This is a genomic window from Povalibacter uvarum (assembly GCF_014202975.1).
Lineage (GTDB): Bacteria > Pseudomonadota > Gammaproteobacteria > Steroidobacterales > Steroidobacteraceae > Steroidobacter > Steroidobacter uvarum.
Window position 1 is genome coordinate 115,344 of the sequence record NZ_JACHHZ010000002.1, and the last position, 461,373, is coordinate 576,716.

The following is a 461,373-nucleotide window of genomic DNA, read 5'->3' on the forward strand; positions in this document are numbered from 1 at the left end:
GATGCCGATCCATCGACACGCACCTCACGTTTCCGGTGCCTCCTCGTTGCGAGGCCCGCCCCCCGTCGATTACATAACATTTCCGCTGATTCGTCGGTGCGTGCGGGCGACGTGACGGATCTCACCGTCCTTGCGCGTGGGTCGCCGCGACAGCGAAACCAGGGTCCAGTTTTGCGGACCCGAGCCGTTGTCTCGACAAAATACTGTTTAAGGTGCGGGGATGAAATCGCGCGGGGTGATCGAAATACTGGCTGGCCAGGCGTCCGTCGTGGCGATCCTGGTGCTGGTGTTGTTCGTGTCCATCGCCGGCACGCCCCTGCTGCTGCAGAAGAAGGTCGTCGCGCAGCGCATCGGTGCCGATGTCGCGATCTCCAAAGCATATGCGATCACCGAGGCACTGCTGTCCAACGGCTCGCAGGGCAATCTGGACAAGGACGAGCGCTCCTTCACCTCGCGCCACCTTCCGAACGCGTTGACAGCGCCAGTCGAAACGGATGTCAGCGATCCGTTCATCACCGCAGCTGTCGCCAAGCTCAAAGCCAATCCGCAGCAGCCGCACATCGATTTCACCAACGCGGCCGGCCAGGTCTTCCTTCGCTACGCGGTGAACGATCGCGCCGGTGGCGTACTGCTCCTCAACCTGCCGCTCGATCGCGAGCGTGCCGTCATCGGCCGGCTCTTCGGTCAGTCCTACTTGTCCGCCAACGCTGTCGGCATGCTGATCGTTTCGCTGCTGCTGTTCGCCACCTTCGGCCTGCGCTTCTATCTGCGGGGCCTGATGCGTCTTCCGGAAGACCAGCGGCGCGCCATCATCAAGTCCGGACTCGACGATCAGCAGCAGCGGCGCAATCTGTTGCCGTGGATGCTGACGCTGTGTCTGCTGGTCTTCGCTTTCGATCTGATGAACACGATGGATGCCGTCGTCGGCATCGGCTACGTGCTCGCGGTCACGCTGAGCCTGTCGTCGAATCGACCCTGGCACGTGAATGTCGTTGCGGCTCTCGGTTGCGTGCTGCTGTTCGCGGCGCCGATCGCGTCCAGCTACGACGGGAGTTCGTGGGTCTACTTCGAGCACCACTCCGTCACCGTCTTCGCGATCCTCGTGACCGCGCTGTACGGCAGCGCTCACATGCGCAAGTCGCGCGCCGAGGCGATCGCGCTCGCGGAAGCTGCGCAGTCCAAGCACGAGACCGAAGAACTGAAGATCGCGTTGCAGCGCGTGGAGACCGCGGAGAACGAACGACGCAACACCGCCGAACGCATGACGATGGCGAACCAGGCGGCCGGCATTTCGATGTGGCACTGGGACGTCCGCAGCGACACCGTCACGGTGTCGGAAGACAGTCCGTTCGTTCACCGCATCGGCGGCGCTACCCGGTTCACGGGCAACGATTACGCGAACACCCTCGTCCACCCCGAGGACCAGTCTGCCTACAAGGCGATCTTCGTCTACGCATTGAAATCGCTGCCCGGCGGCGATGACCGCATCCAGCATCGCTATCGCGTGCTGCATGCCGACGGTCGGATCCAGCACTTCCAGTTCCATGGTCGCCTCATGCGCAATCGCAGCGGCGCGCTGCTGGGCGTGCTGGGTGTCGATTGGGAAGTCACGCGCGAAGAAGAAGCGTTCGAAGAGATTGCACGCCAGACCGAACAGCTCCGCGAAGTGCAGGCTCGACTGCAGCGTGCCGTCTCCGGCACGACCGACATCTTGTTCGAGATCGACGCCCGCAGCGGCAACTGCTGGGTATCGCCGCGCTTCTACGACCTGACCGGCTATGCCGACGGCGAACTGCCCACGACGGTGCAATCTCTCTACGCCATGATGCATCCGGACGACCGGTCGCTGATGGACGAAGTCACGCGCAGGCACTTCCGCGACCACACTCCTTTCGATATCGAGTATCGCCTCGTCTGCAAGGACGGGCGCATCGTGTGGATCCACAGCCGCGCAACCGCACAGCGCGACGAGAACGGCCGACCGACGTTGCTGTCGGGCTCGATGTTCGACGTCACGGAAGCCCGCGCTGCCCGCGAAGCCCTCGTGCGCGCGACCGAAGACGCAGAGGCTGCGAGCCGCGCGAAGAGCACGTTCCTCGCGACGATGAGCCACGAGATCCGCACGCCGATGAACGGCGTGATCGGCATGACCGGGCTGCTGCTCGACACCAATCTCGATCGCGTGCAGCGCGACTATGCGGAAACGATCCGTGCCAGCGCCGACTCGCTGCTGACGATCCTCAACGACATTCTCGACTTCTCGAAGATCGAGGCCGGCAAGCTCGACATCGAGAACATCGATCTCGATCTCAATCTGAACGTTGACGAAGTCGGCTCGCTGATGGCTTTCCAGGCCGCGGCCAAGGGCCTCGAGCTCGTCGTCAACGTGCGGCCGGAAGTGCCTCAGCACGTGATCGGCGATCCGCAGCGTATTCGCCAGTGCCTGCTGAACCTCGTCGGCAACGCGATCAAATTCACGCAGAGCGGCGAAGTCGTGCTCGAAGTGTGTTCGCTCGGGCGCCAGAGCGGCCGATCGCTCGTCCATTTCGAAGTCCGCGACACGGGTATCGGCGTCCCGCCCGAAACGCTCGCGAAACTCTTCCAGCCCTTCACGCAGGCGGACTCGTCGACCACGCGTCGCTTCGGCGGCACCGGCCTCGGCCTGTCGATCGTACGCAAGCTCGTCGAAATGATGGGCGGCCAGGTCGGCGCGCACAGCGAAGTCGGCAAGGGTTCGGCCTTCTGGTTCACGCTGCCGCTCGATTCCGCGTCGATGAGCAGCGACGAGAATCACGAGCCGGTGATGCCTCGCGGCAAGCGCGTCCTGCTCGTCGACGACAACGAAACCAATCGCCGCGTTCTGTCGGCACAGCTGCATCACGCGGGATACGACGTCGATGCGGCGGAATCCGCTGCTAGTGCGCTCGCTGTGCTGCGTGATCCCGACACCGCGCCGTTCGATGTTGTGGTGCTCGACTACCACATGCCCGACATGGACGGCGCGATGCTCGGCCAGGAGATCGTCAACGACCGCTCGATCCCGCCGGCACGCCTCGTATTGCTCACCTCGCTCGATCGCTCGGGCGATATCCAGAAGTTCGCGAACATCGGCTTCTCGGCCTATCTCACGAAACCCGTGCGCACGCGCGAACTTCTCGAGTGTCTCGAGAAGTCGCTCGCCCGCGATGCCCAGGACTGGCATATGCGCAGCCAGCCGATCATCACGCGCGGCACGCTGATCGCGAACGAAGTGCCGCGTCGCTACAGCGGGAAGGTTCTGCTGGTCGAAGACAATGCCATCAATCAACGCGTCGCACGGCGCTTCCTCGAACGCCTGGGTTGCGATGTCCACGTCGTCGGCGACGGCCAGCAGGCAGTCGATGCTTACCGCAAGGACTCGTGGGCGTTCGTGCTGATGGACATGCAGATGCCTGTGATGGACGGGCTCGAAGCCACACGGCGCATCCGCGAGATCGAAGCTGACGGAGCGCGCACACCGATCGTCGCTTTGACAGCGAACGCGATGATGGGCCAGCTCGAACGGTGCCTCGAAGCCGGCATGGACGACTATCTGACCAAGCCGCTCGATATCACGCGCCTGCAGGACGTACTGGATCGCTTCATGACCGCCGTGGCCCGTGAGGAGCAGATACTCGAAACCCCTGCCCCCTCAGGCACTGGCGAAGTATCGATGCGCACGCGCCTGAATGAGATCGCCGATGGCGATACGGAGTTCGCCGCCGAACTGGTGACGACCTTCATGCTCGGCGCCGAAGAAACCGTGCAGGAAATGAGAACCGCTGCGCGTGCAGGCGACCTTCAGGCACTCGCCCGTGCGGCTCACAAGCTCAAAGGTGCCGCAGGCAACCTGCACATCGAAGAACTCGCCAACATGGCGCAGACGATGGAATCGAGAGCCAAGGCCGGCGTCGGTGGCGCATGGGGCCAGGACATCGAGCGCATCGCGCAGGAATTTGCGCGGGTGTGCGAGGTGTTGCGAGGGATGGCGGACTCGCCGGCGATGGTCGCGAATCGCTGACGACGATTTCGCCGCCCCCCCTGTCATTCCCGCGAAGGCGGGAATGACGGTCACTGCCCCTTCGGCACGTACTCCGTCGGCTTCTCCGACCCTTCACCGAAGAAGAACTTCTCCATCTCCGCAACGAGGAACTTCCGCGCCTTCGGTTCGATCGGCGAGAGACGGTACTCGTTGATCAGCATCGTCTGGTGCTTGACCCAACGCTGCCACGCTTCCTTCGACACGTTGTCGTAGATGCGCTGGCCGAGCTCGCCTGGATAGGGCGGCTTGTCGAGGCCTTCCGCTTCGACGCCGAGCAACACGCATTTCACTGTTCTTGCCATGGCGGCAGTTAATCACAAGAGCGCGTCGGACGGCATCCCTATTCCTCCGCGATGCCCGCCTGCGCTCGCGCTTTGCGCGGAACGATGCGCAGCTTCGCGGTTGCAGTAGCGACGAGCACGCCTTCGCTGTCATGCAGCTCACCCGACGTTTCGCCGTAGCGATGATCCCGCGTGACGAGCTTGCTCGTCGCGATGAATGGCCCGATGCGGCCGGGCTTCACGAAGGTCACGTTGAGATTCACGGTCACTGCCGTCTGATCGGCGGGCAGTACGGTGTAGAGCGCGAGTGCCGTAGCGGAATCGAGCATCGCGGCAAGAAGTCCGCCCTGCACCGTTCCATGACGGTTCGCGAAGTCGGGCCGGGCCGTAAAACCCAGCCTGGCGCCGCCGTTCTCGGTATCGACGCTCAACACTTCGCGCCCGAGCAGTTCGGCGACGGGCGGCTGAAATTTCAGGATTTCGTCTTTGGTCATTCGGGTTGCGCTCGCGCGAGCATCGCGATGAGATCGACCGCGGGCTTCGCGAGACCGATCTTTGCAGGCCGCTTCGGGTCATACCAGAGATGACGATCGCCATCGGCAATGTCGCGTGACACTGGGCGCGCCCGCACGAGAATCGGATGCAGCGTCAGATCGAAGTGCGTGAACGAATGGTGATAGGCCCCGAGCGAGGTCTCCCGTTCCTGCAGCTTGCCGAGGCCGGCTGCATGGCTCTGTGCGCTTTCGGGCTCGTCGAACTGCGGGAACGTCCAGAGCCCTCCCCAGATGCCGGTGGGCGGGCGACGCTCGAGCAGAACCGCACCCTGCTCGTCCATCGCGATGACGGCGTAGGCGATGCGCTGCGGGCGTGCCTTCTTCGGCTTCGGCGTGGGCAGCGAAGATTGCCGATGCTCGATGCGCGCCACGCAATGCTCCTGCAAGGGGCACATCGTGCACAGCGGTCGTGAGCGCACGCAAAGCGTCGCGCCCAGATCCATGATCGCCTGCGTGTAGTTCCCGACACGCTCGGTTGGTGTGCACAGATCAGCGAGTCGCCAGAGTTCGCGCTCGACCTTCTGCTCGCCCGGAAATCCCTCGATTCCGAAATAGCGCGTCAGCACGCGCTTCACGTTGCCGTCGAGGATCGGGTGACGCTGCGCACGCGACAGCGCCAGGATCGCGCCTGCAGTGGAACGGCCTATGCCGGGCAATGCCTGAACCGCTTCCAGCGTCGAAGGAAACTCTCCGCTGAACTCTTTCACGATTGTCTGCGCTGCGCGATGCAGGTTGCGTGCGCGAGCGTAGTACCCGAGCCCGGTCCACAGATGCAGCACTTCATCGATCGGCGCGGCCGCCAGTGCACGTACCTCTGGAAAACGCTCCATGAAGCGCTCGTAGTAAGGGATCACAGTCGCGACTTGAGTCTGCTGCAGCATGATCTCCGACACCCAGACCCGATAGGGCGTGGTGTCGCGCTGCCACGGCAGATGTTTGCGACCGGCACGGTCGAACCAGGCGAGCAGGTTCGGCGCGAGGGTGCGGATAGCGTCGGACATGCGATCAATGACCTTGTTGCGAATCGGCTTTCGCTCTTGCTTCCACACCGCGAAAGAGATCGATGGTGCCGTCTTCGAGTGTCTCGAGCAGCCAGCGCCGGCCCGCAAAGGCGGGAATCCAGAAGTCGGGAACGATACTCGTGCGATAGCTCACGCGAGTCCGCCCGTCCGTCACGGACAGCATCATGCGCGTCTCCCCGAACTTCACATCGCTGCGCGACGCATCGGCTGTCGCGACCAGCTCCAGGGGCGATTCCTCGACTCGCTCGACCCGCTTCACGTTGCGGCAGAACGGCCCGAAGCACGCACGCACTATCGTCTCGAGTGTCGTCACATAGTCCGCCGGGCGATCGATGATCTTCGCTTCGAGGATGCGTGGATCGAGCTCGGTATAGCTCGTGTAGTCGCGAAGGACTGCCTGCACGCGATCGACGGGCGCATCGAGCAGCGCAACGAGCTCGTACTGGTAGTGCTTGTCGACATACGTGGCCTGGGAAAGCTCGATGTCGAGAGCGGAAGCTGCTGCCGGCAGCAGCAGTGACGCGGCGCTGCACCAGAACCACCCACCGGGCCGACTCTTCTCTCGCGTCGTCACCTCGTCACCCCGTCACCCGATCGCTCATCTGGTAAACAGATCCTTCAATTTCTCCCCGAGCTTCTCCTTGAGTTTCTCCTCTTCTTTTTTCAGTTCTTCCTTCACCCGGCCTTTCACGTAGTCATGGATGTCGGGACGGACTTTCGGATCGTCCAGCTTGCCAGTGACTTTCACGGGAATCTGGGCATCCACGAGATCCTGCATCTGCGAGGTGTCCGCGCCCTCCTTAGGAATCTTGAGCACGGTCGCCATGAGCTGGTAGTCGAGCGTGCTCTTCGGCAGATCGAGCGTGCCCTTGCCACCGATCTTCAGGTACTGCATCGACACATCGAGGTCGTTGTTCGACATGACGCCGTCCCTGAAAACACCGGTGCCGCGCAGCGCATCGAACGTCGTGCGGGCTGGCCCGGAGCGTTCCGGAACCGCTTCCTGCTTGAGCACAGCTCGCGCACGGCGGATTTCGTACCAGAGGTCGGCGCCTTCGAGCACGCCTTCGGCGACATTGAAATCGACGGTGCCGTTCAGCGTGTTCATCAGGTCGTCGGTGTTGCGGCCCGAGGCGGTGCCTTTGAAAGTCGCGCTGCCTTTGCCCGAGAAGCGTTCGCTCTCGAACATGTCCTTTAGCAATGGCGCGAACGCGACACTGTTGACCTGCTCGCTGAAGCTGACGCGCGCCGCATCCTTGCCCGCTTCGATGCCGATGTCGCCGCTATAAGTGCCGCCGTACATCGATGCTTCCGCCGGATTGAGGCGCACCTTGCCGTCGCGTGCATTCACGCCAAGACGCAGCTTCGAAAACTTCACGCCTGCGAAGATCGCTTCGCCGATTCGCAACTGGCCGCGTGCGTTCAGCGTGCGGAGCATCTCGATGGGAATTTCCGTTGGAGGCGCCTTCTCCGCCTTTTCCTCCCTGGCCGGCTTCGCAGCCTCCGCGGGCTTGGGCGCGAGGTAACGATCGGCATTGATGCGATCGACATCGAGATCGAAGCGCAGCGCCTTCGCCTCGAAATTGGCGATGCCGGCCTGACCCTTGGCGGTGGTGTCATCGAGCGTGAGCTGGACGTCCTCGAGGCCCGCCGAGTCCTTCGTGGCAACGACGTTGCCCGAGAAACTGAGCTGGCTGAACACCGCCGGATCGGCCGTCGCCGGCAGCTCGATACCGAGCTTCGGCAACCATTCCCTCGGGGAAATGCGCTCGAGGCGCAGCGGTCCGCGCAGCTGGGGCGCGTCCAGGATCTCCTTGCCTTGCAGGCCCCCGGTCAGCTTTGCGCCGGCGATTTCCGCACTAAATTCTGTCAAATCGAGCGTCTGCGTCTCCAGATTCGCGAGCAATTGCTGCGCCTGCACCGAGACCGGCACTCCTGCCGCGGGAAATCCGTCACCTTTCCAGGTCGTCGTCAGCGTCAGACCGTCAAGTTGGTGCACGCCGTGACCGATATCTGCAGAGAGGGACCGCGCGTGGAGCTGCACCGGTATGCCCTCAGGGGGATATCCCTGGCCTTGCACCGTCATGTCGATCCGAGGGTCGGCGAGGCGGTGTGTATTGCTTTCCAGATCCGCGGTAACAGTGGTCGCGACATGCACTTTGACCGACAGCGAGGCGTCCTGATCGAGCACGAAGCCGGTCTTCAGATCGAACGGCTCGCCGGAGGCCAGTCGCCCCGTTTCCAGATTGAAATCGCGCACGACGCGCCGCGACTTCTCCTTCCGGTTTTCCATCGTGACGGACGAGTTCGTGATCTCGAGCCCGGCAATCGTCGGCAGCTCGCCGCTGCCCGTTTCGGTCTGCGCCTGCGTTTCGTCGCGCTTGCCGAGATCTTCCCAGTTGTCGCGTCCCTGCTCGTCGGTGATGAGCCGAATCCGCGCACCGTCGAGTCTGATCTTGCCGACCTCGAGACGACCGCGCAGCAGAGGCAGCAGCCGCACGCTGACACGTGCGCCGTCGATCGAGACGAAGGGCTCGTCGCCGAAGCCGGGCGCATCGCTCAATGTGGCAGCACCCGTCTCGAGCGCGATCCACGGAAACACCGACAGCTTGAGATCGCCGGTCAGCGCAAGTTTGCGGCCCGTCCGGCTTTCCACGGCAGCCGAGATGTCGTCGCGATAGTCGTTCGGATCGACGAACAACATGACGCACACGACGAGCACGATGACGAGCGCCACCAGCGCGCCGAGAACGTAGCCTGCAATCTTCAGTACCCGCATCGGTCTTCCTCATGTCAGCGGACCGCGTCGGCGCATCGCGTACGACCGCCCCGTGGAGCGGTCGATTCTAGCAGGGGCCTTCGCCGTATCCGCCCCAGGGTCGCATTGTGACGACGCTGCTGTATGTCCTCGGCGGGGTGGCCGGAGGTTTCGCACTCGCGAGACTTGCGCCCGCCTTTTTGCGCCTGGGCAAGAACCGCAGGGTTGAGGCTGCGACCCCTGCCGCCGGTCCGCAGGAACGGCGCGATCTGCTCGAGCGACTCCACCTCACGACCCGGACTGCGGGCCTGGCAACCTGGGGCCTGGACCTGACGACCCGCGAACTCTCGATCGACGAACATCTTTGGTCCCTGTTCCGCGCTGCGCCCTCGACCGATGCGCGTGCGCTGCTCGAAATGGTCCTCGAAGAGGACCGGGCTTCCGTGCAGGCTGCTGTGGACGCAGCCGTGGCTGACGAAACGGGCAGTGTTTCATCGGTCCGCTATCGCATCCGCCGCGGCGACGGCGAAGAACGCTACATGCAGACCCACGTGCGGGCGCTGCGCGAAGGCGGAAAGGCTCCGCAACGCGTGCTCGGCGTCACCTGGGACGTCACTGACGATACCGTCCGTGCGTTGCAGATGGAGGAACACGCGGGCGACTTGCGCACGGTCGTCGAGCGATTCAACGCAGCGCTGCAGACCGCTGGCTTCTCGCCGTGGGAAATCGATGCGCGCACCGGCCGCTTCGTCTGGGCGGAGAATCGCATCTCGGCCTTCGGACTCGCCGATCTGCCGATCGCGGAGTATGGCGAAGCGCTCACGCGCATGATGCATCCCGATGATCGGGCGGACCTGATCGAAACGGGTCGTCGTGCGATCGCGGAGAACCGGCCGAGCTATTCGTATCGTTATCGGCTGATGCGACCCGATGGTCTCGTGCGGCACATGCAATCGCACGTTCGCATCATCCGCGACGGCGACGGACAGGCGATCCGCCTGCTCGGCTCGACGATCGACATCACGAACGAAGTGCAGACGAATGACCTGCTGCAGCGTCAGGCCGAGCAGGAACGCCTGCTGCTGGATCGCCTCAACATCGCGACCCAGGCCGCCGGCATCAGCTCGTGGGAAATCGATCTCGAGCAGCGTCGCTTCCTGTGGATCGAGAATCCGCTCGAAGGCGCGCTGATGCCGCAAGACGATTCGCTGGAATCGTTCGCGGAGCTGTTGCACGCGGAAGATCGCGGCCTGTTCATTCAAGCCGTGCAGCAGGCAGTGGCGCAGCGTCAGGAGCGCCTCTCCTACCGCTATCGTTCGAAGACGATCGACGGACGCTCACTGTACGCCCAGGTCAGCGCCCGCCTCGTCCTGAACGAAGCCGGCCGGGTCACCCGCCTGCTCGGCGTCACCTGGGATGTGACGCGCGAGGTCGAGGCCGCAAAGCAGCTCGAAGAGCAGGCTGCGCACGAGCGCATGCTGCTCGATCGTCTCAGCATCGCCACGCAGGTGGCCGACATCAGTTCGTGGCAGCTCGATCTGCGTACGCGCGAGTTCCTGTGGGTCGAGAACCCGATCCCGTCGCTGGTGTCCTCGGATGACCTGACGACGCTCAGTGTCGACCAGCTGTTCCGCGTCACGCATCCGGACGATCAGGACGTGGCGGCGAATGCGATCCGCAAGGCGATCGCGGCCCAGACCGACCGCATGTCCTATCGCTACCGCGCGATCGGCCCGTCCGGACAGACCGTGCACGTCCAGAACTACGCGAAGCTCATCTTCGACGAGCAGGGCCAGCCCGTCAGCCTGCTCGGCGCTTCCTGGGACGTCACCCGCGAAGTCGAGGCTTCGGAAAAACTGCAGCAGCAGGCGCAGCAGCTTCACGATGCCGAGCGCCGCCTGGAACGCGCCTCGCTGTCGAGCTCCGAGGGTCACTGGGAGTTCGACATTTCGTCGAGCATGCTCTGGATGTCCAAGAGCTATCACGCATTGCTTGGCTATGAGGACGGCGCGCTGCCGCGCAACGTCATGGAAGTCGAGGAGCACTATCTGCATCCCGACGACATCGAGCTCAGCCGCACGATCCTGAGAAATCACCTCGTCGCCGGCACCCCGTACGTGGTCGATCATCGCTTGCGGACTGCGTCCGGCGAGTATCGCTGGATCCGCACGCGCGGCAGCACCGAACGCGATGCACGGGGCGAGCCGCGCCGCATGTCCGGATCGATCCAGGACATTCACGAGCAGAAGCTCGCCGAAGATGCGCTCCAGCAGGCGCAGCAGCGCTTCGAACGTGCAATCGCCGGTACGCAGGACGGATTGTGGGAAATGGCGAGCGACGGCACCTCGTGGTCTTCGCCGCGACTCGCTCAACTGCTCGGATACCACCCGGAAGAGTTCGCCAACAACACGAGCTTCCTCAACGAACATTTGCATCCGCTGGACCAGGACGTCGTGGCCCATGCGACGCAGGCTCACCTCGAGCGCAATGAACCCTACGACGTGGAAGTCCGGTTGCGCACGCGTGAGGGCTCCTATCGCTGGTACCGTGCACGCGCACGTGCAGAAAAGAGCGTGGATGGGCTTGCTCAGCGTTTGTCGGGCTCACTGCAGGACGTGACGGAAGCACGACAGGCCCGCGACGAACTCGTGCGCGCCACCGCAGCCGCCGAGTCCGCCAATCGCGCGAAGAGCGAGTTCCTGGCCAACGTCAGCCATGAGATCCGCACGCCGATGAACGGCATCATCGGCATGACGGGCCTGTTGCTCGAGACGCCGCTCGACCGCACCCAGCGCGATTACGCAGAGACGATCCGCGGCAGTGCGGATTCGCTGCTCATCGTCATCAACGACATTCTCGACTTCTCCAAGATCGAAGCCGGCAAGCTCGACATCGAAGCGATCGAGCTCGACCTGCGCGCGAACGTGGAAGACGTCGGCGGCGCCATGGCGTTCCAGGCCGCCGCACGCAATCTCGAGCTGGTCGTGCATGTTCATCCGCAGGTGCCGCCGCGCGTCGTCGGCGATCCGCAGCGGCTGCGGCAGTGTCTGATCAATCTCGTCGGCAACGCGATCAAGTTCACGCGGCAGGGCGAGATCGTCATCGAAGTGTGCATGGTCGGCCGCCGCGACGGCAAAGTGCTCGTCCAGTTCGAAGTCCGCGATACGGGCATCGGCATCGCGCCCGAAACGCTCAAGTCACTGTTCCAGCCATTCGTACAGGCGGACTCTTCCACGACGCGCCACTTCGGCGGCACGGGGCTGGGACTGTCGATCGTGCGCCGGCTCGTCGAGATGATGGGCGGTGAAGTCGGCGTCGAAAGCGAACTCGGCAAGGGCTCGGTCTTCTGGTTCGTGCTCCCGCTCGAACAGGCGGACGAGCCCACGATGACGGTGCCGATCGACCTGGCGCGGCTCGGCCGACGCGTGCTCGTGGTCGACGATCAGGAAACCAATCGACGCGTGCTCGCGGGCCAACTCATGCACGCCGGCTACGAAGTCAGCCTCGCTGGCGGCGGCGAGGAAGCGCTGCGCCTCATGCGCATGGCGTCGAACGACGATCATCCGTTCGAGGTCGTGCTCGTCGACAACCGCATGCAGGACATGGACGGCGCGACGCTCGGCGAACGCATCAACCAGGACGAGTCGTTGTCGCAGGCCCGCATCATCGTGCTCACCTCGCTCGACCGTCATGGCGACATGAAGCGCTTCGCGTCGCTCGGTTTCGCCGGCTATCTCACCAAGCCGATTCGCGCCCGCGAGCTGTTCGAATGCATGGATCGCGTGCTTTCGCGTGATGCGAAGGAATGGCACATGCGCAGCCAGCCGATCGTCACTCGCGGCACGCTCACGAGCAACGAGAAAACGAAGCGCTACCAGGGTCACGTGCTCCTGGTCGAGGACAACGCGGTCAACCAGAAAGTCGCTGTGCGCTTCCTCGAACGGATGGGCTGCAAGGTCCGCGTCGCCGACAACGGCGCCGAAGGCGTCAAGGCCTGGCGCGACGGCCGCTTCGACATCGTGCTGATGGACCTGCAGATGCCGGTGATGGACGGCCTCACGGCGACGCGACGCATTCGCGAGGCCGAGAAGGAACTCAATCAGCGTGCAACGCCGATCGTGGCGCTCACCGCGAACGCCATGTCCGGTCAGCTCGAACGCTGCCTGGAAGCAGGCATGAACGGCTTCCTGTCGAAGCCGCTGGAGATCGCGCGCCTTCATGAAACGCTCGAACGATACGGCCTCGGCGTCGCGCCGGACGCCGCAGCCGCGGAGACCGCGCCGGTGAGTACCGAGAACGTTCCTGTGGAGCTTGCACGCCTGCACGAGCTCACCGCGGGCGATCCCGAGTTCGCCCAGGAGCTCGCATCGACCTTCATCTCGAGCGGCGAACAAGTGCTGCTCGAGATCCACGCCGCGCTGACGAGCCTCGATCGCGGCGCACTCACTCGCGCCGCGCACAAGTTGAAGGGCGCGAGTGCCAACATCTATGCGGAGCCGCTGCGCGTGCTGGCGTTCGAGCTGGAAACCAATGCGGTCAGCCTCGATCAGCCGCGACTGAAGGATCTGGTGTTGAGTCTGGATCTGGAGTTCCAGCGGGCTGCGCAGTTCCTGCATGCGCAGACGAGCGAAACGCGTGGGGCGCGCTCCGCTTAGTAGCGCTAGTCCATCGCTTCCATCGTCACGCGGTCGCGCCCAGCGGACTTGCTGGCATAGACGCCGGCATCGCAAGCAGCGATCAGCGCATCCAGCGTCGCGCCCTGCGGCGGTATCGCCTTCCAGCCCGAGACGCCGAAGCTCGCGGTTATCGGAAGTTGACCTACAGAGGCGGGACACGGCGTCGTGGCGATCTGTTCGCGCAGATGATTGGCTGCGGTCGTCGCATTGATCACGTTGGTCTCGGGCAGCACGATCACGAATTCTTCGCCGCCATAACGCGCGATCCAGTCCGCGGAACGCACGCCGGTCTGAAGCTGCGTAACGAACCACTTGAGCACTTCGTCGCCTACGAGATGGCCGTGGGTGTCGTTGATGCGTTTGAAGTGATCCACGTCGCACATGATCACGGCCAATTCCCGACCGTAGCGCGCCGAGCGGTCGATCTCGCGCGGCAGCTGTTCCATGAGGTAGCGGCGGTTGTACGCGCCCGTCAGCGGATCGGTAATCGAGATCCGACGGTTCTCTTCCATCGCGGCACGCAACGAGCGTTCCAGCGTCACGATGCGCTTGCCGGTCGTGAGTCGCGCGATGAGCTCGGGCTCGATCACAGGCTTGGTGAGATAGTCGTCCGCGCCCGATTGCAGGCCGGCCACGACGTTCTCGATGGAATCGCGGGCCGTCAGGAGGATCGTGTAGATGTAGCCCTGGGTTTCCGATTTACGCAGGGCGCTGCACAGGGCGATGCCGTCCATCTCAGGCATTTCCCAGTCCGTGATCAGGAGCTGGAAATCCCCGGTCTCGAGCTTGGCCAGCGCTTCCACGCCGTTCCCGGCCGTATCGACCTCGTACCCCGCCCGTTTGAGCAGCCGGGCAACGATCAGGCGCTGTGTTGGCTCGTCATCGACGAGAAGGATGCGCCACTGGGTCGGGGTTTTGTGTTCGGCACTGTTGACGGGTGCGACCATGCGGATCGCATCGTACTGTACTGCGCTGCAAAGGCCAACGTGGGATCTATCGTCACTCCCCGAGAACGCGGGAGTCCATCGGACGGATTCCCGCTTTCGCGGGGATGACGGACGAGCCCCCTTATTTGCAGATCTCCACGCCCCCGTTCAGCGTTTTCACGCGGACGCGGGCGCTGCCGTTGCCTTCCTTGAACCGCAGGGCATTGCCTGGCGCGAATTCGCGCGTGCGCACGGACTTCGGCCCGAAGCAATTATCGATCTCGCCGTTGAAGGTCTCGACATCGAATTCGACATTGACCGGCTGCTTGAACATGAAGCTCAGGTCGCCGTTGATCGCCTCGGCTTCCAGGCGCGCATCGGCACTCAGCATCGCGTGCAGATTCAGATTGCCGTTGGTGGTCTGGATCCGGCCCCGGCTGAGCGTCGGCATGCGGATCTGCATGTCGCCGGTCACCGTCTCCACGTTCAGCTCACCGGAAACATCGGAAAGATTCACGTCGCCGCTCACCGTGTTCACGGCAGTCCGGCTGGTCGTCCCGTGACCCGCGACGATCACATCGCCGCTGATCGTACGAACGGTGATTTCCTCGCCCCAGACCCGGGTGCTGATCGATCCGCTCACGGCCTGCAGGCGTTGCACGCCGCGCACGTCGGAGATGGTCTGGTCCGCACTCACCGTCTTCACCAGCAGTGTGCTGTCGCGCGGTACCTCGACGATCAGGTCGCTCGATCCGCTGCTGCTGCGGCCACGGCGAATGACGTTGATCGTCGTGCGCCCCTGGCTGCTCTGGACATCGAGCTTTTCGGTCTCGTCGTCCAGGTCGGCGTGGATCTGCACTTCGGCGCGATCCCAACCGCGCACCTGCACATCGCCGCTCGTGTTGATGATTTCGACTTCGCCGCGTGCGTCGGCCGGAACGGTCCGTTCGACGGTATCGGCGATCGCCGCATTGCCCGCACAGAGCGCCGCAATGACGAGCGTGAGTCGGAGTGAGGAAGCCATCGATCTCATAGACGGGTCTCGGGTTGATTCAAGGTCGGAACGCTCACGTGCGACACGCTCGCGAGCAACGCCAATTCGTTCTGGTACGTCGACAGCAGCAGTTCCTGCAGCAACGGATGATTCGGGTACTCGGCGAGCGTCGCCGAGATCTCACTGGCCGTACGACGCAGATCCGCGAGATTGCGTTCGAGCTTCGCCCGCGCGACCGGCGGTAACGTCGCTACCTGGCGCTGGAACTCTGCATCGAGTGCTTCGCGTGCACGCATGTACTCCGCGCCGAGCAAGGCCTGCCCGCCGAAGCTGGCCTGCTTCACGTCCACCGTGGAAGTCGTCAGCAACTGTTTCTGCGCCGATTCCCGTGCCAGCTGAATCTTTTCTTCGGCGGACCGCTGAGTAACGACATACGTCGTCACGGACGAGGCGATGACGAGCAGGAAACCAGCAGCAAGCCGCATCCAGCGGTGCGAAGGCGCTGCGGCAGGAGCCGGCGCCACCGCAGGCGTCGTCGCCTCGATGTCGGCACGAATCCCCGCCCACAGATCCCGCGACGGCGCCACATCCCGCGGCAGCGAGGCGAGCGCACGATCGAGGGGATCGTGACCAGGCCCGTTTGTGAAATTACCGCTCATGGCTGCTTCTCTGACTCTGAATCCGATCTGCTCTCTGTTCTGAACTAACCGCTAACCGCCAACCGCTAACCGCTTCCTTCCAATCCCATTCTTTCCCGCAGCAACTTCCGCCCTCTGTGCAACTGGGCCTTGCACGTGCCGACCGCGATTCCGAGCATGTCGGCGACTTCCTCGTGGCTGTAGCCATACACGGCTTGCAGCACCAGAACGTGTCGAGCGCCTTCGGGAAGGCCCGCTATCGCCCGCTCCACGTCCACCACTTCACCCGCATCGAACTCTCCGCCGCCGCCCAACCCGCTTTCCGCGGTCTCCTCGACATCCTCATCGCTCGTCTCGGTGCGCGTTCCGTGATTCCGGGCATACGTCAGCACCTCGTTCACCGCGATGCGATGCAGCCAAGTGCTGAACGCACTGCGTCCTTCGAACGCGCCCAGGTTCCGCCATGCCCGCACGAACGTCTGCTGGACGCAGTCTTCCGCGACATCCCGCCGACGACACATGCGCAGGCAGATGCCCATGATGCGGCTCGAGTGCAGCCGGTACAGCCGCTCGAACGAACGCATGTCTCCCCCACGGGCAGCCTCGACCAGCGCCGTGTCCGAGAGGGTGGGGCGATCAGCGTTCATCATCACCGGATTGTCGGCCCTTTTGGCGGCGCCGGATAACACTGTTGCCTCACCACGTCTGGTTCCATGCCCGCATCTGATTTCATCGCAATTCGTTGATTGGATGCGGGGGGGAGGCGGAAGGTTGGAAGGGATCCGTCATTCCCGCGAAAGCGGAATGCATCCTGCCCGAAAAGCATGGATTCCCGCTTTCGCGGGGATTACGGATCTGGCCGGGTAGCTTCAGGCCGTCTTATATCGCGCGTTCCAAGCTCTTACGGCCTCTTCCAGGGCCTGTCCCGGCATCGGGCGGCCGATGAAGTAGCCCTGGGCGCGATCGCAGCCGACGGAGTCCAGGAAGTCGAGGACCTCCTGGGTCTCGACCCCCTCGGCGCAGGCAGTCAGGCGGAGCTTGTGGGCCAGCAGGATCATGGTTTCGACCATGGTCCGGGCGTCCTCGTGAGCGAAGACGTCGCGCACGAAGGAGGTATCGATCTTCAGCTCGCTGAACGGCATGAGATACAGCTGCTTCAGCGAGGAATAGCCGGTGCCGAAGTCGTCGATCGACAGGCCGAAATTCTTGACGCGCATGCGGGTGAGCACATCCATGGTCGTGCCTGGATCGAACATCGCCGCGCTTTCAGTCACTTCGAAAATGATCCGGCGCGCGTCGGCGCCGATCTGCGCGGCCATTCGCGCGACCTGGTCGGGGAGCGCGAGGTCGTTCAGCAGCTGCGGGGAAAGATTCACGGCCACGGACAGGTGCAGACCGGCGGCATCCCATTCGCGGCATTGCGCGAGCGACACTTCCAGCACCTGTTCGGTGAGCTTCTTGATCAGCCCGTTGCGTTCCGCGAGCGGAATGAACCTCACGGGTGAAATCATGCCGAGCGTGGGATGTTCCCAGCGCGCGAGCGCTTCGACGCCTTCGACGATCCAGCTGCCGGGCGCGACTCGCGTTGCCTTCGGCTGGTAGTGAACGGAGATCTGGCGCTGATCGAGCGCGCTGGTCAGCGCAGCGAGCGTTACCGGTGTGTCGCTGCGCAGGCAGCGACGCAACGTCGCTTCGAGATCGCCAAGCATGATCGGCTTCTGCAACGCACCGAGCATGTTCAAGCCCTGCGCTTTGCCGAGTTGCTGCGCCGTCGCGAGAACGCGTTGATCCATGCCGCTGGCAACGAGCACGTGCGCCTTGCTGCCGCGCTCACCGAGATAGCGGAGCAACTCGATACCGTCGGCACCGGGCATCTGCAGGTCGAGCACCACGACGGTGGGCTGGAAATCCTGGACGGCACGCCGGAACGCATCCGGATCGGTGACGGCCAGCGCTTCGAATCCCATCGCCGCGGCGGCCTCGGAGATGAACTCGCACAGGTCTGGCTGATCGTCGATCACCAGCAGCTTGTTGGCCAGGTCAAGCAACTCGGATCTCCCGGTCGAGCACATGTCGCACGCGCATGGCCAGTTCTTCGTTTCTGTAGGGCTTGTGGATCACGTCGGCCGCGGAGATGCCGCCGCTGAGGACGGCGCTGTCCGCGTAACCGGTCGTGAACAGCACTTCGATATTCGGGCGCATTTCGCGCGCGCGACGCGCAAGCTCGGGACCGAGCGTGCCGCCGGGCATCATGACGTCGGTGAACAGCAGGTCGATGTGTTCCGAGCCGCTGAGGATGTTCAGTGCACGCTCGGCATTCGGCGCAGCGAGCGCGCGATAGCCGAACTGGGTCAATGCAGTCACGACCGTATCGCGCAGATCCGCATCGTCCTCGACCACCAGGATCGTTTCATGTCCCGTGGGCGCAATGCGCGTGATGATCGTGTCTTCGCGAACGACCTGTTCTTCGCGACAGCGCGGCAACAGGAGCTGCACGGTCGTGCCGCGACCTAGCTCGCTTGCGATCGTGGCGACGCCGCCCGCCTGCTCGGTGAAGCCGTGCACCATCGCAAGACCAAGGCCGCTGCCCTTGCCTGATTCCTTCGTCGTGAAGAACGGCTCGAACACGCGCGACAGCACTTCGGGCTCGATGCCCACGCCGTTGTCGCTGACGCTGACCGATACATATTCGCCCGGCTCGATCTGCGGATGCGTCAGCGTGAAGCTCGCGTCGAGGCGCACGTTCTGGGTCTTCACGGTGAGCCGGCCGCCGCGAGGCATCGCATCACGTGCATTGATCGCGAGGTTGAGGATCGCATTCTCGAACTGACCGGCATCGACACGGGTGTGCCACAGGTCGTGCGCCTGCACCATGCGTACTTCGATCGACTCGCCCAGGGTGCGCTGCATGAGGTCGGCGAGGCCCGTGAGCTGCCGATTCAGATCGACGACATTGGGGTCGAGAATCTGACGACGCGCCAGCGCCAGCAGGCGTCTCGTGAGATCCGCACCGCGCATAGCTGCGCGCATAGCGGTGTGAACTTTGCGCGCAAGATTCGGGTTGTCATCCACGCCGCGCTCGAGGAGCTGCAGGTTACCGAGTACGACACCGAGCAGGTTGTTGAAGTCGTGTGCAATGCCGCCAGTCAGCTGGCCGATCGCCTCCATCTTCTGCGCCTGCAGCAGCCGCGCTTCGAGACGCTTGATCTCGGTCAGGTCGTAAGAGATCGCGAAGAAGCCCCGCGGATCGCCCTTCGTTCCATCGGCGCGTTGCGCGAACTCGGGCACCAGGTGCATCTGCCAGTCGCGTGCGCGACCGTTGCGAGCAGTGCCGTGCTTGATCGTATCCGCTTCGCCTCGCAGCGCCGCGTCGACGTGTCCGGCAATCAATGCGTACTCTTCGGGCGTGTACAGCGTGTTCAACGGGCGGCCGATGCACTGCGCACGCGGCAGGTTCGCGAACTCTTCCACCGCCTGGTTGACGTACGTGATGACGCGCTGGCGATTGATGTACATGACCAGCGTCGGCATCGCGTTGAGCGTCAGCTCGTAGAAGTCACGCGTCTCGATGACCTGGCGTTCCGCGATGACGCGATCGGTGATGTCCTGGATCGTGCCGTGCAGGCGGATCGCCTCGCCGTTGCGGCGATCCGCTTTGACGATGAGCCGGACCCAGATATTGCGGCCGCGCGCACTGGTGAGCGGCAGCTGCAGAGTGGTGATCTCGCCTGTGCTCCCGACGTGAGCCAGCACACGCTGCAACTCGGCACGATCGGCGGGCGCGAAGAACGACTGGCAGCGCTCGGTGTCGAGCGGCGCGCCCAGCGGCAGGTCGTGAATCGCGTAAACGGAATCGGTCCAGAAGATGCGCTGGGTGGAAACGTCCATCTCCCAGCCGCCGACGAGTGCAGTCGCCTGCATGTCGCCGAGCAGACTGTCGAGGCGCACGCGCTCGCTGACGTCACGGAACGTCAGCACCATCCCGCCGGGACCGCTTTCGGGCGTGATCGGGACGACGCGGTATTCGACGGGGCGACGCTTGCCGTCTTTGCGACGGAGCATCGCGCCGACGCCGGTCATGATGTCGGTGGTGCCGCTGCGGCGGCGCACGACACGGCTCGACCGCTCATCCGAATCGTTGATGAGCTGTCGGTAGTTCTTGCCGAGGATTTCGTCGGGACTCTGGTACCCGAGCAGTTTGACGGCCGCTGGATTCGCGTACCGGACCGCTTCCGTGTGGTCGACTTCGAGGACGCCTTCGCCCGAGGCTTCGACGATGGCGCTGTCGCGGCGGATGGTGATTCCCGCGCGGATGAGTTCCCTTCGCAGATCACGCACCCGCCGTCGTTGCCAGAGGATGGCGCAGACGGCGGGTACGACGATGAGCAGGACGGTCGCGATGATCCCTGCGATCACACTCGGCTCGAGCACTGGTTGCAGGAAGCTCACCGCTACCCTTTAGTTACGTCCCTATCCTGCCCGGCATCATGCCTTTGGGCCGGGCTCCCTGCCTGCGTACCAGTTCACGGCATATTGCATAAGCTGTGCCGAGGTCCGCAAAGAGAGCTTGCGCTTGATTCTCTGGCGGTGCGATTCGACCGTTTTCACGCTCAGGTTGAGCGCTTCTGCGGTCTGGCGCGTGGACAAACCCTTACCGATCATGTGCAGAACCTGCAGTTCCCGGTTCGTCAGGCTGTCGATCGGGTTGGCGGAAATGTAGGCGCCGCCCGATGCGAACTTCTCGATCATGCTGTTGCCGACGGCTTCGCTCACGTAGATGCCGCCTTCCAGCACGCGACGCAGTGCGATCAGGAACTGATCGGACGCGGCCTGCTTCATGATGTAGCCGTTCGCGCCGGCCGACAGCATGCGCTCGGCGTAGATCGCCTCGTCGTGCATCGACAGCACGAGCAGCGGCAGCGACGGATAGTGGGCGCGCGCGTCCTTGACGAGTTCGAGTCCGTCGCCCTGCTTGAGCGACACATCGACGATCACGGCATCGGGTTCGAGTTCGCGGATCAGCGACTTCGCTTCGCGAGCCGTCTCGGTTTCGCCGCACACTTCGAGATCTGTTTCCGCCTCGATCAGGCGGCGCAGACCCTGGCGCACGATGGGATGGTCGTCCACGATCAGCACGCGACGCTTGCGGTCCTTCGGAACGCTCGTCGGCGGCTTGTGGACGGTCTTGAACAGTGTAGGCCCGAGGCTCATTGCATTACTCCATGAAAAGGCGTGGCAGCCTTCGCTGCAGCTACGCTTGGTCAATCACTCAACTCAAAATCGAACATCCTGATCGTGCTCTCACGATCCGTGATGAGGAAGCTAGAGAGGCGCGCGCGATTTGCGCACCTTGCCGACACGTACGCCCGCTGCGGTTTCGAGCGGACATTCGCACACGACCTTCGTACCGCTCGGCTCCGCTTCCTCGAAACTCACGTCCCCGCCAAGCATGCGGGCGCGATAGCACATGATCTTCAAACCCATTCCCGACGCATCCAGTGCGTCCTCCGGCATGCCGACGCCGTCGTCGGTGATCGACAGCCGCACCTTAGCGCGCGCGGTCGTGAGGTGCAGTCGTATTGACCGCGCCTTTCCATGCCGAACCGCGTTGCGCACTGCTTCCTGCGCAATGCGATACAAGTGATTCGCGAGCTCCGCACCGAGCGCGCTCTGTCCGCCCAGACGATGCGTAAAGACGGTCGGCACGCCATAAAGTTCTGTCGCGTGCATCGAAAGTCCTTCAAGCGCGTCCTGCAGCCCACCGCGTTCGAGATTCACGGGCGAAAGCCCGCGCGCCAACGCGCGAGTGCTTTCGATCGCGTTGTTCACGAGACGCGTGATGCCCTCGATTTCCGGCAATATCGGCGGATATTCCGTCGCCAATCGCCCGGCGAGTCCGCGCAGCATCAGCGCGACACCCGTCAGTTCCTGACCCAGCCCATCGTGCAGATCGTTGCCGATGCGGTACTGCTCTCGATTGACCGCCTGCAACACCGCACGTTCCAAATGCTTGCGCTCGCTCACGTCCTGGAGCACGAGCAAGCTCAGTGCGCGGCCTGCGATATCCAGTCCCGACAACACTCCCGCGGCAGCGAAGTGACCACCGTCGCGACGTCGTGCATCGAACTCCACGGTCATCGACCCGCTGCCTGCATGCGACAGCATCTGCCAACGCTCGCGCTGTCCGAACGGCCAGCCCGCGAGCGTGCTCATCTCTCGTCCGTTCAGCTCGCCGCGCACGTAGCCGAACATCGCATCGAACGCGGGGTTCGTCAGATCGATCACACCTCGCTCGTCGATGAGCGCGACGCCTTCCAGCATCGAATCGATCATTCGCGACTGCGTCGCGATCACCCGCTCCGCGTGCACCTGCTGCGTCGTTTCCGACCCGTGCACGATGAGTCCGATCACATCCTGCGCGCGACGGATCGCACTGACCCGCACGTCGAAGTACCGCGTGTGGCCCGGTGGATCCTCGAGCTCGCCCGTGTACGCGTCGGGCTTGCCCGTCGCCAGCACACCTCGCATCGTCGTCAGCGCGCGTTCCCGCACATGCGTCGGGAGATACTCGCTGACATGCGCACCTTCGAGCTGTTCGACGGTGCGGCCCGCTGTGCCGCGATTCGCGAACAGCGTCTTCAGGTCCCGATCGAGTACCACCACCAGCGCGGGCAGGGTCCCGATGAACTCCCGCAGTGCCTGCGTCGAACCCTGGAGGCGCGCCGCCAACTCAGCCTGATGATCATCGGCCGGTACGTCTGACACTTCGGAAGTCGCTAAGGTCGTCTTGCTCACGGGTCTCGCGGTCGTCGGTCTTGAAGCGAGCGCCCGGAAAGCCGGCCGACGCAGCGCCCTCAGCACACTGTCGCGGTTCTGCGAACTGCAAAGCGTTACAGCCACTTAGGCTGCATTTCACCGACAGGCATGTTGTTGTAGTCCGTCATTAGGGGGTATCAGCCAATCCCCTAATGTCTGGGGTGGCGCGACCGTGTTTGCCCGGATGGCGGTATTGCATCGCGTTTCAGGCGACGACTGGGAAGGGGCCCGTGGAAAGCGCCGGCCAATTCGTGCGGGCAAGCACGTACGTGTCGAATGGGTACTTACGTGGCAGCCCGGACCCCGAGCCGGGGCAATACCCCTCGCGGGCGCTATTCGCCGCCCTTACCCGATACCCATTGCGTGGCGTAACGGATCAGCTCGCTCGTGGACCGGAGGTTGAGCTTCTCGCGCATGTGGCGCCGGTGGGCGTCCACGGTCTTCATCGACAGGTCGAGCTGCTGGGAGATCTCACGGGTGCTGATACCGGCCCCAATGAGCTTGAAGACCTCCAGCTCGCGCTCCGTGAGCGCGGAGACGGGGTCTTCGTCCGAACCCGGGACGCGCCCCCGGGCGACCTGGCTCAGGAGCCTCTCGCCCATTGCGGCGCTGACGTGCTTCTGGCCGCGGGCAACCTTGCGCAACGCGCCGAGGAAATCCGTACCGGCCACGTTCTTCATGACATAACCACTGACTCCCAGTCGCAGGAGTCGCTCCGCGTAGAGCGCCTCTTCCTGCATGGAGAGCACCAGCACGCGGACGTCAGGGTGGTTTTCACGGATCCAGCGAACGAGTTCGACGCCGTCGTCGGCACCCAGTGCCAGATCGACCACGGCCACGTCCGGCTCGCGCCCATCGATCGCCGATCGCGCGTCGCCGGCCGAAGAGGCTTCTGCGATCAGCTCGAAATCAGGCTGCCCGGCGAGCAGCTGCTTCAGCCCTTCGCGGACGAAGGGGTGATCGTCGACGATCGCAATGCGTGTCTGATCCGTCATGGTTGCTCCGCAACGCCCTCAGTTTGTCCGTTGTTCCCTCACTGCCTCGATTGCGCGGGGCACCCTCGCCAGCGCAACTGCAGCGTACGCCCCCAGTCTGGGGTTGCACCAGTCGCCGGCAATCCCCATTTTCCACAGTCCCGGCACAGTGATAGCTTTGTGCGTCATCGCCTGGGGGTACGTGGTTGCCGACCGGCGGCGCCGGCCGGAAACCCGCGGAAGGTCATCGCGAACGCATGAAAAAGGAATCCGCCGCCTTGCGCTTCGTTCTGCTCGAGGACGATCCGAACGATGCCGAGCTGATCCAGCTCGAGCTGGCACGCAATGGCGTGCAGGTCGAGTGGTCGCACGTTGCCTCCAAACCCACGTTCCTCGATGCGCTGCAGGCCGGCGACAAGCCCGACCTCGTACTCGCGGACTACACGCTGCCCGGGTTCGACGGCCTCGCGGCGTTGAAGCTCGTTCTCGAGCTCTGTCCCGACGTGCCCTTCATCTTCGTTTCCGGCTCGCTCGGTGAAGAACGCGCGATCGAAGCACTGAAGAGCGGCGCCACCGACTACGTGCTCAAGGATCGGCTGCAACGCCTGCCCACCGTGGTCAATCGCGCGCTGACCGAAGCCCGCGAGCGACGCGAGCGACGTCAGGCTGAGGCCGCGCTGGAAGAACAACGCCTGCTGCTTGGCACGCTCATCGACAGCCTTCCCGAGATTGTCTACGCGGTCGATACCGAAGGCCGGCTCACCGTAGTGAATCGCGCGCTCCTCGACACACTGCGCAAGAAGCGCGAGAACGTGATCGGCAAGCGGCTCTCCGAGGTATGGCAGGAAGAGACGATCGTCGAAATCGAGGCGCAGGCGGCGAACACCATTCGCACCGGCCGGTCGCTGACGGATCAGGAACGCGCGTGGATCACAGCCGACGGCTCCGTCCGCTGGTTCACATTCACGCACGTGCCTCTGAGAGATCACGGCACAGTCAACGGACTCGTGTGCACCGTGCGTGAGATCACCAACCAGAAAGCGCTCGAGCAGGAGATCCTCGAGATCTCGAATCGCGAGCAGCGCCGTCTCGGCAGCGACCTGCACGACGGTCTCGGCCAGGAACTGACCGGACTGTCATTGCTGCTGAAAGGCCTGGAAATGCAGCTGTCGCGCGAAGCGCAGCAATACACCGCGCAGATCACGAAGATCACGGATCTGCTCGCGCATGCGATCCAGAGCACGCGTTCCCTTGCACGCGGTCTCGCGCCCGTGAACCTCGAGCGCGGCGGTCTGCCGGAAGCACTGAAGCACCTGGCGGCGCGCTGCACGGACATGTACAGCCTTCAATGCAGCTTCTCTTACGGCGGACAGAAGCTGCCGGATCTCGAAGAAGGCGCGGCGACGCACTTGTATCGCATCGCGCAAGAGGCGACGACGAATGCAGCTCGTTATGCGCGCGCCAAAGCGATCGACATCGATCTGCGCGCGAGCGGCCGCAAACTGCAGCTCACGATTACGGACGACGGCATCGGCCTTTCAGCCGGCCTCGCCCAGGGCCGACCCGGCATGGGCCTCAAGATCATGGAGTACCGCTCGCGCATGCTGGGCGGCACGATCAACTTCGACGAACCGGGAAAAGGCACGCGAATCGTGCTCTCCGCGCCGCTGCATCTGTTGCGGCAGACGAAGCCGAAGAGGTTGGCGGTGGGGGGATGAGGAGAGGGCCCGAGCCCTATTTCTTCCTGACCACCGGCACCAGCGTGTGATCCGCCCCATTCCACACATCGATGAACTGCTCCATCTCGCTGGCGGGCATCGCCGATGCGATGAAGTCGCCCTGGAGCGCGTCGCAGCCGGCCTGCTCGAGCATTTCGAACACGGGTGAGGTTTCGACGCCTTCCGCGCAGACGGTCAGCGAAAGGTTGTGGGCGAGGTCGATAATCGCGCGCACGACCGTTGCGGCGGCGCGGCCCGTGGGAATCTCGGAAATCAGCAGTCGATCGATCTTCACTTCACTGAACGGCATCTTGTAGAGCTGCGTCAGCGAAGACGTGCCTGTGCCGAAATCGTCGAGCGACAGGCCGACGCCGCGCACGCGCAGGCGCGTGAAGATGTCCATCACGAGATCCGGATCGTCGAGCGAGGCCGCTTCCGTCACTTCGAGCGTGAGCTGCTCGGCGGTCGCATCGAATTCGCGCAGGATCAGGCCGAGGCGGTCCGGGAACTCCAGGTCCTGGACGAGGCGCGGCGACAGATTCACGGCGACACCGAGATCGAGGTTGCGCTGGCGCCAGTGGCCGATCTGGCGAATCGCGTCGGTCAGCACGAAGTCCGTGACTCCGACGATCAGTCCTGAGCGCTCGGCCATCGGCAGGAACTCGCCCGGCGGCAGCAATCCCAGACGCGGGTGGCGCCAGCGGACGAGCGCTTCGGCCGTGCGCACCTGCCAGTCGTTGTTCGTACGAACGACCTTGGGCTGGTAGTGCACGACCAGCTCATGTTCGTCGATTGCCCGGGCCAGCTCATCGACAGTGAGGCGCTCACCGGGTTCGAGGTGGCGCGAGAGCAGCGATTCGATTTCCTCGAGCATCGCAGGCTTCTGCAGCGTGCCGAGCATCTTGAGCCCGAGCTGATCGCCGAGCTGGCGCGCGCTCACGATCACGCGCTGGTCCATGCCGCTGGCGAGCAGGATTCCGGCCGTCGTGCCGATTCGTCCGAGGTATCGCAGGGCCTCGATGCCATCCATTCCGGGCATCTGCAGATCGAGCAGGATCAGCGCCGGCTGGCGCTGCGAAAGCTGTTCACGGAAGGCTTCCGCGCTGTCGGCAGTAATGACTTCGCAGCCGACGCCTTCGCCGACCTGGACGATCAAATCGAGGAAATCGACTTCATCGTCGACTGCCAGCAGCAGATTGCGCTCACGCCGGGACACTTCTCATCTCCTCATTCTCATCCAGGATCGTCCGCACCTGGCGCGCCAGATCTTCCACGCGATACGGCTTGGTGAGCAACTGCAGTGTGCCGTCCAGCATGCCCCGATGAAGGATCGAGCTTTCGCTGAAGGCTGACGTCATCAGGATCTTCAGTCCGGGACGTCGTTCACGCAATTTGTCCACCAGCATCGGGCCGGGCAACCCGCCCGGCAGCATCACATCCGAAAAGACCAGCGCGATATCAGTATGTTGCATGAATTGCTCCAAAGCCTGATACCCATTGGCCGCCTCCAGCACCCGATAGCCGAGGCTATTCAGGATATCGACCGCAGTCGAGCGGACTTCAGCATTGTCTTCAACAACGAGAATTGTTTCCCAGCCTGACGGCATGTCGGAGGAGGGAGCGGCATCGCGCGGGAGGGCTTCAATGTCGCCCGGACAGCGGGGCAGAAACAATTGCACTGTAGTGCCCTTGCCCACCGTGCTGGTGATCCGGACGTGCCCGCCGGACTGGCGCACGAAGCCATAGACCATGGGCAGACCGAGGCCGCTGCCCTTGCCCACGTCCTTGGTCGTGAAGAACGGCTCGAACACGCGCTTCAGCGTGTCGGGCGGCATGCCGGTCCCGGTGTCGAGGACCTCCAGCACGGCGTATTCGCCGGGCTGCAATGAGCCTTCGCCGTTGAAACCCGAAGGTTCGACAGGCTGCGCACCCACGATCTCGTTGCGCGTACTCACGATGATCGCGCCGCCCTGAGGCATTGCATCGCGGGCATTGATGACCAGGTTCAGGATCGCGTTCTCGAGCTGGCCCGGATCGATCTTCACCGGCCACACCAGCGGCGCGCAGACCTGGCGGATTTCGATATCGCCGGTCAGGGACCGACGCAGCAGGTCGTACATGCCGCCGATCAGCGTGCCGAGGTCGACGACACGAGGCTCCAGCACCTGCTGGCGCGCGAATGCCAGCAGCCGGCGCGTGAGATCGGCGCCTCGCATGGCCGCCTTCATTGCCGTTTCAGCCTGATGCAGCAGACGCGGACTCTCCCGCAGCGACCGTGACAGCAGCTGCATGTTGCCGACGATGACAGCGAGGAGATTGTTGAAATCGTGCGCGATACCGCCGGTCAGCCGGCCGACCGCCTCCATCTTCTGGCTCTGTCGCAGCTCGGCTTCGAGCTGATGCTTCTCGGTGACGTCGCGAGCTGCGACGAAGCAGCCCTGCACTTCGCCGGCTTCATTGAAGTGCGGTACGAAGATGCCTTCGAGATCGACCAGCTGGCCGTCGGGACTGCGGAACTGCCCCTGCGATTCCACCATCCGCCCGTCGAGCGCCGCGCGAAAGCTTGGCCCGATGGCCGCGTAGCGACGCTCGCCGATCACATCGCCCACGGGCTGGCCGCGGGTAGACGCCAGCGGCAGCCGGAAGAACTGCTGGAACTGCCGGTTCGCGTACACGATGCGCTCGTCGCGATCGAGGTACGAAACGTACAGCGGCAGCGAGTCGAGAATCGTGCCGTAGAAATCCTGGCTGCGGCTCAATGCTTCTTCGGCCTCGATCTGCGCGGAGATGTCGCTGATCGATCCTGACAGTCGCAGGGGCCGGCCTGCAGCATCGCGATCCGCCTGACCCCGCATCCGGCACCACAGCACCGAGCCGCTGCGCGTAACCACGCGGCAGCGCAGATCGAGCTGCACCTGGTTCTCGAGATGACGGCGGATCTTGTGCAGCACAAGGGTGCGGTCATCGGCGTGCAGCACGTTCTGGAACGCGTTGAACGTGTCAGGAAAGTCCTCGTGCTCGTAGCCGATGATTTCCCGGAACCGCGATGCGTACCAGACGTGGCCGGTGAGCAAGTTCCACTCGTACATGCCGTCGGACGTACCGCGGACTGCGCGTTCCCAACGATCCTGCACTTCCGCTGCAAGCTGCATGTCGCGCTTGCGCCGCGTGATGTCGCGCAGCACGCCAACCATGCGCAGCGCTTTGCCATGCCCATCGCGACGAACGACGTCAGCTCTCGCGGCGAACCATCTTGTCTCGCCCGACGCAGTCACCAGCGAGTACTCGCATTCGAAGTGCGGCGTAGCGCCGTGGAAATGCTGTTCGAACTGCTCGAGCACCGACTGCTGATCTGACGGCAGCATCAAGCGGTCCGACAGACTCTCCCGCTTGAGCAGTTGCTGCGGATCGACGCCGAGCGACGTGCGCCAGTGGTCGTTGTAGTAGACCTCGTCGCGTTCGACGTTCCATTCCCACATCGACAGGGCACTGGCATCCATCGCGACTTGAAGGCGCGCTTCGCTCGTTCGCAACGACTCGCGTGTGCGGACCACGCGGGTGAGGTCTTCAAAGGTCAGGACGAGGTGGGGAGTTTCACCGGACCCTTCGAAAGGCTGCACGGCGACCCGGACCGGAATCGCACGACCATCGCGTGCGACGAGAACGATCTCGACAGTGCACGCTCTCGCGGAGCGCAAGGCCTGGTGGAACTGCTGCATCGAGTCCGCGTCGGTCGCGTCGCTGCAGAGAGAGAGCACGTGGCTGGCCAGGACCTCTTCGCGCTCATAGCCGGTCAGTTGGAGGAACGCCTTGTTGGCATGCGCAGGCCGATCGAAATCGCGCGCAGGCACGACCAGCACGCCCTGCGTCACCGCATCGAGCATGGCCAGACTGCCGGGAGGCGCTGACGAGACCGCCGTCATAGACCCCGCGTGGTTCCTCTGCGTGCAGGGGATACCCGCCCGCTCGTGGTGCTGAATGACATATCGCCTGTGAACTTGAATGGGATCGCCACCGCTCGCTCTCCGTTCTCCCAAAGAGACCGGGGGACATTCGCTCAAGGCGTGCGATCAGGGCGCGAGAGTGGCGGAAAACGCTGGCGGAAACTGTGTTCTGCAGCGCGTCGCGGAGGGAAGAAGGGAATGCCGGGTGGAGGGTCCCCCAGCGCGGAAGGGGCTGCTGGCGACTGGCTACTGGCCAGAAAGAGGAAGGGCCGGCCCTTTTGATTGGGCCAGCGGCCAGGGGCCAGTCGCCAGCGGTCCCGGGTCGATTATTGTCAAATCGACCCGTGACGCTTCATCGTGCCAGCCACCCGCCATCCACAGGGATGACCGTTCCGTGGACATAGTCGGAGGCGGCGGAGCTCAAGAACACCGCCGCCCCGCCCAGGTCGGACGGCCTTCCCCATCGCCCGGCTGGAATTCGGCCCAGGATGTCGCGGTTGCGCTGTTCGTCAGCGCGAAGCGCGGTGGTGTTGTTCGTCTCGAAGTAGCCGGGGGCGATCGCGTTCACGTTGATGCCGCGCGATGCCCATTCGTTGGCGAGCAGGCGCGTGATGCCGGCGAGGCCGCTCTTGCTGGCCGTGTACGAGGCCGTGCGGATGCCGCCCTGGAAAGACAGCATGGAAACGATGTTGATGACCTTGCCGCCGCGGCCGGTCTTCACCATCGACTGGGCGACTGCCTGCGCGAGGAAGAACGGCGTCTTCAGGTTCACGTCGAGGGCCGCATCCCAGTCGGCTTCCGTGAACACGAGCGCGTCGTTGCGACGAATGATGCCCGCATTGTTCACGAGGATGTCGACCTGACCAGTTGCTTCGATGGCCTGCGCGACGACGCGCTCAGCCTCGTGGCTGCGCTCGAGATCGGCATAGATCGAGTGGAACTTGCGGCCAAGGGCTTTGACTTCGCGCTCGGTGTCGGTGGCGCTCGAGCGGCCGACGGCAACGACGTCCGCGCCTGCCTGCGCCAATGCGATTGCGATGCCCTGCCCCAGGCCGGTATTGGCACCGGTTACCAGAGCGACTTTGCCTGCCAGCGAAAAGGGGTTGGAAGAACTCATTGGTTTCTCTGGGGACTCACTTCAACTGGCAGATGTCGAGGACGTTCATGTCGGTGTAGTCGAGGTTTTCCCCGCCCATCGCCCAGATGAAGCTGTAGTTCTTGGTGCCCGCGCCCATGTGGATCGACCACGGCGGCGACATCACCGCTTCTTCGTTGCGGATCACGATGCTGCGCGTGTCGTCCGGCTGACCCATGAAGTGCATGACGCACTGATCGCCCTGGCCTTCGAGATCGAAATAGAAGTAGACCTCGGATCGACGGTCGTGCAGGTGCGGGGGCATCGTGTTCCACACGCTGCCCGACTTGAGCACCGTGAGACCGAGCAGCAACTGCGAGGACTTGCAGGTCGCCGGAACGATGTACTGGTAGATCGTGCGCTCGTTCGACGTTTCGAGGCTGCCGCGCTCGAGCGGCACAGCCTTCGAAATCGAGATCTGCTGCGTTTCGAAGCGCGCGTGAGCGGGCGTCGAAACGATATAGAACTTGGCGGCCTGCCCCGCCGCGGCCGACTCGAACACGACATCCTTCGTGCCCATCGGGATGTAGAGGCCGTCCTTCGATCCAAGCTCATACGCCTTGCCGTCGACAGTCACGCGGCCAGCGGTCTTGCCGATGTTGATCACACCGAGCTCGCGGCGCTCGAGGAACGGCTTGCCGGCAGCGGATGCCGGCGCCGTCTGATCCGGAAGACGGAGTGCCTTGGTTTCAGGCATCGCGGCGCCGATCACGAAGCGCTCGTAGTGCGTGTAGTTCAACGTCAGCGTGTCGCTGGCGAACAGACCCTCGACCAGATAGCGATCGCGCAATTGCTGGTTGCTCGCCCCGTCCATCATGTCGGGGTGAGTCGCGTGATATGTCTTCTTGAACACGTCGGGGTCCTTCGGGCTGATCAGAGTTTGTAGGCCTGCTTCGGCAGGCGATAGGCGAGGTCGGCCGCCACTTCAGCCGCGTCCTCTTCGGAGATGCGATGCTCGGAGACGAGCCGGGCGAGCCACACGCAGTCCATGCGGCGTGCGAGATCGTGTCGCGCGGGGATCGACAGGAAAGCGCGCGTGTCGTCGTTGAAACCAACGGTGTTGTAAAAACCCGCGGTTTCGGTCGTGTACTCGCGGAAGCGCAGCATTCCTTCCGGGCTGTCGTGGAACCACCAGGACGGGCCGAGCTTCAGAACCGGGTAGTGGCCGGCGAGCGGTGCAAGCTCCCGGCTATAGGTCGTTTCATCCAGCGTGAACAGGATGACGCTCAGACGCGGATCGTTGCCGTAGCGATCGAGCAGCGGCTTGAGAGCGCGCACGTACTCCGTGGGATGCGGCACATCGGCGCCCTTGTCGCGGCCGAAGTGATCGAACACCCAGCGATTGTGATTGCGGAATGCGCCGGGATGGATCTGCATCACGAGCCCGTCATCGAGACTCATGCGCGCCATCTCGACGAGCATCGCCGCACGAAAGAGTTCGGCATCGGCAGCGCTGAAGTTGCCGGTGGTCACACGCGAGAACAAGCGCTCTGCTTCCGCAGTGCTCAGATCCGCAGTCGCCGCAGTGATGTGCCCGTGATCCGTCGATGTCGCGCCTGCGGCAGCGAACTGCGCGCGGCGTTTGCGATGTGCCTTGAGATAACCGGACCACGAATACGTATCCTCGCCCGTGATCTCGCTGAACTGATCGAGCGCGGTGCGGAACGATTCGTGCTCTGGATCGATCACTGCGTCGGGGCGATACGCCGTGATCACACGACCACGCCAACCGCTACGGGCGATCTCGTGATGATGATCGAGCGTGTCGATCGGCGACTCGGTGGTCGCGATCACTTCGATATTGAATCGCTCGAAAAGCGCACGCGGGAGAAACTCGGGCGTCGCGAGCTTCGCGCCGATCTCATCGAAATATCGGTCTGCCGTTTGCGCATCGAGGCGCACATCGAAACCGAAGACTTTCGCGAACACATAGTCGAGCCAGAGTGCGGACGGTGTGCCGCGAAACAGATGCTGATTGGCAGCGAACAATCGCCACGCCGCACGCGGGTCAGCCTTCGACGGCCCCTCACGTGAAGGCACACCGAGATCCGCCAGTGCGATGCCCTGGCTATAGAGCATTCGATAGAGATAGTGATCCGGCGCCAGCAGCAATTCCGTCGCGTTGCCGAACGGAGCATTCCGCGAAAACCATTGCGGGTCGGTGTGGCCGTGGGGACTCAGGATCGGCAAGTCGCGCACGAGCGCGTAGAGCCGTCGCGCGATTGCACGCGCGCCAGGGTCAGCCGGGAACAGCCGATCCTCGTGCAGTTGGAGTTTTCGTGTCATCGGTATGATGCTGCAGTGCGGGCCCGTAGTGTACGTTTCCCCCTCGGGCCTGTCCGCATGGTAACCGGTGTCATTTGCCGTGGGAAGGGACCTGGATCTCACATGCCCCGATCACCCGGATTGAGCCGCCGTTATGTCTTTGGGCGGCCGGAAGATTCCCGGACCACGAGGTGCGGGAAGAAGGTCGTCGCGGTGAGCGGCGGGCCTTCGAGCCCTGCGATCTTCGCCATCACGCGCTCCGCGGCGAGCCGCCCCATGTCGCGGATCGGTTGCCGCATCGTCGTCAATGACGGACACAGCCGCGATGCCAGCGGGCTGTCGTCGAATCCGACCACGGTGAGGTCATCGGGAATCTTGAGTCCGCGCAAGTACGCCGTTCGATAGACGCCCGCAGCCGTTTCGTCGTTACCGGCGAAGATCGCCGTCGGCCGCGGATTGCGTGACAGCAACAGCTCGGCGCATGCAGCGCCCGACTCGAACGTGTAGAGACCTTCGACGACGAATTCGGGCGGCATCGTCAGGCCGCGTTCGGCGAGCGCGTCGGAAAATCCGGTGAGTCGCTCGATCGAGGAACGATACGTCTGCGGTCCGATGATCATCGAAATACGCTTGTGGCCGAGCTTCCACAAATGCTCCGCCACTTCCGCCGCCGACTGGCGATCCATCGACAACACGAGGTTCTGCGGCTCATCGAGCGGCGCAGCGAGCACGCGGACGTACGGGCAATTCAGCTTCTGCAGCATCTCGGCAAGCGCCGAGTTCTCCGACACCGGCGGCAGCATGATGACGCCGTCGAGCTTCTGGCGGCTGATCAGCTCGCGGATCTCGGAAAGAAACTTCTCATTCGTGCGATCGCACGGATGCACGACGAGCTCGTATCCCTGGCGGCGCAGCGCACCCAGCGCGCCTTCCTGGATGTTGATGACGTACGGCGCATTCGGATTGTCGTAGATGAGCCCGATGAGGAACGAGCGCCGGAACGCAAGACCGCGCGCCTGCGGATCGGGTGTGTATCCGACGCGCTGCATGATCTCTGCGATTCGCGTGCGCGTGTCCTCGCGCACGAACGGCGATTCGTTGATGACCCGCGAAACGGTTTTCTTGGAAACGTTCGCGAGCCGCGCGATGTCGTTGATGGTGTGCTTGCGCGTCGGCTCTTCATGCCGCACCTGCGATGCTGCAGCAGGTTGCGTCGACACCGGCACTTTCCGCGAGGCTTTCTTGGCGGCCTTTTTGACCATGTTCAATTTGTTCTCATGACGCCCTCGCGTGCTGACTTACGCCCCCTGCACGCTGCAAGTCGTCGTGACCAACGATCTCCCTGTGAGCACAGTTTCACACAAAGCGCGGGGAGTCTCCCGTCGACAACGGGATTCAAAGCGCGTATGTGAATTCCGCGCCGTGCCGATGCCTTGCGCCTCGCATCATGACACCGGTTTCCCCCGGCGCTAAGATGCCCTATCGAACGCCTGACTTCCAGTCGATTGGACCTCATGAACAGCGCCCTGCCCGCCGCCTACCGCATCACGGCCCGCGATGATGTGGCCATTGCCCTGCGCGACCTGAATGTCGGCGAACAGATCACGATCGACGACCAGACCGTGACCCTGCGCGACCCTGTCGGACGCGGACATAAGTTCGCCGTGCGCGCGATCGCCGCATCGCAACCTGTCTGCAAATACGGCTGGCCGATCGGGCGGGCAAAGACCGACATTCCCGTAGGCGCACACGTGCACACGCACAACGTCAGCACGCGCCTCGCGGGACTCGATGAGTATCGGTATGAACCCGCAAGCGAATCCGCGCTGCAGGCTCAGTCCTCCTCGGCGACTTTCATGGGATATCGCAGGCCCGATGGTCGCGTTGGAACGCGCAACGAGATCTGGATCCTCTGCACGGTCGGCTGTGTCGGCAGAACCGCGGAGCGCATAGCGCGCCTCGCATCGCAGCGATTCGCCGGGCGTGTGGACGGAATTCACGCGTTCCCGCATCAATTCGGTTGCTCACAGCTCGGCGGCGACCTCGATCGCACGCGCAAGCTGACGGCGGCGCTCGCGTGCCATCCGAACGCCGGCGGCGTGCTCATCCTCGGACTGGGATGCGAATCGAACCAGCTCGACAAACTGCTCGCGGATATTCCCGCAAACCAGCGCGCGCATATCAAATCCTTCGCGGCGCAGTCGACCACCGACGAAACGCAAGCCGGATTGCAGGCGGTGGAAGAACTCGTGCAACTCGCTGAGCGCACGAAGCGCGAACCTTGCCCGCTGAGCACACTGTCGATCGGTCTCAAGTGCGGCGGATCCGACGGCTTCAGCGGCATCACCGCGAACCCGCTCGTCGGGCGCATTGCCGATCGCGTGACCGCTGCGGGCGGTGCAGCGATCCTCACGGAAATTCCTGAAGTCTTCGGCGCTGAGCGGCTGCTCATGCAGCGCGCTGCCAGCGAACAGGTGTTCGACGGCATCGTCAGCGTCGTGAACGACTTCAAGGACTACTTCATTCGCAATCACCAGCCCGTGCACGAGAATCCGTCGCCCGGCAACATCGCGGGCGGCATCACGACACTCGAAGAGAAGTCGCTGGGCGCGGTACAGAAGGGCGGCCATGCAACGGTGACGGAAGTCATCCGCTACGCCGAGCGCTCGAGCAAACCCGGCCTGACGTTGCTGGAGGCGCCAGGAAACGACGGCATCTCATCGACCGCATTGGTCGCCGCGGGCGCGACGATCGTCCTGTTCACCACGGGTCGCGGAACGCCGCTTGGATTTCCTGCCCCGACCCTCAAGATCAGCTCGAACTCCGCGCTGGCCCAGAACAAGCCTCACTGGATCGACTTCGACGCGGGCCGGCTGCTCGCGGGCGAGGATACCGAGCAAGTCACCGACGAGTTCCTGCAACTGATCATCGCAACTGCGTCGGGTCAGCCCGCCAGGAACGAGCTGAACGAAGAACGCGAGATCGCGATCTGGAAGGATGGAGTGACGCTCTAGCGAAGCAACGAGCCGGCATCGCTGCACGGGCTCGCAGCTCAAGTCATTTCAGCGCCGCGGGCAGCCATAGCGACAGCGCCGGAATGTAGATCACCAGCAGCAGCACGACGAAGGCCGCGAGATAGAACGGCCAGATCGAGCGCAATGCCTGAGTCACGCTGATACCGCCGATTGCCGTGCCCACGAACAGCACGGAGCCGACGGGCGGCGTGATGAGCCCGATGCCGGCGTTGAGGATCAGGATCACGCCGAAATGCACGGGATCGACGCCGAAGGCCTTTGCGACCGGCAGGAAGATCGGCGTACAGATGATGATCAGGGGCGCAAGATCCATGAACGTTCCGAGGATCAGCAGCGTGACCATGATCAGGAACAGGATCACGTACTTGTTGTCGGAGACCGAGGTCAGCGCTTCCACCGCTGCTGTGGGCACTTGCAAGTAGGCAAGCAGCCATCCGAACGACGCAGCCGCACCTATGACGAACAGGATCAGACCGGTCGTACGAACCGCACCTGCGCAAGTGTCGACGAAGTGTTTCCACGTGAGGCGGCGATACAGAAATCCTGTTACCAGCAACGCGTACGCCACAGCGATCGACGCGCTCTCGACGGCAGTGAAGATGCCGGCGCGAATACCGAAGAAGATCATCGCGACGAGCAGCAGGCCCGGAAGCGCGGAAACGAATCGCAAGAGCACTTCGCGGAATCCGGGGAATGCCTCGGTAGCATAGCCACGTCGGCGCGCAATCGCCCAGCCCGTCAGCATGAGTACCGCCGTCATTAGAAGCGCCGGAATCACACCGGCCGCAAACAGATCGGCGATCGAAATCGAACCGCCAGCAGAAGCCGAAAAGAGAATCAGGTTGTGCGATGGCGGCACGAGCAGGGCGACCAACGCTGCCGTGACGGACACGTTGACCGCGAAGTCGCGATCGAAACCGCGCTTGACCATCTGCGGGATCATCGCCCCACCGATCGCGGAAACGTCTGCGATCGCCGACCCAGAAACCCCGCCGAAGAACAGCGAAGCGAGCACGTTCACCTGCCCCAGCCCCCCGCGCTGATGTCCGACCAGCGAACTCGCGAAGGAGATCAGCCGTTCGGAGATGCCGCCGCGCATCATGAGCTCGCCGGCGAAAATGAACAGCGGGATTGCGATCAACGAAATCGTGCCGGCACCGGCCGCCGTCTGCTGTACGACGACGATCGCAGGCAGATCGAGATACAGCACCGTCGCCAACGAGGCGGCGATCAGCGAGAAGCCGACAGGCACGCCCATGATCAGCAGCACAGCGAAGACGAAGAACAGAATCGCAACAGCCATGGTTGTTTTCCGATGATCGTTCTTGTGGAAGGGGACCCGACCTATTCCGCCGCCGGCTGCTGTTCCGGCAGCGGTACCAATACGCGCTCGATGGCGAACAACGCGATGAGCGCTCCACCGACGCACAACGGCATGAAAGCGAACCCCTGCGGCAGCGGCGCACCCGCCATGCGATAGTCCCACGCGTCGATCATCATCTCGCCACCCCAGATCGCCAGCATGAGGCCCGTGCATGCCGCAATGAGGTTGGCGACGATCCGCAGCATGCGGCGCACAGGTGGGCGAGCCGATTCGACCAGGATGAAAAAGCCGAAGTGACGGCTCGAGCGAACACCGGCGGCCGCGCCGAACATCATCGTCGTCGCCATGAAGAACAGCGCCATCGGCTCAGTCCAGCTCGGCGCGGAGTTGAGCACGTAGCGGGCGAATACCTGCCACCCCTGAACCACCGCCATGCCGATGATCGATACCCCGGCAATCGCGACAGTCGCTGATGCAATGGGATTCAGCGCGGCGCTGAACTTCGATTTCGCTTCGGACATCGGTCCCCCGTCGCAACTGCGGCGTCAGGCCGCAGCACGCACCAGTTCGTAGAGTTGCTTCAGATCGCTGCGCGATGTGTATTTCTCGAGCACCGGTGCAGCGGCCCTATGGAAGGCGCCGCGGTCGATCTCATTGAAATTGACGCCGGCGGCCAGCACGGTCTCACGCGCCTCGGCTTCCATCTTGTCCCAGAGCTCACGCATGTGGGCGACGGACTCGCGCGCAGTCGACAGCACCAGCTCCCGATCTTGCGGCGCAAGTGCATCGAACGTTCGTCGCGACATCAGCAGAGCTTCGGGTGAATACGAGTGCTCGGAGTGTGAAATGAAGCGCGCGACTTCGTAGTGCCGGCTCGACTGGAAACTGCGCCAGTTGTTTTCGGCACCATCGATGAGATGAGTCTGCAACGCCGAGTACACCTCGCCAAAGGGCAGCGGCGTCGGCTCGGCACCCAGCGCCGTGACCATCTCGAGGAAGATGTCCGACGGCGGCACACGGACCTTCAGGCCATGCAGATCCTTGGGTTCGCGAATGGCACGCCGTACGTTGTAGAACGACCGCGAACCAGCATCGTAGATCGCGAGCCCCATGACATCGCGCTGTTCAAAGCCTTTCAGCACGATCTTGCCCGCTTCGCCATCGACGACACGCCGCATGTGATCGACTGAATCGAACACGTAAGGCAAAGCGAACAGCCGCGTGAGCGGAAACGGATTGTTCAGGGACGCGAAATTGACCCGCGTGATGTCGAGCGCGCCGAAGCGTGTGAGGTCGACTGTGTCACCTTCGCGGCCGAGCTGGCCCGCATAGTAGACACGGATCCGTAACCGTCCGCCTGTGAGCTCTTCGAGGCGCTTGCCGATCCAACGCACTGCTTCGACCGTCGGATAACCGCTCGGATGGACGTCAGCTGCCGTCATCAAGCCTTCTGTCGCAGCGCGTGCACCTGTTGCAAGCGCTACTCCCGCAGCGCTTGCACCGACGAGAAACCGGCGTCGATTCATCGTGTGCTCCCCGAATAGCGCTCAGCGCGAACGGCGCGGCAGAGGATCTCGCCGTACTCGCCGAACGACAGGCGCGACTCCTGGCCAATCCGGATGTCGTGGACGCCGGTGATCATGCCGGTCGAAATGTAGTCGCCCTTGCGCAGCGGACGCTTGCGCTGGGCGGCCTTGTTCAACGCGAAAGCCAGCGCTGCAAGCGGCGTTGCGGGAATGGCGATCTTGCCGCGGCCTGCGGATTGGCCGTCGATGAAGGTCTCCACCGCGAGCTCCTCCGTGCGCGTGCGCCAGTCGCCGATTTCGGCGCCCGCGATCACGCCCCAGTTGTTGCCGAAGTCGGAAATCACGGCACCGGGGCCGAGATCGTTCAACGTCGCGAGCGGACTGCTCGCAACTTCGACTCCGATGCAGACTTTGCCGACGAGCTGTGCCGCCTGCTCCGGCGTCCAGTCGATCTTGTCGACCGCCGCGTCGGCGCCGACGTAGACGCCGATCTCGGCTTCGACAGCGGCGAACCCGCCCTCGAAGATCGGGCAGGTCGCAACGTCGCCCGTTCCGACGACGTGGACGTTGCGGGCGAAGACCGGACCGATCAGGCGCTCTTCGGCGTATTGCACCTGCCACTGTGGGCCGATGCGCGCGACTTTCCAGCCGCACGGCGCGTCGGGCCACGCATCGATGGCAACATCCTGGATTCGGTACGCGGTGAGGAGATCCGGCGGAACGGTGCCCGGGTAGCTGGCCAGCGAACGTCCAGCCAGCCGCGCCTGCACGAACTGCCTGCTCGTGTTATCGATCGAATCGCTCAAACGCCCCCCGGCATAAGCAGTTTTAATCTCGTGGGGCTGTATATAGGAAACCGGTGTCATTTACAATTCAGGCGTCCGTCAAACCAAGGGTCGTCCGGGGGAATCTTCATGAAAATCAATGACTACGTGACTGGTATCGCTCTCGCAGACCGATTCGGCCGGGCGAGGATGATTCTGCTCGGATTTCTCATGATTCTGACGGGTTTCTCTTCTGTGCAGGCTGTACCCTCGCAGGTCGCATTCCCGGGCGCGCAAGGCTGGGCAGCACACACCGCGGGCGGCCGCGGCGGGAAGATCATTCGCGTGACGACCCTCGCTGCCGAGGGACCCGGATCGTTCATCGAGGCGATCATGACGAAGGGTCCGCGCATCGTCGTGTTCGAAGTCGGCGGCGTGATCGATCTGCAGAAGCGCGAACTGAGAATCACCGAACCGTTTCTCACGATCGCCGGCCAGACCGCACCCTCACCCGGCATCACGCTGATCAAGACCGGCATCGATCTCGCGACCCACGACGTGATCATCCAGCACATCCGCATTCGCACAGGCAGTGCCGGCGCGACGGTCAAGGACAACTGGGCGCCCGATTCGATCTCGACGATCAATGCGTACAACGTCATCGTCGATCATTGCTCGCTCACATGGGCGATCGACGAGAACCTGTCTGCCTCCGGACCGCGCTTCACGGGCAAAACGCCGGATGAATGGCGCAAGAACGTTTCGAATCGCCTGACTTACAGCAACAACATCATCGCGGAAGGACTGGCGCATTCGACACATCCGAAGGGCGAACACTCGAAGGGCTCTCTGATCCACGACAACGTCAACGACATCCTGATCATCGGCAATCTGTACGCGCACAACTACGAGCGCAATCCGCTGTTCAAGGGCGGCGTGCGCGGCATGGTGATCAACAACATCATCTACAATCCGGGGCCTCGCGCCGTGCACTACAACCTGATCCCGGAAGAGTGGTTCGGTCGCGACTATCAGAACGGCCAGATGACGCTGATCGGCAACGTACTGCGGGCCGGCCCTTCGACGCCGAAGGACCTCGCGCTGTTCATGATCGGCGGCTCGGGCGACATCGAGCTCTACGAAGAAGACAACATCGCCGTCGATCGCATCGGCAACTCGCTGCCGAAGTTCGGCCGCTACACGACGTCGAAAGCGCAGATTCTGCCGATGGCCAAACCCGCGTTGCCGTTCGCGGTCACACCGATTCGTGCGATCGACGTGGAAGAGTCAGTGATCCGCAACGCCGGCGCACGCCCCTGGGATCGCGATCCCATCGACGCCCGCATCGTCGCCGATACCGTCGAAGGTCGCGGCGAAATCATCAACAGCGAAGAACAAGTCGGCGGTTATCCCCAGTACAAGGAAACACGCCAGGCATTCAACGAAAAGGACTGGGATCTCGCGACGATGGTGCCGAAGGTGGCGCCGGTGAAAGGGAATATTCCGAGATAGCTTGCGCCGCTAGTACGTCCCGCGCTGGATATACGGCACCGACGCAAACAACTTGCGCTCGGCGCCGCGCGGGTCGTCGACGAGCTGCGACTGCGCGTCGAACACCATGGTTGAGCGGCGATCGAGTTCGTAAGGCCGCCACTGCGGCAGAGTTGAATGATTCGGACTGCCGGTTCGTGCGAATGCGATGAACGCATCACTCATCTGGTCCGCCGTGCGCTGTGCTTCCGCGGACGCCCCGGTCTGCGAGCCTGCCTGTGCGATGTTGTCGAACACCAGCGGAATGTCCATCGTGTGCATGGCACCGTATCGGCCACCGTCGAGCGGCGAGCGATAGTTGAGCTGATAGGCGAACACGGGCGAGCCCTGCGCGGCACGCAGTTCCGCTTCGATCACCGCTCCGCGCCACGAACGTCCTGCGGTCGTCGCCGCGAAGAAGACTTCCGTTGCGGTGTACTGGGGATAGAGTCGCCGATACTCGGCGACTACATATTCGGGACTGATGTCGACGTGAAGATGCGGCAGCAGTCGTTGCGGCAGTTCTTCCCACCTCAACTGCTGAATACCCGGCTCATTGCCGAGGAACGCGCGAGTCTCATCGCGGGTGTTGCCGATGATCATCGGGATCTGCGCGGACTGTGGCGGCGCATCCGGATAGAACGGATGACGCGGCAACGAAACCTGATCGAGCACCGGACCGAAGTACAACGCGCGGCCGATCATCGTCGCATCCGGCGCCCGCGTCGCTGCAACCAGATCAGCAATTGCAATGGTGTCGATTCGAGCGAGATCCGCCGCGGGAATTTTCAGCGCGTCGAGATAGGCGCTCGCTCGCAGCGTCGAACTGCGAGGGCCTGCGGCAGTGATCTGCTGACCGCTCATTGTCGCCGCGCGATGGAAGAGCCCGCGAGCCGCCGGCATCGCCATCAGCGTTGCGATCTTCGCGCCGCCTCCCGACTGGCCGAACACCATCACGCAATCCGGGTTGCCTCCGAACTCGGCGGCGTGATCGCGAACCCAGGTCAGCGCCTGCACGAGGTCGAGTAGACCGACATTGCCCGAAGCCTCGTACTCCGCGCCGCGAAGCCGACCCAGGTAGAGATGCCCGAACGCATTCAGTCGATGATTGACGGTGACCACAACGACGTCGCCGCGATGACACAGGCGGGTGCCGTCATAGATCGCGCTCGAACCCGAGCCTGAACTGAACTCACCGCCGTGGAAGTAGACCATCACCGCGCGCTTGGCACCGTCGCGCAACGCCGGTGTCCACACGTTGAGCACTAGACAGTCCTCGCTCATCGGCTCGGCCAGTCCTGGCTGCGGACAGGCGGGTCCATACTCGAGAGCGTCGCGCGCTCGCTTCCACGCAACCGGCGCCAACGCGGGGCGAAAGCGGCGCGATGAAGTGTCCGCGCCGTAGGGAATGCCCTTGAAGACATGCACTCCCTGCTCGACGGAGCCGTGAACTTTTCCAGAACGCGTGGTGGCCGTTGCATATCGGGTTGCAGCGAACGCGAACGAAGAGAAGGCGGCGAGCGCACCGGCGCTCACCCCGCGCAGCACATCACGGCGGGTAACGCGCGTCGAACTCATTGCCGGAATCCCTGGCTCACGAGCCAATCGCGGCAGCGATCGATCCAGCGATCCGGTGTCGTGGGATTATTCAATCCGAATCCGTGGCCGCCGGCTGGATAGACGATCAACTCCGTCGGCACCTTGTTCGCCTGGAGCGCTTCGAAGAACCGCAGGCTGTTGCCGACAGGCACACCGGCATCGTCGGCCGCGTGAACAATGAATGTGGGCGGCGTCCTGGCCGAGACATGAAGCTCGTTGGAGTACTTCGCGATGTCCGCATCCGAAGGCTCGTCTCCGAGCAGCATCTGCCTCGAGCCTGCGTGCACCAGCCCTTCCCGCATGGTGATTACAGGATAGATCAGCATCAGGAAATCCGGGCGAAGAACCTCGACCGGCACTCCCAGTGCGATCGGCTGGTCGAAATGCGTTGCAACGGTCGAAGCCAGATGGCCCCCTGCGGAGAACCCCATCATCCCGACGCGCGAGGGATCGATATTCCACTCCGCCGCACGGCGATGGACGACAGCCAACGCTTGTTGCGCGTCCTGCAGCGGACCCGTGGTGCGATCGCGCATGTGACGCGGATCGGGAGTCCGATACTTCAGCACGAACGCCGCGACGCCCATTTCGTTGAAGGCGCGCGCGACTGCGTGTCCTTCTTTCTCGATCGACACACCGCGATAGCTCCCTCCTGGAAGGACGATCACTCCCGCCCGCTTGGCATCCGGTGTTCGTGGCAGATAGACGGTCAGCGTCGGTCGGGAGATGTTGAGGCGAAAGAGGTGCGGCTCTGAAGGATCGCGGATGCGCTCCTCGTCGGGAGCGACGATGGCATTCGGAATGGCGCCGTCGTAGAGCGGAAGTTCCTGCTGCGAGAAGGCAGGGCTCATCGCAAGCAGACCCAGGATGCCGAGAAGCCTCGTACAGCGTTGCATCCGCTGCACGCGTTGCTCACTTCGCGGCGCTGGGCTTCGTCGCGGGCGGGTAGGCGACGATGACGACGAGGTCTTCGTCGCCCACCTGCCGGATGCCGACATCGGCGCCTTCATGCATGAACGTTGCACTGCCAGGACCCACCTCGATCGTCGTGTCATCTACTTGCAACTCGCCGCGCCCACCGACGACATAGTAGACCTCGTCGTGCGACAACACATGCATGCCGATGGACGCGCCGCGATGAAGCGCCCGCTTGCGGAAGATGACTTTCGCGTCCGTCACATCGTCGAAGTACCGATAAGCCGTCGTCATGCCGGTGCCTTCGTGAGGCCCTGGCTCTTCCCGAGTCACCGCCGAATCTTCCCGATGGAAGAATCGATTGCGAACGTGGCGCGATGCCTCCGGCTGGCTGGACACAGACTGCGCGGACACAGACGGCGGCGTCTCGGGCGCACAGGCGACGAGCATGCTCGCGACCGCCAGCATCAGACCGAGAATCAGGAAACCCTCCCCCGCCTTGCGAGAGAGGGTTTGCGTGCACCTGAGCAACCGACCCGTCTCGTCCCGATCAACGCCCTCGCGAGCCGCTCGGCCGAGGGAGAAGGGGTTGCGTCTGCTCTTCATCGGACTCACCAGTTGAAGGGACCTGCATCATTCTGCACCGATGCCGGCACATACTTCGTCAGCTCGTAACCGCTGATGAACACCGGCAGCCACTCCACCGTCGGGACGAGATCGGGATCGTTCACCGCGTTCCAGGCGGCAACCGGATCGAACACGTTCTTCACCGGTGTGCCGTTGAGCTGGTTGCCCTCGGCGTAGATCTGCGTGCCGTTGAAGCGGCCGATGAACTGGTCCGGCGTCACCGTCTTGTCGGTCTTGAAGAAGTTGCTCTCCGCGACGATCGACGATTCGATGCCCACGCCCCAGCTGTACTGATAGTTCGGCAGGCGTTCGATCTTGTAGTAGTTGTTGTAGATGTGAACCTGACCGTACCGGACGCGCGGCGCACGCTGGCCGATGCCGTCGAACAGATTGTGATGCAGCGTCACGCGCAACTTGCCTCTGTCGGCCGTCGCGCTGTCGGAGGAGCCGATCAGCATCATCTTGTCGTGATTGCGGAAGCGATTCCACGACACCGTGACGAGATCGGACGCGTTGGTGATATCGAGCAGACCGTCGTGGACCTGATACAGCACGCCGAAGTGATGCGGTTGATCCTGATCCTGCGTCGCCTTGTCCTCGAACGTGTTGTGATCGATCCAGACGTTGTTGGTGTCGCGCAGCGAGATCGAGTCGTACTGCGCGTTCCAGCTGCCCTGCGAACCGTCCGTTGGGCTCCACGCCGGGAAGCAATCGTAGGTGTCCTGGAATGTGATGTTGCGGATGATGATGTTGCTGCGACTGTTGAATACGTTCGCCGTGCCGCGCAGATCGAACCAGGCGCCGCGGATGACCGCGTACTTGTCGATGCCGACGATCGTGGTATTCGAACCCACACGGATGCGTACACGAGCCTGCTGCGCCTGTTGAGAGGCTACGCGCGCAGTCTCGAGCAGACCAACCGGATTCACCCTACCCCACACCGCAGGATCGTACGTCGCAAGGAATGACTCCAGCGTGTAGCCGTTGCGGTAGTAGTCCACACACGTGAGCGGGTTGTTGGCGTCGTCGACGTTGAAGTCGATCGTTCCCTTCACATAGATGATCTTCGGCTCGTTGGACGGATTCGATGGCGATGTCGACGACGTTACGCCGTTGTTGAGCGCCGCGATGAGCTCCGCGCGCGTGGTCACGGTATAGACCTGGGAAGGGACGGCAGCGGAGCCGCCGGTGACGCCGGTTCCCGCAGCCGCCCAGCCATCGGTTGGATCGAGCGTCAGGCGACCGAGATCGCAGGAAGGATCGGAATGAACGGGCGCGGCCATCGCCGCGGCAAAGACACAAACTGTGCGCAGATAATTTTTTGTAGTAGGCATGACGACATGCTCCCCCAGACAGTGTGATTGTTTGCGTGAGACGGTTTTGGATCGGCGGTGAGAGACCTCGAGAGGAATTACGGAGACAAAAAAGGCGTCGAGCCCGTGAGGACCCGACGCCAGCAGAGACTGAGGATCAGGGGGAACCTCAGAACTTGTAACGTGCACCCAGGAAGTACTGACGGCCCGTGTGGTGGTAGTACACCGAACGATCGGCCGTCGAGCTGATCCACTGATCTTCGAACTCGTCGGTCAGGTTCAGCGCCTCGAGCGTCAGATCGAGATGGTCGTTGACGGCCCAGCTGGTCGAGAAGTCGATGTTGAGCGTCTCGGCAGTGCCTTCGACGTCGTTCTGTCCGACAGCTTGCGCACCGAGGCCCGGGCTCTGGTTGCGACCAGGAACTGTCGTCAGGTACTCGTCGCGATACGCAGCCGAAACACGCGCGCTGAAGACGCCGTTGTCGTAGTAGAGCGTGGCATTCGCCGCGTTCTGCGACAGACCCGCGAGGGTTTCTTCGGCCACCACGGCGCCAGCCGTGTTGAGGTACTGCACCTCGGAGTCGACATACGTGTAGTTCAGGATCACGCCGAAGTCGCTCATGAAGCCCGGCAGGAAGGTGAACGGCTGCTGGTAGCTGACTTCCGCGCCCTTCAGATCGCCGCCCGGCGTGTTCGTCGGGACGTTGAAGCCCCAGCCGCTCAAGCAGGTTGCGGGATCCGTGATACCGGCGGCGGCGCACTGTGCGAGCGCGGCGCTGTCCGGCAGACCGAACGGGTTGTCGGAGAACGAGCCGGTCTCGCGAATCGTCTGCACGAAGCTGCCGATGTCCTTGTAGAACACAGCGAGGCTGACCATCGACTCATCGGCGAAGTACCACTCGAAGGCCAGGTCGTAAGCATCCGCTTCGAACGGCTCGAGGAACGGGTTACCGGCAGTCACAGTCTTGTTGTTACCGGCGATGCTCAGTGCGAGACCGGGGTTCAACTGGCCGAGGCCGGGACGCGTCATCACCTTCGCCGCGCCGAGGCGGATCAGGAATTCGTCGGTGATTTCGGCGACGAGGTTCAGCGACGGCAGCGTGTTGTCGTAGTCGTTCTCGATCGTCAGCAGCTGCGTGCCGCCGGTGAAGCGGGCCCAGCCAGTCGCTTCCTGAGCGGTCTCGACGTAGCGCACACCGACGTTGCCGCGCAGCGGGATGCTGCCGAGGTCGGCGCTGAATTCGAACTGCACGTAGCCGCCAGTGTCGTCTTCCGTCACGCCGAAGTTGTTGCCCAGATCGTTCGCCGTGCTGACGCCGTAGGCTTCATAGCCCTCGGGCGAGAGGCCGAACACGTCCATTCCGGCCTTCACATTCGGCACAACCCAGCTGAACGTCGTGCCGGCCGGCACGTTGAGGCTGGCATCGCTGAGATTCAGCAGCTGCGCGTAGCTCGAACGTGCAACGGCGCGCTGATCAGCAGAAGCGACTTCGCTCGCCTTGCGGGCGCTGGTGGTTTCGAACTCGTACGCCTTGTACTGAGCACCCACCTTCAGTGCCATCCGGTCGGACAGGTCCCACTTCAGATCGACACCGTAGTTGTCGAAAGTGTTGTCTGCCGTCTGGGGACGCTGACGGATTTCCTGCAGGCGCCAGGCTTCCGGATTCGTCACGTCGGCGGTGCCGTAGCTGAGCACCGGCAGACGCGAGCTGCCGCGATAGTCGAACACCACGCCATCGGCATCGTCGATGTCCCACAGGAACGTCGTCTGGATGGGGTTGTCGTGTTCCGACTTCGCCGTGCCCGCGAATGCAGTCAGGGTCAGCGTGTCGGTGAACTTGTGCTCGCCGCTCAGGGTGAACTGCGTGAACTTCGTTTCGAGTTCGTCGTAGCGCTGCTCCGAACGAACGTCGACGTCATTGAACACGCCGTAGACGATGCTGTTGCCATCGATCTGTGCATCGACGACGTCGACCGCATTCATGTTCGCGCTGAAGTTCGGCATTTCCAGGAACTGCTCGGTACGCGTCGACTGCAGGTCGGCGTACAGGGCATCGAACGTCAGCACCGTGGAATCAGCCGGGCTGAACTGCAACGAGGCCGTCACGCCCAGGCGCTCCTGGGTGTTCTCGTACATGTCATAGCGCGGGATACGCGGGCGGAACGCAGAGTTGAGCTGCGCAGCTGTCACGCTTGCGCCGGGCAGCACGGACGCCTGAGCGAAGCAGGCCGTGTTGACCGTGGTGCCGGTCGAGAACGGACAGTTGCCGGCAGGGTCCTGCCAGCGAACCGTGCTGGCGCCCGTGTCCTTGAACTCGCGATCCGAGTAAGCCACTGACAACAGTGCACCGAACTTGCCGTCGGCCCAGGTGTTGCTGATGAGCGCCGTTGCGCGCGGATCCACGTCTTCCTGCAGATCGTTGTAGCCGAGCTGCGCACCGGTTACGAAGGTGAGGCCGTCGTAGTCGAACGGACGGGCCACCGTCAGATCGACAGTCGCACCGAGCGAACCTTCTTCCTGATCAGCCGACGCCGTCTTGGCGACCTTGATCGAGTTGAAGAGCTCTGACGCGAAGATGTTGAAGTCGAACGCACGGTTGCGGTTCGTGCCGCCCGTTGCGTCGGTGCCGCCGGTCGTCGTCAGTGCTTCCATGCCGTTGATGCGTACACGCGTGAACTGCGGACCGAGACCGCGAACGGTGATCTGGCGACCTTCGCCGCCCTGGCGGGCAATCGAAACGCCGGGGATGCGCTGAATGGATTCAGCGAGGTTCTGGTCCGGGAAATCGGCAATGTCTTCAGCGACGATCGAGTCGACCGCGCCGATGGAATCGCGCTTGAGCTCGAGCGCTGCGTTCAAGCTCTCGCGGAAGCCGGTCACGATCACTTCTTCCACAGCACCGTCGGGCTGAGCTGCTTCCTGTGCGAATGCAGACATTCCGACGACTGAAACCGATGCAAGACCAAGGATCGCGCGAACGGATGCGCGAATGAGACCGCGATGACGATCGACTGCCAGCATGTGAGTTACTCCCCCATCGTTGCCACAAACGGAGGCAAGCCTGGTTGCAGCCAGCAACTCAGCGCTCGTTCCCCCGCACCGCGCCGCTTGGACGGCGCACTCTCTCGAACCAGGAAATCTGTCTTTCTTGACACCGGTAGCATGAAGCCACGACGCTATGAATGACACCGGTGACAATCACAGGCTAGCAGAGCACCATACGGCCGGCAAGACTGCATCTTTGGTGAATGTGCAACACGGTTTGCAATTCCCCGATGATGCGCCGCAAGAAATCGGCCGGATCTGTTGCATCGCCGCCAACATCACCGGCCTTCCGTGTTTCGGGGTAATTTCGTGCTCATGACCAGATCCATCCTTTGTTTTGGTGAAGTGCTGCTGCGGCTCTCCGCGCCAGGAAAGCAACTCCTCCTGCAGACCGGAGGACTCGAGGCGCATGTGGGCGGTGCGGAAGCGAACGTCGCTGTTTCGCTGAGCCGCTTCGGCCACAAGGCCGCAGTGGTGACGAGCCTGCCGGACAACGCGCTCGGTCACGCGTGCGTAGGCGAATTGCGTCGTCATGGCGTCGATACCGATCCGGTACGGTTCCGCGATGCGCGGATGGGCCTGTACTTCCTGACGCATGGTGCGGGGCAACGTCCGGCGGAAGTGCTGTATGACCGCGCGCAATCAGCGTTCGCCACAGCGCCCGCTGACAGTTACGACTGGGAAACGCTGCTGAAGGACACTCAGTGGCTGCACGTGTCTGGCATCACGCCCGCAGTCAGCACGGAAGGTGCTGACTCCGCGCTTCGCGCGGTGAAAGCCGCGCGCGCAGCAAACGTCAAAATTTCATTCGACTGCAATTTCCGCGCGCGACTGTGGGGGTCCCGTTCACCGCAAGCGCCCGGGATCCTGAGCGAGATCTGCCAGTACGCCGATCTCATCTTCGGCGACGATCGCGACATCGCCTTCATGCTGGGCTTCAAGTCCGATGATGCGAACGCGACTGAACGGCGTCGCAGGGCCGCGGCCATGGCTTTCGAAACATTCAGATCGCTGAAGTGGATCGCCTACACCGAACGCACTCGCCACAGCGTCGATACGCAGCAGCTCGCCGGTACGCTGCACTCGGCGAAGGAAGTGTTCACCACGCGTCCCTATCCGCTGCAGGGCATCGTGGATCGCATCGGCGCGGGAGATGCGTTCGCCGCAGGCATCCTGCATGGCCTTCTCAAAGGGATGACGCCGCAAGGCACCGTCGACTTCGCTACGGCCGCCGGATGCCTGAAACACACTGTGCCCGGGGACTTCAATCTGCTCGGCGTGAGTGACGTCGAACTGTTCCTTTCCGAAGTGCAGACCGACGTCCGTCGCTGACAAATTCGTCCTGACCGACGAGGCGCGGGACCCGTGCCTCTGACGTATCATCCGCCTCCCGTTTGCAGCAATTGCAGGCGCCTGTTCCACAGGCTCCGGAGGCCTCATGTACGACTTCAGAAAGTTCTTCATCGACGGCGCATGGGTCGCGCCTGCCGGACGCCGCGAGCACGACGTCATCAATCCGGCCACCGAGGAATCGGTGGGCAAAATCCTGCTGGGAGCACCGGAAGACGTGGATGCCGCAGTGAAGGCCGCGCGCCGCGCGTTCGAGAGCTTTTCTCAAACGTCGCGTGAGGAAAAGATCGCACTCTTCGAGCGCATCATTAAAGTTTTCCAATCGAATATGCCCCGCCTCGCCAAGGCGATCTCGGACGAGATGGGCGCGCCGATGAAGCTCGCGCTGAACGCGCAGGCCGGCAGTGGCCTCGGCCACTTCGCGACGACCCTCGCTGTCCTCAAGGACTTCGAATTCGAAGAGCAGCTGGGCAACACACGCATCACGCGCGAGCCCATCGGCGTATGCGGTCTGATCACGCCGTGGAACTGGCCGATCAACCAGATCGGCTGCAAGGTCGCGCCGGCACTCGCCGCGGGATGCACCGTTGTCCTGAAGCCGAGCGAAATCGCTCCGCTGAGCGCACACGTCTTCGCGGAAATCCTCGAGGAAGCCGGCGTGCCGAAGGGCGTGTTCAACATGGTCGATGGCGACGGCCCGGGTGTCGGCGAAGCGATCTCGCGCCATCCCGATATCGACATGGTCTCTTTCACCGGCTCGACGCGCGCGGGCGTGCTCGTTGCAAAAGCCGCTGCGGACACTGTGAAGCGCGTGTCGCAGGAACTCGGCGGCAAGTCCGCCAACATCATTCTCGAAGACGCCGACCTCAATGCGGCAATCAAGACTGGCGTCGTTTCGATGATGGCCAACACCGGCCAGTCCTGTAACGCACCGTCACGCATGCTCGTGCCGGCGAAGCTTTACGACGAAGCAGTGAAGATCGCGAAGGCCGTCGCAGAGAAGCCTGTGGTCGGCGATCCGAAAGCGGACAGCACGACGATGGGACCGGTCGCGAACAAGACCCAGTTCGACAAGATCCAGCGCCTGCTGCAGAAGGGCGTCGAAGAAGGCGCGACCGTCGTGATCGGCGGTCCGGGCCGACCCGCGGGGCTCGACAAGGGTTATTTCATCAAGCCGACGATCTTCTCCAACGTGAACAACGAAATGACGATCGCACGCGAAGAGATCTTCGGACCTGTGCTCGTCATGATTCCGTACAAGAGCGAAGAAGAGGCCGTCGCGATCGCGAACGATACGGTCTATGGACTCTCAGGCTACGTCTATTCCGGAAACACGGACAACGCCCGGCGCATCGCCCGCAAGCTGCGTGCCGGCATGGTCCACATCAACGGCGCACCGACCGACATCAACGCTCCGTTCGGCGGTTACAAGCAGTCCGGCAACGGACGCGAATGGGGCCGCGAGGGATTGAAGGAATTCCTCGAGACGAAGGCGATGCTGGGCTACGGGACCTGAACTATCGTCACTCCCGCGCAGGCGGGAGTCCATGCCTTGATCCGGATGGATTCCCGCTTTCGCGGGAATGACGGCAGCAGCGGAGAGTGCGCTATCTGATCGGCCCGCTCTCCGGATCCGGCGCTGGCGGCGGCGCCGACATCCGATCGTAGATCCGGCGCACCTTGATGCCGGACAGGATCGTGTCGCCGCCCCACGCGAGCACCGATTCGATCTGATCTGTCTTCTTGAGCCAGCGATACTTTTCGGTCACGCGCGGACCGCCACGCGCGCGACGCTCGATCACGAACCACTGGCCATCCCAGCCGACGTCCGAATCCGCGAGCGCTCCCTGCGGCATCGAGACCTGGCTCTGCGTTCCAGCATCGAACCGCCGCGCATCGACGGCGGACACGATGTCGATCTTCGTACCTGCCTGCGTGATGCTCATCGTGTCGCTGATGTTCAGCATCCGACGCAACTCATCGACGAAACGATTGCGTGCACGCTGCATTTGCGGCTGTGGCGGAGGCGTGGGCTGCTGCTCTGCGTCCTCTGATGGCGGCGGCGGAAGTGGCATGCCGATCGGAGGAATACCGAGCGGATCGATTTCCCGCGCGCGTCGCAGCCATTTCTCACGCTGCTTGCGTTCGTCCGCGAGTCGCTCCTGCAGCAGCGCTTCCGCGTCGTCGCTCAACGCGGCGTTGATCTTCCAGTGCCCGGTCAGATCCACGCCAGCGGGAGCTGCACCCTTGTAGGCCGCCAAGGACGGCGTCGCCGGGAGGAAGAGAATGCTCGCGACGATCAGTACGACGCGGATGCATGACGGCTTCATCGAGTACTGCGCTCCCGTCAGCGGCCGTGTCCGCATCCGGGCAACGCAAGCCGTGACTTCAGGTGCCTATCTGACCCGATGACCGCGGTACGCGCAACGTCGCCGATGTTTATGTCGCGTTTGGCGCCGTTGCAGCCGGCATGTCGAACTCGCCCTTGGTCGAAAAACGGGTGGCTCCGAATCCCGAGCCGCTCAGCTTGCCCTTCATTTCGTACTGGATTTTTCCGGGACCCGCGCCGCCCTGAAGCATGCCGATTGCCTGCCTGACCATACGGAAGGCGGAGATCGTCATCGGCACGGCAATCACTGACTCGCCGAAGCGCGGTACGCTGCCGCTCTCATCGCTGACGCCGCTCGCGAAGGTCTTGTCCTGGACCTCCATCTCGAGCGCCACGCCGTTGTAGTTCACAGGCGAATCGTTGGGATTCTGGACGCGCAGCTTGACGAGCAACCGCAGTTCCATGCCCTGCCCTTCCAGCGGTTCGATGCCCGCGACGGTGACCTGCAGCGGATCACGCCCCTGCAGGCTTGCGCAGCCCTGCAGCAACGCAACCACGAGAACGAACAGCACGACGGCATGGCGACGATGCATGACGAACACCTCCGGGTCAGGCAGCGTCATTCTCCCTGAATCGGCGTGGCAATCGTCCGTATCGACACTTACGGATCAGAGCCTACCGCGACGTCCATCGCTGCAATACCGCCGATACATCTGGTTCGCGCCGCATGGGCCTGGGTGTTGCCGCGGGCGTCTCCGAGAATCGCGGTGCCGGACTGGTTTGCAAAACGCCGTCCGCGTTCGAATAGACACCGCGCTCGGCCATGTGCGGATGAACCGACGCTTCTTCCGGCGTCAGAACCGGTGCGAAGCAAGCATCGGTGCCTTCCAGCAATGCGCACCACTCGGCGCGCGTACGTTGCGCAAAGAGCTCCGAGAACTTCGCGCGCAGCTCCGGCCACGTCCGACGCTGATAGCCGTTGGCGAATGAAGGATCCCCGGCAAGACCCAGCTTCGTCAGCAGCAGCTGATAGAACTTCGGCTCGAGACTGCCGACCGAAATGAAATGCCCGTCAGCGCAGCGATAGGTCGAATACCAGTGAGGACCATCGAGCAGGCTGGCCCCTCGCTCACTGACGAGTTGGCCGCTGGGCCGCAGGCCCAATATCAGATTCAGCATGTGCGCGCTGCCATCGACGATCGCGGCGTCGACGATCTGGCCACGCCCAGTGGCGCGCGCACTCATCACTGCCGAAAGCAGACCGATGGCGAGATAGAGCGCACCTCCGCCGATATCGCCGATGAGTGTCGGTGGCGCGAGCGGCGGGGTCCCAGGCTGACCCGAATACCAAAGCGCACCTGACAGCGCGATGTAGTTGAGGTCGTGACCCGCGACCGGCGCCAGCGGGCCCGTCTGCCCCCAGCCCGTCATGCGTCCGTAGACGAGCCGCGGATTGCGCCCGATACAAACGTCCGGCCCCAGCCCCAGACGTTCCATCACACCGGGACGCATCCCTTCGATCAATGCATCGCACTGTGCCGCGAGCGAGAGCACAGCTTCGACCCCTTCGGGCTTCTTGAGATCGACGACCACCGATCGCTTGCCGCGATTGAAGATCGCCTGCGGTCCCCTGCCTTGCGCTTCCGCCTCGATCCGCTCGACGACAACGACATCCGCTCCCAGGTCGGCGAGCAGCATGCCGCAGAAGGGACCCGGACCGATGCCGGCTACTTCGAGCACACGCAGACCCGCGAGCGGGCCTCGTTGATCAGCACTCATCGATGAGACCTCGGACAGCCATGACACGGCAGGATGCCAGTTTCCGCAGCGGAGTTCCCTCGTCCTATAAGAGGATATTTCCGACGGCGCGATGCCTGCCTTCAGGGCCTGGCAGTCAGCGGCGGCGGAAAATAAGTGCCCTGCACCACATCCTCGGCAGGCACATGGAACCGTAGATTGAGGTTGTAGCGCTTGCCCGCGGCCGTCGGCAGCCAGTTGGACTTCGCGATCCCATCCGGCAGCGTCGGCGCGAAAGCAATCGTGAGCGAGCCATCCGGATTGGGTTGCAAACGCGCGCTGTCGCCCAGCGAGAATCGGTTCAGATCATTGCCGATCACCTGGCGCGTCTCGGCATCGAGCACCATGACCGACCATCCTTGACTCGCCTTGGCGGAGGGCGGCGAGTCGGCATCGAACGTCTGCACGTACGCCTGACTTCCATCGAGCTTCTGATTCCCGAAGAACGTGACCTCGGTGTTGACGTTCGCCCACAGCGCGGCGAAGTTCATCATCGTCCGCCTGCGATAGTCGCTGCCGTAGTTGCCCGCTACCGCGGGATGCGACCAACCCTTCGACTTCGGACCTGGCGTCGCCAGCAATTCCTTCAACGTGGGCCAGCCTTCCTTCTCGATCCCCTCGCGAACGCGTTGCCGATGCACCTCCGCCTTCGCGAGTTCGGCGACTTTCGCGACCTGCGCACGAATCGACTCCATGCCGGCATTGATGTCCGGTTCGTCCGTCAGAATCTGCTGCGCCTGATCGAACAGCTCGACTCCCGGCAGCGCCTCGTCCGTGAAGAGCGGCACCTGGATGAACGACGGCGCCGCAATCTCCGCCGGGGCAGTGAGCTTGAACTGCTGCTGCAGACGCCGCGCGGTCGACGGATCAGAACCCAAACCGACGCGGGCAATAGCGCGAACCGATTTCACGGGCAGGTCGATGCGTCGCGCTCCATCGGGCGCTACAGCCGCGCTGTCTTTCAGGCACAGCGCGAACTTTCCGTGCGGCTGATCAGGAAACGTCCGCTCGTTGATGTTCACGAGCGTCTCGCCCCAGCCATTCACCATGTGCCATGTGTAGTAACGCTTGGTGATGCTGGGTACTTCGAGCAGGACGCAATGACGTTCGTCGACGGCGATCCACGCTTCCGAGTACGCGACGTCTAGCTCCGGCGATGACTGTGTCGTCTCTCCCGGTGTGCGGTGAACCAGCTGATTCCATTGGAACCCGCCCTGCTCGAAATCCAGGCGTTGCTGCCGCAGGACGAGGGCACGCCCTAGCAGATAGAGGTAGGCATCGCCGATTTCGTAAGGCGCCATCGCCGGGAGCGCCGCGACCGGGTCGGCGGGAGGCTGCTTTCCGCAGGCACTGAGAGACAGGATTGCAATGGCGACGGCCATCGCGCACGTGCGATCGAGTGGCATGTCTGTGTCCGGGATCCGCGTACGTCGTGCAGACGAATGGCCGCAGTCTACGCGCTCGCGGTCGCGGGCCGACAGGCGCGCACGGAATCGGCTTTGCGCGGGAATGACCGAGTGGTCACTCCCGCGCAGGGATGGCGGATTACTTCGCCTTGGCTTCGGCGCGGAAACGATGCAACAGCGGCTCCGTGTAGCCGTTCGGTTGCGCAACGCCTTCGACGATCAATGCACGTGCGGCGGCGAATGCCAGGTTGCCGGAAAGATTCGGCGCCATCGGACGATAGAGCGGATCACCTGCATTCTGGGTGTCGACCTTCGCAGCCATGCGCTGCAAGGCTGCGTCTACCTGTTCGATCGTGCACGCACCGTGCAGAAGCCAGTTGGCGATGTGTTGCGAGGAGATGCGCAGCGTCGCGCGATCTTCCATCAGTCCGATGTCGTGAATGTCAGGCACCTTCGAACAGCCGATCCCCTGGTCGATCCAGCGCACGACATAGCCGAGGATGCCCTGCGCATTGTTATCGAGCTCTTCGCGGATTTCTTCGGCTGTGAACTTCTGCCCCGAGTGCACCGGCACCGTGAGCAGCAGGTCGAGAGACGGAGTCGGCCGGTTCGCCAGCTCCTTCTGACGCGCGAACACATCGATCGAGTGATAGTGCAGAGCGTGCAGCGTCGCTGCGGTCGGGCTTGGAACCCACGCTGTCGAAGCGCCAGCCTGCGGATGTGCGATCTTCTGTTCGAGCATGTCCGCCATCCGATCGGGCGCTGCCCACATGCCCTTGCCGATCTGGCCGACGCCCGCGAGCCCGCACGAGAGTCCAATGTTCACGTTGCGATCCTCGTAGGCCTTGATCCAGGTCGACGATTTCATCGAACCCTTGCGGATCATCGGGCCGGCCTGCATCGACGTGTGCATTTCATCGCCGGTGCGATCGAGGAAGCCCGTGTTGATGAACACGATGCGATCCTTCACTGCTTCGATACACGCCGCGAGATTTGCCGACGTGCGACGCTCTTCGTCCATCAAGCCCAGTTTCAGTGTGTGACGCGCAAGCCCGAGCACATCTTCGACGGCATCGAACAGGCGATTCGCGAAGGCGGCCTCCTTCGGGCCATGCATCTTCGGCTTTACGATGTAGATCGATCCCTGCCGGCTGTTGCGATGGCGGCCGAGGCTCTTCAGATCGTGCACACCGATGAGCGAAGTCACGAGCGCATCGACAATACCTTCCGGCGCCTGCGACCCGTCCGCGAGCAGCACCGCCGGCGTCGTCATGAGATGTCCCACGTTGCGCACGAACAGCAGCGAGCGACCGGGCAACGTGAACGCGGCGCCGTTCGGCGCGAGCCACTTGCGATCGTCATCGAGCTTGCGCGTCACCTGGCGGCTGCCCTTCATGAACGTCGCCTCGAGATCGCCGCGCATCAGGCCGAGCCAGTTCGAATACGCAGCGACTTTGTCGTCCGCGTCGACAGCCGCAACGGAGTCCTCCAGGTCCACGATCGTCGTCAGCGCCGCCTCGAGAATCACGTCCGCAACGCCGGCGGGATCATCCTTGCCGATAGGATGCTGGCGATCGATGACGATTTCGATGCCGAGTCCGTGATGTCGCAGCAGCACGGCAGAGGGATTCGCGGGATCGCCGCGATAGCCAGCAAACAGGGAAGGATTCGCCAGCGCGGGTGAAAGGGCTCCGTTCACGACGGACCACTGCTTCACATCGGCATAGCTGCCGCTCGCGAGCGGCACCGATTGATCGAGGAATGCGCGAGCGCGTGCAATCACTTTCGCGCCGCGCTCGGCATCGTAGCCACCGGGCTTCGCCGTGCCCGGTAGAGCATCGGTGCCGTAGAACGCATCGTAGAGACTGCCCCATCGCGCATTCGCTGCGTTGAGCACGAAGCGATCGTTGAGTGACGGCACGACCAACTGCGCACCCGCCATGCGCGCCACTTCATCGTCGACGTTCCGACTGCCGACACGGAAAGGCGCGGGCTCTGGAGTGAGATAGCCCAGGTCGCGCAGCAGGGCCTGATACTTCGCTCCGTCGATGGGACCGCGATTCGCCTTGTGCCATTCATCGAGCCGCGCCTGAATGCGATCGCGTTCCGCGAGCAACGAGCGGTTCTCCGGTGCGAGGCGGTTCAATACGTCGGCGAAGCCTTTCCAGAAGTGATCGGCGGTGATACCGGTGCCTGGAAGCGCACGCTTTTCGATGAAGGTGGCGAGAGGTGCGGCGACGGAAATCCCTGCACGGGCGAGCATCTCGGTCATACGAATATCCCACTCCGGAACGCTGAAGGTATGCGGCGCGAAGCCAGTAAACTTAAGGCCCGGCGCAACGCGCGGGGCATTATGGGATGGTTCGTGCCCCTCGCCTATCCTCTCGCGGAGGCGTGATTCATATGAAATGAATATGGCAGGAGAGACCAGCTAGCCGGCTCCGCCTACTCATCGCCACCGATTTCGCTGGGATCCAGCGTGTGCCCCCAGGTCCGCTTCGCGTCGAGGTAGCGGCGGTTTGCTGCCGTGACCCCGGTGACGTGCTTCTCCGCGTGGATTTGATGCAGTCCGCCCTTCTGCAGGTCCGCAAGCTTGCGCGGGTTGTTGCTCATCAGCCGGACGGGACGGTCGCCTCGCAGATACAGAAGAATCGTGGCCGCGTCGGAGAAATCGCGGCTGTCGTCAGGCAGGCCGAGTGAGCGGTTGGCCTGATAGGTGTCCTGGCCGCAGTCCTGCAGCACGTACGTGACCGCCTTGGCCCACAGTCCGATGCCGCGCCCTTCGTGTCCGCTCATATATATGACGGCGCCCGTTCCTTCGGCATCGATTCGCTGAAACGCGCGCTCGAGTTGCGGTCCACATTCGCATCGCTTCGAACCGAACACATCGCCAGTCAGGCAGCACGAGTGCACGCGAACCAGCGGGCTCTCCGCACCGCGGAAATCGCCGAGCACGAGGACACTGTTGACGGACATGCTGTTGGACAACACGGAGAACAGGTGCTGCTTGCCCTCGCCGCGGAGCGAGTCGGCAATGCGATTTGCCTCCTGCAATTCCGTGTGGCGAACGAACGCGTACCATTGGAACGTGCGCTGCTCGCCGCCTATATCGATGGGCAGGGGAATCGGACCCAGCACGTTGAGGATGACGCCCTGCTTGAGGTCGGGCACCTCATTCGGATCGAGCGCGTTGCCCTGGGCGTCGATGCGGATCAGCTTCTGCTCAGCGACGAGACGAGCACGAACGGTGGGATCGATGTATGCGAACATCGCTGGATTCTAACCGGCGCACGCCGGCCGGCGACACCGGGCTTACGGCTACATTCCCGAATCAGGAACTTGCGCCGACGCCCGCTCGCGGAACATTGGGAATCCATGCGACGAGCGGCGCAAGCACGCGCGGGCGCCAGGACAGCGTGAACGTCACGATCAGCGCAGCCAGCGCGAGCAACATCACCCAGACGAGCGATGCCATCGAACCGTGATCGACCTTGAGACACAGCGATAGCGAAACGCCCAGCGCAACGACGGCGAGTACCCGCAGCATGCGCTTCACGCCGATCGTCTGAATCGATGTCTCGCGCACTTGCTGCCAATGCACATCCATCGCCAGCGCGAGCCAGCTGAAACTCAGGATGCAGCAGATCGCAGCGACGGCGAGCAGCGCCGGATCACGCATGCGCCGCCTCCGCTCCGCCCGATGATGTCTCCCGCTGTTCGATCGCGCCGATCTCGCGCAGTCGCAGACGACGCGCAGCGAACACAGCCAGCGCAGCAGCCGCCAACAGCGCCAGATCGAAGCCGGCGACTGGCCAGTAGGCCTCGCCAAGCGTCTTCAACAAGTGATCGCCAGTCGTGATCCAGTTGAGGACCACAGCGCCGACCGCAAGCACTGCGATGGCCCAGCACTGCTCACGCCAGGCAGGAGAAATGCGCGCCTGCTGTACCGGTGCGCTGCGAATTGCGGCGTGAACGAAGGCCGCAAGCCACGACAACCAGAACACGCTTTCCTCCCAGAATCCGCGATCCGGAAGGTCTGTCGGCAGCAGTCGGTTGCCGACCAGCATGCCTGCCGCAGCGATCACGATGCCCGTGACCGTCGACACGGCGACCGCGTCGGCCCAGCGTGCACCGCTGCTGCCGGATTTCGCGTGAGCGCGCTTGCGCTTCTCGACGAAGAAGATGAAGCCGGTCGCGATGCAGACGCAGCCCGCGAGTCCGCCGAGCACGTAGAGCCAACGAAGCATCCAGTGCTTGAAGTGTTGCAGATGCAGGCCCGTCATGAAGTCCGTCACGCCTTCGACGGCACTTGGCGGCGGATCTTCGCGAATGATTTCGCCTGTCGATCCCTTGAAATGAATGCCCTGGCCGGTCAGCGTCACGCGATCGGTGCCGGCGCGGTAGATGCTCACGTAGCTGTTCGCGTCGCCGATGTGATTCACGGCGAGGAAGCCGACCTCGCCGGTCATGTCCCGTGCGGCCCAGCGACGCTTCGCTTCGACGACCATCGCGTCGACTGACGCCAGCGGTGCAGGTACGCCGGCAGGATCGAATGCGAGCCCCGTGGCGGCTGCCTCCTCCTGAGCCTGCTTGAGCGCGACGTCTTCGAACATCGTTTCGCCGACCGGCAGGTAGATGCTGGCGAAGACGATCAATCCCGTCAGTGCGAAAAAGAAATGAAACGGCAGCGCGACGACGCCGGTGAGATTGTGCAGATCGAGCGCACTGCGCTGCGCCTGTTTGTTCGGCCTGAACGTAAAGAACTCGCGGAAGATCTTGCGATGCATGACCACGCCGCTCACCAGCGCCGCGAGCATCACGAGAGCTGCGAAGCCGACGATCCAGTAGCCGAGGTTCGCCCAATGCAGATGCAGGCTGTAGTGCAGCGGGTAGAAGAATTCGCTGCCGATCTTGAGCTGCTCATCGGACAGCTGCGCGCCCGAACGCGGATCGATCGTGATGTAGCCGTGTACGTGATCGCGCGGATCGTCCGGGTTATTCGTGATCGCGTACTCAGAGAACATCATGAGCACGGGATCGCGATGCGTCGTGTAGGCGCTGTAGCCCATCACCGGCTTCGATTCAGGCAACGGCCCGCCGACGCGATCCCGCGCCGCATCGAGCTCTTCTTCCAGCGGCTCCATCTTCTCGAAGATCGGCAGCAGCATCTTGTCGAAAGACGGCAGCACCTGCGGCTCGAAGCGCGTCTCGGGAATCGCCCAGCGGTCGATCTCCCGATCGAACACCGACAGCGCACCGAAGAAGAAGCACACCATCAGCACATAGCCGATGACCAGGCCGAACCAGGTATGCAGCCACGTCATCGACATTCGAAACGACTGGAACATCAGGCTCTCCGCGGTTCAGGCGATCGATCGCAGCAGCAGCCACGCGCCACCGGTCATCACTGCTCCGCCGCCCGCGAGGACGAGCCAGACGCGCGCGATGCTGGCCGTGACGAACGACCAGCAGAAAGCGACCAGGAAGACGACAAAGGCCAGGAGGTAAAGCAACGTCCGCGCCTCGTCGTACGGCATCCCCGTCGCGATACCCAACGCAATCCCTAACGTCGTGAATCCCCAGACAAAAAGCCAGCCGCCGCCGACCGCGCCGATGATGCGCAGGGCGATATGAAGGGGGCTCAGGGAAGGCGCTGAGGCACTCATGAGATCAGGAGGAGAACCGCGGGAGGCAAATGATAACGATTCTCAACTATAAACGGTTGGCTGGGGAGGCCACAACCGCGCCATGCGGGTTCCGGCGTTTGCTGTGGGCCCGGCTTCAGCCGGACTCATGCGAAGCGATGCTGCAGACGCCGCACCACTTCTTCTCGCCCGATCCGTTCGAACGCAACCTCGGCACGTTCAAGCGAGTACCGAACGAGGGCAATCTTTTCTACGGACTGATCCAGGACGGCAACGACCTATGGAACTCCGCCCTCTTCTGCGGCTCGTGCGCAGTGCTGCGGCGAGGTCCGCTCGAGGAAGTCGGCGGCATCGCCGTCGAGACCGTGACCGAAGATGCTCATACCGCGCTCAAGATGCATCGGCGCGGTTACACGACCGCCTATCTACGCGAAGTGCTGGCGGGTGGACTTGCCACGGAAAGTCTGTCCAGTCACATCGGCCAGCGCATTCGCTGGGCGCGCGGCATGGCTCAGATCTTCCGACTCGACAATCCGTTCCTGGGCAAGGGACTCAACTTCTTTCAGCGGCTCTGTTACTCGAACGCGATGCTGCACTTCTTCTCCGGCATTCCGCGGCTTGTGTTTCTGACGGCACCGCTGGCTTATCTGTTCTTCGAGTTCCACATCATCAACGCGTCCGCCGTCGGGCTCGAGGTCTGGGCAGCGGTGCCCTTCCGGACCTGTCCCGGTCGCAGCAACTCTGGGATAAAGCAAGCCTTCGTCACAGACACTTGCAGCACAGCGGACTGCACGCCCTGGACGGCGTGTGTCGACTCGATTTCAACGCAGACAGGAACAACCCCATGCTCGCACTGCGCCTGACCCGAGACATCATGACCACGGATTGTTGTCGCGGAGTGCTCGAGGTTCTCGACAGCGATGGCGAAACCGCCTCTCGACAGTTCACCATCGAGAAGCCCTTCATTCCCTCCGCCTCCGGCGGGAAAGCCGGAGAGCCCTTCAGATCCTGCGTCAGCCCTGGCGTGTACTCTCTGAGCCCGTTCGTTCGACCGAACGGCGACAAGGTCTGGGTGCTCTCCAATCCCGACCTCGATGTGTTCAAGCTGGATACGGACATTCCGGTCGCGCGCAAGGGCAAGGGGCGTTTCCTCATCCTCATCCATGCGGGCAATCGCGCGCGTGACGTCGTGGGCTGCATCGCACCGGGGTTGAGCCATCGCAAGGATTCAGACGGCACGCTCATGGTCACGAGTTCGCGCGAAGCGATGAAGGCGCTGCACAAAGCGCTGGATGGACGCCGCAATCTCGAGATAGAGATCATCAACCCTCCCGAAGCGCTCGAGTCACTCACAACCGCACGCGTGGCGATGCAGCCGACTGCCGCGGCCGCTCCCATGCTGGCGGGCGCAGCCACTGCCAACGTCCACAACTGGCTACGCGTCCCGCAGGGATCGAGACTCGTCATCCGCCTTGCAGGCACGACGACCACCACTTTGGTGACAGGCAGCGGCACTATCCGCAGCGACAACGCGCCACCGAGAAATTTCAGCGATCCCGAAGTTCAACCGGGCCCCCTGATCGTGCGGCTGAATGGCCAGGATTCCTGCACCGTCGTGCTCAACCTGCAATTCGCAAAGCAGGCGACAGCCGACGTGAAGGCATTCGTCGAAATGCCAGGAGGCGCGCACTTTCCCGACGACTACAACCAACAGTTCGCGCGTCCGCAGGGTGCCTCTGAAAGCATCCTGTTCAATGTCGTCACGGTCTGAAGAGGAACTCACCCGTGCGCATCGTTCAAATCGCAACAGGCGTCGCGTTGCTCTTGTCGGGCTCCCTGGCGATGGCCCAGGCCACGTGTATGGACACCGAGTCCTTCGACACCTGCTGGCAACGCCTCTATGACGCTGCAAAGGGTTCGAGCGACCTGAGCGGTGTCCCCGCGAAGCTGGCCGCAACCGAAATGAACGCGGCAAGAGCCCGGGCTGCAACGGCTCAGACGGGAGCGGACTCGGGAGGCACTGCAACGGCTTCCACGCTGACCGACCTGATTCCGTTGTTCGATGCGCTCGGTCTCATCGGCAACTCCGATCAAAGCGAAGGCACGCTCGCGTTCAATCTGAACTTCCTGCTCCCCGTGCAGGAGGCCGACAAGAACATGCAGCTGCAGCTTGTCGTGAACACTTCGCCTGAACCGCTCACGCAGCTTGTGGAAGCCTTTCCCGAAACCGTCCGGGCGGCACGCAACAGCGAGTTGCAGAAGGACATCGGGCCCTTCGGCGACTCGCGTGCAGAGCTCACATATTCTCTGGTGAACAGCCGGTTCGGTCGTGACTTCACCGTCGCTCGCGCCCAACTCGCGCCGATCTACGAAGGCGCGTGGGCACGAGTCGGAATGCCAATGATCGATGGCGCAAAACTCGATGCTCAACGAGCCGCGCTCACGCGCCTCGCACGCGACCCGGCGCCTGCGGCTCGGTCGGTGGCGACAACCACGCCTTTCGGTAGCTACCCCGCTGAACTGAACACTCTGCGGGACGAGCTGAAGCAGCACGCTGCCGCATCCGCCTCAGTGATCGGCGCGGCGACACTCGCGACGCAGAACGAGCTTGCGAGCCTGTCTCGTCTCGCCGCTTTGGTAGAACAGCAGCCCCAACTCCTCTTCTCGCTGTCGCACGATATTCGCGACGAAGTCGTGGGCCCCGAGAAGACCAGTGCCAAACTCACGTTCGAGACGACGCGATACAACCTGGGGGCGTTTCTTCGCGGCCCCGGCGCGATCTGCAAGAGCGGAGCCGTACAGTCGGGCCAGCAGGAATACGCAAGATGCATCAGTGCCCTGAACAGCTATGTCGACAGCACTGATGAAGCGCTGAAGACGCAGCCTCGCTGGAAACTTGGCGCCGCTTATCACCGCGTGAAAGCGATCAACTACAGCTATCCGGACGACAACGTCGCGCTGAATCTGCCGGAAACCGATCGCCTCGAGGTGACCGCCGGCTGGGGCCGCCCGCTCCAGCCAGTGAAGGACGCCGACCGCATCGACATCGAAGTCGGCTACGACAGCAACATCGACGGCGATACGAGCAACAAGGAGCGCTTGAAGGCAACCCTCACCTACACGCGCCGCGTGGGGGGCATGGACATGCCCTTCTCCATCGTCTACGCGAACAAGGATGAGTTCCTGGGCGAAGTCGACCACCAGATCAGCTTGAATCTGGGCATCAAGTTCCGGCCGCCGGTAAGCGCGCCGAAGTAGCGATTTCGCTCCGCACCACAGAAACCGGCTCCAATGGCCTGGCCGGCGGCGCGTCGCGACCGCCACGGGCAAGTCGACTCCATTCGCGGATATTGGAGCGGGTGATGGGAATCGAACCCACGTTAGTAGCTTGGGAAGCTACAGTTCTACCATTGAACTACACCCGCGCCGGAGACGGATTCTATGCACCGGCACGGGGAAGCGGCAAGAATGTCGGGTGAATCAGTCGAGGAGCCTTTCGGGTGAGATTCGATCTGCGGGATCTGGAGTTGTTCGTGGCCGTCGCCGAGGCGGGAAGCATTGCGCGGGCCGCTGAACGGTCGCACACGGTCGCGTCGGCCGTCAGCAAGCGCATTTCCGATCTGGAGGAAACGTTCGGGTCATCCCTGCTCGCGCGTGGCGCGAAGGGGGTCGAACTGACGGCTGCAGGGCACGCATTGCTGGTGCGCGCACGAGCGATGCTGAACCAGGCCAGGCAACTCGACGACGAGATGCGCCGTCACGCCTCCGGCACGCGCGGCTACGTGCGGGTCTTTGCGAACATTTCGGCCATCGTCGAGTTCCTGCCGGCGGCGCTGGCCTCGTTCGCGACGAAGCATCCGGATGTTCACGTCCATCTCGAAGAGCATCTGAGCTCGGCGATCGCGGTTGCAGTCGCCGACAATTCCGCCGACTTCGGCATCGTCGGAGAGCTGCCGGTGATCGATGGCCTGGAAACGATCCCCTTCCGTCACGACGAACTCGTACTCGTCACGCGACCGGATCATCCGCTGAGCACGCGCGATGTCGTGAGCTTCGCGGAGCTGACGGACCTGTCATTCATCGGCGTGCATGCAGGCAGCTCGCTGTACAACCTGCTGACACGCGCTGCGGCAAACCTCGACGCGACGATCAACTGGCGCATCCAGGTCACGAGCTTCGATGCGGCGTGCGCAATGGTTGCGGCCGGTCTCGGCATCAGCATCGTGCCCCGCGGCGCTACGACAGCCTACGTTCGATCGCTGTCGCTTCATGCCGTTCCTCTGAGCGACGGTTGGGCGCAGCGACAGTTGTTCCTTTGCACGCGGGCGGGAATTCCCCTGCATTCCGCAGCGCGTTTGCTCTTCGAACACCTGCGCGGGCAGGTCTGACGGACCGCTGCTATCATCGCGCGCCCTCGCGACGGCGCATCGACATGACTTCCGACGAATCCACGAATCCCCCTGGCGACGGCCCGAAGCGGCGCGCGGTCCGCAGCTTCGTCCTTCGCACCGGTCGTGCGACGGCGGGGCAGCAGCGTGCGCTCGTCGAACTGTGGCCTCAATACGGCATCGACTTCTCCAACGAACCGCTGGACGTGAACCGTGTCTTTCCGCGCGGCGCGCAGCGAATGATCGAGATCGGCTTCGGCAATGGCGAAGCGCTGCTCGAATATGCGCGTGACCATGCGGACATCGACTGTCTCGGCATCGAAGTCCACAGCCCCGGCGTGGGACACCTGTTGCTCCACTCGCAGACGGCATCGATCACGAACATTCGCGTGATGTGCCACGACGCCGTCGAGGTGCTGCAGCGACTTCCCGACGCATCGATCGATTTCGTCCACATCTTCTTCCCCGATCCGTGGCACAAGAAGCGACATCACAAGCGTCGCATCGTTCAGCCGCCCTTTGTTTCCCTGGTCGCGCGCATCATCAAACCAGGCGGCTTGTTTCGTCTCGCAACCGACTGGGAACACTACGCACTCCACATGCGCGAAGTACTCGACGCATCTTCCGAGTTCACCAACGTCGCCGGCGACCGCGGCTATGTCGATCGACCGCAGCTGCGTCCGCTCACTCGCTTCGAGAAGCGTGGACATCGATTGGGGCATGGCGTCTGGGATATGGAATACCGAAGAACGTGACGCAGTAACACGGAGGTCACGCTTCTTCGAGCCTCTGCCTTTGATGCTCTGCAGAAAAAATCCCACTTGAATCCCTGCGGGCACAGGCATACAACAGAGACGCCGACAGCTTCGCTGCCGACACATGCAGGCATGGATGTGTACGGAGGAATGTCATGACGTCGCCGAGTCCGGTCGTGGGTGATTGGTATCGCCGGATGGACGGCGCGCTGTTCGAAGTCGTCGCCATCGATCGGGACGACGGCACGGTCGAGGTGCAGCACTTCGACGGCACGGTCGAGGAGTTCGACCTCGAGTCGTGGGATGAGCAGCAGTTCGAAGAAGGGAAGGCGCCGGAGGACTGGAGCGGCTCCGTCGACATCGAACCCGAAGACTACGAAAACGAACGCGAGGTCACGGCCACGGGAATGTGGACCGACCCGCTCACCAGCCTGGATCGCGCCGAGACTTCCGGTTATTCGGAGTGGCCGACGCCGCGCGATCTGTAGAAACCACCGACCGTCTGCATTCGTCGAAGCACAGTTGCGTTTGGACTCAGTCCGTCCGCGGCTTTTCCGTGGCCGCCTTTCCGTTGGCTGTGGCTTCCACTTCGTCGACGAACCCGCCCCGGATCATGATCCAGAACAGCACGATGCCCGGCACAGCAATCAGCGTCGTCAGTAAGTAGAAATTCACGTAGCCCACGCGCTCGATCAGCCCTCCCGCCGTCGTGCCGGTCAGCACGCGGCCCACGATGCTCGCGGCTGCGGAGATCAGTGCGTACTGGCTCGCCGTGTAACGAAGGTCGCAAAGCGCCGAAAAATACGCGACCACGGTGACGCCACCGATGCCGCTGGCGATGTTTTCGAATCCGATCGCGCCGGCCATCGCCCAGTTCGAATGTCCCGTCGCCGCAAGACCAGCAAAGCTGAGATTGGAAAGCATCATCAAGACCAGGCTGATCAGCACCGAGCGCTTCATGCCAAGACGCGAGTACATCGCGCCGCCGATGAAGATACCGATGAGGTAGGCCCAGAAGCCGAACCCGACGTCGTAGATCGCGATCTCGTCGTTGGTGTAGTGGAGATCTTCGAAGAGCAGCCTGAAGGTCAGGTTCGCGAGCGTGTCGCCGATCTTGTGCAGCAGGATGAACAGCAGGACGAGCGCCGCACCGCGCCTGCGGAAGAACTCGAGAAGAGGCGCCAGCACCGAATCGGTCACCGCACTGATCCCGCGGCGAATGATCGGGTCGCGATGTCGTGCCGGCTCGCCGAGCACGAGGCCAACGGCCATCGCTGGCAACGCGAAGATTGCACAGGCGATATACGCAGCCTGCCAGCCGAGCCGAGCCGCAATGACCAGCGCCAGCGCACCGGCTGCAACCGAACCGATGCGCCATCCGTACTGCGACATCCCTGATCCGACGCCGAGCTGGCGCGGTTCGAGCGATTCGATCCGGTAAGCGTCGATGACGATGTCGTAAGTCGCGCCTGCTGCTCCGACCAGAATCGCGGCGACCGCTGTCGCCATGAGGCTGGCCTTGGGATCGACGAGCGCCAGGTTCACGATCGCCGCCATGGTGAGCACACCGATGAGCAGCAGCCACGAGACGCGCTGACCCAGCCTTCCGAGCAACGGCAGCCGCACGCCGTCAACGACCCAGGCCCAGAGCCACTTCAGGTTGTAGACCAGGAACGCCAGCGTGAAGGCCGTGACCGCACGCTTGTTGATGCCGTCCTGCGCAAGTCGCGTCGTGAGCGTGGAAGCGATCAGCGCGTAAGGCGCGCCCGAGGAGATCCCGAGAAACAACGCAGCAATCGGTGCTGATTCGGTGTACGGACGAATGGCCGCAGGCAGACGGGAGCGCCACCCCGTTGAGACTGTTGAGTTCAAATGACGTTATCCCGCGGCGCGCTCGTTGAATGCATTACGCGATGATGCCCAACGACATCGCAGCGCGAAAGCAAAACCCTCCGGCCCGACTTCAATGCCCGCCACAGCTTCTGTAGGCTATCCGCCAACCGCCAACCGCCAACCGCTTCTCCATGTCGTCATCCTTCATCAATCTCTGCCTCGAGCTCGGCGTCCTTCGCTTCGGGGAATTCAAACTCAAGTCGGGTCGGACGAGCCCTTACTTCTTCAACGCAGGGCTGTTCAACTCGGGACGAGCGCTTGCAGAGCTCGGGCGGTCTTACGCAGCAGCGATCCAGGGTGCAAAGCTCGAGTTCGATGTGCTCTTCGGCCCGGCGTACAAGGGCATTCCTCTCGTGAGCACGGCGGCTGTCGCGCTCGCCGATCATCATCAGCGCAACGTGCCGTGGAGCTTCAATCGCAAGGAGGCCAAGGATCATGGCGAAGGCGGAAACATCGTGGGGTCGCCGCTGCGAGGCCGCGTCCTGATCATCGACGATGTCATCACGGCCGGCACGGCGATCCGCGAATCCATCGACCTCATCCGCGCGGCGGGCGCAACGCCCGTCGGTGTCGTGCTGGCACTCGATCGTCAGGAGCGAGGCCAGACGGAGCGCTCGGCCGTCCAGGAAGTCGAGCAGGTATTGGGCCTGCCGGTGACCAGCATCCTGAAGCTCACCGACCTCATCTCGCACTTGAGCAGCCAGGGCGACGGGCAACAGCTGGCGGCCCTACAGCGTTATAGAAATGAGTACGGCGTCGCGCCCTGAGGGGCAATCCGGCCCATTCGGTTGACCTGACAAGGTCTGCCGGCCCTATAGTACCGATCTGTCCGAACCATAGAATCAGCCACATACCGCCCTTTCCGCACCTCCAGATGTCCATCGTGCGCCTGCTGTGCCTGTCCGCTCTGATCGCCGCCACGCTGCCGGCGGGAGTCGTCATGGCCGCGAGTTCCACAACGCGCGAAGCGTTCTATCGATGCAAGGACGGCGCCGGCCAGGTCCATTACGGTGACTCGAAGCCGAAGGAATGCGAGGGGCTGGATACGGAAGTGCTCAACAACAACGGCATGGTCGTTCGTGTCATCGAGGGCACTCAGTCGAAGGTCGCTCGCGAGCAACGCGAAGTCGGCGAAAAACGCATTCGTGCGGAACGCGACGCACGGTTGCAGCGCGACCGGATGCTGATGGAAACCTACCTTACGGTCGAGGATATCGAGCGGCTGCGCGATCAGCGCCTGGAACTACTCGATTCCCAGTACCGCGTGAACGAGCAGAACATCACGAACCTGCGCAACAGTCAGAGCCGCCTTGCGCAGCAGATCGCCCGCTTCAAGCCATACAGCGACAAGGCGAACGCTCCCCCGCTGCCCGATCACCTCGCCGAGGAGATGGTCAACACGGTGAACAACATGCGTGTCTATCAGGAAATGCTGGAGAAAACGCGCAAGGAACAGTCGGAGATCAAAACGACGTTCACCGCCGACATCGCCCGCTTCAAGGAGCTCAAGGGAATCAAATGACGAAGCTGTCCGGAGCGATTCGCTCCGGAGAGCTTCGTCATCCCCGCGAAAGCGGGGCTCCATCTTCCTCTTGCGGAGCGACTCCGAAAGCTCCGCTTCCCCGTCTCAGCCGCGTCCCGAACTTCCGAACCCGCCCGCACCGCGCTGCGACGCCTCGAATTCATTCACCACGTCGAACTCGACCTGGATCACGGGAACCACCACGAGCTGAGCAATCCGCTCACCCGGCTGGATGGTGAATGTCGTCTGACCGCGATTCCAGCACGAGACGAAGATCTGGCCCTGGTAGTCCGAGTCGATGAGCCCGACCAGATTGCCGAGCACGATGCCGTGCTTGTGCCCCAGTCCGGAGCGAGGCAGCACGATCGCCGCATAGCCCGCGTCTTCGAGATGAATGGCGATCCCCGAGGGGATCAGTTGCGTATCGCCCGGCTTCAGATCGAGCGATGCATCGATGCATGCACGCAAGTCGACGCCCGCCGAGCCGCTCGTTGCGTACTGCGGCAACGGATAGTCGCGACCGATGCGGGGATCGAGAATCTTGACCTGAAGTCGGCGGCGCGCGAAGGCTGGGGCAGTGACCCCGTCAGCGGGTGGCATGGATGGCGGATCGGTTCTGAATCGGAGTGGCTGCTGATTTTCCACGACTCCGATAGCGCTCCGCAATCACTGAGACGAGTTGCCGCGCCAGCGCCGACTTGCTGTTGAGCGTGAGCTCCTGTTTGCCGCCGCGCCAGTAGAGCGTCAGCGCGTTGTCGTCCTTGTCGAATGCCAGGCCCTCGCCCACCTTGTTGGCGGCGATCATGTCGAGATTCTTGGAATTGAGTTTCGTCAGTGCGTTCGCTTCGACGTTCTCGGTCTCCGCCGCAAAACCCACCAGGAAAGGTGGCGATTCACTCCGTCCGATCGTCGCCAGCACGTCCGGCGCACGGGACAACGCAAGCGTCATGTTGTCACTGGTCTTCTTGATCTTCTGACAGGCGACTTCGCTGCACTTGTAGTCGGAGACTGCGGCCGCGGCGATGAAGATGTCCGCGTCGGCGACCTGCTTCTGCACCGCCGCCAGCATCTGGTCCGCGGTTTCGACCGGAACGCGCTCGATGCCGGCCGGCGTTGGAATCTGTACTGGACCTGTCACCAGCACCACCGTCGCGCCGGCTTCGCGAGCCGCTTCGGCTACGGCATAACCCATCTTTCCCGAGCTGCGATTGCTGATGAATCGCACCGGATCGATTGCTTCGCGCGTCGGTCCAGCAGTGATCACGACCTTCAGCCCCGAGAGCACGCCCTCGACTGGGAGCGCTGCGTAGATCTCCTCAGCGATCTGCGTCGGCTCGAGCATTCGACCGACACCGACTTCGCCGCAGGCCTGTTCGCCACTCGCCGGGCCGAGGACTCGAACGCCGCGGTCCTTGAGCAGACGGACATTGGCCTGCGTGGCCGGATTCGCCCACATCTGGCGATTCATCGCGGGGGCGATGGTGATCTTCGCGGTCGTCGCGAGACACACCGTCGTCAAAAGATCTTCCGCAAAGCCATGCGCGAGTTTGGCGATGAAATCCGCAGTCGCGGGGGCAACGACGATCTCATCCGCCCATCGCGCGAGCTCGATGTGGCCCATGGCGGCTTCCGCGGCTTCGTCCCACAGATCCGTGCGCACGGGCCTGCCCGACACGGCTTGGAACGTCAGCGCCGTGACGAACTGCTGCGCGCCGCGCGACATTACGACCTGAACCTCGGCGCCGCGCTCAGCCAGACGCCGCACGAGATCCGGGCTCTTGTAAGCCGCGATGCCGCCAGTGACCCCGAGAAGGATTTTGCGAGCTGCACTCATGCTCAAGATTATGGGCGCGCACGCCGGACGGCGGCAAACGACCGGGGCGCATACCGGCATGCCGCCTGGGCATGGCTGGAGCAACGTTCCGGCGCGCATTTCCGGCGAAAACGCCCCGATTCGCGAGCTTCGCGCCGGGATGCGGACGGCAGAATCCCTATCTCGACCCGGACCGGCGGAGGGACCTCAAGGGAAATGGCGATTCGCGACTGGCCCACCGGAGAACGGCCCCGGGAAAAACTGCTCGACTGGGGACCTCAGGCGCTGACGGAGGCTGAACTGCTGGCCATCTTGATTCGAACGGGAACCAAGGGCGCCTCAGCCCTCGATATCTCCAGACGGCTGCTGACGCAATTCGGATCGCTGAGATGCCTGCTTACGGCGGAGCAGCACCGCGCCTGCTCCACCCGCGGGCTCGGGCCCGCGCGATACGCCGCCCTCCAGGCCGCGCTCGAGCTGGCCAGGCGGCACTATCAACAGCTCATGGTTGCCGGCTCCACGCTCGCAAACCCCTGCGCCACCAAGGAATTTCTGCGGATGCGACTGCGTGACCTGCCACACGAGGTGTTCTGTTGCGTCTATCTGGACAATCGAAACCGGGTCATCGGCTTCGATGAGCTGTTTCGGGGCACCATCGACGGCGCGAGCGTGCATCCCCGGGAGGTCGTGAAGGAAGCCCTGTCCCGGAACGCGGCAGCGGTCATCCTGGCGCACAACCACCCGTCCGGGGTCGCGGAGCCCAGCCAGGCCGACGAGCTGATTACCCGCCGTCTCAAACAGGCTCTGGCGCTGGTCGATATCCGGGTCCTCGATCACCTGATCGTGGGTGACGGGGTCTGCGAATCATTCGCGGAACGAGGCCTGCTTTGACGGGGGCCCGGGACGGGGGAGCCGGGAGAAAGAGGGCTTTGGCTCCTTGCCGGTCCGCAGTTCGGCTGGTATAAAGCGCGACTCATTTTTCCGGCCGACCAGCCGTTCCCGGCGGGTGGGCCTCTTAAGGAATCGCCATGTCCAGAGTCTGTCAGATCACCGGCAAGAAGCCGATGACCGGAAACCGCGTTTCGCACGCCAACAACAAGCGTCGTCGCCGCTTCCTGCCCAACCTGCACGTGCAGCGCTTCTGGCTCGAGAGTGAGCGTCGGTTCGTAAGCCTGCGCATCTCCAGCAATGGCCTGCGCACGATCGAGAAGAAGGGCATCGACAAAGTCGTTGCCGAACTGCGCGCCCAGGGCGTCGCGGTCTGAAGCGCCTGAGGAGCTAAGCCATGCGCGAAAAAGTGAAACTGCTGTCGACGGCCGGCACCGGCCACTTCTACACCACCACGAAGAACAAGCGCCTCCATCCGGACAAGATGGAAGTGAAGAAATTCGACCCGAAGGCGCGCAAGCACGTCGCCTACAAGGAAGCGAAGATCAAGTAATGAAAAGCCCGCCGAATGGCGGGCTTTTCATTTGCGCCGGTTCGCCCCGGCCTCATGGGTCTTCCAAACGAAAAACCCGCCTTCCGGCGGGTTTTTCATTTCCGGCCGCCGAAAGTCGACGGCCACTGATCAGCGCATCCTCACGCAGGCTGCATCGCGTAGCCACGCAGGCTGGCTGCGAAGTCCTGCAGCACCTTGATGCGGCTCGCTTCGGCCTGTGCGATCCATTCCTTCAGATGCTGCAGCAGTGATTCGTTGCTCATGTTCGAGCCGTTCCACAGCACGCGCAGGCGCTCGCGGAACTCGTGAACCGTCTGCAGGGCCTGGTTGTTCGCCAGCACTTCCTTCAGCTTCGACTGCGCAGCCTGATCGAGCAGCACCGGCTCGCGAACGAGCAGCTTCTTCACGCGTCGGCTTAGCTGGCCGCCCGCAGTGATCAGCTGTTCGCGGAACACGGGGATCGTCACGTTGCGCGAGTACTCGCGCAGCACGTGCATGCGATTCACGATCACGGCACGAACGGTTTCGAGATCGATGTGATTACGCGGAGCGACGTGCGCCGGCTCCGGAGCAACGCGCAGGACCTTCGCAAGACCGAACGTCTGGAAAATGCGGATGTAGAGCCAGCCGATATCGAATTCCCACCGATGGATCGAGAACTTCGCCGAGCTCGGGAACGCGTGGTGATTGTTGTGCAGCTCTTCGCCGGCAACGAGGAAGCCCCAGGGCATCACGTTGCGCGCGGCATCCGGGCACTCGAAATTGCGATAGCCGTAGTAGTGACCGATGCCGTTGATGACGCCGGCCGCCATCAGCGGATTCGCCAGCATCTGCACGGCCAGAATGATGATGCCCGGCACGCCGAACAGCACGAGATCGACGACCACCATGAGCGCGATGCCGAAGTTGCGATACTTCAGATAGACGTTGTGCTCCATCCAGTCGTCGGGTGTGCCGCGACCGAACTTCTCAGTCGTCTCGGGATTGCGCGCCTGCGCCTGGTACAGCTCCGCGCCTTCGAGCAGCACTTTCTTCAGACCGAAAATCACCGGGCTGTGCGGATCGTCCTTCGTTTCGCACTTCGCGTGATGCTTGCGGTGCACGGCCACCCATTCCTTGGTGACGATGCCCGAGCTCATCCACAGCCAGAAGCGGAAGATGTGCCGCAGTACCGGATGCAGATCGAGGCTGCGATGCGTCGCGTCGCGATGGAGATAGAGCGTGACGCCCATGAACGTGAACTGGACCATCAGGAAGGTCACGAGCACGTAGCCCCAGAAGCTAAGATTCAGAATTCCGTAGAGAAAGTCTAGGTTCACTGGTGGACCTGCGCGGAGTGCGAACGAAGGAGGGGGATTACGGAAAATCGAAGTGCGCGGACTATAACGGACACCCCCCGACCCCACAAATGAGCGAATCCCTGCACCGGGACCGAGGATTCGAGAATCGCCCTGCACCAATCCTCATACTGTGAAGGCGATCCCAGTTCGTTCAACCCCGCGCGCCCTAAAGATCCATGCCTGAACTTCCAGAAGTCGAAACGACGCGCCGCGGCATCGAACCGGCCGTCACCTCACGAGTCATCGAACGCGTCGTCGTAAGAGAACCGCGGCTGCGGTGGCGTGTGCCTGACGAACTGGTGGCGCTGGCGTCGGGGCAACGCGTACAGCAACTGCGCCGGCGGGCGAAATACCTGGTGTTCGATCTCGAGCGCGGTTCGATGATCCTGCACCTGGGAATGTCGGGCAGTCTGCGCGTGATGCCAGCAACAGCAGTGCCGTTATCACACGATCACGTCGACATCGTTCTCGACAGCGGTCAGTGCCTGCGCTTCAACGACCCACGACGTTTCGGCAGTCTCTTGTGGACAGTCGATGATCCTTTGAAGCATCCGCTGCTCATCCGGCTCGCACCGGAGCCGTTGTCCGAAGAATTTGACGCTGCGTACCTTGCTCGCGTGGCGAAAGGCCGCCGCGTTGCGATCAAGCAGCTGCTGATGAACAGCGCACTCGTCGTCGGCGTCGGCAATATCTACGCAAGCGAGGCACTCTTTCATGCGGGCATTCGTCCGCAGCGCAGCGCCGCGAAGATCCGGCAAGACGAATTCCCCGCGCTCGCTCGCTCGATCCGGAAGGTGCTGCGCGCAGCGATTCGCCAAGGGGGCACGACACTGCGCGACTACGTGAACGCCGACGGACAACCCGGCTACTTCCGGCAGAAGCTCTTCGTATATGAGCGCGAGGGCGAGCCCTGCCGGGTGTGCAAGACACCGATCAAACGAATGGTTCAGGGGCAGCGGGCGACGTACTACTGCCCGAAGTGTCAGAAGTGACGGCGCGGATGACGCTACGACTTCTGCGCTTTGCGTTTTTCCCAGGCCTGCTTGAGCGCCGCTTCCACGCTCGGATGCACGAACTTGCGGACGTTGCCGCCCAGGCTTGCGATCTCTCGCACGAGCGTCGATGAAATGAAGTTGAACTGTTCCGTCGGGGTCAGAAAGACGTAGTCGACTTTATCGGTGAGATGCCGGCTCATGGTGGCGAGCTGGAACTCGAACTCGAAGTCGGACACCGCGCGCAACCCGCGAACGACCACGCGCAATCCATGCTGGCGCGCGAAGTCCACGGTCAGTCCCGCGTAGCCGGTGACTTCGACGTTTGAAATATCCGCGAGCACTTCCTTCGCCAGGGCCACGCGATCTTCAAGCGGGAAAAGCGGCGCCTTGCCCGGATTCGCTGCGATCGCCACGACGACACGCTCGAAAATGTCGGCCGCCCGCCTCACGAGGTCGTAGTGACCGTTGGTAATCGGGTCGAACGTGCCGGGATACATCGCGCCGGTCATGGCTCACCTCAAGTCCAGAGAAGAATTCACGCGCAGCAGATGATAGCCGACTTGCCCCGCGCGCTTGCTTCTGTGCATGGACCACCCCGTCGGCAGTGTCGGCAAAGGTTTGTCAGCCGGGCATTCGAGATAGACGAACGCGCCGTCCGCCAACCACCCGGCCGTGAGCTTGCCGCAGGCCTTCTCCAGCAACTGCGATGCGAATGGCGGATCGAGGAACACGACATCGAAGGGCCGCGGTTTGCCATCGAGGAATCGCATCGCGTCCGTAACGTGGACTTCACCGCCCGATGCCTTGAGGTGCGCCAGGGTCTGCTGCAAATGCCGCCCTACTACGGCCTCTGAGTCCACGAAATGAACTTCGGCCGCGCCCCGTGACAGCGCTTCGAGTCCAAGCGCGCCGCTGCCGGCGAATAGATCGAGACAGCGCGCGTCGATGATCGAGTGCTGCAACCAGTTGAACAGCGTCTCGCGTACCCGATCGGGAGATGGCCGTAAAGCGGCTACCGGCGGGAACGTGATGGGCACGCTGCGCCAGCGGCCGCCGATGATTCTCAGGCGGTTGGACAGGGCTTTGCCTGCGCAAGCGGGCGACGTTCGTGGTTTCGTGGACCGGCTCATGGTCGATGGGTGTGAGAATTGGCCGCAAGCATAGCGCCTCGCGCGACACGCGTCGGACTCCACCGTTCGTGCTGCTAGAATTACCGCCCGCCCCCGATGTGACGTCCCCGCAGAATGTTCGGCTTCAAATCGAAGGCCGCCGACTCCGGCGCCGACAAACCAGGTTTGCTTCAGCGGCTGCGCGCCAAGCTCAACCGCGGCGATTCGTGGCTGACGTATGACCTCGCGAATCTCATTCCCGGCGGCAAGATCGACGAGAACGTTCTCGATGAGCTCGAGACGCGGCTGATCACGGCGGATGTCGGAGTCGAGACGACCGAACGCATCCTCTCGGGTCTGCGCAAACAGGTGGCCCGCAAGGAACTGGGCAATCTCGATGCCCTGCTGCAAGCGCTGCGCACCTCCTTGCTCTCGGTTCTGAAACCAGCCTCCGTCACGCTGACGATCGACCGGTCGATCACGCCGTTCGCGATCCTCGTCGTGGGCGTCAACGGAGCAGGCAAGACGACAACGATCGGCAAGCTGGCCCGACGCATGAAAGACCATGGACTCAAAGTCATGCTGTCGGCCGGGGACACGTTTCGTGCCGCCGCCGTGGAGCAGCTGCAGGTCTGGGGCGACCGCAATGGCGTTCCGGTCATCGCCCAGAGCGCGGGCACCGATCCCGCCGCAGTAGCGTTCGATGCCATGCAGGCGGCCAAAGCCCGCGGCATCGATGTATTGCTGGCCGATACCGCCGGCCGACTGCACACGCAGTCGAACCTCATGGAAGAACTGAAGAAGGTGAAGCGGGTGATGGGCCGGGTCGACGGACTGGCGCCCCACGAAGTGCTGCTCGTACTCGACGCGAGCCAGGGGCAAAATGCGCTCCAGCAAGCGCGCCTCTTCAACGAAGCCCTCGGTGTCACCGGCGTCGTGCTGACGAAGCTCGACGGCACCGCGAAAGGCGGTATCGTGTTCGCGCTTGCGAGCGAACTGAAACTGCCGATCCGCTTCATCGGCACCGGCGAGAGCGCCGAGGATTTCGATGAATTCGAACCGGAAGCCTTCGTCGATGCGCTGTTGAAACGCAAAGAGCAAGAATGATTCGTTTCGACCACGTCTTCAAACGCTATCCCAACGGCCGCGAAGCATTGAGCGATCTGTCGCTCGAGCTCGCGAGCGGCGAGATTGCGTTTCTCACGGGGCACTCGGGCGCGGGCAAGTCGAGCCTGCTCAAGTTGATTGCCCTGATCGAACGTCCCTCGCGCGGGCAGGTCATCGTCAACGGACAGAACGTAGGCTCCGTGCCGCGCTCGAAGATCCCCGCGTACCGGCGCCAGATCGGCGTCGTGTTCCAGGATCACAAGCTCCTGCACGATCGCACGATCTTCGACAACATCGCGTTGCCGCTGATCATCGCCGGCATCGGCACGAAGGAGATCGGCAAGCGTGTCCGTGCAGCGCTCGATCAGGTAGGCCTGCTGGGCCGCGAACAGAGCCGGCCACTCGAGCTCTCGACCGGCGAACAGCAGCGCGTCGGTATCGCACGCGCAGTGGTGAGCAAGCCGCCGATCCTGATCGCCGATGAGCCCACCGGCAATCTCGATCCCGATCTGTCGCTCGAAGTGATGAACATCTTTCGCCGCTTCAACGAAGTGGGCGTCACGGTGCTGATCGCGAGCCACGATCTCTACCTGCTCGAGCAGTTTCCAGTCCGCCGCATCCGGCTGGAAGGCGGAAAGATCGTCGACAGCGACGAAGCGCCGCAGAAGCTGCTCGATCCCGCCAGACTCATGGAGAACCGCAAGCCATGAGCGCCTGGATCACCCGCCATCTGCAAACGCTCATCGGCGCACTGGGTCGCCTTTCCGAGCAGAAGCTGGCGACGCTGCTGACGACCCTCGTCATCGGCATCGCGCTGGCACTGCCTGCGTGCCTGCATCTGCTGATCGCGAATGCACAGACAGCGACGGGAAACTGGAATCGCGCCGTCGACCTGTCGGTGTACATGAAGATCCCGACGTCGATCGACGAAGTTCGCCGGATCGCTGAACGCCTGCGACAGCGGCGTGACGTCAACGATGTGGAAGTCCTGACTGCTGACGAGGCGCTCAAGGAGTTCCGCCGCGATTCCGGCTTCGGAAGCGCTGTCGATGCGCTCACGGGAAACCCGCTGCCGCATTCGCTGATCGTGCACCCCAAATCGGAGTACGCGACCGCGGCGCATCTCGAAGAACTCGCGGGCGATATCCGGGCACTCCCGTCGGTCGACCTGGTGCAGCTCGACACGGCCTGGGTCAATCGCCTTCAGGCGATTCTGGAAGCCGTGCGCCGAGCCGTCTTTCTGACCGCGGCGTTCCTCGCGGTGGGCGTGATGGCCATCGTCGGTAATACGATCCGGCTGGATATCCAGAACCGGCGGGCCGAAATCGAGGTCACCAAGCTGGTCGGCGGCAGCGACGCGTTCGTCCGACGGCCGTTCCTCTACAGCGGATTCTGGTACGGGGTCGGAGGCGCGGTCATTGCCTGGCTTCTTACAACCATCGTGGTGGGTGTCCTGCGTGAGCCCGTCAGCCGCATTGCGGGGCTGTATGGCAGCGGCTTCACCGTGAGCGGGCTCGGCCTCCAGCCGACCCTGATCCTGCTCGGCAGCGGCGTATTCCTCGGCTGGCTGGGGTCTTACATCGCAGCGAGCCGGCACTTGAGGGAGATCGAGCCCAGCTAGAGGGGCTCACGAGGCTTGTGCCCCAGCTTCATCAATGACTTACGAAGCTGGAAACCTTTCTGCAATCAAGGCGTTAAGTCAGTCTTGAACGGCGCGTCGCCGACCCCACGATTAAGAACCTTTTAGGGCCTTAGCACTCCAACTTCGGGACTGCTAAATTCGTCGCCAAGGTTTCATTCTCTGGGCTGATTGCTGGAGGGGAATTTTCAATATGACAACTGCTACCGCGCTGGTTCGCTCGAATACGGATCTGGTCCTTGCCGGCCCGATCGGCAGCCTCGATGCCTATGTCGAGCGGGTGTCGCGGATCCCGGTCCTGACCCGGGAAGAAGAGTCGGCGCTCGCGAGCCGCTTTCACCAGGAAGGCGATCTCGACGCTGCCCGTAATCTGGTGCTCTCGCACCTTCGCTTCGTCGTCCACATCGCCCGCGGCTACAGCGGCTACGGCCTGCCGGTGGGCGACCTGATCCAGGAAGGTAACGTCGGTCTGATGAAGGCCGTGAAGCGCTTCGATCCGGGCGTGGGTGTACGACTGGTGTCGTTCGCCGTGCACTGGATCCGCGCCGAGATTCACGAGTACGTGCTGCGCAACTGGCGTCTGGTGAAGATCGCCACGACGAAGGCGCAGCGCAAGCTGTTCTTCAACCTGCGCAAGTCCAAGAAGAATCTGGGCTGGCTGACGGGCGCGGAGACGCAGGCGATCGCCAGGGAGCTCGGCGTGACCACCGCCGAAGTAACGGACATGGAACAGCGACTCAGCTCGCGCGACCTGTCCTTCGATCCGGCGCCCGACATGGACGATGAAGAAGGTTCGTACTCGCCTTCGTCGTATCTGCCGGCTCCGGAGTCGGATCCCTCTATCGCGGTCGAACGCGAACAGTGGGACGACGACACTTCCGATCGTCTCGCGAATGCGCTGGAAACGCTGGATGAACGCAGCCAGCACATCCTGCGCAGTCGCTGGATGACTGAAGAGAAGGCCACGCTGCACGAGCTTGCCGACAAGTACGGCGTATCCGCGGAACGCATTCGCCAGATCGAAGCGAACGCGATCAAGAAGCTGCGCGGCCTGGTGGGCGAACCCGCCTAAGGCCTGACAGTTTCTGCATCAAAGAAAAAGGGCCGGCTCTTGCGAGCCGGCCCTTTTCTTTTGCGGGTCCGATCAGCCCTTCGTCGTCACGGGCACGATCGTGAGCTCGACACGCCGGTTCGCAGAGCGACCCTGTTCGGTGTCGTTCGAAGCAACCGGATGACCTTCGCCCGCTCCGACCGTCATGAGTCGCTTGCCGTCGACGCCGTGGCTGCCGAGATAGCTGGCGACTGACTGTGCGCGACGCTGCGACAGAGCCTGGTTGTACTGGTCGGTGCCGGTGCTGTCGGTATGTCCGGCCACTTCGACGACAGTCTTGTTGTACTCCTTGAGCACCATCGAGACGCCGTCGAGCGCGTTGTAGAACTGCGCATTCAGATCCGAGCTGTTGGTCGCAAAGGTGATGCTGCTCGGCATGTTGAGCGTGATGTTGTCGCCCATGCGCGTGACGCTCACGCCCGTGCCCTCGAGCTTCTGGCGCAGTTTCGCTTCCTGCACGTCCATGTAGTAGCCCACGCCACCGCCCGTGATCGCACCCACACCCGCGCCGATCAGCGCGTTCTCGAGCTTGTCGCCCTTGGTCAGCAAGCCAACAACCGCACCTGCCGCGGCACCGATACCGGCGCCCTTCGCAGCTTTGCTCGTCTGCTCTTCACGCGTGTACGGATTCACCGTCGTACAGCCACTGACGAACGCGATGAGTACGCCGGCCGCGGCCAGCGAACGCGCGGAAATGAAACCCCGGGATTGCAGCAATCGTTTTTCCATAAAGTCACTCCTCAACACACCGACACCGTGTCAGCCTCGTCAATGGCGACTGAACACCCACTGAACTCAACAAGAGCGCGCTGGTTCCTCTTCCCGCCCGTCGCTCAGTAGCGAATCCCGAGCTGCCGGTAGACGAAGCTCAGCAGCCAAAGCGGACCGATCATCAGGAACTGCAGATCCTTGAAGAACGACGGCCGCTTGCCTTCGTAGTGATGACCTATGAACTGGCCGATCCAGGCAACGACGAACAGCCCGATGCAGATCGCCAGCAGCGAACCGGGAAGGCTCTCGAGTCCGACGACGGAAAGCACCACGAAGGCTGCAAATAGCACCATGCCGAGTGCGAGCGACCACGACATCGCGAAGTAATATAAAACCCCGGCGCCCAGCAGCAGGGTGGTCCAGTTGAGCCACGGGGAAATCTCGCGGAACGCGGCCGGCACGGGCACGGTCCAGAGCATCCCGGCAAGACTGATCACGATGACGGGCACGCAGATCCAGTGCAGCAGTTTGTTCGTATGGTTCTGGTGACTTTCGCCGTACTCACCGAGCCATTGATCGACTGTTTTCATTGTTGTGCTTCCCACGCGGATTGAGCTGCGCGAACGCTACCACGCGAGCGCCACGACCAGCAGCGAATTCGCTATGCAGCATTGACACAAGCTTGCAATGGCTCATCCTGCACTGCGTTATGCCGGGTTATCATGCGGCGGCAGGAGAGAGAAACACATGTCAGCAATCCTTCAGAATTCATCGAAAACATCCGTCGCCGAACTCGATCCGGTCGATCTCTACAACGTCCGCGCCATGCTCAGCGAGGAAGAACGCCTCGTGCAGGAGTCGGTCGCGAAATACGTCGACGATCAGGTCATCCCGATCATCGGCGAGTGCTTCGAGACTGAGCGTTTCCCCAAGGAACTCATTCCGGGAATCGCCGACCTCGGACTGCTCGGCAGCTCGATTCACGGTTACGGATGCGCGGGACTCAACGGCGTGTCCTACGGCCTCATCTGCCAGGAGCTTGAACGCGGCGATTCCGGTTTGCGCAGCTTCGTCTCCGTGCAGTCGAGCCTGTGCATGTATCCCATCTATGCATTCGGCAGTGAAGAGCAGAAGCAGCGCTGGCTCCCGGGCATGGCCAAGGGCGAAATCATCGGCTGCTTCGGGCTCACCGAACCGCATGGCGGCTCTGATCCCTCGAACATGAAGACTCACGCGCGCAAGCAGGGCAAGGATTGGGTGCTCAATGGCGCGAAGATGTGGATCACCAACGGCGCCATCGCGGACATCGCCGTCGTGTGGGCGATGACGGATGCCGGCATTCGCGGCTTCCTGGTCGAGAAGAACTTCAAGGGCTTCTCCGCCAGCGTGATCAAACACAAGATGAGCCTGCGCGCTTCGATCACGTCCGGCCTCTTCTTCGACAACGTCGTCGTTCCCGAAGAGAACGTGCTTCCCGGTGTCGTCGGCCTGAAGGGTCCGCTGTCGTGCCTCACGCAGGCCCGCTACGGCATCAGCTGGGGTGTCACTGGCGCAGCGCAGGCTTGCCTCACGCAGGTCATCGACTACTCCAAGTCGCGCATGCTGTTCGGCAAGTCCATCGCCTCGACGCAGGCCGTGCAGATTCGCCTCGCCGAGATGGCACGCAAGATCACCACCTCGCAGATGCTCTCGCTTCAGCTCGGTCGCCTGAAGGACCAGGGACTGATGGCGCCGACGCAGGTGTCGATGGCGAAGTGGCACAACACGCGTGCTGCAATCGAAGTGGCACGCGACGCACGCGACATCCTCGGCGGCGCCGGTATCAGCGTCGAGTACGTGCCGATCCGTCACGCACTCAACCTCGAGAGCGTGATCACGTACGAAGGCACCGAAACCGTCCATCAGCTCACCGTCGGCCGTGCGCTGACCGGGATCAACGCGTTCTGATCGCGCGAAGGCTCCGGGTGTGCCCGGAGCCTTCAGTTCTCACGGCGCGACCCACTCCGCCCGCTGCGGCTCCATCTCTTCCATCACCTGGGCAACGCGCATGCGTGGCAGCGGCACGCGCTCATCGAGACGCAGCGCTGCATCCCAGCTGACAATCAACGCCAGGAACGAAGCAATCGCCCAATAGATCTCGAGTCGCCGGCGTGCTGCCAGCGATTCACGCTGGCTCGACGAGGCCGGACGGGCAATGACTCGAGGCATCTGACTATTCACTATCCGCTCCCAAAGACTGAACCCGGGAGCTATTTCAGCCAGCGAGTGCGGCAGGCTTGCGCCGCTCGGTGCCGGGCTACGGGCGGATTGTGATCAATCGTGGCAGCCGGTTTCCTTGCTGCGCCGGGCGCTACACTCCGCACAACGCCCACGCCCTGGGCTGGAAGTGCCAGTCAGCCGGATTTCATCGCCTCATGAAGAAGCTCATTGCCATCGTCGAAGACGAGCCCGCCATCCGCGACAACTACGCCGCTGCTTTTCAGCGCAACGGCTACAGCGTCCGGACATACGGCACACGCAAAGAAGCCATCGAAGCTTTTCGCGGCCGGCTGCCCGATCTGGCCGTCATCGACGTCGGCCTCCACGATGAACCCGAGGGCGGCTTCGAGCTTTGCCGGGAGCTGCGCTCGATGTCCGCCGAGTTGCCGATCATCTTCCTCACGGCCCGCGACAGTGAGCTCGACGCCGTGTCGGGACTGCGCCTGGGCGCGGATGACTACCTCACGAAGGACCTGAGCCTGACGCATCTCATCGCGCGCGTCGTAGCGCTGTTCCGCCGCATCGATGCACTGACGCAGCCTTCGAATCGCGATCAGATCGTGACGCGCGGCCCGCTCGTCATCGATACGGCACGGTTGCATGCAACCTGGGAGGACAAGCCTCTCGGGCTGACCCTGACCGAGTTCTGGATCGTGCATGCACTCGCGAAGAATCCGGGGCACGTCAAGAACCGCCAGCAACTGATGGATGCGGCGAACGTCGTGCTCGACGACAATACGATCACATCGCACATCAAGCGGATCCGCCGGAAATTCCAGGCCATCGACGAATCGTTCGACAGCGTGGAGACGATGTACGGCATGGGTTATCGATGGAAGGAGTAGATCGTTTGCGCAAAGCGTTCGCGGGCTCAGCTCTGCCCCCCGCCCCTGCTGGCTAGTTGCTGGAAGCTAGCGGGCTAGCCGGCTACTCCTATGTCCCTGCGCATCAAGCTGCTGTTCCTAAGCCTGATGACTCTCATCCTGCCCTGGGCGGGATGGCAGTACGCGCAGCGTATGGAAACGACGCTGCGACACGGGCAGGAAGAATCGCTGATTACGACCGCGGACGTTCTGAGCAGGGTCGTCGCTTCCCAGCCGGAGCTGCTGTACCGATTCCCGGACGAGTTACGCGAGGGATTCGATCCTGCGCGCGGTGACCTGTTCGCGCCCTTGCTGTCGACGACACCGCTGCTCGATGGATTCGCGGACGAATGGCCCATTCCGTCACGTCCGGTGGCTGGCTTCGATGCCACCGCCGGCGTCCGGCTCGGCGTTTTCGGGCGCTACATGTATGCGTACTTTGAAACGCGCGATGCAGACGTTCGCTACGAAAACCCGACGGCTGAGTTCCCTGCCAGCGAGGGCACCACACGCGTCGTCTTCCTGACGCGGGATGAATTCGACCGCGAGCGCGCGTGGTCAATCACTGCGGTCGCTCCCGGCCCCGCGATCGCGCGCACCAGCGAAGTCGGGTCACCGTGGCGCACTTCGCCTGACGAGCTTCAACACATCACAGGTGTGTGGCGCGCCACAGCGGGCGGTTATGCAGTCGAGCTCAGAGTGCCGATTTCCATGTTTGGCGAGCAGCTGGCCGTGTTCGCGTTGAATCACGATGGGCTCGCGAGTCAGACACCCACTCTCGGCAAACTGCACACCGCGTCCGATGCATTGCGCGAGCGACTGGATCAGTACACGCCTCGCGGATTGCGCGTGTCGGTCGTCGATCAACGCGGATGGCTGCTTGCCCGCGCGGGTTCTGTCGAGATCGGCGGCTCGGCGGAATACGCAGCGTTGCGCCAGGATGAAGATGGCTTCGCACGCTCGATCTATCGCCGACTGTTCGGTGGACGCGATGCGGTCGTCGTTCCCTATGGATTGCCGTACGGCATGTGGGGCTCGCCGGTTGACGCCGCACGCCAGGGCGAGAACGCCGCGATCTGGTTCGAGCCCGCGGGCGGGGAGCCTTCATTGGTTCGAGCGGCGGTGCCAGTGCACTTCGGAGAACAGGTTCTCGCGGCCCTCGTTGTGGAGCAGCCTGCCGAACAACTGGCGGTTGTGCGCGAGGATGCGTTGACGAGATTGCTTAATCTCACACTGCTCGCAACGTTGTTCTCGGTAGTCATCACGCTCGCCTTTGCAGCGCGACTCTCTCAGCGCATTCGGCGGCTGAGCCGCGCCGTGGCGTCTGCACTCACGCCGGAAGGCCGGCTCGAGCCGCGAATCCCGGACACAAAGGCGCGTGATGAACTCGGCACACTCGCACGCAGCTACAGCACGCTATTGTCGCGCTTGAAGGAACACACGAGCTACCTGCAGACACTGGGCACGAAGCTCTCGCACGAACTGCGAACGCCGCTGACGATCGTCAGTTCGTCGCTCGACAATCTCGCCTCGGATGAGTCGCTGCCGCCGTCGTCGCAGAACTATCTGAATCGCGCACGCACGGGGACAGGCAGGCTGCACGCAATTCTGACAGCGATGACGGAAGCCAACCGCGTCGAACAGATCATCGATCACACCGAGCGGGTCGAATTCGATCTGGGCGAACTCGTACGCAATGTTGGCCAGGCATATTCGGCCACTTTCCCTCAGGTCCAGCTGGAAGCTCGCATCGCGGAGGGCCCGAATCCGTTCGCGGGTTCGCCCGATCTGATCGCGCAGATGCTCGACAAGCTGATGGATAACGCCGCCGACTTCTGCCCGCCCGGCGGCAAAGTCTCTCTCTCGCTCGACAGGTTGCCGGGGGAATACGTGCTGAGCTTGTCCAACGAGGGGCCTGCGCTGCCGCCGCATCTCGATGGCCGACTCTTTGAATCCCTGGTGAGCGCCCGGACCCAGCCGGACACCAAACCCCATCTCGGCCTGGGCTTGTACATCGTGCGGCTGATTGCCGAATCGCACCGTGGGTCCGTGTCCGCGGAAAACCTCCCCGATGGCAGCGGAGTCTGCGTATCCGTGCGACTGCCGGGCATTTAGGCACCGGGGGAATGTGACCCGCGTCGGGATTGTTTACACAACAGTCGCGAAAGCGTGTTGTGGAATCGCTACGGTACTTGTTAAGCCCCTGTTTCGAGGAGCATACTCCTGCAACTGGCACACCACGTGCTGTGGATAAGGCAACTGTAAGCGCGATTGGCGCAACAGTTCGGCAGAGAAGCGGGGATGGCACCGCAAGGGGAGTTGAGGACCAATAGCGAATAAGCGTCAGGACGACGCCCGCCGGGCAACCGGCAGCAGATTGCGATTGAAGCGACAGCAACGTTTCTAGATTTAGCCGGCGCAGGCGAACAACAAGAAGAGACGCCGGCCCAGGAAACGAAAGCCCCGCAGATGCGGGGCTTTTTTTTGGACCTGCGACTACGCCGCGGGCTACTTCTGCTTCCAGGCGCCGTCCTTGTCCTGGTAGTACCAGCCCGCCGATGCCTTGCTGCTCCAGCGTTCGGCGAATGTGGAGCGGATGTCGCTTTCCCATTCCGGATGACCGTTGGCGGTCGCGATCTCGCGGTAGAGATTTGCCCGATCGGCGTTCTCGTCGGAGACCAGCTTTCGCGCACCGTTGCGTTCTGGCAGCGGGATCAGATTCTGATCGCGCACTTCGACGAGGCCGTCGCGCGTCAGGCCGATCGCGCCCGAGTCGTAGTATTTCTTCAGCTGCGCGAAGCGCGCTTCCATCGACTGCGTGAGCTGGCGGACGGCGGGTGTCGCGATGTTCAGATCCGCCTGGGCATTCGCAGTGGGAATGATCAGATTGAGAACGGCCCCGGTCGCGGCGAGCAGCGTTTCGGCGGCGCCGTCGTACGCGTTCGTGCGCTTGTCACTCTTGCCCGAGCTCGTCTGGCTCTCGCCCCACACGTCCTCGATGATCTTGTCCGCAGCCTTCTCAGCGGCGGCAGCGGGGAAATACACGTTGATGGTGACGCACGCTGACAGCGCCAGGGTCAGCGCAGCGAGCTTGAGCGGCAGGTATCGCGACATGATCTCTTCCTCGTGTGATCGGTGGTACTCAGTGTGATTTGGCGCACTGAATGCCGAATGAATCGTACGCTCTGACTGTTCCGCGGTGCCAGCCCGACGTCGCTACTGCACGACGGGCCCTTCGGATTCGGTGATGGCGATCAACTGCCGGACGAGCCTTGGCCAGTCGACGCGCCGGGAACTGCCTATGACATCGATGCGCGGCAGGCCTTTGCCTTTGACGAGATAGTAACCACCGTTCGGCGCCGGAGCGACGCCGTCCATGTGGCACACGTCCTGCTCCAGGCGACACGACACGCCGAGCCGGTCGTAGTTGAACTCATCGAAGAATCGCATCACGCCGCTGGAAAGCGCGGCGGTAACCCCTGCTCCGCCACCGCCGATACTGCCGATGTTCTCTACCGCTCGCTGGCTGATTCGATGCCTCGAGCGATCGCCGGGCGGAGTGAAGAGGCGCGCGTCGAAGGCCACCGGAGTCCAGTTGAAGAGCTCGAGCCCCGAAATGGCGCCGGACAGACGCCCCGTCATGCCGCCAAAGGAGAAGGCGCCCGTTACGAGATTGAGATCCAGATTCTCGAGCGCGATGTTGGATCGGAAGCGCGGCCACTGACTGAAGGGCTGCTCGAGACGCAGATCGCTGATCCGCACTTCGCCGTCGAAGACCTGCGCGGTCAGTGTCGTGCCGAGCGTCACGATCCGATCTCGCATGCGCAGCTTGGAAATGTTGCCGCTGATCTTGCCGCCGAATTCAGGCCAGCCGAATGCCTGGCAGAGTTGCCGCACGCTGATCGGCTGGATGCTCGCATCGACCATGAAGGCAACCGTCGGCAGGCCGGCGTTGCGAATCCTGAAGCTCTCGACGGCGATCGCTCCGTCGAGCACGGGAATGTGCGCCGGTTGCAGCAGCCGAATCTGTCGACCCTGCGTATTGAAGTGCAGCTCGGTCGCGCCGAGGTCGAGGTTCAACAGGGTGCCCGAGGCCCAGCTGAGCGTCGAATTGGGGCTGCGCTGCGGAGGGGAATCCTCATCATCGTCGGATGAGGCGGAAGGTGCGTCGAGCCAGTGCCATTCACCGCTCAGTTCGTGCAGGACGAAGTTGCGGGCGCCATCGTCGAGACTGACTTTGTCGAAGCGCAGGCTCGCCTGCCGCGGCGTCCCGTCTTCGATCGACAACGCGGCACTCAGCGCACCCGATGTCTGCAGAGACTTGAAGCCCGTGTCCAGCAGAAGCGGCTGGAAGTAGCTCGTATACGCACCAGGGAATTGCAGCGATTGAAGATCGAAGCGCAATGCCCGCAGCGGTTGCTCCGCATCCAGGTCGATAGTGCCCTTCCCCGAACCCCTGGCTACCTCGCGATGATCGATCGCGAAGTGATCCACAACCAGTAAACCGGCATTCGTCCAGAGTCCGCGCGCGCTGGCTTCCAGCGGATGAACGCCCAGATCGAGGAAAATCGGCTGCGCATACGCCTGACCGGCGGCGGACTTGATCGTTGCTTCGTAGCGCCAGTCTGCTCCGGCACGCCCGAGTTTCGCGCGCAGCTCGAACGAGAGGCGATCGGCCGCAAGACTGCCCGATTCGTTGTTGCCAGTGAGCTCGCTCACCGTCGCTGTCACATCAGCAGCGCGCAACGCGGTGTCAGTACCTGATGCATTGATCGACGCAGTCACGAGGCCCGTCGCGGTCAATTCCGGAGCGGGCAACTGCCACTGCTTGGCGAGCTTCAGAGTCTCATCGAGTGGCAGTCGGGAAATGTCGGCGGTCGCGCGCCAGCCTGAATCGTTCAAAGCAGCAGCGAGGTTGATCTGCCCCTGGCCGACACGCAGTCCGCGCAGGTTCAGATCGAGCGCACCGGTCGTTCGCGCGTAGCGCACGTCGCCAGGCACCGTCTGAGAACCAAGAGAAGGGAGCGAAGCCACGATGCGCGCCTTCGCGCAGCGAATGACGTCGGCGGAAACTTCGAGCGCGGGACATTCGATCCGGACGTTCCGGAGTTCATCCTTGATCGAGCTCAACCGTAGCCGCGACACGGTAGCCGATACACCCGACGATCCTTCCGGCAGATCGGCCCGCACTACAACGCCTTGCGCACTCCAGCCGGCGCCTTCGATCTGCTCGACCTCGAGTTCGATCTCGTCGACTGCGCCGACCAGCGTCGCCATCGCCATCGCGAATAACGCAAGCGCAGTCAGCACTCCCCTTCGGCGGCAGCCAGTCGTGTCAGCGACGATTCGATTCATCGAATGGATGATGACGGGCGCACGCAACAGCGCCAAGTCGAGGAATACAGCCGTGTACGCCGGTTGTATGACTTCGAACCAACGAATACCGGTCCGAATTCGTCATTCGGGCAAATTGACAACGCTGTCAAATCCATGGGATTCTGACCCTGCGGGCCTTCCGGCTCAGCCAGATCAACATATTTCATCGGGGGATCGGACGATGGTGAACCTTGGGCTTCAGCGTGCCCGGCACGGCGCCGCGCTGGGCACAGCCGTGGCTATCGCATGCGCGCTCGCAGGGTGCGATCGGGAAACGAACGCGATGCCGACTCACGGCGCGACTCCGTCGGCGCAAGAAACCGCCGTCATCCATCCGGAACAGTGGCCGAAGCTCTCGCCACCGGTGCAGGACAGCCCCGCGCTGAATGCTCGTCTCGAAGCACTGCTCGCGTCTTTGTCGATCGAGGAGAAAGTCGGCCAGATCATCCAGGCAGACATCGGCAGCGTCACCCCCGACGACGTTCGCAAGTATCGGCTCGGCTCCGTGCTCAATGGCGGCAACTCCGGTCCTCACGGCGACGATCTCGCACCGGCGAAGAAATGGCTCGAACTCGCTGACGCATTCTACGAAGCGTCCATGGACACGAGCGGCAGTCACAAGGCGATCCCCATCATCTGGGGTTCGGACGCCATTCACGGCAACAACAACATCGTTGGCGCAACGATTTTCCCGCACAACATCGGACTCGGCGCGACGCGCAATCCCGAACTGATCAAGCGCATCGGCGAAGTCACTGCAATCGAGACGAGAATCAGCGGCCAGGAATGGACGTTCGCACCGACGCTCGCCGTCGTGCAGGACGTTCGCTGGGGACGCTCCTATGAGTCGTACTCCGAGCAGCCCGAAATCGTGCACGAATACGCGAGCGCAATGGTCCAGGGGCTCCAGGGCGAACCGGGATCACCTGAATTTCTGAAGGGCAAGCACGTCATCACGACAGCAAAGCATTTCGTCGGCGACGGCGGCACCTTCGAAGGACGCGATCAGGGCGACAATCGCGCGAGCGAAAAAGTTCTGCGTGACATCCACACCGCCGGCTACACCGCCGCGATCAACGCGGGCGCGCAATCTGTAATGGCTTCCTTCTCGAGCTGGCAGGGCGCCAAGGTGCACGGTCACAAGGGACTGCTCACCGATGTGCTCAAGGACCGCTTCGGCTTCGACGGCATCCTCGTCGGCGACTGGAATGCGCACGGCCAGGTCGATGGCTGCTCCACGACGAACTGCGCAGCAACGATCAATGCCGGACTCGACATGTTCATGGCACCCGATGGCTGGAGGGCGCTGTACGACAACACGCTCGCGCAGGCACGCTCGGGTGAGATTCCGATGGCACGCCTCGACGACGCCGTTCGGCGCATCCTGCGAGTGAAGCTGCGAGCCGGCCTTTTCGAAGCGGGTAAACCTTCGTCGCGCCCGCTGGCCGGTCAGTTCAACCTGCTCGGTGCTCCCGAGCATCGGTCTGTCGCTCGTCAGGCTGTGCGCGAATCGCTGGTGCTGCTCAAGAACGCAAAGCATGTGCTGCCGCTCAAACCGTCGATGAACGTTCTGGTCGTCGGCGACGGCGCGGACAACATCGCGAAGCAAAGCGGCGGCTGGTCGCTGACGTGGCAAGGCACGGGCGTGACCAACGCGAATTTCCCGAACGGCGAATCGATCTATTCCGGCATTCGCTCGGCCGTCAGGGCGGGCGGCGGTAAGGTCACGCTGAGCGCCAACGGTGATGTCAAAGGCAAACCCGATGTCGCCATCGTCGTGTTCGGCGAAGACCCTTACGCCGAATTCCAGGGCGACGTCGACACGCTCGAGTACAAGCCCGGCAACAAGGCGGATCTCGCGCTGCTCAGGAAGCTTCGTGAAGCGAACGTGCCCGTCGTCTCCGTATTCCTCTCGGGTCGGCCAATGTGGGTCAATCCGGAGCTGAATGCATCGGACGCATTCGTTGCCGCGTGGCTGCCAGGCACCGAGGGTGGTGGCGTCGCAGACGTGCTCTTCGCGAAGAACGACGGCACCGCCAACCATGACTTCAAGGGCAGGCTCTCCTTCGCATGGCCGCGCACGCCGGAACAGGTCACTGAAACGCGTGGAACGGAAGCGCCGCTCTTCGCATACGGCTTCGGACTTACGTATCGCGATACAGGCGAGCTCGACGCGCTGCCTGAAACCGTCGCACAACGTCGCGACGTCGCCTCGACACGCGAGTACTTCTCCGCAGGTCGCGCGGCGAATGGCTGGACGATCGCGCTCGCAGACGGTCAGAGCCGCCAACCGCTGCCGACAGGAATTGGCGCAACAGCGGACGGCGCGCTGAAGATCACAGCAATCGACCGGGGCGCGCAGGAAGACGCACGTCTGCTCAACTGGTCGGGCACGGGCTCCGCCAGCTTCATCATCGAGCGCAACGATCCGATCGACCTGCAACGCGAAGCCAACGGACAGCTGTCGCTCGTGTTCGACTATCGCGTCGACACGGCGCCTGCTGGCGGTGTGTCGCTCGGCGTCGAATGCCACGGCGGTGCCAACAAGTGCGCGAGCAGCATCCAGATCGAAGATCAGCTCCAGCGCGCTCCCAAGAAGGAATGGCAGCAGGCGCGCATTCTGCTGAGCTGCTTCCAGCAAGGCGGGGCCGATATGCGTGCGATCACGGCACCGATCGTGCTGTCGACGGCGGGTCCGTTGCAGCTGGGCATTGCGAACGTGCGGCTCGACACGGGACTTCAGGGCGCCGTGACCTGCCAGTAAAGCCCAGCAGTGAAGCCTGCCCTTGCTCGGACGCGTCGAGTGCCGAAGGAATCGAATGGCCGGACCCGGATCCATGATGTGGCCCGGGCCGCCGGCGTCGCGATCAAGACCGTATCGCGTGCACTGAACAACGAACCCAACGTTCGTCAGGACACGCGCGAGCGCATCCTGGAAACCGTCAAGCGGCTCAACTATCACCCGAGCTTGTCGGCCCGCGGGCTTGCCGGCCGCCGCTCGTATCTCATCGGCTTGATCTACGAAAATCCCAGCGCCAATTACCTGGTGGATGTGCAACACGGTGCGATGGCGCGCTGCCGCGAGGGACGCTTCCAGCTGCTGATGCACCAGGTCAGCGGCCGCGGCGAGGAGCTGGAACGCGACGTCATCGGACTCATCGATCAAACAGGAGTCGATGGCCTCATCGTGACAGCGCCGCTGTGTCAGTCGAACGAGCTGATCCGTACGCTCGATCGTCGCGAGATACCGTTCGTGCGCATGGCGCCGAACAAGATGCGTCACCGCACACCGTACGCGGACATGGATGATGAAGGTGCCGCGTATGAGATGACGGCCTACCTCATCGGCCTCGGGCATCGCCGCATCGGGTTCATCTCGGGCCACCCCGAACACTTCGCGAGCGGCCAGCGTCTCAACGGCTATCGCAAGGCGTTGAAGGCGCATCGCATCGCGTATCGAGCCAGCTACGTCCGGCAGGGCTTCTTCATCTTCGAGTCGGGCCTCGATGCCGCTCGCCAGCTGCTTGCGATGCCAGAGCCGCCCACGGCGATCTTCGCCAGCAACGACGACATGGCGGCGGGCGTTCTGATGGCGGCGCACGAGATGGGCATCGCCGTTCCGGATCAGCTCTCAGTGGCCGGTTTCGATGACACGTACATCGCGCGAACCGTGTGGCCGCGTCTCACGACCGTCCATCAGCCGAGCTACGACCTGGCCTACACGGCCGCCGATCTTCTCCTGCGCGTCCTGAGCAGCCAGCCGGCACCGAAGCCGGTGCGGCTGCCCTATCGCCTCGTATGCCGCGCTTCGACCGGGCTCACGGATGACAGCGATAGCCATTCCTGAGGGTCCAGCATCGCTCCGATGCGCGCTCCGCTTGCAACGCGGGTGACCCGGCACCGTCGCTGTACCTCCCCCCGCAGCCGGTCCGGGCCACTCGCGTTCTTTCCGGATTGATGTCCGTGAACCCGGACCCGTAAATCGGGTCCATGCGTTCGGAGTCAGGCAATTCCGCGGCGGACCTTGCGCCGGGCAGCGTTTGAGCAGGACAGTACCGCATGGGCGACCGAACCTTGACGTCATCGCGAGCGAAGCGGATCCGCGTCGCCGGCGTGTGCACGCTGCTGCTCACGCTGGCGGCCTGCACCGGAAGCTTCTTTTACAACCGGCTCGACACGCTCGCCGGGTGGTACCTGGGCTCGCTGGTCTCGCTGACCGACGGCCAGCGCATCCAGCTGCAGCACTGGCTATCGCAAACCCTCGCCTGGCATCGCCAGTCCGAGCTCAACCGTTATTCGCGCTTCCTGCGTGATCTTTCTGACCAGGTGATGCAGCCGGGCACGCCAGTGCGCTACGAAGAGACTCAAAAGCGCTTCCAGGGCTTCTGGGACGACCTCATCGAGAAGGCCACGCCTGATGCGACGACGCTCCTGCTGAGCCTGTCGCCCGAACAGGTGGACGAACTGGTCCGCAACATGGAAGAGAAAGCGCGCGAGCGCAGCGACGACGAAGGCAAACCAGAGAACTGGCACCGCGAACAGGCGAAGTCGCTCACTCGCTTCGTCAAGCGCTGGGCAGGCAGCGTCACGGACGAACAGAAGGCGCTCATTACCGCCGCGGCCGCGCAGGTCGAGCCGACACGCGATGAATGGCTGGCCAGCCAACAGGCCTGGCAACGCTCCCTGCGCGAGGCATTGCAGAAGCCGGCGGACGATCGCGCCGGTGCCGTCCAGCGCCTCCTGGAGAAGCCCGACAACCAGTGGACGCAGGAATATCACGACAAGTCGCAACGCAATCGCCAGCGTTATCTCGAGCTAGTAACCTCGCTGGATGCCACTTTCACGGATCGGCAACGCCAGCATCTGCGCGCGGAGCTGCTGAAACTGGCCCAGCAACTGGACACCATCGCCCGGGGGAAAACATGAACGCTCGTCTCGCCTGCGCTCTTGCGATCACGCTCGCACTCACTGCCTGTAGCCGCTCGGAGCCGCCTCCGCCGGCTGCGGAAACACCTCCCGCCGCTCATGCGGCTGCTCCCAGCGAAAGCACTGGCGAAAGCGCTGCGATCCAGGCCGCCCTGTCGAATTCTTCGCGCTTCGCCGGAGACGCTGGTGAAGACGCCTGGCGCAAGTCCGCGGATGTCCTTGCGTTCATGAATGTGCAGCCGGGCATGCACGTCGTCGACTATCTCGCCGGCGGCGGCTACTACACCGAGTTGCTTTCGACGCTCGTCGGACCCGAGGGTCGGGTCTACACATACAACAATGCCGAGTACACGAAGTACTCGGGCGATACGCCGGCGAAGCGCTACGCCAACAACCGTCTCGGCAACGTAGTAACAGTGACAGGTGCTCCGGAATCGCTCGCGATCGAACCGGGTTCGCTGGACGCGGCGCTGTTCGTCCAGTCGTATCACGACCTGCACTGGAAATCGAAAGATTGGTCGCCGACCGATCCGGCGAAGTCGCTCGCCGCTCTCGTAACGGCGCTGAAGCCGGGCGCGATCGTCGTGGTGGTGGACCATGTCGCCGTTGCCGGCAGCGATCCCGCGGTCGTCGTCGACTCGCTCCATCGCATCGATCCGGCGCTCGTGAGAAAGGACTTCGAAGCAGCGGGACTCGTCTTCGATGCGGAGAGCTCGATCCTGGCGAACTCCGCGGACGATCACACCAAGTCCGTGTTCGACGAGTCGATCCGCCACAAGACGGACCAGTTCGTCTACCGGTTCCGCAAGCCCTGACCTCGCCCGAGTCCGTCCGCTCCCTTCGCAAGAAGGGAGCGGACGCTCGCTATTCTTCGTCCACGGTCTTGTAAGCCTTCGCCAGCTCCTGCTGCTTGCGCGCCGGCACCGGATCGTAGTGACTCAGGTCCATCGTGAAGCTGCCCTCGCCGCCGGTGAGCGACTTGAGTCTCGACTGGTAATCGTTGATCTCCGCAAGCGGCACGAGCGCACTGATCCTCGTCTGCTGACCGCCTAACGCGCTGTTCCCGCTGATTCGTCCCCGGCGCGTCGCAAGATCCGCCGTGATGTCGCCCGTGCTCGCACTCGGCACCGTGATCTCGAGCCGCACGACAGGCTCGAGAATGATCGGACTGGCATCGCGAAACGCGTTCTGGAATGCGCGGCGACCGGCGGCGACAAAGGCCACCTCTTTCGAATCGACCGAGTGGTGCTTGCCGTCATAGACGATCACTCGCAGATCCTGCAATGGAAAGCCCGCGACGACGCCATCGTTCAGCGCCTGTCGAACACCCTTCTCGACCGCTGGAATGTATTGCCCCGGAATCGAACCTCCGACCACCTCATCGACGAACTCGAATCCCTGCCCTCGATCGAGCGGCTCGACACGCAAGAAGACTTCCCCGAACTGGCCGGCGCCGCCCGTCTGCTTCTTGTGTCGATGATGCCCTTCGGCGGGACGGGTGATGGTCTCGCGATAGGGGATGCTCGGCGTATGAGTCTTGCACTGCACGCCGTAGCGATCCTTCATGCGATCGAGCATCACGCGCAGATGCAGATCGCCCATGCCGTAGAGAACAGTTTCGTTCAGGCTCGCGTGATGCTCCACGCGCACGCACGGATCTTCCGCGACGAGTCGATGCAGCGCGTCTGAAAGCTTCTGTTCTTCGCCGCGCCGTTCGGGCTCGATGGCCACGCCCGCCATCGCCGGCGGAAAGCTGATCGACTTGAGATGGAAATTGTCCTCGTCGTGCGAGTCGTGCAGCACCGCATCGAAATGCAGCTCGTCGATCTTCGACACGGCGCCGATATCGCCCGGCGTCATCTGCGGCACTTCGACATGATCCTTGCCCTGCAGGCGATACAGATGCGCGACTTTGAACGGCTTGCGCGAATCGCCGATGTAGAGCTGCGACCCGTTGCGGATCGTGCCCTGGTGCACGCGGAAGACTCCCATGCGACCGACGAAGGGATCGATGCAGACCTTGAACACGTGTGCGATCACATGCTTCGCCGCATCGGGAGTGACCTGGACGCGTTCCGCTTCATCGCCGTCTCCCTTCAGGAAGGGCGGCGGATTCGCTTCGAACGGATTGGGCATCAGGCGCCCCACGATCTCGAGCAGTTCGGGAATGCCCGCGCCCGTCTCGGCGGACACGAAACACACCGGGATCAGATGGCCCTCGCGCAGGGCGCGCTCAAAAGGGTCGTGTAGCTGCTCCGGGGTGAGCTCCTCACCCTGCTCGAGATACAGCGCCATCAGCGCTTCGTCGACTTCGACGACCTGGTCGATGATCTGCGTATGCGCGGTCTCGACCGAAGAGAAATCCGCTTTGGCGGCGCCGGGCTTGAAGAAACAATCGACGACGCCGCGACCGTTGTCGCACGGCAGGTTGAGAGGCAGGCATTCGCGACCGAACGTTTCGCGCAGATCGGCCAGCACGCGTTCCGACTGCGCGTCGCGGCTGTCGATCTTGTTGATGATGATGAGCCTGCACAGGTCGCGATCGCGGGCGAAGTCCATCATCCGCTGCGTCATCGGCTCGATGCCGTTGACGGCGCTGACGACGATCGCCGCCGTTTCGACTGCTTCGAGGACGGTGAGCGCTCGACCGGCGAAGTCGGGATAGCCAGGGGTGTCGATCAGGTGAACGCGACGGCCGACGGCTTCGAAATTGACGATCGCCGCATCGAGCGAATGACCGATCTGTCGTTCCTGCGGATCGAAATCGCAGACGAGGGAGCCGCGCTCCTGACTGCCGCGACCGCGGATGGCGCCGGACTGCGCAAGCAGACTCTCCGCGAGGAGGGTCTTGCCCGCCCCGGCCTGCCCGACCAGGGCAATGTTGCGAATGTCCGCGGTGGAGTACGCCATCGTTGCCATCCTCCCGTCATTCTCGCGTCATCCTCACGCCTGGGCAGGATACGCCTGCGGAAGTAGATGGCGGATAGCGGATAGTGACTAGGCGCGACGCGCTCCAACCGCCGCCTCCATTGAGCCCGATCACTACACCGCTTACCCTATCGGCCATCCGCTATCCGCCATCCGCTTTCCGAGAAAATGACAACCAAGCGCGCCCTGATCGTGGACGACTCCCGCTCCGCCCGCGTCATCCTGAGCCGGATGCTGGAAGCCTACGATCTGCAGGTCGATGCAGCCGAGTCGGCCGAGCAGGCCCTCGAATACCTGCGGCAGAACCGGCCCGACGTGGTCTTCATGGACCACTTGATGCCCGGCATGGACGGCTTCCAGGCGATTCAGGCCATCAAGAGCAATCCCGACACGGCGACGATCCCGGTCATGATGTACACGTCCCAGGAGGGCGAGTTGTACGTGAGCCAGGCACGGGCGCTCGGAGCGGTGGGCGTGTTGCCCAAGACGGTCAAGCCCGGGGATGTGTCGCGAGTGCTGTATCAGCTCCATCTGCTGCCGGAGCGCCGCGAAGGTCGCAGCAATCTTTTCGAGTCCGAAGACAACGACGCCCCTCGCGCACCAGCACCTACGCCAGCGCCACAGCCGATGCCGGCACGAACACCCGCTGCCGCGCTCCGAACCGGGTCGCAGCCGGCCGTGCAGGTCGAGCGCGAGACGCGGACCCAGGTGGGCGAAGTCGAGACAGCCCTTCGCAATGCGATGGCACCGGCGCTGCGCGAGTACAACGCAGAACTGCGACGCTATATCGCGGCCAGCATGGAAGTCCTGACGCGAAAGATCGCGTCGGACAAACCTGCCGCGACGGATTCGGCAACGCCGGTTGCAGCACCAGAACGCGCACCGGAACCCGCTCCCGCACCGTCGCGCTGGCCCCTGCTGGCGGCCGTTGCAGCGGTAGCGCTGATTCCTACGATCGTTCTGTCAGTGCTTTACCTGGAAACGCTGCGCTCGACACGAGCGCTTACACAGTCCTACACGCGCCTCGCCGCGATCGCCGAAGAGCAGCAGGCGCAACTCACTGCACTCGCCGCAGCTCGCCCGACGACCGCGGAATTCGCGCAGGCTGTGACGACCGCGATCACGAACGCAGCGGATCGCGAACTGGTGCCGTACGGCGAAACGCCGCTCGCAGGTGCCCGGCTCGAGCATCTGCGCACGCTGATCGAGAAGCTGCGCACCGATGGATTCAAAGGCAAGGTCGTTGCCTCGTCGTTTGCCGGCGAGTATTGCCTGACCGGCAATGGCATCGAAGGCTACTCGATCGCGGCCGATGACCTGCCCGTCAAGCGTTGCGACCTGATCGGCAATCCGTTCGACGACAGCCTCACCTCCGCTCAGCGCCAGTCGCTGCCATTTGCGAACCTCGTGACGAGCATTCCGCAACAGACGGGCAACGCGCTCAGCGTGGAAGTCACGCATGGCGGCCGCACGCCAGCAGTTCCGTATCCCGAAGGCGACACACTGACGAAGACCACGGCGGGCGAGTGGAACAGGATCGCCGCCCAGAACAATCGCGTGGAGTTCGTGGCGAGCGCCGCGCAGTAACGCAACCTCATGCCACCCTGGCTGCTCTACGGCGCAAACGGCTACACCGGCGAACTGATCGCACGTGAAGCGGTGCGGCGCGGCATGAAGCCGCTGCTCGCCGGCCGGTCGAAACAGAAAATCGAGAAGCTGGCCGCCGAACTCGGCTGCCCGAGTGCCGTCTTCGACCTCGAGGATCACACAGCGCTCGTCGGTGCACTGTCGAATGTCGCTGCGGTGCTGCACTGCGCGGGACCCTTCTCCGCCACCGCGCGCTCGATGATGCAGGGCTGCCTCGCCACGCATGTTCACTACTTCGATATCACCGGCGAGATCCCCGTGTTCGAGCTCGCCCACAGCGTGCACGAAAAAGCGCGGCGCTCGGGAATCCTCATGTGTCCAGGTGTCGGCTTCGACGTAGTGCCCACCGACTGCCTGGCTCTGGCACTCAAGCAGGCGCTTCCCGACGCGACGCATCTTGCGCTCGGCTTCGACAGCAGATCCGGGCTGAGCAAGGGCACCGCGAAGACGACGGTCGAAATGGCTACCGACGGAGCGAAGGTCCGTCGCGACGGCACCATCGTCAGCGTTCCCCTGGCCTCGCAGACGCGGCGTATCGATTTCGGGAACGGCGAAAGACTCGCGGTCGGAATTCCCTGGGGTGATGTGAGCACGGCGTATTACACGACCGGCATTCCGAACATCGAAGTCTTCACCGCATCGACGCCGAAGGCGATCGCCCAGATGCGCCGCACCAATCTGTTCCGGGGCGTGTTGCGCACAAGATTCGTGCAATGGCTCGCGAAGTACAGCATCGACCGACGCCTGCAGCCGCCCAATCAGGCGCAGCGCGACAGCAATCCGAGCTTCGTGTGGGGCGAGGCGCGCAATGCGGCGGGCAAGACGGTGGCCGCGCGCGTAGTGACCGCGAACGGCTACGCACTGACTATTGCATCTTCGCTGGGTATCATCAGCCGGGTCCTGGAAACACAGCCCGCTCCTGGATTCATCACGCCCGGCCTGCTCATGGGCGCCGATTTCGTCACCTCGCTGCCGGGCTCATCGCAGATCCGACTCGACGCATGACCGATAGTCTCAGCGCTCCCCTGCCTACACCGACGACGCTCGACGATACACACGGCTTCAGCCCCCCGGCCTGGCTCGCGAACGCGCACCTGCAGTCGATTCTGCCGAGCCTGAAGCTCCGCCGTCCGCTGCTCGCGCGTCGCGCACGACATCTGCTCGCGTGCTCGAAGGATCAGATCCTCGATTGCGGCGACGGTGTGCGCCTCATGGGTCACTATTCGAGCCGTGCAGCGGCAGGTCACGCGCCGGCGAAGGATCTGGTGGTGCTTCTGCACGGATGGGAAGGCAGTGCCGATTCGCTGTACGTGCTTTCGCTCGGCAGCTACCTGTTCGATCGCGGCTGCGACATCTTCCGCCTGAACTTCCGCGACCACGGTCCTACGCATCATCTCAACGAAGACATCTTTCATTCGTGCCGCCTGGACGAAGTCGTCGGCGCGATTCGTTCGCTGCAGCAGGAACACTCCGATCAGCGACTGTCGGTTGCCGGCTTTTCTCTGGGCGGGAACTTCGCGCTGCGCACTGCGACCCGTGCGCCGAAAGCGGGACTCAAACTGGAACGCGCCATCGGCATCTGCCCGGTGCTTCGGCCGCACAGCACGATGGAGATCCTCGAGAACGGCCCGTTCATCTATCAGCAGTACTTCATCGGCAAGTGGAAGCGCTCGCTGAAGCTCAAGCAGAAGCTCTTCCCGAAGCGCTTCGATTTCCGTTCCATCCTGTCGCAGTCGAACATCCGCACGATGACCGAGGTGATGGTGGAGCGTTACAGCGAGTTCGGGAGTCTCGATGCGTATCTGAACGGTTACGCGATCACCGGCGATGTGATGGCCTCGCTCGAGGTCCCGAGCCACATCCTGTTTGCGATGAACGACCCGATCATTCCCGCACGCGATCTCAAGGACCTGGCGCGAACGAAGCACCTGCACGTTCACGAGATCCCCGGTGGCGGTCATTGCGGATTCATGGACCGATTGAATGCGGAGAGCTGGGCGGACCGGCAGGTGGCCAAGCTGATATGCGGGTGACGGGCAAACCGTCAGCTCACTTCATTCCCCCGCGGCCGGTCGCGTCTGCAAGCCCCGGAACTCCCGCAGCATCCGCCGCACTTCCATCGTCTGCACGAGTCGTGCGCCGCGCGAGGCGAGCTCCAGCGCCTGACGATATGAATTCACATCGTAGATCGCCCATCGCCAGGGACCGCGCCACAAGCGGGCATTGTTCTGCGTCAGCAACTGGTGATCGCAGAACACGTAGTCCGGCGCCAGCGACTCGCATTTGAGCGCGGACAGCGTGCTGTAGTCGGGAAGGATCCAGCCGACGCGGTACGACGATACCTGCCGCAGGTGATGAACCGTTGCAAGGTCCGCGGAAATGAGCACGCACTGACGCACGACGGGTTTCAGTACCTCGGACACGCGGCGCACGACCGCTTCGTGTCCGAAGGCCCTCAGGCTGGCCCGCTTGAGCTGTACGAATGCTGTGGCGGCCGGATGCGATTCGAGCAAGCTGACTGCTTGCGCGAGCGTCGGAATCCCCACGTCAGTGAAGCGCTTCTGAAAGCGCGATTCCTCGTTGACCGAAACCTCGCCGAGTTCGTCGAGGCTCATCTCGAGCGCGTGACGATCGATGCCCGCCGTGCGCTTGAGATCGGAGTCATGCAGCAGGATCGGCTGACGATCCGCCGAGAGCTGCACGTCGAATGCTATATGTCGAATGCCCAGATCGAGCGCAGAACGCAACGCCGGCAGCGTGTTCTCGGGGTACTCCGCTGCGTTGCCGCGATGAGCGATCAGATCGGGAATACGTTGGAGGAGTGTCGACATCCATGCCCACGGTCAACGGGACTTCGTCGCATCTTAACCTTGAGCAGCAGTCCGTGGCGCGGACCCGAAGGGCGTGCGTATGCGTTCACCGACAGCTACGCATTTGCCGCAGCGTCTGGTATGTCCCGACCCGGGCTCACGTATAAGAACCACATACCCCTATGAACATCGTGCATCTCGATCGCTCGGTCCGATGGTTGGTCGGCGTGATTCTCGTGGGGGTCCTGCAGGGATGTGGAGGAGGCGGCGGTTCTGATTCCGATCCGCCACCCCCGCCGCCGCCAGACACGGCAGCACCCAGTGTTCCCGGGAATGTGAGCGCGACGGCAGCGAGCAACTCGCGTATCGATCTGAGCTGGACCGCATCGACCGACACCGGCGGCTCCGGCCTCAGCGGCTATCGAATCTATCGCGATAACTCGGCAACCGCGCTGGCGACAGTCACCGCGCCCGCGACGACTTATGCGAACACGGGACTGACGGCGAGTACTCAGTACAGTTACACCGTGCGAGCTTTCGACGTGGCGGGCAACGAATCGGCGGCATCGACCGCAGCAAACGCAACGACGCAAGCCGATCCAGCGCCGGGCACGCCGGGGCTCGATACGCGGCCATCGAACACCACTTGCCGCGCATGGGATCGCCCCGCTTCGGGCTCGATCCAGCTGCAATCGTTCAGCTCGCTGACCTTCAGCTCATCGATCGCCATGCTGCAGGCACCGAACGACAACACGAACTGGTACGTCGTGGAGCAAGGCGGCACGATCAAGCGACTCAACACGTCGAACCTGAACAACTTCTCGACGTACGGAATGATCCCGGTGACTTCCGGCGGCGAGATGGGCCTGCTCGGCATGGCGTTCCATCCGGACTTCCCGACGGACAATCGAGTGTTCCTGTCGTACACGCTGCGAGTTGGAGGACAGCTCCTCTCCCGCATCTCTTCGTTCCCAAGCACGGCAACGGCGCTGGGCGCGACCGAAACGGTACTGCTGACGGTCAATCAGCCCGAGGACAATCACAACGGCGGCGACATTCATTTCGGACCGGACGGCTATCTCTACATCGGCCTCGGTGATGGTGGTGGCGGCGGCGATCAGCACGGCTCGATCGGCAACGGCCAGCGGCTCACGACGATGCTGGGCAAGATGCTGCGCATTGATGTCGACGGCAGCTCCCCTTACGCAATCCCCAGCGATAATCCTTTCGCGTCCGGCAGTCGCTGCCCGCCCGAAGGCCGCTCGAGCGGCAACTGTCCAGAGATCTACGCGTGGGGCTTCCGCAATCCATGGCGATGGAGCTTCGATCGCGGCAGCGGCGAACTGTGGGTCGCCGATGTGGGACAGGGCCAATGGGAAGAAGTGAACACGGTGGGCCGCGGCGGGAACTACGGGTGGCGCTGTCGCGAAGGCGCCCATGACTACTCCGCCGGAACCACGGGCTGTGATTCAGCGGCGCTGATCGATCCGGTGACTGAATACGATCACTCGCTCGGCACCGCCATCACGGGCGGCTACGTGTATCGCGGGCCGCAGAACACGACGCTGAAGGGCCGCTATCTTTTCGGGGATTCGGGCTCGGGTCGCATCTGGGCGTGGCTGCCTGAACGCGCAACGCCGCAGGCACCGCGCGCGCCGACGCAACTCGCTGACACCAGTCTGAGCATCGTGTCGTTCGGCGAAGGTAACGACGGCGAGTTGTACGTGGTCAACTACAACTCGCTCCATCGCATCGTCTTCCAGGCACCCGCTGGCGGCGGCACGGTACCAACATCGTTGAGCGCGACAGGCTGCGTGAGCGCGTCCGATGCGAAACAGCCCGCAGCCGGGCTCATTCCCTACGCCATCAACGCGCCTTTCTGGTCCGACGGCGCGACCAAGAATCGCTGGATCGGTCTGCCGGACGGACAGAACATCACCGTTCAATCGAGCAATGACTGGGACTTTCCGAACGGCACGGTCCTGATGAAGAATTTCACGGTGGGCACGCGCCTCATCGAGACGCGGCTCTTCATGCGCCATCCGAACGACAGCAGTTGGGGTGGTTACACGTACGCCTGGAACGACGCACAGACTGACGCGACACTCGTTACCGGCGGCACGACTCGCGACATCGGCAACGGCCAGCGCTGGATCTATCCGAGCGAGGGCCAGTGCGTTCAATGCCACACGAATGCGGCGGGCGGCTCACTTGGCCTCGAGACCGCGCAACTCAATCGTGACTTCCTCTATCCGCAAACCGGACGCACCGCGAATGAGTTGTTCACGCTGAACCACATTCAGACGCTGACGCCCGCGATCACCGATCCGGGTGCCCAGCCGCGCATGCCGGATCCGGCCGATACGAGCGCGTCGTTGAACGATCGTGCACGAGCCTATCTGCATACGAACTGCTCGCAGTGTCATCGTCAGGGCGGACCGACGCCGAGCACGATGGATCTTCGCTACACGACTCCACTCGCGCAGACGAATGCATGCAATGCGCCGCCTCAGGCCGGCGACATGGGCCTCGGCGCCTCCGCCCGGCTGATCGCCCCAGGGAATGCGACGAATTCGATCGTCGTGAATCGCGTCAACCGCCGCCGCGACGCGAACGCAATGCCGCCGGTGGGATCGGATCAGATCGACACAGCGGGAGTGGCGCTGCTGACGCAATGGATCAACGGAATGACGGGCTGTTGACAGTCGGTGGCACGACGACTGTCATCCCCGCGAAGGCGGGGATCCATCTGGTCCAACGGCATGGATTCCCGCTTTCGCGGGAATGACGACTGCGGTTCGCGGGGCCGACGAGTCGATCAGTCCTCTTTCCGCTTCTCATCGTAGTGAATGACGGGCTGTCCGCTCGTGACAGCCATTTCACCTTCGATCACCGCGCCCTGGGCGATTGCGATGCTGCGCGCTGTGACAGCGCCGTGGATGCGCGCGGTTTTGCGGATCTCCAGTTTCTCGCTGGCGATGATCTCGCCGTGCCATTCCCCTGCGACGACGACATTGGCCGCCTGCAGTCGTCCTTCCCACCGTCCGCCATCGGACAGCGTGACAGCGCCGCGCACCTTGCTGTCGCCGATGACGATGCCGCCGACGATCAGGTCGCCTTCGCAGTTCAGGTTGCCGGTCAGTGTCGTTCCGGCACCGATGAACGTCGGACTGCTCGCGATCTTGTCGGTCGCGCGGCGACGAAGGTTGTCGGCCATGAAGACTCTCCTGCTGCAAAAAGCAATTATTCACTCTGGCGATGTTTTGTTGTGTACCAGAAACGTCGCCAGTCGGCGTCATTCCCTGCCCCCGCTTCACCATCGTGTCCGAACGTGACAATCCTCGTCACCGCGGCCCAAGGGCTCCGCGTGGGTAAATCACTGATTGGCTTGGCCCTGAACCCATGGCACATGCCTTGCAATCATCGAGGCGTGCGCTGAACCGCCTTGCTCTTCCAATGAAGGCAACAGGTTCGCATTCAACGCCGCCAGCGTCTTCCCCGCGGGCGGCGTTTTTTTTGCCCGCCACTGACGCAGCTATGATGCAGCCTTCATCGTTACCGGGGCTTCCCATGCGTCGTCTGTCGCTCCTGTTGCTATTGCTGACATCGGTCGCGCACGCCCAGATCCCGGGGGCCGAGCGGATAGAGACGGTCACGCTCGGCAACGGCATGACGATCATCGTCTGGCCCGATCCCGACATTCCCAATGTGGCCCTGTACAACTGGGTGAAGGTCGGCAGCCGCAACGAAGTGCCCGGAATCACGGGTCTGGCGCACTTCTTCGAACACATGATGTTCAACGGCACCAGCACGCGCCCGCCCGGCAGTTTCGACAAGGAGCTCGAAGCGAACGGCGCGAACAACAACGCGTCCACGTCGAACGATGTGACGATCTACAAGGACTGGTTTCCGCGTGATGCCCTCGAGCTCGTGTTCGAGCTCGAGGCCGACCGGCTGCGCAACCTCGCCTTCGATCCGAAGGTCATCGAAAGCGAACGAGGTGTCGTCTACTCGGAGCGGCGACTGGGAGTGGACGACAGCAATGCCGGCCGTCTCATGGAACAGGTGCAGGCGACGGCGTACGTCGCGCATCCATACTCGATTCCCACTATCGGCTGGCCCTCGGATATCGAAGGCTGGACGGTCGACGATCTGAAGAAATTCTTCGCCACGCACTACGCGCCGAACAACTGCACGATGATCCTCGTCGGCGACGTCGATCCGAAAAAGGTGATCGCGCTGGCCCGCAAATACTTCGAACCGATTCCGCGCCAGGCGCCGCCCGAGCCGATTCGCACGAAGGAGCCCGAACAGCAAGGCGAGCGACGCGTGCTGGTCGAGGCTGACGCACAGACGCCGCTGCTGCAATTCGCGTATCACAGCATCGCGGGTTCCGATCCGCGCCTGCCCGCACTCGAACTGCTCCTGCGCATTCTCGTTGACGGCGATGCATCGCGTCTGCACCGCGCGCTCGTGGAAGAGCAGAAGGTCGCCATTTCGGCCGACGGCTATCTGGAAGCGGGTTTCGATCCCGGCCTGACGTGGCTGTTCCTGTCACTGCCCTCCAATGGCGATGTCGCCCAGGCGGAGAAGGCGCTCGACGCGGAGATCGATCGCATTCGCAAGGACGGTGTCACTGCTGCGGAGCTGAATCGCGCCCGCAGCCAAGTCATCGCCGATTTCTGGCGCGCGCTCGCGACTATCGATGGCAAGGCTGACCAGCTCGGTACTTATGCCGTGATGCGCGGCGGCTATCAGAAGCTGTTCGAAGCCCCTCGTGCGTACGAACAAGTCAGTCTCGAGGATGTGAAGAAGCTGGCCGCGGAGATTCTGCGACCAAGCAATCGAACAGTCGGCTTGCTGCGCGCAGCGACGAACGAGGAGAACAAGTGATGCGTGCCCCGCGATTCGTGAAATTGCTCGCATCGCTCGTAGCCGGAGTAACCGCGCTCATCAGCATGACGGCAGCCGCACAGTCGGCTGGCGTAAAGCTGCCGCCGTACGAACGCGTCGAATTGCGTAACGGAGCCGTCCTGCTCCTGATGGAACGCCACGACGTACCGCTGATCGCCGTCAACGCCGTGGTTCGCGGCGGCAGCGCAGTCGATCCTCAGGACCAGGCGGGGCTGTCGGGGCTGCTCGCGAACCTGCTGGAAAAGGGCGCGGGCAAACGCGACGCGGCGACTTTCGCGGACACGCTGGCCTCCGTCGGCGGTTTGCTTTCGGCTTCGGCCGGCACGGAAGGCATCGTGATCACCGGATCATTCCTGTCGCGCGATCAGAAGCTGATGGTCGAATTGCTCTCGGACGTTCTGCAGCGGCCGCAATTGACTGCCGCGCAGTTCGACTCGGTGCGCAACCGGCAGATCGAATTCATCCGTGCCGCGAAGGATTCCGAACTGGAGTCGCTCACTCCGCTCTACGGCAAGGCCGCGCTGTTCCCTGGTCATCCCTACGGCAAACCCGCGATCGGCAGTGAAGCCGGGCTCGCCGCGGCCACGCACGACGCACTCATGCGCCACTATCGCGATCAGTTCGGCGCCGACCGATTGATCCTTGCCGTGGTCGGCGACTTCAAAACGGGCGCGATGAAGCAGAGCCTCACGAGCGCGCTGAACGGCTGGCGGAAGGCAGGAGCAGAGCTACCCGTCATCACAGCCCCGTCGAAGGTCACCGGTCGTCGCGTGCTTCTCATCGACGCGCCCGAATCAGTGCAGTCGTATTTCTGGGCCGGCAATGTCGGCGTCGCGAGGAGCTACCGCGATCGCGCTGCGCTCGATGTCGTGAATACGCTCTTCGGTGGGCGGTTCACGTCGATGCTGAACAGCGAGCTGCGCATTCGCACCGGCCTCACTTACGGTGCCCGCTCGCGGTTCGACCGGTTTACTCAGCCCGGCCCCTGGCAGATGAGCTCGTACACGCAGACGAAGACCACCTTCGAGGCGATCGATCTTGCGTTCAGCGTTCTCGACCGGCTGCACAACGAGCGGATCGAACCGGCCCTGCTCGCCTCGGGCAAGACCTATGTTCAGGGTCAGTTCCCGCTCGCGCTGGAAACGACCAACGAGTGGGCCAGCGCACTGACCGACCTCGAGTTCTACAAGCTCGACCGCGGCTACATCGACGGCTATGCAGCATCGCTGGGGGCTGTCACGTCGGATGATGCTCAGCGGATGATCCGCGAGAACTTCCCCAGCTCCGACAACGTCATGCTGGTCGTCGTCGGCCAGGCCGCGGTCCTGCGCGAAGGCCTGCGGAAGTACGGGTCTGTGACGGAGATGAAGCTGAGCGATCCGCACTTCGCTGCAGCCCGCCGCTGACGGGGCGAGGAAAAACTTTCAGCTGCTGCGCAGGAGGAGTCGCCGCTCAGGCTCTGCCCGAAGCTGCGCTTGCGCACCTGTCTGATCGTCCGAAAGCGGCCCTCACGTAAATGTGTGATCCCCGTCACATTGGCGAAGAATCGCGACGCCCGGCGCGGGCCGCGGGGGCTCGAACCGGCCGCTTCGAGAGCCTCGCTTTTTCGGCATAAATCCGTGTTTTTCCGCTGGATTCGGGGTGTCGGCTGGCAACTTTTCCGACATGGACAAACGGTTTCGAGCGGCTAGACTCGCTTGATCCGCAACGCGCCTTTTTCCTGTATCCCGCGCGCCGCGGCCAACACGAGCATGCAGTACCGTCGCAGCGATTTCGATGTCACGAACACCGTGCAGGTGAGCTCGGCGGAAGCCGTGCGCCGCGCGGTCAGTGATCTTTATCGCCAGCAATGGCCGCACTATCCGTTCGACCGGATCGAGACCGCCTTTCGCGATTTCGAGCGGCTGTTCAACGGCCAGTTTCCTGGCTACTACGGCTGCGACACGGTCTATCACGATCTGCAACATTCGCTCGATGGCACGCTGGCGGTTGCACGTCTCGTCGTCGGTTACGATCGCAGCCACATCGCGGAAGAGCGGCTCGGTCCGGAACGCGCCATCCTCGCGGTCGTCATCGCCCTGTTCCATGACGCCGGCTACATCCGCCAGACCGACGATCAGACTCATCGCAACGGCGCCGAATTCACGCTGAGCCACGTCAGCCGCAGCGCCCAGTTCATCGGCCGCTACCTGCCGACGATCGGCATGGCGCAGTGGGTGCCGGTGGCAACGAAGGTCGTGCATTTCACCGGCTACGAAGTGCAGTTCGACCAGATCCGCCTCGACGACAACCGCGACCGCATCGTCGGTCACATCGTCGGTACGGGCGACCTCATCGCGCAGATGTCGGATCGCTGCTATCTCGAGAAGTGTCGCGACCGCCTCTATCCCGAATTCGTGCTCGGCGGCATCGCCATGCCGAGCGACCAGGCCGGCAATACTTCGGTGAAGTACCGCTCGGGGCTCGACGTGCTGCGCCAGACACCGGAGTTCGTCGAAGACGTGCGCCGCACGCGGCTCGATGGCGAGTTCGCGAGCCTCTACCAGCATCTCGAAGTGCTGTTCAACGGCCGCAATCCTTACATGGAAGCGATCCAGGCCAACCTGGACTACCTGAGCGAAGTGCTCCGCACCGGCAGCTGGCCGATGCTGCGCCGTGATCCGCCCTGCTTCACCTGGGAAAAAAATCCGGTCCAGAACATTCGTTCGCTGGTCCTGGGACACATCAAGCAGATGTGGAAGGGCTGAAGCGCGATCCGCCGGGATCGCCCTCGCTCAAGTTCACCCGCGTCCCCACGCTGGCCGACCGGGCCTCGGCCGGTTAGCCTTCCTTCATGCCTCTCATCGATCAGACGTTCATCCGCCTCGCGGTCGCCCTCGGCATCGGTCTGCTGATCGGCATCGAGCGCGAGCGCAAGAACGCTACCGAGGAAACCCGCGCGGCAGCGGGCGTACGAACGTTCACGCTCACATCGCTGGCGGGCGCCGTAAGCCTGCTGGTCGGCGGCGAAGCGACGTTCATCGCCTTCGGTGTCCTGGTCGGATTGCTCATTGCCGTCGGATATCGCCGCACTCGCGAACACGATCCCGGGATGACCAGTGAAATCGCGCAGGTCGCCGTCTTCCTGCTCGGCGGTATGTCGATGCGTGAACCACAGATCGCCGCCGCGCTCGCGGTGACGATCGCGATCCTTCTGGCCTCGCGCACAAAGCTGCATCACTTGATTCACAACACGCTCACCGATCAGGAGATCCGTGACGGACTGCTGCTGGCGGCGGCCGCCCTGATTGTGCTGCCCCTGACGCCCGAAGAAGCGGTCGACCCCTGGGGAGTGATCAAGCCGCGCCAGTTGTGGGCTCTCGCCGTGACAGTCATGGCAATCAACGGAGTCGGCTACGTAGCCGTTCGGGTACTCGGCCCGAAGCTGGGCCTCGCGCTGGCCGGCCTGTTCTCCGGGTTCGTCTCCAGCACCGCGACGATCGGCGCGATGGGAGCTCGCGCGAAAGAACAACCGCAGCTGCGACGAGGCGCGATTGCCGGAGCCGCCGCATCTTCCGTGGCAACGATCATCCAGCTCGCGATCGTCATCGGGCTGGTGAGCCTGCCGCTGCTGCGGCATCTTGCTCTGCCGCTGATCGCGGGCGGACTGATGGCGATTCTCTATGCGGCGCTGTTCACGTGGCGAAGCGCGAAGGACTCGGGCGAGCCGCACGGTCCGGCCGGCAGGCCCTTCAATCCCAAGACGGCGCTGATCTTCGTCGCGGTGATCGGTGCGGCTCTCGTTGCATCCGCCGTTCTCACGGAATGGCTCGGCCAGCGTGGACTCCTGCTGGCGAGTGCGCTTGCCGGACTCGGCGATGCCCACGCGTCCGCCATCTCCGCCGCGTCGCTGGCAGCCAATGAGCAAGTGGGGCTCGAGATGGCTGCCATTGCAGTTCTCGTCGGCGTGACGACGAACGCCGCGAGCAAGACCGTCGTCGCCTTCTCGCTGGGCGACAAGCGATATGGATTCGAGCTTGCGCCAGGGATCGTGCTCACCGTGGGTGCGGCCTGGGCTGCGTTGTTCGCTCAACGCTTTCTCGCCTGATTCCCGACTATCGCAGCAACGGCAACAGCCGCTACTCTTCGCGCCCCGGCATTTCGAAGACAACTACAAGCCATCATGACGTCGCAGTTTCCCCGCCTGGCCAGCCGCTTTCCCCGCAAACGCGCCTTCATCACGGGCGCCGGCAGCGGCCTCGGCCTCGCCATGGCCGAAGCGCTGGCCAAAGACGGCTGGTCGCTCGGTCTCTTCGACTTCAATCTTTCGCGACTCGCGACGGTCGAGGAGCAGCTCTCCTCCGCGGGCGTTTCGGTCGTCGCTTACCCGGGAGACGTCACGCACGCCGATGAACTGACTGTAGCCGTGAACACTTTCGCGACGGGGCGCGACGGGCTCGATCTGATGATCAACAACGCGGGCGTCGCATGCGCGGGCACACTGATGGAAACGACGCTCGACAACTGGCAGTGGATCATCAGCATCAACATGATGGGTGTCGTCCACGGTTGTCGCGCGGCGATTCCCCACCTGCAGCGCAATGGCAGCGGCCTGCTCATCAACGTCGCGAGTGCCGCGGCGTTCGCGTCGGCGCCGGGCATGGTCTCGTACAACGCGACCAAGGCCGCGGTGCTCTCGATCAGCGAATCTCTGTGCAATGAGCTGCGCCCGTCCGGAACCCAGGTGTCCGTCGTGATGCCCACTTACTTCAAGAGCGGATTGCTCGATTCGTTCCGCGGCAGCGCCGAGGCACGTTCTCTCGCCGAGCAGGTGATGGATCAGTCGGGCTACACATCCGTCGATGTGGCGCGTGATGTACTCACGCTGGCTGGCGCGGGCGAGACTTACATAGTGTTGCCTGCATCCGCCCGTGCCCTGTGGCGATTCAAGCGCTGGATGCCGCGCACGTTCCTCAAGAGCATCATCGCGATGCGGGAACGCATGCGCAGGCAGTGACCCCGCCCCGCACGCGGTTTTACATCATCTCGGTCCGTCGATTGCCAGCATGAATCTTGTATAGATTTCCGGCAGTCGCGCCAGGACATGCGGCTTGCCGGCGATGGCGCTCGACTCGATCACCTGCCGCAGCATCGACAGGCTGAACGATTCGAGAGCGGACACCGATACCGGGGCATAGCTCAGATGCCAGGGCTCCGGGCTGACGCTGCCGCGATCGGTGCGGTAGGGCCGGAAGAAACCGAACCTGAGCATGTTTGCATCCAGCCATCCCGTCAGCCGGCTGAAGATGCCACCCGTGCTGTATTCATCCGGCACGAGCTGAACGGAATATCCCTCCGGCACCGCCGCGGCATCGATCACGTCCATGTCGCTGCCCCAGTGATGCCGGCTTCCGCCCGGAATTGCGGACCACCAGAGAATCGCGTCCACCACATCGATATCGGCCAGCGTGCTGCGATCGATGGGCTGGCTGTTGCGGTCGTTCATCGGCCGCTCGCCATTCCACTTGCGGTTCCAGATGGTCAGCTGCGTTTCGAAATCCCGGAAGCTCGACCGGGCCGCCAGGTCGATGCCGTCATAAGCCGCCGCGTCGCGCATCGCAAGAAACGACGCTGCGACTTCGTAGTGCAGTATGCAGCGCGGGTGATTCAGTTCGACGACATGCGTACGCGCTCGTCCCGTCAGTTCGAGCTCATTCATTCCGATCTGTCCTTCTCAGCGTCTTCTAGAAAAATGGATGGGCGCGAGTATGTCAAAAAATCCGACAACCGTACTTTAGTTCAGTCATGGCCTGATTCGGCCCTTGCGGCGCACTGCGTGCCAAGAAAGCCCGCTATGATGTATGCGGTTTCAGCCGGCACGGCGGCTGCTACGCAAATCAGCAGTTTTCAGGGTCAAATACGAATTCATCCAGGTCTCGCGGCCATCAATACTAGCGCCGTCGAAGCCTGGCCACTTCGATGTATTGATGACAGGACGTTTGATGTGTCGCGATGACGCTCGGAAGCAGTAGTTGAGAGCAGCAGTTGAGAACGCACGGCCTCAGGATCAGATTACTCAGCATCGCCATCGCGGCGGGTCTGTGCATTACAGCCGTCCTGCTGTCGCTCGAGTATCTTGAGTATCGCAAGGCGGTCGCATCCACTGGCGTCAACGGCGAACGCTCACTGCTCGCGGCCGAGCGGCTGCGACTCGACAAGGAAGCGCACGACATCCTCGCTGCGAATGCCGCGCAACTCGAAGACGCCGTGCGACGCGGCAACGTCGCGAGAATCACGGAAATCGGCGACACGATCCTTGCCGTTCCGATCGTCACTTCGATCGCGGTGCTTCATGCCGATGGCGGCCGCCAGTACGCAAGCGAGAAGCACGACGCCTGGGTTGCAGGCCTCGCGCCCGAGGAGAAGCTCAGCGCAGAACGCGCCCTGAGTTCCGCCCCGAGTGCCCCGAGTGCTGCGCAAGGTTCTACACCGCAGGCAATCGCACGCATCGAAGTCGGACGCCAGGGCCTGCTCGAATCCGCGGCGGGTCTGCGCACACAGCTCGAAGATGTCGAGCGAACGGAATTTGGTCGCTGGGTGTGGATCATCGCGGCCGCGGGCCTCGTGATCACTGCCGTTCTCACGCTGGTTGCATGGCTGCTTGCCAGGAGACTCGAGCGGCCGATCATCGAACTCATCCGCTCGGCTGAGCGCATCGGCGAAGGCGACTACACGCGACCGCATGCGATCACGAGCAACGACGAGATGGCGGATCTCGAAATGGCGCTCGATCGCATGCGCCAGAACCTTCGCCAGACAACGATCACCAAGGACTATCTCAACAGCGTTCTCAACAGCATGAACGATGCGGTGCTCGTCACCTCGCCCGCGGGCGTGGTCACGCGCGCCAACGACGCCGCCGTCCGACTCTTCGGTTACAAAGAAGAAGAGATGCGCGGCAAGCCGTTCATCACGCTGATCGCGGAGACGGAGCGCGAGAACTTCTCTCTCGAAAGCTCCGCCGTTGAAACACGCGAGACCGTGATCGCGACCCGCAGCGGCCAGACGATTCCGGTTTCCCTGTCAGGCGCTCCGATTGCCGCCGACGATCCGCAGTTCGCTGGCACGATCTTCGTCGTTCGCAACATCACCGAGCGCAAGCGCGCAGAACGCCGTATCCGCTATCTCGCCCGCTACGACGCGCTGACCAAAGTCCCGAATCGCATGCAGTTCCAGCACATGCTGCAGCAGGCGATTGCGCGTGCACGCAAGGCCGATCGCGGCATCGTTCTGCTGTATCTCGACATGGACCGCTTCAAGGAGATCAACGACACGTTCGGTCACGCGGCGGGCGACCGCACGCTCGAAGTGCTCACTGAACGTCTGACGCGCATCCTGCCGCGCGAAGCGGTCGTCGGCCGGCTCGCGGGTGATGAGTTCGGCCTCTTCATCGAAGGTTTCAGCGAAGCCGAACACGAGCGCACCCAGGCGGCGAACCTCGCCCGCATGGTCCTCGCCGAAGTCGGCAAGGCCTACTACGTCGATGAGCAGGAAGTCTTCCTCACGGCGAGCGTCGGCATCGCTCTGTGTCCGAAGGACGCGGAGAACGTGATCGACCTGATCCGCAACGCCGATGCCGCGATGTATCACTCGAAGCAGAACGGCGGCAACAGCTTCGCGTTCTACTCGCCGGAGATGAATGCGGCGGCGGTCGAACGCCTGATGCTGCGAAGCAAGCTGCGCCGCGCCCTCGAACGCGATGAGCTGGTGATGTTCTATCAGCCGAAGGTCGATCTGCAGGATGGTCGCATCATCGGCGCCGAAGCCCTGCTGCGCTGGCGCCTGCCGGGCCACGGCGACATTCCGCCTTCCCAGTTCATTCCGCTCGCGGAGGAAACGAACCTCATCCTGGGCATCGGCGAGTGGGTACTCAATCGCGTGTGCGCGGACTATCGCCGGTGGACGGAGCGCGTACCGAATCCGGGCCGGGTTTCGATCAACCTGTCGCTGAAGCAGCTGCGCCAGGCAAGCTTCATCACTCGCTGCCGCGCCGTCTTCCGTCGCCACGAAGTGTCGCCGACCTGCTTCGAGCTCGAGATCACGGAAACGACGTTGATGGCCGATCCGAAGCGCACCATAAAGCTCCTCAACGAGCTCTATGCGATGGGACTGCATCTGTCGATCGATGACTTCGGCACCGGCTATTCCTCGCTCAGCGCGCTCCAGCAGTTCCCGATCAACACGCTCAAGATTGACCAGTCCTTCGTTCGCGATGCCGCCGTCAACCCCGACGACGCAACCATCGTTCGCACGATCATCGACATGGGCAAGGCCCTGGAAGTCGAAGTCGTTGCGGAAGGTGTCGAGAACGAAGAGCAGTTCAACCTCCTCCGGGCGCGCGGCTGCCACTACGCGCAAGGTCGTCTGTTCGGCGATGCGATGAGTTCCGACGAGTTCCTCGGGCTCCTGCAGGCACAGGCCAGCGGACGTTCGAAAGTCAGCAAGCTGTTCGCATAAGCAGCCTTCTGGCCCCCGGCCAGATTCGACGTCCCACTTCGGCGAATTCAGGCCTCAGGCGGTAGCCACCCGCCCAGCGGCCGGCTTATCCTCCGTCCCCTTTTTCTGGCCCGGTGTCAGTCGCCAGCCTCGCGTCATGCTTACTTTCAGTTCCCTTTCACTCCGCCGCGGTACCCGCCTCCTGATCAAGGACGCCTCGTTCACGATCTACCGTGGCGAGAAAGTGGGCATCGTCGGCAAGAATGGGACAGGCAAGTCGAGCCTGCTTGCCCTGATGCTGGGTGAGCTTCAGCCCGATGCGGGGAGCTTCGACCGTCCGTCCCAGCTCATCCTTGCCCACGTCGCCCAGGAACTCGACGCGACCGATCAGACCGCGATCGATTTCGTGATGGACGGCGATGCAGAACTGCGGACGACCGAGGAAGCAATCGCGCGAGCCGAGCAAACCAACGACGGCAACAAGCTCGGCGAACTGCATGCGCGATACGCGGCGATCGGCGGATACGACGCGCGCAGTCGTGCCGGCAAGCTTCTGCACGGCCTGGGCTTTGGACCCGAGGACGAGAACCGGGCGATCCGGGAGTTCTCCGGCGGCTGGCGTGTTCGCCTGAACGTTGCGCAGGCGCTGATGTGCCGTTCGGATCTGCTGCTGCTCGACGAACCCACCAACCACCTCGATCTCGATGCGGTCATCTGGCTCGAGGAATGGTTGCGCACTTATCCGGGCACGCTGCTCATGATCGCGCACGATCGCGAGTTCCTCGATCGAAGCGTGAACCGCATCGTGCACCTCGAGCAGGGCGCGGCGCGCATCTACACGGGCAACTATTCGAAGTTCGAAGAACAGCGCGCGGAGCAGCTCGCGCAACAGCAATCGATGTACGAGCGGCAGCAGCGCGAGATCAAGCACATGATGAGCTTCGTCGAACGCTTCAAAGCGAAGGCGAGCAAGGCCCGTCAGGCGCAGAGCCGCATCAAGGCGCTCGAGCGAATGGAGCGGATTGCACCCGCGCATGTCGATTCGGAGTTCGAGTTCTCGTTCCTGCCGCCCGACAAGCTGCCGCAACCGCTGCTGACGCTCGACGATCAGTCGGCAGGTTACGCCGATCGGATTGTTCTGAGCTCGATCGGCATGACGATAGCGCCCGGCAGCCGAATCGCGCTGCTGGGCCGCAACGGCGCTGGCAAATCCACGATGATGAAGCTGCTTGCCGGGGAACTGGCCTCCACGTCGGGCAAGCGAACTGAGGCACGCGACTTGCGCATCGGCTATTTCGCACAGCATCAGCTCGAGCAACTGTCGGTCGACGAATCGCCGCTTGCACATCTCAAGCGCCTTGGCGGCTCTGCCGCGGCTCGCGCCACCGAGCAGGAGTTGCGCAGCTTCCTCGGCAAGTTCGGATTCAGCGGCGATCGTGTATTCGAGCCCGTTGGTCCGTTCTCAGGCGGTGAGAAGGCCCGGCTGGTGCTCGCCTTGGTGAGCTACATCCGCCCCAATCTGTTGCTGCTGGATGAGCCGACGAACCATCTCGATCTCGAAATGCGCCAGGCGCTCGCGATCGCTCTGCAGGATTTCGACGCGGCTGTCGTGCTCGTCTCGCACGACCGGCATCTGCTGCGTGCAGTTGCCGACGAGCTCATCCTCGTCGACCAGGGAAAGGCTCGTGTCTTCGACGGCGACCTGGATGACTACGCGCGCTGGTTCACGACCCGCGAGCAACAGGAAGAGCAGGAGATCGAAGCAAAGAGCGGAGCGAACAGCGCGGAGCAGAAGAAACAGCGCAAACGCGAAGAAGCGGAGCAACGCAACCGACTCAGCGGTTTCAGGAGCCAGATCGCGAGGCTCGAGAAGGAGATGGCGAAACACCAGGGCGAGCTTGCGGAGCTCGAGTCTGCGCTCGCCTCACCCGAGATCTACCAGGAACAGAACAAGTCGCGCCTGCTGCAGCTGCTCGATTCACAGCGAACGCTGAAGCAGAAGCTGGAGACCGCCGAAACGGCTTGGCTCGAGGAGTCGGAGAAGCTCGAGAAGGCGGCGGCGGAGTTTTCCTAGTCGTCACTCCCGCGCAGGCGGGAGTCCATCTGAAGTCCGGATGGATTCCCGCTTGCGCGGGAATGACGACGAAGCTCACGCGCACGCGGAAGTGACGGCAGAAGGCCCCAGCTCAACGGCCGTCTTGTTCGACTGCCGGCGTCGCCTCGAACCACAGCTCGATCTGATAGCCATCCGGATCGCTGACGTACGCAAACGGACACCCCGGCGCGAATTCGCCGCGACGTATCAGTTTCCCGCCAGCTCGCACGACCTCGTTCACAGCCGCATCAATATCGTCCGGGCGCACCAGCCTGAATCCGAAGTGATCGATGCCGGCACGTTCCCCCGCGCGCAGCGGATCGAGCTCGAAAGCGATGACATCGTGCGCGCCCGGGCCGAGCACCTGCACTGAATCTGCATCGCGGTAGTACTCGCGAACGCCGAAAGCCTGCGAATAGAAGGCCAGCGAGCGGTCCAGATCGCCGACGGCCAGGCTCAGGTGCGTCAGGCCCAATGTCTTGATCACGACCCCCTCCTGCATCATGTGTTTGTGGAGATCCGTCAGCGTTGCCCCTGCAACGAGGACTTTGTGCTCTACTCGGCTCGAGTTTACGCGCCGCGCCTCGGGGGAGGTACGCACGATCGTGCGGCGGCCATCCGCCAAGAAGACAGACGACGAACTGTTCCGATGACCCAACAGAAAACCGGCATCGATCGCGCGCATCGCAAGGTCATTCTCGCCTCCTCGCTCGGCACGATGTTCGAGTGGTACGACTTCTACCTCTACGGCTCGCTCGCCGTCATCATCAGCAAGCAGTTCTTCACGGGCGTCAACGAGACCACGGCGTTCATTTTCGCGCTGCTCGCATTCGCTGCGGGCTTTGCCGTCCGCCCCTTCGGCGCGATCGTCTTCGGTCGACTCGGCGATCTCGCGGGACGCAAGCACACATTCCTCATCACCATCGTGATCATGGGCGTGGCGACGGCGCTCGTCGGCGTTCTGCCAACGTACTCTCAGATCGGCGTAGCGGCGCCGGTCATCCTCATCACGCTGCGCCTCGCTCAGGGCCTCGCGGTCGGCGGCGAGTACGGTGGAGCGGCGACATACATCGCGGAGCATGCGCCACCGGATCAACGCGGCTACTACACGAGCTGGATTCAGATTACGGCGGCGGCGGGAATGGTGCTGTCGTTGCTCGTCATTCTCGGCTGCCGCTGGATCATCGGCGATGAGTTCGAGACCTGGGGCTGGCGCGTGCCCTTCCTGCTTTCGATCATCCTGCTGTGCATCTCCGTATACATCCGGATGCAGCTGGAAGAATCGCCGGTGTTCCAGGAGATGCGTGCGGAAGGAAAGCTGTCGCGCTCGCCGCTCAGGGAGTCCGTTGCGCGCTGGAGCAACCTGAAGCTCGTGATCCTGTCGCTGTTCGGCGCGATGGCAGGACAGGCGGTCATCGGCTACGTGTCGCTCGTTTACATGAATTTGTTCCTCACCCAGACATTGAAAGTCGATGCATCGACTTCGAATCTGCTGGTCGCCGCGGGGCTAGGCGTCGCGGCACCGTTCTACATTCTCAGCGGCAAGATCTCCGACCGCATCGGCCGCAAGCCGCTCGTCGTGATCGGATGCGTGCTGGCGGCGCTGACGCTTTTCCCCATCTTCAAGGGACTCACGCACTATGCGAACCCGGCGATCGCCCAGGCACAGAACGACCATCCGGTAGTCGTCGTCGCCGATCCGGCTCGCTGCAGCTTCCAGTTCGATCCCGTCGGCGGTGCGAAATTCACGAGCGACTGCGACATCGCCAAGAGTGCGTTGGCCAGCATGCGCGTGCCCTACTCGAACCAGCCGATCGCGCAGGGAGAAGCGACGCACGTAAAGGTGGGCACAGCGATCATCGAATCGTTCGACGGCACGACGCTCGCGCCTGATGAGTTCAAGGCGCAGAGCATCCGATTCCGACACCAACTGACCGCAGCACTCGACGAAGCAGGCTATCCGTCGCATGCGGATCCCGCGCACATCAACTACGTGATGGTGTTCCTCCTGCTGTTCGTGATTTCGATCTACGGCGTCATGACCTACGGACCGATCGCCGCCTGGCTCGTCGAACTGTTCCCCGCGCAGATTCGCTACACATCGATGTCGCTGCCTTATCACATCGGCAACGGCTGGTTCGGCGGCTTCCTGCCCAGCATCGCGTTCGCGGTCATCGCCTACACCGGAGATATCTATTCGGGACTCTGGTATCCGGTGGTGATGTGCGTGGTGACGGCGGTGGTGGGGACGTTCTTGTTGAGGGATACGAAGGGGAGAGAGGCGAACTAGCGGTGAGCGATGAGCGATGAGCGATGAGCGATGAGCCAGAGTCAGAAACAAAAAGGCCTGCAAATGCAGGCCTCTTCGTTTGGCTCACAGCTCGTAGCTCGTAGCTCGTAGCTCGTAGCTCGTAGCTCACCGCTCGCAACCTCTTCTATCTCTTCTGCGCCTCTATCAACGCATCTCCCGCCGACAGCAGATACTTCTGCGGCCCGTCCGGCCCGAGGCATTGCGCCGCGGAGAACGCGCCATCGATCAGCAGCACCAGCTGATCGGTGAGCTCTTCGCGATCGCGAATATCTTCCATGCGATCCACGAGTCCGCGCACTCGACGGCGCAGCTCGACGGTCACGCCCGTCGCAATCTTGCGGGCCGGATGCTCGGGGTCCGGAAACTCCGCGGTGACGTTCATGAACGGGCAGCCACGATATTTGGGGCTGCTCACGAAACGCGCGATGCCAGCAAGTTCGGCGCGCAATTGCTCCCGCGGTGCCGGATCGCTGCGCTCGATCGTGCGGTCCCAGCCATGCCAGCGATCCTGCGCTTCCTGTTCCAGGACTGCGGCGATGAGCGCGTCCTTCGAGGGGAACCAGCGATAGAGGCTGGTCTTCGCGACGCCCGACTGCGCGACGACCGTATCGACGCCCACCGCTCGCGCGCCTTCTCGATAAAACAGCTCACGGGCGGTGTTCAGAAGCCGGTCCCGGACGCTTTCCGGAGTCCCCTCTTCACCTGGTTTGGCAGCCGCTCTTGGCATTGTTCACCTCGCATTTCCTACAGAGTGCTTGACACGCTACAGACCTGTACGTACTCTGACAACAGACAGGTCTGTAGCGTTCCTCAATTTAGCTTCTGAACCCGGCCAATTCAAGGCTAAGTCATTGTCGCAGCGCAACAGTCCGTCGAACCGTCGCGGGGCTCACGTGCAGTCTAGACCCCCGTACTGGGTCCCCGCGACGGATCCTTTTGATTCACCCGAGGGACTGACCATGACTTCCGCAAGCACTTGGGCCCGCGTGGGCACGCTGGCCACCATTTCCGCCTCCCTGCTGCTCCCCGCCTTCGCCAACGCCGAAGCCGTCTGCAAGCCTCACGTCGTCGAAAGCCAGACGAAGTTTCCGGTCCGCGCCCAGCTTCGCGGTCAGGAAGGCGTCGTCTACATCAACGTAAGAGTCGATGAGAACGGCCGGGCCGCCAGCACTGAACTCCATCAATCGAGCGGCTACCGCCTGCTGGATCGCGCTGCGAAACAGAGCGTCCAGGAAAACTGGGTCTTCGACGTCTCCGATTGCGTACGCAAGGACCTGCCCGCCAATCACCTGGTCGCGGTGGACTACCGTAACCAGGAATACCGATAAGTTACCCCCGGGTGACGACGCGACGTTTGATCGCGCTCGTCACCCGCGCTTTCCAAAGGACTAGGATAGCGACGCCAATCTCTGGCACTCACGGAGAAGCGTCATGAGCCTGCGTAGAACGATTGTCGCCGCGCTGCTGATCGCCACCAGTTCAGTGGCCATCGCAGGGCACTGCCCGATGGACATGAAACAGATCGACGATGCGCTCGCCGCCCACCCCGCGCTGAGCGCGGAGCAGCTCGCCGAAGTGAAGAAGTACCGCGCCGAAGGCGAGGCGCTTCACAAGGCCGGCAAGCATCAGGAATCGGTGGACACCCTGGCGAAAGCGAAGGCGATTCTGAAAATCTGAGACCGTGCCGTCATCCCCGCGAAAGCGGGCATCCATTCTCCGCGCGAAGATGGATCCCCGCTTGCGCGGGGATGACGCGGAGCGGCGATCGTCGTCTCACTGAATCACACCTTTCGCCCGCAGCGACGCCATCTCCTCATCCGATACATCCAGCCGCTCCCTCAGTACCGACTGCGTGTGTTGTCCCAGCGTCGGCGGAGCTGAGTGATACCGCGGCGGCGTGACCGACATCTTGATCGGGCTCGCGACCTGCGGCACCGAGCCCGACAGCGGATGCGGCAGATCGATGCGCATGTTGCGGCTTCGAACCTGCGGATGATCGAAAACCTGCGCGAGGTTGTTGATCGGACCTACCGGCACGCCCAGCGGCTCCAGCAGCGAAACCCATTCGTTCACGGTCCGCTGCAACAGTACTTTTTCGAGCAGGGGCACCAGCACTTCTCGATTGCGCACGCGATCGGCGTTCTTGCGGAAGCGATCGTCCTGCGCAAACGCGCATCCGGCGACCTCGCAGAACTTGGCGAACTGGCTGTCGTTGCCCACCGCGAGCACCAATTCGCCATCGGCTGCCTTGAATACCTGATATGGAACGATGTTCGCGTGCGCATTGCCCTGACGACGCGGCACCTTCCCCGCGATCAGATAGTTCATGTTCATGTTCGCGATGGTCGACACCTGCACGTCGAGCAGAGCCATGTCGATGTACTGCCCTTCACCTGTCTGCTCGCGATGAGCCAATGCGGCGAGCACCGCGATCGTGGAATACAGGCCGGTGGTGATGTCCGCGACCGCGACACCGACCTTCTGGGGACCGCCGCCCGGCAGATCATCACGCTCGCCCGTGATGCTCATCAGTCCGCCGATGCCCTGGATGATGAAATCGTAGCCAGCGACCTGGCGCATCGGGCCGGTCTGGCCGAATCCCGTGATCGAGCAGTAGATGAGCCCGGGATTGATCGCTTTCAGGTCTTCATAGGAAAGGCCGTACCGGGCGAGATCGCCGGCCTTGTAGTTCTCGAGGAGCACGTCGGACTGCGCCGCGAGCTGACGCAACAGCGCCTGCCCCTCGGGGCGTGAGATATCGAGCGCAACCGATTTCTTGCCGCGATTGGCCGCGAGGAAATAGGCCGCTTCGTGCGTATCCGCACCCGCTGAATCTTTCAGATAAGGAGGCCCCCAGCCGCGCGTATCGTCGCCGCTGCCGGGGCGCTCGATCTTGATGACATCCGCACCGAGGTCCGCAAAGATCTGGCCGGCCCAGGGCCCGGCCAGCACGCGGCTCATGTCCAGAACGCGAATATGTGAAAGCGCGCCACGGCGCGTGGCGGGGACGGGGGTCGTATTTTCCGAAGTCATACGCCGCAGTGTAATAAGCGCACGGAACGAATTCACGGCCGGATGTTCTGAAAGTCTCGGCAGCAAAGAAGGCCAGAAAAAAGGAGAGGTCCCATGCACCCGTCTGTCGCGATGGCTGACATGCCCAGGGTTACGATCCGCGCTGCTGCACTACTGATGATTTCGACCGCCGGCTACGCAGCGGAATCGCCCACCCCTCAGCCAATCGCGGTATCGACCCAGCGCACGCTCGACCTGCGGGCTCCCGACATCACCAGGATCTTCTCGCGGGAAGAAATCGATCGGGTGCTGCGCGCGACGCGCGATCCGGACACGATCGAGGAAGTCGAAGTCGCCCGCGAGCGAGCCAAGGACTTGCCGTCGGCCACACCCAATATCCCGGCCGGCATCATCGCGCCCTTCTGGGCACTCGCGAACCCAACGCAGGCCTGGCGTATTTTTCTGCCCCTGCCGCCCGACCAGGCCCGCGGGCTCGACGCGATGAAGGCGGACGCGACCGATTCGTATCGCCCGCCGGTCCTGCCGCCGCAGTAAGTTCCTTCGCGATCAGAAGAACGCGTTCATCTGCAGGAACGCGAGCTTGCGGTTCTGCAGATCGTTCTGGGGAATCCCGTCGTAGATGCGGACCCCGAGTCGCAACTGCAGGAACTGGATCGGCGTGTACTCCCACACCGCGCTGTAGCGATCCTGTTCGTCCTCGTCGACATCGTCGTCCGGCTCGAAGAATTCCGCAGTGATCTTCAGATTGTTGCCCTGGCTGATCAGCCAATTGGCTTCGAGCAGTCCGACCCATTGATTGCGCTCGCCCGCCGCGAAACCTTCGTCCTTCACATAGTCCGCTTCGGCGAGCCACGCGATCGGTCCTGTACGCATTCCCGCGAAAAGCCCGGCGAGCTGCCGCTCGCCGACGTCGGCATCGTTGAAGTTGTAGCTCGCGCCCAATCGCCAGACCGATTGCACAAACTCGACTCGGGCGCTGAACTGCTTGCCCTCATCGTCTTCCGGCCCGGCCGCCGTTCCGTTGGTGGCCGCGAACTGGGCGCTCCAGTGCGCGGTTTCGAGGCCGACTTCGACGCCGCGATCGGGCGTGTCGAAGTTGATCCCCGGCACCTGGCGAATGAACGCCGAGTCGTCCTCGAGCCGCAATCCGTACGGCAGGTACATCTGGCCCGCCTTCACGTACCACTGGCGATTGGCGAACCAGTACCGTCCGTACGCTTCGAGATTGCTGCTGCCGCCGGGCGCGACGCGCTGATCCAGATAGATCGCCAGCCGATCGGGGATCGCCGTGAGCTCCAGATACAGCCGCGCCTCATCGACGTCGAACGCGGACTGCGAATCCTGATTGGGCGTATCGACGTAAGTGCCGCTCGCCCTCAAGTTCGCGCCAACGGCGACAAAGCGATTGAGATTGCCGGTCCACTCCTCGCCCACGCCCAGATCGATCGCACGCGCCGGCAGCGACGTGCGTGCCCACGTGTTGCCGAACGCATTGCGCATCCCACCGCCTGAAGGATTCACATGGCAGGCCGCGCACTTGAGACCCTGCTGAACCGCGAAGTACGGCTCGCCCAGCGCGAGACCGCTGACCAGCGGGCACAACAGGCACAGGAAGCAAAGCAGGGCGACGCGTCCGTTCATCACAGCGTTCCTCCGATCTCGAAGTGAGCGACGAAATCGCCGCCGGCGGTGCCGTCGCCATCGCCGTCGATGACCTGCCCTGCCAGATCCATCGCGGGCACCGCGCCCGATCCGGCGATGACGAGGCGATAGCTGTCCGCGACCCACTGGTCCGGCATCTCGACAGCGATCACTGTCGGATCGAGAGAGCGGATTTCGATCCGTGCGCCGTCGACGACGACTTCGTTGCCCTCGTCGAAGCTGCCATCGCGGCCGCTGCGCATCAGCATCACGGTGTTTGCATCGACTCGCGACGTATCCAGTTCCATCGTCGCCTCGATGAGCAGCTCGTGCGGTGGCCTCGACACGATCGCGTTGTCGTCCGGAGAGATCGCCTGCAACGTCGCTGGCGAACCCTCACCTGCCGCGGCTGGTCGCTGTGCACCCTCGACGATCCACTGGCGAATCACTGCGATCGTCGCTTGGGGTAGCGGAGGCCCATTGAGCGGCATCCGGCCACCGATCGCCGCCGTGCCCTCGAGCTTCTGGATCAGGTAGCTCGCATCCGGATCACCCGGGCGAACGCGACGTAGCGCAGGCACTTCCACGCTCGGCGCATTGACGAGCATTGCGTAGGACGATGCGGCATCCAGGCGCAGACCGACCGGCGCCTGCGCACCCGCATGGCACTGAGTACAGATCGGAGTGAAAACGTTCTGCTGGATCGAATCGAATGTCGCCTCGAGCGGTGGCGGTCCCGCGTCGACGGGCCGCCCGTTCTCATCGAGTCCCTCGCCGTTGCCTGCGCAGCCGCCGAGCGCGAAAGAACATGCAACCGCGAGTGACGCCCATGCCCTGTCGTGCATCGCGCTCTCCTTGTGAATCGCATTCCCGAATCGGTGTCGCTACGTTGAGTGGCGAACCGAGCGCGGCCGGTTCAAGCGGCGACTCTTTTTTTCCGTGAGCTTTTGCAACCTCTCGCGCGCGCAGGCACCATTGCTGCCATTCTTCCTACAAGACTCGCCTTCCCGTGCAATTCGACGATGACCTGGTCGCCTTCCTGACGGGAGGCATTTCGATCGCACTCGCTTCACGCAACGCGTCGCTGGTGCCTTCGATCACCCGTGCGAAGGGATGTCGCGTCCTGCGTGGATCAACGGCGAAGCTGCGACTCTTCGTCTCAGCCGCGCAGGCTGGCGATTTTCTCGACGACATCCGCTCGACGAATACCGTGTCGGCCACGTTCACCCGGCCCGAGACCCATCGGACGCTGCAGTTCAAAGGCACTGATGCGCGCATCGACGTACTCGACTCAACGGATCGCGCGGCGCTTGCCGACGCAGTTGTCGCATTCGGATCAGTGATCTCACCGCTCGGATTTCCGCCGGACTTCATTCGCGCCTTCCTCGAAACCGACGGAGATGAAGTCGTCATCGAGTTCACGCCTACCGACGCGTTCCAGCAGACGCCGGGGCCGGCTGCGGGTGAGCGCCTGTGACCGTTACGCTCGCCGCCATCCGCGATTGCCTCGACGGACAGATACCCGCAGTCATCGCGACCTGTGACCTGCAGGGCATCCCGAACGGCAGCTATGTCTCGCAGGTCCACTTCGTCGATGCCGATCACATCGCGTTGTCGTTCCAGTTCTTCAACAAGACGCGACAGAACATCCTCGCGAATCCCGTAGCGACGGTAATGGTCGTGCATCCGCTCACGGCCGCGCGCTATCGACTGCATGTGCGTTACCTGCGAACCGAGAAGGAAGGACCGCTCTTCGAGAACATGAAGGCGAAGCTGGCGGGCATCGCGTCGCACACAGGCATGAGCGGCGTGTTCAAGCTGCAGGGCGCGGATGTCTATCGCGTGACTGCAGTCACTGCCGTGCTCGGACAGACCGTGCTGCCGACACCACCCCGCAAGAGTCTGCTCGCTGCGGTCCGTGTGTTCGCCGAAGCAACTCAGCGCTGGAATGAACTGAGCGACTTGCTCGACGGCGTGCTCGCCGAGATCCAGGCGCAACTCGGCGTCGGGCACTCGATGATTCTCTGGCTCGACGAAAGCGGCGAGCGGCTCTATCTCGTCGCGAGTCGCGGCTACGCACAATCCGGCGTGGGCTCGGAAATTCAGCTCGGCCAGGGCGTGATCGGTGTTGCCGCAAGCGCCCGCACGTCGATTCGCGTAACGCACGCGACCTCGGAGTACACGTACAGCCGTGCAGCGCGCGACAGCATCCGTCAGAGCCAGCTTGCCGATCGTCTCGAAGCGGAGATCCCATTGCCGGGACTACCGGCGGCGGGAAGTCAGCTGGCCGTGCCGATCACGGCTCGCGGTCAGTTGCTCGGTGTGCTGTATCTCGAGCACCCTGCCGATTCACAGTTCGGCTATGACGAAGAGGATGCCGTCGTCACGATGGCGCAACATCTCGGCCTCGCCGCATACATGCTCGGCCAGAGCGCAACCGCAAGCACCGAGCGTCCACGGGCGAAGCGCCGCGATCCGGTTCCCGAAGGCGCGGCTGTCGCGATCCGGCACTACGAAGCCGACGACACCATCTTCGTCGACGAGAATTACCTCATCAAAGGCGTCGCTGGCGCGATTCTCTGGAAGCTCCTGCGCGAGTACACCGAGCACTCGCGCCAGGAATTCACGAACCGCGAGTTGCGGATGGATCCGTCTCTGCCGCTGCCGGATCTCTCGAGCAATCTGGAGGCACGACTGATCCTGCTGCAGCGACGGCTCGCGGAGCGATGTCCGTGCCTGGGAATCGAGAAGACCGGCCGTGGTCGCTTTCGACTGATCGTCGCGCGGCCATTGAAACTGCTAGAGGCACGCTGAGCGTTGCGAGAGCGACGAACATGATCGCAATCCTTCAGGCAAGCGCCCGTTCCAGTTTGTAGAAGTCGCGCTGCGTCAGTACTTCCCGCGCAAGGCCCATCACCCGCTCGAACACTTCCGCAGGCGCACCCGCCTTCATTCCACCGAGCATGTGCGCGCGCTCATCAGCGTTGACGTGCGGAAGCATCCAGCGAAGACCCGCGAGCGATTGCTCTGGCGTCATCGATGCAACGATCCGATGCTCGATGTCGCGCATTTCCTCATCGCTGTAGTTGCGCGCCAGCGCCGCATGATTGTGAGTCTCCTCCACGGCCATGTGCTCGAAGTTCTCGGCGACGAACGTACTGAGATCGAGATAGATCTCGGCCGCCAGGATCACGCGCTTGGCACCGTTTGCCGCTTCGAACTGCGCGATCTGCTGCTGCAGCGTGCGAATCGCAACGATGTGGCCGACGTGATCCGCGGCAGTCTCGTCCGCGCCACCCGAAACGACCGCATCGATCGCCGGATGCACATACTCGTTCTCGTGCACGAGATGCCCTTCGCACATGGCGAGCAGGCCGCGCACCTGTTCGATGGCCTGGTTGCGTTCGCATTCGTCGTTCACGTCCATCCGTCCGACGCGCAACAGCGTGTCCGTCATGAACCCGCGCAGGCCCTTGTGGATCGCACGATAGATGTTGTAGCGGGAAGCCGTTTCGTCGCGCCACGCAGCAGCGCCGAGGTTGATGACAGCAGCCATGATTCGAATACTCCGTCAGAGATGATCGCCGCGACGCGGCCCTTGATATGGATCGTAGGCAGTCCCGCGCATCGGCATTACTAAAAGCGCCCTAAGGGAATACTAAGAAAATGCTAAGACGCCGGCCGGCGGGGTGGCGGCGTATGCGAGAATGCATCCATGAATGCATCGACCCGCGCACTCGACTCCGTTCCTTCCCGGATCCTTGCCCTTCAGGGCGGGTGCAATTTCCGCGATATCGGCGGCTACCACGGGGCCGAAGGCCGCGAGGTTCGCTGGGGCCGCGTCTACCGAACCGGCGTCCTGAGCTACTTCACCGAAATGGATCGCGATGTGCTGAAGCCGCTCGGCGTCCGTGCGATCTGCGATCTGCGTCGCGTCGAAGAGCGCGAGCGGGAACCCACGCGCTGGCCGGATGAAGCCGTTCACTTGATGCATTGGGAAGACGGCGACGCCCCGATGATCCGCACCTTCGCGGCAAACCGTCCCAAGACACCTGCCGGCATGCACGATTCCATGCTGGATCTCTATCACGCGCTGCCCGCATGGATGGCGCCGCGCATCCGGGGCTTCCTCGAATGCATCGCCTCAGGAAAGTCACCCGTCGTCGTTCATTGCGCGGCCGGCAAGGACCGCACGGGTGTCGCCGTTGCAGTGTTGTTGCACGCGCTGGGCGTCTCGCGCGACGTGATCATGCAGGACTACCTGCTCACGAACGACGCCGGCGATTTCGAACAGTTCATCACGTCCCAGCACGACAGCCAGCTCGGACTCGCCGTGAATCATCAGCCGCTGCTGGCAATGCCGGAGGAGATCCGCCGCATCCTGTTCGCAGCTCACGCCGACTATCTCGATGCTGCGTTCGAGCGGATCGATCGCGACTACGGTGGCATCGATGGCTACCTTAGTACCTCGGTACAGATCCACGACGACGCGCTGGCGCGGATTCGAGAGCACTTGCTCACAGAATCCGCATGAATACCCCCTAAGTGCCCCGCCGTAGCCTTGCCGGCCGTGCATACAACACCGCACAATCCTCACCGACACTCCTGGCGCGACTGGACCGGATAAGGCATCCATGCCGGCGGATGACCCACAGAACGAAGAATCGCTCGTCTCGCGAGTCCTGAGACAGGGCTACGGACGTTTGCGCTTTCCGGAACCGCTGGAAAGCGAGTTCCGCGCCGACCACCGCCTGAACACGTGGCGCTGGGTGCGCATGAGCGTCTACGTGGTGATCGGCACCAGCATCGGTTTTGCGATCATGGATCACTGGGTCATTCACTCCCAGAATTCCATTCCCGATTTCGTCCGCTTCGGCCTGCAGTTTCCGGTGCTGGCGATCGTCCTGATGGCGACGTTCAAACCGTTCTATCTGCGGTGGTTCGAACAGGCCATGCAGATCGGCGGTCCGCTCTTCGGCATTGGCAGCGTGCTGCTCGCGAGCTACGCGCAGCCGGAGCACACGGCACTCGTGGGTGCCCGGATACTGCTCGTCGCATTCTTCTACTACTTCATGTCGGGTCTGCGCGTAGCGCAGGCCCTCCGCTGCAACATCATCGTTCTGCTCGCCTTGATGACAGCCGGCGCCACCGGGCTGATGCGGTCGGAAGCGTGCATCTACTTGTCGTTCGCACTGGTCTGCGCCGCGATCATCGGCATGGCAGGCGCTTATGCGCTCGAGTACGCGAACCGGACCTCCTTCCTCGAGCGCAAGCTGCTCGTCGAAATCGCCGAGCTCGATGGACTCACGCGCCTGCTCAATCGACAGACATTCGAATCGCGCGTGCGCGACACCTGGCGGCGGGCGGTCGCAGAGCAGCGTGCGGTCACGGTATTCATGATCGACGTCGATCACTTCAAGCTCTACAACGATCACTACGGCCATCAGGCTGGTGACGACTGTCTGCGTCGTGTTGCAACCGCAGTGCGCACCGCCGTCGGCACCCGGGCGGGCGACTTCGTCGCGCGTTACGGCGGCGAAGAAATCATTGCCGTAGTGTTCGATCGAACGAACGCCGAAGCGGATGAGATCGCACGGCGCATCGTCGGTGACGTCGGCGCGCTGGCCATTCCTCACGCAAAGTCGATCGAGTGCACACGCGTCAGCGTCAGCGTCGGTGCTGCCACTCAGGTTCCGACGGTGGCCTCTTCCTACGACGGGATCGTGCGGCTCGCCGACGGAGCGCTCTATACCGCCAAACGGCAGGGGCGTGATCGCAGCATCGTAGTAGAAGCCAGAACCGTGGCCGTCGCCTGATCTGGCTTCCGACTGTGGGTCCGGCTTCAGCCGGACGTTATCGCCGGACGGCGATGCTTCGCATGACGTTCGACCAAAGTCGAATCCACAAGCAGAACCGCGCCGCCTGACTCGATCGGACTTTCACGGCCACACCGGTGGCGCGTATCCCAGCGTCAGCCCGAACGCCCATAGCAGAAACAACACCACTGGCACGTGCACGATGAACTGCACGACCGTGAACCCCACCACGTCGCGGGCACGCAGACCCAGGATTCCCAGCAGCGGCAGCATCCAGAAAGGATTGATGAGGTTGGGCAATGCTTCCGCGGCGTTGTAGACCTGCACCGTCCAACCCAGATTCACTTTGAGATCGATCGCGGCCTGCATCACGTAGGGGGCTTCGATGATCCATTTGCCGCCGCCCGACGGAATGAAGAAGCCGAGGACGGCGGAATAGATTCCCATCAGCACTGGGAATGTTTCGCGCGAGGCGGCCTCCGTGAAGAATGTCGCAAGGTGATGAGCGATGCTCGCGCCGTCGCTGCCCGCGGCGCCGGTGATGATTGCGGCGATGCCGCCATAGAGAGGGAACTGGATCAGTACACCGCTCACGCTCGGCACACCGCGATTCACCGTGTCGAGGAATGTCCGCGGCCGCCAGCAAAGCAGGAGCCCCAGCATCAGGAACAGGAAGTTGTAGGTGTTGAGGCTGGAGATCGCGACCGCTGCTCCCTTGCTCGCGAACTCGTTCACCAGCCACACCGCGCCGAGACCGGCGACGACGATGTTGAGAAACGGACTGTATTCCAGCCATTCGCCCGGTCGCGTCGGCGGCCGCGTATCGTGACGAACGGCTTCCGTCGTGAACCCCAGGTCGTCCGCTGTTCGTACATTCGCCGCGCGCGGAGCCGTCAGCCACGCGATCCAAAGCGTGATCACGATCAGCACCGCTGTCAGAGCGATCGATTGCCACAGAAAAATCGTCTCGGTGAAAGGAATCACCCCGGTGATCGCCAGCAGTGATGGCGGCATGCTCGCGGGATTGGCCTGCAATTGAGCGGCAGAGGATGACAGTCCCATCGCCCACACCGATCCCATACCGAGATACGCAGCCGCGCCGGCCGCGCGATAGTCCATCTGCAATCCCTTGCGGCGACCGAGAGCACGCACCAGCAGACTGCCGACGATCGAGCTCAATCCCCAGTGGATGAGCGACAGCAGCATGCTCACCAACGCGACCCAGCAGACCGCTCCGCGACCGGTAGTCGGCAGACTCGCGAGCCTATCGATCAATCGCTGGATCGGCGGCGAGCTCGCCACCACGTAGCCGCCGATGATGATGAAGCTCATCTGCATCGTGAAGGGAATGAGACTCCAGAACCCGTCACCGAAAGCCGCCGCGGTCGCTCGCGGCGAAGCGCCCAGCAAAAGCGCGGCGACGGCAACGATGGCAACCGCGAGCGCAGCGAAGACATACGCATCCGGAATCCATCGCTCGGACCAGGCGCAGCTGCGCAGGGCAAAGCGTTCGAGACGAGTCGTTGCTTCGGTCATGCGGACATCACTGTTGTTGTTCTGTGTTCCGGGCTAGCGCTCGGGCCATTTCCACGCAGGACGATCCTGCGCGCGCTGACCCGCCACGTGGGTTTCGCCGAACGACTTCTGCAGCAGGACCGCGCTACATCGCTCATCCTGTTCGAGTGTGGCGAGCAACCGAGTCGAGTGTGACACCACCCAAACCTGCGTGCGCTTCGATGCACCCGCGATCAGTCGCGCTAGCGCCGGCAACAGGTCGGGATGGAGGCTCGTTTCCGGTTCATTCAGCACCATGAGCGCCGGCGGCCGCGGAGTCAGCAGTGCCGCGATCCAGAGCAGGTAGCGCAGCGTGCCGTCGGAAAGCTCCGCCGAAGCCAGCGGACGGAGCAAACCGTGTTGCCGCATCAGTAACTCGAACCGGTCGCCGCCGTGGATTTCCACGCTCGCTCCGGGAAACGCATCCTCGACGGCCTGATCGAGCGCCGGGACGTCGCCGATCTCGCGAATCGTTTGCAGCGCCGCCGCGAGATCACGCCCATCGTTGCTCAGGACGGGCGTCCGCGTACCCAGTTGCTGCTGCCGAGCCGGTGCATCCGAGTCAGTGCGGAAGTGATCGTAGAAGCGCCAGCCGCGAATCTGTTCGCGCATTGCCAGGATCTCGGGCGCCCGCTCGGGATCGGCCACTTCGGTCAGCATGCTGTCGAAGCTCGCAACGCTGGAGCTGACTACGCGCCAATCGCCATCGGCTGTGCGCGTGCGGACCACGGGCCCGCGACGATCCACCAGCAGCGATGCCGGCCGATACGCAGGTCCCGCCCAGATGCACTCGCGCTTGATCTCAGGATCGCCCGCGAACATGGACAACGACGGCACGGGCAGACCGAGATCGATGGCATAGCTGAATGTTTCGCCGGCGAATCCCAGGCGCAGGCTCACGACATCGCGACGCGGCCCGCCCTGCACCGGATGCTCGCCGCTGCGCATCGCCCGACTGATCGTTTCAGGTCCGGCCCAGAGCGCTGAGCTCAGCCCGCCTTCGCGAGCGAGGGAGCCGACCACACCACCGCTTGCCGTTTCCGCGAGCAGGCGCAGTGCCCGGTAGAGATTGGACTTGCCGCAGCCGTTCTCGCCGCTGACCGCATTCAGCGCGCCAAGCGGCACGACCAGATCGCGCAGCGAACGATAGTTGGCAACTGCCAGCGTGGTCAGCATGCGCGAATTGTTGCACGATGGCCGCCGGTGCCAACAGCCGCGGGGATCTCATGAGCTTTCTGCCTGCACGGACCGCCTTTCGCTTCAGCCTGGCCGCCGGACTGATCGTTCTTGCGCTCAGCGTCTTCTCGATGCTCCAGCCACCGCCGCAACCCTGTGGATCGCTGCCAAAAAACTACGCGCCGATCATCGCGTTCGAGCTCGCGCGGACGCAGGCCGATCTCGATGCGATCTTCGGCAGCACCGAAGGCCCGTGCCGAACCGCGATGATCGAGAAGATGGATGCGGTCAACTGGGTCGACGCCCTGCTCTTCGTACCGATCTACGGCGCTTTCCTGCTGTTCTTCTTCACCGGCATGCGCGAAAGGGATCCGCGGCTCGGCAACGCCGGCATCGCGGCGAGCTGGATCGCGATCGTCGGCGACTACTTCGAGAACACCTGCCTGATGCAACTGACGCCATCGCTCGACGTGACGAGCATCTGGTTCACGTTGCTTCCGTGGGCAACCGGCATCAAGTGGCTCGCCCTGGGCATCGGATGTGGACTGGCCGCAGCGTTGTTCGCGACTCGATCACCCCGCAACGTCCTGCTCTGCCTGCTCTGCGTTCCCGGATTCCTCGTCTCAGTGGTGACGCTGATCGACCCCGCGAAGCTCGGCCCGTATCTCAGTCTCGCGATCGGCCTGGGCTGGCTCGCGTTCCTGATCGCCGCGGTAGTCGGCTCGTTCCGCCGCGTCGCTCAGTAGACGAACGGAATCAGGCGCCACGTTCTGCGCGTGTAGTCCTCATAGGCTTCGCCGAGCGAAGCCTTGAGCACTTGTTCTTCGATGTCGATACGGCGCAGGAACACGAACGTCACCGCGCTCATCATCACGATCAGCGACGCAACATTCCCCACGCAGATGCCGAGCCCGAAAAAGGCGACGAGTACACCGGTGTAGGAAGGATGACGGACGTAGCGATACGGCCCCGTGTCGATGACCTTGTGATCACGCGCCACGGCAACATCGACCGTGAAGTAGCGACCCAGATAGATGATCGAGAACCAGCGCAGCAACAGACCGAACGCAAAGATCGCCAACCCTGTCACGTAGAGCGCTTGCGTCATCGGGACCTGCGCCTGCGGCAGAAATTTCCACAGCAGCGTCGCGCCGAGCATGCCGAACAGAATCGTCCGCCAGATCTGGCGCAGCGATCCGCGATCGTCGCGAGTCTGCGTCGCTTCGCGACGCGAGCGCCGCAGAAAGGACAGCAATCCTTCGGAGACTCCGAATAGCAATCCGATCCACTGTGGTTCAGGAAGGGGCATGAAGGCTCCCTGTAGTTCAAGTGACGATACTCTATCGGCATAGCTTGATGCAGCGCGGCGTTCCGGGCGGCGCGCGATGAGCTGTGAGCTGTGAGGCAGAAAGAGATGGGCATTCTGGCTCGCCGCTCATCGCTCGCAGCTCATCGCCCCTCCGCGTCGAGCGCGCTGTGGAACCGTGCGCTCCTTCATGAGTTCCTTTCGCGAACCCGAAGCATTGGAGACGACCATGAAAGTCAAAGAAGCGATGACGCGTGACGTGCGCCTCGTCCGTCCCGACCAGACGATCCGGGAAGCGGCGCACCTGATGGCCGAGCTCGACATCGGCTGCCTGCCCGTCGAAGAGAATGATCGCATGGTCGGCATGATCACCGATCGCGATATCGCGGTCCGCGCCGTCTCCGAAGGCCGCGGCCCCCAGACCTCGGTTCGCGAAGTCATGTCGCGCGACGTGAAGTACTGCTACGACGACCAGTCAGTAGAAGAAATCACTCGCAACATGGCAGACATCCGTGTTCGCAGACTACCCGTCGTGGATCGCAACAAGCGACTCGTGGGTATTCTTTCTCTGGGTGATCTCGCCGTCGACGCAAGCGCACAGGACGAAGCTGGCGAAGCACTGGGCGGCATCTCGCGCCCGGGCGGACAGCATTCTCAATCGTCGGCCAGACACTGAAGCGAGCTGCCAGAGCCAGAAGGAGTCATCTTTCTGGCTCGAAGCTCACAGCTCGTGGCTCACAGCTTCCTCAAAGCACCTTCTCAATATCCCCCGCCAGATCCTCCGGCTTCGTCTGCGGCGCATACCGCGACTTCACCTGTCCCGTGCGATCGATCAGGAACTTGGTGAAGTTCCACTTGATGCCCTTGCTGCCGAGCAGGCCGGGAGCTTCGTCCTTGAGCCAGCGATAGAGCGGATGCGCCTGGTCGCCGTTGACGTCGACCTTCTCGAACATCGGGAAACTGACACCGTAGTTCTTTTCGCAGAAGGCGCCGATCTCGGTCGCGGAGCCCGGCTCCTGCTCTCCGAACTGGTTGCACGGAAAGCCGAGCACGACCAGGCCACGATCTGCAAAGCGCTTGTAGACCTCTTCGAGCCCCGCGTACTGCGGCGTGAATCCGCACTTGCTGGCCGTGTTGACGATCAGGAGTGCCCTCCCCGTGTATTGCTTCAACTGCACGGGCTTGCCATCGAGAGTGCGGGCTTCGAAATCGTAGGCGGTTGTCATGGTGGGTGCGAAAGCGGCTGAGAGTGAGGTGTAATGCGCGGATAAGTTCCGCCCTCACACGTTACACCTTCCGCCCCGCCGACCGAATACATGTCCGCCGCCTGGCACTACTTCGTCCTCTCCGCGCCCCTGTTCCTGATCGTCTTCGTCGGCTACCTGATCGGTCTGTGGCGACACTGGCCGCGTCGATGGACGTCGATCGCGTCGAAGCTGGTGTTCGCCGTGATCCTGCCTGCCCTGCTGTTCGGCATGATGAGCGATCTATCCGCGCTGCCGCCCGTCGATGCGCGCCTGCTCATCGCCTTCTTCGGCGGCTGCTTCATCGTGTTCGGCGTCGGCCGTCTGGTCGCGGCGCGAGTGTTCCAGCTCGACGGCGTATCGCAGTCTGTTTTCGCGCTCGGCGGCGTCTTCTCCAACAACGTGATGCTGGGGCTGCCGATTGCGAAGCTGACCCTCGGTGAAGCCGCTGTTCCCTCAGTGGCGCTGGTCCTGGTGTTCAACGCGCTGACGCTCTGGACGCTGGTGAGTATTTCGGTCGAATGGGCGCGGCACGGCTCGTTCACTGCGAAAGGGTTCGGCAAGACGGCGCTCAGCGTCGCGACGAATCCCCTGGTCGCGGCGATCGTCATCGGCACGCTCGTCGGGCTGTCCGGATACCGGTTGCCGGGGCCGGTCCGGCTGGTCCTGGACGGCATCGGATCGCTGGCTGCCCCCGCCGCTTTGCTGGTCCTCGGCCTGGGGCTCGCCGAGTACGGCATCCGGCGCGATTGGCGACTCAGCCTGTCGATGACCGGTTTGAAACTTCTCGTCCAGCCACTGGCGGTCTGGGCGCTCGGCGCAGCGATCGGCCTGCCCGCGCTGGAGCTGCAGGTCGTGGTGCTGCTGGCCTCGATGGCGGTTGGAGCCAACGTCTATCTGATGGCGGCCCAGTTCCAGACCCTGCAGGCACCCGTCGCCAGCAGCCTCGTCATCTCGACGGCCCTTGCGGCAATCTCCTCCCCGCTGCTCCTGGGGCTCATGCACGCGTTCGGCAGCTGAGCGGCAAAAGCCTTTGGCAGCAAGGCTCTGCGCTGCAATTAACCGTTGCGTAACGGCCTGTAACGTTGAATTCGGGAGGCGGACTGTCACGCTCGCGGCTCCCCTGAAAATTCACGAGCGCCGCGCATGTCTTCTTCACGTTTCTTGCGATCCCTGCTTCGTCCGGGCCTGTGCTGCTCCGCACTGGCGCTGACAACCGTCGCCGGCGCGGCCGACAACGAGGTGCTCGACGAAGTCGTCGTTTTCGCTCGGGGTGAAGCCCTCATCGGTTCCGCGGATGCGGCGAGCGAAGGCGCCGTCGGCGGCGCCGACCTGTCGGTGCGACCGCTGTTGCGAGTGGCGGAACTGCTCGAAGTAGTGCCCGGCCTCATCGCGGCGCAGCACTCCGGCAGCGGCAAGGCGAACCAGTACTTCCTCCGTGGGTTCAACCTCGATCACGGCACGGACTTCACCACGTACGTCGACGACATCCCGATGAACATGCGCACCCACGGCCATGGTCAGGGCTATCTGGATGTGAACGGCCTGATCCCCGAGACCATCGATCGCATCGACTACCGCAAGGGCACGTATCGCGCGGACGCCGGCGACTTCTCGATGGCCGGCTCGTCGTTCATGAGCACGGTGCGCCGCATCGATCCGTTCGTGTCGGCGGAAGCCGGCAGCTACGGCTGGCGCCGACTGGCGGCCGGCGGCTCCGTCGATTCCGGCGAAGGAACGTTCACCTTCGCGGGACAGCTCAAGAGCTACGACGGACCCTGGGAGCTGCCGGAAGACCTCGAACACACCTCCGTCTGGGGCAAGTACTCGCGCCCGACCTCGCTCGGCCAGCTCGAGGTCAATCTCTCCGGTTATCACGCCACGTGGGATCCGACCGAACAGATTCCCGAGCGCGCGATCGGCACGAGCGTGTGCGAAGACGAGTTCTGCGCACTCGATCCGACCGCTGTCGGCGAAACACTGCGCTGGATCGGTGGCGCGCGACTGACCGGCGACGGCTGGCGTGCATCGCTACACGCGCAGTACTACGACTGGCACATGCTGTCGAACCCGACGTACGACTATCAGATCGACCAGTTTGACCGGCGCTGGATCACAGGCGGCCGTTACGAGCAGACCTTCGAGCTCGCCGAAGCGTTCTCGCTCAACGCCGGCGTCGAGTTCCGTTACGACGACATCGGCAACGTCGGCCTGAATCACACTGAAGGCGGCGAATTCGTCGAACAGATCGCGCGGCACTTCGTGACCGAGGGTTCGATCGGCGTCTATTCCGAAGCGACGTGGAAGCCGACGGACAGCTTCCGCATCTTCGGCGGACTGCGCGGCGACTACTACGACTTCGACGTCACCGCACGCATGGCGGGTCTTCATGAAGGCAGCGACCACGACAGTGCCGCTTCGCCGAAGATCGGCACGGCCTGGACGGTCAGTGATCACGTCGAGGTTTACGCGAACTGGGGCGAGGGATTCCATTCGAACGATGCACGCGGCGTCGTGAATCCCGATACACCCGTGAAGGGCATCAGCAAGGGCGAAGGCAAAGAAGCCGGCGTACGCTTCGAGTTCGGTGATGCCCGCATCACGGCCACGTACTGGTGGCTCGATCTCGACAGCGAACTGAAGTTCGTCGGCGACTCGAACTCTGTTGAACCCGGCAACGCGACCGAGCGTCGTGGCTATGAGCTCGTCGGCTTCTGGCGTCCGATGCCATGGCTTGCTCTCGACGCCGTGTACACGGGCAGCCGCGCACGCTACGTGGACAGCCCGGGCGAGGATTACGTCGCAGGCGCCGTGGAGCACGCGGGCGAACTGGGCATCTCCGCCGTCAACGATCAATGGGAAGCGAGCCTGCGCGTGCGCTACCTCGGTGAGTACCCGCTCATTGAAGACAATTCATTGCGCGCCGATCCGGAAACGACGGTGAATCTTCGCGGCGCGTGGAAGCCCGGCAACTTCGTCGTCTATGCCGAAGTGCTGAACGTGCTCGATGAAGACGGCAAGGACATCGTGTACTACTACGGCGCGAACGTTCCCGGACTCGATCCTCCCGGCGAGCAGGTGGATGGACGGATGAGCCGCGCCGGTGAACCCAGGACGGTGAGAGCAGGCATCAAGTATCAGTTCTGAGCCACGCCACGTCATCCCCGCGAAAGCGGGGATCCATCTTGTGGAAGGCATGGATTCCCGCTTTCGCGGGAATGACTGCGGTGGCCCCGAAGGAGCGCTAGTCTTGCCGGATGACGCTCAGTGAACTGCTTTCCACATTGCCGCAAGTCGGGACCGTGCGCTGGATCGGCGTACGCCCCTCACGACGGGTTCCGATGGTGACTGCTGATGTCGTCGAAGCCCGCGCCGGTGCCGGTCTCACTGGCGATCGTTTCTCAGGGACGGCAGAGAGCAAGCGCCAGGTGACGCTGATTCAGGCCGAGCATCTCGAAACGATCGGGCGGCTCCTGCATCGCGATGCCGTCGACCCCGCGCTTCTTCGCCGCAACATCGTAGTCAGTGGCATCAACCTGCTCGCGCTCAACGGTGCACTGTTTCGTATCGGCAACGCGACCTTTGAAGGCACCGGTGGCTGCCATCCGTGCTCACGAATGGAAGAAGCGCTCGGGCCCGGCGGCTACAACGCAATGCGTGGCCACGGCGGAATCACGGCGAGAGTGATCGAGGCGGGCCTGATCCGCCTCGGCGACGAAGTCCGCCTCCTCCGCGGCGGTCAGCTGGGAAAGCACGAGAGCTGACCCGTCACTTCCTGTAGTTCACCACTTCCCTCAGATACTCGTAGTAGAAATCCACAGCGCGATTGAACGACTTCACCGCGATGCGCTCGTCCTGTCCATGTGCACGGATGTCGTCGCGTTCGATTGCTTCGCCGCCGACGATGTATGTCGGTAGTCCCGCGGCGCTCGTGTAGACACCGTCGGTTGCACCCGCCGCCATCGAAGTAATGACTGGCGTGCCTGGCCACATCTTGCCGGCGACTTTCCGCAGCGGCTCGATCACATCCTCGCGCAGGGGCGGCGGCTGGAATCCCTTCGCTGCCGGTGCGGTCTCGCGAATCTCACCGCCCGTCGCGATGTAGCTCACTTTGATCCGTGAGTCGTCCAGGACCTCGATCAGCGTCTGGCGGACTTCTTCCGGCGAATGGCCCGGCAGGATGCGGCAGTTCACAACCGCGTTCGCCTTCTGCGGCAAGGCATTGTTGGCGTGGCCGGCTTCCAGCCGCGTCGCCACGCAGGTGGTACGCACGATCGCGTGATCGATCGAATCCTTCGAGAGCCGTGCGATCGCCTGCTGATCTGGCGGCGTGGCGAGCATCGCCTTCAGATCGGTTGCACGCTGGCCCGTAGCGCGACTGGCGATCTGCTCGTAGTAGGCGCGCGTGACATTGTTCAGCTCGAACGGAAATTCGTACCGCGCGAGGCGCGTCAGTCCCTGCGATAGAGCGTAGATCGCATTCTCCGGCACCGGCAGCGAGCTGTGCCCGCCGGGATTTGTCGTCGAGAGCTGAAAGTCCGCGTAGACCTTCTCTGACGCCGTGACTTCCATCTGGACGGCTTTGCCGTTCTCGAGCAGCACGCCTCCGCCGTCATGGTTCAGAACGAACTCCGCGTCGATAAGATCGCGGCGGTTCTTCAGCAGCCAGTCGACACCGTTGTCGCCAGCGCCTTCCTCGTCGGCAGTGAGCGCCAGGATGATGTCGCGGTCGCTCCTGAACTTTTCCTTCTTCAGGCGGATCAGCGTCGCGGCCATGATGGCGTCGCCATCCTTCATGTCCTGCGTGCCGCGCCCGTAGAAGTAGCCGTCCTTCTCGACGAACTGGTAGGGATCGGTGGTCCAGTCCGAACGCCGCGCCTCGACCACGTCGAGGTGACCGATCAGCAGGACCGGCTTCTTGTGTCCGTTGCCGCGCAATCGGACCACGACGTTCTGCTTCCTGGGATTGGGGCCGGCGACGACAATGTCGCTTTCGGCGAACCCGGCGTCCTTCATGCGTTGCGCGATCGCGAGTGCCGCCGGCGTGCTGCCCTGTCCGGATTCGGACGTGTCGATCTCGATCAGCTCCTTGAAGATGCTGCGCGCGACCGCTCTCGATTCCTCGTTGGCATCCGCTGCCGCGTGGGCCGTTCCGTGCATCGTTGCAGCCACCAGTGCCGCGGAGACGACGATTCTTATCATTGGCGGATACCTCGGAACGGGGGGGCCAAGCATACCTCCCGGCGTCGAAGGACCGCCTGAGCAAAACCCTCTGTCGCCATGAGGCGGATCCATCAATAGAATCTGCCGCTCGCACGATCCGCCACGAGGGCACCAACGTGAACCGACTGTATGCATTGCTCCTGACCACGAGCGTCGCTGCGCTCAGCGCCTGCGGCTCAGGCTCCAGCTCCGGTGAGAAGGACGAGGTCGCGGTGATCCGCATGGATGGATCGAGCACGGTCTTTCCGATCGCCGAAGCCGTCGCGGAAGAATTCCAGACCTCCGGCGAGCACCGGGTCCGGGTCACCGCCGGCCTCTCGGGCACGGGCGGTGGATTCAAGAAACTGTGCCGCGGTGACATCGACGTAGCCAACGCTTCGCGGCCCATCCTGACCGAGGAGATGGAGAAGTGCCGCGCCGCCGGCATCAAGTATCTCGAACTGCCGATCGCCTTCGACGCCATCACGGTCGTCGTGCATCCCTCCAACGACTGGGTGACGTCGATCACGATGGACGATCTGAAGAAGATGTGGGAACCGGCCGCGCAAGGCGTGATCACGAACTGGAATCAGGTTCGCGCGGACTGGCCGGACACACGACTGATGCTCTTCGGTCCGGGTGCGGACTCGGGCACGTTCGACTACTTCACGGAAGCTGTCGCCCACAAAGCCAAGGCGAGCCGCGGCGACTACACGGCCAGCGAGGACGACAACGTGCTCGTGCAGGGGGTGGAGAACAACAAGAACGCGCTAGGTTATTTTGGCTACGCGTACTACGCGTCACACAAGGACCGCATGCGCGCGGTGCCGATCGAGACCGAGAAGGGCCCGGTGTTGCCGAGCATCGAAAGTGTCGTCGATGGCAGTTACCGCCCTCTCTCGCGCCCGCTGTTCATCTACGTGAAAGAGTCGTCGCTGCAGCAGCCGGAAGTCCGCAAGTTCGTCGAGTTCTACATCACCGAGGGCTCGAAACTCGCGCAGGAAGTCGGCTTCGTCCCTCTGCCGGCCGAAGCGACCACCATCGCACTCGAACACCTGAACAACAACCGGCTGGGCACCGTGTTCGGTGGCGTACCGCAGGTCGGCGTCACGATTCAGGATGTGCTGTCGCGGGACGCGACGCTCTAGGAGATCGGATTGCACACGCAGTTCACGGAGGGCACGGAGATCGAAGCGACTAAAGACTCTCTGCTCCGTGAACTCCGTGAACTCCGTGTGAAACTCCGGCTCTCAAACATCCCTTACTGACATCAGCACCCGTGCGCCTAGAGCGATCATCGCGACGCCGAATACGCGATCGATCCAGTGACTCATGGCGAGCAAGCGGCCGCGAATCGCATTGTGCGCGAACACAGTCGCGACGAGCGAAAACCACAGCCACTGCAGCACCATGATCCACACGCCGTAGATCGCAAGTGTCGCGAGCGGCAGATCCGGCGACAGCACGATTGTGAACAACGCCAGAAAATAAATCGGCGCCTTCGGATTGAATGCGTTGCAGAGGAAGCCGCCACCGATCTGCCGCCAGGCCGACCCCGACAGCGTCGGTGCCTGCGCACTCGAAGGCTCGCCACCGGGCTTGCTGCGATCGTCGCACTTTGCGGGCGTCGCCCGCAGGCCGCGCACACCCAGGTAGATGAGATAGCCGCCGCCCAGCATTTTGATCGCCGTCATCCACTCCACGGAGTGCGCGATGACTGCAGCGAGTCCAGCGGCTGAATACACGATGTGAATCGACAGGCCCAGCGCTATGCCGATGCTCGCGAGCAGACCCGCTCGGCGGCCATGGACGAGCGACTGCCGCGTCACGAGCGCGAAATCGGGCCCGGGCGACGCTGCCGCCAGCAGATGCGCGACGGTGATGACTGCGAAACCCTGCCAGAAATTCATGGCGTCTCCCCTGCCGATGCCGAGCCGACTATAAGCCAACTTCGGTTACACCCGCGAAGGGGGTGTCCATGCCTTTGGATACAAGATGGATTCCCGCGTACGCGGGAATGACGGAAAGCTCCGCGGGTCACCTCGATTACCCGCTATGCGGGGCCAGGCAGTTCCGCTAGTGTCGCCCGCTTGTAAACCTGCGACACGAGGTTCTTCCGATGACTCGATTCTGGCGGGCCGCCTGCGCGGCCATCATGTTCGGCTTGCTGGCGAACGGCGTCGCGCTCGCACAGGGCACGTCGCAGGACATCGACAAATTCTTCGATCGGTTCACGGACGAATGGGTTCGCGGCAACCCGGATCTCGCGACGAGCCTGCGCTACTTCAGCGGGGAAGAACAGCAGAAGCTCGAGCGGCAACTGACGCCGCAGACACGCGCCTACGACGAGCAGCGCATCGAGCTGGCCCGCAAGGGGCTCGCCGAGCTGCGCAAGTTCGATCGCTCGAAACTCGACGACACTCGGCGTCTCTCCGCCGATCTCATGGAGTGGCTGCTCAACGGCACCGTGCGATCGGAGAAGTACCTCGACTACTACTTCCCGCTGCAGCAGTTCGGCGGAGCCAACGTGAACATCGTCGAGACCTTCACGCTGCGACATCCGCTCGCGACCGCGCAGGATGCTGACAACTACATCGCGCGCCTGGCACTGGCGAACGATCGCATGGATGAAGCAGTGGCCGAATCGGAAGCGCTCGTGCGCAAGAACATGCTGCCGCCACGCTTCATCGTGCAGGCGACACTGGCTTCGATGAATACATTCGCCGACGCGCCCGCCGATCAGAATCCGCTGGTGACGACATTCGCGCAGAAGATCGCGACGATCAGCTCACTGTCGCCCGAGCAGCGCACTCAGCTTCAGGCGAAGGTCACATCGCTCGTCGAGAAGGAAATCTATCCTTCGTGGAAGAAGGCCATCGCGCTGCTGAAGCGCATCGAACCCAAGGCAACCGACGACGCGGGGCTGTGGCGTTTCAAGGGCGGCGATGAGGCGTACGCGAATGCGCTGGTCCGCTTCACCTCGACGACGCTCACACCCGAGGAGATTCACCAGATCGGCCTGCGGCAAGTCGCGAAGATCGAAGCCGAAATGGACGGCATCCTGCGCACGCTCGGTCGCACGGAAGGTTCCGTACGCGATCGCATGAAGAAGCTCGAAGACGACCTGCGTTATCCGGATCCGACGTCGGATGCGTCGCGCGAACAGATCATGAAGGACATCGATGTCCTCATGAAGGACGCCATCAAGCGAAGCGAACCCATGTTCGCCCGCATGCCGAAAACTCCCGTCATTGCGCAGCCATTCCCGCGCTTCCGCGAAGCCAGTGCGGCGGCGAACTACAACCGCGCACCCCTCGACGGATCGCGACCCGCGATCTTCCAGATGCCGCTGCGCGTGCAACGGATGACGAAGCTCGGATTGCGCACGCTCGTCTATCACGAGACGGTGCCGGGACATCATTTCCAGATCGCACTGGAGCAGGAGAACACCTCGCTGCCGCGCTTCCGCCAGTCGCGCGCCCTCGGCGGCATCTCAGCGATGTCCGAAGGCTGGGCACTCTATGCCGAGAAACTTGCGGCAGAGACTGGCTGGTATGAAGGCGATCCGGAAGGCCTGCTCGGTCAGTTGAGCGCCGAGCTGTGGCGCGCGCGACGTCTCGTCGTCGATACCGGACTGCACGCCAAGAAGTGGACGCGCCAGCAGGCCATCGACTACGGCATCGAGGCGAGCGAGATCGATCGCTACGTGGTCAATCCAGGGCAGGCCTGCTCGTACATGATCGGTCAGCTGCGCATTCTCGAGATGCGCGACCATGCCCGCGAGCAACTGGGCGACAAGTTCTCGCCGAAGGACTTCCATCGCGTCGTCCTCGACACGGGAACCATGCCGCTCGACACCCTTCAGAAAGAAGTGGAGGAATACGTCGTGTCGGTGAAGGGCAAGTAACCCGATCTTTCCCGGGCCCTCCCTGCTCCAGGGGAGGGCCTACTTCACCGGCATCGACACTGGCGCGCCGGCATCCTTGATGAAGAACACGAGCAGCTTCGCCGGCTGCGAGTCGCTGGCATTGCGCGACACGCTGTGGATGTCGGTCGGCGCTTCGTAGAACGTATCGCCCACCTTCAGCGTCATCTCCTTCCCTCCCGCTACCTGCATCACGACGTTGCCCTCGAGCACGTAGACGAACGTGTGCGCGTTGTGACGATGACTCGGCGATGCGCCGCCGGGCGCGTACTCGACAGTCAGCATCATGCCTTCCTTGCCGGGGAGATCGGGCAACGCTTTGGTCAGCAGTGGAGTGACCTTGGCGGGTGAAGGGGGTTCGGCAGCCGGGGCGGCGAACGACAACAACGCGGCGGCAGCGAGAGTGCTGGTACGAATGAGGTTCATGAGAGCTCCTGTAGCCGATCGGATCAGTTCCGGGGCTTGGTCACGACCGTGAATCCATCCGCGAAGTACTGCGTTTCGGCGAAACAGCTCGTCGGCACGCCTCGATGCTCGGTGTAGTGGAGCTGGATCTCCTGGCCGACCGCGCCCGACAGCTTCTTCGCCACCGCCTCATCGCGCACGCTGAAGTCCCAGAGCTGCGGGGCGACACCGCCGACAACGTACAGCGCCAGCTGGCCTTCGTAGGTCTTGCAGATCCAGCCCTTCTTCGAAAATTTGAGCAGCACACCGGCACGGTCGCCGTCGGAGTACGACCACGACAGCGAGAACCACGTCCACAACAGGACACCCGCGAGCAGCGCGGTCAGCGCGATCAGCATGAACTTCCGGAATCCGCCGCGACGACGAACGACCGCTTCCTGGACCATAAAGCTTCCTTCTTGTAGTGAATGTTGACGTCAGGACCGGATTCGACAACTGAAATCTAACGAGCGGCCGATCATACCGCCGCGTACGCACGCTGTCCGTTTCAGGCGTTTACCTCGCACGTCGCCGATCGTAGAGTCGTCGCATTCAACCTCGGAGGAATCATGAGCGAGTATCGGCTGTATTGCGTCGGCGAATCCGGCAATTGCTACAAGGTTGCCCTGATGCTGGAGCTTTGCCAGCTGCCGTGGAAGCCCGTCTTCGTCGACTACTTCGGCGGCGAAACGCGGGGTGAGGCCTTTCGGGACTCCCTCAACGAACTGGGCGAAGTGCCGATGCTCGAAGCCGAAGGCCTGCAGCTCACCCAGAGCGGCGCCATCCTGACCTGGCTCGCCGAGCGCACCGGCAAGTTCGGCGGCCGCAATGAAGCTGAGCGCATCGAAGTCCTGCGCTGGATCCTGTTCGACAACCACAAGTTCACGAGCTACTACGCCACGCTGCGCTGGCTGGTGGGCATCGAGAAGAAGGCCGATCCGGCAGTCGTGCAGTTCCTGCGCGGCCGCGCCGTCGGCGCATTCAAGATCGTCGACAAGCACTTGTCGACCCGCAAGTTCCTGCTCGGCGACGAACCGACCATCGCCGACTTCTCCCTCGTCGGCTATCACTACTTCGACGAGGAGACGAGCATCGATCGCAATGAGTTTCCGAATCTGCTCGCATGGACGCAGCGGATCCGGGCGCTTCCGGGATGGAAGCATCCGTACGAGTTGATGCCGAAGGGTCGAGCGGAGCACTGAGGCTCGCTTGCTGAGAGCCGGCAGGTACGACAGTATCGGGGGACAACTCGAACGAGATCCCCCGATGACTCATTCCGCTGGATTCTTCTCTTGCGCCGCGTTCTCGATGCTTCTGGCGTCGGGCGCCGGCGCCCAGACCGCAGAGCCCACGATCTACATCCACGCGGGCGCCTTGCTTGATCGTCCCGGAAGTGCCCCGCGCGGCGCGTCTACCGTCGTCGTGCGGGCAGGCAAGATCCAGGAAATCCGCGACGGTCATGCAGCTCCGGAAGCGGGCGCCCGCGTGGTCGATCTCAGCAGGCAGTTCGTACTGCCGGGCCTGATCGACATGCATGTGCACATCTTCAACGACGACGACAAGATGCGCAGCCGCATGGACGCGAACAATCGCGACTACGAGGATCTGCTGCTGATCGCGATCGATAACTCGCGACGTACGCTCGAAGCCGGGTTCACCACGGTGCGCGATCTCGGCTCGGACGCCCACGCGATTACGGCACTGCGCGACGGAATCGCACGCGGGGTCGTGGCGGGACCGACGATCGTACCCGCGGGACGCATGATCTCGATCACTGCCGGTCATGGCGATCCCGCGAACAGCGCCAATCGCGACATCGCGGCTCTGGGCCGCTCGCGTGCGAACAATCTCTGCAATGGCGCGGAGGATTGCCGCCGCGCAGTGCGAGAACAGATCGCACAGGGCGCTGAAGTCATCAAGTTCGCTGCGACCGGTGGCGTCAACAGCAACATTGCCGGTGGTCTGAATCAGCAGATGTTCGCGGACGAGATGAAAGCAATCGTCGATACCGCGCACCTGATGGGCCGCAAGGTCACCGCGCATGCGCACGGCCAGAACGGTATCAAGGCTGCGCTGGAAGCCGGCGTCGATTCGATCGAACATGGCACTTACACCGACGCGCAGACCAATGCGTTGTTCAAGAAGCAGAACGCCTGGCTGGTGCCGACGATGATTGCGCCGCACGCCGCGCTGGCGCAGGCACGGGCCGGTGCGCGTTCAGCGAATTCGCTCGTGAAGGCCGAGGAAGCCGCGGCAGCACACGGCAACAACATTGCCGCCGCGATCAAGGCGGGCGTGCATATCGCCTTCGGCACGGATACCGGCGTATCGGATCAGGGCAAGAACGCCGCCGAGTTTGCCCTCCTCGTGAAAGCGGGCATGACGCCGGGCGATGCGATTCGGGCAGCGACGATCGATGCGGCAACGTTGCTCGGTCGCGAGCACAGCCTGGGTTCACTGGAGCCTGGCAAGGACGCCGATATCATTGCCGTCACGGCCAACCCTCTCAATGACGTCACTGAGCTCGAGCGAGTGCGCTTCGTGATGCGTAAGGGCGTCGTTCACAGGCTCGACGGCCGCCGGCAGGCCTTTCCGCAGGACTGACGCGCCGCTGCGGCTGCCAGCGACTATCGATCCGTCATCGTCGTCTGCTGCGCGTAGATTCGCCGGATGTCGTCGATCGTATTCGCCTGCCCCACTGGCTTGTCCGGTCGATACGCTTTCACGCGCGCGAAGCGCAGCGCATAGCCGCCCGCATACTGCGAGCTCGATTGAATGTCGTTGAAGGCGATCTCCACGACGATCTCCGGACGAACGTAGACGGTGTAGCTGTCGCGCCGCACCTCGCGCGCCAGGAATTCCTTCGTCTGCCATTCAAGCATGCTGTCGGTGAGTCCCTTGAATGTCTTGCCCAGCATCACGAAGCCGCCGGCTGGATCGCGTGCCCCGAGATGCAGGTTGGACAACCATCCGTTGCGCCGCCCGCTGCCCCACTCGGCGGCGAGAACGACGAGATCGAGTGTGTGAACGTGCTTGATCTTGAGCCAGCCCGCACCGCGATTGCCGGCTTCGTAGGGTGAGTCGACCGCCTTCGCCATCACGCCCTCATGGCCTTTCGCGAGAACGCCGTCGTAGAAGGCGCGTGCTGCCGCTGCATCAGTAGTCGTGATGCGAGGAATGCGAATCCCGGCCGGCAGCGCCCTCTCCAGCGCTTCGAATCGCTCACGCGCCGGTCGGTCAGCCAGACTTTCACCATCGAGCTGCAGGCAATCGAAGAAGTACACATGGAGGGGCAGCTCGCGACGCATGGCGTCGACATCGAGCTTGCGGCCGAACCGCTTCATCGTGATCTGGAACGGCAGCGGGCGACCGTTCGAATCGAGCGCGACCGTTTCGCCGTCGAGCACGATTTCGCGCGCAGCGATACCGCGAATCGCCTCGACGACTTCGGGCACGGCGTCCGTGACATCATTGAGACTGCGCGTGAAGACTCGAATGGTGTCGTCCGACTTGTGAACCTGCACGCGGGCACCGTCGACTTTCCACTCGAACATGGCTTGGCCACCGAGTTGCTCCAGTGCGGTTTCGACGTCGGGTGCAGTCTGCGCCAGCATGGGCGCGATCGGCGACAGGACCTGAATCCGGAACTTCGCGAGCCCGGCACTGCCTTCGACGAGAGCCGCGCGAGCCAGCGTCCCTACCTGCTGCGAATACATCGCGGCGCGACGGACATCCGCGACAGGCAACGACGACGCCTCCGCGATGGCATCGACCATCAATCCCGCGAGTGCGCCCTGCCGCAACTCTCCGACCACGAGGCGTGACAGAAAGCTCTGTTCCTCCGCTGTCGCCCGCGACAGCAACGAGTCGAGTTGATTCTTGCGACGCGTGGCCGAACCCGCGCCGCGCGTCGTCATGATCTGCTCGATCGCTTGATCCACATCGAGCAATGTCAGCGAAGCCTCCTGCGCCGGAGCAGGCTGCGCCTGTCGAATCGCCGCATACCCGAGACCTATCTTGCCCTGCCGTATCTCGCCGGAGAGCCACAGGACCCCGATCTCGATCTCCTCAGGAGCGAGCGCGCGCAGGCATTGAGCGAGCTCACGCAGTTTCGCGAGGCGACTGCGCGTTCCGGCTACCCGATTGGAAGATGCGACGAGATCGGAGAACAGCATTCACCGGTACCATCGCTCACGCCGCTGCCCGAACTGCATCTCGAGCGCGATACCCAGTTCGGGACTCATCTCGCGCTCTTCGTCGAGACGCTCGCGCGGCCAGCCGACGCCGCCGCGCAGTTCGAGGAAGAGCCATTCGAAGCTCTCGAAGCGGCGACGCATGATCAGACGCACCGACGTTCGGGTGATCTGCACCTCGTTGTCGGTCGCACCTTCGATCTGTGCCTGCCACGCAAGACCCATCCTTTCTCCGACGCTCTGGAACAGCGTGACCTGTGAGTACCACTCGAGACCTGTTGTTTCCTCCGTGAACTTGCCGAGATTCGCCCAACGAACCAGGAAGCGATCGGACAACGCGCGATCGAGATGAAAGCGCGTGGTACTGCCGAAGCCTTCCGAGTTCTGCCAGAAAATGGTTTCACGGGCGCTGAATACGTAGTGCTCGGCGAACTCACGAATGATCTCGTAACGGGCGCGCGCATACGGATCGAGCGGCAGATCGAGTCGCACGCCGACACTCGCGTCGAAGTCGTTGCCCGTGCGCTTGGGGTTCGAATAGCCGAGACCGACGAGCACACTGTCGTCTTCGAGATCACCGAACTGGCGCGTCGGCAGGGCGTCGAAGTCGTCTTCGATGTCGCTGATGTAATCCTCTTCACCAACGCGACCCGCGAAAGCCGAGATGCTTTCGTCCCACTGCGGAAGCTGCAGACGGATGCGGAAGCGCAGGCGCGGATCGAATCCCTCGTAGTCGTCCCACAGGGCACCCGCCGACACCGTGCCGTACGTCTGCCTATAGTCCTCGTACATCATCTGGTCGCCGAAGAGTCCATCCAGCCAGGCAGAAGAGGCGCAGGCGGTGATCGACAGGCGTCGCCGGACGCGTTCAATAGTCGTGGGCGCGGATTCGTTCTGCATTTCTTCGCATACGTCCATGGCGCCCAGCTCTTCCGCGGTCGGCTTGACCGGCTCGACGGTCACGGGCGGCGCAGCGGCAGGCTGGGCAGCTTCGCTCGTAACCTCGGGCGGTGGCGGAGCGACTTCCGCAGGCTGCTCCGTCTGGGCATCGGCCCCTGCGCACAGAGTTGCGGCGGCAAACGCCACAAGGCCCGCGAGCATCACTCGTCCTTGGGCGAGCGCGCGCATACGGGCTAGACCGGAACCTGATTGTTGCCGCAACGAATGACCATGAACGACACCCTGTCCGCGCCGTTGGGGAGCGGTCCGAGAATCTGCACTCTTCCCTAAGTGTCCGTCAGAAAAAGTCGGCAGGACAGGGACAAGTTCCCTGGGGCAGCCGCGAGGGCCACGAGGGGATCAGACGATCCGGGCCTGGCGGCCCCAGTACGCGTCGCGCAGCAGCCTTTTGTAGAGCTTGCCGTTCGGATGGCGCGGCAATTCACGGGTGAATTCGATGAGGCGTGGAACTTTCACGTGGCTCAGCCGATCGCGGGCGAAGGTCATGAGCTCCTGGGCGAGAGCTGCGTCGGCGGCGGCGAAATCGACAGGCTGCACGACGGCAACGACCTTCTCTCCCATTTCGGCATCGGGCGCACCGACGACGGCGACATCCATCACCGCGGGATGCGTGATCAGCAGGTTCTCGATTTCCTGCGGGTAGATATTCACGCCGCCCGAGATGATCATGAACGCTTTGCGATCGGTGAGGAACAGATAGCCGTCTTCGTCGACGTAGCCGATATCACCGAGCGTGCTCCAGCCGTGCTGATTCCTGGACTCCTGTGTCTTGTCCGGCGCGTTGTGATACTCGAACGGCGGCGTGCCGCCGAAGTACACCGCGCCTTCGACACGCGGCCCGACGGGATCGCCTGACTCGTCGCAGATTTTCAGCTCCCCATACGCGGCGCGGCCGACGGATCCTTTCTTCTTGAGCCACTCGGCTGCGGTGATCGTGGTCATGCCGTTGCCTTCCGTGCCCGCGTAGTACTCGTACACGATCGGTCCCCACCAATCGATCATCTGCTGCTTCACTTCGACCGGACAAGGCGCGGCAGCATGAATCGCGAAGCGCAGGGACGATACGTCGTACCGGTCGCGCACCTGCGCCGGCAGACGCAGCAATCGCACGAAATGCGTGGGAACCCACTGTGCACTGCTGATGCGATACTTCTCGATCAGTGCGAGCGCCATCTCCGGATCGAAGGACTCCATGACGATCACTGTGCCGCCGAGCTGCTGCACCGTCATGCACCAGCGCAAGGGAGCAGCGTGATAGAGAGGCGCGGGCGAGAGATAGATGGCGTTCGAATCGAGACCGTACAGCTTGCGAACGAGCTGGGTGAGAATCTTCGGCGCGTCCACCGGGTCAGCAGGCAATGCGGCCTTGATGCCCTTGGGTCGGCCGGTCGTTCCCGACGAGTACAGCATGTCGGTGCCCGCGCTCTCATCGCTGACGGGTGTCGTCGGCATCGTTGCGCATGTCTCTTCCCACGAGCGCCATGAAGCAACCGCGCCGCCGACCATGAAAAACGCCAGATCGGAAAGCACCGGCCCGATCTGTTCGGCGAGTGACTTCAATGCAATCGACGTGATGAACACCTTCGCGCCGCAATCGCGCACGATGTATTCCGCTTCCGGCCCGGTGAGCTTCGACGAGATACACACGATGTAGAGCCCGGTTCTTTGCGTGGCCCATGCAATCTCGAGGTAGCGCGCATGATTCTCCAGGCACACCGCCACCACGTCGCCGCGCTTCAGGCCCAGCGAGCGGAACAGCTGCGCAGCCTGATTGGATCGCTCATCGAGCTCACGATAAGTAACGACCTCGCCGCTGCCAGCCATGATGTAGGCGGGCTTGTCGGGTTGTGTGCGAGCGTGAACGCTGGGATGCATGCCTACCCCTTCGAGGAATGTTGTACCGACTTCCCTGTGCGTCGATCGGCCACTGCACCCCCACGGGGGCGAGCCGAGATCCCGTTGACGAAAATATCGATGACATGGGCGACGTAGCGCTCACGGACCGCATCGCTCACGGTGCTGCGACCGGAGAAATGCTGCAAGGCATAGCGCGCATTGAACAGATGATCGCAGGCGCCGAGCACGCTCACGTAAAACAGCATCGGCTCGATGCTGCGGAACTCGCCGGCCCTGACGCCCTGGTCGAGAAGCTCGCGCTGCAGCTCCAGAACCGGATCGATGAATGTCTTCGTGATCTGCCGCGCCGCAGCGCTGTCCGCGCGACGGCTGTCCAGCAGTGAATGCAGCAGCCGGTTCAGGTACGGGCGGCGGTAGAAGTTGTTGATGATCCCGCCGATATGGCGCCGCAGCTTTTCCGTCGGCGACAGATCCTGCTGGAGCAGCTGCTGCAGATCCCTCAACGCAACGGCGCCATCCCGCTCCGCGAGCGCGAGCAGCAATCCGTCCTTGTTGCCGAAGTAGTACTTCACCAGCGCTGAGTTGAGCCCTGAGTGCTCGGCAAGTTCGCTCAGCGAAACATCCGTCGCGTGCCGGTCGCCCATGAGCTGCCCGGCCGTATCCAGCAACCGCTCCCGCGCATTGAAATCAGGCGCTTGGGCCATTTTCGCAATGCGGCCCGCGCGCCTGGGCGCACGACGGGCAGCTGGCTTGCGCACGCGCCGCGGATTCATGAACGATCGACCCCCCGTTTCCGAGTCAACACACACGCGTCAACTGGTTTCTTAACCGATTGATTAATTCTTTCGCATGGTGTCTATTAGCCGCACGAGATGCAAGCGCCGTCGATTCCTTGGCGCGCACCAACCGGGGGATTCATGAGTCAGGCATACATCGTCGCTGCCGCGAGAACTGCGGGAGCGCGCAAGGGCGGACGCCTGTCCGCATGGCATCCGGCGGACCTGGCCGGCAAGGTGCTAGATGCACTCCTCGATCGCGCCAAGGCGGACCCGGCGATCGTCGAAGACGTGATCATCGGCTGCGTCGGGCAAGTCGGCGAACAGGCACTCAATGTCGCGCGCAACGCAGTGCTCTCGTCACGATTGCCAGAGAGCGTCCCTGGCACGTCGGTCGACCGGCAATGCGGCTCGTCCCAACAGGCTTTGCATTTCGCCGCGCAAGCCGTGATGTCCGGAACGATGGACGTCGTGATCGCCGCCGGCGTGGAAAGCATGAGCCGCGTACCGATGGGCCTGTCGACGCAGCTGCCCGCAAAAAATGGTTTCGGCACGCCCACGGGCGTCCAGATGGGCGCGCGCTATCCGAACGTGCAGTTCAGTCAGTTCACTGGCGCTGAAATGGTGGCGGCGAAGTACGGCCTGTCGCGCGACTCGCTCGATGAGTACGCCCTGAACAGTCATCAGCGCGCGATCGCGGCCACGAAGGCGGGGCACTTCGAACGCGAGATCGTTCCGCTGGAGATCACATTGCCCGACGGCAGTCGCGACACGCACAAGATCGACGAGGGCATCCGATTCGACGCCAGCCTCGACGGCATTCGCAGCGTGAAGCTGCTCGTCGAAGGTGGCCGCATCACGGCAGCAACGTCGAGCCAGATCTGCGACGGCGCTTCAGGCCTGCTGATCGCCAATGAAAAGGGACTGAAGAAACTCGGCGTCCAGCCGCTCGCACGCATTCATCACATGAGCGTGATGGGACACGATCCGGTCATCATGCTCGAAGCCCCTCTGCCCGCAACCCAGCGTGCGCTCGAGAAAGCGGGCATGAAGATCGACGACATCGACCTGTTCGAAGTCAACGAGGCTTTCGCCTCCGTGCCCGTTGCCTGGCTGCAATACACCGGCGCCAATCCCGACCGCCTCAACGTCAACGGCGGCGCCATCGCACTCGGTCATCCATTGGGCGCCTCGGGCACCAAGCTCATGACGACGCTCGTCAACGCACTCCACCAACGCAACAAACGCTATGGCCTGCAGACGATGTGCGAAGGCGGCGGCATGGCGAATGTGACGATCGTCGAGAGAGTGTGATCACCCCGTTTCTTCATCACTTAAGCGCTTACTCATCATGAAACTAGACTCCTCCATTTCCGCCGTCATCACCGGCGGCGCTTCCGGTCTCGGTGCTTCGACGGCGCGTGCGCTTGCTGCTCACGGCGTGAAGGTCGCGCTCTTCGATATGAATGCCGACAAGGGCGAGGCGCTGGCCAAGGAACTCGGCGGCGTTTTCTGCAAGGTCAACGTCACATCGGATGCGGATGTGGATGCTGGCTTCGCGAAGGCTCGCACAGCGATCGGCCAGGAGCGCATCCTCATCAACTGCGCCGGCACGGGTAACGCGTTCAAGACCGCCAGCCGCGACAAGACGAGCGGCGAGATCAAGCACTTCCCGCTCGATGCGTTCAACATGATCATCCAGATCAATCTGATCGGAACGTTCCGCTGCATCGCGAAGTCCGCCGCCGGCATGATGTCGCTCGCCCCGGTCGATCAGTTCGGCGAACGCGGCGTCATCATCAACACCGCCTCGGTCGCCGCGGAAGATGGCCAGATGGGCCAGGCCGCCTACTCCGCATCGAAGGCCGGCGTCGTCGGCATGACGCTGCCGATCGCACGCGACCTGATGAGCGAAGGCATCCGCGTCAACACCATTCTCCCCGGCATCTTCGACACTCCGCTCATGCAGGGCGCCCCGGAGAACGTGAAGGCCGCACTCGCCGCGTCCGTCCCGTTCCCCAAGCGTCTCGGCGTCCCGGACGAATACGCATCGCTCGCCGTCGAGATGTGCCGCAACGGCTACTTCAACGGCGAAGACGTCCGCCTCGACGGCGCCATCCGCATGTCCCCGAGGTAAGCCGTCCCACTTCGTCATCCCCGCGAAAGCGGGGATCCATCCGGAACACAGGATGGATTCCCGCTTTCGCGGGAATGACGGAGCTAGTTCATCCTCTCTCCTTCCGCTCCGTACTCTCACCAACCGCCAACCGCTCCTCCTTCCCTTATGCGCCACCTCTTCGAACCCGAGCACGAACAATTCCGCGATTCCGCGCGCCGGTTCTTCCAGACGCAGATCGGCCCGAACGGCGAGCGGTGGCGCGATCAAGGCTTCGTCGATCGCGACGCGTTTCGCAAGGCCGGTGAACAGGGTTACCTCCTGATGTGGGCGGATCCCAAGTACGGCGGCGCTGGTGTCACCGATTTCCGCTACGAGCAGATCCTCATCGAGGAAAATGGCCGGCACGGCGAAGGCGGCTTCTTCATGACGCTGCACTCGCGACTGGTGGCCCCGTACATCGGCCACCTCGGCACCGAAGAGCAGAAGGCGCGATTGCTGCCGAAGTGCATCAGCGGCGAATCCATCCTCGGCATCGCGATGACCGAGCCTGGCGCAGGCAGCGATCTCGCGGGCATCAAGACGCGGGCGGAGGACAAAGGCGATCACTGGCTGCTGAACGGCTCGAAGATCTATATCTCCAACGGCCAGATCGGTGACGTTTTCATCGTCGTCGCCCGCACCGACCCCGAAAAGCGTCACGGCCTCGGACTCTTCATCGTCGAGCGCGGCATGGAAGGATTCGAGCGCGGTCGCAACCTGAAGAAGATGGGCCTGAAGGCGCAGGACACCTCAGAGCTGTTCTTCAACAACGTCAGAGTCCCGAAGACCAACGTGCTCGGCGAGCCGGGCAAGGGCTTCCACTTCCTCACGCATTTCCTCGCGGAGGAACGACTCATCACCGCCGCCGGCGCCATCACGCTCGCCCAGAACGCATTCGATGTGACGCTGCAGTTCGTCAAGGACCGCAAGGCTTTCGGCCAGCCCATCGGCACATTCCAGAATTCCCGGTTCAAGCTCGCGCAGATGCGTGCGGAAATCGATGCCATGCAGGTGTACGTCGATCACTGCGTGATCGAGCACAACGCCGGGCGGCTCGACCCGGTCGGCGCGGCGAAGGTCAAATTGCTGACCACCGAGCTCGAAGGCCGCGTCGTCGATGAATGCGTCCAGCTCCATGGCGGCGCCGGCTACATGGAGGAGTACCCGATCTGCCGCATGTACACGGGCGCCCGCATCAGCCGCATCCTCGCCGGCAGCAACGAAATCATGCGTGAAATCATCGGCCGCTCGCTGGAGCTCGACGATCGGAAGCTCAGCAAGAAATAGGGGAGCCACGTTGAGCTTGCTCTTGCGATCGGAGAAGATCCCCACGATCACCTCACGATCGTCAGACGACCGCAGCATGCCGACCGAACACGTCGACCGAGCCACCATCAGCGTTTGGCGCTGGCAGTGGATCATCGCCACGCTCATTCCCGCTGTCAGCGTTACGCTCATGCTCGTGAATTCGGGGCGAACGCCCTGGGGTGCGACCGGCGCCATTCTCCTCGCCGGTCTTCTCGTGACCTGGCTCTGGCCCACGGCGTACTACCGCCACCTTCGCTATGGCGCGGACGAGACCGGCATCGTCATCGAGCGCGGCGTTTTCTGGCGTTCGCGGATCGCATTGCCCCGGGTACGCATCCAGCACACCGACGTCTCGCAGGGACCGCTGCAGCGGCGCTATGGCGTCGGCACTCTGAAGCTCTACACCGCCGGAAGCCGGCACACGATGATCGAACTGTCAGGGCTTGCGCACGCTGACGCACTCTCGTTGCGCGATGCCCTGCTGGAAGGGAGCTCGGCCAGTGGCGTCTGAATCGCTGACGTTCGAGCCGCAGCATCGCCTGCATCCGCTGTCCTGGCTGTTCTCGCTCACCAACTACATCAAGAACTTCATCGTCCCGCTGGCATTCCTCGTTTTCCTTGGCGCGCGCGACGACGAGATGTGGGGACTGGTAGCCGTCGTGCCGCTACTCATCGGAGCGCTCTGGAAACAGTGGATCTATCGTTACGGGTTCGGGCCCCGTGGTCTCGTGATTCGCGACGGTCTGTTCTTCCGCAACGTTCGCCAGATCGACTATGCGCGGATCGAGAACATCGACATCGAGCGCGGCCTGTTGCACCGGCTCCTCGGAGTCGCCCAGGCCAGCATCGCGACATCCACGGGCGGCAAGGCTGAAGCATCCATTCGCGTTCTGAGCCTGGATGCAGTTCAGGAACTGCGCGAACAGGTCTTCAGTCATCGAGCAGAGAAAGCCGCTACCGGACAGCCCGCCCCGCAAGCAGTCGCCCCGACTGCCGACGAGGTGCTGTTGCGACTGCCGCCGATCGAGCTCGTGCGCTTCGGCCTCATCGACAATCGCGGGATGCTCGTCGTCGCCGCCCTCGTCGGCTTCCTCGCACAGGGCGGGGCTTTCGAGCTCGTGATGCGCAACGCAGCGAGCTGGCTCGATGCTCCACTGCACGACTTCGCCGCCCTGGGATTTGCGATGCAGGCAGCGATCGGCGTGTTCGGCCTGATTTCCGCGTTGATCGCCATGCGAATCCTGTCGGTCGCGATCGCCTTCGTGACGCTGTTTGATTTCACGCTGAGCCGCCACAGCGACGACTTTCGCGTTCATCATGGTTTGCTGACGCGGCTCGCACTGACACTGCGGGTGCGTCGCATCCAGTCCATTCACCAGACGCAGACGTTGCTGCATCGATTCTTCGGCCGGGTCTCCGTGCGAGTCGATCTCGCGGGCGACAGCGGGGTTTCCGAAGAAGGCAAACAGCAGTCGCAAACGCGCACGCGCTGGCTCGCGCCGATCTGTACTCCTGACATGGCGCAGACACTGATTGCCACCGCGCTGCCCGATGTCGATTTCACCGCGTCACCAAACTGGCAACCGCTAGCACCGCGTGCGCGCGGTCGCATCTTCCGCAAGAGCGTCTACTTCGGCGTGTTCTTCGCTGCGTTGACCGCACTGACACTGCACCTCGTGCCCGAAGCGCCATTCAGGCCGGGCATGGGATGGATTCCCGCCGTGCTCGCCGTCTTACTCCCGATCGCCTGGTGGCGGGCGCACGTGTTTGTCACGAATACCCGGTGGGCCCTGACGGACGACGCCGTGATGTTCCGCTACGGCTGGCTGACGCGACGTCTCATCGTCGCGCCGCGCAATCGGCTGCAGTCAGTGCATTTCGCGGAATCGCCCTTCGATCGTCGCCATCGCATGGCCAGTGTTTCCATCGACACGGCTGGCGGTGGCGCCATGCGCGACAACATCCACATCCCGTTTCTGCCCGAGCAGATCGCCCGGGCGCTGATGGTGCGGCTGTATCACTCGGAGATCGATCGCGGTCGCGTGCCCCAGGCATTGCCTCCGGCCTGACCTCAGTTCGCCACCCGGACCGGCAACGGCACATTGCACACATCGATGCGGCCCGCCGGCACTTTGTACCACTCGTCACGGCGATTGCGACGCGACTCGATCAGGTCCATGAACGTCGGGGTATCGGTGCGCAGCGCTTCGAGTTTCACGCGTTGCGACTCGGGAACATCAGCGGCCAGGCGGATGCTCGCGATCGGAACGTTGCGCTCCGGCTTCTCGTACATGCCCATCGGCGCCGGACCGCGCGGCAGAGCCGACAACAACTCGATCCCCTGAACGACTCGCCCGAGTACGGTGATGTTGCGATCGAGCTGGCGGGGCGCGTGTCCGATAACGACGTACAACTCCGTGCCGCCGCCGCTGTTTGCATCGTTGTCGCGACCCACACCGAGTACGCCGTAGCAGTGAACCGCCCACGCCGTATCGCCATCACGGGCAGCGGGGAACCCATCGACGAAGCCGGTCTGTGCGGCGTAAGCATCGACGTCAGGCAATGCGGTGAATGACAGCCCTTTGGCCGGTCGCGTGAACTCCGCCGGCAAAGTCTTCTTCGCGTTCCGCGGCTGGCGGGTATTGGTGGGGTCGCTCCACTGAACGACAAAGTTGTCCTGCACGCGCGTGATCGCGAGGCCATCGAAGTAGTTCTCGCGGACGAGTGCCCGCACGTTATCCGCATGTTGCGGTGCGAATTGCGGAGCCAGTTCGATGATCACCCGCCCGGACGACAACTCCAGATAGAGCGTGTTCGCCGGATCGATCGGTCGCCAGTCCGAGGGCTTCGCAGCCGCGAGCACCTCGGCCATCGTTTTGCCGGATGCGGCTTGCGCCGGTTGCAGGGAAAACGCGACGGCGACGATGGCGGCCGCGAGCAATGACCCTTTGGGGATGTTGTTGTGCATGGTTTTCAGGCGCTTAATGCCGTCAGTTCATGGATCGCAGATGATCTTAGCTGCTGCGACGCAACTCAACCCTTGCGTGCGGCAGCGGCACCCAGCCATCGCTCGCGAGGGAGAACGACTATGGCGCTCGAATTCAGCGAGATAGAGGCCGGCGGCAGGCGGATCCCGCTGTACCTGCTGCAGTTCGACAAGCAGGGCGCACCGAACAGCACCGCCACCCGGCAGGCACTGGTCGATGCGGTCCGCGCCCACGACTACCGCGACGTCTACATCTTCGCGCATGGATGGAACAACGGCTTCGACGATTCGCTCGAGCTGTTCCAGCGATTCTTCACCGGCTTTCTCGCAGCACGAACGGCCGATCCGGAATGGAAGCCGGTCTTCGTCGGCATCCAGTGGCCGAGTCTCGTGCTCGTGTTTCCGTGGGAAAAGGGGCCGCAGCTCGCCGGCGTCGACGAAGACAACGCGTTCCAGAAGGAAGCCATCGCGGATCTCGCGAGCGAGCTCGACAATGACCTCGCCCGACGATTCATCGCGCTTGCCGTGAAGGGTGGCGTAACCGCCGCCGAACAGAAGGAACTCGTGCAACTCGCACATGCGGCGCTGCATGGTGACTCCTTCGATGAGACCGGCGACTCGCTTCCCGATCCGGGCGATCTTCTCGACAGCTGGCGTGCGTTGCAGGCCAGCGATGCGGAAGCCATCGACGGCGAGTTCGGTTTCGCCGATGAGGATGGCGCGGGACCGCAGGCGGCGGGGCTCGAAGTTCTCGATCCTCGCAATCTCGTTCGGACGGCCACGGTCTATATGATGAAGGACCGGGCCGGCGTCATCGGCAATGTCGCGGTACGTCCGCTGCTCGAGGAGTTCGCAGCCGCGGGCGCCCGGATCCGCTTGATCGGCCATTCGTACGGCGCACGTGTCGTTCTCGCAGCGCTCTCGACCGCCAATCTTCAGCAGAAGGTCCGATCCGCGCTGCTGCTGCAGCCCGCGGTGAACCAGTTCTGCTTCGCCGAGGCCGGGCGCATCCCGAAGTCGCAGAAGGCGGGCGGCTTCAAGCCAGCGCTCGACCGACTGCAAGGGCCGCTCTACTCGACGTTCAGCGGCAAGGATTTCCCGCTGCACGAGACGTTTCACCTCGCCCTGCGCCGATCGAAGGATCTGGGGGAAGCCGAAATTGCGGCCGGTGCGCCTCCGAGCATCTACTGCGCACTGGGTGGATACGGGCCTTCGGGGCTCGCCGACGGCAGCGTGGTGAGAATGCAGATCCAGGACGCGGGCGCTTATGCGATTCCGCCGGGCTCACGGATCGTTGCCCTCGACGGAACACAAGGCCGGATCAACGGCCATGGAGATGTCACCAACCGCTACGCCTGCTGGGCGCTCGTCGACCAGGACCAGCGCGCCGTGTGATCGCCAGCGAGAGACTACTGTGAGCGCAATCTCAAACGTCGTTCGGCAGGTCCGGGATCGCCAGGGCACGCCGCTGCTGTTGTGTCGCATCCGGCTGGACTTCCCGTCGAACGACGCGCGCAAGCCGACGAACGTGGTCTTCGATCTTACGGTCGGCACCGAAACGATCGGCTCGATCTCGATTCCCGCGACGCAGATCGGAGTGCCGATGCGTTACTCCGAAGCGCGTCTGCTGAGAATGGCGGACTATCGATTGCCGCCATCGCTGCTGGACTACATGCGCGAGCGCCTGCCGCCGGATCAGCCGCTGTATCTCGCATTCGACTCGCCGAACGGCTACTTGCCCGGCGTGCCCTGGGAGAAGCTCGCGACCGTTGCACTGCGCCGTCCGATCCTGCGACTCGGTGTCGTGTCGGTTCGACCGGTGCTGCCGCAACAGACGATGGATGTCGTGTATTGCTGCAGCCTGCCGCCGAACGCGGGCATCTCGCCCGCTGTCGTCGTCACCGATTTCATCCGGCAATTGCCCCGCCAGCTGCCGCAACTCGCGCAGCTGCATGTGTTCACGCACCGATCCCTCACCAGCCTGTTGCAGCGGAAGATCGAATCGCTCGGACTCGGCGGACGCGTGGTCGTCTACACGCCGCCGGAAATGGCAATGTGTCCGATCGAAGGCGGCAGCAACACGCTGAGCGATGTGCCCGAGGTGTCGCAGATCCAGAATCCCTGGCTCCTCTGGATGCGCGACAGCCTGCGCCAGGTCTCCATCGACGGTGTGCACTTCGTCTGCACGGGCTATCTCGGCAGGACGAAGGCGGGACTGCGGCTGTCCGAAGCGCCGATGCAGACTGATCAGATGCGCTGTGCCGAGATCGTATCGACGCGGGAGCTCGCGATGTTCCTGCAACAGATCGGCGCGTGGTCGGTGGCCTTCAGCTCGCCGCCGTTCAACAGCTGCGATCTTGGGCTGCGCATGCTCTGCCACCAGATCTCGAGCTCGATCTCCGGTCCGACCGCCTTCCACGACATCGGGACCGACATCGATGCCAATGCGCTCTCCATGCTCTATCGCTACGTCTTCGTTCCCCAGGATGCGCCGCTGCCCGCCTCGCCGGCGCTGGCGCTCTCGACCCATCCTTCCTGGGCCGGCGTGGTGAATCAGCAATGGGACGACCGCATGGATCGGCTCGTCCGTGAATACACGGTGCTCGGACAAACCAACAGCGGCATCGAGCCGAACCCGGCGCCCGCGCCGTGGGTGACCGCGCAGCAACGCATTCTCGAAAAATCGATCTCGGACCTCGCGAATGAGCCAACCTCCCCGGCGGAGAAGGCTCGCGAGGACGGCATCCTCGCCGCTCTCAAGTTCACGAGCGATCTGCTCGCGAAGTACACCGGCCGCGGCGGCAATGACAAGGACTCGAGCGGAGGAACGACGTCATGAGTCGTGCCGTCATCCGCTTCCAGGATGCCGACGACGGTTCGGGCGTCTGGTTCTGTCTCGAGGCTTCGGGCAGCAAGCTCTCGCGGCTGGGCTGCAAGCCGAACGACAAGGCATTTCTCTTCGACGACGCCGCAACGATCGTGGGGGCTGGCGAAGCGCTGCGCGACAGCCTGCTGGTTCACCAGGGCATTTCCGGCCGGTTGAGCGAATGGATGAAGATGCAGGACAAGGATTTCCTGTCGTTGCAGCTGCAGATGGAGAGTACCGTCGCCGACCAGTTGCCGTGGGAGGCGCTCGTCGATCACAACAAATCGTTCCTGGCGCTCGATCTGCAGTCACCCGTAACCCGCGTGCTGCCAGCGGATCAGCAGGACCGGGTGCAACGCGAATTTCCTTTCGTTCCGCCGCTGCGGCTGGCCTGCGTGCTCGGTGCATGGTGGGAGAACGGCGGACTCGAACAGCAGACCCAGGAATGGGCGAGCATCAAAGCAGGACTCGCCGCCGCGGCGGCTCAGATGCCTGTCGTCGTAGCAGTCTTCAGTTGCGCCGCCGAACTCGAAGCGACGGTCATGGCCGACCCGCCGCCGGGCGTGACGGTGCAGTGGCACATCATCGCGGGGAATGCACCCGCTTTGCTCAGCGAGATCGCAACCTTTGCGCCGCACATCCTGCATCTCTACGCGCACGGCTCTTCGGGTGATCAGCAGTTCCTGTCCGTCAGTACGGCAGCGGATGTCGTTCAGAGCAGCGCTCACGGCTCCGTGCTTCTGACGGCCAAAGACATCCGCCAGATTGCCGATCGCGACCAGTACATCTGGGCCATCGCGCTGAACTGCTGCGACAGCGCCGCCAACACGATCGACGGGCGGCACTTTGCGTGGCAGCTCGTGAAGTTCGGCTTCCCTGCCGTGATCGCGATGCGCGAGCCGGTCAAGACGACCGAAACGCGCATCGTGAGCCGCTACTTCTACGAGGCCGCACTGCGTGCCCTGCATGAGATTCCCATCGGCGGCCGCAAGAACGTCGAGTGGGCGGGATTTCTGCAGCGAGTACGAATGGAGCTCGCGGGCGACAGCATCAAGGCAGCACAGAACAAACGCTGGCTGATCCCGGTGCTCTACGCACGCACCGATCCATTCCAGATCATCCGCTGCAAGCCCGACCTCGATCCGGCTGAGCGCATCCGCCTGCGCGCGCTGCGCGAAGAGCTGATCAAGCAGCGCGATGCGACGCTGCAGACGGTGCCCGCGGATCTGAAGGAACAGATCGAGAAGGTGTTCGAGCTGAAGCTGGGGGAGATTGATGCGCAGCTGATTTGAGGCCAGCCGGCTAGCCTGCCAGCTGTTAGCCGCTAGCCAGAAGCAAGAACTACCACCTCGAACATTCAGCGGCCGACGCTTCACCGCCATGACTGATCCCACTGCCCGCCCGGCTGAACTGCAGATCAATGCATGTATGAGCACTGGAGAGACTGTGCAGGGGGCGCTTGCGGCGAATACGGCGAAGTGGGCGCTTGGGAATCGGCCTTCGGCGATCGACAAGTTTCTGAAGCCGGCGGCGCCGGCGGATCCGAAGGATTGGCTCGATGAGCGCGTGGGCTGGGCATTGGTCGCGTTCGAGCGCACCGGCTTCAAGCCGGAGCAGTATGCGAACAACGAGGATCTTTGCGCACCGCTGCGGGCGCTTCTGCAGAAGCGCGAGAACGCAGTGGTGCTGCGGTTTCGCCCCGACTCCGACAAGCGATACACGCTGCTTCGCGATTATCGGAACAACAAGGATCTCGACATCGCCGGCAGTGCGATCGGCAAGGCCGCGGGACAGATACCGCGGCATCTGCTGCTGGTCGGCAAGCCGACCGCGGATCAGTTGCCATGGGCATTGCAGTACCTGCTGAGCGTCGGCCGCAGCGTCGGACGCCTGCCGTTCGATCCGCTGCACGATGAGGCGCTGCTTTCCCCGTACGTCACGGCGTGCCTCAACGACTGGGCCGACGCGAAGTGCAATGCTGGCGCGACTGTCACATGGGCTGTCGATCACAGTCCCGCGGACATCACGCATCTCATGCGGCGTTCGATTGCCGATGCGACATTCGAGAAGTACGTCGCCGATGACGATCTCAAGGCGGGCGCGCTTTGTCTCACCGACGAGCTCGCGACCCACGATCAGCTTCGCGAGCAACTGAAGCAGCGTTCGCCGGCGATGATCGTGACGACCAGCCACGGGATGACCGGCCCGATCGACGACCCTGCGCAGATGGCGGCACAACTCGGGCTGCTCGTCGATCATCATCACGCGCCTCTGCCACTCGATGCGTTGCTCAAGGAATGGCAACCCGATGGCGCGGTCTGGTACGCGCACGCCTGCTGTGCCGCCGGGAGTGACGATGGATCGCGATTCGCCGCATTGTTCGCCGATGGAACACCGGCGCAGCAGGTCCTCAAAGCTGTTGGCGAGCTCGGCGCGCAGGTCGCTCCGCTCCCTCTCGCACTGCTGACGGCGAAGAAGCCCGCTCGCGCCTTCCTCGGTCACATCGAGCCGACGTTCGACTGGACGCTGCGGCAGCCCGCAACCGGCCAGCTGCTGACCGCGACACTGGTGAATGCGCTGTACACGGAGATCTATCTCGGATCGCCGATCGGCCATGCGTTCAGAGGCTGGTACGGCGCTGCGGGGACCCACTACGCCGCGTGGGACGCTATCAAGCTGGGCTACGACGCGAAGGAATCCTCGAGTGCCGCGCTGCTCTATCACAATCTCGCCGCACGCGACGTGCAGACGCTGGTGCTGCTCGGCGATCCGGTGGTGCGACTGGTATCGGCGTAGGACGAACAACGATCTTCCTGCTGCGTTCTCCGTGAATTCCGTGTGAGACCTCTTCTCTCGCGGCTCAAAGCTCCGTAAACCCCTTCATCTGCGCCGCCACCCTGACGCGCTTGTAGCGGAACGTCCCGCGTTTGTACTTCTTCAGCCATCCGTCCGTCTCGTCGAGGAACACGCTCGCGTCCGAGCTGACGGCGGACTCTTCATCGCCCGCGCGCAGTGCATTGACCGATTCCATCACCGAACGGAAATAGTAGTGATGGAAGAGCCGGTTGAACTCCGTGTAGTAGATGTCCGCGACGCGCCGGTTGCCCCGGATGATGAGCATGTTCTCGTCGTTCTCGTTCTCCGACGGGATGCTGAAGTTCGCCGAGCCCGTGATGACGATCGGATCGTCGCCCAACGGGTCCGACAGCAGGAACTTCGAGTGGATGAAGCTCACATGCGTGTTGAGCCCCATCGAGCGGGCGCTCGTTTCCTTCGCCCATTGATGCAGCGGTGTTCGCAGGAAGGATCCCCATGCCTTGTAGACGTTGTTGCTCGCGTTGACGGCGATGAAAGGCTCCGAGCTGTTCTTGTTCGGCTTGTCCTGGCGCTCGAGCAGCAGGAAGCAGATCGCGTTGAGATCAGTGTTGTCCTTCAGCAGCGTTTTGAACTCCCTGGCGATGCCGAAAGCCAGCGTGATGCACGCCTGTTGTTTTGCGCTGTCGAGCAGATCGCCATAGAGCGTCATCGCGTTCACCCCGCGTCGCGGACTGAAAACGGGCGTTGCACCGTCGGGAATATCTGCCTTGGACGCAGGCAACGGCGTGAGCGCCTCGATTGCATCACGCAGCGCCGCATTGTGCGCCCGAACTGTCGAAGCATCGTCGCCTTCCGCTCCGCCGGGATCGGCACTCAGCAGTTGCCAGTAGTCGCGAAACGATCGCGCGACAGCAGCATTGCGCAGCCAGTGTCCAACATTCGTCTGTCCATGAATGCCGCCGTTCGAAAGATTCGTGGATCCCGTCCACACGGCCACCGGCCGCAGAGCCTTCGTTCTCAGCAGCACCATGAACTTGTTGTGCTGAATGCTCGACTTCCTCGCTTCCCGAAGAACGACAGCGCTGCGGGGAATTCCGGCTTGCGTGAGCATCGCCAGATTGTCGCCCCGAGGGAAATCGCTGCCGTTCTCGCCATCGCCATTCTTCTTGGCATCGAGGATGAGCTGTACTGAAGCGCCGCGATCCCTCGCTTTTCGCAACGCCTGTGCAACCGGCAGGTATCGAAACTCGTAGAAGCATCCGAGCAGCGTGTCGCCGCGCTTCGCTTGCGCAATGAACCCGAGCAATGCCTCGTCGAGCTCCCGGCTGAGCCATTGCGCGGCCTCGGCCTGCTTCTCGGGGGTCGGCTGTTCATCGGGCGGCAAGTTGCCGAATCGTCGTTCGTACGCCTGGCTGCTCGCAACGCCGCGATTGAAGAACACGTCGTGGGTACCGCGCGTGAACAGCCGCTCCGTTCGAACCCTGATCCGCAGCGGCGCCGCACTGCGATCGATGTTTCGCGGATCGCCCTTCAGCGGATGAAATACGTACTCGTAGACATGATCCGGCTTCGCCGTGAAATCGTCCCAGACGAAGCTCTGCACCGGATGCTCGTAGGTGCTGACGGAGAGATGCGGGCCCGGCTGTGGAATCACGGAAGGGAACACCTTGAACCCCGCCATGTAAAAGCGCTGGCCCTCCGCGCGATCGATGCGCTCGACCGCGAAGCCGAGCAGGCCGGTCGTGTTGGCCTGCTGCGAATCGATGGTGAACGACACCGTGTTGATGCCACTCACAGCGAACACCTGATACCCCGCCGTCCTGCGCGATCGGAATCTCATGCCGCTGATCTCGGGCTGCCGGGAAAATCAGCCTACGCCCGCCGCAATCCTGGACCAGTGGCCGAAGGGACGCACCGTACGGTTAACCCTTTGTTACAACCTCGCATGAACTCCGGGTGGTATCCGGGAGTACTGTATGCGGCCGACGCCGGTTGCCGACAACGGGGCGTTCGTGGGCACAATGCGGCCCTTCCGGGCCGTCCGTTCCGGCCGTTTCGTTCGTGGGGAGCTTCATGCCTCGAGGGGTTGGTCACCGACAGCAACGCATCGCCTGCTCGAGCATGCTGGCGATGGCGCTGATGCTATCCGGCTGTGACCGCAGTCAAACCGGCCCCGCCCAGAACACAGTGCAACGCGACACTGTTTCAGTCACGACCACCCTCGTCGCGTCGCGCGCGCTCAGCACGGAAATCGAAGCTGTCGGCACGGCACGCGCCAACGAGTCCGTCGACGTCACTTCGAAGAGCTCCAACATCGTGACTGCCGTCCGTTTCGACGAAGGTGACTTCGTGAAGCGCGGCCAGGTGCTCGTCGAGCTCGACAGTGCCGAGGCCCGTGCAGCCGTGGCCGAAGCCGAGGCCACGATGGCCGACAGCGAGAGCCAGTTCAATCGCAGCCGCGAACTGTTCGCGCAGAAGGCGTTGTCGATCTCGCAGCTCGATCAGATCGAAGCGACGCTGAAAGCCAATCGCGCCCGCGCCAACGCAGCAAACGCACGGCTTTCGGATACGGTCATCCGCGCCGGGTTCGATGGACGCACGGGCTTTCGCCGCGTGAGCATTGGCGGCCTCGTGAGCCCTGGCGCCGTCATCACGACCCTCGACGACACGTCGACCATCAAGCTCGATTTCACGGTGCCCGAAACGTACTTCTACCTGCTGAAGACCGGATTGCCGATCACGGCTCAGTCCGCCGGCCTGCCGAATCGCCCCTTCGAAGGTAAGGTGACCAACATCGATTCGCGCATCGATCCGGCCACGCGCTCCGTCACTGTCCGCGCGGAGATTCCGAATCGCGACGGCGCACTGCGCCCGGGCATGTTCATGACGGTGCTCCTGCAAGGCGCCGTCGCACAGACGCTCCTCGTTCCCGAGGCCGCCATCGTTCCGGAGCAAGGCCGTGCCTATGTCTTCGTGATCGATGGCAACGTCGCGGCGCGACGCGAAGTGAAGGTCGGTCGACGCCGCGTTGGCGAAGTCGAGATCGTCACCGGCCTCAAGGAAGGCGACCGGATCGTGGTCGACGGCACCCAGAATCTACGCGACGGCAGCCGCGTCAGCGAAAGCACACCGCCGGCCGAGGCACCGGTGAGCTCATGAGAATCTCCGAAACATCCGTGCGCCGCCCGGTGCTCGCGATCGTGATCAGCCTGCTGCTGATCATCTTCGGTCTCGTTTCGCTCGAGCGCCTCGCGGTTCGCGAGTATCCCGACGTCGACCGGCCGGTGGTTTCGGTGACGACGAGCTACAGCGGTGCATCGGCACAGGTGATCGAGACGAAGATCACACAGATCATCGAAGACTCCGTCGCAGGCATCGAAGGCATTCTCAAGATCGAGTCGGACAGCGAAGACGAGCGTTCGCAGGTGCGCATCGAGTTCGACATCAATCGCGACATGGACGCGGCCGCCAATGACGTTCGCGATCGCGTCGCCCGCGTGCTCGGCAGCCTGCCCGAGGAATCCGATCCGCCGGAAGTGATCAAAGCCGACGCCAGCGCCGAGGCGATCATGTTCCTCAACTTCAGCGTACCGACGATGTCGATGCTCGAAGTGACGGACTACGCCGAACGCAATCTCGTCGACCGCTTCTCGACAGTGCCTGGCGTTGCCCGCGTCACCATCGGCGGCGGTCGGCGCTACGCCATGCGCATCTGGGTCGATCGGCAGGCGCTCGCGGCCCGCCAGCTGACGGTTACGGATATCGAGGATGCCCTGCGTCGCGAGAACGTCGAGCTGCCCGCCGGCCGTCTGGAATCCGATACGCGCGAATTCTCGCTGCGCACGCTCGTTGGCCTCGACAACGAAGAGGATTTCCGCAACCTCGTAATTGCACGCGGCGAAGACGGCCACCTCGTGCGACTCGGCGAGGTCGCCAACGTTCAGCTCGGCGCGGAGAACGAACGCAACGACATGCGCCTGAATGGCAAGGCCGGCGTCGGCGTCGGCATCGAGGCGCAATCCAAAGGCAACACGCTCGATATCGTTCGGGGCGTTCGCGCCGAAGTGGAAAGGATCAAACCATCGCTGCCTCAAGGCGCCATCCTTGCGGTCAGCATGGACAACGGCGTGGCGATCGAAGCGGCGCTGCACGAAGTCGTCATCGCGATCGTGTTCGCACTCATCTCCGTACTCGGTGTGATCTACGCCTTCCTGGGCAGTCTGCGGGCAACGTTGATTCCGGCTGTCACCATTCCGGTGTCCATCATCGCCACCTTCACCGTGATGTACGCACTCGGGTACTCGGTGAACGTGCTGACATTGCTCGGGCTCGTGCTGGCGATCGGCCTGGTCGTCGACGATGCGATCGTCGTGCTCGAGAATGTGCATCGGCGTACCGAGCATGGCGAAGCGCCGCTCGTCGCCGCGGTCCGCGGCAGCCACGAGATAGGCTTCGCCGTGATCGCGACGACACTGACGCTTGCCGCGGCGTTCGTGCCGATCTCGTTCCTGCCGGGCGATCTCGGGCGATTGTTCCGCGAGTTCGGCTTCACGCTCGCCGCGTCAGTGCTGTTCTCAGCGGTCGTAGCACTGACTCTGACGCCGATGCTCGCATCGAAGCTCCCTGCCGATGCCCTGCAACGCGGCCGCGTTGCGCATGCCGTCGATCGTTTTTTCCAGCGGCTCTCCAATCTGTACGACCGGCGACTGCGCTCGCTGATCTCGCGTCCCTGGCTCGTCGTGGCCGCCGTGGGTGTTCTTTCGGCGCTCGGCGTGCTGACCTTCCGGTTCATCCCATCGGAATTCGCTCCGGTCGCCGACGTGGGCCGCGTGTTCATCACGATCGAAGGCCCGGAGGGTTCGAGCTTCCAGTACATGAACAACTACGCCCGCCAGCTCGAGGAAATCGTCTTCAGGGAGATGGACGAGCACGGCGACATCGACCGTGTGATGGTGCGGGTACCGAACGCGGGCGGCGGTTCGCAGACGGGCGATGTGAATTCGGCCCGGGCCGTGGTGATCCTCAAGGACTGGCACGATCGCAACCGGTCGGCGCGGGAGATCACACAATCGCTGCTCGTCGAAGCGCGCAAGCTGCCAGGCGTACGCGCTTCCGCCGGACAGCCCGGCAGTCTGGGACGACGCGGCTTCGGCCAGCCGGTCGAAGCGGTGATCGGCGGACCCGACTACGAAAGCCTGTCAGCGTGGCAAGCGAAGATTCTGCCGCTGGCGCAAGCGAATCCCGGTCTCGAGAACGTCGACACGAGCTACAAGGAACGCAAGCCCCAGATCCGCGTGTCGGTGGATCGCGATCGCGCCGCCGATCTTGGTGTCTCGCTCGAAACCGTGGGCCGTACGCTCGAAACCGTGCTCGGTTCGCGCGTCGTCACCCGCTACATCGATCGCGGTCGCGAATACGACGTCATGCTGCAGGCCCGCGACGATGCCCGTCAGACGCTCACGGATCTCACGAACATCCGCGTCCGCTCGAGCCGCACCGGCGAACTGATTCCGCTCGCGAACGTCGTGAGGCTCGAAGAAGTCTCGGGTGCCGTCGAGCTCGCGCGCTTCAATCGACTGCGGGCCGTCGAGATCCGCGCGAGTCTCGCGCCGGGTTACGAGATGGGCGAAGCCGTGCAATGGTTCAGGGACACGGTCGCGAAAGAGCTGCCTCCCGAAGCCACGCTGATGTGGGATGGTGAGACGGGCGAATTCACGCGCAGCGGCCAGCAGCTCCTCTTCACGTTCTTCTTTGCCCTCGCCATCGTCTATCTGGTGCTCGCGGCGCAGTTCGAGAGCTTCGTGCATCCGACGATCATCATGGTCACCGTGCCGCTGGCGCTCATCGGCGCTGTCTTCGGACTCAAGCTGTACGGGATGACGATCAACATCTTCAGTCAGATCGCGGTGATCCTGCTGATCGGCATCGCCGCGAAGAACGGCGTGCTGATCGTGGAATTCGCCAACCAGCTGCGCGATCGTGGAATCGAGTTCACGGAAGCCGTCGTGCAGGCCGCCGTCACGCGACTGCGACCTGTGTTGATGACGAGCCTGTGCACAGCGTTTGGCGCGCTGCCCTTCCTGTTTGCGACGGGCGCTGGCGCTGAGCAGCGCCGGCCGATCGGCATCGTCGTTTTCTACGGCACACTGGTGTCCGTGTTCCTCACGCTGCTCGCCGTGCCTGCGGTGTATTCGATCTTCGCGCGCAAGACCCGCTCTCCGCAGTATGTGAGCCGGATGGTCGACCGGATGATCGGCGATGCGCCGCCGGAGAAAGAGATCTCGGGATAGCGCAGCGCCTGCGTCACTCCCGCGCACCTCGTCATTCCCGCGAAAGCGGGAATCCATCCGGATCCCAGATGGATCCCCGCTTTCGCGGGGATGGCGACGCGGGCCCACATGCAACAAAACGGTTGCCTTTCTCCGACCCCGGCGCTATCGTGCAACTCGGAGGTTGCATATGAACGATCAAATCGAAAAGCGCATCGAACTGAAAGCCCCCGTGTCGCGCGTGTGGCGCGCACTCACCGATCATCGCGAATTCGGCGAATGGTTTCGGGTGAAGCTCGAAGGACCCTTCGTTCCCGGGCAGGTTTCGCGGGGCAACATCACGTATCCCGGCTACGAGCACGTGAAGTGGGAAGCCGTCGTGAAAGAGATGAAGCCCGAGAGTCTTTTCTCCTTCACGTGGCATCCCTACGCCGTCGATCCGAAGGTGGACTATTCGCAGGAGACGCCGACGCTCGTCGAGTTTCGCCTCGAGGAGACCGCGAGCGGCACCCTGCTGACCATCACTGAATCGGGCTTCGACAGGATTCCCGCGCATCGGCGCATGGAAGCACTGCGAATGAACGACGGCGGCTGGGCAGAGCAGACACGGAACATCGAGCGCCATGTCAGCCAGAAGCCGTAACACAGCCGCGAAGCGCGAAGCTTACGCTCCAGTGTTCGCAGCCCTCGGTGATGAAACCCGGCTGGCACTCATCGCCACATTGAGCACGGGCCAGCCGCGCTCGATCGCTCAGCTCACGGAAGGCACGGATCTCACGCGGCAGGCAGTGACGAAGCATCTGCGCGTACTCGAGAACGCGAGTCTCGTGCGTAGTGTAAAGACCGGACGTGAAAGCCTGTTCGAGTTCGATCCGACGCCGCTGCGCAGCGTCCGCGACTACGCCGACATGGTGTCGCAGCAGTGGGATGACGCCCTCGGCCGATTGAAGGCGTTCGTCGAGAGGTGATGCGCTATGCGAGCGAGACTGCTTTGCCGGTCCGGATCGAGTCGTAGATCGCCATCATGATGCGCACATCGCGCATGCCCTCCTCGCCCGACACTTTACTCGGTGTCTTGTTGAGGATGCACTGCGCGAAGTCGTCCATCTCGGCGGCGAACAGATCGATCGGCTCGAAGCGGATCTCCCTGCCGTCGCTGCGACGGCCGCGATTGCCGCCGTAGTAGAAGGCCGGATCGAGCTCGAACCAGCCGCGATCCGCCGTTCCGCGGAACCGCGCGATGCCGCCGAACTTGTAGCTGGTGCTGCAGTTGGCGACGACGCCGCTCGGAAACTTCGTCGTCCACACGATGGACTCGTCGACTTCGGCGAACTTCACCGGATCGGTCTTCGTCTCCATGGCCTGCACGAGGATAGGCTCCTCGCCCGTGAGGTAGCGCGTCGCTTGCAGCGCATAGATGCCGACATCCATGAGCGCACCGCCGCCGGCAAGATCACGCTTGAGGCGCCACTGCCCGGCCGCGCCGACGTCGATGGCGAATCCCGCCTCGATGAGATTGAGATTCCCGAACTCCTTCTCGCGCACGATGCGAATGCATTCGAGATGATGGGGGTCGTACTGGCAGCGATACGCCGTACCGAGCAGCGTGCCTGCAGCTTTGCACGCGTCGATCATCTGCTGACAACGCTCCACTGAAATCTCCAGCGGCTTCTCGCAGAAGACATGCTTGCCCGCCTTCGCCGACGCGATCGTGTGTTCGGCGTGCAGCGCATTGGGCGTGACGACGTACACGACATCGATGTCCTTGTTGTCGGCCATGCGATGCATGTCTTCGTACGCGTACACGCTGCGCTTCGGGATGTCGTACTTCTTCCGGAATTCTTCGGCTTTCGCGGGCGTGCTGGTCACGAGACCTGCAAGCCGGCAATGCTTGGAGTTCTTCGCCAGCGCCGGCGCGATCTGATTCTCGCTCAGGCTTCCGAGTCCGCAGATTGCGTACCCGAGCTTCCTCGACTCAGCGGCGCGTGCCCGGGTGACCGTGGTGCTTATGAATGGCGCGAGAACGGCAGCGGCCGCAGCACCTTCCAGGAAACGGCGTCGGGACTGATCGGTCATGGCACGGCCCGTGGTTCGAGGGTGACTGCGAGAGCAAACCCCGTCCGGGCGGCGCGCGTCAACTCTCTTTCATCATCTCCGTGTAGCGGCGCTGCATCTCCTCCGGCGTCACTTCTTCGATCTGGTGGCCCAGCAGCCATTCGTGGCCGAAGGGATCGCGAACGGTGCCCGATCGCTCGCCATAGAAAGCGTCGCTCGCAGGCCGCACGACAACGGCACCTGTCGCGACGGCGCGGGCGATCCACTCGTCCGCGCTGTCGACATGCAGATGGATCGCAAACGTCGTACCGCCCAGGCTCTCCGGGCCCACGATGCCGTACTCGGGGTATTCCTCGGAAAGCATCAGCACCGTGCCGCCGATCCTGAGCTCCGCGTGTCCTATCCGCCCGCCCGGCTCCGTGAGCCGGAACAGTTCTTCGGCGCCGAACGCCTTCTTGTAGAAGTCGATCGCATCAGCGGCACGCTTCACGCGCAGGTACGGGAAGACTTCGTGCACAGCGAATGAATCTGTCATGTCTCGCGTCCTATGAAGAGAGAAGGAGATCTCACACGGAGGTCACGGAGTTCAAGGAGATCGAAAAAGGCTCTTCTCCGACCTCCGCGAACTCTGTGAGCTCCGTGTGAAATCCGACTCCGAGTCTGAACTCACCCGCGCCGGAGCGATTGGAAAAAACCGCAACGTCAGCGCTCTTCCGGCGGCACTTGCGTATGCAGGGTGCTCCGACCCGCCATGGGCTCATAACTGCCCGGTGTGATGCCGATCAGCTCGCGAAAGTCGCGGTTCAGATGAGCCTGATCATAGTAGCCCGCGTCCGCCGCAATATCCGCGAGTGGACGATCACCGCGCGCGAGTTCGGCAGCCGCCTGACACAACCGCTGAACCCGCGCGTAGGACTTCGGTGTCAATCCGACCGCATCCGAGAACAACGTCGCGAACCGGCGTTCACCATAGCCCGTCTGCTCTCGGACGGCGGCCACCGGAGTTGCTGTCGCAGTTGAATCGAACCGCCGCAGTGCGAAGCTGACTGCGGGATGCACGAGCACCGGCCTCTGCAATCGCCAGAGAAATTCCCGTTCGAGGATCGCGAACATGGCCGCAGGCTCGCCGGCCTCGATCAGCTCCTCCCGCAGCGTCCGTGCACGAAGCCCCCACAGCGATTCGAGTGCGACGTGACGATCGCGCAGGTCCTTCGGCGGTACGCCGAGCAGCACCACCCCTGCCGGCAGGAAATGCACACCGACAACACGCGTGCGTTTGCGATCATCGAGCACGAACGAACGCGACTGCGGCCCATGCACGACAGCATCGCGGGTCGACCAGCCCACCGTGTCCTCGGGACTCGCGAACGTCCTGATCGGCTCGTCGAGCAGATTGAAGACGACATCGGCGCGCCCGCTCGGCAACGCGAACTCGCGGCGACGCCCAGGTGTATGCGTATCGCTGTACCAGAGGCAGGCAATGAATGCGTCGAGAGGCTGTGACGGGACGTGGCGGAGCATGGCCCATCACCTGCTCTTCAGAAACTCCAGCACCGCTGCATTCACCTGTTCCGGCCGCTCCTGCTGGATCCAGTGCCCCGCGCCTTCGATCATCACTTTCTTCACGCCGGGAACAGCCTGGCTCATGTGCTCGATGGCGATCTCGCCGCGTTTACCGGCGATGACCGGATCACGGGTTCCGGCAATGAACAGCGCCGGCTGGCGGATCTGCGCGTTGTGCCAGGGCGCGGTCAGCTCCCAGTTGCGATCGATGTTGCGGTAGAGATTCAGGCCGCCGCGAAAGCCCGTGCGCTGATACTCGGAGGCCATGCGTTCGACGTCCTTCTCGCGCAACCAGTCTGGAAGTTTTTCGGGAACGGCGAGGCGATCGAGAAAGCCGGTGCCGGCGGGCACGATCAACGGGTTCTGCCGATCGACCGGCACATTGCCCGAAACACCATAGAGCAGCTTGCGCATCGTGACGGGCACATCGCGCTCGAATTCCGTCTCCGCAACGCCCGGCGTCTGGAAGTAGAACCAGTAGTACTCCTGCATTCCGGCCTGTCGCAGCAGCGTGAGCGGCGGCTCGGCGGATCGCGGCCGATGCGGCACGCTCATTCCCACGACAGCCTTGAACAGATCTGGCCGCATCATCGCGGCGTTCCACGCGACAGGCGCACCCCAATCGTGGCCGATGATGATCGCTTCACGCTCGTTCAGTGCTTCCACGAGCGCGACCATGTCGCCGACCGTGTGCAGGATCGAATACGCGGACGCATCGGCCGGCGCCTCGGTCGCACCGAATCCACGCATGTCCGGAACGACCACGTGATAGCCCGCGTCAGCGAGCGCCGGCAGCTGATGGCGCCACGAGTACCAGAGTTCCGGCCAGCCATGACACATCAGGATCAGCGGCCCGCTGCCCTGCTCCGCGATGTGCATGCGGATACCGTTGATCTGGAGTTCGCGATGGGTGACAGACATATCACTTCCCCTTCGGCGCGTACGCGATGCACTCCACCTCGACCCGCGCACCCATCGCGAGACCGCTTGCGGCCAGTGCACTGCGTGCCGGGAACGGCTGCTTGAAGAACTCGCGATAGACAGTGTTGAAGGCGGGCCACTCGGCGATGTCGGCCAGGAACACGGTGCACTTCACGACGTCGCCAAGTGACGAACCGTTGCGCTCCAGGACATCCTTGATGTGCTGCAGCGTCTGTCGAGCCTCGGGTGCGATGCCGCCGGGCACCACTTTGCCGTCCTTGTCGCCGATCTGGCCGGCGAGGAACAGGAAATCTCCCGCCCGCACGGCTTCCGAGAACGGCAAGCCGCGCTCGAGGGATTCCTTGGTATTCAGGAACTCCGGCTTGGGGCGGTCGGCCGCCGCTGCAAGCGCGGAGGACAGGCCGAGAATCGCCACGAGACAGGCAGAGGAACGGAATGACATTGGCAGGCCTCCGGGTTTGCGATCGCAGGACGATGCAGCAGCGCGCGAATGGAGGCAAGCACCCGGCATCTGCTACCTTCCGGCAATGAGCTCCGTCGCCCTCTGGATCCTGGCCATCCTGCTGATGATCGTGGGTGCGCTCGGCATCATCCTGCCGGCGCTTCCCGGCATCCCGCTCATGTTCGCCGGCATGGTCGTCGCCGCCGCCATCGACGATTTCCAGAAGATCAGCTGGGTGACGCTGGGCGTGCTGGGGTTCCTGACGCTGCTCTCCGTCATCATCGAATTCGCCGCCTCGGCGCTTGGAGCCAAACACGTCGGCGCGAGCAAGCGTGCGATCTGGGGCGCCGTCATCGGCACGGTGGTCGGTCTCTTCTTCGGCATTCCGGGCTTGTTGTTCGGACCCTTTGTCGGCGCGCTCATCGGCGAACTCACCGTCCACGGGCGAGTCGATCAGGCGGGGCGCGTCGGCATCGCCACCTGGATCGGCCTCGTCTTCGGCACGCTGGCGAAGCTCGCGATCGCCTTCGCGATGCTCGGCATCTTCGTACTCGCCTACTTCATCGAATAACGATCGCGCTTTGGACAACCTGACGCATACCCTGGCCGGCGTCCTCGTCGGCGAAACGCTTTCCCGCGTGACCCGCTCGAGTCCGGAGGGTTTGCCGGAGCCGCAGCGTCGCAATCTCTTCGTCACATTGATGGCGATCGGCAGCAACGTGCCGGATCTCGATTTCCTGTCATCGGCCATCAGCGGCGACAAGCTCGAGTACATGCTCGAACACCGCGGTCACACCCATACGATCATCGGTGCGGTGATCGGCGCCGCGATCTTGTACGCGTGCTGTCTCCTCTGGTGTCGACTGCGAAAGCAGCAGCTCTCCAGCGCCGACCGGATTCAACTCGCCGGCATCTCACTGCTGGCACTGCTGCTGCATGTGACGATGGATTTCACGAACAACTACGGCGTGCATCCTCTCTGGCCGCTCTACAACGGCTGGCTGTACGGCGACACGGTCTTCATCTGGGAGCCTTTGCTCTGGTCGGCGGCCGCCCCGCTGGTTTTCATCCTGCGCACGAATCTTGCGCGCGCATTGATCGGTGCGCTGTTGCTCGCTGCGATCGGCGCATGCTTCGGCAGTGGCCTGGTGCCGACCGGATTCGCGATCTTCATGGTGGCGATCACCATCGCCATGCTCGTCGTCGGCCGACAGCTTCAGTCGAAGGCAGCGCTCTTCACGAGTATCGGGCTATGGCTGGCGATTACGCTCACGTTCGCCCTGAGTCGCATCAACGCCGAGTCGCAATTGCGTGCGTTCATTGCACAGCGATATCCGGGCGAGACCGTGCTCGATTACGTTCTCACGCCGATGCCCGCCGATCCTCTCTGCTGGAACGTCATGCTGCCGATGACGACAACCGATCGCTACATCGTGCGACACGGTGTCTGGGCGGTGGCACCGGGAATCGTGCCTGCGGATCGCTGCCCCGGACGCGGGTTGTTCAAAGAGATCACTGCACCGCTCGCCGCCGTGACTGACGCACCGTCACCCTCGATGGATTGGCAGGGCGAGATCGTGATGCCGCGCGATGAACTGTCGGCACTCGCGACGACGAACTGCGAAGCGGCTGCATTCCTGCAATTCGCGCGGGTGCCCTGGGCAATGCGCAAGGAAGAGAGCTGGATCGTCGGAGATTTACGCTACGACCGCGAGCCTGGACTCGGCTTCGCGGAACTCGAACTGGTGGACGGCGTGGTGAACTGTCCATCGCGGAAGCTGCCTTGGCTTCCGCCTCGATCAGACCTGCTTCGATGAAGCAGCGCTCACACGGAGCGCAAGACTCCGTGTGAGCATCGTGAAATTTCAGGTCTTGCGCTTGGCCGTGAAAGCGCCTTCGCCGAACGAACCGAACACAGCCTTGCCCTTCATCGTGCCATCGGGTTCGACCGTGCCGCTGTAGTCGATCTTCAGGTCCATGCCCTGGATGTTGATCGTGAAGCCGAACGCCACCGCGTTGCCTTCGAGCGTGCCGGTGTAATCGACGCTGCCCATCTGGCTCGTGACTTTGCCGGCGAGCGCGCCGCCCTTCTGCTGCACCGTCATGTCGGCATCCTGGGCGCCCATCTGGCTTTCGGTCGTCAGGATCCAGTTGCCGTTCAGATCGGGACCCTTCGGCTTCGGCGGTGTCGACGAGCAGGCGGCGATGAAGACCGCCACGGCAGCCAGGGCCAGCAGGCGTAACTTGTTCATGCGTGAGTTCCCCATTTCGATTTTGGATGCTGAGTCGGACCGGCGTCGTCACCGCGCCGTAACCCAAGTATGCCGGTACGCCGCCGCTCGCCGCAGCAGAGTTTCGGCTGATCGAAATGTGAAGATTCGCCAAGTGGCCGTCGATGCACACTTCGCCGTATCGAAGCCCCGGGAAAACCTCCATGCGATCCTTTGCCTATCTCGCACTTGCTGCCCTGCTCGCCTGCGCCCAGGCCGGCGCCGAAACTCCGGAGCAACTCGCACAGCAAGTGCGCGATGCCGAGAATGCTTTCGCGGATACGATGGCCCGTCGCGATCTCGAGCGCTTCGCTTCCCACCTCGCGGAAGACGCCGTGTTCTTCGCCGACACCCAGGCGCTGCGAGGCAAAGCGGCCGTCGTGGAGGGATGGAAGCCGTACTACCAGGGCGAGAAAGCCCCGTTCTCCTGGAAGTCCGAGACTGTCGAAGTCCTCCCATCGGGCCAGCTCGCGCACAGCAGCGGTCCCGTCTTCGATCCGCAGGGCCGAAAGGTCGCGACCTTCAACTCGATCTGGCGACGTAACCCCGATGGAACCTGGAAGGTCGTGTTCGACAAGGGCTGCAACGTCTGCAACTGCGGGAAGCCCTGAGTCTCACACCGGCCCGTTACAGTTTGTCACCAGCCTGCTATTGCAGGCGTCCGTGGCTTGCGTCTATAGATAGCGGGTCTCCCCAACGCCACGGACATCATCATGTCGAATAGCCTTCGAAGAAAGCCTGCTTTGCTCGTTGCCGCGGCCGTCGCCGTGGCCGCTCCGCTCGGAGCGCTCGTTGCGCACGACGACCACGCGCAGGGGATCTACAAGGTCCGTCACGACGAATATCACAAGCTGGGTGATGCATTTAAGGTCATCCGTGATCAGGTTCGCGCAAGCTCCCCGGATTCCGCCGCTATCAAGGACGCCGCGAAAGTCGTCAGCGATGCGTCAGTGAATCAGTTCAAGTGGTTCCCCGAAGGCTCCGGCCCGAAGACGGGTGTGAAGACGCGCGCCAAGGCAGAGATCTGGAGCAAGCCGCAGGATTTCGACGCCGCCCAGAAGCTCTTCGCCGAAGAAGCCAAGAAGCTGAACACCGCTGCCGGCAGCGGCGACGTTGCGCAGGTCCGCTCGCAGTTCGGCGAAGTGGGCAAGTCGTGCAAGAACTGCCACGACACGTTCAGGACGCCGGAAGACTGAGAAAAGTAGCCAGCTAGCCAGTTAGCCGGCTAGCCGGCTAGCCAGAGAAGAGGCGTCTCTTACTCTGGCTAGCTGGCTAGTTGACTAGCTGGCTAGTTGGCTCGCGGCCGCCTCATCCATGCCATCGTCTACCACCGCGCGCGTCTGGGATCTCCCCGTCCGCATCATCCACTGGCTCTTCGTCGTTCTGATCGCCGTCTCGTGGTGGACTGCTGAGAACAACGAGCTCGAGTATCACCGCTACAGCGGCTATGCGCTGCTGGGGCTGCTGGTGTTCCGCATCTACTGGGGTTTCGCGGGGACTCACACCGCGCGCTTCTCGAATTTCATTCGAGGCCCGGGCGCGATCGTGGAATATCTGCGCGGTGCTGGCCGTGTCGCGGGGCATAACCCGCTCGGTGCCCTCAGCGTCATCGTGCTCTTGCTGCTGCTCGCTGCGCAGGTCGGGCTGGGATTGTTCGCCGTCGACGTCGACGGGATCGAGTCCGGTCCGTTATCACATCTGGTGAGCTTCGACACCGGGCGAGAGTGTGCCGAGTTGCACGAGGATCTCTTCAATGTGCTGATCGGATTCGTCGTGGTGCACGTGGCTGCGGTGCTGTTCTATCTGTTCGTGAGGCGCGAGAACCTGATCGGCGCGATGATCCACGGCAAGCGCGAACTGCCGAGTGCCGCTGTCGTCCCGCAGGAACCCTTCCCGGTCGTGCGCTTCATCGTCGGCGTGATCCTCTCGGGCCTCGTTGTCTGGTACATCACGCGCGGGTAGGCTGATCTCCCTATGGAGATCCTGCTGTTCATCGTGGTCTTCGGCGCTCTGGCGTCGTTCGTCCTGTTCAATCTCTACCGCCGCGCGAAGCAGATCCATCGGCTGTTGAACGAAGGCGTGCCCGCCCAAGGCACGCTGGTCGCGAAGCGCCGCATCACGCAGAAGAGTCGTGCGCGCTTCATCTTCTCTTACGAATACGAAGCAGATGGTCGCCAGCGCAAAGGACGCTCCGTCGTTTCGCGCGAAGTGTTCGATGCGCATGCGGAAGGTCAGGCGCTGGCGGTCAGGTATCTTGCCAACAAGCCGTCCGTGTCCGCGCCGGAGTTCGTGCTGGAGAAGGCGCGGCAGGATCTGAAGCGGTGACGGAGCTGGCTCCGCTTGTGGGTCCGGCTTTAGCCGGACGTCATGCCGAAAGGCATGCTGCCGCATGACGTCCGACTGAAGTCGGACCCACAACAAGATGGATGACGGAGCAACCGTCTCGCAGTCACTCCCGCGAAAGCGGGAGTCCATCTGGGGCCGGATGGATTCTCCCCGCGGGGATTTCCGTTGGTCACCGCGCTCGCGGGAATGACAGAGGCGCTCTACCTCTACGGTGCTTTCCCCTCCAGCAACAACTCCCTCTCCTCCTGCAACTTCTGCCGCAAATACTCATCGCGCGACAGCCCGCCGGGAATCTCCGACATGGCCATGACATTCGTGACGATGGCGGCTTCACGCAGCTTGTAGAGCTCGAACATCGGATCGCGCCGCGATTCCCAGGCATCGCGACGACGATCGGATTCGACGCGATAACTGCGCTCGAGTGCGGCGATCTGCTCCGCCTGGGCAGCCGGATCGACAACGGATTCACGGATCAGGGCGGATTTCAGCAACAGAGCCTCGCCCGCTGAGAGTTCGCCGCGACTTTCATACTCGGCAACGTCCGTTCCGATCGACTTCGCTTCGCGCTGGCGATCGGCTGCGCTCATCGCGGGTGCTTGCGCAAAGAATCCCCTGACGCGCGCATGAAACGCGAGCCGCTCTTCTTGTGTCTTCGCGGGATCGTCGACGAGCTGCACCGGTGTGGCAGCATCGAGCTGCGCGGGCGATTGCGCTGATGATGACTCCGCTCTCGTTGCAACCGGTGACGTGATCGTCACCGGTTGCTTACTGTGATCCTGAACCGCGCGCCAACCGAACCATGCGAGGCCCGCTGCAACAGCAATCGACAGCGCGATGAGCGTCGCCCGCATCGCTTCAGAGCAAACCGTCCACCAGCGTGTAGATGAGATTCACCGGCTTCGCGCGATCCGCCGCATCGCTCGACTCGGAAGCGTCGAGCACCGGTCCCGTTCCTTCGAGCACGCTGTTGATGAAATGGCTCAGCTCGAGACCGCGCTCCTGGATGTCGCCGTTCTCGAAGTCGACGATCGTCGTGCAATGGCTCTCGTTGAGCGCCCGATACTGCGGGAAGTAGCCGCCGAAGTTCGGCAGCCCGTCGAGCGTCTGGCGCAAACGACCCGTGTCGACAGCCCATTTCGCGTGGATGAGCGCCTGCTTCGTCGCTGTGTCAGGCGCGTTCTGGATCTCGGGGAAGAAGCGCTCGTACGAATACGACGAGTAGTTCAGGTCCTTCCAGAAGTGCGTGTGACCGAGCCGATCGCCCGGGACCTTCGCCGACAACGCCGAATAGAACGTACCGAGATCGTTGCGCGTGAAGCCCGGCAATTGCGACTCGAGATACGGCAGCGGGCCCTGGTCGAGCCCCCACACCTGGCGGATCGTCGCATGCAGCAGGACTGACGGATATTGCTGCGGATTCGCACCCGCCGGCGCCGTGAACAGCGGACCGGAATCGTCGATCAGGTAACCGCGTGTCGGCGCGAGATCGCGGCGTACATGCGGGTAGTTGTTGATACTGCCCGTACCGCCGGCGCTGCATCCGGTCGAGAGCATCTGCGTGGGTCGCGGCAGATTGTTCTTCAGCCAGGCAACCACGGCACGCACGTTGCGGACGCCGTTGTGATGCCATACGAGAGGCGCGCTCTGCCCGGTCGGATCGCTGTAGACCGCAACACGATCGCCACCGTAGACGTCGCCCGTGCAATACGGCACGTACACCATGTTCCAGTTCTGCGTCTTCACCGCTGTCCAGGGATGCAGCCGTACGACGAACGGACTGACGAGACTGCTGCCCGGATTGAGCAGGCTCATGTAGTCATCGGGAATTCCGTTGGGATTACGCGCACCGCGAATGCCTCCCTGTCCGCTGCAGCTCGGGTAGTCCCAGCAGGCACCGCCGCCTTCCATGTAGACGATGGTGTTGCGCGTGTTCGGGACGCGATTGACGAAGAACTTGTAGGGAGAACCGTTACCGCACACCGACCCGGTCGACGGCGCGAGCTGGACTGTCTGCCACTGGTAGTAGGCGCCGCGACTGAATCCATCGGCGAATCCCGCGGGGTTCGGTTTCAGCGGATATGGGCCCTGTGTCTGCGAGGGCGTTACCGGATTGTCCGCACCCGGCGGGAAAGCAAGGTTGAGCAGAGTCTGGAAGGCCGAGTAGTCGCCCAGCTCCGCGCGAGCAGGCAGCGAGGACAGGAGCAGGGCGAACGACAACAACGTCACACGGAAGCCGATGCTGATCATGACGTATCCCCCGATCAGGCGTTTCGCGAGTAGAAAGCGTTTGTGTTCTTGGCGCGCGGAATCGTGAGCGCGCTGCACAAATCCTGTCAATTCGGGTCTTGCGAGGGTGGGGCGGGAGGAGTCGGAGAAGATTTTCCACGGGGAGCACGGGGTGCGGACACGGGGAGGATCGTGTTCTCAGAGCAGTTTTCTTTCCCCGTGATACCCCGTGCTCCCCGTGGAAAATCTTGTCTCCTCTCTCTCCGGACAGCCCGACGATGAGACCGGAGCTGAACCCCTGCTTACGACATTCCATGATCCGGCGCGAAGCATGCTGCAGGTCGTGGGCGCAAGGGTATAAGTGCGACTTCGCGCGTGATCCTGGCTGGCCACACCTGATCTACTGCGGGCTTACACGCCCCAACGCAACTACGTGCCCACCCTCCTGCACCGATTCCGTCCCCGCAGCCTTCGCCATTGCGTGCTCGCCATGCTCGCGATCGGCCTGCTTTTGCTGACAGCCACCCAGTATCTCGTCGCCGGTCGATTCGTCGAACGCCAGCTGCTGGAAATCGAATCCAGCGACGGCTTCTCGCGATTGCGCAGCCTGCACCACGCGATGGACCAACTGCAGGACGATCTCGCATCGACGGCCGTGGACTGGGCGTACTGGGACGCCACCTACGATTTCGCGGCCCACAAGCGCCCCAACTACATCGCGGACAATCTCGACGCGTCGACGCTGAAGCGGCTGCGGCTCGATTTCCTCGTGATCGTCGACCGGCAGGGTCGACCGATGTTCGCCCATTCGGTTTCCGGGGACGGCCGGCGCCTTACCGAAGCACCGTCCGACGTCGTCGGGATGGCCGCGCGAGAGGGCTCGCTCAGCGGCTACACGAATCCGTCGAGTGAACTGAACGGACTGGTCTCGACATCGGCCGGTCTGTACATGGTCAGCTCGCAACCCGTGCGCGCTACCGACACGACATTGCCTCCAGGCGGTCGCCTCGTCATGGGTCGCTCCGTCACCGGATTCATGATTCCGTCGCTGCGGCGGATCAGCGGCGAATCGCTCGAGGTCGGCGCATTCGATACGCACAGCGCCGATCAGCACCAGGTCCTGCGCGAGAGCGGTACCGACACGTTGATGCTGCACAACGGGTCCTTCGGTGGCTTCACTCCCCTGCTCGATCTCTGGGGCAAGCCGATCGCGCAGCTGCAACTGCGCATGGAGCGGCCCACGCAGATCATGTTGTTGGAAGCGCGACGCTATCTCTTCGGCGCGACGCTGATCGTCGGAATCATCTTCGCCGCAGCGGCACTGCTGCTGCTGCGCTCCAACCTTCTGCGGCCGATCGAACGCCTCGCCGAAGCCGTGCAGCAAATCGGCAAGGACGGCAATGCGGCAACGCGCCTGCCGACGTTCCGCACGAAGCACGAGTTCGCCACGCTGGCCGACTCCATCAACGGCATGCTGCAGAAGATCGAGCAGCAGCAGGTGATCCAACGCGACCGCGATGCCGCCGTCGAAGCGAATCGGCTGAAGTCCGAGTTCCTCGCGACGATGAGCCATGAAATCCGCACGCCGATGAACGGCGTGCTCGGGATGTGCGAACTGCTGCAGCGAACGGATCTCACATCGCGGCAGAAGCACCTGTCGGACACGATCCTGCGCTCGGCGCGCTCGCTGCTCGGCATCCTCAACGACGTGCTGGACTTCTCGAAGATCGAATCGGGCAAGCTCGAGCTCGAATGCGCCCCCTTCTCGCCAGGTGAGCTGATTCAGACGGCGACCGCACCGTTCCTGGCGAATGCGCAGACGAAGGGCCTGGAGTTCTCGGTTCGTATCGAAGGAGGCGTGCCGCCGCTCGCCATGGGCGATGAGCTGCGGCTGCGACAGATCATGAACAACCTGCTGAGCAATGCGGTCAAGTTCACTGAAGAAGGTTCCGTGTCCGTGTCGTGTGCCGCCACCGATCTCGATCGCGATCGCATCGAATTGCGCGTGACCGTCGCCGACACCGGTATCGGTATTGCGCATTCCGCGCAGCATCAGATCTTCGATCCGTTCGCGCAGGCAGCTTCCGATACCTCCCGCGTCTACGGCGGCACCGGCCTCGGTCTTGCGATCGTCCGGCGCCTCGTCAAGCTGATGGGCGGCGACATCCGCCTGCAGAGCCAGCCCGGCGTCGGTTCGACCTTCACGTTCACAGCCATCATGCGGCGCGCAGTCGATCTGCCGACGTTGCGTGCACTCGCGGAAGCGACTGGGCCTCGCTTCTCCGTCGCCAATGCGCCGGCAATTCTTCTGGCGGAAGACAACGCGGTGAACCGCGAAGTATTCACCGAAATGCTCGAGCACTTCGGGTGTCGCGTCACCGCCGTGGAGAACGGCGCTCAGGCAGTGGCAGCGGTCGCGGATCGATCGTTCGATGCCATCCTGATGGATTGCCAGATGCCCGTGATGGACGGTCACACGGCGACGACGGAGCTTCGGACACTGGAGCGGACGACCTCACAGAAGCCCGCCTTCATCATCGCGCTGACGGCCGATGCAACGCCGGAGAATCATCAGCGATGCATCGATGCCGGCATGGATGCTGTTGTCACCAAGCCGATTTCTCACGCGAGCCTGCGCGACGTCGTGATGCGCGCAGTCCGCGGCGTCGCGCCCTCAACCGCCTGACTATTTCCGATCGGGATACTTGGCGAGGATCTGCTCGACCGCCGCTTTGGCCTCCGCGTCGCTGAGGTCGGCGGAATCGAAGCCCGCGTCGATCGACCCGCTCCACACCTGTGCGTTCTTGTTCGAATCGATCACATCGAGCGTGAACGTTCCGTTCACCGCTTTCGGCTTCTTGCCGATCGGCAGGCTGATGCCGACACCACCAACCGTGCCGCCGGATCCACCGCCCATGCCGACACCGACGCGCGGTTTCGGTTGCGCGACCTCGTGCGTGCGAAGGCTGTAGGCGATGCGACAGTCGCCCTTGTCCGCGGCCTGCGTGTAACCCTTCGATTCCAGCGTCTGCATGACGACATTGCGTACGCGCTGGTCGGTGAGAGATGCCGCATCGCCTGTCGGCACCGGATTCCAGGTGAACGTCTGGCATGCCGGCAGCGCACCCTCGATGGTGTCGACACGCACGGGCGCCGGCGCTGTGGAAGCGCAACCCGCTGCCATCGCAGCGATGAGCAGCATCGTCGAACTACGCAAGCTGAAGGGATGCATTGTCGCTCCGTATAGACAGTTCAGAGTCTGAACGAACCAGAGGCGCTTCTGGATCCGTGAAATAGCGCACCCCGCCGGGAGCGGTCAAGCGATGCCACTGAAGCTGAATGGTCGTTCAGCTCCGTGCCGGTCGATCAGCGTCGTGGCGGCTTGCCCTTCTTCTTGTGCTTGCCGGTGGGACGCTCTCTTTCGAGTCTCTGCGCCTGCGTGCGCAATGCGAGGCTGATCTGCAACTGCTGGCCCGCGACGCGGACCTTCTGCAGGCTGCGGAAAATCTCCTTCGGCATGCCGCCGGGAAGATCGACGAAGCTGTGATCGTCGCGAATCACGACGCGGCCGATAAAGCGACCTTCGAGGCCGGCCTCGTTCGCAATCGCGCCGACGATGTTGGCGGGCTTCACACCGTGGACCTCGCCGACTTCCACACGATACGTCTGCAGCGCCTCGTCGTCATCGCGACGCTTGCGATCCTTGCGCTCGTGCGGTTCGAATTCGCGACGAGGTGCTTCCGGTGACCATTCGCGCTTGCTGCTCTGATCCTCCTTCTGACGAGACTCGCTGCGGGGTCGAGCTTCGCGCGCCTTCGGCTCAGCGCCGTCCAACTCTCGCTCGACGGACTTCGACTCGCGGGGCTTGGCATCCCGAGTCTTCGTATCCCGGAGCTTGCCCTCTCGCTGTGCCGGAGCACTCTCGTCCTTCGAACGACCGCGCGGTGAGTCGAGCAGGAGAGGCGTCTTGCCTTGAGCCATGCTGGCCAGCGCGGCCGCGATCTCGACGGCGGGTACGTTGTGTGTCTGTTCGTAACGCTCGATCAAGCTGCGATACGCATCCGCCTCGCCGGCGGCCAGCGCATCGGTGATTCGCTGGTTGAAGCGATTGACGCGCTGCTCGTTCACATCCTCGACAGTCGGCAGTTCCATCTGAGTGATGGCCTGCCGCGTGGCGCGCTCGATCACTCGCAGCATGTTCCGTTCGCGTGGCGCGATGAAGAGAATCGCGTCGCCGCTGCGGCCCGCGCGGCCCGTGCGACCGATGCGATGAACGTAGGACTCCGGATCGTAAGGCACATCGAAATTCACGACGTGACTCACGCGATCCACATCGAGACCGCGCGCCGCAACGTCCGTGGCCACGACGATGTCGATCTGGCCGGCCTTCAATCGCGCGATCGTGCGCTCACGCAGGTTCTGCGGGATGTCGCCGTTGAGCGGTTCAACCGCGAAACCGCGCGCTTCGAGACGTTCAGCGAGCTCAGTCGTGGCCTGCTTGGTGCGAGCAAAGACGATCATCGCATCGAACGTCTCTGCTTCCAGGATGCGCGTCAACGCATCGAGCTTGTGCATGCCGCTCACCATCCAGAACCGCTGGCGGATGCTGCTCGCGGTGCTGGTCTTGCTGCGGATCGTGACTTCAGCGGGCTTGCGCAGATGATTCTGCGCGATGCGGCGAACCTCCGCCGGCATGGTCGCGGAGAACAGCGCGATCTGCCGCGACTCGGGTGCCTGGCCGAGAATCCACTCGACGTCGTCGATGAAGCCCATGCGCAGCATCTCGTCGGCTTCATCGAGCACGAAGTAGCGCACGGCATTCAGCTTCAACGTACCGCGCTTCAGGTGATCCATCACACGACCGGGCGTTCCGACCACGACGTGCACGCCGCGACGCAGGCTCTGCAGCTGCGGTGTGTAACTCTGGCCGCCGTAGATCGGCATCACGTGAAAGCCTTTGAGATGCGTCGCATAACGCTGGAAGGCTTCCGCGACCTGAATCGCGAGTTCGCGTGTCGGCACGAGCACGAGCGCCTGCGGTTCACGCGAGTCGATGTCGATCTTCGACAGGATCGGCAGTGCGAACGCCGCCGTCTTGCCGGTCCCGGTCTGAGCCTGTCCGACGACGTCGACACCCGAAAGGATGTGGGGAATCGTCGCTGCCTGAATCGGCGAAGGCTGCTCGTAGCCGACATCGTTCAGCGCGGCCATCACCGGCTCGGCTAGTGAAAGGTCGCTGAAACTGATGGCGGCGCCATCGCTGGAGGAGGGAGTAGACACGGAAACCTCGGGAAATCGCGGGGCGGGAAGGAACGGGACAAAGCCCGCGGCAGAGGGCCGTTCCTTAAGGGGGCGGCGATTCTAGCCGTTTGGCCACTGTTTTTCCCAACTACGGCAAATACCTGCGGCTGCGGAGCTGGATTTCAGCCCGTCACCCCCGCGAAAGCGGGGGTCCATCCTGGAGCGACGGAATGGATTCCCGCGTTCGCGGGAATGATGAGGGGCGTACCTGAGAGCCTAGGGCTGGTACTCGAAATGCCACGGCTCATTGGGCATTTTGAGCGGCCCCACGAACTTCGTACTCGCGCCTCTTACCGCCCTCTCCAGCTTGCGGCCCCAGCCCTGCCCGACCCAGATGGGCCCGATGTCGCCGGTATCGGCACCGGCGACAACCCTGTTTCCCTGGTGGACCTGGAAGTCGATCGCGCGAGCACGGCCATGCAGCGAGAGCCCGGGAGCCGCCAGCGGCGGCGGTCGCTCCGGGACCCAGTCGTGCAGGAAATCCCGCAGCAGATTGCGGTTGGCTGGCGATGCCTTGGCCAGCCGGCTGCAGGCGGCACGCTCGAGATCGGCAGCAATCACGCCGACGGATTCGTTGCTGTTCCAGCGTTCGATCTGCACATCCAGGCTGCGCACATCCGTGTTCGCGTAAAGCTGATAGCCCGGGTTGTCCTTCTCGAACCTGGCGCGGATCTGCTCGATCTCCGCGAGCAGCGCGCGATACTCGGTGGACTCACGATAGTTGTCGATCTGCGCCTGCGTCCAGCTCCAGCGAGTCGCAATGGAATTTGCCGCACGCAGATATGATCGAAGCGCGAGCAACCGGCGACCGGTGCCTTCGATCCTGTCCACCGTCTGCAATATGTTCGGGTCCTGGGACTGCGCGAGCCGATCGATCTGCGCATCGACCCGCGACTGACTCACGCAGGCGGTCTCGCCGCTCGCGGCACTGGCGGCGATGACGAGCAGGATGCCCGCCAGCCATCTCATCGACTTACACCGAGGGCGCGTCTTTCTCGATCACGATCGTGCCGCGAAGCACGAGCGCGGCAATCGCACCCAGCGCAGCGAGCTGCGGCGCGAGCAGAGTACCGACGACGCCGACCGTAAGCGGCATGTCGACGATGACCCGCCCCTCTTCGTTCTTCACGATGAGCCGGCGCACGTTGCCGGCGTGAAGAATCTCCTTCACTTTGCCGAGCAGCGCATCGCCGCTGAACTGGAATTCTTCAGACTTGGTGTCGGGCATGGGAACCTCCGGCGCTCAACCAATCAACTCCTTCAACTTCGCGTGCCCCGTTCTCGACATCGGCAGCTTCTTGCCGTCGGCGAGAATCGCAAGCCAGCTGTCCTTGCCGTACAGATCAATGCGTGCGAGCCGCTCGATGTTCAAGATGAAGGAGCGATGGATTCGCACGAAACGCGAGGGATCGAGCTGCGCTTCGATGTCGCTCATCGTCTGCTGCTTGCGCAGGTGCCTGTCACCCGACGCGAACGACAGGTAGTCATCCTGGGCTTCGATGTAGTCGATTTTCTCTACGGGCAGCACGTGGACGCGTCCCTCGTGACGGATCAGCACGCGCTCGAGTGTCTTGCCTGGCGGGCGTGCAGCGGCGGCGAGTTCCGTTGGTGAGGGCTGCGGTGCGCGAGTGCGCAGACGTTCGGCTGCGCGCTCGACAGCGTCCTTGAGACGCGGCGGCTCGACGGGCTTCAGCAGGTAGTCGACGGCGTGAACCTCGAAGGCGCGCAATGCGTACTCGTCGAAGGCAGTACTGAAGATCACCGACGGCGCGCGATCGCCCAGCAATTCCAGCACTTCGAACCCGGACAGCTTGGGCATCTGGATATCGAGAAAGATCAGGTCCGGGTTCAGCTCTTCGCAGAGCTTCACTGCTTCGAACCCATTCGCCGCCTGACCAATGACTTCGACATCCGCCAGCTTGGACAGATGCTCGATCAGCAGCGACCGCGCCAGCGTCTCATCGTCAACCACCAGAACTCGCACGACTGACTCCTCAACTTGTGGCTGCCGCGGCCGGCAGCAGGATGGACACGCGGAAATGCTCTTCGCCCGCGTCGACATCGACGCTGGCGCGATGACCGCACAGCGTCTCTACGCGCGATCGTACATTGACGAGGCCCACGCCGGTGCTCCTCGAAGGCGGCCGATCCGGATCGCACGGATTCTCGACGACCAGTTCCACGAAGTTGTCGCGACGCCGCGCCCGAACGATCACCTCACCGCCTTCGAGCAGGTGCGCGACGCCGTGATGGACCGCATTCTCGACGAGGGGCTGCAACATGAGCGGCGGCACGGAAACCATCCGTACATCGTCTGCGATATCGAAGTTGGCGCGCAGTCGTTCCCCGAAGCGGACCCGCTCGATCGCGAGGAAGGTTTCGGCGAGCGATATCTCGTCCGCAAGCGAAATCGCCTTCTCACGGCCCAGGGTCAGGCTCTTGCGGAAGAACTGCGCCATCAGAAAGCACATGTGGCGCGCGGCTACGGTGTCGTTGCCGATCAGCGCCGCAACAGAATTGAGGCTGTTGAAGAGAAAGTGCGGATCGAGTTGCGCGCGCAGCGACTTGAGCTCGGCTTCACGCTGCAGCACCTGCGATTCGAGCGCACGGCGCTCGGCTTCGCGCGAACGCTGGAACGCCCAGAGCAGATAGTGACCGAGAACCGCCAGGGTGATTGCAATGCCGCCCGCGAAGACCATCAGCGGCAATGCGGCGAAGGCGCCGTCCGGATACGTTTCTCCGGCAGGCAGCAGGAACTGCGCCCATCCGTAAGCGATGCCAAGCCAGATCGACAGGGAGATGATGCCGGCGGCGAGCCAGAGCAATGCCATCCTCATCGGCGGCGTCCTATCCGGCGGCAGCAGCTGCACGAGGTACCAGAACGACAGCGACTGCAATCCCAGCAGGACCGCGAGCGGCACGGAGAACATCAACGACCAGTTCGCCGGCGCATTCCCGCCAAAGAACATGACGCCCGACAGCAGCAGCCCGAAGGCGATCCACACCCCCAGATAACCGAGCATCCGGGTCCGACTGGTAAGAATGGGGTGCATTGACGGAGAAGCGGTTGGCGGTTAGCGGTTGGCGGTTAGCAAGAGCCGGAGAGGGACCCGGAGCGGTGGCAGGCTGGCGAAAGAACGTTCAGCAAGGCCAGATCAGAAATCATGCGCGTCTCCCTTCTCGCTAACCGCCAACCGCCAACCGCTCCTCCTAATTCTTTACCTCGATCCCGCTCATCACGACGAACCCCGTGATGACCAGGTTCTTGGTGGGCACCGTGCTGGTCGGGCGGCGCTTGTCGACGAAGCCGCCCATGAGCGTGGCTACTTTGCTCGTGACCGTCCAATCCGGTGGGACGTAGATTTCCATGCCGCCCCAGAAGGCAAAGACTTCAATGGTCGCGGTGTCGCCTTCCATGCGTGCGTCCGTGAGATCGAGCTTGATGCCGGCCATCACGGCGCTGAGGTCGGCGCCCCGGAACGGGCGTGAGACGGGGCGCAGCTCCGTGCCGGACATCACCGCGAAAGACCGGACGAATTCGGAGTGTTCCTCGCCCGGGTGCAGGTCGGGAATCTCCGCGGGCTTGCCGTGAAACGCGCGCCACACCAGCGTGCTGCCGAGGGCGAGCAGGGCGAGCGGGAAAGCGAGCTGCCAGAAGTTGAGATCGACCCAGCCGATCTTGTCGGCGAAGACCCAGATGCCGACGCCGATGAAGACCCAGCCCCAGCGGTTGCTGCGCTTGTTGGTCTTCTGCATGACCATGCTCGAACCGACGAGCACGAAGATCAGCGGCCAGAAGAGACGGAAGGCCTGGCGGGTATCGATCCAGCCGAGATTGCCGGCGAGGAAGATCGCACCGAGCGCGATGATCCACAGGCCGACCAGCAGCCTCATCGAGAACAACGGATCGCGGCGCGGTGTTTCATCTTTCATGCGACACCCGATCGTTGTTCCCGTTCTTCGGGCCGGGCTCGCTGCCGTCGTCGCGAATGCAGAGCATCTCGGGGCCCGAGCCGATGATCATGTCGAGCCCATAGGCGATGACGAAAACGGGCCAGGCCGTGAACCAGCCGAGGCCGAAGAAATCGGTGATGCTGATCTGACAGTAGACGCCGGTCGCGAGCAGCCAGATGCCGCCGCTGCGATTGAGATGCCGGCTGGGTGCGACGACGGCGACGAGGCCGGGCACGATGAGGGCAACGGGCCAGTAGTCCCAGACAGCGATCGGCAGATTCCAGCCGAGGTTCAGGGCCAGCAGCAGCCCGCCGAGCACCACGAGCACGATGCCCATGGCGAGTGGCGAGCGGCGCCGGTAGCGGGGTTCATTCGGGCTCATTCAAAAGGTCTCCGGGCAGGCAGTCTGCTCCATGGGAGACACCTTACGAGCGGCGGCCCACCCCCGCCAGCAAACACCGGCAAACAGCCGGGCCGTACCGGTGAACCCGGTCCGGGCTACTGGGGCCGGAAGTTGGGGCGGTCGCGGTTGCCGGACTGGGAACGGCTGCTGTCGCCCGACCGGTTGCTGTTGCCCTGGTTGTTGTTCGACTGGCTGGGCTGCGGACGGGCGGCAGGCGGGGGATTGCTTCGCTCGATGCGCGGCTGCTGCGGCTGCGATCGTGGCTGCTCGGAGCGAGGCTGTTCGTATCGGGGCTGCGGCCGGGGTTGTTCAACCCTCGGTTGTGGCGATCGCGGCTGTTCGAAGCGCGGCTGCTGTTCCACGCGCTCTGGACGAGCCTGCTGTTGCGAGTTCGACCAGTTTCGTTGAGAGCGGTCTTCGCGCTGACGGGCTGCCTGATCCCTGAATACATCACGCGCATCCGGCACGCGCTCGGGCTGGCGCTCGAGACGATTCTCCGGCCGGTTCTGCGGACGGATCGACTCCTCATCCTGGCCGCCGCGCTGCAACCGCTGCTCTGCGTTGCCCCGCCACGATGGCTGCTGCGTCTGGCGATTGCCCGCATCGTTCTGCTGCTGCAGCGAATTCACGGGCGGTGCACTGCGATCCCGCTGGCGATCCTGCACCCACGACGGACGATCCGAGACCGAGCGCTCACGCGTCGACCGCGAAGACGCAGGAGCAGCCGGAGTGCGATCCGACGTCACCGCCTGCGAGCGATCCGGCCCGCCTCGCGATCGCCAGTTGTCCTGACTGCGCTCGGATTCGTGCTGATCGTGGCTGCGTGTAGCGTCCTTCGGCGGAGGATTGGCGTTGCCCGTCACCAGCTGCGAGCGGCCGATCGGCCTGCCGCCATTCGCTTCGATGGCGCGCTGTTCCGCATCGAACGGAATGCGCTGATTGAGGCCGCCGCGCGGACGCGGCGCCACGAGATCACGTGCTGTCTGATTCGGTCGATCCGGGATGCGACCCAGCGTGCGCGATGCGAAAACGCTGTCGCGATTCGGAGCGAGCGCCGGCGGACGCGAATCGTGATGCCAGCGCCGCAGATCTGACTGATCCACGCGGGTCCAGTGATTGTCGATGGGACGTCCGCCCATGAAGCGGTCGCGATCGACGATCGTCACGGCGCGCCCATCGCGACCGTACATATAGTCGAAGTTTCGCGGCCGGCCGTTGTAGAAATTGTTGATGTACGTGTTGTTGACGATGACCGTGTTCGACACGTTCACGTTGTTGAAGTAGCGGCGCGAGTAGCGATACCCCGGCACGTACACTTCGCGCGGCCCGAGGGGGAACCAGCCGACGCCGCTGCCGAAACCCACTGCAACGCTCACACCGGGGCTGCCGGCCCATGCAACGAGCGCAGGCGCATAGACGGGACGGATATGACGCGGACCCGGTACCCAGCACCAGCGGGATCGAACGTACGCCCAGCGACCGTAGTGAAACGGCGCGAACCCCCAGGGGGAATTGTCGACCCAGCTCCAGCCCCACGGCGACACCCAGACCCAGCGGCCGTAGCGATACGGCGCCCAGCCCGAGACGACGTAGGTCGGCTGCCACACGTAGCCGTAGCTCGGCTCGTTGACCCAGTAACCATGACGATCGAGATCTTCGTAGCCGACGACTTCGTTCGACACGTAGCGCGTCGACACCGGATTCTCGCTGATGCGATTGCGATCGTTGGCCCAGTCTTCGAACGCTGTGCGCGGACCCAGCGGCTCGATGCGCGCGGAGATCTCACTGGTGCCGTCGAACACGCCCTCTTCGCTCGTGTCGACACGCCAGGTCTTCGAACCGGCATTCACTTCCGCACCGCCGTTGCGGGTGCGCACGATCGTCTGATCACCCGCGCCGCTCGCTTCGATGCGGTATTCGCCGGGATGCAGGACTTCGACGACGCAGTTCGGCGTATCGATTTCGATGCGCTCGCTGTCGCCGCGGCGAAGCAGACGAATGTTGGCCGACCCTTCGGTCACCTCGAGGTGCAGCACATCGTCGTCGAGATCGACGATCGACACGCCGGTGTTTTCATCGAGATGGACGGTGGCGGAACCGACCTGCAACTCCGCGCGTCCGCCTTTGTCCACCCACACCCGGTCGCCGTTCGTGAGCGGACGATTCAACACGGCTTCGGCCCATTCTTCGGTACCGGCGGGTGCAAGCGAAACGTCGCCTTCCGTGTAGCTCAGGCGCGCGACTCGTCCGGGCGGATCCGCGACCTCTTCGGCCGTGGCCACCCCCGCGAGGCAGAGCAGACTGATGAGCAACAGGCTACGCATGATTCACCGTACGTTGAAACACCGTTCGATCAGTGACCAGTCAACGCCCTGCGGGCGTACCAAGTTCGAGGGCATCATCGATCCGCGCGGGTGAACTCAGAGTGAACGATTTCCGCTGCTAAACTGAACGGCGCCATGAATACCAGACCCATTCTCCGCGAACTCGCCGGAGTCGTCCTGATTCTGATGTCAGTCGGCGGATGCGGATCCCAACCTGAACGACCCAAGGAAGGCGCCCCCCAGCGTTCCACCAGTTCCGCGGTCCCGGACGCGCTGCTGGCTGACGCTATGCGGCGACATAATCAGGATCCGGCCCAGTCGCTCGCTTTGGTCGCCGAGGCGGCTGCCAAAGCGCCGAGCCGGCCCGATATCTTGTGGCTGTATGTGCAGCTCTGCGCGCGGGCGACGGGCTGCGAGCCCGAGGAAGCCGAGGCACGCCTGCGCAAGCTCGACCCCGACAATGCAGCGGCATGGCTCGGTGCGTTCACACGCACGCATGCGCGTCGCGATGTCGCGGCACAGAATGAAATTCTCGACGCGATGAGTCGTAAAGCGCGCTTTGATATCTACTGGAATTCGCTGGTATCGAAGATCACGCGCGCCGTCGGCCCCGCGCCTGTCCCTGAAACGTCACTGACCGAGCCGCTGACGACGACCATGAACGCAGTCATCGGCTGGCTCTCGGGCATTGCGTTGCCGAGTTTCGCACCCCTCGGCGACACATGCCTGAAGACGACGAATCCCGCGACGGCCGAGCGCTGCCGCGGCATCGCGAAAGCGCTGATGCAAGGCGACAGCATGATCGCGGGCGGCATGGGAATCAGCATCATGGAAAAAGTTGCGCAGCCCGCGAGCGAAGAGGCGATGGCGATGGTCACGCATCGCACCCGGTCCGCCTACCAGCTCGAAACCGCGGGCGCGATCGTCTCGGCACAAGTCGAACAGGACAAGTTCACCCGCGAAATGCTCGAGCTGATGAGCACGCTGCGCCGCGAGCAGGATGTCTATATTGCGATCATCCGGTGGGCGGGGAAGCCGCTGGAGCCGCAATAAGCGCCAGTCCTCTAGGCTGCCTTCTTCTCCTGCTGCGGCTCGCCGCCCAGCGCTTCTCTCAGGTCGCTTAGCATCTGCGTCAGCTCGCCCGTCATCAGCAGGAAATCGATGTCGAACTGTTCTTCCGGCGACACGGTTTCGTCGTCGGACTTCTCCTTGACCATCTCCAGGAACTCGACGCGCTTCACCTGCAGCTTGTCGGTAAGAACGAACGCGATGCGATCGCTCCACGTCAGGCCGAGCCGCGTCGGGTATTTGCCCGACGAAAGATGCGCCTGGATTTCCTTGGTCTCGAGCGGGTGACGCACGTAGCGAACAGTAGCCTTGGTCTTGTCGGCGGTCTGCAGTTCGAGATCCTGGTCGATCACGAAACGCAGCGGCGCGTCGCCCAGCGAAAGCCACGCACCCATCGAGGCATGGGGAACGAGCTGAGTCTCGAGGAACTGCACGGGCAGGCTGCCGAGCGTGTCGCGCAACGTTTCGACGAGTTCGTCGGCGCGCGCGCCGCCTGCAGCATCGACCACGAACCAGCCATTGGCCGGATCGATCCACGCGCGCGTGATGCGGCGACGCGATAGTGCGCGAGCACGCAGCTCTTCGGTCACTCGGTCCTTCAACTCGCGCATCTGCCGGCGCCCGACAGGGAATCCCTGCTGCTCCGCCAGCTCCGCGGCGCGCTCGTTCGTCACCTGCTTGATGATCGACGACGGCAGCAGCTTCTGCTCGACGCCGAGCGCGATCAGATGCTGACCGTTCGTCGTGTGCACGTAGCGCTGCGCCGGGCTCGAATGCACCCAGCCACGGCTGAACATCTCGAAACTGTTCGGCGCCTGCAGCGGACGATTGGAGAGGCGGCTCTCCAGTTCCACGGTGGGAATGGACCAGCCTTCAGGCAGGCGATAGATGATGAGATTCTTGAACCACATGGGGAGCTCGAGGCCGCGCAAAGCGCCGGAGTATACGGACTCGAAGCGGATAGCGGATAGCGGATGGTGACTGGACGGAGCGATCGCGCGGATGCTCTCAGGCGAATCAGTCACATGCGCGCTGACGAGAATGAAAAGCCTGAATTGACGCCGGAGTGGTTGCTATCCGGCTCTTTTTGCGAGCAGCACCGAATCCCCGAACTCGTGTGTCCGGAAATCCTCGCGATTCAGCGCTTCGTCCATCCGCGTGAGCGTGTCCGGTCCGGCGAACGCATGCAGCAGTTCATGATGACTCGTCCGCGGCTCATGCGTGCCGCTGAGGATCGTGTCCACGACACGCAGGCGGGTCGCAGTTGCGATTCGTTGATCGGCCATCGCGAGGCCTGGACGAATGCTCTCGCGTCCGCCGATCGCATGCTCGAGCGCGCGGACTACCGTAGTACCCACCGCGATGATGCGGCGCTTTCGAGTGAGCGCGCGATTGATCGCCGTCGCCGCGGTGAACGAAATTTCGTACGGTTCGTCGAACGGCAGGCGCGCATCCAGTGATGCATCGCCTGTCGAAGAAATGCCGGCGGCATGAGTAATCGTCGTGAACTCGATGCCGCGATGGCGCATCGCTGCCAGCAACTGCCAATCCAGAACGAATCCCGCGGACGGCGGTTCGTACGCAACCGGCATGCCCGCGATGGGCGTCCAGACATCCCACAACTCGAGTGGCTGCGAAACATGTGCGTACTGAATCGGCCGACCGTGTGCTGCGAGACCTGCCCAAAGCGCCGCGGGCGATCCGAAACGAATCGCCAGCAGTCGCGGATGGTCGAGCACTGCTTCGACATGGGCAGTCAGCGGCCCGAGCTCGAGCACATCGCCGACATCAAAGTGCGGCGGCGCTGCACGATGTTCGGTGCGCGTCCTGTAGTCGCCAGCCCCGAAGGCAACAGCGATGAATCGATGCAGGTCCTCACTCGCCAGCGAGCGCCGGCCGGCAAGCCGGAGCTCGATCGGCGATCGCGTCGGCGCATGCACTCCCTGCAGGCTTGCCGGCATCGTTGCTGCATCGTTGGCAACGACGAGATCACCCGCTTCGAGCAGGTCGATCAAGCCGGCCCTCGGCAGAACACGCATTCGACCGAGCTCATCGACATGCAGGAGCTTCGCGCCGAGCGGCCGTTGAATCGGCGCAGTCGCTGCCAGCATCAGGCAACTCCAGCCAGCTGACGCTCGGAGCTCGGCAGCAAGTCGACGACCGCCGCGATCACTTCGCGCGCCGACTCGTGCGGCGACTTGAGTTCGGCGCGATTCGCTTCGGGCACTGCGAGTGCGTGCAGCGGCGTATCCATGTCGCCGGGATCGAGCGCGAGGAATCGAACTCCTTCCGCTGCCAGCTCCTCGTTCCAGATGCGCGTCATGTGCGCCAGTGCCGCCTTGCTCGCACCGTAAGCACCCCAACGCGCATAGGCATTCACAGCGGCATCGCTCGAGATGTTGATCACTATCGCACCGCGCCCCTGGCGTGCCGATGCAGCAAGCGCACCGAGCACTGCGCGCGTCAGCCGGAATGGTCCGAGCACGTTCGTATCGAGTGCGCGCACGAAATCTTCGCATTCGGTGTCAGCAAGCAATGCGAGCGGCGTCGGCCCGAGGTCAGATGCATTGTTGATGAGGACGTCGAGCCCGCCGAGCGGCCCCAGCACCTGGAACGCGATGCGATGGATGTCCTGCTTCACGGAAACGTCGCCGACGATGCCGTGCGCACCGGGATGCAGACGCTCGACTTCGGCGACGCGCGTGCGAGTGCGAGCGACGAATGCAATCTGTGCTCCGCGCCGACTGAGCTCATCAACGAGCGCGGCGCCGAGCCCTGAAGTGCCGCCGGTGACGGCGACTCGCAGACCGCGGATCGGATCGTTGCCGGGTTGCTGCCCCTGAGTCATGTGTGGTCTCCTGTTCGATGAATCGATCATAGAGACCGTCGCCCGCCTGCCAACGGCGATGTCCGACGCATTGACGGAAGGTCACGATAATGGACACGCCCTGATGGACACCCCCGGCCAAGTCGTGTCGCACCTGTCGCGCAATCTGCTGGCGCTGCGACACGTACGCAATCTCACCCAGGAAGCGCTGGCGAAGACGGCCGGCGTACCGCGGTCGACCATTGCCAACCTCGAGTCCGGCAACGGCAATCCCTCGCTGACTGTGCTGCTCAAGGTGTCGAACGCACTCGAGGTGCCGCTCGATGAGCTCCTGGCCTCGCCGCGAGCGAAGGTTCGCAAATGGGAGAAGAGCGAGCTCGCATCGCAAAGCGCGGGCCGCGGCATCACGATCCGTTCGCTGATCACTGAGCGGATGCCGGAGGAATTGCTCAACGTCATGGAGTTCGCGCCCGGCGGTTCGATGCGCGGGTCGCCGCACCTCCCCGGCACACGTGAGTACTTCACCTGTCTCGGCGGGGAAGTGACGATCTTCGTCGCAGGCGAGCGCTACGATCTCGCCGCCGGCGACGTGCTCGCATTCCCTGGCAACCTGCCCCACTCGTACCGCAACCCCGACACACATCGTCCGGCTCACGGCGTGTCGGCGGTCATCCTGGCTCGGTCGGGAGTTTGAGGAGAAGAGCGGAGTTTCACACGGAGCTCACGGAGTTCACGGAGCCGAGATCTGAAGGCCAAGTCAGGCAGGCTCGGGCATCAGTCGATCGAATTTTTTTCCTTCCTCCGTGTACTCCGTGAACTCCGTGTGAAACTCCCAATCAAGAAACCTTGAGAACGAGCTTGCCGGTGTTCTCGCCCTTGAACAGCTTGAGCAGCGTTTCGGGGAAGGTCTCGATGCCGGTGACGACGTCTTCGCGGGATTTCAGTTGGCCGGCTTTCAGCCAGCCGCCCATTTCACGCATTGCTTCGGGATAGCGGTCCGCGTAGTCGAACACGACCATGCCCTTCATGCTCGCGCGATTGACCAGCAGCGACATGTAGTTCGAAGGGCCTTTCACGCCGCTCGTGCTGTTGTATTGCGATATGGCGCCGCAGATGACGATGCGTGCGTTGCGGGCAAGCTGCGTGAGCACTGCATCGAGGATGTCGCCGCCGACGTTGTCGAAGTAGACGTCGACGCCTTTCGGGCAATGCTGGCGGAGCGACTTCTTCACGTCTTCCGACTTGTAATCGACGGCACCATCGAAGCCGAGGTCGTTGACGAGGTAGTCGCACTTCTCTCGGCCGCCCGCAATGCCGACGACGCGACAGCCTTTGATCTTAGCGATCTGTCCGACGACCGTTCCGACAGCTCCGGCGGCTCCAGACACAACAACGGTCTCGCCCGGCTTTGGCTGGCCGATGTCGAGCAATCCGAAATAGGCAGTGAATCCCGGCATTCCGAGCGTGCCGAGATACGTGGGCAGCGGCGCGAGCGATGGGTCGACTTTCGTGAGCGCCTTGCCGTCGAGCGTCGCGTACTCCTGGATACCCAGCGTGCCGTAGACGTGATCACCCGTTTTGAAGCCTGCGTGCTTCGATGCGACGACCTCGCCGACGCCGCCGGCGCGCATCACTTCGCCGATCTGCACCGGCGGGATGTACGACTTGCCTTCGTTCATCCACCCGCGCATCGCGGGATCGAGGGAAAGATAGAGCGTGCGTACGAGAACCTCGTTGTCGCCCGGCTGGCGGACGGGCTCCTCGACGTAATTCCAGTCGGTGCGCTTGGGGGTGCCGACGGGTCGGGCGGCGAGACGGAACTGATGATTGGTCGTCATGGCGATGCTCCCCTGTTTTCCAGGGGAGCATATGCCATTTGTGGAACCCGGTCTGCGAGCACGGCGTGCGCCCGCAGGGCAGACATCGGTGTTCGAGCTATTCCTCTTCTTCCTCGTCGTCCGCCGGCTCTTCGTCCTGGTCCACGTCGCCTTCGTCCTCATCGCCGCAATCCGCGCTGACCCAGCGGCCGCTCAGCGTGCCCTTCATGGTGAAGGTTTCGGTGCCGTCGCTCATCTTGATGTCGAGCGTGCCATTCATCGTCTCGGGCGTCGGCGCCTGGATCTTCAGCACACCGGTGCCCTTGTAGTCGCCCTCACACACCAGCCGCGCTTCCTGCGAAGTGCGGGTCGTGTTCACGATCGTCTGTTTGCAGTCCTTCGTATTGGACGACGCGAACGGATTCTCCAGGTCCTTTGCCGTGATGCAGTCGCGGGACGTTTCGCGAATCGGACCCTTCGCCGCTTCAGCGGCCAGGTCGGCGCGCATCTTCGCGAGCTGCTCCGGTGTCAGTTTTTGTCTGAGCTCCTTCGGGACCGGCATGCCGCTGAACTGCAGGGACGACTTGGTCTCCCAAAGGCCGGTTTTCACGTTCAGCTTTTCGGCGCTGGACACCAGCGCCGGCGCCAGCACGCAGGCGAACGCGACGATCAGTAAGTTGCGAGTCATGAACGATCGAGTCATGGACGATCTCCGAGGGACAGTGAATGCATTCAACATTGTCGTCGAGGCTGCGCTGCCGTTCATGCGCCGATAGAGCCACGGGGAATACCCGATCGCGAAACTGCGCACCGGCGGCCAGGAACGCCCGATCCAAGACACGCGTTCCTCTTTCCATCTAGCGTAATCGGACCGCAAACCGGAGCAGGCCATGGCCACCCGCAATCGCAAGCTGTCGACCTATCGCGCCAAACGCGACTTTTCGAGGACTGCGGAGCCTAGCGGGGAACGACCGGTAAAAAAATCGCGGCAATTGCGATTTGTGATCCAGAAACATGCCGCCCGCCGGCTCCACTACGACCTGCGGCTCGAGCTCGGGGGCGTCTTCAAGTCCTGGGCGGTCACCCGCGGCCCGTCCGTCGACCCGAGGGACAAGCGACTGGCGGTGGAAGTCGAGGATCATCCGCTCGACTACGGCGATTTCGAAGGGAGGATTCCCGCCGGCCAGTACGGGGGCGGCATTGTGCAGATGTGGGATCGCGGCTACTGGACACCGCAAGGCGATCTCGATGCCCAAGCACAACTGAAGAAAGGCGACCTGAAGTTCTCGCTCGAAGGCGAACGTCTCCACGGGAGCTGGGTGCTCGTGCGGATGCGCAACGATCGCACCGGCGGCAAACGCACCAACTGGCTGCTCATCAAGCATCGCGATCAGTTCGCGCGCGAAGGCGCCGCAGCCGAGAAGCTGCTGGCGGAAGATCGTTCAGTAGCCTCCGGCCGCAGGATGGCCCAGATCGAGGCTGGCAAGGGCGCTGCGCCGAAGGCCTTCATGACCGGGAAAGGCAGAGCGAAGGCGGATGCGGTGTGGCGATCCAGCCGCGATGACACCGCGCCAGAACCAGCGAAGCGCAAAGCGGCCCGCAAGTCAGCGTCGCGATCGACGGCCCGAATGCCGCGGTTCATCGAGCCGCAGCTGTGCAAGCTCGTGGAGCGGCCACCGAACGATGCTAGCTGGGCGCACGAGGTCAAGTTCGACGGTTATCGATTGCAGCTGCGGATCCAGGATGGCGAAGCTGAACTGCGCACCCGCAAAGGTCTCGATTGGACCCACAAGTTTCCGCGGATCGCCGCGGCAGCTGCTTCGTTGCCGGACAGCATCATCGATGGAGAAGTCGCCGCGCTGGACGACAGCGGTTCGCCGGACTTTGCGGCGCTGCAGGCGGCACTATCCGACGGCGACACGGCCGACCTCATCTTCTTCGCTTTCGATCTGCTGTTCGCGGAGGGCGGGAACCTGCAGTGGCAACCGCTTCGCGATCGCAAGGCCCGACTGAAAACCCTGCTCGCCGACCAGAAGAAGGGCAGCCTGCTGCGCTACGTGGATCACTTTCAGACCGCGGGCGACGCGGTGCTCCAGTCCGCATGTCGAATGAACCTCGAGGGGATCATTTCGAAGCGACTCGATGCGCCCTATCGTTCGGGCCGTTCCGGCGACTGGACGAAATCGAAATGCCGCGCGGGTCATGAAGTCGTCATCGGCGGATGGACGCACGAAGCGGGACACTTGCGTTCGCTGCTCGTTGGCGTGCATCGCGGACGGCACCTCGTTCATGTCGGACGCGTCGGTACAGGTTTCGGCGGCAACAAGCTGCGGCAGTTGATGCCGCGTTTGAAAGCACTGAAAAGCAAAGTGAGTCCGTTCGGCGGCGACAACGCCCCGCGCGATGCACACGACATTCAGTGGGTGAAGCCGGATCTCGTGGCCGAAATCGAGTTCGCGGGCTGGACCGGCTCCGGCAACGTGCGGCAGGCGGCATTCAAGGGATTGCGCGCCGACAAACCTGCCGCGGAAGTCGAAGCCGAGAAACCCGCACCGGCCGAATCGACAGCCGTGGCGAAGCCCGCGCGAACTCGCCGCGGTGGCGGCAAGCGATCTGCCAGTGCCCGGTCCACAGCGGCCGGCCCGCCCACGGTCATGGGCGTTTCGATCTCGAGCCCGGACAAGCCGCTCTGGCCCGATGCGGGCGACGGCAGTCCGGCGACCAAACTCGACCTTGCGCAATACTTCGAAGCGGTCGGCGAATCGATGCTGCCGCACATCGAGGGCCGACCTTGTTCGATCCTTCGCGCACCCGACGGCATCGGCGACCAGATCTTCTTTCAGCGCCACGCGATGCCCGGGACGTCGAACCTGCTGACGCTCACGAAGATCGAAGGCGACAGCAAACCGTATCTGCAGATCGATCGCGTCGAGGCATTGATCGCAGTCGCGCAGACGGCGGGTATCGAGCTGCATCCATGGAACTGCCGACGCGGCTCGCCCGAAGTGCCCGGTCGCCTCGTGTTCGACCTGGATCCGGGTCCCGACGTCGAGTTCAGCGCGGTCGTCATGGCCGCCCGCGAACTGCATGATCGCCTCGAAGCGCTCGGCCTCGTTGCCTTCTGCAAGACCACGGGCGGCAAGGGCCTGCACGTCGTGACGCCGCTCGACAGCGACGGCAAGAAGGCGGTGACCTGGGCACAGGCGAAGGCATTCGCACAAGCTGTATGCGGACAGATGGCGGCGGACAGCCCTGATCGCTATCTCATCAACATGTCGAAGAAACTGCGCGGGGGAAAGATCTTCCTCGACTATCTGCGCAATGACCGAATGGCGACCGCCGTCGCACCGTTCTCGCCACGGGCGCGAGCAGGCGCAGCGGTATCGATGCCGATCGCGTGGACGCAGGTCAAGAGCGGGCTCGATCCCATGCGATACACGATCCGCTCAGCACCCGCGCTCATCCGCAAGAGCACGGCATGGGATGGCTACGACGAGGGCGCGAGACCGCTCATGCCCGCGATCAAGGAGATCATGGGGTCGGCGAAGACGCGGACGCGGGAAGCGAAGCACACTGGAGCACGCGTTTAGGCGGGCTTCAGGGACAACGTGTAACTTACCTCCATGTCATTGCCGCGCAAGCGGGAATCCATCCGGACAAAGACATGGATTCCCGCTTGCGCGGGAATGACGGATACCACGACTCACGACCGATGCCCTCATGCCACTCTTCGCGACACGACACATTCGCCTTCGCACACTCGCCGCCCTCTCGCTGTTCCTGGCGACCGCGAGCGCGAACGCCGCGCTCGTCGACGACGTCAACGACATCCGCATCAAGGGTTGCCGCAGCCGAGCAACACTGGCCCCACTGACGTCGAGCCGCGATCTGGACGCCGTCGCCAAGGAATGGGCCAAAGGGGGTCGGCTGAGCGACGCTCTGGAACGAACTGGCTACCGCGCGTTGAGTTCGGCATCGATGCGCATCGAAGGTGCGCCGAATCAACGCGCGATGCTCGCGGCGCTGGCCAAGAACTACTGCGACACATTGACGAATCCCGAATTCACGACAATTGGTGTTTCGCAGAAGTTTGCGGACGTCCACATCGTCATAGCTCTCCCCTTCAAAGCACCCACCACGCGCGACGCCGGAGCGATCGCCGCCGAGGTGCTCAGGTTGGTCAACGTCGCGCGCGGCCAGCCGCGACGATGCGGCAGCAAGAGCTTCGCTGCAGTGCCTCCGCTCACGGCATCGGCGATGCTTGATCGCACGGCATTGATCCACGCGCAGGATATGGCGGCGAAGAATTTCTTCGAACACCAGGGATCGGATGGACGCACCGTCGCCGCTCGTGCCACTCGCGTCGGCTACAACTGGCGCAGCATCGGAGAGAACATCGCCGCCGGCCCAACGACCGCGGAGATCGTCGTGAATGGCTGGCTGAACAGTCCCGGGCATTGCGCGAACATCATGGGCCAGACATTCACCGAGATGGGCATCGCGTTCGCCACCAGCTCGAAAAGTGATGCGGGTATTTACTGGGCCCAGGTGTTGGGCAGCCCGAGAATCTAGGAAGAAGATCTCCACGGGGGACACGGGGATCACGGGGGGAGAAGGTATCGATACAGAGACATCTTCCGCCCCCGTGGAACCCCGTGTTCCCGTGGAAATTCCGGCCGCTCTAGCGCTGCGCCGACGCTGACGCGGCGCCGTTGGCATCTGCACCTGCCTGCAACGCGATGCCATCGCGCGAGGCCTTCGCATTGCCATTCGCGGAACCACTGCCCTCGCCGCTCAGCGCCGCGGTCGGCAACGCGGGAGTGGAGCTGCTTTCACTCGGCGCGCTTTCGCTCGAGTTGCTGCCGAGTGCACTGGTGAGCGAACTTGCCGGGGGCGTCGATTCGCCCGAAGCAGTCGATGGCGTCGTCGCCAGATTTCCCAACATCGAACCCGACGACTGCGCGTTGCCACCGAGGAGTGCCGGAGCCGGCTCCATCGGAGTCGTGTTGGGTGTCGTGCTGTTCGCGGTGGAACCGAGCAGCGACTGAGTTGTGCCGGCATTGCCCGACGCCGCCTGCGTTGCGTTCGCGCCGGTCGAAGAGAGGGAACCCGCGGCGTTGGCAGCCGCATCGAGCTGACCGGTCGCGTTGACCTGCTTGGCCTGATCCGCAGCACCGCGTGCGGCGCTCGTTGCACCCTGAGCTGCGGAGCGTGTGCGCGTTCCGGTTTCCTGCAGCGACGAACGCGTGCGATCACGCGTGTTGCGCAACGAGCCGCCGACTTCATCCGTCGTGCGACGCAATCCGCCGGCGCGCAACTCGCCACCGATCGAGCCCATGCCGTTGCCTTGCGTCATCATGCCCATGTCCCGCATTCCGCCGGACAACGTGCCACCCAGGCCGCCCGTGAGATTGCCGCCCAGGCCCTGGGCATTCACCGACGCAGCCGCCATCACCGCCGCCATTGCCACACCGATACGGATCGAAGTTTTCATATGTCCTCCTCTGACCGCAGCCAATCTGCAGCCTTTGTAGAGAGGACGACCGGGAATTGGGATTTCTTCCCGGAGGATGAAGATTTTTCTCGTCACTCCCGCGAACGCGGAAGTCCACCTGGAGAAGCGGGATGGATTCCCGCTTTCGCGGGAATGCCAGATTTGGCGAGACTCGCCGGCATCCGCAACTGCGCCCCCACCAGGCCCTTTCCATAAATCCGGTCCTGGCCTTTCGATCCGAGATCGAGCGCATGACTCGCCAGCAACGCGATTGCGCTCGATGCCTTCGACACATCCGGTTCGTTGATCCGGGTGGCCAACAGCCCGGCGACGATCGGCGCCGCGAATGACGTGCCTCTCACGACAACGTATGCCTGCGCGAGCGTTGCCGCCGACATCTCCGCGCCCGGCGCGGCAAAAGCGACATGAGTTCCGCGACAGGCTTCGACGAGCACGCGATTGCGCGCATCGACTCCCGTGACACCGATCACACCCGGATAGGCGGCCGGATAGAGCGGTGGCGAACTCGGCCCATCATTCCCGACGGCCGCGACGATGACATGTCCGCGAGCAACGACGACGCGCACTACGCCTTCGAGAATCCGATTGGCGGGCCCGACCAGACTCACATTGATCACTGGAACGCGTTCGCGAGCCATCCAGGCGAATGCATCGACGACTGCATCGACCGCGCCGCCCGATGCCTGCCCGCAATAAACGTCGGCGCTGTAGAGCAACGCGTTCGGCGCGGCCCCATGAAAATCTCCCGCGGAGCCGACGAGCAGCGACGCGACCGCTGTTCCGTGCGCAGTGGGAATCGGCGCACTGCAACCATGTTGCTGAATGCTCGTTCCATTGAAGGCGGGATGCGCACCCTCCACGCCGCCATCGATGAGTCCGACCCGAATCCCGGCAGTGGGGGCCGTCGATGCAGCTTGAGCCGCAGTCGGCGCCGTTCCGGTGACTTCACCGCTCTCGAAATACAGATGATTGAAGTCGTAGGTGCCCTGCGGATCGATGCGCTGCAGATCACGGATTGCACGGCGAGTCGACACGCCCTCCGGCGCGCGCAGGATGACGACTTCGACATCGAGACCTTCGAGCACTCTTCGACGCGCGATCTCGAAACCTCGACCTTGCGCCTGCCGCAGAGCATCTTCCGTTGGCGACAACGCCGCAATCTCACTGCGGACTATCGGCGCACCCCGCGGATCGGCCTCGACGACGTCCCGGTTTCGCCGCAGCAGGTCACGCACTCGCAACTGGCGCAGTCGCTCAGGGTCGGCCAGCTCGAGCGTGCGATTCAGCGTGCCATCGACGTTGAGCGGCGTCTCTACGGGCAACTGCGGCAGCTGCACCTGAGGGAGGACCTGCGCGTGCACGAAACCCGGCAGCCCGGCCACGACGATCGCGGCCAGGACCCCTCTGCCCAACTTCATGAGAGATGCTTTCCGGCGCATACGACTCACTATACGCACGAGACCCGGGATTTCTTCCCGGGCCGCTTTCGATTTCGTGACGCTGTGCCGCCGGTCGGCGACAATTCCGCTTCGGGACGGAAGAAATCCCCGCTCCCGGTCGTCCTTCCAGTAACAGTGGTGACAGATGCCCACATCGGTCGATCAGGTCCGCGAGCAGCTCGTGGGCGCCTTGCCGCGCCTGCGACGGTTCGCCCGTACGCTGACACGCAATGTCGCGGACGCCGATGACCTGGTGCAGATCGCCGTGGAGCGAGCGCTGCTCAAGTTCGATCAATGGCGTCCGGAGTCGCGATTCGAGAGCTGGATGTTCGGGATCATTCGCAATGCGTGGATCGACGAAGTGCGCTCGCGACGCCGCCAGGATCGCGTGTTCCTCCCCGAGGAGAGCGGCGAGAACGTGGGCGACGCGAGCAACGAGGCACAGACAACGCGGTTGTCGATGCAGCGCGCATTGATGGCGTTGCCCGAAGAGCAGCGCGAGGCGATCGCGCTGGTGCTGATCGAAGGCCTTTCCTACAAGGAAGCCTCCGATCTGCTCGGGATTCCGATGGGAACTTTGACGAGTCGCCTCGCGCGTGGCCGCGAGGCAATGCAAGCCAACCTGAGTTGAAGACGATGAAGTTCAGCGATGAAATCCTGATGGCCTACGCAGACGGCGAGCTCGACGCCGCGACGCGCACCGCCATCGAGGAAGCGATGGCGAACGATCCGCGGATCGCACAGGCAATCGAGCGTCATCGCAGCCTGGGCCGCGATCTGCGCTCGGCGTTCGATCCGATGCTCGATGAGCCAATGCCAGAGAAGCTTGTGATTGCTGCGACCACGGCGCCGGCTACCAAGCCGGCGGATGTCGTATCGATCGACGGCGCTCGCCGGCCGATCAAGCGCAGCTGGTCATGGCCCGAGTGGGGCGCAATGGCAGCGAGCCTCCTGATAGGCATCGTCATCACCCGACTGGTCACGAGCACCGACGACAATGTTGTCGCCCGGGACGGCCACATGTTCGCCGCGGGCACACTGGCGAACGCACTCGATCAGCAGGCAAGCGGTGCGTCAAGCGAGTCCGGCGTTCACGTCGCTATCACTTATCGCGCGAAGTCCGGCGACTACTGCCGCACGTTCACGATGGCGGAGCCTGCTGAGGTTGCAGGCATCGCCTGTCGTCAGGGCGATCAATGGCGACTGGATACGCTGGCCGGCGGCGAAAGCACTGAAGCCAGCAGCAACTATCGAATGGCCGGGACTGCGATGCCGCCGGCGATTCTCCAGACGGTGCAGGACTCGATCGCCGGTGAGGCGCTCGATGCGGCGCAGGAAGCTGCCGCACGCGAACGGGGCTGGAAAGAATAGCGAGCCCTCCGGCGATGCCGGAGGGACTGGCTCAGGGTCAAGACGCCCGACTATTTCTCCAGCAAGCTGCGCAGCATCCACGCCGTCTTCTCATGCAGCTGGATGCGCTGCGTCAGCAGATCCGCCGTCGCCTCATCGCCGGCCTTCTCGGCCACCGGGAAAATCTTTCGGGCCGTGCGCACGACTGCTTCCTGGCCTTCGACCAGCTGGCGGATCATGTCCTCGGCCTTCGGCACGCCTTCCGCTTCCTTGATCGACGAGAGCTTGCCGAACTCGGCATAGCTGCCCGGCGCAAAGCTGCCGAGGGCGCGGATACGTTCGGCGATCAGGTCGACCGCGGTGGAAAGCTCGGTGTACTGGGTCTCGAACATGAGATGCAGCGTCTGGAACATCGGTCCAGTGACGTTCCAGTGAAACTTGTGCGTCTTGAGATAGAGCGTGTAGCTGTCGGCCAGCAGGTGCGACAGGCCTTCGGCCACTTTCACGCGTTGTTTTTCGGGAATGCCGATATCGATCTTCACGAGCCGTCTCCTCAATCAATGAAACATCAATGAAATATCCAAGCCTTCGATTCGTCGTTCCCGCGAAAGCGGGAATCCATCCGGATCGGACGGGATGGACTCCCGCCTGCGCGGGAGTGACGAAGACACCGTAACCGTACGCCGCGCCACTTCGCCGGTGCAACAGCCGGCAACGATAGCGGGCAGCGACAGAATCGATCTCTACGCCGCGTCGTGGCACACCGCTTCGATGTTGTGGCCGTCCGGATCGAGCACGAACGCGCCGTAGTAGTTCGCGTGATAGTGGGGACGCATGCCAGGCGGACCGTTGTCGCGCCCGCCCGCGGCGATCGCAGCCTCGTAGAACTTGTCGACCAGCCCGCGATTCGCGACCCGGAACGCGATGTGGATCGGCGGATCGTTCGGCTTGCCCTTGCCGATCCAGAAATCCGGCTTCGGCGGCACGCCGAACCCGGCCCCGGCGAAGCCGCCCGTATCTTCCGGCTTCAACTCCATCAACATCCGGTAGCCGATGGGCTCGAGCGCAGCGAGGTAGAACGCTTTGCTGCGGGCAAAGTCGCTGACCGAAAGTCCTGTGTGATCGATCATGGTCGTCCTCCTGGCGAAGCACCGACTTTAGCCCATCTGCATGGCGCCCCGTTTGTCTCCGCGTGCTGTGATGCATCCGGTGACACAAACGTCATCGGGCCGGCAGGGTTCCATTCGTTGGGCTGCGAACCTGCGACGGGCCGCACAGTGCGGCAGGCTCCGGCGTGGATGCCTGGAAGACTCGGCTACAATCCGCGCGACATGGACAACAACGAAGCGGACGCAACACCTCGCCGGCGGTTTCGCAAACGGTGGATCTTCTGGGGGTTCGTGGCGATCTGGGTGGCGGTCGGCCTCTGGCAGACCACCAAACCGATGCCAGCGGGCACCCAGCAGAAAACACCGCCCGTGGCAGTCGATGTCGCGAACGTGAAGTTCCTGGCGGACCTGACGTACAACGACCCTCGCGGCCAGCTCTTGTACGAACAGCGCGTCTTCGACCAGATCCTGCGGATCATCGATGAAGCGCAGACGTTCATCGTCGCCGACTTCTTCCTGTTCAACGACCTGATGGGAGCAGCCGATGCGCCGTACCGGACGCTGAGCCGCGAACTTGGCGATCGACTGATCGCGCGCAAGGCGGCGCAGCCGGGTTTGTCGGTCCTGCTCGTCACCGATCCGATCAACGACGTTTACGGCGGCGCCGAATCGCAGCTGCTGGAGCGGCTGCGCAATGCGGGCATCAACGTCGTCACGACCGACCTCGAAAAGCTGCGCGATTCGAACCCCGGCTATTCCTCGCTCTGGCGGATGTTCGGTCAGTGGTGGGGCAACTCGCCCGGCGGCGATGCGATGCCGAATCCTTTCGACACGGAGCCGGCGCGCGTGAGCTTTCGAAGCTGGCTGGCGCTCCTCAACTTCAAGGCGAATCATCGCAAGCTCATCGTCGCGGACCGTGCTGACAGTCAGGTCGTCGCGCTGGTGACCTCCGCCAATCCGCACGATGCGAGCAGCGCGCATTCCAACGTCGCGGTGGAGTTCGTGGGCGGACCCGCGCTCGATGTCGTCGAAAGCGAACTCGGGATCGCACGCTTCTCCGGTTGGGACGGCCACATCCTCGCTTCGGCGCCGGCTGCGGAGCCCGTTGCGCCAGAACGCGCGGTGCAGTTGTCCTTCATCACCGAGGGATCGATTCGCGATCACCTCGTGAACGCAATCGACCATGCGCGCAACGGTGATGCCGTTCGCATCGCCACGTTCTATCTGAGCGACCGCAAGGTCGTCGAATCGCTGCTGCAGGCCGCGAAGCGCAACGTATCGGTCCAGCTCATCCTCGATCCCAATCGCGACGCTTTCGGTCGCCAGAAGGATGGCGTCCCCAATCGACCCGTGGCCAACGAACTGGTCACGAAGAGCGACGGCCAGATACAGGTGCGCTGGTACCGGACGCACGGCGAGCAATTCCATACGAAGGTCGCGATGGTCACCCAGGGCGATCGCCTGATCGCATCCGTGGGCTCCGCCAACCTCACGCGCCGCAACATCGGCAACTACAACCTCGAAGCCAACGTCGCACTGGAGATGGGCAAGGACTCACCGCTCGCGCTCGAGATGGTCGCGTACTTCGACCGGCTCTGGACCAACCAGGGCCCGCCCGGCACGGAGTTCACCTCCGCCTTCGGCGTCTACGAAGACAAGGACTCACGCAGGTACTGGCGGTATCGGTTCATGGAAGCCACCGGGCTCAGTACTTTCTGATCCGAGAGGAAGGAGATTTCACACGGAGATCACGGAGTACACGGAGTTCGTCAGAGCCCGATCTTCTTGCCCTCCGTGAACTCCGTGTGAAATCCGACTCCGACTCCGACTCCGTATCCGCCTCTGATTCCCTCCCCGGTCGGCTTCTTGCATGGTGCACAATGCGCGCCTCCCGGAGACTGCCATGAACACCGTCGTCAAACCGATTACCCAGAACGCTGACATCCGCTACCTCGGCAAGCTGCTCGGGGATGTCATTCGCGCTTATGGCGGTAGCGAGCTGTTCCAGCGGATCGAGGGAATTCGCGCCAGCTCGGTCGATCGCTATCGCGGCATTGCGGATCCGACTGCGCTGGCGCGCGGTCTCGATGCGCTGAATCTCGACGACACGCTCGCCTTCGTGCGCAGCTTCATGCTGTTCTCGATGCTCGCGAACCTCGCTGAGGACCGGCAGGGACGGCTGAACGAATCGGGGCATGACGTCGCCTCCACGCTCAAGCATCTCGCTGAACAGGGAATCTCCGCGGAGCAGGCTGCGGTCCTGCTCGATCACTCGCTCATCGTGCCCGTGCTGACCGCGCATCCGACGGAAGTCATGCGCAAGAGCATGATCGATCATCGCAACCACATCGCCGAGCTGATGCGGCATCGCGACCTCGGACGACAGGAATCCCCCGAAGGCGATGACATCGAGCGGGCAATCCTGCGTCAGATCGCGCTGCTGTGGCAGACAAGACCGCTGCGGCGTGAACGCCTCTACGTTGCGGATGAAGTCGAGATCGCGCTGACGTATCTGCGGGACATCTTCCTGCCGGTGCTGCCAGCTCTGTATTCGCGATGGGAACGCGCGCTCGGTCATCGTCCGAAGAGCTTCCTGCGGCTCGGCAGCTGGATCGGCGGCGATCGCGACGGCAATCCGAACGTAGTCGCGGATTCGCTGCGCCTCGCACTCGGGCGCTCATCGCAGTCCGTGCTCGAGAGTTATCTCGATCATCTTCATGCGCTCGGCCAGGAACTGTCGCTCTCGACCGAGCTCGCAACCGCAAGCGATGCGGTGATGGCACTCGCCGAACAGAGTGCGGATGCGAGTCCCGGGCGCGCCGACGAGCCGTATCGTCGCGCGGTCATCGCGATCTACAACAGACTCGCGGCGACCTATCAGAGGCTGCAGGGTCATGTGCCGCCGCGGCCGGCCTCAGCGGCCGGCGAACCTTATGCGACTGCCGATGCGCTGCGAGCCGATCTGGTCGCGCTCGCTCTTTCGCTGCGCGAAGGCGGCGCCGGTTTGCTGGCGACAGGAGGCGCGCTCGGTCGATTGATCCGCGCAGTCGAGACTTTCGGATTTCATCTGGCGACGCTCGACCTGCGCCAGAACTCCGACGTGCACGCGCGGGTGGTTGCGGACCTGCTCAAGGTCGCGGGCGTCGCGAACGATTATCTGTCGCTCGATGAAGCAGGTCGTGTCGAGCTGCTGCGCCGAGAACTCGCGAGCGAGCGTCTGCTGGCCAGCCCGTTCGCTTCCTACGCGGATGAAACGAAGTCGGAGCTGTCCATCGTGCGCGCGGCTGCGCAGGCGCACGAGATGTACGGGCCCGCAGCGATCACGACGTACATCATCTCGAAGTGCGAGAGCGTGTCCGACATGCTCGAAGTGAACGTGCTGCTGAAGGAAGCCGGACTGTATCGCCCAGTCGATCCGGGTGCCGCGGCGATCATGGTCGTGCCGTTGTTCGAAACGATCGGCGATCTCGAGCGCTCCGCGAACATCATGCGCGCCTGGCTTGCGCTGCCCGAGATCCGTCAGGCCGCGGATCGGCGCGGATATCAGGAAGTGATGGTGGGCTACTCCGATTCGAACAAGGACGGTGGCTATCTCACGTCGGTGTGGAGCCTGAATCGCGCCACGCGCGAGCTCGCCGCTGCATTCGCGGAGACGCAGACGAAGATGCAGATCTTCCACGGTCGCGGCGGTGCCGTAGGTCGCGGCGGTGGCTCCTCGTTCGACGCGATCCGTGCGCAGCCGACGGGCACGGTTCAGGGCCGCATCCGCATCACTGAGCAAGGCGAAGTGATTGCAGCGAAGTACGGCACGAGAGAAGGAGCCGCACTGAATCTCGAGTCGATCGCGTCAGCAACGCTACTGTCGTCTGCTTCCACTGCACCAGCACCTGCGCAAGGGCCGTCTCGCTATGCACAGGCAATGGACTCGATCTCGAAGGGCGCATTCCGCGCGTATCGCGAACTCGTCTACGAAACAGACGGTTTCAAGACGTTCTTTCGGCAGATGACGCCGCTGCTCGAGATCGCGGAGCTGAAGATCGGCTCACGGCCGGCGTCGCGCACCAAGTCCGATCGCATCGAGGATCTGCGCGCAATTCCGTGGGTATTCAGCTGGGCACAGGCGCGCGTCATGTTGCCGGGCTGGTATGGCGTCGGCCATGCGCTGCATTCGTTCCCCGACCAGGCGTTGCTGCAAGAGATGGCGCAGGGCTGGCCGTTCTTCAAAGCAACGCTCGACAACCTGGAGATGGTGCTCGCGAAGTCCGACATGGCAATCGCGCAGCGCTACACGACGCTCGTGCAGGACGCCGCACTTGCCGAGCGCATCTTCGATCGCATTCGCAGCGGCTGGACCCAGACCCACGATTGCCTGCTCGGCATCACGGGTCAGTCGCGGTTGCTGGAGAAGAACCCGGTGCTTGATGCGTCGATCCGGCTGCGGCTGCCGTACATCGAGCCGCTCAATCTGCTGCAGGTGGAATTGCTCAAACGTCATCGGGCCGGCGAGACGGATGCCCGCGTGCGCGAAGGGATTCAGCTGTCGATCAACGCTGTCGCGACGGCGCTGCGCAACAGCGGTTGAACCTGGACCTGAAATCGGAGGCCCGGAACCGGATTCTCCACGGGGGGCACGGGGAATCACTCATGAAGATCATGAGTGGCGAGAACTAGACCCCGGCGCGTGTGTCAGGAGGGTTCGCTGCGCGATCGCGCGCAACTGCGTCCGCGGTTCGCTGGACCAGATCGAGTGAGAGCTGCTGCATCACTGATTCGAAGGCCGATGCGACCGAGCCGAGACGATTCTCCGTGGCGGGGCGCGTACCCGCGGCGGAGATCGTATCCACGAGTTTTCGGTCGCGTATCCGGATCAGCCGACCCACCAGGGTGACTCTCACCGTGGGAGCCGTGGCGGTACCGTACTCGGCCTGGAAATCGCGCACCTCCACGTCGAAGAGGTATTCGCCGGCAATGCGCGCCTGCTCGGCCGCGACACTGTGGAAGCGCTTCTGGTCGCCGAACGCCGCCACGAGGAACGACTGCACCGTCTCGACAACGCTGCCGCTCCACAGCGCGCCGCGGTAGTAGTCGAGCTCATGCCCCCGGATCGCTGCGATCTGATCGGTATCAAGACCCGGCGCAACGTCAGGCCTGCCGATCGACAAACTCACTTCCGAAGCCGCCGAGGAAACCGCTGCAGCCGCTGGCGCCGGCGGCGCAATCACGTAGCGCGTCGGCGCCGGCAGCTTGCTTTCGAACAGCGAGCCCCCGCAAGCGGACAGCAAAGTGAATAGCGCCACGACGACAGCACGCGAAGTCCGTTTCCGCCTCTTGCCAACCGCCAACCGCCAACCGCTAACCGCTTCTCTCATTTCGCTATCTCGATGCCGCTCACCGGCGGTTCATACAGGATCTGCGACGGGTTCTCCTGCAGGCTGCGCGACAGATCGCGGAATTCGCGCGCCGCCGATCGCGTCTCGCGCACGAGGCGTTCCAGTTCGAACAGTCCCGTGTTGGCGAAGTGTCCGAGCTGCACTTCGCTGTCGCGGCTGAGCCGATCGATTCGCGCGGACGCCTGCGCCAGATTGTCCGCGACGACACCGATCTTCTCGACCGCCTGCTTGATCTCCGGCCTGACGTCGGTCGTGATGCCGCGCAATCCTTCCGCCGCGGCGTGGATCTCCACGGCGGTCGCCTGCACTTCGGCGACCAGTGTCTCGATGTTGCGTGCGGTCGCTGGCAGTCCCTTGGAGGCTTCGCGGAGATTCGCCATCGTCTGCGAAAGGTTGTCGAGATTCTCGTCCGACAGGACCCGCCCCACCCGCTCGAGCAGGGAATTCGCTCGCGACATCAGCTCCGGAAGGCTCGCGATGAAAGTATCGAAATCGGAGGCGACGGATTCGATCACGGGATAGCGATGGCCCTGCTTGAGGTCCGCCGACTTGTTCACGTCGGGGACTTCCTTGAGATTCACGTACAGCAGTCCGGTGACGCCCTGCAGACCCAGGCTCGCGCGTGTAGCGGAGGAAATCGGCGCGGCGCGATCAATCTCCGCGACGACGACGACACGCCCCGGATTGTCGTGGTCGATATCGATGCGCCGGACGCGACCGACATCGACGCCGAGATAGCGCACGGGACCGCCACGCTCGAGGCCGCTCACGCTGCCGGCGAAATAGATCTCGTACAGCTCGTAGTCCTTGCGGTCGCGCGCATCCGTGTACCAGAGCACGAATCCCACGCCCATCGCGATGACGAGCAGGATGAAGGCACCGACGGCGACGTAGTTGGCTTCGCGTTCCATGGGAGAAGAGGCCGCGAGCCGCTAGCTGCGAGCCGCCAGCCAGAAGGAAGAGGCAAGAGCAGAGATCATTTTTCGTCCTTTGGGGCTTGCACCGCGCGGGCGCGCGGCCCATGAAAGTACTCTTGGATCCACGGATGGGGGTTGGCCATGATGCCTTCGAGCGTATCGGCCACGATTTTCTTGTCAATCAGCACGGCAACCCGGTCGCAGGTCGTGACCAGCGTATCCAGGTCGTGCGTGATCATGACGACCGTGAGATGCAGGCCGCGCTGCAGGTACAGCACGAGCTGGTCGAACTCCGCCGCCGAGATGGGGTCAAGCCCCGCGGTCGGCTCATCCAGGAACAACAGGGTCGGATCGAGGGCCAGCGCTCGTGCGAGCGCGGCTCGCTTGACCATGCCGCCGGACAGTTGCGACGGCAGTTTCGTACAAGCGTCCGCCGAAAGCCCGACCATCGCGAGGCGCAGCTTCGCGAGCGCATCGAGCGCTTCTTCCGATGCCTTGTAGTACTCATGAATCGGCAGCTGGATGTTCTGGGCAACCGTCAGCGAGCTGAAAAGCGCACCGTGCTGGAACGTGACGCCGTAACGACGCTTCACCGCCAGCAGTTCCTCATTGGACATCTTCATGATGTCCTTGCCCTCGATCAGCACCTCGCCCGCATTCGGCCGATGCAGCCCGAGCATCGTCCGCAGCAGCACCGACTTCCCGCTGCCCGATCCGCCCACGATACCGAGCACTTCGCCGGGATAGACGTCGAGACTGACGCCGTCGTGAACGACCTGGCGCCCGAAACGGTTGACGACGTTGCGCACCGAAATCACCGGGGCACCACGCGCAGCCGAATTGGCCGCTTCCTCCGGCCTCCTCACCCTCTGATTCTGTTGTCTCTCCGCCATCTGTCTCTGGCTCGCAGCTCGTCGCTACTTGCTCGCCGCCTCTTCAAAAATCCAGCTGCACATAAACCACCGCAAACACCGCATCCGCGAAGATCACCAGGAAGATCGATTGCACGACGGCAACGGTCGTCAACCGGCCGAGTTCCCTCGACGAGTCGCGCACCTGCATGCCGCGGTACGTGCCTACCATTGCGATGAGCAGCGCAAACACCGGCGCTTTGATCAGGCCGGCCCAGAACGTCGTCGGCGCCAGCGCCGCCTGCACGCGCGGGATGAACTGTGTGAGTGAGATATCGAGCAGCAAGGACGACAGCAGCGCACCCCCGGCCAATCCCATCGCATCGGCGATGATCGTGAGCAGCGGCAACGCGATGACCAATCCGATCACCCTCGGTAGTACGAGCACTTCGAAATAGTCGACGCCCATCGATTGCAACGCGTCGACTTCCTCATTGAGCCGCATGACGCCGATCTCGGCGGCAAACGCGCTGCCGGAACGACCTGCGACGATGATGGCGGTCAACAGCACGCCCATCTCGCGCAGCACCGCGATCGCAACGAGATCGACGGTGTAGATCTCCGCGCCGAACTGCTGCAATTGCTGAGCGCCGAGATACGCCACGATGACGCTGATCAGGAATGCGATCAGCGACACGATCGGGATCGCCTGGATGCCGGTCTCGTAGACGTGTCGCGCGATCGACGGAATGCGCAGGCTCCGCAAGCTGCGCAGCGAACGGCCGAGTGTCAGCGAAACGTGTCCGAAGAAGCCAACGGCGTCGCGAGTCTGGATCCCTTGCTGGACGGCACGCCGTCCGATCCACGCAAGGCCATCGCGCAGCGGCGCCGCATCCTCATCGGAAGTCCTGACCGGCGCGCATTCGCGTTCGGCCATCTCTTTGAGGAAATGGAACACTTCGGGCTGCTGGCCGGAAAACTCGACGTTCGCCCCGGCTGTGCGCAGCGCGTCGAGGCGCTGATGCAGGAGCCAGGCACCGGACATGTCGAATTTCGAGACGCCGCTGCCATCGACATGCACAGTGCCCTTGCCGTCGGCCGGTATTTCGGCCACCGCAGCCTCGACCTCGCGGATATTCTCGATACACCAGTCACCGCTCAGCCGCAGTGTCAGGGAATCGCCGGATTGTTGTGATTCGAGTAGCACGTGGCAGTCGGGTCCCGATCGGACGGGTCGCGTGGATCGTAGCAGAGGGCGCGCGGCCGCAGGGGAAGCCGACATCGCCGGGAACAAAGGCCCCCTCGCAGGCATCCTCTCCGGAATATCCACGGGGCAGCGCCGCGATTTGTATCGATGTGCTCAGCGTTTATCATCGCGACCCCTGCGCCGCCCTGACAATGCCCGGAGAGATGAATGACCGAGGTCACCGAGCTCCTCGACCAGACCTATTTCGACAACACCGTGTGGCAGTGGACCCTCGCCGCGGGCCTGTTGGTGGGTGTCTTCCTCGTGACGATGCTGATCCGGCGCATTGTTCGCGCACGCTATGAGCGACTGGCGGCGACGCCGCAGACCGAGCTGCTGGAACTGCCCTTCAAGGTGGCAAGCCACACGGGCGTGTTCTTCCTGATCATCCTTTCGCTCTACATCGCATCGACCGTTCTGACGCTGCCTCCGAAAGTCGCAAGGCTGCTGCTGACGCTGCTCACCATCAGCGCCTTCTGGCAGGTCGGCATCTGGATCAGCACGGCAGTCACGGCGTGGCTCATGCGCAAGCAGGCGGACGCCTTGCAGCACGATCGAGCGGCCGCGGGCTCCTTCGGCATCATCAGCTTCGTGGTGCGCGCGCTGATCTGGACGATCGTGCTGCTGCTCACTCTCGACAACCTCGGCGTCAATATCACAGCGCTCGTCACCGGCCTCGGCATCGGCGGCATAGCAGTCGCACTGGCCGTCCAGAACGTGCTGGGCGATCTGCTCGGGTCGCTGTCGATCACGCTCGATCGGCCGTTCGTCGTGGGCGACGCCATCGCGGTCGATGACATCAACGGCACGGTCGAACAGATCGGCATCAAGAGCGTGCGCCTGCGCAGCGTCAACGGTGAACAGATCGTCATGTCGAATGCGGATCTGCTGAAGAGCCGCCTGCGCAATTTCGGCAGAATGCGTGAGCGCCGCATTGCGTTCACCATCGGCGTCGCACTCGACTCGCCGCCCGACAGGCTCAAGAAGATTCCAGGCGCCCTGCGCGCAATCGTGGAATCGCACGAGAACACACGATTCGACCGCTCGCACTTCTCACGCATCGGTGCCGGTTCGCTCGATTTCGAAACGGTCTACTTCGTGACCACGCCCGCCTACGGGGTCTACATGGACATCCAGCAGGACATCAATCTGCGGATCATCGAGATGCTGGACAAGGAGGACCTCGAGCTCGCGGTTCCAGTGCAGCGTGTCTGGCAGCACGCTAACGCGGCCCTGGATGCCGGCCCCGAGGCCGATAAATAAGGAAGCGCGAGCGGCCTCAGCTCCCGTTTCCAATCGCCCTCACGCGCGTATCCGTTCCATCTGCCTTCTCCAGCGCCTCCACGAAGCGGCGTGACCACGATGCAATGTCGTTGCGCTTCAACGTCTGCAACATCGCAGCGTGACGTTCGCGCCGTTCCGGCAGCGGCATCGACAAGGCGGCCTGGATCGCATGACCCACCGCGCGACTGTCATAGGGATTCACGAGCAGCGCTGAATTGAGCTCTCGCGCGGCGCCGGCGAGCGTCGAGAGGACCAGGACACCGGGATCGTCCGCATTCTGGGCTGCGACGAATTCCTTCGCGACGAGGTTCATGCCGTCGCGCAGCGGCGTGACGATGCCCACATGCGCGGAGCGGAGCAGCCCCATGAGCGTCGAGTGCGGGAAGTTGCGATTCAGATACCGGATGGGTGTCCAGTCCGTATCGGCGAACCGGCCATTCGTTCGTCCGGCCGCCTGCTCGAGCGCCTGGCGAATCTCGACGTACGCTTTCACGTCGCTGCGCGACAGCGGCGCGATCTGCAGATAAGTGATGCGGCCGGAGTTCTCGGGATAGGTCTCGAGAAAGTGCTGATATGCGGAGAAGCGCTCCGGGAGTCCCTTGCTGTAGTCCAGCCGGTCGACACCCACCATCAGGTGGCGGCCCATGAGACTGTCGTACATGCGGCGGACCACATCCGACGACATGGCTTCGACCGCCTCGTTCTGCACGCTCGCGACGTCGACACCGATCGGGAACACGTCAGCCCGGAGCACCCTGTCGCCGACGCGAATGCGACCGTCGCTGCGGATCGCTTCCGCGCCGAACAGGTGCTCGATGCCCGAATAGAACGCCTTCAGGTCGTTCTGCGTCTGGAAGCCGACGACATCGTAGTGAGTGAGATCGCGCAGCAGCTCGGCATACGTCGGCAGCACGCGCAGCATTTCGATGTTGGGAAACGGAATGTGCAGGAAGAAGCCGAGCGGTCGACGCACTCCCGCTTCGCGCAGCTGCCGGCCGAGCGGGATCAGGTGATAGTCGTGCACCCAGATGAGATCGCGCTCCTGCAGCAGCGGCAGCAGCTTCTGCGCGAACAGACGATTCACCGACTCGTACGCGTCGCGCTCTTCGACGCTGTAGCGCATGCCTCGCAGGAAGTAATGAAACAGCGGCCACAGCATCTGGTTCGAGTAGCCGTTGTAGTAGAGCTCGAAGTCGCGCGTCCTGAGATCGATCGTCGCGTAGGTCACGCCGTCGCGAATGAGCTGATCCGGATCACCAGGCTCGTGGCCGATGGTGTCGCCGCCCCAGCCGAACCAGAGTCCGCCGGTGCGCTTCAGCGCGCTCAGCACCCCCACCGCCAGACCGCCTGGTGCCGCGGATTTGCGCGGCAGACTGATTCGATTCGATACACAGACCAGGCGGCTCATGCCGGGGGACCTCCGCTAATTCTTGTCGGGCCGCCCGAATCGGCCCGTCAGCAGAACCAAAGGGCTCGCAGTCCGGAATTGTTCCGTTGCAGCGCGGGCTCGCCTGACCCGCTGCCAGGCGCCTTCCCCGGACCGGATTCTCTTTTTGTTTCAGTCTGTTGCCGGCTTTCTGGCAGACGACGGGCGGGCCGGCGACCCGTTCCTTTGGAAGGAATTGTGCGCGCGGCCCGTTTCCCCCGGGCCGCGGGGTATCGAGTTGGTTAGAATTCGCGCCCCGTTTTGCGCGGTAACCCCACGATCAGCTGGAGCTTAGGAATCCCATGAAGAGTCCCGTCAATGTCGCGATCACCGGCGCCGCCGGCCAGATCGGCTATGCCCTCGCCTTCCGCGTTGCGTCAGGACAGATGCTGGGCCCCGATCAGCCCGTCAACCTGCACCTGCTCGAAATCACGCCGGCCCTGGGTTCGCTGCAGGGCGTGGTGATGGAGCTCAACGATTGCGCGTTCCCGACGCTCAACAAGATCGTCGCGACGGATGACGCCAAGGTCGCGTTCAAGGATTGCAACGTCGCACTGCTGGTCGGCGCGCGGCCCCGCGGCCCGGGCATGGAACGCAAGGACCTGCTCCTGGCGAATGCGCAGATCTTCTCGGCGCAGGGCAAGGCCCTCGATGCCGTCGCTGATCGCAACGTGCGCGTGCTCGTCGTCGGCAACCCCGCGAACACGAACTCGCTGATCGCACAGCGCAATGCACCGAACCTCAATGCACGCAACTTCACCGCGATGGTCCGCCTCGATCACAACCGCGCGCTGTCGCAGTTGTCCGAGAAGACCGGCGTGCACTTCAACAACATCCGCAAGGCGATCATCTGGGGCAATCACTCGGCGACGCAGTACCCCGATCTGCATCATGCGACCGTCGACGGCAAGCCCGCGCTCTCGCTCGTCGATCAGAAGTGGTACGCCGAGACGTTCATCCCCGTCGTGCAGCAGCGCGGCGCAGCGATCATCAAGGCGCGCGGCGCTTCTTCAGCAGCATCTGCTGCATCCGCTGCGATCGATCACGTTCGCGATTGGGTGAAGGGCACGGCCGATGGCGACTGGGTCAGCATGGGCGTGCCGTCGGATGGCAGCTATGGAATTCCTGCTGGCGTGATCTATGGTTTCCCGGTCACGTGCAAGAACGGCGATTACCAGATCGTGCAGGGCCTCAGCGTGAACGACTTCAGCCGCCAGCGGATGGAAGCGACGCACAAGGAATTGCTGGAAGAGCGCGACGGAGTGAAAGAGCTGATCTAAGAGGCGACTGGCTTCTGGCGGCTGGCCAGAAAATAGAAACGGCGAGCGTGACGAGAGTCACCTCGCCGTTTTCTTTTTGGCGCATCGATGCGCGATTTGTCACATCCACGCGTCGTAGCCGGATTGTCCGACAGTGATCGCGTTGCACTGCGCTTGCCGCTCGCGCAATCGCGAGCTAGTGTCACGACTCGTTCTACTCCGCTCTGGTCAGCCTGCCAGCAGCCAGTCGCCAGCGGCCCAATCCGAGGTTTCCTCCCGTGAGCAGCGTCATCTGGTTTCTCGTCTTCTTCATCGGCGCACTCGTCCTCGCCTATCAGCGCGTCTCGCTGCTGACTGCGACATTTACGTATGCAGCCGGTCTACTCGCGTACACGTGGTTCGGCGCCGGCAGCTTCGCGTGGCTGATCGCGTTGTGGGGGGTGCTCGCACTGCTCGTGCTCCTGAACATCGACGCATTCCGCGTCCGCTTCATCAGCCGTCCGTTCCTGCGCACGTACCGGCGCATGCTGCCGTCGATGTCGCAGACGGAGAAGGACGCGCTCGAAGCAGGCACGGTGTGGTGGGATGGCGAGTTGTTCACCGGCGGGCCGAACTGGGAAAAACTCATGTCCGCCGCGCCGCCGCGATTGTCCGCGGAGGAGCAGGCGTTCCTCGACGGACCGTGCGAAGAGCTCTGCCGGATGGTCGACGACTGGGACATCACTCACAAACGCGCCGATCTGCCGCCGCACATCTGGGATTACCTGAAGAGCAAAGGCTTCTTCGCGATGATCATCCCGAAGAAGTACGGCGGTCTCGAATTCTCCGCGTACGCTCACTCCTGCGTGCTCGTGAAGCTGTCGAGCCGCTCAGGCGTCGTTGCGTCGACCGTCGCGGTGCCGAACTCACTCGGCCCCGGTGAGTTGCTGTTGCACTACGGGACGGACGAACAGCGCAACTACTATCTGCCGCGCCTCGCGCGAGGCGAAGAGATTCCCTGCTTCGCGCTCACAGGTCCGCGCGCAGGTTCAGATGCGGGCTCGATCCCGGATACGGGCGTCGTCTGCAAGGGAATATATGAAGGCCGCGAGATCGTGGGTGTGCGCCTCAACTTCTCGAAGCGCTACATCACGCTCGCCCCGGTCGCGACAGTCGTCGGTCTCGCCTTCAAGCTGTTCGATCCGGACAAGCTGATCGGCGAGCGCACGGAGTACGGCATCACGTGCGCACTCATCCCGCGCAACACCGCAGGCGTAACGATCGGCCGTCGCCACTTCCCACTCAACAATCCGTTCCAGAACGGACCGATTCTCGGCAAGGACGTGTTCGTGCCGCTCGACTTCCTCATCGGCGGCATGAAGATGGCGGGCCAGGGCTGGCGCATGCTCGTCGAGCAGTTGTCGGTCGGCCGTTGTATCTCGCTGCCCTCGAGTGCGACGGGCGCTGCCAAGGCGGCCGTGTTCGCAACCGGCGCGTATGCGCGCATCCGCCGGCAGTTCAATACCTCCGTCGGTAACTTCGAAGGCGTCGGCGAAGTGATCGCGCGCATGGCCGGCTACACGTACATCGTCGATGCAGCACGCTCCGTTACGACGGGCGCAATCGACGGCGGCGAGAAGCCTTCCGTACCTGCCGCGATGCTGAAATTCCACGCAACCGAGTTCGCGCGTGTCATCGCCAACGATGCGATGGACGTGCACGGCGGCAAGGGCATCTGCCTCGGTCCGAAGAACTACCTGGGGCGAGGTTATGAAATGGTGCCGGTCGCCATCACAGTCGAAGGCGCGAACCTGCTCACGCGCAGTCTCATCATCTTCGGCCAGGGCGCGATCCGCTGCCATCCGTTCGTCCTGAAGGAAATGGAAGCGGCACGCGACAAGGACAAGCGGCGTGGTGTGAAGGAATTCGACAAGGCGCTCTTCGGACACATCGGCTTCACGATCAGCAACGCCGTTCGCTCGCTGGTGATGGCGCTGACGCTCGCCCGCTTCTCGAGCGTGCCGGAGGGCGGCGCGACGCAGCGCTACTTCCAGCACATCAACCGTTTCAGCGCCTCGTTCGCCTTCGCGACCGACGTGGCCATGCTGTCGCTCGGCGGTTACCTGAAGAAGAAGGAAAGCCTGTCGGCCCGCCTCGGCGACGTGCTCTCTTCGATGTATCTCGCCTCGATGGTGCTCAAGCACTATCACAACCAGGGCGCGAACGAAGAAGACCTGCCGCTCGTCGAATGGGCCTGCCGCAACCTGCTCTACCGCGCCCAGGAACAACTGCACAGCTTCCTGCGCAATTTCCCGATCCGCTTCCTCGCTGCGTTCATGCGCTTCTTCATTTTCCCGCGCGGCCAGACGTACCACGCGCCGAGCGATCCGCTCGGCCAGCGCATCGTCGATGCGGTCCTGCGTTCGACACCGGCTCGCGACCGGGCCACGCACGGCATCTACCGCACGGTCGAGCCGGGCAATCCGCTCGGCCTGTTGCACGAAGCGCTGGTGTTGGCAGACACTGCCGAGCCATTGGAGAAGCGCGTGAGAGTGGAAGGCGTGAAGACCGGTCGCATTACAGCACTCGACCTCCCCGGACAGATTCAGCAGGCGCTCGCCGCCGGCATCCTGTCCGAGACGGAGGCTGCCGTGCTGCGTGATTACGACCGGCGCGTCATGGATCTGATCCATGTCGACGACTTCGACACGAGCGAACTGGCAGCCGGCGTCGCCAAGGAAGACGTCCGGTTCGCGCGCGTCGGTAACGCTTGAACGGCCCGTCCCCGCCCGAGCCTCCCGTTTACGGCGGGGACCGCTGCCTCAATTGCGACGCAGTAGTCACCGGCGAATACTGCAGCCGCTGCGGCCAGCACGTGCAACACCACGTGCATTCAACGCCGAAGATGATCGGCGAATTCATCGAAGACCTGTTTCACGCCGATCATCGCGTCTGGCGCACGCTCAAGCCGCTGCTCTTCAATCCGGGATTCCTGACGACGGAGTATCTGCGCGGAAAGCGGGTCACTTATACGCCGCCTTTCCGGCTCTACATCGTTCTGTCGCTGATCTTCTTTCTGTTCACATCGCTCTCGGGATCGGGGGTCGCGGTTCCGACCACGATCCAGACCGACGCTGCCGCACCGGCCCCCGCCACCCCAGCTACTGATGCTCCGATCGATCCGGCAGCGCGACAACTGCTGGAGCAACTGATCTCCCGCGCACCCGAAGCGCAGCGGGAGCAAACGCGAAACCACGTGCTGAACGCACTGCGCGACGTCCCTGCGGCGCAGCAACGAGACGTCGTTACCAGCATCCTGACGCCGTGCAATTCGCAGGCGCTCGGCTGGATGCTTCCGGCCGAGGGAGCGAATCGCGAACGCGCGCTCGAAGCATGCCGCAACGTCTTTGCCGACAACGGCCAGCGATTCGGGACGGCGTTCTGGCATCACGTGCCGCACATGATGTTCATCTTCCTGCCCGTGATCGCGCTCTGGGCCAAGCTGCTCTATCTCGGCTCGCGCCGCTTCTACGCCGAACATCTGCTGTTCTTCGTGCACTTCCACGCGTTCGTCTTCCTCGCCATCACGCTCGGCAACGGGCTCGACTGGATATTCGGCTGGTTCAACGGCGAATGGCTCAGCAGCCTCGTCAATCTCGCCCTGACGGGCTACGTGCCCTGGTATCTGTATCGGGCGATGCGGCGCGTCTACGGCCAGAGCGGATTCGTGACTTTCCTCAAATTCGTGCTGCTCACTCTCTTCTATCTCGCGAGCCTGCTCCTGACGCTGGGCGGCCTCGTGATCTTCACCGCCCTGACGCTGCACTGATTCACGCTAGAATCCTCCGGGTAAGTTTCATTCCGAAACTTCGACCGGAGAAATCCAACAATGAAACGACTGTTCATTGCCGCAGCGCTCGCTGTCGGCGTCGCAGCCATCGCGGCTGCCCAGATCAAGCGGACCCCTTCGCCCGCGGGTGCGGAGCTCTATTTCATCGCGCCGGTCGATGGCGCGACGGTGACGAGCCCGATCACAGTGAAGTTCGGCCTGAAGGGCATGGGCGTCGTCCCTGCCGGCATCGCCTTCGACGGCGCGGGTCATCATCACCTGGTCGTGGACGCGGACCTGCCTCCGCTCGACAAGCCGATCCCCGCGGACGCCAATCACGTGCACTTCGGCAAGGGCCAGACGGAAACGACGCTCGAGCTGAAGCCTGGCAAGCACACGCTGCAGCTCTTGCTCGGTGACCAGATCCACGTGCCGCACGATCCAGCGGTGGTGTCGAAGAAGATCACGATCACGGTGAAGTGAGGCAGTGCCTTCCATCCTCCACGTCGACATGGATGCCTTCTACGCATCCGTCGAGCAGCTCGACAATCCCGAGCTGCGGGGGAAGCCTGTGATCGTGGGTGGGAGCGGCAATCGCGGCGTCGTCGCCGCCGCGAGCTATGAAGTGCGCAAATACGGCGTGCGGTCCGCGATGCCGACGCGCGACGCGATGCGGCGTTGTCCACACGCGATCTGCGTCCCGCCGCGGTTCGATCGCTACAAGTCCGTGTCGGCAACCGTGTTCGCCGTATTTCGCGAGTTCACGCCGCTGGTCGAAGGCTTGTCGCTCGATGAGGCCTTTCTCGATGTCACCGCGAGTCAGACCGCGCTCGGCTCCGCGGAGACGATCGCTCGCCGGATCAAAGCGCTGATCGTCGAACGCACCGGCTTGACGGCATCCGTCGGCGTGGCGCCGAACAAGCTCGTGGCCAAGATTGCGTCCGATCTGCGCAAGCCGGACGGTCTCGTTGTGGTGAGCCCGGAGTCGGTGACTGCCGTGCTCGATCCTTTGCCGATCCGGAAGCTCTTCGGCATCGGCGAAAAGACGGCCCCCCACCTGGAGCGGATCGGCATTCGTACGCTGGCGGATCTGCGCCAGGCGCCCGAAGCGGCGTTGCAACCCATCTTCGGACGCTACGCGTCGCGCATGAAGGCTCGTGCCGCGGGTATCGACGACCGGCCCGTGATCGCCGACTGGGATGAGAAGCAGATCAGTGCCGAAGAAACGTTCGACACCGATCTCACGGACCGAAAGCAATTGCATGCTGAACTGGCGGCACTCGCCGATCGGATGGCGACGCGGCTGCGCAGTCGCAACTGGCTCGCGGGCCAGGTGGTCGTCAAGATTCGCCGCAAGGACTTTCGCACGTACACGCGCCAGCAAGCCGTTCGCCCGCCGACGCAGGAAACGAAACCGCTCGCTGCGGCCGCCGCTGAGCTTCTCGACGAGTGGCTCGAAGATCAGCCCCGCGCAGCAATCCGACTGCTGGGTGTCGGCGCGCGCGATCTGACTGAAGCGTCGCAGCTCGATCTGTTCGCGGTCCCCGAAGCGCAGCGCAACCGCGAACTCGACGCGACCATCGATACGATTCGCGCGCGCTTTGGCTCTGACGCGCTGTCGCGCGCGAGCTCGTTGCGGCCCGGCAAGGCCGATCGAGACCAGCGCAAGCCCTGAGCAGGCGCTCACGCGCGCGGCGCATCCTGCCTTCGCCGCCGCAAGCTCAAGCGCGGCCGCGCGCCACGCACCAGTGATCCATCAAGTTCCGAGGCGATCAACTGATGCCCCAGAAGCTGGGCTGTCAGCAATCGCGGATCGGCTGAGGCAGCGAACCGCACCAGGTCCGGCCAGAACGCGGGGTTGTGCGGCCAGCGAGGCACGAGCAGGCCGGGATAGTCGAGCGCGATTCGCCGAAGGTGCCAGAGCGGCGCAGCCGCCAACTGCTCCTCGATGGCGCCCGGCATCGCAAACAACACGCGCGCCGCCAGCGGGTTCAGCTGCGAGATGTGCCACGCGAAGAACAGTGCGACTTCGCAGAACGCACTCTGCATCGAAGGGACGCCGTCGTCTCCATAGCGGTCGCCGGGATCGTCCGCGGATCCGCCACTGAGCGCTGCCCCCCAGAACCGGATGTCGTCGAAGCCGAGCGAGAAGAGCGTGTACGAACACCCGGCGAGCGCGCCGCGCGCCGCAGCGGAAAGCTGCGACAGTCCGTCGAGAACTTTGTCGCTCAACGATTCGGTCGATGGAGCCCGCTCCGCGAGCAGAAGCCGAACATAATCCAGATTGAGTTCCCGAGTGCGCAACAGCAGCGCGGGCCCGAGAACGGGCAGGCAGGTGCCGGGCACAACTTCCGTGTTGTGAGCAGACATACGAATCCTTGTACGAGTGTGGACGTCGGGGATTAGACAGGAGCCTTTACGGAGCGGTCAATCTCCTTGCAAACTAACCGTCGAAGCAGCGCATTCACGGATGAACCGCGGCTTCGCAACGAACTCATCGGCAAACCAACGGACAGGGAGAGTCCATGCAAATCAGCAACGATCTTTATTTTCGCGACCGGCGCCGTCACGACCTGGCGCTGCGCATGATCCGCCACGAAGCACGCACGTGCACCATCCGCTCCTGCACCGGATTGACCGACGACCGGATCCGCAGGCTCTACAAGACGTTCTCGCAGCATCGGTCCGGCGTCGCGGTCCGGCGGCGACGCGGCAAATCACCGCGACAAGCGCAGTATTTCACCCGCAACGTCGAGATCCAGTTCGAAGCATCGTGCCTCGGCAGCGTGCTGACCGCGTTCGATCTCGTGCATCGCCAGCGGCAAACCGGCGAAGACCACTCGCTCGCCTATGGACAGCGGTTCTGCGATGCGTACGAAACGCATCGGCAGCTCATGCACGACGCGCGCATCTCGTTCGAGCACGCATGGTTCCTGCTGCTTGCGCTCAGCCGGGGATCGACACTCAATGCCGCCCGATGCCGTCATTGCCAGAGCCGATACCTGCGCGACCGGATGAGTACGCTTCGGCGCGGCTGTCCCTTCTGCGAACTGAAGGCGAATGAAGCACAGTGCTCGACGACATCGCGCATCCGACGTCCTGTACGTATACGACCGTCGCTGCACTCGCTGCGGACGTGATCGAGGACTTCAACATGAACGCCATGTCGGTGGAGTAAAATCCTCACCGCCATGGCGTCGCCCCGAACGGTTCCCAATTTTCTTGCCGGCCCCTATCTCGAACGGCTCTCGCAGCTGCGCAAAGATGAGATGCAACTGCGCGCGGCACTCGAGAACCCCGCGACGCTCTTCGTACCCGTATGGCGCACTCAGAGCTTCGTCGCGCATCTGGATCAGGGCTTCGCGGCTCAGTTCGTAACGGGACTGACACACTTCGGGACAACCGAGACCCAGGAAGTCATTCTGCTCGGCGAGTTCCGCGGCCAGCTCTGCTTCGCGATCGAACTGCCGCCGGCGCAGACACCAGGGTTCGATCCGTCCGCCGAGTTCGTGGACCTGCGGGGCGTCGCGGGCGACCTCGTGCGGGACGAAGCCGGCGTGCTGGCATACGCGCGGGCCATGGTTCTCTGGCGCGAACGCCATCGCTTCTGCGGCCGCTGCGGTTCGCCGACCGTCTCGGCGGAAGGCGGTCACGTCCGTCGCTGCGGCAACGAGCAATGCGGCAATCAGCAGTTCCCGCGCATCGATCCCGCCGTCATCGTCCTCGTGACTGACGGCGAACGCGCACTGCTCGGGCGCCAAGCCGCCTGGCCCCCCGGCCGCTATTCGACGATCGCGGGCTTCGTCGAACCCGGTGAGAGTCTCGAAGACGCCGTCGCGCGCGAAGTCCGGGAAGAGACCGGCGTCGAGATCGACGCGGTCGACTATCACTCCTCCCAGCCCTGGCCCTTTCCCTCTTCGCTCATGCTCGGCTTCACTGCCCACGCATCGCGTACGGAGATTCGGCGAATGGACGACGAGCTGGAGGACGTTCGCTGGCTCACCCGGGCACAGATCGCCGCCGGCGAAGTGGCCCTGCCGACCACCCACTCCATCTCCTTCCGCCTCATCGAAGACTGGTACGACGCGGGCTCCGCGACACCCCTGCGGCAAGAGCCGCACGCCCGGCTCTGGACATCACCCGTCCGACCCACGCCGCCAAGGTAGCCTCCTGCCGCAGATCGGATCGGTACCGTAGAATCCGGCACCTGGACCCGTCGGGATTCAGCCCTGATTCGGCTTCCGTCTCTTACCATCCGCCAACCGCCAACCGCTAACCGCTTCTCCATGTGCCTACTCGTTCTTGCCTGGAAATCGCACCCCCGCTACCGCCTCGTGCTGGCGGGCAACCGCGATGAATTTCACGACCGCGCCGCCACGCCCTTGAACTGGTGGCAGGACGACCCGCGCATCCTCGGCGGACGCGATCTGAAGGCCAGCGGCACCTGGCTGGGCGTTGCGCGCTCGGGGCGATTCGGCGTCGTGACGAACTACCGCGACCTGCAGGCACCGGTCGAAGGCGCCCCGTCGCGCGGCAACCTGATTCCCCGCTTCCTCACCGGCGCGACCTCGCCGAAGGAATTCCTGGACGATCTGCGCGGCGCGGCGCTCCGCTACTCGGGCTTCAACCTGCTGGTCGGCGGCACACGGGCGCTCTACTACTTCTCGAACCGCGGCTCCAAAGCACCGACAGCACTCGCACCGGGCATCTACGGCCTGAGCAATCACCTGTTGGACACGCCGTGGCCCAAGCTCGCGCGAACGCGCGAACGGTTCTCGAAGCTGCTGGCGGAACCTGACCTCGCTGCCGACGATCTCTTTGCCATGCTCTCCGATCGCGAACAGGCGCCCGCCGACAACCTGCCCTCCACCGGCCTGCCGGCGGACTGGGAACGCGTCGTCTCGTCGCCCTTCATCGTCAACGAGCGCTATGGCACGCGTTGCTCGAGCCTGTTGCTGGTGGAACGCAATGGCCGCACCGTCCTTCACGAGCGGCGCTTCGATTCCGCCGGCGTGCAGACCGGCACGAGCCGGTTCGAGTTCACCAGCGCGGAAGTACCGGAAGTCTGGTTCGAAGCCGAAGATCCCAACGCCGTCACCGCTGCGGACACTTCGTTCGATTCATCGCCCGAATGATTCTATGCCGCATCCCGGGACCGCAGGGGTTCGCCGCGACGCGGAAGACTCGCCCTGCCATCCGGGTTGCGGCAAGCCTGCTGGCTGCGTTCGGCGCATGCGTTGCGCTGCCCGTTCACGCGAAGATCGCGATCGAGATCCCGGACACCACGCCGGCGATCGAAACCAACGTCCGCGCCTTCCTCAGTCTCACTCGCTATGCCGATCGAACGGACGTGACACCCGAAGTGATGTCGCGCCTGCAGCGCCGCATCGTTTCGGAAACACGCCGTGCGCTCGAACCGCTGGGCTACTACGAACCGGAAGTCACGCACGAAGTCGCTCGCAACGGCGAGGACTGGAAAGTCACGATTCACGTCACGCCCGGCCGTCCCGTCCGGCTGTCGGACGTGTCGGTGAACGTGACTGGACCGGGCAAGGATGAACGGGCGATTCACGAGATCCTGGAAGCGAAGGTCCTGAAGCCCGGACTGCGCCTCAACCATGGCACGTATGAGCTCGTCAAAGGTTCGCTGGTGCGCGCGGCGAAGAACGACGGCTACCTCGAAGCGAAGCTCACGAAGAATGAGCTGCTGATCGATCGCGAAGCACGCCGCGCCACCATCGTCATCGAAGTCGATACCGGCCAGCGGTATCACTACGGCAAGATCACGACCGAGCAGACCGTCATCACAGACGATGCGATGCGCCGGATGCTGCGCATGAAGGAAGGCGATCCGTACACGCTCGATTCGCTGCTGCGGACGCAGTACGTGCTCGACGACAGCCAGTACTTCAAGGCCGTGGACATCGACAGTGGTGACGCCGATCAGCAGGCCCGGACCGTGCCGATCACCGTGCGCGCTCAGCCGAATCGCCGCCATCGTTACGGGGCGAGCCTCGGCTATGCGACCGATACGCGGGCTCGCGGCAAGTTCACGTGGGATGACCGGCGCGTCAATGAACACGGCCACCGGGCGAAGGTGGAGCTCACCGCATCGTCGGTGCTCAACGAGATCTCCGGTCGCTACGTCATTCCGGTGATGGATGTCGCGCTGGAGAAGCTCGAGTTCGGCGCCGCGCTCCGCGATGAAGAGCTCGGCGATACGGAGAGCAGGCGCGCCGAGGTCGGCGCAGGGCTCACGCAAGTGATCGGACGCTGGCAACGCGTCATGTTCGTCACGCTGTCGCAGGAAGAAACGATCTTTCCGCCCGACTCCCCGGAACCCGACACCAACCAGTTCCTGATCATCCCCGGAATCAGTTTCGCCACGCTGCCAAGCTACGTGCTCGGCGGCAAGCGGCGACCTTACAGCGTCTATGCGGAACTTCGCGGATCTCCCGCGACGCTGGGTTCCGACGCGTCATTCCTGCAGTTCCGTTCGCAGGTCGAGCGCATCTATGCGATTTCGGAGCGCTGGAGCGCGCGCGGACGCCTGGAGTTCGGTACGAGCTGGGTCGAGGACTTCCAGGAGCTGCCGGCTTCGCAACGTTTCTTCGCGGGTGGCGATCGCAGCGTTCGCGGCTTTGGGTTGAACGAGCTTTCGCCGCTGGACTCCGCCGGCAACAGCATCGGCGGCCGGCACCTCGTCACCGGGACCCTGGAGGTCGAGCGCGCGCTGCCCCGCAACTTCGGGCTCGCCGTGTTCTCCGACTTCGGCAACGCCTTCAACAGTTTCGATGCGCCGGACATTCAGTACTCAGCCGGCCTCGGCGTCCGATGGCACATCGCAGTGGCCAGCTTCGGCGTGGACGTCGCCCAACCCTTGTCGATATCGGGTCGCAACCCTCGCGTGCACCTGTACATCTCGACCCTGTTCTAGCGAGCACGGATAACTAGAGACAGCGCAACGTCGTGCGGAAGTGGATATTCATCATCATCCTGGCAGTGCTGGTCGTGGCGCCGGTCGCGCTCATCGGCACGCTGCTGTACACGCCCGCCGGGCTGTCGATGGTCAGCTCGCAGCTGCATCGCCTCGAGCGCCTCGGCGTGCGCATCGAAGGACTCTCGGGAACGCTCGCCGGGACGATCCATGTCGATCGGTTCGAGCTCGATCATCCCAACGTCCACGTCGTCGTTCATGACATCACCTCGACGCTGCAGGTTCGCGAACTGATCCTGCAGACGATCCGGGTCTCCTCGCTCACCGCCCGCGACGCTCTGGTGGAAATCCGCGATGCGCCGCCATCGCCGCCGTCCACGAAGCCGATGCGCTTTCTGCCCAGCTTCCTGCGAATCGATGCACGCGGCTTGGACCTGGCAGGCGTCCGCTACGTGAATATCGACGGCACGGTCGTCGATGCGACGCGCGTTCGCGGCCGCGTGCGGATCAGCCCAAGGAATCTGCGCGGGCGCGATCTCATCGTCGAAGCACCGCAATTCGGGCTGACAGGGAACGTGCGATTGCGTGCGGGCCGGCCGCTGGGACTGGAAGGAAGAATCGACGGGCAAGTGCGCATGGAACGCGGCACCGAAGTCGCCGGCAGCGCGCAAGTCAGCGGCACGATCGATCAGCTCGCAATCCAGGCCACGGTGCTGCGGCCGAACGTTCTCAATGCCGAAGCAACACTCACCCGTCCGGAGAATCGCTGGCGCATTCAGGGCAACGTCGCATCGCCCGCGGTTTCGCTGGAACCGTGGATGGACGAGCCGCCGCTCTCGTTCCGCAACATCGCGCTGAACGTCGATGCGAGGCCGGAAGGAATTCGCGCAGCCGGCAACATAGGTGTGCCCGAGCTCTCCGGCCGCGATCTCACGATCGACGTGCAAGGGACGTACGCGCAGCGCGTGCTCGACATCGCGTCCGCGGATGTGGGCGTCAATGAAACCAGCGCGCGACTCCACGCAGCGGGCACGATCACTTTCGACGGCGACAAGCCGACGATCGAAGCGAAAGGAAACTGGACCGATCTGCAGTGGCCGCTCGACAAGGCGCCAGTCGTGAGCAGCAAGCAGGGCGAGATGACGCTCGCCGGCGAGTTGCCCTATGACTACACCGTCAACGCGCGGGTCTCGTTGCCGCCCGACCTCATGAAGACGGAAACGCCCGTCGAAGGTGACGTGCGGGCCCGCGGCGTGATCGCCTCGGACAACATTGCGATCGCCGAGTACACGTTGAATGCACTGGCAGGCTCCATGACGGGCTCGGCCTCACTGCAGTTTCCGGAACCGCGGGCGTGGAAGCTGGCAGTCGCCGCTACCGATGTCGATCCCACGCAGATTCACAAGGATTTCGGCGGCAGGCTCAGCTTCAAGCTCGACGCGCAGGGTCAGGGGTTCGACAAGCAGGCGCGCTTCGACGCGACGCTCGCGAACCTGACCGGAACGTTGCGTGGGCAGCCGGTCCGCGGCGCCGGGCGCGTTCAACGCACCCGCAACAGTTGGTCTGCCCATAACGTGCAACTGCACATGGGCGATGCGCGCCTGGCCGCCAATGGAACACTCGGCGACAGAGTCGATGCACGCGTCACGCTGAATGCGGGCTCGCTGCAGACATTCCTTCCCGACGCCCGGGGAAGCGTGAATCTCACCGCGACCGCGACGGGCTCCGTGAAGGCCCCGCATGTCATCGCGCACATCCGGGGCGAAGGCCTCGGCTACAACGAGTGGCGTGTCGCATCGATCACCGCGGACGGCGATGTCGACCTGGGCGGCCAGAATCCTTCGAACATAACGGTGGTTGCGCAATCGATCGGTACGACCGAGAAGCTCATCGATACGCTTCGTATCACCGGGGAAGGTGTCGCCGCGAATCATCGTGTGAACATCGACGTTACCGGCGTGGCTGACCCCACGTATCCCGATCCGCACGTGAACATGCGCATCGACGGACGGTACGCGAATCAGTCCTGGTCCGGCACGATGCTGGCCACCGACATCGCGGACGGTCGCAAGACGGGCGAGCCGCTCATCATGAAGGAGCCCGCGAACTTCCTCGTTGCCAAGGATCGCCTATCGCTCGAGCAGTTCTGTATCGCACTCGGCCACGGCCAGTTCTGCGCGGGAGGCCGCTGGCAACGCAACGGTCCGTGGGAAGGCGAAGTCTCGGGTTACGAGATTCCGATCGCCGCACTCCTTCCGCCGGCGGGCGCGGAGGCCGAGTATTCGGGACGCATCGAAGGCCGCGTGAAAGCATCGGGCGCGCCGAATCAGGCATGGCAAGCCGAGGCTGGCGCGCGAATCATCGATGCCGCCATCATCTACAAGCCGCAGGGCGCGGAACCGGAAACGCTGAATCTCGGCAACGGGGGTCTGTCCGGCACGGCGACGAATGCCGAAGTGAAGTTCTCACTCGGCGTGCAGGCTTTCGAAGACACGTTCCTGTACGCCAACGCACGCATTCAGCGAAACGGCAGCAATGATCTGATGAACCTCCCGCTCGCCGGCGACGTGCGTGCCCGTGCGGCGGACGCGAACATCCTGCCGATCTTCTTCACCGAGATCGACAACGCAGCAGGCTTGCTGACAGCGAACGTCGACGTCACCGGTTCCCTCGCGCGGCCGGAAATCACCGGCCGGATCGAGCTGGCGAACGGCGCGTTCGACTCGTATCGCGTGAACCTCGCGCTGCGCAAACTGAATCTGATCGCCAACCTGTCGAACAATCGCCTGGACTTCAAGGGATCCGGCAACGCGGGCGAAGGCGTGTTGAACGTCGGCGGCGATTTCCTGTGGGACCGCGGCGAGCTGCACGGCAACCTGACGCTCAACGGCGAGAATCTGCTGGTCGCCGACCTGCCCGAATATCGCGTCGTCGCCTCGCCCGATCTCAAGTTCCGCATCGATGCCAATGAGATCCATGTCGCGGGCGACGTCACCGTGCCGGAAGCGCGGATTCAACCCGTCAATCTCACTGGAGCCGTTCAGGTGTCGGACGATGCGCGCTACGTCGGCGAGACTCCCGCGGAGGAAGCCGGGCGTCTGCAAGTCCTGAGCGAAGTGCGGATCACAATGGGCAAAGACGTACGTGTCGATGCGTTCGGCCTGCAAGGCAGGATCGTTGGCGGCGTCGGCACCACCGTGCGCACGGGCGAGACCGCAGTCGGACGCGGCGAGCTCAGCGTGGCCGACGGGCGCTACGAAGCTTATGGACAGAAGCTCGACATCTCGCGCGGCCGATTGCTGTTCGATGCGTCGCCGCTCGATGATCCCGGTCTCGACATCGAAGCCCAGCGCAAGATCGAGGCGATCAAAGTCGGCATGAATGTGCGCGGCACGCTGCGTGATCCGCGACTGACCTTCTTCTCCGAGCCCTCGATGCCGCAGACCTCGATCATGTCGTACCTGCTCGTCGGCAAGGGCATCGACAGCATGCAGAGCGGTGATGCCGCGACGATCAGCTCCGCGAAAGACACGCTGGCCCTGCAAGGCGGCGGCCTGATCGCCTCGCAGATCGGGCGGCGCCTCGGCCTCGAGGAAGTCGGCGTCGAGAGCACCACGAATTCGGCCGGCCAGACCAACAGCGCACTCGTTCTCGGCAAATTCCTGTCGCCGCGACTCTTCATCAGCTATGGCATCTCGCTCACCGAATCGATCAACACCTTCAAGCTGCGCTACACCGTCAGTGACAAGTGGATCCTGAAGATGGAGGCCGGGGAAAATCAGAGCGCGGACGCGGAGTACACGATCGAGAGATGAGGCAGCGCGATGAAGGGATGACGCCGGGGGCGGAGCCTCTTATTCTTGTTCTCGCGTCGTCACCTCACCTTTCATACGTCCCGCCCTGCGGGACACGCCAATGACCTCATCCATTCCTTCCTGGTTCGCCCACGCCATCGAGCAACCGGTGCAGTCCAACTTCGCCGACGTCGACGGCGCAAGGATTCACTATCTCACCTGGAATGCGCACGAAACGCACAAGCCGGGGATGCTGCTCGCGCACGGTTTCCGAGCTCACGCGCGGTGGTGGTCGCTCATCGCCCCGTTCTTCACCGAGCATTTTCGCGTCGCTGCGCTCGACTTCGCGGGCATGGGCGACAGTGATCATCGCAAGGAATACAGCTCCGAGCGTTACGTGCACGATCTCGTCGGCGTCATCGAACACGCGGGGCTTTCACCGGTCACGCTGATCGGACACAGCTTCGGCGGCTCTCGGGTCGTGCGAGCTTGCGCTGATTTCCCGCACCTGATCGAACGCGCGGTCGTGATCGACAGCTTCATTCCCGTACCGGAACTCGTACGCCGTGGTCCGCCGCCGATGCAGCCGCGACCGAAGAATGTCTATCCGACATACGAAGCGGCGCGCGCCCGCTTCCGGCTCGTGCCGGAACACAACTGCACGGAGTCTTACATCCTCGACTACATCGCTCATCATTCGATGAAGCAGGTCGAAGGCGGCTGGGCCTGGAAGTTCGACGAACACTTCACGCCGCATCGCGACGATCCCGTCATCGAAGCCCAGCAGGCCGAAGAAGTGCTGAAACGCGTCAACGTCCCGATGACACTGATTTACGGCGAGAAGAGCATCGTGTCACCAGCACCGCTCGCACGAGCGATTGTAAAGAGGCTGTCCAAGGGCCGCGGTCCGATCGAGATTCCCGAGTCACATCATCATGTGTTGCTGGATCAGCCGTTGTCGCTGGTGTCGGCATTGAGGGCGGTGTTGAGTGGGCGGTGAGTTGTGAGCGACGAGCCCTCTCAATCAAACTCCGCCTCCCACGTCCGATTCAAATGATGCTCGTACATCCTTGCGATCTGCTTCGCCGTCGACCGCCCGGTTGAAAGCTCGGGCAATTCGCTCAGCGAGAAGAATTCCACGCCATCGGTTTCGTGGCTCGTGCGGGCTTCGCCACCCGTGATCTCGCAGATGAAGAATGCCTTCCAGGCGTGGAAGAGATACGGCGGGTGCTCGTGAAGATTGCGGTCGTAGAGCGCGGCGAGCTTCACGGCGCGGGCGGTGAAGCCGGTTTCCTGTTCGATTTCCTTCTCGACGGCGTGCGACGGACTGTCGTTCACGTCGGCCCAGCCGCCAGGCAGCGTCCATTTTCCGTCCGTCGTTTCCCGGACCAGCAGCACGCGATCGTCGCGAAAGATCGCGCCGCGCACGTCGATCTTCGGGGTGGCGTAGCCGTCCTCCACGAACCACACGCTGCGCAGTTTCTCCGCGGACTCGGGCGACTCAGCCGCGAGCAGCGTGGTCGCGATGTCGATGATCTCGCGATAACGCTCGCGATCGTATTCTTGCGGTGTGAAGTGCAGCCCGGATTGCGAGAGCGCGAGCAGGCGGCGGGCGAGGTCGAGATTCGTGGTCATGATGTAGACGTTCGAAGAAGTGGACACAGCTTCTACCGGCGTGAATCGACAGGCAACACTGTGTTGCCGCGACCCGATGCAACTGAACGCGCGGCGATGCTTCCGGTTGCACTATGATCACGCGCCGTCGCCCGATCCGATCCCATGAACACCCGCGCCTCCGCGCTGCCAGCCCCACAAACCGATCCCCGCGGCCTCATCGCGGCGGCGACTGCGTTCTTCATCTGGGGATTGTTGCCGCTCTATCTCAAGCTCCTGCAGGCAGTCCCTGTCCTGCAGCTGACCGCGCATCGTCTCAGCTGGGGCTGTGTATTCGCGCTCGGCTGGCTCGCGATCCGCGGCGAGATTGGGAACATCGGCCAGGCGCTGCGCGATCCCCGCGTCCGGCTCCGACTCTTCATCAGCGCTGCGCTGATCAGCGTCAACTGGATCACGTACGTCTGGGGCATCGCCAACAACCGGGTCGTCGAGACCAGCCTCGGTTATTTCATCAATCCGCTGGTGAACGTTCTTCTTGGTGTCGTGCTCCTGTCGGAACGCCTGAATCCGGCTCAATGGACCGCTGTCGCGATCGCCGCCATCGGCGTGACTTACCTGACGTGGAGCGCGGGTCATCCGCCATGGATCGCGTTGATCCTGGCGCTCTCGTTCGGTCTCTACGGCTTCGTTCGCAAAGTCGTGCAGGTCGACGCCCTCGCCGGCTTCGGCACTGAAACTCTGCTCCTGCTCCCGATCGGCATCGGTTACCTGATCTGGTGCGAAATCGCCGGCACGGGCGTCATGGGCCACATCGGCGTCGGCACGAACCTCCTGCTCGCAGTGGGGGGCCCTCTGACCGCCATCCCGCTGGTGCTGTTCGCCTTCGGCGCCCGCCGAATCCCCTACTCGACCGTCGGCCTGCTCCAGTACATCGGCCCCAGCATCCAGCTCCTGCTGGCCGTTTTCGTCTTCCACGAACCCTTCTCGGGCCCGAGAGTCGTGGGCTTCGCAATGATCTGGACCGCACTGGCGATTTATGCGGCGGATGGGGTGTGGCGGGCGAGGAAAGTGGCGAGATAAGACCGAGCGGCGAGCTGCCAGCAACGAGCCACCGCCCCCTCCTGTCCCTTCTGGCTCATGGCTCGTAGCTCACAGCTCATGCCTCGCAGCCTCCTCCCCTTGACTCTCTCTGCATATTTATGCAGAGTACGCGCGTTTTTATGCACTGCCCTCTGGCTCACCGCTCGTAGCTCACCGCTCACCGCTAAAGAATGGCCGCCGAACTCCGCCAGTCCGTCCCCCGTCGCGCCGCGATTCTCCGGATCATCCGGGAGTCGACCGTGCGCAATCAGGACGAGCTGGTAAAGGCGCTGCATAAGCAGGGGTTCGAAGCCACGCAATCCAGCGTGAGCCGGGATCTGCGCGAGCTGGGCGTGGCCAAGGCGGGCGATCACTACATTCCGCCGGCGGAAGAGCCGCTGCCGTCGAATCATTTCAGCGCCGTGACGAACTTCGTCGTCGAGGTGAAGACGGCAGGCGATGCGCTGACGGTCGTCAAGACCACGACAGGCACGGCGCAAAGCGTCGCCGTCGCCATCGACAGGTCCGACTGGCCGGAGGTCGTGGGGACGATTTCCGGCGATGACACCATTTTCGTCGCGACGGAAGACGCCCGCGCGCAGCGCAAGCTGCGTGAGCGCCTGCGCGAAATTTTCAGGATCTGAAATCGACGCCTCCTGCCCTCCCTCGCGGAGCGGGGGAGGGAAAGAACTTATTCATCGAGCAAACGAAACCATGACTGACACGCTTCCTGCCGGCTCCGAACCCATTCTGCTCGCCTTCTCCGGTGGCCTCGACACGTCGTTCCTCGTGCCCTGGCTCGCGGAGAACTACGGTCGTCCGATCATCACGGTCACCGTCGATACGGGCGGCATCGATGCCGACGCCGCGAAAGTGCTCGATCAGCGCGCACGCGCGCTCGGTGCGAAGGATCACATCCTCGTCGAGGCAAAGAAGGGCTACTTCGAGCAGGTGCTCAAGTACCTGATCATCGGCAACGTCAAGCGCGGCCAGATGTATCCGCTGTGCGTCGGCGCCGAGCGCGTCATGCAGGCGCAGACCATTGCTGAATGGGCGCGCAAGCTCGGCACGAAGATCGTGGCGCATGGCTGCACGGCTGCCGGCAACGACCAGGTGCGTTTCGAAGTCGCTCTGCGCACGCTCGCGCCGGAGCTCACGATCCTGGCACCCGTTCGCGACAAGGCTTTCAAGCGCCCCGAACAGCTCAAGTACCTCGAGGATCGTAAGCTCACGGTCCCGCCGTACGGTGCCGCGTATTCCGTGAATCGCGGCCTGTGGGGCGTGACGATCGGCGGCAAGGAAACGCTCACGTCCGAAGGCGGCATTCCCGATCATGCGTGGGTGTTGTCGAAGGATGCGTTCTCGAATCCGCAGGCGCCGGAATCGCACACGATCGGCTTCGAAAACGGCGTGCCGTCGAGCCTGGATGGCGTGACGCTCGAGCCGGTGTCGGTGATCGAGAAGCTCGAAGCCATCGGTGCGAAATTCGGCATCGGCCGCGGCATTCACCTCGGTGACACGATCATCGGCACGAAGGGTCGTGTCGCATTCGAAGCGCCGGCGGCCGATGTGCTCATCAGCGCCCATCGCGAGCTCGAAAAGCTCGTAATGACCGGCCGGCAGCAGCGCATCAAGGAAATGGTGGCAGGTCCGTATGGCGATCTCGTGCACGAGGGCCAGCATCTCGATCCCGTGTGTCGCGATATCGAAGCGCTGTTCGTGAACTCGCAGGCCCGCGTGACCGGCGACGTCAAAGTGCTGTACCGGCCCGGTAGCGCATTCGTCGAGGGAGTGACATCTCCCTACTCGATCATGGCCGCATCGAAAGGCGTCTATGGCGAAGCCGCGGGTGAATGGACCGCCGCCGACGCGCTCGGATTCTCGAAGATGGTTGGCTTGCCGGGGATGTTCTGGACCCGGGCCGGGAAGCGGTGACGGGCGGGAACGCCCTTACCCGTCACTCGTCACGTTGTTTTTAACTGCATAGGTGCAATCCACAAATGAAGACTGTCGTCGTCGACAAGATCGCTTCCATCACCCAGGCGCTGACGCTGGGTCATGAACTGCGCGTCGCCACCACCGATATTCCGTGCGAGGAAGGCGTGGTGCTGGTCGTTGAGATCCTGACCAACAAGTCGACCTACAACACGCTGGAACTGACCAGCGGCCGCATGGCGAAAGTCGCGAAGGGCGACGTCATCGTCGGTGCGCTCGGCCATCGGCAGGCGTTGTTCGGCTACTCGGGCCACCTGCCCGAAACCGTGAAGGAAGGCGACATCATTCAGGTGCTGAATATCGGCGGCGTGCTCGGTATCTGCGATTCGGCGAATCCTGAGAAGGGTCGTCCGTTCGATGCGCGCGTCCTGGGCGTCGTGCTGCAGTTCCCGTATCTCGGCGAACGCATCGGCGTGCCCGCCCGAGTCGGGTATCGCCGCCTCGACTACAACGCGACCTGCGAGACTCGCAATGTCCCTGTCGTCGCGCTCGCGGGTACCTGCATGGAAGCCGGCAAGACCGCCGCTGCCTGCGCGATCGTCGCACGCATGCGCCATCGCGGCTTGAACGTGCATGCATTCAAGGCCACTGGTGTATCGCTGCGTCGCGACATCCTCGCGATGGAAGACGCGGGCGCACGTCGCAGCATGATCTTCACTGACCTCGGTGTAGTGACGACGACCGCCAAGACGGGTCCGGCAATCACGCGCGCGCTGCTGACTGAAATGTCGCAGGGCGAGCCGGACGTCATCGTGTTCGAGCTCGGCGACGGCATTCTCGGCGCCTACGGCGTCGAGGCGATTCTCTCTTCGCCTGACATTCGCAAGTGCCTGACGAGCGTCGTGCTGTCGGCGAACGATCCGGTCGCGGCGTGGGGCGGCGTGAAGCTGCTGCGCGAGCAGTTCGGAATCGAACCGGCAGTCGTCACGGGTCCGGCGACGGACAACGCCGTCGGCGTGAACATCATCCGCGACAAGTTCGGCGTGGCCGCGTTCAACGCGATCACCGACGGCGCAGCGCTGGGCGATCGTGTGATCGAGTCGCTGAACCTGACGCCGAAGAGGGCGGTCGTCGAAGCGGAGTGAGAGGCGCTTTGGATGTCATTCCCGCGCAAGCGGGAATCCATCCGTTCCGATCAAGATGGACTCCCGCGTGCGCGGGAGTGACGGAGAGAGCCCAGGCGGGCGTGACGGAGAGAGTAGGGAGATGACTGAAAAGATTCCCGCGATTGTCCTCGGCGGCACCGGCTACGTGTCCGGCGAACTGCTGCGTCTGATTGCCGCGCATCCGTTCATCGAGCTGCGCGCGATCCTTTCGGACAGCCAGCCGGGCGAGGCGGTAGCGAAGTCGTTCGCTCACCTGGCCCCCGTGTACCCGGAGCTGAAGTTCTCGAGCCTGGAGCAGATCAAGGAGCTGGTCGGATCGCTGCCTGAATGCGCAATTCTGTCAGCCGCGCCGCATGGCGTTGCCGCGCAGCTCATCGACGACCTCCTCAAGGTCGCCGAAAGCAAGGGAACGAAGCCGCGCGTGATAGACATCTCCGCGGACTATCGCTACTCGACTGCGAGTGCGTACGAGGCGGTCTACAAGCACGCTCACGGTGCGCCATCGCGGATCGCGCAGTTCACTTGCGCGGTGCCTGAGCATCTCGACAAGCTCTCGACCCCGCATGTCGCGCATCCCGGCTGTTTCGCGACGGCCGTTCTGCTCTCGAGCGTGCCGCTGCTCAAGCTGGATCTCGTCGAGCCGCGACTCTTCGTCAGCGGCATCACGGGCAGCACCGGCTCGGGCCGCACGCCGGTCGCCGGCACCCATCATCCGCAGCGTCACAGCGATCTGTACGCGTACAACCCGCTTTCGCATCGGCACACGCCGGAGATCACGGCACTTGCACAGGCGGCGAGCGACGTCGCGGCGGAATTCAACTTCGTTCCGCATTCGGGACCGTTTGCACGCGGCATTCACGTGACGCTGCAAGCTGTCGCGAAGCGACCGATCAAGACCGCCGAGCTGCAGGACGCGCTCAAAGGCTTCTATCGCGGCAGGCCGTTCGTCCGCGTCGGCGCCGACATGCCGCACATCAAGGACATCGCAAGCAGCAACTACGCGTTTCTCAGCGCAGCCGCCAACGGCAGCAGCGTCGTGGTGATGTGTGCCGTCGATAATCTGACCAAAGGCGCTGCCGGCGGGGCCATGCAGTGGCTCAATCGCGTGTTCGGCTTCGAAGAAACGGCGGGCCTCACGGCACCTGCGCCCGGCTGGACGTAATCGTCACTCGGATCACGATCATGACAAACGTAGTCCCTCTTCGACCCTCCGCGACGCCTGCAGCGCCGCTGCAGGATCATCTCGCGCCCGTCTTCGCGCAGTTCCCGCTCGAAGTCGTCGATGCGCAGGGCGTCTCTCTGCACACGCCGGATGGCCGCAAAGTGCTCGATCTCTACGGCGGTCACGCCGTTGCCGCGCTGGGCTACAACCATCCGCGCTGGGTCGAAGCGCTCACCCAGCAGGCGCGCCAGCTCTGCTTTCAGAGCAACGCCGTGCCGCTCGACGTTCGTCGTCGCGCTGCGGCGAAGCTCGCGAACTTCTGCGGCCTGGGCCTCGACACGATCTTCTTCGTCAACTCAGGCGCGGAAGCGAATGAGAATGCGCTGAAGCTCGCCTTCAAGATGACCAACGGCACGGAAGTAATCGCGGTCGAAGGCAGCTTCCATGGCCGCACGGCGGCAGCAGGCGCAGTCACGTGGGGCGCCGAGAAGAAGTGGTACGGCTTTCCGGGCAAGCCCTTCGAAGTGAAGTTCATCAAGCCGAGCGAAGCGCACAAGCTCGCGACGATGGTGAACGATCGTACGGCTGCCGTGATCGTCGAACCGGTGCAGGGTGTCGCTGGCGCCCTCGACCTGCCGAAGGAATTCCTCCAGGCGCTGCGCACACGCTGCAGCGAGAACGGCTCGATCCTGATCTTCGACGAAGTGCAGTGCGGTGTCGGCCGCACGGGCTATCCCTTCGCCGCGAACATGTACGGCATCACGCCGGACATCATCACGACGGCGAAGGCGCTCGGCGCCGGCTTCCCGGTCTCCGCCGTGCTCGTCGCCGATCACGTCGCCGAGTACATGAAGATCGACTCGCTCGGCACGACTTTCGGCGCCGGTCCCATGGCCTGCGCCGTCGTCGAAGCCGTCATCGACATCATCGAATCGGAGAACCTGCTCGAGAACGTCCGCGCACGCTCCGCCGAGATCCGCGAGAAATGCGTCGTCGGCCCCGTCGTAGGAACCCAGGGCGCCGGCCTGTTGCTCGGCCTGCGCACGAGCCGTCCCGCCAAGGACGTCCAGGCAGAACTCCTGAAGCTCGACATCCTCACTGGCACCAGCGGCGATCCCAACGTCGTGCGCATCCTCGCGCCGTTCGTGCTGGGCAGTGAGCACGTGGAGCAATTGCGGGATGCGCTGAAGCGCATCGGCAAGTGATCGGATGATCACGCAAACAAACTACGAAGCACACTACTGGCACCTCATCACATAACGATATGAACCGCTTCCTCGACCTGGCCGATTTCCCCCGCGAGCAAGTCAAAGACCTGCTCGGGCTCGCTGCGCGACTGCAGCAACATCCGCAGCCGCAGGCTCTGGCAGGCAAAGTGCTGGGCCTGCTGTTCCTGAATCCGTCGTTGCGCACGCTCGCTTCCTTCCAGAGCGCGATCATGCGGCTTGGTGGAACGGCGGTGGTGATCACCCCGGGGCAAGGCACGTGGCAGATGGAAACGCGATCGGGCGCGATCATGAACGGCGCGGCGGCCGAGCACGTGCGCGAAGCGGTGCCAGTGCTCGCGTCCTACTGCGATGCGATCGGCATCCGCATGTTCGCCGAGGGTCGCAACCTCGCGGCGGATCTCGCCGAGACGGGCTTCAAGATGATGGCTGACCTTTGCGACAAGCCGCTCGTGAACATGGAATCAGCGGTCAGCCATCCCTGCCAGGCGCTCGCCGACTGGCACACGATGGACGAACTGCGCGTTCCGGAACGCGGCAAGTTCGTTCTGAGCTGGGCGAATCATCCGCGCGCCCTGCCGCTCGCGGTGCCGTCATCGACGGTCCACATGGCGGCGCAGCGAGGCATGGAGGTCGTCGTGCTTCGACCGGATGGATTTGCATTGCCGGACCAGATCATGGAAAAAGCGCGCCAGGCGGCGAAGGCTTCGGGCGGTTCGGTACGCGAGACCAACGATCGCTCCGAGGCGCTCGACGGCGCGCACGTGATCTACGCGAAGGAATGGGGCTCGCCGCAACACTACGGCGACAACGAAGCGGAGACGCGCCTGCGCGAGTACCTTAGCGACTGGTGCGTGAAGGACAACTGGTTCCGGACAACGGACCCCAACTGTCATTTCATGCATTGTCTGCCGGTTCGGCGTAACGTCGCGGTCGCCGACGAAGTGCTCGACGGTCCACGCAGCGTCGTGATCCGCGAGGCGTTCAATCGAATGGTGGTGCAGATGGCGGTGTTGTATCGCCTCTTGCGAGGATGAGCTACGAGCGGTGAGCGACGAGCAAGTAGCCCGAGTGTTTCTGGCTCATTGCTCTCAGCTCATTGCTCGCAGCCGGGTTTACTGTCGACAACTTTCTACAGAGGTGTTCCTTCCGTGCTCCGAACCGATCCTTCCGTTGCCATCCGCGCGCTGCGCAGCGCCGCGCCGTACATTCGCATGTACAAGGGCAAGGTGTTCGTCATCAAGGCCAGTGGCGGTGTGTTCGCCGACCTGGCTTCGACCCGGACGCTGATCGAACAGGTCGCGATCCTGCACCAGGTGGGCATCCGTGTCGTGCTCGTGCACGGCGGTGGTCCGCAGCTGACACAGATCCAGGAATCGCTGGGCATCAAGCCGCAGATCGTGGCGGGCCGGCGCGTGACCGATGAGAAATCCATCGAAGTCACGAGCATGGTGCTGAACGGTCTCGTGAACACGCAGATCCTCGGCATCTGTCGCGAGTTCGATATCGCGGCTGTCGGTGTGAGCGGCGTGGACGCGGGCCTCGTGCGCGCACACAAGCGTCCGCCGGTGAATGTCGAAGGCACGACCGTGGATTACGGCTTCGTCGGCGACATCGATCTCATCGACGCGAAAGTGCTGCAGCAGCTCCTCGACGACGGCCTGATGCCCGTTGTCAGCCCGGTGTCCGCCGATGACTCCGGTCAGTTGCTCAACATCAATGCCGACACCGTCGCCGCCGCCATCGGCGGCGCACTGAAGGCCGAGAAGCTCATGCTCTGCACCGGCGCGCCCGGCATCATGGAAGCGCTCGACGATCCGCGTTCGATCATCTCGTACACCGATCTGCAGGGCCTCAAGCGCCTCAAGGACCAGGGCAGCCTGAAGGACGGGATGCTGCCGAAGGCCAAGGCAATCGAAGACGCGATCCGCGGCGGCGTTCGTCGCGTGCACGTGATGTCATACAAGTCGCCCGACAGCATCCTCGCCGAAGTCTTCACGAACGAAGGCACCGGTACGCTGGTGGTCGAGAACATCAGCGCGCTGAGCGCGGCCGAACAACACGAATGAAGGAGAAGCGGTTGGCGGTTGGCGGTTGGCGGTTAGTTCAGAGGGGAGTCTCGCTCTTGCCTCTGTGCGCGCACCAATCGTTCGACGCTGCCTCTTCTCCGAACCAACCGCTAACCGCCAACCGCCAACCGCTACTTTCCTTATGACTCGTCTTTGGGATAAAGGCGCACCGCTCGATGAGCGTGTGCTGCGCTACACGGCCGGCGACGATCACGCGCTGGACAACCGGCTCGTTGCGTACGATGTGCGCGCGTCGATCGCACATGCGGAGATGCTGAACGCGCGAGGCCTGCTGTCTGCTGACGATCTCGTTGCGATTCGCGATGGACTCAACGCGATTGCGGCAGAGCATGCGCAAGGCCAGTGGCAGGTGCTGCTCGAGCATGAAGATGGTCAGACCGCGCTCGAAAGCCTGCTGACCGCGCGCATCGGCGAAGCCGGCAAGCGCGTTCACCTTGGTCGATCCCGGAACGACCAGGTGCTGACCGCTCTGCGGCTCTATTTGCGCGACGCGATCGACGAGCTCGAAGCACGTACGACCGCAGCTGCCGAAGCACTCGACGATCTGGCCAAGCGTGAAGGTGACCTCGCACTGCCTGGCTACACGCACATGCAGCAGGCGATGCCGAGCAGCGTCGCGCTGTGGGCTGGCGGCTTCGCCACCGAGTTGCGCGATGATGCTGCAGGGCTCGCGCAAGTAAAGCGCCGCGTCCAGAAGAGCCCGCTGGGCTCCGCTGCCGGCTATGGCTCGCCCAATCTCCCGATCGACCGCGAAGAGACCCGCAAGCGACTGGAATTCGCAGTCATCCACGAACCAGTAACGGCGGTGCAGCTCTCGCGCGGCAAAGCCGAAGCACAACTGCTCTTCGAGATCGCACTGGTGATGCAGGACGTCGGACGCCTCGCCTCCGATCTCATGCTGTTCTACACGCAGGAATTCTCGTTCGTCGAGCTGCCGGATGCTTTCACGACCGGCTCGTCGATCATGCCGCAGAAGCGCAACCCGGACGTGTTCGAACTGATCCGCGGCCGAACAGCAACCGCGCAGGCCTGCCTGCTCGAAGTGATGGGCATCGTCGCGAAACTCCCGTCCGGCTATCAACGCGATCTGCAGCTCATCAAGGTCCCGCTCTTCCGCGGCATCGACGTCTGCCTCGACACACTCGCGATCCTGCCTGCGGCACTCGCCGGCGTGCGCTTCCGCCGCGACCGCATCCACCTCGATCCTTCGATTCACGCCGCCGCGGAAGCCAACGAACTCGTCGTAAAGGAAGGCATTCCCTTCCGCGAGGCTTATCGCCGCGTAGGCGAGAAACTAAAGAAGAAGTAGGTAGCAGATGGCGGATAGTCAAACTCCGAGCCGGAGAGACGAGACGTCATCCCGAAACGCCGCTGCTTCCGATTCCGACCATCCGCTAACCGCCAACCGCTAACCGCTTCTCCTTATGCCCATCTGGTCCACCCCCATCACTCTCGAGCAGGTCCGATTCTTCGGCAAGTCGCTGCCGACGCATCTCGGTATCGAATTCACCGAGCTCGGCGATGACTTCATCCGCGCACGCATGCCCGTGGATGACCGCACGCGGCAGCCGTTCGGCATCCTGCACGGCGGCGCGTCGGTCGCTCTCGCGGAGACGCTCGGCAGCACCGGCGCAGGCCTGGTGATCGATCGGAATCAGTACCGTTGCGTCGGTCAGGAAATCAACGCGAATCATGTGCGGGCGGTGAAGGAAGGATTCGTCATCGGCACGGCGCGTCCGCTGCACATCGGCCGACGCAGTCACGTGTGGGAAATCCGGATTACGGATGAGCAGGATCGGCTGGTGTGCATCTCGCGCATCACGATGGCCGTCATCGACAAATAGCGCGTCGAATACGCCTACACGTCGATCCGTCGCCTGACGCTATACTCCGTCCGATGCGACCTACTCTCCCATCGGCCCTGCTTCTGGCTGCTTTGCTGCTCGCGGCCTGTGGTCAGAAGGGACCTCTGTACCGGGCCGACGAGACGGCGCAGGAAGTATCGGCGCCGGGAACAGCGCCCGGCACCGAGAGCGGAAAAAAGAAGACGCCGATTTTTCCTCCGGCGCCGCAATCGCAGAAGAATCCTTCGCCGCCGGTGCAGACGCCCACGCCGACGGACCCCACGCCCGCTCCGCCGGCCGTCGATCCAGACCGTCCTGCGACTCCGCCCCCTGGCCGCTAGTTTTTCCGGAACCCGGCACTCATGACCCAAGGCCGCAAGCTCGTCCTCGTCGACGGCTCTTCGTATCTCTATCGCGCATTCCATGCGCTGCCGCCGCTGACGAATTCGAAGGGCGAACCGACGGGCGCGGTCCTTGGCGTGCTCAACATGCTGCAGAAGCTCCTCAAGGAGGAGTCGCCGCAACTGATCGCGGTCGTCGTCGACGCGCCGGGCAAGACGTTTCGCGACGAGCTGTTCGAGGAATACAAGGCGACACGGCAACCGATGCCGGATGAGCTGCGCGCGCAGGTCCAGCCGCTGCTCGACTCCGTCAAAGCGATGGGCTTGCCGCTGCTGCGCATCGAAGGCGTCGAGGCAGACGACGTGATCGGCACGCTCGCAAGGCAGGCGGCCGCGCAAGGGATCGATGTGCTGATCTCGACGGGCGACAAGGACATGGCGCAGCTCGTCAATGAGCGCATCGGTCTCGTGAACACGATGACTGCCTCGCGGCTCGATCGTGCTGGCGTGAAGACCAAGTTCGACGTGTTCCCCGAACAGATCGTCGACTACCTCGCGCTGGTCGGCGACACCTCTGACAACATTCCCGGCGTGCCGAAGGTCGGCCCGAAGACGGCGGCCAAATGGCTGAACGAGTACCAGACGCTCGACGCATTGATCAGCAGTGCGGACGCAATCGCCGGAAAGGTGGGCGAGAGCCTGCGGGCCAGCCTCGGGAATCTCGAACTGTCCCGAAAGCTCGCGACGCTCGACTGCGATCTGAAGCTCGACATGACGCCGGAGTCGTTGGTCCGGCAGGAACCGGATATCGAACGACTGCGTGCGTTGTTCACACGACTCGAGCTGCGCTCCCTGCTTCGCAGCATCGTGGGCGGTGGCGATGCCGATGTCACGGAGGAAGCCTCCGCAGCGGTGGAAAGCGCCCTCGCGGAAACACCTAGCGCACCGCGCCCTCCTCGCAGCTACGAAACCGTCACGACGCCAGAAGCACTGCAGCGCTGGACTGAATCGCTGAAGGCGGCGGACCTGATCTCGATCGATGTCGTCACGACCGCCGCCGACTACATGCAGGCGCAGATCCTGGGCGTCGCGATCGCGATCGAACCCGGCAAGGCGGCCTACGTGCCGACGGGGCACGACTATCCCGGCGCACCCGACCAGCTCACGCTGGATGCGGTCCTTCAGTCGCTCAAGCCGGTTTTCGAGGCAGGCATTCCCGGGAAACTCGGTTACCAGCTCAAGTTCTGCGGCCATGTCCTGAAACGGCACGGCATCGAACTCAGGGGCATGCGCTTCGACGCCATGCTCGAGTCGTACGTCTGGAACAGCACGGCGACGCGTCACGAGATCGACGCCACGGCGAGGAAGTATCTCGGCATCGAGTTGATCGCATTCGAGAGTCTCGTCGGCAAGGGCGCCAAGCAGATCGGTTTCAATCAGGTCGCGCTCGACAAGGCCACGGAGTACTGCGCCGAAACCGTCGACATCGCACTGCAGCTGCACCAGGTGCTGTGGCCGAAGATCGAAACGACAGGTGAGCTCAAGTCGCTCTACGAGACCATCGAACAGCCGCTGGTGAACGTGTTGCTGCGGATGGAGCACACGGGCGTGCTGATCGACGGTGGCCAGTTGCGTCAGCAGAGCAGCGAGCTCGCGACGAAAATGCGCGAGATCGAAGCTCAGGCCCATGCGGTCGCCGGTGCACCGTTCTCTCTCGAATCGCCGAAGCAGCTTCAGGACGTGCTGTTCAACAAGCTCGGGTTGCCCGTGCTTGGGAAGACGCCCACCGGGCAGCCCTCCACGGCGGAGTCTGTCCTCGAAGAGCTCGCGGAGAGCTACGAGCTGCCGCGACTCGTCATGGACTATCGCGGCTTCGCGAAGCTCAAGTCGACGTACACCGACAAGCTGCCGTTGCAGATCAACCGCAACACCGGCCGCGTGCACACGTCATACGCGCAGGCGGTGGCGGCAACAGGGCGACTCTCGTCGCAGGATCCGAATCTGCAGAACATCCCGATCCGTTCGCAGGAAGGACGCCGCATCCGCCAGACGTTCATCGCACCGACGGGTCACTGCATCGTCGCCGCCGACTATTCGCAGATCGAGCTGCGCATCATGGCGCATCTGTCGGGCGACGCCGGCTTGCTGGCCGCGTTCGCCGAGGATCGCGACATCCACCAGGCGACTGCGGCGGAGGTGTTCGGCACGCCCTTCGCGGAGGTCACTGCGAATCAGCGCCGCTCGGCAAAAGCAGTGAACTTCGGATTGATCTACGGCATGTCGGCGTTCGGGCTGGCGCGCCAGCTCGGCATCGCGCGCGGCGAAGCGCAGAAGTACGTCGATCTGTATTTCGAGCGCTATCCCGGCGTGCGGCGCTACATGGATGAAACACGGCAACTTGCCCGTACACGCGGCTACGTCGAGACAGTGTTCGGACGCCGCCTGTATCTCAACGACATCACCTCGCGCAACGCAGCGCTGCGCCAGGCAGCCGAACGCGCCGCCATCAATGCGCCCATGCAGGGAACGGCGGCCGACATCATCAAGCGGGCGATGATCGACGTCGATCGCTGGCTCGTCGAATCGAAGATCGAAGCCAGGCTGATCATGCAGGTGCACGACGAGCTCGTGTTCGAGGTGCGCGACGATCTCAAGGACGATCTCATGCTGCGAGTCCGCACCATGATGGCAGCAGCCGCGAATCTCAGCGTGCCGCTCAAAGTGGACGCAGGAGCGGGCCGGAACTGGGACGAAGCCCACTGAACGAAACGGGCGTACGCATCGCCCGTTATGCAACCGTTCATGCGGTCAGTGCATTCTGTACGCACGTCGAGGTTTCTGGCCCAAAGGTTGTCACGGAGGCAACACAACATGCGTAAGTTCTCAACCCTGTCCGCGCTCCTGCTCGGTTCGACCCTCATGGCGAGTGCCGTGTCGCAAGCAGCGGACAACGGCATCTACATCGGCGCGGGCATCGGGCAATCGAATGTCGATATCGACGCTGGTGTCACTCAGATCGACGGCGACGACACCGGCTTCAAAGTGATCGCCGGGTTCCGCCCGCTCGACTGGTTCGGCGTCGAGGTCAACTACATCGATTTCGGCGAAGTGAGCGATTCCGGCGTGAATGTGGAATCGGATGCGTTGGCCGCTTACGCGGTCGGATTCCTGCCGCTGGGCCCGGTCGACCTGTTCGCCAAAGCCGGCGTCGCCAGTGCGGACACGAGCGTGGGAACGAGCCTGGGGCGGGTGTCGGACGACAGCACCGACTTCGCCTACGGAGCGGGCCTGCAGTTCCGGCTGCTCAGCCTCAGCGCCCGCATCGAATACGAGATCTTCGATCTCGAGGATGTGGACGACCTGAACATGATTTCGGTGGGGCTCACCTACACCTTCCTTTGAGCATCAGGGGTGCTTTTTCGTTGCTTTGCTGCAACAAATTGACGCCGACGCGGTGAAAACCGAGGCGTCTCCTGTGGTCACCACCTGACGCCTAAGAGGTTGAAAAACTCACGATTTCTTAATCAAACGCGACGCAAAATCTCGCGGAACTTTCCCGGGGGCCGCACGTCTCAACTAACGAGCGTCGGCCAGGACGCTCCCGTTCGCTGACCTCCCTGAGTGAACGGTAGCCCGGTCCATCCCCATGCCGGGTAACAACTGCCCCGATGGCCTTCGCGGCCATCGGGGTTCTTTTTTCCAGCCCCGTTTCTTAGCCGGACAGCTGTTTCAGGACCCATCCCCGGGCCTGGTCCAGGCCGGTCTTGGCGACCGCCGAGAACAACTGAACGGTCGCAATCGTCCCCGCCTCGGCTTCGACGGCCTTGAGGGTTCTGGCCGCCTCGCTGCGATTGAGCTTGTCGGCCTTGGTCAGCAGCAGATGCGCGGGCAGCGAGCGCTCACGGGCCAGGGCGAGCATCTGCCGATCGAAGTCCGTCACCCCACGGCGCGAATCCATCACGACGACCACGCCCGCCAGAGAACCGCGATTCTCCACGTAGCGGCTCAGCAGCTTGCGCCAGTGCTCCTGCATCTCGGGCGGTACTTTCGCGTAGCCGTAGCCGGGCAGGTCCGCCAGGCGATGACCGTTCGCCAGACCGAAGAAATTGATCAGCTGCGTGCGGCCCGGCGTCTTGCTCGTCCGGGCGAGGTCCTTGCGTCCGGTGATGGCGTTGAGGGCACTCGACTTCCCCGCGTTCGAGCGGCCGACGAAGGCGACTTCCTTGCCCTGGTCGGGCGGAAACTGGTGCGGTTGCCACGCGCTGATGAGGAACTGGGCTTCAGGGAATTGCGGCATCTGTATACGGGGCGAATGGTCGGCTGATGAGGAACGCCGCGTTGGCCGCGGCGGGCCGTAGTGTACAATTCCGCGCCTTTTGCGCCTTCCGGCTCGCGCATGGCTCGACCGGCGCGGCAGCCAAAATAATAGTTTGTGGAGTGTGACTGATGAAGTTTCAGCCGATCGTCCTGCTGTCTGCATTGTGCAGCCTGTCCGCGAGCATTCCGGCCTTCGCCGAAGGCACTGCTGAAGCCGGCCAGGCCAAGTCGAGCACGTGTGTTGCCTGCCACGGCGTCGATGGCAACAGCGTGAATCCGGAATGGCCGACGATCGCCGGCCAGCACGGCGAGTACATCGTGAAGCAGCTGAAGGCATTCAAGTCCGGCGCGCGCCAGAACGTGCTGATGAGCCCGATGGCAGCAGGCCTGTCGGATGCCGACATGGCCGATCTCGCAGCCTACTTCTCGTCGCAGACTGCCAATGGTCTCGAAGCGGATGCCGGCAAAGTGACTCTCGGCCAGCGCCTGTATCGCGCGGGCGATACCGAACGCGGCATTGCCGCCTGCACGTCCTGCCACGGCCCGAGCGGCCGCGGCAATCCGACGGCGCTCTATCCGTCGCTCCACGGCCAGCATGCGACGTATGTCGAAGCGCAGCTCAAGGCGTATCGCAGCGGAACCCGGCAGACCGATCAGAATCAGATGATGCGCGACGTGACGAAGCTGCTGACCGATGAGCAGATCGCAGCAGTCGCTGCCTACGTGCAGGGCCTGCGCTGATCCGCCCGGGTCTGCACGCCACATCCGATACGAGAGGACCGTCCGTGAACAGAATTGGCGCCGGTTTCGCTGCTTTGATGCTCATCGCGCTCGCCGCTTGCGGTAACAAGCAGGAGGCGCCGCCGGCGGAACAGACCGCACCAGCACAGACGGCGGCACCAGCTGCAAGCGAACCCGCCGCCGCGACACCGGGCGATGAAGCCGCCGCGCCTGCCGCGGAATCGCCGGCCACGCCGTCCGAAACGATCAGCGAAACCGACGACGGCGGTCAGGAAACGACGGCGGAAGCCGCGCCGTCGACCACTCAGCCTTCGTTGCGCCTCGGCGGCCCGTCGAATGCATCGCCGACCTCCGCTCAGTTCAAGGAAGGCGCGAACTACAGCAAGGTCGTCCCGAACCAGCCGACGAGCGTCGGTCCGGGCCGCGTCGAAGTCGTCGAAGTATTCTGGTACGGCTGCGGCCATTGCTTCGCGCTCGATCCGTCGATCGAATCCTGGCGCAGCAAGAGCAAGCCTTCGTACGTCGAGTTCGTCCGCATCCCCGCGATGTGGAATGAAACGACCCGCATGCATGCCCGCATGTTCTACACCGCCGAGCTGCTCGGCAAACTCGAAGAACTGCACGCCCCGATGTTTCGCGAGATCAACGTGAAGGGCAACCAGCTCAACACGGTCGACAAGATCACGGCGTTCTTCCGCCAGAACGGCGTGAACGCGGACGACTTCCAGAAGGCGTTCTCTTCGTTCGCCGTCGAGAGCAAGCTGCAGCGCGCCGATTTCCTCAACCGCCGCTATCGCATCGAGTCGGTGCCGACGGTCATCGTGAACGGCAAGTACCGCACGGATATCGGCATGGCCGGCGGCGAAGAACAGCTGTTCGGCCTGATCGGCGAACTCTCCGCCTCGGAACACGGCGGCTGAGATTCGCGCGCGCAGCGTGACGAAGCGGCGCCAGCGCTCATGCTGAAAGCCTTCGTCCAGCAGCCACAGGGACTCGCGAGCGTGGCGCTGGCCACGCCTGCCGAAGTTCCCGCGGATGTGGTCTGGATCGATCTGCTGGAACCCACTCCCGACGAAGAGAAGGCGGTCGAACAGATCCTGCGCATCGACGTCCCGACGCGCGAGGAAATGAAAGAGATCGAGACGTCCAATCGCCTCTACGAGGACAACGACGCGCTCTACATGACCGCGACCGTTGCCGCGAAGCTCGACACGTCCCGGCCGGAGATCACCGCGGTCACGTTCATCCTCTCGAACGGCAGACTGGTTACGAACCGCTACGTCGACACGAAGCCGTTCCAGCAGTTCATCGCGTACGCCGAGAAGCATCCGAACTCCTGTCAATCCGCGGTGGCCATCCTCGCGGGACTCATCGAGTCGTTCATCGAACGCATCGCCGACATTCTCGAACGCGTCGGCGGCGATCTCGATCTCGTTTCCGGCAGCATCTTCATGAGCCAGAACGGCACGCCGAAGAGCCGTGACCTGCGCGCGTTGATCGAGCGGATCGGCTTCAACGGCGAGCTCAATTCGAAGTCGCGCGAAAGTCTCGTGAGCCTGGGCCGGCTCGTGATGTTCGTTCAGCAGACCGGGCTGCTGCAGATGACCCAGGAGCAGCGCAGCCGGTTCAAGTCGATCAGCCGCGACGTCACGTCGCTCTCCGACCACGCGAGCTTTCTCGGCACCAAGGTCTCGTTCCTGCTCGAAGCCACCCTGGGCCTCATCAACCTCGAGCAGAACAACATCATCAAGATCTTCTCGGTCGCCGCCGTCATGTTCATGCCGCCCACCCTGATCGCGAGCATCTACGGCATGAACTTCCACCTGCTGCCGAGCTTCCCGGGCACCTACAGCAATTTCTTCTTCTCCCTCGGCCTGATGCTGACCTCGATGGGCGTAACCTATGCGCTCTTCAAGCGCAAAGGATGGCTGTGAAAGAGAAGCGGTTAGCGGTTGGCGGTTGGTTCAGAACCGGAAACTGCAGGACTGCACCGCGCGAACGTGGGATCTCGAGGTCATTCCTTCTGCTGTCCTATTCTTGCTAACCGCCAACCGCTAACCGCCAACCGCTCCTCCTATGTCTCACCCAATAACCAGCATGGCCCTGTTCTGCGATTTCGAGAACATCGCCCTCGGTGTGCGCGATGCGCAGTACGCCAAATTCGACATCGACCGCGTCCTGGAACGGCTGCTGCTCAAGGGCAGCATCGTCGTGAAGAAGGCGTACTGCGACTGGGATCGCTACAAGGAATTCAAGGCGCCGATGCACGAAGCGTCGTTCGAGCTCATCGAGATTCCGCACGTGCGCATGTCGGGCAAGAACTCGGCCGACATCCGCCTGGTCGTCGATGCGCTGGACCTGTGCTACACGAAGGCTCACGTCGACACGTTCGTCATCATCAGCGGCGACTCCGACTTCTCACCGCTCGTGAGCAAGCTGCGCGAGAACAACAAGACCGTGATCGGCGTCGGCGTGAAGAGCTCGACGTCGGATCTGCTGATCGCGAACTGCGACGAGTTCATTTTCTACGACGATCTCGTGCGCCAGAACGAGAAGAAGCAGCGCACGCGCCGCAAGACGGCGCCGAAGCAGCAGGCCGGCGCGCCGAAAGAACAGCCGAAAGCAGAGAAGACGGACGAAGACCGGCGCCAGGAAGCCTTCGATCTGGTGATGGACACCATCGAAGCGCTCGCGAGCGAACGCGATCAGGACGAGAAGATCTGGGGATCGATGGTCAAGCAGGCGCTCAAGCGCCGCAATCCCGGCTTCAACGAAACCTACTACGGCTTTCGCACCTTCAGCGATCTTCTCGAAGAAGCGAAAAAGCGGCGGCTGCTCGATCTCGAAGCCGACCAGAAATCCGGCGGCTTCGTCATCAAGCGCGTCAAGAGCAGCGGCGAGTAGCGCCGCTCACTCGGTCTTCCGTCGCAGCTGCAGATCGGTCACGGTGGGAAAGTGGTCCGACCCCAGTGCCGGGCCGCGACTCACGTGGAGCACCTCCCAGTGGTCGCTCGCGAGGCACTGATCGATGCGGATGGCGAGCGGCGCGAAGTGAGACGGCCACGTATTCACCAGACCGAGCCCGCGTGCGCAGTCGTGCAGCGGTGACTCGTCGAACGTGCGACGAAAGTTCTGCGACCACGAAGACACATTGAAGTCGCCGCCGATGAGCAGCGGCTCCGGCGTCTGCTCAGCCACCTTCACCAGTTGCTTCATCTCCGCATTGCGCAATCGCACGTTGTTGGGACCGATGGGCCAGTGCAGGTGAACGCCGACGACGGCAACCGGCTTGCCCTCCCAATCGATCACTGCTTTGGCGGCCAGCGCTCCGTACGGCGCGAGCTCGATGGTCTCCACTCGCTGGATCGGCCAGCGGCTGAAAATCACGGCGCCGTACGGATACCAGGACTTCGCATGCATGTGCGGATACGAGGGCAGTTGCGCAGCGAGCTGCTCGGCAGCGGCAAGCGTCGGCAACTCCTGGACGGCAATCACATCGGCGCGAAGGCTCTCGAGATAGCGACCGATGCCCGCGGCGTCCTGGTTGGTGTAGTACTGATTGAACGTGACGAAGCGGAATTCGCCGGACGTTGCGCGAGCGGACTGCAGCGGCGGCCAGCCTGTGTACGACACCACGCTGGCGCCGACGAGCAACGCGGTCGCAAGCACGAGCGCTCCACTGCGTGGGCGGCGTACCGAGAACAACACACCGGCGCTAACCAGCAGCGCGATCGCGTATTGCAGCCTGAAGTGCGAGAAGAGATCGAGCACCCACCACCAGTGACCGGCGAAGCCGATCAGAAAGCCGAACGAAGCGCTGAGCGCGGTCAGAAGGGCGAGGCGGGCAGTAATGCGAAGCGCCGCGCTGGCGCGCGGTGAAGGAGTCGTCACGGAGGAAAATCGGGGCTGCTTTGGAAGGGCGCCGTTATAGCGCCGTCCGGGCCGATGCGCTACCGACCGCTTCCGGACTTCAGGCGAGTTCTTTGCTTTCGCTGCGCCAACGGCTCGCGGGCATCCGGCCCCGTGCGTAGTACAACTCGAGCCGACGCACGCCCTTCATACGACGCGTCGAGCGTCGGACTTCGCGCAGGAGGCGAAGCAGCAACTGCTCATCGGATCGGGGACCCCCTGCCGCGTACTCTGCCGAAATGCTCAGGTGCAGCACGGCAATGTGCTCGAGATCGGGACGGGTGTAGATAGCGACGCCGACGGGACGTCCGGTCGCTGCTTCGACGGCGAACAGCGCCTGGGCTTCTTCCTGCATGCCGTCGATTCGTACACGAAGCCTATCGGCACCTTCCGGCACGATCTCGGGCGCGCCGAATGTCTCGACGGCATCCGCGATGCACGATGCGACGCGCGCCTGGCAGGAATTGAAGAACAGCAGCGACTCCAGCGCGAGCCGATGCTTCGTGAGCACATGAGAGCGAAATTCGATCTGATCACTCATGTCCCATTCCCGTCGTAGCCCCGTGACACTTCGAGTGCCGGCCCGCCTTCACGGGGCCGTTCGAATCGATCATGAACGTGCCCTTGGGGCCTTGTCGAGAGCTTTCGGCACCGGAACCCAGACGTAACTCGTTGCCGTTGCAACAAAAAATTCACCTTGTTGCCAAAGACCGACATGCCGGCCCCCACCCTAACCCTCGGGCACGAAAGCGAAAATGAGAACGGCGTGGCGCTGCTGGCCCGGGCCCTGTTGCAGGGGTGTCACGCCGCCGGAGGCGTTTTTCCGTGCTCCCGCCGCGTTTGACGTATCGGACAATGCCTGTGCCCGTCCGAAAACTTTGAACTGGCGCAAGTTTCCGATCTTTAAAAACGGGAACTGGTTCGAGCGTCGGGAATGAGCTTATTGTCATATACGTACACAGCAGCTTGCCTGCGGCTGGCGTCGTCGTGCCCGATTCGGGGGTGTCCGGCAGCAGGCGAAGGCGTGAACGATGCGGCCGGAAAAACGCCGCGGTACGCCGGAAACTCAAGGGTCATAGGGGAATCGTAATGGGCATCCTAGATCTCGGTCGATACAAGGGAATCGTGTGGGCAATCACAGGATTCCTGGTGGCGTTCATCGCCATTCTGGCGTTGAACCATGGCATCGCCGGCCTGTTCGCCGATGACGTGGCGGGCGTCAAATTCCTTTCGCAGATGCGCACGCAGCCTGCGGAAATCCAGGCAAACGCGCGCACGATCACCGAACGCCTGCAGGCGGGCGAGAAGGTCGATGACGCGATCGAGGCCCTGCGCAGCAGTGCAACCGCCTACGATCACGCATTCATCGGTCTCGCCGGCGGCATGGTCTCCGACAACTCCGGCGCAACGATCGGCGTCTCCGCGCTGAACGATGCCGAAGCGAAAGCGATGCTCGCCGACGGCGAGAAGGTGTGGAAGGAGTACAAGGCCAAGCTCGACCCGATCCTGCGCTTCTCCGGTTCGCCCTACGCCGCTGAAGCTCCTGCTCCCGCAGCCCCGGCTCCGACCGGCAAGAATGCTGCTGCAGCGCCCGCTGCCGAAAAGCCGGCCGGTGTGCAGCTCAGCCCGCGCGGTCGCCGCCTCCAGACGGCCCTCGTTGAATTGAACACATTCGCCGCGGCCTCTCAGGCCCAGCTTTCGCAGATCTCCACGAAGCTCGCCGGCCAGGTCGAAGAATCCAGCAAGGGCAACGCAGCACTGCTGCGCGGCGTGCAGATCGGCGGCTTGCTCGCCGCACTCGCACTGCTCGGCGCCCTCTTCTTCTATTTCGCGCGCAACCTGCGCAAGGAAGAAATGGTGTCGTCGCGGGCCCGTAAGGAAACCGCGGACATTCTGCGCACGGTGAATGAAGGTCTGTTCCTGCTCGACAAGGACCTGAAGCTCGGCAGCGAGCGTTCGATGGCGCTCAATACCATCTTCCGCAAGGAAGACTTCATGAACCTGACCTTCGACTCGCTGTTGAAGGACATCGTCCCCGAGAAGACGCTCAAGACCGCGATGGACTACGTCGCGCTGCTCTGGGGCGAGCGCGTCAACGAAAAGCTGGTCAAGACGATCAACCCGCTGAACGAAGTCGAAGTGCACTTCGACAACCCGGCCGGCGGTTTCGACACGCACTACCTCGAGTTCGATTTCAACCGCGTGAAATCCGACGGCTCGCTGTCGCACCTGCTGGTCACGGTGAACGACGTGACGAAGCGCGTGATGCTCTCGCGCGAACTGCAGGAATCGCAGGAAAAGGCCCAGGCCCAGCTCGACCTGCTGCTGCGCATCCTGCACGTCGAACCCGACAGCCTCACCGGCTTCCTCACCGACGCCGACGTGTCGCTCAAGATGGTCAACTCGATTCTCAAGGAGCCGGCTCGCGAAGAGACGGCGTTCCGCGCCAAGATCGACGGCATCTACCGCCAGGTCCATGCAGTCAAGGGCGAAGCTGCTGCGCTCGGCCTGAAGACGGTCGAACAGCGTGCGCATGCGTTCGAAGAATCCCTGAGCGACCTGAAGGGCCGCCCGACGCTGTCGGGCAGCGACTTCCTCCCGCTCGTCGTCAAGCTCGACGATCTGTTCAACCACCTCGCCCAGGTTCGCGAAATGCTGGGTCGTCTCGTCGACCTGCACCACGCCATCGCGGCGCGGCGTACGTCCGGCGGCGGTCAGGTCGAAGCGGCGAAGGTCGATCAGTGGCTCGCCGGCAAGCACGACCAGACGATGCAGATGAAGGCGCTGCCAACGCAGCAACCGCAACAGGAAGCGGAAGCCGCGGTCGGTCTCGAGCGGACGCTCGAAGATCTCGCCGCCCGCGTTGCCTCGTCGCATTCGAAGCAGGTATCGCTGAAGTGCACGGGCCTCACCGAAGTGCCCGAGTCCTACAAGCGCGCCGTCAAGGACATCACGATTCAGCTCGTGCGCAACGCAGTGGTGCACGGCATCGAGACACCGGACCAGAGAGTGAAGGCCCAGAAGTCGGAAACCGGCTTCCTCGGCGTCGAATTCACGCAGCGCGGCGAAGAAGGCTTCGAGCTCGTCGTTCAGGACGACGGTCGCGGCCTGCAGCTCGATCGCATCAAGGAAGTGGCCGTCGAGCGTGGACTGATCACGCCTGCACAGGCCGCATTGCTCGACCCGCGCCAGACGATGGCACTGATCTTCCGTCCGGGCTTCTCGACAGCGGATCGCGTCACGACGGACGCAGGACGCGGCGCAGGCATGGATCTCGTGCGCATTCTGGTTGCCGAACTTGGCGGGCGCGTCGGCCTGGCCTCGGCCGGCGGACGCTTCTCGAAGTTCAAGATCTGGTTGCCCTCGCCCTCGCGAGCGGTAGCTGCATAACTGGTCCGCGTCACGAACAAGTACAGCAAGAGGGATTTCAATGGCGGCTAACGCAAAGGCTGAACCGTTGACGAACGGTAAGCTCAAGCTCATGATCTGCGACGATTCGAACATAATCCGTCGCAAGATCGAGCGTGAACTGAAGATCGACCGCCTGCAGGTCATCGCCACCGCGGCGAATGGCAAGCTCGCCGTCGAAGCGTTCCGGAAGGAACCTGCCGATGTCGTGACCATGGACATCACGATGCCCGAGATGGATGGCATCGAATGCGTCGAGAATCTGGTCAAGATCAAACCCGACGTGCTGATCCTGATCATCTCGGCTTTGTCCGACAAGGCTACGGCCATCGAGGCCCTGAAGAAGGGTGCGAACGGTTTCCTCTGCAAGCCGTTCACGGATCGACAGCTGACAGAGGCGCTCGAAGAACTGCTTAGGGGCGCCGGCAATGATGACTAAAGTTGAACTCGAGACGTTCGTCGAAGGAACGACGAATTATTTCGCCACTGCAGCCAATCAGCCGGCTTCGGTGGGCTCGCCTTACATCGTCCAGGAAGGACGTCCGACCGTGCAGGAGTTCACCGGCCTCATCAGTATCGCGGGCAAGCGCCGCGGCATCGTTTATTTCACCGCTTCGCGTCCGATGCTCACCGTCATGCTCATGCGCATGGGCGAGACCGAGCTGACGCAGGAAAACATGTGCGATCTCGTGGGTGAAGTCGCCAACACGATCTCCGGCAACGCGCGCCGCGATTTCGGCAAGGACTTCATGATCTCCGTGCCGACGGTCGTCGCCGGCGAACCGGAGAAAATCGTCACCCCGGACAACACACGTTCGTTCGTCATCCCGATCAACTGGCGCAGCCACTCTGCGCAGCTGGTCGTCTGCCTGGAGTGATCAGATTCCAGGCAATCGCGGCACGACGTAAGTAACCGCTCCAAGACGCCTGCCGCTGATCAACCGATGCAATGCAACGCCGGCAACATGATGCAACCACAGGCGCTTTCAGCGCCGCCGGCGCGCTCTCTGGCAGTACTGTAGATGTCGTCGTGATCAGCGCGGACGACGCGCTGCTCACGACACTCCAGCAGTCCGCCGGTCCCGAACACGTTCTCTGGCACGCGCCCTCCGCGGAGGCCGCGGTCGAGCTTCTTCTTGGCGGCCATTGCGGCATCCTCATCGCCGACATGCAGGTCGTTCGCAGCGATTCTGCCGCGCTGTTTGAACGTCTCCAGACACAGTTCCCGGAACTCGTCATGCTCGCCACCGGGCGGCGCGACGAGGAAGGCGCCGTCGCCGGATTGATCAGCAAGGGCAGCGTCTATCGCTTCCTGCACAAGCCGGTGTCGCCTGCGCGCGCGAACCTCTTCCTCGCCACAGCAACACGGCGTTGCCACGAGCTTTCACAGACTGGTTCGTCGCCAGCGCTCGCCAGCGTCAAGCAGCTTGCGGAGCCCGCGAATCGAATCCCGGTGATTGGTGGCATCGCGGCCGCAGTGCTGCTCGCAGTCGCACTGACGGTGTACTTCACACGATCCGATGAACCCGCTGCGCCAAGTGCGTCGCCAGTTGCTACCGCGCCGACTGCGCCAACGTCAGCACAACCTGCTCGCTCGACCACCGAATTGCTCGAGAATGCCAGGCAGGCCTTCGATGCCGGTCGGTTGTCGGCACCTCCCAACGACAACGCGCTCGATCTCTATCGATCGGTCCTGGCCATCGAGGCCGACAACGCAACAGCCCAGACCGGTGTTCAGGACGTCCTGGATGCGCTCGAGCTGCAAGTCATGCAGGCACTGCAGGCCCGCAACGCGCCGAACGCCGCTCGCGCCCTCTCGGTGCTGCAGAGCGCGGATCCGACTCACCCTGAAATCGCTCCATTGCGAGAACAGTTGCTCGCGCTCTCGCGCTCCGCCCGGCCTGAGCCGGTCGTCGCCAAGCCGGCTGAACAGCGCAAGGCTTCGCCGACGCGTACGACACCGAATACGGATCTGGCTCGCACGCGCCTCGCAGCGGGCCGGCTCATCGAGCCGGCGGATGACAGCGCCCTCTTCCATCTGCGCGCAGCGCGCGATGCGAAAGAGGACGAGTCCGCGAACCGGATTCTCGCCACCGATCTGGGCGCTCGTCTGCTCGCGCAGGCGAGAGCGTCGATCGCAATCAGCGACGCCGCGCAGGCAAGGCAGGCATACGCTGCGGCTGTTGCGATCGATCGCGAGTTCGAGCTCGCGTTGCCTGATCTCGTCGAGGTCGGCGGTGAGCTGGATGATCTGAGCGCCGCGAGCGCTCAAGCGGCCAGCTCACGCGCAGTTGTCGAGCTGCTGGCGCCCGTCATCCGTTTGCGCGAAACCGGACAACTGATCCGGCCCGTGGGAAACAATGCATTCGATTCGCTCCAGCAGGTTGCGAGCCAGTATCCGAACGCAGCTGAAGTCCGCGCCGAGCAGCAGCGCCTCGCTTTCACACTCATCGACAACGCGCGCACGGCATTCGCCGCACGCGAACTCGAACAGGCTGAACTGCTGCTCGGGCGAGCCGAAGAGCTCGTGCCACGGATGTCCAGCACACGCTCCCTGCGCGATCAGATTGCGGCTGCGAAGGAAGAACGCGCGGCGGCCAGCCGCGTCCTGCAAGCGGCCGATCTGCCCCGCAAGCGCGAGGCCGCACCGATCTATCCGCCTGATGCCCAGCGCAAGGGAACGGAAGGCTGGGTCGACATCGAGTTCACGATTGGAATGGACGGCACGACACAGGAACTCGTCGTGCGTGAAGCACAGCCCGCCGGTGTCTTCGACAAAGCTGCGATCGATGCGTTGCGCAAGTGGCGCTTCGAACCGGTGATCCGCAACGGCGCTGCCGTGAACCAGCGCGCAGTGCTGAGGATGCGGTTCGCGCTGGATTGACCGTCAGCTTCCTTCCGGCTTCTTCCTGCCGCCGCGCTCATCCACTTCACCGCGATCGAATCGGCGGCCGAGCCACAAACCCAGCATTGCCCATACAGCCGCGACGCCTGCTCCCAGCATGGCGAGTGCCGCGGGGCCCCAGCCGATTCCCTCGAGCAATTTGTTGAGCTGAGCCGAGATGGCGTCGGCGCCGCGGTAGACAGGCACGTCGACCGTGTTCTTGGCCTTGTACTTCGTTTCCTTGTCGAGCGGGCTCCACAGCATCTCGCGGCCCGGTCGCACGAATGCGTATTCCATCGCACGACGCCCGATAACCACGACAGCCAGCACGGCGAGCGTGCCGGTCGCCGCCAGCGCAATGAACCCGCCGACCATGATCAACGGAATTGCGGTCACGAGCGCAACGACGCCGAAGCGCTTCGCGATGCGGCCGGTCAGGAAGATCTGCGACAGCACGGTCAGCGTCTGCACGATCCAGTCGAAGCGGGCGAAGATACGGGTGCGATCGGTGATCTCCGGGTAGTTGACTTCGACCAGCCGCAGCTGCTCGAAGTACAGCAACGTGTTCACTGCCGAAATGAACACGACGAAAAGTGCGATGCCCAGGATGTACGGCGATCGAAGGATCAGCGTGATGCCAGCGAAGATGTTGCCGCCTAGCGGCCGATCCTCAGTCACGGCCTTCGAACGGTCACGCCAGATTCCCAGCAGCACCCGCTGGCAGAGAATCGCAATCACGAAGGACGCCGCACCGACGAACAGCACACCGCTGTTGCCGATGGCGCTGACGCTGACGTCCGAAATGAGCGGCCCGGTGAGTGCGCCCGCGCTGCCGCCCGCCGCGATCACACCGAACAGCCGCTTGCTCTGCCCGCTGTCGAACAGCTCGAGCAGGAAGCTCCAGAAGATGGACAGCAGGAACAGGTTCACCACGCTGATGAACACATAGAAGAACTTGCCGGCGGCGGGATCGATCTGTTCGCCCCGCAACGCGAGGCCCGTCAGGACCAGCACCAGGGCGACGAACCCGTACATCGCGGGAAGGAAAATACTGCGGCGGACCCGCGCAACGATGAAGCCGAACGTCGGGATGATCGCGATCGACGCGATCGACGTGATGATCCAGAGGTCGGCCGTCTGGTCGCGGCCAATGATGGTGGCGATGGTCTCGCGGACGGGCCTGACGGAGAAGTAGCCCGCCCACATGAAGAAGAACAGGCCGAACGCGGCGACGACCGCCGACACTTCACGTGGCTCGATCGGAGCCAGTTTGCTGAGCAGCCGGCCGAGCGGGGACGTTGTTGTCGTAGCAGTCATCGATAACGATCCTCGGGCGGCTGGAAGCGGGCCTGAGGATTCTAAACGCAGCCGTGAGAGCGCCGCAGACAGATGCGGTCAAAAGTTGAAAGGCGGGGACGGGACGAGGGACCGGTTTGTAACCGCCGGGGCGAAGATCCCTCCGTTGCGAGGACCTCCGTGTGCTCCGTGAACTCCGTGTGAAATCCGGTCCCGGGTTTCAGCGCGCCCGCCTGGCGACGGGCGCGCTGCCGGTTACGGAATGGTCTTGCTCGCGACGTTCGACAGCGAGCTTTCGGATCCGGTATCGCTGTAGGCCTTCACTGCGAAGTACCAGGTGCCCGGTGCCAGCTGCTCGACCACATACGAGGTCAGGCTCGGATTCGCCAGCTGGACGGTCTGGTTGAGCGCGGAGGAGCTGGTGCCGTAGACGATGCGGTAGCCCGCGAGATTCGTCAGCGAGCTGCCGTCCGTGTTCTGGGTCGGCGCCGCCCACGACAGCGTCGCGCTGCCAAGCGCGACCGAGTTGGCCGCGATCGAGAACGCCGGGAGCGAAACGCTGTTGGTGCCGTCGCTCACGCTGATCACGATGCCCGTGGTGGTGCCGGAAGCCGAAGGCGTGCCGCTCAGACGGCCTGTCGTCGTGCTGAACGTGGCCCACGACGGCTTGTTCTGGATGCTGAAGGCGAGCGTCGCACCTTCCGGATCGCTGGCCGTCGGCTGGAAGCTGTAGCTGCTGTTCACGTTCACGGACGTCGCGGGTGTGCCAGAGATCGTCGGCGGGTTGTTGACCGGCGTGCTGCCGCCGCTGACCGTGATGCTGAAGGCCGCCAGCGAAGCCGTGGCCGTGCCATCGCTCACGCTGATGATGATGTTGCTGGCGGTGCCGGCTGCCGTCGGCGTGCCGTTCAGACGGCCCGTCGAGCTGCTGAACGTTGCCCAGGTCGGCTTGTTCTGGATCGTGAAGCCGAGCGACTGGCCGTCCGCGTCATTCGCGGTCGGCTGGAACGAGTAAGCGGTGCCCACCGTGGCCGTCGTGCCAGGCGTGCCGCTGATGGTCGGCGCGCGGTTCGGTGCCGCCTGCACGGTGATGGTGAACGCGGGCAGAGAGGCTGTGCTGCCGCCGTCGCTCACGCTGATGCCGATGTTCGCGTACGAACCCACCTGCGCCGCAGTCGGCGTGCCGGTCAGGCGACCCGTCGAGCTGCTGAACGTTGCCCACGTCGGCTTGTTCTGAATGCTCCACGTGAGCGTGTTGCCTTCGGCGTCCGTGGCGGTCGGCTGGAACGAATACGCCTGTCCCGCCTGCACGGAAGTCATCGGCGTGCCGCTGACGACGGGCGCGGTGTTGTTAGGCCCGCGAACGCTGATCGTGAATGCCGGAAGCGATGTAGTCGCCGTGCCATCGCTGACACTGATGACGATGTTGGCGTAGTTGCCGACGCGCTGCGTACCCGGCGTGCCGGTCAGAGTGCCCGAGGCGGTGCTGAAGCTCGCCCACGACGGACGGTTCGAAATCGAGAAGGTCAGCTGGTTGCCGTCGGCGTCGGCGGCCGTCGGCTGGAAGCTGTACGCAGTACCTGCAGTGACCGAAGCCGCCGGTGTGCCGCCGATGGTGGGCGGCGTGTTCGAGGCAGGCGGCGGCTGGCTGCGGCCGCGAATGCGGATCTTGAAGGGACCGATGGCGCGTTCGTCGCGGCCGTCAGTCACGGTGATCGTGATGTCCGAGCTCTCGCCGACATCGCCATCGGCCGGCACGCCGGTGAGCGCACCGGTCTCGACGTTGAACGTCGCCCACGAGGGCTTGTTGGTGATCTCGAACTCGAGGAAATCGTTGTCGGCGTCCTTCGCCGAGGGAACGAACGAATAGTCCTGGCCCGCTTCGATGTTCGTTTCCGGAACACCGCTGATCTCGGGCGGCTGATTCGGCGTCGGCGGCGGAGTGGCGGGCGGCGGCGTCTGCTCGACGGGCTCAGGAGTTGCTTCGTCGCCTTCGCCACCGCATGCGGCAAGAGCCGCTGCCATGGATACGACGAGCCACGCTTTCGCGAGATTCCTGATAATCGCCTTGCTCCCCAAACCCGCTATTGGATCCATGCCTGCACCCTGTTCTTGCTGGTAACCCCGCTATCCCGTGCAGCGCACGTTCGGACCGGAGGCTTTGCGTCCCCGCCTTTCGACGGGTTTGCCCTTAACAACTCGAATCGACATGGAGACGGCAACGATGTCGCTCCAGTCGCGCCGCTCGTCGTGCCTGCGGGAAACGGCAAATGCCGAAATCGCAGGCGCCGCGTAACGGCGTCTTCAGAAGGACCTTCGGGTGGGAGCGCTTGACGGATTAAGTCGAGCGGGATGACGAAAGAGGTCCAGACGGTCCTCTACCGGCAACCCCGCTATCCTGCACCGTGTGCTCGTGGACCGGAGGCTTTGCGTCCCCGCCTTGCAGCGGGTTTGCCCTTGTGAAGCGTGGTCGAGTAAACCTCACCGGAAATGCCTTTGCAATTGTCGTTGGCGGCCGACAGCTCAAGTCATTTCTAGCTTCACATAACAACGTCAAAGAACATAACGCGCGGAAGACAAGCACAACGTCCGCCACATGCGTACCGCACGTGAATTTCCTTTGCGAACGTTGTGCTCATAACGAGTCATCCGCGCGAAATCACTGCACCGTCTTGCTTGCGACGTTCGAGTTCGTGCTCTCCGCACCTGCACTCGTGTACGCGCGCACCGCGAAGTAGTACGTCGCCGGCGACAAACCTTCGATCATGTACGTCGAGAGGCTCGGGTTCGTGACGTTCACCACTTGCGTGAGTGCGGTTGCCGAAGTTCCGTAGTAGATGCGGTAACCGGCAAGATTCGTGAGCGAGGAACCGTCGGTGTTCTGCGAAGGCGCAACCCACGAAACCGTGGCGCTGCCGAGCGAAACCTGGTTCACCGCGATCGCGAATGCGGACAGCGAAGCGCTGGTCTTGCCGTCGCTGACGCTGATGACGATGCCGGAGAACGTGCCTGCGTCAGCAGCCGCCGGCGTACCGGAAAGCTGGCCGGTCGAGGTGCTGAAGGACGCCCACGACGGCTTGTTCGCAATCGAGAACGTCAGCGTGTCGCCATCGGCATCGGATGCGGTCGGACGGAAGCTGTATGCGCTGTTCGCGTTGACCGACGTGGACGGCGAGCCGGTGATCGTCGGGGCGCGATTCGCAGCGCCGTTGACCGTGATCGCGAACGCCGGCAGCGAAGTGCTCGTCTTGCCGTCGCTCACAGTGATGACGATGCCCGAGTGCGTCGCTGCTGCCGTCGGTGTGCCGCTCAGACGACCCGTGGTCGTGCTGAAGCTCGCCCACGTCGGCTTGTTGGCGATGCTGAAACCCAGCGTATCGCCGTCGGCGTCGCTGGCCGTCGGCTGGAAGCTGTACGCGGTGTTCACGCTGACAGCCGTGGTCGGTGAGCCGCTGATGGTCGGCGCGCGATTCGCAGTGCTGCCGACAGTGATGCTGAAGGCGGGCAACGAAGTGGTTGCCTTGCCGTCGCTCACGCGGATGACGATGCCCGAGAAGGTGCCGGACGCGCCCGGCGTGCCGCGAAGACGGCCCGTCGACGCGTTGAACGAAGCCCACGACGGCTTGTTCGAGATGGAGAACGTGAGCGTGTCGCCATCGGCGTCGCTCGCGGTGGGAGTGAACTGGTAGACGTTACGCAGCGCGACACTCGCCGGCGGCGTGCCGGAGATCGTCGGTGCGCGGTTCGCGGCAGTCGCGGGAACCACTTCGATCACGAAGCTCGGGCCGAGGATGCGATCGCTGTAATAGCCGGTCGCATTGATTAGGACGTTGCCCCAATAACCGGTGGTCGTCGGCGTGCCGTAGATGCGGCCCGTCGCGGGATCCTGGCTCATCCACGACGGGGGATTCCACATCGAGAACGTGAGCTTGATGTTCGACGGGTTGTAGACGGTCGGCGTGAACGAGAACGGCTTGCCGACTTCGGTGGGAGCCGGCGTCCCCGAAATGACGGGACGCGTCTGAGCACTGGCTGTGCCCATGCTCATCAGACCGACCAGGCACAGAATGAAAGCGACCCACGCTCTTGCGTGCGGCAGCCTGAAAAGAGAGGCGGAAAGGACCATGTGATACTCACTCCCGGATGCGACAAGAACTTGTCTTCACAAGGGAGCGAGCCGCACAGCTCGAGCCGCGGATAACCCGCGGTAAGCCGCACGCTATCTCACGACGAGACCGACACCATTCGCGCGTTGCTCGCGATGAAGAAGGTCTGCGCCGGCAACCCCGCTATCCGTTGCTCGCTGGAGCAATGGGACCGGAGGCTTTGCGTCGCCGTCTCTCGACGGTTATGCCCTTGTTCGACTGACGCAGTGTGCCCGGAGGCTCAATGCCGACCTATCGGGCTCCCCCCCATCGCTCGCGAGATGGGAGAGGGACCGGACATGAGGCGGAGGAGGACGGAGGAGGAGGTGGAAGGCAGCGGCGCGGAAGGGAGACAGGGGAAAGAGATGAGCGGAGGGCGATGAGCTACGAGCTATGAGCCCGGAAGGGACCGTGAGCCGGAGGGGATCGCAACTCCGGCTCCGGGTTTCTGGCTTGCAGCTCGCCGCTCGTCGCTCGCGGCTATTCCGGAAACTTGAACCCGTGCTGCCGCACGAGCCTCGTGCACGCGGTCGCCAGGTGCAGGTCGTACGCGACTCCCGCTCCGCGATTGATCTCGTCGATCGCTGCATCGATGCCGAGTGCCGGGCGATACGGTCGCGGTGAGGACATGGCTTCGACCACATCGGCGATCGCCAGGATGCGGGCTTCGATGAGGATCTCTTCGCCCTTCATGCCGCGCGGATAGCCGCTGCCATCGAAGCGTTCGTGGTGTTCGAAGATGATTTCGGCGACCGGCGCGCCGAAGTCGATGTTCGCGAGCAGCTTGGTGCCTTCTTCGACGTGAGAGCGCATCAGTGCGGTTTCCGCTTCATTGAGCGGGCCCGGACGCGCAAGGATCGACGGCGGTACGGCGACATTGCCCACGTCGTGCAGCAAAGCTGCGACGCGCAGTGCGTGCTGACGTTCGCCGTCGAGACCCGCTTCGCGCCCGAGCGCGACTGCGAGCGCGGCGACGCGACGTGCGGAACCAGCGGTATAGGGATCGTGCTTCTCGCTCAGCGCGAGCAGCGCGTCGATCATGCCCTGCAGGGCCACGTCTGTACGCTGCAGTGAGCTCAGCGTCTGACCGTGAGCGCGCTTCGCGTGCAGCATTCGCCACACTCCATCGCTCAGTGCGGACAGCGCGCGCTGATCGGCTTCGCCATAGCCTGCGTCGCGATTGGCGACACCCAGGACAGCAACCGCCTCTTCGCCGTCGACCATCGGCACGGCCACATAGCGCTGCAGATCGGGCAAACCATCGGGCTGCGGCTTCCAGGTGAGATCGTTGCTCGAAGTGGCATGACGCGAACGCACGCATTCCGCGAAGACGCTCATGCGCGCCATCTGGCGCGGCTCGGCGTTCGCCATGATCGTCTGCGCCTTCGCGCGGTCACGCCACGCGACCAGCGAAATGGTCTTGTCGGCGGGATGGACGAAGAAGAGGTACGCGAGCGGGCTGTCGGTCATTTCCGCCGCGTGCTCGACCACGCGCCGCACGATAGCGGACTCGTCGAACGACTCGGACTGGCGGAACAGGTCGATCAGGAATTCCTGCTGTTTCTGTTCCTGGCGCTGCGCGGAAGCCTCGCGCCGGCGCTGCGAAATATCGCGGATGACGAGGACGGTGTCGCCGGCGCCGCTGTCGATGCGACCCACGGTGACCTCGACGTCCATCAGCGAACCGTCGCGACGCTTGTGAGTTGCTTCGTATCGATCGCTGGCCTTGCGCGCGGCCTTCAGATCTTCGGCGCTCTGCTGCTCGATGTTCGACGCCGGCGTCTTCACGAGCTCTTCGCGCGCGTGGCCCGACATGCGGCAATACGCCTCATTCACTTCTAGGATGCGGCCTTCGCTGTCGAGCACCCAGCAGCCGTCGGACACGGCTTCGAGAATCGTGCGGCTCGACAGGGCCTGCTCCTGGGCCCGCTCCAGCCGCTTGCGCTCTTCGGCCACGTATTGCGTGAGATCGCAGGCGCTCACGAGATCGGCATTGCGGCCGTCGAATTCGATCGGGCGGCTCGCAAGCATCACCTGCAACGTCGATCCGTTCTTGCGCCGATGCGTGACAGTACCGCCGGAGTCAGCGGATGCAGGACTTGCTTCGAGCAACGCCGCGCCCTTTAACGCGAGAAACTCGGCTCGCGTATAGCCGTAAGCCGTCAACGCAGTATCGTTGACCGCGATGAAACCGCCGGTCGCCTGGTCGGCGATCCACATCGGCAGCGGATTAGATTCGAAGATGCGGCGGAAACGCGCCTCGCCCGAGGCGAGCCGCTGGTTGGTCGATTCGAGCTCGCCGATCTGATTGCGCAAGCGCGCCTGGACCTGTTGCGCGCGTTCGGTCGCAAGCGCGAGTGCCTGCTGTGCCCGCTCTGCAGCCTCGGAGCGCTGCACGGAGTTCTCGTCGAGCGCCTGGAGCTTCACGGTTGCGTTGTTGGCCTTGGCGGGCGCTGCGGCAGGTGCCGGGGCAGCGGCGACCAACTCATCGAGCACCTTCACGAGTGCCTCGGGCTGCTCAGTGCGGGAAAGGAAGCGTTCGGCACCGAGCTCGAGCGCAAAGCGCTCGTACTTCGGGTCGTCGTGACGGCGCGTGTAGAAGACGAATGGGATCGACTGCAGACGTTCGTCCTGTTTCCACTTGCGGCACAGAGCGAAGCCGTCCATCCGGGGCAGCACGATGTCGGAAACGACGGCATGCGGCGGCTCGCGACGAGCGGCATCGAGCGCTTCGAGACCGTTCGTGGCCTTCACGACCCGATGGCCGCGGGGAACCAGCAGCTTCTCCAGCGCGACCTGCTCGGACTCGCGCTCGTATGCAACCAGAATGACACCCATGCCCCGAAAACTCCTGGCCGTACGGGCCTGCCTGTCCGGACCGTCCTGCGGACGTGTAATCAGCGGGCGCGACCGTCCCACCGTGAGCGCCAATGCTCTCTTATGTCAGGCCGTAAGTATGCCGACCAAGTCCTTGATTCGCACGGTCGAGAGGGGGTGGGAGGCAGGAAAGGTGACGGGGAGCACAGGAGGAGGGCTCGGGGCGAGAGGCCTGGGGCGCGGGTCAGGCGGTGCCCTCAACGTCTGGCAGCCTTCTGGCCCGGGGCCCCAGCCCCGAGGCCCGAGCCCGGCTCATCCCAGCGCCCGATTCACCCTCATCCAGTACTGCCCCAGGATCGACACCTGGTCCGTGAACTGTTTGAAGTCCACGGGCTTCACGATGTAGCTGTTGGCGTGGCGTTCGTAGCTGCGGGTCATGTCCGATTCCTGGTCGGACGAGGACATGATCACGATGGGAATCGCGCGCAGCTGGGGGTCCGACTTGATGCGGGCGAGCACGTCGAGCCCGTCGATCTTGGGCATGTGCAGATCGAGCAGCATGAGGCGCGGCAAGCCTGACGGACGCTGTGCGTACTGGCCTTTGCGCAGCAGGTAATCGAGCGCTGCTTCGCCGTCCTGCACCCACACGATATTGCGGCTCACGCCGCCGAGTTCGAGGGCTCGCTTGGTCAGCTCGGCATCTGTCGCATTGTCATCGGCCAGCAGCACGTAACCGGAATGGGTCATGAAGCACCACGAGGGGCACGGGACCCGGGGCTCGGGGCCCGGGTTGAGATGGAGTCCGTCTCCCGCCCGGGCCCCAAGCCCCGAGCCCCTGGTTCACTGCGCGCGAGCGCAATGACGAAACCATACTCCCGCGCGACTTCGCGCAGGCGCTGGAATCTGCCGGACTGACCGCCATGTCCGGCTTCCATGTTCGTGTGCAGCAGCAACGGACTCTCGTTCGTCCGGCGCTCGCGCAATCGCGCGACCCATTTCGCGGGCTCGTAGTACTGCACCTGGCTGTCCCACAGCCCGGTGGTCACGAGCAGCGGCGGATAGTCCTGCGCGCGGACATTGTCATACGGCGAATACGAAAGCATGTAGCGATAGAAGTCCGCTTCGTTCGGATTGCCCCACTCGTCGTACTCGAGGGTCGTCAACGGAATGGACTCATCGAGCATGGTCGTCACGATATCGACGAATGGCACGTTCGCCACTGCACCTCCGTACAACTGCGGCGCCGTATTGATCACAGTGCCGATCAGCAGGCCACCGGCGCTGCCGCCGGACGCATAGATGCGACCGGCAGTGGCATAGCGTTGCGCGATGAGGAATTGCGTGACGTCGATGAAGTCCTGGAACGTGTTCCACTTGTTGAGCAGTCGCCCCGTGTCGTACCAGTGACGCCCCATCTCCTGCCCGCCGCGCACGTGCGCGATTGCGTAGATGAAGCCGCGATCCAGCAGCGAAAGTCGCGCCGAGCTGAAGGCCGGATCCATCGAGAGCCCGTACGAACCATACGCATAGAGAAACAGGGGCGCGGAGCCATCGCGCGGCGTGTCTTTTCGATACACGACTGAAACCGGCACGCGCTGGCCATCGCGGGCGTCAGCCCACAGGAATTCGCTCGCATAGTTCGCGGGATCGAACTCGCCCAGCACGGGTTCGCGCTTGAGCAACGTGCGATTGCCGCTGCGAATGTCGTAGTCGAACGTCGAGGTGGGCGTCGTCAGGGACGTGTACACGTAGCGCAGGACCGTCGAATCCATTTCCGGATTCGATCCGAGATGCATCGTGTAGGCCGGATCGTCGGCTGCCAGGTGGCGCGCCGGTTCACCCCAGCGCTGAAAGCGGATCTTGGAGAGTCCACCGGAGCGCTCGCTCACCGCGAGGAATTCGCGGAACAGCTCGAAGTCCTGCACCAGCACCTGCGGATCGTGCGGCACGATGCTCTCCCAGCGATCAGGACGGCCGTGATCGGCCCGGCTCGCCACGCCGACAGCGGCTACGCAGAAATTCTGGGCCTTCCAGTTGCTGCGCACGAAGAAGCGATCATCGAGATGGTCGACCTGGTACTCGTGATCTTCCTCGCGCGGTGCGAACACTTCGAAAGTCGTGCCGAGATCGTCCGCGGCGGCGAAGCGCCACTCGGACGACGTCGTGCTCTCCGATCCGATGAAGACATAGCGTTCCGATTTGCTGCGCTCGACCGCGAGGCCGAAGCTCTCATCGGGTTCCTCGTACACGACCGGATCGGGTTGCGAGGAACCGAGCAGATGCCGACGCACCCGCCGGCCCAGCAGCGTCACCGGATCTTTCTCGATGTAGAGGAAGGTGCGGTTGTCATCGAGCCACGCGATGTCGGCTTCCGCATTCTCGATGATGTCCGGCAGCAGTTCGCCCGTGCGCAGATCCTTCACGCGCAGCTGGAACTGCCGGCGGCCGACGGTATCGACGGCGTAGACCGTCAACTGGTTGTCGGGACTGACCTCGTAGTTCGCGAGCTGGAAGAAGGGATGACCTTCCGCCATCGCATTGCCGTCGAGCAGCACGACGGCTTCGCCGTCGTCGGCACCGTCGGCGCGACGCATGTAGATCGGATACTCGCGGCCCGTCTCATATCGCGCCCAGTACCAATAGCCGCGATACCTCGCGGGCACCGACGCATCGTCCTGCTTCAGGCGTCCGATGATTTCGCGATACACCGCTTCGATGAGCGGCTGGATGGGCTCGAGCACCGCATCCGTATGGGTGTTCTCCGCGCGCAGGTGGGCGATGACGTCGGCATCGCTGCGGGCATCGTCACGCAGCCAATAGTAGGGATCCTCCCGCGAGCCGTTGGGCGACTCGACGCGATGCGCGCGCATGACGGCTTTGGGAGGTGAGAGCAACGTCGATCCCCTGCGTCCGCATATGGATGCGGCCGAACTGAATGCTGCGTCCTTCTGGATTTTCCGGGTTACGACCGGGGAATGCCGGTCCTGCCAGATCGGTGCGCTATATAGCCCGGTCCGCGCGAAGCCGTAAATCGTCAACTCCCTCAATGCGGCCTCCCCTTTTCGGCGGTCCGCTGTCGCCAAAAGGTGACGTGCTCGGATGAAACCTGCCCGCCCTGGGACCACCATTCACCCATCCACTCGCCATTTCATAGGGCCCGGACAACACCGGCCCGGTGGCGGTAGGATTCGACCGCTGCGCTGCAAAGCGGCAAGCAGCGGCCCAGATAAGCGGTTGGGGACACAACGAAGACGACCGGGACCCGCTTGTACGAATTTCTGGGGTGCAGTTCACGCGGCTGGCCCGGAAAAGGCAGATGCAGGTCTCAGTCATCCGACTTTGCATAAGTAAGTATTAGAAACCAGCATGAAAGCCCCCGTAGGAGTGGGTAATGGCCAATGCGCATAACAGCCGTCCAGCGGGCGGCGAAGAAGTGAATCTGGAAATCGACGACACGCAGAGCGCGCGCATCCTGGGCGAAGAAGGCCATCAGCCTCCCGTCCTGGTGCTCAGCCGCGATGCCGGCCTCGTCGAAACCGTACGCAAGGCAGCGCCGCGCGGAGCGTCAGTCGCCCATGCACCGGATCTCGACCAGGTGGCGGACCGCCTGCCGAGCCTGAAGCCCGGCGTCCTGGTCGCCGACACGGCCAGCACCTCGGATGTTGCGGCACTGGTTGCCCAGCTCACGCAGCACTTCCCTGAACTCGTCGTGGTCGTTGCGGGCAAGCGCGAAGACAGCGCTTCGCTGATGCAGCTCACGGCCGCGGGACGCATCTTCCGCTTCCTGCTCACGCCGCTGTCGCATGGTCAGACTCGGCTCGCCCTCGAAGCCGCAATCACCCAGCACATCGACCTCAAGGCCGCTGGGCAGCGCCAGAGCTCAGGCGGTGCCGGCGAAACCGGCGGCAAGAACTACGTGATGACTTACGGCGCCCTCGCCGCGGGTCTGCTCATTCTCATCGGCGGTATCTGGTTCGGCATCAAGCAGTTCACCGGCAAGGAAGCGCCTGTCGAAACGCCGACCGCAACCGCACCGACCGAACAGCCTGGCGGCGTTCCCGAGAGGCCCGATCCCGTGCAGGCCGAGCTCGCGCTCGCGAAGGAAGCTTTCGATCAGGGCAAGTTCCTCGAACCGGCCGGCGAAAGCGCCCTCGACTTCTATCGCAGCGCGCTCACGCTGGATCCGGAAAGCCAGGCCGCGAAGGATGGTATACGTTCCGTCGTGGACAAGATTCTCGTCCGCGCGGAAACCGCACTCACGGCAGAGAAGCTCGAAGAAGCGATCCGTGCGATCGAAACTGCGCGCACTATCGATTCGACGCATCCGCGTCTGTCGTTCCTCGATACGCAGATCGCCCGCGAGCGCGAACGTCTGAAGCTCACGCAGGCGGCTGAAGTCGGTAGCCGCGTCCGCACGCTGGTCGCACAGGCAAACGATCGCATGGCCAACGGCCGTCTGATCACGCCGGCAAACGCGAGCGCCCGCGATTCGCTCGTCGAAGCGCGCCGCCTCGATCCGACCGACCCGAACGTCGTGCAGAGCATCCGCGAACTAAGTGCGCTGCTCACCGAAGAAGCCCGCAAGTCGCTCGCCGCAGGACGCGTCGACGAAGCGCAGGGCTACGTGAATGGCGCTCGCCAGCTCGGCTACGCAGGCGCAGCGCTCGCGACAGTTGAACGCTCGCTCGCTGATGCAACGCGCAGTGCAGCTCCCGCGGCTGCTGGCGCACGCCGTCCGGCGTCCGCTCCCGCGGCTGCCGGTCCGAACACCGACGCGCTCGTTGCCGAAGCCCGGCAGCGTCTCGCGGACGGCAAGCTGATCGATCCGCCGGGCGCCAGCGCGAAGGACTCGCTCCTCGCGATCGTCGCCGCGACGCCGAATCGTCCGGAAGTGGAAGAACTCTCGCGCGCCCTGTCGACCCGCTTGCTGAACTCGGGCAAGCAGGCCATGGCAGCGAAGGCATACGATCGTTCGGCACAGCTGATCGCGGGTGCCCGCGAAGTCGGAGCGCGCTACAACGAAGCGGGCATCGCACAGGCTGAAGCCGAGCTCCAGGCTGCACGAGAACAGACGGCACAGCAGACGAACGTCGTGTCCGCCGCAACGCTGAAGCGCACGCGCACGGTCAACCCGGTGTATCCGGAGTCGGCCCGCAAGCGCGGTGTCGAGGGCTGGGTGGAAATGGCATTCACGGTCACGCCGAACGGCACGGTCGAAGACGTCGAAGTTCGCAACGCGAGCCCGGCGGATGTGTTCGACGATGCCGCTGTCCGCGCGATCCGCCAGTGGCGCTTCGAGCCAGTCGAGCGCAATGGCCAGAAGGTGTCGCAGCGCGCGATGGTTCGCCTGCGCTTCGAACAGCAGCAGTAAGAAGATCGAAAAGAAAGGGCCCGCTGCTCGCGCAGCGGGCCCTTTTCTTTTCTGGGCCACTGGCTACTGGTCAACTGGCTGCTGGCCAGACCGAAGAGGACGGAAAAGAAGCGGAGTACTCTTCTCGTTTCTGGCCAGTAGCCAGCAGCCAGTCGCCAGCCGCCAATCTCACGCCGTCTGCAGCTTGCCGTCCCCCACCGTCACTGCAGCACGTGCCGGTGCCGCCTGCAGCGCCACCACAATCGCGATCACGATCAGGAACACGGGATATTCCCAGCCACCGTTCGCATTGCTGAAGACCCAGCCGTTGCCGATGTGCGCCCATGTCGCACCGATCAGCACGGGCACGAGAGCGAGCGCCACCCAGCGAGTGCGGATGCCGAGCACCAGCAGCACGCCACCGATCGCTTCCAGAGCAAAGACGACGTAGGCGAGCGATGACGGCAGGCCGAGCGACCCGAAGTACTGAGCGGTGCCTGCAAGCGTGAACGTGAAGTATTTCAGGATCACGCTGTGAGCGATGAACATGAGGCCGAGCGAAACGCGCAGCAAGGTATTGCCTGCACGCTGGGTATCGAAGTCGAACATGTTGAAATCTCCTTGAGTTGGATGTCTGTGATTCGGACGCGGACGAAGACGCGCTATGCCCTATTGGTCAACTTCGACCTCCAGTCCGGCGCTGCGCCAGGCGTCGAATCCGCCTTCCATCTCGACGACGGAGTAACCCGCGGTGGCAATCTCGACCGCGGCGGCCGCGCCGAGCTTGCAGTTCTGGCTGTAGCAATAAAGAACGTTCGTGCGGTCCTTCGAGAGCCCCGCCAGCGTGTGCCAGCGGCCTCGCGGCAAGTTGATCGCTCCGGGAATGTGGCCCGCGCGATAGTCCCCGGGCTCGCGCACGTCAACGACCGTAATGCGCTCGTTCCGCCGGATCTGGCCGTCGAGCTCCACCGGACCGGTGGTGTAAAGCAGCCGCTGCGCGAAGAACTCGCGAGCCTGATGCGGATCCTGGGTAACCATGACTTCGACCTCGGGCAGAATTCAGTGAGGTAGAAGGTAGGCCCGATGAAGCGCGGGATCATCGGGGTGGGGGGAATGGGATTTATTCCAGAGGCCAACCGGCCAGCTGGCTGACTGGCCGGCTGGCCAGAACAGAAAGTGGTGCGCATGGGGCTAGAATCAGCAACCGAACCCTCGGGGTCTCTGGCCAGTCGGCCAGTTGGCCGGTTTGCCAGCAGGCCACTCCATGCAATCCCTCACCGACATCGCCATCTTCGTCAAAGTCGTCGAGCTCTCGAGCTTCACTGCGGCAGCAGATGCGCTCGAGATGTCGCAGCCGGTCGTCAGCAAGGCGATCACGCGGCTGGAGGAGAAGCTCGGGGCGCGATTGCTCAATCGTACGACGCGGCGCCTGAGCCTGACCGAGGCGGGGTCGGAGCTGTACCGGCGCAGCGTGCGGGCGCTCGAAGAGATCGAGAACGCGGAGCTCGAAGTTGCGCGCTTTCAGACAGAGCCGCGCGGTACGTTGCGGGTATCGGCTCCGATGTCCTTCAGCATCCTGCAGCTCGGCGCGAAGCTGGATCGCTTCCTGGATCGCTATCCCGGCGTGACGATGGAGCTGAGTCTCGACGATCGTCGCATCGATCTCGTCGAAGAAGGGTTCGACGTGGCGATCCGCATCGCCAACCTGCGCGACTCGAGTCTCGTCGCACGCAAGATCGTTCCGTGCCGCCAGGTGCTCTGCGCATCACCCGCGTATCTGAAGAAGCACGGCACGCCGGAGCGGCCTGAAGATCTGCTGGAGCACAACTGCATCCTCTACTCCTTCCTCACGAACGCGCGCGAGTGGCGCCTCGTCGATGAGCAAGGCGAAACGCACGTCGTGCCGCTGAAGGGCTCACTGCAAACCAACAACGGTCTCGTGAACCGGGCCGCGTGCATCTCCGGCGTCGGCATCGTCATGCTGCCGACCTTCTACGTCGGTGATCAGCTGCGCTCGGGCGAGCTCGTCCCTATCCTGTGCAAATTCCGTCCAGTAGACATCGCCGTCTATGCCGTCTACCCAGAGCGCCGCAACCTGACGCCGAAAGTAAGAGCGTTCGTGGACTTTCTGGCCGAGACGTTTGGACCCGAGCCGGAGTGGGAGAAGGGGTGTCCGCTGGATTAGCGATGAGACCGAAGAACTGCCAATAGCGGCCTCCCTTCTGGCTCACCGCTCGCAGCTCGTCGCTCGCAGGCTTCCCTGCACCACCCCCGCCCCCCACTCCAGTGCACTCGCACCATCTGCGAGCGCAATAGCGTCCTCCAATCGCTCAACTCCCTGATTTCGCCTCTGGCATCCCCCTTGCACTGGACGCAAGTCGAGTTCAATGGAGTGATCGATGGACGGCCGGGCGACAAGACTGCAGCTGCTGAGTTTCGCGACGATTCCGATGCGCAATTTCCACTTCGCGTGGATGGCGTTCTTCGTCTGCTTCTTTGCGTGGTTCGCGGTCGCACCCCTCATGCCGGTGATCCGCGACGAACTGGGCCTTACGCGAGATCAGATCGCCAACATCAATATCGCGGCGGTCTGCGTCACCATCTTCGTGCGCCTGATCATCGGTCCGCTCTGCGACCGATTCGGTGCGCGGCTCGCTTACACGTGGCTGCTCGCGCTCGGCGCGATTCCGGTCATCGCCATTTCCTTCTCGCAGAGTTACGAAGCCTTCCTGTTCTGGCGCTTGTGCATCGGGGCGATCGGCGGCTCTTTCGTGATCACCCAGTTCCACACATCCGTGATGTTCGCGCCGAACATCGTCGGGACCGCGAACGCTACATCCGCGGGCTGGGGCAACGCCGGCGGCGGCGCTACGCAAGCCATCATGCCGCTCCTGCTTACCGCGCTGGTGTCGCTCGGCATCGAGCAGGCGCTCGGTTGGCGCATCGCGCTCTTCGTGCCTGGAATCATGATGCTCGTCATGGCGGTCGTGTACTACCGCTGCGCAAGTGATACGCCGTTCGGCAACCTGAGCGATCCGCGCGTGCGTCTCGCTGCGGGACAGGCTCAGCGCAGCAAAGGCCGTGAGTCGTTCATGCTCGCCGCCCGCGACTATCGCGTGTGGCTTCTCTTCGTGACGTACGGCGCCTGCTTCGGAGTGGAACTGACCATCCACAATCTGGCCGCCATCTACTTCGTGGATCGCTTCGGCCTGTCGGTCACATCCGCGGGTCTCTACGTCGGTTGCTTCGGTCTGCTCGCTCTCTTTGCGCGTGCGCTCGGTGGACTCGCTTCCGACCGCATCGCGAAGGGCAGCGGACTGCAAGGGCGCGTCAATCTGCTGTTCGCGCTGATTCTTGCCGAAGGCCTCGGCTTGCTCGCCTTCGCCGAGACCGTGAGCCCGATCCATGCTCTCGTCGTCCTGCTGATCTTCGGTCTCTTCACGCACATGGCGTGCGGTGCAACTTACGCGGTCATGCCGTTCGTGAATCGCAAGGCGATGGGTGGTGTCGCCGGCATCATCGGCGCTGGCGGCAACATGGGCGCCGTCGCCGCGGGCTTCCTGGTCAAGGGCTCGGCGAGCACGCAGACCGCGCTCTTCACGCTCGGCGTCATCGTCCTCGTCTGTTCTGTATGCGCGATCGCGGTTCGCTTCACGCAAGCGCAGAAGGACGAAGAACAGCGTCTCTATGAGGAAGCGATAGCGGCACGAGCAGCCGGCAGCGCGTCACGGGCTCTGCCGGAAGGCGCCGCCTCCTGACCCACTGATTCAAACCTGTCGCTGCTCCAACGTTGGGTGCAGCAACAGTTGCCGAGGGGCGCTTCGCGCCCGCCTGCCAGCCCGCAATGTCGCGGACGGAGCAGCAGCAACTGATCAGAACCTGATTTTCCGCGGGAACGCATCGATGCGTACCCCGTGATCGAGAATTTTTCTTGCGTACGAATCGCAGCGGAGTCTCCATGTCCACACGACGCAGACTGGTAGTCATCGGCAATGGCATGGTCGGTCAGCGCCTGCTCGACCGCCTCGTCGCCGAATCGCAGGACTTCGACATCACCGTGCTGTGCGAAGAACCCCGTGCCGCCTACGACCGCGTGCAATTGACGGCGTTCTTCTCAGGCAAGTCCGCGGAAGACCTGTCGCTGGTCACACCGGGGTTCTTCGATCATCACGGCATCAACATTCACTTCGAAGATTGCGCGACCCGCATCGATCGCAGCGCGAAGACCGTCACGACGTCGCAGGGCCGCACGATTGCCTACGACAAGCTCGTCCTCGCCACGGGGTCCTATCCGTTCGTGCCTCCCGTGCCCGGCCGCGACCGTCCGAACTGCTTCGTGTACCGGACGATCGAGGATCTGGAGGCGATCCGAGCCGCCGCGGCATCGAGCAAGGTGGGCGTCGTCATTGGCGGCGGCCTGCTGGGCCTCGAGGCAGCGAAGGCGCTGAAAGATCTGGGTCTGGCGACTCACGTCGTCGAGTTCGCTCCGCGGCTGATGGCGGTCCAGATCGATGACGGCGGCGGTCGCGTGTTGCGCCGGAAGATCTCCGACCTCGGTGTCGGCATTCACACCGGCAAGAACACCACCGAGATCGTCGACGGTGAAGGCGCGACGCACCGGATGAAATTCGCGGACGGCACCTTCCTCGACACCGATATGGTCGTGTTCTCCGCCGGCATCCGGCCGCGCGACGAGCTGGCACGCACCTGCGGTCTCGCCCTGGGCGAGCGCGGTGGCATCGTCATCGACAACAACTGCCAGACTTCCGATCCGGACATCTTTGCCGTCGGCGAATGCGCCCTCTGGAACGGCAAGCTCTACGGACTCGTCGCGCCCGGCTACCAGATGGCTCAGGTTTGCGTTGCGAGACTGATCGATCGCAACGAACCGCTCTTCACCGGCGCCGACATGAGCACCAAGCTCAAGCTGATGGGTGTCGACGTGGCATCGCTCGGCGATGCGCATTGCAGTTTCAGCAATGCCCGCTCGTACACGTTCGTCGACGAGCGCAAGCAGGTCTACAAGAAGCTCGTCGTGAACGAGGACGGCACCCGGTTGCTCGGAGGCATCCTGATTGGTGAAGCAGATGACTACGGCATCTGGCTGCAGATGATGCTCGACGGCACTGCGCTGCCGCAGCATCCGGAAGAGCTGATCGTTCCGGCCTTCGAAGGCAGCAAGAAGTCGGGCGCCACCGGCGTCGCGGCCCTGCCCGCTTCGGCGCAGATCTGCTCGTGCAACAACGTCACGAAAGGCGCGATCTGTTCGGCGATCGACGCCGGCTGCACGACGGTCGGTGCGTTGAAGTCTTCGACGAAGGCAGCGACTTCATGCGGCGGATGTACGTCGCTGCTCACGATGGTACTGAAAGCGGAGCTCGCCAGCCGCGGCGTTGCGGTCAACAACCATCTCTGCGAGCACTTCCCCTATTCCCGCCAGCAGCTCTTTCACCTGATCCGTGTCGGCGAGCTGAAGGCCTTCGACGCCGTGCTCGCGAAGCACGGTCGCGGCATGGGCTGCGACATCTGCAAACCCGCTGTCGCGTCGATCATGGCGTCGTGCTGGAACGAGTTCGTGCTGAAGCGCGACAAGGCGATCCTGCAGGACACCAACGACTACTTCCTCGCGAACATGCAGAAAGACGGCACCTATTCCGTCGTTCCGCGCGTGCCGGGCGGCGAGATCACGCCCGAGAAGCTGATCGTGCTCGGCGCGGTTGCACAGAAGTACGGCTTGTATACGAAGATCACCGGCGGCCAGCGCATCGATCTCTTCGGCGCACAGGTGCATCAGCTTCCTCTCATCTGGAAGGAACTGATCGATGCGGGATTCGAAACCGGACAGGCCTACGGAAAGTCCGTGCGCACGGTGAAGTCATGTGTCGGTTCGACCTGGTGCCGCTATGGCGTGCAGGACAGCGTGGGCTTCGCGATCGACATCGAGAATCGCTACAAGGGCCTGCGCGCGCCGCACAAGCTGAAGTTCGCGGTCTCTGGCTGTACGCGCGAATGCGCCGAGGCCCAGAGCAAGGACGTCGGCGTGATCGCCACCGAGAAGGGCTGGAATCTCTACGTCTGCGGCAACGGCGGCATGAAGCCGCGGCATGCCGATCTCCTCGCCTCGGATCTCGATTCGGCAACGCTGGTCCGCTATATCGACCGGTTCCTGATGTTCTACATCCGGACGGCGGATCGTCTGCAACGCACTTCGGTGTGGCTGGACAACCTCGAAGGCGGCCTCGATTACCTGAAGCAGGTGGTGCTCGACGACAAGCTGGGTGTCGCCGCCGAGCTCGAAGCAGACATGGAGCGCATCGTCGCGAGCTACGAGTGCGAATGGAAGAAGGCCGTCGAGGATCCGCAAACACTGAAGCGCTTCCGTCACTTCGTGAACAGCGACAGCACCGACGCGAATGTCGTCTTCATCCAGGAGCGCGGGCAGATCCGCCCGGCAACTACTGAAGAGCGCCGCGAACGCCAGAAGGAGGCCGTATGAAGACTTCGTCCAACTGGACCTTCGTCTGCGAGCTCGACGACATCCTGTCCGGCACCGGCGTAGCCGCGCTGATCGATGGACGGCAGCTCGCGATCTTCCGGGTCGGCGACAGCGTGTATGCGCTCGACAACTACGATCCCAACAGCGAAGCCAATGTGTTGTCGCGAGGCCTCGTCGGAGACATCCAGGGCGACCTCGTCGTCGCCTCGCCGATCTACAAGCACCATTTCAGCCTGATCAGCGGCCGCTGCCTGGAGGATCCTGACCAATCCGTGCACGCCTACCCCGCTCGCGTTACCGATGGTCGCGTGTGGGTTCGCAGCGTGCCTCTGCGGCCGGTTGCACGCACGCGCCATCTCGTCGTCATCGGCAACGGCATGGCAGGCATGCGCGTCGTCGAGGACCTGCTGCAGATTGCGCCGAACGCCTATCGTGTCACCGTCTTCGGCGCGGAGCCTCATCCCAACTACAACCGCATCCTTCTCTCGCCAGTGCTCGCAGGCGAGAAGCGCGTGGAAGACATCATTCTTCACTCGCTCGACTGGTATCGGGAGAAGGGCGTCACGCTGCACACCTCCGATCCCATCGTCTCCATCGATCGCGTGCGTCGCACTGTCCGCTCCCAAAGCGGCATCGAAGTACCTTACGACAGGCTCCTGATCGCTTCAGGTTCCAATCCCGTCATGCTGCCGATCCCGGGCAATGACCTGCCGGGAGTCGTGACTTTCCGCGATCTGCAGGATGTGGATGCGATGCTCGCGGCTACACGCACGCACAAGAAGGCTGTCGTCATCGGTGGCGGGCTGCTGGGACTCGAAGCCGCGAATGGCCTGCTGAAGCAAGGCATGGACGTCACAGTCGTACACATCTTCGACACGCTGATGGAACGACAGCTCGACCGCGCGGCCGCGGATCTGCTTCGCGAGTCGCTCGAGAAGCGTGGCCTGAAGTTCAGGATGCAGGCAAAGACAGTGGAGATACTGAGCACGGGGCATGAATGGCGAGGTACGAGCCAGACGGATTCCGAAGCTCACGCCGCGAGCCTCGCGCCTCGAGCCCGCGTCGCCGGCGTCTGCTTCGAGGACGGATCCGAACTGGAAGCCGACCTGGTTGTCATGGCTGTGGGCATCCGCCCGAACATCGATCTCGCGAAGGCCGCCGGCTTGCGCTGCGAGCGCGGTGTCCTCGTGAACGACACGATGCAGACATTCGACCCGAGCATCTATGCAGTCGGCGAATGCGTGCAGCATCGCAACAGCACTTACGGACTCGTCGCGCCGCTCTTCGATCAGGCCCGAGTCTGCGCAACCCACCTGGCTGAGTTCGGCATCGGGCACTACATGGGCTCGATGGTGTCGACGCAACTGAAGGTCACCGGCATCGACGTCTTCTCCGCCGGCGATTTCATCGGCGGTCCCACGAGCGAGGCGCTGGTCATGCGTGATGCGAGGCGCGGTATCTACAAGCGCATCGTGATCGAGAACAACAAAGTGCGCGGCGCAGTTCTGTACGGCGATGTGAAAGACGGCGCGTGGTACATGGAGCTCATGACGCAGGGACGCGATATCGGCCCGCTGCGGGACAAGCTCCTGTTCGGTTCCGCGTTCGCCGGGAAGGCGTGAGCGCTAAGTGATCCGTACAACCTGCCCTTACTGCGGCGTGGGCTGCGGCGTCCTCGCAAAACCCAGGGAGAATGGCGCGGGATTCGAGATCAGCGGCGATCCTCATCATCCTGCCAATCGCGGGCGCCTTTGCTCGAAGGGCTCCGCCCTGGGTGAAACGCTCGACCTCGACGGCAGACTTCTGTACCCGCGGATCGGCGAATCGCGTGTCACCTGGGATCAGGCGCTCGATCACGTCGCCTCGGGCTTCCGGCGCATCATCGATCAGCACGGCGCGGATTCGGTCGCCCTGTATGTTTCGGGGCAGTTGCTGACCGAGGACTACTACGTCGCCAACAAGCTGATGAAGGGATTCATCGGCACGGCGAACATCGACACCAACTCGCGACTCTGCATGTCGTCGGCCGTCGCCGGTCACAAACGCGCTTTCGGCGAAGACCTGGTGCCCATCTGCTACGACGACCTCGAGCTCGCGGACCTCGTCGTCCTCGTCGGTTCGAACACGGCGTGGTGCCACCCGATCCTCTTTCAGCGCATCACCGCGGCCAAGCAGCGCCGGCCGGAGATGAAGATCGTGGTGATCGATCCGCGTCGCACCGCCACTTGCGAGTTCGCCGACCTGCATCTTCCCATCCGCGCGGGAACCGACGTCTGGCTGTTCAACGGATTGCTCGCGTACCTGCATCAGCATGGCATCGTCGATACTCAGTTCGTCGAGCAACACACCGTCGACGCATCCCGGGCGCTGCTCGTCGCCGAAAACACGGCAGGTGATCTGCGTGCGGTCGCCAAGGCATGTCGCATCGATGAGCGGCAGCTGGCTGAGTTCTACGGGCTCTTCGCCCGTACGGCGAAGACGATCACCGCCTTCTCGCAGGGGGTGAACCAGTCGTCCGTGGGAACCGACAAGGTCAACGCGATCATCAACTGTCACCTGCTGACGGGACGCATCGGCAAGGAAGGGGCCGGGCCCTTCTCCGTGACGGGTCAGCCGAACGCCATGGGCGGACGCGAGGTCGGCGGACTTGCGAACATGCTCGCGGCCCACATGGAATTGGGCAACGCGCATCACCAGCGCATCGTGCAGGATTTCTGGCACAGCCCCACGATTGCTGACAAGCCCGGCCTGAAGGCCGTCGATCTTTTCGAAGCCATTCACGAGGGCAAGGTCAAGGCGGTGTGGATCATGGCCACGAATCCACTCGTCAGCCTGCCTGATGCCGATCGCGTGAAGCAGGCCTTGCAACGATGCGAGCTGGTGGTCGTCTCCGACTGCGTCGAGAAGACGGATACGAACGCCTGTGCGCACGTGCTGCTTCCCGCCGCTGGCTGGGGCGAGAAGGACGGCACGGTGACGAACTCGGACCGGCACATCTCCAGACAGCGCGCCTTCATGCCACTGTCAGGCGAAGCGAGGCCGGACTGGTGGATCATCAGCGAAGTCGCGAGGCGAATGGGGTTTGCACAGGGGTTCGACTTCTCCTCGCCTCACGAAGTCTTCGACGAACATGCACGACTCTCCGCCGCGGGCAACGACGACTCACGCGCGTTTCACATCGGCGGCCTGACCGGCCTCGATCGCGCCGCATACGACGAGATTTCGCCGGTGCAGTGGCCGTTACCCACGAAGGGGCACGCCGGCACCGCGCGACTGATGGAAGATGGACGTTTCTTCCATCCCGATCGCAAGGCCCGCATGGTGCCCACCACACCGCGCATGCCAGTGAACTCGACCGACCAGGAATTCCCGCTGGTGCTGAACACCGGCCGCATTCGCGATCAATGGCACACGATGACGCGCACGGGGAAATCACCTCGCCTCTCGACGCACATCGCTGAACCGTATGTCGACATGCACGCGCAGGATGCGTTGCTTACGGGCGCGAAGGAAGGCGAGCTCGTCCGTGTCTCGACGCGCTGGGGATCGCTCATCGCGAAACTCAAGGTCAGCGGAGAAATGCCGCGTGGGATGACGTTCGTACCGATCCACTGGAGCGATGCGTTCGCGTCGGATGCCCGTGTCGGCGCGCTGGTGAATCCCATCGTCGATCCCATTTCCGGCGAGCCCGAGCTCAAACACACGCCCGCGCGCGTCACTCCGTTCGTCGTGAGCTGGCAGGGCTTCATCCTGAGCCGCGAGTCGCTTCCGCAGCTCGATGTCACCTGGTGGACGGCAGCCCAGGGAGCCCAGTTTCATCGCTACGAGATTGCAGGTCGCCGCGTCTACGGCGACTGGTCGCGATGGGCGCGGCATCTGTTCGATGCGAAGCAGCCTCACGCCGACTGGCTCGAGTACTCCGACCCGAACGCTGGGATCTATCGCGCAGTGCTGCTCATCGATGATCGCATTTCGGCCTGTGTCTTCCTGTCACCGCGACAGGACCTGCCGTCACGCACCTGGCTTGCGGGCTTGTTTGCGAAGGAACGCATCAGCGGCCGGGATCGCGCGGGATTACTGGCGGGGCAGCCGGCGGATGCGAGCGCCGATACAGGGCCTATCGTTTGCTCTTGCTTCGGCGTCGGGCGCAACGCGATCTGCAACTCGATCGCACAACACAAGCTCACGACACCGCAGCAAGTCGGCGAGAAGCTCCGGGCGGGTACGAACTGTGGATCGTGCGTCGCCGAGATCAAGGTATTGATTGCGGAAGCGGCTGGCGGTTAGCGGCTGCCAAGAGAAGAGAGGCGGCCGAGCCGCCTCTTCCCGCCGGGTGCCCGTCAGCGGACACCCGTCACTCGTCACGTCCTCAATTGAAGCTCTTCCGCACGCCGATCTTGAACGTCCGGCCGAGCGGATTGCCCGTCAGCGGATCGTAGTTCAGCTCCATCAGCGCGAACGAAGGTTCTTCATCGAAGATGTTTTCCACGGTCGCCAGCAGCGTGACGTCGCCGGGCAGGTTCGTGCGATACGTCAGGTTGTGCAGGATCGTGGAATCCACCAGCGAATCGAGCGCCGGGTTGGTCACGTAGCGCTGGTCGCGATACTGATCGATGAAGTTCGCGGTCCAGCGGACGTTCTGGTTGCCGATGCTGAAGTCCACGTAGCCCTGTGCACGCCATTCCGGCAGCGCGTACAGCGTGGTTCCCTGATTCAGCTGGCCGGCACCGTCGAAGCCCTGCTGGAACACGACGCCGTTGATCATGAGCGTTTCGGTCTCGTACTTGTTGATCCACGTCGCGGTTGTGCCGACCGTCATGGAACCCCCGAGCACGTTGTCGAAGCGATAGTCGAACGTCATGTCGATGCCGTCGTTCACGAGACCCGCACCGTTGATGCTCGCGCGCGTGAGCTTGAGCACGTTGTTCGGATCGCACACGCCGCCGGCGAAATCGAAGTGTGCATCGAGCCACACCGGATCGACCGTCGCGCAGTTGTTCGGCGCCGTAGCACCACCCGTTGCGAAGTTCGGGAACACGATGTTCACGATGCCCGCGGAGGGTTCGACGGTGAGGAGCTTGTCGATATCGAAGCGCCAGTAATCGACGATCGCGCGGAAGTTGCCGACGTCGAGCATGAAGCCCGCCGTCCAGGTGAACGCCTCTTCCGGCTCGAGATCGGGATTGCCGACCGTGCCGACGGGGCGATTGCTGCCGAGCACCGACTGGAAGGCGATGGCTTCTTCAGGAAGCAGCGAAGTCTGCGGCGGAGCGCGGAACGTCGTGCCGGCGGATCCGCGGAGCGCGAGCCAGTCCGTCGCCTGCCAGCGCAGCGAAACCTTCGGGTCGAAGCTCGATCCGCCCTTGTCGCCATAGTCTTCGAAGCGCGCGGCGATCTGTGCGTTGAACGAATCGGTGATCGGCAGGCTCAATTCGCTGAACACCGCATAGATGCCGCGATCCAGCTTGCTGGCACTGTACGTCGCCAGGAAGTTGTACGGGCTTTCGTTCGGCGAGCAGGTCACGTCACCGTTCAGCAGCGTGTCCGGGCACGGCACCGTTGCCGCGTCGTTGTAGTAGTTGTTGCTCGATTCGGTCCAGTTGTGACGGTACTGAGCACCGGCGGCCCAACCGATCGCACCGCCCGGCAGCGTCAGTGGCATTTCACCGCTGAGCACGGCGTCGACTTCCAGCACACGCTGTTCGTTGACGTCCTCGCCCCAGAACTGCATCCAGTCGATCAGCTCCGGAGTGTTGATCACTGCCGCGTTGTAGCCTGGGTTCTCATAGCCCGTGACCGGATTGCTGGCCACGGCGTTCGAGAACGGGTTGAACCAGAGGCAGCCGTTCTGGCCGTAGGTGTTGTTCGCGATCGCGGCGGCGGCATCGCAGTTCGGTCCGCCCAGGCCGCGCAATGCGTACTGCAATCTGCCCGTGGAGATATCGAGATCCCGGCGCGTCACTTCGGAAGCGGCGTATGTCGTGGAAACAGCCCACGCAGTGCTGCCGAGCTCACCAGTGAGCTCAGCCGAGAAGCGGGCCTGCTGGCGCTCGTACTCCGCTTCGCCCGGGCCGTTGTCGAACGTCGGATTGCCGCCCGCGAAGAACGGACGCCACTGGTTGAGCACGATGTAGCCGCGTGCTGCGTTCACGGGCGTCAGCCCGGCAGCGCGGGCGGCGATGAAACCCGGGTTGTTCGATGGGATGTAGAACAGCGAGGTGCGTGCGGGATCAGCGAGCCCGTTGTCGTTACCGAGACCGAGCGCACCGCCGGATGCGGGTCCGGTTGCAGTTTCCGTCGGACGACGCGTCGTCGTGAACGACGGCGTGAACTTCGCTTCCGGCACATCGGTCATCGCGTAGAACGCTTCGACGTGCAGGCGCGTGGAGTCGGAGATGTCGAGGTTGTACTGCGTGAAGAGCCGGTAGGTGTTCTGTTCTTCGACGAGGTTCAGCCACGGCGTGTACTGCATCTGGCACTGCGTGCCTTCGTTCGCCGCTGTCGTCGGGCTGTCGATGCTGACGACGTCGCCGCCGAAAGCGGCACACGAGGGATCATGGAACTGCGTCGGCGAGAAGGCGAACGTTCCCGGCCCCGTTGCCAGCAGATAACGGAACGCGCCCGGATTCGATCCGGTGCTCCAGCCGCCGAGCGGATTCTCGGCACGCGATGTCAGCGCCCACTCGCGATCGCGAATCATCAGCTCCGAGCGATGGAAGTATTCGCCGGAGATGTAGAAGTCGGAGCGTTCGCCCGAAGTGCCCCAAGTGATCGACGCGGTGTAATCACCGTCCGAGTCTTCGATGTAGCGATAGTCGCCCGCGAGCTCGAGACCGTCGACGCGTTCCTTGGTGATGAAGTTCACGACGCCGCCGATGGCATCGGAACCGTAGGTGACCGCACCGCCGTCCTTCAGGATTTCGACGCGCGCGATGGCCGAGGAAGGCAGAAGGTTCGCGTCTTCGGAGGCGAGGCGCTTGCCGTTCAACAGCGTCAGCGTGCGCTCAGAGCCGAACCCGCGAAGGTTGATTGCGGCGGAGCCCTGCGCGGCCTGGCCGCGGCCTGAAGTGAACTGGTTGCTTTCGCCGATGATGCCGTTCATCACCGTCGTCGACTTCAGCATTTCGATCGCGGATGGAGCGCCCTGTTTCTCCAGTTCCTCGGCGCTGATGACTTCGACCGGCAGCGCCGCATCCTCGGCAGTGCCTTTGATATACGAACCGGTAACGATGACGACTTCTGCGATTTCGCTGGTCTGCGTCGTCTGCTGCGCAAACGCGGACCCCGCGACAACCACGCCAGTAGCTGCAAATAGAACGCGACGAATGCTCGCTCTGAGACTCGGACTCATTGTGACCCCCACTCGCCGGCGGACTCACGCCGGATTCTGTTGCGCCGTCTCCATTGCCGAAGACGGTCCCTCGACCTTCCCTGGAGCCCCTGCAGGGCGGAACGTGAAGCGAGGTGCTCGCGTCACGAGTTCCTTGATCTTGCTGGCATCAGTCTTCGCTGACGCAAAATGTCGTTCCGCGATACGGATGAAATTTCCGCGTTGGGGAATCGACAGGAGTGCGGCCGTGTTTATCGGTCGAGTGAAGGTGGGTCAATGACGCATCACGTTTCTAATCATGCGTAGACAGTTCTCGACAAAAGGTCGCCGTGGGCGACAAAAAGTTCTGAGCTGCGAGACAACTCGACTTCTCCGCTCGCGGACAGAAGGCGCGCGATACGGGAAACACCTAACGATGCGCAATCTTTCGGCTGAAGGCCGCACAGCAACCGAGGAGATGAGGATTCTCCGCGGGGATCGCGGGGAGACACGGGGCCGAACGGAATCGTGACGGACGAAATTTTTCTTATCCCCGTGCCCCCCGTGATCCCCGTGGAACTCCGACTCCGTTTCCGATGCCCGTTCCGACCGCTGGTTCTAGAAAAAAAAAGGGGCGGCCGAAGCCGCCCTCTTCCCGTGCTCACGCACGCGATCGACGTATCAGAACTTCTTCTCGAGGCCGATCTTGTAGTAACGACCGAGCGGATTGCCGATGAACGGCTCGTAGCTCAGATCGAGTCGCGCGAACGGCGGATCTTCGTCAGCGATGTTGAACACGGCCGCGGTCACCGTCGTCTGCGCCGGCAGCAGCAATCGATACACCAGGTCGAACGTGAGGAACGAGTCGACGTCATGACCCGGCGTGCCGACTGGCACGCTGGAGCGCGTGTCTTCCACGCCATCGATGTAGCGACTGGTGAGCCGGAAGTTGTGATGCTCCAGGCCCACATCGAAGTACGCCGAACCGCGCAGCTGCGGAATCGAACCGACCGTGCTGCCGCGCGTACCCGCGTAGTCGTCTTCGGGCTTGATCTGCACACCCTCGACGATCAGCGCGTCACGCTCGTAGCTCAGCGTGTAGCTCGCATCCGTGCCCACCGTGAACATGTCGGCGAATCGGAATGCGATCGAGGCATCGATGCCTTCGACGCGTTCTTCCGGGCCGTTGATCGTGTTCACTCGCGTGCGGATGAGGTTTGCCGCGGAGCAGGTGCCGGTCGCGAACGTCATGCGCGTCTGCAGCGCGTCGTACGCCGCGTTGTTGCACTGGTCGATCGGTGCCGTCGCGGTGCCGAAGAAGGCTTCGACCAGGTCCGTGCCGCCTTCGCCGCCGATCGGATCCGTGAACGTCACGTTCCAGTAGTCCGCTGTCGCTGTGAAGCCGCCCGCGTTCACCATGAAGCCGACGTTGAACGTATCTGCTTCCTCGGGCTTGAGATCGGGGTTGCCGTAGTTGTCATACGGCTTGTAGCCCGACACGCGCGAGGTAAACGCCAGCGTCGTCACGAAGCCATCGAGCAGCTGGTTCTGCAACGGTCCCCGGAAGGTCGTTCCGTAGGAGCCGCGGAATGCCAGCCAGTCGAGAGCTTGCCAGCGCAGGGACAGCTTCGGATTCGTCGTGGCACCGACGTTGCCGCCGTAGTCTTCGTAGCGCACGGCCAGCTGTGCCTGCAACGAATCGAACAGCGGCAGGCTGAGTTCGCCGAACACGCCGACGACGTCGCGAGTGAGATCCTGTTCGCGCAGCGGACCGAAGAACGTGAACACGCCGGACTGCGTCGTGCAGGACGTGTTGCCGTTGACCGGCGTGTCGACGCAGGGATTCAGCTCGATGTTGGTGAAGTCGTTGGTCTCGCGCTGGAAGCCTTCTTCGCGATACTGACTACCGAACGCCCAGCCGATGTTGCCGCCAGGCAGCGCGATGCCCATCTCGCCGTTGAACACCAAGTCCGCCGCGAAGAGCGTGCCCGTGTCCTTGTAGCCCAGGTCTTCGAACAGCCAGTTGAACAGCTCGTTGCTGTTCGTGTTCGCAATGTTCGCAACATAGGTCGCGTCGTTCTGCGCGCCGGTCGAGGGATTGAAGGCAAAGCCGGTCGAGAAAGGATTGAGCCACTCGCAACCGTTCGCACCCGCGGTGGTTCCCGTGCACGACGGGCCGCCGAGGCCGCTGAGTGCGCGCTGCAGACGATACGCAAGGATGTCCGGCGTGTTCGCTTCGCGCGTGTTCTCGCTGTACGTGAGGCCGAGGTCCCAGTTCACGGGTCCCAGTTCGCCGGTGAGGCCGGTCGATACGCGGAATCCGTCGAACAGACGCTCATCCTCCTTGCCTTCACCTGTCAGCGGATTGCCGCCGTTGCCCAGCGGCCGCCATTGCAGGCCGCTGGCGAAGACACTCGTGCGCGCCAGCACGTTCGCGCGCGTCGTTGGATCGAGGAAGGGCAGCAGCGCCTGCAGACCGGGGTTGTTGATCGGGATGACGTACGTCGGCGAGGAGATCGCTCCGCCGGGTCCCGGTGCCGGACCCTGATTCGGAGCATACGACGGCGACGAGTTCTCGCGCTTCGCATCGTGCACGCCGTACATCGCTTCGAGATGCCAGGAGACCGAGTCGCCGAAGTCCTTATTGAACTCCGCGTAGACCTGATAGTGCTCTTCGTCTTCGACCAGGTTGTCGAAGGTGATGTACTGGAACTGGCACTGCTGCGTCCCCGTGGCACTGGTCGTTGCGAGCCCGCCCAGTGCGACGCAACCGGGATCGCGGAACGCAGGCGCACCCGCGAGCGAGTACGTACCCGGGCTGCCGAACGATGACCAGCCGCCTTGCGGATTCTCGGTGATGGGTCGCACCGCCCAGTCGCGCTCGGTCGTGCTGAGTTCGGAACGGTGCCGATACCCGGCGGCCAGCATCATGTCCCAGCCTTCGCCCTGGTGACCCCAGACGACGTTGGCGTTGTAGTCACCGTCGGAACCGTCGATGTAGCTGTACGAGCCGTCGAGCGACAGGCCATCGAAGCCGGTCTTGGTGATGAAGTTGACGACACCGCCGATGGCGTCGGAACCGTAGGTCGCAGCCGCGCCGTCCTTCAGGACTTCGATGCGGCCGATCGCCGCCATGGGCAGCAGATTCGTGTCGACGCCGTTGCCCGTCGGAGACGCTGCGATGCGTCGTCCGTTCATGAGGACGAGCGTGCGCACGCCGCCGAGGCCGCGCAGGTTGATGTTGCCGCTGCCGGTCGATTGCGCGGAACCGAACTGGTTCGATTCGCCGACGACGCCCTGCACGGCCGGAATGGACTTCACGAGATCGATCATGCTCGGCGAGCCTTGCGCCGCGAGGTCGTCCGCTGTGAAGACGTCGACGGGCAGCGCCGCATCCTCGGCCGTGCCGCGGATGTACGAACCGGTGACGATGATGATCTCGGTGATCTCGGATGTATCACTGGTGCTCTGGGGCTCTGCGACTGCGGAGACGCTCGCCACCAGACCCGCCGTAAACAGAGCACGGCGAATGCTCGATCTCAGACTCGAACTCATTGGACCCCCATACCGGCTCGTGCCGGATTGACTCTTATCGACGCGGCCTCGAAGGCAGCGCTCTGTGGAGGGAACACAAAGGGGCTGGGCGCAGCTTCGGCCCGACGGTCCGCAGCGTTGTAGCCGTCTTCCTCGACTTGTCCATGGCAAATTCCTCTATGCAGAATGTTTATTCTGCATATCGTTGAATTTGAGCCACTACCCCCTCGAACTCCCTGATCATAGCCGCAAAGTGAACGTAGAAACCCTTACGTCCTCGTTGGGCTAAACCCTTGTACTGGAAGGGTGTCGTTCTGGTCAACGACGCAACGCGCTTTCACTGAAAAGATACGTCAACGTAGCTTACAGTTCGTATTGCTAACTGTTCTGCTGAATGGAACCATGGTTTTCGTGACCTGCGTGAGGCTCGCTTCTTTGTCTTCTTGTGGGTCCGGCTTCTGCCGGACGTCATGCCAGAGGCACAGCTCTTCAGGGCGGTTTCGCCGCTGCGGCCTGCGGCGCATGCGGGATCAGGTTCCGGATCGCGTTGCGATGACGTCCGGCTGAAGCCGGACCCACAATCAGACCCAACAAAAAGGGCGCCCCGGAACCCGGGGCGCCCTTGTTTCAGGACGCGATCTAGACGCTATCGACGCTCAGTCGCCGCCGAACTTCTTGCGCAGGCCGAGCTTGTACGTGCGACCGAAGGCGCTCGACGTGAAAGGGTCGTACGAGAGGTCCAGTCGTGCGAGCGATGGATCCTCGTCAGTGAAGTTCTCCACCGAAGCCGTCAGCGACATCTCCCACGGCAGCGTCACGAAGTAGTGCAGGTCGTGCATGATCGTGTCCTCGATCACCTTGCCCGCCGTAATGGCGACGCCACCGGTATCCGGAGTTGCGACGAACGGCGCCGTACGCTGATCGATGTAATCATCGATGTAGTTCATCGTGTACCGGATGTTGTGCGCACCGATGGCGTACTCGGCGAAGACCTGGCCCTTGATCTGCGGCAGCGGATACGCCGTCGTCTGGTAGTTCAGCTTGCCGGCTGCATCGAAGGGATTCGCGACCTGCTGTCCATCGATGAACGCCGCCGCGACGTCGTAGTCGAGCACGTACGTGGCGTTGATACCCAGCGTTGCGGTGCCGGCGAACATGTCCCAGGCGAACTCCGTGCTGAGATCCAGGCCGGTGGTCTTCACGCCAGGTCCGTTGATGCGCTGCCTGTCGACACGAATGATGTCGGCAGTGGCGCAGTTCGCGCCCGAGAAGGCGAATCGATACACGAGCGGATTCGCGAAGCTGCAGGTCGCCGCGCCGTTCGGGAACACGAAGTCCACCAGCGGCGTGAGCGGCTCGGAAACGATCGGCTTCTCGAAGTCGAACGACCAGTAGTCCAGCGAGGCGCTGAATCCACCGGCTTTGAGAATGGCGCCGACGTTGAACGTGGTCGCTTCTTCAGGCTTCAGGTCGGGATTGCCGAAGGTGCGCACGGCGCGGAACGTGCCGCGCACATCCTGCAGCGAAGTGATCGAGCCTTCGCTGATGTCGTTCTCCGTGGGTCCGCGGAAAGTCGTACCGACCGAACCGCGCAACGCGAGGGCGTCGGACAACTGCCATCGCAGCGACAGCTTGGGATCTGTCGTCGCACCGACGTTGCCGCCATAGTCTTCATAACGCACAGCGAGCTGTGCCTGGAAGTTGTCGGTGATGGGGACGCTCAGTTCTCCGAACACTGCATAGACGTCGCCGTCGAGATCCTCATCGAACGAACCACCCAGGAACGCCAGGCCGCCAGTCGGCGCTGCGAGCTGCGCCGGCGTACATGCACCCGGCCCGACGATTCCCGTCGAGATCGAGTTGACGCACGGCGTCACCGCGTAGTTGCTGAGATCGCTGTATCGGGATTCGAAGTGGTTGTCGCGGAACTGTCCGCCGAACGCCCACGCGATCTCGCCACCGCCCAGCTTCAGTCCCGTCGTGCCGTTGATCACCGCGTCGACGACCATCAGCTCCGTCGTCTGCTCCGTCCACACTTCCGGGAACATCCAGGCGATGAGCTCGGGATTGTCGTTGCTGACGGCGCTGTTGAACGTCGCGTTCGAGGCGCCCGTTACGGGATTGCCCGGAATCGCGTTGGAGAACGGGTTGTACCAGAAGCACCCGTTCGCGCCGGGCGTGTTCGCGGCAACATTGCAACCCGCGCCGCCGAGGCCGCGGAGTGCGAGCTGGTATCTGTTCACTGCCGTGTCACGGCCTTCGCGTCGTGCGTTCTCTTCCATGTACGTCACGGCGATATCCCAACCGAAGTTTTCGCCGATCTCACCCGAGAGCCCGGCCGACAGTCGCATGCCGTCGTAGTTTCTCGGGCCTTCCGACGAACCGTAGCCGAAAAGCGGATTGCCCCCGATGGCGAACGGACGATTTGCCACGATGAGCGCACCGGTCGCGTCCGCAGGAAACACACCGGGGTTCGATGCGATGAAGCTGTTCCAGGCAGGATGCGTGCGCGGTACGAAGAACCGTCCTGCGACGGGCGAGGTGCCGCCGGTAGCCAGCGACGTCGGCGTCTGCAGCATGGCGTAGCTGGGCGAGGTGCGATAGATCGGAACCTCGGTCTCGGCGTACAGGGCTTCGAAATGCAGGCTCGTTGAATCGGTGATGTCGAAGTCCGCGGAGCCGAACACCTGATACCGGTCTTCCTTCTCGGTCAGCGCGTCGAACAGCGTGTACTGCCAGCGGCAGACAGGCGTCGCTCCCGAAAGCGTCGGCACGCCGCCGAGATTCGCGCACTGAGGATCGCGGAATATCTGCGCGACCTGTGCACCCGCTGGCGTCAGCGGGATGAACGTCGAAGGGTTGCCCGCGGCGGAGTAGCCGCCCTGCGGATTGTCGAAGTAGCCCCTTCTCGCCCATTCGCGATCCTTGACGAACAGTTCGGAGCGATGCTGGTAGCCGGCCGCCAGCATGATGTTCAGACGATCGGTGCCGAAGCCATACGCGAGGTTGGCGGTGTAGTCGCCATCGGAGTCAGCGATGTACTTGTAGTCGGCGCCGATCTCGAAGCCGCGGAAGTTTTCCTTCGTGATGAAGTTCACGACGCCCGCGATGGCGTCGGATCCGTAAGTCGCGGCCGCGCCGTCCTTCAGGACTTCGACGCGCCCGATCGCCGCCATGGGAATCAGGTTGGTGTCGACCGCACCGGTGAACGGGTTGTTCACCATGCGCCGTCCGTTCAACAGGACAAGTGTTCTCTCCGGACCGAAACCGCGGAGGTTGACGCTGCCCGAGCCTTCCGAGCCCTGCGCACGCGCATCGAACTGGTTGGTATCGCCGAGCACGCCGCTGCTGACATTCAGAGACTTCAACAGCTCCACGGTCGTCGGCGCGCCGACCTTCTGCAGTTCCTCGGATGAGATGACGTCCACCGGCAGCGCCGCATCTTCGGGCGTGCCGCGAATGTACGAGCCAGTAACGATGACGACCTCGGCGACCTCGTTCACGTCCTGTGCCAACGCTGCACTGATCGTTGATGCGAGTACGCCGCAGGCGCCTGACATGATGAGCATGCGCTTTACGTTCATTTAAGACCCCCTTTTCACCGGATCGCGCCGGACTACTTTTCGTTGCGAAACCGCCATCGACGCACGCGTAGGTGCGAACGACGCCAATACAGGTTCACGCGAACGGCATTGCGCCATTCGCTTCGAAATCGACTGCGGGAAAGTGTTCGTGGAAAACAGGCAAAGGGCAGACGCCACGACAGCACGGTGTTCGGCCGTCGCGAACCGTTCGCATTCCTGGACATCGTGCGCCGCACTTCGTCCGGACCCCCTGTTCTTCCATCTATTTTTCTTCCTGTCTGCTTCGCGGACCGGTCGGTCAGCGATAGCTCAGTAATCGCGCGGTTCTGCCACGCGGATTCTGCTCCCTGTTTCCCAGTGCTTCCCCAACGACAACCTTGCGGTGAGCGTCGCTGGAATTTTCCTGTTCACTTCGAAGGTCTTTGTACGTTAACAAGTCAACGACGGTCAAGCAGTGTTGCCAACTTCCAACGGGAACAACGCTACGGTACGCATTTTCCGTCCCGCGCAGCGGATCGAGCGCCGTTGTCGTGACAACAGTGTCGGTATCTGCACAGATTGAGAGCACCGCGGGCCGTGCCGCCCGCGCGTTTCTCCGAACGGGAAAGTCAGTCCTGGTCCGTCGTGCTTCGATAACGGCGTCCGCCGACGACGAGGTCTCGCCAGGCGGGTGCCTGGGCCTTGAAGTCGCCCGCTTCGACACGGTCGGCGGCTTCGTTGGCTCCGTCGAGGCGGTAGGCCATCAGCACGTTGACCTTCGTCCAGCGGCCTTCCACCTGGCCATAGATCCACGCCAGCTGCCCTCGGACGAGGACGAACTCCGCGATGCCATCGTCGTTCATATCGACGAAGAATCCGGCGACCTTGGTCTGCGTATCCCCGAAACGCCATCCGTTGGCGGGATTCGCCAGATCCGTCTCGAGCGTGGCCAGGAGTTCGGCATCGATCGCACGACCGGCGGGCTCTCGCACCATGCCGGCCAGGTGCACATCGGTGTTGGCGAACTGGGCGTCCCACCGATTCTTGCGCTCGAGCAGGGCTGTTGCGCGCTTCCTGAGGGTTTGAGCCTGCGGATGATTTTCGATCCGCGAGATCTCGCGCAGGCGCTGCAGTCCGTAGGCGCCCGCGTTGAAGCGCAAGTATTCGAGCGGGGTGGATCTGACGTATACATTCTCGCCCGGCACTTTCGCTGCCAGGGCGAGCTTGAACTGACTGTTCGCAGCGATGCGATGAGGCGACAGCGCGGGCGTCAGCGCCAGCGCAATCACCGCGATGAGATAGAGCGCCGTCACGATGTTGACCGATGCGATGCCGCTCAACCATCGCTGACCATCGCGACAGGCGAGTCCGTAGCCGACGCTATACAGCAAGGCGGCGCCGGCAACGACACATGCCCAGAACCGCGACACGGTGAATCCGTACTCGTCGATCCGCAGCCACAGCGCGTAGAGCGCGGTGAGCGCAATGACGATCGTCAATGGAATCACGAAGCGCAGCGTGGCTGCGATCCTTCGCGGATACGGCGTCGACACCGAACCATCGCGATACGCTGCATTCACCAGCAGCACGGTTACTGCAACCAGCCAGAGCAGCCATGACGCCGCGATTGCCCGCTCGCCCGAGCCGATCATCGTGGGCAGCTTCGTGATCAGCGCTACCGTGAAGAGCGTGAGAATCAGACCGGCTACGAGTGCGAGCCACTTCAACACGCTCAGCACCTGCTCGAGCAGTACGCTGGTCAGTCTCTCGAGCGAGCCGATGAGATGCAGTGCGACGCCGAACACGATCGAAGTCACGGGATAGAAGAAGATCGGCTCTTCGAACAGCTCCTTGAAGAACTGCATGCCGAGCATCCTGAAGAGCTGCGCCCACAGCACCAGCAGCAACCAGAACAGCGCAGTGAAAGCGACCGCCTCCGCAAGCAGGAACTTGTTGTTCCATGCAGTGGCAAAGAGCCGCTCGTATCGCGGTCGCCAACGACCGTCGAGCAACCTGGCCTGCAGGAACGGCATTGCAAGCAGCCAGAGCACTCCTAGTACGAATGCCAGCGAGGCCCATTCGTCGACCCGTGGGTGGCGCGGATCGCCCTCCAGCATCACCGAACCGCCGAAGTGCCAGGCAGCGAAGAATGAGAAGACCGCGACAACCGCGATGGCCATCCATGCGAGCCGTTGCCGTGCGTGCTGCACCAGGAGCTGCACGGTCAACGGAGCGAAGATCGCGGCGGCATAAAGGGCGCTCAGCGCAGCGAGGTTCGTTGCCGGCCAGCGACCATCATCGATGCATATGTGCAGGAAGTAGAGACTCCATCCCTGGAGCGTTGCCGCAATCAGGATGACAGGGAGCTCTGCGCTGCCGCGAAGCAGATTCTTCCACGTGGACTGCCCGGTCATCGTTCGCCTCCTCTTTGACGACGACGCGGATTATCGCCATCCAGCGCCTGCAGAGGATGATCAATTGTGGCGGGACGGATCAGGAACAGGATCTGGACGCATGCGTTGCTCTTTCGTACCCACCGAAGGAGATGCGTCGTGCCCCGCGGCGACAAGTCGGCTACAAACAGCAGGAGCATCGGGCGGCGCATTGAGATTGTCGGCTCGACGCCGACCCCCGCGTCCTAGGGACTCGCAACCCCCGGAGAAGCTCATGACGAAGAATCCTTCCCTCGTTCCCGCCGTCGAGCTGGCGAACCGCAGCCGATTCCGCTTTCCCGGCGAGAGTGCCGAGTATCGACAGGCCCGTCAGGCATTGCTGGCGGAGGAGATAGAACTTCGCCGACACATCGAGCAGGTTGCGGAATTGCGCCGCACGCTGCCCCCGGGCCCCGAAGTCACGAAGCAGTATCGTTTCGAGGGCGAGCGCGGGCCGGTGACGCTCTCCGACCTGTTCGGCGACAAGCAGACGCTCGTCGTCTACACATATATGTACGGCCCGCAGCGCGAGCAGCCCTGCCCGATGTGCACTTCCCTGTTGAGCTCCTGGGATGGAGAAGTGCCCGACATCGAACAGCGCATCGCAATGGCGATCGTGGCGCGATCACCGTTCGAGCGACTCGTTGCCTTCAAGAAGAAGCGCGGCTGGCGCCATCTGAAGCTCTATTCCGATACGAGTGGTGAATTCAGCCGCGACTATCGGGCCATCACGCCGGAGGGCGGCGACGACGCGGGCTATCACGTGTTCACGCGCCGCGACGGGAAGATCCGGCATTTCTGGAGCGGCGAGATGGGTGGTGAGACGGCCGATCCCGGACAGGATCCGCGCGGGGCCCCGGACCTGATGCCAATCTGGACGATCCTCGACACGACGCCCGAGGGACGCGGCACGGACTGGTATCCGAGCCTCGAGTACCCGAAATAGCCCGGCTGGCCACGTCCGCAGCGCTGTTGTTCAATGACACGACGACAGTCACTGCGGACGTACGCCATGGCCGATATGAAGGAACTCCGGCGCCTCGCGCGCCAGGCGATGCTGGAGCGCGGATTCCTGCCGGAGTTTTCGCGAGCCGCGACCGATCAGGCGCAGCGGCTCGATGAAGCTATACCGGACGGGGCCATCCCGGACAGCGTTCGCGATCTACGGAAACTGCCGTGGATCTCGATCGACAACGACGAGTCGCTCGACCTCGATCAGCTCGCGACAGCCGAAGCGCTTGCGGATGGCACGCGCCTGCGCGTGGCCATCGCCGATGTCGATGCTCGCGTCCCTCACGGATCACCGATCGACGATCACGCACGAACCAACACGACGTCCATCTACACTGCCGCGCAGATCTTCCCGATGCTGCCCGAGCGGCTGTCGACCGATCTCACGTCGCTGGCCGATCGCAGCGAACGACTGGCAGTGATCGTCGAAATGATCGTCACGCCGGACGGCGCGATCGCTGGCTCGACGCTCTATCGCGCACTGGTTTTCAATCACGCGAAGCTCGCTTACAACAGCATCAGCGCATGGCTCGACGGCGGTGAACTTCCGGAGCGCTTGCGCGATATGCCTCATCTGCAGGAGCAGGTTCGTATTCAGGAGGCTGCGTCCAACGCGCTGCGCAATGCGCGAGCCGCACATGGCGCCATGAGCCTCGAGACGACGCAGGCAGAGACGGTTTTCACGGGCGGCGTCCTGAGCGACATGCGTCCCGCGACGAAGAATCGCGCGAGGGAGACGATCGAGGATCAGATGATCGCGGCCAATGGCGTCACGGCGCGATTTCTCGAAGAGCGCGGATTCGCGTCGATCCGTCGAATCCTCCACACGCCGCGACGTTGGGATCGCATCGTCGCGCTGGCCGCCAGCTTTGGCGATCGATTGCCGCAGACGCCCGACGTCATCGCGCTCAGCACATTCATGCAGCGCCGCCGGCAGGCCGATCCGGCGCGTTATGCCGATGTGTCGCTTTCCATCATCAAGATGCTCGGCTCGGGTGAATACGGCGTCGACGTGCCGGGCGAGGCGACGGAAGGCCACTTTGGTCTCGCGGTCAACGACTACACGCACTCGACGGCGCCGAATCGCCGCTTTCCGGATCTGGTCACTCAACGGCTACTGAAAGCCGCGCTCGCTGGCACACCCTCGCCGTACGATGTCGAAGCACTTCGCGCGATCGCCTCACACTGCACGAAGCGCGAAGACGATGCCGGGAAGGTGGAGCGGCAGGTCCGGAAATCCGCCGCCGCGATGCTGCTGCAATCACGCATCGGCCAGGAGTTCGATGCGATCGTAACCGGTGCCGCCGACAAGGGGACCTGGGTGCGCATCCATCGGCCGGCCGTGGAAGGCAAAGTCGTTCGGGGCGCCGCGGGGCTCGACGTTGGCGACCGGGCCCGCGTCCGGCTGATCGGCGTGAACGTCGAGCGCGGCTTCATCGACTTCGCCGCGGTCAACGACTGATTGCGGTTCTTGTCTTGCGCGCGGTGACGCGGAGACAGACACTCAGCGGCGGATCAACAACTCCAAAGAGGATGCTGCCATGACACGAATGTCACCGATGGGGATCGTGCTCGCGTTCTGTGGATTCAGTGCGCTCGCTCAGACACCGGCGGAAGTGACGCTCACCCGGCTCGATTGCGGCAACGGAGTGACGTCGTCGGACATCGCCTTCTTCTCCGACACGAACGCGTACGACGGCAAGAAGCAGGAACTCGTCGTGAGCTGCTACCTGATCAAGCACGGTGACGACTACCTGATCTGGGATACGGGCTATCCCGCCGCTGTTGCCGGAGCGACGGCCACTGGTCCGACTGCAAAATTCAATCTGGTCGAACAGCTTGCGCGAGTCAACGTGAAGCCCGAGCAGATCAAGTTCGTCGGCGTCAGTCACTATCACGGCGACCACATCGGTCAGGCAGGTTCTTTCCCGCAAGCGACCTTGCTGATCGGCAAGGGCGACTGGGATGCGCTCACATCGACGCCTCCTCCGCCAGGCGCGAATCCCGCGCCGGTGAAGCACTGGATCAGCGGTGGCGGCAAGTTCGAGGCCGTGCCGCGCGACAAGGACATCTTCGGCGATGGCACGGTGCGAATGCTCGATATGCCAGGCCACACGCCCGGCCATCATTCGCTGCTGGTGCGCCTGAAGGAGAAGGGCAACGTGCTGCTCACCGGCGATCTCGCGCACTTCCGCGAGAACTACGACAGCAACGGTGTGCCTGTCTTCAACACGAACCGCGCCGATACGCTGGCGTCGCTCGATCGCTTCAAGCAGATGGCGAAGAACCTGAATGCGACAGTGATCGTTCAGCACGACCCGCGCGATATCGAGAAACTGCCCGCGCTGCCGGGGTCGGCGAAGTAGCTCTCTTAGGTTCTCATCGAGCCTGCTGTTGCCACTGCGCCGCTTCGCGGGCGTGGCGGCTGCCGGGGGCGAAGCCCTGCCAGAACTCATCCACCTGGGCGAAGAGCTTCGCCGCTTCGTCGCGATTGCCCTGGGCGAGGGCAAGCCGGCCGCGGGCAACGACGATGTCGACCGCGACAGGTGTCGGTCGCTGCGAGACCTTCTGCTGAGCTGCTGACGCTGCCTGAAGCGTTTCGTCAGCAGCAGCGAACTCTTTCGCGGCGAACTGTGTTTCGCCCAGGCCCAGGAGTGCCGCGACGACGACACGCGAGGGTGGGCCTTGCGATGACAGCTCTTTGGCCTTCTCGAAGTGTGTTCGCGCAGTGACGAGGTCTTTCTTCGAAAGCGCCACGAAGCCCAGTCCATTGTGGGAATCGGCGACCGAGGGACCGGCGGGCGTCGACTGGAGATTCGCGGTCAGTACTTTCCGTGCTTCTTCCATGCGCCCGGCGAGCACCAGCGCGTTTCCGTAAGAAGACGTCGCATTGCTCAGCCAGGCAGTCCCGGTCGTGTCGAGCCGTCGGATGACTTCGACCGAAGTCTCGAGCTGCTTCACCGCTTCGTCGGTGCGTCGCGCCGCGGCGAGCGCGACGCCAAGCGTCGACTGAACGCGAGCGCGCGTGAGCTCCTCGCTCGACAGTTGCGTTGCCCGCTCGAGTGTCGCAACCGTCCCCTTCACATCGCCGAGCTTCATCTGTGCACGTGCGAGCCACGTGAGCTTGCTGACAACCGAATTCGCTTCGGAGCCGAAGATGCGTTCCGCACCGGCGACTGCCTTGTTCAGATGCTCGATGCCCTCCTCGAGCTGGCCCGAGTCGACGAGCGCGCGGCCGTACACATCTTCGGTTTCGACCAGCAGGTTGTCGCGGCCGCCGTCACCAAAATTCCTGATCGCACTTTCGTAAGCGATGCGCGCCGCCTTCAACCCCTCTTCCGCTTCTCCCATGAGCAGGTGTTCCTGCGCGAGCTGACGCATCGCGAGGATCGTTTCGGAATCGTTGTCGCCCAGCACCGGCCGCAGGACTTCGACAGCCTCACGCATCTCCGCCACGGCGCGCTTGCCATCGCCGCGCTCGCCGGCAATGAAGCCGCTGGAAACGAGAGCGCTCGAAAGCGCCCGGGCCCCTTCGCGCTGCATTCGATGCTCGCGAAGCACCGGCATCGCGGCCGCAATCTGCTTCTCGGCCTCGTCGTAGTTGCCCTGCTGGACGGCGATGCTGGCCAGCTGCGTACGGCCCGCGGCCACTTGCAGACTGTCGGCAGGCAGGACGCCATCAGCGTTCTTCAGCGCTCGCTCGAGCGTGGCTTTTGCTTCATCCAGCTGCTCGAGATTCGATTGCGCCTCCCCGACGATCAACAGAAGCTCAGCGGCATCGTGCGGCTGCGAGGCCATCTCGCGATCGATACGCTCCTTCGCGAAAGTCAGGAGCTGCGCGGCGGTGAGCTGCTTGTTGCCGGTGAAGAACGGATCGGCGGAACGAAAAATGGACGCCACGAAGTCCTTCACTTCTTCCGCGTGGCGTCGCTCTTCCTGCGCGATCCGAAGCTGCCATGTCGCAACGAGGAGGCCGGCGGCGAGAGCCACGACGACGGCACCGGCCGCGCCGACGACGAGGCGATGTTTGGCCGCGAACTTACGGAGTCGATAGCCAGCCGAATCCGGTTGTGCGAGCACGGGATCGCTGCGCAGGTAGCGCTCGAGATCGTCAGCGAAGGCCGCGGCTGTCCCGTATCGCTCGGAGGCCTCCTTCTTGAGCGCCTTCATCAGGATCGTGTCGAGGTCTCCGCGGAGCTCGCGAGCATCCGCTGCCTCGTGCGCGACGCTGCTCGGGCGATGAATCTCTACCGATAGAATTTCCCAGCTCGTGTTGGCTTCGCTCTTGAACGTGTAGGGCCGGTAGCCCGTGAAGATCTCGTACGCCACGAGCCCGAGCGAGTACACATCGCTCTCGGTCGTCACCGACTGGCCGAGGATCTGTTCCGGCGACGCGTACGCCGGCGTCAGCAGCATCGTGCCGAGTTGCGTCAGCGCCTTGTTCGCGGGATCGCCCTCCTCGATGAGCTTTGCGATACCGAAGTCGAGCAGGTGCACCTGCCCCGCCGCATCGATCAGCACGTTCGACGGCTTCAGATCGCGATGAACGATCAGATGCGAATGCGCATACGCCACGGCGCGCGCGATCTGGGCAATCAGCTGCACTCGTGTTCGCAGGTCGAGCACGTTCTCGCGGCAAAAGATGTCGATCGGTTTGCCTTCGATGTACTCGAGCGCGAGATAGGGCCGTCCGTCCGCCGTCACGCCCGCGTCGTACAGACGCGCAATGTTGGGATGCTCGAGCTGCGCGAGAATGTCGCGCTCCTGTGCAGCGCGATCGCTGAGCTTCGCGATCGCCCACCAATGCGGCAGCTTCAGTGCGACGCGCCGCTTGAGAACCGCGTCGTCACGTTCGGCGAGCCAGACCGAGCTCATGCCGCCGTCGCCGATCTTCTCGATCAACCTGTAGGGACCGACGATCGCGCCATTGAACGGCGCCGGCGCGAGCGACCCCCCCGGATGACGTCTGGTGTGCTCGGAGAGCGCAGCGATGAAATCGTCCGTCTCGTGCTTCGCCTGCTTCTGCAGCAGGCCGGCAACCGTTGGCCGCAAATGACTTTTGCTCGGATCGAGTGTATCGAGCCAGCGCCGACGCTCCTCTTCGGGGAGTTCGAGCGCGGTCTGCAGCAGCGACAGGAGATCTTTCAGGTCGCCGGGATCGAGGGGCTGCATCGGGAAGGCATCGCCGTGTTATTCGTCGTTGCGGCAATCGTCCGTGACGCGCGGCCCGATGACAAGCAAAGTCTCGCGGGTCGCAATTTACCTACACAGCCGCCCCGTCGCTTGTATTCAACTCCAGCTCAGGTCGTGACTGCGGAAGGGTGTGGAGCGAATACGTTTACCTGTGGCGTAGAAGATGGCGTTGGCGACCGCGGGCGGCACCGGCGGGCCCGCGGGCTCGCCCAGGCCGCCCCACTTGCTCCCGCCTGACAGCGCGAAGTGCACATCGACCTGCGGCATCTGATCGATTCGCAGCAGGTTGTAGGTGTCGAAGTTGGTGTTCGTGAACCGGCCTTCCTTCAGATCGAGACCACCGACCCATGCGTGCGACAACTCCCAGGCCGCACTGCCCTCGCATTGTTCGATGCCGCCGAGCGGATTGATGACGTGACCGCTGTCGACCACGATCACCAGCTTCTCGACATGCAACGCACCGCGACGCGAGACGGTGACAGTTGCGCAGGCGGCCGCGATCGAGCCGTGTGACTCGACGATACCGATACCCATGCCCTCGCCGCGCGGCAGATCCGTGCGGAAACCAGATTTCTCTTTCAGGGTAAGCAGCACTCGTTGCCAGTCGTCCATTCCCTTCGTCATCTCGATCCGCCAGTCGAGCGGATTCCAGCCGCCGGCGATCGCGACTTCATCGACGAAGGATTCCGTCATGAAGCCATGCTGTCCCGCGCCGGGCGCGCGATGAGTCGCCGTGGGAATGTGAGTCTTGCCGTTGTGTCGCTCGTGATGCCGGTTCGGCACTTTGTACGGCATGTTGCCGATCGAGTAGTCCGCATGCGCGGCTCCGATGCGCGGCATGCCGTCCTGCGTGAACCAGACGGAGCGCGTGAACCACGCGCTGGGCAAGCCTTTATCTCCGAGCAAAGCCTTGAAGGCGGTCATGTTCGGAGGGCGCTGCTTGTCGTGATTGATATCCTCTTCCCGCGACCAGACGACCTTCACGGGACGCTTGAGCTGGCGCGAAAGCTCCGCCGCCTGGCGAGTCACTGCGGTGTTGCCACCACCGCCGCCGCCGAAGCCGCCACCGAGAAAGACTGTGTGCACGAACACATCTTTCACATCCCGGCCTGTCTGGTCGGCCGCCAGCGTGAGCGCGAGCGATTGGTCCTGCGTCGGCGACCAGACATCGACACGACTGTCCGTCACGCTTACCGTCGCATTGATCGGCTCCATGCGGGCGTGCGTTTCCCACGGGCGGTGGTACTCCGCGGCGATGACTTTGCCGCCGGCACCGATCATCTCGATCGCATTCGCGCCGGTCGCGTTACTGACCTCACCGGGTTGTTCGAGAAGCTTGCGAGCCTCGGCCCATTGGCTCTCGGTGCTCGACTGCGCTGCGGGTCCGAAGTCCCACTCGATGGGCATGAGATCGAGCGCGGTCTTCGCGCGATACCAGGTGTCAGCGACGATCGCGACACCATTCTGCATGTCCGAGAAGGCAGTCTTGCCCGGCACTGCTTTCAGCTCGATGGCTGCGATGACACCCGGGCGCTGTTTCACCGCATCGAAACTGAAGCTCTTCAGCTTGCCCCATGGCACAGGACAGCATTTCACCGCGGCGTACACCATGCCCGGCAAGCGTGTGTCGATGGCAAAGGCGGCGCTGCCGTCGACCTTTCTCGGAATGTCCAGCCGTTGCTTCGATTGTCCGAGCAGCCACCATTGATCCGGCGTCTTGATCGCCGGCTCGGTCGGCAACTGGATCGCCGCTGCGGCCGTCGCGAACTCGGCGTAGGTGCCGGATCGCTTGCCGGACTTCAGCACGCCCAGCTTCGCTTCGACCGCCGAGCGATCGACGCGCCAGGCCTGCGCCGCTGCGGCTTTGAGACGTTCGCGTGCGGACGCACCGGCTTGCATGATGTGCGGGTGCTGTAACCGGACGAGTTGCGAACCGTGCGTCGTCATCACTTTGTATTCGCGCCCGCGGGTCAGATGCCGATTGGGATCGGCGAACACCGCCTGGATCTTCGACCAGTCGACGTTCAGCTCTTCCGCGATCATCATCGCGACCGACGTCAATGCGCCCTGCCCCATCTCCGTGTGCGGCACGCGAACGGTCACGACGCCATTGCGATCGATCGTGAGCCATGCGTTGATTTCGACTCCGTCCGTGGGCGTTTTCCACGGGTGGGCTTCGACGCTCGCAGCGTCTGCCCCGGGCACATGGAAACCGAGCAGCAGGCCACCGCCAGCAGCGACGGATGTCTGGATGAACGCGCGACGCGAAATCGTTGTCTGTGTCATGGCGTCGCTCACTCAGTCTGCATGAGCGCGGCTGCGCGACGAATGCCCTGACGGATGCGCAGGTACGTTCCGCATCGGCAGAGGTTGCCCGACATCGCGGCGTCGATTTCCTGATCCGAGGGATTGCGACGTCGCGCGAGCAGCGCAGCGGCCGCCATGATCTGGCCTGATTGGCAGTAGCCACATTGAGGCACGCCTGCTTCGATCCACGCGGCCTGCACCGGATGCAGCTGCCCTTTCGCAGTCAGACCTTCGATCGTCGTGATCCGCCGGCCGACCGCGGCGGAAACGGGAATGGCGCAGGACTTCACGGCCTGGCCGTCGAGATGCACGGTGCACACACCGCACTGAGCGATACCACAACCGAATTTCGTGCCGGTGAGACCGATGTTGTCGCGGAGTACCCAGAGCAGCGGCGTTTCCGGTTCAGTATCGACGGTGTGAGTTTCGCCGTTGATCTGCAGCGCAATGGCCATGAGCGTTTGCCTCCGCGACGAACAATGCAGGGCGGATACTAGTCCCGGTCTGGATGCCATCCAATAGAACGCAATATGAGTCGGTGCCCAGACATCGACCGGGCCCGGCATCTAAGGGTTCCCGGTCGATTCACCCGGCAGTCGTGTTGTCCTCAGCGCACCAGGGCCATTCCGTCAGGGCTGCCACCTGTCGGGATCGTGCGGGTTACCCGCAGCGCTTGCAGATCGACGACGGCAATGTGGTTGTCGCCAGAGACGGCGACGTAGGCGCGCTGATTGTCCGGAATGAGAATGCCGGTGGGCACGCGGCCGAGCTTGATCCGCGCGCGCTCGGTTCGCTTTGCCGCGTCGATCACGACCAGCTCGCCGCCGCTCAGGTCCGACACCAGGACGAGCTTGCCATCCGGCGTGAACTTCAGTCGATTGGAGCGTTTCGTTTTCGCGTCGAAAGTCTGAGTGACCTTCTTCGACGCGATCTCGATGATCGAGATACCGCCGTCGCGCGAGTGTGCGACCCAGAGCTCACGGCCGTCCGGAGATGTATCGAGCGCTTCCGGCCCTGCGCCTGCGCCAATGAGCGCCTGAGTCCATTGATCGTCGTCGCCGCGCTCGATCACGCTCACGTTGTTCGAACCCATGTTGGTGGTGAACAGCTTCGAGCCATCGCGCGACGCCAGCACCATGTGCGTGCCTTCCTGCGCCGTTTCGAATGTCCAATCGACGCGTTTCGACTGCGGATCGTAGCGACCGACGCGACGCGCCTGCTCGGCAGTGAAGTAGATCTTGTTCTTGAGCAGGGTCAGGCCGTGCGGGCGACGCAGGTCGCCGAGATCGACCCGTTCGAGTTCCTTGCGCGCGTTGACGTCGACAACGGAGAGACTGTTGCCGGGCGTACTCGCACCGTAGTTCGTCACGACGGCAATCTTCGCGTCAGCGGACAACTCGATTTCATGCGGCCCTTCGCCGGTCGCAATGGTTGCGCTCGTCTGGCCGGACTCGGGATCGATGAACGAGAGCGTCGCGTCGCTCTTGTTGAGGACGAGCAACTGGGCGGCGAGCGCCAGAGTGGGCAGGATCGACGCTGCGAAAACAAAGACTACGCGTTTCATGTCAGTCACCTCCTGGGGGAAGCGACTGTGCCGCCGGAGTGTGTCCGGCGGCAAGTGCCGAGAGCGGCTCGTTAGAACTTGTACCCGACGGTCACCGAGTAATTCGCCGGCGCGGCGTAGAAACCGACCTGGTACAGGCTGCCGATGTACTTCTCGTCGGTGATGTTGTCGGCATTCACTCGCACATAAGCGTTCGCGGTGATATCCCAGGCAGCGAACGCGTTCAAGGTTGCGTAGCTGTCCTGGCGGATAACACCGCCATTGGTGCTGTCAACGGTCCAGATGTCGCTCTGCCAGCGACCATTCAGGCCGAACTGGAGTTCCGGGAAGCTCGGGAGCTTCGAAGCCAGACTGAAATTGAGGGTCCGGCGCGGCACCCAGGTGTAGATCTCGGCGCCTTGCGGATCCTCGAGCTTGAGCGCGGTGAAGCCGAAGACGAGGTCGACATATTCGTTGGGGCGTCCGGTGGCTTCGACCTCGATGCCTTTCGATTCGACGTCCATGCCGACGTAGTAGTACTGCTGCGTCTCGGGATTCGTTCCGCCGTACGTCGCAAGATTTTCCTGTTCAGCCGTGAACAGCGCGAGCGTCGTCAGCAAGCGCTTCTCGAACCAGTCAGCTTTGACGCCGACTTCGTAGTTCACACCCTTCGACGGGTCGAGGTAGTTGCCGTCGAAGTCGTCCTGGTCCTGCGGCTGGTAGATGTCCGAGTAGCTTGCGTAGGCCAGCAAACTGTCGGTGATCCGGTAGGTCACGCCTGCGTACGGGCTCAGCTCGCTCTCGGTCTGATCGAAGCGTCCGCCGCCGCTCGGCATGCCTTCGCGATGGTATTCGGCCCAGTTGAAGCCGCCGATTGCAGTGAGCCGGTCGCTGAGCTCCAGACGCGTCGCGCCATAGGCGCGCTTCAGACGCTGATTCATCGTGCTGTCGACGATCGTCGGCTGCCATACCGGCTCGGGAACCACGTCGCCGGCGTAGGGAAACGCGGGAAGAATCGCGGCCCAGGCGGGATCGGAATCGAGCACAGGCCGCGTGAACTGCGTTCCCTGGCTGCGCGAATAGCTCAAACCGAGGATCGCCTCGTGAGTGCGCCCCCAGGCATCGAAATCACCATTGAGTGTGAGGTCGATGAGATTGGACTCGTCTTCGGTCGGCCAGCTGCCGGGCCACGGCAGCAACCCGGTGTTGTCCGGATTGAGGCCCGGGTCTTCCCAGTTCGTCAGCACATAGAAGAGCTGGCTGACGTCGTCATACGAGCGGTAGTTGTAAGTGAGCTTCGCGTCCCACGCGTCGGTGAGCGCGTACGTGAACTCTGCGAACGCAGTCTGGTGCTCGGTGTTCCAGTACGTCCAGTCCTGCGTCGTCGAAGAGCTGCGCGGGAATTCAGCCTGTGTGCCGTCCTTGTAGCTGAACACCAGGGCGCCCCACATGTTTCCATCGGTGTCCGCCTTCTGATGGGAGTATCCGACAGTCAGCGTGCCTCGCTCGCCGATCTGGCCGTCCACGACACCATAGAAATAGGTACGTTCGTTGTGCTTTCCGCGCAGCCACGAGTCGCCTTCCTCCGCGGCGGCCACGATGCGGCCGGCCCAGGAACCGCTCTCGGTGAACGGCGTCGAGTAGTCCGCCTCGATGCGCCTCGTGTCCCAGGAACCAATCGTCGCGCTGACGCCACCCTGCGTATCGTTCGTCGGACGCTTGCGCACGTAGTTGATCGTGCCGGCGGAATTGCCGACGCCGGTGAGCAACCCGTTGGCGCCGCGGATCACCTCGATTTTTTCGTAACCGAACGAATCGATCGCGCCGGTCACGATGCCCCAGTCGTTGGGCAGGCCGATGCCATCGATCTGTGTGTTCTTGATCTCGAAACCGCGCGACATGTAGTTCGTACGGTTGGTCTCCCATTCCTCGACATTGATGCCGGTAGCGAGCCGGAGCGCATCGTTGATGTTATCGGCGCCGAACCGCTCCATCTGGTCGGCCGTGACGACACTGATCGACTGCGGCGTCTCCACGATGTCGAGATCGAGACCGGTCGCGCCCTTGCTCACGCGATCGGCGCGCTTGGCCGTCACCAGCACGGCTTCGAGCACATTGTCATCTGCTGCCAACAGACCCTGAGCCGGTATCGCGACGCCGGCCACTGCAAGGGCGGCAACGGACCCCATCAATCTCGATCGCATGTTCAATCTCCCGTTCTGAGACGGGAATGATAATTGTTCTTATTTGCGATTCAAGTGCAATGAGCGTAACCCCTTCTTCCCGTGGAAGAAGGGGCCGATTGGCGTGGCAGGACTACTCGAGGTGATTTAGCTGATCCAGCCCGCCTTCCGCGCGTGGCGAGCGAGCCAGAGCCACAGGACGCCGAGCAGGAAGATGACCAGCGGGAACGGCACCGCGGCTGCGGCCCCGAGAACCTGCACCGCTTTCATCGGACCGAAGGTGTAGCCGAACTGCACGATGATCGCGACCAGGGAGATCGCGAACGCTGTCGATGACCATGACTTGCGCATCAGCAATCCGATTGCGCCCGCGAGCCCGCTGAAGATCGCAATCGCATAAATCGCGAAAACCCATTGCGGCCGCGACTCGTAGAGCTGCCGCTGCGCTTCGCTCATCTGCGAAAGCGCCGCCTCATCGGTCATGAGATCGGCGGTCCAGGCCATCACGCCGATCAGCATCCAGAGCAGTGCAATGACGGAAACGACCCAGTACCAGGTCGGCGGCTTCGTGGCGGGCGCAGTGGCGGTTACGGCAGCTTCCATACATCTCCCCTTTTTGTTGTCGGATCAACCGGGGATTGTGCTCGGGCCGCCACCGCACAGGCAACCGCCAACGTCAGACGCGACCCGGTACCCAGCTCGTTCCCGCGAGAGGAATATTCGCCATCGCCGCAGCTTCGACGGTCAGCGCCACGAGATCCTCGCGTTCGAGGTGATGCACGTCCTGCTTGCCGCACGCCCGCGCGATCGTCGTCAGCTCCATGTTCAGCGTCTTGAGATAGTTGCGGACGCGCTTCGCGCCAACTTCGGGCTGCAGGCGCAGTTCGAGCTTCGCATCCTGCGTGGTCACACCGACGGGGCAGCGGCCCGTGTGACAGTGATGGCAGAAGCCAGGCGCGGTGCCGAGAGCGTGATAGTCGCTCACTGCATCGACATGACGGCCGTCCTGGACGTAGGTGTGGCTGTTGCACCCGAGCGAGAACAGAATGCCTTGTCCGATCGACACGGCGTCCGCACCCATCGCAATCGCCTTCGCAACGTCCGCACCGCTGCGAATTCCGCCCGAGATGATGAGCTGCACTTTGCCTCGCATATTGAGGTCTTCGAGCGCGTCGACAGCCTGGCGCAGCGCCGCCAGGGTCGGAATGCCGACGTGCTCGATGAAGACAGTCTGCGTCGCAGCCGTGCCGCCCTGCATGCCATCGACGACGACGACATCCGCACCGGAATGCACGGCCAGCTTCACGTCATTGAAGACGCGCGTTGCGCCGACCTTCACATAGATCGGTTTCTCCCAATCGGTGATCTCACGCAGTTCCCGAATCTTGATCGCAAGATCATCGGGTCCGGTCCAGTCGGGATGACGGGACGCCGACCTCTGATCGACGCCTTCGGGCAGCGTGCGCATTTTCGCGACGCGCGGATTCACTTTCTGTCCGAGCAGCATTCCGCCGCCGCCGGGCTTCGCGCCCTGGCCGATCACGATCTCGATTGCGTCGGCACGGCGCACATCATCGGGATCGAAGCCGTAGCGCGACGGCAGGCACTGATACACCAGCGTCTTCGACGAATTCCGCTCTTCCGGCGTCATGCCGCCGTCGCCCGTCGTCGTCGACGTTCCCATTTCCGTTGCCGCCCGACCGAGCGCTTCCTTCACGTTTGCCGACAACGCACCGAAGCTCATCCCGGCGATGGTGATCGGAATCGCAAGCTCGATCGGCTTCGTAGCGAAACGCGTCCCCAGCAGCGTCTTCGTCGAGCACTTCTCCCGATACCCTTCGAGCGGATATCGCGACAACGACGCGCCGAGAAACACCAGATCGTCGAAATGCGGCAGTCGGCGCTTCGCGCCGAGACCGCGGATCTCGTACAACCCCGTCGCCGACGCCCGCTGCACGTAGTCGATGACGGAGCGGTCGAAGGTGGAAGAAGACTCCAGCGACAGGCCTGAGGGCGTCTGCCCCGGTGAGATTGTCATGCGTTCGGACACAGGGAACTCCGTCGGGAAGCCGTTGGCCGGCTAGCCACTAGCAGCTAGCCAGAAGAAAATGGGATCGCCAGTCCTATCCGGATCTGGCTAGCCGGCTAGCAGCTAGTTGGCTAGCCGGCTTCCTTCAGTATTCCTGCCCCGCCTCCGCATTCCAGTGATACAGCTTGCGCGCCGAGGCGACACGCCTGAACTCACTGGGATCGTGCTTGAAGCCGGCGACGGCAAGCAGCTCCGCGACGACTGCACGATCCGTATCCGTCGTCGGTTCGAACTGCGCGTCGGCGCCAAGCGATTTCACTTCGCCGCGAACATAAATCACCGCTTCATAGAGAGAATCGCCGAGTGCATCGCCCGCGCCGTCGCAGATCACCATGCGGCCGGCCTGAGCCATGAATGCGGAGAAGCTGCCGACGCTGCCGCCGACAACGATGTCCGCGCCTTTGAGCGAGATCCCGCAGCGAAGCGAAGCATCGCCTTCGATGACGAGCAGCCCGCCCCGCGCTGAGGCGCCCGCACTCGTCGAAGCGAAGCCACGGACACGCACGAGCCCTGACATCATGTTCTCTGCTGCACCGGGGCCAGCGTTGCCGTTTACGACTATGCGCGCGTGCTTGTTCATGCCCGCAACGTAGTAGCCGACGTGGCCGTTGATCTCGATATCGACCAGCGCGTTCATGCCCGCGGCGATCGAGTGCGCACCATCGGGGTTGTTCACGACAACCGTTGGCAACGAGTTCTCCGGCAGCTCCTTGTGCAGATACTGGTTGAGCTCGCGCACGCTGACGGCCGCGAGGTCGAACACTTTTCGCTGGCCGAAGCGACCCGTGGCGAGCCGCCAGTCCGCGATCTGCTTCGTTACACTTTCCATGCGTACACCTCCTGCGGCTTCGGCTCGAACAATCTGGCCTTGTGCACGCCGGGCAGATGAGCGAGCGACCGGAACTCGGACGCGATCGCCACGTAGTCGTCGGTCTCGGCCACGATTGCAGGCTTGCAGGCGAACGCGTCACGAACGATCGCGAGCTCGTCGTCCGTACCCATCAGGAATGTGTAGAAGCCATCGAGCTCTTCGAAGCCGCGCTGCACTGCTGTCTTGAGATCATCGCCTTCGCGCAGGCGCCATTCGAAGTAGCGGCACGCCGCTTCGGTGTCGTTGTCGGTCTCGAACTCGATGCCCAGCGGCTCGAGCTTGCGACGCACGAGATGCGGATTCGACAGCGAACCGTTATGCACCAGGCAGAAATCATGGCCCGCCGTAAAAGGATGCGCGTGGGCAGGTGTCACCGCCGATTCGGTCGCCATGCGTGTGTGACCGACGAGATGGGTTCCCTGCAGCTTCGCAAAGCCGTAGCGCTTGCAGATATCCGCCGGCGCGCCGATGTCTTTGTAGAGATCGATGCTGCGCCCGATCGAGAGCACCGCGATCTGCGGCAGCTTCTCGGCGATCCAGGCTTCGACGATGGATGGCGACGCAGTGCTCGTAAGCACCGCGTGATTGCCGGATGTGACCACGTCGAACTTCGCGTCGATCGCCATCCTCAGCTTCTGCAACAACCCTTTCCAGTCGACGACCTGTTCACCGGTGTAGAGACTGATCTTGTACGTCCCCTCCTCCACCGGCTCAGTGAACACGGCGAGCCCCGCGGAATCTGGCCCGCGCTCGGTCATGCCGATCATCATCGGGACCATGAGCTCGCCCAGACGGGGGCGAAGACCGGGATCTTTGAGTAACAGTCCGACGATGCCGCACATGGAACCTCGCAAGAGAGCTGTGAGCGGCGAGCCAGAATGCGTCCGGCTCATCGCTCGCCGCTCGTCGCTCATAGCCTCAGAAAAACTCCAGATACCTGCCCGTTTCCCAGTCAGAAACGTGCCTCGCATACTCGATCCACTCCATCCGCTTGAGCGTGATGAATTCCTTCGACAGCTCACTGCCGAGGGCGCCGCAGACGACTTCGTCGCTCTCGAGGGCGTTGATTGCCTCGAGAAGGTTCTGCGGCAGCAGGCCGATGCCATCGTCAGCCAGTTGGGCGGGCGAGTACTCGTACAGATTCCTGTTGTTCGGCTTGCCGGGATCGAGCTTGCGATCGACACCGTCGAGGCCGGCCGCGAGCAACGCCGCGCTGACGAGATAGGGATTGCAGCCCGCATCGGGCAATCGGAACTCGAGGCGTCCGCCGGGAATGCGAACGCACGCTGTGCGATTGTTGTCACCGTAGGCGATGTATGCGGGTGCCCACGTTGCGCCCGATAACGCACGCCCCACGACGAGGCGCTTGTACGAATTCACCGTCGGTGCACAGATCGCTGCCAGCGCGCGAGCGTGATGGAGGATGCCGGCGGTGAAGTGATATCCCATCTTCGACAGCGACAGCCCATTGCCGTCGCTCGCGTCGTGGAAGAGATTCTTCGTTTTGGCATCGCCGATCGACACATGGAAGTGAGCGCCGCTGCCCGTTCGATTCGAGAACGGCTTGGGCATGAAGCTCGCGATCATGCCGTGCTGGCGCGCGATCTCGCTCGCAGCCATTTTCACGAACGTAAAGTTGTCGGCGCTCTTCAGCGCATCCGCGTACGTGAAGTTCACTTCGAACTGTCCGTTCGCGTCCTCGTGGTCGATCTGATAGACGTCGATGCCGACGGCCCGCAGCGACGACACCATCTGATCGAGAAAATGCGTTGCACGCGACAGTCCCTTGTAGTCGTAGCAGGGTTTTTCGAGGCCGTCCGTTGCATCGAACGGCCCCAGTTTGCCCTCCGGGCTGCGCGCCAGGAGCATGAACTCGGGTTCGATCCCCGTGTAAAGCGTCATGCCTCGCGCAGCGAGCTTGTCGAGCTGCCGCTTCAATGCGACGCGCGAGCAGTAAGGATAGGGCTCGCCCTTGACGGTGCCGTTACACACCATCCGTGCGTAGCCAGGCATCCAGGGAATCACGCTCAGCGTCTCGGGATCACCTACGGCCATGTAGTCGGGACCGTGCGGCCCCATGCCGAATCCCCACAGCGCGAAGCCAGCGAAACCCGCGCCATCAGTGAGCACCATGTCGAGATGCTCGACGGGCACGGCCTTCGCTTTGGCCGCGCCATGAATGTCCACGAACTGCGCGAGTACGAACCGGATGTCGTTCTTGCGCAGGAACTCTTTTGCTGCCGCCGTGTTCATCGCGCGCCTCCAGGCGATTTCGTATCGATCAGATAAGGCCCGGCGACCTCGTTCAGCGACGACCAGACGTAGTCGCCGAAGGTGGGGTCGCACCAGAGTCGATAGCGACGTTGGGCGGCATTGCCCTGCGGTACGACGGTGACCGCAACGCCGATCATCAAAGTCATCACAGCCTCGCGCGCTTCCGCACGCAAGGCAGCGAAATTCACATTGCACATCTGCGCGAGGACATCGTCGGCAGCATCGCCAGCGATGACGAATGCGCAGTCTTCTCTCAAGACCGGATACACGCCAGGGATGTGAGCGGCGATCTCGGCCTGCAGCTTGCGAAGCGCATTGCCGTCGCCTCGCTCCAGCAGAAATTCACTCGCTCCGAGGCGGACGCAGATGTCCTGCTCATCGTCTCCTGTCACGCACCATGAGTTGGCGCGCTCGGGAAGTGGGATGCCTTGTTCCCCGAGCCATGCCGCCGCATTGGGTCCCTTGAACCCGATGCGCGCGAGATTCACGACCTGCTGCAAGGTAGCGCTCATGCAGCCACCCCGAACTTCTGGCGCTGATTGTCGTGATCGAAGAACGGGGTCGGGCACACCGTTGCGGTGACGGTCGACCCATCGGTCACGCGGAACGTAAGCTTCGTACCCAGCACTGCGAGCGACGGCTTGATCATCGCGAGGCCGATCGTCTTCCCGAGCGTGTTGGAATACGTGACGCTCGTGACGCGACCCGCGATCTCGCCGTTGTCGATGGCCAGGTGGCATTCCTTGAGCGCCGGCACAGCGTTTTCGATCTCGAACCCGACGAGCAATTGCCGCGGTCCGCGGCGCTCAAGCAACCGTAGGCTGCGCTGACCGATGAAGAAGGGCTTCTGCATGCGCACTGCCCAGCCCGCCTGCGCTTCGAACGGGTTGGTGAGGCCATCGGTGTCCTGCCCGATGATGAAGTGGCCTTTCTCCAGCCGCAGGACTCTCTGCGCTTCGACACCGAACAGACGCAAGTCGAACTTGCGGCCCTGCTCGACGAGGCCATCCCAGACGCGTTGCGCATGAGAGTGCGGCACGTGAATCTCATAGCCGAGCTCGCCGACGAACCCGACTCGCAGCAATCGCGCATTCGCTGCGCCGACGATGCCTTCACGTACACCAAGGTATGGGAACGCGCCGTCGTTGAGATTCACGGACGTCATCGCGCTCAGCAGATCGCGACTGCGCGGGCCCGCGAGATTGAAGGCAGCGCGATGGCCCGTGACGTTCACGAGCGAGCAGTTCAATCCCCAGAGCGCATTCAGTCGCAGCAGATCGCGATACACGCCGGCCGAACCGCCCGTCGTGGTCGTGAAATAGAAGCTTTCCTCGTGCAAGCGAGCGACGACACCGTCGTCGACGATCGTGCCGGCCTCATCCAGCAGCAAGCCGTAACGCGTCATCCCCACCTTGAGATCGGAATAGCGCCCTGCGTAGGCGCGATCGAGGAACGCACCTGCGTCCGGGCCATGGACCTCGATCTTGCCGAGCGTGCCGACATCGATGAGTCCGACGCTGTTGCGAACGACAGCCACTTCACCCGCGATGCATTGCTCGCGTGACTCGCCTTCACGCATGTAGTACTCGGGCCGGCGCCAGTTCCCTGCCAACATCCATACGGCGCCGGCGTCGCTGTGCCGCGGAGCGATCGGTGTCGCACGTTCCGGCGTGAAGCCGCGGCCCGCCAGATGCTTCATCGGCACCGGGTGGTACATCGGTCTCGCTGTCGTCAACCCCACCTGGTCCATCGACAGGCCGCGTTTGCCGGCGAGAATTCGCGCCGCATTGAGATTCGAATGCTTTCCCTGCGACGGACCCATACCCACAGTGGTGTAGCGCTTCAGCAGTTCGATGCTGTCGAATCCTTCGTGGATGGCGTTCTCGATGTCCTTGACCTGAAGGTCTTCGTCGAAGTCGATGAAGTCTTTTCCGCGCGGGTCCTGGCGCCGGTGCGGTGATGGCGCAACAGGCGATGAGCTGCGAGCGATGATCGATGACCCAGATGGCGGAACCGTGGCGGAGGCGAATTCTGCGGCAGCGCGGCCGGCCGTTCGACCTTCCATGCACGCTGCTTCGGCATTGAAGAGCCCATTGATCGCACCCGAGACAAAGCATCCGGCTGGCAGCTCGGATGGCAGATGCATCTGCGCCGCGTCGTCGAATGCAGTCTTGCCGCCGGCTTGCAGCAGCAGCTGCGCAGCTGCGGCCCACCCTCCGCTCATCAGGACGGCGTCACAGTCGATGCGTTCGCCCGCGAAATGGACGGCCGCAACGCAGCCCTCTGCATTTCTCTCTGCTTCGATGGGAGCGTCGCCAACGACAACCTTAACGCCACGCTGGATCAGCAGTGACGAGAGATCTGGCGCGACCGAAGTGGAGTTGAGCTCGACAATGTGAGCAATCGACAGGCCTGCGTCGAGCAACGCAACTGCCGCCTCATAGCCGGCACGGTGCGTCGTCACGACGAGGACTTTCCGCCCGACGGCGATCGAGTGACGCTGAAGCAATCGCTGTGCTGCGCCAGCCATGACGATGCCCGGCAGATCGTTGTTGTGGAATGCTATGGGCTGTTCGATCGCACCTGTTGCAAACACGATTGCGCCTGCGCGCACCTTGGTCATGCGATGCGGTTCGATGACGGCAGCCCAGCGATCGGCGTACACGCCGGCGACATACGAGCTCGTCAGCACATCGACGCCATCGGCGGAGTGCGCCGACACTCGCGTACTCTCGTCGACCAGCATCACCTTGGCGCCTGTAGCAGCGGCTGCGCGAGCCGCCGCTTCGCCAGCAACGCCGCCACCGATCACGAGCACGTCGCAGAATGCGTAGCGCTTCGGTGTTTGCAGGCGCGGTGCATCCACGGAGATCTGCCCGAGGCCGCTCAGATTGCGAATCAGCCTTTCCCAGCGAGGAAAGAACCGCTTGGAGTTGAATGCCTTGTAGTAGAAGCCGACGGGCAGGAACCGACCGAGCCGATCGATCCATTGCGCGCGATCGGACTGGAGACCGCCGACCGTGTTCACCGCGAGCACTTCCATCCCGTCCGCCAGCGGCGTGACGTCGCCGCGTACGTTCGGAACCGGGCCCACCTGGAATATCGCGTTCACATCATGATTGGCGAACGAGAGGATTCCGCGCGGACGGTGATACTTGAAGCTGCGGCCGAGAATCATCACACCTGCTGCCGAGAGCGCAGAAGTGATCGTGTCGCCCGCGAACCCCTCGTAGCGAACGCCTTCGAACGTGAAGGCAAGCGATCGCGTGCGATCGATCCATTCTCCTTCCCGCTGCGGCAGGCGATACATCATGCTCGATGCACCTCACGCAGCTTTTCGACAGGGTAGGTGTCGATCACGGCGTCACGCGCCGTATCACGCTCTGCGATGAACCAGTAGCCCGACGCGATGTGGCACCACCATTCGCGCTTCACGCCGGGAACGCCGCTGCGATTGAACACGTAGTCCGCCCATTGCGGGTCCGTGCACGCATCCGGATCGGGCATGTCACGCACTTCACCGGCGTAAGCGAATTCGCTCACGGGGCGGACGCCATTCAACGGGCAGCGTAGTTGCTTCATTCGCTCAATGCCCCACCGACGCCGCGCCTTTCTCGCCGGTCAGCTCGAAGCGCGCGAAGCGATCGAGACCGAAGCCAGCGATCAGCGGATGATTGCGACCCGTCGCGACTGTGTGACTCATCGTCTTGCCGCAGACCGGTGTCGCCTTGAACCCCCAGGTGCCCCAGCCGGCATCGAGATAGAAACCCTCGATCGGTGTAGTGCCCATGATCGGCGCGAAGTCCGGCGTCATGTCGGCGAGGCCCGCCCACTGGCGGACGATCTTCACCTCCGACAGGAACGGAAACAGATCGAGCATGTGAGCCGAAAGCGTTTCGGTGAAGTCGAGTGTCGAGCGCGTCTGGTGCACTTCGTAGGGATCGAGCGTCGAACCCATCACGAGCTCGCCGCGAGCGGTTTGCGAGACATACACGTGCAGCGAGCCCGACACGATGATCGGATCGAGCCAGGGTTTGATGGGCTCGGAGACCATCGCCTGCAACGGATGGATATAGATGGGCGAGCGCAGCCCGACCATCTCCAGCAAGCGCGGCGTGAATCCCGCGACTGCGCACAGTACTTTCGAAGTGCTGATGTAACCCCGGGTCGTTCGAACACCTTTGATGCGACCGGCTTCGACGTCGATGCCCGTCACTTCCGTTTCCTGGTGAATCTCGACGCCGCGCTGGTCTGCGCCGCGACCGTAGCCCCAAGCAACAGCATCGTGTCGCGCGATCGCTCCCGGCGCGTGATAGAGCGCGCCGAGCACTGGCGCGTGTCCGCCGCACTCTATGTCGATCATCGGGAGCGCATTCTTCACGTACGCCGCATCGACGACTTCCGATTTCACGCCGTAGTGCTTGTTCACTTCGGCGCGCCAGCGCATCGTGCGCATTGACGCATCCGTGTGGGCGAGCGTGAAATGCCCGCGCGTCGAATAGAAGAGATTCAGATCGAAGTCGGCCGACAGGTCCTGCCAGAGCCGCACGCTTTCGTCGTAGAACTGCACGCCCTCGGGCGTCAGGTAGTTGGAGCGGATGATCGTGGTGTTGCGCCCCGTATTGCCCCCGCCGATGTAACCCTTTTCGATGACTGCGATGTTGCGGACACCGTGATCGCGCGCGAGATAGTACGCAGCCGCCAGTCCATGCCCTCCGCCGCCGATGATGACGACGTCATAGCTGTCGCGCAGTCGCTCGTGTCGCCGGAACATGCGAGGTTCCGGATAGCGTTTCGACAGGCCGATGCGTAGGAGACGGAGCAAGCAGGGTGACGGGTGACGGGTGACGGGTGACGGGTGACGGGTGACGGACGGAAGATGCCAGACTCATTTACTGATGGTCAAATGATTTGCGTATAGGTTAAATAGCCGTCATGCCGAAAACGAAGGCCGTCGTCCCGGCCCCTGGACCCAGAGCAATTGCGCCAGCGGACCTCGCATCGAGTGTGGGCGCGGCGATTCGCCGTTTGCGGTCGGCGCAGGGACTTACGCTTTTGGAGGTGGCCGAGCGCGCGGAAATCAGCGCGGCGATGCTCAGCAGGCTGGAGACAGGCGCGGTCAGCCCGAGCCTCGAAACGATTGCGGCTGTCGCGGTGGCATTGGGCGCGGATCTACCGACGCTATTTCGGGGGCTGCAGGCACAACCGAGCGACGCGCAGCTCGTGCGCAAAGGCGAAGGATTGGAAGTCGTGCGGCGAGGAACGAAACGCGGCCACACCTACCATCTGCTCGCGTCGGACCGGGGTCCCCGCAAGACTTTCGAGCCGTTCCTCGTCACGCTGAACGACAAGAGCGAGATCTTTCCGGACTTCGAGCATCCGGGGACCGAAATGATCCACATGCTCGAAGGCTCCCTGCGGTACCGCCACGGCAGCGAGAGCTACCTGCTCAAACCCGGCGACACCCTGACGTTCAGCGGCGAAGTACCCCACGGACCGCAGAGCCTGATCAAGCTGCCGATCCGGTTCCTGTCGGTGATCGTGTACGGGGAAGGCGATCAGGCGATCAAGTGATCCCTTCCTTCGGCCCCAGCCCATCCTCCATCGCGCTCGTCAGCGGCTTCATGAAGAAAGAATCCTGCGGCATCAGCTGCGCCTTGATGTCGTGACGGGCAAGTGCGTCGGCGACGACTGGGCCGATGGCGGCAATCTGCGTTCGCTCCAGTGCGGACTTCACCAGCTCGAGCGGCCCGACGGCGAAAAGACGCTCGACCTGGGGCGTGCTGGTGAACGCAATCACGTCGACTTCGCCCGCCGCCATTCGAGTCATCAGCGCGCGAACGGCATCGTCGTCCGCCTTGTCTGCATAGATGTATGGAGCGACGGTACTGACCGTGGCTCCTGCTCCCGCAAGAAAGTCCATCAGCGGTCGATTCGGCTCGGTTCCATAGAGCTGCACGCCGATCTTGCGCGCAGCGAGGCTTCCCGAAGCCTTCAGCGCGGCGATGACGCCCTCGGTTGTCGGCGTTTCAGCGGCAATGTCGGGCTTGAGTCCCAGTTCGCGCAGCGCTTTCGCCGGCTTGGGTCCCCGGGTGGTCTTGCGGACCTTGGTAAGCGCGCGGATGAACTGGTCGCGAATGTCCGGCGCGTGCAGATCGATACAACGCAGGATCCGTCGCAATCCTTCTCCGGTCAGCAGAACGAGGTCGTGAAACTCCCCCGTATTGAACTGGCGGATCCAGGCCAGCACCGGCTGCGGATCGGGCGCATCGAGAATCGCGACCAGCGGACAGCGCAGCACGATCGCGCCGCGTCGCTCCAGCATCGCGGAGAAAACGTCGAGTTCACGGGTTTCAGGCACCGCGACCGTGCGGCCAGCGAGCGTTTGTTCCTGCATGGGACATCGGGTTTTGGCGGATGGCGGACACAGGCTAACTGGCTAGCTGGCTAGCTGGCTAGCTGGCTAGCAAAGGAGCCGAGCAGGCGTTTCCGCGCTCGGGCAAGGATTCGGAGTGAGTGGCGCGCCCGACTGGATTCGAACCAGTGACCCCTGCCTTCGGAGGGCAGTACTCTATCCAGCTGAGCTACGGGCGCGTGACTGGCGGGGTGCGAGATATTACGGGCCGCCCGCGGTGAGGTCCAACCTGATCCGGCCGCGGGCCAAGCTTCGAGGTTTGAGGGCAGGCACCGGGTCGTTATACTTGCGCGCCCTGTCCGGGCCGTCCCCTTGTTCTGGAGCCGCTGTGAGCGCTGCGCACGATAAGAAGTTCTTCAATACTTTCATGCTCGTCCTGGGCGTGCTGATCCTCATCGCCCTCGGCCTCTGGGCCCTGGCCCGCGTCGTCGCGGTCGATACCCAGGAAGCCAATGTGCATGCCGATCCGGCGATGCAGGCGGCTGTAAACGACCGTATCGCCCCCGTAGCCAAGGTTGCCGTCAGCGGGCAGGACAATTCGGCACTCGCTCCGGCGAAGCCGCAGGCCGCCGCGCCAGCCGCCGAGATTGGCGGTGAAGAGGTCTACAACATGGCTTGCGTCGCCTGCCACGGCGCCGGCGTCGCCGGCGCGCCGAAGTACGGCGACAAGGGCGCCTGGGGCCCGCGCCTCGCGAAGGGCGGCGACACGCTCCACAAGCACGCGATCGAGGGCTTCCAGGGCCAAGCCGGCTTCATGCCGCCGAAGGGTGGCCGCGTGGATCTCTCCGACAAGTCGATCATGAACGCCGTCGACTACATGATGGCTGCTGCGAAGTAAGCAGTTCACCGTCGCGACGGCGCAATCGCGCCGCCGCCGTTCCCCTGGTTGCGGTCGAAGCGCCGCAACGCAATTGCCTCGCTGACCTGCGCCGGCCCGATCTCCTCTTTCGAGGCGAGATCGGCAATCGTCCGCGCGACCTTCAGAATTCGATGATGGGCTCGAGCTGACAGCCCGAGCGCGGTCGTCGCCCGCTCGAGCGTCGCACGCGCGGATCCCTGCAGGCGACAATGCTCATGCACCTCCCGATTCGTGAGGCACGCGTTCGCTTTCCCCTGTCTCGTGATCTGCCGTTCCCTCGCACAACGCACGCGAACACTTACCGTCGCACTCGACTCCTCCTCCTGCGATGCGTAGAGAGCGGACGCCGCGGGCCGCGGCACTTCCACATGCATGTCGAGCCGATCCAGCAGCGGGCCGGAAATTTTCGCGCGGTAGCGTTCGACCTTCTCCTGACTGCAGCGACAGCGCGCGTCTCCCAGATAGCCGCAGGGACAAGGATTCATCGCGGCGATCAGCTGGAAGCGCGCAGGAAACTCGATCTGCTGTGACGCGCGCGAGATCGTGATGACGCCGTTCTCGAGCGGCTCACGCAGGACTTCGAGAACGCGACGACCAAACTCCGGCAGCTCATCGAGAAACAGGACTCCGTTGTGAGCGAGTGAGATCTCACCGGGCCGTGGAAAAGTCCCGCCTCCAACGAGTGCGATCGCGGAAGCCGTGTGGTGCGGATTACGAAAGGGCCGGAGCCGCCATTCATCAAGCCTGATCGAGCCGCCGCAAACGCTTCGCACAGCAGCGACTTCGAGCGCCTCGATCTCGGTCATCGGCGGAAGCAATCCGGGAAGACGCTGCGCGAGCATGCTTTTGCCCGTTCCCGGAGGACCTACGAACAACAACGAGTGTTGCCCGGCGGCCGCGATTTCCAGTGCGCGGCGCGCCTGCACCTGTCCTCGCACGTCACTCAGATCGATGCCGCTTTGCGGCGGCAGAGGCAATGGCTCGCCACAGCGAAATGCCAGGAGGCCCGACTGGGTGAGGTGCGCCGCAACTTCAAGCAAGTGCTTGGCCGTTGCGACCGGACATTGGGTGACGAGCAATGCCTCAGCTGCGTTCGACGGCGGCACGATGAGTTTGTGCCCGACCCGCGAAGCCGCCACCGCGGCAAGCAGCGCTCCTTTCACCGGCTGCAGTTCGCCGCTCAACGAAAGTTCGCCGTAGAACTCACAGCCAGCTGGACTCGCTGCCGGCAGTTGTCCCGACGCAAGCAGAATGCCGAGGGCGATCGGCAAATCGAATCGACCGCCCTCCTTCGGCAGATCCGCGGGCGAGAGATTCACGGTGATCCGCCCGGCGGGCATCTCGAAATTGCAGTTCGCAATCGCGGCCCGCACGCGATCCTTGCTTTCCTTCACGACCGCTTCGGGCAACCCGACGATCGCAAACGCAGGCAGCCCGTTGCCGATATCGACTTCGACGCGCACTTGCGGCGCTTCCATGCCGTGCTGCGCACGACTCAATACCGTCGCCATGGCCATTCCTTGGCCCTCCTTCAAGATGGTTCAAAGACTAAGAATTTCCACGGGGACCACGGGGATTCACGGGGCGGAAAAATCTGAAACGCGCTTGATGCCGTGCTTCAGCAGGCGATGGTTGAAATTGAGGATGTAGCCAACGCGTATTCCGCTCAACCGCAGATACGTGAGCAACTGCGCCACATGCGAAGCATCCACTCCGCTCATGGACTTGATCTCGAGGATCAGCGCGTCGCAAACGACAATGTCAGCGCGGTAGCCGACACCCAGGTCTATCCCTCTATAGGTGACGAAGATCGGGGCTTCGACCTGCACGTCCAGGCCGCGCGCCCGTAGTTCATACGCCAACGCGTGCTGATAGATGGATTCAAGCAACCCAGGACCCAGGATGCTGTGTACCGCCGTCGCTGCGGTGAGCGTCTCATCGATGATTTCGAGTAGACATTCCTTTGCCATAGCCGCCTCCTTGCAGCTTACGTACTCACACTTTGGATTCTCCCCGTGGATCCCCGTGATCCCCGTGGAGATTCTTAGTTCTTGCTCCCTTCCAGCTCCGCCAGACGCGCCTCCAGCGCTTCCAGTTTTTCACGGGTGCGACGCAGCACGCCTGCCTGCACATCGAACTCCTGGCGGGTCACCAGATCGAGCTTCGAGAGACCGGACTGGAGGACGGCTTTGAAGTTCGACTCCAGGTCGCGGCGGACGGCTGTGAGGCTTTCCGGAACGGCGGCGGAGAGGCGCCGGGCGAGGTCGTCGAGGGTTCTGGGATCCATGGAAAAAGCTCTGCGCGGTGAATGCCGCGAACTCTAGGGGTCGCATACAGACGTGGCAAGGCGCGCCGGCGCGCCTCGTACCTGATCACTCTTGCACCTTTTTCGCTGGCCGGCGACCCGTCCGCGGCGGCTATTTCCGGTCCGATCGCCTCAAATTGCGCTTCGGTGAAGCAACGCGCGGGAAATTCGCACCAGGGAAGTGCATCCCTTGTATCCCGCGAGGGCCGGGCCAGCGATCCGCCTAGCCGATTTCGTGGCACAGAAAGTGCATTTCCGATGCGGCGCGAAGCGACGGATCACTACGAAATCCTTGAGGCGCTCGTGCCCACGAATCTTCTGGAGCCGGAATGCGATGAAGTTGATAACCGCGATCATCAAGCCCTTCAAGCTGGATGACGTCCGTCAGGCCGTCGCGGATATCGGCGTTCAAGGCATCACGGTGACGGAAGTTCAGGGCTTCGGTCGCCAGCGCGGCCACACCGAGCTGTACCGGGGCGCCGAGTACAGGGTCGACTTCCTCCCCAAGACCAAGATCGAGCTGGCGGTCGACGACTCGATCGCCGAGCAGGTCGTCGAGGCGATCACCAATGTCGCCCGGACCGGAAAGATCGGCGACGGCAAGATTTTCGTGATCGATCTCGAGCAGGCGGTTCGCATCCGCACCGGCGAAACCGGCGTCGAGGCCGTTTAGTTTTTCGAAGAGCACCTCCTGGCAACCAAATAAATTCCCGTAGGAGAACGACAGTGAAAAGACCTTTGTCCACGAGCCGCGTGCTCACTTACCTGTGGAGCGTGGTGCTACTCGCACTTACGTTCATCGGGTCCGACATGGCGCTGGCACAGGACACGCCGCCCGGTGAGGCGACTGCAGCGGAAGCGACTGCAGCACCGGCGGAAGCTGCGCCGGCCGAGGCAGCCGCTGCCGAAGCAGCACCCGCGGAGGCCGCCGCTGCTCCCGCGCCGACCTTCAACAACGGCGATATCGCGTGGCTCATGGTCGCCACACTGCTCGTCATCATGATGGCCGTCCCCGGCCTCGCGCTGTTCTACGGCGGCATGGTCCGGTCGAAGAACATCCTGTCGGTCTCGATGCAGATCTTCGTGACCTTCAGCCTCCTCGCGGTGCTCTACGCGATCTACGGGTACAGCATCGCCTTCACGAACGGCAATGCGTTCTTCGGCGGCTTCGACCGGCTCTTCCTCTCGGGCCTGCTCAACGAGGACGGCAGCTTCGTCGCAGCCGCCACGTTCAGCAACGGCATCTACATTCCCGAAATGCTGTTCGTCGCGTTCCAGATGACCTTCGCCGCCATCACTCCCTGCCTCATCGTCGGCGCCTTCGCCGAACGCATGAAGTTCTCGGCGGTGCTGCTCTTCATGGTGCTGTGGTTCACTTTCGCCTACCTGCCGATCGCCCACATGGTCTGGTTCTGGGCCGGCCCGGATGCGGTTCGCGACGGCGCCGATGGCGCGGTGACCGCGGGCTATATCTTCCAGCAGGGTGCTCTCGACTTCGCCGGCGGCACGGTCGTGCACATCAACGCAGGCATTGCCGGTCTGATCGGCTGCATCCTGGTCGGCAAGCGCAAGGGTTACGGCGTCACTGCGATGCCGCCGCACAACGTGCCGCTGATCATGGTCGGCGCCGCACTGCTGTGGGTCGGCTGGTTCGGCTTCAACGTCGGGTCGAACCTCGAAGCGAATGCCTTCGCCTCGCAGGTCTTCCTGAACACCTTCATCGCCACCGGCGCGGCGGTCGTGGCCTGGACCTTCGGTGAATGGATCTTCCGTGGCACGCCGACCATGCTCGGTGCCGCCTCGGGCGCCATCGCCGGTCTCGTCGCCATCACCCCGGCCTGCGGCTGGGTCGGCCCGATGGGCGCGATCATCCTCGGCCTGCTGGCTGGTCTGGTCTGCCTCTTCGCGGTGACGAAGCTCAAGCACGCGCTCGGTTACGACGACTCGCTCGACGTCTTCGGTGTGCACTGCATCGGCGGCATCCTGGGCGCGATCCTGACGGGCGTGTTCAACGACCCGGCTCTGGGCGGCACGGGCATCTTCGACTACGTGAAGCAGGAGTGGGTCTACGCTGGCATGGGTGCGCAGGTCTGGTCGCAGACCAAGGGCGTGCTGATCACTGTCGTGTGGACCGGCGTCGTGTCCTTCATCGCCTACAAGATCGTCGACCTGGTGGTGGGGCTGCGCGTCAGCGAAGAAGCCGAAACCGAGGGTCTCGACACGGTCGAGCACGGCGAGCGCGGCTACAACCTCTGACCTGTCCATGCGGGGCCGGGTTGCCGGCCCCTCTTCCTCCAGACGGGCGCTTCGGCGCCCGTCTTTTTTTGTCCAGCGGAAGAGCGTGACGCACTCCTCAGTTGGGGATCCTCGCGGGACTGTCTTAATCCTGTCCGCAGGCCTTCCTGATAGACTCCGACGCGATCCGATTTACGGGCAGCGCCGCCCGCAAGTCACTGGAGCCGTTGATGAAACTGGTCACCGCGATCGTGAAGCCCTTCAAGGTCGACGAGGTTCGCGAAGCCCTGGCCGAAACGGGTGTCGCTGGCATAACAGTGACGGAGGTCAAGGGTTTTGGCCGCCAGCGCGGGCACACTGAGCTCTATCGTGGCGCCGAGTACGCGGTCGATTTCCTGCCCAAGTGCAAGATCGAGGTCGCGGTGGACGACGACCAGCTCGACCGGGTGGTCGAGGCGATCGCACAGGTCGCCCATACCGGTCGTATCGGCGACGGCAAGATTTTTGTTACGGCGCTCCCGAACGTGGTGCGCATCCGGACCGGCGAAACAGGTTCGCGGGCCATCTGACAACTGTTTGAACGACGATTCCGCTTTCGGTGGAGAAGGTCATGCTGCGATTTTCGATGTCACTCACCATTGCCGCGCTGGCATTGAGCGCCGGTATCGCGAGCGCCGACGTCTACAAGTTCACGGACGCGCAGGGCAACGTGCTCTACACCGACAAGCCTTCCACGCTGCCGGCCGAGCGGTTGAACGTCCAGTCGCGCAAGACCGACGTGATCGAAGCGCAGACCCGTCAGCAGGCGGAAATGGACCGCATGAAGGCGGCCGACGGCTCCCGCCAGGAGACGACAACCAAGCAGGCCGATCAGAAGTCCGCGAACGACTCGACCGCCAAGGACAAGGCCGATCGCTGCGTGAAAGCCCGCGAGCGCTACGAGAAGTACACGATGTCGCAGCGGCTGTTCGAGGAAACACCGAACGGCGGGCGCCGCTACCTCACCGATGAGGAGCTGTCGGGTGCACGCGCCGCGGCCAAGACCACCATGGACGAGCTCTGCAAGTAAGCCTTCTCCCGGTCCCCCACTCTCGGACTACCTGAGTCCGGGAAATTGCCCCGCAGCGCACCGGCACGCGTTCAAATCCGCGGCCGCCGGGACGTACAATCCGGCCGATTCATCGTCCCCTCTCCGGAGCGTCTGCTGCAGATGACCGCACCCGCCTTGAAGAAAATCGGCCTTATCGGGCTCGGCGCCATGGGCGTCGGCATGGCCCGCAATCTCCACAAGCACGGTCTGCTCGCCGGCGTCTGGAATCGCACGGCAAGCAAGACCCAGGCAGTCGCCCGGGAAACCGGATGCGTGGTCGCCCAGTCGCCGACAGACCTGGCACCGCTGTGCGATGCGATCGTTCTTTGCGTCTCGGCGGACGCCGACGTGCTCGGCGTGGTCGATGCCTTGTTGCCCAACATTCGCCGCGATGCCGTCGTGATCGACTGCTCGACTGTAAGCGCCGATACGGCCCGATCAGCAGCGCATCGTTTGCGTGAGCGCGGCGCGTTCTTCATCGACGCGCCCGTTTCCGGCGGCGTCGAAGGCGCACGCGATGGAGCCCTCGCGATCATGTGCGGCGGCGATGCGCAGGCCTTCGAGCGCGCGCGGCCCGTCCTCGAAGCCATGGGCAAGACCGTTACGCATTTCGGTGCGAGCGGCATGGGCCAGGCGGCGAAAGCCACGAATCAGATCATGTGCGCAGGCGTGATCCAGGCTGTCGCGGAAGCCATGGCCTTCGCGAAGGCCGAAGAGCTGCCGCTCGACAAGCTGATCGAAACACTCGGCAAGGGCGCGGGCTCGAGCTGGTACTTCGTGAATCGCGCTCCGAACATCGTCCGCGACAGTTATCCAGCCGGCTTCCGTGTCCGGCTGCACGACAAGGATCTGAAGATCTGCCGCGCCATGGCTGCGCGTCACGGCGTGCAACTGCCGTTGATCGAGATGACGCTCGTTCACTACCGGCGTCTCATCGAGCAGGGTCACGGCGACGAGGACATCTCGACGCTGTTCCATCTCAAGGATGCCTTGTTCGCCGCGGCGGCCAGCGACCCCAAACGGCTCGAGAACAAGTAGCAGAAGGCCGCGACGCCACTGACGTGAACGAACCTCGCGGCAATCAGGCGCGACTCATCCTGCCCGACTTCTGCTCGGGTCCAGCGGTTCTTGCCGTCGTCCTGATCACCGAGCTCGTCGCGATCATCTTCGCGATCGCACGCCAGGCGCTGCACGAGAACTTCTGGATCGACCTCGCGAGCTCGTCCCTCTTCCTGCTGTGGATCGGATTGGGCAGCTCCGCGATCCTGTGCCGCACACGTTCCTGGCTGCAGCGAATACCCGCGACGCGGGCGACCGCGATCGCGATCGCCATGCTCGTGGGCGTCGTGGGTGTGATCTCCGAGCTCGTCTATCAGATCGGCCTCGGCTGGACGTTCGGCCGGATCGAGCACAACCCGCTGTTCCCGGCGAATCACTGGGAGTTCCTGCTGCGAAACCTGGCCGTCGGGTTCATCGTGAGCGCACTCGCGCTGCGCTACTTCTATATCAGCGCGGAATGGAAGCGGAGCATCGAAATGGAAGCGCTCGCCCGCATTCGGGCGCTGCAGGCACGCATCCGGCCGCACTTCCTCTTCAACAGCATGAACACCATCGCGTCGCTCACGCGATCGAATCCGAGCAGCGCCGAACAGGCCGTTGAGGATCTCGCGGATCTGTTTCGCGCAAGCCTCGCCGAGGCCGACACGATGATCACGTTGCGCGAAGAGATCGACATCGCACGCACACACCAGCGAATCGAACAGCTGCGGCTCGGCGCACGCTTCGCCGTAAACTGGGATATCGATGAGCTGCCGATGCGGGCCAGCGTCCCCTGCCTCATCGTGCAGCCCCTGCTCGAGAACGCGGTGTACCACGGCATCGAGATGCTTCCCTCGGGAGGCACAGTGAACATCAGCGGCCGCGTCGCGAACGGACGCGTCGAGATCGAAGTGCGCAACCCGATTCCCGCACAGCTCGGCTACGGCGAACGCGAAGGCAATCGCATGGCGCTCGAGAACATCCGCCAGCGCCTCGAACTCGCCTGGCCGGGCCGGGCCGCCATCGAAACCCGCCAGGAAGGCGGTGAGTTTTCAGCTCGGCTCATCTTCCCGTATGCTGAAGGAGAAGCGGTTGGCGGTTAGCGGTTGGCGGTTGGTAAGAACCGGAACCCGACTGTGTAGAGTCTGATCCGACTCTTGCCAACCGCCAACCGCCAACCGCCAACCGCTTCTTTCCTTATGAATCTCCTGATCGTTGACGACGAAGGGCCCGCAAGAGAGCGGCTGCGGAGGCTGCTTGAAGAAATCGGTGACTGCACGACGATCGCCGAGGCCGGCAACGGTGAAGAAGCGCTCGCTTACTGCAGCGAGAAGCAGCCCGACATCGTGCTGCTCGACGTCCGCATGCCGGGATTGTCGGGGATCGAAGTCGCGCGCCACATCGATACGCTGCAGGATCCTCCCGCCGTCATCTTCACGACCGCATACGACCAATACGCCGTCGAGGCTTTCGAAACGGAAGCCGTCGGCTACCTGCTGAAACCGGTTCGCAAGGAGAAGCTCGCGCACGCGCTGCGTCACGCGGGTCGCATCTCACCGTCGCGTCTCGTCAAGGTTGCGCAATCTGCGAAGCTCGAGCATCGGCGCGAGCAGATCTGTGCACGACTGGGAGATCAGCTGAAGCTGATTCCGATCGCTGACATCTACTATTTCCTCGCCGACCAGAAATACATCACCGTCCGTCACAAGAACGGCGAGAGCCTGATCGACGAATCACTGAAGGCGCTGGCGGAAGAATTCTCCGCGGGCTTCGTGCGCATTCACAGGAACGCACTGGTCGCCGAGAACCAGATCTCCGCGGTGGAACGCACGGAAGAAGGCAAGTACAGCGTTCGCATGCGCGAATGTGGCGACGTGCTGGAAGTGAGCCGGCGGCATGCTGCGGAGCTGCTTCGGCGCATCCGCGGCGAATCCTGAAGGGAATCCGATCTCGTCCGTTGACTCAGCGAATCAGTCGCATGATGCGCTGACCCGCCGTCAGCAGAACGGCGCCGCGACCGGCCCACCGGAACAGACGCCGGGGCCCGATGATCGCCAGCAACGCAATCCCCCCGGTCACCAGCAACGGCTTTGCCGCGTAGCGACGCACGATGTTGAGGCCGTGATCGACTGTTCCCAGTCGCGATTCGATGCGATCCACCGTCTGCGCGAGCTCTGCTCGCTGTACGGCACTGTGAGCGCGAAGTGCGTTGCGTCGCTGAGCCAGGGTAAGTGTGCGTTCGCTCATAACCGTGCGCGGAGTTGATCGCGATCCTTCGCCAGCTCGGCCAATGTGGCATCGAGCATCGGCGGCTTGGCAGCGAGCTTGCGTTGCAACACCAGGCCACCGACGATGGCGATGAGCAGGAAGCCGAAGGTCGTCAGCAGTGCGGCGAGAATCCGGTGCGTATCCCAGAACGCAAAGATGATCGTCAGTGCGCCGAGGAACAGGGCCATCATCGCCGCGAACAACGCGATGAAGGACCAGATCAGCATCTGCGCGACCTGCTGCACTTCCTCCTGCAGTTCCGTCGTCAGCAACTGCAGGCGCGTGTGCGCGATCGCGACCAGTGTCGCAACGAAATTGCTCAGCGACTGGAACAGTCCCGTGACCGGTGCCGGATCGCGATCGGGAGACATGCCGTCCATCTGCATCGGATCCGCTTAACGGCGAGCGATCAGGATGCCGAGCACCAGGCCGATGCCTGCTGCGATGCCCACCGACTGCCAGGGATTGTCACGCACATACTCTTCGGTCGCGTCGGCGAGCTCGCGGGCGCGGCGCAACGCTTCCTCTTCCACCTCGGTGAGCCTTACCTTGGCCTGGCGCAGCGATTCTTCGGCGCGTGCACGGACTTCCTGGATCTTCTCGCCCGTCTGCGCAGAGGTAGCCTTCAGCAGGGCCTCCGCATCGTTGATGACCACTTTGAGATCTTCAACCAGCCGGTCGGCGGTCACTTCGCTGCTCATGTTCGATCCTCGTTTCCGGGTACTAGCGATGTACTTGGGGTGTGATCTGGTCCGCTTCACGCGCGAGCGCGCTGGCTTTGCAGGAGATTTCGGTCCGGGCATGGTATTCCGTGCCTCTAAAACTCAGCAACCCGGGAAGCGGCCGGAAAGGTCCCTCGTTCGCTCGGTACTTCCCGCAAGTGCCGGCCCGGCAAGTGTTAGCATTGCCGCGCTCTTCGCCACCAGCCACCACCGGGGTACGCAAATGGAGTTGTCGCCGCCTGCGATGACGAATGACCGATTCTATACGCGGACTTTCGCGCTGGTCGCATGCCTGGTGCTGGCGATCGCGCTCTACAAGATCATCACGCCGTTCCTCGGCCCGCTGATCTGGGCGATCTTCCTGGCGTTTCTCCTGCACCCACTGCATGTTCGCCTGACGCGCCGGCTGCGCAACCGTGCCCACCTTTCCGCCGGGCTGCTGACGTTCGGCATGCTGATTCTGTTCATCGGCCCTCTGGCCGGACTGAGCGCTGCGTTCGCCGCGCAGGTGAGTGATCTCGTTCGAGCTGCGCAGGAGACGCTCGCGGATCAGACGGCCTCCAACGTCTTCGACCTGAACAATGTTCCCTGGCTCAACGCGCCGTGGGTGCAGGACGGACTGCGCAGCCTCGAAAGCCTGTTCGGCATCGACACCACCGACCTCGTCGGATGGTTGCGGCAGGGGGCCAATCAGGTGCTGCACTGGCTTGCGTCGATGGGCGGCAAAGTATTCCTGGGCGCGATCGGCACCGTCATCGGCTTCGTGCTGATGATGTTCATGCTGTTCTTTTTCATCCGCGACGGCAGCGAGATGCTCACAACCGCCCGCGCGCTGATCCCGATGACCGAGGAGTACAAGACGCGCCTGTTCGATCACGTCGGTGCCGTCACACGCGCGATGGTGCTCGGCACGGGCTTGACTGCCCTGATCCAGGGCACGCTCGTCGGCATCGCATTCCTGATCGTCGGATTGCCTTCCGCGCTGGTCTTCGCCGTGATCGCCGTGCTGGCCTCGCTTCTGCCCTTCGGCGGCACGGCCCTCGTCTGGATACCCGCGGCCATCGTGCTCGCCGCGCAGGGCCGATGGGGCGCCACGATCTTCATGGTGATCTGGGGAGCGGTGCTCGTTTCGCTCGTCGACAACGTCGTGCGTCCGATGCTGGTCTCCGGTCGCGCCAACGTCGGCACGCTGACGGTGTTCATCGGCGTGCTCGGCGGACTCGCCGCGTTCGGCGCGATCGGCTTGTTCCTGGGGCCGGTCGTACTCGCACTGATCATCGCGCTCATCCGGCTGGTGCTCGAGGTTCGTCGCGTCGAAACGGTCGCGGCACAGCCCGTGCCTCCCGCACCGTCGCCGCCGCCCACCCCCTGAAATGTATGCGCATCGCAGGACGATGCGCCCGACTGCAACCACGATGACCGACAGCCCCTTGAGAATTGCAACTCGCCAGAGCCGACTCGCGCTCTGGCAGGCCGAGCACGTCGCCGCGCGACTGCGCGAAGCCCACCCCAACGTGAACGTAGTGCTCGTGCCGATGACCACGCAGGGCGATCGCGTGCTCGATCGTCCGCTCGCGCAGGTCGGCGGCAAGGGTCTCTTCATAAAGGAACTGGAAATCGCCATCGAGGAGAATCGTGCGGATATCGCCGTGCACTCCATGAAGGACGTGCCGAGCGAGCTGCCGCCGGGAATGAGCCTCGCCGCAATGCTGCCGCGCGCTGATGCGCGAGACGCATTCGTGTCGCGCCGGTTCAGCAACTATCGATCGCTGCCTCAGGGAGCGCGCGTAGGAACCTCCAGCCTGCGGCGACAGTGCCAGTTGAAGGCGATTCGGCCGGATCTCGAAGTCATCCCTCTGCGCGGCAACGTGGACACGCGGCTGCGCAAGCTCGATGAAGAACAGTACGACGCGATCATTCTCGCCGCCGCCGGCCTCATCCGGCTCGGATTCGCCGATCGCATCACGCACTACATCGACTTCGATCATTCACTCCCCGCTGTCGGCCAGGGGATCGTCGGCATTGAGTGCCGCAGCAACGATGAACGAAGCCTGCGGCTCGCCGGCGCGCTGGACGACGCCGTGTCGCGGCGCTGCTGCGAGGCCGAACGCGCATTCGCGTTGCGCTTGCAGGGAAGCTGCCAATCACCGATCGCGGGCTATGCGGAAGCGAGAGGCGCGGAGCTCGTTCTTCGTGGCGTCGTAGGCTCCGAAGATGGGGGCACCCTGTATCGCGGCACAGTGCAGGGCGTCGATCCAGTCGAGATCGGCATCCAGCTTGCGGATCGTCTGCTCTCAGCCGGCGCGGACGTGCTGCTCGCGGAACAACGGGCTCGGTCTGCTCAAGCGGGGACGAATTGATTCCTGCCGTGATTCCGCCGCTCAGCGGCTTGTCGGTGCTGGTCACACGCCCGCAACCGCAGAGTGATGTCCTTGCAGACCGCATCCGCGCATTGAGCGGCGAAGCTTTCGTTCTTCCCGCCATCCAGATCAGGCCGCTGGTCGCGACGGTCGCCGGGACGTACGACCTCGTCGTCTTCGTCAGCGTCAATGCCGTCGAGCATGGAGCGCGCCTGATCGTCCGCGGCGAGACGACGCGCATCGCTGCAATCGGCAAGACCACTGCCACGGCGCTCGCGGCAATCGATATCGCCGTCGACATCGTTCCGGAACGCGGCTTCACCAGCGAAGCGCTGCTGGCGCATCCGCAACTGACGCTGCAACCCGGATCGCGGGTACTGATCGTTCGAGGCGCCGGCGGACGCGAATTGCTGCAGCAGACCTTCAGCACCTCCGGGTTCATCGTCGAGACATTGGATGTCTACGAGCGCGCGCTCCCCGTCATCGATGAGAGCCTGCGCGACGAACTCGATGCGCGCTGGCTTGCCGGGGAAATCAACGCCGTAACGGCCACCAGTGTCGAGACCCTCGCAAACCTGAAGCTGCTGTTGAGCGAACGAAGCGTGGAGCTGCTTCGAACAACACCGCTGGTCGTTCCCAGCCCCCGGGTCTGCGAGGCCGCCGCGGAAATGGGATTGGTTGGGGAATGCATCGTCGCTGCGGGCGCGGACGATTCCTCCATCGTAGGCGCGTTGTCCCTGTGGCACGCGAGGGCCCGAACGCCCTGACCATCCGGGTCCCGTATTTGGCGCGTTGCAGGCCCTACTGCCATACTTGCCCGCCTGACACGACCCGCCACGCCCATGGCTGAGAACCTTCCAGACACTGCTTCTTCCGGTCTTCCTGCCGCACCCGTTCGCCGCGTGCGTTCGTTCAGCCGTTTCACCACGGCCGTTGCCGTTCTTGGCTTCGCCATTGGCGGGTATGCACTGTGGCGACTCGACAGCACGCGGGATCGCGTCGATGACCTGAATCGCCAGGTCGCACAGCTGGAATCGGGTCGAGAAGTCCTTCAAGCCGAGGTCCGCGCGCTCACGGAACGCGAACAGCTCGCGCGCCGGTCGATCGAGGAGCGGCTCGCCGCGCTGAGCGAGGCGCCGAAACAACTCCAGGAATTTGGGAACGCGCTGGAAGAGCTGCGAGGGCGCGCCGAAGGACCGGAGCGGGCATGGTCGCGCGCTGAAGCGTATTTCCTCATGGAGCTGGCTCAGCGACGGCTGACCCTCGATCGCGATATCGATACCGCCATCGTCGCGCTCGAAGCGGCCGATTCGCGACTGGCTTCGCTGCGCGATGCGTCACTCACGGATGTTCGTCAGCAGATCGCCCGCGAGATACAGGCGCTGCGCCAAGTGCGCCGGCCGGACATCACGGGCATTCTCGCTCGGCTGACCGATGCCGAAGAGCGGGCCGCCTCGGCGCCTGTGCTCGGCATCGTCGCGGTCGAAAGAACGACACGTGTCACCACGTTGCCCGAGGGCTTCTTCGCACGTGCCTGGGCCGTCGTCCGCAACACCTTTGCCGGCCTGGTCTCTGTTCGCAAGATCGACTCGCGTGGCGGCAATGTCATCACGCTCGAAGAGCAGTCGCTGCGGCGCCAGCACCTGCAGTTGCTTCTCTACTCCGCCAGAGCAGCGGTCGTTCGTCACGACAACACGGCCTACCGCAGCGCGCTTGCCGGTGCTCGTCAGTGGCTGGGTGAGTTCTTCGATCTGACCGATCCCGCCGCGGAAGCGCTGGCGAAGGATGTGCAGGCGCTCGAGCCGATCAACATCGATCCGCCGCTGCCCGATGTCTCGGGCTCCTCGCGGGCGCTGCAGCGACTGCTGCCCGCGCGACGTAACTCGCAATGAAGACGGGCATCTACATCGCGATCGCGCTGATCTGCGGTGCGTTGCTCGCGCACCTGTTGCTCGCCGATCCCGGTTACGTCGCGATCCGCTTCGCCGGCCATGTGATCGAGATGTCGGCGATCACGTTCGTCCTGCTCGCAATCACCGCATTCTTCCTCGTCCGCTGGGTGTGGAAGCTCATCAATGCCCGGCGGCTGTGGCGCGAAGGCCAGGAGCAACGCCGGCAGGATCGGGCTCGCCGCAGCCTCGCCCGCGGCCTTCTCGAAATGTCAGAGGGCGAGTGGTCCGCCTCGGAGCAGACGCTGGTCAACTCGGCGCGCGATGCAGAGTCGCCTGCTGCTCACTATCTGGTAGCGGCGCGCGCAGCAGATCTTCAGGGTGCCACACAACGCCGCGACGAACTGATCGCGAAGGCGCTCGAAGTCTCGGCGGATCGTCGTTCGCCCGCCTTGATCATGCAGGCGGAGATGCATCTGAAGCACAAGCAGTTCCAGGCGGCGCTGGAAACCCTCCATCAGCTCGAAGCAGGAGGTGAGAGCAGTGTGCGCGGCACGATGCTGACCGCCCGGATCCTTCGACAGATCGGCGATTGGGAAAAGCTTCAGGGGCTCGAACCGAAGTTGCGCACGACCCGGGGCGTGACAGCGGCGTTCGTGGATGAAACGGTCGCGCAGATCTACCTGGATCGCCTGCAGGCAGCGGGCCGCGCGAACGATTCAAAGGCGCTCGCGCAGGCCTGGAAGGAGCTGCCGAAGTCGTTGGCGCAGCGAGCCGAGATTGTCGTCGCTTACGCTCGTGCGGCCGCCGCTTGCGACGAAGTCGAGCTTGCGGAAACAGAGCTGCGGAAGTTCCTCGGCCGCCAATGGGACGAAGCCGCCGTGCTCGCTTATGGCGAGCTCGACACCGACGAGCCGCTCGTGACGCTCGAACGAGCCGAGCAATGGCTTCCAGAGCACAGCGAAGATGCGGCCCTGCTCTTCACCTGCGCGCGACATTCGATCCGTGCCGAGCTCTACGGCAAAGCGCGCAGCTATCTCGAAACGAGCATCGCGATCCGTCCGAGGCTCGAAGCCTGGCAATTGCTTGCCAATCTGTTCGAGCAACTCGGTGAACGCGATCGCGCAATCAAGGCGCTCACGGACGCGCTCGCACATGCAGTCGGTCGCCGCGCCGCGATGCCGAAGATCCGCGCCCGGCGCTGGGTCGATCGACGGCAAGCAGACAGGAGGAGGAACTGAAGCTGACGTCGGTGACGAGGCCCGCGCAACTCACTGACCTCGTCACTCCATCACCTCATGTCTTACACCCGCCTGACCCTGCTGCCATCGCAACAAGTCCTCTCGGTCGAGGAAGGCGAGACCATTCTCGATGCAGCGTTGCGCGCCGGGCTGAATCTGCCGCATAGCTGCAAGGGCGGCCATTGCGCGTCCTGCCGTGCACGGATCGTGTCGGGCGATGTTCGCTATCCGGGCATTCAACCTCTGGGTATTACGCCGGACGAAGCTCGGGCAGGCTACATCCTGTTGTGCCAGGCGCACGCCGCCAGCCCGGAGCTGAGTGTCGAGATTCGCGAGATCCGGCCGCCGACGCCGGAAGAGCGCATCCAGAGTCTGCCGTGCCGCATCGAGCACATGCAGGCACTCGCGCCAGGCGTCATGGCTGTGTTCCTGCGATTGCCCTCAACGGAGACGTTCACGTTCGTCGCGGGTCAGTATCTCGACATCATGCTGCCGCAGAACCGGCGGCGCAGTTTCTCGATTGCGAATCCGCCGCACGACGCCGAGTTCATCGAACTGCATATCCGCCGCGTCGCGGGCGGCGAGTTCACTCAGCAGCTCTTCACGGGAATGAAGGAAAAGACATTGCTGCGCATCGAAGGACCGCTCGGTCAATTCTGGTTCCGCGAAGAGTCGCCGCGGCCGGCGCTACTCATCGGCGGTGGCACCGGCTACGCGCCGTTGCGCGCGATGCTGCGCCACCTCCTCGAGCGTGGCGATCGTCGTCCGCTGCATCTTTACTGGGGCGCGCAGACGCGGGCCGATCTCTATGAAGACGCGATGCTGCGCGAGATGACGCAGCGATACCCCAACCTCACCTACACACCCGTCCTGTCGGCACCGAACGCCGTGGATGAATGGCAAGGCCGCACGGGGTGGATTCATGCGGCGGCTCACGAAGATCATCCGCAACTCGCCGACTTCGATGTCTACGCGAGCGGCCCGCCAGTGATGGTGGAAACCATCCGGCATCAATTCGTCAGCCAGGGCCTGCCCGCGAACCAGCTCTTCTTCGATTCCTTCGACTTCGCGCCGGATGCTCTCGAGAAGTTGCGTCAGACGATCCGCTCGCCTGACAACACTCCGTCTTCCTGAGTCGCGCGAATCGCACGCCGGCGCTGATTCCAGTGCCAGATGATCGGCGCGAGCACGAAATCATAGAACGCGGCTGCCGCCGGCTTCACGACCGGAAGCCGCAATACCCACGCGAGTACGCGCCACCCCGGCAGACCCGACCAGACTGCGTTGAGTGCATCCATTCCGCTGAGCATCTCGCCTGCCTTGCTCAGCACATAGACGCGTTTGCGTGCCGTGGCGAGATCAAGGCGGTAGCTCGCGATCAGATCCGTGCGCAACGAGACGTCGTCGAATCGCCACGCACGGCCATTGCGAGTCGCCAGACGACAGTACGTCCTCATCTCCGTGTCGCAGACCGGGCAGAGCGCGTCGTAGAGAACGTCCGCTGGCTCCGGTGCGGGCTGCCCGTACAGATCGCCGAGAGCGCCCCCCAGCTGCGGATACTGGAACTCGAAACCCGAGCACTCGGCATACATCGGGATCACTCTCTGGCCATCGACGAGCAGCTGCGCTCGTTCACCCAGTGCGAATCGCAGAAGATTCGCAGGCACCCGCAGCGTCAGGCCGGGACCGAACACTTCGCCCAACGTCTTGGCGAACTCATGCTGGCGAACCGGCGCAGGTGCCGTTGCGTTCACAGCGCCGCTGATGGCGTCATGAGCGACGCAGTGTTCGATCAATCGCACAGCGTCCTTGATGTGGATCCACGAGAGCCATTGATCCCCGCCGCCCATCACGGTGCAAGCACCGCATCGTGCGGCCAACGCCTGTTGTGGTAGCGCGCCCCCGTCCTTACCGAGCACGACGCCGAAGCGAAGGCGACACACGCGCACACCGTAAGCTTCCGCACGCTGCGCGGCCAATTCCCACACCTGACAGAGCTGCGACTGGAAGACGGTCTGTCCACGGTGGGCTTCCGTCAGCTCTTCGTCGCCTCGCACACCGTAGTAGCCAACAGCCGAAGCGCTGATGAGCACCTCGGGTTTGCGATCGAGTCGCGCGATCAGATCGATGAGTTTCTGCGTGATGTCGAGCCTGCTTTCGATCAGCACCTCCCGCCGCCGCTTCGACCATGCGCGATCGAAGATCGGCTCGCCCGCGAGATTCACGATGGCGTCGATGCACGTCGTGCTCTCGATCTCATAGAGCGAAGTGCAGACGCTCACATGCGGACCGTAGAGATCGTCCGCGCGACGTCGATTGCGGGTCAGCACGATGACCCGATCGCCCGAGGCGATCAGATGGCGGCAAAGATGCCGTCCGATGAAGCCCGTTGCTCCCGTGACCAGCAGCGTGCGCGCTTCAGTACGCGTACCCGCAAGGAGCGGGTGTCGCTGCCAGCGCGCCGGGCGCAGAGAACTGAAGGATGCAAAGAGCTGACCGATGTTCATGGCGCGACCTCGTCAATGAAACACGCCGTCCTGATCGAACATGCGACCGAACCAGCGATGGTCGGTCGTCATCGCGAAGCGAAAGTTGCCGTCGCCGAGATCCTCGTGCACGACATGAGTCTCTCCCGGCAGGAACCATTCCGGCAGATCGAAACGCAGCGGCCCGGCGCGGAAGAAGTAGCCCGTGCTCACGAAGTGCAATTCGCCCTGCTGCTCGAAAACCCGCAACCGCATGTGCAATCCCGCATTGAGACACTCGACCAGCAAGCCGTCATCATCGAGTTGCTTGGTGGAGCGCACGACGATGGGATGATCGGGAAATTCGTAACGCCGTTCCCACACGACGCCTGCCTCCGATTCGTACACGCGCACGTGCATCGGAACGTCGTTGCCGACGAGCGGCGCCACCGGAGTACCGATCAACCGGCACAAGTGTGCAAGGGCACGACCGCAAACCGATGCGTGAACTCTGGCGCGGCCCTGATAGATCGTGGCGGCGTCCGCATGAGCGTCATCGCCGAAGCGCGCCTGCACGGCTGCGGGCAATCGGTTCCAGGCTGCGTCTCCCAGCAGCTTCCGGAAATCCGGCCTGCGACCGCTGGCTTTGCCTGCTGCCCAGTCCCGGGCGTCCTGAAGGATTGCGATACCCATGGCGTGGCCTCTTCTTCTTCGACTCGACTCGTCGCCTCTCCCGTTCCGCCGGCGTCCGTAATTTCAGGAAAATCTGAAACCCGGCGCGAAAAAAACGCCTAGCCCACGATCTTCGCGACCCGCGTCCCCATGCGCATCAGCTTGAGCAGCGTGGGGCGCGGCATGCTGCGGATCTGGTCGTACCACCCGGTCATCTCTTCGAGAAATTCGAGCATGGTCGCGATACGCTCCTTCACCTGGTCGGGCGTTTCGGTATCACGCTTTGCTTCCTGCGCGCAGTCGCGCAGCATCTGCACCGTCGGATCGATCTCGCGGCGCTTGCGGCCATCCATGATGGTGGTCAGCACTTCCCAGATATCCTTGCGGGCCAGGAAATAGTCGCGGCGATCGCCGATGACGTGGGTAATGCTGACGAGGTCCCAGGTCTGCAGTTCCTTGAGACTCACGCTGACGTTCGAGCGGGCGATCGCAAGGGTCTCGGCGATGCCGTCGGCGGTCAGCGGTTCCGGGGACAGAAACAGCAATGCATGAATCTGTGCGACCGAGCGGCTGACGCCCCAGCGGCTCCCCATCTCGCCCCAATGCAGGACGCAGCGCTGAATGGTGGGGGTGAGCTTCATGAGTGGTCTGGAAAAACGGTTATTTCAGGAATGTCTGAAATTTACGGAAAGAGTGGGATGACTGTCAATGCGCGCAGTGCGTACCCGGCATGACTAGCGGCCGGCCTCATTCGCTGATCGTTGGATGCGGCTACGTGGGCGAGCGCCTGGCGCGAAAACTGTCGGCCGTACATGACATAACGGCGGTCGTCCGGTCGTCCGATCGCGCCGCCGAACTCAATGCGGCCGGCATTGCGACGGTCGCTGTGGACCTCGACCGCGTGCGCCTGGGCGCGTGGATCCCCGAGAAACTGGAGCAGGCCGCGATTTTCTATCTCGCCCCGCCTCCTCCCGCCGGAGAGAGCGACCTGCGGCTCGATCGTTTCCTGCAACTCGCGACAGTGCCGCCGCGCGCATTCGTCTACATGAGCACGACGGGCGTCTATGGCGATACCGACGGCGCACCCGTCGACGAAAGCAGCCTGATCCAGCCGCTAACGGATCGCGCGCGACGCAGAGTGAGCGCTGAAGAAATGACTCGCGTCTGGTGCACGGAGCGGCGCGTGCGGCGAATCGTCCTACGGGTGCCAGGGATCTACGGTCCCGGGCGCCTGCCGCTCGAAAGATTGCGCAAGCGCGAGCCGACGTTGCATCCCGACGATGCGGGGATCAGCAATCGCATCCACGTCGACGATCTGGTTGCCGCCTGCGTCGCGGCTGCCTTGAACACGGAGGCGCGCGGCGTCTACAACATCACCGACGGCAACTCCTGCAGCGCCACGGACTTCCTCGATCGCGTCTCCGCGTTGGCCGGCTTGCCGCAAGCACCGCGGGTCTCGATGGATGAAGCGCAACTGACCTTCAGCCCCGAGCGGCTGTCATTCCTGCACGAATCCCGTCGCGTGAGCAACGAGCGGATGCTGAAGCATCTGGGCGTGCAGTTGCGCTACGGGAATATCGACGAAGGAATCCGGCAGAGCCTGGAGGAAGAAAAGGCGCCCGCGCGGGAATGAGGCGGAAGGTCAGCGTCACACCCGCGAACGCGGGTGTCCATCTGATCGGCCACGGGAATGGATTCCCGCCTGCGCGGGAATGACGAGAACTTTCTAACCCGGCTGACTGCGCTTGCTTCCCAACCATTTGGTGATCGGTGCCCACTGCTCCCAGTCGGGCCGGGCCAGGTACTCAGGCAGCTCGAAAATCCCCATGCCGCGCTGGAAAGCGCGCAGGTAGTTGGTCGACTGCCGCAGCGAAGCGAGATACGGCACTTTCAGTTTGCCGAGATATGTATCGAGCTCTTCGAACATGAGGGTGTTCTCTCGGACGCGATTCGCAACGACCGCGAGCCGCGCCTGTTCGCGCTGAACTTTCCCCAGCTCGAGCAGCTCGCCCATGAAATGCGCGCACGCCTTCATGTCGATCGGCGACGGCATCACCGGCACGAGGATCGTTTCGGCACGACGCACGAGCTCGTTCATCTCTGATCCGTGAGTCCGGGCAGGCGCGTCGATGACGAGCACTTCGGTGTCCCGGGCAACGCCGCGTACGCCGTCGTCGTACGCCGGTACGCCCGTGATCTTCGGCAGATCGTCCGGACGCATCGCAAGCCAGTCGAGGCTCGTGCGCTGCGGGTCGTAGTCGGCGATCGCGACCTTGTATCCCTCGCCGGCAAACCAGGCAGCGACGTTCGTGGCGAGCGTGCTCTTGCCGCAGCCCCCCTTCGAATTCATAACCATCACATGGCGCATGAAATCCTCGCTTCGCGATCGGCAGGCGATGTCTTTGTGGGCGGTTGTTATTGTTCAAAGAGCCTTTTTCCGCCGGCTACGTTAAGGTGACGCCGTGGAAATGTCCACGCAGGAGACCCGTCATGGCCTTCGCGAATCCGCCGCCCGGCGACATCGCAGCCCTGCTTCGCGCCGCTCGCACGATCGCAGTCGTCGGCCTCTCGGATAACCCGCAACGCCCCAGCTACGAAGTGGCCTCCACGCTTCTCGACTACGGTTACCGCATCATCCCGGTCAATCCCGCGCTCGCCGTCTGGGAAGGCATTCGGGCGGTCCCCGACCTCGACCATCTGTCGGATGCGCTCGGTCCTGGCGAACAGGTCGACATCGTCGATGTCTTCAGGCAACCACAGCACGTGCCGCAAGTGGTCGACGACTGCATTCGCCTTGGTCTTCCCGCGCTATGGCTGCAGCTCGGTGTGATCGATGAGAAGGCAGCGGAGCGTGCTCGTACTGCTGGCATCGCCGTCGTGATGGACAAGTGCATCAAGGTGGAGAGGATGAGGATGGGGTGATGCTATTCTTCCCCCATGCTTCTGCGCTTCACCAAAATGCATGGCCTCGGAAACGACTTCATCGTTTTCGATGCGCCCTCCGATGATGCAGTCCCCGATGGCGCGGCACTGAAACAGCTGGCCGACCGCCGCACCGGGATCGGTTTCGATCAGGCGCTCGTCCTGCTCCCGCCGCGCGCGAAGGACACAGACGTCTACTACCGGATCTTCAACGCCGACGGTTCCGAAGTAGAACAGTGCGGCAATGGCGCACGCTGCGTCGGGAAGCTCGTGGCCGAGAAGCTGGCACGACAGGATCTGCACATGGACAGCCTCGGCGGCCGCGTCGATGTGCAGTTGCGGAAAGACGGACTCGTCTCCGTGGACATGGGCATTCCGGATTTCACGCCCGCCGCGGTCGGCTTCGACGCGACTCGGGAAGCGGATGTCTATCCGTTGCGTGTCGGCGAATCGGAACTGCAGATCAGCGCAGTCTCGATGGGCAACCCGCATGCAGTGATGCGCGTGCCGTCGGTGAGCGAAGCGCCCGTGGACACGCTCGGTCCGGCGGTAGAGAATCACCCGCGTTTCGCGAACCGGACCAACGTCGGGTTCCTGGAAGTCGTGAGCCGCACGCACATTCGCCTACGGGTGTTCGAGCGCGGCGTCGGAGAGACGCTCGCTTGCGGTACAGGTGCCTGCGCCGCCGTCGCTGTCGGACGCAGACTCGGTCTGCTCGATGAAGAGGTGACGGTCGATGCGCTCGGCGGACGACTGGTGATCCGCTGGCCCGGCCCGGGTGAGCATCTATGGATGACGGGCCCGGCGATCACGGTATTCGAAGGGACAGTGACGCTTTGAAAAGGGCCGGTCCGCCGTTGGCGGTTGACCGCCCGAAGAACCTGGCCGAGCGACGATTCTATTCAGGCCGGCAGCGGCCAACTGGCGACGGGGAACCCGTTCACGAGGTGCCATGAGCAAGCAAACAGTCCGCGGTGTCGAAGTCGACTCCCTCCCCGAGGAAGTCATTGCGGAGTATCTCCAGCACAACCCGGATTTCTTTGAGCGCCACTCCGGCCTCCTCGGCCGACTCAAGCTGCCTCACGGCAAAGGCGGATCGACGGTCTCGCTGGTCGAACGACAGGTATCGGTCCTGCGCGAGAAGCACGACAAGCTCGAATCGCACCTGCATGACCTCATCGCCGTCGCGCGCGACAACGACTCGCTCGCCGACAAGATCCACAAGCTTTCGCGACGCCTGATCCGGGCCCGCAATGCAGCGGGCGTCATCGACGCGCTCGAGTCCTCCCTGCGCGAAGACTTCGGCGCCTCCGAATGGCTGATCGTCCTGGCGCCCTCGGCCGAATCCGGGTTGCATGGCGTCACGAGCCGCCACCTTCGCGTCGTCGATCCGACCGCGGCCGAACTGAAAATGTTCGAAACGCTCTTCGCGTCGGGCAAGCCGCGCTGCGGCCAGATCCGCGACAGCCAGCGCGACTTCCTGTTCGGCACCGGCAGCGTGGAGATCGGCTCCGCGGCGCTGGTTCCGCTGGGCCCGCAAACATCCGCGGGCCTGCTCGCGATCGGCAGCCCGGACACGGATCGCTTCCATCCCGGGATGAGCACCGAATTCCTTGCACGGATCGGCGATCTCGTCAGCGAAGCGGTGGGAGCGTAGTCGCTCGCTGGCAGCGAGCGACGGCCAGCCAGCTGGCCTCCTCTCATGCTCGATTCCGCTCTCGCCTGGCTTCCCCGCTTCCTGACGCATCTTTCGTCCGAGCGTCGTCTCTCGTCGCACACGGACGTCAACTATCGTCGCGATCTCGAGCTGTTCGCGCAGTACTGCACGAAGAACGGCATCGACGACTGGGTGCGCGTCGACAGTCAGCACGTCCGGACCTTCGCCGCCAGTGAGTTCCGTCGCGGCCAGTCACCGCGAACGATCCAGCGCCGCTTGTCGGCCCTGCGCAGCTTCTGCAATTTCCTGCTGCGCGAATCCGTGCTGAAGTCGAACCCCGCGAGCGAAGTTCAGGCGCCCAAAGCGCGCAAACGTCTTCCGCAGACGGTGGACGCGGATCAGATGGCGCGCCTGCTCACCTTCCGAACGGATGACGAGCTGAGCGTCCGCGACAAGGCGATCATGGAGTTGTTCTACTCGTCGGGACTGCGCTTGTCCGAGCTCGTCGGACTCGACCTCGCCGACGTCGATCTGCGCGACCGCACCGTTCGGGTCACCGGCAAGGGCAACAAGACCCGCATGGTTCCCGTGGGTCGATACGCTGTGCAGGCGATCACCATCTGGCTCGGTGAACGCAGCGCGCTTGCCGCACCTGGCGAAGCGGCGATGTTCGTCTCTCAACGCGGCGGGCGCCTGCAACAACGTTCCATCCAGGTCCGCATCGAGCGCTGGGCGAAGCGCCAGGGCCTGGGCATTCATATGCACCCGCACATGTTCCGGCACTCCTTCGCGACCCATCTGCTCGAATCGAGCCAGGATCTGCGCGCCGTGCAGGAATTGCTCGGTCACGCCAATATTTCGACGACGCAGGTGTACACGCACCTTGATTTCCAGCATCTAGCCAAAATCTACGATCAGGCTCATCCGCGCGCGCGGCGTAAATCTTAAGAGTTTCACGCGGAGAGCAAGGAGAGCACGGAGGCAGAGATCGGAAATCAAGGATTCTGTCAGGCTTCCTTCTGCTCTAATCTGCGTGAACTCCGTGTAAAACCTCTGGCTCCTCATGAACCAATTCGAAGGCACAACGATTCTTTCGGTCCGTCGCGGCGGCACAGTGGTCATCGGCGGCGACGGACAAGTGTCGCTCGGTAACACTGTGATGAAGGGCAACGCCCGCAAGGTGCGGCGGCTGCACGAAGGCAAGGTGCTCGCCGGATTCGCTGGCGGAACCGCCGATGCCTTCACGCTCTTCGAGCGCTTCGAAGCGAAACTTCAGCAATACGGGAATCTGACTCGCGGTGCGATCGAGCTCGCAAAGGACTGGCGTTCTGATCGGAGCCTGCGCCGGCTCGAAGCACTGCTCTGCGTCGCCGACACCAAGAGCTCGTTCATCATCTCCGGCAACGGCGATGTCATCGAACCCGAGGACGACATCATGGCCATCGGCTCCGGCGGCTCTTACGCCCTCTCCGCGGCACGCGCCCTGATGCAGAACACGGAACTCGACGCACGCAATGTCGTCGAAAAATCTCTGAACATTGCGGCGGACATCTGCATCTATACAAACAGAAATCTCACGATCGAAGAGCTTTCGGAGAAGCGGTTAGCGGTTGGCGGTTAGCGGTTGGTTCAGAACAGAACTGCCGAACCGGAACGATGCCCCTGATTTCTTCTGACGAACCGCTAACCGCCAACCGCCAACCGCTTCTTCTTCCTATGTCATCCATGACCCCCCGAGAAATCGTTCAAGAACTCGACAAGCACATCGTTGGACAGGGCGATGCCAAGCGCTCTGTTGCCATCGCTTTGCGCAATCGATGGCGGCGCATGCAGGTGCCCGAAGCGCTGCGTTCCGAGATCACGCCGAAGAACATCCTCATGATCGGCCCGACCGGTGTCGGCAAGACCGAAATTGCACGACGGCTCGCGAAGCTTGCGCGCGCACCGTTCATCAAGGTTGAAGCCACGAAGTTCACCGAGGTCGGCTATGTCGGCCGCGAGGTCGACTCGATCATCAAGGACCTGATGGACGTCGCGGTGAAGATGACGCGCGAAGTCGAAGTCGAGAAAGTCCGGCACCGCGCGATGGATGCCGCGGAGGATCGGGTCCTGGACGCGTTGTTGCCGCGGCCGAAGTCGCTGGGCTTCGCGCCGGAACCCGAATCGCCGCCGCGGGATCAGGAGACGCGACAGAAATTCCGCAAGATGCTGCGTGAAGGCCAGCTCGATGATCGCGAGATCGAGATCGAAGTGCGTGCGCTGCCGATGGGTGTCGAAATCATGGCGCCGGCCGGCATGGAAGATCTCACGCAACAGCTGCAGGGCATGTTCGCCAATCTCGGCGGCAGCCGCACGAAGATGCGCAAGGTGAAAGTGCGCGAAGCCTTCAAGCTGCTGACCGACGAAGAAGCCGCGAGGATGATCAACGAGGAAGAGCTGAAGCTGCAGGCGCTGCAGAACGCCGAGCAGAACGGCATCGTCTTCATCGATGAGATCGACAAGATCGCGCGACGCCAGGAAACGCATGGCGCCGACGTGAGCCGCGAAGGCGTGCAGCGCGACCTGCTGCCGCTGGTCGAAGGCAGCACCGTGAGCACCAAGCACGGCATGGTGAAGACGGATCACATCCTGTTCATCGCGTCCGGCGCGTTCCACATGTCGAAGCCATCGGACCTGATTCCGGAGCTGCAGGGCCGCTTTCCGATTCGCGTCGAGCTGCAGGCGCTGAAGGTCGAAGATTTCATCCGCATCCTCACCGAGCCGGATGCCTCTCTCTGCACCCAGTACAAGGCATTGCTCGCAACGGAAGGCGTGAATCTCGACTTCGCCGACAGCGGCGTGCGCCGTCTCGCCGAAGTCGCCTTCCAGGTCAACGAACGCACGGAGAACATCGGTGCCCGCCGGCTGCACACCGTGCTCGAACGACTCCTCGAAACCCTCTCCTTCGACGCCGCCGATCGCAACGGCGCGAGCGTCACGGTCGATGCCACTTACGTCGACAAGTATCTCGGCGAACTGGTGAAGGATGAGGATCTGACGAGGTACATTCTCTGAGCAGGTAGCGACGAGCCAGGAATCCATGCCCCACCCCACGTCCCTCAAGCTTCGCACCAAATCCCGCCTGCTCGAAGTCACCTTCGACGACGGTTCGTCGTTCGAACTACCCTTCGAGTATCTGCGTGTGTATTCGCCTTCAGCCGAGGTGCGTGGGCACGGACCGGGGCAGGAGACGTTGCAGGTGGGCAAGCATGAGGTCGGTATCAAGGCCGCGGAGCCGATTGGAAACTACGCGGTTCGCCTCGTGTTCGATGACGGCCACGACACCGGCCTTTACACGTGGAGCTATCTGCATGAGCTCGGTCGGGAGCGCGAGCAGAAGTGGGCGAATTATCTCGCGCGCCTGAAAGATCTTGGGATTCCCCATCCTACACCGGCTCCGCGCCGCTGAACCTACGGCGCTTCGATCGTCCACCGGATATTCAGTCCGCTGACCGCGGCGTCGAATTCATCCAGCGTCATCAGATCGAGACAAGGCGTAGCTCCAGCGCGAGTGAGCCGGCCGCTCATCAGTTTGCGCGCGATCACGATTGCGGCGATGCATGGGATCTCGGGACCGTGACCTTCCAGCGCCGTGAGCATCCATCGCAGCCGCAGTTCGCGGCCCTCCGCGATTCCCTCGATATCCACGTGCATGCCACCGGCATCTGAGCCGAAAGGCAGAAGCCAGTCGCTCGCGTCACGCAGCCACTTCGCGGCCGGAGCCCAACTCTTGACGATGTGCCACCGCGCCAGCCACGACATGAGCCAGAGTGGCCACTGAATCACCGCCAGTTCGAGGCCGGCGTGAAACCGCACGCGATCCTTCACGCTGTAGCGTTGCGGAAACAGGGACAGATCCGGGACATCGCAGTTCCCGAACCAGCGCCATCCGAGTTCCGGATAGAACACGCGATGCTGGTCCTGCCAGCCGTACACATCGCGCCACGCGCCTTTCTCCCAACGCTTGAACGGCCTGCCGCAATAGCTCAGCACGGACTGCACCGTCGAGAGACCGCGCGGTGTCCGATTTCCGGGCGTGATGCCGATGGCGATGCTGTCGATCGAATCGAAGCGGTCGCGAAATCGATCCACGACCGCGGCTGACAACGCCGGCACAGTGCTGGCGCCGCTGACCACGAGCACGCCACGCTCGCGGGCAGCGGCATCGAGTGCGCCGATGCCGCAGACGAACTCCCTTCCGTCGGCAAGATCAATGTAGTGGGCACGCGCTTCGATGCACGCCTGCGCGACTTCCCTTGATTGGCCCTGGAAGGGACCGGCGGTGTGGATCACCAGATCGACGCGAAGCGCTGCCAGTCGGGCCGCAAGTTGTGGATCGTGCGTATCGAGGGCTATCCCTTGGAGTGTCGCCGCTTTGCCTCCCGGGCCGGCTGCGAACTCCCGCGCTCGACGCTCATCGCGGCCCGCGACGAGCAGATGACATTCCTCCATCGCCAGCGCCCTGACGATGCGTGCTCCAAAATTCCCGTACCCGCCGAGAACCAGAATTCGATAGGCCGGCTTCCCGGTCATGGCTACAATGCCCGTCTCTCATGAACACGAACGGCGACAACCGCAACCCGGCGGATACTACCGACTTCGGTTACCAGGAGGTTCCGAAGACCGAAAAAGCGGCGCGCGTGCGGGCTGTTTTCGAATCGGTCGCAGGCAACTATGACCTGATGAACGACCTGATGTCCGGCGGCGCCCACCGGGTCTGGAAACGGTTCACGCTCTCACAGACGGGCCTGCGTCCGGGTCAGCGTGCGCTCGACGTAGCAGGCGGAACTGGCGACATCGCCGCAGGCATGGCGCAGCAGGTCGGCAGCACCGGCCTCGTGCTGCTGACGGACATCAATGCCGCGATGCTCGCCGAAGGGCGCGACGCTCTCACGAATCGGGGGGTCGTCGGCAACGTGCGTTACTCGCTCGCGAACGCGGAGCGATTGCCCTTCCCGGATTCGAGCTTCGATTGCGTCACGATCGGCTTCGGCCTGCGCAACGTGACGGACAAGGCCGCCGCGCTGCGCTCGATGGCGCGAGTACTGAAGCCCGGCGGCCAGCTGCTCATCCTGGAGTTCTCGCACCCCGTCGCGCCCGGATTGAAACCGATCTACGACGCGTACTCCTTCTCGGTATTGCCATGGTTGGGAAAAGTCGTCGCGAAGGACGAAGCCAGCTATCGCTACCTCGCCGAATCCATCCGGCGCTTCCCCGAGCAGGAAGCACTTGTAGCGATGATGCAGGAAGCAGGACTCGACAACTGCAGGTATCACAACCTGAGCGGCGGCATCGTGGCGCTGCATCGGGGATATCGGCTGTGATCTCTCGGGCCATCCGGATCAAGGCATGGATCCCCGCCTGCGCGGGGATGACAAAGTAGTTCTTCCGATGCGCTTGACACCGCTCGAATCCGCGCTCAATCGCAACATCCTCGCGTCCTCCACGGCGCAGGGGCTGTGCCGGCGCCTAACGGGCAAGCATCTCGCGATCCGGTTCTCCGGCACGCCGCTCAGCATTCACTTCCGCAGCGACGGCGAGCGCATGGCACTCGACACGTCGGCGTCGGAACCGGCGAATGCAACGCTGACCGGCTCGCCGCTTTCGCTGCTGCAACTCGCCGGCGCTCGGCCCGAAGCTGCCGTGCAGACAGGCGCGGTTCACATCGAGGGTGACGCCGAAGTAGCACAGACCTTCAGCGAGCTGCTCAAGCACGCCCGCCCGGATCTCGAAGAAGAACTCTCGCGCGTCATCGGCGACGTCGCCGCTCATCAGGTCGGCAACTTCGCGCGATCGGCGCTCGCGTTCGGGCGCCGGACCGCCGACACGTTCGCGCAGAACGTCGCGGAGTATCTGCAGGAAGAAGGCCGCGATATTCCGACGCGCGTCGAGGCGGATGAGTTCATCGCCGGCGTCGACAAGCTGCGCGAGGACGCGGATCGTCTGGAAGCCAGGCTGGCCTTGCTCGAAGGCCGGAGAAAGAAGTGAACGACGGCACGATGACCGTCGCAATGTCCGACGCGGCGCATCCGACGCCCGACTCACGCTGATCGATTCCCATGCGACTTCGCGTTCTCAGCCGCCTCCTGCAGATCCAGCGTGTTCTCGTCCGTCACGGGCTCGACGAGATCATTCTCGCGACCCACCTGTTCCGGCCGCTGCGCTTTGCTTTCTACCTGTCGCCCGCCACGTGGTTCCGCCGCAGTCGCACGACGCCGCGGGCCCTTCGCTTGCGACTGGCGCTCGAGGAGCTCGGTCCGATCTTCATGAAGTTCGGCCAGACGCTGTCGACGCGACGCGATCTGCTGCCGCGCGATATCGCGGATGAACTGGAGAAGCTGCAGGATCGCGTGCCGCCATTCCCTGGCGAGCGGGCCAAAGCGATCGCGGAAGCCGCGTTCGAGAAACCCCTGAGCGAAGTCTTCGCGAGCTTCGATGAGAAGCCGCTCGCGGCCGCAACGATCGCGCAGGTGCATCCCGCGCAACTGCGCAGCGGCAAGGAAGTCGTCGTCAAGATCGTACGCCCGGGCATTCGGGACCAGATCGAGCTCGATATCGAAGTGATGTTCGCGCTGGCGCGCCTCGCGAACCGTTACTGGTCGCAGGCACATCGCCTGCGGCCAGTCGAGCTGGTGCGCGAGTACGAGAAAACAATCCTCGATGAGCTGAATCTCATGCGCGAGGCCGCGAACGCGCAACAGCTCCGCCGCAACTTCGCGGACTCACGTCTGCTGTACGTCCCCGAAGTCTATTGGGATTATTGCCGCAAGAACGTCATGGTGATGGAGCGCGTGAACGGAGTGCTCATCAACGACATTCCCGAGCTCGAGCGGCGCGGCGCGAACATCAAGCGTCTCGCCGAGAACGGCGTGGAGATCTTCTTCACGCAGGCGTTCCGCCACAACTTCTTCCATGCCGACATGCACCCGGGCAACATCTTCGTGCTGCTCGATGATCCGCAGCAACCGCGTTACGCGGCTGTGGATTTCGGCATCGTCGGAACACTCGACCCGCGCGATCAGCACTATCTCGCGGAGAACTTCCTCGCGTTCTTCGATCACGACTACCGACGGATCGCGCAGCTCCACATCGATTCCGGCTGGATTCCCGCCCACGTTCGCGTCGATGAACTCGAGTCCGCGGTACGCACGGTGTGCGAGCCGATCGCGAACAAGCCGCTGCGGGAGATTTCGTTCGGCCAGGTGCTGATCAGCCTGTTCGAGGCAGCGCAGCGCTTCGATGCCCAGATGCAGCCGCAGCTGATGCTGATCCAGAAGACGCTGCTGCAGATCGAAGGCGTCGGCCGCCAGCTCTATCCGGATCTCGATCTCTGGGAAACAGCACAGCCTCTTCTGCGGCAATGGATGCAGGAGCGCTACAGCCTGAAGTCGATGATGAAGCAGACCCGCGCGCAACTGCCGGGATTGATCGATTCGCTGCGTGCCGCTCCGCAGTTGCTGCAACAGGTCGTACAGCGCGCATCCGATGGCCGACTGAACGTGCCCGTCGCCTCGAAGGAGCTCGAAACGCTTCGCCAGGAAATTCGCGAGGACGGCCGTCGCCGGGACATCACTGTCATCTCGGCCATCGCGCTGCTCGGCGGATTGTTCTGGCTGGCACTCCATCGCGATCCGGTGTGGCCGGGCATCGCGCTCGTCGTCGGCAGTCTTGTCTCGCTGTGGTACTCCAGGAGATAGGAGAGGAGCCGGAGAGGAATCGGAGAAGAGCCGGAGAAGATTTTCCACGGGGAACACGGGGATCCACGGGGGAAGACAATGAAAAAGAACTGTCTCCGCGGATTCTCATGCGGGATTCATCCCCGTGGCTCCCCATGATCCCCGTGGAAATTCCGTCCTCTTATCTCTTCAGCTCGATCCACGTGGCAACGCCGACGGCGCAGCAAGCGCCATCCGCATCGAAGATCGCCGTGCCTGCGCGGTGTTTGCGACCCTCCACGCCGATCGACCAGCCTGTCACCACGCAGGGCTCATCGGCTTTCGGCAGGTGATCGATGCGAACCGCGAGTTCGCCGAGCAGCGCGGGATTCGGGCTGCAGGTTGCGAAGTAGCCGGGGCAATCGAGCGCGGCCCAGATGAACTCCGGTCGCACCTTGCCGCGCGAATCGGCGAGCGCTGCGTCGGGCTTCCACGGCGCGGCGAGCTGATTGGTGCCGGGTACCGAGCCCGGGAAGATCCGCAGTCCATCACCTTCCACGCGATCGGGCCCGCATACGAAGCAGCTCGGGAAGCCGTGCTTGCCGAAGCCGACGTAGTGATGCGACGCGCCCAGCGCTTCGACCCACGATGAAGGTGCCGGCGGCTGCGTCTGTACATCGCTGATCGCTGCAGTCGCAATCAGCACGCCATTCGAATGAGCGTCCCATCGATCGTCGGCGATTCTCGTGATGTCGATCGTCTGATCGATCGGTACGGGCTGTACCAGCCGTACCTTCACCGGCTCGCCGATCGCAATGGCGATCGCGCCGGTCGAGTAGCCGCCATTGCCCGAGTCGGGCGGCCCGTTGAAACGACGATCGATGACGATCTGTGTCATGTCGCTTGCTTCGGCGCGGGCTTCAGCAGACCCCAGACGACCGGCACCACGGAGATCACGATGATCGCGATCGTCACGATGCCGAAGTTGTTCTTGATGATCGGCACGTTGCCGAACAGGAATCCGCCCCAGATGAAGATCGTCATCCACGCGAATGCACCGACGAAGTTGTAAGCCGCAAAGCGGCGGCGCTGCATCATCCCGACGCCGGCGACGAACGGCGCGAACGTGCGGATGATCGGGATGAAACGCGACAGTACGATCGTCTTGCCGCCATGTTTCTCATAGAACGCCTGTGTGCGCAGCAGGTAGTCCTGCTTCATCCATTTGATACTGCCGCTGAACGCTCGCGGGCCGATCGCCCGCCCGATGCGGAAGTTCACCTCGTTGCCGAGAATCGCGGCGACCATCAGCAGCAGCCACAGCCACACCGCATTCAGGGTACCAGTGCTGTCGATCGCGGCGAGCGCACCGACCGCGAACAGCAGCGAGTCACCGGGCAGGAACGGAGTCACCACGAGCCCGGTTTCGCAGAAGATGATGAGGAACAGGATCGCGTAGATCCAGAAGTGATACTGCACCACCAGCTCCGTCAGATGACGGTCGAGATGCAACACGAAGTCGATGAACCAGTGAATCAGTTCCATAGCTCTACGCTGCCCCTTTGACCTGCGCGCGTCGCGGTTGATTACGCTCATCCACGAGCACGACCACGGGCTCGTGCCGTTCTGCTTCCGCTTCGGTGTATTGCGAGTAGGCACAGATGATGAGCAGATCGCCGACCATCGCCTTGCGGGCCGCCGCCCCATTCAGCGAGATCGCACCTGAACCGCGCGGCGCCTTGATGATGTAGGTCGAGAAGCGCTCGCCATTCGAAACGTTGTACAGCTCGATGTACTGATTGACGCGAAGACCGGACGCATCGAGCAGCCCCTCGTCGATGCCGCACGAGCCTTCGTAGTCGAGATCGGCTTGCGTCACGCGCACCCGGTGGAGCTTGGCCTGGAGCAGAGTCAGGAGCATGGATCGGAACCGCCTGTGGAAAAGCCGGCGACAGGCTACAGGGTCGTCATTACAACGGCCAGAAAGAAGCGCGGCACGTTCAATGTTCCCGCAGCTTGCGCACGAGACTTTCGAGATCGGTGTCGACGAGCAGCGCGGCACCGTGCCTCGGCCGCAGGAAGCCCTCCTCGATGCAGCGGTCGATGAAGGCGATCAGGGGGTCGTAATACCCCTCCTGGTTCAGCAGGCCGCAGGGCTTGCGATGCAGCTCGAGCTGCGTCCACGTCCACGCTTCGAACAGCTCGTCCATGGTGCCGATGCCGCCCGGCAGCGTCAGGAACGCGTCCGAAAGATCACCCATGACCTGCTTGCGCCGGGCCATCGTGTCGACGACGTGCAGCTCGGTCAGCCCGGAATGGCCGACCTCCTTGTCGAGCAGCAGCTGCGGAATGACGCCGACGACTCGGCCGCCGTCCGCCAGCGCCGCGTCAGCCAGGGCGCCCATCAGCCCGACCCGGCCGCCTCCATAGACCAGTGTGATGTTCTCGCGGGCGAGCAGTGCCCCCAGTTCGCGGGCGACTTTCAGGTAGCGCGGGTGATTGCCGGGGTTGGCGCCGCAGAAGACGCAAAGGGATTTCATGTCGGCATTCTACCCGTACGTTTATGTCAAACCTCCAGCGATCCACGGCTGCGCGGCCAGGAGCGATAACGCGCAGATCGGCCTCGGGAAAAGCCCGCATCCGACGCAGCGACGCAAGCTGTCGGTGTCGCGACGAATGAGAGGCGATTCGCACTTCCGGGCCGGCAGTCCCCGCAACCTGAGTTGTTGGACATTTATTCACTCAAGCTGCCTGCCGCACTGCCCGATAAGCCTGTCGGATGCACGCGGTTCGCCGCTACAGCCATTGAACATATGCAAGGCACGTACACCCCCTGGCTCGTCACTCTTTCGATCGCCGTGGCCGTCGTCGTTTCCTATACGGCGTTGAGCCTGGCTGCGCGCGTGGCGAATTCGCGAGGCCGCATCGCGACCGCGTGGGTCATCGGCGGCGCGGCTGTCATGGGCGTCGGTATCTGGTCGATGCACTTCATCGGCATGCTGGCCTTGTCGCTGCCGATCCGGCTGACGTATAGCCTCCCCATCACCGCGGTCTCGCTCGGCATCGCCATCGCTGCCTCCGCATTCGCCCTGAATTTCGCGAGCCGTTCGACGCTCGACATCAAAGGCCTGTCGCTCAGCGCGTTGTTGCTCGGCGCGGGCATCGCAGCGATGCACTACACCGGCATGGCCGGTGTCCGCATCGTCCCTGGCATCCAATATGAGCCCGGGCTGTTCCTCGCTTCGATCGGCATTGCGGTTTCCGCGTCGTTCGTCGCGCTATGGCTCTTCTTCCGGCTCCGCCGTGGCCAGTCCTGGCAGATGATGCTGGCGCGGGTAGGCGCAGCTGTCGTCATGGGTTTCGCGATCACCGGCATGCACTACACCGGCATGGCGGCTTCGAAGTTCGGTCTCGGTTCCTACTGCCTGCCTGGCGCAAGCCTGGACAACAAGTGGTTCGCAATCGCGCTGGCGGTATTCGCGTTCGGCGTCATGGCGATCGCCATCCTGACGGCGGTCTACGACGCCTGGTTGCATCAGCAGCAGCGAGACAGCGATGCTGCGATGGACCATCAGCGCCTGCGCTCGAGCCTCTCCGATGCGCTGACCGGCCTGCCGAACCGCGTGGCACTGGTCAGTGCCGCGGAAGACGCCATGGTCCGCGCGGACCGCAACGGTACCCAGATCGCACTGCTTGTGCTCGATGTCGATCGGCTCAAGGCGATCAACGATTCCCTCGGACATCAGGCCGGCGATGAAATGCTGCTCGAGCTGTCGCGCCGCCTGCGCAGCGTGCTGCGTCACAACGATATCCTTGCGCGTCTCGCGGGCGACGAGTTCACCATCGTCGCAACCGACATGCGCAGCGCGCACGCCGTCGAGACGGTAGTCGAGAAGGTGCTGGCGGCACTCGAGCAGAAGTTCGTCGTCTCGGGAGTGGAGGTTCATCCGTCGGTCAGTATCGGCATCAGCACCTACCCGCTCGACGGCAACTCGTTCGAGCTGCTGCTGCGTCGTGCGAACGCGGCGATGCGCTACACGAAGGACTCCGCACGCGGTGGCTACCGCTTCTATGCCGCGGAAATGAGCTCCTTCATCGACGATCGCCTCGCACTCGAAAGCGAGCTGCGCCGTGCGATCGAGACCGGCGAGCTCGAGATTCACTATCAGCCGAAGGTCGATATCCCGACGAACCGCGTTCGCAGCTGCGAGGCCCTCATTCGCTGGCGGCATCCGACGCGCGGCATGGTGTCGCCGATGACGTTTATTCCCGTCGCGGAAGAAACGGGACTCATCGTTCCTCTCGGCGAGTGGGTGCTGCGGCAAGCGTGCCTCCAGGTCCGGCACTGGATCGACACCGGAATGTCGCCCGTGCGCGTCGCGGTGAACCTGTCGGCGAAGCAGTTCCGCCAAGCCAATCTGCCGGCGATCGTTCAGTCCGCGCTGGCGGAGGCCCATCTCGAGCCGGGATTCATCGAGCTGGAGCTCACGGAGAGTGCGGTCATGCACGACCCCGAGGCCTCAGCGCAGACGCTCGCGACGCTGAGCGCGATGGGCGTGCATATCTCGATCGACGACTTCGGCACCGGCTACTCGAGCCTGAGCTACCTGCGCCGCTTCCCGCTCGATAAGCTGAAGATCGATCGCAGCTTCATTCGCGATCTGATGAAGAACCCCGACGACGTGTCGATCGTGAAAGCGATCATCTCGCTCGCGCACAGCCTGCGCCTGCGTGTCGTCGCTGAAGGCGTCGAGACCGCCGATCAGCTCGAATTCCTGCGCCAGCTCGGCTGCGATCAGTACCAGGGCTACTACTGCAGCCCTGCGGTAACTCCGGACGATTTCGCGGCGCTCATCCAGCGCCTGCGGGCAGAACGGCCGGAACTCACCGAAGCCGACATGCTGAGGACGCAGAGCAGGTTGTCGGCGTTCACGCCGGAAGTGGCGAACTGAGGCCACGAAGTTCGCCATCCCCGCGAAGGCGGGGATCCACTCTTTCAGATTCGGCCACGAAGTTCGCCATCCCCGCGAAGGCGGGGATCCATCTTGGTTGACGGCATGGATTCCCGCGTGCGCGGGAATGATGGGAGGCGGCGCCTCAGCCGCCGTGATACTTCTGGTGCAGCCGATTCATCCCTGCGATCCACCGATCGCGATCGGTCGCTTTGCGCTGCATGTACTCCACGACTTCAGCGTGCGGCAGGATCAGGAATTTCTCCGCGGCCAGCCCTGCGATCACTGCGTCCGCGACCTGTTCGGGTTCCATGATGCCGTTGACGCTCGCAACATCGCCTTCGTTGCCGGCGATCATGTCCGTGCGCACGGCCTGCGGGCACAGCACCGATACCTTGATGCCTTCGTGAGCGTGCGTGAGTGCGATCCACTCGGCCAGCGATACCGCCGCGTGCTTGGTGACGGCGTAGGTCACGCTGCCGATCTGTGAAAGCAATCCTGCGGCCGATGCTGTGTTCAGCAAGTATCCGCCGCCGCGTTTGATCATTCGCGGCACGAGGCAACGTGCTGCGTACACGTGTGCCATCAGATTTACATCCCAGATGGTTTGCCACGCGGAGTCGGGCGTTTCGAGTCCGCGGCCGATGCCGATGCCTGCGTTGGAGCAGAACAGATCGATCGGGCCGTGGTCGCCTTCGATTCCGTCGATGAAATCGACCAGCTCCGACTCGCGCCGAACGTCGACGCGTCGCCACGATCCGCCGATTTCCTTCGCGACGGCGACAGCGCGTTCTTCGTTGAGATCGGCGATCGCGACGTGACGCGCGCCCTCGGCAGCGAATCTTCTTGCGAGCGCACGGCCGATGCCGCTCGCGCCGCCGGTCACGGCGACGACTTTGTCCTTCACGATCATGCGAACTCCCCCGTCTCGTTGTTGTCGGGCGAGTATTGCACAGCTGTTTTCGAAGAAAGGTCAGTGCTCGTGATCGGTTGACCGCCGACCGCCCGTGCGACGCCGTTCCTTACCGCTCCACGGTGCAGCCATCAATCCTTCGTCGCTGCGTCGGCGCGGTCCGGAGCGACGATCGGCATGGTGCTTGAACTTGCAATCGCAGTGCGAGGTATCGCACGAGGGCAATGGCAACCGCGGGGCCTGAGTAGAGAGGTATCGCTTGCCCTTGAATCGGTGTACCGCGGCACACGCGTCTTTGCCCGGAATGATGGAGACCGCACGATACGGGCTGGGCGACGCCTTCGGCTTCTTTGCCGGAGGCGGCTTACTGGATTTGAATAGTGCGCCGAATGGCCACCACGGAGACTTCGACGCCATCGCTCCTCACTCGTCCCAACGCGACAGCGAAGCAATGCAACGCATTGCCCGCGAGTCTCAGAAAGGCATAGGAGGAAAGAATGTTCCCGTGAGCAGCGCGCTTACAATCGGTCGATGGTACCGACGCGAAATGGCGACGTAGGGAAAAGAAGGGATGCGAGAGGCTGTGAGCGGTGAGCTGCGAGCCGGAGACGAGAAGAACGGGCCGAGGCAGCGATTCTGGCTCATCGCTCATCGCCTCTGCATCGTCACATCCGCAGACTTCGCAGGAATGCCGCGGGATCTTCGCCGCGTTCGATGACTTCGACCAGCGCGGAGCCGACAATCACGCCATCCACATACGGCCCGATTCGCATCACTTGCTCGCGACTGCGAATGCCGAAACCTGCGCACACAGGGACCTTCGCCGCTTGCTTGAGGCGTGCGAAGTAATCGAGCACTTCTTGCGGCACAGCCACATTCTTGCCGGTGGTGCCCGTCATCGTGACGCCATACATGAATCCCTGGCCCGCGTCACAAAGCACTTTGACCCGGTCGGCTGGAGTCACGGGCGTGACGAACTGCACGAGAGCGACGCCATACTGGTTTAGTGCAGTGCGCAGATCGGAGCACTCTTCCAACGGCAGGTCCGGCACGATGAAGCCGGTGATACCCGCTTCAGCCGCAGCTTTCGGCAACTTGTCCAGACCGTACGCGAGGAGCGGATTGAGATAGCTCATCAGCAGCAACGGTGCGCGAGGCTTCGAAGCGGCGTTCGTCAGCTCGGAAAGAATCCATTGCAGCGACACCCCTTGTTCGAGCGCAGCCCGGCTCGAACGCTGCACCGTCGTGCCGTCCGCCATCGGATCGGTGAACGGAACGCCGATCTCGACGACGTCCGATGCCGACGCCACCGCATTGAGCAGAGCGATGAAGCCCTCGCGACGAGGAAAGCCCGCCGTGATGTACGCGACCATCGCCGGTCCGCCCTTTGCCCTGGCCTGGCGAATCGCCTCTGAAATCTGATTGCCGTGATGCATTTTTCTATCCGCTATCCGCCAGTCACTTCATTCTTCAACAATGTTTTCTGCAGCGTCGGCATGTCTTTGTCGCCGCGTCCCGAGAGTCCGATGAGAATTCGCTTGCCGGGATTCGCGCGGGCAAACCGCTTCGCGCCCGCCAGGGCGTGCGAAGACTCGATGGCAGGCAGGATGCCTTCGGCAGCGCAGCACTCGGCGAGTGCTTCCAGCGCATCGTCGTCATTCACCGCTTCGTACTGCACGCGTCCGATCGTTGCGAGCAACGCGTGTTCCGGGCCGACGCCGGGATAGTCGAGGCCGGCGGAAACCGAGTGCGTTTCCTGGATCTGGCCATTCGGATCCTGCAGCAAGAGCGAGTAGGTGCCCTGCAACACTCCGGGTGTGCCGTAGGCGATCGACGCTGCGTTCTGTCCCAGTCCGTTGCCGATGCCGCCCGCTTCGAGGCCCAGCAGCCTGACGTCGCGATCCTTGACGAACGGATGAAACAGGCCGATCGCGTTGGAACCGCCGCCGACGCAGGCAATCGCGATGTCGGGCAGCTTGCCCGTCTGGGTGAGCATCTGCTCGCGCGCTTCGCGACCGATCACAGACTGCAGTTCGCGAACGATGTATGGATACGGATGCGGGCCGATCGCAGAGCCGAGGCAATAGTACGTGCCGTTCGGATCGGACACCCAGTCGCGCAGTGCCTCATCGACCGCCGCGCGAAGCGTCTTGTCGCCGCTCGTCACCGGCATCACGGTCGCACCGAGCAACTTCATGCGGCCCACATTGGGTGCCTGCCGCTCCATGTCGATCGAACCCATGTAGACCGTGCACGGCATTCCGAGTCGTGCGCAGGCGGCTGCCGAAGCGACGCCGTGCTGGCCCGCGCCGGTCTCTGCGATCACACGCTTCGCGCCGAGCTTCTTCGCGAGCAGCACCTGTCCGATCGAGTTGTTGATCTTGTGCGCGCCCGTGTGCGCGAGATCCTCGCGCTTCAGCCACACCTCGGCACCCCAGCGCTTCGACAGGCCGCGTGCGTGCGTCAGCGGTGTCGGCCTGCCGACCCAACTGTTGAGCTCCGCATGAAACTCCGCGAGGAATTCTGGATTGCGCAGGAAGCGATCGACGCCTTCCTGCAGACGATTCAACGCCGGCACCAGCGTTTCGGGAACGTAACGGCCGCCGAACGGACCGAAGCGTCCACGCTCATCGGGATAGGCATCGTTCATAACCGCAGCCAGCACGGCCTGCGCATCGATATGGCTCACATCTGCTTTCATCTCTCGGACTCCGCTGCTTCGCGCGCTGTGCGCACGAACTGATGAATTCTCCCCCGATCCTTCACACCGGGACTGCGCTCGACACCGCTGCTGACATCGACACCGAACGGACCGACGCGGCGGATCGCATCCGCGACGTTGCCGGCGTTGAGCCCGCCCGCCAGGATGAGCTCGGTCCGACGTGCGACACCCGCCGCTTCCGCCCAATCCGTCGTCGTCCCCGTGCCGCTCGCCGGGCCTTCGAACAGAAGCCTTCGCGGCAACTCGTCCGGCACACGGCCGCTGCGCACGACGGGTGTGACGTTCAATCCGTCCGGGACGATCAATCCCCGCAGGTCTTCCGCATCCGTCTGCAGTACATCGGGACGGAAGACTTCCCAAACCTCATCCAGCAGCTCCTGCGATGGATGCTGCATCACCGCCACTCGCGGGATCTGAACGCCTCTCGCGAGCTCGACGGCTCGCTGCGGCGTGATCTGGCGCTTCGACGGTGCGAACACGAAGCCGATCGCATCCGCGCCTGCTTCGATCGCCGCTGCCAGTCCCTCTTCCGAAGTGAGTCCGCAGATCTTGATCCACAGCTTCATCGGCGCGGCGCAACGCGGGTCATTCGTCGTCGCCTCCCGTCGCGAGGCGGATCTGCCGGCTGCGCATGGCCATCGTGCGTTCGCGTCCGGCAGCCAGCATTTCTCCCAGCAGCTTGCGGGGATTCTGCGAGTGCATGAGCGTCGTGCCGACGAGCGCAACCTGGTAACCGATGTCGACGACGGTTCTGACGTCATCGAGCGAAGTCACGCCGCTTTCGGCGACGTGCGCATATCCCGGGGGCATCTGATCGATGAGCTCGGCAAGACGCCCGAGCTCGACGGTGAGCTTTTCGAGATCGCGGCAGTTCAGTCCGACGAGAATGCGCTCGTCATGCGCCTTGCGCAGCGCAAGGACTTCATGAGCTGTCTGCAAGTCCATTGCATCGAAGGCTTCGAGCAGCACGAACATCTTCAGCATCGCGGCGCAGTCGAGCAGCTCGGTGATCCGGCTGCGGTCGAGCATGCGCACGATGACCAGCACACCGCCGGCGCCCGCGGCGCGGGCTTCCATCACCTGATAGGGATCGACGAGAAAGTCCTTGCGCATCGCAGGGACATGCAGCGGCGCCAGGATTGCCGCCGCCTGCGACAGATGATCGAGCGAGCCGCCGAAGCGGGACGGTTCTGTGAGAACGGAAACCGCGCACGCACCGCCATGCGCGTAAGCCTGCACTCTCGCTTCGACGCCTGTCGTGTTCGCGGAGAGATCACCCGCCGAGGGTGAATGCAATTTGCACTCGGCGATGATGTCGAAGCTCTCGGGGCAGAGTTTCAGCTTCGGCGGTGGCGGCAGATCGGTGACCCGCGACCACAGTGCCTGTTCGGACTCACGCGCACGAGCTTGCTCCAGCCGAGCCATACTCGTTTGAGTCATCTCTGTGAGCAAACCAGTCATAGGAGGGCAGCGGTTGGCGGTTGGCGGTTAGCGGTTGGCGAGAACGGAGACATCGGCGAACTCACTGTGGACTGTCCTTTTCACTGTCTGCTCGCACCGAAGGCGCGGAGCTTATCCAGCAACGTTCGGGCCGCGCCGGTTTCGATGGCGTCCTCGGCCATGCGCGCTCCTTCGCGCGCTGACTGTGCCTTGCCCAGCAACTCCAGAACAAGTGCGGCTTGCAACACGATCGCATTGCGATGCGCGCTGCGGTCGCGGCCTTCGAGTACGGCTTGCAGATGCACGGCATTGTGCGCCGCATCGCCGCCTTTGAGCTCGTCCGCGGTGCAACGCGGCAGGCCGAACTCTTCCGCATCCCGCTCGTGTCGCGTGACCTTGCCGGGGCGAACATCGAACAGGGTGAAGGGACCTACCGGAGTTGCTTCATCCCAACCGGGATGGCCGTGCACTACATACGTGCGTTCGATGGGCATGCCCGCCAGCGCGTCGGCCATCAGCCCGGCCGCATCGATGTGGTATGCGCCGATCAGGTGATACGGAGGTGCCGCGGGATTCAGCAGCGGCCCGAGCACGTTGAAGACCGTCCGCACGCCGAGCGCCTGGCGAATCGGCATGATCATCTTCATCGCGGGATGAAAGTGCGGCGCGAAAAAAAATGTGAAGCCCGTCGCCGCGAGACATTCACCTGAAACGACTTCGTCCAGCGGCAGATTCAGGCCCAGGGCGCGAATCACGTCGGCGCTGCCGCTGCGGCTCGAGATCGAGCTGGTACCGTGCTTCGCAACCCGGATGCCCATCGAAGCGACCAGCAATGCGGCACCGGTCGAGAGATTGAAGCTGCCCGATCCATCGCCACCCGTGCCCACCATGTCGACGAGCGGCGATCCTGGCGGAAGTACCGGCCGTCGAGCGAGGCCACGCATCGTGGTCGCGAAGCCGCGCAACTCGTCTGCCGTTACTCCTTTCACCCGCAGCGCCGTCAACAGTGCGCCGGCCATCGCCGGTGCGGTGTTCGGATCTGTCAGCGCAACGAGCAAAGCCGATGCTTCATCCTGGGTGAGATTGCGCCGGTCGAGCAATCCCTCGAGCGTGTCGCGCAAGGAACTCATGCAATCTCCCGCCTGCCTGAACGCAGCTTGAGGAAGTTGCCCATCAGGACCGGTCCCTGCGGAGTCAGGACGCTTTCCGGGTGGAACTGCACGCCTTCGACAGCGAGTGTCTTGTGGCGCACGCCCATGATCTCCCCTTCATCGGTGCGGGCCGTCACTTCGAGCGCATCCGGCATCGATTGCGGCTGCGCGATGAGCGAGTGATAGCGACCGGCCTCGAACGGCTCCGGCATATCGACGAAGACACCGCGACCATCATGATGAACGAGCGAGGTCTTGCCGTGCATGAGGCGGCCGGCGCGGACGACTTTGCCGCCGAACACTTCGACCAGCGATTGGTGCCCGAGGCAGACGCCGAACACGGGCATTTCGCCCGCGAAAGCTTCGATCATCTTCATCGAGACGCCGGCTTCGTAAGGCGTGCCCGGTCCCGGCGAGATGCAAAGGTGTGACGGCTTCAGCGCCCGTGCTTCGTCGACCGAGATCTGGTCGTTGCGATGCACGAGCACATCCGCGCCGAGCACCATGAACGCCTGGACGAGGTTGTAGGTAAACGAATCGTAGTTGTCGATGAGCAGCAACCGCGGCTTCTGCGAAGAAGTCATAGTCCCTCCTCCGCCAATGCCAGTGCACGTCGCACGATCGCGCTCTTCGCAAGCACTTCCTGGTACTCCATCCGCGGCACGCTGTCGGCCACGATGCCGGCGCCTGCCTGATAACTGTAGGTGTCACCGCGAAAGACGATGGTGCGGATCGTGATCGCCTGGTCCATCGCGCCGCCGTTGCCGAAGTAGCCGACCGTGCCGCCGTAGAAGCCGCGCCGCACCGGTTCGAGCTCATCGATGATCTCCATCGCCCGAACCTTCGGCGCGCCGACGAGAGTGCCGGCCGGAAATGCGGCGGCGAACAGATCGAATGCATCCTTGCCCTGCGCCATCTCGCCTTTCACGCCGCTGACGATGTGCATCACGTGGCTGTAGCGCTCGATGTGGCGATACGGATTCACATGCACGCTGCCGGCGCGGGCAACGCGGCCCAGGTCGTTACGCGCGAGATCGACGAGCATGACGTGCTCGGCGTTCTCCTTCGGATCCGCAAGCAACTCCCGCTGCAGCGCTTCATCGTGCGCACTGTCCTCGCCGCGGGGGCGTGTTCCCGCGATCGGCCGCATCTCGGCGCGGCCATTCGACAGCTTCACGAGTGCCTCCGGCGAAGAACCCACGACGACGTAATCGCCAAGATCGCAGAAGTACATGTACGGCGATGGATTCAGCAATCGCAGCGCCCGATAGGTCTCGAAAGGCTCGAGGCTGCATTGACCGGAGAAGCGCACCGACAGCACGAGCTGGTAGACGTCGCCGGCTGCGATGTATTCCTTGGTGCGTGCAACGCCATTGAGGAATTCAGCCTCGCTGAGGCTGCCGATCGCGGGCGAATAGCTGATGCGTTTGTCGCTCGCGGGAATCGGTCCGCGCAGCGCCTGGATCACTTCCTTCCGCAGTGCGAGTCGTTCGCTTTCGCTGCCCGCGTGCAACAGCGCGACGCCGCGCGTCAGATGGTCGAACACGAGAATCGAACGCGGCGCGAGATAGTGCGCTTCCGGCGTCGCCTCCAGTGAGCGTGCCCGGTTCGGCAGGCGCTCGAAACGCCGCACGAGGTCGTAGCCCGCCACTCCGACGAGGCCACCAAGCAACGGCACGCCCGGGATCTGCGGCTGCGGCTGCGGCGCTTTTGCCAGCGCGGATCGCAACGCGTCCAGCAATTCCTGTTGATTCGCAGGCGCTCGGGTCGTCTGCCCGTCGACGGTCAAACCGCGCTCATCGAGGCGTACTTCCAGACAATCGCCGAATCCGATGAACGAGTAACGCGCGAGCCGCTCGCCGCCTTCGACGCTCTCCAGCAGAAACCGTGGCCGGAACGGCTTCAGCTTCAGGTAGGCCGAGACTGGTGTATCCAGGTCGGCGGCAATGTCGAAAGGAGGTTTCACGTTTTTCCAGTTCGCAGGCAATAAAAAACCCATCCCGGCTATTCGCTCGGAGATGGGTTTGTTGGGTTCGGCGGTTATCGGTTTTTAAGCGCGCAGCAGTCCAGCAGCCCTCTCCTTATGAGAGCCGCCACCACCAACGGTGTGACATTGTGGTCATGCGCGTATACATGGGCTGAGTATTACCGGCGGGCCGGAGGGGAGTCAAGGCTGGGAAAGGCGGCCCTATTTGATCAACCGAAGGTTGACCGGATACCGATACGGCACCCCCTCGCTCGCTTTCACCGCCGCGATGATCATGAAGACCAGATCGGCGAGGCTGAGCAGGAGCAGCAGCAGGAAGCCGACGGCGACGAGCATCAGGACCACGCACACGATGGCGGCGAGGAACACGGTGATCTGGAAATTGATCGCTTCCTTGCCCTGATCGTTCACGAACGGCATTTCGTCCTTCTTGATCAGCCACACGATCAGCGGGCCGAGAATGATGCCGATGCCGGTGAAGAAGCCCAGCAGTGCGCTCAGGTGCGCGCCGACAGCCCAATTGCGTTCTTCGGAGGTCGGAGAGGCAGGCACCGGTTGATTCATGGAAGCTCCCTGCGTGACGGGTGATGTGCAGGATGCGCCATTCGCTGCTGATACCGCAATACAACCGACATGCAGCTATCGTGTCCGTCTGGCCATCGTGATCGCTCACCGTGGCAGAATGCCGCGGACACTCTCGAACAACCATGAAACTCCAGCAACTGCGTTACCTCGCGGCCGTCGTTCAGAGCGGCCTCAACATCACGGCAGCCGCCGAGAAGCTGCATACGTCACAACCGGCGGTCAGCAAGCAGATCAAGCTGCTCGAAGACGAACTCGGCTTCCGCATCTTCGTCCGCAGCGGCCGAACGCTGACGAAAGTCACGCCGGCGGGTCAGCATGTCGTCGATCGCGCTGTCCGCGTGCTGCGCGAAGTCCAGAACATCAAGGGGATTTCCGACGAACACAAGGAAGAGGATCGCGGCACGCTGTCGATCGGTACGACGCACACGCAAGCGCGCTATGTATTGCCCGCGGTCATCCAGCAGTTCCGCTCACGCTATCCGAACGTGAAGCTGAATCTTCACCAGGGGACGTCGGAACAGATCGCCGAGATGGCCGCACTGGACCGGATCGACTTCGCGATTGCGACGGGATCGGACAACCTGTTCGGCAATCTCGTGCTGCTGCCCGCGTATCAATGGCACCGACACGTCGTCGTGCCGCTCGATCATCCGCTGGCCTCGGTCAGGAAGCCGACGCTGAAGCAGATCGCCGCGTATCCGATCGTCACGTACGTATTCAGCTTCACCGGGCCTTCGTCGCTGCAACAGCTCTTCTCGAAAGCCGGGCTGCCGCTCAACGTTGCGCTGACCGCACGCGATGCCGATGTCATCAAGACCTATGTTCGCCTTGGGCTCGGTGTCGGCATCGTTGCCGACGTTGCCGTCGATGCGCGAGAGGATCGCGACCTCGTCGCGATCGATGCATCGCACTTGTTCCCGATTCACACGACATGGATCGGCATTTCGCGAGGCGGTCTGCTGCGTCGCTACATGTACGACTTCATGCAACTCTTCGCGCCGCACCTCAATCGCCGGCTGGTCGATCGCGCCGTAGCCGCGGATTCGCAGGACGAAGTCGCTGCGCTCTTCCAGGATGTAAAAGTGCCAGTGCGGTGACTCGACCGTCACTGCGCCGGACGGGACGAGCAGCCTCGTCCGCGCCTCCGCGCTCATAGCTCACAGCTCGCAGCTGATAACCGCCAGTTCTGCGCACTCCGGGCGGCGCCCTCCCCGGTCCCCAACTCCTACCCGGACACCTCTTCTCATAACCACCTTGTCACCCCTTCGCGACTGATCGCTCACTGCCCTCTCCGTAGCATCTATTCCTGTATACGGCGCACGCACGCGCCGCCCGATAAATCAGGAGAGGGGAGTTCTATGCGTTCTTTGTATGGCGTGGCCGCAGCCGTCACGGTAGCGCTCGGCGGCGCGGTTTGCGGTGTCTCGCATGCCCAGACTGCCGCAGCGGATGCACAGGCGAACGATTCGCTCGAGAACATCATCGTGACGGCTCGTCGCCGTGAAGAGCAGGTGCAGGACGTTCCGCTCGCGATCTCCGTCGTGAATGCAGCTCAACTCGAGCAGACCGGCACATTCAACGTCGGCAAGCTCAGCCAGATCCAGCCGTCGATCCAGTTCTATTCGAGCAACCCGCGCAACTCCGCCGCGAACATCCGCGGTCTCGGTGCGCCATTCGGCCTGACGAACGACGGCATCGAGCAGGGCGTCGGCATCTACATCGACCAGGTCTACTATGCCCGCAGCGCCACTGCGACGTTCGACTTCCTCGACGTCGACCAGATCGAAATCCTGCGCGGCCCCCAGGGCACGCTGTACGGCAAGAACACCACGTCCGGCGCGATCAACGTGACCTCGCGCAAACCGAGCTTCACCCGTGAAGCGGATGCCGAGCTGACGTACGGCAACCTCGGCTTCGCCCAGGGCAAGGCGTCGATCTCCGGCCCTCTGATCGACGACAAGCTCGCGTTCCGTCTCGGCACGTCGTACACGCAGCGTGACGGCACGATCCGCAATGCGTACACGGGCGAAGACATCAACGAACAGGACAACCTGGGCTTCAAGGGCCAGCTGCTGTGGCAGCCGTCCGACGACCTCAGCGTGACGTTCTCGGCCGACTACACGCATTCCAATCCGCTCGGCTTCGGCCAGCTCTACGTGCGCACAGGTTCCACGCAGCGTCCTCTCAGCCGCCAGTACGCAGCGCTTGCGGCGGCTTCGAACAACTACCAGGTGCCGAGCACCGACCCGTTCGATCGCGTTACCGATCTCGATGCGAATCTCTCGGCGAAGCAGAACTTCGGCGGCGGTTCGGCGCTCGTCGAATGGGATGTCGGCCCGGGTCGATTCACCTCCGTGTCCGCGTATCGCAAGTGGGACTGGGTCCCGGCGAACGATCGTGACTTCATCGGCCTGCCGATCACGACGATCTCAGAGAACCCTTCGCAGCAGCGCCAGTGGACCCAGGAATTCCGCTACGCCGCCTCGAGTGAAAAGCTCGACTACGTGGCGGGGTTATACGGCTTCTATCAGACGATCGACACCAACGGCGTGCAGGAACAAGGCGAGCTTGCGAGCCGCTGGCTGCTGAGCGGTGCGAACGCGAACAACCCGGCGATCCTCGATGGACTGCGGGCTGAGAACGACATCGGCCTCAAGAACACGAGCGTCGCCGCATTCGGCCAGGTCACGTGGCACGTCACCGACGACCTGCGTCTGCAACCCGGCCTGCGCGTCAATTATGACAAGAAGGACGGCCGCTACATCGCAACGGTGACGAACTCGACCAACACACCGCTGACGCCTGCACAGCTGGGTGTGCTGGCGCCGCAGAACTACACGCCGAAGTTCGACGATACGAATATCTCCGGCGACTTTACGGTGAGCTACGACATCGCCGACAACGTGCTCGCCTACGGCACGTATGCGCGATCGTTCAAGTCTGGCGGTATCAATCTCTCCGGCCTGCCGCTCGATGCGAACAACCAGCCGATCACGGCGGTTGAAACCGTGAAACCTGAAACGGTCAATCATTACGAGGCTGGGCTCAAGACACAGTGGCTCGAGAATCGTGTCACTGCGAATCTCGCGCTGTTCTGGACCGAGATCGATGACTATCAGGCGACGGTGACCAACAGCCAGGCGAACGTGATTCGCGGATACCTGGCCAATGCAGAGCAGATCCGCGTTCGCGGTGTCGAGCTCGATCTCTCCACGCGCCCGCTCGATGGCCTCACGGTGTACGCGAACGGCGCGTACAACGATCACGAGTACACGAGCTTCCCGGATGCTCCATGCCCGCCGGAACTGTCGGGCGGTACCGCAGCCTCGGCGGCGAATCCTCCGAGCGCGCCGGGAACACCGGGCGGATTCAGCCCGCCGTCGTGCGACATCTCCGGCCAGTGGCTGCCGGGCATTTCGAAGTATTCCGCATCGTACGGCCTCCAGTACGACCTGCCGGTGGCAGCGCTCGGTCGCACCGGCAGCGTGTTCTTCGCGTTCGATGGCCTGTATCGCTCGGAGTTCTCATCGAATCCTTCGCGATCGGCCTACACCGACGTCGACGGCTATTCGCTCGCGAACTTCCGTGCCGGCATCAACATCGGCAACGGCTGGCAGGTCTACGGCTGGGCCCGCAATGCCTTCGATGAAGAGTATTTCGATTTCCTCTCCACGCAGTCGGGAAGCACGGGGCTCGTGATCGGGCAGCCGGGCGATCCGAGGACGTATGGAGTGACGGTGAGAGGATCGTTCTGAGCAAGGCTGTGAGCAACGAGCTGCGAGCTGTGAGCCAGACAGAGAGTCTTCCTCTGGCTACCAGCTCTTCGTCGCTCGCAGCTCGCGGCCTTTTCATCCTCGCGTCATCCACCCGTCACACAACTGCGGCAGGCTGAAGCGGCGCGTCGTGCGCCAAAATTTTCTCAGAGTCCAACCATGAGCTCACATACTCTCTCCAGACGACGAACTCTCCTTGCCGGCCTCGCGCTCGCCGCGACGATCGCGGCAGCACCTGCAGCGCAAGCTGCGACTACCACGCTACTCAACGTTTCGTACGATCCGACGCGCGAGCTGTACGAGGAGTACAACAAGGAATTCGCCAGGTACTGGAAGGCGAAGACCGGCGACGACGTCGACGTGAAGCAATCGCACGGCGGTTCGGGCAAGCAGGCGCGAACTGTCATCGACGGACTGCCCGCTGATGTCGTTACCCTCGCGCTCGCGGGCGACATCGATGCGCTGGTGACGAATGGAAAGCTGCTGCCGGTGAACTGGCAGTCGCGTTTGCCGCACAACAGCGCGCCTTACACCTCGACGATCGTGTTCCTCGTTCGTAAAGGCAATCCGAAAGGCATCAAGGACTGGAGCGATCTGATCAAGCCAGGCGTGCAGGTGATTACGCCGAATCCGAAAACGTCGGGCGGCGCGCGCTGGAACTATCTCGCAGGCTGGGCGTGGGCGCTGAAGCAGCCTGGCGGCAACGAAACGACGGCGAAGGAATACATCCGCAAGCTCTACAGGAACGTCCCCGTGCTCGACACCGGTGCCCGCGGTTCGACGACGACGTTCGTTCAACGCGGCATCGGCGATGTGCTGCTCGCGTGGGAGAACGAAGCGTTCCTGTCATTGAAGGAGGTCGGCGGCGACAAGGTCGAAATCGTCGCGCCTTCGCTGAGCATCCTGGCTGAACCGCCTGTCGCCGTCGTCGACAAGGTCGTGCTCAAGCGCGGAACACGCGACGTCGCGACCGAATACCTGCAGCACCTCTACAGCCCCGAAGCGCAGGAGATCATCGCCCGCAACTACTATCGCCCGATCGACGATAAGGTCGCCGCGAAGCACGCGAAGCAATTCCCCAAGATCAATCTCGTGACCATCGCGGACTTCGGCGGCTGGGAGAAGGCGCAGAAGACCCATTTCAATGATAGAGGGGTGTTTGATCAGATTTATGCGCCGGAGTGAGAGAAGCCAGCTAGTTGCTAGACGGTAGCCCGAGCGGAGACACCCGTCACTCCCGCGCACGCGGGAGTCCATCTTCAGAAAGGCATGGATTCCCGCTTTCGCGGGAATGACGTAAGCGGCAGTAGCCGGCTAGTCGTCTTCTTCCTTGTTCTCCTCCACCCTCTTCTTCAATTTCATCCACTCCTCGAGCTTCTTCAGGTCGGTGGGTTTGCGGGGGGTGGGAGGCGGAGGCTGGCCGGGCGCAGGGCGGACGTTCTTTCCTGGGGAGCCGGCGCTGTTGTATGGATTGAACCCGCCGCCGCTGCCTTTGGCGGGCGTGTTGTCGTATGGGTTGAAGCCGCCGCCCGGCAGGGGCGCCTTCTGGTCGCCTTCGAGACCTTCGGGCTTCTTGTGTCGCGCCGTTTCGGCGATCGAGAGGTCACCGAGGTCGAGCTTCTTGAGACGCTGGGTGCTGACGTCCCTGCTGTAGACGCCCGTTTCGAGCTGCCATTCCCAGGTCGGATTGCCTCGGGAATCGTAAGCCACGCGGCCCGATCGCTTGTCGGTGCCCTGCGAGCCGACCGCGGTGGGCGGTGCGCGCTCCGGCTTCTTGTCTTTCGGATCGGTCATAAGGAAAAAAGGATAGTGGACGATCTGTTCGATGCAGAGTAACCAGCCCCTGATTCTTTCCGAACTATCCGTACCCTGGTATCCGCAATCTCCTTTCGCCGGCAGGTATCCTGAAGATATCTGACAGAGGGTGACGGGAATAGACGGTATACCCGTCACCATGGAAATCGGGCGCAAAGATCCCCAGCTATAGGCATCCCAAGAAGCAATGCCGGCCGGCGACGTTCGTCCTGGCTCCACCGCCATCCTGATGACTTCCCGACACCCCCGACCCGCGACCGATAAGCCCGACCTGACCCGCGGCTTTCTTGGGGTCTTCGCTTACAGCCGGCGTGCCCTCGAGCTCGTCTGGACGACCAGCCGGCCACTGAGCATCACGTTCGCCCTCCTCACCTTGCTGGCCGGCGTGTTCCCGGCGGCCATTGCGTACGTCGGGTCGCTGATCGTCGATGCCGTCGTTGCTGCGATCCAGGCCAGCCCACAGACGCATGACGCGGCCAAGTGGCATGCGCTGGAGCTCGTCGTCGCCGAAGGGTTCCTGGTCGCCGGGCTGGCGGGCGCTCAGCGCGGCCTGTCGCTCTGCCAATCGCTGCTGCGGGCGCAACTCGGCCAGCGCGTCAATTCGATGATTCTGGAGAAGGCGCTCACGCTGGATCTGGCGCACTTCGAGAACTCGGAGTTCTACGACAAGCTCACTCGCGCGCGCCGCGAAGCATCGAGCCGGCCGTTGTCGCTCGTCACACGCACCTTCGGTCTCGGACAGAACGCCGTATCACTCATCAGCTACGCGGTGCTGCTGATTCACTTCTCGCCGTGGGCGGTTGCCGTTCTCATTCTTGCGGGACTGCCCGCGTTCATCGCCGAAGCAAAATTTTCTGGCGCCGCGTTCCGGCTGTTCCTGTGGCGTTCGCCAGAAACGCGCATGCAGCTCTATCTCGAAACGCTGCTCGCGCGCGAAGATCACGTAAAGGAAGTGAAGCTGTTCGGTCTCGGACCGCTGTTCCTGGATCGCTATCGAAGCATCTTCCGCAAGCTCTACAAGGAAGATCGCGATCTCACGGTCCGTCGCGACACCTGGGGCTTCTTCCTCGGGCTGATCGGCACGACGGCGCTGTACGGTGCTTATGCGTGGATCGCGCTTTCAGCCATTGCATCGCGCATCACGCTCGGACAGATGACGATGTATCTCATGCTGTTCCGGCAGGGTCAGTCGGCAGTGTCCGCGATCCTCTCGGCGATCAGCGGCATGTATGAAGACAACTTGTATCTCTCGACGCTCTACGACTACCTGGAAACGCCGATCGAGCGGGGCACCGGCACGCTCGTTCGCGGGCCCCAGCCAGCCGACGGCATTCGCTTCGAGCACGTCGGCTTCACCTATCCGGGCGCGGAGATGCCGACTCTCATCGACGTGAACCTGCACATCCGACCGGGGCAATCGCTCGCGCTGGTCGGCGAGAATGGCTCGGGCAAGACGACGCTCATCAAGCTGCTGACGCGCCTGTACCAGCCGACCTCGGGTCGCATCCTGCTCGATGGCCAGGATCTGCGCGACTGGGATGAGATCGCGCTGCGCGATCGCATCGGTGTGATCTTCCAGGATTTCACGCGCTATCAGTTGCTGTTCGGCGAGAACATCGGCGCCGGCGACGTGCAGCACTTCGCGGATGAGGCGCGCTGGCGCGAGGCTGGCGAGAAAGGCATGGCGACGGCGATCGCCGAATCATTGCCTGACGGCTACCGCACGCCGCTGGGCAAATGGTTCAACGATGGCCGCGAACTGTCCGGAGGACAGTGGCAGAAGATCGCACTGTCGCGCGCGTTCATGCGTTCTCGCGCCGACATTCTCGTTCTCGATGAGCCCACGGCCGCAATGGATGCGGCCGCCGAAGCCACGATCTTCGAGCACTTCCGCACGCTGACCCACGGACGCATCGCGATCCTGATTTCGCACCGGTTCTCCACCGTGCGCATGGCGGACAAGATCGTCGTTCTGCAGGACGGCCGCATCATCGAAGAAGGCAGTCACGAAGAGCTGATGCGCGTCGACAACGGGCATTACGCGCATCTGTTCTCGCTGCAGGCGAAAGGCTACAGATGAGCCGGAAGCTCATTAATTGAGACCCATGTCCCAGATCGCGTGATCGGGCGCTCACTCGTGACGTGAGAGGCAGCGATTGCTGGTCGGCGTAGGTAGTGTTCCGGCCCCGCATGAGCCCCGCCCTCCCTCTTCGCCGTTCGCTGCGTCGCTTCGCCTCGGGTGCGTTGTCGACGCTGCTTGCGTTCGCGGCCATGGAGGCCTCCGGCGCCTGCATGGTCAGCACCGATGCGGTGATGCGCGCGTATGACCGCCAGGTCGGTCGCGATCCCGCGGCTGTCGTAAGTGAAATTTCGACAAGACTGACGTCAGGTCAGGACACAGATCCTTTACAGCGCGCCGCGCTGTATGGAGTCCTCGCCGAGGCGTATGCGTCTCTCGAGCGCTACGCCGAAACGCGCGAAGCTGCCAACAAGGGGCTCGCATTGGTGAGCGACCCGCTCAATCCCGTTTACGTCAATCTTCTTCACTACGGCGCATCCAACAGCTTCGACGAGGAAACCCGTCCGCTCGCTTTCTCGCAGACACAGGCAGCGCTCGATGTGCAGCCGGCTGGTTCGTCCGCGCAAGCATGCCTGCTGACCGCGCTCGGCATCCTGGAACATTTCTCCGGTCGCACGGACCAGGCGAGCATCTATCTCACTCGCGCCTATCGGATGAGTGAAGGCGACGAGCGGGCCCCTCAGCGCATCATCGCCGCGGAAGTGCTGTCGATCGTAATGCGCGATCTGCATGACTTCTCGCAGGCACTCGCACTGAACAAGGAAGTGATCGGCTGGTACGAGCAGAACGCGCCGTTTCGCATCGCCGTGGCGCATTTCATGCGAGGCGCAATTTTTCGCGAGATCGGCAGCCACGCGGAGGCTCTGAAGGAGCTGGAGATCTCCCGCGAGCTCGGTGTCGAAGCGAACGACGCCATGGGGATCGCGTACGCCGATCAGCTCATGTGCGCCTCGAATGTCGACCTCGGCGCACTCGCTGTTGCGAGAAGGCAGTGCGGCAACGCGCTGCGGACTTTCACGGAAGCGGGTTCAATCGATCCGCGGAAGAAAGTACTGACCAATCTCGCTGAGATCGATCTGCTCGAGCACACGCCCGCCGCTGCGCTGGCACGACTCAATCAGGTGCTGGACCAGCAGGGGCGCGACATTGCACCTTTCCGGCTCGCGAAAGTCTATGAGCTGCGCGCGCAGGCCAACACTCAGCTCGGGCACGCCGACGCCGCCCTTGCGGACTACCAGGCCTACATGGATCGGTACAAGACGAGCACCGACGCGGAACGCGCGCGTGAAGCCGCGGCGCTGCGTGCACGATTCGAGACCGATCGGGAAATCGAACGCAATGCTTTCTTGCAGCGCGAATTGCAGAGCAAGAACGAAAAACTGCAGGCGCAGTCAGCGCGATTGCGCTGGATGATCGTGTCGGGTCTCGCCGGCACGGCGGTCATCGCGCTGCTCACGTACTTGCTCGTCACTGCCAAACGCAAGCGCGCCTTGCTCGCGCAATTGGCGCAACAGGACGATCTGACCGCGCTGCCGAACCGCCGCCGCACCTTGCAGCTCGCGACAGAAGCGTTCGACGTCACTCGCGCCTACCGCCAGCCGCTGACGATCGGCATTCTCGATCTCGATCACTTCAAGCAGATCAACGATCGCTTCGGTCACGCCACCGGCGACTTCGTACTCCAGGAATTCTCACGCATCGGACGCGAAGTGATCCGCGAGACCGACGTTCTGGGCCGCTGGGGCGGGGAGGAATTCCTGATCGTGCTGCCGAACACTACGCTCGACGTGGCGCTCGGCATCGTCGACCGTATCCGCGAAGCATCGACGCGCATCAAGGGCGCCGCTGCCACCGTCGAGTTGAAAGTCAGCCTCAGCGCCGGCCTCGCCACGAACGAAGGCGATCCCGTGCGCCTCGAAGAGATCATTGCCTCAGCCGACACCGCGCTCTACGAAGCCAAGAAGAGCGGCCGCGATGTCGTGCGCGTCTCGCAGGAAAGCTACGACGTCGCATCGACAGGCATCCGCAAGCGGCTCCGGCATGCGGGGATTGATCTGAAGACGGGGAGTCATCGGAAGACGTAGCTCCGTCACACCCGCGAAAGCGGGTGTCCATCCTTGTCGCTGGTCCAGATGGATTCCCGCTTTCGCGGGAATGACGAATGCTGGCAGCTACCGGCCAGCCGCCTCCATCAAATTGCTCCACGTCTCCGTCAACACATCCTCTCCGCTCTGCAGGAACCCTCGCAGCTCGGTCGGCTCTCCGGGCTTCAACTGCTTCACGCGCACCGTCATGCGCCATGCGCCCGTCGCGTCGAGGCGATAAGCATTGCTCTCCATGACCTCGCCGTTGGCTGGCGCGGAGACCACAGCTTTGACCGGCGCATCCGAGCCCAGCTTGTCGAGCTTCGGACCCGTGAAGTCGACGACATACTGCTGTTCGTTCGGTCCGAGCTCGGCGAAGCCGCGGCCGGCTCGCGATTGCACGACCCAGCCGCCGGGCGGACGCTGCTGTTCATCGCCCTGCCAGTGGAGCCGATAGGAATAGTCGAACGGCTGACCGACAGCCGGCGCCTTTTCCGGCACCCAGTACGCGACGATGTTGTCGTTCGTCTCATCGGGCGTGCTCAGTTGCACGAGCTCGACGCGACCCGGGCCCCACGAGCTGGTCGGCTCCACCCAGGCGCTCGGTCGCAGCTCATAGCGCGCTTCGCTGTCTTCGTAGCTGCTGAAGCTGCGATCGCGCTGCATGACACCGAAGCCGCGCAGCGATGGCATCGAGAACGATGTCGCCAGCACGCCCTTCGGATTGATCAGCGGGCGCCAGATCCACTCGCCGCTGCCCATCGCGACCATCAGCCCATCGGAGTCGTGCACCTCAGGACGAAAGTCGGTGCGATGCGGCTGGTTCTCGCCGAACTGATACATGCTCGTGAGCGGCGCAATCCCCAGCGTCGCGACAGGCGCACGCAGGAACAGGCGCGCACGGACATCCATGACCGTTTCCTTGCCGGGCCGGATGTCGAACTGATACGCGCCGCTTGCCCGCGGTGAATCGAGCAGCGCATAGACCGTCAGCGAGTCCGTGCTCTTCTCGGGTTTGACGAGCCAGAACTCGGTGAAGCGCGGAAACTCTTCGCCCTTGCCGCCGACGGTATCGAGCGCAAGGCCCCGCGCCGACAGCCCGTAACGCTGACCTGCGCCGAGTGCGCGGAAGTAGCTCGCACCAAGGAACACGACGAGTTCATCTTTGTACGCGCCCGAGTTCAGGGGATAGTGCGCGCGAAATCCCGCAAAACCCACATCGCCCCAGCGCTGCGGCGACAGCTTGTTCTGACCGTAGTCGAAATCCGCGCTGCGATAGCGCAGGTGCCGCACTGAGCTGCCCGCGACTTCGTTGATCAACACCGGCTCGGTCTGGAACTTGCCGAGATGAAAGAACATCACCTCGAACGACGCCGCATCGGATCGCCATAGCGCATGATCGGGACGAAAGCGGATGTCGCGATACTGATCGTACGTCAGCGCCGCGAGTTCCGCCGGCGGCTTGCGGCTCTCGGCCACATACGGCTTCTGCGCCTGCGCCCTCGCACGCTCCGCGACATCGTCGAATCCGAACGCATACGTCCGCGACGCGACCAGCATCGCGCAAAGACACGCGCCAAAGACCCTGCTCGCAAGTGAGTACCGATCGATCCGCGACATTGCATTCGCCCCAACGCTTGTTTCGGCGGAAGATAGCATGAGGCGGGAGGGCGCGAGGCTCGCGCCTCTCTACATCTGCCTGAACAGATGCAAATAGCTGCGGCTGACGGGCAACACATCCTCTCTGCCCTTCAGATGAATGTCAGCCGTTTCGTTCTCGCCGCGCGTCACATGACTGATCGCTTTCAGGCTCACGACCACGGACCGATGCACCTGCGCGAACTGTTCGGGATCCAGCTGTGTCGCCAGCTCCTTCAGGGGTGTGCGAATCACAGCCTCGCGAGACTGACCCTCTTCATCGCGCCAGGCCACGAGCGTGTACTTCTCATCTGAACGCAGGAAGTCGATGTCCTCCACCGGGATCAGCCGCACCGTCTGACCCACCGATGCACGAATCCATCGCAGGGACGCAGGTGCACTGCCCCGCTGCAGATTCGTCGCGAGCTGCTGCAGCAATGCCTCGGTATTCGCGGCAGGCTGCGAAGCGCGCAGCCGCTCCTGCAGCCGCGCTACAGTCTCCGCAAGGCGTGAAGGTTCGACGGGCTTCACCAGATAGTCGAGCACACCCTGCGCGAATGCCTGGACCGCGTACTGATCGAATGCCGTGACGAACACGAGATGAGCCCGCCGCCCGATGTGACGCGCCGCCTCGACGCCCGTCATGCCAGGCATGTGGACATCGAGAAAACAGATGTCCGGTTGCTGAGCTTCGAATTTGTCGACTGCCTCTCTGCCGTTGCGGGCCTGTGCGATCACTTCGAGTTCCGGCCACGCTTGTGCCAGCAGGCGCTGCAGCGCGTCGCGCAACAGCGGCTCGTCGTCAGCGATCAATGCCGTGGGTCGCTGGGGCGTCATGCCGCCACCTGTCGTGCCGGGAATTCGAGTTCGGCGCACACACCGTGCGGCTCGATCTCGCTCAGCCTCAACTGCGCCTCGGCACCGAATGCCAGCTGCAGGCGCTCACGCAACGTGGACAACCCGGTACCGAGACCAGCGCTCGTCGCTTTCATCCCAGCGCCGGTATCCGTTACTCGCGCGAGAACGCGGCCGTCGCGAATCCATACATCGACATCGATGCGGCCACCGACTTCACTCGGGTCGATGCCGTGACGCACTGCATTCTCGACGAGCGTCAGCAACGTCATGGGTGGGCACTGCAGCTTGCGTGCGGCCGGATCGATGTGCAGCCCGACCTGCAGTCGATCGGGCATGCGCATCTCCATCAGCTCCAGGTATGCACGCACCAGGTCCGTCTCCTGTCCGAGGGTCGTCGCTGTCTCGTGCATTCGCGGCACAGCGGCACGCAGGTACGCAATCAAACTGGCGAGCACCTTCGAGGCCTGCGGCGAGCCGGCATCGACGAGTGCCTGAACGTTCGCGAGCGTATTGAACAGGAAGTGCGGCTCGACCTGCGCCTGCAACAACCGCAATCGAGCATCGAGCGCCTGGCGCTCGAACTCGCTGCGCTCGAGCTCGAAGCCGAGCGCCTGCTCGCGAGCGAATGCGTCGCGCTGCTTCAACATCGCACCGACAGCGATCCACGGCGCGAACAGCACGCCTGTGAACGTCAGGCTCGCGTAGCCAATGACGCGCTTGCGATCCTTCTCGAACTCCGGGTTACCTCCCGTCGTGACGATGTAGGCCATCGCAGCCGCGACTGGAATAGCGGCAACGATGCCGAGGAGCTGCAATACCGACCGCGCGAGCCACACCGGCAACCGCCGTGGCCATTGCTCGAACAGGCCGAAAGCAAACATCGCCGCCAGTCCGACAATCACCGTCCGAGCGATGACGATCAGCATGGGCGATTCGTTCGGCAGCGCGAGGAAGAAGCCGAACACGGCACCGACGATGAGAGTGAAGCGCACGCGCGACCAGGCGAACAGCAACGCCAGACCGCGCGGTTTCACGGGGAGAGAGGACATGAACGGACTATATCCGAACCTCGCAGCCGCCCCTGGCCGGCCGTGTGCCTGATTCGGGGCGATTGCAGTCTTCCGTCAGGTACTGCCGCAGCCTGTCGGTCGAGGAGGCAATTCGTCGCATGATGAACGGGAGGGCCAGCCGGCCAGCTGGCCTCACGTCAACGAATTTCATCCTGACGCGTTACTCCCCACGTACCGCCGGCTCCGACCTTATGTTCCCTCAGTTTGCTACCCTCGGGAGCGGTCGTGTCACGCGAAGGAGTGGCTTCTGGATCGGGCTCGTGAGCTGGACAAGTTCCTCGCTGGCGTCGAACGGCGTGCGTTCCGGATCGCACGTATCGCGCTGCGCAATGACGACGACGCACTGGACGCCGTGCAGGACGCGATGTTCAAGCTTGCGCGCAACTACAGCGCCCGCCCCCCGGAGGAATGGGCGCCGCTGTTCTACCGGATCCTGCAGAACCGCATTCGCGACGGTCAGCGGCGGCGACAGGTCCGCAACCGCTTCTTCGCCTGGTTGCCGGGAGCGTCGGCGCGGGAAGATGAAGTCGATCCCGTGGAAACCGCGCCAGCCGACGAGGCGGGTGCGGTCGAGCGCCTCATGGCGAATGAAGCCCTTGGGCGACTCGAGCAATCGATCGCCCAGTTGCCGGCCCGGCAGCAGGAGGCCTTCATGCTGCGGGCGCTCGGGGGTTTCGACGTCGCGCAGACAGCTTCTGCCATGGGCTGCTCGGAAGGCAGCGTAAAGACGCATTACTCACGCGCAGTGCACACCCTGCGCGCCGAATTGGGAGACGCGTGGTGAGTGACGATCCGAAAACACCGCTCGAACAGCGCAGCAAGGCGCTCTTCGATGAAAGCGTCGAAGCGCTGCCCGCTCACATCCGCTCGAGGTTGACGCAGGCGCGGCATCGCGCGGTCGAACAGGCGCCGAGCAGCATCAGCCGGCGGATCTGGCTGCCCGCTGCGGGACTGACCGCGGCGGCGGTCGCAGCGGTCGTAGTGATCGCGCCGCGCGTGACCAACGAACGCTCCATCCCGGAGTCGTTCGCAGCAGCGGACGACATGGCAATGCTGCTCAACGACGACGACCTGGAGCTGATCGAGAACCTGGAGTTCTACGCCTGGATGGAAGAGGGCATGGATGCGACGGCCGCGCCGAACGATGGAAGCGACGATGCGCAAACCTGAACAGATCGATCGGCTCGGTGCGCTCGCGCTACTGATGGTTCCCGCGCTTGCGCTCAGCGCGGAGCCGGAGCCGCTGGACGAAGCTTTCCTCGACTACCTCGCCGAGCTGGAAGACGAGGACGATGACTGGACGTGGTTCGCGCAGGACGACGATGACGAAGCCGAAACGAAGAAAACGGCCGCCAAGCCCGCGCCCGAGAAGAAGGTGAAGCCATGAATCGGTTGCGACGCAATCTCGTGCTGATGCTGGTCGGCACCACGCTCGCCGGCACTTCGTTCGCGCAGAACACAGGACAGACAGACGGCGCCGGTGTCGCGTGGAATGAACTGAAGCCGGAACAACAGAAGCTGCTGAAGAACTTCGAACAGCGCTGGGGCGAACTGCCGCCGGAGCGGCAACGCAAACTCTCCGACGGCGCTTCGCGATGGAATGAGCTCACCCCAGAGCAGCGCCAGCAGACGCGCGCTCGCTTCAACGAATGGCAGAAGCTTCCGGAAGAACGGCGCGCTCGGATCCGCAAGCGCTACGGCGAGTTCCGTTCACTGCCGCCGGAAGAGAAGCAGCGGCTGCGCAAGAACTATAAACGCTTCCAGCAACTGAACCCCGAGCAGCGCAAACGACTGCGCGAGATGTGGCGCAACGCGACACCGGAGCAGCGCCAGCGCGTGCAGCAGCGGCTTCGAGAGCGGAAGCAGTGAAGAGGTAGGAGAAAGCGCCTACACGGGGTTTCACGGGGAAAGACCATGATGTTCGAGCAGGGTGCTGCCGTCTTCACGAGAAATCTCCCGCCTTATTATCCCGTGTACCCCGTGGGAAATCCGATGCCTTGTCTTGGCCTTCATGCACGTTGCATCAGCCCTTCAAGAGGACTGGCGCCGCGGCTGTCGGGGAAGACTTTCGATTCGAGATCGCTCTCGCTCACCGACAGGTGCGTCGCCAGAACTCCTTTGAACACGCTGCGCAGATCGAGCGTCGGTGCGAGATCGCGTCCCTGATGCAGCGACGAGGTTGCGAGACCCGGCCAATCAGCGATGACTTTACCGCCGTTCACAGCGCCGCCGACAAGGAAGGCGCACGTCGCGGTGCCGTGATCCGTGCCGCGAGTTCCGTTGACAGCGACGGTGCGGCCGAACTCCGTTACCACCATCACCGCAGTCCGGTTCCACGCGGGGCCGAGCGATACTCGCAGCGCGTCGAGACCTGAATCGAGGACACGCAGGCGGTTCACCAGTTGGCCCTGCTCGGCGCCCTGGTTCGCATGCGTGTCCCAGCCGCTCGCTTCGATGACTGCGATGCGCGCGCCATCATCGGTCACCAGCAAACGACCGGCGGCAGCAGCCAGCTGATTGAACTGGCCGAGTGGATCGCGCCCGCCGCCCTTCATGCCGCCCTCGGCAATTTCGTTCGAAGCCACGGCTGCCTGCAATCGCTCGGCGAAGTACGGTTCGGTCGAATACAGATCGGCGATCCGCTGCAACGTATCGGCATCCGCTTCGGGTAGGCGTGACGGTGCCCATGAGTTCACCTGGTTCTCGCCGCGCAGCACGAGCGGCAGGTTCTGCGAAAGCGCCACCGAGATCTGCTCCGTCGTCCTCATCCTCGCGGCCGGCAACACGCTCAACGCGCGATTGAGCCAACCGTCGCGCGCCACGCCTGGCCGGGTCGTGCCGTTCTCCAGCAGATCCTGGCCATCGAAATGCGATCGCTCGCGATAGGGCGAAGCCGCCGCATGGAACACGACGAGCTCCTTCGATCGATAGCGTTCATGCAACTGCGCAAGGCCGGGATTCAGAGCGAACAGGCCGTTCAGTCGCAGCGCCGGGGCAGTGATCGCAAGTGCACCGCGCTTCGTCGCGTAGTTCCCATCGCCGTACGGCGGCACGGCAGCGAGGCCATCGAGCGCACCCCGCAGGATGACGAGAACGAAGCGGGAATCGGTCGCCGCGTCTGCAAGCAGGAGGCGCGGTGTGAGCGCCGCCACCGACGCTCCGAACGCGGATTGGAGAAAGGTACGACGGAGCATATTCATCGCCTCATGAACTCCGGGCTCGCGAGCAACAAGGTCGTTCCCTGCGCGGCGCTTGCTGCACGAGAGATTGCAGTTCGCGTGCGTTCGTTGAGCGCTTCGCCGAGCGATTGAGCGGCAATGTCGAGAGGCTTTGCACGGGAGCGCAGTCGATCGCTCAGTTGCGTCGCCCACTCGATGCGTTTGAGCAATGCGTCGGGCCCATCCCACTGCGCGGCGGTGTCCGGCCAGCCCGCCGGTGAACCGGGCGTGTAGGGACGCTGGCCGAGCAGTTGAAACGGTGCGGCGATCTGCAACGGCTTGTCCGGCACGAAATCGAGCGCGCGGAAACTCGAGATCACGAACTCATGAGGTGTCTTGAATTTGCGCGGCGCGGCTTCCCACGCTTGCGGCAGCTCAATGACGGCGCGATGCACCGAGGGCAGATCGCCGTTGGTATCGCGAAAGACTTTTGCCACGTGGTCGACCGCCGCGAGAGGAGGCTCATCGGCGACGAAATGCCGGACGAGTTTCGTCGCGACGTGATTCGCGGTGGCTGGATGCCGCGCGAGATCGTTCAGCACTGCTTTCGCCTGTGCACCTCCGCTCTCGGAATAGCGCTTGCCGACGACTGTCTGAGCACCGGGCTCGTGCATGTTTTCGCGGAACTCGAATACACCGGGCTTGCCCTCCGCCAGCGGCCCGCGACTTCCACCGACCGACCATCCGGTGAGCACGCGCGCGAAGCTCGTGACATCCGCTTGTGTGTACCCGCCGTTCACTCCGAGCGTGTGCAGCTCAAGGATCTCGCGAGCGAGATTCTCGTTGATGTCCAGCTTGCGCTCTGCCTTGCGGGCACGACGCGAAGCGCGCTGCGCAAGCATCGAGTTCGGGCCGATCGATCCCTGGTTGTCGAGATACAGGATCATCGCCGGATGCGATTCCGCCGCGAGCAGCAGCTCGGCGAAACTCCCTGACAGGTGCGGCCGGATGGCTTCGTTCTCGAGCGTGCCCGCAAGCCCGGCCACGAGCGCCTTGTCGGCAGACACGGCGAAATGATTGCTCCAGAAATGCACGAGGCGCTCGCGGAACGGATCAGTGCTGGCAACGGCGACCTGGTAGCGCGCCGCAACCTGGTCGAGATACAGAGGAGCGAGCTTCTGGCGCACGTTCGCAACGGGATCGCGTTCCTTGTTGTCGCTGGCGGGTTCCGCGCGCGCCTCGCGCCGCATTTCTTGCAGCTCACGATAGGCTTCGAACGCCTGAGCCGAGGAAGGCAGAGCCCTGATCACCTGCGGCACCGCAACGTCGCGCTCGACCTGGCGCATCAGCCACTCGCGCGGGTCGCGACCGATGTCGGTAATTTCACCCGGCCGCGCACCGAGGCCGAACCGGTTCGCGGCAAGTACCGCCTGCAATGTCATGGCGCGCCCTGCACTGTATTTCGTTACGGTTCATGCAACGCGCGGGGACTCCCGCGGTTGACTGCTTTGTCACCGATATTCCCCCCGCCGGCGACTGAATCTTTACCGAACGCCCCGTACCTTCGCCCGTGCCTGATTTGCAACGATATGTTTTGTCGGCCGACGCCGGAACTCGCCCTCTTCCTACATCGTTCTCTCATCGCCGCGGACGCGCTGCCGCAGGCGATACCGAAAAGAGAGTTCAGCGCGGATTCGTCCCTGATGCTCATAGTCGGCTGACACGAGGAAACCCCATGCGCTGCTGGCTGCTCTTTCATCGCGAACTCGCACCCGACGTTCCAGAAGCCGCGGAAGTGATGCGCTTCCAGCAGGTCGCTGCGCGCCTCGGCATCGACCTGAAGGTGCTGCAGCCCCGCGACTTCGAACTGATCGTCGATTCGGCCGACAACTGGTCCGCGATCTATCAAGGCAAGTCTTTGCCGAAACCGGATCTGATCATTGCGCGCACCGGCAGCGAGACGAGTTACTTCACCCTCGCCGTGCTGCGTCACTTCGAGCGCCAGGGTGTCGCGATGGTGAACGGCCCGACGGCGATCGAATCGGTTGCCGATAAACTGCAGACGCTGCAGATCCTCTCGAGCGCGGGTCTGCCGATTCCGAAAACCATCCTCGGAAAATTTCCGGTCGACGTGGGTGTCGTCGAGCGCGAGCTCGGCTTCCCGGTCGTCGTGAAGACGCTCAAGGGCACGCGTGGCAACGGTGTGCTCCTGTGCAAGGACCGCGAACAGTTCGGCGATCTCGCGAACCTGCTCGACGGAGCCAGCCCGGGCGCCGACTTCATCTTCCAGCAGTACATCAAATCGAGTCACGGTCGCGACGTGCGAGTGCTCGTCGTGAACGGCAAGGCAGTGGCCGCGATGGAGCGCCGCTCGGCGGACGGCAGCTTCAAATCGAACATTTCGCTCGGTGGCATCGGTACGTGTTTCGACCCGCCGCCCGAGATGGCAGAACTTGCGGTACGCGTGACACGGGCACTGGGACTCGATGTCGCGGGCATCGACATCCTCTTCGATACCCACGGGTATCGCATCTGCGAAGCCAATTCATCGCCGGGTTTTCAGGGCCTCGAGAAGGCGTGCGGCATCAGCGTGCCCGATGCGATTTTTGCAGGCATGCGCGAACGCCTCGGCCTGCCATCGCGACCTCGCGGCAGCTCGTGGCGTCGCTTCATCAGTTCGTTGCGTCGTTCGCTCGGCGACACGCAACATCAGGCGGATTCAGCAAATCCCTGAACGTTCGACAACGCTGTCGTCACTCGCGCATCGATTTCGTGAACCAGTTGCCGCCTCTGGCGCGGCGTTAAGTGATTCCAAGTCTTGTCCGAGAAATTCCCCTCTGCTATCTGTGAGTGCGAAGGCGGAGGGAATTAGAAGGGATGAAGATCCTGCATCTGGAGGACAGCGCCAGCGATGCGCTGATCATCGAGCGGCGACTGCAGAAGGACGGTGTCCAGGCCGAGTTCATTCCGGCACGGTCCCGTGAAGAATTCATCCGCGCGCTCGAGACCGGCGGCTTCGATGTCGTCATCGTCGACAACGGCCTGCCGCGTTTCGACGCACGCGAGGCGATCTCGCTCTCGAAAGCCCGGTACGCAAATCTGCCGGTCATCGTGTGTTCCGGCGCAGCCCGCGAAGCCGATGTGAATGCAAGCTTCGCAGCCGGTGCCGACGACTACGTTCTCAAGGACTACGCGTGGCAACTCACCGCGGCCTTGCGACGAACCCAGAATGCCCGCGCCCCCCAATCTGTCCACCCGAGCCGGCCTGTCGACCCGAGCCGGCAGCACGCATCCATGTCGCGGCTCATCAACGTCGTGCAGGAGCTGTCGCTCGCCCGTGGACTGGATGCGATCGTCGAGATCGTGCGTCATGCCGCGCGTGAACTGACCGGCGCCGATGGCGCAACGTTCGTGCTGCGCGACGGCGACTATTGTTTCTACGTCGATGAAGACGCGATCTCACCGCTCTGGAAGGGCCAGCGCTTTCCGTTGCAGACCTGCGTGAGCGGCTGGGCAATGCTCAACGGCAGATCGACGGTCATCCCCGACATCTTCAAGGATCCTCGCGTGCCGGTGGACGCCTACCGCCCGACCTTCGTGCGCAGCATGGTCATGGTGCCGATCCGGACGAACGCGCCGATCGGTGCGATCGGCAACTACTGGGCGACTCAACACGAATGCACGGCCGAGGAGCTGATGCTGCTCGAGGCGCTCGCGAACACGACGGCGGTCGCCATGGAAAACGTGCAGATCTACTCCGATCTCGAGCGGCAGGTCCGCATCCGGACCAGGGAGCTGGAAGGCGCCAACCAGGAGCTCGAAGCGTTCTCGTCCGCGGTTTCGCACGATCTGCGTGCACCGCTGCGAGCGATGAACCTGGAGCTCGATCGCGCCCGCGGCGAAGACGATCCGGCGACCAGTATCGACAACCTGTTCGGACACACGCAGCGCATGAGCGACCTCATCGATGACCTGCTGAGGTTGTCGCGGATCAGCCGCGCCGAACTGGAAATGGAACCCGTCGACATCGCGGGCCTGGTGCGGGGGGCCCTCGCCCGCCTGAGCGCCGCGGACCCGGACCGGCAGGTCGATCAGGTCATCGAACCCGCCGAGCCCGTACAGGGGGACCTGGGCCTGCTCGGGGTCCTGGTCGAAAACCTGGTGTCCAATGCCTGGAAGTACTCCTCCCGCCAGCCACTGGCCCGGATCGAGTTCCGCTCGTTCCTGGATGAACAGGGACGACGGGTCTTCTGCGTCAGCGATAACGGCACCGGGTTCGACGAGCGGTATGCGGATCGGCTCTTCAAGCCGTTCTCGCGTCTGCACGGGGATCAGGAATTCCCGGGTGTCGGGATCGGGCTGGCAACGGTGCAGCGCATTGTCCAGCGGCATGGGGGCGAGGTCTGGGCCCGCAGCCGGCCCGGCGTGGGGACCCAGATGTACTTCGCGCTGGGAAATGCTTAAGGGAAAGGCCTGAAATTTCCGGCCGTTGCCCGTCCGCCGCCGGCCCCGTGGCGTTGACCATTACACGTCGAATACAGCTTTTATCCGGCCGCATCGGGTACGATTGCGCCGCCCGACTGCGCGCGAAGAATATCTTCGACCGAGCCACGTAAGCCGCGGCAAAGACTCGGGCCGCGCAATGGGCGCGCGCCCACGCTATTGAAGGAAGAGCCTGTGCATTACTCGACCGGTGCGCGCCGCGTTGCGTGCGTCGCATTGCTGTTGTCCCTCGCCGCTTGTTCCAGCGGCGGCGGCAGCGACAGCGAAACCTCCCGACAGATCGATCTCTCCACCAGTTCGCTGACGTTCAGCGCAGCGTCTCCGGCTGCCGCGGCCCCCGCGGCCCAGACGATTACCGCGACCTTCTCCGAAGGGGTCGTGAACGTCTCGGTCCTTCATACGGGCAACGGCATCGCGGACGTGGTGACAACCGTCAACGGCACGACGGCGCAAATCGTCGTTACGCCCGCTGCACCCTCGACCATCGGCGCGGGCTCGTACTCCGGCACGGTCGCCGTTACCGCTTACTTCTGCGCCGACTCGGCGTGCAGCCGTCTGCAAGCCGGTGGTTCGCGCACAGCGACGGTGAAGTATCAGGTTTCTCCCGTCATCGACTACGTCGCCCCGAACGTCGCTACGGCGGGTGTTTCGGCGACTGCAATCATCCGGGGCATCGGCTTCAGCGGCTTCCCCATCTCGGGCGTGAGGTTCGGCGGTACCGCCGCAACCTCGATGCTCTACATCAGCGACACTGAGGTCAGAGCGGTCTATCCGGCGCTCGCGGCAGGGAGCTACCCCGTTTCGCTGGATATCCCCGACCATCAGGGTGCGATCACGAGCACAGCGACACTCATTGCAGTCGACCCGGTCACGCGCGCGGCACAGACGCTCGCCTGGCCCGCAGGCGTCGGCGTCGTGAAGTCCCTTCGGCACGATGCGCAGCGCGATGCGTTGCTCGTCGCCACGGATATCAGCGGTGGCACGATCGTCCGCTATCCCTACGCCGGTGGCGCATGGGGCGCGCCGACGACAGCTGTTGTCACCAATCTGCAGGGTCTGTCTCTGACCGTCGATGCTGCGCAACTGCTGGCAGTGGCGAATACGCAGGTCGTGTCGGTCGATCCGGAGACTCTGGCTCGCGGCACGGCTATCGAAGCGCCGGCGCTCCCGACCAACAGCTTCCTGAAAAGCATCGAAGTCGCCAATACCAACCTCGCGCTGATCACGACCGGCATCGCCGAGAGCAAGGGGACGGAGCTGTACACGCTCGTCGTGCGAACCAACGCCATCACCAAGCTCGCGGCGAATTTCAACAACGGAACACTCGGAACGTCCGCCGATCGGTCGGTGATCAACCTGGTTCAGGGTGATCCGTCGCTCACGACCGCACCTGCCGTGGTTGCGTTCGCGGCGGGCAACGGGGGCATCTCGAACACAGGTATCGCCATCAATCAGAACACCATCGGGCCGGCGCTCGACAGGGAGGCGACACGACTCGTCCTCAATGGCTTGAACGTCTATGGCGCCAACTACGCGTTGTTGGGCAAGTTGCCGACGACGACGCTTGCGGTCGCACTGCGGCCGGACGGTAAGCGTGCCTTCACCTACGACAGCGCTGCGGGCGCGCTGCTCGTCTTCGACACCTCCACAACGAAGAATGGTGAAGCACTGCCGCAAGTGGGTGCCGCAGTACCGCTCGCTGGAGCACCCGGAGCGGGACCTAAGATGATCATCAGCGCGGACGGCCGCACGCTCTTCCTCGCGGGCGCGACCCAGCTCGTCGTTCAACCGACCCCGGATCAATAAGGCAGCCTTCATGAGAATCCTCATTCGCACTTCTGCCGCTGCCGTGGCAACCCTGCTGCTCGGCGGCACCGCATGGGCGGCCGATGATCGTGCGGTCGACTCGATGCATTTCGAATTCGACTTCTCCAGCATCAACAGCGACACGAAGGACAGCACCTCGGCGGGAACGCTGGGTGCGGATCTGATCGGCACTTTTCCGATCGGCTCCTACTTCGGCGCATCGCTCGCCGGCCACTACGCCAAGTCGACCGTTCGCACGCGTGACATCCTGGAAGACGAAACCGGCGAGCTGCCCGGCAGCAAGCCCTCGTGCAACTTCGACAGCTACGGCGGCGAAGCTGCGCTGTTCTTCCGGCTGCCGAAGTACGGCCGGATCGGGGGCGCCTATGCCAGCGGCACTCTCTCGCCGGATTGCGACGGCGATTCGTCGTTTCCCGTCACCGACAAGGACAAACTCGGCACGGACAGCTACCGCTACTTCGCCGAAGCGTACCTCTGGGACTTCACGGTCGGCGGCTCCTTCACGACCACGAAGCTCGAGGACGCGTCGGAATTCGAGACCACGGAGCTGCGCGCGAGCTGGTATCCGATCGACAGCCTGAAGATCGAACTGTCCGGCAACGATCTCTACGACGAGAACACGTACGCCATCCTTCTCGAACACCAGCCCGAAATGCTGGGCGATGGCTTCAGCGTCCAGCTCGGCTATTCGACGACGGACGAAGATCCGAAGACCAATACGTTCCGGATCGGGCTGTCCTACTTCTTCGGCGCCAAGGTGCCGCTGAAGATTCGCGATCGGCAGTTCCGCTGACGGTTGACGGGAGGAATTCATGAGCCGCAATGCCATCAACGCGCCCGGTGCCGCTGTCGTCGGCCCGTACTCGCACGCTGTAGAAGCCGCGGGCCTCGTGTTCTTCTCCGGCCAGACGCCGCTCGATCCGGCAACCGGAAAACTCGTGACCGGTTCGATCGGCGAACAGACCGCGCAATGCTTCCGGAATCTCTTCAGCGTCCTCGATGCCGCCGGCCTCACGCCCGCGGACGTCGTGAACGTGCAGGTCTACCTCACCGACATGAAGGACTTCGCGGCAATGAACGAAGTCTATGCAACGCAGTTCGCCAAGCCGTACCCCGCGCGAACGACGATCGGAGTCGCGAGCCTCCCGCTGGGAGCGCAGGTAGAGATTGGAATGACGGCGCGCACGCGAGGGGCGTACGCGGTTTGAAGAAGCTCATGCCCGCTTACTTGTTCGCCGCAATCCACCTGTCAATCTTCGCCTCCAGCACTCCCATCGGCAGTGCCCCGTCTCTCAGCACTTCCGTGTGGAACTGCTTGATGTCGAACTTGCCGCCGAGCGCTTTTTCGGCTTTCACGCGCATCTGACGAATCCGGATCTGGCCGATCTTGTAGCCGAGGGCCTGCGCCGGGTTCGCGATATAGCGTTCCACTTCTGCTTCGACGTCGCTCTTCGCCATCGATGAGTTGTCGAGCATGTATTGAATCGCTTTCTCGCGTGTCCAGCCCCGGGTGTGCAGGCCGGTATCGACGACGAGGCGCAGCGCACGAAGCATTTCATCGCTCAGGCGTCCGTAGTACTGATACGGATCGGTGAACAATCCCATCTCCTTGCCGATCGATTCCGCGTACAGCGCCCAGCCTTCGACGTAGGCCGTGTAGTTGCCGCCGAAGCGGCGGAAGCGCGGCAGCTCGGTGAGCTCCTGCTGAATCGAGATCTGGAAGTGATGACCCGGCGCGGCCTCGTGCAGCGACAACGTCTCCATGCCGAATTTCGGCTGCGCTTTCAGGTTGAAAGTGTTGACGTAGAAAATGCCCGGGCGCGATCCGTCGGCCGACGGCTGCTGATAGGAACCGCCGGCGGCGGATTCCGCGCGGAATGCTTCGACGGCCCGCACTTCGTAGTCCGCCTTCGGGAACAGCGAGAAGTACTTCGGCAGGACCGCGTCGATGCGGCGCTTCACGTCCTGGTAGCCCGCGATCAGATCGTCAGCCTTCGTGTAGTAGAACTTCGGATCGTCCTGCAGATACCGGAAGAACGCATTCAGGTCGCCCTTGAAGCCCACTTGCGTCTTCACCTGTTCCATCTCCGCGAGAATGCGCGCGACTTCCTTCAACCCGAGATCATGGATCTCATCGGGCGTCATCTCGGTCGTGGTGCTGTTCTTCACAAGGAAAGCGTACCAAGCCGGGCCATCGGGCAATGCGGTCCACGCAACCGTCGCGCGCGTCTTCGGCAGGTATTCGTCGCGAACGAAATCGTGCAGGCGCCGGTATGACGGATTGATCTTGCTCACGACCGCGTCCCGATACGCCTTCTCGAGTCGAGTGCGATCGGCCGCGGCGAAGCCATCGGGGAACTGCGTCACGGGCGTATAAAAGATGCTCTTCAGCGGATCCTCCGCGATCAGCGCCGCGAGCTGCTTCTGAACGTTCTGCATGACCACGCGCGGCTGCACCACGTTGCGTCTGATGCCTTCGCGCATATTGACGACAGCCTGATCGGACCAGGTGATGTAGTCGTTCATGCGCGCCAGAAACTGATCGTAGTCCTCGACCGTCTTGAACGGCTGCGCGCTGGTGGCCGACGCCAGCACCGGCATCAGCGTCGGGATGCTGAACATCTGATCGATCGGCAGCAGCTCCCCGGGAAACTTCGCGCTTTCGATCGACACCCGGCGTTCGTGCACGAAGATCTCCCAGCTCAGCCGATCTTCCGGCGACAACTTCTTGGGGTCGTACTTGAGCGCCGCATCGAGATAGCTGCGATCGACCTCGAGCGCCATGCGGATGAATTCCGGCGAGATGCTGTTCGTCAGCTTGTCGTCGTACCGGTCGTCACCGATGAACGTGGCCTGCAACGGCGACAGCTCCAGCGACTTCTCGAAGTAGTCGTCGAAGAGCTTGTTCAGTTCGGGCGATGCACCGGGCGCCGCGGCTTGAGCGAGCGAGAGCCCGGCGACTGCCAGCACCAGAGCGAACGTCGATTGGCGGAGAGCGCGCATAGAACCTCGAAGGGCAACAGACAATGAGCAATGAGCAATGAGCAATGAGCAATGAGCAATGAGCAATGAGCAATGAGCAAGAGTGCTTGCTGGGGCGAGCTGATGCAACCGGCGGCTGAACCGGCTGCGATCAGACGCGCGTCCGATGCGACGGTTGTCGCGGGAGTCCTGGGGTTACTTGTGGCTGTCACTCCCGCGAAAGCGGGAGTCCATGCCTCGATGCAGATGGATTCCCGCGTGCGCGGGAATGACGACCGGCTCCCCCTCACCGATACTTCAGCCCTGTCCCGGTATTGAAGATCACCACGCGATCGCTCGGGCCGATGAATTTTCTGTCACGCAACTGGCGCAGCGCCGCCCACGCGGCCCCACCCTCCGGACACACATCGATCCCCGACTTCGCCGCGAGTTCCGCTGTCGCGGACGCGATGTTGGCCTCATCGATGGCGATCGCAGTTCCGCCTGTCTCGCGCAGTGCGCGCACACAGAGGAAACCGCCCAGCGGCGATGGCACTCGCAAACCGTAGGCTTTCGTCTGCGCATTCGGCCAGGGTTCGGTCTTCTCGTTGCCCTCGTCGAACGCTTTGACGACGGGAGCGCAGCCGGCCGCCTGGACGGACACGAATCGCGGACGTCGATCCTGGTCGATCCAACCGAGCGCCGCCATTTCATTGAAGGCTTTCCACATGCCGATCAGGCCCGTGCCTCCGCCGGTCGGATACAGGATGACGTCAGGCACCTCGCCTTCGAACTGCTCGACGAGCTCGTACGCCATCGTCTTCTTGCCTTCGATGCGATAAGGCTCGCGCAGCGTCGATGCATCGAACGTGTCTTTCGGGCCGTGTTCGCGCAGGAATTTTCCAGCGTCGGCGATCGTTCCCTTCACGCGATGAATCGTCGCGCCATACAGCTCGCATTCGTCGAAGAAAGGCTTGGGCGTGTCGATCGGCATCGCAACAGTCACCGGAAGTCCCGCCCGCGCACCGTAGGCAGCCAGCGCGCCCGCCGCGTTTCCAGCGGAAGGCGCCGACAGTGCGCGAGCGCCGAGATGCTTCGCCATCGAAACCGCCAGAGCCATGCCGCGCGCCTTGAAGGAGCCGGTCGGGTTGCGCGCCTCGTCCTTCACCCACACGTTCGGCTCGACCGCGAGCAGAGGCGTATAGCCTTCGGCGAGCGTCGTCTCGTCTCCCTCGATCAGCGGCAGTACTTCGCGATAGCGCCACAGCGTCGGCACGCGCCCGACGACATCACTGCGCTTCCAGCGGATCGATGCCAGGTCGTAGTCGACACGCAGCGGCATGCCGCATTGCCGGCAGACGGTGAGCAGCGTGCGTGGATCGTGGGGAGTCTCGCAGGCGAAACAACGGACGCCCGAGAAGAAGGGGGACAGACGTATTGCACTCATGATTGCGGACTCGCTGCCGTCGATCGCCCGCTCGGGGCGCCGTAATTCGAGGCGTGCAATGTGCCCATGCGGGCCCGGCTGCGCAACTGGGTCACATTCGGGTCATGCGTGGAGAAATGTACGCAGAGACGCTGCGCTCTCGTTATTCCTTCGGACAGCAGCTACTGTTCAGCCTATGCAACTCGCCCGTCGTCTCGCACTCATCGCAGGCAGCTTCCTTATGTCCGCTGCCTGTATCGCTGTCGCCCACACGGTAGCGGAAGGCGATCAGGCGTTCGTCAGCGGCAGCGAAGGACCGCGGATCGTGCCCTTCATCTATCTGGGCGCGAAGCACATGGTCACCGGCTACGACCACCTGCTGTTCCTCGTCGGCGTCATCTTCTTTCTCTATCGACTGAAGGATGTGGCGCTCTACGTGACCCTCTTTGCGATCGGTCACAGCACCACGCTGCTCCTCGGCGTGCTGGCCGGCTGGCACGTGAACGCGTTTCTCGTTGACGCGATCATCGGCCTGTCCGTGGTGTACAAGGCGCTCGACAACATCAATGCCTTCCGCACCTGGTTCGGTATCGAACCCAATCCCCGCTTTGCCGTACTGTTCTTCGGCTTCTTCCACGGCCTCGGCCTCGCAACGAAATTGCAGGACCTGAACCTGCCGCGCAATGGCCTGGTGACGAACATGATCTCCTTCAACGTCGGCGTCGAGATCGGTCAGTTCCTCGCGCTCGGCGTGATCCTGCTGTTCATGAACTACTGGCGGCGGACGGCGAGCTTTCTGCGTCACGCCTATTTCACCAACGTGTTGCTGATGACCGCGGGATTCGTGCTCACCGGCTACCAGCTCAGCGGCTACTTCCTCACATGACCCACTCTTCAGAAACCACTCTCGCAGCGCCTCCGGCGAGCGCAATCACCGCCACCGGCAAGACGCTGCTCCTGAGCACGCTCGGCGCAGCCGCGGTTGCGGCGATCATCGTCGTCGGCGTGATCCTGCCCGCCGAGTACGGCATCGATCCGCTGCGCACGGGTCGCCTGCTCGGCCTCGATGAAATGGCGGCAGCGAAGGCAGTGGCCGCGAACCTCGGGGCCTCGGGGCCGATGCACGAACACGAGCGCAAGTTCTTCACGGGACGCGTCGAGATCGCAGTGAAGCCGCGGGAAGAGCTGGAATACAAGGCCCTGCTGGCCGCCGGCGAACCGATGCTCTACTCCTGGCGCGTGGAAGGCGGCCCGGTGTATTCCGAGTTCCACGGCGAACCCACCGAGGGCGAGTGGCCCGAGGGTTTCTATCAGAGCTACCAGATCAAGGAGTCGACCCCGGCCGAACATGGTTCGTTCGTTGCGCCCTTTACCGGCAACCACGGCTGGTACTGGCGCAATCTGAGCGATCAGCCGGTGACCATCGTGCTCGAGGCAAGCGGGTATTACACAAAGCTGCAGCGGATCGGAGGATAGCGACAGTAGCGCCGGGGCCTTTGAGTCGGGCCGCTGGCGACTGGCCAGAATCAAGAACCGCACATCAGCCCTTCTGGCCAGTCGCCAGCAGCCAGTCGCCAGCAGCCAGTCGCCAGCAGCCCTTCTCCACTGCCCAGTTGGCCCACGAACTTCCCCCCCGGGCATGGCAGAATACGGGTCTCCCCCGCTCATTTCCTGATGGAGAAGTAGATGCGTCTCGACGCTGTTTCGATCGGCCGCGATCCGCCCCGTGAAGTCAATGTCGTCGTCGAAGTTCCGGTGGGCGGCGAACCGATCAAGTACGAAATGGACAAGGCATCGGGAACGCTGGTCGTCGACCGCTTTCTCTACACGTCGATGCGCTATCCGGGCAATTACGGCTTCATCCCGCACACACTGTCGGATGACGGCGATCCTTGCGACGTACTGATCGCGAATCAGCGCGGCATCATTCCGGGCGCCCTCGTCGCCTGCCGGCCGGTCGGCGTGCTGAAGATGCAGGACGAAGCCGGCGGCGATGAAAAGATCATTGCGGTGCCCGTGCCCAGGCTGACGCGCCGCTACGAGAAGGTGCACAACTACACCGACCTGCCCGAAATCACGATCAAGCAGATCGAGCACTTCTTCGAGCACTACAAGGATCTCGAAACGACGAAGTGGGTCAAAGTGCTCGGCTGGGGCGATGCGGAAGAAGCCCAGCGCCTGATCGTCGAAGCGATTGACCGGGCGAAGAACGCCGCCAAGTAGTGCGAGACACCCATGTCGGTCACCTCCCTGCTGCAGCGCGACTCGATCTCCGTGATCGACTATCGCTGCGAAGCCGGGCCGGGTGACCGGCCGTTCACGGAACTGCACCGGCAGTTCTCGATCTCGTATGTGCGCCGCGGCAGCTTCGGCTGCGTCACGCGCGGTCACACATATGAGCTCGTCACCGGTTCGATTCTCATCGGCTCCCCTGGCGACGAGTACTGCTGCACTCACGAGCATCATGACGAAGGCGATGAATGCCTGTCGTTCCATCTCTCCCCCGCGCTGGTCGACACACTCGGCCCTCGCATCGAAGCTCTCTGGCGCAGCGGCAGTCTGCCTCCCCTACCCGAGCTGATGCTGCTCGGCGAGTTCGCGCAGACCATCGCTTCGGGCAACAGCGATGTGGCGCTCGACGAAGCAGGACTGCTGCTCGCGGCGCGCTATGTCGATGTGACGATGGGTCGACGACGCCAGCCGGTACGTGCACACGCCCGCGACCGCCGACGCGCGGTCGAAGCAGCGATGTGGATCGATGCCCACTCTCATCATGAGATCGACTTCGAGCAGGCTGCGCGGCACGTCGGTCTCAGCGCCTTTCATTTCCTGCGCCTGTTCGGACGGATCGTCGGCGTGACGCCGCATCAGTATCTGTTGCGATCGCGCCTGCGTCGCGCAGCCCGGCTGCTCGCCGATGAGGATCGGCAGATCACACAGATCGCTCTCGATGTCGGCTTCAACGACCTGTCGAATTTCGTGCGCACGTTCCATCGTGCCGCGGGCATGTCGCCGCGGGACTTCCGTCGCGCCTCGCGCGGTGATCGCAAGATTCTCCAAGAAGCACTGGGTGCACTGCGCCCAGCATGAGGCTCCTTTTCCAAGGGGCACATCATGTACGACCACATCGGTCTGCGCGTCAGCGATCTGGACGCCAGCATTCGTTTCTATCAGACGGCACTCAAGCCGCTCGGTATCGTTCTCTGCTCGACCTATGAAGGCGGCGCCGGCTTTGGACCTCCAGGCAAGCCGGGCCTGTGGCTGCACGCCGTGAAGCAGGCATCCGGCGGCACCCACGTTGCATTCGCCGCATCGAATCGCGCAGCGGTGTCAGCGTTCTACAGCGAAGGCCGCAGCGCCGGCGGCAAGGACAACGGCGAGCCTGGACTGCGGACGGATTACAGCCCGACCTACTACGCCGCGTTCCTCATCGATCCGGATGGGAACAACGTGGAGGCGGTGTGCCTGAAAGACGGTTGACGGTTGACGGTTGACGGTTGACGGTTGACGGTTGACGGTTGACGGTTGACGGTTGACGGTTAACGGTTGACGGTTAACGGTTGACGGTTGACGGTGAGAGAAGAACCTCTGGTTCTGGCCGTCAACCGTCAACTGCGGACCGTCAACCGATGATCACCCTGAACGGCGTTACGAAATCCTTCGACGGCGGAACGGCATTCGCCGTACGCAATGTGTCGTTCGAGGTGCCGGCGGGTGCGTTCGTCGCGATCGTCGGCGGTTCCGGTTCGGGCAAGACCACCACGCTGAAGACGATCAATCGTCTGATCGACGCCGATTCGGGCTCGATCGCGATCGAGGGAACGCCGATCCAGGCGATCGAGCCGCACGCGCTGCGCCGGCGTATCGGTTACGTGTTCCAGGGTATCGGACTCTTCCCGCACATGAACGTCGCGGCGAATATCGGTATCACGCCGCAGTTGCTTGGCTGGCGGACCGAGGAGATCCGCGCACGAACGATTGAGCTGCTCGATCTCGTCGATCTTCCGCGCGAGTTTGCGACACGCATGCCTTCAGAACTTTCCGGAGGCCAGCGCCAGCGCGTCGGTGTCGCGCGGGCGCTTGCGGCACGACCGTCGATCATGCTGATGGACGAACCCTTCGGCGCACTCGATCCGCTGACGCGCGATGCTCTGGGCGTGAACTATCGCCGCCTGCACGATCGGATGAAGCTCACCACGCTGATGGTGACGCACGATGTGCTCGAAGCCGTCCTGCTCGCCGATCGCATTCTCGTCATGCGGGCCGGCGAAATCGCAGCGGATGGTCCTCCGCGCGAGCTGCTGAACGATCATCCCGATATCGAAGTCCGTACGCTGATGGACATGCCGCGTCGCCAGAGCACGCGGGTGCAATCGCTGCTCGAGAACGGCGCGACGCACCGATGACCTCAGAAGCAAGTGCCTGGACCGCAGCGTGGCGGCTGCTGCCGGAATACGTGAGCGAACACGTAGTACTCAGCGCGTGCGCTCTCGCGCTCGGCCTGCTGATCAGCCTGCCGCTCACTGTACTTGCCGTTCGCTGCCCGCGAGTGCGCTGGCCTGTTCTGGCGTTCGCGAGCGTCATTCAAACCATCCCCAGCCTCGCCCTGCTGGCGTTGTTCTATCCGCTGCTGCTCGCGCTGTCGGCACTCACCCAGAAGCTCTGGGGCACGAGTTTTTCGGCGCTCGGTTTTCTTCCCTCGCTCCTGGCACTCACGCTGTACTCGATGCTGCCGATCATCCGCAACGGCGTGACAGCCATCGTGAATCTTCCGGCGCCGATCGTCGAAGCCGCGCGCGGTGTCGGAATGACGGACGCGCAGCGTTTGTGGCGAATCGAACTGCCATTGGCCACGCCCATGCTGATGGCTGGCGTGCGCACGGCAGCAGTCTGGGTCATCGGCGCAGCGACGCTGTCGACACCCGTCGGCCAGACGAGCCTGGGCAACTACATCTTCTCCGGGCTGCAGGTGGAGAACTGGGTGTCCGTGCTGTTCGGGTGCCTGGCGGCAGCGCTGCTCGCGCTGATCGTCGATCAACTGCTGGGCCTGATCGAAAGCGGCACCGCACGGCGAAGTCCGCTGCGAATCGTCCTTGGGGTTTCGATTCTGGTCGTGGGCTTTGCTTTCGCGGCATTACCGCGAATAGGCGGCTCCGCGACGGCCTACGTGATCGGCGCGAAGAATTTCTCGGAGCAATACATCCTCGCGGACCTCATCGCGCAGCGACTCGGACAGGCCGGCCACGCGTCGACCCAGAAGACGGGACTCGGCTCCGTCATCGCCTTCCGCGCCCTCTCGCGGGATGAGCTCGATGTCTACGTCGACTACTCAGGAACGCTCTGGGCGAATGTCATGCGCCGCACCGACACGCCTGCGCGCGAGGTTGTGCTGAAAGAACTGACAGTCTGGCTCGAGCGCGAGCACGGCATCGCGCTGCTCGGCTCGTTGGGATTCGAGAACGCCTATGCGCTTGCGATGCGCCGCGATCGTGCGGAAGCGCTTGGAATCCGCACTATCGATGATCTGGCCCGGCAGGCCGGCGCGCTACAGATGGGCAGCGACCTGGAATTCTTCGAACGCCCGGAGTGGCAGGCACTGCAGACGGCGTACGGCCTGACCTTCGCTGGCCGGCGCCAGTTCCAGCCGACGTTCATGTACAAGGCCGTTCGCGATGGCGAGGTCGATGTGATCTCCGCGTTCTCGAGCGATGGGCGCATTGCCGCGGACAATCTGATCGTGCTCGAAGATCCGCGTCAGGCAATCCTTCCCTATGACGCAGTGGTACTGCTTTCGCCGCGGCGCGCCAAGGATCCCGCGCTGCATCACGCCCTGGCATCCCTCATCGGCGCGGTCGATATCGAGTCCATGCGCGAGGCGAATCTCGAAGTGGACCGAGAAGTCGGCAAAATCCCCCCAGCGGAAGCCGCCACTCGGCTCGATTCCCGTCTCCGAAATGCAACACTCAGCCCATAGCGTGAGCGCTCGATAGGCGTTCGCCGCTTCGCTCTGACCCGCTTCGGCAGGCTTCAGCGTTCGTTCAACATCGATGCCGCACGCTCCCGGCTACCCGCGTACAAACCACGACGCGGCGGGCCGATCGACGGCCGTATGTTTTGAGCGACATTTGCACGCCGGGCGGGAAACTTATTTGATGGCATTGCGTTGATACGGATCGTCGACCCCCACGCGGCATTCGAGCCGCAGACCCTGAGTCCACCACGGAGTCCCGAATGCGAACTGCAGCCCCCCTCCTTGCGCTTCTGCTGGCAGGATCGCTTGCAGCCCACGCGGATCCGTCTGCACCGGAACGGGCATCCGGCGTACAGATCACCTTCGATTCCATCGATCGCAATGCCGATCGTCGCATCAGCCGCACCGAAGCCGGCTACTACAAGTACCTGATCGATCGCTTCGCATCGATCGATACCGACGGCGACGGTTTCATCAGCCGCGAAGAGCTCTACGCAAGCTTCACCGCGAGCAGCACGCAGTCCACCGCCGGACGCTGAAGCGCGCTGCTCCCTCCTCGAATCGTCACAGCGATCATCGTGATCGCTGAAGTAACGGCGCCTCTGGCATCATGATCCACGCCGCGCGAGCTCCGTGCGGTTCCCGTCGCCAGAGGTTTTCATGTCATCGCCCGAACAGAACTCCATCCTGACCATTGCCTTGCTCGCTGCCTTCGCCGACGGCTCGGGTGACGATCGCGAGCGTGCCGCCATCAAGGGCATTGCCGACTCGCTCGCCGGTGAACACGGAGCGCCGCAACTTCCGCAGCTCTATCAGGACGTGCTGCTCAAGCGCGTGAATCTGCAGAAGGCTGTCGCTGGACTCACGGAGACAGCGCATCGTCAGCTCGCTTACGAGATGGCCGTCTGCGTCTGCGATGCCGATGGGGCTGCGAACGCTCAGGAAGTGGCCTTCCTGAAGGAACTGCGCGCCGCGCTGTCTCTCGACGCGCAACAAGCGCAGCAGGTCGAACAGACCGCAGCCGCGCTCGTCGCGGCGCCGCTGACCGAAACCGCTGCATCGCCTCCGTCGCCTGCTGCATCCACGAGGTCGGATGCGGAACTCGACAAGTACATCTTCAATCACGCGCTCGTGAACGGCGCCATCGAGCTGCTGCCGCAGTCGCTCGCTTCGATGGCGATCATTCCGCTGCAGATGAAAATGGTCTATCGCATCGGTCAGAGCTACGGCGTGCAACTCGACAAGGGTCACATCAAGGAATTCCTGGCGACCGCCGGTGTGGGACTGACCTCGCAGTACGTGGAGCAGTTCGGCCGCAAATTGCTCGGCGGTCTCCTCGGCAGCGTTGCAGGCGGATTGGGACGGGGTGTCGGTAGTGTCGCGACGGGCGCTGCTTTCTCTTTCGCCACTACTTACGCACTGGGCCAGCTGGCAAAGCGCTACTACGCAGGCGGGCGGCAGATGAACACTGCTCTGTTGCAGAGCACGTATCAGTCGCTCCTCGGCGATGCTCGCCAGTTGCAGCAGCAGAATCTGACCCAGATCCGCGATCGGGCACGGACGCTGGATGTGGGGCAGGTGATGCAGATGGTGAAGAACTGAGCAGGCCACTGGCTAGCTGGTCCACAGCTTCCCTGCACCAACTACCGCTGGCAATCGTTCCGCACTGAGGTAGGCTGGGGATCAGGCATTTTTTGCCGAAAGACCATGTCGACCCATCCCGATTCCGACGATCTCGATCGTACCGACGAGCTGCCGCAGCTCGACGTTGTCGCCTACGAGGCTGCGCAGGGCGCAGCTCAGGCCAATGCTCATGGCGCCAATACTCATGACGCGCTGTCGACGACGGATACCTGGCTCGTCGATCCCGAGCCGGAGGGGTTCGTTGAAACACAGGTCCGGGGACGTGCGAACTGGCCGGCACCCGGCAGCGTCGATCTGTCGATCAACATCGACCGGATGCGCCAGCGCATCGCCGCGCTGGAATCGGACCTGGCGACGGCCCGGACGGCCCAGCATGAATTCGAAACGGCGAGCCGGATGCCGGACACGGAGCGCAGCGAGCTCTCATCGCGCATCTCGAACCTCGAAGCCGACAACGCCCACCTTCGCGAACAGCAGGCGATCTCGCATGCGCTGACGCAAAAGCTGCAGCAGCAACTACGCGAACAGGTCGAGACGCACAAGTCCCAGCTCGCGCATCTCGATAGCGCGCGCGAAGCGGATCGGCAGTCGGCCGAGGACCAGCGACTCTCGCTCGAACAGCAACTCGAACGCAGCACGGCCAACTTCACCTCGACTGCGGACGAACACGCGAAGCTGAAGGCAGCGCTCGAAGAGTCACGCGATCTCGCCGCCTCCCGCGCGCGACAGATCGACGAGTTGCAACGCACTGTCATCGCCGAGCACAGCAAGGCGCACGTGCTCGGCCGCAATCTCGCGGCGAAACTGGCTGACTACGACATCGTCTCGAGCATGGTCTCGCAGCGCAATTCGACGATCTCCGCGCTCGAGGGAATGCGCGATGAGCTCGCCGCCCAGCTGGAGCGGGCCTTCGCCGACGGACGCAATCTCACGACGTTGCTCGAACAGGCCAACCAGCGTGCCGGTGCGAGCGAGCGGCTTTCGGCCGAAGTCATGTCGCGCGACGAGAAGCTGTCCGAGCTGAACACGCAGATCGAAACGTTGCATCGCGAGCAGCAGGACAGCCTGCTGGCACGCACAGATCTCGAAAGGGCGATCAGCGAAGCGGAGGCGCGTGCAACAGCCGATGCTCAGCGCCAGCAGGCGCTCGCCGCGGAGATCGAAGGACTGAAAGGTTCGACCGCCGCCCTCATCGAGGAGCGGGACAAGCTGTCCGCGACCGTGAGCGAGCTCGAGCAGCGGGCAGCCGCGTTGGCGCAGGTATCGGAAGAACTGGACAGTGTGAAGCGGGATGCTGTGTCCGTCTGGTCGGAGCTGCAGTCGCAATCCGCCGCGTCAGCGACTCGGCAACAGGAACTGGCTTCATTGCAGCAGTCTCTGGAGCAACAGCGGCACGCGCGCGAGCAACTGCAAGCAGCCCTGCAGGATGCACAGCACAAGATCGAGCGCCTGCATGCCGTGTCCGCCGACGACACGCAGTTGCTCAACGAACGGACCACCGAGATCGCGGGCCTGAAGGGCGAGCTCGAGTCGGCCGCTGCCTCGATTCGCGGACTCGAGCACTCACTACAGGCGCGCAATACGCTGATCGACGATCTGCGAACCGAGATCCGCACGGCGCAGGAAGAGCGCGGCATCATGTCGGAGCAACTCAGCAAGGCGCGGACGCGGGTCAAGAGCATGACCCAGCAGATCTTCAATCGCGACAACCGCATCGCGACGCTCAAGGCGGATCTCGCTGTTCACATCGAAGCGCTGGCGTCGATCCGCCGCGACGTCGATGGAGCCGAAGCCGAGATCGCGACGCCCAAGGAAGAGATCATGGAGCGGTTCCTCGAGCCCGTCGGTCATGACGCCGAGCCGATCGCGCTCAACCGCAAAGTCATGACGATGGGTCGAACGAATGACAATGACATCTTCATTCCCTCGAAGATGATCAGCCGCCATCATGCGCGCCTGCTCGTCGGTCCAAATGCCGTGATCGTCGAGGACGCGGGCAGTACGAACGGCTGCTTCGTGAACGACCAGCAGATCAAGCAGCACGTGCTGCACGAGGGCGATGTGCTGACGATCGGCGATCTGAAGTTCCGCCTCAGCGTGCGCGCCGTGGGTGATCGCCGCGACAACGTCGTTCATCTCAACGAAGGCCGTCGTCACGACGACTGACGCAGTCTCGCCACTCGCTGTCGTTCTGCGCTACAGTCGCGCGCCGCAGGGCAAAGGGCCCTGCTGAACGGAGCGAGCTAGACACATGATTCAACTGTCCGTCGCGCGTATCGCGTCATGCGTCCTGGCACTGCTGATCGGCGTATCGAGCTTCACGGTTCACGCCCAGGATGGAGGCCGCGTCCTCGAGAGCCGCGATTTCAAGAGCCAGGTTCTCGGCAAGAGCGTCCGCTACAGCGTCTATCTGCCGGCCGGCTACGAGTCGAGCCCGACCCGTCACTATCCGACGGTGTACCTGCTGCATGGCATGCCCTTCGATCCCGTCGATTCGGAAACCGACTGGATCCAGCAGGGTTCGGCTGATCGACTCGTCGGCGAAGCGATCGCGAGCGGCCGGTTGCCGCCGATGATCCTCGTGATGCCCGATGCCGGCACGACCTGGTATTCGAACAGCGCGGACGGCAAAGTCCGTTACGAGGACATGCTGATCGAGGAGTTCATTCCCTTCGTCGATCGTACGTTCCGCACGCGGCCACAGCGCCTGTTCCGTTCGGCCGTCGGCCTGTCGATGGGCGGTTACGGTGCGATGATGCTGGCGATGCGTCATCCGACGCTGTTCAGCGGAGCGGCAGCGCTCTCTCCCGGCATTCGCACCGAACAGGAAATCATCGCGACCGACGATGCGTCCTGGCAGCGCTACTTCGGCCCGATCTACGGCGCGAACCTGCAAGGCGAGGCGCGTCTCAACGATGTCTGGCGCGCTCACTCGCCGCTCGCGCTGGCGAAGACGCTGCCGGTCGAACAGCTGAATCGCCAGCGCTGGTGGATCGACATGGGCGATGATGATTTCCTCTCCCAGGGCGGCGATGCGATGCATACGGTCCTGAAACAGCGCGGGATCAATCATGAGTATCGCGTGCGCGACGGCGGCCACACCTGGCTCTACTGGCGCACGGGACTCGTCGACGCGCTCGAGTTCGTCGCGGGCGCATACTGGTGATCTGAAGCGCGTTTCTGAACGAAACGCCTGAAAAATCCCGGCCCACGACGATACGCTGCCATTTGTAATCGCCTCCGGTGCATCCGCGCCGGAGGTCACGATGCGAAAGCTGCTGGTCGTTCTCAGCCTGGTGGGATCTGTTCTCCCGAGCGGGATTCCATTCGCGGCGAACGCGCCGCCACTGCTGCTCGCCAACATTTTTCGCGAAGACGCCGATCTCCCGAAGTACTGGGTGAGCGAGAAGTACGATGGCATCCGCGCGTACTGGAACGGCAGCGAGCTCGTTACACGCAACGGGAATGCCGTCCCGGCGCCCGGGTGGTTCACCGCGAACCTGCCTGACGTCCCGCTCGATGGCGAACTCTGGACAGGCCGCGGTCAGTTCGAAGCGCTGGCGCGCACCGTTCGCGATGTCATTCCCGACGAGGATGGCTGGCGCGCGGTGCGATACATGGTGTTCGATCTGCCGGCGCATCCCGGCACATTCGATCAGCGGCTGGCGGCGCTCGGGAAATTGCATCTCGTCGCACCGGCCGAGGTCGTGACGCAGTTCAGGGTCGCGGACCGCGACTCACTTGAACGAAAGCTGCGAGAGATCGTCGACGCCGGCGGCGAAGGACTGATGCTTCACCACGGCGATTCGTACTACGTCGCCGGACGCAGCGACGATCTGCTCAAACTCAAACCGACGCTCGATGCGGAAGCACGCGTCGTCGGTCACCTGCCCGGCAAAGGCAAGTACGAAGGCATGATGGGAGCGCTGCGGGTCGAACGGCCTGACGGCTTGCAATTCCTGCTGGGAACCGGCTTCTCCGACGAGCAACGGCGCAATCCGCCGGCGATCGGCAGCTGGGTGACGTACAGCTTCACGAGCCTGACGGCAAAAGGACAGCCGAGGTTTGCGAGATTCGTCAGGGTCGCCGGGAGTAGTACCCGTCAAACCACTCATTCCACGTCTTGCCTTCGTCCCTGGACTCGACAAAGTGCTGACGCACGCGACCGTCGGGCAATGCGGTCCAGATACCTCGCAGGAGTGAGGTTTGCTTCTTGTCGATGTCCTGCAGCGGCCCTTCCAGGATGAGCGAGCCGTCCTGCACCGTGCCGCTCATCTCGAGAATCACGCCCGGACTCACCCAGTTCTGTTTCCAGCGACGAGACAGCGGATCGTAGTAGTTCATGCTCATCCCGCCGTGGCCCGCGGCCGACTGCCATCGTTCGATGAGCACGCAGCCATTCTCTTCCGAAGTAATGGTGTTGTAGCCGGCCAGCTTGCCGCTGCCATCGCGTACCTCCCAGGTGCCCACCCAGAAGTCGAACTGTCGATGCGGCTCGCCATTGCATGCGGGCAACTGCGCTGGGAAGGCCGGCGACGACAGCAGAAGCGCCAGGCTCACGGCACTCGGCAGGGTTGCTCGCATGATCGTTTCCCGCGGGAGAGATCCATCGATCGTAAGCGTGGGGAATGCCCGGCGTGTCTCTCTGGCTGCGAATTTTCCAGGCCTTGACGACGCAAGGGCGAGTTCCCAGTCTATCCATCGTCATGCTGCTGCGATCGATGCCCGACCTCTCGCCTGCGAACCGATCCTTTCGGGAATGGTTCTATACGCGCTGGGGTCGCGAGAATTGCTTGATCCTGGGGCGCGCGCGCCACGCCGAGTACGCAAGGTTCCGGCAGCGCCTGTCGATCAAGATGGCTCGGGGCGGTGGCGAGCGTTACTTCCTCGACGGCCGCAGCGTCGCCGTCGACGATGACAGCTACCTGGTTTTGAACGATGGACGCAGCTACGGATCGCTGATCGACACGGACCAGGAAGTGGAGTCGTTCTCGATCTTCTTCCGGCCCGGCCTGCTCGAAGAAGTCTCCAGCGCAATGCGTGTGCCGATCGATGACATCCCCGCGTACTCCCATCGGTTTGCGGGCAGCATCGAGTTCGACGAGCAATTGCGCCCTCATGATCAGGCGGTATCGCCGGTCATGCGGTTCATTCGTCATCACATCCTCGATGGCGTCGATGACGATCGCTGGTACGAGGAGCAGCTTCACGTCCTTGCCGCACGACTGCTTGCGCAGCAACACCGAACGACGCAGGCGGTGCTGCGGCTCGACTGCGCGAAAGCATCCACGCGACAGGAGCTGCATCGTCGGGTCGGACTCGCGGCCGACTTCATGCAATCGAACTACGAGCGCGACATCGGCCTCGACGACATCGCCGCGGCGGCGTGCCTGTCGGTTCACCACTTCATGCGGCTGTTTCGTCGCGTTCACAGCATGACGCCCACGCAGTTCCTCTACCGCAAACGCGTCCAGGTCGCGCTTCGGCTGCTGCAGCAGTCGAACCTGCCGGCGCAGGACATCGCAAGTCGGGTCGGCTTCAACTCGCGGGCGACCTTCTATCGGCAACTGAAGCGCTGGCGCAACCAGACCCCCTAACCCGATCCGCCGTGCCGCAACGTTTGTAGAATACGAACGGCGGCAGCCTTCGCGGAGGATCTCTTGAGCGCTTCAATTCCAACCCCTATTGCCAATCGAGCGGGTCAGGCACTTATCTGCCTGGGGCTCGGGCTGGTGGTACTCGCGCTCGGCGGTTGCACGAAAAAGCCCGGCACGAGCGCTGAGTCGTCCTTTGGCCTTGCAGCCAACTATGCATCGCCCGCGCCGGCGATAGCAGCTCAGGCCACACGAAGGATCTCGGAGATCGCGGAAGACAGCTCGCTGGCCTATGAGCATTCCGTGTCCATCGAACTTCCCAAGGAAGTCCTGCCGAATCGGATGAAAGAGATCCAGAGCGCTTGCCAGAGTGATGCCCAGTCCGGCTGCACGTTGCTTGATGTCTCGATCAGTGCCAGCGAACGCGTCCCGAGCGGGAACCTGCGCATGCGCCTTGCCCCCGGAGGTGTCGAGCCTTTGCTCGAGGCCGCGTCGAAGGGCGGCGAGATCACTTCGCGCAATACTCATGCGGAGGACCTTGCCGAGTCTGTTGCCGATACCGAACGCAGACTTGCGCTGCTGACGGTGCACCGGGATCGGCTTGCTGAGTTCATGAAGGACAAGTCGCTGAAGGTGGAACAGCTGATCACTGTTTCCCGGGAACTGGCAGACGTGCAGACGCAGCTCGAGCAGGCCGCTACGACGCGAGCCAACCTCCGGCGCCGCATCGACACGGAACTGCTTACGATCTACTTCTCGGTTCCCGTCCAGGATTCCGCGGCTGAGCAATCGCCGATCTTCGATGCGTTGCGCGATTTCGGATCGACACTGCGCGAGACCTTCGGAATGGTCATCCGGTTCATCGCAACGCTGCTGCCGTGGCTGCTCGTGATCGTGCCGGGTCTAATCCTGATCCGTTGGCTCTGGCGACGGATCAGTCTGTGGCTGAATCGCCGCGAGCAACGCCCTGCATGACCGAACGGCTGCGGCTGGTCGTCTTCGATCTCGATGACGTGCTCGTGCATTTCCGGCCGCCGCGGCGGCTCGACTACCTGCATGCGCTCACCGGGCTCGCGCGCGAGCATCTGCACGAATCAATCTGGGCCTCCGACTTCGAGCCGGCAGCTGAGGCCGGCGCGTGGCCGGATCCGGATGACTACCTCGACGAGTTCAACAAGCGGATAGGCTATCGCGTAACCGTGCAGCAGTGGATCGAAGCACGACGTGCCGCAATGGAACTGCGGCCCGAGGTGCTCGACGTCGCTCGTTCACTGCGCGGCCGCGTCGAGCTCGCGCTGCTCACGAACAACGGCTCGCTGCTCAAGCGCTCGCTGCCTGATCTCGTGCCCGATGTGTGCGAGGTTTTCGCGCCGCGCGTGCATGCGTCCTGCGACTTCAATGCACGCAAGCCCGATCCCATCGTCTTCACGCGACTCCTCGAGCACTACGGTGTTTCCCCAGAGCAGGCCCTGCATATCGATGACTCCCTCGATTATGTGAACGGCGCGATCGCCGCCGGCCTTAAGGGTGTGGTTTTCCACGACGTGCATTCGCTGATCGAAGCCTTGGGCCAATTACTCAGTACCGATCGCGGCAAGTAACCAATGCAAGTTCCCGCGGGCAGGCCTATGCTCGCAGCTCATGGGGCGCTTCACCGGGCATGACGTTCAGTTCTTCACAAGCGATGCCGATCAGGTTCGCGCGGTAGCGCATTTCGTTCAGGAAGGCGTCGCCGCTTCGCACACCTGTATCGTGGTCTCGACGCCAGAGCGTCGAAAGCAGATCACTGAGGAGCTGCGGTCGCGAGGCATCGACGTCACTTCTCTGATTGCGCGCTACCAGTACATCGAGCTGGACGCGCGAACCCTCCTTTCCAGTTTTCTCATCGACGATCGTTGCGACCGCGAACACTTCCATCGGATGCTCGACACATTGATGCGCCAGGCGTCGTCGCGTGGTGCACCAGTGCGAGCTTACGGCGAGATGGTCAGCCTGCTGATCGAAGACGGCCTGCCCGAAACGGCGATCGAGCTCGAAGAGCTCTGGAATGAGCTGACCCGCCAACAGGAGCTGATGTTGTTCTGCGGCTATTCCGCGAGCGCTGCGGCCGCACCCGTCTGTTCGAGCCGCGTGAGGGAACGAATCTGCGCCCTCCATAGCCACGCGTGAAGAGTGAGGCGCCTCAAGCCTCGCGCCCCTCTGCCTCCTATATACTCCCGCTCCCTTTCGTCACCGGTGAGATCGACCTGTGGCTTCACTCACGCTTGGCACTCCCCTCGCCCCCTCCGGTACGCGCGTAATGCTGCTTGGCTCGGGTGAGCTGGGCAAGGAAGTGGCGATCGAGCTGCAGCGCTTCGGTTGCGAAGTGATCGCAGTCGACCGCTATCCGAATGCGCCGGCCATGCAGGTCGCTCATCGCTCGCATGTCATCAGCATGCTCGACGGCAGCGCGTTGCGGGCAGTGATCGAGAAAGAACGTCCGCGCCTGATCGTTCCCGAGATCGAAGCCATTGCGACGCCGACGCTGATCGAGCTCGAGACCGAAGGCTTCACGGTCATTCCGACAGCGCGCGCAGCTCGCCTGACGATGGATCGGGAAGGCATCCGCAGGCTCGCGGCCGAACACCTCAAGCTTCGAACATCGCCCTATCGCTTTGCGGACACCGAAGCGGAGTACCGCAACGCCGTGCACGAGCTCGGCATGCCGTGCGTCGTGAAGCCGGTGATGAGCTCGTCGGGCAAAGGACAGAGCGTCGTGAAGTCAGCGGCGGACATCGCGCATGCCTGGAGCTACTCGCAGCAGGGCGGCCGCGCTGGCGGCGGACGGATCATCGTCGAAGGCTTCATTCGCTTCGACTACGAGATCACGCTGCTCACGGTGCGCCATGGCGGCAAGACGAGCTTCTGCGATCCGATCGGGCACCTGCAGATCGACGGCGACTATCGTGAATCGTGGCAGCCCCAGCCGATGAGCGCCCTCGCGCTCGCCGAATCGAAGCATATCGCCGAAGCGATCACGACCGAGCTCGGCGGCAACGGACTCTTCGGCGTCGAGCTCTTCGTTGCGGGCGATACGATCTACTTCAGCGAAGTGTCGCCGCGCCCGCACGACACTGGGCTCGTGACGCTGATCTCGCAGGACCTGTCCGAGTTTGCATTGCATGCCCGCGCGATTCTCGGTTTGCCGATTCCGGTTATCCGACAGCGCGGTCCGGCAGCTTCGTGCGCGTTGCTGGTCGATGGGGACTCCGCCAACGTACGGTTTGAAAATGTTGAACGTGCGTTAACGGAACCTGACACAGCTATCCGGCTCTTCGGAAAACCGGAGGTGAGAGGCCATCGGCGCATGGGCGTATCGCTGGCACTCGGTGACAGCATCGACAGTGCACGCGCGAAGGCACGTGCAATGACGCAAGCGTTGCTCGACGGAGTGCGGCTGGACTGATTCGTGACGTCAAGTCACTTGCCCGTTCCCGGCAATCGGCTGCCTCGTCAGTCCCGATCCATGTAAGCTGCGCGCCTTGCGCAGCTCAGGGGATCTTTTCATGTCGAGCAGCCCCGCCACTGTTTCTTCGCCTATCGCCGACACGCGTACCTGGCTCACGCCAGTCGAGCTGTTGTTGCTCGGCGCCATCTGGGGCGCATCCTTCATGTTCATGCGAGTGTCGGCGAAAGACTTCGGCGCATTCGCACTGGTCGAAGTGCGAATCGCACTGGGTGCGCTGATCCTTCTCCCCTTCCTCTGGCGCGAGCGCGCACTCTTTACACGTTCGATCTGGTTGCGTGCCGCCGCAATCGGGACGATCAACACAGCGATTCCTTTCACCTTGTTCGCATGGGCAGCACAGCGTGCACCCGCCGGCATCGGCGCGATCAGCAATGCGACGGCCGCCATGTTCACAGCACTCGTTGCGTTCGCGCTCTACGGCGAACGCATCAGCCTGCGTCGAAGCATCGGCCTCGTGATCGGCTTCACCGGCGTCGTCGTTCTCGCGAGCGGCAAGACAGATGGCGACAGCGTCTGGCAGGCGGCATTGGCGGGCACATTCGCGGCGCTGCTCTATGGCTTCGGCGGCAACTTCCTGCGCCGCTATCTCGGAACACTTCCGCCCGCGGCAACCGCCGCTGCCACGCTGATCTGCGCGAGTGTCTTGCTTGCCCCGCTCGCGATTGCAACGTGGCCGCAGCAACCCATTCCGACAGTGTCATGGCTGAGTGCAATCGCATTGGGCGTACTCTGCACAGGCGTCGCCTACCTGCTCTACTACCGACTGATCTATCGCATCGGCGCAACGCGTGCATCAACGGTCACGTACCTGATTCCACTGTTCGGTGTCATGTGGGCCTGGCTGCTGCTCGATGAGCCGGTGACGACCAGCATGGCCATTGCCTGCACGCTGATCCTGGGCGGTGTCGCGTTGAGCCAGCAGCGAGCGGTGACTGCGAAGAAACCTTCATGAATGACCGCAACGCCACCGTTGCAGTAGTTGGCGCCGGAGACTTCATCGGCGCGGCCATCGCGAAGCGATTTGCGGCGGAAGGCTTTACGGTGTTCGCCGGTCGACGCAATGGAGACAAGCTCGCACCGTTGGTTGCGGAGATTGAAGCGACCGGCGGCCGGATCGTCGCTCGATCGCTCGACGCGCGCCAGGAAGAGCAGATCGTGCAGTTCCTCGCCGACGCGGATCGACACGCGCCGCTCGAAGTGTGCATCTTCAACGTCGGCGCGAATGTGAATTTCCCGCTGCTCGACACGACGGAGCGTGTGTTCCGCAAAGTCTGGGAGATGGCTTGCTACGGCGGATTTCTTTCGGCACGAGAAGCCGCACGCCTGATGCTGCCGCATGGCCGTGGGGCGATCTTCTTCACGGGCGCGACAGCGAGCCTTCGCGGCGGTATCGGTTACGCGGCCTTTGCGAGTGCCAAGTTCGGATTGCGGGCAGTGGCTCAGAGTGCGGCACGCGAGCTGGGACCCAAGAACATTCACGTCGCGCACCTGATTATCGATGCCGGTGTCGACACCGCGTGGGTACGAGAGCGAATCAAGTCGCAGCACGGTGAGGAAGCAGCAGCCAATCTGCCGCCCGATCAGCTCATGAAACCGGAGTCTGTGGCTGACGCCTATTGGCAGCTCTATCAGCAACCCCGGGATGCCTGGACTTTCGAACACGAGATCCGCCCGTTCGGCGAGAAGTGGTGAACCGCATGCGCAGCGTCGAGTTCCATTTCGATTTCGGCAGCCCGAACGCCTACCTGAGTCATCGGGTCATTCCCGCCATCGAGAAGCGAACCGGCGTCCGCTTCGAGTACGTGCCCGTTCTCCTCGGCGGTGTCTTCAAGCTCACCAGCAACCGCTCGCCGATCGAAAGCTTCGCGGGCGTCCGCAACAAGCTCGAATACCAGCAGCTCGAGATTCGTCGCTTCGTCGCGCGGCATGGCATCACGGATTTCAGGATGAACCCGCATTTCCCCGTGAACACACTGACGTTGATGCGCGGTGCCGTGGCGGCGCAGTCGCTAGGCGTGTATGAACGCTACGTCGAGGCGATGTTCCGCAACATGTGGGCGGAGCCGAAGAAGATGGATGATCCCGAAGTGCTCCGATCAGTGCTGAAGCACGAGGGCTTCGATGCGGAGCGCCTGATGGAACTGGCGCAGACCCAGGCAATCAAGGATCAGCTCGCCGCGAATACTGCGCGCTCAGTGGAGCGAGGGACATTCGGGTCGCCGACGTTCTTCGTGGGGGAGGAGATCTACTTTGGGAAGGACAAGCTGGGGGAAGTAGAGGAGAGCCTGCTGGCCGGCTAGCAATTAGCCGCAGAGAGTCTGGGTTCGCTGTGGGTCCGGCTTTAGCCGGACGTCATCGCCGCAGGCGATCTTGGTTGCGGGTCCGGCGAGCCGGACAGATCGCCTGTCGGCGATGGCTTCCGACTGAAGTCGGACCCACAGCAGGAGATCAGCGCGTCGCCGCGTCGAGGATCGTCCGTCGGATAACTGCCTCGAGCACATCCACCTTGTAAGCATTCCGCGATAGCGGCTTCGCCTTGCTCACCGCTGCTCGCGCCGCGCGGCGTGCGGCTTCCTCATCGACGCGGTGACCCAGCAGGATGGCTTCGGCTTCCGTCGCTCGCATCGGGGTTGGCGCAACCCAGCCGAGCGCGATCGCAATTGACTCCACTCGTGCATCCGACCCCCGGCGCAGTACGACGGCGACGTCGCAGAGAGGCCAATCGTAACTGTCTCGTTCGGTCTGCTTTCGATAAGCCGATTGAGTTCCATCAGCGAGAGCTGGAAGCGTGACCTGCGTGAGGATTTCCCCTTGCTGAAGCGCGGCGTCGCGGTCACGGCCAGGATCCGGCGGCAGGAGGAAGTCGCTAATCGCAACTGTGTGCTGGCCTCGCACCGACGAGAGCTGGACACGTGCGTCGTATGCTACGAGCGCCGTGGCTGGTGTCGATGCATGAACAAGGGGTGTCTGCTCCGTCGCAAAGATTCCGTGATACTGGTTCTCACCCTGTCGCACCGCTTCGGCGACATCCTCACCGCTGAAGTGTTCGTGCCTGAAATACCAGCATCTCGGTCGCTGCAGGAGATTGCCGCCGAGTGTCGCGACATTGCGGACCTGAGGCGTTGCGGCATGGCTCGCTGCTGCTGCGAGCGCGCCGTAGTGCTTCAGCACATTCGGATCGCTGCTGATCTGCGCGAGTGTCACGAGGGCACCCAGGTGCAGCGAACGTGAAGCATCGGTCTGGATTCCGTCGAGGCCTTGAATCGTCCGCAGGTTCACCACGCGCGCGGGCCGAAGGATGCCTTCCTTCATCAGGTCCAGTACATCCATGCCGCCTGCCTTGGCGATCACAGGTCGATCGTGCGTACTCTCAGCGAGCAGCCGCGATGCCTCGTCGACACTGGACGCGTCGATCCATTCGAAGCTGTTCATGCGTTGCCCCGCTCGTCCGGCGCTCTCAGCGCTGCCAGTACGTTTGCCGGCGTCAGCGGCAGGGTGAGTATTCTTTTTCCGGTTGCGTTGAAGAATGCGTTCGCGATCGCGGCGGCGGTCGCCACGTTCGCCGGCTCGGCGACCCCGCGCGCGTCGGTCGACGATTGACCGCCAAGCTGTTCGATCAGATGAACCTCGATCGCCGGCGTTTCGCGCGAACCCACGATCTTGTACTGATCGATATTCGCATTGAGCTGCACACCACTCGCGCCGTCGAGGTGCCGCTCCTCATACAGCGCGTAGCTCACGCCCTGAATCACGCCGCCGTAGATCTGGCTCTCGACGAGCTGCGGATTGATCGGCCGTCCGCAGTCGTGCACGGCCAGCACGCGCTCGACTTTCACGACACCCGTTTCGGTGTCGACGCTGATCTGCGCGAACTGGACGCCACCAATGCCGTGACGACTCAACTGAAAGTCACCGGCCGTGCGTGCGTAGCCTTCGTAGTCCGGCACGCGCCGCGAGCGCTGCACGATCGTGTCGATACGCGCTTCGCGAATCGCCTCACGAAAGCCCATCGACCGGGTCGGGCCCTCGACCTTTCCTCCTGAGAAAACAACCTCGCCCGGCTTGCATCCGAGCAGCGGCGCGATGTGTTTCGCGAGTTCCTGTGCAGCGCGGTAAGCGGCATTGCGTGCTGCCGGCGTCAGCGAGCTCGTCACGCGACTGCCACCCGATGGCGGCCCGGCGGGATAGCGGGAATCGCCAATGCGCGCGTCGATTTCCTCGGTGCGCAGGCCGAACTCCTCGGCGATGACCTGCGCAAATACCGTTCTCGTTCCGGTACCGATGTCCTGCGCGCTGCTGAACGCCTGCACAGTGCCGTCGCCGAGCACACGCACTTCGCATTCAGTGTCTTTGTGCACGATGTAGTACCACTGCGATTGCGCCATACCGACACCGCGCTTGATCGGCCCCGCATCTGCGTTGGTGGGACGACGCTTCTCCCAGCCGAAGCGTTGCGCGCCGCGATGGCGTTCGACCTTGCGCGCTTTGCTGTCGTCGACGTCGCGCGTGTCGATGCGATCGCGCAGTTCTATCGGATCGATGCCCAGCTTGTCCGCGATCTCGTCGATGGCCTGCTCCAGCGCGAAGATTCCCTGGACCTGACCCGGGCCGCGAAATGCAGCGGCTGGCCCGGCGTTGGTGAAGACATCGTAGTGCTCAGTCGAAACGTTCGAGCACGCGTAGAGCGTCGAGTGACACGAGCCGACGCCAGCCCCCGCCGCCACTCCGCCGGTGCCGAAGCTCCGCAACCGCACCGCTGTCAGCGTGCCATCGCGTTTCGCGCCGATCTTGAGCTGCTGCACCGTAGCGGGCCGGTTGCCGACCGTTACGTGCTCTTCTCTGCGATCGAGCATGAATCGCACTGGTGCGCGAGCCTTGCGGGAAAGATGAATCGCGAGCGCACCATAGTTCCCGATGCCGTACTTCGCGCCGAATCCACCGCCCGTGAATTCACTCAGCACGCGAACCTTCGCCGGGTCGAGACCGAAGATCTCGACGGCTTCATCGCGCACGCTCAGCGTGAACTGCGTCGAGGCGTAGAGCGTCAGTTCATCATCGCGCCAGTCGGCAACGATGCCGTGCGTCTCCATCGGCACATGCGTCTGGACCTGAGTGCGGTATTCGCGCTCGACGACGACTTCCGCGTCCGCGAAGCCCTGATCGACGTTGCCACGGGTATTCGTGGCGGGACCGCGAAGATTGCCCTTCTGATCGAGACCCTTCTGCGCCCCTCCGCCACCCGCCGTCGCGGGCTGCTCCGTCGGTCCGGGAAAGATCATCGGTGCATCCGGCTGCCGCGCTTCCTCCAGCGATACGACATGCGGCAACGGCTCATATTCGATCTGGACGAGGCTTGCCGCTTCCCGCGCTGCCCTCGCTGATGTCGCAGCGATACCCGCGATCGGTTGGCCGAGATAGCGTACCGTCGGATAGCGCTGCTTCGCCTCGTCTCCCGGATCGCGCAAGCTCGCGGTCATGAGCACGCGATCGAGGATGTGAACCGCACGCACTCCTGGATGACGTTCAGCCTTGCTCGTATCGATCGATCTGATTCTCGCGTGCGCCACCGTACTCGACACGGTGCAGCCGAAGAGCATGCCGTCGAGCTGCACATCGAACGTGTAGAGGGCCTGACCGGTCACCTTCTGTCGTGCGTCGAGACGCGGCGTGGGCTTCCCGACGACGGCGAGCTGATCGTTCGCCGGCCAGGGAGGTGGTTCGTCCTGGGGTACTTTTCGAACGACATCTCGCAGGGCGTCGCCGACAATGCCGTACTGAACGGACCGGTCGCTGGATGCGGGGTCGCTCACTTCTGCGCTTCCTTCGATCCGCTCACCGAGGCCGCCGCCGCCAGCGTCGCTTTGAACACATTGGGGTAGGTGCCGCATCGGCACAGATGTCCGCTCACGGCCTGCCTGACTTCGTCGAGCGTGCACTGTGGATTGCGCTCGACCAGCCGCGCGCAGCTCATGATCATGCCGGGCGTGCAGAAGCCGCATTGCAGGGCGTCGTGCTCGATGAAGGCCTCCTGCACCGGATGCAGCCGATCACCCTTCGAGAGACCTTCGATGGTGACGATCTTTCTGCCGCGCACATCGAGCGCGAACGTCATGCAGCTTGCGATCACGTCGCCGTCGAGCCAGACGGAGCATGCTGAACACGCACCGCGATCGCAGCCGATCTTCGTGCCCGTCAGACCAAGCGTGTTGCGCAGCACTTCGACCAGCGTCGTCGCGGGATCAACCTTCACCGCAACGCGCTGTCCATTGACGTCGAGATCGATTTCCAGCGGCTCGGGACCGACCAGCGACGGCGCGGTCGGGGGTTCGATTTTTCCGGCGTAGCTCATGACGAAGTATCGATGGGAATACGGTGGCGACAGATTACGCGCCTGAAAACGCAACGACCACCGTACAGTGAAGTTCCGCTGCGCAGCCGCAGCAGCGACGCATCAGGGATTGCGCAATCGGCATCCGCGCCGGGAATCGGCGACAATGCGTGCATGCAGTCGGTCCCGACAGAATCCGCTCACACCCTCCCGGCAGGTACCTTCGGCGCCTGGTTGAAGAGCACGCGCGCGTCGCTGCAGGGCGAAGGCGGATCGGATGTTCCTTGCGGCGACTGCGTCGGCTGCTGCGTCTCGTCCTATTTCATCCCGCTGCGGCCCAAGGACACGGCCGCGCTCCATGAGATCCCAGCGAAGTTCCTGTCGGCCACGCAGCCTCGCGGAAACTGGGTAATGGGGTATCGCGATGACGGTACGTGCCCGATGCTGCGCGATCGCAAGTGTTCGATCTACGCCCATCGGCCGCAGACCTGCCGCGACTACGACTGCCGGGTTTTCGCGGCAGCGGGCATGGAGGCCGGCGGGCCAGACAAATCAGTGATCAACGAACGCGTGCGCGCCTGGCGATTCACTTATGCCGACGAAGCAGATCACGCCGCGCATCGCGCAGTACAGGCTGCAGCAACGTTCATCCGCGAGAAGCGTGAGCATTTCCCGGGCGGACGCGCACCAACGGCACCGACTGGCGTCGCGGTGCTGGCGGTCAAGGTCTACGAGCTGTTTCTGGATGAAGCCGCCGAGCGGCGCGATGCGGAGGCGCTTGCGGCTGACGTCGTGAAGATGGCCCGGGCGTTTGACGCCGCTTCAACGGACCTGCGCTAGGGATTCGATCGATACGGCTCGGGAATCGGCGCGGTCGCTTTCTCGAGCTGGTAGTACAGCGTGACGATGCGCCACTCGCCGTTGTCTTTATAGAGCTGCAGGCTGTTCACGCCGATCGCGGTCGGTTCCTTCGCATTGCGGTCCTTGCGCGATTCCACGGTCGAGAAGACTTGCGCGAGCTCTTCGTAGCGATCGATCGAGCGATGCACTTCACGCTCGTAGAAACCTTCCGCGCTCGGTGAAGCGTACAGTTCGATGAACTCCTTCACCTCGAATACCCGCAGCTGCGGCTGGCCCGTCTTCGTGCTCACGCCGTAGATGCGGGCCTGCGGGTGGAATATCTCGCGCAGCGTTTTCACGTCGGCCGCTTTGCCTGGGTCGTTCGCCAGCGCTGCCCAGAGCTTGTCGACTGTTGTTTCGACGGAGTCGTCGGCACGTGCCAGCGTGCCGAACGCGATCATTGCCGCGAACAGTGCGAATCGGAGCTGCATCAATGAAAGCTCAGGTGCGCGAAACCGCCGCTGCTTCGACGGGCTTGCGGGCAGCCGCCGGAATGAGCTCGCGCCAGGACGGTGTCGTGCGGAACTCGATGTAGCGGAACGTGAACGCAGAGATCGCGAAGACGATCGCGAGGTAACCCGCGTAACCCAGCAATCCCGTATACATGGAATGCTTGAAATGCAGCTGCAAGATGCCGTGCCACATATAGAGGCTGTAGCACATCACGCCGAACAACTGCAGCCAGCGCCACTGCATGACACTGGCCCACCAGCGGGAAGCCGTGAGCAGGCCCAACGTCGCCGCCAGTACGCCGAGATCGACGAGATTGTTTGCGAAAGCGCCGCTGACCGGCGGGAGTGCGCCGAGGTAGCGGAATGCCCAGATCAGTGCGCCGCCGAGAACGAGCGCGCCGCCGATCCAGAGATGAGATGCATGAGCGCGAAAGCCGTTTCGATAAAGATGCGCCGCGAACATGCCGATGACGAACTCATCGAGCCGGCCGATGACAGAGTCGCTGATCGGGTTGAGGGGCGTTGCCGCGGAGCCGATCATGAGCTGGCCGCCGATCCGTACGACGAGCGCGAGGATGAGTGCGAGCACCAGACCTTTTCTCCAGCCGAGCTTGCGCACGCCAATCACCACGAGCGGGAACAGCACCGAGAACCAGATCTCCGCACCGAGTGACCACATCACCCAGTTGCCCGGCGGATAGAACATGCCCGGCACGAACGGATAGGTGCACGTCGCATACAGCAGCGCGACCTTGTAGAAGTACGGCTGGTTCGGCTGCAGGTCGGTCATGAAGACCAGCGAGACGATCCAGACGAATGTGTACAGCGGGATCAGGCGGATGAACCGGCGCCGATAGAACTCCCGGATGTCACCCTGGCTGCTCATGTGCCGCTTGCCTGACGCGTACGGCAGGTAGAGGACGAAGCCCGACAGGAAGAAGAACAGGTTGACGCCGAGCCAGCCGCTCGATGCGATCAGGTCGACCAGCCAAGGCGTCGAATTGTTCGCGGCGCCGTACTTGAAATAGTCGAAGAACGAATGATGGAAAATGGTGCCGAGGATCGCGAGACCTCGCAGACCATTGATGACACCCAGTCTATCCATGTAGTGAATCCGGCTCCCCGGCGCAAAAGTGCGCGGAGCGTAGGTTGCAGACCGACATCTCGCAACTTTTGTCGGCGTCCGGCCGCGGAGCGGGAGCGTCGGGGGCGAGAGCTATGCGTGTGGCCGGGGTCCGACGGACCGCGACCAGCCACGCTGTACAGGATGCCTGTCCCCATGGGACGGTGCATCGGCCGGAAGTCTAGGTCAGGGGGAGGGATTTGCCTAAAGGTCTCTTGCGAAAGCGTGATCGACCGCAACTTGCGGGGAATGACCCCGGTCGTAGAGGGGGCGCCAGGCCTCCCAGTCGATGTCGTCGAGACCGACGTCCTGCAGCACTTCGGGGAAATCGGCTCGGATCACGGCCACGACTTCATCCCGCCATTGTGCCCACGCATCGGGCCACATCTGCGTTACCTGTGCGGGTTGTGCCATCGTTGGCTCCTCGATCGCGAATACTGCCGAACCATCATTGAGATCCTGTGACACCGATCCGTGGCACCGATCAGTGCCGTGGCACTGGCCGTTCGAAACGCGCACGTGCAGTACTTGTTCCGGTCGTGCAAGGGGTGCGAAGCGTAAGGGAACTTCACGACGCGCGGACCCGCAACGCTCATCAGGCAAACCCTGCTGCAAGTGCTTTCAGTGGCTGAACCCGCTGTGTTTCTCAAGTTAGACGATTGATGTGACAACGTCAGTCGAACCGAAGTCACGAACGGGTCGTAAGGGCTGGTTCGCGCCCAATGATTCGTTCGGGGCCCAGAACGTTTCGTTCTGGGCGTTTCGTTCTGTTACCGCTATTTCACCCGGCGTCGACTGACTCGTCACCCTCGCGCGCATAGCCTTGCCTCCAGCGCATCGCAGTGCAGCGGACCCCGAGAGAACGTAGAACCATGCGCTTGAAGTCTTTCCTGCTGGCATTTGCCGGCGTGACGCTCAGCCACATCGCGTCAGGCGCCGATCTGCTCAACGCTTCGTACGATGTTTCGCGCGAGCTGTTCGATGACATCAATCCGGCTTTCATCGCTCAATGGAAAGCGAAGACCGGCGAGGAAGTGCGCATCCGCCAGTCGCATGGCGGCTCTTCGAAGCAAGCGCGATCGGTTGCGGACGGCTTGCCAGCCGATATCGTCACGTTCAATCAGGTCACGGACATCGAGCTGCTGGAGAAACGCGGTCTCGTCGCGACCGGGTGGCGACAACGCCTGCCGCACGGAGCATCGCCCTACTACTCGTTGCCCGTGCTGCTCGTGCGCGAAGGCAATCCAAAGAGGATTCGCGACTGGTCCGACCTGGTTCAGCCAGGGATTCAGGTCGTCTTCCCGAATCCGAAGACTTCCGGCAACGGCCGGTACACGTACCTCGCCGCATACGCTTACGCACTCGATCGATTCAAAGGCGACCGGACACAGGCGACTGCGTTCGTCGGCAAGCTGCTTGCGAACGTCCCCGTCTTCGACACAGGGGGGCGAGGTGCGAGCACCACGTTCATCGAGCGAGGCATCGGCGATGTGCTCGTGACGTTCGAATCGGAGATCACGGCGATCCGCAAGGAATATGGCAAGAGCAAGCTCGAGGCCGTGACGCCTTCGCTGAGTCTTCGCGCCGACTTCCCGGTCGCTGTCGTGGACAAGGTGGTCGACAAGAAGAGAACGCGGAAAGCGGCAACCGCCTACCTCGAGTTCCTGTTCTCACCGCAAGGCCAGGACATCATCGCAAAGCACTACAACCGGGTGGACGACCCTGCGGTCAGTCACCGATACGCGCAGCAGTTTCCGTCAGTGAAGCTGGTGACAGTGGATCAGGCGCTCGGCGGCTGGGAGGCCGTGAGCAAGGAGCACTTCGCGGACGGCGGGATTCTGGACCGCGCGTTGCTCAACGCACCGGCGCGCTGATTCAGGCAGGAAGCACCGTCGCTGCGACCGCGACCGTCGTGCTCACCACGAGTACCGCGCCGATAAACTTAGCGAAGACTCTTCCCAGGCCATCGTTGCTCGCGAGCGCTGGAGCATTCACTTCGACCGCTGCACCTTCGCGTGCTTCGAGCCGGAGCTTGTGAACGTAGCCGCTGCGATCCGGGCTTGCCCTGCGGTTGGACGGAATGACTGCAATGACGGGCATGACTGTCTCGTTCGGCTCGGAAGATTCGGAGTTTCGAGTCTAGACAGCGAGCGGTCACGGACGCAGTCGCAGCGCGGTTATGAATGGGTCACCAACTGTGCGGCCTCCGCCCTGGCGAACTGTGGCGTCTCAACGGCAATCCCCGGCGCTACGCTTGTTTCCTCTACAACAGCGGAGCCGTCGATGATCGTTCAACGTCTTGCAGCCTTTTCCAACGGCAACTCAGGCGGCAATCCCGCGGGCGTCGTCATTGCAGACACGCTGCCCTCGGTTGAAGAGATGCAGAGCATCGCCCGCGATGTTGGCTTTTCGGAGACCGCGTTCGCAGCGCCGAGCGGCGACCATTGGCGAGTCCGCTACTTCGCGCCGGAAGCCGAGGTGCCCTTCTGCGGTCACGCAACGATCGCGCTGGGTGCCGCGCTTGCGATGCGCGAAGGCGATGGCACGTTTCCGCTGCAGCTCAATCAAGGCAACATCTCCGTCGAAGGACGCACCCAGGGCGACTTCTACGCTGCCGCGCTGCAGTCGCCGCCGACGAGAAGCGCGATCGCCGACGATCAAACGAGCGCTCAGGCACTCGAGCTGTTCGGCCTGAGCAAGTCAGACCTCGACGCACGCATCCCTGTCGCACGCATTCACGGCGGCGCCGATCATCTGGTCATCATGCTCAAGGATCGCGCGACGCTCGCAGCGATGAAGTACGACTTCACGAAGGGCCAGTCACTGATGCAACGGGAAGGCTGGGTCACGGTGCTGCTCGGCTACGCTGAATCCGCGCAGCGCTTTCACACTCGGAACGCATTCGCCTTCGGCGGCGTGTACGAAGATCCAGCCACTGGCGCCTCGACCGCTGCGTTCTCAGGCTACCTTCGCGACCTGGGCTGGCCCCACGGCGGCCGCATCGAAGTCCATCAGGGCGACGACATGGGCGTGCCCTCGCGGCTGACGGCGCAGATCGGCGCGAAGAAAGGGGAGTCGATCAGGGTGTCGGGGACGGCGCGCGTCATTGGGTGAGCAGAGCAGTTTCGGAGATAGGAGAAGATTTTCCGGCTCCGGCTCCCGGCTCTTCCTTACTCCACCACCAACTTATACCCCGCCCCCGGAGTCGTCTGCAGCACCTGCGGTGTCGCGGGATCGTGCTCGAGTTTCTGTCGCAACCGATAGATCAACTGCTTCAGCGTCCGCCGTTCGCGCGAGGTTGCACGTCCCCACACATGATTGAGCAAACGTTCGGCGGTGACGGTTCTGCCGGGGCTCGTCATCAACAGATGCAGTGCCCTGAGCTCGAGCGGCGTCAGTCGGAACGGTTCGCCCGATCCGATGCGAAGGGTCTGCTGCTCGAGATCGAGATGGACGTTACCGGCGGCGAGCGAATCGGCGTTCATCGGCTCAGAGCGCCGCACGAGAGCACGAATGCGGGCGAGCAGTGCACGCGGACTGAATGGCTTGCGCACGTAGTCATCGGCGCCACTTTCGAGGGCACTGACCAGATCGTCCTCCTGGTCACGCACGGTGAGCATCATGATCGGCACCGTCGAGCGGCTGCGGATCTCGCGGCAGACTTCGAGGCCGTTCGGCGCCGGCATGTTGATGTCGAGCAGCACGAACTCGGGCGGCTCTTCCGCGAAGGAACGCAGTGCGCCGGAGCCGTCGTGTGCGGTGCGAACGTCGTAGCCCGCCTGACGCAGGGTGAAGCCGATCAGCGCGAGCAGATCGGCATCGTCATCCGCAATGAGCACCTTCAAGGGCCGGCTGACCTGAGGTTCGATGGCCATGATCAACCGCGCTCCGTCGCAAGCAATGCGGCGAGTTGCTCCGCGTGACCGCGCAGCTCGCCGACTGCCGTCGCTTCCCAATGATCGGCACGCAACATCGGACCGACGTAGAACAAGTGCGGACCGGGCCAGCCGTCGGCATCCATCACCGCGCCTTTGGGTCCCGTTCGCAGACCCAGGCCGAGCGGATCAGGCACACACAGCCCCCTCTCCAGCAAATTGCGCCAGAGCGGATCGTTCGAGCGCTCGATCGCGTAATCCGGGCCCGTGCAGTTCACCACCTGATCGACCGTCAGCGTTTCGGATTGCGCGGCATGCCGCGGACGCCACGTGACTTCGATCCGGCCCGCGCGGGCTTCGAAGCGCTGGATCCGGCCGGCGTGAATCTGCATCTGTCCGCCGTTACGCAGCGTCTCGATCCGCTGCAGCACGTCCGGTGGAAGGCGATGTCGATGGACTTCCCACTGCGCGCGCAGGTGCCGCATGAAGCGTTCGCGATCGCGCTCCGGCATGCGCTGCCAGATCGTCGGCGCCATGTGGCGCACGAAAGTGACTGCTTCGCGCCAGTCGCCTCCGCATCGCTCTGCTTCCGCCGCGAGCAGACGCACTGCGCTCGCCAGCCCCCGCAGCGATCGCGATGCCGCCAGCAGCAATGCATTGCCGTCGCCCTTGAATGCTTCGGGCCTGAAAGGCGTTTGTCGCGGCGGCAGCAATCCGTGACGCGACAGCGCGTGAATTCTTGGTGTCGTGTGACGATCCGCTGAAGCAACGTTCACGATGTCGGCCATCGTGAGACCGGTGCCGATCAGGAGCACCGATTGATGCCGCGCGAACTTCAGGTCCTGCGACCACGGATCCGCCACGTACGCCGGATTTCCGATGAGCGTTTTCGCTGCAGGAAGAGAAGCCGGTTTCGGATTGCCCAGCGCCAGCACGACATCGTCGGCGGTGAGTTTGCGTCCATCAGCGAGTTCGAGCTGCAGCGGCAAATGCCGCTCGAGGCGCCGCACTCCACTGACTTCGCCGCGCCAGATCTCCAGGCGGATATTGCTGGGTGCGCTCAGTTCGGCGGCAAGCAGCACCTGCTGAAGGTATTCCCCGTAGAGCGCCCTCGGCAGAAAGTCCTCACCGGTAGCCTTGGGAATGCGTTCCTGCGCAAAGTGGAGAAATTCCTTCGGTGCGAGGGAATTCGCCGACATGCGGCTTGCCGGCACGTTGAGCAGGTATGGGAACCGCCGTTCCGCGTACGCGACACCACGCCCGACCGTCTCCGATCGTTCGATCAGCACCAGTCGCGTGGGTCCCCGAGGCGGCCGACGCAGGAGATTCGCGGCCACCAGCGTGCCGCTGAAACCTCCGCCGACGATCGCGATCGTGCGCAGCAATCCCGCCAAGAAACACTCCACCTGAATCTGTCGCGGACAGACTAGGTGAAGGGCGGTATCAAGTAAGTAACTGCGAGGTTAGAGATTGGGAGCGGGTCCCGGTCATTCGACGACGAGCTTGTATCCCGCGCCCGGCGCCGTCTGCAGCATCTCCGGCGCCGCGGGATCGATCTCGATCTTCTGGCGCAGGCGATGCACGAGTTGCTTGAGGAGCTGGCGGTCACCCGATCCCTTGTGTCCCCACACCTGCATCAGCAGGCGATCGGAGCTCACCGTGTGACCGGCATTCGCGATCAGCATCTGCAACAGGCGCAGTTCGAGCTTCGTGAGGCGCACCGGCGGATTGCCGCCCACCTGCACCGTGTGTTCTTCGACATCCAGCTGCACGCGACCCGCTGCGAGCGGTGCCGAGTTCTCCATCCCTGCGCGACGCAGCAGCGCTTTCACCCGGGCCAGCAACGTTCTCGGGCTGAACGGCTTCGTAAGGTAGTCATCCGCGCCGAGTTCCAGGGCCTTCACGAGATCCTCTTCCTCGCCGCGCACGGTGAGCATCATCACCGGCACGCGCGATTTCGCACGGACGGCTTCGCACACCTGGAAACCGCTCGCACCCGGCATGTTGATGTCGAGAATGACGAGATCGGGTGATTCGGATTCGAACGCCTTGATCGCGCTCGGCCCGTCACCTGCCTTGACGACAAGATAACCCGCCTGCGAAAGCGTGAACGCGATCAGCGCGAGCAGGTCTTTGTCGTCGTCGGCGGAGAGGATTTTCATGAAGATGGAGCGACGTGGGTGACGGAAGTGACGACAGTCACTCCCGCCAGAATAAGATGTTGCGACGCAGGCTGTGCATACGAAAGTGGCATGTCGTGGTAACCGGTTCTGCCTTCGTCACTCAGGCTTCGCCTGCATCAGCTCCACCACGAACCTCGTTCGCCCTTCCCTGCGTTCCGCATGGATCGAGCCTTCGTGGCGATTGATGATGGATTTGACGATCCACAGACCGAGACCGAGGCCGCCCGGCTCGGGTTCCTGGTCGGGGCCGCGGTAGAAGCGTTCGAAGATCGAACCGCTCTCGATCTCCGGGACGCCGGCACCTTCGTCTTCGACCCAGGTCGTCACTGTGTGGCCCGTAGCCGAGGCGCCAATGCGAACGGTGCTGTCCTCGGGCGCGAACTTGCTGGCATTGGCCAGCAGGTTCACGAACACCTGCGTCAGTCGCGGGCCATCGCCGTCGACACGCGGCAGATCCTCCGGAATATCGAGGACCAGTGTCTGGCGGCGCTGCTTCAGCAACGCACCGATGAGGGCGTCCGCATCCTCGACGATCTCGGCGATCGCGACGCTCTGGTGCCGGATGCCGAGTTGCCCGGATTCGATGCGGACGCTTTCCAGCAGGTTGTCGATCAGGCGCGTGAGCCGCAGTGCACCGCGCTCGAGCGAGAGCACGAGCTCCTTCTGATCGGTGACGGACATCGTATCCATGCCTTCCCGCAGCAACTCGATCGAGGCGAGCTGCGCGGCAAGCGGTGTGCGGAATTCGTGTGAGATATTCGCAAGCACTGAATCGCGCGCACGGCGGACGCCTTCGAGCTCCGTTTCGTCACGAATGACCTGTACCTGCAGGTCGTCGACGGGTGCCGCGCTCGTGATGATGGTCGTGCGCGGCGTTCCTTCTCGGAGATTGAGCCTCTCGGTCGACTGCGCGCTGCCCTCGGAGCGAGCGTGCAGGATCGGGCAGTTGTTTTCGCACGGCCGCATGCCGTTCTCGGCACAGGGCTTCAGCACGTCGCCGCAGAAGCGGCCGATCGCTTCATGTGCCTGCACGCCGAGCAATCGCGCCGCTTGCGGGTTCAAGTAGCGAATGACACGGGACTTGTCGACCGCGTACACGCCCTCGACGATTCCGCCCAGGACCGCCTGTGCCTCCGCTTCGCGCCGTCGCAACGCACCCGTCAGTTCGACGAGGTTGTTGCGCATGTCTTCCATCGTGCGACCGAGCTTGCCGACCTCTTTGGTGCCGCCGACGGGGATCGATGTCGAGAAGTCACCGTGACCCAATCGCTCAGCCGCTTCGGTCAGCGTGCTGACGGGGCCGGTGACCTGCTGCCCAAGGATCACGCCCGCGAGAACCGCGAGCGCCGCCAGTACGATCGCGGTGATGATCAATCGCTTCACGAGGCTGCCAGTGGATTTGTCGATATCGCCGGCCGGCAGCCGCGCTTCGAGCAGCGCGATGGCTTCACCGGTGGATGCGAAGATGGGGAAGCTGGCGGCGTACAGGTCCGCATCGCCGATGCGCGCAACTGCGGAACGGCCATCGGACAATCCCGCGGAATGCAGCCGCGTGAAATCGTCGACGACGCGGTTGTTTACGAACGTCCGGTAGCTGATGAGATGAATGCCGAGTCCGACACGATCGCTGAGCAACCGTCCTAGCTTTTCATCCATCAGTCGAGCAACGAAGACGCGTCGCTCGGTTGCGCCCCCGACCTGCGCGGACGCACCGAGCACCGCACTCCCGGTGTTCGTCGGAACAGCGAGGAAACGCTCGCCCTGCTCCGTCGTTGCCTGCGCGATCTCCGCCCATGGCAAAGCAACGCCCGCCTGTGCGACGAGTGAGCGACCCTCGAATACCGCGCACGCAGTGATCGTGTCCGTATTGCATGAACGCCGCAGATAGGGACCGATGGCAGCCGCCTGGCGATCCGCCAGCAAGCGCTGCAACGTCGCCCGCTCAGCGACACTCTTCGCATGCGTCAGCGCGTCTTCACCGAAACGGCGCAGATCCTCGCGGGCCATCGCGCCAGCCAGCTGCACGCGCGACTTGCCCTGCTGGTCCGCCAGGTCCCGCAGCGAACCGATCGCGGAAATGGAAATGCCGCCCACGACCAGGATCACGATCAGCACGTTGATCGCGGCGATCCAGAACCCAAGGCTCGCACGCGACGTGTCGAGCTGGATGCGGTCGATGAATTCCTGGAGCCTGGAAAGCATGGAAGAAGCGGTTAGCGGTTAGCGGTTCGCGGTTGGTTCGGAATAGAGAGAGCTGGCGCACGCATAGCCGTTGGGTATCTCCGGCTCTGGTCCGGATCTGAACCAACCGCTGACCGCGAACCGCCAACCGCTTCGTCCGTCACGTCTTTTGTCTCCACTCGATCAGCGACTTGATGATCAATGTCAGGACCGCCAGCAGCGTGAGCAGTGAGGCGACCGCGAAGGCACCGACGAAATTGTATTCCTGGTAGAGGATTTCCACATGCAGCGGCATGGTCGTCGTCAGGCCGCGGATGTGGCCGGAGACCACGGAGACGGCGCCGAATTCGCCCATTGCACGAGCATTGCACAGGATCACGCCGTACAGCAGGCCCCAGCGGATCTTGGGCAGGGTCACGTGGAAGAAGGTCATGATGCCGCCGGCGCCGAGGGTGATGGCGGCCTCCTCTTCGTCGTTGCCCATCTGCTGCATCAACGGGATCAGTTCGCGGGCGACGTACGGGAACGTCACGAACATCGTCGCGAGGATGATGCCGGGCAGCGCGAAGACGATGCTGATGTCGTGCTCCTGCAGCCACAGGCCGAACCAGCCCTGCATGCCGAACAGCAGCACGTAGATCAGGCCGGAGATCACGGGCGACACCGCGATCGGCAGGTCGATCAGCGTGATCAGGATGCTCTTGCCCTTGAACTCGAACTTCGCGATGGCCCACGCAGCCGCGACGCCGAACACTGTGTTGGTCGGAACGACGATCGCCGCCGTGATCAGCGTCAGCCGGATCGCCGCAATCGTGTCGGGATCGGCGAAGCTGTTGAAGTACATCTCGAAGCCCTTGCTCAGCGCCGTCGCGAACACCGTGATGAGCGGTGCGAACAACAGGGCCGCAAGGAACAGCAGCGAGAGCGTGATGAACGCGCCCTTGATGACGGAGCTGACGAAAGTGTCGCGCCCCGGCCGGCTCGCGATCTCATCGAGCAGCGCTCTTGAAGGTCCACCGGCCATCAGGCGACTCCTCTCGGTTGTGGGTCCGACTTCAGTCGGACTCGCTGCGAGGATCGCCTGCGGCGATGACGTCCGGCTGAAGCCGGACCCACAACGGGAGGCCGATTCCGTCTCTGGCTATCCGCCATCCGCCATCCGCTATCCACTTCCATCTTCACCGCCCCGCCGCCACGTGTCGGCGACGCCCCCAGGTCTGCAGCAGGTTGATGGACAGCAGCATGACGAACGAGATGACGAGCATCAGGAAACCGATCGCCGCAGCGCCGACGTAGTCGAACTGTTCGAGCTTGATGACGATCAGCAGCGGTGCGATCTCGGTCTTCATCGGCAGGTTGCCGGCGATGAAGATGACCGAACCGTACTCACCCACGCCGCGCGCGAACGCCATCGTGAATCCGGTGAGCAGCGCGGGGGTAACCGTCGGCAGGATGATGCGCCGGAAGATCGTGAAGCGTCCCGCGCCGAGGGTTTCCGCCGCGTCCTCGAGATCGCGCTGCACCTCGACCAGCGCCGGCTGAATCGATCTCACGACGAACGGCAGGCCGATCAGCGTGAGCGCGACGACGACACCGATCCACGTGTAGGCCACCTTGATGCCGAACGGCGCGAGGTGCTCGCCGATCCAGCCGTTCTCCGCGAAGACTGCGGTCAGCGCGATACCCGACACGGCGGTCGGCAGCGCAAAAGGCATGTCGATCAGCGCATCGATCAGCTTGCGACCCGGAAAGTCGTAACGCACCAGCGTCCAGGCGATGACGAACCCGAAGATGCCGTTGAGCGTCGCCGCCAGCAGCGACGCGCCGAAGCTCAGACGAAACGACGCGAGCACGCGCGGATCGAACAGCACGTTCAGGAAATCATCCCAGCCCATCGTCGCCGTCTTCATCACGAGCGCCGCCAGCGGTATGAGCACCAGCGCGCAGAGGAAGAAGACAGAGAAGCCCAGCGTGAGGCCGAAGCCGGGAAGGATGGAGGGTTGGCGGAAAGAGGACATACGGACTAGCTGTGAGCGGTGAGCGATGAGCGGCGAGCCCGAAGTCCGTCATTGCCGCGCAAGCGGGAATCCATGCCTTTCGCCGAGATGGATTCCCGCGTGCGCGGGAATGACGAGTGGCTAGCGCGCATCACTGCGCCCCCGCCTGATAAATGCGATCAAACACTCCGCCATCCGCGAAGTGCTTCGCATGCGCCGCACTCCAGCCACCGAAGACTTCGTCGATCGTGAACGTCGGCAGCGTCGGGAACAGCTCGCCGTACTTGGCGAGGATCTCTGGCTTGCGCGGACGGAAATAGTGCTTCGCCGCGAGTTCCTGGCCTGCATCCGAATAGAGATGCTGCAGGTACGCTTCGGCGATCTGCCGGGTGCCGCGACGATCGACCACGGTGTCGACTACTGCGACGGGGGGCTCCGCGAGAATCGTGATCGACGGAATCACGATCTCGACTTTGTCGGGTCCAAGCTCCTTGAGTGCGAGCAGTGCCTCGTTCTCCCACGCAATCAGGACGTCACCGATCTCGCGCTGCACGAACGTATTCGTCGCGCCACGCGCGCCACTGTCGAGCACAGGCGTGTGACGATAGATTTCTCCGACGAATCTCTCCGCCGAAGCCTGCGCCTCTTCCACCTGCGCGGCGTTCGCGGGATCGTCGAGCTTCGACCAGTCGCCGAGCTGACGATGCAGCTCGTAGCCCCACGCCGCGAGATAGTTCCAGCGTGCTCCGCCGGACGTCTTCGGGTTCGGCGTCACTACGCTGACGCCCTCGCGAACGAGATCCGGCCAGTCGCGAATCTGCTTCGGATTGCCTTTGCGCACCAGGAACACGATCGTCGATGTGTAGGGCGCGCTGTTGTTGGGAAAGCGGGTCTGCCAGTTGGCGCCGAGCCGCTTGCCCTTCTCCTGGATGGAATTGATGTCGTAAGCGAGCGCTAGTGTCACGACATCCGCGTCGAGTCCGTCGATCACCGCGCGAGCCTGACTGCCCGAGCCGCTGTGCGACTGTTTGATCGTCACGCGCTGCCCTGTCTGCTGCTGCCATTGGCGCGCGAAATCCTCGTTGAAATCCCTGTAGAGCTCACGCGTCGGGTCGTAGCTGACATTGAGCAGCGTGACACTCTTGTCGTCGGAGGAACCACAGCCGGCGAGAGTGAGGATCGACAGCAGCGTGACGAACGCCGTGCGCAAGGATGGTGAGAGGTTCATCGCTCGTTCGCTCCGCTGGAGCCCGCCGGCCGATAGACGACCATGAGTGCGAAGGGCGGGGGGGTGGAAAACAGCGCCGCGAAGTTCTGATGCAGGTCGGCGAGATCGGAAATGCCCAGGATCAGCATCTGGTCCGGTGCGTCGTTCAGTTGCCGGCGCAGTTCTTCGGCGGCGGAACCGAATCGCAACTCCGTGCGCATTTCGAGACCATGCATCGCCTGCGCTTCGGAGCGTGCATCGAGCAATGTGCGCATGCCGACGGGCCGCTGAGTGTCCGATGCGCCCTCCGGCAGGATGCCCACGTAAACCGCTTCGGCTGAAACGTGCCGCAGCAGGCTGGCTGCAACCGCAAGCGTCGGTCGACGCGCCGCGTCGTTCGCCCAGTGAATGAGAACCCGCTGCGGCGGCAGCAACTGCTCCGGCAGCACGAGAACTTCAGCCGCGCCATTGCGCAGCAGCCATTCGATCTGCTTGGCCGTATCCACGCCAGGCGTGACGACGGCGACACCGGAGATCGGCGTTTCGGCATCGGTGCCCTCGGCAAGCGCGGGCTCCGTGCGCGTCGCGATGCGTGTCTTCATGCGACTCGCGAGTTCCGTCAGGAAAGGATGCGAGGCCAGGCGTTCCGCAGCGGCCTTCTGCGTGGCACACACCGTGTAGCTCGACAATGGCGTCGGCAATACGTGAATCCTGCGCACGCCAAGCGCGACCGATTGTCCGAGCGTCACCGGGAATGTGCGCTGCTCGTGCTGCGTCCGCGTCACCTCGAGCATCGCAGTACTCGCTGCAGCGTCACCGGGCGGTGTGATCTGTGCTTCCGCGGCGCCATTGGTCAATCGCACACGCAGTCGCTCGAGCGCGCCGGTGAACACCATCTCTTCGACCACACCGAGTCCCATGTAGTTGACGCGCAGATTGTCGCGCGTCGGCGCAAGCTCGATCTCTTCCGGACGAAGCACTGCAACGACTTCGTGCTCGCGCGTGCCATCGATCTTTTCGAGCGCACGAATGTTTACGGGCGTGGCACCGAAGCGAATGCCCTGCGCCGTCTGACGTGCCAGCAGCAGATTCGCGGCACCGAGGAACGTCGCGACGAATCGCGTTGCCGGTCGTGCGTAAAGCTCGTCGGGCTTGCCGCATTCGAGCAGCCGGCCGAGATTCATGACACCGATGCGATCCGCGAGCGCGAAAGCTTCTTCCTGGTCATGCGTCACCAGCACCGTGGTGATGTTCAGCTCACGCTGCACCTGGCGGATCGTGCGGCGCAGCTCTTCGCGGATCTTGGCATCGAGCGCACCGAACGGCTCGTCCAGCAGCAGTACCTGGGGCTTGTGAGCCAGCGCGCGTGCAACCGCCACTCGCTGCTGCTGGCCGCCGGACAACTGCGTCGGCAACCGGTCATCCATTCCTTCCAGAGCGACGAGCCGGAGCAGTTCCTTGCGACGGGCCAGCCGGTCAGCGGCTTTCATGCGGCGCACCCGCAAGGCAAACTCGATGTTGTCGCCGACGGTCATGTGCCGGAACAGCGCGTAGTTCTGGAACACCAGGCCGACGCCGCGCTGGCGGGCGGAAATATGCGTCACATCGCGACCGTGCAGCGCGATCCGGCCGTGATCGACCCCCGTCAACCCGGCGATGGCGCGCAGCAGCGTGCTCTTGCCGCTGCCGCTGGGACCGAGCAGTACGAAGAACTCGCCTTCGCCGACGTCCACCGAGACGTCATTGACTACGGGCGACCCCTGATACCGTTTGGTGACTTGATCGAGGGTAATGGACATAGGGGCGGCACTTTAGCGACCCGCGGGTAGTAAGGTCAGTCTCTGCCCGGTGACAAAACGGTTATAGAAGAGTGATCCGCCGATAACACTGCGGACGCTGGACGGGCGGTTGACCGTAGGCCATCGACGGTCGACAGTCCGAATGCCCTTGCAAACGCCCAACCGGACGAACGCTCAACGATGTCACTGCCTCCCTACGAAAAACTCGGCGCCTTCTATCTAGGCCGTGAAGTCGACCCGGCGACCGGGGCGGACAAGCCGGACCTCCTCTTATATGACTCGCGCGACCTGACGACCCACGCGGTCTGCGTGGGCATGACCGGGAGCGGCAAGACGGGTCTGTGCCTGTCGCTGCTCGAGGAAGCGGCGATCGACGGCATCCCGGCCATCGCGATCGACCCCAAGGGCGACATCGGCAACCTGCTGCTGACGTTCCCGCAACTGCGGCCGGAGGATTTCGAGCCCTGGGTCGATCCCGGTGAAGCCGCCCGCAAGGGTCAGACGACCCAAGCCTACGCCGCGGCGACCGCTGAAACATGGCGCAAGGGATTGGGCGACTGGGGCCAGGACGGCGAGCGGATCCAGCGCTTCCGCGATGCCGCGGATGTAGCGATCTATACGCCGGGCAGCACGACGGGCCGGCCGCTGTCCGTATTGCGTTCCTTCTCCGCGCCGCCCGCCGAGTTGCGACAGGACCCGAGCGCCCTGCGCGAGCGAATCGCGTCGACGGTTGCCGGGCTGCTGAGCCTGATCGGTGTCGATGCCGATCCGCTGCAAAGCCGCGAACACATCCTGCTTTCCACGCTGCTCGATCAGGCCTGGAGTGCCGGTCGCGATCTCGATCTCGCTGCATTGATCCAGAGCATCCAGAAGCCCGGGCTCGACAAGATCGGCGTCTTCGATCTCGAAACGTTCTATCCCGCGAAAGAACGCCTGCAGCTCGCGATGTCGCTCAACAACCTGATCGCGGCGCCGGGCTTTGCAGCATGGATGCAGGGCGAGGCACTCGATGTGCAGCGGCTGCTCTATACCGACGCCGGCAAGCCACGTATTGCCATCATCTCGATTGCCCATCTCAGCGATGCGGAGCGCATGTTCGTCGTCACGCTGCTGCTTGGCGAAGTCGTCGCATGGATGCGCCGGCAGTCGGGAACTTCGAGCCTGCGTGCACTGCTCTACATGGATGAGATCTTTGGCTACTTCCCGCCGACGGCGATGCCGCCGTCGAAGCAGCCGCTGCTGACGCTCATGAAGCAGGCACGCGCTTTCGGCCTTGGCGTCGTGCTCGCGACTCAGAATCCGGTCGATCTCGACTACAAGGGCCTGTCGAACGCGGGGACGTGGTTCATCGGCCGGCTGCAAACCGAACGCGACAAGGCACGCGTCATCGAAGGCCTGCTGAGCGCCGGCGAAGGCCTCGACAAGGCCGAGCTCGACAGCCTGCTTGCAAATCTCACGGGCCGGGTCTTCCTGATGCGCAATGCGCACGACGATGCGCCGGCGCTGTTCCGCACGCGATGGGCGCTGTCGTATCTGCGCGGCCCGCTCACGCTGCCGGAGATCGCGAAATTGACGCCGTCGCGGCCTGTCGAACAGCGCGCAGCCGCAGGCGCGCCGAGGGCCATGACTCCGGAAGCGGCAAGTTCAGCCGCGGGCAGCAGCAAACCTGTCGTTCCGGCGGGCATCGACGAGTACTACCTGCAACGTTCCTCGGGCGGCGCATGGACACCGCATCTGCTGGGAATCGCGCGCATGCACTTCGTAAATGCGCCGGCGGGCATCGATGTCTGGGAAACACGCTCGTATCTGCTCCCAATGGAGACGGACGACGATCCCAACTGGACCCAGGCCGAGTCCGCTGCCGACCTCAGCGATCAGCTGAAGAAGACCGCGACGGAGGGTGAGTACGCAGAAGCGCCCGCTGCCTTGCTTCGCGCCCAGAACTACAAGGCCTGGGAGAAGCAGCTCGAAGGCTACGTTTACGAATCCGCGGGCCTCGACGTCTTCCGCTGCCCTTCGATTGGCGCAACTTCCGCCGCCGGCATGACCGAAGCCGACTTCCGATCCCGTATTGCCCTGGGCCTGCGCGAGAAGCGTGATGCGGCTGTCGAAGCGCTGCGGAAGAAGTATGCGCCCCGCCTCACGACGCTCGAGGATCAGATTCGTCGCGCCGAAGACCGCGTCCGGCGGGAAAGCGCGCAGCTATCGGAACAGAAGATGTCGACCGCGATCTCCGTCGGCACGTCCATTCTCGGCGCGCTTCTTGGCCGCAAGAAAATCAGTGTCGGAAATGTGGGTCGCGTCGGCACCGCCGCTCGCAGCGCCGGCCGCATCGGTCGCGAAAGCGACGACGTCACCCGCGCGAACGAAAGCCTGGACGTGATCAAGCAGCGCTACACGGATCTGAGCAACGAGTTCGAACAGGAATCGAGCCGGCTGCAAGGCGAGTTCGATCCCGCAGCTGCGGTCGTCGATCGGGTTCAGGTCAAGCCGCGCAAAGCGGATATCGACGTGAAGAAGCTGGCGCTGGTTTGGGTGAGGTGAACGTTTGGGTGAGGTGAACGGAAGAAAGGGCGACGAAACGCTCGTCACCCTTTCTTCGCAGGCAGGCGGAAGCACTCCTGCTCGCGTCTCGCAGCTCGAACCTCGTGACCTTCCTCCTCAATCCGTCGCCACCCGCTGTCCCGGCTCTTCCGTGAAGATCAGCTCGACGCGGCGATTCTGCTGACGGCCAGCGGCGTTGTCGTTGCTCGCGACCGGGAAGCTTTCGCCCTTGCCCGTCGACGAGATCTGTCCACCGGAGACTCCCCGCTCCATCAGCGCCGCCTGAACAGACAGGGCGCGGTTCTGTGAGAGCTGCTGGTTGAACTCATCCGCACCGACGCTGTCCGTGTGACCTTCGATCACGACCTTGCGCGTCGGCTCTTCCTTCAGGGCACTCGCGAGACGATCGATCGTGCCGTACGCACCTGGCTTCAGCGTTGACTTGCCGGTATCGAAGAGCACGTCGCCCAGTGTCAGTACGAGGCCGCGGTCGGTCTTCTGCGCCTTCAGATCCTTGAGCTCCTGCTCGAGGCTCTGTGCACGCATACGCTGGGCGTCCGCTTCCCGTGCACGTGCCTGCACCAACACCTGCTGGCGTTCCTGCTCGCCCTTGGCTAGCTCTTCCTTTGCCTGCGCTTCGAGAATCTTCTCGTTTGCGATCTGTGCGTTGAGCGCCGCGACGGTCGCCTCGTAGCGGATGTCCGGTTCCTTCCCGCCCTGCTCCATCATGCGGTTGGCGGAATCAAGAGCCTTGCGCGCGTTCGAAACATTCTCGGCCGCGACACCGGCACGCGGAGAGCTTTCGATTTGTGGCACGACCGCGCGAGCGGTCTCCAGCTCGGCAATCGGCTGGTCGGGTGTCGAGCTGCAGGCACCGAGTACCGCAGCCACCGCTACAGCCAATGCTGCCCGCGGTATTACGTTGGATAGCAGTTTCATGGTCACAACCTCTTCAATTGAAATCGGTGGGCATCAGCGCGGCGTCGTGCCGGCGCGATCTGTTTCCTGTCGCAAGGTTTGGATGGAAGCCAGCAGCTCATCCGCAGCCTTGCGCGCACTCGCGTTCTGCGCCTTCGCGACTGCCAGCTGAGCATTCAGCTCCGCCTGGTTCGCATAGCGCTGCGCGGTGGTTTCGTTCTTGGCCTCCAGCGCCTTCTGCGCCTGTGCGTAGTTGTCCTTCGCCTGCTGCAGCTCAATGGCGCCGGCCTCGGACTTGCCGATAGAGGTTTCCGCCTGTTTCACGGCTGTCTCGCTGCGCGCGACCTGCTGTTTGGTCAAGTCCGATACACCGGCGCAGGCGCTCAGGCAAACGAGCGCCACCGTGCCGGCGATAAAAGATCCGAACGCTGTGTTCATGATGCGTCTCCACTGGTAGGCGCTTCGCCCAGCACGCCCGGTTGTAAGAGTTGAGGGTTATTCACCGATTTCTGAAGGATTGAACGCACACGGCGCAGGGCGGGTTCCGGTTGTTTACGCGCACGAATATGCTGATTCCGCCACACGACTTCCGGGTCTGCAGGATCGTCGGTAGAGTGCGGACATCCAGACGGGTTTCGACGGGATTGCAGAGCATGAGTCGACATCAGACATCGCGAGTGACTTCGATCTTTGCGCTCGCCCTCCTCACCGTAGCAACGATCGGCGGATGCAGCTCGCGCGTGTCCGAGCCGGTCGCCGGCCGCTATCGCGCTGTCCTCGAATTGCCAGGCGGCGATGCACCGTTCGGTCTCGACATTGCGCGCGAGGACGAGAAGACGGTTCTCTATCTGAGCAACGGCACCGAGCGTACGCGCGTCGCAAACGTGACGGTGCACGATGGCGAACTCTCAGCCGTGTTTCCCGGCTACGAGAACACGCTGCGAGCAAAGGTGTCGCGAGACGCGCTGGACGGCAACGTCACGCTGATCAAAGCGGGCGGCGTCGAGCAGGTGATCCCCTTCAGGGCGAAGCTCAACGAAACGTGGCGGTTCTATCCGGAATCGCTGACGGACAACCCCGACGTCGCAGGCAGATGGGAAGTTACGCTCACGGACAGCGAAGGCAAAGCCACGAAGGCCGTCGCGCTACTCGAGCAATCGCACGATCGCGTGAGCGGCACGGTGATGACGCCGACAGGCGATCATCGCTTCCTCGACGGCCAGATTCACGGCAACGAGCTGCAGCTCTCGACGTTCGCCGGCGGCCTCGCTTACCTCTACAAGCTGCAGGTCGTCGACGGCGCACTGCAGGGCGATTACTGGCAGGGCCTGAAGAGCCACGAACAGGTCGCTGCGAGCCGCAACGACAACGCCGAGCTCGAGCACATCGAGACGACGCTGAAGTCCGACGACCGCTTCAACTTCACGTTCAAGGATGTCGACGGCAACGACGTCGCGTTGAATGACGAACGCTTCCGCGGCAAGGTCGTCGTCGTGACTCTCGGCGGCACCTGGTGCCCGAACTGCCACGACGAAGCTGCGTTCCTCGTTCCCTACTACCGCGAGATCGAGGCGCAGGGCTTCGAGGTGATCGCGCTCATGTTCGAGCGTCACGGTGAGTTCGAGAAGGCGGCCACTGCTGTGCGTGGATTCCGTCGCGACCTCGGCATTCCGTACACGACGCTCATCGCCGGTGTTGCCGATGACGAAGATCCCGAACGCAAGCTGCCGACGCTCAGCGGTGTTTACGGCTATCCCACGGCGATCTTTGTCGATCGCACCGGGCACATCCGCAAGATCCACACCGGATTCTCCGGACCGGCGACGGGCAAGCACTACGACGAACAGATCGCCGACTTCAAGGCGCTGGTCGAACAGCTGCTGAAGGAACCGGCGACCGCGTCGTAGTCATCCGCCGAGGTCACTGTCATGGCACTGCGCGCAGGACTCATCGGATTCGGGCTGGCCGGACGCTATTTCCATGCACCGCTCATCGAAGCGGCAGGCTTCGAGCTGAGTGCTGTCGTCACGAGCCGTGCAAAGGATGTCCGCGACAATCATCCGCGCGCGGCCGTCGTGGACTCGGCGGACACTCTGATCGCGAGCGATGACATCGACGTCGTCGTGATCGCCTCGCCGAATCAGTTCCACTTCCCGCAGGCACGCGATGCCATCCTGGCCGGCAAGCATGTCATCGTCGACAAGCCGCTCAGCATCACTTCATCTGAAGCAGAGTCGCTCGCGGAGCTTGCCCGTGGCCACAACGTCAAGCTCGCCGCATTTCAGAACCGGCGCTGGGACAGCGACTTCCTGACGATCCAGTCCCTGCTCGCCCGCCAGCAGCTCGGCGAGGTCGTCTTCTATCGTGCGCGATGGGACCGTTTCCGTCCCACCGTCGCGGACCGCTGGCGCGAACGCCCCGAACCCGGCGGCGGGATCCTGTACGACCTCGGCTCTCATCTCATCGACCAGGCGCTTTGTCTGTTCGGCAAGCCGGACTGGCTCACAGCCGACGTCTTCATGCAACGCAAGGGCGCCGCCGTCGACGACGGTTTCGAGATCCTGATGGGGAAAGGCGCGCTCCGCATTTCTCTCGGCGTGAGCTCACTCGCCGCCGATGGCGATTGGCGTTACTGCCTGCATGGCACGAGCGGCTCCTTCTTCAAGCGCGGCCTCGATCCTCAGGAAGAACAGCTTCGCGCAGGCACACCGCCAGCGGCCGCTTCCTTTGGCGTCGAGCCGGAGAACCGCTGGGGAACGCTCACGAGGGACGCCGGGGCACGGACGATCGAATCCGCGCGCGGCACGTGGGTACGGTTCTATGAACGGATGCGCAGCGCAATCGAGAACAATGACCCCGAGCCGGTGACGGCGAGCGAGGCGGCGCTGATTCTGAGGGTGATCGAGGCGGCGCAGCGCAGCAGCAGCGAGGGACGACGCGTCGATCTTTGAAGCTCCGCCGGAGTCGATGACTTCACCGATCCCGGCGGGCGGTTTATTCTTGTTCGATTACCGGATCACCTGCGAACAAATCATGCCCTCCTTCGACATCGTCTCCGAGCTGAACGCGCACGAAGTGTCCAACGCGCTCGACCAGGCCAGCCGTGAAGTTTCCACGCGGTTCGACTTCAAGGGGACCAACGCAAAATTCGAACTGAAGGAATTCGTCATCACGATGACGGCGCAGGCCGACTTCCAGCTGAAGCAGATGCTCGACATCCTGCGCCTCAAGCTCAGCAAGCGCGGCATCGATGTGATGTGCATGAAGATCGACGATCCCGTCATGAGCGGCCAGACCGCCAAGCAGGTCGTCACCCTCCGAGAGGGCATCGACACGGAGCTCGGCAAGAAGATCCAGCGCCTGATCAAGGACTCGAAACTGAAAGTACAGGCCGCGATCCAGGACAAGCAGGTCCGCGTCACGGGCAAGAGCCGTGATGAGCTGCAGGAGACGATCGCGCTGATCCGGGGAGCGAAGCTGGAGTTGCCGTTTCAGTTCACGAACTTCAGGGATTGACGTCCTTCGAGTACGCCCGCCACTCCTTTCCCACGATCAACCTCGCGCCCCGCGTGAAGGTCATATACGACCACGCCCACTGGACCAGCACGATCACGCGATTGCGGAAACCGCTGAGGCGGTAGATGTGAACGAGCAGCCAGACCCACCAGGCCATCCAGCCTGAGAGCTTGAAGCCGAAGATTTCGCAGATGGCACGGCTGCGGCCGATCGTTGCCAGCTGGCCGAGGTTGCGATAGCGAAATGGAGTGCGCGCGCGGCCACGAAGATCGTTGTGAATCATGTCAGCGGCGTAGACGCCCTGCTGCATCGCTACGAGCGCGACGCCGGGCAGCGGCTTGCCGTCTTCGCCCGCGCTGTGTGCGAGATCGCCGGTGATGAACACTTCGGGGTGGTCCGGCACGGTGAGGTCGGGATTGACGACGACACGGCCGACCGAATCGAGCGGTACGCCGAGCGTTCGGCCGATGTCGGCCGCTCGCACGCCGGCGGCCCAAAGCACGGTCGATGCATTGATCTGTTCGTTGCCAATCACCACGCCTTCGCTGCTGACGTTCGTCACGCGCGCAGCAGTCCACACCTGCACACCTAGCGATTCGAGATCACGCATGGCGCGTGCGGCGAGTTTCGCATCGAAGGAAGGCAGAATCCTCGGACCGGCTTCGACGAGCATGACTCGGGTCTGCCGCGGATCGATGGCTCGAAAATCCCGCGCGAGCGTGTAGCGGCTCATCTCCCCGATCGCGCCTGCGAGTTCGACGCCGGTGGGCCCGCCGCCAACGACAACGAACGTCAGATGACGGCGACGGGTATCGGGGTTGCTTTCGCGTTCCGCCGCTTCGAAGGCCTCGAGAACGCGGCGACGGATTTCGGTCGCCTGCGGGAGATTCTTCAGGCCTGGCGCGTGCGCCTCCCATTCCTCGTGACCGAAGTACGCATGCTGGGCACCGCATGCGAGCAGCAGATAGTCATAGGGAAACTCGCCGCTGTCGGTGACAACACGCTTCGACGCGAGATCGATTCGTTCCGCGCTCGCCTTGATCACCCGCGCATTGCCGCGGGAAAGCAGACTGCGGATCGGCGCCGCGATCTCCGCCGGGCTGAGCGCAGCCATCGCAACCTGGTAGAGCAGCGGTTGAAAGAGATGATGGTTCTCACGATCGATGACCGTGATGTCGACATCCTTGAACTTGCGCATGCAACGCGCAGCGTTCAACCCGGCGAAACCTGCGCCGACGATGACGATCTTCTTCAAGGGATCACCCCGCTTTGCTTTGAACGCCGTTCATCCGCGCTCGCGCCCATTCGAGCACCGGCTCGACGCGCGGCGACACCAGCTTCATGGCGCCATCGAAATCGACCCAGCGGTACTCGTTGTGCTCCGGTCGACCCAGCTCTTCGATCACGGGCAACGTGACATCGGTGGTACGGGTGCGAGCGACGTAATAACGGGCGACCTTGCCGCGGCTGTAAGGACCGGTCTCGGTGTGATCCTGGCCCCAGACGAATTCGAGGTCTTCGATGAGCGATTCCTCGCGGACTTCGCGGATCGCGGCAGCAAGCGGCTCCTCACCGGATTCCACCATTCCTTTCGGAAAGTCCCAGTGATTGAAGGCACGCAACAACAGGAAGCGCCAGCCGTCGGAGGTCTCTCGCGCGACCACCACGCCGGCAGACAATCTCGTGGTACGGGGCATGGACGCAGTATAGCGGAAGGTCTTCGCCGCTCGAATGCACAACTGCGCGATCGACCAGCTGCTGCGGCAATCACGGATGCATACAGGCCGCGCCGCCCGGCGGCGACTGCGTCAATCGTCCTGCGGATTTCCATAGGGTGCGGCTATCGCTCATCCATGGCATGATGCCCTTGCCTCATACCCAGGAACTTGCCGCCGATTTCCCGATGAATCTCCGCGATCTGAAGTACTTCGTGGCGCTGGCCGACACACGCCACTTCGGCAAGGCCGCCGAGCGCTCGTTCGTGAGCCAGCCGACGCTGTCGGCCCAGATCAAGAAGCTGGAGAACTATCTCGGTGTACAACTGATCGAGCGGCAGCCCCGCAAGGTGACGCTGACCGAGACGGGGATGAAGATCCTGCCGGTCGCGCGCCGCATCCTGCAGGAAAGCGAAGAGATCGTTTCGCTCGCACGGCACGAACACGACCCGCTCGCCGGCAAGCTCAAGATCGCGCTCATTCCGACCATCGGCCCGTACCTGCTGCCGCTGATCACGCGGAAGCTTCGCAAACAGCTGCCGCGACTCAAGCTCATGCTCTATGAGTACCAGACCAACCCGCTGCTCGATCGTTTGCGTGACGGCGAGATCGAGCTCGGCATTCTCGCGCTGCCCGTGCCTCATGACGGGCTCGAAACGCGGCCATTGTACGAAGAGCCTTTCACGGTCGCCGTTCCGAACCAGCATGCTCTCGCCAAGCGCAACAACGTCAAGCTCGACGATCTCACGGGCGAGAATCTGCTGCTGCTCGAAGACGGCCACTGCCTGCGCGATCAGGCGCTCGACGTGTGCAGCAAGATCGATGTGAAGGAGAGCGAGGACTATCGGGCGACGAGCCTCGAAACGTTGCGTCAGATGGTCGCCGCCGGTCTCGGCATCACGTTGTTGCCAGAGCTCGCGACTCGCGGTCCGTTCGGCTCCGGACATGGGCTCACCGTCAAATCCTTCGCTCGACCCGTGCCGACGCGAACTGTCGGCGCGGTCTGGCGCAAGAGCAGTGCCCGCTCGGCGGCAATCGATGCGGTCTGCGAAATCATCCGCACGACGATGCAGGAGTGATTCGATGCGAAAGTGGCTAGCCGGCTTTGCGATGCTCGCCCTGGTGGCGTGTACCCAATCGCCGCAGTCCGGTATCGAAGTAAAGGATGCCTGGTCCCCGGCGGCACCACCGGGCGCCGCCGCCATCGCGGTGTACGCCAAGATCGTCGTGCACAAGGACGACACGCTGCTGAAAGTCTCCTCTTCGCGCGCTGCCGTTGCCGAAGTCCATAACACGTTCGAAGAAGGCGGCATGATGCGGATGCGTCCGGTCGGGCAACTCGACCTGAAGCGCGGCGAAGCCATAAGCCTCCAGCCCGGCGGCATGCACCTGATGCTGATGGGCGTGAGCGAGCCGCTTGCCCCTGGCGCCGCGCTGGATGTGACTTTTCATTTCGCGAACGCGGGCGACGTGACGGCAACCGCCGAAGTCACGGCTCCGGGCGAACCCGCGCATTAACCATTCCGTCATCCTTGTCGGCGAAGCGTGCCTTTCGGCATGACGTCCGGCTGAAGCCGGACCCACAGGAAGACTCGAACGCACTGGGCGTTTCTGTCATCCCCGCGGACGCGGGGATCCATCGGAGAAGACATGGATTCCCGCTTTCGCGGGAATGACATGGGCTTCCCTTTTCCTCCGAACCAACCGCCAACCGCTAACCGCCAACCGCTTCTCTCCGTGTCATCTATCCGTCATCGCTCCGTCACACACCGCCCCTAGCGTGCCCTCGCTTGAAAAATCATTACGAGGGGCATCTCCATGAAGGCTTTCCTGTCCGCACTGGCGCTCGGCGCCAGTGCGCTCCCTGCGGCTGCGTCTGGCGAACACGGACTGACGCTCAAGCCGCTCGATACCTATGAGTCCGGCATCTTTGCGGAGGGCGCTGCGGAAATCGTTGCCTGGGACGGCTACACACAGCGCATCTTCGTCGTGAACGCCGCGGCGGTGACCGTCGACGTTCTCGATGGCTCGAAGCCGAATGATCTGCGCAAGATCGATGCGATCGACGCCTCGGCCTTCGGCGGCTTCGCCAACAGCGTTGCAGTTCATGGAGATGTGCTGGCGGTCGCAATCGAATCCGCCGACAAGCAGGCCAACGGCCTCGTCGCCCTTTATCGAACGAAGGACCTCAAGCTGCTGAACACGGTTCCTGTCGGCGCGTTGCCCGACATGGTCACGTTCGATGAGACCGGCCGCTACATCCTGGTCGCCAACGAAGGCGAACCGAACGCCGACTACAGTGTCGATCCGGCGGGCTCGGTCAGCATCATCGACCTCAAGCGCGGCGCCAAGCACGCCACTGTCCGTCATGCGACGTTCGATGCATTCAACGACAAGGCGGATGAACTGCGTGCCGCGGGCGTTCGCCTCTACGGCCCGAACGCGACCGTAGCCCAGGACGTCGAGCCTGAATACATCACGACTTCCGGCGGCAAGGCATACGTGACGCTGCAGGAAGCGAATGCTGTCGCCGTCGTCGATATCGCCCGCGCAACCGTGACGAAGATCCTGCCGCTCGGCTACAAGGATCACAGCCTGCCCGGCAACGGCCTCGATCCGAGCGATCGCGACAGCGCCGTCGCCATCGCGAACTGGCCGGTGTTCGGCATCTATTCACCCGACGCCATCAACTCGTACAGCTATCGGGGCAAGACATATCTCGTCACCGCGAACGAAGGTGACACGCGCGCCTACGACACGTTCAACGAAGAAGTACGCGTTGGCGCGAGCGCGGTGAAGCTCGATGCGACGGCATTCCCGAACGCATCGGCCCTCAAGGCGAATGCAGCGCTGGGCCGTCTCACCGTCACCAACACGCTGGGCGACACCGACGGCGATGGCGACTACGACGCGCTCTACGTTCCTGGCGGCCGCTCCTTCTCGATCTGGAGCAGCGACGGCAAGCAGGTGTTCGACAGCGGCAGCGACTTCGAGTCGATCACCGCGAACCTCCTGCCGGGCGCTTTCAACAGCAATCACGAGGAACAGCCGAGCGCGGACACGCGCAGCGACAACAAGGGTCCGGAACCCGAAGGCCTGGCGATCGGCGAATACCTGGGCCGCACGTACGCCTTCGTCGGACTCGAGCGGACCAGCGGCGTCATGATCTATGACATCACCAATCCGCGCGATGTCACGTTCGTCGACTACGTCAATCGCCGCGACTTCACCGTGCCAGTGTGCATCACCGACGCCGAGGACGAATGCGCTGCCTCGAATCCGGCAGCCGGTGACCTGGGACCGGAAGGCCTGACGTTCGTGCCGTGGGACTGCAGCCCGACCGGCCGCCCGCTGCTGATCGTCGGCAATGAGATCAGCGGATCGACGACGGTTTACGAACTGGCGAGGAAGTAAGAGAAGCTGGCTAGCTGTTAGCCAGCCAGCCAGAGAGAGATTAAGGATCGACTCTGACTGTGGGTCCGGCTCAGCCGGACCCACAAGGCCGGCGTTCTGGCTAGTTGGCCAACGGCCGGCCGGCCAGCTGGCTTCCTTCCGATTTGCCGTGTCCCGCCTGACACCTATATATAGAGGGCTCTTCTCCGTCCGAGCCCTGCGATGCCGAACCCCGCCAATCCGCCCAGCATCGGCGACCTGCACGACGAACAGATCGTCGCCCTGCTGCGAACCGGGGCCCATGCGGCATTGCTGTCCGCATATTTCGGCGACATCGCCTATCGTGAGTTGAGCCAGCTGGCGCGGCTCGCGGCGATCCGGCGCAACGACAACGGCGATCCTGTCCTCATACTTCCCGGCGTGATGGGTTCGCGGCTGGAGGATTCGAGCGCATCGCCCGCCTCGCTGATCTGGCTGCATCCAGCAGCGATCGGCGAAGGCCTGCTGTCGCAACTCGCGCTGCCGGGTTCTCAATCGATGCGCGCGAGCGGCGTCATGTTGCCGGGATACCTCAAGCTGAAGTTGTCTCTCGAGAGCGCCGGCTTCAGGCCTCTCTTCCACCCGTTCGACTGGCGCAAGGATCTGCTCACGCTCGGTGATGAGCTTCTGGCGACCGTCGAGAAGCTCAAGGGCCCTGTGTCCGTCGTTGCCCACAGCATGGGTGGGGTCGTCGCGCGGGCTGCGCTGCGCAAGGACAAATCGCGGCGCATTGCGAAGCTGATCCAGCTCGGCGCACCGAACCGCGGATCGTTCGCACCAGTGCAGGCACTTCGCGCCGTCTATCCGACCGTCCGCAAGATTGCCGCGCTGGATTTTCGTCACACTGCCGAAGAGCTGGCGCGCGATGTGTTTCACACGCTTGCTGGCCTGTATCACCTGCTGCCGGACGGCGATCAGGATTTCTTCGACGTCGCACGTTGGCCGCGCGATCAGTTGGCGCCGAACGCCCAGATGCTCGCCGATGCGCGCACCGCTCGCGCATTGCTCGCACCCGCGGATGATCGGTGCTATCTCATCGCTGGCGTGAATCAGGAAACAGTCGTTGCGGCGGACCTGCGCGATTCGCAGTTCGAGTACACGATCCGGCGGGATGGTGATGGCACAGTTCCTCTCGCTCTCGCGCAATGGCGGGGAGCGCAGACCTGGTACGTCGAGGAGAATCACGGCGGGCTGACCAACAACAATTCCGTCCTGGCCGCCGTGGATGATCTCCTTCGCTCCGGCAGCACCTCACGCCTGACGGATCGCGCGCCAGCCACGGATCGCGATTCCGGTCGCCGCGTCACCGACGCGGAACTGCGTCGCGAGGCAGTGACAAAGGTGCGATGGGACACGCTGTCCCTCGACAGTCGACGCCGCATTCTCGATCCGGTGATCACGCCGGAGTTCAAGAAGGAAGTGGATAGCGGATAGCGGATGGTGACTGGTCAGAGAAGGCCATGCCTGATGCGCAGGCTATTCACTCACTAAGAGCCCTCGCTCGATTAAGTAAAGCGGCATTACGAAGCCGCTCATTCCGCGCTCAAGCCTGGGGAGCCCCGGACGATATCTGGCTTAGCGCCTCGGGTTTTCCCCGTCAGCCTTGCGTGAGCGGGGCGCGCTGCCTTCTCGTCACTCCCGCGAAAGCGGGAGTCCATCCGAAGCCCGGCATGGATTCCCGCGTGCGTGGGAATGACGGAATCGTTGCCAAGGAGAAATCGTGTCCTGGTCGCCCTCCACATCCCTGCTCCCGCACGCAGTCGCGCTCGCGACCACAGTGCTATTGAGCAGTTGCGGTGGCGGAGGTGGCGACGCTGCACCTGCGAGTCCGGCAACTGTCACTCCGCCGCTCCGTGCGGTCGAGCAGTCTGACCTTCAGATCGCGCAGTTGCTTTACACAGGAACGCCGCGAACACCTGTCGGTTTCGAGGAAGACGCACCGGGCGCGGGTCATGTCTCCACTGCTCACCTGAAGAACACCGATATCGATGCGTCGCTCGTCGCGTCGCAGCCGCAGTACGAGTTGTGTACTGATGACTGGAACGAAGCGCTCGCCTGGTCCGAGGCTCACGCGCAAAGCGCGTCGCAGTACGCGGACCTCGTGGTCACTGAAGACACATCGAAATACTTCGAGTTTGGGCGTTCGCGCGCCGGCGAGCCCGATCTCACCTTGCGGGAACGCGTCTTCAAGTGCACGTACGTGAACCGCACCAACGCTAACCTGCGCGTTGCGGAAGGCTCGGCCGGTCAACTCAATCATCGCCCGCTCACCGCGAATGAGCTGCAGTCTCTGGGTGAGTATCTGTGGCAGTTCACGAGCTACAACAACTTCGGTCATGCGGTGCTCAAGAGCAGCACCTCGAACGCCACGACATCGCTCTCACACACGCTCATCATTGCGAGCCTGGTTCGCGACGGATATTCCACCAACTGCGATCGCGTTGACGTAGTCGCCTGGCGCCATTCAGCGAGTACCGCTACCGGCGAGTTGCTGCTCGATCTCGAAACGCTATGGAGCTTCGGCGCTCGCGAGACTGCGGGCACAGCGACGCTCTGCAATCAGTAGTCCTCAGCAGATCCGCACGCGGATACCAGTCCGAGCACGCTCGCGCAATCCACGGCGGCTCCCCACAAGTAACGTTCCGCCGGTGCGGCATTCGCCGCCTCCCTTGAGGAACGTTCATGTCGCAGACCGCTGGCCGACCGAAACTAAGCGAGAAGGGCCTTCTGACTCCGGACAATTGCGTCGTTGCCATCATCGATCTGCAACCGCAGATGCTGTTCGGCGTCGCCAACTTCGATCGCCAGACGGTGATCAATAACAATCTCGTGCTCGCGAAGTCTGCCCGCGTGTTCGATGTTCCCGTCGTCCTGTCGACGGTTGAGACGAAGAGTTTCAGCGGCCTGATGTGGCCTCAGGTCCAGGCGGTGTTTCCGGACCAGGCGCCGATCGAGCGCTCGACCATGAATGCCTGGGACCATCGCGGTTTCGTGAGTGCGATTGAAAACACGGGCCGCAAGAAGATCGTTCTCGCGGGGCTCTGGACTGAAACCTGTGTCGCCCTGCCGACGATTCAGGCACTACACGACGGCTATGAGGTTTACGTCGTCGAGGACTGCTGCGGCGATGTCAGCGTCCTTTCTCACGAGAATGCAATGAAGCGCATTGTTCAGGCAGGCGCGAAACCGGTCACCGCGCTCTCCGTGATGCTGGAATGGCAGCGCGACTGGGCCGCTCGCGGCACTTACGATGCCGTGATGGACATAGTGAAGAATCATTGCGGCGCATACGGCGTCGGTGTCGAGTACGCGTACACGATGGTTCACGGCGCACCGGCAACCAAGTTCGCCGACTACATCGTCCCCATGCCCGCCGCTCACGAATAGATCGATAACAGCAGTTGTCGATGGGCCCTCGACTCAATCGGCGTGACTTGCTTGGCGGCGCGCTGGCCCTGGCGACAGTGCGCAGCGAATCGGCAATCGATCCATCCATGAGCGACCTGATCCTCCATGGCGGACGCGTTACGACGCTGGACCCGGCGCGTCCGGAAGTCAGTGCTGTTGCCATTCGCGATGGCCGCGTCGAGGCGATCGGCAGCGACAAGGACGTGCTCGCTCATCGAGGCCCGGCCACCCGGGTGATCGACCTGCGAGGGCGCCGGGCGATTCCCGGACTGAATGACAGTCACACGCACCCCATTCGCGGGGGGCTCAACTACAACATGGAGTTGCGCTGGGATGGCGTTGCGTCGCTCGCCGACGCGCTGCGGATGCTTCGGGAACAGGCACGCCGTACTCCGGCTCCGCAATGGGTTCGGGTCGTCGGCGGCTGGTCGCAGTTCCAGTTTGCTGAACGGCGCATGCCGACGCTCGCCGAGATCAACGCGGCGGCGCCGGATACGCCTGTCTTCGTACTTCACCTTTACGATCGTGCGCTCCTGAATGCGGCGGCGCTTCGCGCAGTGGGCTATTCGAAGGACACGCCGGATCCGCCAGGCGCTTCGATCGAACGCGACAAGTCCGGGAATCCAACGGGGCTGCTCATCGCGAAACCCAATGCCGCGATTCTCTACTCGACGCTGGCGAAGGGACCGAGGCTGGGCTTCGACGATCAGGTCAATTCCACTCGTCACTTCCTGCGGGAGTTGAATCGCCTCGGGATCACGAGCGTCATCGATGCGGGCGGCGGCTTCCAGAGCTATCCGGACGACTATCGGGTCATCGATGCACTGAATGCGAACGATCAGCTCACGGTGCGCATCGCCTACAACCTGTTCACGCAGCATCCGCAACGCGAGCTGGAAGACTTCACGACCTGGTCGAAGATGATCAAGCCCGGTCAGGGCAGCGATCTCTACCGCTTCAACGGCGCCGGCGAGATGCTGGTGTTCTCGGCAGCCGATTTCGAGGATTTCCTCGAACCCCGACCCGATCCGCCGGCGTCGATGGAGCAGGACCTGGCACGCGTGGTGCGCTTTCTCGCGGAACAGCGATGGCCGTTTCGCATGCACGCAACGTACAACGAATCGATCACCCGCATCCTCGGCGTGTTCGAAGCAGTCAATCGCGAGGTGCCGCTGGCGGGCCTGAACTGGATCATCGATCACGCGGAGACCATCGACACCCGCAACATCGATCGGGTCAAGGCTCTAGGCGGCGGCATCGCCATTCAGCATCGCATGGCATTCCAGGGCGAGTCCTTCGTGCAGCGCTACGGCGCGGAGAAGGCAGCGCAATCTCCGCCAGTGCGACAGATGCTCGCAGCCGGTGTGCCGGTCGGTGCAGGTACCGACGCGACACGCGTGGCGAGTTATAACCCGTGGGTATCCCTGTACTGGCTGGTCACGGGGCGCACCGTCGGCGGCCTGGCGCTTTACGACGAACGCAACCGGCTCGATCGCGAAACTGCCCTGCGACTGTGGACCGAAGGCAGTGCCTGGTTCTCATCGGAATCCGGTCGCAAGGGTCGATTGGTGCCGGGGCAGTTCGCGGATCTCGCGGTGCTCTCCGACGACTACTTCACCGTGCCCGACGAGTCGATCAAGAGCATCAGCGCCGTGCTGACTGTCGTTGGCGGTCGCATCGTGCACGGTGACGGACCTTTCAGATCGCTTGCGCCCGGGCTGCCGCCCGCATCGCCGGATTGGTCGCCGAATCGGCATCGCGAAACGCTGGGAGCACCAGCCATTGCCAGCACCACGCAAATCTCTCATCGCTGTGCCTTCGATCAGGTGAATGGCTCGGCTGGATCGTGGGGACCGGCGGGTTGCGCCTGCTTCGTCTTCTGAGGGCCAGGAACCATGAAGATTCTCGCTGGATTCGTTCTCGCCTTCGCCATCGGCGTCGTATGCCGATTGACGGACGTGCCCCTGCCGGCGCCGCCCGTGCTGATTGGTGCAGCGCTCGTCGTTGCGATGAGCACCGGCTACGTTCTCGTCGATCGCCTGGTCGCACGGCGCGCCGCCAGTCACCGCGACCTATGTGGGGGCCCCACCGGTGAGCAGGCATGAGTGAGGCGATCGGGCTGATCATGGGTCTTGCTATCGGTGCCGCGTGCCGGTGGTTCGACATTCCCGCCCCCGCGCCACCCCGCATCCCCGGCGCGCTGCTTGTCGTCGCAATGAGTGCCGGCTTTCTCGTTTGCGACTGGCTGCTGACCCGATAGCGCTATTCGCTGCGACCCGATCGCAAGGCATCCAGCGACAGATCCTTGAAGGTGTCCTGATCCGCTTTCATGCGGAACTTGATGTACGGGCCCTGCGCCGTGTATCTGCTCGCTTCGAAGTCATCGTCGCGGAACCCGTCGAAATTGTAGCCAACCGAGATCCACACGTTGCGTGCGATCACGATGCCCACATCGACGCCCATCGACACGTCGCTGACACCCGAGTCCATCGAGTTGAGCAGCGTCCCGTGGAAGCCAACATCCAGCCGGTCAGTCAGATCGCGCCGTGCGTCGATGCCATAAAGTCCCGACAGCCCGTCGTATCGCTCATCATCGAACGTGCTGCGCACGTATCTCGCGCCGAGCTGCAGGCCGAGTTGCGTCCGCGCATCGATCTGCCAGTTCGAATTCAGATTATTGATCACGCGTGCCGATTCGAACTCACCCAGCAGATCGCTGCGCGAGTCATGCTTGAGGTCGAGACGATCGAGAACGATCCAGGCGCTCGTCGCGGGGCGATACGCCCAGGCGAGCTGAACTTCGCCGGCCAGCATGTCCATGCCCGTCGCGAAGCTGCTGTCGAACATGTTGGCCGACAGCGCGAACGCATGGCCCGCGAGCGGCTCGCGATAGAAGCCACTCGACAGGACACGGCGATCCTCTTCGTCGGACCGCCGATTCTCGATCCGCGAGGTGAACGTCCAGAACTCGCTGCGATACATGGCGCCGACGAACGTCGTGGTGAAGTCGTTCGCGAGCGTCCCTGATGCCATCGGCACGTTGACGTTGAACGGCTCCAACCCGGCGCCGCGAATCGTCTGGCTCTGGTCGATACCGAAGTCGAAGTCCCAGCGCTCATTCAGCTTCCAGCCTTGCATGATGCCGAAGTTGGCGAACACGCGCGGACCGTACTCTGTCGCCTGCTGGCTCATGCTCGACTGAATCTGTGCGCGCTGCCAGGGCCGTGTGCGCACACCGACACGCGTCATGTCGGATTCGAAATTCTCGCCGTTTGCGTGTTCGTACTCTGCAAAGAAAGTGGTGCTCGCGCGGAAGTGATAGTCCACTCCCACCAGCGAACGCGACGGGAAATCGACGCTGGAGTTGCTTCCGAGTGGCACATCCTGGGACGCACGGAGCGTGATCAGGTCGCGGAAGAGATCGACGCTGCCATTCACGAAGGCCTGCTGCGATTCCGTGTCGCCGTTGGTGAGCCCGGTATCGGCAACGTGCCGCGCACCGACGCCAAGTGTGTAGTCGTCCATCTCGCGGCGAACTTCGGCACTGACGAGTTCGCGCTGCGCGCCCGTTCCCAGCACTTCCTGTCGATAGGTTTCGCCTTCGAGCGCCATGTGCTCCGAAACGCGATAGCGCGCATCAGCGCCGATCTTCCGTGTCCCGTCTTCGGAGCGCATCTGTTGTCCGAGCCCGAAGCCGGCTTCCTGCTCGCGTATGTAAACACGCGCATCGACCCGCTCCGTCACATGCTCGAGCTGTGTGAGATAGGCAGTCGCCTCCGCCGTTCCGGCGGGATCGTCGGATTCGCTGCGAGCCAGTTCTGCCTTCAGCTCGGTCGCCTCGCCGATCCGCCACCGCAGATCCGTCCCAGCCAGACGCGTATCGCCGGCGGTCGCGCCTTCCTGCAGGTACGTCGTGCCGACTTCGACGCGATCACCGGCAAACTTGACGGACGCGCGCCCGCCGCCCGTGACTTGCGATTCGCCGCCGCTCAGGACTTCGTACTCCGCGATGACGTAGACCGGATTGAAGTTCGGGTCGCGGCTCGGGACAGGCTGCTTGAAGAACAGCGTGCCGTTGAGATAGTCGACGCTGTAGTCGATGTACGGCGTGAGCTCACGCGACTCGACGACCACTTCACTGCGGAAGCGATCGCGGACTTCGAGCCGGATCTTGTCACTGTTCACGATCAACGGCCGGCGGGAGAGCCTGTACAGACCGGAGGTTCCGTCGCCCAGCAGCTCATCCCTGACGTAACCCTGCTCTGATTCGGCGGCGAAGGCCGTGTAGCCGAAGCGCTCGCCCGCATGCTCGGCCTTCAGACCGGTGAACGTACGGTTGTAGCGCGATAGCTCCGTCACGGTCATCGACGTCGTGAAGTCGCCGAACAGAGCGGCGAACTGCCGTCGCTCGACCTTCAGAAACAGCTTCTGCGCGGTAGCGGCTTCGAAGCGCTGCTCAGTCGCATCTGCGTAGAGCGTGTAGAAGCGGTCCGGTTCTACCGTGCCGCGCAGGCGATCCTTGGACTCGTCGTGGTCGCGCTCCGAGTCATACGCCAGCGTCAACAGGTACTCGCCCTTGATCGCTCCCTTGGCGAAGAATGCGATGCGATCCTGGTTGGCGTAGCCCTCCTCGAGCCCGGCATCGACCGCTGACTGCATGTTCTGACTGATCGTGTTGTACGCCGTCGTGCCTTCGGCGATGCCGACCAGGATCCAGTCGCGCGCACGCGGTTCGAGCCACACACGGATCTCCTGCTCCTGGCGCTCGTTCATTCGCAACCGGACGACCGCCGTTCCTGCTTGTGTCGTCGGCTCGAGCTCGAGTCTGACCAGGCCGTCCGCATCGACGTTGAAGGTCGGTTCGCGTGTGCCCACCGCGACCATCTTGTTGTCATCGCGCGATTCGACTTCCCACCACGAGCGGTAGGGCTCATCGATGCGCCAGCCGCCCAGCGTTCCAGGTCGCGCCGGCTTCCCATACGCATCGATCATTCGCAGCGCGATGACAGGCCGGGTGCGACCATCGGCGAGCAGTGTCGAAGCTTCACGGACAAGCTCCGCACGTACTGCGCCGCCGGCGTAGTGGACCGTGCGTTGGAGAGCGGCAACCTGTTCGTTCTGCTCATTCAGGACACGCGCGACCAGTCGATTGTCACCGTCCTTCAGATCCACGCCGCGCCAGCGACTCAATGCGATCGTTCCTTCGCGATTCGTCGACACGCCGTCGAAGTTGAGTGAGCTGACCGCAGCGCCGTTCACGGACAGCTCGACGCGCTGCGCCGGTGCGTGGCGAATGGCGATCTGCAAGCTCGGGATCGCAGGAATTTCACCCTCGACCGGCCAGACCCAGTCCGTTCCCGACGGCAACTGCTCGACGTCTATGTCACCGCGCTTCACTTCGACGGTCGCCTTCGGTTCGGCGGGCACCGTCACTCCTTCGATGACGCCAACCGTCGCGACCGGTGCCGATGCGGCACTTGCAGTACGCACCGAGAGTCCACCCGCCGCAACCACGCGCAGGCCCTCGATCGCGATCTCGACACGCCGATTGAGTGCGAGGCTCTGCGCGTCGTGACCAGCCGCCAGAGGCTCGTCCGAGCCACGACCCTCGACGGCAACGCGCGAAGGATCGATACCGAGACGCGATGTGAGGTAGTCCGCTACCGCCCTGGCCCGTGCGAGCGAAAGGGCATGATTGTCCGGATAGTCGACACGGCTTCGGGCCGCGATCAGCATGGAATCCGTATGGCCGATGGTCGTCAGCCGGAGGTGACTCACTCCGCGCCATTCCCCGACGATGCGATCGAGCTGGTCGCGATCGCTGGCCAGAATCTGCGTATCCAGCACATCGAACCGCGGCGAGAAGCGGTATGAAGCCGACTCGTAGAGCATGTCGCCGCGCAACGCAATGTTCTCCACCGCCGCCGTCATCTGGCCTGCCTGCGATGGCGAATCGAAGCGCGCGAGCGCCTTCACCGTGAGTGCACCGCTCGTCGCGGCATTGGCTGTCGTGTCGAACACCAGAACGGACTGGGCGATGATCGGCGACGGCAAAGTGAATGTGAGCACACCGTCGGTGACCGACGGATCGGCCGCCGGCGCGCCATTCACCTGGGCACTGCCAGGGAGGAAAGCGAGTCCCGAGGGCATCAGGATCATCGCGCGCGAATTGGAGATTTCAGGACCTGTCGCCTGCAGTGCCGCCGTGTGCCTCAGCGTCGCGGGATCGATCACCGACGTCTGGAACCGCAGGATGACTTCGCCCTTAGCCGGTTGCTTGCGCTGAAGCAGGAAGTCGCTGCGCCACAAGGCTCCGCCGCGCACATCGACGAACTGCGAGTACGCCGAGCCCGCCTGTCGAACGTTGCCGCTGCAGACCTGCGTGAGATGCGTTGACGGCACCGTCACCGTATCGAGCTGAACTACGTGCGAGCCCGGCGCGACGTCTTCGAAGTGATACTTGCCATCCGCGTCCGTCACGGAGTAGCGACCGTCTTCGAGATAGACACGGACGCCCGCGACGCCGGGTTGCTGATGAATCGACGCGCCGCACGAGCCCTCGACGACGCGACCCATCAGGATCGCCCGTTCACGGAAGAGTTCTTCGCGAAGCTGGATCGTTGCCTGCGCATCGTTCGACGAGATGCCGTCGGGGCCGCTCGCGCGCGCCGTGTTCACGAACTGCTTGCCGTTCGCGCCGACTGTGACCTCTACGACGTAGCGAATCTCGACGCGCTGACCCGCACCGAGACGGCCGTGGCTGAACGTCAGCGTGCGGCCATCCGGTGAGATCAGCGGATCAGCACCCACAGCGTCGCCGATGCGAGTGGAGCCTGTCCGATAGCGAGCGCCGGCAGGCAGGCGGTCGACAATGGTGACGCTGCCGATCGCTGCGTTGCTAGACGTGTTCTCGGCAACGAGCGTGTACTGGACGAAGTCACCCACGGCCGCGACTGTTGTCGTCGTGCTCTTGCGCATGAAGAGCTGAGTGGCAGCGGGATCGACAGGGACATCGATGGCTACCGTGGGACCCGCGTTCACGGTGAAGACGCGGCCGAACGAGCCATCCTGCAATCGATACGGCCCACCGGGCGTCCCGGCAAGGTCGGCAATGCTGAGTGCACTCGGGAAGGCATGGCCGGCAGGCGCATCGACTTCGATTCGATAGGTGCCAGGCGCAATCAACGGAAAGCGGAACGTTCCCGCGGGCATCGTGTACAGGGTGCCGCCGGCATCGGTCACGGCCTCGCCCGTCACCATCTCGGCGGGGTAGCGGCTGACTCCATCATCGCCATACACCGTCGCAAGCGTACCGCTCGATGCATCGACGAGTCGCACACGAGCACCGTCGATCGCTGCACCGGTGCTGGAGTCGAACACGAGACCGTAAGGATCGACCAGCGCGCTCGCGTTGCTCGTGTCTCGGGCATCGACAGGATCGACATAGATGGAGCGAATGGAGGTGTTGCGTGCGACTTCCAGAGAGCAATTGCCCGCAGTGGCCGTGCCCGTGCGAGTCTGAATGTAGCCGGCGAAGACGCCGGTGTTCGCGCCCGTTTCGGATAAGCGCAGGATTTCGGCGTCGCCGCCCGGGGTCGACACGCGCAGCTCCGCGATATCGACTGCGACAGCATCGCGATTCTGATCCGCGTCGGCGAGCTGCAGGAAGGCGGCTTCACCGCCGTGAAGCGACGACGTGCCGATCAACGCGATCGGTTGCGAAAGATCGATAGGATCGCCGGAAGAAGATTCCGGCGGTGCGAGCAACTGCATGCCGCTCGAAGACTGACATTGCGTTGCATAAACCTGGGTGGCCGTGCCCGATCCCATCGTTCCGGCGCGAAGAATAGACAGAGCGGAGACGGACGCAGCTGGCGTGATGACGGCGCTCACCGCATTGCTCGCGATGGACGAGCGGTTCGCGGCATCGCCGTAGGTCACGGTGGCAATGTTCTGGATCGTAGTGCCGGCGGGTGTCTGGGCGAGGGCCTGCGGCAGCCAAAAGAGAAACGCAGCCGCGATCAGCGGCTCCAGCCAGAAGGAATCGAAATTCCTCGTCCGCTGTGGGTCCGGCTTCAGCCGGACGTTATCGCCGCAGGCGATGCTTCGCTGACGTCCGACTGAAGTCGGACCCACAGGAGAAGTCCCCGCAAACGCGCCGAGGGCGGGACGGCTATTCACCGTCCCGCCCGCGTCGTGTGTCGGAGCTTCGTATGACGAACTGCGCATCAGCTCACGTTCCGGAGCTCGCTGCGCAGTGACGAAGGTTACGCATGTCGGCGCCAGCGTCCTTACTGCACCGTGACGCGGAACCGAACATTCGCGCTGCCGGCCGGCGCTACGCTCGGAATCGTCACAGCGATGCTGCTGACAGGCGTTCCCGTTGCCGATGCGTTGTCGCCATCACTCGACGAATCCGTCACGCCGGAGCCGTTGCGAAGCATCGAGCCTGCGACATATGCCGTATTCGCCGGGATCGAATCCGTCACCGCCACATCCGTCGCAGCCACGGTGCCGCCGTTGTTGACGGTGATCGTGTACTCGACGACCGCGCCCGGAATCGCTTTCGGATTCGTCGTGTTGTTGAACGGATCGGAGATGACGCTCACCGTCTTCGTGACGGTCAGCGACGCCGACTCGACCGTGTACTGGCTGTCGGCGAGTTCGGAAGCATCGCGACCCGCATCAGCGAACACGATGTCGACACCGGCTGTGTCAGCACCGCTCGTTTCCGTCAGCAGCGTGGCGCCGGCGCTACCAGCGGCAGCGGCCTGCACCTGCAATCGCACGCTCGCGAACTGGCCATTCGTCGCGCTGAGCGGGACCGTCGCGAGGACGAATACACGGACCGGCGTCGGCGAAGCGGCTGGCGCGATATCGCCGAGATTGCCGATGACGTCGGTTCCCGCCTCGTACGTGCCGTTGCCGTTGGCATCGACAGCTGTCGACAGCGTGAGTCCGTTCAGCGTGTCGTTGTTGCCGAAGACAGCGGTGGCGATGTCAGTCGCCGTGAGCCGGTAGCTCTGAATCGCGTTACCGGTGTTCGTGACTGTGAACGTGGTCACCACCGCGGTCTGACCGGGATTCGCGATCACGGCTGCCGTGTTCGTCGTCGTCACCGTCAGGTCGACGCGGTTATCGACGACGAACGCGACAGGCGCACTCGTGATCGCCGTCTGCGCCACGCCACCCACACTGTAGTTCACCGTCGCCGTGTTGCTGATCGACGTACCCGCGGTTGTTCCGACGGCATACGCGCTCTGCAGCACGCCCAGCGATGACAGCATCAACAGTGCGAGGCTGGCCTGTTTCAGGTGCCTGGCAATCGTCATTGGAGATCTCCTCGTTGATGAAATACACACGATCGGCAAGTGGAAACCCGTG

At 63.3% G+C, this 461,373-nt stretch carries 393 protein-coding genes, 2 tRNA genes, 2 pseudogenes and 3 riboswitches; of the genes and pseudogenes, 205 read left to right on the forward strand and 192 right to left on the reverse strand.

Going from position 1 to position 461,373, the window contains the following annotated elements; all coding sequences use genetic code 11:
• Positions 1-220 precede the first annotated feature (220 nt).
• On the forward strand, positions 221-4,039 hold the full coding sequence (locus HNQ60_RS06800) for a hybrid sensor histidine kinase/response regulator (RefSeq protein ID WP_184330294.1): 3,819 nt from the start codon (positions 221-223) through the stop codon (positions 4,037-4,039).
• 50 nt (positions 4,040-4,089) lie between these two features.
• Here the strand turns inward: HNQ60_RS06800 and HNQ60_RS06805 are convergent, their stop codons facing one another.
• From HNQ60_RS06805 to HNQ60_RS06825, 5 genes are read right to left on the reverse strand one after another with little or no spacing between them, the layout of a single operon-like run.
• Positions 4,090-4,362 carry an oxidative damage protection protein gene (locus tag HNQ60_RS06805; protein ID WP_184330295.1) on the reverse strand — a complete coding sequence of 91 codons (273 nt, stop codon included), beginning with the start codon at positions 4,360-4,362 and terminating at the stop codon, positions 4,090-4,092.
• Between the two features lie 38 nt (positions 4,363-4,400).
• Positions 4,401-4,835, reverse strand: coding sequence for a PaaI family thioesterase (locus HNQ60_RS06810; RefSeq protein WP_184330296.1), 435 nt, complete (start codon positions 4,833-4,835; stop codon positions 4,401-4,403).
• A complete protein-coding gene (gene mutY / locus HNQ60_RS06815) occupies positions 4,832-5,896 on the reverse strand; it encodes an A/G-specific adenine glycosylase (protein ID WP_184330297.1) in 1,065 nt (354 codons plus the stop codon). The genes HNQ60_RS06810 and mutY overlap by 4 nt, the downstream gene beginning before the upstream one ends.
• Positions 5,897-5,900: 4 nt before the next feature.
• On the reverse strand, positions 5,901-6,491 hold the full coding sequence (locus HNQ60_RS06820) for an SRPBCC family protein (RefSeq protein WP_184330298.1): 591 nt from the start codon (positions 6,489-6,491) through the stop codon (positions 5,901-5,903).
• Positions 6,492-6,515: 24 nt separating this feature from the next.
• Positions 6,516-8,696, reverse strand: coding sequence for an AsmA family protein (locus HNQ60_RS06825; protein WP_184330299.1), 2,181 nt, complete (start codon positions 8,694-8,696; stop codon positions 6,516-6,518).
• 107 nt (positions 8,697-8,803) lie between these two features.
• On the opposite strand from HNQ60_RS06825, the gene HNQ60_RS06830 reads away from it, so the two are divergent.
• Positions 8,804-13,330, forward strand: coding sequence for a PAS domain-containing protein (locus HNQ60_RS06830; RefSeq protein ID WP_184330300.1), 4,527 nt, complete (start codon positions 8,804-8,806; stop codon positions 13,328-13,330).
• A 5-nt stretch (positions 13,331-13,335) separates the two neighbouring features.
• Here HNQ60_RS06830 and HNQ60_RS06835 read toward each other — a convergent pair whose 3' ends face one another.
• The 9 genes from HNQ60_RS06835 to HNQ60_RS06875 form a co-directional block, all read right to left on the reverse strand.
• Positions 13,336-14,298, reverse strand: coding sequence for a diguanylate cyclase (locus HNQ60_RS06835; protein ID WP_184330301.1), 963 nt, complete (start codon positions 14,296-14,298; stop codon positions 13,336-13,338).
• A gap of 121 nt (positions 14,299-14,419) precedes the next feature.
• Positions 14,420-15,301 (reverse strand): DUF4097 family beta strand repeat-containing protein, encoded by an 882-nt coding sequence (locus HNQ60_RS06840; RefSeq protein ID WP_184330302.1) that lies wholly within the window; start codon positions 15,299-15,301, stop codon positions 14,420-14,422.
• A gap of 5 nt (positions 15,302-15,306) precedes the next feature.
• Positions 15,307-15,930 carry a hypothetical protein gene (locus HNQ60_RS06845; RefSeq protein ID WP_184330303.1) on the reverse strand — a complete coding sequence of 208 codons (624 nt, stop codon included), beginning with the start codon at positions 15,928-15,930 and terminating at the stop codon, positions 15,307-15,309.
• Between the two features lie 65 nt (positions 15,931-15,995).
• On the reverse strand, positions 15,996-16,556 hold the full coding sequence (locus HNQ60_RS06850; protein ID WP_184330304.1) for an RNA polymerase sigma factor: 561 nt from the start codon (positions 16,554-16,556) through the stop codon (positions 15,996-15,998).
• 222 nt (positions 16,557-16,778) lie between these two features.
• Positions 16,779-17,957, reverse strand: a complete 1,179-nt coding sequence (locus HNQ60_RS06855) for an EAL domain-containing response regulator (protein WP_184330305.1) — start codon at positions 17,955-17,957, stop codon at positions 16,779-16,781.
• On the reverse strand, positions 17,950-20,358 hold the full coding sequence (locus HNQ60_RS06860) for a hybrid sensor histidine kinase/response regulator (protein WP_184330306.1): 2,409 nt from the start codon (positions 20,356-20,358) through the stop codon (positions 17,950-17,952). The genes HNQ60_RS06855 and HNQ60_RS06860 overlap by 8 nt, the downstream gene beginning before the upstream one ends.
• 36 nt (positions 20,359-20,394) lie before the next feature.
• On the reverse strand, positions 20,395-21,120 hold the full coding sequence (locus tag HNQ60_RS06865; RefSeq protein WP_184330307.1) for a response regulator: 726 nt from the start codon (positions 21,118-21,120) through the stop codon (positions 20,395-20,397).
• 111 nt (positions 21,121-21,231) lie between these two features.
• Positions 21,232-22,704 carry a PAS domain-containing sensor histidine kinase gene (locus tag HNQ60_RS06870; protein ID WP_184330308.1) on the reverse strand — a complete coding sequence of 491 codons (1,473 nt, stop codon included), beginning with the start codon at positions 22,702-22,704 and terminating at the stop codon, positions 21,232-21,234.
• Positions 22,705-23,057: 353 nt separating this feature from the next.
• Positions 23,058-23,720: a response regulator gene (locus tag HNQ60_RS06875; RefSeq protein ID WP_184330309.1), complete on the reverse strand. Its 663-nt coding sequence runs from the start codon at positions 23,718-23,720 to the stop codon at positions 23,058-23,060.
• A gap of 236 nt (positions 23,721-23,956) precedes the next feature.
• Between HNQ60_RS06875 and HNQ60_RS06880 the strand changes: the two genes are divergently transcribed.
• Complete coding sequence (locus HNQ60_RS06880) at positions 23,957-25,417, forward strand: hybrid sensor histidine kinase/response regulator (RefSeq protein WP_184330310.1); 1,461 nt, start codon at positions 23,957-23,959, stop codon at positions 25,415-25,417.
• 16 nt (positions 25,418-25,433) lie between these two features.
• On the opposite strand, the gene HNQ60_RS06885 is transcribed toward HNQ60_RS06880, so the two are convergent.
• The 6 genes from HNQ60_RS06885 to HNQ60_RS06910 all read right to left on the reverse strand — a co-directional run bounded on the left by HNQ60_RS06885 (position 25,434) and on the right by HNQ60_RS06910 (position 34,023).
• Positions 25,434-26,633, reverse strand: coding sequence for an EAL domain-containing protein (locus tag HNQ60_RS06885; RefSeq protein ID WP_184330311.1), 1,200 nt, complete (start codon positions 26,631-26,633; stop codon positions 25,434-25,436).
• Positions 26,620-29,340, reverse strand: coding sequence for a hybrid sensor histidine kinase/response regulator (locus tag HNQ60_RS06890; RefSeq protein WP_184330312.1), 2,721 nt, complete (start codon positions 29,338-29,340; stop codon positions 26,620-26,622). Before HNQ60_RS06890 ends, HNQ60_RS06885 begins: the two co-directional genes overlap by 14 nt.
• 373 nt (positions 29,341-29,713) lie before the next feature.
• Positions 29,714-30,478 carry a 2-dehydro-3-deoxy-D-gluconate 5-dehydrogenase KduD gene (gene kduD / locus HNQ60_RS06895; RefSeq protein WP_184330313.1) on the reverse strand — a complete coding sequence of 255 codons (765 nt, stop codon included), beginning with the start codon at positions 30,476-30,478 and terminating at the stop codon, positions 29,714-29,716.
• A 16-nt stretch (positions 30,479-30,494) separates the two neighbouring features.
• The gene (gene kduI, locus HNQ60_RS06900) at positions 30,495-31,349 is read right to left on the reverse strand and encodes a 5-dehydro-4-deoxy-D-glucuronate isomerase (RefSeq protein WP_184330314.1); all 855 of its coding nucleotides are present in this window, start codon (positions 31,347-31,349) and stop codon (positions 30,495-30,497) included.
• Between the two features lie 20 nt (positions 31,350-31,369).
• Positions 31,370-32,782, reverse strand: coding sequence for a glucuronate isomerase (uxaC, locus tag HNQ60_RS06905; protein ID WP_184330315.1), 1,413 nt, complete (start codon positions 32,780-32,782; stop codon positions 31,370-31,372).
• Between the two features lie 131 nt (positions 32,783-32,913).
• A complete protein-coding gene (locus tag HNQ60_RS06910) occupies positions 32,914-34,023 on the reverse strand; it encodes a LacI family DNA-binding transcriptional regulator (RefSeq protein WP_184331793.1) in 1,110 nt (369 codons plus the stop codon).
• Positions 34,024-34,275: 252 nt separating this feature from the next.
• On the opposite strand from HNQ60_RS06910, the gene HNQ60_RS06915 reads away from it, so the two are divergent.
• The gene (locus HNQ60_RS06915; protein ID WP_184330316.1) at positions 34,276-35,775 is read left to right on the forward strand and encodes a UxaA family hydrolase; all 1,500 of its coding nucleotides are present in this window, start codon (positions 34,276-34,278) and stop codon (positions 35,773-35,775) included.
• A 43-nt stretch (positions 35,776-35,818) separates the two neighbouring features.
• Here HNQ60_RS06915 and HNQ60_RS06920 read toward each other — a convergent pair whose 3' ends face one another.
• From HNQ60_RS06920 to HNQ60_RS06935, 4 genes are read right to left on the reverse strand one after another with little or no spacing between them, the layout of a single operon-like run.
• A complete protein-coding gene (locus HNQ60_RS06920) occupies positions 35,819-37,099 on the reverse strand; it encodes a TRAP transporter large permease (protein WP_184330317.1) in 1,281 nt (426 codons plus the stop codon).
• 41 nt (positions 37,100-37,140) lie between these two features.
• Positions 37,141-37,641: a TRAP transporter small permease gene (locus HNQ60_RS06925; protein ID WP_221304077.1), complete on the reverse strand. Its 501-nt coding sequence runs from the start codon at positions 37,639-37,641 to the stop codon at positions 37,141-37,143.
• A 24-nt stretch (positions 37,642-37,665) separates the two neighbouring features.
• On the reverse strand, positions 37,666-38,646 hold the full coding sequence (locus HNQ60_RS06930) for a TRAP transporter substrate-binding protein (RefSeq protein WP_184330318.1): 981 nt from the start codon (positions 38,644-38,646) through the stop codon (positions 37,666-37,668).
• Complete coding sequence (locus HNQ60_RS06935) at positions 38,643-39,452, reverse strand: 2-keto-4-pentenoate hydratase (RefSeq protein ID WP_221304078.1); 810 nt, start codon at positions 39,450-39,452, stop codon at positions 38,643-38,645. The genes HNQ60_RS06930 and HNQ60_RS06935 overlap by 4 nt, the downstream gene beginning before the upstream one ends.
• Before the next feature lie 108 nt (positions 39,453-39,560).
• Between HNQ60_RS06935 and HNQ60_RS06940 the strand changes: the two genes are divergently transcribed.
• Positions 39,561-40,922 (forward strand): pectate lyase family protein, encoded by a 1,362-nt coding sequence (locus HNQ60_RS06940; RefSeq protein WP_184330320.1) that lies wholly within the window; start codon positions 39,561-39,563, stop codon positions 40,920-40,922.
• A 9-nt stretch (positions 40,923-40,931) separates the two neighbouring features.
• Here HNQ60_RS06940 and HNQ60_RS06945 read toward each other — a convergent pair whose 3' ends face one another.
• The 5 genes from HNQ60_RS06945 to HNQ60_RS06965 form a co-directional block, all read right to left on the reverse strand.
• Positions 40,932-42,527 carry a carboxylesterase/lipase family protein gene (locus HNQ60_RS06945; protein ID WP_407676438.1) on the reverse strand — a complete coding sequence of 532 codons (1,596 nt, stop codon included), beginning with the start codon at positions 42,525-42,527 and terminating at the stop codon, positions 40,932-40,934.
• Positions 42,515-43,435 carry an alpha/beta hydrolase gene (locus tag HNQ60_RS06950; RefSeq protein ID WP_184330322.1) on the reverse strand — a complete coding sequence of 307 codons (921 nt, stop codon included), beginning with the start codon at positions 43,433-43,435 and terminating at the stop codon, positions 42,515-42,517. Before HNQ60_RS06950 ends, HNQ60_RS06945 begins: the two co-directional genes overlap by 13 nt.
• Before the next feature lie 16 nt (positions 43,436-43,451).
• Positions 43,452-44,060, reverse strand: coding sequence for a cupin domain-containing protein (locus HNQ60_RS06955; RefSeq protein ID WP_184330323.1), 609 nt, complete (start codon positions 44,058-44,060; stop codon positions 43,452-43,454).
• A 5-nt stretch (positions 44,061-44,065) separates the two neighbouring features.
• Positions 44,066-45,415, reverse strand: a complete 1,350-nt coding sequence (locus tag HNQ60_RS06960) for a pectate lyase family protein (RefSeq protein WP_184330324.1) — start codon at positions 45,413-45,415, stop codon at positions 44,066-44,068.
• Positions 45,416-45,563: 148 nt separating this feature from the next.
• On the reverse strand, positions 45,564-48,416 hold the full coding sequence (locus HNQ60_RS06965) for a TonB-dependent receptor (protein ID WP_221304079.1): 2,853 nt from the start codon (positions 48,414-48,416) through the stop codon (positions 45,564-45,566).
• A 339-nt stretch (positions 48,417-48,755) separates the two neighbouring features.
• Here HNQ60_RS06965 and HNQ60_RS06970 point away from each other — a divergent pair, with 339 nt between their 5' ends.
• Both HNQ60_RS06970 and HNQ60_RS06975 read left to right on the forward strand, forming a co-directional pair.
• Positions 48,756-49,772 (forward strand): sugar kinase, encoded by a 1,017-nt coding sequence (locus tag HNQ60_RS06970; protein ID WP_184330325.1) that lies wholly within the window; start codon positions 48,756-48,758, stop codon positions 49,770-49,772.
• Between the two features lie 106 nt (positions 49,773-49,878).
• Positions 49,879-51,306 carry an aldehyde dehydrogenase family protein gene (locus HNQ60_RS06975; protein WP_184330326.1) on the forward strand — a complete coding sequence of 476 codons (1,428 nt, stop codon included), beginning with the start codon at positions 49,879-49,881 and terminating at the stop codon, positions 51,304-51,306.
• A 91-nt stretch (positions 51,307-51,397) separates the two neighbouring features.
• Here HNQ60_RS06975 and HNQ60_RS06980 read toward each other — a convergent pair whose 3' ends face one another.
• The 9 genes from HNQ60_RS06980 to HNQ60_RS07020 form a co-directional block, all read right to left on the reverse strand.
• Entirely contained in the window at positions 51,398-52,120 is a 723-nt protein-coding gene (locus HNQ60_RS06980; RefSeq protein WP_184330327.1) for a hypothetical protein, read from the reverse strand.
• Between the two features lie 109 nt (positions 52,121-52,229).
• Positions 52,230-52,742, reverse strand: coding sequence for an LEA type 2 family protein (locus HNQ60_RS06985; protein WP_246433484.1), 513 nt, complete (start codon positions 52,740-52,742; stop codon positions 52,230-52,232).
• Positions 52,743-52,794: 52 nt separating this feature from the next.
• Positions 52,795-53,898 carry a CaiB/BaiF CoA transferase family protein gene (locus tag HNQ60_RS06990; protein WP_184330328.1) on the reverse strand — a complete coding sequence of 368 codons (1,104 nt, stop codon included), beginning with the start codon at positions 53,896-53,898 and terminating at the stop codon, positions 52,795-52,797.
• Between the two features lie 101 nt (positions 53,899-53,999).
• Positions 54,000-55,322 carry a DUF1214 domain-containing protein gene (locus HNQ60_RS06995; protein WP_184330329.1) on the reverse strand — a complete coding sequence of 441 codons (1,323 nt, stop codon included), beginning with the start codon at positions 55,320-55,322 and terminating at the stop codon, positions 54,000-54,002.
• A gap of 139 nt (positions 55,323-55,461) precedes the next feature.
• Positions 55,462-57,594, reverse strand: coding sequence for a malate synthase G (locus tag HNQ60_RS07000; protein WP_184330330.1), 2,133 nt, complete (start codon positions 57,592-57,594; stop codon positions 55,462-55,464).
• Between the two features lie 173 nt (positions 57,595-57,767).
• Positions 57,768-58,592 carry a GTP cyclohydrolase II gene (locus HNQ60_RS07005; protein WP_184330331.1) on the reverse strand — a complete coding sequence of 275 codons (825 nt, stop codon included), beginning with the start codon at positions 58,590-58,592 and terminating at the stop codon, positions 57,768-57,770.
• Positions 58,593-58,653: 61 nt separating this feature from the next.
• A complete protein-coding gene (locus HNQ60_RS07010; protein WP_184330332.1) occupies positions 58,654-59,001 on the reverse strand; it encodes a DUF3325 domain-containing protein in 348 nt (115 codons plus the stop codon).
• A complete protein-coding gene (locus HNQ60_RS07015) occupies positions 58,994-60,670 on the reverse strand; it encodes a PepSY-associated TM helix domain-containing protein (protein WP_184330333.1) in 1,677 nt (558 codons plus the stop codon). Before HNQ60_RS07015 ends, HNQ60_RS07010 begins: the two co-directional genes overlap by 8 nt.
• A 15-nt stretch (positions 60,671-60,685) precedes the next feature.
• Positions 60,686-60,988 (reverse strand): iron uptake protein, encoded by a 303-nt coding sequence (locus tag HNQ60_RS07020; protein ID WP_184330334.1) that lies wholly within the window; start codon positions 60,986-60,988, stop codon positions 60,686-60,688.
• Between the two features lie 134 nt (positions 60,989-61,122).
• Here HNQ60_RS07020 and HNQ60_RS07025 point away from each other — a divergent pair.
• The 3 genes and pseudogenes from HNQ60_RS07025 to HNQ60_RS07035 form a co-directional block, all read left to right on the forward strand.
• Positions 61,123-61,660: pseudogene (locus tag HNQ60_RS07025) on the forward strand (glycosyltransferase family 2 protein); the annotation flags it as partial.
• Positions 61,661-61,811: 151 nt separating this feature from the next.
• A complete protein-coding gene (locus HNQ60_RS07030) occupies positions 61,812-62,738 on the forward strand; it encodes a DUF5675 family protein (RefSeq protein ID WP_184330335.1) in 927 nt (308 codons plus the stop codon).
• A gap of 14 nt (positions 62,739-62,752) precedes the next feature.
• Positions 62,753-64,225: a hypothetical protein gene (locus tag HNQ60_RS07035; protein WP_184330336.1), complete on the forward strand. Its 1,473-nt coding sequence runs from the start codon at positions 62,753-62,755 to the stop codon at positions 64,223-64,225.
• Between the two features lie 93 nt (positions 64,226-64,318).
• Here HNQ60_RS07035 and HNQ60_RS07040 read toward each other — a convergent pair.
• Positions 64,319-64,392: transfer RNA gene (locus HNQ60_RS07040), tRNA-Gly, on the reverse strand.
• Between the two features lie 75 nt (positions 64,393-64,467).
• On the opposite strand from HNQ60_RS07040, the gene HNQ60_RS07045 reads away from it, so the two are divergent.
• The 3 genes from HNQ60_RS07045 (at position 64,468) to HNQ60_RS07055 (ending at position 66,598) form a co-directional block, all read left to right on the forward strand.
• Positions 64,468-65,355 (forward strand): LysR family transcriptional regulator, encoded by an 888-nt coding sequence (locus HNQ60_RS07045; protein WP_184330337.1) that lies wholly within the window; start codon positions 64,468-64,470, stop codon positions 65,353-65,355.
• Positions 65,356-65,399: 44 nt separating this feature from the next.
• On the forward strand, positions 65,400-66,110 hold the full coding sequence (trmB, locus tag HNQ60_RS07050; RefSeq protein ID WP_184330338.1) for a tRNA (guanosine(46)-N7)-methyltransferase TrmB: 711 nt from the start codon (positions 65,400-65,402) through the stop codon (positions 66,108-66,110).
• 155 nt (positions 66,111-66,265) lie between these two features.
• Positions 66,266-66,598: a DUF6763 family protein gene (locus tag HNQ60_RS07055; RefSeq protein WP_184330339.1), complete on the forward strand. Its 333-nt coding sequence runs from the start codon at positions 66,266-66,268 to the stop codon at positions 66,596-66,598.
• Positions 66,599-66,644: 46 nt separating this feature from the next.
• Here HNQ60_RS07055 and HNQ60_RS07060 read toward each other — a convergent pair whose 3' ends face one another.
• Complete coding sequence (locus HNQ60_RS07060; protein WP_407676439.1) at positions 66,645-67,946, reverse strand: AmpG family muropeptide MFS transporter; 1,302 nt, start codon at positions 67,944-67,946, stop codon at positions 66,645-66,647.
• A gap of 188 nt (positions 67,947-68,134) precedes the next feature.
• Between HNQ60_RS07060 and pyrE the strand changes: the two genes are divergently transcribed.
• Both pyrE and HNQ60_RS07070 read left to right on the forward strand, forming a co-directional pair.
• Positions 68,135-68,770: an orotate phosphoribosyltransferase gene (pyrE, locus tag HNQ60_RS07065; protein WP_184330341.1), complete on the forward strand. Its 636-nt coding sequence runs from the start codon at positions 68,135-68,137 to the stop codon at positions 68,768-68,770.
• Between the two features lie 107 nt (positions 68,771-68,877).
• Positions 68,878-69,525 carry a DUF4124 domain-containing protein gene (locus HNQ60_RS07070; RefSeq protein WP_184330342.1) on the forward strand — a complete coding sequence of 216 codons (648 nt, stop codon included), beginning with the start codon at positions 68,878-68,880 and terminating at the stop codon, positions 69,523-69,525.
• Between the two features lie 105 nt (positions 69,526-69,630).
• Here HNQ60_RS07070 and dut read toward each other — a convergent pair whose 3' ends face one another.
• The gene (gene dut / locus HNQ60_RS07075; RefSeq protein WP_184330343.1) at positions 69,631-70,125 is read right to left on the reverse strand and encodes a dUTP diphosphatase; all 495 of its coding nucleotides are present in this window, start codon (positions 70,123-70,125) and stop codon (positions 69,631-69,633) included.
• Positions 70,112-71,359: a bifunctional phosphopantothenoylcysteine decarboxylase/phosphopantothenate--cysteine ligase CoaBC gene (coaBC, locus tag HNQ60_RS07080; RefSeq protein ID WP_184330344.1), complete on the reverse strand. Its 1,248-nt coding sequence runs from the start codon at positions 71,357-71,359 to the stop codon at positions 70,112-70,114. The genes dut and coaBC overlap by 14 nt, the downstream gene beginning before the upstream one ends.
• A gap of 195 nt (positions 71,360-71,554) precedes the next feature.
• On the opposite strand from coaBC, the gene radC reads away from it, so the two are divergent.
• From radC to rpmG, 3 genes are all read left to right on the forward strand, one after another.
• Positions 71,555-72,229 carry a RadC family protein gene (gene radC, locus HNQ60_RS07085; RefSeq protein ID WP_184330345.1) on the forward strand — a complete coding sequence of 225 codons (675 nt, stop codon included), beginning with the start codon at positions 71,555-71,557 and terminating at the stop codon, positions 72,227-72,229.
• A 137-nt stretch (positions 72,230-72,366) separates the two neighbouring features.
• Positions 72,367-72,603, forward strand: coding sequence for a 50S ribosomal protein L28 (gene rpmB, locus HNQ60_RS07090; protein ID WP_184330346.1), 237 nt, complete (start codon positions 72,367-72,369; stop codon positions 72,601-72,603).
• Between the two features lie 20 nt (positions 72,604-72,623).
• Positions 72,624-72,779 (forward strand): 50S ribosomal protein L33, encoded by a 156-nt coding sequence (gene rpmG / locus HNQ60_RS07095; RefSeq protein WP_184330347.1) that lies wholly within the window; start codon positions 72,624-72,626, stop codon positions 72,777-72,779.
• 140 nt (positions 72,780-72,919) lie between these two features.
• Here rpmG and HNQ60_RS07100 read toward each other — a convergent pair whose 3' ends face one another.
• Positions 72,920-74,098 (reverse strand): DesA family fatty acid desaturase, encoded by a 1,179-nt coding sequence (locus HNQ60_RS07100; RefSeq protein WP_221304081.1) that lies wholly within the window; start codon positions 74,096-74,098, stop codon positions 72,920-72,922.
• 197 nt (positions 74,099-74,295) lie between these two features.
• Between HNQ60_RS07100 and mutM the strand changes: the two genes are divergently transcribed.
• Complete coding sequence (mutM, locus tag HNQ60_RS07105; RefSeq protein WP_184330348.1) at positions 74,296-75,111, forward strand: bifunctional DNA-formamidopyrimidine glycosylase/DNA-(apurinic or apyrimidinic site) lyase; 816 nt, start codon at positions 74,296-74,298, stop codon at positions 75,109-75,111.
• A 14-nt stretch (positions 75,112-75,125) separates the two neighbouring features.
• Here mutM and coaD read toward each other — a convergent pair whose 3' ends face one another.
• Both coaD and rsmD read right to left on the reverse strand, forming a co-directional pair.
• The gene (gene coaD, locus HNQ60_RS07110; protein ID WP_184330349.1) at positions 75,126-75,623 is read right to left on the reverse strand and encodes a pantetheine-phosphate adenylyltransferase; all 498 of its coding nucleotides are present in this window, start codon (positions 75,621-75,623) and stop codon (positions 75,126-75,128) included.
• A 3-nt stretch (positions 75,624-75,626) separates the two neighbouring features.
• Positions 75,627-76,244, reverse strand: a complete 618-nt coding sequence (gene rsmD / locus HNQ60_RS07115) for a 16S rRNA (guanine(966)-N(2))-methyltransferase RsmD (RefSeq protein WP_184330350.1) — start codon at positions 76,242-76,244, stop codon at positions 75,627-75,629.
• Positions 76,245-76,358: 114 nt separating this feature from the next.
• On the opposite strand from rsmD, the gene ftsY reads away from it, so the two are divergent.
• The 4 genes from ftsY (at position 76,359) to rpoH (ending at position 80,041) form a co-directional block, all read left to right on the forward strand.
• The gene (gene ftsY / locus HNQ60_RS07120; protein WP_184330351.1) at positions 76,359-77,330 is read left to right on the forward strand and encodes a signal recognition particle-docking protein FtsY; all 972 of its coding nucleotides are present in this window, start codon (positions 76,359-76,361) and stop codon (positions 77,328-77,330) included.
• On the forward strand, positions 77,327-78,040 hold the full coding sequence (ftsE, locus tag HNQ60_RS07125) for a cell division ATP-binding protein FtsE (RefSeq protein WP_184330352.1): 714 nt from the start codon (positions 77,327-77,329) through the stop codon (positions 78,038-78,040). Before ftsY ends, ftsE begins: the two co-directional genes overlap by 4 nt.
• Positions 78,037-78,951, forward strand: a complete 915-nt coding sequence (ftsX, locus tag HNQ60_RS07130) for a permease-like cell division protein FtsX (RefSeq protein ID WP_221304082.1) — start codon at positions 78,037-78,039, stop codon at positions 78,949-78,951. The genes ftsE and ftsX overlap by 4 nt, the downstream gene beginning before the upstream one ends.
• Before the next feature lie 211 nt (positions 78,952-79,162).
• Positions 79,163-80,041, forward strand: coding sequence for an RNA polymerase sigma factor RpoH (gene rpoH, locus HNQ60_RS07135; protein ID WP_184330353.1), 879 nt, complete (start codon positions 79,163-79,165; stop codon positions 80,039-80,041).
• A gap of 72 nt (positions 80,042-80,113) precedes the next feature.
• Here the strand turns inward: rpoH and HNQ60_RS07140 are convergent, their stop codons facing one another.
• On the reverse strand, positions 80,114-80,809 hold the full coding sequence (locus HNQ60_RS07140) for an OmpA family protein (protein ID WP_184330354.1): 696 nt from the start codon (positions 80,807-80,809) through the stop codon (positions 80,114-80,116).
• A 104-nt stretch (positions 80,810-80,913) separates the two neighbouring features.
• Positions 80,914-81,381, reverse strand: a complete 468-nt coding sequence (locus tag HNQ60_RS07145) for an Mpo1 family 2-hydroxy fatty acid dioxygenase (RefSeq protein WP_184330355.1) — start codon at positions 81,379-81,381, stop codon at positions 80,914-80,916.
• 157 nt (positions 81,382-81,538) lie between these two features.
• On the opposite strand from HNQ60_RS07145, the gene HNQ60_RS07150 reads away from it, so the two are divergent.
• A complete protein-coding gene (locus HNQ60_RS07150; RefSeq protein WP_184330356.1) occupies positions 81,539-82,738 on the forward strand; it encodes an acyl-CoA dehydrogenase family protein in 1,200 nt (399 codons plus the stop codon).
• 39 nt (positions 82,739-82,777) lie between these two features.
• Here the strand turns inward: HNQ60_RS07150 and HNQ60_RS07155 are convergent, their stop codons facing one another.
• Entirely contained in the window at positions 82,778-82,999 is a 222-nt protein-coding gene (locus HNQ60_RS07155; RefSeq protein WP_184330357.1) for a hypothetical protein, read from the reverse strand.
• Positions 83,000-83,205: 206 nt separating this feature from the next.
• On the opposite strand from HNQ60_RS07155, the gene pdsR reads away from it, so the two are divergent.
• A complete protein-coding gene (gene pdsR, locus HNQ60_RS07160; RefSeq protein WP_184330358.1) occupies positions 83,206-83,895 on the forward strand; it encodes a proteobacterial dedicated sortase system response regulator in 690 nt (229 codons plus the stop codon).
• A 90-nt stretch (positions 83,896-83,985) separates the two neighbouring features.
• Positions 83,986-86,028 (forward strand): ATP-binding protein, encoded by a 2,043-nt coding sequence (locus HNQ60_RS07165; protein ID WP_184330359.1) that lies wholly within the window; start codon positions 83,986-83,988, stop codon positions 86,026-86,028.
• A 393-nt stretch (positions 86,029-86,421) separates the two neighbouring features.
• On the opposite strand, the gene HNQ60_RS07170 is transcribed toward HNQ60_RS07165, so the two are convergent.
• Complete coding sequence (locus tag HNQ60_RS07170; protein ID WP_184330360.1) at positions 86,422-87,027, reverse strand: YdbL family protein; 606 nt, start codon at positions 87,025-87,027, stop codon at positions 86,422-86,424.
• A gap of 102 nt (positions 87,028-87,129) precedes the next feature.
• Positions 87,130-89,223: a hypothetical protein gene (locus HNQ60_RS07175; RefSeq protein ID WP_184330361.1), complete on the reverse strand. Its 2,094-nt coding sequence runs from the start codon at positions 89,221-89,223 to the stop codon at positions 87,130-87,132.
• Between the two features lie 247 nt (positions 89,224-89,470).
• Here HNQ60_RS07175 and HNQ60_RS07180 point away from each other — a divergent pair, with 247 nt between their 5' ends.
• From HNQ60_RS07180 to HNQ60_RS07195, 4 genes are all read left to right on the forward strand, one after another.
• Positions 89,471-92,053 carry a glycoside hydrolase family 3 protein gene (locus tag HNQ60_RS07180; RefSeq protein WP_184330362.1) on the forward strand — a complete coding sequence of 861 codons (2,583 nt, stop codon included), beginning with the start codon at positions 89,471-89,473 and terminating at the stop codon, positions 92,051-92,053.
• 78 nt (positions 92,054-92,131) lie between these two features.
• Entirely contained in the window at positions 92,132-93,136 is a 1,005-nt protein-coding gene (locus tag HNQ60_RS07185; protein ID WP_322096846.1) for a LacI family DNA-binding transcriptional regulator, read from the forward strand.
• A 212-nt stretch (positions 93,137-93,348) separates the two neighbouring features.
• Complete coding sequence (locus tag HNQ60_RS07190; protein ID WP_184330363.1) at positions 93,349-94,215, forward strand: DUF6279 family lipoprotein; 867 nt, start codon at positions 93,349-93,351, stop codon at positions 94,213-94,215.
• Positions 94,212-95,030 carry a class I SAM-dependent methyltransferase gene (locus HNQ60_RS07195; RefSeq protein WP_184330364.1) on the forward strand — a complete coding sequence of 273 codons (819 nt, stop codon included), beginning with the start codon at positions 94,212-94,214 and terminating at the stop codon, positions 95,028-95,030. Before HNQ60_RS07190 ends, HNQ60_RS07195 begins: the two co-directional genes overlap by 4 nt.
• Before the next feature lie 49 nt (positions 95,031-95,079).
• Here the strand turns inward: HNQ60_RS07195 and fusA are convergent, their stop codons facing one another.
• Positions 95,080-97,125, reverse strand: a complete 2,046-nt coding sequence (gene fusA, locus HNQ60_RS07200) for an elongation factor G (protein WP_184330365.1) — start codon at positions 97,123-97,125, stop codon at positions 95,080-95,082.
• A gap of 186 nt (positions 97,126-97,311) precedes the next feature.
• On the opposite strand from fusA, the gene HNQ60_RS07205 reads away from it, so the two are divergent.
• The 3 genes from HNQ60_RS07205 to HNQ60_RS07215 are packed head-to-tail and all read left to right on the forward strand — an operon-like array spanning position 97,312 to position 100,823.
• Positions 97,312-98,730 (forward strand): response regulator, encoded by a 1,419-nt coding sequence (locus HNQ60_RS07205; RefSeq protein WP_184330366.1) that lies wholly within the window; start codon positions 97,312-97,314, stop codon positions 98,728-98,730.
• A 9-nt stretch (positions 98,731-98,739) separates the two neighbouring features.
• Positions 98,740-99,795, forward strand: a complete 1,056-nt coding sequence (locus tag HNQ60_RS07210) for a saccharopine dehydrogenase family protein (RefSeq protein WP_184330367.1) — start codon at positions 98,740-98,742, stop codon at positions 99,793-99,795.
• Entirely contained in the window at positions 99,792-100,823 is a 1,032-nt protein-coding gene (locus HNQ60_RS07215) for a YheT family hydrolase (RefSeq protein ID WP_184330368.1), read from the forward strand. Before HNQ60_RS07210 ends, HNQ60_RS07215 begins: the two co-directional genes overlap by 4 nt.
• Before the next feature lie 21 nt (positions 100,824-100,844).
• Here the strand turns inward: HNQ60_RS07215 and HNQ60_RS07220 are convergent, their stop codons facing one another.
• Positions 100,845-101,621: a glycerophosphodiester phosphodiesterase family protein gene (locus tag HNQ60_RS07220; RefSeq protein ID WP_184330369.1), complete on the reverse strand. Its 777-nt coding sequence runs from the start codon at positions 101,619-101,621 to the stop codon at positions 100,845-100,847.
• A 161-nt stretch (positions 101,622-101,782) separates the two neighbouring features.
• Here HNQ60_RS07220 and HNQ60_RS07225 point away from each other — a divergent pair, with 161 nt between their 5' ends.
• Positions 101,783-104,302, forward strand: a complete 2,520-nt coding sequence (locus tag HNQ60_RS07225) for a PQQ-dependent sugar dehydrogenase (RefSeq protein WP_184330370.1) — start codon at positions 101,783-101,785, stop codon at positions 104,300-104,302.
• A 116-nt stretch (positions 104,303-104,418) separates the two neighbouring features.
• Here HNQ60_RS07225 and HNQ60_RS07230 read toward each other — a convergent pair whose 3' ends face one another.
• Positions 104,419-104,817, reverse strand: a complete 399-nt coding sequence (locus HNQ60_RS07230; protein WP_184330371.1) for a bactofilin family protein — start codon at positions 104,815-104,817, stop codon at positions 104,419-104,421.
• Positions 104,818-105,170: 353 nt separating this feature from the next.
• Here HNQ60_RS07230 and HNQ60_RS07235 point away from each other — a divergent pair, with 353 nt between their 5' ends.
• From HNQ60_RS07235 to HNQ60_RS07255, 5 genes are all read left to right on the forward strand, one after another.
• The gene (locus HNQ60_RS07235) at positions 105,171-106,493 is read left to right on the forward strand and encodes a M16 family metallopeptidase (RefSeq protein WP_184330372.1); all 1,323 of its coding nucleotides are present in this window, start codon (positions 105,171-105,173) and stop codon (positions 106,491-106,493) included.
• Positions 106,493-107,920 (forward strand): M16 family metallopeptidase, encoded by a 1,428-nt coding sequence (locus HNQ60_RS07240; protein WP_184330373.1) that lies wholly within the window; start codon positions 106,493-106,495, stop codon positions 107,918-107,920. Before HNQ60_RS07235 ends, HNQ60_RS07240 begins: the two co-directional genes overlap by 1 nt.
• Before the next feature lie 345 nt (positions 107,921-108,265).
• Entirely contained in the window at positions 108,266-109,261 is a 996-nt protein-coding gene (locus tag HNQ60_RS07245; RefSeq protein WP_184330374.1) for an HD domain-containing protein, read from the forward strand.
• A gap of 86 nt (positions 109,262-109,347) precedes the next feature.
• Positions 109,348-110,601: an MgtC/SapB family protein gene (locus tag HNQ60_RS07250; RefSeq protein ID WP_184330375.1), complete on the forward strand. Its 1,254-nt coding sequence runs from the start codon at positions 109,348-109,350 to the stop codon at positions 110,599-110,601.
• A gap of 75 nt (positions 110,602-110,676) precedes the next feature.
• A complete protein-coding gene (locus HNQ60_RS07255) occupies positions 110,677-111,510 on the forward strand; it encodes an SDR family NAD(P)-dependent oxidoreductase (protein ID WP_184330376.1) in 834 nt (277 codons plus the stop codon).
• A 24-nt stretch (positions 111,511-111,534) separates the two neighbouring features.
• Here the strand turns inward: HNQ60_RS07255 and HNQ60_RS07260 are convergent, their stop codons facing one another.
• Positions 111,535-112,212 carry a M15 family metallopeptidase gene (locus HNQ60_RS07260; protein WP_184330377.1) on the reverse strand — a complete coding sequence of 226 codons (678 nt, stop codon included), beginning with the start codon at positions 112,210-112,212 and terminating at the stop codon, positions 111,535-111,537.
• A 326-nt stretch (positions 112,213-112,538) separates the two neighbouring features.
• Between HNQ60_RS07260 and HNQ60_RS07265 the strand changes: the two genes are divergently transcribed.
• Together HNQ60_RS07265 and HNQ60_RS07270 are read left to right on the forward strand one after the other, a co-directional pair.
• Positions 112,539-115,010 carry a putative bifunctional diguanylate cyclase/phosphodiesterase gene (locus tag HNQ60_RS07265; RefSeq protein ID WP_184330378.1) on the forward strand — a complete coding sequence of 824 codons (2,472 nt, stop codon included), beginning with the start codon at positions 112,539-112,541 and terminating at the stop codon, positions 115,008-115,010.
• A 136-nt stretch (positions 115,011-115,146) separates the two neighbouring features.
• Positions 115,147-117,063 carry an ATP-binding cassette domain-containing protein gene (locus HNQ60_RS07270; RefSeq protein WP_184330379.1) on the forward strand — a complete coding sequence of 639 codons (1,917 nt, stop codon included), beginning with the start codon at positions 115,147-115,149 and terminating at the stop codon, positions 117,061-117,063.
• A 112-nt stretch (positions 117,064-117,175) separates the two neighbouring features.
• On the opposite strand, the gene HNQ60_RS07275 is transcribed toward HNQ60_RS07270, so the two are convergent.
• A complete protein-coding gene (locus HNQ60_RS07275; protein ID WP_184330380.1) occupies positions 117,176-117,571 on the reverse strand; it encodes a VOC family protein in 396 nt (131 codons plus the stop codon).
• A 162-nt stretch (positions 117,572-117,733) separates the two neighbouring features.
• Between HNQ60_RS07275 and HNQ60_RS07280 the strand changes: the two genes are divergently transcribed.
• Positions 117,734-119,374, forward strand: coding sequence for an MFS transporter (locus tag HNQ60_RS07280; RefSeq protein ID WP_184330381.1), 1,641 nt, complete (start codon positions 117,734-117,736; stop codon positions 119,372-119,374).
• 145 nt (positions 119,375-119,519) lie between these two features.
• Here HNQ60_RS07280 and HNQ60_RS07285 read toward each other — a convergent pair whose 3' ends face one another.
• Entirely contained in the window at positions 119,520-120,122 is a 603-nt protein-coding gene (locus HNQ60_RS07285; RefSeq protein ID WP_184330382.1) for a TetR/AcrR family transcriptional regulator, read from the reverse strand.
• A gap of 232 nt (positions 120,123-120,354) precedes the next feature.
• Here HNQ60_RS07285 and HNQ60_RS07290 point away from each other — a divergent pair, with 232 nt between their 5' ends.
• The gene (locus HNQ60_RS07290) at positions 120,355-120,723 is read left to right on the forward strand and encodes an energy transducer TonB (protein WP_184330383.1); all 369 of its coding nucleotides are present in this window, start codon (positions 120,355-120,357) and stop codon (positions 120,721-120,723) included.
• A 103-nt stretch (positions 120,724-120,826) separates the two neighbouring features.
• Positions 120,827-121,072 carry a hypothetical protein gene (locus HNQ60_RS07295; protein ID WP_184330384.1) on the forward strand — a complete coding sequence of 82 codons (246 nt, stop codon included), beginning with the start codon at positions 120,827-120,829 and terminating at the stop codon, positions 121,070-121,072.
• Between the two features lie 96 nt (positions 121,073-121,168).
• On the opposite strand, the gene HNQ60_RS07300 is transcribed toward HNQ60_RS07295, so the two are convergent.
• Positions 121,169-122,428, reverse strand: a complete 1,260-nt coding sequence (locus HNQ60_RS07300) for a CaiB/BaiF CoA transferase family protein (RefSeq protein ID WP_184330385.1) — start codon at positions 122,426-122,428, stop codon at positions 121,169-121,171.
• A gap of 93 nt (positions 122,429-122,521) precedes the next feature.
• Between HNQ60_RS07300 and HNQ60_RS07305 the strand changes: the two genes are divergently transcribed.
• The gene (locus HNQ60_RS07305; RefSeq protein ID WP_184330386.1) at positions 122,522-122,962 is read left to right on the forward strand and encodes a hypothetical protein; all 441 of its coding nucleotides are present in this window, start codon (positions 122,522-122,524) and stop codon (positions 122,960-122,962) included.
• A 12-nt stretch (positions 122,963-122,974) separates the two neighbouring features.
• On the opposite strand, the gene HNQ60_RS07310 is transcribed toward HNQ60_RS07305, so the two are convergent.
• Together HNQ60_RS07310 and HNQ60_RS07315 are read right to left on the reverse strand one after the other, a co-directional pair.
• Positions 122,975-124,069: a porin family protein gene (locus tag HNQ60_RS07310; protein ID WP_184330387.1), complete on the reverse strand. Its 1,095-nt coding sequence runs from the start codon at positions 124,067-124,069 to the stop codon at positions 122,975-122,977.
• Positions 124,069-124,914 (reverse strand): hypothetical protein, encoded by an 846-nt coding sequence (locus HNQ60_RS07315; RefSeq protein ID WP_184330388.1) that lies wholly within the window; start codon positions 124,912-124,914, stop codon positions 124,069-124,071. Before HNQ60_RS07315 ends, HNQ60_RS07310 begins: the two co-directional genes overlap by 1 nt.
• Positions 124,915-125,078: 164 nt before the next feature.
• Between HNQ60_RS07315 and HNQ60_RS07320 the strand changes: the two genes are divergently transcribed.
• Together HNQ60_RS07320 and HNQ60_RS07325 are read left to right on the forward strand one after the other, a co-directional pair.
• Positions 125,079-125,546 (forward strand): hypothetical protein, encoded by a 468-nt coding sequence (locus HNQ60_RS07320; protein WP_184330389.1) that lies wholly within the window; start codon positions 125,079-125,081, stop codon positions 125,544-125,546.
• The gene (locus HNQ60_RS07325) at positions 125,543-126,883 is read left to right on the forward strand and encodes a GAF domain-containing protein (RefSeq protein WP_184330390.1); all 1,341 of its coding nucleotides are present in this window, start codon (positions 125,543-125,545) and stop codon (positions 126,881-126,883) included. The genes HNQ60_RS07320 and HNQ60_RS07325 overlap by 4 nt, the downstream gene beginning before the upstream one ends.
• Before the next feature lie 34 nt (positions 126,884-126,917).
• Here the strand turns inward: HNQ60_RS07325 and HNQ60_RS07330 are convergent, their stop codons facing one another.
• Complete coding sequence (locus HNQ60_RS07330; protein WP_184330391.1) at positions 126,918-127,625, reverse strand: hemerythrin domain-containing protein; 708 nt, start codon at positions 127,623-127,625, stop codon at positions 126,918-126,920.
• A gap of 159 nt (positions 127,626-127,784) precedes the next feature.
• Between HNQ60_RS07330 and HNQ60_RS07335 the strand changes: the two genes are divergently transcribed.
• On the forward strand, positions 127,785-128,603 hold the full coding sequence (locus tag HNQ60_RS07335) for a tyrosine-protein phosphatase (protein WP_184330392.1): 819 nt from the start codon (positions 127,785-127,787) through the stop codon (positions 128,601-128,603).
• Positions 128,604-128,703: 100 nt separating this feature from the next.
• Positions 128,704-129,885, forward strand: coding sequence for a GGDEF domain-containing protein (locus tag HNQ60_RS07340; RefSeq protein WP_184330393.1), 1,182 nt, complete (start codon positions 128,704-128,706; stop codon positions 129,883-129,885).
• Positions 129,886-130,008: 123 nt separating this feature from the next.
• Here the strand turns inward: HNQ60_RS07340 and HNQ60_RS07345 are convergent, their stop codons facing one another.
• Positions 130,009-131,421, reverse strand: coding sequence for a short-chain fatty acid transporter (locus tag HNQ60_RS07345; protein ID WP_184330394.1), 1,413 nt, complete (start codon positions 131,419-131,421; stop codon positions 130,009-130,011).
• Positions 131,422-131,454: 33 nt separating this feature from the next.
• Entirely contained in the window at positions 131,455-132,615 is a 1,161-nt protein-coding gene (locus HNQ60_RS07350; protein WP_184330395.1) for an AAA family ATPase, read from the reverse strand.
• A 50-nt stretch (positions 132,616-132,665) separates the two neighbouring features.
• Here HNQ60_RS07350 and HNQ60_RS07355 point away from each other — a divergent pair, with 50 nt between their 5' ends.
• The gene (locus tag HNQ60_RS07355) at positions 132,666-133,361 is read left to right on the forward strand and encodes a hypothetical protein (RefSeq protein ID WP_184330396.1); all 696 of its coding nucleotides are present in this window, start codon (positions 132,666-132,668) and stop codon (positions 133,359-133,361) included.
• Here HNQ60_RS07355 and HNQ60_RS07360 read toward each other — a convergent pair.
• On the reverse strand, positions 133,355-133,924 hold the full coding sequence (locus HNQ60_RS07360) for a methyltransferase family protein (RefSeq protein ID WP_184330397.1): 570 nt from the start codon (positions 133,922-133,924) through the stop codon (positions 133,355-133,357). The two genes, HNQ60_RS07355 and HNQ60_RS07360, sit on opposite strands and share 7 nt — an antisense overlap.
• A gap of 226 nt (positions 133,925-134,150) precedes the next feature.
• Between HNQ60_RS07360 and HNQ60_RS07365 the strand changes: the two genes are divergently transcribed.
• Positions 134,151-134,597 carry a CBS domain-containing protein gene (locus HNQ60_RS07365; RefSeq protein WP_184330398.1) on the forward strand — a complete coding sequence of 149 codons (447 nt, stop codon included), beginning with the start codon at positions 134,151-134,153 and terminating at the stop codon, positions 134,595-134,597.
• 70 nt (positions 134,598-134,667) lie between these two features.
• Here the strand turns inward: HNQ60_RS07365 and HNQ60_RS07370 are convergent, their stop codons facing one another.
• Complete coding sequence (locus HNQ60_RS07370; protein ID WP_184330399.1) at positions 134,668-135,147, reverse strand: glutathione peroxidase; 480 nt, start codon at positions 135,145-135,147, stop codon at positions 134,668-134,670.
• Positions 135,148-135,237: 90 nt separating this feature from the next.
• On the opposite strand from HNQ60_RS07370, the gene HNQ60_RS07375 reads away from it, so the two are divergent.
• The 3 genes from HNQ60_RS07375 to HNQ60_RS07385 all read left to right on the forward strand — a co-directional run bounded on the left by HNQ60_RS07375 (position 135,238) and on the right by HNQ60_RS07385 (position 138,929).
• Positions 135,238-136,185, forward strand: a complete 948-nt coding sequence (locus tag HNQ60_RS07375; protein ID WP_184330400.1) for an AEC family transporter — start codon at positions 135,238-135,240, stop codon at positions 136,183-136,185.
• A gap of 126 nt (positions 136,186-136,311) precedes the next feature.
• Entirely contained in the window at positions 136,312-138,312 is a 2,001-nt protein-coding gene (locus tag HNQ60_RS07380; RefSeq protein WP_184330401.1) for a TonB-dependent receptor, read from the forward strand.
• A gap of 110 nt (positions 138,313-138,422) precedes the next feature.
• Positions 138,423-138,929 carry an MOSC domain-containing protein gene (locus tag HNQ60_RS07385; protein WP_184330402.1) on the forward strand — a complete coding sequence of 169 codons (507 nt, stop codon included), beginning with the start codon at positions 138,423-138,425 and terminating at the stop codon, positions 138,927-138,929.
• A gap of 4 nt (positions 138,930-138,933) precedes the next feature.
• Here HNQ60_RS07385 and HNQ60_RS07390 read toward each other — a convergent pair whose 3' ends face one another.
• On the reverse strand, positions 138,934-140,367 hold the full coding sequence (locus HNQ60_RS07390) for a M20/M25/M40 family metallo-hydrolase (RefSeq protein WP_184330403.1): 1,434 nt from the start codon (positions 140,365-140,367) through the stop codon (positions 138,934-138,936).
• 137 nt (positions 140,368-140,504) lie between these two features.
• Between HNQ60_RS07390 and HNQ60_RS07395 the strand changes: the two genes are divergently transcribed.
• Positions 140,505-141,515, forward strand: coding sequence for a PstS family phosphate ABC transporter substrate-binding protein (locus HNQ60_RS07395; protein ID WP_184330404.1), 1,011 nt, complete (start codon positions 140,505-140,507; stop codon positions 141,513-141,515).
• A gap of 102 nt (positions 141,516-141,617) precedes the next feature.
• On the opposite strand, the gene HNQ60_RS07400 is transcribed toward HNQ60_RS07395, so the two are convergent.
• Positions 141,618-142,277 carry a LysE family translocator gene (locus tag HNQ60_RS07400; protein ID WP_184330405.1) on the reverse strand — a complete coding sequence of 220 codons (660 nt, stop codon included), beginning with the start codon at positions 142,275-142,277 and terminating at the stop codon, positions 141,618-141,620.
• 209 nt (positions 142,278-142,486) lie between these two features.
• Between HNQ60_RS07400 and HNQ60_RS07405 the strand changes: the two genes are divergently transcribed.
• A complete protein-coding gene (locus HNQ60_RS07405) occupies positions 142,487-144,274 on the forward strand; it encodes a DUF885 domain-containing protein (protein WP_184330406.1) in 1,788 nt (595 codons plus the stop codon).
• A 39-nt stretch (positions 144,275-144,313) separates the two neighbouring features.
• On the opposite strand, the gene HNQ60_RS07410 is transcribed toward HNQ60_RS07405, so the two are convergent.
• Both HNQ60_RS07410 and HNQ60_RS07415 read right to left on the reverse strand, forming a co-directional pair.
• A complete protein-coding gene (locus HNQ60_RS07410) occupies positions 144,314-144,718 on the reverse strand; it encodes a cupin domain-containing protein (RefSeq protein WP_184330407.1) in 405 nt (134 codons plus the stop codon).
• 23 nt (positions 144,719-144,741) lie between these two features.
• Complete coding sequence (locus tag HNQ60_RS07415; RefSeq protein WP_221304085.1) at positions 144,742-145,143, reverse strand: hypothetical protein; 402 nt, start codon at positions 145,141-145,143, stop codon at positions 144,742-144,744.
• A 162-nt stretch (positions 145,144-145,305) separates the two neighbouring features.
• On the opposite strand from HNQ60_RS07415, the gene HNQ60_RS07420 reads away from it, so the two are divergent.
• Together HNQ60_RS07420 and HNQ60_RS07425 are read left to right on the forward strand one after the other, a co-directional pair.
• Complete coding sequence (locus tag HNQ60_RS07420; protein WP_184330408.1) at positions 145,306-145,938, forward strand: glutathione S-transferase family protein; 633 nt, start codon at positions 145,306-145,308, stop codon at positions 145,936-145,938.
• 64 nt (positions 145,939-146,002) lie between these two features.
• Positions 146,003-147,340: a metal-dependent hydrolase family protein gene (locus HNQ60_RS07425; RefSeq protein ID WP_184330409.1), complete on the forward strand. Its 1,338-nt coding sequence runs from the start codon at positions 146,003-146,005 to the stop codon at positions 147,338-147,340.
• 23 nt (positions 147,341-147,363) lie between these two features.
• Here HNQ60_RS07425 and HNQ60_RS07430 read toward each other — a convergent pair whose 3' ends face one another.
• From HNQ60_RS07430 to HNQ60_RS07445, 4 genes are all read right to left on the reverse strand, one after another.
• Positions 147,364-148,911: an ATP-dependent DNA ligase gene (locus tag HNQ60_RS07430; protein ID WP_184330410.1), complete on the reverse strand. Its 1,548-nt coding sequence runs from the start codon at positions 148,909-148,911 to the stop codon at positions 147,364-147,366.
• Entirely contained in the window at positions 148,912-150,030 is a 1,119-nt protein-coding gene (locus HNQ60_RS07435) for a hypothetical protein (protein WP_184330411.1), read from the reverse strand. It lies immediately after the preceding gene.
• A 198-nt stretch (positions 150,031-150,228) separates the two neighbouring features.
• Positions 150,229-151,764 (reverse strand): acyl-CoA synthetase, encoded by a 1,536-nt coding sequence (locus tag HNQ60_RS07440; RefSeq protein WP_184330412.1) that lies wholly within the window; start codon positions 151,762-151,764, stop codon positions 150,229-150,231.
• Between the two features lie 2 nt (positions 151,765-151,766).
• Positions 151,767-152,450 (reverse strand): TetR family transcriptional regulator, encoded by a 684-nt coding sequence (locus HNQ60_RS07445; protein ID WP_184330413.1) that lies wholly within the window; start codon positions 152,448-152,450, stop codon positions 151,767-151,769.
• A 213-nt stretch (positions 152,451-152,663) separates the two neighbouring features.
• Between HNQ60_RS07445 and HNQ60_RS07450 the strand changes: the two genes are divergently transcribed.
• The 5 genes from HNQ60_RS07450 to HNQ60_RS07470 all read left to right on the forward strand — a co-directional run bounded on the left by HNQ60_RS07450 (position 152,664) and on the right by HNQ60_RS07470 (position 158,057).
• On the forward strand, positions 152,664-153,836 hold the full coding sequence (locus tag HNQ60_RS07450; RefSeq protein WP_184330414.1) for an acetyl-CoA C-acetyltransferase: 1,173 nt from the start codon (positions 152,664-152,666) through the stop codon (positions 153,834-153,836).
• 37 nt (positions 153,837-153,873) lie between these two features.
• Entirely contained in the window at positions 153,874-154,659 is a 786-nt protein-coding gene (locus tag HNQ60_RS07455) for an SDR family NAD(P)-dependent oxidoreductase (protein WP_184330415.1), read from the forward strand.
• A 147-nt stretch (positions 154,660-154,806) separates the two neighbouring features.
• Positions 154,807-155,967 carry an acyl-CoA dehydrogenase family protein gene (locus tag HNQ60_RS07460; protein WP_184330416.1) on the forward strand — a complete coding sequence of 387 codons (1,161 nt, stop codon included), beginning with the start codon at positions 154,807-154,809 and terminating at the stop codon, positions 155,965-155,967.
• Positions 155,968-156,043: 76 nt separating this feature from the next.
• Positions 156,044-156,499, forward strand: coding sequence for a PH domain-containing protein (locus tag HNQ60_RS07465; RefSeq protein WP_184330417.1), 456 nt, complete (start codon positions 156,044-156,046; stop codon positions 156,497-156,499).
• A complete protein-coding gene (locus HNQ60_RS07470) occupies positions 156,489-158,057 on the forward strand; it encodes a PH domain-containing protein (RefSeq protein ID WP_184330418.1) in 1,569 nt (522 codons plus the stop codon). The genes HNQ60_RS07465 and HNQ60_RS07470 overlap by 11 nt, the downstream gene beginning before the upstream one ends.
• A gap of 2 nt (positions 158,058-158,059) precedes the next feature.
• On the opposite strand, the gene HNQ60_RS07475 is transcribed toward HNQ60_RS07470, so the two are convergent.
• Positions 158,060-158,956, reverse strand: a complete 897-nt coding sequence (locus HNQ60_RS07475) for a peptidylprolyl isomerase (RefSeq protein ID WP_184330419.1) — start codon at positions 158,954-158,956, stop codon at positions 158,060-158,062.
• Between the two features lie 120 nt (positions 158,957-159,076).
• On the opposite strand from HNQ60_RS07475, the gene HNQ60_RS07480 reads away from it, so the two are divergent.
• From HNQ60_RS07480 to HNQ60_RS07495, 4 genes are all read left to right on the forward strand, one after another.
• A complete protein-coding gene (locus HNQ60_RS07480; RefSeq protein WP_184330420.1) occupies positions 159,077-160,369 on the forward strand; it encodes a hypothetical protein in 1,293 nt (430 codons plus the stop codon).
• Between the two features lie 19 nt (positions 160,370-160,388).
• The gene (locus tag HNQ60_RS07485; RefSeq protein WP_184330421.1) at positions 160,389-161,813 is read left to right on the forward strand and encodes a hypothetical protein; all 1,425 of its coding nucleotides are present in this window, start codon (positions 160,389-160,391) and stop codon (positions 161,811-161,813) included.
• The gene (locus tag HNQ60_RS07490) at positions 161,810-163,132 is read left to right on the forward strand and encodes a CHAT domain-containing protein (RefSeq protein WP_184330422.1); all 1,323 of its coding nucleotides are present in this window, start codon (positions 161,810-161,812) and stop codon (positions 163,130-163,132) included. Before HNQ60_RS07485 ends, HNQ60_RS07490 begins: the two co-directional genes overlap by 4 nt.
• Before the next feature lie 88 nt (positions 163,133-163,220).
• Positions 163,221-164,636, forward strand: coding sequence for a hypothetical protein (locus tag HNQ60_RS07495; RefSeq protein WP_184330423.1), 1,416 nt, complete (start codon positions 163,221-163,223; stop codon positions 164,634-164,636).
• Positions 164,637-164,700: 64 nt separating this feature from the next.
• Here HNQ60_RS07495 and HNQ60_RS07500 read toward each other — a convergent pair whose 3' ends face one another.
• Positions 164,701-166,497, reverse strand: a complete 1,797-nt coding sequence (locus HNQ60_RS07500) for a phospholipase D-like domain-containing protein (protein WP_184330424.1) — start codon at positions 166,495-166,497, stop codon at positions 164,701-164,703.
• Positions 166,498-166,844: 347 nt separating this feature from the next.
• Here HNQ60_RS07500 and HNQ60_RS07505 point away from each other — a divergent pair, with 347 nt between their 5' ends.
• The 4 genes from HNQ60_RS07505 to HNQ60_RS07520 all read left to right on the forward strand — a co-directional run bounded on the left by HNQ60_RS07505 (position 166,845) and on the right by HNQ60_RS07520 (position 171,894).
• Positions 166,845-167,816, forward strand: coding sequence for an efflux RND transporter periplasmic adaptor subunit (locus HNQ60_RS07505; RefSeq protein WP_184330425.1), 972 nt, complete (start codon positions 166,845-166,847; stop codon positions 167,814-167,816).
• Positions 167,813-170,947, forward strand: coding sequence for an efflux RND transporter permease subunit (locus HNQ60_RS07510; protein WP_184330426.1), 3,135 nt, complete (start codon positions 167,813-167,815; stop codon positions 170,945-170,947). The genes HNQ60_RS07505 and HNQ60_RS07510 overlap by 4 nt, the downstream gene beginning before the upstream one ends.
• 169 nt (positions 170,948-171,116) lie before the next feature.
• Positions 171,117-171,569 carry an SRPBCC family protein gene (locus tag HNQ60_RS07515; RefSeq protein WP_184330427.1) on the forward strand — a complete coding sequence of 151 codons (453 nt, stop codon included), beginning with the start codon at positions 171,117-171,119 and terminating at the stop codon, positions 171,567-171,569.
• Complete coding sequence (locus tag HNQ60_RS07520; RefSeq protein ID WP_184330428.1) at positions 171,550-171,894, forward strand: ArsR/SmtB family transcription factor; 345 nt, start codon at positions 171,550-171,552, stop codon at positions 171,892-171,894. The genes HNQ60_RS07515 and HNQ60_RS07520 overlap by 20 nt, the downstream gene beginning before the upstream one ends.
• 4 nt (positions 171,895-171,898) lie before the next feature.
• Here HNQ60_RS07520 and HNQ60_RS07525 read toward each other — a convergent pair whose 3' ends face one another.
• From HNQ60_RS07525 to HNQ60_RS07545, 5 genes are all read right to left on the reverse strand, one after another.
• Complete coding sequence (locus tag HNQ60_RS07525) at positions 171,899-173,002, reverse strand: Gfo/Idh/MocA family protein (RefSeq protein ID WP_184330429.1); 1,104 nt, start codon at positions 173,000-173,002, stop codon at positions 171,899-171,901.
• A gap of 58 nt (positions 173,003-173,060) precedes the next feature.
• Entirely contained in the window at positions 173,061-173,516 is a 456-nt protein-coding gene (locus HNQ60_RS07530) for a VOC family protein (protein ID WP_184330430.1), read from the reverse strand.
• Between the two features lie 167 nt (positions 173,517-173,683).
• A complete protein-coding gene (locus HNQ60_RS07535; RefSeq protein WP_184330431.1) occupies positions 173,684-174,502 on the reverse strand; it encodes a helix-turn-helix transcriptional regulator in 819 nt (272 codons plus the stop codon).
• Between the two features lie 6 nt (positions 174,503-174,508).
• On the reverse strand, positions 174,509-175,465 hold the full coding sequence (locus HNQ60_RS07540; RefSeq protein WP_184330432.1) for an alpha/beta fold hydrolase: 957 nt from the start codon (positions 175,463-175,465) through the stop codon (positions 174,509-174,511).
• 1 nt (position 175,466) lies between these two features.
• Positions 175,467-175,928 carry a RidA family protein gene (locus HNQ60_RS07545; protein WP_184330433.1) on the reverse strand — a complete coding sequence of 154 codons (462 nt, stop codon included), beginning with the start codon at positions 175,926-175,928 and terminating at the stop codon, positions 175,467-175,469.
• Positions 175,929-176,013: 85 nt separating this feature from the next.
• Between HNQ60_RS07545 and HNQ60_RS07550 the strand changes: the two genes are divergently transcribed.
• Positions 176,014-176,499 (forward strand): DUF456 domain-containing protein, encoded by a 486-nt coding sequence (locus tag HNQ60_RS07550; RefSeq protein ID WP_184330434.1) that lies wholly within the window; start codon positions 176,014-176,016, stop codon positions 176,497-176,499.
• 10 nt (positions 176,500-176,509) lie between these two features.
• Complete coding sequence (locus tag HNQ60_RS07555) at positions 176,510-177,745, forward strand: metal-dependent hydrolase (protein ID WP_184330435.1); 1,236 nt, start codon at positions 176,510-176,512, stop codon at positions 177,743-177,745.
• A gap of 48 nt (positions 177,746-177,793) precedes the next feature.
• Here the strand turns inward: HNQ60_RS07555 and HNQ60_RS07560 are convergent, their stop codons facing one another.
• A complete protein-coding gene (locus HNQ60_RS07560; RefSeq protein WP_184330436.1) occupies positions 177,794-178,180 on the reverse strand; it encodes a hypothetical protein in 387 nt (128 codons plus the stop codon).
• Positions 178,181-178,362: 182 nt separating this feature from the next.
• Here HNQ60_RS07560 and HNQ60_RS07565 point away from each other — a divergent pair, with 182 nt between their 5' ends.
• The 4 genes from HNQ60_RS07565 (at position 178,363) to HNQ60_RS07580 (ending at position 180,523) form a co-directional block, all read left to right on the forward strand.
• Positions 178,363-178,809: a YybH family protein gene (locus HNQ60_RS07565; protein ID WP_184330437.1), complete on the forward strand. Its 447-nt coding sequence runs from the start codon at positions 178,363-178,365 to the stop codon at positions 178,807-178,809.
• A 102-nt stretch (positions 178,810-178,911) separates the two neighbouring features.
• On the forward strand, positions 178,912-179,394 hold the full coding sequence (locus tag HNQ60_RS07570; protein WP_184330438.1) for a c-type cytochrome: 483 nt from the start codon (positions 178,912-178,914) through the stop codon (positions 179,392-179,394).
• 118 nt (positions 179,395-179,512) lie between these two features.
• Positions 179,513-180,160, forward strand: a complete 648-nt coding sequence (locus HNQ60_RS07575) for a cytochrome b/b6 domain-containing protein (RefSeq protein ID WP_184330439.1) — start codon at positions 179,513-179,515, stop codon at positions 180,158-180,160.
• A 12-nt stretch (positions 180,161-180,172) separates the two neighbouring features.
• Positions 180,173-180,523 (forward strand): DUF3592 domain-containing protein, encoded by a 351-nt coding sequence (locus HNQ60_RS07580; RefSeq protein ID WP_184330440.1) that lies wholly within the window; start codon positions 180,173-180,175, stop codon positions 180,521-180,523.
• Positions 180,524-180,750: 227 nt separating this feature from the next.
• On the opposite strand, the gene HNQ60_RS07585 is transcribed toward HNQ60_RS07580, so the two are convergent.
• Together HNQ60_RS07585 and HNQ60_RS07590 are read right to left on the reverse strand one after the other, a co-directional pair.
• On the reverse strand, positions 180,751-181,395 hold the full coding sequence (locus HNQ60_RS07585) for a hypothetical protein (protein WP_184330441.1): 645 nt from the start codon (positions 181,393-181,395) through the stop codon (positions 180,751-180,753).
• Positions 181,396-181,399: 4 nt separating this feature from the next.
• Complete coding sequence (locus HNQ60_RS07590; RefSeq protein WP_184330442.1) at positions 181,400-182,791, reverse strand: pectin acetylesterase-family hydrolase; 1,392 nt, start codon at positions 182,789-182,791, stop codon at positions 181,400-181,402.
• A 469-nt stretch (positions 182,792-183,260) separates the two neighbouring features.
• Here HNQ60_RS07590 and HNQ60_RS07595 point away from each other — a divergent pair, with 469 nt between their 5' ends.
• Positions 183,261-185,456, forward strand: a complete 2,196-nt coding sequence (locus HNQ60_RS07595) for a CHASE4 domain-containing protein (protein ID WP_184330443.1) — start codon at positions 183,261-183,263, stop codon at positions 185,454-185,456.
• On the opposite strand, the gene HNQ60_RS07600 is transcribed toward HNQ60_RS07595, so the two are convergent.
• The 9 genes from HNQ60_RS07600 to HNQ60_RS07640 form a co-directional block, all read right to left on the reverse strand.
• Complete coding sequence (locus tag HNQ60_RS07600) at positions 185,457-186,002, reverse strand: DUF4136 domain-containing protein (protein ID WP_184330444.1); 546 nt, start codon at positions 186,000-186,002, stop codon at positions 185,457-185,459.
• A gap of 134 nt (positions 186,003-186,136) precedes the next feature.
• The gene (locus HNQ60_RS07605; protein ID WP_184331801.1) at positions 186,137-187,981 is read right to left on the reverse strand and encodes a DEAD/DEAH box helicase; all 1,845 of its coding nucleotides are present in this window, start codon (positions 187,979-187,981) and stop codon (positions 186,137-186,139) included.
• 306 nt (positions 187,982-188,287) lie between these two features.
• The gene (locus tag HNQ60_RS07610) at positions 188,288-189,040 is read right to left on the reverse strand and encodes a M15 family metallopeptidase domain-containing protein (RefSeq protein WP_184330445.1); all 753 of its coding nucleotides are present in this window, start codon (positions 189,038-189,040) and stop codon (positions 188,288-188,290) included.
• Positions 189,041-189,044: 4 nt separating this feature from the next.
• The gene (locus HNQ60_RS07615) at positions 189,045-189,299 is read right to left on the reverse strand and encodes a DUF4342 domain-containing protein (protein ID WP_184330446.1); all 255 of its coding nucleotides are present in this window, start codon (positions 189,297-189,299) and stop codon (positions 189,045-189,047) included.
• A gap of 15 nt (positions 189,300-189,314) precedes the next feature.
• Positions 189,315-190,055, reverse strand: coding sequence for a LytR/AlgR family response regulator transcription factor (locus HNQ60_RS07620; protein WP_184330447.1), 741 nt, complete (start codon positions 190,053-190,055; stop codon positions 189,315-189,317).
• Between the two features lie 10 nt (positions 190,056-190,065).
• The gene (locus tag HNQ60_RS07625) at positions 190,066-191,094 is read right to left on the reverse strand and encodes a sensor histidine kinase (protein ID WP_184330448.1); all 1,029 of its coding nucleotides are present in this window, start codon (positions 191,092-191,094) and stop codon (positions 190,066-190,068) included.
• Between the two features lie 187 nt (positions 191,095-191,281).
• Positions 191,282-192,004, reverse strand: a complete 723-nt coding sequence (locus tag HNQ60_RS07630) for a LiaF transmembrane domain-containing protein (RefSeq protein WP_184330449.1) — start codon at positions 192,002-192,004, stop codon at positions 191,282-191,284.
• Positions 191,994-192,407: a LiaF transmembrane domain-containing protein gene (locus tag HNQ60_RS07635; protein WP_184330450.1), complete on the reverse strand. Its 414-nt coding sequence runs from the start codon at positions 192,405-192,407 to the stop codon at positions 191,994-191,996. The genes HNQ60_RS07630 and HNQ60_RS07635 overlap by 11 nt, the downstream gene beginning before the upstream one ends.
• 116 nt (positions 192,408-192,523) lie before the next feature.
• Entirely contained in the window at positions 192,524-194,752 is a 2,229-nt protein-coding gene (locus HNQ60_RS07640; protein ID WP_184330451.1) for a DUF6600 domain-containing protein, read from the reverse strand.
• Between the two features lie 288 nt (positions 194,753-195,040).
• Between HNQ60_RS07640 and HNQ60_RS07645 the strand changes: the two genes are divergently transcribed.
• Positions 195,041-195,805, forward strand: coding sequence for a hypothetical protein (locus tag HNQ60_RS07645; RefSeq protein ID WP_184330452.1), 765 nt, complete (start codon positions 195,041-195,043; stop codon positions 195,803-195,805).
• An 11-nt stretch (positions 195,806-195,816) separates the two neighbouring features.
• On the opposite strand, the gene HNQ60_RS07650 is transcribed toward HNQ60_RS07645, so the two are convergent.
• The 3 genes from HNQ60_RS07650 to HNQ60_RS07660 all read right to left on the reverse strand — a co-directional run bounded on the left by HNQ60_RS07650 (position 195,817) and on the right by HNQ60_RS07660 (position 198,668).
• Positions 195,817-196,731, reverse strand: coding sequence for a recombination-associated protein RdgC (locus HNQ60_RS07650; RefSeq protein ID WP_184330453.1), 915 nt, complete (start codon positions 196,729-196,731; stop codon positions 195,817-195,819).
• 162 nt (positions 196,732-196,893) lie between these two features.
• Positions 196,894-197,931, reverse strand: a complete 1,038-nt coding sequence (locus HNQ60_RS07655) for an S-adenosylmethionine:tRNA ribosyltransferase-isomerase (RefSeq protein WP_184330454.1) — start codon at positions 197,929-197,931, stop codon at positions 196,894-196,896.
• Complete coding sequence (locus HNQ60_RS07660) at positions 197,931-198,668, reverse strand: SDR family NAD(P)-dependent oxidoreductase (protein ID WP_184330455.1); 738 nt, start codon at positions 198,666-198,668, stop codon at positions 197,931-197,933. Before HNQ60_RS07660 ends, HNQ60_RS07655 begins: the two co-directional genes overlap by 1 nt.
• A 103-nt stretch (positions 198,669-198,771) precedes the next feature.
• Here HNQ60_RS07660 and HNQ60_RS07665 point away from each other — a divergent pair, with 103 nt between their 5' ends.
• Complete coding sequence (locus HNQ60_RS07665) at positions 198,772-199,341, forward strand: helix-turn-helix transcriptional regulator (protein WP_184330456.1); 570 nt, start codon at positions 198,772-198,774, stop codon at positions 199,339-199,341.
• A 142-nt stretch (positions 199,342-199,483) separates the two neighbouring features.
• On the opposite strand, the gene HNQ60_RS07670 is transcribed toward HNQ60_RS07665, so the two are convergent.
• On the reverse strand, positions 199,484-200,485 hold the full coding sequence (locus HNQ60_RS07670) for an NADP-dependent oxidoreductase (protein WP_184330457.1): 1,002 nt from the start codon (positions 200,483-200,485) through the stop codon (positions 199,484-199,486).
• A gap of 97 nt (positions 200,486-200,582) precedes the next feature.
• Positions 200,583-201,167 (reverse strand): DUF3617 domain-containing protein, encoded by a 585-nt coding sequence (locus tag HNQ60_RS07675; RefSeq protein ID WP_184330458.1) that lies wholly within the window; start codon positions 201,165-201,167, stop codon positions 200,583-200,585.
• A gap of 187 nt (positions 201,168-201,354) precedes the next feature.
• Between HNQ60_RS07675 and ligD the strand changes: the two genes are divergently transcribed.
• Together ligD and HNQ60_RS07685 are read left to right on the forward strand one after the other, a co-directional pair.
• The gene (gene ligD / locus HNQ60_RS07680) at positions 201,355-204,054 is read left to right on the forward strand and encodes a DNA ligase D (protein WP_184330459.1); all 2,700 of its coding nucleotides are present in this window, start codon (positions 201,355-201,357) and stop codon (positions 204,052-204,054) included.
• A 130-nt stretch (positions 204,055-204,184) separates the two neighbouring features.
• Positions 204,185-205,036 (forward strand): CAP domain-containing protein, encoded by an 852-nt coding sequence (locus HNQ60_RS07685; protein WP_184330460.1) that lies wholly within the window; start codon positions 204,185-204,187, stop codon positions 205,034-205,036.
• Between the two features lie 109 nt (positions 205,037-205,145).
• On the opposite strand, the gene HNQ60_RS07690 is transcribed toward HNQ60_RS07685, so the two are convergent.
• Together HNQ60_RS07690 and HNQ60_RS07695 are read right to left on the reverse strand one after the other, a co-directional pair.
• Positions 205,146-205,958: a hypothetical protein gene (locus HNQ60_RS07690; protein ID WP_184330461.1), complete on the reverse strand. Its 813-nt coding sequence runs from the start codon at positions 205,956-205,958 to the stop codon at positions 205,146-205,148.
• Positions 205,959-206,050: 92 nt separating this feature from the next.
• Positions 206,051-207,397: a S8 family serine peptidase gene (locus tag HNQ60_RS07695; protein ID WP_184330462.1), complete on the reverse strand. Its 1,347-nt coding sequence runs from the start codon at positions 207,395-207,397 to the stop codon at positions 206,051-206,053.
• Positions 207,398-207,563: 166 nt separating this feature from the next.
• Here HNQ60_RS07695 and HNQ60_RS07700 point away from each other — a divergent pair, with 166 nt between their 5' ends.
• Together HNQ60_RS07700 and HNQ60_RS07705 are read left to right on the forward strand one after the other, a co-directional pair.
• On the forward strand, positions 207,564-208,049 hold the full coding sequence (locus HNQ60_RS07700; RefSeq protein ID WP_184330463.1) for a sigma-70 family RNA polymerase sigma factor: 486 nt from the start codon (positions 207,564-207,566) through the stop codon (positions 208,047-208,049).
• A 5-nt stretch (positions 208,050-208,054) separates the two neighbouring features.
• Positions 208,055-208,789 carry an anti-sigma factor family protein gene (locus HNQ60_RS07705; protein WP_184330464.1) on the forward strand — a complete coding sequence of 245 codons (735 nt, stop codon included), beginning with the start codon at positions 208,055-208,057 and terminating at the stop codon, positions 208,787-208,789.
• Positions 208,790-208,839: 50 nt separating this feature from the next.
• Here HNQ60_RS07705 and HNQ60_RS07710 read toward each other — a convergent pair whose 3' ends face one another.
• Together HNQ60_RS07710 and HNQ60_RS07715 are read right to left on the reverse strand one after the other, a co-directional pair.
• Positions 208,840-209,310, reverse strand: coding sequence for a Dps family protein (locus tag HNQ60_RS07710; RefSeq protein WP_322096848.1), 471 nt, complete (start codon positions 209,308-209,310; stop codon positions 208,840-208,842).
• A 201-nt stretch (positions 209,311-209,511) separates the two neighbouring features.
• Positions 209,512-209,898, reverse strand: coding sequence for a VOC family protein (locus HNQ60_RS07715; protein WP_184330466.1), 387 nt, complete (start codon positions 209,896-209,898; stop codon positions 209,512-209,514).
• A 168-nt stretch (positions 209,899-210,066) separates the two neighbouring features.
• Here HNQ60_RS07715 and HNQ60_RS07720 point away from each other — a divergent pair, with 168 nt between their 5' ends.
• A complete protein-coding gene (locus tag HNQ60_RS07720; protein ID WP_184330467.1) occupies positions 210,067-211,596 on the forward strand; it encodes a phospholipase D-like domain-containing protein in 1,530 nt (509 codons plus the stop codon).
• A 184-nt stretch (positions 211,597-211,780) separates the two neighbouring features.
• On the forward strand, positions 211,781-214,459 hold the full coding sequence (gene ppc, locus HNQ60_RS07725) for a phosphoenolpyruvate carboxylase (RefSeq protein ID WP_184330468.1): 2,679 nt from the start codon (positions 211,781-211,783) through the stop codon (positions 214,457-214,459).
• Positions 214,460-214,544: 85 nt separating this feature from the next.
• Here ppc and HNQ60_RS07730 read toward each other — a convergent pair whose 3' ends face one another.
• The 4 genes from HNQ60_RS07730 to HNQ60_RS07745 all read right to left on the reverse strand — a co-directional run bounded on the left by HNQ60_RS07730 (position 214,545) and on the right by HNQ60_RS07745 (position 218,242).
• Entirely contained in the window at positions 214,545-215,174 is a 630-nt protein-coding gene (locus tag HNQ60_RS07730) for an ABC-type transport auxiliary lipoprotein family protein (RefSeq protein ID WP_184330469.1), read from the reverse strand.
• A 68-nt stretch (positions 215,175-215,242) separates the two neighbouring features.
• Entirely contained in the window at positions 215,243-216,178 is a 936-nt protein-coding gene (locus HNQ60_RS07735; protein WP_184330470.1) for an MlaD family protein, read from the reverse strand.
• A gap of 65 nt (positions 216,179-216,243) precedes the next feature.
• The gene (locus HNQ60_RS07740; protein WP_322096849.1) at positions 216,244-216,993 is read right to left on the reverse strand and encodes an ABC transporter ATP-binding protein; all 750 of its coding nucleotides are present in this window, start codon (positions 216,991-216,993) and stop codon (positions 216,244-216,246) included.
• A gap of 127 nt (positions 216,994-217,120) precedes the next feature.
• Positions 217,121-218,242, reverse strand: a complete 1,122-nt coding sequence (locus tag HNQ60_RS07745; RefSeq protein ID WP_184330472.1) for an MlaE family lipid ABC transporter permease subunit — start codon at positions 218,240-218,242, stop codon at positions 217,121-217,123.
• A gap of 207 nt (positions 218,243-218,449) precedes the next feature.
• Here HNQ60_RS07745 and HNQ60_RS07750 point away from each other — a divergent pair, with 207 nt between their 5' ends.
• Complete coding sequence (locus HNQ60_RS07750; protein WP_184330473.1) at positions 218,450-219,544, forward strand: mechanosensitive ion channel family protein; 1,095 nt, start codon at positions 218,450-218,452, stop codon at positions 219,542-219,544.
• A gap of 16 nt (positions 219,545-219,560) precedes the next feature.
• Here HNQ60_RS07750 and HNQ60_RS07755 read toward each other — a convergent pair whose 3' ends face one another.
• Positions 219,561-220,973, reverse strand: a complete 1,413-nt coding sequence (locus HNQ60_RS07755) for an alpha,alpha-trehalose-phosphate synthase (UDP-forming) (protein ID WP_184330474.1) — start codon at positions 220,971-220,973, stop codon at positions 219,561-219,563.
• A gap of 320 nt (positions 220,974-221,293) precedes the next feature.
• Between HNQ60_RS07755 and HNQ60_RS07760 the strand changes: the two genes are divergently transcribed.
• From HNQ60_RS07760 to HNQ60_RS07780, 5 genes are all read left to right on the forward strand, one after another.
• Complete coding sequence (locus HNQ60_RS07760; protein ID WP_184330475.1) at positions 221,294-222,271, forward strand: malate dehydrogenase; 978 nt, start codon at positions 221,294-221,296, stop codon at positions 222,269-222,271.
• Positions 222,272-222,528: 257 nt separating this feature from the next.
• Complete coding sequence (locus tag HNQ60_RS07765) at positions 222,529-225,003, forward strand: acyl-CoA dehydrogenase (protein ID WP_184330476.1); 2,475 nt, start codon at positions 222,529-222,531, stop codon at positions 225,001-225,003.
• Between the two features lie 113 nt (positions 225,004-225,116).
• The gene (locus HNQ60_RS07770; RefSeq protein WP_184330477.1) at positions 225,117-226,058 is read left to right on the forward strand and encodes a DUF3667 domain-containing protein; all 942 of its coding nucleotides are present in this window, start codon (positions 225,117-225,119) and stop codon (positions 226,056-226,058) included.
• 60 nt (positions 226,059-226,118) lie between these two features.
• Positions 226,119-226,541, forward strand: coding sequence for a DUF4399 domain-containing protein (locus HNQ60_RS07775; RefSeq protein ID WP_184330478.1), 423 nt, complete (start codon positions 226,119-226,121; stop codon positions 226,539-226,541).
• 4 nt (positions 226,542-226,545) lie between these two features.
• Entirely contained in the window at positions 226,546-227,733 is a 1,188-nt protein-coding gene (locus HNQ60_RS07780) for a DNA polymerase IV (protein ID WP_184330479.1), read from the forward strand.
• Between the two features lie 8 nt (positions 227,734-227,741).
• Here HNQ60_RS07780 and HNQ60_RS07785 read toward each other — a convergent pair whose 3' ends face one another.
• The gene (locus HNQ60_RS07785; RefSeq protein ID WP_184330480.1) at positions 227,742-228,428 is read right to left on the reverse strand and encodes a hypothetical protein; all 687 of its coding nucleotides are present in this window, start codon (positions 228,426-228,428) and stop codon (positions 227,742-227,744) included.
• Positions 228,429-228,583: 155 nt separating this feature from the next.
• On the opposite strand from HNQ60_RS07785, the gene HNQ60_RS07790 reads away from it, so the two are divergent.
• The 6 genes from HNQ60_RS07790 to HNQ60_RS07815 all read left to right on the forward strand — a co-directional run bounded on the left by HNQ60_RS07790 (position 228,584) and on the right by HNQ60_RS07815 (position 237,789).
• Positions 228,584-229,198 (forward strand): FlhC family transcriptional regulator, encoded by a 615-nt coding sequence (locus HNQ60_RS07790; RefSeq protein ID WP_184330481.1) that lies wholly within the window; start codon positions 228,584-228,586, stop codon positions 229,196-229,198.
• A 51-nt stretch (positions 229,199-229,249) separates the two neighbouring features.
• Positions 229,250-230,224 (forward strand): NAD(+) diphosphatase, encoded by a 975-nt coding sequence (gene nudC / locus HNQ60_RS07795; RefSeq protein WP_184330482.1) that lies wholly within the window; start codon positions 229,250-229,252, stop codon positions 230,222-230,224.
• A 120-nt stretch (positions 230,225-230,344) separates the two neighbouring features.
• Complete coding sequence (locus tag HNQ60_RS07800) at positions 230,345-231,193, forward strand: NRDE family protein (protein WP_184330483.1); 849 nt, start codon at positions 230,345-230,347, stop codon at positions 231,191-231,193.
• Positions 231,190-232,995 carry an autotransporter assembly complex protein TamA gene (locus tag HNQ60_RS07805; protein WP_184330484.1) on the forward strand — a complete coding sequence of 602 codons (1,806 nt, stop codon included), beginning with the start codon at positions 231,190-231,192 and terminating at the stop codon, positions 232,993-232,995. The genes HNQ60_RS07800 and HNQ60_RS07805 overlap by 4 nt, the downstream gene beginning before the upstream one ends.
• Positions 232,996-233,027: 32 nt before the next feature.
• Entirely contained in the window at positions 233,028-236,810 is a 3,783-nt protein-coding gene (locus tag HNQ60_RS28040; protein ID WP_184330485.1) for a translocation/assembly module TamB domain-containing protein, read from the forward strand.
• 100 nt (positions 236,811-236,910) lie between these two features.
• Positions 236,911-237,789 carry an alpha/beta fold hydrolase gene (locus HNQ60_RS07815; protein WP_184330486.1) on the forward strand — a complete coding sequence of 293 codons (879 nt, stop codon included), beginning with the start codon at positions 236,911-236,913 and terminating at the stop codon, positions 237,787-237,789.
• Between the two features lie 20 nt (positions 237,790-237,809).
• Here the strand turns inward: HNQ60_RS07815 and HNQ60_RS07820 are convergent, their stop codons facing one another.
• Positions 237,810-238,451, reverse strand: coding sequence for an NUDIX hydrolase (locus HNQ60_RS07820; protein WP_221304088.1), 642 nt, complete (start codon positions 238,449-238,451; stop codon positions 237,810-237,812).
• Positions 238,452-238,568: 117 nt separating this feature from the next.
• Here HNQ60_RS07820 and rarD point away from each other — a divergent pair, with 117 nt between their 5' ends.
• The 13 genes from rarD to HNQ60_RS07885 all read left to right on the forward strand — a co-directional run bounded on the left by rarD (position 238,569) and on the right by HNQ60_RS07885 (position 252,649).
• Positions 238,569-239,483, forward strand: a complete 915-nt coding sequence (gene rarD, locus HNQ60_RS07825; protein WP_184330487.1) for an EamA family transporter RarD — start codon at positions 238,569-238,571, stop codon at positions 239,481-239,483.
• Positions 239,484-239,674: 191 nt separating this feature from the next.
• Positions 239,675-240,127, forward strand: a complete 453-nt coding sequence (locus tag HNQ60_RS07830) for an arginine repressor (protein ID WP_184330488.1) — start codon at positions 239,675-239,677, stop codon at positions 240,125-240,127.
• A gap of 70 nt (positions 240,128-240,197) precedes the next feature.
• Positions 240,198-241,418: an argininosuccinate synthase gene (argG, locus tag HNQ60_RS07835; protein WP_184330489.1), complete on the forward strand. Its 1,221-nt coding sequence runs from the start codon at positions 240,198-240,200 to the stop codon at positions 241,416-241,418.
• A gap of 65 nt (positions 241,419-241,483) precedes the next feature.
• Complete coding sequence (locus HNQ60_RS07840) at positions 241,484-242,563, forward strand: hypothetical protein (RefSeq protein ID WP_184330490.1); 1,080 nt, start codon at positions 241,484-241,486, stop codon at positions 242,561-242,563.
• 121 nt (positions 242,564-242,684) lie between these two features.
• Entirely contained in the window at positions 242,685-243,746 is a 1,062-nt protein-coding gene (gene argC / locus HNQ60_RS07845) for an N-acetyl-gamma-glutamyl-phosphate reductase (RefSeq protein WP_184330491.1), read from the forward strand.
• Positions 243,747-243,766: 20 nt separating this feature from the next.
• Positions 243,767-244,951 carry an aspartate aminotransferase family protein gene (locus HNQ60_RS07850; RefSeq protein ID WP_184330492.1) on the forward strand — a complete coding sequence of 395 codons (1,185 nt, stop codon included), beginning with the start codon at positions 243,767-243,769 and terminating at the stop codon, positions 244,949-244,951.
• Positions 244,952-245,010: 59 nt separating this feature from the next.
• Positions 245,011-246,009 (forward strand): N-acetylornithine carbamoyltransferase, encoded by a 999-nt coding sequence (locus tag HNQ60_RS07855; protein WP_184330493.1) that lies wholly within the window; start codon positions 245,011-245,013, stop codon positions 246,007-246,009.
• A gap of 114 nt (positions 246,010-246,123) precedes the next feature.
• Complete coding sequence (gene argB / locus HNQ60_RS07860; RefSeq protein WP_184330494.1) at positions 246,124-247,041, forward strand: acetylglutamate kinase; 918 nt, start codon at positions 246,124-246,126, stop codon at positions 247,039-247,041.
• 142 nt (positions 247,042-247,183) lie between these two features.
• The gene (gene argH / locus HNQ60_RS07865; protein WP_184330495.1) at positions 247,184-248,371 is read left to right on the forward strand and encodes an argininosuccinate lyase; all 1,188 of its coding nucleotides are present in this window, start codon (positions 247,184-247,186) and stop codon (positions 248,369-248,371) included.
• 115 nt (positions 248,372-248,486) lie between these two features.
• On the forward strand, positions 248,487-248,906 hold the full coding sequence (locus HNQ60_RS07870) for a hotdog fold thioesterase (protein WP_184330496.1): 420 nt from the start codon (positions 248,487-248,489) through the stop codon (positions 248,904-248,906).
• A gap of 53 nt (positions 248,907-248,959) precedes the next feature.
• Positions 248,960-249,247: an LPS translocon maturation chaperone LptM gene (gene lptM, locus HNQ60_RS28280; RefSeq protein ID WP_184330497.1), complete on the forward strand. Its 288-nt coding sequence runs from the start codon at positions 248,960-248,962 to the stop codon at positions 249,245-249,247.
• 21 nt (positions 249,248-249,268) lie between these two features.
• Positions 249,269-252,010: a DNA polymerase I gene (gene polA, locus HNQ60_RS07880; RefSeq protein ID WP_184330498.1), complete on the forward strand. Its 2,742-nt coding sequence runs from the start codon at positions 249,269-249,271 to the stop codon at positions 252,008-252,010.
• Between the two features lie 108 nt (positions 252,011-252,118).
• On the forward strand, positions 252,119-252,649 hold the full coding sequence (locus HNQ60_RS07885; RefSeq protein WP_184330499.1) for a porin family protein: 531 nt from the start codon (positions 252,119-252,121) through the stop codon (positions 252,647-252,649).
• 310 nt (positions 252,650-252,959) lie between these two features.
• On the opposite strand, the gene yihA is transcribed toward HNQ60_RS07885, so the two are convergent.
• A complete protein-coding gene (gene yihA / locus HNQ60_RS07890) occupies positions 252,960-253,544 on the reverse strand; it encodes a ribosome biogenesis GTP-binding protein YihA/YsxC (protein WP_184330500.1) in 585 nt (194 codons plus the stop codon).
• 149 nt (positions 253,545-253,693) lie between these two features.
• Between yihA and HNQ60_RS07895 the strand changes: the two genes are divergently transcribed.
• From HNQ60_RS07895 to HNQ60_RS07910, 4 genes are all read left to right on the forward strand, one after another.
• Positions 253,694-254,305: a c-type cytochrome gene (locus HNQ60_RS07895; RefSeq protein WP_184330501.1), complete on the forward strand. Its 612-nt coding sequence runs from the start codon at positions 253,694-253,696 to the stop codon at positions 254,303-254,305.
• Between the two features lie 44 nt (positions 254,306-254,349).
• Positions 254,350-255,225: a thiol:disulfide interchange protein DsbA/DsbL gene (locus HNQ60_RS28045; protein WP_184330502.1), complete on the forward strand. Its 876-nt coding sequence runs from the start codon at positions 254,350-254,352 to the stop codon at positions 255,223-255,225.
• 39 nt (positions 255,226-255,264) lie between these two features.
• Positions 255,265-256,239 carry a magnesium transporter CorA family protein gene (locus HNQ60_RS07905; protein ID WP_184330503.1) on the forward strand — a complete coding sequence of 325 codons (975 nt, stop codon included), beginning with the start codon at positions 255,265-255,267 and terminating at the stop codon, positions 256,237-256,239.
• A 142-nt stretch (positions 256,240-256,381) separates the two neighbouring features.
• Positions 256,382-257,209 carry an NYN domain-containing protein gene (locus HNQ60_RS07910; protein ID WP_184330504.1) on the forward strand — a complete coding sequence of 276 codons (828 nt, stop codon included), beginning with the start codon at positions 256,382-256,384 and terminating at the stop codon, positions 257,207-257,209.
• Positions 257,210-257,215: 6 nt separating this feature from the next.
• On the opposite strand, the gene HNQ60_RS27410 is transcribed toward HNQ60_RS07910, so the two are convergent.
• The gene (locus HNQ60_RS27410) at positions 257,216-258,196 is read right to left on the reverse strand and encodes an endonuclease/exonuclease/phosphatase family protein (RefSeq protein ID WP_184330505.1); all 981 of its coding nucleotides are present in this window, start codon (positions 258,194-258,196) and stop codon (positions 257,216-257,218) included.
• Positions 258,197-258,275: 79 nt separating this feature from the next.
• The gene (locus HNQ60_RS07920) at positions 258,276-258,755 is read right to left on the reverse strand and encodes a hypothetical protein (protein ID WP_184330506.1); all 480 of its coding nucleotides are present in this window, start codon (positions 258,753-258,755) and stop codon (positions 258,276-258,278) included.
• A 548-nt stretch (positions 258,756-259,303) separates the two neighbouring features.
• Here HNQ60_RS07920 and HNQ60_RS07925 point away from each other — a divergent pair.
• From HNQ60_RS07925 to HNQ60_RS07940, 4 genes are all read left to right on the forward strand, one after another.
• Positions 259,304-261,604: an ATP-binding protein gene (locus HNQ60_RS07925; RefSeq protein WP_184330507.1), complete on the forward strand. Its 2,301-nt coding sequence runs from the start codon at positions 259,304-259,306 to the stop codon at positions 261,602-261,604.
• A gap of 40 nt (positions 261,605-261,644) precedes the next feature.
• On the forward strand, positions 261,645-262,061 hold the full coding sequence (locus HNQ60_RS07930) for a response regulator transcription factor (RefSeq protein ID WP_221304090.1): 417 nt from the start codon (positions 261,645-261,647) through the stop codon (positions 262,059-262,061).
• The gene (locus tag HNQ60_RS07935) at positions 262,051-262,500 is read left to right on the forward strand and encodes a chemotaxis protein CheX (RefSeq protein WP_184330508.1); all 450 of its coding nucleotides are present in this window, start codon (positions 262,051-262,053) and stop codon (positions 262,498-262,500) included. Before HNQ60_RS07930 ends, HNQ60_RS07935 begins: the two co-directional genes overlap by 11 nt.
• A 71-nt stretch (positions 262,501-262,571) precedes the next feature.
• A complete protein-coding gene (locus tag HNQ60_RS07940; RefSeq protein WP_184330509.1) occupies positions 262,572-264,506 on the forward strand; it encodes a TonB family protein in 1,935 nt (644 codons plus the stop codon).
• Between the two features lie 3 nt (positions 264,507-264,509).
• On the opposite strand, the gene HNQ60_RS07945 is transcribed toward HNQ60_RS07940, so the two are convergent.
• The 6 genes from HNQ60_RS07945 to HNQ60_RS07970 all read right to left on the reverse strand — a co-directional run bounded on the left by HNQ60_RS07945 (position 264,510) and on the right by HNQ60_RS07970 (position 275,658).
• The gene (locus HNQ60_RS07945) at positions 264,510-265,823 is read right to left on the reverse strand and encodes an NTP/NDP exchange transporter (protein WP_184330510.1); all 1,314 of its coding nucleotides are present in this window, start codon (positions 265,821-265,823) and stop codon (positions 264,510-264,512) included.
• A gap of 234 nt (positions 265,824-266,057) precedes the next feature.
• Positions 266,058-267,899, reverse strand: a complete 1,842-nt coding sequence (locus HNQ60_RS07950) for a putative Ig domain-containing protein (protein ID WP_184330511.1) — start codon at positions 267,897-267,899, stop codon at positions 266,058-266,060.
• Between the two features lie 17 nt (positions 267,900-267,916).
• Positions 267,917-268,002, reverse strand: a riboswitch (cyclic di-GMP riboswitch).
• Positions 268,003-268,182: 180 nt separating this feature from the next.
• Positions 268,183-268,268: riboswitch (cyclic di-GMP riboswitch) on the reverse strand.
• A gap of 193 nt (positions 268,269-268,461) precedes the next feature.
• Positions 268,462-269,928 carry a fibronectin type III domain-containing protein gene (locus HNQ60_RS07955; protein ID WP_184330512.1) on the reverse strand — a complete coding sequence of 489 codons (1,467 nt, stop codon included), beginning with the start codon at positions 269,926-269,928 and terminating at the stop codon, positions 268,462-268,464.
• A gap of 150 nt (positions 269,929-270,078) precedes the next feature.
• A riboswitch (cyclic di-GMP riboswitch) is annotated at positions 270,079-270,167 on the reverse strand.
• 260 nt (positions 270,168-270,427) lie between these two features.
• Positions 270,428-272,785 carry an HD domain-containing phosphohydrolase gene (locus HNQ60_RS07960; protein WP_184330513.1) on the reverse strand — a complete coding sequence of 786 codons (2,358 nt, stop codon included), beginning with the start codon at positions 272,783-272,785 and terminating at the stop codon, positions 270,428-270,430.
• A gap of 291 nt (positions 272,786-273,076) precedes the next feature.
• Positions 273,077-273,511, reverse strand: coding sequence for a response regulator (locus HNQ60_RS07965; protein ID WP_184330514.1), 435 nt, complete (start codon positions 273,509-273,511; stop codon positions 273,077-273,079).
• Positions 273,508-275,658, reverse strand: a complete 2,151-nt coding sequence (locus tag HNQ60_RS07970; protein WP_221304091.1) for a S9 family peptidase — start codon at positions 275,656-275,658, stop codon at positions 273,508-273,510. Before HNQ60_RS07970 ends, HNQ60_RS07965 begins: the two co-directional genes overlap by 4 nt.
• Positions 275,659-276,155: 497 nt before the next feature.
• Between HNQ60_RS07970 and HNQ60_RS07975 the strand changes: the two genes are divergently transcribed.
• The gene (locus HNQ60_RS07975) at positions 276,156-278,135 is read left to right on the forward strand and encodes an energy transducer TonB (RefSeq protein WP_184330515.1); all 1,980 of its coding nucleotides are present in this window, start codon (positions 276,156-276,158) and stop codon (positions 278,133-278,135) included.
• A 168-nt stretch (positions 278,136-278,303) separates the two neighbouring features.
• On the opposite strand, the gene HNQ60_RS07980 is transcribed toward HNQ60_RS07975, so the two are convergent.
• A complete protein-coding gene (locus tag HNQ60_RS07980) occupies positions 278,304-278,723 on the reverse strand; it encodes a DoxX family protein (RefSeq protein ID WP_184330516.1) in 420 nt (139 codons plus the stop codon).
• 60 nt (positions 278,724-278,783) lie between these two features.
• Positions 278,784-279,152, reverse strand: coding sequence for a rhodanese-like domain-containing protein (locus HNQ60_RS07985; RefSeq protein ID WP_184330517.1), 369 nt, complete (start codon positions 279,150-279,152; stop codon positions 278,784-278,786).
• A gap of 226 nt (positions 279,153-279,378) precedes the next feature.
• Between HNQ60_RS07985 and HNQ60_RS07990 the strand changes: the two genes are divergently transcribed.
• From HNQ60_RS07990 to HNQ60_RS28050, 5 genes are all read left to right on the forward strand, one after another.
• Entirely contained in the window at positions 279,379-280,299 is a 921-nt protein-coding gene (locus HNQ60_RS07990; protein WP_184330518.1) for a LysR family transcriptional regulator, read from the forward strand.
• A gap of 214 nt (positions 280,300-280,513) precedes the next feature.
• Positions 280,514-281,872, forward strand: a complete 1,359-nt coding sequence (locus HNQ60_RS07995) for an MFS transporter (protein WP_184330519.1) — start codon at positions 280,514-280,516, stop codon at positions 281,870-281,872.
• A 200-nt stretch (positions 281,873-282,072) separates the two neighbouring features.
• Positions 282,073-284,610 (forward strand): nitrite reductase large subunit NirB, encoded by a 2,538-nt coding sequence (nirB, locus tag HNQ60_RS08000; protein WP_184330520.1) that lies wholly within the window; start codon positions 282,073-282,075, stop codon positions 284,608-284,610.
• On the forward strand, positions 284,607-286,232 hold the full coding sequence (nirD, locus tag HNQ60_RS08005; RefSeq protein WP_184330521.1) for a nitrite reductase small subunit NirD: 1,626 nt from the start codon (positions 284,607-284,609) through the stop codon (positions 286,230-286,232). Before nirB ends, nirD begins: the two co-directional genes overlap by 4 nt.
• A gap of 7 nt (positions 286,233-286,239) precedes the next feature.
• Positions 286,240-288,897, forward strand: coding sequence for a molybdopterin-dependent oxidoreductase (locus HNQ60_RS28050; RefSeq protein WP_184330522.1), 2,658 nt, complete (start codon positions 286,240-286,242; stop codon positions 288,895-288,897).
• An 82-nt stretch (positions 288,898-288,979) separates the two neighbouring features.
• Here HNQ60_RS28050 and HNQ60_RS08015 read toward each other — a convergent pair whose 3' ends face one another.
• From HNQ60_RS08015 to HNQ60_RS08030, 4 genes are all read right to left on the reverse strand, one after another.
• A complete protein-coding gene (locus HNQ60_RS08015) occupies positions 288,980-291,961 on the reverse strand; it encodes a TonB-dependent receptor domain-containing protein (RefSeq protein WP_184330523.1) in 2,982 nt (993 codons plus the stop codon).
• A gap of 639 nt (positions 291,962-292,600) precedes the next feature.
• Positions 292,601-295,474, reverse strand: coding sequence for a TonB-dependent receptor plug domain-containing protein (locus HNQ60_RS08020; RefSeq protein ID WP_184330524.1), 2,874 nt, complete (start codon positions 295,472-295,474; stop codon positions 292,601-292,603).
• A gap of 635 nt (positions 295,475-296,109) precedes the next feature.
• Positions 296,110-299,037, reverse strand: a complete 2,928-nt coding sequence (locus HNQ60_RS08025) for a TonB-dependent receptor domain-containing protein (protein ID WP_184330525.1) — start codon at positions 299,035-299,037, stop codon at positions 296,110-296,112.
• A gap of 608 nt (positions 299,038-299,645) precedes the next feature.
• A complete protein-coding gene (locus HNQ60_RS08030; RefSeq protein WP_184330526.1) occupies positions 299,646-301,430 on the reverse strand; it encodes a DUF4153 domain-containing protein in 1,785 nt (594 codons plus the stop codon).
• Between the two features lie 253 nt (positions 301,431-301,683).
• Here HNQ60_RS08030 and HNQ60_RS08035 point away from each other — a divergent pair, with 253 nt between their 5' ends.
• The 3 genes from HNQ60_RS08035 (at position 301,684) to HNQ60_RS08045 (ending at position 304,825) form a co-directional block, all read left to right on the forward strand.
• A complete protein-coding gene (locus HNQ60_RS08035; RefSeq protein ID WP_184330527.1) occupies positions 301,684-302,394 on the forward strand; it encodes a DUF899 family protein in 711 nt (236 codons plus the stop codon).
• A 33-nt stretch (positions 302,395-302,427) separates the two neighbouring features.
• Positions 302,428-303,921 carry an RNB domain-containing ribonuclease gene (locus tag HNQ60_RS08040; RefSeq protein WP_221304092.1) on the forward strand — a complete coding sequence of 498 codons (1,494 nt, stop codon included), beginning with the start codon at positions 302,428-302,430 and terminating at the stop codon, positions 303,919-303,921.
• A 79-nt stretch (positions 303,922-304,000) separates the two neighbouring features.
• Positions 304,001-304,825 (forward strand): N-acyl homoserine lactonase family protein, encoded by an 825-nt coding sequence (locus HNQ60_RS08045; protein WP_221304093.1) that lies wholly within the window; start codon positions 304,001-304,003, stop codon positions 304,823-304,825.
• Between the two features lie 13 nt (positions 304,826-304,838).
• Here HNQ60_RS08045 and HNQ60_RS08050 read toward each other — a convergent pair whose 3' ends face one another.
• The 14 genes from HNQ60_RS08050 to HNQ60_RS08115 all read right to left on the reverse strand — a co-directional run bounded on the left by HNQ60_RS08050 (position 304,839) and on the right by HNQ60_RS08115 (position 323,693).
• Entirely contained in the window at positions 304,839-307,631 is a 2,793-nt protein-coding gene (locus tag HNQ60_RS08050) for a serine/threonine-protein kinase (protein WP_184330528.1), read from the reverse strand.
• Between the two features lie 117 nt (positions 307,632-307,748).
• Positions 307,749-309,938: a xanthine dehydrogenase family protein molybdopterin-binding subunit gene (locus tag HNQ60_RS08055; protein ID WP_184330529.1), complete on the reverse strand. Its 2,190-nt coding sequence runs from the start codon at positions 309,936-309,938 to the stop codon at positions 307,749-307,751.
• An 8-nt stretch (positions 309,939-309,946) separates the two neighbouring features.
• On the reverse strand, positions 309,947-310,414 hold the full coding sequence (locus HNQ60_RS08060; protein WP_184330530.1) for a (2Fe-2S)-binding protein: 468 nt from the start codon (positions 310,412-310,414) through the stop codon (positions 309,947-309,949).
• A gap of 152 nt (positions 310,415-310,566) precedes the next feature.
• Positions 310,567-311,523 (reverse strand): YncE family protein, encoded by a 957-nt coding sequence (locus HNQ60_RS08065; protein ID WP_184330531.1) that lies wholly within the window; start codon positions 311,521-311,523, stop codon positions 310,567-310,569.
• A gap of 71 nt (positions 311,524-311,594) precedes the next feature.
• Complete coding sequence (locus HNQ60_RS08070; RefSeq protein WP_184330532.1) at positions 311,595-313,706, reverse strand: TonB-dependent siderophore receptor; 2,112 nt, start codon at positions 313,704-313,706, stop codon at positions 311,595-311,597.
• Between the two features lie 126 nt (positions 313,707-313,832).
• On the reverse strand, positions 313,833-314,288 hold the full coding sequence (locus HNQ60_RS08075) for a hypothetical protein (RefSeq protein WP_184330533.1): 456 nt from the start codon (positions 314,286-314,288) through the stop codon (positions 313,833-313,835).
• Between the two features lie 73 nt (positions 314,289-314,361).
• The gene (locus HNQ60_RS08080) at positions 314,362-315,723 is read right to left on the reverse strand and encodes an FMN-binding glutamate synthase family protein (RefSeq protein WP_184330534.1); all 1,362 of its coding nucleotides are present in this window, start codon (positions 315,721-315,723) and stop codon (positions 314,362-314,364) included.
• Between the two features lie 136 nt (positions 315,724-315,859).
• Positions 315,860-316,603: a protein glxC gene (locus HNQ60_RS08085; protein WP_184330535.1), complete on the reverse strand. Its 744-nt coding sequence runs from the start codon at positions 316,601-316,603 to the stop codon at positions 315,860-315,862.
• A complete protein-coding gene (locus HNQ60_RS08090) occupies positions 316,591-317,487 on the reverse strand; it encodes a class II glutamine amidotransferase domain-containing protein (protein WP_184330536.1) in 897 nt (298 codons plus the stop codon). Before HNQ60_RS08090 ends, HNQ60_RS08085 begins: the two co-directional genes overlap by 13 nt.
• A 76-nt stretch (positions 317,488-317,563) precedes the next feature.
• Positions 317,564-318,898, reverse strand: a complete 1,335-nt coding sequence (gene glnT / locus HNQ60_RS08095; RefSeq protein WP_184330537.1) for a type III glutamate--ammonia ligase — start codon at positions 318,896-318,898, stop codon at positions 317,564-317,566.
• Entirely contained in the window at positions 318,895-319,431 is a 537-nt protein-coding gene (locus HNQ60_RS08100; protein ID WP_184330538.1) for a methylglutamate dehydrogenase, read from the reverse strand. The genes glnT and HNQ60_RS08100 overlap by 4 nt, the downstream gene beginning before the upstream one ends.
• Positions 319,428-322,232 (reverse strand): 2Fe-2S iron-sulfur cluster-binding protein, encoded by a 2,805-nt coding sequence (locus HNQ60_RS08105; protein ID WP_184330539.1) that lies wholly within the window; start codon positions 322,230-322,232, stop codon positions 319,428-319,430. Before HNQ60_RS08105 ends, HNQ60_RS08100 begins: the two co-directional genes overlap by 4 nt.
• The gene (locus HNQ60_RS08110) at positions 322,229-322,501 is read right to left on the reverse strand and encodes a sarcosine oxidase subunit delta (RefSeq protein ID WP_184330540.1); all 273 of its coding nucleotides are present in this window, start codon (positions 322,499-322,501) and stop codon (positions 322,229-322,231) included. The genes HNQ60_RS08105 and HNQ60_RS08110 overlap by 4 nt, the downstream gene beginning before the upstream one ends.
• Before the next feature lie 4 nt (positions 322,502-322,505).
• Positions 322,506-323,693, reverse strand: a complete 1,188-nt coding sequence (locus HNQ60_RS08115) for an FAD-dependent oxidoreductase (protein WP_184330541.1) — start codon at positions 323,691-323,693, stop codon at positions 322,506-322,508.
• A 233-nt stretch (positions 323,694-323,926) separates the two neighbouring features.
• Here HNQ60_RS08115 and HNQ60_RS08120 point away from each other — a divergent pair, with 233 nt between their 5' ends.
• Entirely contained in the window at positions 323,927-324,493 is a 567-nt protein-coding gene (locus tag HNQ60_RS08120; RefSeq protein WP_322096861.1) for a helix-turn-helix domain-containing protein, read from the forward strand.
• Here HNQ60_RS08120 and HNQ60_RS08125 read toward each other — a convergent pair.
• Both HNQ60_RS08125 and HNQ60_RS08130 read right to left on the reverse strand, forming a co-directional pair.
• Positions 324,486-325,316 (reverse strand): uroporphyrinogen-III synthase, encoded by an 831-nt coding sequence (locus HNQ60_RS08125; protein WP_184330543.1) that lies wholly within the window; start codon positions 325,314-325,316, stop codon positions 324,486-324,488. The two genes, HNQ60_RS08120 and HNQ60_RS08125, sit on opposite strands and share 8 nt — an antisense overlap.
• A 120-nt stretch (positions 325,317-325,436) precedes the next feature.
• Positions 325,437-325,513, reverse strand: a tRNA-Arg gene (locus HNQ60_RS08130).
• Positions 325,514-325,662: 149 nt separating this feature from the next.
• Between HNQ60_RS08130 and HNQ60_RS27835 the strand changes: the two genes are divergently transcribed.
• The gene (locus HNQ60_RS27835) at positions 325,663-326,172 is read left to right on the forward strand and encodes a c-type cytochrome (RefSeq protein ID WP_184330544.1); all 510 of its coding nucleotides are present in this window, start codon (positions 325,663-325,665) and stop codon (positions 326,170-326,172) included.
• A gap of 5 nt (positions 326,173-326,177) precedes the next feature.
• Here the strand turns inward: HNQ60_RS27835 and HNQ60_RS08140 are convergent, their stop codons facing one another.
• From HNQ60_RS08140 to ubiK, 3 genes are all read right to left on the reverse strand, one after another.
• On the reverse strand, positions 326,178-327,710 hold the full coding sequence (locus tag HNQ60_RS08140) for a YifB family Mg chelatase-like AAA ATPase (protein ID WP_184330545.1): 1,533 nt from the start codon (positions 327,708-327,710) through the stop codon (positions 326,178-326,180).
• 60 nt (positions 327,711-327,770) lie between these two features.
• Complete coding sequence (locus HNQ60_RS08145) at positions 327,771-328,163, reverse strand: GxxExxY protein (RefSeq protein ID WP_184330546.1); 393 nt, start codon at positions 328,161-328,163, stop codon at positions 327,771-327,773.
• Positions 328,164-328,237: 74 nt separating this feature from the next.
• Positions 328,238-328,480 carry a ubiquinone biosynthesis accessory factor UbiK gene (ubiK, locus tag HNQ60_RS08150; RefSeq protein ID WP_184330547.1) on the reverse strand — a complete coding sequence of 81 codons (243 nt, stop codon included), beginning with the start codon at positions 328,478-328,480 and terminating at the stop codon, positions 328,238-328,240.
• A gap of 352 nt (positions 328,481-328,832) precedes the next feature.
• Here ubiK and HNQ60_RS08155 point away from each other — a divergent pair, with 352 nt between their 5' ends.
• The 7 genes from HNQ60_RS08155 to HNQ60_RS08185 all read left to right on the forward strand — a co-directional run bounded on the left by HNQ60_RS08155 (position 328,833) and on the right by HNQ60_RS08185 (position 334,798).
• Positions 328,833-329,171: a P-II family nitrogen regulator gene (locus HNQ60_RS08155; RefSeq protein ID WP_184330548.1), complete on the forward strand. Its 339-nt coding sequence runs from the start codon at positions 328,833-328,835 to the stop codon at positions 329,169-329,171.
• Between the two features lie 137 nt (positions 329,172-329,308).
• Positions 329,309-330,754 carry an ammonium transporter gene (locus tag HNQ60_RS08160; RefSeq protein ID WP_184331809.1) on the forward strand — a complete coding sequence of 482 codons (1,446 nt, stop codon included), beginning with the start codon at positions 329,309-329,311 and terminating at the stop codon, positions 330,752-330,754.
• Between the two features lie 209 nt (positions 330,755-330,963).
• Positions 330,964-331,302 carry a P-II family nitrogen regulator gene (locus HNQ60_RS08165; protein WP_184330549.1) on the forward strand — a complete coding sequence of 113 codons (339 nt, stop codon included), beginning with the start codon at positions 330,964-330,966 and terminating at the stop codon, positions 331,300-331,302.
• 41 nt (positions 331,303-331,343) lie between these two features.
• The gene (locus HNQ60_RS08170; protein WP_184330550.1) at positions 331,344-331,802 is read left to right on the forward strand and encodes a DUF4124 domain-containing protein; all 459 of its coding nucleotides are present in this window, start codon (positions 331,344-331,346) and stop codon (positions 331,800-331,802) included.
• A 45-nt stretch (positions 331,803-331,847) separates the two neighbouring features.
• Positions 331,848-332,861: an NAD(P)-dependent oxidoreductase gene (locus HNQ60_RS08175; RefSeq protein WP_246433489.1), complete on the forward strand. Its 1,014-nt coding sequence runs from the start codon at positions 331,848-331,850 to the stop codon at positions 332,859-332,861.
• 23 nt (positions 332,862-332,884) lie between these two features.
• Positions 332,885-333,964 (forward strand): sensor histidine kinase, encoded by a 1,080-nt coding sequence (locus HNQ60_RS28055; RefSeq protein WP_184330551.1) that lies wholly within the window; start codon positions 332,885-332,887, stop codon positions 333,962-333,964.
• Positions 333,965-334,060: 96 nt separating this feature from the next.
• The gene (locus tag HNQ60_RS08185) at positions 334,061-334,798 is read left to right on the forward strand and encodes a LytR/AlgR family response regulator transcription factor (RefSeq protein ID WP_184330552.1); all 738 of its coding nucleotides are present in this window, start codon (positions 334,061-334,063) and stop codon (positions 334,796-334,798) included.
• Positions 334,799-334,823: 25 nt separating this feature from the next.
• Here HNQ60_RS08185 and HNQ60_RS08190 read toward each other — a convergent pair whose 3' ends face one another.
• Genes HNQ60_RS08190 through HNQ60_RS08200 form a run of 3 tightly spaced genes read right to left on the reverse strand, consistent with a single transcriptional unit; the run spans position 334,824 to position 335,830 of the window.
• Positions 334,824-335,108, reverse strand: coding sequence for a YqjK family protein (locus tag HNQ60_RS08190; RefSeq protein WP_184330553.1), 285 nt, complete (start codon positions 335,106-335,108; stop codon positions 334,824-334,826).
• Positions 335,105-335,509 (reverse strand): phage holin family protein, encoded by a 405-nt coding sequence (locus HNQ60_RS08195; protein ID WP_221304097.1) that lies wholly within the window; start codon positions 335,507-335,509, stop codon positions 335,105-335,107. The genes HNQ60_RS08190 and HNQ60_RS08195 overlap by 4 nt, the downstream gene beginning before the upstream one ends.
• A 15-nt stretch (positions 335,510-335,524) precedes the next feature.
• A complete protein-coding gene (locus HNQ60_RS08200; RefSeq protein WP_184330555.1) occupies positions 335,525-335,830 on the reverse strand; it encodes a DUF883 family protein in 306 nt (101 codons plus the stop codon).
• A gap of 265 nt (positions 335,831-336,095) precedes the next feature.
• On the opposite strand from HNQ60_RS08200, the gene HNQ60_RS08205 reads away from it, so the two are divergent.
• The 6 genes from HNQ60_RS08205 (at position 336,096) to HNQ60_RS08230 (ending at position 342,475) form a co-directional block, all read left to right on the forward strand.
• Positions 336,096-337,223 carry an AI-2E family transporter gene (locus HNQ60_RS08205; RefSeq protein ID WP_184330556.1) on the forward strand — a complete coding sequence of 376 codons (1,128 nt, stop codon included), beginning with the start codon at positions 336,096-336,098 and terminating at the stop codon, positions 337,221-337,223.
• 43 nt (positions 337,224-337,266) lie between these two features.
• A complete protein-coding gene (gene hemC / locus HNQ60_RS08210) occupies positions 337,267-338,211 on the forward strand; it encodes a hydroxymethylbilane synthase (protein ID WP_184330557.1) in 945 nt (314 codons plus the stop codon).
• Positions 338,208-338,978, forward strand: coding sequence for a uroporphyrinogen-III synthase (locus tag HNQ60_RS08215; protein ID WP_184330559.1), 771 nt, complete (start codon positions 338,208-338,210; stop codon positions 338,976-338,978). Before hemC ends, HNQ60_RS08215 begins: the two co-directional genes overlap by 4 nt.
• 135 nt (positions 338,979-339,113) lie before the next feature.
• Complete coding sequence (locus HNQ60_RS27840) at positions 339,114-340,103, forward strand: uroporphyrinogen-III C-methyltransferase (protein WP_184330560.1); 990 nt, start codon at positions 339,114-339,116, stop codon at positions 340,101-340,103.
• Positions 340,100-341,341 carry a heme biosynthesis HemY N-terminal domain-containing protein gene (locus tag HNQ60_RS08225; RefSeq protein ID WP_184330561.1) on the forward strand — a complete coding sequence of 414 codons (1,242 nt, stop codon included), beginning with the start codon at positions 340,100-340,102 and terminating at the stop codon, positions 341,339-341,341. Before HNQ60_RS27840 ends, HNQ60_RS08225 begins: the two co-directional genes overlap by 4 nt.
• Before the next feature lie 57 nt (positions 341,342-341,398).
• Positions 341,399-342,475, forward strand: coding sequence for a 2Fe-2S iron-sulfur cluster-binding protein (locus HNQ60_RS08230; RefSeq protein ID WP_184330562.1), 1,077 nt, complete (start codon positions 341,399-341,401; stop codon positions 342,473-342,475).
• On the opposite strand, the gene HNQ60_RS08235 is transcribed toward HNQ60_RS08230, so the two are convergent.
• The 3 genes from HNQ60_RS08235 to HNQ60_RS08245 form a co-directional block, all read right to left on the reverse strand.
• Positions 342,436-343,848, reverse strand: coding sequence for a TIGR01777 family oxidoreductase (locus tag HNQ60_RS08235; RefSeq protein WP_184330563.1), 1,413 nt, complete (start codon positions 343,846-343,848; stop codon positions 342,436-342,438). The two genes, HNQ60_RS08230 and HNQ60_RS08235, sit on opposite strands and share 40 nt — an antisense overlap.
• A 12-nt stretch (positions 343,849-343,860) precedes the next feature.
• Entirely contained in the window at positions 343,861-344,499 is a 639-nt protein-coding gene (locus HNQ60_RS08240) for a DUF4166 domain-containing protein (RefSeq protein WP_184330565.1), read from the reverse strand.
• A gap of 98 nt (positions 344,500-344,597) precedes the next feature.
• On the reverse strand, positions 344,598-345,119 hold the full coding sequence (locus HNQ60_RS08245; protein WP_184330566.1) for a GbsR/MarR family transcriptional regulator: 522 nt from the start codon (positions 345,117-345,119) through the stop codon (positions 344,598-344,600).
• A gap of 89 nt (positions 345,120-345,208) precedes the next feature.
• Between HNQ60_RS08245 and HNQ60_RS08250 the strand changes: the two genes are divergently transcribed.
• Positions 345,209-346,111, forward strand: coding sequence for an NAD-dependent epimerase/dehydratase family protein (locus HNQ60_RS08250; RefSeq protein WP_184330568.1), 903 nt, complete (start codon positions 345,209-345,211; stop codon positions 346,109-346,111).
• Between the two features lie 93 nt (positions 346,112-346,204).
• Here HNQ60_RS08250 and HNQ60_RS08255 read toward each other — a convergent pair whose 3' ends face one another.
• The gene (locus HNQ60_RS08255; protein ID WP_184330569.1) at positions 346,205-346,846 is read right to left on the reverse strand and encodes a nucleotide-binding protein; all 642 of its coding nucleotides are present in this window, start codon (positions 346,844-346,846) and stop codon (positions 346,205-346,207) included.
• Between the two features lie 122 nt (positions 346,847-346,968).
• Here HNQ60_RS08255 and HNQ60_RS08260 point away from each other — a divergent pair, with 122 nt between their 5' ends.
• From HNQ60_RS08260 to HNQ60_RS08290, 7 genes are all read left to right on the forward strand, one after another.
• Positions 346,969-347,400 carry a CoA-binding protein gene (locus tag HNQ60_RS08260; RefSeq protein ID WP_184330570.1) on the forward strand — a complete coding sequence of 144 codons (432 nt, stop codon included), beginning with the start codon at positions 346,969-346,971 and terminating at the stop codon, positions 347,398-347,400.
• Positions 347,401-347,415: 15 nt separating this feature from the next.
• On the forward strand, positions 347,416-348,240 hold the full coding sequence (dapF, locus tag HNQ60_RS08265) for a diaminopimelate epimerase (RefSeq protein ID WP_184330572.1): 825 nt from the start codon (positions 347,416-347,418) through the stop codon (positions 348,238-348,240).
• Positions 348,241-348,352: 112 nt separating this feature from the next.
• Positions 348,353-349,057, forward strand: coding sequence for a DUF484 family protein (locus HNQ60_RS08270; RefSeq protein ID WP_184330573.1), 705 nt, complete (start codon positions 348,353-348,355; stop codon positions 349,055-349,057).
• Between the two features lie 45 nt (positions 349,058-349,102).
• A complete protein-coding gene (xerC, locus tag HNQ60_RS08275; RefSeq protein ID WP_184330574.1) occupies positions 349,103-350,005 on the forward strand; it encodes a tyrosine recombinase XerC in 903 nt (300 codons plus the stop codon).
• Between the two features lie 115 nt (positions 350,006-350,120).
• Complete coding sequence (gene hslV / locus HNQ60_RS08280) at positions 350,121-350,678, forward strand: ATP-dependent protease subunit HslV (RefSeq protein ID WP_184330576.1); 558 nt, start codon at positions 350,121-350,123, stop codon at positions 350,676-350,678.
• A 95-nt stretch (positions 350,679-350,773) separates the two neighbouring features.
• The gene (hslU, locus tag HNQ60_RS08285) at positions 350,774-352,111 is read left to right on the forward strand and encodes an ATP-dependent protease ATPase subunit HslU (protein WP_184330577.1); all 1,338 of its coding nucleotides are present in this window, start codon (positions 350,774-350,776) and stop codon (positions 352,109-352,111) included.
• A gap of 25 nt (positions 352,112-352,136) precedes the next feature.
• Positions 352,137-352,505, forward strand: coding sequence for a gamma-butyrobetaine hydroxylase-like domain-containing protein (locus tag HNQ60_RS08290; RefSeq protein ID WP_184330578.1), 369 nt, complete (start codon positions 352,137-352,139; stop codon positions 352,503-352,505).
• A gap of 2 nt (positions 352,506-352,507) precedes the next feature.
• On the opposite strand, the gene HNQ60_RS08295 is transcribed toward HNQ60_RS08290, so the two are convergent.
• On the reverse strand, positions 352,508-353,629 hold the full coding sequence (locus tag HNQ60_RS08295; protein WP_184330579.1) for a saccharopine dehydrogenase family protein: 1,122 nt from the start codon (positions 353,627-353,629) through the stop codon (positions 352,508-352,510).
• A 20-nt stretch (positions 353,630-353,649) separates the two neighbouring features.
• On the opposite strand from HNQ60_RS08295, the gene ubiE reads away from it, so the two are divergent.
• From ubiE to ubiB, 3 genes are all read left to right on the forward strand, one after another.
• A complete protein-coding gene (gene ubiE, locus HNQ60_RS08300) occupies positions 353,650-354,420 on the forward strand; it encodes a bifunctional demethylmenaquinone methyltransferase/2-methoxy-6-polyprenyl-1,4-benzoquinol methylase UbiE (protein WP_184330582.1) in 771 nt (256 codons plus the stop codon).
• A 67-nt stretch (positions 354,421-354,487) separates the two neighbouring features.
• Entirely contained in the window at positions 354,488-355,084 is a 597-nt protein-coding gene (locus HNQ60_RS08305) for a ubiquinone biosynthesis accessory factor UbiJ (protein ID WP_184330584.1), read from the forward strand.
• A 71-nt stretch (positions 355,085-355,155) separates the two neighbouring features.
• A complete protein-coding gene (gene ubiB / locus HNQ60_RS08310) occupies positions 355,156-356,793 on the forward strand; it encodes a ubiquinone biosynthesis regulatory protein kinase UbiB (RefSeq protein ID WP_184330587.1) in 1,638 nt (545 codons plus the stop codon).
• A 160-nt stretch (positions 356,794-356,953) separates the two neighbouring features.
• Here the strand turns inward: ubiB and HNQ60_RS08315 are convergent, their stop codons facing one another.
• The 4 genes from HNQ60_RS08315 to HNQ60_RS08330 form a co-directional block, all read right to left on the reverse strand.
• Positions 356,954-357,649 (reverse strand): hypothetical protein, encoded by a 696-nt coding sequence (locus HNQ60_RS08315; RefSeq protein WP_221304100.1) that lies wholly within the window; start codon positions 357,647-357,649, stop codon positions 356,954-356,956.
• Positions 357,646-358,296, reverse strand: coding sequence for a DedA family protein (locus HNQ60_RS08320; protein WP_184330590.1), 651 nt, complete (start codon positions 358,294-358,296; stop codon positions 357,646-357,648). The genes HNQ60_RS08315 and HNQ60_RS08320 overlap by 4 nt, the downstream gene beginning before the upstream one ends.
• A gap of 4 nt (positions 358,297-358,300) precedes the next feature.
• Positions 358,301-358,672: an aspartate 1-decarboxylase gene (gene panD, locus HNQ60_RS08325; RefSeq protein ID WP_184330592.1), complete on the reverse strand. Its 372-nt coding sequence runs from the start codon at positions 358,670-358,672 to the stop codon at positions 358,301-358,303.
• 79 nt (positions 358,673-358,751) lie between these two features.
• The gene (locus tag HNQ60_RS08330) at positions 358,752-359,291 is read right to left on the reverse strand and encodes an LOG family protein (protein ID WP_184330594.1); all 540 of its coding nucleotides are present in this window, start codon (positions 359,289-359,291) and stop codon (positions 358,752-358,754) included.
• 273 nt (positions 359,292-359,564) lie between these two features.
• On the opposite strand from HNQ60_RS08330, the gene HNQ60_RS08335 reads away from it, so the two are divergent.
• The gene (locus HNQ60_RS08335) at positions 359,565-361,703 is read left to right on the forward strand and encodes a putative bifunctional diguanylate cyclase/phosphodiesterase (RefSeq protein ID WP_184330596.1); all 2,139 of its coding nucleotides are present in this window, start codon (positions 359,565-359,567) and stop codon (positions 361,701-361,703) included.
• Between the two features lie 145 nt (positions 361,704-361,848).
• Here the strand turns inward: HNQ60_RS08335 and HNQ60_RS08340 are convergent, their stop codons facing one another.
• The 9 genes from HNQ60_RS08340 to HNQ60_RS08380 all read right to left on the reverse strand — a co-directional run bounded on the left by HNQ60_RS08340 (position 361,849) and on the right by HNQ60_RS08380 (position 370,480).
• On the reverse strand, positions 361,849-362,616 hold the full coding sequence (locus HNQ60_RS08340) for an SDR family oxidoreductase (protein WP_184330599.1): 768 nt from the start codon (positions 362,614-362,616) through the stop codon (positions 361,849-361,851).
• A gap of 665 nt (positions 362,617-363,281) precedes the next feature.
• Positions 363,282-364,052, reverse strand: coding sequence for a tryptophan synthase subunit alpha (gene trpA / locus HNQ60_RS08345; protein ID WP_184330601.1), 771 nt, complete (start codon positions 364,050-364,052; stop codon positions 363,282-363,284).
• Between the two features lie 11 nt (positions 364,053-364,063).
• Positions 364,064-365,266, reverse strand: coding sequence for a tryptophan synthase subunit beta (gene trpB / locus HNQ60_RS08350; protein WP_184331813.1), 1,203 nt, complete (start codon positions 365,264-365,266; stop codon positions 364,064-364,066).
• Positions 365,267-365,313: 47 nt separating this feature from the next.
• On the reverse strand, positions 365,314-365,904 hold the full coding sequence (locus HNQ60_RS08355) for a phosphoribosylanthranilate isomerase (protein ID WP_184330603.1): 591 nt from the start codon (positions 365,902-365,904) through the stop codon (positions 365,314-365,316).
• 19 nt (positions 365,905-365,923) lie between these two features.
• A complete protein-coding gene (locus HNQ60_RS08360) occupies positions 365,924-366,778 on the reverse strand; it encodes an indole-3-glycerol phosphate synthase TrpC (protein WP_184330605.1) in 855 nt (284 codons plus the stop codon).
• A 101-nt stretch (positions 366,779-366,879) separates the two neighbouring features.
• Positions 366,880-367,908, reverse strand: coding sequence for an anthranilate phosphoribosyltransferase (trpD, locus tag HNQ60_RS08365; RefSeq protein WP_184330606.1), 1,029 nt, complete (start codon positions 367,906-367,908; stop codon positions 366,880-366,882).
• Entirely contained in the window at positions 367,905-368,513 is a 609-nt protein-coding gene (locus HNQ60_RS08370) for an anthranilate synthase component II (RefSeq protein WP_184330608.1), read from the reverse strand. Before HNQ60_RS08370 ends, trpD begins: the two co-directional genes overlap by 4 nt.
• The gene (locus HNQ60_RS08375; protein WP_322096852.1) at positions 368,510-369,895 is read right to left on the reverse strand and encodes an anthranilate synthase component I family protein; all 1,386 of its coding nucleotides are present in this window, start codon (positions 369,893-369,895) and stop codon (positions 368,510-368,512) included. Before HNQ60_RS08375 ends, HNQ60_RS08370 begins: the two co-directional genes overlap by 4 nt.
• Before the next feature lie 222 nt (positions 369,896-370,117).
• Positions 370,118-370,480: a DUF4870 domain-containing protein gene (locus HNQ60_RS08380; RefSeq protein WP_184330611.1), complete on the reverse strand. Its 363-nt coding sequence runs from the start codon at positions 370,478-370,480 to the stop codon at positions 370,118-370,120.
• Positions 370,481-370,623: 143 nt separating this feature from the next.
• Here HNQ60_RS08380 and cysB point away from each other — a divergent pair, with 143 nt between their 5' ends.
• From cysB to HNQ60_RS08395, 3 genes are all read left to right on the forward strand, one after another.
• Positions 370,624-371,598, forward strand: coding sequence for an HTH-type transcriptional regulator CysB (cysB, locus tag HNQ60_RS08385; RefSeq protein ID WP_184330612.1), 975 nt, complete (start codon positions 370,624-370,626; stop codon positions 371,596-371,598).
• A gap of 261 nt (positions 371,599-371,859) precedes the next feature.
• Entirely contained in the window at positions 371,860-374,256 is a 2,397-nt protein-coding gene (locus tag HNQ60_RS08390) for a TonB-dependent receptor (protein ID WP_184330613.1), read from the forward strand.
• Between the two features lie 177 nt (positions 374,257-374,433).
• Positions 374,434-375,459 carry a sulfate ABC transporter substrate-binding protein gene (locus HNQ60_RS08395; protein ID WP_184330614.1) on the forward strand — a complete coding sequence of 342 codons (1,026 nt, stop codon included), beginning with the start codon at positions 374,434-374,436 and terminating at the stop codon, positions 375,457-375,459.
• Between the two features lie 129 nt (positions 375,460-375,588).
• Here the strand turns inward: HNQ60_RS08395 and HNQ60_RS08400 are convergent, their stop codons facing one another.
• Positions 375,589-376,068, reverse strand: coding sequence for a hypothetical protein (locus HNQ60_RS08400; protein WP_184330615.1), 480 nt, complete (start codon positions 376,066-376,068; stop codon positions 375,589-375,591).
• 250 nt (positions 376,069-376,318) lie between these two features.
• On the opposite strand from HNQ60_RS08400, the gene HNQ60_RS08405 reads away from it, so the two are divergent.
• Both HNQ60_RS08405 and HNQ60_RS08410 read left to right on the forward strand, forming a co-directional pair.
• The gene (locus tag HNQ60_RS08405) at positions 376,319-378,169 is read left to right on the forward strand and encodes an ABC transporter ATP-binding protein (protein WP_184330617.1); all 1,851 of its coding nucleotides are present in this window, start codon (positions 376,319-376,321) and stop codon (positions 378,167-378,169) included.
• Positions 378,170-378,279: 110 nt separating this feature from the next.
• Positions 378,280-380,253: a GGDEF domain-containing protein gene (locus tag HNQ60_RS08410; RefSeq protein WP_184330619.1), complete on the forward strand. Its 1,974-nt coding sequence runs from the start codon at positions 378,280-378,282 to the stop codon at positions 380,251-380,253.
• Between the two features lie 87 nt (positions 380,254-380,340).
• Here the strand turns inward: HNQ60_RS08410 and HNQ60_RS08415 are convergent, their stop codons facing one another.
• The 3 genes from HNQ60_RS08415 to HNQ60_RS08425 all read right to left on the reverse strand — a co-directional run bounded on the left by HNQ60_RS08415 (position 380,341) and on the right by HNQ60_RS08425 (position 383,798).
• Positions 380,341-381,873, reverse strand: a complete 1,533-nt coding sequence (locus tag HNQ60_RS08415; RefSeq protein WP_246433492.1) for a glucan biosynthesis protein — start codon at positions 381,871-381,873, stop codon at positions 380,341-380,343.
• A 69-nt stretch (positions 381,874-381,942) separates the two neighbouring features.
• Entirely contained in the window at positions 381,943-382,728 is a 786-nt protein-coding gene (locus tag HNQ60_RS08420; protein ID WP_184330621.1) for a LytR/AlgR family response regulator transcription factor, read from the reverse strand.
• Positions 382,725-383,798: a sensor histidine kinase gene (locus HNQ60_RS08425; RefSeq protein WP_184330623.1), complete on the reverse strand. Its 1,074-nt coding sequence runs from the start codon at positions 383,796-383,798 to the stop codon at positions 382,725-382,727. The genes HNQ60_RS08420 and HNQ60_RS08425 overlap by 4 nt, the downstream gene beginning before the upstream one ends.
• Positions 383,799-384,066: 268 nt before the next feature.
• Here HNQ60_RS08425 and HNQ60_RS08430 point away from each other — a divergent pair, with 268 nt between their 5' ends.
• Genes HNQ60_RS08430 through HNQ60_RS08445 form a run of 4 tightly spaced genes read left to right on the forward strand, consistent with a single transcriptional unit; the run spans position 384,067 to position 385,688 of the window.
• Positions 384,067-384,603 (forward strand): RNA polymerase sigma factor, encoded by a 537-nt coding sequence (locus HNQ60_RS08430; protein ID WP_281382722.1) that lies wholly within the window; start codon positions 384,067-384,069, stop codon positions 384,601-384,603.
• Positions 384,600-384,989 (forward strand): hypothetical protein, encoded by a 390-nt coding sequence (locus tag HNQ60_RS08435; RefSeq protein WP_184330625.1) that lies wholly within the window; start codon positions 384,600-384,602, stop codon positions 384,987-384,989. Before HNQ60_RS08430 ends, HNQ60_RS08435 begins: the two co-directional genes overlap by 4 nt.
• Complete coding sequence (locus HNQ60_RS08440; protein WP_184330627.1) at positions 384,976-385,206, forward strand: hypothetical protein; 231 nt, start codon at positions 384,976-384,978, stop codon at positions 385,204-385,206. The genes HNQ60_RS08435 and HNQ60_RS08440 overlap by 14 nt, the downstream gene beginning before the upstream one ends.
• On the forward strand, positions 385,203-385,688 hold the full coding sequence (locus HNQ60_RS08445) for a DUF3106 domain-containing protein (protein ID WP_184330629.1): 486 nt from the start codon (positions 385,203-385,205) through the stop codon (positions 385,686-385,688). Before HNQ60_RS08440 ends, HNQ60_RS08445 begins: the two co-directional genes overlap by 4 nt.
• Before the next feature lie 140 nt (positions 385,689-385,828).
• On the opposite strand, the gene HNQ60_RS08450 is transcribed toward HNQ60_RS08445, so the two are convergent.
• Both HNQ60_RS08450 and HNQ60_RS08455 read right to left on the reverse strand, forming a co-directional pair.
• Positions 385,829-387,013 (reverse strand): DUF1501 domain-containing protein, encoded by a 1,185-nt coding sequence (locus HNQ60_RS08450; RefSeq protein ID WP_184330630.1) that lies wholly within the window; start codon positions 387,011-387,013, stop codon positions 385,829-385,831.
• 2 nt (positions 387,014-387,015) lie between these two features.
• Positions 387,016-388,419, reverse strand: a complete 1,404-nt coding sequence (locus HNQ60_RS08455; RefSeq protein WP_184330632.1) for a DUF1800 domain-containing protein — start codon at positions 388,417-388,419, stop codon at positions 387,016-387,018.
• Positions 388,420-388,712: 293 nt separating this feature from the next.
• On the opposite strand from HNQ60_RS08455, the gene HNQ60_RS08460 reads away from it, so the two are divergent.
• The 5 genes from HNQ60_RS08460 (at position 388,713) to HNQ60_RS08480 (ending at position 394,515) form a co-directional block, all read left to right on the forward strand.
• Positions 388,713-389,711 carry an ATP-grasp domain-containing protein gene (locus HNQ60_RS08460; RefSeq protein ID WP_184330634.1) on the forward strand — a complete coding sequence of 333 codons (999 nt, stop codon included), beginning with the start codon at positions 388,713-388,715 and terminating at the stop codon, positions 389,709-389,711.
• Between the two features lie 143 nt (positions 389,712-389,854).
• A complete protein-coding gene (locus HNQ60_RS08465) occupies positions 389,855-391,441 on the forward strand; it encodes an ATP-binding protein (RefSeq protein ID WP_184330636.1) in 1,587 nt (528 codons plus the stop codon).
• 213 nt (positions 391,442-391,654) lie between these two features.
• The gene (locus tag HNQ60_RS08470) at positions 391,655-393,286 is read left to right on the forward strand and encodes an IPT/TIG domain-containing protein (RefSeq protein WP_184330638.1); all 1,632 of its coding nucleotides are present in this window, start codon (positions 391,655-391,657) and stop codon (positions 393,284-393,286) included.
• Positions 393,287-393,296: 10 nt separating this feature from the next.
• Positions 393,297-394,100 carry a hypothetical protein gene (locus tag HNQ60_RS08475; RefSeq protein ID WP_184330640.1) on the forward strand — a complete coding sequence of 268 codons (804 nt, stop codon included), beginning with the start codon at positions 393,297-393,299 and terminating at the stop codon, positions 394,098-394,100.
• Positions 394,101-394,119: 19 nt separating this feature from the next.
• Positions 394,120-394,515 carry a RidA family protein gene (locus tag HNQ60_RS08480; RefSeq protein ID WP_184330641.1) on the forward strand — a complete coding sequence of 132 codons (396 nt, stop codon included), beginning with the start codon at positions 394,120-394,122 and terminating at the stop codon, positions 394,513-394,515.
• Between the two features lie 16 nt (positions 394,516-394,531).
• Here the strand turns inward: HNQ60_RS08480 and HNQ60_RS08485 are convergent, their stop codons facing one another.
• Positions 394,532-396,310 (reverse strand): DUF885 domain-containing protein, encoded by a 1,779-nt coding sequence (locus HNQ60_RS08485; protein WP_184330643.1) that lies wholly within the window; start codon positions 396,308-396,310, stop codon positions 394,532-394,534.
• 265 nt (positions 396,311-396,575) lie between these two features.
• On the reverse strand, positions 396,576-397,715 hold the full coding sequence (locus HNQ60_RS08490; protein WP_184330645.1) for a threonine synthase: 1,140 nt from the start codon (positions 397,713-397,715) through the stop codon (positions 396,576-396,578).
• 175 nt (positions 397,716-397,890) lie between these two features.
• On the opposite strand from HNQ60_RS08490, the gene HNQ60_RS08495 reads away from it, so the two are divergent.
• The 12 genes and pseudogenes from HNQ60_RS08495 to HNQ60_RS28285 all read left to right on the forward strand — a co-directional run.
• Positions 397,891-398,580, forward strand: a complete 690-nt coding sequence (locus HNQ60_RS08495; protein ID WP_184330647.1) for a HupE/UreJ family protein — start codon at positions 397,891-397,893, stop codon at positions 398,578-398,580.
• A complete protein-coding gene (locus HNQ60_RS08500) occupies positions 398,577-399,170 on the forward strand; it encodes a hypothetical protein (protein WP_184330649.1) in 594 nt (197 codons plus the stop codon). Before HNQ60_RS08495 ends, HNQ60_RS08500 begins: the two co-directional genes overlap by 4 nt.
• A 210-nt stretch (positions 399,171-399,380) precedes the next feature.
• Positions 399,381-399,917, forward strand: a complete 537-nt coding sequence (ppa, locus tag HNQ60_RS08505) for an inorganic diphosphatase (RefSeq protein WP_184330651.1) — start codon at positions 399,381-399,383, stop codon at positions 399,915-399,917.
• 12 nt (positions 399,918-399,929) lie between these two features.
• Entirely contained in the window at positions 399,930-400,784 is an 855-nt protein-coding gene (locus HNQ60_RS08510) for a helix-turn-helix transcriptional regulator (protein ID WP_184330653.1), read from the forward strand.
• Between the two features lie 24 nt (positions 400,785-400,808).
• A complete protein-coding gene (locus HNQ60_RS08515; RefSeq protein WP_184330654.1) occupies positions 400,809-401,174 on the forward strand; it encodes a VOC family protein in 366 nt (121 codons plus the stop codon).
• A gap of 149 nt (positions 401,175-401,323) precedes the next feature.
• Positions 401,324-402,100 carry an ATP-binding cassette domain-containing protein gene (locus tag HNQ60_RS08520; RefSeq protein ID WP_184330656.1) on the forward strand — a complete coding sequence of 259 codons (777 nt, stop codon included), beginning with the start codon at positions 401,324-401,326 and terminating at the stop codon, positions 402,098-402,100.
• Positions 402,097-403,668, forward strand: coding sequence for an ABC transporter permease/substrate-binding protein (locus HNQ60_RS08525; RefSeq protein ID WP_184330658.1), 1,572 nt, complete (start codon positions 402,097-402,099; stop codon positions 403,666-403,668). Before HNQ60_RS08520 ends, HNQ60_RS08525 begins: the two co-directional genes overlap by 4 nt.
• A gap of 257 nt (positions 403,669-403,925) precedes the next feature.
• Positions 403,926-404,204: an EF-hand domain-containing protein gene (locus HNQ60_RS08530; RefSeq protein WP_184330660.1), complete on the forward strand. Its 279-nt coding sequence runs from the start codon at positions 403,926-403,928 to the stop codon at positions 404,202-404,204.
• A 121-nt stretch (positions 404,205-404,325) separates the two neighbouring features.
• Positions 404,326-405,267: a YcjF family protein gene (locus HNQ60_RS08535; RefSeq protein ID WP_184330662.1), complete on the forward strand. Its 942-nt coding sequence runs from the start codon at positions 404,326-404,328 to the stop codon at positions 405,265-405,267.
• A gap of 105 nt (positions 405,268-405,372) precedes the next feature.
• On the forward strand, positions 405,373-407,475 hold the full coding sequence (locus HNQ60_RS08540) for an FHA domain-containing protein (protein ID WP_184330664.1): 2,103 nt from the start codon (positions 405,373-405,375) through the stop codon (positions 407,473-407,475).
• Between the two features lie 85 nt (positions 407,476-407,560).
• Positions 407,561-408,475, forward strand: coding sequence for an alpha/beta hydrolase (locus HNQ60_RS08545; protein ID WP_184330666.1), 915 nt, complete (start codon positions 407,561-407,563; stop codon positions 408,473-408,475).
• 100 nt (positions 408,476-408,575) lie between these two features.
• Positions 408,576-409,337, forward strand: a pseudogene (locus HNQ60_RS28285) (DNA ligase); the annotation flags it as partial.
• 49 nt (positions 409,338-409,386) lie between these two features.
• On the opposite strand, the gene HNQ60_RS27440 reads toward HNQ60_RS28285, so the two are convergent.
• Positions 409,387-409,893 (reverse strand): hypothetical protein, encoded by a 507-nt coding sequence (locus HNQ60_RS27440; RefSeq protein ID WP_246433493.1) that lies wholly within the window; start codon positions 409,891-409,893, stop codon positions 409,387-409,389.
• A gap of 53 nt (positions 409,894-409,946) precedes the next feature.
• On the opposite strand from HNQ60_RS27440, the gene HNQ60_RS28065 reads away from it, so the two are divergent.
• The 8 genes from HNQ60_RS28065 (at position 409,947) to HNQ60_RS08590 (ending at position 416,711) form a co-directional block, all read left to right on the forward strand.
• Positions 409,947-410,906, forward strand: coding sequence for a helix-turn-helix domain-containing protein (locus tag HNQ60_RS28065; protein WP_184330669.1), 960 nt, complete (start codon positions 409,947-409,949; stop codon positions 410,904-410,906).
• Positions 410,907-410,969: 63 nt separating this feature from the next.
• Positions 410,970-411,878: a DUF4349 domain-containing protein gene (locus HNQ60_RS08560; RefSeq protein WP_184330671.1), complete on the forward strand. Its 909-nt coding sequence runs from the start codon at positions 410,970-410,972 to the stop codon at positions 411,876-411,878.
• Positions 411,875-412,504, forward strand: coding sequence for an HAD family hydrolase (locus tag HNQ60_RS08565; protein ID WP_184330673.1), 630 nt, complete (start codon positions 411,875-411,877; stop codon positions 412,502-412,504). The genes HNQ60_RS08560 and HNQ60_RS08565 overlap by 4 nt, the downstream gene beginning before the upstream one ends.
• Before the next feature lie 40 nt (positions 412,505-412,544).
• Positions 412,545-413,072 carry an MEDS domain-containing protein gene (locus tag HNQ60_RS08570; protein ID WP_184330675.1) on the forward strand — a complete coding sequence of 176 codons (528 nt, stop codon included), beginning with the start codon at positions 412,545-412,547 and terminating at the stop codon, positions 413,070-413,072.
• A gap of 79 nt (positions 413,073-413,151) precedes the next feature.
• Entirely contained in the window at positions 413,152-414,348 is a 1,197-nt protein-coding gene (purT, locus tag HNQ60_RS08575; protein ID WP_184330678.1) for a formate-dependent phosphoribosylglycinamide formyltransferase, read from the forward strand.
• Between the two features lie 100 nt (positions 414,349-414,448).
• Positions 414,449-415,363 carry a DMT family transporter gene (locus tag HNQ60_RS08580; RefSeq protein WP_184330680.1) on the forward strand — a complete coding sequence of 305 codons (915 nt, stop codon included), beginning with the start codon at positions 414,449-414,451 and terminating at the stop codon, positions 415,361-415,363.
• Positions 415,360-416,103: an SDR family NAD(P)-dependent oxidoreductase gene (locus HNQ60_RS08585; RefSeq protein ID WP_184330682.1), complete on the forward strand. Its 744-nt coding sequence runs from the start codon at positions 415,360-415,362 to the stop codon at positions 416,101-416,103. The genes HNQ60_RS08580 and HNQ60_RS08585 overlap by 4 nt, the downstream gene beginning before the upstream one ends.
• Positions 416,104-416,108: 5 nt before the next feature.
• Positions 416,109-416,711, forward strand: a complete 603-nt coding sequence (locus tag HNQ60_RS08590; protein ID WP_184331820.1) for a 2-hydroxychromene-2-carboxylate isomerase — start codon at positions 416,109-416,111, stop codon at positions 416,709-416,711.
• Between the two features lie 148 nt (positions 416,712-416,859).
• Here the strand turns inward: HNQ60_RS08590 and HNQ60_RS08595 are convergent, their stop codons facing one another.
• From HNQ60_RS08595 to HNQ60_RS08605, 3 genes are read right to left on the reverse strand one after another with little or no spacing between them, the layout of a single operon-like run.
• The gene (locus HNQ60_RS08595; RefSeq protein ID WP_184330684.1) at positions 416,860-417,843 is read right to left on the reverse strand and encodes an FAD binding domain-containing protein; all 984 of its coding nucleotides are present in this window, start codon (positions 417,841-417,843) and stop codon (positions 416,860-416,862) included.
• Complete coding sequence (locus tag HNQ60_RS08600) at positions 417,840-420,221, reverse strand: xanthine dehydrogenase family protein molybdopterin-binding subunit (RefSeq protein ID WP_221304102.1); 2,382 nt, start codon at positions 420,219-420,221, stop codon at positions 417,840-417,842. The genes HNQ60_RS08595 and HNQ60_RS08600 overlap by 4 nt, the downstream gene beginning before the upstream one ends.
• Positions 420,218-420,760, reverse strand: a complete 543-nt coding sequence (locus HNQ60_RS08605) for a (2Fe-2S)-binding protein (protein ID WP_184330688.1) — start codon at positions 420,758-420,760, stop codon at positions 420,218-420,220. Before HNQ60_RS08605 ends, HNQ60_RS08600 begins: the two co-directional genes overlap by 4 nt.
• Positions 420,761-420,913: 153 nt before the next feature.
• Here HNQ60_RS08605 and HNQ60_RS08610 point away from each other — a divergent pair, with 153 nt between their 5' ends.
• A complete protein-coding gene (locus HNQ60_RS08610) occupies positions 420,914-421,579 on the forward strand; it encodes a YkgJ family cysteine cluster protein (protein ID WP_184330690.1) in 666 nt (221 codons plus the stop codon).
• Here HNQ60_RS08610 and HNQ60_RS08615 read toward each other — a convergent pair.
• From HNQ60_RS08615 to HNQ60_RS08625, 3 genes are all read right to left on the reverse strand, one after another.
• Positions 421,576-422,070 carry a nuclear transport factor 2 family protein gene (locus HNQ60_RS08615; RefSeq protein ID WP_184330692.1) on the reverse strand — a complete coding sequence of 165 codons (495 nt, stop codon included), beginning with the start codon at positions 422,068-422,070 and terminating at the stop codon, positions 421,576-421,578. The genes HNQ60_RS08610 and HNQ60_RS08615 overlap by 4 nt on opposite strands.
• Before the next feature lie 10 nt (positions 422,071-422,080).
• On the reverse strand, positions 422,081-423,196 hold the full coding sequence (locus tag HNQ60_RS08620; RefSeq protein WP_184330694.1) for an acyltransferase family protein: 1,116 nt from the start codon (positions 423,194-423,196) through the stop codon (positions 422,081-422,083).
• Between the two features lie 222 nt (positions 423,197-423,418).
• Positions 423,419-423,628: a hypothetical protein gene (locus HNQ60_RS08625; RefSeq protein WP_184330696.1), complete on the reverse strand. Its 210-nt coding sequence runs from the start codon at positions 423,626-423,628 to the stop codon at positions 423,419-423,421.
• Between the two features lie 458 nt (positions 423,629-424,086).
• Between HNQ60_RS08625 and HNQ60_RS08630 the strand changes: the two genes are divergently transcribed.
• Positions 424,087-425,088 (forward strand): sulfate ABC transporter substrate-binding protein, encoded by a 1,002-nt coding sequence (locus HNQ60_RS08630; protein ID WP_184330698.1) that lies wholly within the window; start codon positions 424,087-424,089, stop codon positions 425,086-425,088.
• 1 nt (position 425,089) lies between these two features.
• Here HNQ60_RS08630 and HNQ60_RS08635 read toward each other — a convergent pair whose 3' ends face one another.
• Complete coding sequence (locus tag HNQ60_RS08635) at positions 425,090-425,314, reverse strand: hypothetical protein (protein WP_184330700.1); 225 nt, start codon at positions 425,312-425,314, stop codon at positions 425,090-425,092.
• A gap of 183 nt (positions 425,315-425,497) precedes the next feature.
• Between HNQ60_RS08635 and HNQ60_RS08640 the strand changes: the two genes are divergently transcribed.
• Complete coding sequence (locus HNQ60_RS08640; RefSeq protein ID WP_184330702.1) at positions 425,498-426,328, forward strand: PhzF family phenazine biosynthesis protein; 831 nt, start codon at positions 425,498-425,500, stop codon at positions 426,326-426,328.
• Between the two features lie 56 nt (positions 426,329-426,384).
• Here the strand turns inward: HNQ60_RS08640 and HNQ60_RS08645 are convergent, their stop codons facing one another.
• The 8 genes from HNQ60_RS08645 to HNQ60_RS08680 all read right to left on the reverse strand — a co-directional run bounded on the left by HNQ60_RS08645 (position 426,385) and on the right by HNQ60_RS08680 (position 436,456).
• Positions 426,385-427,089 (reverse strand): response regulator transcription factor, encoded by a 705-nt coding sequence (locus HNQ60_RS08645; RefSeq protein WP_184330704.1) that lies wholly within the window; start codon positions 427,087-427,089, stop codon positions 426,385-426,387.
• 2 nt (positions 427,090-427,091) lie between these two features.
• Complete coding sequence (locus HNQ60_RS08650; RefSeq protein ID WP_184330706.1) at positions 427,092-428,483, reverse strand: FAD/NAD(P)-binding protein; 1,392 nt, start codon at positions 428,481-428,483, stop codon at positions 427,092-427,094.
• Positions 428,484-428,576: 93 nt separating this feature from the next.
• Complete coding sequence (locus HNQ60_RS08655; RefSeq protein ID WP_184330708.1) at positions 428,577-429,251, reverse strand: response regulator transcription factor; 675 nt, start codon at positions 429,249-429,251, stop codon at positions 428,577-428,579.
• 117 nt (positions 429,252-429,368) lie between these two features.
• Positions 429,369-431,474 (reverse strand): sensor histidine kinase, encoded by a 2,106-nt coding sequence (locus tag HNQ60_RS08660; protein WP_184330710.1) that lies wholly within the window; start codon positions 431,472-431,474, stop codon positions 429,369-429,371.
• A 139-nt stretch (positions 431,475-431,613) separates the two neighbouring features.
• On the reverse strand, positions 431,614-432,477 hold the full coding sequence (gene cysW, locus HNQ60_RS08665) for a sulfate ABC transporter permease subunit CysW (protein WP_184330712.1): 864 nt from the start codon (positions 432,475-432,477) through the stop codon (positions 431,614-431,616).
• Positions 432,478-432,631: 154 nt separating this feature from the next.
• Positions 432,632-433,471, reverse strand: coding sequence for a sulfate ABC transporter permease subunit CysT (cysT, locus tag HNQ60_RS08670; RefSeq protein WP_184330714.1), 840 nt, complete (start codon positions 433,469-433,471; stop codon positions 432,632-432,634).
• Between the two features lie 130 nt (positions 433,472-433,601).
• Positions 433,602-434,678 carry a sulfate ABC transporter substrate-binding protein gene (locus tag HNQ60_RS08675; RefSeq protein ID WP_184330716.1) on the reverse strand — a complete coding sequence of 359 codons (1,077 nt, stop codon included), beginning with the start codon at positions 434,676-434,678 and terminating at the stop codon, positions 433,602-433,604.
• A complete protein-coding gene (locus HNQ60_RS08680) occupies positions 434,675-436,456 on the reverse strand; it encodes an ABC transporter ATP-binding protein (protein WP_184330718.1) in 1,782 nt (593 codons plus the stop codon). The genes HNQ60_RS08675 and HNQ60_RS08680 overlap by 4 nt, the downstream gene beginning before the upstream one ends.
• A 180-nt stretch (positions 436,457-436,636) precedes the next feature.
• Here HNQ60_RS08680 and HNQ60_RS08685 point away from each other — a divergent pair, with 180 nt between their 5' ends.
• On the forward strand, positions 436,637-439,000 hold the full coding sequence (locus HNQ60_RS08685) for an ATP-binding protein (RefSeq protein ID WP_221304103.1): 2,364 nt from the start codon (positions 436,637-436,639) through the stop codon (positions 438,998-439,000).
• A gap of 117 nt (positions 439,001-439,117) precedes the next feature.
• Here the strand turns inward: HNQ60_RS08685 and HNQ60_RS08690 are convergent, their stop codons facing one another.
• Both HNQ60_RS08690 and HNQ60_RS08695 read right to left on the reverse strand, forming a co-directional pair.
• The gene (locus HNQ60_RS08690) at positions 439,118-439,939 is read right to left on the reverse strand and encodes an OmpA family protein (RefSeq protein ID WP_184330720.1); all 822 of its coding nucleotides are present in this window, start codon (positions 439,937-439,939) and stop codon (positions 439,118-439,120) included.
• A gap of 33 nt (positions 439,940-439,972) precedes the next feature.
• The gene (locus HNQ60_RS08695; RefSeq protein ID WP_184330722.1) at positions 439,973-440,356 is read right to left on the reverse strand and encodes a DUF4398 domain-containing protein; all 384 of its coding nucleotides are present in this window, start codon (positions 440,354-440,356) and stop codon (positions 439,973-439,975) included.
• 215 nt (positions 440,357-440,571) lie between these two features.
• Here HNQ60_RS08695 and HNQ60_RS08700 point away from each other — a divergent pair, with 215 nt between their 5' ends.
• From HNQ60_RS08700 to HNQ60_RS08710, 3 genes are all read left to right on the forward strand, one after another.
• Positions 440,572-441,825, forward strand: a complete 1,254-nt coding sequence (locus HNQ60_RS08700) for a peroxiredoxin family protein (protein ID WP_184330724.1) — start codon at positions 440,572-440,574, stop codon at positions 441,823-441,825.
• 21 nt (positions 441,826-441,846) lie between these two features.
• Complete coding sequence (locus HNQ60_RS08705; protein ID WP_184330726.1) at positions 441,847-442,869, forward strand: Gfo/Idh/MocA family oxidoreductase; 1,023 nt, start codon at positions 441,847-441,849, stop codon at positions 442,867-442,869.
• An 82-nt stretch (positions 442,870-442,951) separates the two neighbouring features.
• The gene (locus HNQ60_RS08710; protein ID WP_184330729.1) at positions 442,952-443,434 is read left to right on the forward strand and encodes a YajQ family cyclic di-GMP-binding protein; all 483 of its coding nucleotides are present in this window, start codon (positions 442,952-442,954) and stop codon (positions 443,432-443,434) included.
• Here HNQ60_RS08710 and HNQ60_RS08715 read toward each other — a convergent pair.
• Positions 443,424-444,689 (reverse strand): NAD(P)/FAD-dependent oxidoreductase, encoded by a 1,266-nt coding sequence (locus tag HNQ60_RS08715; RefSeq protein WP_184330730.1) that lies wholly within the window; start codon positions 444,687-444,689, stop codon positions 443,424-443,426. The two genes, HNQ60_RS08710 and HNQ60_RS08715, sit on opposite strands and share 11 nt — an antisense overlap.
• A 4-nt stretch (positions 444,690-444,693) precedes the next feature.
• Positions 444,694-445,131 (reverse strand): NUDIX domain-containing protein, encoded by a 438-nt coding sequence (locus HNQ60_RS08720; protein ID WP_184330732.1) that lies wholly within the window; start codon positions 445,129-445,131, stop codon positions 444,694-444,696.
• A 206-nt stretch (positions 445,132-445,337) separates the two neighbouring features.
• On the opposite strand from HNQ60_RS08720, the gene HNQ60_RS08725 reads away from it, so the two are divergent.
• From HNQ60_RS08725 to HNQ60_RS08765, 9 genes are all read left to right on the forward strand, one after another.
• Positions 445,338-446,228 carry a LysR substrate-binding domain-containing protein gene (locus tag HNQ60_RS08725; RefSeq protein ID WP_184330734.1) on the forward strand — a complete coding sequence of 297 codons (891 nt, stop codon included), beginning with the start codon at positions 445,338-445,340 and terminating at the stop codon, positions 446,226-446,228.
• A gap of 4 nt (positions 446,229-446,232) precedes the next feature.
• Positions 446,233-446,667 (forward strand): copper chaperone PCu(A)C, encoded by a 435-nt coding sequence (locus HNQ60_RS08730; protein ID WP_184330736.1) that lies wholly within the window; start codon positions 446,233-446,235, stop codon positions 446,665-446,667.
• A gap of 300 nt (positions 446,668-446,967) precedes the next feature.
• Complete coding sequence (locus HNQ60_RS08735) at positions 446,968-448,563, forward strand: choice-of-anchor I family protein (RefSeq protein ID WP_184330738.1); 1,596 nt, start codon at positions 446,968-446,970, stop codon at positions 448,561-448,563.
• 201 nt (positions 448,564-448,764) lie between these two features.
• Positions 448,765-450,015 (forward strand): lipase family alpha/beta hydrolase, encoded by a 1,251-nt coding sequence (locus tag HNQ60_RS08740; protein ID WP_184330740.1) that lies wholly within the window; start codon positions 448,765-448,767, stop codon positions 450,013-450,015.
• A gap of 286 nt (positions 450,016-450,301) precedes the next feature.
• Complete coding sequence (locus tag HNQ60_RS08745) at positions 450,302-451,147, forward strand: hypothetical protein (protein WP_184330742.1); 846 nt, start codon at positions 450,302-450,304, stop codon at positions 451,145-451,147.
• Between the two features lie 116 nt (positions 451,148-451,263).
• The gene (locus HNQ60_RS08750) at positions 451,264-451,968 is read left to right on the forward strand and encodes a hydrolase (protein WP_184330744.1); all 705 of its coding nucleotides are present in this window, start codon (positions 451,264-451,266) and stop codon (positions 451,966-451,968) included.
• Between the two features lie 20 nt (positions 451,969-451,988).
• The gene (locus HNQ60_RS08755; RefSeq protein ID WP_184330746.1) at positions 451,989-453,872 is read left to right on the forward strand and encodes an amidohydrolase; all 1,884 of its coding nucleotides are present in this window, start codon (positions 451,989-451,991) and stop codon (positions 453,870-453,872) included.
• Between the two features lie 12 nt (positions 453,873-453,884).
• The gene (locus HNQ60_RS08760) at positions 453,885-454,094 is read left to right on the forward strand and encodes a DUF1427 family protein (RefSeq protein WP_184330748.1); all 210 of its coding nucleotides are present in this window, start codon (positions 453,885-453,887) and stop codon (positions 454,092-454,094) included.
• Complete coding sequence (locus tag HNQ60_RS08765; RefSeq protein WP_184330750.1) at positions 454,091-454,249, forward strand: XapX domain-containing protein; 159 nt, start codon at positions 454,091-454,093, stop codon at positions 454,247-454,249. Before HNQ60_RS08760 ends, HNQ60_RS08765 begins: the two co-directional genes overlap by 4 nt.
• 2 nt (positions 454,250-454,251) lie before the next feature.
• Here HNQ60_RS08765 and HNQ60_RS08770 read toward each other — a convergent pair whose 3' ends face one another.
• Positions 454,252-460,125, reverse strand: coding sequence for an OmpA family protein (locus tag HNQ60_RS08770; protein WP_184330752.1), 5,874 nt, complete (start codon positions 460,123-460,125; stop codon positions 454,252-454,254).
• A 155-nt stretch (positions 460,126-460,280) separates the two neighbouring features.
• Entirely contained in the window at positions 460,281-461,321 is a 1,041-nt protein-coding gene (locus HNQ60_RS08775) for a DUF11 domain-containing protein (protein ID WP_184330754.1), read from the reverse strand.
• Positions 461,322-461,373: the final 52 nt, after the last annotated feature.

What these genes read in the sequence shown, in the direction of transcription:
- hslV (WP_184330576.1), top strand. Translation starts at nt 350,121, where the DNA reads ATGAACCAATTCGAAGGCACAACGATTCTTTCGGTCCGTCGCGGCGGC.
- HNQ60_RS07950 (WP_184330511.1), bottom strand. Translation starts at nt 267,899, where the DNA reads ATGGATCCAATAGCGGGTTTGGGGAGCAAGGCGATTATCAGGAATCTC.
- HNQ60_RS07580 (WP_184330440.1), top strand. Translation starts at nt 180,173, where the DNA reads ATGGAGATCCTGCTGTTCATCGTGGTCTTCGGCGCTCTGGCGTCGTTC.
- HNQ60_RS07690 (WP_184330461.1), bottom strand. Translation starts at nt 205,958, where the DNA reads ATGAAAACTTCGATCCGTATCGGTGTGGCAATGGCGGCGGTGATGGCG.
- HNQ60_RS08240 (WP_184330565.1), bottom strand. Translation starts at nt 344,499, where the DNA reads ATGGGTATCGCAATCCTTCAGGACGCCCGGGACTGGGCAGCAGGCAAA.
- HNQ60_RS08525 (WP_184330658.1), top strand. Translation starts at nt 402,097, where the DNA reads ATGACCTCAGAAGCAAGTGCCTGGACCGCAGCGTGGCGGCTGCTGCCG.
- HNQ60_RS08425 (WP_184330623.1), bottom strand. Translation starts at nt 383,798, where the DNA reads ATGTCCTCTCTCCCCGTGAAACCGCGCGGTCTGGCGTTGCTGTTCGCC.
- ubiK (WP_184330547.1), bottom strand. Translation starts at nt 328,480, where the DNA reads ATGGATCCCAGAACCCTCGACGACCTCGCCCGGCGCCTCTCCGCCGCC.
- HNQ60_RS08630 (WP_184330698.1), top strand. Translation starts at nt 424,087, where the DNA reads ATGCGCTTGAAGTCTTTCCTGCTGGCATTTGCCGGCGTGACGCTCAGC.
- HNQ60_RS06825 (WP_184330299.1), bottom strand. Translation starts at nt 8,696, where the DNA reads ATGCGGGTACTGAAGATTGCAGGCTACGTTCTCGGCGCGCTGGTGGCG.
- HNQ60_RS08400 (WP_184330615.1), bottom strand. Translation starts at nt 376,068, where the DNA reads ATGACCGATCCGAAAGACAAGAAGCCGGAGCGCGCACCGCCCACCGCG.
- HNQ60_RS07625 (WP_184330448.1), bottom strand. Translation starts at nt 191,094, where the DNA reads ATGCTCGGTTATCTGGGGGTGTGGATCGCCTTCGGGCTGCTGCTGTCG.
- HNQ60_RS08675 (WP_184330716.1), bottom strand. Translation starts at nt 434,678, where the DNA reads ATGAACCTCTCACCATCCTTGCGCACGGCGTTCGTCACGCTGCTGTCG.
- HNQ60_RS08485 (WP_184330643.1), bottom strand. Translation starts at nt 396,310, where the DNA reads ATGCGCGCTCTCCGCCAATCGACGTTCGCTCTGGTGCTGGCAGTCGCC.
- HNQ60_RS08685 (WP_221304103.1), top strand. Translation starts at nt 436,637, where the DNA reads ATGTCACTGCCTCCCTACGAAAAACTCGGCGCCTTCTATCTAGGCCGT.
- HNQ60_RS08185 (WP_184330552.1), top strand. Translation starts at nt 334,061, where the DNA reads ATGAATCTCCTGATCGTTGACGACGAAGGGCCCGCAAGAGAGCGGCTG.
- lptM (WP_184330497.1), top strand. Translation starts at nt 248,960, where the DNA reads ATGCGACCTACTCTCCCATCGGCCCTGCTTCTGGCTGCTTTGCTGCTC.
- HNQ60_RS07995 (WP_184330519.1), top strand. Translation starts at nt 280,514, where the DNA reads ATGGACGGCCGGGCGACAAGACTGCAGCTGCTGAGTTTCGCGACGATT.
- HNQ60_RS08335 (WP_184330596.1), top strand. Translation starts at nt 359,565, where the DNA reads ATGCAAGGCACGTACACCCCCTGGCTCGTCACTCTTTCGATCGCCGTG.
- HNQ60_RS07785 (WP_184330480.1), bottom strand. Translation starts at nt 228,428, where the DNA reads ATGTCTGCTCACAACACGGAAGTTGTGCCCGGCACCTGCCTGCCCGTT.
- HNQ60_RS07925 (WP_184330507.1), top strand. Translation starts at nt 259,304, where the DNA reads ATGGGCATCCTAGATCTCGGTCGATACAAGGGAATCGTGTGGGCAATC.
- ftsY (WP_184330351.1), top strand. Translation starts at nt 76,359, where the DNA reads ATGTTCGGCTTCAAATCGAAGGCCGCCGACTCCGGCGCCGACAAACCA.
- HNQ60_RS06880 (WP_184330310.1), top strand. Translation starts at nt 23,957, where the DNA reads ATGAAAAAGGAATCCGCCGCCTTGCGCTTCGTTCTGCTCGAGGACGAT.
- HNQ60_RS07310 (WP_184330387.1), bottom strand. Translation starts at nt 124,069, where the DNA reads ATGAACGGACGCGTCGCCCTGCTTTGCTTCCTGTGCCTGTTGTGCCCG.
- HNQ60_RS07355 (WP_184330396.1), top strand. Translation starts at nt 132,666, where the DNA reads ATGAGCTTTCTGCCTGCACGGACCGCCTTTCGCTTCAGCCTGGCCGCC.
- HNQ60_RS07370 (WP_184330399.1), bottom strand. Translation starts at nt 135,147, where the DNA reads ATGACAACCGCCTACGATTTCGAAGCCCGCACTCTCGATGGCAAGCCC.
- pyrE (WP_184330341.1), top strand. Translation starts at nt 68,135, where the DNA reads ATGTCGTCATCCTTCATCAATCTCTGCCTCGAGCTCGGCGTCCTTCGC.
- HNQ60_RS07030 (WP_184330335.1), top strand. Translation starts at nt 61,812, where the DNA reads ATGCTCGCACTGCGCCTGACCCGAGACATCATGACCACGGATTGTTGT.
- HNQ60_RS07750 (WP_184330473.1), top strand. Translation starts at nt 218,450, where the DNA reads ATGACCGAGGTCACCGAGCTCCTCGACCAGACCTATTTCGACAACACC.
- nudC (WP_184330482.1), top strand. Translation starts at nt 229,250, where the DNA reads ATGGCGTCGCCCCGAACGGTTCCCAATTTTCTTGCCGGCCCCTATCTC.
- HNQ60_RS06955 (WP_184330323.1), bottom strand. Translation starts at nt 44,060, where the DNA reads ATGAAGAGCAGACGCAACCCCTTCTCCCTCGGCCGAGCGGCTCGCGAG.
- HNQ60_RS06965 (WP_221304079.1), bottom strand. Translation starts at nt 48,416, where the DNA reads ATGCTGGCAGTCGATCGTCATCGCGGTCTCATTCGCGCATCCGTTCGC.
- HNQ60_RS06990 (WP_184330328.1), bottom strand. Translation starts at nt 53,898, where the DNA reads ATGAGTGCTGATCAACGAGGCCCGCTCGCGGGTCTGCGTGTGCTCGAA.
- HNQ60_RS07980 (WP_184330516.1), bottom strand. Translation starts at nt 278,723, where the DNA reads ATGTTCGACTTCGATACCCAGCGTGCAGGCAATACCTTGCTGCGCGTT.
- ppc (WP_184330468.1), top strand. Translation starts at nt 211,781, where the DNA reads ATGAACACCGTCGTCAAACCGATTACCCAGAACGCTGACATCCGCTAC.
- HNQ60_RS07280 (WP_184330381.1), top strand. Translation starts at nt 117,734, where the DNA reads ATGACCCAACAGAAAACCGGCATCGATCGCGCGCATCGCAAGGTCATT.
- HNQ60_RS08760 (WP_184330748.1), top strand. Translation starts at nt 453,885, where the DNA reads ATGAAGATTCTCGCTGGATTCGTTCTCGCCTTCGCCATCGGCGTCGTA.
- HNQ60_RS08580 (WP_184330680.1), top strand. Translation starts at nt 414,449, where the DNA reads ATGTCGAGCAGCCCCGCCACTGTTTCTTCGCCTATCGCCGACACGCGT.
- HNQ60_RS08765 (WP_184330750.1), top strand. Translation starts at nt 454,091, where the DNA reads ATGAGTGAGGCGATCGGGCTGATCATGGGTCTTGCTATCGGTGCCGCG.
- ligD (WP_184330459.1), top strand. Translation starts at nt 201,355, where the DNA reads ATGGCCACCCGCAATCGCAAGCTGTCGACCTATCGCGCCAAACGCGAC.
- HNQ60_RS08030 (WP_184330526.1), bottom strand. Translation starts at nt 301,430, where the DNA reads ATGACCGGGCAGTCCACGTGGAAGAATCTGCTTCGCGGCAGCGCAGAG.
- HNQ60_RS08520 (WP_184330656.1), top strand. Translation starts at nt 401,324, where the DNA reads ATGATCACCCTGAACGGCGTTACGAAATCCTTCGACGGCGGAACGGCA.
- coaD (WP_184330349.1), bottom strand. Translation starts at nt 75,623, where the DNA reads ATGACCGGCGCGATGTATCCCGGCACGTTCGACCCGATTACCAACGGT.
- HNQ60_RS08775 (WP_184330754.1), bottom strand. Translation starts at nt 461,321, where the DNA reads ATGACGATTGCCAGGCACCTGAAACAGGCCAGCCTCGCACTGTTGATG.
- HNQ60_RS07480 (WP_184330420.1), top strand. Translation starts at nt 159,077, where the DNA reads ATGGCGCTCGAATTCAGCGAGATAGAGGCCGGCGGCAGGCGGATCCCG.
- HNQ60_RS07840 (WP_184330490.1), top strand. Translation starts at nt 241,484, where the DNA reads ATGAAGACTGTCGTCGTCGACAAGATCGCTTCCATCACCCAGGCGCTG.
- HNQ60_RS07590 (WP_184330442.1), bottom strand. Translation starts at nt 182,791, where the DNA reads ATGATCAGCATCGGCTTCCGTGTGACGTTGTTGTCGTTCGCCCTGCTC.
- HNQ60_RS07500 (WP_184330424.1), bottom strand. Translation starts at nt 166,497, where the DNA reads ATGAGATTCCGATCGCGCAGGACGGCGGGGTATCAGGTGTTCGCTGTG.
- HNQ60_RS08260 (WP_184330570.1), top strand. Translation starts at nt 346,969, where the DNA reads ATGGCCTTCGCGAATCCGCCGCCCGGCGACATCGCAGCCCTGCTTCGC.
- rarD (WP_184330487.1), top strand. Translation starts at nt 238,569, where the DNA reads ATGAACACCCGCGCCTCCGCGCTGCCAGCCCCACAAACCGATCCCCGC.
- HNQ60_RS07605 (WP_184331801.1), bottom strand. Translation starts at nt 187,981, where the DNA reads ATGGCCGCGCTGAACGATGTCGGCTACGAGCAGCCTTCGCCGATTCAG.
- HNQ60_RS08065 (WP_184330531.1), bottom strand. Translation starts at nt 311,523, where the DNA reads ATGAAACGCGTAGTCTTTGTTTTCGCAGCGTCGATCCTGCCCACTCTG.
- ftsE (WP_184330352.1), top strand. Translation starts at nt 77,327, where the DNA reads ATGATTCGTTTCGACCACGTCTTCAAACGCTATCCCAACGGCCGCGAA.
- hslU (WP_184330577.1), top strand. Translation starts at nt 350,774, where the DNA reads ATGTCATCCATGACCCCCCGAGAAATCGTTCAAGAACTCGACAAGCAC.
- HNQ60_RS08495 (WP_184330647.1), top strand. Translation starts at nt 397,891, where the DNA reads ATGCAACTCGCCCGTCGTCTCGCACTCATCGCAGGCAGCTTCCTTATG.
- HNQ60_RS07630 (WP_184330449.1), bottom strand. Translation starts at nt 192,004, where the DNA reads ATGAAAGATGAAACACCGCGCCGCGATCCGTTGTTCTCGATGAGGCTG.
- HNQ60_RS07685 (WP_184330460.1), top strand. Translation starts at nt 204,185, where the DNA reads ATGCCACTCTTCGCGACACGACACATTCGCCTTCGCACACTCGCCGCC.
- HNQ60_RS08290 (WP_184330578.1), top strand. Translation starts at nt 352,137, where the DNA reads ATGCCCCACCCCACGTCCCTCAAGCTTCGCACCAAATCCCGCCTGCTC.
- HNQ60_RS07290 (WP_184330383.1), top strand. Translation starts at nt 120,355, where the DNA reads ATGACTTCCGCAAGCACTTGGGCCCGCGTGGGCACGCTGGCCACCATT.
- HNQ60_RS06930 (WP_184330318.1), bottom strand. Translation starts at nt 38,646, where the DNA reads ATGAATCGACGCCGGTTTCTCGTCGGTGCAAGCGCTGCGGGAGTAGCG.
- HNQ60_RS06960 (WP_184330324.1), bottom strand. Translation starts at nt 45,415, where the DNA reads ATGCCTACTACAAAAAATTATCTGCGCACAGTTTGTGTCTTTGCCGCG.
- HNQ60_RS06995 (WP_184330329.1), bottom strand. Translation starts at nt 55,322, where the DNA reads ATGCCACTCGATCGCACGTGCGCGATGGCCGTCGCCATTGCAATCCTG.
- HNQ60_RS07140 (WP_184330354.1), bottom strand. Translation starts at nt 80,809, where the DNA reads ATGGAAAAACGATTGCTGCAATCCCGGGGTTTCATTTCCGCGCGTTCG.
- HNQ60_RS08380 (WP_184330611.1), bottom strand. Translation starts at nt 370,480, where the DNA reads ATGAATCAACCGGTGCCTGCCTCTCCGACCTCCGAAGAACGCAATTGG.
- HNQ60_RS08610 (WP_184330690.1), top strand. Translation starts at nt 420,914, where the DNA reads ATGCAGTCGGTCCCGACAGAATCCGCTCACACCCTCCCGGCAGGTACC.
- HNQ60_RS08735 (WP_184330738.1), top strand. Translation starts at nt 446,968, where the DNA reads ATGAAGGCTTTCCTGTCCGCACTGGCGCTCGGCGCCAGTGCGCTCCCT.
- HNQ60_RS07390 (WP_184330403.1), bottom strand. Translation starts at nt 140,367, where the DNA reads ATGATAAGAATCGTCGTCTCCGCGGCACTGGTGGCTGCAACGATGCAC.
- HNQ60_RS07400 (WP_184330405.1), bottom strand. Translation starts at nt 142,277, where the DNA reads ATGAATTTCTGGCAGGGTTTCGCAGTCATCACCGTCGCGCATCTGCTG.
- HNQ60_RS08105 (WP_184330539.1), bottom strand. Translation starts at nt 322,232, where the DNA reads ATGATGTATCGCCTGCCGCAGCGGGAAGGAGAATGGATCGATCGCACG.
- HNQ60_RS07450 (WP_184330414.1), top strand. Translation starts at nt 152,664, where the DNA reads ATGAGTCAGGCATACATCGTCGCTGCCGCGAGAACTGCGGGAGCGCGC.
- HNQ60_RS07460 (WP_184330416.1), top strand. Translation starts at nt 154,807, where the DNA reads ATGCGCCACCTCTTCGAACCCGAGCACGAACAATTCCGCGATTCCGCG.
- HNQ60_RS08455 (WP_184330632.1), bottom strand. Translation starts at nt 388,419, where the DNA reads ATGACATTGCAGGCGGTACTTGCCGCGAACCGGTTCGGCCTCGGTGCG.
- HNQ60_RS08755 (WP_184330746.1), top strand. Translation starts at nt 451,989, where the DNA reads ATGGGCCCTCGACTCAATCGGCGTGACTTGCTTGGCGGCGCGCTGGCC.
- HNQ60_RS08035 (WP_184330527.1), top strand. Translation starts at nt 301,684, where the DNA reads ATGACGAAGAATCCTTCCCTCGTTCCCGCCGTCGAGCTGGCGAACCGC.
- HNQ60_RS07365 (WP_184330398.1), top strand. Translation starts at nt 134,151, where the DNA reads ATGAAAGTCAAAGAAGCGATGACGCGTGACGTGCGCCTCGTCCGTCCC.
- HNQ60_RS08595 (WP_184330684.1), bottom strand. Translation starts at nt 417,843, where the DNA reads ATGAACAGCTTCGAATGGATCGACGCGTCCAGTGTCGACGAGGCATCG.
- HNQ60_RS07245 (WP_184330374.1), top strand. Translation starts at nt 108,266, where the DNA reads ATGCAGTACCGTCGCAGCGATTTCGATGTCACGAACACCGTGCAGGTG.
- HNQ60_RS07545 (WP_184330433.1), bottom strand. Translation starts at nt 175,928, where the DNA reads ATGTCATTCCGTTCCTCTGCCTGTCTCGTGGCGATTCTCGGCCTGTCC.
- HNQ60_RS06980 (WP_184330327.1), bottom strand. Translation starts at nt 52,120, where the DNA reads ATGAAGCCGTCATGCATCCGCGTCGTACTGATCGTCGCGAGCATTCTC.
- HNQ60_RS08605 (WP_184330688.1), bottom strand. Translation starts at nt 420,760, where the DNA reads ATGAGCTACGCCGGAAAAATCGAACCCCCGACCGCGCCGTCGCTGGTC.
- HNQ60_RS08545 (WP_184330666.1), top strand. Translation starts at nt 407,561, where the DNA reads ATGATTCAACTGTCCGTCGCGCGTATCGCGTCATGCGTCCTGGCACTG.
- trmB (WP_184330338.1), top strand. Translation starts at nt 65,400, where the DNA reads ATGACTTCCGACGAATCCACGAATCCCCCTGGCGACGGCCCGAAGCGG.
- HNQ60_RS08140 (WP_184330545.1), bottom strand. Translation starts at nt 327,710, where the DNA reads ATGGCCATGGCGACGGTATTGAGTCGTGCGCAGCACGGCATGGAAGCG.
- HNQ60_RS08710 (WP_184330729.1), top strand. Translation starts at nt 442,952, where the DNA reads ATGCCCTCCTTCGACATCGTCTCCGAGCTGAACGCGCACGAAGTGTCC.
- HNQ60_RS07650 (WP_184330453.1), bottom strand. Translation starts at nt 196,731, where the DNA reads ATGTGGTTCAAGAATCTCATCATCTATCGCCTGCCTGAAGGCTGGTCC.
- HNQ60_RS07705 (WP_184330464.1), top strand. Translation starts at nt 208,055, where the DNA reads ATGAAGTTCAGCGATGAAATCCTGATGGCCTACGCAGACGGCGAGCTC.
- HNQ60_RS07380 (WP_184330401.1), top strand. Translation starts at nt 136,312, where the DNA reads ATGTCTTCTTCACGTTTCTTGCGATCCCTGCTTCGTCCGGGCCTGTGC.
- HNQ60_RS07455 (WP_184330415.1), top strand. Translation starts at nt 153,874, where the DNA reads ATGAAACTAGACTCCTCCATTTCCGCCGTCATCACCGGCGGCGCTTCC.
- HNQ60_RS07195 (WP_184330364.1), top strand. Translation starts at nt 94,212, where the DNA reads ATGAACGCTCGTCTCGCCTGCGCTCTTGCGATCACGCTCGCACTCACT.
- HNQ60_RS07655 (WP_184330454.1), bottom strand. Translation starts at nt 197,931, where the DNA reads ATGCTGGCAGCGACTGCGCCGATTCAACGGCCGCTCGGCGCGAAGCTC.
- ubiE (WP_184330582.1), top strand. Translation starts at nt 353,650, where the DNA reads ATGAACACGAACGGCGACAACCGCAACCCGGCGGATACTACCGACTTC.
- HNQ60_RS07735 (WP_184330470.1), bottom strand. Translation starts at nt 216,178, where the DNA reads ATGGAACGCGAAGCCAACTACGTCGCCGTCGGTGCCTTCATCCTGCTC.
- mutY (WP_184330297.1), bottom strand. Translation starts at nt 5,896, where the DNA reads ATGTCCGACGCTATCCGCACCCTCGCGCCGAACCTGCTCGCCTGGTTC.
- HNQ60_RS07570 (WP_184330438.1), top strand. Translation starts at nt 178,912, where the DNA reads ATGTCGAATAGCCTTCGAAGAAAGCCTGCTTTGCTCGTTGCCGCGGCC.
- HNQ60_RS07230 (WP_184330371.1), bottom strand. Translation starts at nt 104,817, where the DNA reads ATGGCCGACAACCTTCGTCGCCGCGCGACCGACAAGATCGCGAGCAGT.
- HNQ60_RS08585 (WP_184330682.1), top strand. Translation starts at nt 415,360, where the DNA reads ATGAATGACCGCAACGCCACCGTTGCAGTAGTTGGCGCCGGAGACTTC.
- HNQ60_RS08750 (WP_184330744.1), top strand. Translation starts at nt 451,264, where the DNA reads ATGTCGCAGACCGCTGGCCGACCGAAACTAAGCGAGAAGGGCCTTCTG.
- HNQ60_RS07560 (WP_184330436.1), bottom strand. Translation starts at nt 178,180, where the DNA reads ATGAACAAGTTACGCCTGCTGGCCCTGGCTGCCGTGGCGGTCTTCATC.
- HNQ60_RS06950 (WP_184330322.1), bottom strand. Translation starts at nt 43,435, where the DNA reads ATGCAACGCTGTACGAGGCTTCTCGGCATCCTGGGTCTGCTTGCGATG.
- trpB (WP_184331813.1), bottom strand. Translation starts at nt 365,266, where the DNA reads ATGAACGATGCCTATCCCGATGAGCGTGGACGCTTCGGTCCGTTCGGC.
- HNQ60_RS07610 (WP_184330445.1), bottom strand. Translation starts at nt 189,040, where the DNA reads ATGAGATGGCTGGCGGGCATCCTGCTCGTCATCGCCGCCAGTGCCGCG.
- HNQ60_RS07715 (WP_184330466.1), bottom strand. Translation starts at nt 209,898, where the DNA reads ATGATCGATCACACAGGACTTTCGGTCAGCGACTTTGCCCGCAGCAAA.
- ppa (WP_184330651.1), top strand. Translation starts at nt 399,381, where the DNA reads ATGCGTCTCGACGCTGTTTCGATCGGCCGCGATCCGCCCCGTGAAGTC.
- HNQ60_RS07760 (WP_184330475.1), top strand. Translation starts at nt 221,294, where the DNA reads ATGAAGAGTCCCGTCAATGTCGCGATCACCGGCGCCGCCGGCCAGATC.
- trpD (WP_184330606.1), bottom strand. Translation starts at nt 367,908, where the DNA reads ATGAGTTCCTTGCGCGACACGCTCGAGGGATTGCTCGACCGGCGCAAT.
- HNQ60_RS06865 (WP_184330307.1), bottom strand. Translation starts at nt 21,120, where the DNA reads ATGAGCCTCGGGCCTACACTGTTCAAGACCGTCCACAAGCCGCCGACG.
- HNQ60_RS08235 (WP_184330563.1), bottom strand. Translation starts at nt 343,848, where the DNA reads ATGAACATCGGTCAGCTCTTTGCATCCTTCAGTTCTCTGCGCCCGGCG.
- HNQ60_RS07255 (WP_184330376.1), top strand. Translation starts at nt 110,677, where the DNA reads ATGACGTCGCAGTTTCCCCGCCTGGCCAGCCGCTTTCCCCGCAAACGC.
- HNQ60_RS06910 (WP_184331793.1), bottom strand. Translation starts at nt 34,023, where the DNA reads ATGGTCAAAAAGGCCGCCAAGAAAGCCTCGCGGAAAGTGCCGGTGTCG.
- HNQ60_RS07790 (WP_184330481.1), top strand. Translation starts at nt 228,584, where the DNA reads ATGCAAATCAGCAACGATCTTTATTTTCGCGACCGGCGCCGTCACGAC.
- argG (WP_184330489.1), top strand. Translation starts at nt 240,198, where the DNA reads ATGACTGACACGCTTCCTGCCGGCTCCGAACCCATTCTGCTCGCCTTC.
- HNQ60_RS08625 (WP_184330696.1), bottom strand. Translation starts at nt 423,628, where the DNA reads ATGGCACAACCCGCACAGGTAACGCAGATGTGGCCCGATGCGTGGGCA.
- HNQ60_RS08590 (WP_184331820.1), top strand. Translation starts at nt 416,109, where the DNA reads ATGCGCAGCGTCGAGTTCCATTTCGATTTCGGCAGCCCGAACGCCTAC.
- HNQ60_RS07550 (WP_184330434.1), top strand. Translation starts at nt 176,014, where the DNA reads ATGAGCTCCGTCGCCCTCTGGATCCTGGCCATCCTGCTGATGATCGTG.
- hemC (WP_184330557.1), top strand. Translation starts at nt 337,267, where the DNA reads ATGACCGACAGCCCCTTGAGAATTGCAACTCGCCAGAGCCGACTCGCG.
- HNQ60_RS07145 (WP_184330355.1), bottom strand. Translation starts at nt 81,381, where the DNA reads ATGAAAACAGTCGATCAATGGCTCGGTGAGTACGGCGAAAGTCACCAG.
- HNQ60_RS07525 (WP_184330429.1), bottom strand. Translation starts at nt 173,002, where the DNA reads ATGACCGATCAGTCCCGACGCCGTTTCCTGGAAGGTGCTGCGGCCGCT.
- HNQ60_RS07410 (WP_184330407.1), bottom strand. Translation starts at nt 144,718, where the DNA reads ATGAACCTCATTCGTACCAGCACTCTCGCTGCCGCCGCGTTGTTGTCG.
- HNQ60_RS07905 (WP_184330503.1), top strand. Translation starts at nt 255,265, where the DNA reads ATGCTGAAAGCCTTCGTCCAGCAGCCACAGGGACTCGCGAGCGTGGCG.
- HNQ60_RS06800 (WP_184330294.1), top strand. Translation starts at nt 221, where the DNA reads ATGAAATCGCGCGGGGTGATCGAAATACTGGCTGGCCAGGCGTCCGTC.
- HNQ60_RS08170 (WP_184330550.1), top strand. Translation starts at nt 331,344, where the DNA reads ATGCTGCGATTTTCGATGTCACTCACCATTGCCGCGCTGGCATTGAGC.
- HNQ60_RS08115 (WP_184330541.1), bottom strand. Translation starts at nt 323,693, where the DNA reads ATGTTCCGGCGACACGAGCGACTGCGCGACAGCTATGACGTCGTCATC.
- cysT (WP_184330714.1), bottom strand. Translation starts at nt 433,471, where the DNA reads ATGTCCTCTTTCCGCCAACCCTCCATCCTTCCCGGCTTCGGCCTCACG.
- HNQ60_RS06840 (WP_184330302.1), bottom strand. Translation starts at nt 15,301, where the DNA reads ATGGCTTCCTCACTCCGACTCACGCTCGTCATTGCGGCGCTCTGTGCG.
- kduD (WP_184330313.1), bottom strand. Translation starts at nt 30,478, where the DNA reads ATGAGTTCTTCCAACCCCTTTTCGCTGGCAGGCAAAGTCGCTCTGGTA.
- HNQ60_RS08090 (WP_184330536.1), bottom strand. Translation starts at nt 317,487, where the DNA reads ATGTGCGGCATCGTCGGACTGTTACTCAAAGATCCCGGTCTTCGCCCC.
- HNQ60_RS07260 (WP_184330377.1), bottom strand. Translation starts at nt 112,212, where the DNA reads ATGAATGAGCTCGAACTGACGGGACGAGCGCGTACGCATGTCGTCGAA.
- HNQ60_RS07855 (WP_184330493.1), top strand. Translation starts at nt 245,011, where the DNA reads ATGAACCGCTTCCTCGACCTGGCCGATTTCCCCCGCGAGCAAGTCAAA.
- HNQ60_RS08570 (WP_184330675.1), top strand. Translation starts at nt 412,545, where the DNA reads ATGGGGCGCTTCACCGGGCATGACGTTCAGTTCTTCACAAGCGATGCC.
- HNQ60_RS07940 (WP_184330509.1), top strand. Translation starts at nt 262,572, where the DNA reads ATGCAACGCCGGCAACATGATGCAACCACAGGCGCTTTCAGCGCCGCC.
- dapF (WP_184330572.1), top strand. Translation starts at nt 347,416, where the DNA reads ATGCTTCTGCGCTTCACCAAAATGCATGGCCTCGGAAACGACTTCATC.
- HNQ60_RS07585 (WP_184330441.1), bottom strand. Translation starts at nt 181,395, where the DNA reads ATGCGGGCGACGCTCATCGCGCTGTCGATTGCTGTTGCAGCGGGCCTC.
- HNQ60_RS08645 (WP_184330704.1), bottom strand. Translation starts at nt 427,089, where the DNA reads ATGGCCATCGAACCTCAGGTCAGCCGGCCCTTGAAGGTGCTCATTGCG.
- HNQ60_RS07800 (WP_184330483.1), top strand. Translation starts at nt 230,345, where the DNA reads ATGTGCCTACTCGTTCTTGCCTGGAAATCGCACCCCCGCTACCGCCTC.
- HNQ60_RS07285 (WP_184330382.1), bottom strand. Translation starts at nt 120,122, where the DNA reads ATGCCAAGAGCGGCTGCCAAACCAGGTGAAGAGGGGACTCCGGAAAGC.
- HNQ60_RS07165 (WP_184330359.1), top strand. Translation starts at nt 83,986, where the DNA reads ATGTCCCTGCGCATCAAGCTGCTGTTCCTAAGCCTGATGACTCTCATC.
- HNQ60_RS08540 (WP_184330664.1), top strand. Translation starts at nt 405,373, where the DNA reads ATGTCGACCCATCCCGATTCCGACGATCTCGATCGTACCGACGAGCTG.
- HNQ60_RS08640 (WP_184330702.1), top strand. Translation starts at nt 425,498, where the DNA reads ATGATCGTTCAACGTCTTGCAGCCTTTTCCAACGGCAACTCAGGCGGC.
- HNQ60_RS08225 (WP_184330561.1), top strand. Translation starts at nt 340,100, where the DNA reads ATGAAGACGGGCATCTACATCGCGATCGCGCTGATCTGCGGTGCGTTG.
- xerC (WP_184330574.1), top strand. Translation starts at nt 349,103, where the DNA reads ATGCTCGATTCCGCTCTCGCCTGGCTTCCCCGCTTCCTGACGCATCTT.
- HNQ60_RS07955 (WP_184330512.1), bottom strand. Translation starts at nt 269,928, where the DNA reads ATGGTCCTTTCCGCCTCTCTTTTCAGGCTGCCGCACGCAAGAGCGTGG.
- HNQ60_RS07510 (WP_184330426.1), top strand. Translation starts at nt 167,813, where the DNA reads ATGAGAATCTCCGAAACATCCGTGCGCCGCCCGGTGCTCGCGATCGTG.
- fusA (WP_184330365.1), bottom strand. Translation starts at nt 97,125, where the DNA reads ATGGCGTACTCCACCGCGGACATTCGCAACATTGCCCTGGTCGGGCAG.
- nirD (WP_184330521.1), top strand. Translation starts at nt 284,607, where the DNA reads ATGAAGACTTCGTCCAACTGGACCTTCGTCTGCGAGCTCGACGACATC.
- rpmB (WP_184330346.1), top strand. Translation starts at nt 72,367, where the DNA reads ATGTCCAGAGTCTGTCAGATCACCGGCAAGAAGCCGATGACCGGAAAC.
- HNQ60_RS08465 (WP_184330636.1), top strand. Translation starts at nt 389,855, where the DNA reads ATGAAGATCCTGCATCTGGAGGACAGCGCCAGCGATGCGCTGATCATC.
- uxaC (WP_184330315.1), bottom strand. Translation starts at nt 32,782, where the DNA reads ATGACACGAAAACTCCAACTGCACGAGGATCGGCTGTTCCCGGCTGAC.
- HNQ60_RS07640 (WP_184330451.1), bottom strand. Translation starts at nt 194,752, where the DNA reads ATGCGTAGCCTGTTGCTCATCAGTCTGCTCTGCCTCGCGGGGGTGGCC.
- HNQ60_RS06845 (WP_184330303.1), bottom strand. Translation starts at nt 15,930, where the DNA reads ATGAGCGGTAATTTCACAAACGGGCCTGGTCACGATCCCCTCGATCGT.
- HNQ60_RS07565 (WP_184330437.1), top strand. Translation starts at nt 178,363, where the DNA reads ATGCGATCCTTTGCCTATCTCGCACTTGCTGCCCTGCTCGCCTGCGCC.
- HNQ60_RS07300 (WP_184330385.1), bottom strand. Translation starts at nt 122,428, where the DNA reads ATGACTTCGGAAAATACGACCCCCGTCCCCGCCACGCGCCGTGGCGCG.
- HNQ60_RS08680 (WP_184330718.1), bottom strand. Translation starts at nt 436,456, where the DNA reads ATGTCCATTACCCTCGATCAAGTCACCAAACGGTATCAGGGGTCGCCC.
- HNQ60_RS07445 (WP_184330413.1), bottom strand. Translation starts at nt 152,450, where the DNA reads ATGGCCCAAGCGCCTGATTTCAATGCGCGGGAGCGGTTGCTGGATACG.
- HNQ60_RS08320 (WP_184330590.1), bottom strand. Translation starts at nt 358,296, where the DNA reads ATGGAACTGATTCACTGGTTCATCGACTTCGTGTTGCATCTCGACCGT.
- HNQ60_RS08045 (WP_221304093.1), top strand. Translation starts at nt 304,001, where the DNA reads ATGACACGAATGTCACCGATGGGGATCGTGCTCGCGTTCTGTGGATTC.
- HNQ60_RS07975 (WP_184330515.1), top strand. Translation starts at nt 276,156, where the DNA reads ATGGCCAATGCGCATAACAGCCGTCCAGCGGGCGGCGAAGAAGTGAAT.
- HNQ60_RS08450 (WP_184330630.1), bottom strand. Translation starts at nt 387,013, where the DNA reads ATGCTCCGTCGTACCTTTCTCCAATCCGCGTTCGGAGCGTCGGTGGCG.
- HNQ60_RS07910 (WP_184330504.1), top strand. Translation starts at nt 256,382, where the DNA reads ATGTCTCACCCAATAACCAGCATGGCCCTGTTCTGCGATTTCGAGAAC.
- HNQ60_RS08530 (WP_184330660.1), top strand. Translation starts at nt 403,926, where the DNA reads ATGCGAACTGCAGCCCCCCTCCTTGCGCTTCTGCTGGCAGGATCGCTT.
- trpA (WP_184330601.1), bottom strand. Translation starts at nt 364,052, where the DNA reads ATGCATCACGGCAATCAGATTTCAGAGGCGATTCGCCAGGCCAGGGCA.
- HNQ60_RS07385 (WP_184330402.1), top strand. Translation starts at nt 138,423, where the DNA reads ATGACGCTCAGTGAACTGCTTTCCACATTGCCGCAAGTCGGGACCGTG.
- HNQ60_RS07190 (WP_184330363.1), top strand. Translation starts at nt 93,349, where the DNA reads ATGGGCGACCGAACCTTGACGTCATCGCGAGCGAAGCGGATCCGCGTC.
- HNQ60_RS07020 (WP_184330334.1), bottom strand. Translation starts at nt 60,988, where the DNA reads ATGAGTGCCTCAGCGCCTTCCCTGAGCCCCCTTCATATCGCCCTGCGC.
- HNQ60_RS06970 (WP_184330325.1), top strand. Translation starts at nt 48,756, where the DNA reads ATGACCAGATCCATCCTTTGTTTTGGTGAAGTGCTGCTGCGGCTCTCC.
- HNQ60_RS06850 (WP_184330304.1), bottom strand. Translation starts at nt 16,556, where the DNA reads ATGAACGCTGATCGCCCCACCCTCTCGGACACGGCGCTGGTCGAGGCT.
- cysW (WP_184330712.1), bottom strand. Translation starts at nt 432,477, where the DNA reads ATGGCCGGTGGACCTTCAAGAGCGCTGCTCGATGAGATCGCGAGCCGG.
- HNQ60_RS08145 (WP_184330546.1), bottom strand. Translation starts at nt 328,163, where the DNA reads ATGGCAAAGGAATGTCTACTCGAAATCATCGATGAGACGCTCACCGCA.
- HNQ60_RS27440 (WP_246433493.1), bottom strand. Translation starts at nt 409,893, where the DNA reads ATGCGAGCAACCCTGCCGAGTGCCGTGAGCCTGGCGCTTCTGCTGTCG.
- HNQ60_RS08695 (WP_184330722.1), bottom strand. Translation starts at nt 440,356, where the DNA reads ATGAACACAGCGTTCGGATCTTTTATCGCCGGCACGGTGGCGCTCGTT.
- yihA (WP_184330500.1), bottom strand. Translation starts at nt 253,544, where the DNA reads ATGCCGCAATTCCCTGAAGCCCAGTTCCTCATCAGCGCGTGGCAACCG.
- HNQ60_RS07670 (WP_184330457.1), bottom strand. Translation starts at nt 200,485, where the DNA reads ATGACGACCAATCATCAGTTCCGTCTCGCCGCCCGACCCGTCGGCACC.
- HNQ60_RS08740 (WP_184330740.1), top strand. Translation starts at nt 448,765, where the DNA reads ATGCCGAACCCCGCCAATCCGCCCAGCATCGGCGACCTGCACGACGAA.
- HNQ60_RS07360 (WP_184330397.1), bottom strand. Translation starts at nt 133,924, where the DNA reads ATGCCCCTTCCTGAACCACAGTGGATCGGATTGCTATTCGGAGTCTCC.
- HNQ60_RS08055 (WP_184330529.1), bottom strand. Translation starts at nt 309,938, where the DNA reads ATGACACAGACAACGATTTCGCGTCGCGCGTTCATCCAGACATCCGTC.
- HNQ60_RS08075 (WP_184330533.1), bottom strand. Translation starts at nt 314,288, where the DNA reads ATGGAAGCTGCCGTAACCGCCACTGCGCCCGCCACGAAGCCGCCGACC.
- HNQ60_RS08395 (WP_184330614.1), top strand. Translation starts at nt 374,434, where the DNA reads ATGAGCTCACATACTCTCTCCAGACGACGAACTCTCCTTGCCGGCCTC.
- HNQ60_RS08705 (WP_184330726.1), top strand. Translation starts at nt 441,847, where the DNA reads ATGGCACTGCGCGCAGGACTCATCGGATTCGGGCTGGCCGGACGCTAT.
- HNQ60_RS08615 (WP_184330692.1), bottom strand. Translation starts at nt 422,070, where the DNA reads ATGCAGCTCCGATTCGCACTGTTCGCGGCAATGATCGCGTTCGGCACG.
- HNQ60_RS07425 (WP_184330409.1), top strand. Translation starts at nt 146,003, where the DNA reads ATGACTCATTCCGCTGGATTCTTCTCTTGCGCCGCGTTCTCGATGCTT.
- HNQ60_RS07960 (WP_184330513.1), bottom strand. Translation starts at nt 272,785, where the DNA reads ATGGGTGTCATTCTGGTTGCATACGAGCGCGAGTCCGAGCAGGTCGCG.
- HNQ60_RS08110 (WP_184330540.1), bottom strand. Translation starts at nt 322,501, where the DNA reads ATGAAGCAACTACGCTGCCCGTTGAATGGCGTCCGCCCCGTGAGCGAA.
- HNQ60_RS08460 (WP_184330634.1), top strand. Translation starts at nt 388,713, where the DNA reads ATGCGCTGCTGGCTGCTCTTTCATCGCGAACTCGCACCCGACGTTCCA.
- HNQ60_RS07345 (WP_184330394.1), bottom strand. Translation starts at nt 131,421, where the DNA reads ATGACCGAAGCAACGACTCGTCTCGAACGCTTTGCCCTGCGCAGCTGC.
- HNQ60_RS08370 (WP_184330608.1), bottom strand. Translation starts at nt 368,513, where the DNA reads ATGACTTCTTCGCAGAAGCCGCGGTTGCTGCTCATCGACAACTACGAT.
- HNQ60_RS06810 (WP_184330296.1), bottom strand. Translation starts at nt 4,835, where the DNA reads ATGACCAAAGACGAAATCCTGAAATTTCAGCCGCCCGTCGCCGAACTG.
- HNQ60_RS08445 (WP_184330629.1), top strand. Translation starts at nt 385,203, where the DNA reads ATGAATCGGTTGCGACGCAATCTCGTGCTGATGCTGGTCGGCACCACG.
- dut (WP_184330343.1), bottom strand. Translation starts at nt 70,125, where the DNA reads ATGCCACCCGCTGACGGGGTCACTGCCCCAGCCTTCGCGCGCCGCCGA.
- HNQ60_RS07250 (WP_184330375.1), top strand. Translation starts at nt 109,348, where the DNA reads ATGCCTCTCATCGATCAGACGTTCATCCGCCTCGCGGTCGCCCTCGGC.
- HNQ60_RS07490 (WP_184330422.1), top strand. Translation starts at nt 161,810, where the DNA reads ATGAGTCGTGCCGTCATCCGCTTCCAGGATGCCGACGACGGTTCGGGC.
- HNQ60_RS08230 (WP_184330562.1), top strand. Translation starts at nt 341,399, where the DNA reads ATGTCTTACACCCGCCTGACCCTGCTGCCATCGCAACAAGTCCTCTCG.
- HNQ60_RS06985 (WP_246433484.1), bottom strand. Translation starts at nt 52,742, where the DNA reads ATGACGCTGCCTGACCCGGAGGTGTTCGTCATGCATCGTCGCCATGCC.
- HNQ60_RS07885 (WP_184330499.1), top strand. Translation starts at nt 252,119, where the DNA reads ATGCGTAAGTTCTCAACCCTGTCCGCGCTCCTGCTCGGTTCGACCCTC.
- nirB (WP_184330520.1), top strand. Translation starts at nt 282,073, where the DNA reads ATGTCCACACGACGCAGACTGGTAGTCATCGGCAATGGCATGGTCGGT.
- HNQ60_RS07645 (WP_184330452.1), top strand. Translation starts at nt 195,041, where the DNA reads ATGCGGCGACATAATCAGGATCCGGCCCAGTCGCTCGCTTTGGTCGCC.
- HNQ60_RS08050 (WP_184330528.1), bottom strand. Translation starts at nt 307,631, where the DNA reads ATGCAGCCCCTCGATCCCGGCGACCTGAAAGATCTCCTGTCGCTGCTG.
- HNQ60_RS08620 (WP_184330694.1), bottom strand. Translation starts at nt 423,196, where the DNA reads ATGGATAGACTGGGTGTCATCAATGGTCTGCGAGGTCTCGCGATCCTC.
- HNQ60_RS07170 (WP_184330360.1), bottom strand. Translation starts at nt 87,027, where the DNA reads ATGTCGCGATACCTGCCGCTCAAGCTCGCTGCGCTGACCCTGGCGCTG.
- HNQ60_RS07870 (WP_184330496.1), top strand. Translation starts at nt 248,487, where the DNA reads ATGCCCATCTGGTCCACCCCCATCACTCTCGAGCAGGTCCGATTCTTC.
- polA (WP_184330498.1), top strand. Translation starts at nt 249,269, where the DNA reads ATGACCCAAGGCCGCAAGCTCGTCCTCGTCGACGGCTCTTCGTATCTC.
- HNQ60_RS06875 (WP_184330309.1), bottom strand. Translation starts at nt 23,720, where the DNA reads ATGACGGATCAGACACGCATTGCGATCGTCGACGATCACCCCTTCGTC.
- HNQ60_RS07440 (WP_184330412.1), bottom strand. Translation starts at nt 151,764, where the DNA reads ATGCATCCCAGCGTTCACGCTCGCACACAACCCGACAAGCCCGCCTAC.
- HNQ60_RS07000 (WP_184330330.1), bottom strand. Translation starts at nt 57,594, where the DNA reads ATGACCGAGATGCTCGCCCGTGCAGGGATTTCCGTCGCCGCACCTCTC.
- HNQ60_RS07295 (WP_184330384.1), top strand. Translation starts at nt 120,827, where the DNA reads ATGAGCCTGCGTAGAACGATTGTCGCCGCGCTGCTGATCGCCACCAGT.
- HNQ60_RS08085 (WP_184330535.1), bottom strand. Translation starts at nt 316,603, where the DNA reads ATGGAAAGTGTAACGAAGCAGATCGCGGACTGGCGGCTCGCCACGGGT.
- HNQ60_RS07985 (WP_184330517.1), bottom strand. Translation starts at nt 279,152, where the DNA reads ATGGTTACCCAGGATCCGCATCAGGCTCGCGAGTTCTTCGCGCAGCGG.
- HNQ60_RS07210 (WP_184330367.1), top strand. Translation starts at nt 98,740, where the DNA reads ATGCCACCCTGGCTGCTCTACGGCGCAAACGGCTACACCGGCGAACTG.
- HNQ60_RS07235 (WP_184330372.1), top strand. Translation starts at nt 105,171, where the DNA reads ATGCGTCGTCTGTCGCTCCTGTTGCTATTGCTGACATCGGTCGCGCAC.
- HNQ60_RS08250 (WP_184330568.1), top strand. Translation starts at nt 345,209, where the DNA reads ATGACTAGCGGCCGGCCTCATTCGCTGATCGTTGGATGCGGCTACGTG.
- HNQ60_RS07535 (WP_184330431.1), bottom strand. Translation starts at nt 174,502, where the DNA reads ATGCTCCGCCACGTCCCGTCACAGCCTCTCGACGCATTCATTGCCTGC.
- HNQ60_RS07600 (WP_184330444.1), bottom strand. Translation starts at nt 186,002, where the DNA reads ATGCATCCCTTCAGCTTGCGTAGTTCGACGATGCTGCTCATCGCTGCG.
- HNQ60_RS08480 (WP_184330641.1), top strand. Translation starts at nt 394,120, where the DNA reads ATGAGCCGCAATGCCATCAACGCGCCCGGTGCCGCTGTCGTCGGCCCG.
- HNQ60_RS08100 (WP_184330538.1), bottom strand. Translation starts at nt 319,431, where the DNA reads ATGAGCGCTACCTTGCAGCAGGTCGTGAATCTCGCGCGCATCGGGTTC.
- HNQ60_RS07315 (WP_184330388.1), bottom strand. Translation starts at nt 124,914, where the DNA reads ATGCACGACAGGGCATGGGCGTCACTCGCGGTTGCATGTTCTTTCGCG.
- HNQ60_RS07155 (WP_184330357.1), bottom strand. Translation starts at nt 82,999, where the DNA reads ATGCCTCGAGTCATTGCCCGTCCGGCCTCGTCGAGCCAGCGTGAATCG.
- HNQ60_RS07420 (WP_184330408.1), top strand. Translation starts at nt 145,306, where the DNA reads ATGAGCGAGTATCGGCTGTATTGCGTCGGCGAATCCGGCAATTGCTAC.
- HNQ60_RS08125 (WP_184330543.1), bottom strand. Translation starts at nt 325,316, where the DNA reads ATGCAGGAACAAACGCTCGCTGGCCGCACGGTCGCGGTGCCTGAAACC.
- HNQ60_RS08700 (WP_184330724.1), top strand. Translation starts at nt 440,572, where the DNA reads ATGAGTCGACATCAGACATCGCGAGTGACTTCGATCTTTGCGCTCGCC.
- HNQ60_RS08405 (WP_184330617.1), top strand. Translation starts at nt 376,319, where the DNA reads ATGACTTCCCGACACCCCCGACCCGCGACCGATAAGCCCGACCTGACC.
- HNQ60_RS08440 (WP_184330627.1), top strand. Translation starts at nt 384,976, where the DNA reads ATGCGCAAACCTGAACAGATCGATCGGCTCGGTGCGCTCGCGCTACTG.
- HNQ60_RS08565 (WP_184330673.1), top strand. Translation starts at nt 411,875, where the DNA reads ATGACCGAACGGCTGCGGCTGGTCGTCTTCGATCTCGATGACGTGCTC.
- HNQ60_RS06920 (WP_184330317.1), bottom strand. Translation starts at nt 37,099, where the DNA reads ATGGCTGTTGCGATTCTGTTCTTCGTCTTCGCTGTGCTGCTGATCATG.
- HNQ60_RS08080 (WP_184330534.1), bottom strand. Translation starts at nt 315,723, where the DNA reads ATGACAATCTCACCGGGGCAGACGCCCTCAGGCCTGTCGCTGGAGTCT.
- HNQ60_RS08255 (WP_184330569.1), bottom strand. Translation starts at nt 346,846, where the DNA reads ATGCGCCATGTGATGGTTATGAATTCGAAGGGGGGCTGCGGCAAGAGC.
- HNQ60_RS08690 (WP_184330720.1), bottom strand. Translation starts at nt 439,939, where the DNA reads ATGAAACTGCTATCCAACGTAATACCGCGGGCAGCATTGGCTGTAGCG.
- HNQ60_RS07205 (WP_184330366.1), top strand. Translation starts at nt 97,312, where the DNA reads ATGACAACCAAGCGCGCCCTGATCGTGGACGACTCCCGCTCCGCCCGC.
- HNQ60_RS08190 (WP_184330553.1), bottom strand. Translation starts at nt 335,108, where the DNA reads ATGAGCGAACGCACACTTACCCTGGCTCAGCGACGCAACGCACTTCGC.
- HNQ60_RS08720 (WP_184330732.1), bottom strand. Translation starts at nt 445,131, where the DNA reads ATGCCCCGTACCACGAGATTGTCTGCCGGCGTGGTGGTCGCGCGAGAG.
- HNQ60_RS08295 (WP_184330579.1), bottom strand. Translation starts at nt 353,629, where the DNA reads ATGACCGGGAAGCCGGCCTATCGAATTCTGGTTCTCGGCGGGTACGGG.
- HNQ60_RS07430 (WP_184330410.1), bottom strand. Translation starts at nt 148,911, where the DNA reads ATGCTGTTCTCCGATCTCGTCGCATCTTCCAATCGGGTAGCCGGAACG.
- HNQ60_RS07270 (WP_184330379.1), top strand. Translation starts at nt 115,147, where the DNA reads ATGCTTACTTTCAGTTCCCTTTCACTCCGCCGCGGTACCCGCCTCCTG.
- HNQ60_RS08155 (WP_184330548.1), top strand. Translation starts at nt 328,833, where the DNA reads ATGAAGTTGATAACCGCGATCATCAAGCCCTTCAAGCTGGATGACGTC.
- HNQ60_RS07005 (WP_184330331.1), bottom strand. Translation starts at nt 58,592, where the DNA reads ATGTTCGCATACATCGATCCCACCGTTCGTGCTCGTCTCGTCGCTGAG.
- HNQ60_RS07215 (WP_184330368.1), top strand. Translation starts at nt 99,792, where the DNA reads ATGACCGATAGTCTCAGCGCTCCCCTGCCTACACCGACGACGCTCGAC.
- HNQ60_RS08165 (WP_184330549.1), top strand. Translation starts at nt 330,964, where the DNA reads ATGAAACTGGTCACCGCGATCGTGAAGCCCTTCAAGGTCGACGAGGTT.
- HNQ60_RS07220 (WP_184330369.1), bottom strand. Translation starts at nt 101,621, where the DNA reads ATGTCGACACTCCTCCAACGTATTCCCGATCTGATCGCTCATCGCGGC.
- ftsX (WP_221304082.1), top strand. Translation starts at nt 78,037, where the DNA reads ATGAGCGCCTGGATCACCCGCCATCTGCAAACGCTCATCGGCGCACTG.
- HNQ60_RS07405 (WP_184330406.1), top strand. Translation starts at nt 142,487, where the DNA reads ATGACTCGATTCTGGCGGGCCGCCTGCGCGGCCATCATGTTCGGCTTG.
- HNQ60_RS07150 (WP_184330356.1), top strand. Translation starts at nt 81,539, where the DNA reads ATGTCAGCAATCCTTCAGAATTCATCGAAAACATCCGTCGCCGAACTC.
- HNQ60_RS08635 (WP_184330700.1), bottom strand. Translation starts at nt 425,314, where the DNA reads ATGCCCGTCATTGCAGTCATTCCGTCCAACCGCAGGGCAAGCCCGGAT.
- HNQ60_RS08415 (WP_246433492.1), bottom strand. Translation starts at nt 381,873, where the DNA reads ATGTCGCGGATCGATCGGTACTCACTTGCGAGCAGGGTCTTTGGCGCG.
- HNQ60_RS08515 (WP_184330654.1), top strand. Translation starts at nt 400,809, where the DNA reads ATGTACGACCACATCGGTCTGCGCGTCAGCGATCTGGACGCCAGCATT.
- HNQ60_RS07520 (WP_184330428.1), top strand. Translation starts at nt 171,550, where the DNA reads ATGTCAGCCAGAAGCCGTAACACAGCCGCGAAGCGCGAAGCTTACGCT.
- HNQ60_RS08270 (WP_184330573.1), top strand. Translation starts at nt 348,353, where the DNA reads ATGAGCAAGCAAACAGTCCGCGGTGTCGAAGTCGACTCCCTCCCCGAG.
- mutM (WP_184330348.1), top strand. Translation starts at nt 74,296, where the DNA reads ATGCCTGAACTTCCAGAAGTCGAAACGACGCGCCGCGGCATCGAACCG.
- HNQ60_RS08660 (WP_184330710.1), bottom strand. Translation starts at nt 431,474, where the DNA reads ATGCTTTCCAGGCTCCAGGAATTCATCGACCGCATCCAGCTCGACACG.
- HNQ60_RS08420 (WP_184330621.1), bottom strand. Translation starts at nt 382,728, where the DNA reads ATGACGCCCCAGCGACCCACGGCATTGATCGCTGACGACGAGCCGCTG.
- HNQ60_RS07240 (WP_184330373.1), top strand. Translation starts at nt 106,493, where the DNA reads ATGCGTGCCCCGCGATTCGTGAAATTGCTCGCATCGCTCGTAGCCGGA.
- HNQ60_RS07070 (WP_184330342.1), top strand. Translation starts at nt 68,878, where the DNA reads ATGTCCATCGTGCGCCTGCTGTGCCTGTCCGCTCTGATCGCCGCCACG.
- HNQ60_RS07720 (WP_184330467.1), top strand. Translation starts at nt 210,067, where the DNA reads ATGCCTGGAAGACTCGGCTACAATCCGCGCGACATGGACAACAACGAA.
- HNQ60_RS08725 (WP_184330734.1), top strand. Translation starts at nt 445,338, where the DNA reads ATGAATCTCCGCGATCTGAAGTACTTCGTGGCGCTGGCCGACACACGC.
- HNQ60_RS07945 (WP_184330510.1), bottom strand. Translation starts at nt 265,823, where the DNA reads ATGACTGCTACGACAACAACGTCCCCGCTCGGCCGGCTGCTCAGCAAA.
- HNQ60_RS08535 (WP_184330662.1), top strand. Translation starts at nt 404,326, where the DNA reads ATGTCATCGCCCGAACAGAACTCCATCCTGACCATTGCCTTGCTCGCT.
- HNQ60_RS07180 (WP_184330362.1), top strand. Translation starts at nt 89,471, where the DNA reads ATGGTGAACCTTGGGCTTCAGCGTGCCCGGCACGGCGCCGCGCTGGGC.
- HNQ60_RS07990 (WP_184330518.1), top strand. Translation starts at nt 279,379, where the DNA reads ATGCAATCCCTCACCGACATCGCCATCTTCGTCAAAGTCGTCGAGCTC.
- HNQ60_RS08060 (WP_184330530.1), bottom strand. Translation starts at nt 310,414, where the DNA reads ATGGCCATTGCGCTGCAGATCAACGGCGAAACTCACACCGTCGATACT.
- HNQ60_RS08475 (WP_184330640.1), top strand. Translation starts at nt 393,297, where the DNA reads ATGAGAATCCTCATTCGCACTTCTGCCGCTGCCGTGGCAACCCTGCTG.
- panD (WP_184330592.1), bottom strand. Translation starts at nt 358,672, where the DNA reads ATGCTCCTGACTCTGCTCCAGGCCAAGCTCCACCGGGTGCGCGTGACG.
- HNQ60_RS06805 (WP_184330295.1), bottom strand. Translation starts at nt 4,362, where the DNA reads ATGGCAAGAACAGTGAAATGCGTGTTGCTCGGCGTCGAAGCGGAAGGC.
- HNQ60_RS07815 (WP_184330486.1), top strand. Translation starts at nt 236,911, where the DNA reads ATGACCTCATCCATTCCTTCCTGGTTCGCCCACGCCATCGAGCAACCG.
- HNQ60_RS07495 (WP_184330423.1), top strand. Translation starts at nt 163,221, where the DNA reads ATGACTGATCCCACTGCCCGCCCGGCTGAACTGCAGATCAATGCATGT.
- HNQ60_RS08195 (WP_221304097.1), bottom strand. Translation starts at nt 335,509, where the DNA reads ATGGACGGCATGTCTCCCGATCGCGATCCGGCACCGGTCACGGGACTG.
- HNQ60_RS07635 (WP_184330450.1), bottom strand. Translation starts at nt 192,407, where the DNA reads ATGAGCCCGAATGAACCCCGCTACCGGCGCCGCTCGCCACTCGCCATG.
- cysB (WP_184330612.1), top strand. Translation starts at nt 370,624, where the DNA reads ATGAAACTCCAGCAACTGCGTTACCTCGCGGCCGTCGTTCAGAGCGGC.
- pdsR (WP_184330358.1), top strand. Translation starts at nt 83,206, where the DNA reads ATGAAGAAGCTCATTGCCATCGTCGAAGACGAGCCCGCCATCCGCGAC.
- HNQ60_RS07930 (WP_221304090.1), top strand. Translation starts at nt 261,645, where the DNA reads ATGGCGGCTAACGCAAAGGCTGAACCGTTGACGAACGGTAAGCTCAAG.
- HNQ60_RS07330 (WP_184330391.1), bottom strand. Translation starts at nt 127,625, where the DNA reads ATGGCTGCTGTCATCAACCTCGGCGCTGCTGCGTGGCGCGACGAAACG.
- HNQ60_RS07010 (WP_184330332.1), bottom strand. Translation starts at nt 59,001, where the DNA reads ATGCGTGATCCGGCGCTGCTCGCCGTCGCTGCGATCTGCTGCATCCTG.
- HNQ60_RS07700 (WP_184330463.1), top strand. Translation starts at nt 207,564, where the DNA reads ATGCCCACATCGGTCGATCAGGTCCGCGAGCAGCTCGTGGGCGCCTTG.
- HNQ60_RS08205 (WP_184330556.1), top strand. Translation starts at nt 336,096, where the DNA reads ATGACGAATGACCGATTCTATACGCGGACTTTCGCGCTGGTCGCATGC.
- HNQ60_RS08160 (WP_184331809.1), top strand. Translation starts at nt 329,309, where the DNA reads ATGGCGCTGGCACAGGACACGCCGCCCGGTGAGGCGACTGCAGCGGAA.
- HNQ60_RS06890 (WP_184330312.1), bottom strand. Translation starts at nt 29,340, where the DNA reads ATGACGGCGGTCTCGTCAGCGCCTCCCGGCAGTCTGGCCATGCTCGAT.
- HNQ60_RS07515 (WP_184330427.1), top strand. Translation starts at nt 171,117, where the DNA reads ATGAACGATCAAATCGAAAAGCGCATCGAACTGAAAGCCCCCGTGTCG.
- HNQ60_RS08730 (WP_184330736.1), top strand. Translation starts at nt 446,233, where the DNA reads ATGCGAAAGTGGCTAGCCGGCTTTGCGATGCTCGCCCTGGTGGCGTGT.
- HNQ60_RS07055 (WP_184330339.1), top strand. Translation starts at nt 66,266, where the DNA reads ATGACGTCGCCGAGTCCGGTCGTGGGTGATTGGTATCGCCGGATGGAC.
- HNQ60_RS07660 (WP_184330455.1), bottom strand. Translation starts at nt 198,668, where the DNA reads ATGACTCAGGGGCAGCAACCCGGCAACGATCCGATCCGCGGTCTGCGA.
- HNQ60_RS08510 (WP_184330653.1), top strand. Translation starts at nt 399,930, where the DNA reads ATGTCGGTCACCTCCCTGCTGCAGCGCGACTCGATCTCCGTGATCGAC.
- HNQ60_RS08040 (WP_221304092.1), top strand. Translation starts at nt 302,428, where the DNA reads ATGACACGACGACAGTCACTGCGGACGTACGCCATGGCCGATATGAAG.
- HNQ60_RS08015 (WP_184330523.1), bottom strand. Translation starts at nt 291,961, where the DNA reads ATGAGTCCGAGTCTCAGAGCGAGCATTCGTCGCGTTCTATTTGCAGCT.
- HNQ60_RS08490 (WP_184330645.1), bottom strand. Translation starts at nt 397,715, where the DNA reads ATGAGTGCAATACGTCTGTCCCCCTTCTTCTCGGGCGTCCGTTGTTTC.
- HNQ60_RS08020 (WP_184330524.1), bottom strand. Translation starts at nt 295,474, where the DNA reads ATGAGTTCGAGTCTGAGATCGAGCATTCGCCGTGCTCTGTTTACGGCG.
- HNQ60_RS06835 (WP_184330301.1), bottom strand. Translation starts at nt 14,298, where the DNA reads ATGGTCGCACCCGTCAACAGTGCCGAACACAAAACCCCGACCCAGTGG.
- HNQ60_RS07225 (WP_184330370.1), top strand. Translation starts at nt 101,783, where the DNA reads ATGAACATCGTGCATCTCGATCGCTCGGTCCGATGGTTGGTCGGCGTG.
- HNQ60_RS07675 (WP_184330458.1), bottom strand. Translation starts at nt 201,167, where the DNA reads ATGACTCGATCGTTCATGACTCGCAACTTACTGATCGTCGCGTTCGCC.
- HNQ60_RS07540 (WP_184330432.1), bottom strand. Translation starts at nt 175,465, where the DNA reads ATGTCTGTCACCCATCGCGAACTCCAGATCAACGGTATCCGCATGCAC.
- HNQ60_RS08355 (WP_184330603.1), bottom strand. Translation starts at nt 365,904, where the DNA reads ATGAAGCTGTGGATCAAGATCTGCGGACTCACTTCGGAAGAGGGACTG.
- HNQ60_RS07935 (WP_184330508.1), top strand. Translation starts at nt 262,051, where the DNA reads ATGATGACTAAAGTTGAACTCGAGACGTTCGTCGAAGGAACGACGAAT.
- HNQ60_RS07435 (WP_184330411.1), bottom strand. Translation starts at nt 150,030, where the DNA reads ATGCTCGCGGGCCTTGTGGCGTTTGCCGCCGCAACTCTGTGCGCAGGG.
- HNQ60_RS07965 (WP_184330514.1), bottom strand. Translation starts at nt 273,511, where the DNA reads ATGACCCATTCCGGTTACGTGCTGCTGGCCGATGACAATGCGACAGAT.
- radC (WP_184330345.1), top strand. Translation starts at nt 71,555, where the DNA reads ATGGCGATTCGCGACTGGCCCACCGGAGAACGGCCCCGGGAAAAACTG.
- HNQ60_RS07850 (WP_184330492.1), top strand. Translation starts at nt 243,767, where the DNA reads ATGACAAACGTAGTCCCTCTTCGACCCTCCGCGACGCCTGCAGCGCCG.
- argC (WP_184330491.1), top strand. Translation starts at nt 242,685, where the DNA reads ATGACTGAAAAGATTCCCGCGATTGTCCTCGGCGGCACCGGCTACGTG.
- HNQ60_RS07695 (WP_184330462.1), bottom strand. Translation starts at nt 207,397, where the DNA reads ATGAAGTTGGGCAGAGGGGTCCTGGCCGCGATCGTCGTGGCCGGGCTG.
- HNQ60_RS07575 (WP_184330439.1), top strand. Translation starts at nt 179,513, where the DNA reads ATGCCATCGTCTACCACCGCGCGCGTCTGGGATCTCCCCGTCCGCATC.
- HNQ60_RS07665 (WP_184330456.1), top strand. Translation starts at nt 198,772, where the DNA reads ATGGACACCCCCGGCCAAGTCGTGTCGCACCTGTCGCGCAATCTGCTG.
- HNQ60_RS07615 (WP_184330446.1), bottom strand. Translation starts at nt 189,299, where the DNA reads ATGCCCGACACCAAGTCTGAAGAATTCCAGTTCAGCGGCGATGCGCTG.
- HNQ60_RS07305 (WP_184330386.1), top strand. Translation starts at nt 122,522, where the DNA reads ATGCACCCGTCTGTCGCGATGGCTGACATGCCCAGGGTTACGATCCGC.
- HNQ60_RS08655 (WP_184330708.1), bottom strand. Translation starts at nt 429,251, where the DNA reads ATGAAAATCCTCTCCGCCGACGACGACAAAGACCTGCTCGCGCTGATC.
- HNQ60_RS07755 (WP_184330474.1), bottom strand. Translation starts at nt 220,973, where the DNA reads ATGAGCCGCCTGGTCTGTGTATCGAATCGAATCAGTCTGCCGCGCAAA.
- HNQ60_RS08330 (WP_184330594.1), bottom strand. Translation starts at nt 359,291, where the DNA reads ATGAAATCCCTTTGCGTCTTCTGCGGCGCCAACCCCGGCAATCACCCG.
- HNQ60_RS07475 (WP_184330419.1), bottom strand. Translation starts at nt 158,956, where the DNA reads ATGCACAACAACATCCCCAAAGGGTCATTGCTCGCGGCCGCCATCGTC.
- HNQ60_RS08315 (WP_221304100.1), bottom strand. Translation starts at nt 357,649, where the DNA reads ATGACACAGATCGTCATCGATCGTCGTTTCAACGGGCCGCCCGACTCG.
- HNQ60_RS08340 (WP_184330599.1), bottom strand. Translation starts at nt 362,616, where the DNA reads ATGATCGTGAAGGACAAAGTCGTCGCCGTGACCGGCGGCGCGAGCGGC.
- HNQ60_RS07465 (WP_184330417.1), top strand. Translation starts at nt 156,044, where the DNA reads ATGCCGACCGAACACGTCGACCGAGCCACCATCAGCGTTTGGCGCTGG.
- HNQ60_RS07340 (WP_184330393.1), top strand. Translation starts at nt 128,704, where the DNA reads ATGCCGGCGGATGACCCACAGAACGAAGAATCGCTCGTCTCGCGAGTC.
- HNQ60_RS08070 (WP_184330532.1), bottom strand. Translation starts at nt 313,706, where the DNA reads ATGCGATCGAGATTGATGGGGTCCGTTGCCGCCCTTGCAGTGGCCGGC.
- HNQ60_RS08245 (WP_184330566.1), bottom strand. Translation starts at nt 345,119, where the DNA reads ATGAAGCTCACCCCCACCATTCAGCGCTGCGTCCTGCATTGGGGCGAG.
- HNQ60_RS08410 (WP_184330619.1), top strand. Translation starts at nt 378,280, where the DNA reads ATGAGCCCCGCCCTCCCTCTTCGCCGTTCGCTGCGTCGCTTCGCCTCG.
- HNQ60_RS08390 (WP_184330613.1), top strand. Translation starts at nt 371,860, where the DNA reads ATGCGTTCTTTGTATGGCGTGGCCGCAGCCGTCACGGTAGCGCTCGGC.
- HNQ60_RS07775 (WP_184330478.1), top strand. Translation starts at nt 226,119, where the DNA reads ATGAAACGACTGTTCATTGCCGCAGCGCTCGCTGTCGGCGTCGCAGCC.
- HNQ60_RS07350 (WP_184330395.1), bottom strand. Translation starts at nt 132,615, where the DNA reads ATGCTGACCACGCTGGCAGTTGCCAACTATCGTTCGCTGCGCGATCTG.
- HNQ60_RS07805 (WP_184330484.1), top strand. Translation starts at nt 231,190, where the DNA reads ATGATTCTATGCCGCATCCCGGGACCGCAGGGGTTCGCCGCGACGCGG.
- ubiB (WP_184330587.1), top strand. Translation starts at nt 355,156, where the DNA reads ATGCGACTTCGCGTTCTCAGCCGCCTCCTGCAGATCCAGCGTGTTCTC.
- HNQ60_RS07335 (WP_184330392.1), top strand. Translation starts at nt 127,785, where the DNA reads ATGAATGCATCGACCCGCGCACTCGACTCCGTTCCTTCCCGGATCCTT.
- glnT (WP_184330537.1), bottom strand. Translation starts at nt 318,898, where the DNA reads ATGAACACGGCGGCAGCAAAAGAGTTCCTGCGCAAGAACGACATCCGG.
- HNQ60_RS08500 (WP_184330649.1), top strand. Translation starts at nt 398,577, where the DNA reads ATGACCCACTCTTCAGAAACCACTCTCGCAGCGCCTCCGGCGAGCGCA.
- HNQ60_RS07530 (WP_184330430.1), bottom strand. Translation starts at nt 173,516, where the DNA reads ATGACAGATTCATTCGCTGTGCACGAAGTCTTCCCGTACCTGCGCGTG.
- HNQ60_RS06915 (WP_184330316.1), top strand. Translation starts at nt 34,276, where the DNA reads ATGAACAGCGCCCTGCCCGCCGCCTACCGCATCACGGCCCGCGATGAT.
- HNQ60_RS07415 (WP_221304085.1), bottom strand. Translation starts at nt 145,143, where the DNA reads ATGGTCCAGGAAGCGGTCGTTCGTCGTCGCGGCGGATTCCGGAAGTTC.
- argH (WP_184330495.1), top strand. Translation starts at nt 247,184, where the DNA reads ATGACTCGTCTTTGGGATAAAGGCGCACCGCTCGATGAGCGTGTGCTG.
- HNQ60_RS06975 (WP_184330326.1), top strand. Translation starts at nt 49,879, where the DNA reads ATGTACGACTTCAGAAAGTTCTTCATCGACGGCGCATGGGTCGCGCCT.
- HNQ60_RS07920 (WP_184330506.1), bottom strand. Translation starts at nt 258,755, where the DNA reads ATGAGTGATCAGATCGAATTTCGCTCTCATGTGCTCACGAAGCATCGG.
- HNQ60_RS07895 (WP_184330501.1), top strand. Translation starts at nt 253,694, where the DNA reads ATGAAGTTTCAGCCGATCGTCCTGCTGTCTGCATTGTGCAGCCTGTCC.
- HNQ60_RS07830 (WP_184330488.1), top strand. Translation starts at nt 239,675, where the DNA reads ATGGCCGCCGAACTCCGCCAGTCCGTCCCCCGTCGCGCCGCGATTCTC.
- HNQ60_RS07595 (WP_184330443.1), top strand. Translation starts at nt 183,261, where the DNA reads ATGCTCGCGATCGGCCTGCTTTTGCTGACAGCCACCCAGTATCTCGTC.
- HNQ60_RS07375 (WP_184330400.1), top strand. Translation starts at nt 135,238, where the DNA reads ATGTCCGCCGCCTGGCACTACTTCGTCCTCTCCGCGCCCCTGTTCCTG.
- rpoH (WP_184330353.1), top strand. Translation starts at nt 79,163, where the DNA reads ATGACAACTGCTACCGCGCTGGTTCGCTCGAATACGGATCTGGTCCTT.
- HNQ60_RS08360 (WP_184330605.1), bottom strand. Translation starts at nt 366,778, where the DNA reads ATGACTCAAACGAGTATGGCTCGGCTGGAGCAAGCTCGTGCGCGTGAG.
- HNQ60_RS08305 (WP_184330584.1), top strand. Translation starts at nt 354,488, where the DNA reads ATGCGCTTGACACCGCTCGAATCCGCGCTCAATCGCAACATCCTCGCG.
- HNQ60_RS06925 (WP_221304077.1), bottom strand. Translation starts at nt 37,641, where the DNA reads ATGTCCGAAGCGAAATCGAAGTTCAGCGCCGCGCTGAATCCCATTGCA.
- HNQ60_RS06940 (WP_184330320.1), top strand. Translation starts at nt 39,561, where the DNA reads ATGAAAATCAATGACTACGTGACTGGTATCGCTCTCGCAGACCGATTC.
- HNQ60_RS08200 (WP_184330555.1), bottom strand. Translation starts at nt 335,830, where the DNA reads ATGAGCAGCGAAGTGACCGCCGACCGGCTGGTTGAAGATCTCAAAGTG.
- HNQ60_RS07015 (WP_184330333.1), bottom strand. Translation starts at nt 60,670, where the DNA reads ATGTTCCAGTCGTTTCGAATGTCGATGACGTGGCTGCATACCTGGTTC.
- rsmD (WP_184330350.1), bottom strand. Translation starts at nt 76,244, where the DNA reads ATGAGCCGGTCCACGAAACCACGAACGTCGCCCGCTTGCGCAGGCAAA.
- coaBC (WP_184330344.1), bottom strand. Translation starts at nt 71,359, where the DNA reads ATGAGTGCAGCTCGCAAAATCCTTCTCGGGGTCACTGGCGGCATCGCG.
- rpmG (WP_184330347.1), top strand. Translation starts at nt 72,624, where the DNA reads ATGCGCGAAAAAGTGAAACTGCTGTCGACGGCCGGCACCGGCCACTTC.
- HNQ60_RS08025 (WP_184330525.1), bottom strand. Translation starts at nt 299,037, where the DNA reads ATGAACGTAAAGCGCATGCTCATCATGTCAGGCGCCTGCGGCGTACTC.